Origin of the sequence: Mesorhizobium atlanticum, assembly GCF_003289965.1 — a bacterium.
GTDB lineage: Bacteria > Pseudomonadota > Alphaproteobacteria > Rhizobiales > Rhizobiaceae > Mesorhizobium > Mesorhizobium atlanticum.
Genome location: NZ_QMBQ01000001.1, coordinates 320,947 through 770,904, shown reverse-complemented (window position 1 = coordinate 770,904; position 449,958 = coordinate 320,947). Strand labels below are relative to the sequence as shown.

At 64.1% G+C, this 449,958-nt stretch carries 432 protein-coding genes, 3 tRNA genes, 3 pseudogenes and 1 riboswitch (2 of these 439 cut by a window edge); of the genes and pseudogenes, 241 read left to right on the top strand and 197 right to left on the bottom strand.

Going from position 1 to position 449,958, the window contains the following annotated elements:
* The 3 genes from DPM35_RS04045 to DPM35_RS04035 form a co-directional block, all read right to left on the bottom strand.
* Positions 1 to 213: the 5' end (the start) of an SDR family oxidoreductase gene (locus DPM35_RS04045; protein ID WP_112125997.1), read on the bottom strand. Its footprint begins 552 nt before the window's first position; the window shows 213 of its 765 coding nt (coding positions 1–213); the start codon lies at positions 211 to 213; its stop codon lies beyond the left edge, outside the window.
* 86 nt (positions 214 to 299) lie between these two features.
* Positions 300 to 1,190 (bottom strand): DUF427 domain-containing protein, encoded by an 891-nt coding sequence (locus DPM35_RS04040; RefSeq protein WP_112126239.1) that lies wholly within the window; start codon positions 1,188 to 1,190, stop codon positions 300 to 302.
* A gap of 2 nt (positions 1,191 to 1,192) precedes the next feature.
* Entirely contained in the window at positions 1,193 to 2,851 is a 1,659-nt protein-coding gene (locus tag DPM35_RS04035) for an ABC transporter substrate-binding protein (protein WP_112126238.1), read from the bottom strand.
* A gap of 124 nt (positions 2,852 to 2,975) precedes the next feature.
* Between DPM35_RS04035 and DPM35_RS04030 the strand changes: the two genes are divergently transcribed.
* Complete coding sequence (locus DPM35_RS04030; RefSeq protein ID WP_112125996.1) at positions 2,976 to 3,872, top strand: LysR family transcriptional regulator; 897 nt, start codon at positions 2,976 to 2,978, stop codon at positions 3,870 to 3,872.
* Between the two features lie 11 nt (positions 3,873 to 3,883).
* On the opposite strand, the gene DPM35_RS04025 is transcribed toward DPM35_RS04030, so the two are convergent.
* From DPM35_RS04025 to DPM35_RS03980, 10 genes are all read right to left on the bottom strand, one after another.
* On the bottom strand, positions 3,884 to 4,741 hold the full coding sequence (locus DPM35_RS04025) for a DUF1194 domain-containing protein (RefSeq protein ID WP_112125995.1): 858 nt from the start codon (positions 4,739 to 4,741) through the stop codon (positions 3,884 to 3,886).
* A gap of 106 nt (positions 4,742 to 4,847) precedes the next feature.
* Positions 4,848 to 5,714: a helix-turn-helix transcriptional regulator gene (locus DPM35_RS04020; protein WP_146767915.1), complete on the bottom strand. Its 867-nt coding sequence runs from the start codon at positions 5,712 to 5,714 to the stop codon at positions 4,848 to 4,850.
* 424 nt (positions 5,715 to 6,138) lie between these two features.
* Positions 6,139 to 8,178, bottom strand: coding sequence for an ABC transporter ATP-binding protein (locus tag DPM35_RS04015; protein ID WP_112125993.1), 2,040 nt, complete (start codon positions 8,176 to 8,178; stop codon positions 6,139 to 6,141).
* Positions 8,171 to 9,061: an ABC transporter permease gene (locus DPM35_RS04010; RefSeq protein WP_112125992.1), complete on the bottom strand. Its 891-nt coding sequence runs from the start codon at positions 9,059 to 9,061 to the stop codon at positions 8,171 to 8,173. The genes DPM35_RS04015 and DPM35_RS04010 overlap by 8 nt, the downstream gene beginning before the upstream one ends.
* Positions 9,058 to 10,011, bottom strand: a complete 954-nt coding sequence (locus DPM35_RS04005; protein WP_112125991.1) for an ABC transporter permease — start codon at positions 10,009 to 10,011, stop codon at positions 9,058 to 9,060. Before DPM35_RS04005 ends, DPM35_RS04010 begins: the two co-directional genes overlap by 4 nt.
* Positions 10,012 to 10,079: 68 nt before the next feature.
* Positions 10,080 to 11,744, bottom strand: a complete 1,665-nt coding sequence (locus tag DPM35_RS04000) for an ABC transporter substrate-binding protein (RefSeq protein ID WP_112125990.1) — start codon at positions 11,742 to 11,744, stop codon at positions 10,080 to 10,082.
* A 242-nt stretch (positions 11,745 to 11,986) separates the two neighbouring features.
* A complete protein-coding gene (locus DPM35_RS03995; protein ID WP_112125989.1) occupies positions 11,987 to 13,171 on the bottom strand; it encodes a mandelate racemase/muconate lactonizing enzyme family protein in 1,185 nt (394 codons plus the stop codon).
* A 1-nt stretch (position 13,172) separates the two neighbouring features.
* A complete protein-coding gene (locus DPM35_RS03990; RefSeq protein WP_112125988.1) occupies positions 13,173 to 14,276 on the bottom strand; it encodes a mandelate racemase/muconate lactonizing enzyme family protein in 1,104 nt (367 codons plus the stop codon).
* Between the two features lie 15 nt (positions 14,277 to 14,291).
* A complete protein-coding gene (locus tag DPM35_RS03985) occupies positions 14,292 to 14,981 on the bottom strand; it encodes a GntR family transcriptional regulator (RefSeq protein WP_112125987.1) in 690 nt (229 codons plus the stop codon).
* A 92-nt stretch (positions 14,982 to 15,073) separates the two neighbouring features.
* On the bottom strand, positions 15,074 to 15,865 hold the full coding sequence (locus DPM35_RS03980) for a HalD/BesD family halogenase (protein ID WP_245431417.1): 792 nt from the start codon (positions 15,863 to 15,865) through the stop codon (positions 15,074 to 15,076).
* Between the two features lie 128 nt (positions 15,866 to 15,993).
* Between DPM35_RS03980 and DPM35_RS03975 the strand changes: the two genes are divergently transcribed.
* The gene (locus tag DPM35_RS03975; RefSeq protein WP_245431416.1) at positions 15,994 to 16,887 is read left to right on the top strand and encodes a LysR substrate-binding domain-containing protein; all 894 of its coding nucleotides are present in this window, start codon (positions 15,994 to 15,996) and stop codon (positions 16,885 to 16,887) included.
* A gap of 84 nt (positions 16,888 to 16,971) precedes the next feature.
* On the opposite strand, the gene DPM35_RS03970 is transcribed toward DPM35_RS03975, so the two are convergent.
* Genes DPM35_RS03970 through DPM35_RS03960 form a run of 3 tightly spaced genes read right to left on the bottom strand, consistent with a single transcriptional unit; the run spans position 16,972 to position 21,645 of the window.
* Positions 16,972 to 18,120, bottom strand: coding sequence for an efflux RND transporter periplasmic adaptor subunit (locus tag DPM35_RS03970; RefSeq protein ID WP_112125985.1), 1,149 nt, complete (start codon positions 18,118 to 18,120; stop codon positions 16,972 to 16,974).
* A gap of 34 nt (positions 18,121 to 18,154) precedes the next feature.
* Positions 18,155 to 21,352, bottom strand: a complete 3,198-nt coding sequence (locus tag DPM35_RS03965) for an efflux RND transporter permease subunit (RefSeq protein WP_112125984.1) — start codon at positions 21,350 to 21,352, stop codon at positions 18,155 to 18,157.
* Positions 21,346 to 21,645 carry a hypothetical protein gene (locus tag DPM35_RS03960; protein ID WP_245431415.1) on the bottom strand — a complete coding sequence of 100 codons (300 nt, stop codon included), beginning with the start codon at positions 21,643 to 21,645 and terminating at the stop codon, positions 21,346 to 21,348. Before DPM35_RS03960 ends, DPM35_RS03965 begins: the two co-directional genes overlap by 7 nt.
* Before the next feature lie 187 nt (positions 21,646 to 21,832).
* Between DPM35_RS03960 and DPM35_RS03955 the strand changes: the two genes are divergently transcribed.
* Together DPM35_RS03955 and DPM35_RS03950 are read left to right on the top strand one after the other, a co-directional pair.
* Positions 21,833 to 22,414, top strand: coding sequence for a TetR/AcrR family transcriptional regulator (locus DPM35_RS03955; protein ID WP_112126236.1), 582 nt, complete (start codon positions 21,833 to 21,835; stop codon positions 22,412 to 22,414).
* Between the two features lie 78 nt (positions 22,415 to 22,492).
* On the top strand, positions 22,493 to 23,257 hold the full coding sequence (locus tag DPM35_RS03950) for a class I SAM-dependent methyltransferase (RefSeq protein WP_181591909.1): 765 nt from the start codon (positions 22,493 to 22,495) through the stop codon (positions 23,255 to 23,257).
* Positions 23,258 to 23,606: 349 nt separating this feature from the next.
* On the opposite strand, the gene DPM35_RS03940 is transcribed toward DPM35_RS03950, so the two are convergent.
* The 5 genes from DPM35_RS03940 to DPM35_RS03920 form a co-directional block, all read right to left on the bottom strand.
* On the bottom strand, positions 23,607 to 24,629 hold the full coding sequence (locus DPM35_RS03940; protein WP_112125981.1) for a LacI family DNA-binding transcriptional regulator: 1,023 nt from the start codon (positions 24,627 to 24,629) through the stop codon (positions 23,607 to 23,609).
* A gap of 59 nt (positions 24,630 to 24,688) precedes the next feature.
* Entirely contained in the window at positions 24,689 to 25,483 is a 795-nt protein-coding gene (locus DPM35_RS03935; RefSeq protein WP_112125980.1) for an ATP-binding cassette domain-containing protein, read from the bottom strand.
* 4 nt (positions 25,484 to 25,487) lie between these two features.
* A complete protein-coding gene (locus DPM35_RS03930) occupies positions 25,488 to 26,474 on the bottom strand; it encodes an ABC transporter permease (RefSeq protein ID WP_112125979.1) in 987 nt (328 codons plus the stop codon).
* Between the two features lie 126 nt (positions 26,475 to 26,600).
* Positions 26,601 to 27,533, bottom strand: coding sequence for a sugar ABC transporter substrate-binding protein (locus DPM35_RS03925; RefSeq protein ID WP_112125978.1), 933 nt, complete (start codon positions 27,531 to 27,533; stop codon positions 26,601 to 26,603).
* A 269-nt stretch (positions 27,534 to 27,802) separates the two neighbouring features.
* Positions 27,803 to 28,960, bottom strand: a complete 1,158-nt coding sequence (locus DPM35_RS03920) for a fumarylacetoacetate hydrolase family protein (RefSeq protein WP_112125977.1) — start codon at positions 28,958 to 28,960, stop codon at positions 27,803 to 27,805.
* A 194-nt stretch (positions 28,961 to 29,154) separates the two neighbouring features.
* On the opposite strand from DPM35_RS03920, the gene DPM35_RS03915 reads away from it, so the two are divergent.
* The 6 genes from DPM35_RS03915 to DPM35_RS03890 all read left to right on the top strand — a co-directional run bounded on the left by DPM35_RS03915 (position 29,155) and on the right by DPM35_RS03890 (position 35,196).
* Positions 29,155 to 30,438, top strand: coding sequence for an NAD(P)/FAD-dependent oxidoreductase (locus DPM35_RS03915; RefSeq protein ID WP_112125976.1), 1,284 nt, complete (start codon positions 29,155 to 29,157; stop codon positions 30,436 to 30,438).
* A gap of 93 nt (positions 30,439 to 30,531) precedes the next feature.
* Entirely contained in the window at positions 30,532 to 31,422 is an 891-nt protein-coding gene (locus DPM35_RS03910) for an ABC transporter permease (RefSeq protein WP_112126235.1), read from the top strand.
* A complete protein-coding gene (locus DPM35_RS03905) occupies positions 31,419 to 32,237 on the top strand; it encodes an ABC transporter permease (protein WP_112125975.1) in 819 nt (272 codons plus the stop codon). The genes DPM35_RS03910 and DPM35_RS03905 overlap by 4 nt, the downstream gene beginning before the upstream one ends.
* 27 nt (positions 32,238 to 32,264) lie before the next feature.
* Positions 32,265 to 33,335 carry an ABC transporter substrate-binding protein gene (locus tag DPM35_RS03900; protein ID WP_112125974.1) on the top strand — a complete coding sequence of 357 codons (1,071 nt, stop codon included), beginning with the start codon at positions 32,265 to 32,267 and terminating at the stop codon, positions 33,333 to 33,335.
* Positions 33,336 to 33,512: 177 nt separating this feature from the next.
* Positions 33,513 to 34,121 carry a cupin domain-containing protein gene (locus tag DPM35_RS03895; RefSeq protein WP_112125973.1) on the top strand — a complete coding sequence of 203 codons (609 nt, stop codon included), beginning with the start codon at positions 33,513 to 33,515 and terminating at the stop codon, positions 34,119 to 34,121.
* Entirely contained in the window at positions 34,111 to 35,196 is a 1,086-nt protein-coding gene (locus DPM35_RS03890) for an ABC transporter ATP-binding protein (protein WP_112125972.1), read from the top strand. Before DPM35_RS03895 ends, DPM35_RS03890 begins: the two co-directional genes overlap by 11 nt.
* 12 nt (positions 35,197 to 35,208) lie before the next feature.
* Here DPM35_RS03890 and DPM35_RS03885 read toward each other — a convergent pair whose 3' ends face one another.
* Positions 35,209 to 35,910, bottom strand: coding sequence for a GntR family transcriptional regulator (locus DPM35_RS03885; RefSeq protein ID WP_181591907.1), 702 nt, complete (start codon positions 35,908 to 35,910; stop codon positions 35,209 to 35,211).
* A gap of 230 nt (positions 35,911 to 36,140) precedes the next feature.
* Between DPM35_RS03885 and DPM35_RS03880 the strand changes: the two genes are divergently transcribed.
* From DPM35_RS03880 to DPM35_RS03840, 9 genes are all read left to right on the top strand, one after another.
* A complete protein-coding gene (locus DPM35_RS03880; RefSeq protein WP_112125970.1) occupies positions 36,141 to 37,181 on the top strand; it encodes an ABC transporter substrate-binding protein in 1,041 nt (346 codons plus the stop codon).
* 79 nt (positions 37,182 to 37,260) lie between these two features.
* The gene (locus tag DPM35_RS03875) at positions 37,261 to 38,343 is read left to right on the top strand and encodes an ABC transporter ATP-binding protein (protein WP_112126234.1); all 1,083 of its coding nucleotides are present in this window, start codon (positions 37,261 to 37,263) and stop codon (positions 38,341 to 38,343) included.
* Positions 38,340 to 39,263: an ABC transporter permease gene (locus DPM35_RS03870; RefSeq protein ID WP_112125969.1), complete on the top strand. Its 924-nt coding sequence runs from the start codon at positions 38,340 to 38,342 to the stop codon at positions 39,261 to 39,263. The genes DPM35_RS03875 and DPM35_RS03870 overlap by 4 nt, the downstream gene beginning before the upstream one ends.
* Positions 39,260 to 40,060, top strand: coding sequence for an ABC transporter permease (locus DPM35_RS03865; protein ID WP_112125968.1), 801 nt, complete (start codon positions 39,260 to 39,262; stop codon positions 40,058 to 40,060). Before DPM35_RS03870 ends, DPM35_RS03865 begins: the two co-directional genes overlap by 4 nt.
* A 21-nt stretch (positions 40,061 to 40,081) precedes the next feature.
* Positions 40,082 to 41,668, top strand: coding sequence for a gamma-glutamyltransferase (gene ggt / locus DPM35_RS03860; RefSeq protein ID WP_112125967.1), 1,587 nt, complete (start codon positions 40,082 to 40,084; stop codon positions 41,666 to 41,668).
* Between the two features lie 45 nt (positions 41,669 to 41,713).
* Entirely contained in the window at positions 41,714 to 43,240 is a 1,527-nt protein-coding gene (locus DPM35_RS03855) for an acyl--CoA ligase (RefSeq protein WP_112125966.1), read from the top strand.
* Positions 43,240 to 44,217, top strand: coding sequence for a 2-dehydropantoate 2-reductase (locus DPM35_RS03850; protein WP_112125965.1), 978 nt, complete (start codon positions 43,240 to 43,242; stop codon positions 44,215 to 44,217). The genes DPM35_RS03855 and DPM35_RS03850 overlap by 1 nt, the downstream gene beginning before the upstream one ends.
* A 270-nt stretch (positions 44,218 to 44,487) precedes the next feature.
* Positions 44,488 to 44,841 carry a nuclear transport factor 2 family protein gene (locus DPM35_RS03845; RefSeq protein ID WP_112125964.1) on the top strand — a complete coding sequence of 118 codons (354 nt, stop codon included), beginning with the start codon at positions 44,488 to 44,490 and terminating at the stop codon, positions 44,839 to 44,841.
* A 185-nt stretch (positions 44,842 to 45,026) separates the two neighbouring features.
* Positions 45,027 to 45,380, top strand: a complete 354-nt coding sequence (locus tag DPM35_RS03840; RefSeq protein ID WP_112125963.1) for an ArsC family reductase — start codon at positions 45,027 to 45,029, stop codon at positions 45,378 to 45,380.
* A gap of 32 nt (positions 45,381 to 45,412) precedes the next feature.
* On the opposite strand, the gene DPM35_RS03835 is transcribed toward DPM35_RS03840, so the two are convergent.
* From DPM35_RS03835 to DPM35_RS03825, 3 genes are all read right to left on the bottom strand, one after another.
* The gene (locus DPM35_RS03835; protein ID WP_112125962.1) at positions 45,413 to 45,769 is read right to left on the bottom strand and encodes a DUF488 domain-containing protein; all 357 of its coding nucleotides are present in this window, start codon (positions 45,767 to 45,769) and stop codon (positions 45,413 to 45,415) included.
* A 22-nt stretch (positions 45,770 to 45,791) separates the two neighbouring features.
* Positions 45,792 to 47,048: an aminopeptidase gene (locus tag DPM35_RS03830; protein ID WP_112125961.1), complete on the bottom strand. Its 1,257-nt coding sequence runs from the start codon at positions 47,046 to 47,048 to the stop codon at positions 45,792 to 45,794.
* Between the two features lie 119 nt (positions 47,049 to 47,167).
* A complete protein-coding gene (locus tag DPM35_RS03825) occupies positions 47,168 to 48,082 on the bottom strand; it encodes a LysR substrate-binding domain-containing protein (protein WP_112125960.1) in 915 nt (304 codons plus the stop codon).
* Between the two features lie 97 nt (positions 48,083 to 48,179).
* Between DPM35_RS03825 and DPM35_RS03820 the strand changes: the two genes are divergently transcribed.
* The 3 genes from DPM35_RS03820 to sbmA all read left to right on the top strand — a co-directional run bounded on the left by DPM35_RS03820 (position 48,180) and on the right by sbmA (position 51,014).
* The gene (locus DPM35_RS03820; protein WP_112125959.1) at positions 48,180 to 48,371 is read left to right on the top strand and encodes a hypothetical protein; all 192 of its coding nucleotides are present in this window, start codon (positions 48,180 to 48,182) and stop codon (positions 48,369 to 48,371) included.
* A gap of 85 nt (positions 48,372 to 48,456) precedes the next feature.
* A complete protein-coding gene (locus DPM35_RS03815; RefSeq protein WP_245431414.1) occupies positions 48,457 to 49,614 on the top strand; it encodes a YbfB/YjiJ family MFS transporter in 1,158 nt (385 codons plus the stop codon).
* Between the two features lie 122 nt (positions 49,615 to 49,736).
* The gene (gene sbmA, locus DPM35_RS03810) at positions 49,737 to 51,014 is read left to right on the top strand and encodes a peptide antibiotic transporter SbmA (protein WP_112125958.1); all 1,278 of its coding nucleotides are present in this window, start codon (positions 49,737 to 49,739) and stop codon (positions 51,012 to 51,014) included.
* Between the two features lie 7 nt (positions 51,015 to 51,021).
* Here the strand turns inward: sbmA and DPM35_RS03805 are convergent, their stop codons facing one another.
* Positions 51,022 to 52,035 (bottom strand): polysaccharide deacetylase family protein, encoded by a 1,014-nt coding sequence (locus tag DPM35_RS03805; protein ID WP_112125957.1) that lies wholly within the window; start codon positions 52,033 to 52,035, stop codon positions 51,022 to 51,024.
* 208 nt (positions 52,036 to 52,243) lie between these two features.
* Here DPM35_RS03805 and DPM35_RS03800 point away from each other — a divergent pair, with 208 nt between their 5' ends.
* Positions 52,244 to 52,909: a tetratricopeptide repeat protein gene (locus DPM35_RS03800; protein WP_112125956.1), complete on the top strand. Its 666-nt coding sequence runs from the start codon at positions 52,244 to 52,246 to the stop codon at positions 52,907 to 52,909.
* Positions 52,910 to 52,915: 6 nt separating this feature from the next.
* Positions 52,916 to 54,346 (top strand): ribosome biogenesis GTPase Der, encoded by a 1,431-nt coding sequence (gene der, locus DPM35_RS03795; RefSeq protein ID WP_112125955.1) that lies wholly within the window; start codon positions 52,916 to 52,918, stop codon positions 54,344 to 54,346.
* Between the two features lie 86 nt (positions 54,347 to 54,432).
* On the opposite strand, the gene DPM35_RS03790 is transcribed toward der, so the two are convergent.
* The gene (locus DPM35_RS03790; RefSeq protein WP_112125954.1) at positions 54,433 to 55,353 is read right to left on the bottom strand and encodes a LysR substrate-binding domain-containing protein; all 921 of its coding nucleotides are present in this window, start codon (positions 55,351 to 55,353) and stop codon (positions 54,433 to 54,435) included.
* Between the two features lie 116 nt (positions 55,354 to 55,469).
* Between DPM35_RS03790 and DPM35_RS03785 the strand changes: the two genes are divergently transcribed.
* From DPM35_RS03785 to DPM35_RS03755, 7 genes are all read left to right on the top strand, one after another.
* Entirely contained in the window at positions 55,470 to 56,747 is a 1,278-nt protein-coding gene (locus DPM35_RS03785) for an MFS transporter (protein WP_112125953.1), read from the top strand.
* A 171-nt stretch (positions 56,748 to 56,918) separates the two neighbouring features.
* Positions 56,919 to 58,100: a cell wall hydrolase gene (locus tag DPM35_RS03780; RefSeq protein ID WP_112125952.1), complete on the top strand. Its 1,182-nt coding sequence runs from the start codon at positions 56,919 to 56,921 to the stop codon at positions 58,098 to 58,100.
* Between the two features lie 289 nt (positions 58,101 to 58,389).
* Entirely contained in the window at positions 58,390 to 58,782 is a 393-nt protein-coding gene (locus DPM35_RS03775) for an AtpZ/AtpI family protein (RefSeq protein ID WP_112125951.1), read from the top strand.
* 65 nt (positions 58,783 to 58,847) lie between these two features.
* Positions 58,848 to 59,609 carry a F0F1 ATP synthase subunit A gene (locus DPM35_RS03770; RefSeq protein ID WP_112125950.1) on the top strand — a complete coding sequence of 254 codons (762 nt, stop codon included), beginning with the start codon at positions 58,848 to 58,850 and terminating at the stop codon, positions 59,607 to 59,609.
* A gap of 79 nt (positions 59,610 to 59,688) precedes the next feature.
* Complete coding sequence (locus tag DPM35_RS03765; protein ID WP_027164582.1) at positions 59,689 to 59,913, top strand: F0F1 ATP synthase subunit C; 225 nt, start codon at positions 59,689 to 59,691, stop codon at positions 59,911 to 59,913.
* Positions 59,914 to 59,974: 61 nt separating this feature from the next.
* Positions 59,975 to 60,556: a F0F1 ATP synthase subunit B gene (locus DPM35_RS03760; protein WP_112125949.1), complete on the top strand. Its 582-nt coding sequence runs from the start codon at positions 59,975 to 59,977 to the stop codon at positions 60,554 to 60,556.
* Positions 60,557 to 60,567: 11 nt separating this feature from the next.
* A complete protein-coding gene (locus DPM35_RS03755) occupies positions 60,568 to 61,059 on the top strand; it encodes a F0F1 ATP synthase subunit B (RefSeq protein ID WP_112125948.1) in 492 nt (163 codons plus the stop codon).
* A 435-nt stretch (positions 61,060 to 61,494) separates the two neighbouring features.
* Here the strand turns inward: DPM35_RS03755 and DPM35_RS03750 are convergent, their stop codons facing one another.
* Together DPM35_RS03750 and DPM35_RS03745 are read right to left on the bottom strand one after the other, a co-directional pair.
* Positions 61,495 to 62,193: a ribonuclease HII gene (locus DPM35_RS03750; RefSeq protein WP_112125947.1), complete on the bottom strand. Its 699-nt coding sequence runs from the start codon at positions 62,191 to 62,193 to the stop codon at positions 61,495 to 61,497.
* Between the two features lie 196 nt (positions 62,194 to 62,389).
* Entirely contained in the window at positions 62,390 to 63,544 is a 1,155-nt protein-coding gene (locus tag DPM35_RS03745; RefSeq protein WP_146767914.1) for a PA0069 family radical SAM protein, read from the bottom strand.
* 149 nt (positions 63,545 to 63,693) lie between these two features.
* Here DPM35_RS03745 and DPM35_RS03740 point away from each other — a divergent pair, with 149 nt between their 5' ends.
* Positions 63,694 to 64,197: a glycosyltransferase gene (locus DPM35_RS03740; RefSeq protein WP_112125945.1), complete on the top strand. Its 504-nt coding sequence runs from the start codon at positions 63,694 to 63,696 to the stop codon at positions 64,195 to 64,197.
* Between the two features lie 12 nt (positions 64,198 to 64,209).
* Here the strand turns inward: DPM35_RS03740 and moaB are convergent, their stop codons facing one another.
* The 6 genes from moaB to DPM35_RS03710 all read right to left on the bottom strand — a co-directional run bounded on the left by moaB (position 64,210) and on the right by DPM35_RS03710 (position 67,952).
* The gene (gene moaB / locus DPM35_RS03735; protein ID WP_112125944.1) at positions 64,210 to 64,767 is read right to left on the bottom strand and encodes a molybdenum cofactor biosynthesis protein B; all 558 of its coding nucleotides are present in this window, start codon (positions 64,765 to 64,767) and stop codon (positions 64,210 to 64,212) included.
* Positions 64,754 to 65,647, bottom strand: a complete 894-nt coding sequence (locus DPM35_RS03730; RefSeq protein ID WP_112125943.1) for a 4-(cytidine 5'-diphospho)-2-C-methyl-D-erythritol kinase — start codon at positions 65,645 to 65,647, stop codon at positions 64,754 to 64,756. The genes moaB and DPM35_RS03730 overlap by 14 nt, the downstream gene beginning before the upstream one ends.
* Positions 65,648 to 65,672: 25 nt before the next feature.
* Positions 65,673 to 65,858 (bottom strand): membrane protein, encoded by a 186-nt coding sequence (locus DPM35_RS03725; protein WP_027164591.1) that lies wholly within the window; start codon positions 65,856 to 65,858, stop codon positions 65,673 to 65,675.
* Between the two features lie 84 nt (positions 65,859 to 65,942).
* On the bottom strand, positions 65,943 to 66,800 hold the full coding sequence (locus DPM35_RS03720) for a S49 family peptidase (protein WP_112125942.1): 858 nt from the start codon (positions 66,798 to 66,800) through the stop codon (positions 65,943 to 65,945).
* 136 nt (positions 66,801 to 66,936) lie between these two features.
* Positions 66,937 to 67,728, bottom strand: a complete 792-nt coding sequence (locus DPM35_RS03715; RefSeq protein WP_112125941.1) for a tRNA1(Val) (adenine(37)-N6)-methyltransferase — start codon at positions 67,726 to 67,728, stop codon at positions 66,937 to 66,939.
* Positions 67,728 to 67,952, bottom strand: coding sequence for a putative signal transducing protein (locus DPM35_RS03710; protein WP_040991013.1), 225 nt, complete (start codon positions 67,950 to 67,952; stop codon positions 67,728 to 67,730). The genes DPM35_RS03715 and DPM35_RS03710 overlap by 1 nt, the downstream gene beginning before the upstream one ends.
* A 176-nt stretch (positions 67,953 to 68,128) precedes the next feature.
* Between DPM35_RS03710 and DPM35_RS03705 the strand changes: the two genes are divergently transcribed.
* The 5 genes from DPM35_RS03705 to DPM35_RS03685 all read left to right on the top strand — a co-directional run bounded on the left by DPM35_RS03705 (position 68,129) and on the right by DPM35_RS03685 (position 73,251).
* Positions 68,129 to 69,142 (top strand): polyprenyl synthetase family protein, encoded by a 1,014-nt coding sequence (locus DPM35_RS03705; RefSeq protein WP_112125940.1) that lies wholly within the window; start codon positions 68,129 to 68,131, stop codon positions 69,140 to 69,142.
* A gap of 105 nt (positions 69,143 to 69,247) precedes the next feature.
* On the top strand, positions 69,248 to 69,913 hold the full coding sequence (locus DPM35_RS03700; RefSeq protein WP_112125939.1) for a GntR family transcriptional regulator: 666 nt from the start codon (positions 69,248 to 69,250) through the stop codon (positions 69,911 to 69,913).
* Positions 69,914 to 70,238: 325 nt separating this feature from the next.
* A complete protein-coding gene (locus DPM35_RS03695) occupies positions 70,239 to 70,829 on the top strand; it encodes a biotin transporter BioY (RefSeq protein ID WP_112126232.1) in 591 nt (196 codons plus the stop codon).
* 34 nt (positions 70,830 to 70,863) lie between these two features.
* The gene (locus DPM35_RS03690) at positions 70,864 to 71,280 is read left to right on the top strand and encodes a DUF1284 domain-containing protein (RefSeq protein ID WP_112125938.1); all 417 of its coding nucleotides are present in this window, start codon (positions 70,864 to 70,866) and stop codon (positions 71,278 to 71,280) included.
* A 195-nt stretch (positions 71,281 to 71,475) separates the two neighbouring features.
* Positions 71,476 to 73,251, top strand: a complete 1,776-nt coding sequence (locus tag DPM35_RS03685; RefSeq protein WP_112125937.1) for a tetratricopeptide repeat protein — start codon at positions 71,476 to 71,478, stop codon at positions 73,249 to 73,251.
* 49 nt (positions 73,252 to 73,300) lie between these two features.
* Here the strand turns inward: DPM35_RS03685 and DPM35_RS03680 are convergent, their stop codons facing one another.
* Positions 73,301 to 73,762 (bottom strand): GNAT family N-acetyltransferase, encoded by a 462-nt coding sequence (locus DPM35_RS03680; RefSeq protein WP_112125936.1) that lies wholly within the window; start codon positions 73,760 to 73,762, stop codon positions 73,301 to 73,303.
* 192 nt (positions 73,763 to 73,954) lie between these two features.
* Between DPM35_RS03680 and DPM35_RS03675 the strand changes: the two genes are divergently transcribed.
* Positions 73,955 to 74,878, top strand: coding sequence for a glycine--tRNA ligase subunit alpha (locus DPM35_RS03675; RefSeq protein WP_181591928.1), 924 nt, complete (start codon positions 73,955 to 73,957; stop codon positions 74,876 to 74,878).
* A gap of 99 nt (positions 74,879 to 74,977) precedes the next feature.
* On the opposite strand, the gene DPM35_RS03670 is transcribed toward DPM35_RS03675, so the two are convergent.
* On the bottom strand, positions 74,978 to 75,160 hold the full coding sequence (locus DPM35_RS03670; protein ID WP_112125934.1) for a hypothetical protein: 183 nt from the start codon (positions 75,158 to 75,160) through the stop codon (positions 74,978 to 74,980).
* Positions 75,161 to 75,413: 253 nt separating this feature from the next.
* Between DPM35_RS03670 and DPM35_RS03665 the strand changes: the two genes are divergently transcribed.
* The 3 genes from DPM35_RS03665 to DPM35_RS03655 all read left to right on the top strand — a co-directional run bounded on the left by DPM35_RS03665 (position 75,414) and on the right by DPM35_RS03655 (position 78,554).
* A complete protein-coding gene (locus tag DPM35_RS03665) occupies positions 75,414 to 75,815 on the top strand; it encodes an endonuclease domain-containing protein (RefSeq protein ID WP_112126231.1) in 402 nt (133 codons plus the stop codon).
* A gap of 68 nt (positions 75,816 to 75,883) precedes the next feature.
* Complete coding sequence (gene glyS, locus DPM35_RS03660; RefSeq protein WP_112125933.1) at positions 75,884 to 78,037, top strand: glycine--tRNA ligase subunit beta; 2,154 nt, start codon at positions 75,884 to 75,886, stop codon at positions 78,035 to 78,037.
* 223 nt (positions 78,038 to 78,260) lie between these two features.
* On the top strand, positions 78,261 to 78,554 hold the full coding sequence (locus DPM35_RS03655) for an ATPase (protein WP_112125932.1): 294 nt from the start codon (positions 78,261 to 78,263) through the stop codon (positions 78,552 to 78,554).
* A gap of 65 nt (positions 78,555 to 78,619) precedes the next feature.
* Here DPM35_RS03655 and DPM35_RS03650 read toward each other — a convergent pair whose 3' ends face one another.
* Positions 78,620 to 79,009 carry a hypothetical protein gene (locus tag DPM35_RS03650; RefSeq protein ID WP_112125931.1) on the bottom strand — a complete coding sequence of 130 codons (390 nt, stop codon included), beginning with the start codon at positions 79,007 to 79,009 and terminating at the stop codon, positions 78,620 to 78,622.
* Positions 79,010 to 79,182: 173 nt separating this feature from the next.
* On the bottom strand, positions 79,183 to 79,713 hold the full coding sequence (locus DPM35_RS03645; protein WP_112125930.1) for a hypothetical protein: 531 nt from the start codon (positions 79,711 to 79,713) through the stop codon (positions 79,183 to 79,185).
* Positions 79,714 to 79,986: 273 nt separating this feature from the next.
* Between DPM35_RS03645 and DPM35_RS03640 the strand changes: the two genes are divergently transcribed.
* From DPM35_RS03640 to DPM35_RS03630, 3 genes are all read left to right on the top strand, one after another.
* Positions 79,987 to 80,949 (top strand): L-threonylcarbamoyladenylate synthase, encoded by a 963-nt coding sequence (locus DPM35_RS03640; RefSeq protein WP_245431413.1) that lies wholly within the window; start codon positions 79,987 to 79,989, stop codon positions 80,947 to 80,949.
* A 75-nt stretch (positions 80,950 to 81,024) separates the two neighbouring features.
* Positions 81,025 to 82,458 (top strand): FAD-binding oxidoreductase, encoded by a 1,434-nt coding sequence (locus DPM35_RS03635; RefSeq protein ID WP_112125928.1) that lies wholly within the window; start codon positions 81,025 to 81,027, stop codon positions 82,456 to 82,458.
* Between the two features lie 186 nt (positions 82,459 to 82,644).
* The gene (locus DPM35_RS03630; RefSeq protein ID WP_112125927.1) at positions 82,645 to 83,211 is read left to right on the top strand and encodes a DUF6101 family protein; all 567 of its coding nucleotides are present in this window, start codon (positions 82,645 to 82,647) and stop codon (positions 83,209 to 83,211) included.
* A 167-nt stretch (positions 83,212 to 83,378) separates the two neighbouring features.
* Here the strand turns inward: DPM35_RS03630 and ubiA are convergent, their stop codons facing one another.
* Together ubiA and DPM35_RS03620 are read right to left on the bottom strand one after the other, a co-directional pair.
* Positions 83,379 to 84,362, bottom strand: coding sequence for a 4-hydroxybenzoate octaprenyltransferase (ubiA, locus tag DPM35_RS03625; RefSeq protein WP_112125926.1), 984 nt, complete (start codon positions 84,360 to 84,362; stop codon positions 83,379 to 83,381).
* Between the two features lie 51 nt (positions 84,363 to 84,413).
* Positions 84,414 to 85,325, bottom strand: coding sequence for a LysR family transcriptional regulator (locus DPM35_RS03620; RefSeq protein ID WP_112125925.1), 912 nt, complete (start codon positions 85,323 to 85,325; stop codon positions 84,414 to 84,416).
* 91 nt (positions 85,326 to 85,416) lie between these two features.
* On the opposite strand from DPM35_RS03620, the gene DPM35_RS03615 reads away from it, so the two are divergent.
* Entirely contained in the window at positions 85,417 to 86,211 is a 795-nt protein-coding gene (locus tag DPM35_RS03615) for a phytanoyl-CoA dioxygenase family protein (RefSeq protein WP_112125924.1), read from the top strand.
* Positions 86,212 to 86,412: 201 nt separating this feature from the next.
* Positions 86,413 to 87,693 carry a phosphoribosylamine--glycine ligase gene (gene purD / locus DPM35_RS03610; protein ID WP_112125923.1) on the top strand — a complete coding sequence of 427 codons (1,281 nt, stop codon included), beginning with the start codon at positions 86,413 to 86,415 and terminating at the stop codon, positions 87,691 to 87,693.
* 9 nt (positions 87,694 to 87,702) lie between these two features.
* Here the strand turns inward: purD and melA (DPM35_RS03605) are convergent, their stop codons facing one another.
* The 6 genes from melA (DPM35_RS03605) to melA (DPM35_RS03580) form a co-directional block, all read right to left on the bottom strand.
* Positions 87,703 to 89,073 (bottom strand): alpha-glucosidase/alpha-galactosidase, encoded by a 1,371-nt coding sequence (melA, locus tag DPM35_RS03605; RefSeq protein WP_112125922.1) that lies wholly within the window; start codon positions 89,071 to 89,073, stop codon positions 87,703 to 87,705.
* A 21-nt stretch (positions 89,074 to 89,094) separates the two neighbouring features.
* A complete protein-coding gene (locus DPM35_RS03600; RefSeq protein ID WP_112126230.1) occupies positions 89,095 to 90,765 on the bottom strand; it encodes an ABC transporter ATP-binding protein in 1,671 nt (556 codons plus the stop codon).
* 10 nt (positions 90,766 to 90,775) lie between these two features.
* Positions 90,776 to 91,912 (bottom strand): ABC transporter permease, encoded by a 1,137-nt coding sequence (locus DPM35_RS03595; protein WP_112125921.1) that lies wholly within the window; start codon positions 91,910 to 91,912, stop codon positions 90,776 to 90,778.
* Positions 91,913 to 92,920: an ABC transporter permease gene (locus tag DPM35_RS03590; RefSeq protein WP_112125920.1), complete on the bottom strand. Its 1,008-nt coding sequence runs from the start codon at positions 92,918 to 92,920 to the stop codon at positions 91,913 to 91,915.
* Between the two features lie 126 nt (positions 92,921 to 93,046).
* Positions 93,047 to 95,131 carry an ABC transporter substrate-binding protein gene (locus DPM35_RS03585; RefSeq protein ID WP_112125919.1) on the bottom strand — a complete coding sequence of 695 codons (2,085 nt, stop codon included), beginning with the start codon at positions 95,129 to 95,131 and terminating at the stop codon, positions 93,047 to 93,049.
* 97 nt (positions 95,132 to 95,228) lie between these two features.
* Entirely contained in the window at positions 95,229 to 96,695 is a 1,467-nt protein-coding gene (gene melA, locus DPM35_RS03580; protein ID WP_112125918.1) for an alpha-glucosidase/alpha-galactosidase, read from the bottom strand.
* A gap of 214 nt (positions 96,696 to 96,909) precedes the next feature.
* Here melA (DPM35_RS03580) and DPM35_RS03575 point away from each other — a divergent pair, with 214 nt between their 5' ends.
* Positions 96,910 to 97,785, top strand: coding sequence for an AraC family ligand binding domain-containing protein (locus DPM35_RS03575; protein WP_181591905.1), 876 nt, complete (start codon positions 96,910 to 96,912; stop codon positions 97,783 to 97,785).
* 9 nt (positions 97,786 to 97,794) lie between these two features.
* On the opposite strand, the gene DPM35_RS03570 is transcribed toward DPM35_RS03575, so the two are convergent.
* Positions 97,795 to 98,958 (bottom strand): glycoside hydrolase family 25 protein, encoded by a 1,164-nt coding sequence (locus DPM35_RS03570; protein WP_181591904.1) that lies wholly within the window; start codon positions 98,956 to 98,958, stop codon positions 97,795 to 97,797.
* Positions 98,959 to 99,209: 251 nt separating this feature from the next.
* On the opposite strand from DPM35_RS03570, the gene DPM35_RS03565 reads away from it, so the two are divergent.
* The 8 genes from DPM35_RS03565 (at position 99,210) to DPM35_RS03530 (ending at position 108,872) form a co-directional block, all read left to right on the top strand.
* On the top strand, positions 99,210 to 100,094 hold the full coding sequence (locus DPM35_RS03565; RefSeq protein WP_112125916.1) for an AraC family transcriptional regulator: 885 nt from the start codon (positions 99,210 to 99,212) through the stop codon (positions 100,092 to 100,094).
* 287 nt (positions 100,095 to 100,381) lie between these two features.
* On the top strand, positions 100,382 to 101,464 hold the full coding sequence (locus DPM35_RS03560; protein ID WP_112125915.1) for an ABC transporter substrate-binding protein: 1,083 nt from the start codon (positions 100,382 to 100,384) through the stop codon (positions 101,462 to 101,464).
* 69 nt (positions 101,465 to 101,533) lie between these two features.
* Complete coding sequence (locus tag DPM35_RS03555) at positions 101,534 to 102,364, top strand: ATP-binding cassette domain-containing protein (RefSeq protein WP_112125914.1); 831 nt, start codon at positions 101,534 to 101,536, stop codon at positions 102,362 to 102,364.
* Positions 102,361 to 103,611 (top strand): sugar ABC transporter permease, encoded by a 1,251-nt coding sequence (locus tag DPM35_RS03550; protein ID WP_112125913.1) that lies wholly within the window; start codon positions 102,361 to 102,363, stop codon positions 103,609 to 103,611. The genes DPM35_RS03555 and DPM35_RS03550 overlap by 4 nt, the downstream gene beginning before the upstream one ends.
* A 24-nt stretch (positions 103,612 to 103,635) precedes the next feature.
* Positions 103,636 to 104,364 (top strand): SDR family oxidoreductase, encoded by a 729-nt coding sequence (locus DPM35_RS03545; protein WP_112125912.1) that lies wholly within the window; start codon positions 103,636 to 103,638, stop codon positions 104,362 to 104,364.
* Between the two features lie 152 nt (positions 104,365 to 104,516).
* Positions 104,517 to 106,124, top strand: coding sequence for an FGGY-family carbohydrate kinase (locus DPM35_RS03540; RefSeq protein WP_112125911.1), 1,608 nt, complete (start codon positions 104,517 to 104,519; stop codon positions 106,122 to 106,124).
* A 206-nt stretch (positions 106,125 to 106,330) separates the two neighbouring features.
* On the top strand, positions 106,331 to 108,100 hold the full coding sequence (locus DPM35_RS03535; protein WP_112125910.1) for an acyl-CoA dehydrogenase family protein: 1,770 nt from the start codon (positions 106,331 to 106,333) through the stop codon (positions 108,098 to 108,100).
* Between the two features lie 19 nt (positions 108,101 to 108,119).
* Positions 108,120 to 108,872: a crotonase/enoyl-CoA hydratase family protein gene (locus DPM35_RS03530; RefSeq protein WP_112125909.1), complete on the top strand. Its 753-nt coding sequence runs from the start codon at positions 108,120 to 108,122 to the stop codon at positions 108,870 to 108,872.
* A gap of 29 nt (positions 108,873 to 108,901) precedes the next feature.
* On the opposite strand, the gene pdxH is transcribed toward DPM35_RS03530, so the two are convergent.
* On the bottom strand, positions 108,902 to 109,519 hold the full coding sequence (gene pdxH, locus DPM35_RS03525; RefSeq protein ID WP_112125908.1) for a pyridoxamine 5'-phosphate oxidase: 618 nt from the start codon (positions 109,517 to 109,519) through the stop codon (positions 108,902 to 108,904).
* A 40-nt stretch (positions 109,520 to 109,559) separates the two neighbouring features.
* On the opposite strand from pdxH, the gene DPM35_RS03520 reads away from it, so the two are divergent.
* From DPM35_RS03520 to DPM35_RS03505, 4 genes are all read left to right on the top strand, one after another.
* The gene (locus tag DPM35_RS03520) at positions 109,560 to 110,024 is read left to right on the top strand and encodes an RT0821/Lpp0805 family surface protein (protein WP_112125907.1); all 465 of its coding nucleotides are present in this window, start codon (positions 109,560 to 109,562) and stop codon (positions 110,022 to 110,024) included.
* 111 nt (positions 110,025 to 110,135) lie between these two features.
* Complete coding sequence (locus DPM35_RS03515) at positions 110,136 to 111,059, top strand: DnaJ C-terminal domain-containing protein (protein WP_112125906.1); 924 nt, start codon at positions 110,136 to 110,138, stop codon at positions 111,057 to 111,059.
* A gap of 108 nt (positions 111,060 to 111,167) precedes the next feature.
* Positions 111,168 to 111,986, top strand: a complete 819-nt coding sequence (gene fabI, locus DPM35_RS03510) for an enoyl-ACP reductase FabI (RefSeq protein WP_042641715.1) — start codon at positions 111,168 to 111,170, stop codon at positions 111,984 to 111,986.
* A 51-nt stretch (positions 111,987 to 112,037) separates the two neighbouring features.
* On the top strand, positions 112,038 to 112,625 hold the full coding sequence (locus DPM35_RS03505; RefSeq protein WP_112125905.1) for a histidine phosphatase family protein: 588 nt from the start codon (positions 112,038 to 112,040) through the stop codon (positions 112,623 to 112,625).
* A gap of 261 nt (positions 112,626 to 112,886) precedes the next feature.
* On the opposite strand, the gene DPM35_RS03500 is transcribed toward DPM35_RS03505, so the two are convergent.
* Complete coding sequence (locus DPM35_RS03500) at positions 112,887 to 113,150, bottom strand: DUF1344 domain-containing protein (RefSeq protein ID WP_112125904.1); 264 nt, start codon at positions 113,148 to 113,150, stop codon at positions 112,887 to 112,889.
* 196 nt (positions 113,151 to 113,346) lie between these two features.
* Between DPM35_RS03500 and aroC the strand changes: the two genes are divergently transcribed.
* The 3 genes from aroC (at position 113,347) to DPM35_RS03485 (ending at position 116,924) form a co-directional block, all read left to right on the top strand.
* On the top strand, positions 113,347 to 114,456 hold the full coding sequence (aroC, locus tag DPM35_RS03495) for a chorismate synthase (RefSeq protein WP_112125903.1): 1,110 nt from the start codon (positions 113,347 to 113,349) through the stop codon (positions 114,454 to 114,456).
* A 91-nt stretch (positions 114,457 to 114,547) separates the two neighbouring features.
* Entirely contained in the window at positions 114,548 to 115,648 is a 1,101-nt protein-coding gene (ribB, locus tag DPM35_RS03490) for a 3,4-dihydroxy-2-butanone-4-phosphate synthase (protein ID WP_112125902.1), read from the top strand.
* Positions 115,649 to 115,943: 295 nt separating this feature from the next.
* Positions 115,944 to 116,924, top strand: a complete 981-nt coding sequence (locus tag DPM35_RS03485; RefSeq protein ID WP_112125901.1) for a hypothetical protein — start codon at positions 115,944 to 115,946, stop codon at positions 116,922 to 116,924.
* A 111-nt stretch (positions 116,925 to 117,035) separates the two neighbouring features.
* On the opposite strand, the gene bluB is transcribed toward DPM35_RS03485, so the two are convergent.
* The gene (gene bluB / locus DPM35_RS03480; protein WP_112125900.1) at positions 117,036 to 117,758 is read right to left on the bottom strand and encodes a 5,6-dimethylbenzimidazole synthase; all 723 of its coding nucleotides are present in this window, start codon (positions 117,756 to 117,758) and stop codon (positions 117,036 to 117,038) included.
* 43 nt (positions 117,759 to 117,801) lie between these two features.
* Positions 117,802 to 117,978, bottom strand: a riboswitch (cobalamin riboswitch).
* A gap of 115 nt (positions 117,979 to 118,093) precedes the next feature.
* Between bluB and DPM35_RS03475 the strand changes: the two genes are divergently transcribed.
* The 6 genes from DPM35_RS03475 (at position 118,094) to DPM35_RS03450 (ending at position 122,988) form a co-directional block, all read left to right on the top strand.
* A complete protein-coding gene (locus tag DPM35_RS03475) occupies positions 118,094 to 119,020 on the top strand; it encodes a histone deacetylase family protein (RefSeq protein WP_112125899.1) in 927 nt (308 codons plus the stop codon).
* A gap of 3 nt (positions 119,021 to 119,023) precedes the next feature.
* Complete coding sequence (locus DPM35_RS03470; protein WP_112125898.1) at positions 119,024 to 119,275, top strand: exodeoxyribonuclease VII small subunit; 252 nt, start codon at positions 119,024 to 119,026, stop codon at positions 119,273 to 119,275.
* A 44-nt stretch (positions 119,276 to 119,319) separates the two neighbouring features.
* Positions 119,320 to 119,586, top strand: a complete 267-nt coding sequence (locus DPM35_RS03465; protein WP_112125897.1) for a DUF2277 domain-containing protein — start codon at positions 119,320 to 119,322, stop codon at positions 119,584 to 119,586.
* Between the two features lie 9 nt (positions 119,587 to 119,595).
* On the top strand, positions 119,596 to 120,516 hold the full coding sequence (locus tag DPM35_RS03460) for a pirin family protein (protein ID WP_112125896.1): 921 nt from the start codon (positions 119,596 to 119,598) through the stop codon (positions 120,514 to 120,516).
* A gap of 125 nt (positions 120,517 to 120,641) precedes the next feature.
* Complete coding sequence (gene dxs, locus DPM35_RS03455) at positions 120,642 to 122,549, top strand: 1-deoxy-D-xylulose-5-phosphate synthase (RefSeq protein ID WP_112125895.1); 1,908 nt, start codon at positions 120,642 to 120,644, stop codon at positions 122,547 to 122,549.
* A gap of 151 nt (positions 122,550 to 122,700) precedes the next feature.
* Positions 122,701 to 122,988: a hypothetical protein gene (locus tag DPM35_RS03450; protein ID WP_112125894.1), complete on the top strand. Its 288-nt coding sequence runs from the start codon at positions 122,701 to 122,703 to the stop codon at positions 122,986 to 122,988.
* Here the strand turns inward: DPM35_RS03450 and DPM35_RS03445 are convergent.
* Positions 122,985 to 123,386, bottom strand: coding sequence for a GFA family protein (locus DPM35_RS03445; protein ID WP_112125893.1), 402 nt, complete (start codon positions 123,384 to 123,386; stop codon positions 122,985 to 122,987). The two genes, DPM35_RS03450 and DPM35_RS03445, sit on opposite strands and share 4 nt — an antisense overlap.
* Positions 123,387 to 123,486: 100 nt before the next feature.
* Here DPM35_RS03445 and DPM35_RS03440 point away from each other — a divergent pair, with 100 nt between their 5' ends.
* The 3 genes from DPM35_RS03440 (at position 123,487) to DPM35_RS03430 (ending at position 128,330) form a co-directional block, all read left to right on the top strand.
* A complete protein-coding gene (locus DPM35_RS03440) occupies positions 123,487 to 124,260 on the top strand; it encodes a TlyA family RNA methyltransferase (protein WP_112125892.1) in 774 nt (257 codons plus the stop codon).
* On the top strand, positions 124,257 to 125,498 hold the full coding sequence (locus tag DPM35_RS03435) for a class I SAM-dependent RNA methyltransferase (RefSeq protein ID WP_112125891.1): 1,242 nt from the start codon (positions 124,257 to 124,259) through the stop codon (positions 125,496 to 125,498). Before DPM35_RS03440 ends, DPM35_RS03435 begins: the two co-directional genes overlap by 4 nt.
* A gap of 156 nt (positions 125,499 to 125,654) precedes the next feature.
* Positions 125,655 to 128,330 carry a caspase family protein gene (locus DPM35_RS03430; protein ID WP_112125890.1) on the top strand — a complete coding sequence of 892 codons (2,676 nt, stop codon included), beginning with the start codon at positions 125,655 to 125,657 and terminating at the stop codon, positions 128,328 to 128,330.
* Positions 128,331 to 128,444: 114 nt separating this feature from the next.
* On the opposite strand, the gene DPM35_RS03425 is transcribed toward DPM35_RS03430, so the two are convergent.
* From DPM35_RS03425 to DPM35_RS03400, 6 genes are all read right to left on the bottom strand, one after another.
* Entirely contained in the window at positions 128,445 to 129,005 is a 561-nt protein-coding gene (locus DPM35_RS03425) for a transglutaminase-like cysteine peptidase (RefSeq protein ID WP_245431412.1), read from the bottom strand.
* Positions 129,006 to 129,265: 260 nt separating this feature from the next.
* On the bottom strand, positions 129,266 to 129,973 hold the full coding sequence (locus DPM35_RS03420; protein WP_112125888.1) for an NAD-dependent deacylase: 708 nt from the start codon (positions 129,971 to 129,973) through the stop codon (positions 129,266 to 129,268).
* 22 nt (positions 129,974 to 129,995) lie between these two features.
* Complete coding sequence (locus DPM35_RS03415; RefSeq protein WP_112125887.1) at positions 129,996 to 130,232, bottom strand: hypothetical protein; 237 nt, start codon at positions 130,230 to 130,232, stop codon at positions 129,996 to 129,998.
* A gap of 26 nt (positions 130,233 to 130,258) precedes the next feature.
* Positions 130,259 to 131,671, bottom strand: a complete 1,413-nt coding sequence (gene tldD, locus DPM35_RS03410; protein WP_112125886.1) for a metalloprotease TldD — start codon at positions 131,669 to 131,671, stop codon at positions 130,259 to 130,261.
* Positions 131,672 to 131,770: 99 nt separating this feature from the next.
* Positions 131,771 to 132,238: a YbjN domain-containing protein gene (locus DPM35_RS03405; protein WP_112125885.1), complete on the bottom strand. Its 468-nt coding sequence runs from the start codon at positions 132,236 to 132,238 to the stop codon at positions 131,771 to 131,773.
* Positions 132,239 to 132,419: 181 nt separating this feature from the next.
* Positions 132,420 to 132,959, bottom strand: a complete 540-nt coding sequence (locus DPM35_RS03400; protein ID WP_095816318.1) for an invasion associated locus B family protein — start codon at positions 132,957 to 132,959, stop codon at positions 132,420 to 132,422.
* A 328-nt stretch (positions 132,960 to 133,287) separates the two neighbouring features.
* Here DPM35_RS03400 and coxB point away from each other — a divergent pair, with 328 nt between their 5' ends.
* From coxB to rnhA, 12 genes are all read left to right on the top strand, one after another.
* Positions 133,288 to 134,172, top strand: a complete 885-nt coding sequence (gene coxB, locus DPM35_RS03395; protein ID WP_112125884.1) for a cytochrome c oxidase subunit II — start codon at positions 133,288 to 133,290, stop codon at positions 134,170 to 134,172.
* Positions 134,173 to 134,210: 38 nt separating this feature from the next.
* Positions 134,211 to 135,860: a cytochrome c oxidase subunit I gene (gene ctaD, locus DPM35_RS03390; RefSeq protein ID WP_112125883.1), complete on the top strand. Its 1,650-nt coding sequence runs from the start codon at positions 134,211 to 134,213 to the stop codon at positions 135,858 to 135,860.
* A gap of 78 nt (positions 135,861 to 135,938) precedes the next feature.
* Entirely contained in the window at positions 135,939 to 136,883 is a 945-nt protein-coding gene (locus tag DPM35_RS03385; RefSeq protein ID WP_112125882.1) for a heme o synthase, read from the top strand.
* Positions 136,880 to 137,071, top strand: coding sequence for a hypothetical protein (locus tag DPM35_RS03380; protein WP_112125881.1), 192 nt, complete (start codon positions 136,880 to 136,882; stop codon positions 137,069 to 137,071). The genes DPM35_RS03385 and DPM35_RS03380 overlap by 4 nt, the downstream gene beginning before the upstream one ends.
* Entirely contained in the window at positions 137,071 to 137,700 is a 630-nt protein-coding gene (locus DPM35_RS03375) for a cytochrome c oxidase assembly protein (protein ID WP_112125880.1), read from the top strand. The genes DPM35_RS03380 and DPM35_RS03375 overlap by 1 nt, the downstream gene beginning before the upstream one ends.
* Position 137,701: 1 nt before the next feature.
* Positions 137,702 to 138,583: a cytochrome c oxidase subunit 3 gene (locus DPM35_RS03370; protein WP_112125879.1), complete on the top strand. Its 882-nt coding sequence runs from the start codon at positions 137,702 to 137,704 to the stop codon at positions 138,581 to 138,583.
* 136 nt (positions 138,584 to 138,719) lie between these two features.
* Positions 138,720 to 139,226, top strand: coding sequence for a L,D-transpeptidase family protein (locus tag DPM35_RS03365; RefSeq protein WP_112125878.1), 507 nt, complete (start codon positions 138,720 to 138,722; stop codon positions 139,224 to 139,226).
* A complete protein-coding gene (locus tag DPM35_RS03360; protein WP_112125877.1) occupies positions 139,223 to 139,609 on the top strand; it encodes a DUF983 domain-containing protein in 387 nt (128 codons plus the stop codon). Before DPM35_RS03365 ends, DPM35_RS03360 begins: the two co-directional genes overlap by 4 nt.
* Positions 139,606 to 140,361 (top strand): SURF1 family protein, encoded by a 756-nt coding sequence (locus DPM35_RS03355; RefSeq protein WP_181591901.1) that lies wholly within the window; start codon positions 139,606 to 139,608, stop codon positions 140,359 to 140,361. Before DPM35_RS03360 ends, DPM35_RS03355 begins: the two co-directional genes overlap by 4 nt.
* 134 nt (positions 140,362 to 140,495) lie before the next feature.
* Positions 140,496 to 141,500 carry a 4-hydroxy-3-methylbut-2-enyl diphosphate reductase gene (gene ispH / locus DPM35_RS03350; RefSeq protein ID WP_042641772.1) on the top strand — a complete coding sequence of 335 codons (1,005 nt, stop codon included), beginning with the start codon at positions 140,496 to 140,498 and terminating at the stop codon, positions 141,498 to 141,500.
* A gap of 6 nt (positions 141,501 to 141,506) precedes the next feature.
* Complete coding sequence (locus tag DPM35_RS03345) at positions 141,507 to 142,469, top strand: homoserine kinase (RefSeq protein WP_112125876.1); 963 nt, start codon at positions 141,507 to 141,509, stop codon at positions 142,467 to 142,469.
* A complete protein-coding gene (rnhA, locus tag DPM35_RS03340; protein ID WP_112125875.1) occupies positions 142,466 to 142,999 on the top strand; it encodes a ribonuclease HI in 534 nt (177 codons plus the stop codon). The genes DPM35_RS03345 and rnhA overlap by 4 nt, the downstream gene beginning before the upstream one ends.
* 20 nt (positions 143,000 to 143,019) lie before the next feature.
* On the opposite strand, the gene DPM35_RS03335 is transcribed toward rnhA, so the two are convergent.
* From DPM35_RS03335 to DPM35_RS03325, 3 genes are all read right to left on the bottom strand, one after another.
* Complete coding sequence (locus DPM35_RS03335) at positions 143,020 to 143,496, bottom strand: DUF2938 domain-containing protein (RefSeq protein ID WP_112125874.1); 477 nt, start codon at positions 143,494 to 143,496, stop codon at positions 143,020 to 143,022.
* Positions 143,496 to 143,978 (bottom strand): peroxiredoxin, encoded by a 483-nt coding sequence (locus tag DPM35_RS03330; protein ID WP_112126227.1) that lies wholly within the window; start codon positions 143,976 to 143,978, stop codon positions 143,496 to 143,498. The genes DPM35_RS03335 and DPM35_RS03330 overlap by 1 nt, the downstream gene beginning before the upstream one ends.
* Positions 143,979 to 144,063: 85 nt before the next feature.
* Positions 144,064 to 144,870: a protein-disulfide reductase DsbD domain-containing protein gene (locus tag DPM35_RS03325; protein WP_112125873.1), complete on the bottom strand. Its 807-nt coding sequence runs from the start codon at positions 144,868 to 144,870 to the stop codon at positions 144,064 to 144,066.
* A gap of 126 nt (positions 144,871 to 144,996) precedes the next feature.
* Between DPM35_RS03325 and DPM35_RS03320 the strand changes: the two genes are divergently transcribed.
* Positions 144,997 to 145,605 (top strand): YqgE/AlgH family protein, encoded by a 609-nt coding sequence (locus DPM35_RS03320; protein WP_112125872.1) that lies wholly within the window; start codon positions 144,997 to 144,999, stop codon positions 145,603 to 145,605.
* 226 nt (positions 145,606 to 145,831) lie between these two features.
* Here DPM35_RS03320 and DPM35_RS03315 read toward each other — a convergent pair whose 3' ends face one another.
* From DPM35_RS03315 to thrC, 4 genes are read right to left on the bottom strand one after another with little or no spacing between them, the layout of a single operon-like run.
* Complete coding sequence (locus DPM35_RS03315) at positions 145,832 to 148,678, bottom strand: EAL domain-containing protein (RefSeq protein ID WP_112125871.1); 2,847 nt, start codon at positions 148,676 to 148,678, stop codon at positions 145,832 to 145,834.
* Positions 148,679 to 148,722: 44 nt separating this feature from the next.
* Positions 148,723 to 149,319, bottom strand: coding sequence for a GNAT family N-acetyltransferase (locus tag DPM35_RS03310; RefSeq protein WP_112125870.1), 597 nt, complete (start codon positions 149,317 to 149,319; stop codon positions 148,723 to 148,725).
* Between the two features lie 16 nt (positions 149,320 to 149,335).
* Positions 149,336 to 150,628: a M16 family metallopeptidase gene (locus DPM35_RS03305; protein ID WP_112125869.1), complete on the bottom strand. Its 1,293-nt coding sequence runs from the start codon at positions 150,626 to 150,628 to the stop codon at positions 149,336 to 149,338.
* Between the two features lie 14 nt (positions 150,629 to 150,642).
* Entirely contained in the window at positions 150,643 to 152,040 is a 1,398-nt protein-coding gene (gene thrC, locus DPM35_RS03300; protein ID WP_112126226.1) for a threonine synthase, read from the bottom strand.
* A gap of 128 nt (positions 152,041 to 152,168) precedes the next feature.
* Here thrC and DPM35_RS03295 point away from each other — a divergent pair, with 128 nt between their 5' ends.
* Positions 152,169 to 152,915, top strand: coding sequence for a hypothetical protein (locus DPM35_RS03295; protein WP_112125868.1), 747 nt, complete (start codon positions 152,169 to 152,171; stop codon positions 152,913 to 152,915).
* Positions 152,916 to 152,951: 36 nt separating this feature from the next.
* On the opposite strand, the gene DPM35_RS03290 is transcribed toward DPM35_RS03295, so the two are convergent.
* Complete coding sequence (locus DPM35_RS03290; RefSeq protein WP_112125867.1) at positions 152,952 to 153,641, bottom strand: HAD family hydrolase; 690 nt, start codon at positions 153,639 to 153,641, stop codon at positions 152,952 to 152,954.
* 171 nt (positions 153,642 to 153,812) lie between these two features.
* On the opposite strand from DPM35_RS03290, the gene DPM35_RS03285 reads away from it, so the two are divergent.
* Positions 153,813 to 154,946: a site-specific DNA-methyltransferase gene (locus DPM35_RS03285; RefSeq protein WP_112125866.1), complete on the top strand. Its 1,134-nt coding sequence runs from the start codon at positions 153,813 to 153,815 to the stop codon at positions 154,944 to 154,946.
* 36 nt (positions 154,947 to 154,982) lie between these two features.
* Here the strand turns inward: DPM35_RS03285 and DPM35_RS03280 are convergent, their stop codons facing one another.
* A complete protein-coding gene (locus DPM35_RS03280) occupies positions 154,983 to 155,594 on the bottom strand; it encodes an HAD family hydrolase (RefSeq protein WP_112125865.1) in 612 nt (203 codons plus the stop codon).
* Positions 155,591 to 156,763: an A/G-specific adenine glycosylase gene (mutY, locus tag DPM35_RS03275; protein ID WP_112125864.1), complete on the bottom strand. Its 1,173-nt coding sequence runs from the start codon at positions 156,761 to 156,763 to the stop codon at positions 155,591 to 155,593. Before mutY ends, DPM35_RS03280 begins: the two co-directional genes overlap by 4 nt.
* A gap of 32 nt (positions 156,764 to 156,795) precedes the next feature.
* On the opposite strand from mutY, the gene DPM35_RS03270 reads away from it, so the two are divergent.
* The 4 genes from DPM35_RS03270 to DPM35_RS03255 all read left to right on the top strand — a co-directional run bounded on the left by DPM35_RS03270 (position 156,796) and on the right by DPM35_RS03255 (position 162,242).
* Positions 156,796 to 157,305: a DUF721 domain-containing protein gene (locus tag DPM35_RS03270; protein ID WP_112125863.1), complete on the top strand. Its 510-nt coding sequence runs from the start codon at positions 156,796 to 156,798 to the stop codon at positions 157,303 to 157,305.
* 154 nt (positions 157,306 to 157,459) lie between these two features.
* Positions 157,460 to 158,206 carry a DsbA family protein gene (locus DPM35_RS03265; protein ID WP_112125862.1) on the top strand — a complete coding sequence of 249 codons (747 nt, stop codon included), beginning with the start codon at positions 157,460 to 157,462 and terminating at the stop codon, positions 158,204 to 158,206.
* Between the two features lie 63 nt (positions 158,207 to 158,269).
* The gene (gene smc / locus DPM35_RS03260; RefSeq protein WP_112125861.1) at positions 158,270 to 161,731 is read left to right on the top strand and encodes a chromosome segregation protein SMC; all 3,462 of its coding nucleotides are present in this window, start codon (positions 158,270 to 158,272) and stop codon (positions 161,729 to 161,731) included.
* Between the two features lie 103 nt (positions 161,732 to 161,834).
* Positions 161,835 to 162,242, top strand: a complete 408-nt coding sequence (locus tag DPM35_RS03255) for a very short patch repair endonuclease (protein WP_112125860.1) — start codon at positions 161,835 to 161,837, stop codon at positions 162,240 to 162,242.
* On the opposite strand, the gene DPM35_RS03250 is transcribed toward DPM35_RS03255, so the two are convergent.
* From DPM35_RS03250 to DPM35_RS03240, 3 genes are all read right to left on the bottom strand, one after another.
* Positions 162,239 to 163,468 (bottom strand): DNA cytosine methyltransferase, encoded by a 1,230-nt coding sequence (locus DPM35_RS03250; protein WP_112126225.1) that lies wholly within the window; start codon positions 163,466 to 163,468, stop codon positions 162,239 to 162,241. The two genes, DPM35_RS03255 and DPM35_RS03250, sit on opposite strands and share 4 nt — an antisense overlap.
* A 7-nt stretch (positions 163,469 to 163,475) precedes the next feature.
* Positions 163,476 to 164,687 (bottom strand): hypothetical protein, encoded by a 1,212-nt coding sequence (locus DPM35_RS03245; RefSeq protein WP_112125859.1) that lies wholly within the window; start codon positions 164,685 to 164,687, stop codon positions 163,476 to 163,478.
* Between the two features lie 181 nt (positions 164,688 to 164,868).
* Positions 164,869 to 166,581 (bottom strand): HAD family hydrolase, encoded by a 1,713-nt coding sequence (locus DPM35_RS03240; RefSeq protein ID WP_112125858.1) that lies wholly within the window; start codon positions 166,579 to 166,581, stop codon positions 164,869 to 164,871.
* A gap of 229 nt (positions 166,582 to 166,810) precedes the next feature.
* Between DPM35_RS03240 and DPM35_RS03235 the strand changes: the two genes are divergently transcribed.
* Positions 166,811 to 167,734: an acetamidase/formamidase family protein gene (locus tag DPM35_RS03235; protein WP_112125857.1), complete on the top strand. Its 924-nt coding sequence runs from the start codon at positions 166,811 to 166,813 to the stop codon at positions 167,732 to 167,734.
* A 115-nt stretch (positions 167,735 to 167,849) separates the two neighbouring features.
* Here the strand turns inward: DPM35_RS03235 and DPM35_RS03230 are convergent.
* The 5 genes from DPM35_RS03230 to DPM35_RS03210 form a co-directional block, all read right to left on the bottom strand.
* Positions 167,850 to 167,924: transfer RNA gene (locus tag DPM35_RS03230), tRNA-Gln, on the bottom strand.
* Between the two features lie 227 nt (positions 167,925 to 168,151).
* Complete coding sequence (locus DPM35_RS03225; RefSeq protein WP_112125856.1) at positions 168,152 to 169,126, bottom strand: GDP-mannose 4,6-dehydratase; 975 nt, start codon at positions 169,124 to 169,126, stop codon at positions 168,152 to 168,154.
* A 77-nt stretch (positions 169,127 to 169,203) separates the two neighbouring features.
* Positions 169,204 to 170,187 (bottom strand): GDP-mannose 4,6-dehydratase, encoded by a 984-nt coding sequence (gene gmd / locus DPM35_RS03220; RefSeq protein ID WP_112125855.1) that lies wholly within the window; start codon positions 170,185 to 170,187, stop codon positions 169,204 to 169,206.
* Between the two features lie 97 nt (positions 170,188 to 170,284).
* Positions 170,285 to 171,709: a phosphomannomutase gene (locus DPM35_RS03215; protein ID WP_112125854.1), complete on the bottom strand. Its 1,425-nt coding sequence runs from the start codon at positions 171,707 to 171,709 to the stop codon at positions 170,285 to 170,287.
* 95 nt (positions 171,710 to 171,804) lie between these two features.
* Entirely contained in the window at positions 171,805 to 172,149 is a 345-nt protein-coding gene (locus DPM35_RS03210; protein WP_112125853.1) for a VOC family protein, read from the bottom strand.
* 216 nt (positions 172,150 to 172,365) lie between these two features.
* Here DPM35_RS03210 and ppdK point away from each other — a divergent pair, with 216 nt between their 5' ends.
* The 3 genes from ppdK to DPM35_RS03195 all read left to right on the top strand — a co-directional run bounded on the left by ppdK (position 172,366) and on the right by DPM35_RS03195 (position 177,220).
* Complete coding sequence (gene ppdK, locus DPM35_RS03205; protein ID WP_112125852.1) at positions 172,366 to 175,050, top strand: pyruvate, phosphate dikinase; 2,685 nt, start codon at positions 172,366 to 172,368, stop codon at positions 175,048 to 175,050.
* 198 nt (positions 175,051 to 175,248) lie between these two features.
* Positions 175,249 to 176,349, top strand: coding sequence for a glycosyltransferase family 9 protein (locus DPM35_RS03200; protein ID WP_245431411.1), 1,101 nt, complete (start codon positions 175,249 to 175,251; stop codon positions 176,347 to 176,349).
* Positions 176,350 to 176,476: 127 nt separating this feature from the next.
* The gene (locus tag DPM35_RS03195) at positions 176,477 to 177,220 is read left to right on the top strand and encodes a polysaccharide deacetylase family protein (RefSeq protein ID WP_112126224.1); all 744 of its coding nucleotides are present in this window, start codon (positions 176,477 to 176,479) and stop codon (positions 177,218 to 177,220) included.
* A 113-nt stretch (positions 177,221 to 177,333) separates the two neighbouring features.
* Here the strand turns inward: DPM35_RS03195 and DPM35_RS03190 are convergent, their stop codons facing one another.
* Positions 177,334 to 177,723 carry a DUF427 domain-containing protein gene (locus DPM35_RS03190; protein WP_112125850.1) on the bottom strand — a complete coding sequence of 130 codons (390 nt, stop codon included), beginning with the start codon at positions 177,721 to 177,723 and terminating at the stop codon, positions 177,334 to 177,336.
* Positions 177,724 to 177,927: 204 nt separating this feature from the next.
* The gene (locus tag DPM35_RS03185; RefSeq protein ID WP_112125849.1) at positions 177,928 to 178,284 is read right to left on the bottom strand and encodes a hypothetical protein; all 357 of its coding nucleotides are present in this window, start codon (positions 178,282 to 178,284) and stop codon (positions 177,928 to 177,930) included.
* A 191-nt stretch (positions 178,285 to 178,475) separates the two neighbouring features.
* Between DPM35_RS03185 and DPM35_RS03180 the strand changes: the two genes are divergently transcribed.
* Both DPM35_RS03180 and DPM35_RS03175 read left to right on the top strand, forming a co-directional pair.
* Positions 178,476 to 180,104, top strand: a complete 1,629-nt coding sequence (locus DPM35_RS03180) for a fatty-acid--CoA ligase (protein WP_112125848.1) — start codon at positions 178,476 to 178,478, stop codon at positions 180,102 to 180,104.
* Between the two features lie 81 nt (positions 180,105 to 180,185).
* Positions 180,186 to 180,971 (top strand): DUF1499 domain-containing protein, encoded by a 786-nt coding sequence (locus DPM35_RS03175; RefSeq protein WP_112125847.1) that lies wholly within the window; start codon positions 180,186 to 180,188, stop codon positions 180,969 to 180,971.
* A 1-nt stretch (position 180,972) separates the two neighbouring features.
* Here the strand turns inward: DPM35_RS03175 and DPM35_RS03170 are convergent, their stop codons facing one another.
* Complete coding sequence (locus tag DPM35_RS03170) at positions 180,973 to 181,881, bottom strand: MBL fold metallo-hydrolase (protein ID WP_112125846.1); 909 nt, start codon at positions 181,879 to 181,881, stop codon at positions 180,973 to 180,975.
* A gap of 98 nt (positions 181,882 to 181,979) precedes the next feature.
* On the opposite strand from DPM35_RS03170, the gene DPM35_RS03165 reads away from it, so the two are divergent.
* From DPM35_RS03165 to rfbD, 5 genes are all read left to right on the top strand, one after another.
* Positions 181,980 to 182,570, top strand: coding sequence for a biotin transporter BioY (locus DPM35_RS03165; RefSeq protein ID WP_112126223.1), 591 nt, complete (start codon positions 181,980 to 181,982; stop codon positions 182,568 to 182,570).
* 220 nt (positions 182,571 to 182,790) lie between these two features.
* On the top strand, positions 182,791 to 183,681 hold the full coding sequence (gene rfbA / locus DPM35_RS03160; RefSeq protein WP_112125845.1) for a glucose-1-phosphate thymidylyltransferase RfbA: 891 nt from the start codon (positions 182,791 to 182,793) through the stop codon (positions 183,679 to 183,681).
* A complete protein-coding gene (gene rfbC / locus DPM35_RS03155) occupies positions 183,674 to 184,246 on the top strand; it encodes a dTDP-4-dehydrorhamnose 3,5-epimerase (protein ID WP_112125844.1) in 573 nt (190 codons plus the stop codon). Before rfbA ends, rfbC begins: the two co-directional genes overlap by 8 nt.
* Positions 184,243 to 185,376, top strand: coding sequence for a dTDP-glucose 4,6-dehydratase (gene rfbB, locus DPM35_RS03150; protein ID WP_181591900.1), 1,134 nt, complete (start codon positions 184,243 to 184,245; stop codon positions 185,374 to 185,376). Before rfbC ends, rfbB begins: the two co-directional genes overlap by 4 nt.
* Complete coding sequence (gene rfbD / locus DPM35_RS03145; RefSeq protein WP_112125843.1) at positions 185,373 to 186,266, top strand: dTDP-4-dehydrorhamnose reductase; 894 nt, start codon at positions 185,373 to 185,375, stop codon at positions 186,264 to 186,266. Before rfbB ends, rfbD begins: the two co-directional genes overlap by 4 nt.
* 89 nt (positions 186,267 to 186,355) lie before the next feature.
* Here rfbD and DPM35_RS32140 read toward each other — a convergent pair whose 3' ends face one another.
* Positions 186,356 to 186,979: a hypothetical protein gene (locus tag DPM35_RS32140; protein WP_146767913.1), complete on the bottom strand. Its 624-nt coding sequence runs from the start codon at positions 186,977 to 186,979 to the stop codon at positions 186,356 to 186,358.
* A 94-nt stretch (positions 186,980 to 187,073) separates the two neighbouring features.
* Positions 187,074 to 187,829: a sulfotransferase domain-containing protein gene (locus DPM35_RS03135; RefSeq protein WP_112125841.1), complete on the bottom strand. Its 756-nt coding sequence runs from the start codon at positions 187,827 to 187,829 to the stop codon at positions 187,074 to 187,076.
* Between the two features lie 446 nt (positions 187,830 to 188,275).
* On the opposite strand from DPM35_RS03135, the gene DPM35_RS03130 reads away from it, so the two are divergent.
* From DPM35_RS03130 to DPM35_RS03120, 3 genes are read left to right on the top strand one after another with little or no spacing between them, the layout of a single operon-like run.
* Positions 188,276 to 190,183: a glycosyltransferase family 2 protein gene (locus tag DPM35_RS03130; RefSeq protein WP_181591899.1), complete on the top strand. Its 1,908-nt coding sequence runs from the start codon at positions 188,276 to 188,278 to the stop codon at positions 190,181 to 190,183.
* Positions 190,183 to 191,028 carry a class I SAM-dependent methyltransferase gene (locus DPM35_RS03125; RefSeq protein ID WP_112125839.1) on the top strand — a complete coding sequence of 282 codons (846 nt, stop codon included), beginning with the start codon at positions 190,183 to 190,185 and terminating at the stop codon, positions 191,026 to 191,028. Before DPM35_RS03130 ends, DPM35_RS03125 begins: the two co-directional genes overlap by 1 nt.
* A gap of 56 nt (positions 191,029 to 191,084) precedes the next feature.
* Positions 191,085 to 191,780, top strand: a complete 696-nt coding sequence (locus tag DPM35_RS03120) for a class I SAM-dependent methyltransferase (RefSeq protein WP_112125838.1) — start codon at positions 191,085 to 191,087, stop codon at positions 191,778 to 191,780.
* Here the strand turns inward: DPM35_RS03120 and DPM35_RS03115 are convergent.
* Complete coding sequence (locus tag DPM35_RS03115; protein WP_112125837.1) at positions 191,749 to 192,489, bottom strand: ABC transporter ATP-binding protein; 741 nt, start codon at positions 192,487 to 192,489, stop codon at positions 191,749 to 191,751. The genes DPM35_RS03120 and DPM35_RS03115 overlap by 32 nt on opposite strands.
* 7 nt (positions 192,490 to 192,496) lie before the next feature.
* A complete protein-coding gene (locus DPM35_RS03110) occupies positions 192,497 to 193,288 on the bottom strand; it encodes an ABC transporter permease (RefSeq protein ID WP_112125836.1) in 792 nt (263 codons plus the stop codon).
* Between the two features lie 390 nt (positions 193,289 to 193,678).
* Here DPM35_RS03110 and DPM35_RS03105 point away from each other — a divergent pair, with 390 nt between their 5' ends.
* From DPM35_RS03105 to DPM35_RS03095, 3 genes are all read left to right on the top strand, one after another.
* Entirely contained in the window at positions 193,679 to 195,706 is a 2,028-nt protein-coding gene (locus DPM35_RS03105; RefSeq protein WP_181591898.1) for a UDP-N-acetylglucosamine 4,6-dehydratase, read from the top strand.
* 87 nt (positions 195,707 to 195,793) lie between these two features.
* Entirely contained in the window at positions 195,794 to 196,705 is a 912-nt protein-coding gene (locus DPM35_RS03100; protein ID WP_245431409.1) for a glycosyltransferase family 2 protein, read from the top strand.
* A gap of 3 nt (positions 196,706 to 196,708) precedes the next feature.
* A complete protein-coding gene (locus DPM35_RS03095; RefSeq protein WP_281004561.1) occupies positions 196,709 to 197,245 on the top strand; it encodes a sugar transferase in 537 nt (178 codons plus the stop codon).
* Positions 197,246 to 197,272: 27 nt separating this feature from the next.
* On the opposite strand, the gene DPM35_RS03090 is transcribed toward DPM35_RS03095, so the two are convergent.
* Positions 197,273 to 198,202, bottom strand: a complete 930-nt coding sequence (locus DPM35_RS03090; RefSeq protein ID WP_112125833.1) for an NAD-dependent epimerase/dehydratase family protein — start codon at positions 198,200 to 198,202, stop codon at positions 197,273 to 197,275.
* A complete protein-coding gene (locus DPM35_RS03085) occupies positions 198,199 to 199,491 on the bottom strand; it encodes an O-antigen ligase family protein (RefSeq protein ID WP_112125832.1) in 1,293 nt (430 codons plus the stop codon). The genes DPM35_RS03090 and DPM35_RS03085 overlap by 4 nt, the downstream gene beginning before the upstream one ends.
* 441 nt (positions 199,492 to 199,932) lie before the next feature.
* Between DPM35_RS03085 and cysD the strand changes: the two genes are divergently transcribed.
* The 3 genes from cysD to cysQ are packed head-to-tail and all read left to right on the top strand — an operon-like array spanning position 199,933 to position 203,571.
* The gene (cysD, locus tag DPM35_RS03080; protein ID WP_245431408.1) at positions 199,933 to 200,838 is read left to right on the top strand and encodes a sulfate adenylyltransferase subunit CysD; all 906 of its coding nucleotides are present in this window, start codon (positions 199,933 to 199,935) and stop codon (positions 200,836 to 200,838) included.
* Positions 200,839 to 200,840: 2 nt separating this feature from the next.
* Positions 200,841 to 202,778 carry a sulfate adenylyltransferase subunit CysN gene (gene cysN, locus DPM35_RS03075; protein WP_146767912.1) on the top strand — a complete coding sequence of 646 codons (1,938 nt, stop codon included), beginning with the start codon at positions 200,841 to 200,843 and terminating at the stop codon, positions 202,776 to 202,778.
* Between the two features lie 10 nt (positions 202,779 to 202,788).
* Complete coding sequence (gene cysQ / locus DPM35_RS03070; protein WP_181591927.1) at positions 202,789 to 203,571, top strand: 3'(2'),5'-bisphosphate nucleotidase CysQ; 783 nt, start codon at positions 202,789 to 202,791, stop codon at positions 203,569 to 203,571.
* Between the two features lie 199 nt (positions 203,572 to 203,770).
* Here the strand turns inward: cysQ and DPM35_RS03065 are convergent, their stop codons facing one another.
* From DPM35_RS03065 to DPM35_RS03050, 4 genes are all read right to left on the bottom strand, one after another.
* Positions 203,771 to 204,913: a DegT/DnrJ/EryC1/StrS family aminotransferase gene (locus DPM35_RS03065; protein WP_112125829.1), complete on the bottom strand. Its 1,143-nt coding sequence runs from the start codon at positions 204,911 to 204,913 to the stop codon at positions 203,771 to 203,773.
* Positions 204,914 to 205,163: 250 nt separating this feature from the next.
* Positions 205,164 to 206,087: a carbohydrate kinase family protein gene (locus DPM35_RS03060; protein WP_112125828.1), complete on the bottom strand. Its 924-nt coding sequence runs from the start codon at positions 206,085 to 206,087 to the stop codon at positions 205,164 to 205,166.
* On the bottom strand, positions 206,084 to 206,530 hold the full coding sequence (locus DPM35_RS03055; RefSeq protein ID WP_112125827.1) for an RbsD/FucU family protein: 447 nt from the start codon (positions 206,528 to 206,530) through the stop codon (positions 206,084 to 206,086). The genes DPM35_RS03060 and DPM35_RS03055 overlap by 4 nt, the downstream gene beginning before the upstream one ends.
* 2 nt (positions 206,531 to 206,532) lie before the next feature.
* Positions 206,533 to 207,756: an ROK family transcriptional regulator gene (locus tag DPM35_RS03050; RefSeq protein ID WP_112125826.1), complete on the bottom strand. Its 1,224-nt coding sequence runs from the start codon at positions 207,754 to 207,756 to the stop codon at positions 206,533 to 206,535.
* Between the two features lie 266 nt (positions 207,757 to 208,022).
* On the opposite strand from DPM35_RS03050, the gene DPM35_RS03045 reads away from it, so the two are divergent.
* From DPM35_RS03045 to bglA, 10 genes are all read left to right on the top strand, one after another.
* Positions 208,023 to 209,000 carry a sugar ABC transporter substrate-binding protein gene (locus DPM35_RS03045; protein WP_181591926.1) on the top strand — a complete coding sequence of 326 codons (978 nt, stop codon included), beginning with the start codon at positions 208,023 to 208,025 and terminating at the stop codon, positions 208,998 to 209,000.
* 158 nt (positions 209,001 to 209,158) lie between these two features.
* Positions 209,159 to 210,223, top strand: a complete 1,065-nt coding sequence (locus DPM35_RS03040; protein WP_112125824.1) for an ABC transporter permease — start codon at positions 209,159 to 209,161, stop codon at positions 210,221 to 210,223.
* A 2-nt stretch (positions 210,224 to 210,225) separates the two neighbouring features.
* Positions 210,226 to 211,008 (top strand): ATP-binding cassette domain-containing protein, encoded by a 783-nt coding sequence (locus tag DPM35_RS03035; protein WP_112125823.1) that lies wholly within the window; start codon positions 210,226 to 210,228, stop codon positions 211,006 to 211,008.
* Positions 211,009 to 211,147: 139 nt separating this feature from the next.
* Positions 211,148 to 213,610, top strand: a complete 2,463-nt coding sequence (locus DPM35_RS03030; RefSeq protein ID WP_112125822.1) for a glycogen/starch/alpha-glucan phosphorylase — start codon at positions 211,148 to 211,150, stop codon at positions 213,608 to 213,610.
* A gap of 155 nt (positions 213,611 to 213,765) precedes the next feature.
* Complete coding sequence (gene glgB / locus DPM35_RS03025) at positions 213,766 to 215,979, top strand: 1,4-alpha-glucan branching protein GlgB (RefSeq protein WP_112126220.1); 2,214 nt, start codon at positions 213,766 to 213,768, stop codon at positions 215,977 to 215,979.
* Between the two features lie 63 nt (positions 215,980 to 216,042).
* Positions 216,043 to 217,308 carry a glucose-1-phosphate adenylyltransferase gene (gene glgC, locus DPM35_RS03020; protein ID WP_112125821.1) on the top strand — a complete coding sequence of 422 codons (1,266 nt, stop codon included), beginning with the start codon at positions 216,043 to 216,045 and terminating at the stop codon, positions 217,306 to 217,308.
* 136 nt (positions 217,309 to 217,444) lie between these two features.
* Entirely contained in the window at positions 217,445 to 218,890 is a 1,446-nt protein-coding gene (gene glgA, locus DPM35_RS03015; RefSeq protein WP_112125820.1) for a glycogen synthase GlgA, read from the top strand.
* A gap of 3 nt (positions 218,891 to 218,893) precedes the next feature.
* Complete coding sequence (locus DPM35_RS03010) at positions 218,894 to 220,522, top strand: alpha-D-glucose phosphate-specific phosphoglucomutase (RefSeq protein WP_112125819.1); 1,629 nt, start codon at positions 218,894 to 218,896, stop codon at positions 220,520 to 220,522.
* Between the two features lie 196 nt (positions 220,523 to 220,718).
* On the top strand, positions 220,719 to 222,689 hold the full coding sequence (glgX, locus tag DPM35_RS03005; RefSeq protein ID WP_112125818.1) for a glycogen debranching protein GlgX: 1,971 nt from the start codon (positions 220,719 to 220,721) through the stop codon (positions 222,687 to 222,689).
* Between the two features lie 25 nt (positions 222,690 to 222,714).
* Positions 222,715 to 224,370 (top strand): beta-galactosidase BglA, encoded by a 1,656-nt coding sequence (gene bglA / locus DPM35_RS03000; RefSeq protein ID WP_112125817.1) that lies wholly within the window; start codon positions 222,715 to 222,717, stop codon positions 224,368 to 224,370.
* Positions 224,371 to 224,377: 7 nt separating this feature from the next.
* Here bglA and DPM35_RS02995 read toward each other — a convergent pair whose 3' ends face one another.
* Positions 224,378 to 226,120 carry a pilus assembly protein TadG-related protein gene (locus DPM35_RS02995; protein WP_245431407.1) on the bottom strand — a complete coding sequence of 581 codons (1,743 nt, stop codon included), beginning with the start codon at positions 226,118 to 226,120 and terminating at the stop codon, positions 224,378 to 224,380.
* 20 nt (positions 226,121 to 226,140) lie between these two features.
* A complete protein-coding gene (locus tag DPM35_RS02990) occupies positions 226,141 to 226,506 on the bottom strand; it encodes a TadE family protein (RefSeq protein ID WP_245431406.1) in 366 nt (121 codons plus the stop codon).
* Between the two features lie 375 nt (positions 226,507 to 226,881).
* Here DPM35_RS02990 and DPM35_RS02985 point away from each other — a divergent pair, with 375 nt between their 5' ends.
* The 4 genes from DPM35_RS02985 (at position 226,882) to DPM35_RS02970 (ending at position 232,313) form a co-directional block, all read left to right on the top strand.
* On the top strand, positions 226,882 to 228,474 hold the full coding sequence (locus DPM35_RS02985) for a peptide ABC transporter substrate-binding protein (protein WP_112125814.1): 1,593 nt from the start codon (positions 226,882 to 226,884) through the stop codon (positions 228,472 to 228,474).
* Positions 228,475 to 228,651: 177 nt separating this feature from the next.
* Positions 228,652 to 229,575: an ABC transporter permease subunit gene (locus DPM35_RS02980; protein ID WP_112125813.1), complete on the top strand. Its 924-nt coding sequence runs from the start codon at positions 228,652 to 228,654 to the stop codon at positions 229,573 to 229,575.
* Positions 229,568 to 230,692 carry an ABC transporter permease gene (locus tag DPM35_RS02975; protein ID WP_112125812.1) on the top strand — a complete coding sequence of 375 codons (1,125 nt, stop codon included), beginning with the start codon at positions 229,568 to 229,570 and terminating at the stop codon, positions 230,690 to 230,692. The genes DPM35_RS02980 and DPM35_RS02975 overlap by 8 nt, the downstream gene beginning before the upstream one ends.
* Before the next feature lies 1 nt (position 230,693).
* Positions 230,694 to 232,313, top strand: coding sequence for an ABC transporter ATP-binding protein (locus DPM35_RS02970; protein WP_112125811.1), 1,620 nt, complete (start codon positions 230,694 to 230,696; stop codon positions 232,311 to 232,313).
* 28 nt (positions 232,314 to 232,341) lie between these two features.
* Here DPM35_RS02970 and DPM35_RS02965 read toward each other — a convergent pair whose 3' ends face one another.
* On the bottom strand, positions 232,342 to 232,671 hold the full coding sequence (locus tag DPM35_RS02965; RefSeq protein ID WP_112125810.1) for a hypothetical protein: 330 nt from the start codon (positions 232,669 to 232,671) through the stop codon (positions 232,342 to 232,344).
* A gap of 262 nt (positions 232,672 to 232,933) precedes the next feature.
* On the opposite strand from DPM35_RS02965, the gene DPM35_RS02960 reads away from it, so the two are divergent.
* From DPM35_RS02960 to DPM35_RS02935, 6 genes are all read left to right on the top strand, one after another.
* Positions 232,934 to 235,375: a hybrid sensor histidine kinase/response regulator gene (locus DPM35_RS02960; protein ID WP_112125809.1), complete on the top strand. Its 2,442-nt coding sequence runs from the start codon at positions 232,934 to 232,936 to the stop codon at positions 235,373 to 235,375.
* Positions 235,376 to 235,380: 5 nt separating this feature from the next.
* On the top strand, positions 235,381 to 235,773 hold the full coding sequence (locus tag DPM35_RS02955) for a response regulator (RefSeq protein WP_112125808.1): 393 nt from the start codon (positions 235,381 to 235,383) through the stop codon (positions 235,771 to 235,773).
* Between the two features lie 224 nt (positions 235,774 to 235,997).
* Positions 235,998 to 236,390, top strand: a complete 393-nt coding sequence (locus DPM35_RS02950) for a response regulator transcription factor (protein WP_112125807.1) — start codon at positions 235,998 to 236,000, stop codon at positions 236,388 to 236,390.
* The gene (locus tag DPM35_RS02945; protein ID WP_112125806.1) at positions 236,390 to 238,141 is read left to right on the top strand and encodes a YaiO family outer membrane beta-barrel protein; all 1,752 of its coding nucleotides are present in this window, start codon (positions 236,390 to 236,392) and stop codon (positions 238,139 to 238,141) included. Before DPM35_RS02950 ends, DPM35_RS02945 begins: the two co-directional genes overlap by 1 nt.
* Before the next feature lie 2 nt (positions 238,142 to 238,143).
* Positions 238,144 to 239,181, top strand: a complete 1,038-nt coding sequence (locus tag DPM35_RS02940; RefSeq protein WP_112125805.1) for a HEAT repeat domain-containing protein — start codon at positions 238,144 to 238,146, stop codon at positions 239,179 to 239,181.
* Complete coding sequence (locus tag DPM35_RS02935) at positions 239,178 to 240,605, top strand: glycosyltransferase family 2 protein (protein ID WP_181591897.1); 1,428 nt, start codon at positions 239,178 to 239,180, stop codon at positions 240,603 to 240,605. The genes DPM35_RS02940 and DPM35_RS02935 overlap by 4 nt, the downstream gene beginning before the upstream one ends.
* 27 nt (positions 240,606 to 240,632) lie before the next feature.
* On the opposite strand, the gene DPM35_RS02930 is transcribed toward DPM35_RS02935, so the two are convergent.
* Both DPM35_RS02930 and DPM35_RS02925 read right to left on the bottom strand, forming a co-directional pair.
* Positions 240,633 to 240,956 (bottom strand): Hpt domain-containing protein, encoded by a 324-nt coding sequence (locus tag DPM35_RS02930; protein WP_181591896.1) that lies wholly within the window; start codon positions 240,954 to 240,956, stop codon positions 240,633 to 240,635.
* Between the two features lie 75 nt (positions 240,957 to 241,031).
* Positions 241,032 to 241,108, bottom strand: a tRNA-Pro gene (locus DPM35_RS02925).
* A gap of 201 nt (positions 241,109 to 241,309) precedes the next feature.
* On the opposite strand from DPM35_RS02925, the gene DPM35_RS02920 reads away from it, so the two are divergent.
* Positions 241,310 to 243,547, top strand: a complete 2,238-nt coding sequence (locus DPM35_RS02920) for an AGE family epimerase/isomerase (protein WP_112125804.1) — start codon at positions 241,310 to 241,312, stop codon at positions 243,545 to 243,547.
* Positions 243,548 to 243,580: 33 nt separating this feature from the next.
* Here DPM35_RS02920 and DPM35_RS02915 read toward each other — a convergent pair whose 3' ends face one another.
* From DPM35_RS02915 to betI, 6 genes are all read right to left on the bottom strand, one after another.
* Positions 243,581 to 244,276 carry a YoaK family protein gene (locus DPM35_RS02915; protein WP_112126217.1) on the bottom strand — a complete coding sequence of 232 codons (696 nt, stop codon included), beginning with the start codon at positions 244,274 to 244,276 and terminating at the stop codon, positions 243,581 to 243,583.
* A gap of 92 nt (positions 244,277 to 244,368) precedes the next feature.
* The gene (betB, locus tag DPM35_RS02910) at positions 244,369 to 245,832 is read right to left on the bottom strand and encodes a betaine-aldehyde dehydrogenase (protein ID WP_112126216.1); all 1,464 of its coding nucleotides are present in this window, start codon (positions 245,830 to 245,832) and stop codon (positions 244,369 to 244,371) included.
* Positions 245,833 to 245,881: 49 nt separating this feature from the next.
* Entirely contained in the window at positions 245,882 to 247,534 is a 1,653-nt protein-coding gene (betA, locus tag DPM35_RS02905) for a choline dehydrogenase (protein WP_112125803.1), read from the bottom strand.
* Positions 247,527 to 248,531, bottom strand: coding sequence for a threonine/serine dehydratase family protein (locus tag DPM35_RS02900; protein WP_181591895.1), 1,005 nt, complete (start codon positions 248,529 to 248,531; stop codon positions 247,527 to 247,529). The genes betA and DPM35_RS02900 overlap by 8 nt, the downstream gene beginning before the upstream one ends.
* Entirely contained in the window at positions 248,528 to 250,057 is a 1,530-nt protein-coding gene (betC, locus tag DPM35_RS02895) for a choline-sulfatase (protein WP_112125802.1), read from the bottom strand. The genes DPM35_RS02900 and betC overlap by 4 nt, the downstream gene beginning before the upstream one ends.
* Positions 250,054 to 250,644: a choline-binding transcriptional repressor BetI gene (gene betI, locus DPM35_RS02890; protein WP_112125801.1), complete on the bottom strand. Its 591-nt coding sequence runs from the start codon at positions 250,642 to 250,644 to the stop codon at positions 250,054 to 250,056. Before betI ends, betC begins: the two co-directional genes overlap by 4 nt.
* A gap of 190 nt (positions 250,645 to 250,834) precedes the next feature.
* On the opposite strand from betI, the gene DPM35_RS02885 reads away from it, so the two are divergent.
* The 3 genes from DPM35_RS02885 to DPM35_RS02875 all read left to right on the top strand — a co-directional run bounded on the left by DPM35_RS02885 (position 250,835) and on the right by DPM35_RS02875 (position 253,956).
* Complete coding sequence (locus DPM35_RS02885; protein WP_112126214.1) at positions 250,835 to 252,001, top strand: acetyl-CoA acetyltransferase; 1,167 nt, start codon at positions 250,835 to 250,837, stop codon at positions 251,999 to 252,001.
* A 44-nt stretch (positions 252,002 to 252,045) separates the two neighbouring features.
* Positions 252,046 to 253,047 (top strand): asparaginase, encoded by a 1,002-nt coding sequence (locus DPM35_RS02880; RefSeq protein ID WP_112125800.1) that lies wholly within the window; start codon positions 252,046 to 252,048, stop codon positions 253,045 to 253,047.
* 96 nt (positions 253,048 to 253,143) lie between these two features.
* Positions 253,144 to 253,956, top strand: a complete 813-nt coding sequence (locus DPM35_RS02875) for a class I SAM-dependent methyltransferase (RefSeq protein ID WP_112125799.1) — start codon at positions 253,144 to 253,146, stop codon at positions 253,954 to 253,956.
* Here DPM35_RS02875 and DPM35_RS02870 read toward each other — a convergent pair.
* Positions 253,953 to 255,329, bottom strand: coding sequence for a TIGR03808 family TAT-translocated repetitive protein (locus tag DPM35_RS02870; protein ID WP_112125798.1), 1,377 nt, complete (start codon positions 255,327 to 255,329; stop codon positions 253,953 to 253,955). The two genes, DPM35_RS02875 and DPM35_RS02870, sit on opposite strands and share 4 nt — an antisense overlap.
* Before the next feature lie 106 nt (positions 255,330 to 255,435).
* Between DPM35_RS02870 and greA the strand changes: the two genes are divergently transcribed.
* Positions 255,436 to 255,918, top strand: coding sequence for a transcription elongation factor GreA (gene greA / locus DPM35_RS02865; protein WP_112125797.1), 483 nt, complete (start codon positions 255,436 to 255,438; stop codon positions 255,916 to 255,918).
* Here the strand turns inward: greA and DPM35_RS02860 are convergent.
* From DPM35_RS02860 to DPM35_RS02850, 3 genes are read right to left on the bottom strand one after another with little or no spacing between them, the layout of a single operon-like run.
* The gene (locus DPM35_RS02860; protein WP_245431405.1) at positions 255,915 to 256,205 is read right to left on the bottom strand and encodes an AbrB/MazE/SpoVT family DNA-binding domain-containing protein; all 291 of its coding nucleotides are present in this window, start codon (positions 256,203 to 256,205) and stop codon (positions 255,915 to 255,917) included. The two genes, greA and DPM35_RS02860, sit on opposite strands and share 4 nt — an antisense overlap.
* 12 nt (positions 256,206 to 256,217) lie before the next feature.
* Complete coding sequence (gene scpA, locus DPM35_RS02855; protein WP_112125796.1) at positions 256,218 to 258,341, bottom strand: methylmalonyl-CoA mutase; 2,124 nt, start codon at positions 258,339 to 258,341, stop codon at positions 256,218 to 256,220.
* Positions 258,338 to 259,780 carry a methylmalonyl-CoA mutase subunit beta gene (locus DPM35_RS02850; RefSeq protein WP_112125795.1) on the bottom strand — a complete coding sequence of 481 codons (1,443 nt, stop codon included), beginning with the start codon at positions 259,778 to 259,780 and terminating at the stop codon, positions 258,338 to 258,340. The genes scpA and DPM35_RS02850 overlap by 4 nt, the downstream gene beginning before the upstream one ends.
* Positions 259,781 to 260,034: 254 nt before the next feature.
* Here DPM35_RS02850 and DPM35_RS02845 point away from each other — a divergent pair, with 254 nt between their 5' ends.
* A complete protein-coding gene (locus DPM35_RS02845) occupies positions 260,035 to 261,558 on the top strand; it encodes a helicase HerA-like C-terminal domain-containing protein (protein ID WP_112125794.1) in 1,524 nt (507 codons plus the stop codon).
* 117 nt (positions 261,559 to 261,675) lie between these two features.
* On the opposite strand, the gene DPM35_RS02840 is transcribed toward DPM35_RS02845, so the two are convergent.
* The 3 genes from DPM35_RS02840 to DPM35_RS02830 form a co-directional block, all read right to left on the bottom strand.
* On the bottom strand, positions 261,676 to 262,299 hold the full coding sequence (locus DPM35_RS02840; RefSeq protein WP_112125793.1) for an FMN-binding negative transcriptional regulator: 624 nt from the start codon (positions 262,297 to 262,299) through the stop codon (positions 261,676 to 261,678).
* 187 nt (positions 262,300 to 262,486) lie between these two features.
* A complete protein-coding gene (locus tag DPM35_RS02835; protein ID WP_112125792.1) occupies positions 262,487 to 263,314 on the bottom strand; it encodes a L,D-transpeptidase in 828 nt (275 codons plus the stop codon).
* A gap of 269 nt (positions 263,315 to 263,583) precedes the next feature.
* Positions 263,584 to 264,246: a haloacid dehalogenase type II gene (locus DPM35_RS02830; RefSeq protein ID WP_112125791.1), complete on the bottom strand. Its 663-nt coding sequence runs from the start codon at positions 264,244 to 264,246 to the stop codon at positions 263,584 to 263,586.
* Positions 264,247 to 264,397: 151 nt separating this feature from the next.
* On the opposite strand from DPM35_RS02830, the gene DPM35_RS02825 reads away from it, so the two are divergent.
* The 4 genes from DPM35_RS02825 to DPM35_RS02810 all read left to right on the top strand — a co-directional run bounded on the left by DPM35_RS02825 (position 264,398) and on the right by DPM35_RS02810 (position 267,736).
* On the top strand, positions 264,398 to 265,276 hold the full coding sequence (locus tag DPM35_RS02825; protein ID WP_112126212.1) for a branched-chain amino acid aminotransferase: 879 nt from the start codon (positions 264,398 to 264,400) through the stop codon (positions 265,274 to 265,276).
* A gap of 202 nt (positions 265,277 to 265,478) precedes the next feature.
* Positions 265,479 to 266,081 carry a superoxide dismutase gene (locus DPM35_RS02820; protein ID WP_112125790.1) on the top strand — a complete coding sequence of 201 codons (603 nt, stop codon included), beginning with the start codon at positions 265,479 to 265,481 and terminating at the stop codon, positions 266,079 to 266,081.
* A 260-nt stretch (positions 266,082 to 266,341) separates the two neighbouring features.
* Positions 266,342 to 266,779, top strand: a complete 438-nt coding sequence (locus DPM35_RS02815) for a c-type cytochrome (protein ID WP_112125789.1) — start codon at positions 266,342 to 266,344, stop codon at positions 266,777 to 266,779.
* Positions 266,780 to 266,788: 9 nt separating this feature from the next.
* On the top strand, positions 266,789 to 267,736 hold the full coding sequence (locus DPM35_RS02810) for a cytochrome c (RefSeq protein ID WP_112125788.1): 948 nt from the start codon (positions 266,789 to 266,791) through the stop codon (positions 267,734 to 267,736).
* An 8-nt stretch (positions 267,737 to 267,744) separates the two neighbouring features.
* Here the strand turns inward: DPM35_RS02810 and DPM35_RS02805 are convergent, their stop codons facing one another.
* A complete protein-coding gene (locus tag DPM35_RS02805) occupies positions 267,745 to 268,134 on the bottom strand; it encodes an SET domain-containing protein (protein WP_112125787.1) in 390 nt (129 codons plus the stop codon).
* Positions 268,135 to 268,247: 113 nt separating this feature from the next.
* Positions 268,248 to 270,359, bottom strand: a complete 2,112-nt coding sequence (locus DPM35_RS02800; protein WP_112125786.1) for a S9 family peptidase — start codon at positions 270,357 to 270,359, stop codon at positions 268,248 to 268,250.
* A gap of 134 nt (positions 270,360 to 270,493) precedes the next feature.
* Between DPM35_RS02800 and DPM35_RS02795 the strand changes: the two genes are divergently transcribed.
* A complete protein-coding gene (locus tag DPM35_RS02795) occupies positions 270,494 to 270,838 on the top strand; it encodes an SH3 domain-containing protein (RefSeq protein ID WP_425373343.1) in 345 nt (114 codons plus the stop codon).
* A gap of 418 nt (positions 270,839 to 271,256) precedes the next feature.
* Positions 271,257 to 271,682 (top strand): Ros/MucR family transcriptional regulator, encoded by a 426-nt coding sequence (locus DPM35_RS02790; RefSeq protein WP_027164827.1) that lies wholly within the window; start codon positions 271,257 to 271,259, stop codon positions 271,680 to 271,682.
* An 84-nt stretch (positions 271,683 to 271,766) separates the two neighbouring features.
* On the opposite strand, the gene DPM35_RS02785 is transcribed toward DPM35_RS02790, so the two are convergent.
* A complete protein-coding gene (locus DPM35_RS02785; protein WP_112125784.1) occupies positions 271,767 to 272,195 on the bottom strand; it encodes a SufE family protein in 429 nt (142 codons plus the stop codon).
* 111 nt (positions 272,196 to 272,306) lie between these two features.
* Positions 272,307 to 272,702: a DUF5330 domain-containing protein gene (locus DPM35_RS02780; protein ID WP_112125783.1), complete on the bottom strand. Its 396-nt coding sequence runs from the start codon at positions 272,700 to 272,702 to the stop codon at positions 272,307 to 272,309.
* A 554-nt stretch (positions 272,703 to 273,256) separates the two neighbouring features.
* On the opposite strand from DPM35_RS02780, the gene DPM35_RS02775 reads away from it, so the two are divergent.
* The 3 genes from DPM35_RS02775 to DPM35_RS02765 all read left to right on the top strand — a co-directional run bounded on the left by DPM35_RS02775 (position 273,257) and on the right by DPM35_RS02765 (position 276,179).
* On the top strand, positions 273,257 to 274,993 hold the full coding sequence (locus DPM35_RS02775) for a sensor histidine kinase (RefSeq protein WP_112126211.1): 1,737 nt from the start codon (positions 273,257 to 273,259) through the stop codon (positions 274,991 to 274,993).
* Positions 274,968 to 275,759 carry a peptidoglycan-binding domain-containing protein gene (locus DPM35_RS02770; protein WP_112125782.1) on the top strand — a complete coding sequence of 264 codons (792 nt, stop codon included), beginning with the start codon at positions 274,968 to 274,970 and terminating at the stop codon, positions 275,757 to 275,759. The genes DPM35_RS02775 and DPM35_RS02770 overlap by 26 nt, the downstream gene beginning before the upstream one ends.
* A 72-nt stretch (positions 275,760 to 275,831) precedes the next feature.
* A complete protein-coding gene (locus DPM35_RS02765; protein WP_112125781.1) occupies positions 275,832 to 276,179 on the top strand; it encodes a DUF1491 family protein in 348 nt (115 codons plus the stop codon).
* A 6-nt stretch (positions 276,180 to 276,185) separates the two neighbouring features.
* Here DPM35_RS02765 and DPM35_RS02760 read toward each other — a convergent pair whose 3' ends face one another.
* The 5 genes from DPM35_RS02760 to DPM35_RS02735 all read right to left on the bottom strand — a co-directional run bounded on the left by DPM35_RS02760 (position 276,186) and on the right by DPM35_RS02735 (position 281,924).
* Positions 276,186 to 277,193, bottom strand: coding sequence for a DUF2336 domain-containing protein (locus DPM35_RS02760; protein ID WP_112125780.1), 1,008 nt, complete (start codon positions 277,191 to 277,193; stop codon positions 276,186 to 276,188).
* A gap of 399 nt (positions 277,194 to 277,592) precedes the next feature.
* The gene (locus DPM35_RS02750) at positions 277,593 to 278,141 is read right to left on the bottom strand and encodes a DUF1254 domain-containing protein (RefSeq protein ID WP_112125778.1); all 549 of its coding nucleotides are present in this window, start codon (positions 278,139 to 278,141) and stop codon (positions 277,593 to 277,595) included.
* Complete coding sequence (locus DPM35_RS02745; RefSeq protein WP_112125777.1) at positions 278,134 to 278,718, bottom strand: DUF1214 domain-containing protein; 585 nt, start codon at positions 278,716 to 278,718, stop codon at positions 278,134 to 278,136. Before DPM35_RS02745 ends, DPM35_RS02750 begins: the two co-directional genes overlap by 8 nt.
* A 134-nt stretch (positions 278,719 to 278,852) precedes the next feature.
* On the bottom strand, positions 278,853 to 281,009 hold the full coding sequence (locus DPM35_RS02740; protein ID WP_112125776.1) for a transglycosylase domain-containing protein: 2,157 nt from the start codon (positions 281,007 to 281,009) through the stop codon (positions 278,853 to 278,855).
* A 276-nt stretch (positions 281,010 to 281,285) separates the two neighbouring features.
* The gene (locus tag DPM35_RS02735; protein WP_112126210.1) at positions 281,286 to 281,924 is read right to left on the bottom strand and encodes a TetR/AcrR family transcriptional regulator; all 639 of its coding nucleotides are present in this window, start codon (positions 281,922 to 281,924) and stop codon (positions 281,286 to 281,288) included.
* Positions 281,925 to 282,034: 110 nt separating this feature from the next.
* On the opposite strand from DPM35_RS02735, the gene DPM35_RS02730 reads away from it, so the two are divergent.
* The 3 genes from DPM35_RS02730 (at position 282,035) to DPM35_RS02720 (ending at position 286,557) form a co-directional block, all read left to right on the top strand.
* Complete coding sequence (locus DPM35_RS02730) at positions 282,035 to 284,446, top strand: GcvT family protein (protein ID WP_112125775.1); 2,412 nt, start codon at positions 282,035 to 282,037, stop codon at positions 284,444 to 284,446.
* 12 nt (positions 284,447 to 284,458) lie between these two features.
* Positions 284,459 to 286,012 (top strand): trimethylamine methyltransferase family protein, encoded by a 1,554-nt coding sequence (locus DPM35_RS02725; protein ID WP_112125774.1) that lies wholly within the window; start codon positions 284,459 to 284,461, stop codon positions 286,010 to 286,012.
* 137 nt (positions 286,013 to 286,149) lie between these two features.
* Entirely contained in the window at positions 286,150 to 286,557 is a 408-nt protein-coding gene (locus DPM35_RS02720) for a DUF3168 domain-containing protein (RefSeq protein WP_112125773.1), read from the top strand.
* Between the two features lie 10 nt (positions 286,558 to 286,567).
* Here DPM35_RS02720 and DPM35_RS02715 read toward each other — a convergent pair whose 3' ends face one another.
* Entirely contained in the window at positions 286,568 to 286,954 is a 387-nt protein-coding gene (locus DPM35_RS02715) for an ester cyclase (protein ID WP_112125772.1), read from the bottom strand.
* 240 nt (positions 286,955 to 287,194) lie between these two features.
* On the opposite strand from DPM35_RS02715, the gene DPM35_RS02710 reads away from it, so the two are divergent.
* The 14 genes from DPM35_RS02710 (at position 287,195) to DPM35_RS02650 (ending at position 301,957) form a co-directional block, all read left to right on the top strand.
* The gene (locus tag DPM35_RS02710; protein WP_112125771.1) at positions 287,195 to 287,494 is read left to right on the top strand and encodes a hypothetical protein; all 300 of its coding nucleotides are present in this window, start codon (positions 287,195 to 287,197) and stop codon (positions 287,492 to 287,494) included.
* A gap of 64 nt (positions 287,495 to 287,558) precedes the next feature.
* Positions 287,559 to 288,224, top strand: a complete 666-nt coding sequence (locus DPM35_RS02705) for a response regulator transcription factor (RefSeq protein ID WP_041002188.1) — start codon at positions 287,559 to 287,561, stop codon at positions 288,222 to 288,224.
* Positions 288,225 to 288,246: 22 nt separating this feature from the next.
* A complete protein-coding gene (locus DPM35_RS02700; RefSeq protein ID WP_112125770.1) occupies positions 288,247 to 289,635 on the top strand; it encodes an ATP-binding protein in 1,389 nt (462 codons plus the stop codon).
* Positions 289,632 to 289,802, top strand: coding sequence for a hypothetical protein (locus DPM35_RS32350; protein WP_181591894.1), 171 nt, complete (start codon positions 289,632 to 289,634; stop codon positions 289,800 to 289,802). The genes DPM35_RS02700 and DPM35_RS32350 overlap by 4 nt, the downstream gene beginning before the upstream one ends.
* Entirely contained in the window at positions 289,799 to 290,236 is a 438-nt protein-coding gene (locus tag DPM35_RS02695; RefSeq protein WP_112125769.1) for a hypothetical protein, read from the top strand. Before DPM35_RS32350 ends, DPM35_RS02695 begins: the two co-directional genes overlap by 4 nt.
* Positions 290,237 to 290,366: 130 nt before the next feature.
* Positions 290,367 to 291,503 (top strand): c-type cytochrome biogenesis protein CcmI, encoded by a 1,137-nt coding sequence (ccmI, locus tag DPM35_RS02690; RefSeq protein WP_112125768.1) that lies wholly within the window; start codon positions 290,367 to 290,369, stop codon positions 291,501 to 291,503.
* 4 nt (positions 291,504 to 291,507) lie between these two features.
* Positions 291,508 to 291,951 (top strand): cytochrome c maturation protein CcmE, encoded by a 444-nt coding sequence (gene ccmE, locus DPM35_RS02685; protein ID WP_112125767.1) that lies wholly within the window; start codon positions 291,508 to 291,510, stop codon positions 291,949 to 291,951.
* On the top strand, positions 291,951 to 293,936 hold the full coding sequence (locus tag DPM35_RS02680; RefSeq protein ID WP_112125766.1) for a heme lyase CcmF/NrfE family subunit: 1,986 nt from the start codon (positions 291,951 to 291,953) through the stop codon (positions 293,934 to 293,936). Before ccmE ends, DPM35_RS02680 begins: the two co-directional genes overlap by 1 nt.
* Positions 293,933 to 294,394, top strand: coding sequence for a cytochrome c-type biogenesis protein (locus DPM35_RS02675; protein ID WP_112125765.1), 462 nt, complete (start codon positions 293,933 to 293,935; stop codon positions 294,392 to 294,394). The genes DPM35_RS02680 and DPM35_RS02675 overlap by 4 nt, the downstream gene beginning before the upstream one ends.
* 172 nt (positions 294,395 to 294,566) lie before the next feature.
* Positions 294,567 to 296,120, top strand: a complete 1,554-nt coding sequence (locus DPM35_RS02670; RefSeq protein WP_112125764.1) for a Do family serine endopeptidase — start codon at positions 294,567 to 294,569, stop codon at positions 296,118 to 296,120.
* 203 nt (positions 296,121 to 296,323) lie between these two features.
* Positions 296,324 to 296,998, top strand: a complete 675-nt coding sequence (locus DPM35_RS02665) for a response regulator transcription factor (protein ID WP_040991372.1) — start codon at positions 296,324 to 296,326, stop codon at positions 296,996 to 296,998.
* Between the two features lie 8 nt (positions 296,999 to 297,006).
* On the top strand, positions 297,007 to 298,485 hold the full coding sequence (locus DPM35_RS02660; protein WP_112125763.1) for a sensor histidine kinase: 1,479 nt from the start codon (positions 297,007 to 297,009) through the stop codon (positions 298,483 to 298,485).
* A gap of 12 nt (positions 298,486 to 298,497) precedes the next feature.
* On the top strand, positions 298,498 to 301,470 hold the full coding sequence (locus tag DPM35_RS02655) for a bifunctional [glutamine synthetase] adenylyltransferase/[glutamine synthetase]-adenylyl-L-tyrosine phosphorylase (RefSeq protein WP_112125762.1): 2,973 nt from the start codon (positions 298,498 to 298,500) through the stop codon (positions 301,468 to 301,470).
* Between the two features lie 271 nt (positions 301,471 to 301,741).
* Positions 301,742 to 301,957, top strand: coding sequence for a hypothetical protein (locus DPM35_RS02650; protein WP_245431403.1), 216 nt, complete (start codon positions 301,742 to 301,744; stop codon positions 301,955 to 301,957).
* Between the two features lie 160 nt (positions 301,958 to 302,117).
* Here the strand turns inward: DPM35_RS02650 and DPM35_RS02645 are convergent, their stop codons facing one another.
* Together DPM35_RS02645 and pepN are read right to left on the bottom strand one after the other, a co-directional pair.
* Positions 302,118 to 304,439 carry a PAS domain-containing sensor histidine kinase gene (locus tag DPM35_RS02645; protein WP_112125760.1) on the bottom strand — a complete coding sequence of 774 codons (2,322 nt, stop codon included), beginning with the start codon at positions 304,437 to 304,439 and terminating at the stop codon, positions 302,118 to 302,120.
* Between the two features lie 296 nt (positions 304,440 to 304,735).
* Complete coding sequence (gene pepN / locus DPM35_RS02640; RefSeq protein ID WP_112125759.1) at positions 304,736 to 307,381, bottom strand: aminopeptidase N; 2,646 nt, start codon at positions 307,379 to 307,381, stop codon at positions 304,736 to 304,738.
* Positions 307,382 to 307,534: 153 nt separating this feature from the next.
* Here pepN and DPM35_RS02635 point away from each other — a divergent pair, with 153 nt between their 5' ends.
* Positions 307,535 to 308,482 carry a DMT family transporter gene (locus DPM35_RS02635; RefSeq protein WP_112125758.1) on the top strand — a complete coding sequence of 316 codons (948 nt, stop codon included), beginning with the start codon at positions 307,535 to 307,537 and terminating at the stop codon, positions 308,480 to 308,482.
* Between the two features lie 2 nt (positions 308,483 to 308,484).
* Here DPM35_RS02635 and DPM35_RS02630 read toward each other — a convergent pair whose 3' ends face one another.
* The 3 genes from DPM35_RS02630 to DPM35_RS02620 form a co-directional block, all read right to left on the bottom strand.
* Positions 308,485 to 309,297 carry a helix-turn-helix domain-containing protein gene (locus DPM35_RS02630; protein WP_112125757.1) on the bottom strand — a complete coding sequence of 271 codons (813 nt, stop codon included), beginning with the start codon at positions 309,295 to 309,297 and terminating at the stop codon, positions 308,485 to 308,487.
* A 93-nt stretch (positions 309,298 to 309,390) separates the two neighbouring features.
* The gene (locus tag DPM35_RS02625) at positions 309,391 to 310,311 is read right to left on the bottom strand and encodes a uracil-DNA glycosylase (protein ID WP_112125756.1); all 921 of its coding nucleotides are present in this window, start codon (positions 310,309 to 310,311) and stop codon (positions 309,391 to 309,393) included.
* A 49-nt stretch (positions 310,312 to 310,360) separates the two neighbouring features.
* Positions 310,361 to 311,017: a hypothetical protein gene (locus DPM35_RS02620; RefSeq protein ID WP_112125755.1), complete on the bottom strand. Its 657-nt coding sequence runs from the start codon at positions 311,015 to 311,017 to the stop codon at positions 310,361 to 310,363.
* Between the two features lie 250 nt (positions 311,018 to 311,267).
* Here DPM35_RS02620 and DPM35_RS02615 point away from each other — a divergent pair, with 250 nt between their 5' ends.
* Together DPM35_RS02615 and DPM35_RS02610 are read left to right on the top strand one after the other, a co-directional pair.
* The gene (locus DPM35_RS02615) at positions 311,268 to 312,947 is read left to right on the top strand and encodes an electron transfer flavoprotein-ubiquinone oxidoreductase (RefSeq protein WP_112125754.1); all 1,680 of its coding nucleotides are present in this window, start codon (positions 311,268 to 311,270) and stop codon (positions 312,945 to 312,947) included.
* A 131-nt stretch (positions 312,948 to 313,078) separates the two neighbouring features.
* Entirely contained in the window at positions 313,079 to 313,681 is a 603-nt protein-coding gene (locus tag DPM35_RS02610) for a DUF922 domain-containing protein (protein WP_112125753.1), read from the top strand.
* 32 nt (positions 313,682 to 313,713) lie between these two features.
* Here the strand turns inward: DPM35_RS02610 and DPM35_RS02605 are convergent, their stop codons facing one another.
* The 5 genes from DPM35_RS02605 to DPM35_RS02590 all read right to left on the bottom strand — a co-directional run bounded on the left by DPM35_RS02605 (position 313,714) and on the right by DPM35_RS02590 (position 317,423).
* A complete protein-coding gene (locus DPM35_RS02605; protein ID WP_181591925.1) occupies positions 313,714 to 314,724 on the bottom strand; it encodes an endonuclease/exonuclease/phosphatase family protein in 1,011 nt (336 codons plus the stop codon).
* Positions 314,725 to 314,847: 123 nt separating this feature from the next.
* Complete coding sequence (locus DPM35_RS02600) at positions 314,848 to 316,308, bottom strand: AMP nucleosidase (protein ID WP_245431438.1); 1,461 nt, start codon at positions 316,306 to 316,308, stop codon at positions 314,848 to 314,850.
* Positions 316,309 to 316,478: 170 nt separating this feature from the next.
* The gene (locus tag DPM35_RS02595; protein ID WP_112125750.1) at positions 316,479 to 316,682 is read right to left on the bottom strand and encodes a hypothetical protein; all 204 of its coding nucleotides are present in this window, start codon (positions 316,680 to 316,682) and stop codon (positions 316,479 to 316,481) included.
* Between the two features lie 66 nt (positions 316,683 to 316,748).
* Positions 316,749 to 316,883 (bottom strand): hypothetical protein, encoded by a 135-nt coding sequence (locus DPM35_RS33080; protein WP_281004560.1) that lies wholly within the window; start codon positions 316,881 to 316,883, stop codon positions 316,749 to 316,751.
* A 198-nt stretch (positions 316,884 to 317,081) separates the two neighbouring features.
* Complete coding sequence (locus tag DPM35_RS02590) at positions 317,082 to 317,423, bottom strand: DUF2147 domain-containing protein (protein WP_112125749.1); 342 nt, start codon at positions 317,421 to 317,423, stop codon at positions 317,082 to 317,084.
* Between the two features lie 439 nt (positions 317,424 to 317,862).
* Here DPM35_RS02590 and DPM35_RS02585 point away from each other — a divergent pair, with 439 nt between their 5' ends.
* Both DPM35_RS02585 and DPM35_RS02580 read left to right on the top strand, forming a co-directional pair.
* Positions 317,863 to 318,129 carry an SEL1-like repeat protein gene (locus DPM35_RS02585; protein ID WP_112125748.1) on the top strand — a complete coding sequence of 89 codons (267 nt, stop codon included), beginning with the start codon at positions 317,863 to 317,865 and terminating at the stop codon, positions 318,127 to 318,129.
* Between the two features lie 368 nt (positions 318,130 to 318,497).
* Positions 318,498 to 319,619, top strand: coding sequence for an ABC transporter substrate-binding protein (locus DPM35_RS02580; protein ID WP_112125747.1), 1,122 nt, complete (start codon positions 318,498 to 318,500; stop codon positions 319,617 to 319,619).
* Between the two features lie 150 nt (positions 319,620 to 319,769).
* On the opposite strand, the gene DPM35_RS02575 is transcribed toward DPM35_RS02580, so the two are convergent.
* The 4 genes from DPM35_RS02575 to DPM35_RS02560 all read right to left on the bottom strand — a co-directional run bounded on the left by DPM35_RS02575 (position 319,770) and on the right by DPM35_RS02560 (position 324,419).
* The gene (locus DPM35_RS02575) at positions 319,770 to 321,734 is read right to left on the bottom strand and encodes an acetyl/propionyl/methylcrotonyl-CoA carboxylase subunit alpha (RefSeq protein WP_112125746.1); all 1,965 of its coding nucleotides are present in this window, start codon (positions 321,732 to 321,734) and stop codon (positions 319,770 to 319,772) included.
* 49 nt (positions 321,735 to 321,783) lie between these two features.
* The gene (locus DPM35_RS02570; RefSeq protein WP_342633661.1) at positions 321,784 to 322,059 is read right to left on the bottom strand and encodes a hypothetical protein; all 276 of its coding nucleotides are present in this window, start codon (positions 322,057 to 322,059) and stop codon (positions 321,784 to 321,786) included.
* A gap of 213 nt (positions 322,060 to 322,272) precedes the next feature.
* Positions 322,273 to 322,809 carry an O-acetyl-ADP-ribose deacetylase gene (locus DPM35_RS02565; protein ID WP_112125744.1) on the bottom strand — a complete coding sequence of 179 codons (537 nt, stop codon included), beginning with the start codon at positions 322,807 to 322,809 and terminating at the stop codon, positions 322,273 to 322,275.
* Between the two features lie 2 nt (positions 322,810 to 322,811).
* Positions 322,812 to 324,419: a carboxyl transferase domain-containing protein gene (locus tag DPM35_RS02560; RefSeq protein ID WP_112125743.1), complete on the bottom strand. Its 1,608-nt coding sequence runs from the start codon at positions 324,417 to 324,419 to the stop codon at positions 322,812 to 322,814.
* Between the two features lie 83 nt (positions 324,420 to 324,502).
* Between DPM35_RS02560 and DPM35_RS33215 the strand changes: the two genes are divergently transcribed.
* Positions 324,503 to 324,775, top strand: coding sequence for a type II toxin-antitoxin system HicA family toxin (locus DPM35_RS33215; protein WP_342633660.1), 273 nt, complete (start codon positions 324,503 to 324,505; stop codon positions 324,773 to 324,775).
* The gene (locus tag DPM35_RS02550) at positions 324,772 to 325,140 is read left to right on the top strand and encodes a type II toxin-antitoxin system HicB family antitoxin (protein ID WP_112125742.1); all 369 of its coding nucleotides are present in this window, start codon (positions 324,772 to 324,774) and stop codon (positions 325,138 to 325,140) included. The genes DPM35_RS33215 and DPM35_RS02550 overlap by 4 nt, the downstream gene beginning before the upstream one ends.
* Here DPM35_RS02550 and DPM35_RS02545 read toward each other — a convergent pair.
* The 3 genes from DPM35_RS02545 to DPM35_RS02535 form a co-directional block, all read right to left on the bottom strand.
* Complete coding sequence (locus DPM35_RS02545; protein WP_112125741.1) at positions 325,137 to 326,300, bottom strand: isovaleryl-CoA dehydrogenase; 1,164 nt, start codon at positions 326,298 to 326,300, stop codon at positions 325,137 to 325,139. The two genes, DPM35_RS02550 and DPM35_RS02545, sit on opposite strands and share 4 nt — an antisense overlap.
* 49 nt (positions 326,301 to 326,349) lie before the next feature.
* Entirely contained in the window at positions 326,350 to 326,997 is a 648-nt protein-coding gene (locus tag DPM35_RS02540; RefSeq protein WP_112125740.1) for a TetR/AcrR family transcriptional regulator, read from the bottom strand.
* 95 nt (positions 326,998 to 327,092) lie between these two features.
* Positions 327,093 to 327,374, bottom strand: coding sequence for an acylphosphatase (locus DPM35_RS02535; RefSeq protein WP_112126209.1), 282 nt, complete (start codon positions 327,372 to 327,374; stop codon positions 327,093 to 327,095).
* A gap of 147 nt (positions 327,375 to 327,521) precedes the next feature.
* Here DPM35_RS02535 and DPM35_RS02530 point away from each other — a divergent pair, with 147 nt between their 5' ends.
* Positions 327,522 to 328,010 (top strand): MarR family winged helix-turn-helix transcriptional regulator, encoded by a 489-nt coding sequence (locus tag DPM35_RS02530; RefSeq protein ID WP_112125739.1) that lies wholly within the window; start codon positions 327,522 to 327,524, stop codon positions 328,008 to 328,010.
* Positions 328,011 to 328,052: 42 nt separating this feature from the next.
* On the opposite strand, the gene DPM35_RS02525 is transcribed toward DPM35_RS02530, so the two are convergent.
* The 5 genes from DPM35_RS02525 to DPM35_RS02505 form a co-directional block, all read right to left on the bottom strand.
* Positions 328,053 to 329,165: a pyridoxal phosphate-dependent aminotransferase gene (locus DPM35_RS02525; protein WP_112125738.1), complete on the bottom strand. Its 1,113-nt coding sequence runs from the start codon at positions 329,163 to 329,165 to the stop codon at positions 328,053 to 328,055.
* 561 nt (positions 329,166 to 329,726) lie between these two features.
* A complete protein-coding gene (locus DPM35_RS02520) occupies positions 329,727 to 330,890 on the bottom strand; it encodes a porin (protein WP_112125737.1) in 1,164 nt (387 codons plus the stop codon).
* 96 nt (positions 330,891 to 330,986) lie between these two features.
* Positions 330,987 to 331,238: a GIY-YIG nuclease family protein gene (locus DPM35_RS02515; protein WP_112125736.1), complete on the bottom strand. Its 252-nt coding sequence runs from the start codon at positions 331,236 to 331,238 to the stop codon at positions 330,987 to 330,989.
* Between the two features lie 94 nt (positions 331,239 to 331,332).
* Positions 331,333 to 331,423 (bottom strand) — tRNA-Ser (locus DPM35_RS02510).
* Positions 331,385 to 331,636 (bottom strand): hypothetical protein, encoded by a 252-nt coding sequence (locus tag DPM35_RS02505; protein ID WP_146767911.1) that lies wholly within the window; start codon positions 331,634 to 331,636, stop codon positions 331,385 to 331,387. Before DPM35_RS02505 ends, DPM35_RS02510 begins: the two co-directional genes overlap by 39 nt.
* Before the next feature lie 238 nt (positions 331,637 to 331,874).
* On the opposite strand from DPM35_RS02505, the gene DPM35_RS02500 reads away from it, so the two are divergent.
* Positions 331,875 to 333,023 (top strand): porin, encoded by a 1,149-nt coding sequence (locus DPM35_RS02500; RefSeq protein WP_112125734.1) that lies wholly within the window; start codon positions 331,875 to 331,877, stop codon positions 333,021 to 333,023.
* 241 nt (positions 333,024 to 333,264) lie between these two features.
* On the top strand, positions 333,265 to 334,341 hold the full coding sequence (locus DPM35_RS02495) for a tyrosine-type recombinase/integrase (RefSeq protein WP_112125733.1): 1,077 nt from the start codon (positions 333,265 to 333,267) through the stop codon (positions 334,339 to 334,341).
* Between the two features lie 76 nt (positions 334,342 to 334,417).
* Here DPM35_RS02495 and DPM35_RS02490 read toward each other — a convergent pair whose 3' ends face one another.
* The 5 genes from DPM35_RS02490 to DPM35_RS02465 all read right to left on the bottom strand — a co-directional run bounded on the left by DPM35_RS02490 (position 334,418) and on the right by DPM35_RS02465 (position 340,537).
* Positions 334,418 to 335,314 (bottom strand): alpha/beta fold hydrolase, encoded by an 897-nt coding sequence (locus tag DPM35_RS02490; protein ID WP_112125732.1) that lies wholly within the window; start codon positions 335,312 to 335,314, stop codon positions 334,418 to 334,420.
* Positions 335,315 to 335,937: 623 nt separating this feature from the next.
* Positions 335,938 to 336,747: a hypothetical protein gene (locus DPM35_RS02480; protein ID WP_112125730.1), complete on the bottom strand. Its 810-nt coding sequence runs from the start codon at positions 336,745 to 336,747 to the stop codon at positions 335,938 to 335,940.
* A gap of 5 nt (positions 336,748 to 336,752) precedes the next feature.
* On the bottom strand, positions 336,753 to 337,841 hold the full coding sequence (locus DPM35_RS02475; protein ID WP_112125729.1) for a fused MFS/spermidine synthase: 1,089 nt from the start codon (positions 337,839 to 337,841) through the stop codon (positions 336,753 to 336,755).
* 1 nt (position 337,842) lies between these two features.
* Positions 337,843 to 338,367: an adenosylmethionine decarboxylase gene (gene speD / locus DPM35_RS02470; protein ID WP_112125728.1), complete on the bottom strand. Its 525-nt coding sequence runs from the start codon at positions 338,365 to 338,367 to the stop codon at positions 337,843 to 337,845.
* 130 nt (positions 338,368 to 338,497) lie between these two features.
* The gene (locus tag DPM35_RS02465) at positions 338,498 to 340,537 is read right to left on the bottom strand and encodes a lytic transglycosylase domain-containing protein (RefSeq protein WP_112125727.1); all 2,040 of its coding nucleotides are present in this window, start codon (positions 340,535 to 340,537) and stop codon (positions 338,498 to 338,500) included.
* A gap of 255 nt (positions 340,538 to 340,792) precedes the next feature.
* On the opposite strand from DPM35_RS02465, the gene dapA reads away from it, so the two are divergent.
* The 3 genes from dapA (at position 340,793) to DPM35_RS02450 (ending at position 343,001) form a co-directional block, all read left to right on the top strand.
* Positions 340,793 to 341,674 carry a 4-hydroxy-tetrahydrodipicolinate synthase gene (gene dapA / locus DPM35_RS02460; protein ID WP_112125726.1) on the top strand — a complete coding sequence of 294 codons (882 nt, stop codon included), beginning with the start codon at positions 340,793 to 340,795 and terminating at the stop codon, positions 341,672 to 341,674.
* A 25-nt stretch (positions 341,675 to 341,699) separates the two neighbouring features.
* Complete coding sequence (smpB, locus tag DPM35_RS02455) at positions 341,700 to 342,179, top strand: SsrA-binding protein SmpB (protein ID WP_041002108.1); 480 nt, start codon at positions 341,700 to 341,702, stop codon at positions 342,177 to 342,179.
* Positions 342,180 to 342,275: 96 nt separating this feature from the next.
* Positions 342,276 to 343,001, top strand: a complete 726-nt coding sequence (locus DPM35_RS02450) for a glycoside hydrolase family 25 protein (protein ID WP_112126208.1) — start codon at positions 342,276 to 342,278, stop codon at positions 342,999 to 343,001.
* Between the two features lie 24 nt (positions 343,002 to 343,025).
* On the opposite strand, the gene DPM35_RS02445 is transcribed toward DPM35_RS02450, so the two are convergent.
* Entirely contained in the window at positions 343,026 to 343,955 is a 930-nt protein-coding gene (locus tag DPM35_RS02445; RefSeq protein WP_112125725.1) for a DMT family transporter, read from the bottom strand.
* Between the two features lie 142 nt (positions 343,956 to 344,097).
* Between DPM35_RS02445 and DPM35_RS02440 the strand changes: the two genes are divergently transcribed.
* Positions 344,098 to 344,571 carry an Lrp/AsnC ligand binding domain-containing protein gene (locus tag DPM35_RS02440; RefSeq protein ID WP_112125724.1) on the top strand — a complete coding sequence of 158 codons (474 nt, stop codon included), beginning with the start codon at positions 344,098 to 344,100 and terminating at the stop codon, positions 344,569 to 344,571.
* Between the two features lie 24 nt (positions 344,572 to 344,595).
* On the opposite strand, the gene DPM35_RS02435 is transcribed toward DPM35_RS02440, so the two are convergent.
* Together DPM35_RS02435 and DPM35_RS02430 are read right to left on the bottom strand one after the other, a co-directional pair.
* A complete protein-coding gene (locus DPM35_RS02435; protein ID WP_112125723.1) occupies positions 344,596 to 345,252 on the bottom strand; it encodes a uracil-DNA glycosylase in 657 nt (218 codons plus the stop codon).
* Between the two features lie 12 nt (positions 345,253 to 345,264).
* Complete coding sequence (locus tag DPM35_RS02430) at positions 345,265 to 345,846, bottom strand: LabA-like NYN domain-containing protein (RefSeq protein ID WP_040984251.1); 582 nt, start codon at positions 345,844 to 345,846, stop codon at positions 345,265 to 345,267.
* 303 nt (positions 345,847 to 346,149) lie between these two features.
* On the opposite strand from DPM35_RS02430, the gene rpoZ reads away from it, so the two are divergent.
* The 4 genes from rpoZ (at position 346,150) to DPM35_RS02410 (ending at position 350,012) form a co-directional block, all read left to right on the top strand.
* On the top strand, positions 346,150 to 346,551 hold the full coding sequence (rpoZ, locus tag DPM35_RS02425; protein WP_041002102.1) for a DNA-directed RNA polymerase subunit omega: 402 nt from the start codon (positions 346,150 to 346,152) through the stop codon (positions 346,549 to 346,551).
* A gap of 125 nt (positions 346,552 to 346,676) precedes the next feature.
* Positions 346,677 to 348,908: a RelA/SpoT family protein gene (locus tag DPM35_RS02420; protein WP_112125722.1), complete on the top strand. Its 2,232-nt coding sequence runs from the start codon at positions 346,677 to 346,679 to the stop codon at positions 348,906 to 348,908.
* A gap of 131 nt (positions 348,909 to 349,039) precedes the next feature.
* Positions 349,040 to 349,618 (top strand): orotate phosphoribosyltransferase, encoded by a 579-nt coding sequence (pyrE, locus tag DPM35_RS02415; RefSeq protein WP_112125721.1) that lies wholly within the window; start codon positions 349,040 to 349,042, stop codon positions 349,616 to 349,618.
* A 10-nt stretch (positions 349,619 to 349,628) separates the two neighbouring features.
* The gene (locus DPM35_RS02410) at positions 349,629 to 350,012 is read left to right on the top strand and encodes a VOC family protein (RefSeq protein ID WP_112125720.1); all 384 of its coding nucleotides are present in this window, start codon (positions 349,629 to 349,631) and stop codon (positions 350,010 to 350,012) included.
* On the opposite strand, the gene DPM35_RS02405 is transcribed toward DPM35_RS02410, so the two are convergent.
* Entirely contained in the window at positions 350,005 to 350,478 is a 474-nt protein-coding gene (locus tag DPM35_RS02405) for a GNAT family N-acetyltransferase (RefSeq protein ID WP_198419705.1), read from the bottom strand. The genes DPM35_RS02410 and DPM35_RS02405 overlap by 8 nt on opposite strands.
* Positions 350,479 to 350,732: 254 nt before the next feature.
* On the opposite strand from DPM35_RS02405, the gene DPM35_RS02400 reads away from it, so the two are divergent.
* The 5 genes from DPM35_RS02400 to era all read left to right on the top strand — a co-directional run bounded on the left by DPM35_RS02400 (position 350,733) and on the right by era (position 354,197).
* On the top strand, positions 350,733 to 351,320 hold the full coding sequence (locus tag DPM35_RS02400; RefSeq protein ID WP_112125718.1) for a DUF2062 domain-containing protein: 588 nt from the start codon (positions 350,733 to 350,735) through the stop codon (positions 351,318 to 351,320).
* Positions 351,317 to 351,730, top strand: a complete 414-nt coding sequence (acpS, locus tag DPM35_RS02395; RefSeq protein ID WP_112125717.1) for a holo-ACP synthase — start codon at positions 351,317 to 351,319, stop codon at positions 351,728 to 351,730. The genes DPM35_RS02400 and acpS overlap by 4 nt, the downstream gene beginning before the upstream one ends.
* Positions 351,731 to 351,809: 79 nt before the next feature.
* On the top strand, positions 351,810 to 352,559 hold the full coding sequence (gene lepB / locus DPM35_RS02390) for a signal peptidase I (RefSeq protein ID WP_112125716.1): 750 nt from the start codon (positions 351,810 to 351,812) through the stop codon (positions 352,557 to 352,559).
* Complete coding sequence (gene rnc / locus DPM35_RS02385) at positions 352,546 to 353,280, top strand: ribonuclease III (RefSeq protein WP_425373342.1); 735 nt, start codon at positions 352,546 to 352,548, stop codon at positions 353,278 to 353,280. Before lepB ends, rnc begins: the two co-directional genes overlap by 14 nt.
* The gene (gene era / locus DPM35_RS02380; protein ID WP_181591893.1) at positions 353,265 to 354,197 is read left to right on the top strand and encodes a GTPase Era; all 933 of its coding nucleotides are present in this window, start codon (positions 353,265 to 353,267) and stop codon (positions 354,195 to 354,197) included. The genes rnc and era overlap by 16 nt, the downstream gene beginning before the upstream one ends.
* Positions 354,198 to 354,598: 401 nt before the next feature.
* Here the strand turns inward: era and DPM35_RS02375 are convergent, their stop codons facing one another.
* Both DPM35_RS02375 and DPM35_RS02370 read right to left on the bottom strand, forming a co-directional pair.
* Entirely contained in the window at positions 354,599 to 355,471 is an 873-nt protein-coding gene (locus tag DPM35_RS02375) for an NmrA family NAD(P)-binding protein (RefSeq protein WP_112125714.1), read from the bottom strand.
* Between the two features lie 45 nt (positions 355,472 to 355,516).
* Positions 355,517 to 355,939, bottom strand: a complete 423-nt coding sequence (locus tag DPM35_RS02370) for a DoxX family protein (protein ID WP_112125713.1) — start codon at positions 355,937 to 355,939, stop codon at positions 355,517 to 355,519.
* A 122-nt stretch (positions 355,940 to 356,061) separates the two neighbouring features.
* On the opposite strand from DPM35_RS02370, the gene DPM35_RS02365 reads away from it, so the two are divergent.
* The 3 genes from DPM35_RS02365 (at position 356,062) to DPM35_RS02355 (ending at position 358,403) form a co-directional block, all read left to right on the top strand.
* Complete coding sequence (locus tag DPM35_RS02365) at positions 356,062 to 356,967, top strand: LysR family transcriptional regulator (RefSeq protein ID WP_112125712.1); 906 nt, start codon at positions 356,062 to 356,064, stop codon at positions 356,965 to 356,967.
* A 147-nt stretch (positions 356,968 to 357,114) separates the two neighbouring features.
* On the top strand, positions 357,115 to 357,885 hold the full coding sequence (gene recO / locus DPM35_RS02360) for a DNA repair protein RecO (RefSeq protein ID WP_112125711.1): 771 nt from the start codon (positions 357,115 to 357,117) through the stop codon (positions 357,883 to 357,885).
* The gene (locus DPM35_RS02355) at positions 357,885 to 358,403 is read left to right on the top strand and encodes a PaaI family thioesterase (RefSeq protein ID WP_112125710.1); all 519 of its coding nucleotides are present in this window, start codon (positions 357,885 to 357,887) and stop codon (positions 358,401 to 358,403) included. Before recO ends, DPM35_RS02355 begins: the two co-directional genes overlap by 1 nt.
* Positions 358,404 to 358,408: 5 nt before the next feature.
* Here DPM35_RS02355 and DPM35_RS02350 read toward each other — a convergent pair whose 3' ends face one another.
* Positions 358,409 to 358,873: an NUDIX hydrolase gene (locus DPM35_RS02350; RefSeq protein ID WP_112125709.1), complete on the bottom strand. Its 465-nt coding sequence runs from the start codon at positions 358,871 to 358,873 to the stop codon at positions 358,409 to 358,411.
* 262 nt (positions 358,874 to 359,135) lie between these two features.
* On the opposite strand from DPM35_RS02350, the pseudogene DPM35_RS02345 reads away from it, so the two are divergent.
* From DPM35_RS02345 to DPM35_RS02310, 8 genes and pseudogenes are all read left to right on the top strand, one after another.
* A pseudogene (locus DPM35_RS02345) lies at positions 359,136 to 361,906 on the top strand (DUF2339 domain-containing protein).
* Positions 361,907 to 361,955: 49 nt separating this feature from the next.
* A complete protein-coding gene (locus tag DPM35_RS02340; RefSeq protein ID WP_112125708.1) occupies positions 361,956 to 362,198 on the top strand; it encodes a type II toxin-antitoxin system VapB family antitoxin in 243 nt (80 codons plus the stop codon).
* Positions 362,198 to 362,611 carry a type II toxin-antitoxin system VapC family toxin gene (locus DPM35_RS02335; protein ID WP_112125707.1) on the top strand — a complete coding sequence of 138 codons (414 nt, stop codon included), beginning with the start codon at positions 362,198 to 362,200 and terminating at the stop codon, positions 362,609 to 362,611. The genes DPM35_RS02340 and DPM35_RS02335 overlap by 1 nt, the downstream gene beginning before the upstream one ends.
* A gap of 160 nt (positions 362,612 to 362,771) precedes the next feature.
* Entirely contained in the window at positions 362,772 to 363,290 is a 519-nt protein-coding gene (locus DPM35_RS02330; protein WP_112125706.1) for an RNA polymerase sigma factor, read from the top strand.
* Entirely contained in the window at positions 363,287 to 364,078 is a 792-nt protein-coding gene (locus tag DPM35_RS02325) for an anti-sigma factor family protein (RefSeq protein WP_112125705.1), read from the top strand. Before DPM35_RS02330 ends, DPM35_RS02325 begins: the two co-directional genes overlap by 4 nt.
* 207 nt (positions 364,079 to 364,285) lie before the next feature.
* Positions 364,286 to 365,383: a GNAT family N-acetyltransferase/peptidase C39 family protein gene (locus DPM35_RS02320; protein ID WP_112125704.1), complete on the top strand. Its 1,098-nt coding sequence runs from the start codon at positions 364,286 to 364,288 to the stop codon at positions 365,381 to 365,383.
* 4 nt (positions 365,384 to 365,387) lie between these two features.
* Positions 365,388 to 366,851, top strand: a complete 1,464-nt coding sequence (locus tag DPM35_RS02315; protein ID WP_112125703.1) for a RimK family protein — start codon at positions 365,388 to 365,390, stop codon at positions 366,849 to 366,851.
* Between the two features lie 130 nt (positions 366,852 to 366,981).
* Entirely contained in the window at positions 366,982 to 367,254 is a 273-nt protein-coding gene (locus DPM35_RS02310; RefSeq protein ID WP_112125702.1) for a DUF3303 domain-containing protein, read from the top strand.
* A gap of 363 nt (positions 367,255 to 367,617) precedes the next feature.
* Here the strand turns inward: DPM35_RS02310 and DPM35_RS02305 are convergent, their stop codons facing one another.
* Positions 367,618 to 368,010 (bottom strand): RidA family protein, encoded by a 393-nt coding sequence (locus DPM35_RS02305; protein ID WP_112125701.1) that lies wholly within the window; start codon positions 368,008 to 368,010, stop codon positions 367,618 to 367,620.
* A gap of 80 nt (positions 368,011 to 368,090) precedes the next feature.
* Entirely contained in the window at positions 368,091 to 369,020 is a 930-nt protein-coding gene (locus tag DPM35_RS02300) for a LysR substrate-binding domain-containing protein (RefSeq protein ID WP_112125700.1), read from the bottom strand.
* 84 nt (positions 369,021 to 369,104) lie between these two features.
* Here DPM35_RS02300 and DPM35_RS02295 point away from each other — a divergent pair, with 84 nt between their 5' ends.
* A complete protein-coding gene (locus DPM35_RS02295) occupies positions 369,105 to 370,022 on the top strand; it encodes a fatty acid desaturase family protein (RefSeq protein WP_112125699.1) in 918 nt (305 codons plus the stop codon).
* Between the two features lie 126 nt (positions 370,023 to 370,148).
* Here the strand turns inward: DPM35_RS02295 and DPM35_RS02290 are convergent, their stop codons facing one another.
* The 7 genes from DPM35_RS02290 to ygfZ all read right to left on the bottom strand — a co-directional run bounded on the left by DPM35_RS02290 (position 370,149) and on the right by ygfZ (position 377,778).
* Entirely contained in the window at positions 370,149 to 372,140 is a 1,992-nt protein-coding gene (locus tag DPM35_RS02290) for a putative bifunctional diguanylate cyclase/phosphodiesterase (protein WP_245431401.1), read from the bottom strand.
* 260 nt (positions 372,141 to 372,400) lie between these two features.
* Positions 372,401 to 373,024, bottom strand: coding sequence for a class I SAM-dependent methyltransferase (locus tag DPM35_RS02285; RefSeq protein WP_112125697.1), 624 nt, complete (start codon positions 373,022 to 373,024; stop codon positions 372,401 to 372,403).
* 93 nt (positions 373,025 to 373,117) lie between these two features.
* Positions 373,118 to 373,969, bottom strand: coding sequence for an SDR family NAD(P)-dependent oxidoreductase (locus tag DPM35_RS02280; RefSeq protein WP_112125696.1), 852 nt, complete (start codon positions 373,967 to 373,969; stop codon positions 373,118 to 373,120).
* A 257-nt stretch (positions 373,970 to 374,226) separates the two neighbouring features.
* Complete coding sequence (locus tag DPM35_RS02275; protein ID WP_112125695.1) at positions 374,227 to 375,267, bottom strand: AraC family transcriptional regulator; 1,041 nt, start codon at positions 375,265 to 375,267, stop codon at positions 374,227 to 374,229.
* Between the two features lie 20 nt (positions 375,268 to 375,287).
* Positions 375,288 to 376,118 (bottom strand): oxidoreductase, encoded by an 831-nt coding sequence (locus DPM35_RS02270; RefSeq protein WP_112125694.1) that lies wholly within the window; start codon positions 376,116 to 376,118, stop codon positions 375,288 to 375,290.
* A gap of 158 nt (positions 376,119 to 376,276) precedes the next feature.
* The gene (locus tag DPM35_RS02265; protein WP_112125693.1) at positions 376,277 to 376,915 is read right to left on the bottom strand and encodes a YfbR-like 5'-deoxynucleotidase; all 639 of its coding nucleotides are present in this window, start codon (positions 376,913 to 376,915) and stop codon (positions 376,277 to 376,279) included.
* Complete coding sequence (gene ygfZ / locus DPM35_RS02260; RefSeq protein WP_112125692.1) at positions 376,915 to 377,778, bottom strand: CAF17-like 4Fe-4S cluster assembly/insertion protein YgfZ; 864 nt, start codon at positions 377,776 to 377,778, stop codon at positions 376,915 to 376,917. The genes DPM35_RS02265 and ygfZ overlap by 1 nt, the downstream gene beginning before the upstream one ends.
* Positions 377,779 to 377,863: 85 nt before the next feature.
* On the opposite strand from ygfZ, the gene DPM35_RS02255 reads away from it, so the two are divergent.
* From DPM35_RS02255 to DPM35_RS32760, 4 genes are all read left to right on the top strand, one after another.
* Positions 377,864 to 379,195 (top strand): dihydroorotase, encoded by a 1,332-nt coding sequence (locus DPM35_RS02255; protein ID WP_112125691.1) that lies wholly within the window; start codon positions 377,864 to 377,866, stop codon positions 379,193 to 379,195.
* A gap of 51 nt (positions 379,196 to 379,246) precedes the next feature.
* A complete protein-coding gene (locus tag DPM35_RS02250; protein ID WP_112125690.1) occupies positions 379,247 to 379,471 on the top strand; it encodes a hypothetical protein in 225 nt (74 codons plus the stop codon).
* Between the two features lie 67 nt (positions 379,472 to 379,538).
* On the top strand, positions 379,539 to 379,817 hold the full coding sequence (locus DPM35_RS32765) for a nucleotidyl transferase AbiEii/AbiGii toxin family protein (RefSeq protein WP_245431400.1): 279 nt from the start codon (positions 379,539 to 379,541) through the stop codon (positions 379,815 to 379,817).
* Positions 379,818 to 379,825: 8 nt separating this feature from the next.
* Positions 379,826 to 380,251, top strand: coding sequence for a nucleotidyl transferase AbiEii/AbiGii toxin family protein (locus DPM35_RS32760; protein WP_245431399.1), 426 nt, complete (start codon positions 379,826 to 379,828; stop codon positions 380,249 to 380,251).
* A 9-nt stretch (positions 380,252 to 380,260) separates the two neighbouring features.
* Here DPM35_RS32760 and DPM35_RS02240 read toward each other — a convergent pair whose 3' ends face one another.
* The 4 genes from DPM35_RS02240 to DPM35_RS02225 all read right to left on the bottom strand — a co-directional run bounded on the left by DPM35_RS02240 (position 380,261) and on the right by DPM35_RS02225 (position 382,663).
* On the bottom strand, positions 380,261 to 381,052 hold the full coding sequence (locus DPM35_RS02240; RefSeq protein WP_181591892.1) for a hypothetical protein: 792 nt from the start codon (positions 381,050 to 381,052) through the stop codon (positions 380,261 to 380,263).
* 124 nt (positions 381,053 to 381,176) lie between these two features.
* Positions 381,177 to 381,434: a hypothetical protein gene (locus DPM35_RS02235; protein WP_040984202.1), complete on the bottom strand. Its 258-nt coding sequence runs from the start codon at positions 381,432 to 381,434 to the stop codon at positions 381,177 to 381,179.
* Positions 381,435 to 381,788: 354 nt separating this feature from the next.
* The gene (locus DPM35_RS02230; protein WP_112126206.1) at positions 381,789 to 382,166 is read right to left on the bottom strand and encodes a TIGR02301 family protein; all 378 of its coding nucleotides are present in this window, start codon (positions 382,164 to 382,166) and stop codon (positions 381,789 to 381,791) included.
* Positions 382,167 to 382,237: 71 nt separating this feature from the next.
* Positions 382,238 to 382,663, bottom strand: a complete 426-nt coding sequence (locus DPM35_RS02225) for an NUDIX hydrolase (protein ID WP_112126205.1) — start codon at positions 382,661 to 382,663, stop codon at positions 382,238 to 382,240.
* 118 nt (positions 382,664 to 382,781) lie between these two features.
* Between DPM35_RS02225 and DPM35_RS02220 the strand changes: the two genes are divergently transcribed.
* Entirely contained in the window at positions 382,782 to 383,543 is a 762-nt protein-coding gene (locus DPM35_RS02220; RefSeq protein WP_112125688.1) for an SOS response-associated peptidase, read from the top strand.
* 109 nt (positions 383,544 to 383,652) lie between these two features.
* Here the strand turns inward: DPM35_RS02220 and DPM35_RS02215 are convergent, their stop codons facing one another.
* Positions 383,653 to 383,808 carry a hypothetical protein gene (locus DPM35_RS02215; RefSeq protein ID WP_112126204.1) on the bottom strand — a complete coding sequence of 52 codons (156 nt, stop codon included), beginning with the start codon at positions 383,806 to 383,808 and terminating at the stop codon, positions 383,653 to 383,655.
* A gap of 392 nt (positions 383,809 to 384,200) precedes the next feature.
* On the opposite strand from DPM35_RS02215, the gene cysS reads away from it, so the two are divergent.
* The 8 genes from cysS to rarD all read left to right on the top strand — a co-directional run bounded on the left by cysS (position 384,201) and on the right by rarD (position 391,674).
* A complete protein-coding gene (cysS, locus tag DPM35_RS02210; RefSeq protein WP_112125687.1) occupies positions 384,201 to 385,652 on the top strand; it encodes a cysteine--tRNA ligase in 1,452 nt (483 codons plus the stop codon).
* A 203-nt stretch (positions 385,653 to 385,855) separates the two neighbouring features.
* Positions 385,856 to 386,254, top strand: a complete 399-nt coding sequence (locus tag DPM35_RS02205) for an endonuclease domain-containing protein (RefSeq protein WP_181591924.1) — start codon at positions 385,856 to 385,858, stop codon at positions 386,252 to 386,254.
* Positions 386,251 to 386,637, top strand: a complete 387-nt coding sequence (locus DPM35_RS02200) for a VOC family protein (protein WP_112125685.1) — start codon at positions 386,251 to 386,253, stop codon at positions 386,635 to 386,637. Before DPM35_RS02205 ends, DPM35_RS02200 begins: the two co-directional genes overlap by 4 nt.
* A 33-nt stretch (positions 386,638 to 386,670) precedes the next feature.
* The gene (locus DPM35_RS02195) at positions 386,671 to 387,162 is read left to right on the top strand and encodes a GFA family protein (protein ID WP_112125684.1); all 492 of its coding nucleotides are present in this window, start codon (positions 386,671 to 386,673) and stop codon (positions 387,160 to 387,162) included.
* A complete protein-coding gene (locus tag DPM35_RS02190) occupies positions 387,159 to 387,635 on the top strand; it encodes a GFA family protein (protein WP_112126203.1) in 477 nt (158 codons plus the stop codon). The genes DPM35_RS02195 and DPM35_RS02190 overlap by 4 nt, the downstream gene beginning before the upstream one ends.
* Positions 387,632 to 388,597 (top strand): prolyl aminopeptidase, encoded by a 966-nt coding sequence (gene pip, locus DPM35_RS02185; RefSeq protein ID WP_112125683.1) that lies wholly within the window; start codon positions 387,632 to 387,634, stop codon positions 388,595 to 388,597. The genes DPM35_RS02190 and pip overlap by 4 nt, the downstream gene beginning before the upstream one ends.
* A 211-nt stretch (positions 388,598 to 388,808) precedes the next feature.
* Positions 388,809 to 390,425 (top strand): citramalate synthase, encoded by a 1,617-nt coding sequence (gene cimA, locus DPM35_RS02175; protein WP_112125682.1) that lies wholly within the window; start codon positions 388,809 to 388,811, stop codon positions 390,423 to 390,425.
* Positions 390,426 to 390,744: 319 nt separating this feature from the next.
* Complete coding sequence (gene rarD, locus DPM35_RS02170; protein ID WP_112125681.1) at positions 390,745 to 391,674, top strand: EamA family transporter RarD; 930 nt, start codon at positions 390,745 to 390,747, stop codon at positions 391,672 to 391,674.
* A 10-nt stretch (positions 391,675 to 391,684) separates the two neighbouring features.
* Here rarD and DPM35_RS02165 read toward each other — a convergent pair whose 3' ends face one another.
* Positions 391,685 to 392,680 carry a transporter gene (locus DPM35_RS02165; RefSeq protein ID WP_112125680.1) on the bottom strand — a complete coding sequence of 332 codons (996 nt, stop codon included), beginning with the start codon at positions 392,678 to 392,680 and terminating at the stop codon, positions 391,685 to 391,687.
* A gap of 211 nt (positions 392,681 to 392,891) precedes the next feature.
* Positions 392,892 to 395,447, bottom strand: a complete 2,556-nt coding sequence (locus DPM35_RS02160; RefSeq protein WP_181591923.1) for a bifunctional diguanylate cyclase/phosphodiesterase — start codon at positions 395,445 to 395,447, stop codon at positions 392,892 to 392,894.
* Positions 395,448 to 395,834: 387 nt separating this feature from the next.
* Here DPM35_RS02160 and DPM35_RS02155 point away from each other — a divergent pair, with 387 nt between their 5' ends.
* The 4 genes from DPM35_RS02155 to DPM35_RS02140 all read left to right on the top strand — a co-directional run bounded on the left by DPM35_RS02155 (position 395,835) and on the right by DPM35_RS02140 (position 398,559).
* Entirely contained in the window at positions 395,835 to 396,044 is a 210-nt protein-coding gene (locus tag DPM35_RS02155; RefSeq protein WP_112125678.1) for a DUF680 domain-containing protein, read from the top strand.
* 301 nt (positions 396,045 to 396,345) lie between these two features.
* Entirely contained in the window at positions 396,346 to 397,317 is a 972-nt protein-coding gene (locus DPM35_RS02150) for an MBL fold metallo-hydrolase (protein WP_112125677.1), read from the top strand.
* A gap of 37 nt (positions 397,318 to 397,354) precedes the next feature.
* Positions 397,355 to 397,816, top strand: a complete 462-nt coding sequence (locus DPM35_RS02145) for a tetratricopeptide repeat protein (protein ID WP_112125676.1) — start codon at positions 397,355 to 397,357, stop codon at positions 397,814 to 397,816.
* A 239-nt stretch (positions 397,817 to 398,055) separates the two neighbouring features.
* Entirely contained in the window at positions 398,056 to 398,559 is a 504-nt protein-coding gene (locus tag DPM35_RS02140; RefSeq protein ID WP_112125675.1) for a DoxX family protein, read from the top strand.
* Positions 398,560 to 398,575: 16 nt separating this feature from the next.
* Here DPM35_RS02140 and DPM35_RS02135 read toward each other — a convergent pair whose 3' ends face one another.
* Positions 398,576 to 399,826: an ROK family transcriptional regulator gene (locus DPM35_RS02135; RefSeq protein ID WP_112125674.1), complete on the bottom strand. Its 1,251-nt coding sequence runs from the start codon at positions 399,824 to 399,826 to the stop codon at positions 398,576 to 398,578.
* Between the two features lie 189 nt (positions 399,827 to 400,015).
* Between DPM35_RS02135 and DPM35_RS02130 the strand changes: the two genes are divergently transcribed.
* From DPM35_RS02130 to DPM35_RS02110, 5 genes are all read left to right on the top strand, one after another.
* Positions 400,016 to 402,580, top strand: coding sequence for an ATP-binding cassette domain-containing protein (locus DPM35_RS02130; RefSeq protein WP_112125673.1), 2,565 nt, complete (start codon positions 400,016 to 400,018; stop codon positions 402,578 to 402,580).
* Positions 402,577 to 403,566 carry an ABC transporter permease gene (locus tag DPM35_RS02125; protein ID WP_112125672.1) on the top strand — a complete coding sequence of 330 codons (990 nt, stop codon included), beginning with the start codon at positions 402,577 to 402,579 and terminating at the stop codon, positions 403,564 to 403,566. The genes DPM35_RS02130 and DPM35_RS02125 overlap by 4 nt, the downstream gene beginning before the upstream one ends.
* Before the next feature lie 49 nt (positions 403,567 to 403,615).
* The gene (locus DPM35_RS02120; RefSeq protein ID WP_112125671.1) at positions 403,616 to 404,617 is read left to right on the top strand and encodes a rhamnose ABC transporter substrate-binding protein; all 1,002 of its coding nucleotides are present in this window, start codon (positions 403,616 to 403,618) and stop codon (positions 404,615 to 404,617) included.
* Positions 404,618 to 404,684: 67 nt separating this feature from the next.
* The gene (locus tag DPM35_RS02115) at positions 404,685 to 405,443 is read left to right on the top strand and encodes a glutamine amidotransferase (protein WP_112125670.1); all 759 of its coding nucleotides are present in this window, start codon (positions 404,685 to 404,687) and stop codon (positions 405,441 to 405,443) included.
* 128 nt (positions 405,444 to 405,571) lie between these two features.
* Positions 405,572 to 406,189 carry a nucleoside/nucleotide kinase family protein gene (locus tag DPM35_RS02110; protein ID WP_112125669.1) on the top strand — a complete coding sequence of 206 codons (618 nt, stop codon included), beginning with the start codon at positions 405,572 to 405,574 and terminating at the stop codon, positions 406,187 to 406,189.
* 6 nt (positions 406,190 to 406,195) lie between these two features.
* Here DPM35_RS02110 and DPM35_RS02105 read toward each other — a convergent pair whose 3' ends face one another.
* Positions 406,196 to 406,978, bottom strand: coding sequence for a glucose 1-dehydrogenase (locus tag DPM35_RS02105; RefSeq protein WP_112125668.1), 783 nt, complete (start codon positions 406,976 to 406,978; stop codon positions 406,196 to 406,198).
* The gene (locus tag DPM35_RS02100; protein ID WP_112125667.1) at positions 406,965 to 407,996 is read right to left on the bottom strand and encodes an L-idonate 5-dehydrogenase; all 1,032 of its coding nucleotides are present in this window, start codon (positions 407,994 to 407,996) and stop codon (positions 406,965 to 406,967) included. The genes DPM35_RS02105 and DPM35_RS02100 overlap by 14 nt, the downstream gene beginning before the upstream one ends.
* A 191-nt stretch (positions 407,997 to 408,187) precedes the next feature.
* Between DPM35_RS02100 and DPM35_RS02095 the strand changes: the two genes are divergently transcribed.
* The 4 genes from DPM35_RS02095 to DPM35_RS02080 all read left to right on the top strand — a co-directional run bounded on the left by DPM35_RS02095 (position 408,188) and on the right by DPM35_RS02080 (position 410,689).
* Positions 408,188 to 408,904: a FadR/GntR family transcriptional regulator gene (locus DPM35_RS02095; protein ID WP_112125666.1), complete on the top strand. Its 717-nt coding sequence runs from the start codon at positions 408,188 to 408,190 to the stop codon at positions 408,902 to 408,904.
* Between the two features lie 231 nt (positions 408,905 to 409,135).
* Positions 409,136 to 409,318, top strand: coding sequence for a hypothetical protein (locus DPM35_RS02090; RefSeq protein WP_112125665.1), 183 nt, complete (start codon positions 409,136 to 409,138; stop codon positions 409,316 to 409,318).
* Positions 409,319 to 409,392: 74 nt separating this feature from the next.
* Positions 409,393 to 409,773 (top strand): hypothetical protein, encoded by a 381-nt coding sequence (locus DPM35_RS02085; RefSeq protein ID WP_146767910.1) that lies wholly within the window; start codon positions 409,393 to 409,395, stop codon positions 409,771 to 409,773.
* 64 nt (positions 409,774 to 409,837) lie between these two features.
* Positions 409,838 to 410,689 carry a hypothetical protein gene (locus DPM35_RS02080; protein ID WP_112125663.1) on the top strand — a complete coding sequence of 284 codons (852 nt, stop codon included), beginning with the start codon at positions 409,838 to 409,840 and terminating at the stop codon, positions 410,687 to 410,689.
* A 41-nt stretch (positions 410,690 to 410,730) separates the two neighbouring features.
* Here DPM35_RS02080 and DPM35_RS02075 read toward each other — a convergent pair whose 3' ends face one another.
* Positions 410,731 to 411,021 (bottom strand): muconolactone Delta-isomerase family protein, encoded by a 291-nt coding sequence (locus tag DPM35_RS02075; RefSeq protein WP_112125662.1) that lies wholly within the window; start codon positions 411,019 to 411,021, stop codon positions 410,731 to 410,733.
* Positions 411,022 to 411,134: 113 nt separating this feature from the next.
* On the opposite strand from DPM35_RS02075, the gene DPM35_RS02070 reads away from it, so the two are divergent.
* Positions 411,135 to 412,022: a LysR family transcriptional regulator gene (locus DPM35_RS02070; RefSeq protein ID WP_112125661.1), complete on the top strand. Its 888-nt coding sequence runs from the start codon at positions 411,135 to 411,137 to the stop codon at positions 412,020 to 412,022.
* Positions 412,023 to 412,116: 94 nt separating this feature from the next.
* Here DPM35_RS02070 and DPM35_RS02065 read toward each other — a convergent pair whose 3' ends face one another.
* Positions 412,117 to 412,728 (bottom strand): LOG family protein, encoded by a 612-nt coding sequence (locus tag DPM35_RS02065; protein WP_112125660.1) that lies wholly within the window; start codon positions 412,726 to 412,728, stop codon positions 412,117 to 412,119.
* Between the two features lie 119 nt (positions 412,729 to 412,847).
* On the opposite strand from DPM35_RS02065, the gene DPM35_RS02060 reads away from it, so the two are divergent.
* The 4 genes from DPM35_RS02060 (at position 412,848) to DPM35_RS02045 (ending at position 417,388) form a co-directional block, all read left to right on the top strand.
* Positions 412,848 to 414,389 (top strand): LysM peptidoglycan-binding domain-containing protein, encoded by a 1,542-nt coding sequence (locus DPM35_RS02060; protein WP_112125659.1) that lies wholly within the window; start codon positions 412,848 to 412,850, stop codon positions 414,387 to 414,389.
* Positions 414,390 to 414,538: 149 nt separating this feature from the next.
* Positions 414,539 to 414,868 carry an ArsR/SmtB family transcription factor gene (locus tag DPM35_RS02055; RefSeq protein WP_112125658.1) on the top strand — a complete coding sequence of 110 codons (330 nt, stop codon included), beginning with the start codon at positions 414,539 to 414,541 and terminating at the stop codon, positions 414,866 to 414,868.
* Positions 414,868 to 416,751, top strand: coding sequence for an ABCB family ABC transporter ATP-binding protein/permease (locus DPM35_RS02050; protein ID WP_112125657.1), 1,884 nt, complete (start codon positions 414,868 to 414,870; stop codon positions 416,749 to 416,751). The genes DPM35_RS02055 and DPM35_RS02050 overlap by 1 nt, the downstream gene beginning before the upstream one ends.
* A gap of 295 nt (positions 416,752 to 417,046) precedes the next feature.
* Entirely contained in the window at positions 417,047 to 417,388 is a 342-nt protein-coding gene (locus DPM35_RS02045; RefSeq protein ID WP_112125656.1) for an antibiotic biosynthesis monooxygenase family protein, read from the top strand.
* Here DPM35_RS02045 and DPM35_RS02040 read toward each other — a convergent pair.
* A pseudogene (locus tag DPM35_RS02040) lies at positions 417,367 to 418,258 on the bottom strand (SMP-30/gluconolactonase/LRE family protein). The gene DPM35_RS02045 and the pseudogene DPM35_RS02040 sit on opposite strands and share 22 nt — an antisense overlap.
* Positions 418,259 to 418,406: 148 nt before the next feature.
* On the opposite strand from DPM35_RS02040, the gene DPM35_RS02035 reads away from it, so the two are divergent.
* Both DPM35_RS02035 and DPM35_RS02030 read left to right on the top strand, forming a co-directional pair.
* Complete coding sequence (locus DPM35_RS02035) at positions 418,407 to 419,144, top strand: phosphatidylserine decarboxylase (protein ID WP_281004565.1); 738 nt, start codon at positions 418,407 to 418,409, stop codon at positions 419,142 to 419,144.
* A gap of 3 nt (positions 419,145 to 419,147) precedes the next feature.
* A complete protein-coding gene (locus DPM35_RS02030; protein WP_041008341.1) occupies positions 419,148 to 419,963 on the top strand; it encodes a CDP-alcohol phosphatidyltransferase family protein in 816 nt (271 codons plus the stop codon).
* Positions 419,964 to 420,061: 98 nt separating this feature from the next.
* Here DPM35_RS02030 and DPM35_RS02025 read toward each other — a convergent pair whose 3' ends face one another.
* From DPM35_RS02025 to DPM35_RS02010, 4 genes are all read right to left on the bottom strand, one after another.
* A complete protein-coding gene (locus tag DPM35_RS02025) occupies positions 420,062 to 420,661 on the bottom strand; it encodes a TetR/AcrR family transcriptional regulator (protein WP_112125654.1) in 600 nt (199 codons plus the stop codon).
* A 64-nt stretch (positions 420,662 to 420,725) separates the two neighbouring features.
* On the bottom strand, positions 420,726 to 421,535 hold the full coding sequence (locus DPM35_RS02020; RefSeq protein ID WP_112125653.1) for an SDR family oxidoreductase: 810 nt from the start codon (positions 421,533 to 421,535) through the stop codon (positions 420,726 to 420,728).
* A 267-nt stretch (positions 421,536 to 421,802) separates the two neighbouring features.
* Positions 421,803 to 424,025, bottom strand: a complete 2,223-nt coding sequence (locus DPM35_RS02015) for an AMP-binding protein (protein ID WP_112125652.1) — start codon at positions 424,023 to 424,025, stop codon at positions 421,803 to 421,805.
* Positions 424,026 to 424,166: 141 nt separating this feature from the next.
* Positions 424,167 to 424,574 (bottom strand): tautomerase family protein, encoded by a 408-nt coding sequence (locus DPM35_RS02010; RefSeq protein ID WP_112125651.1) that lies wholly within the window; start codon positions 424,572 to 424,574, stop codon positions 424,167 to 424,169.
* A 112-nt stretch (positions 424,575 to 424,686) separates the two neighbouring features.
* Here DPM35_RS02010 and DPM35_RS02005 point away from each other — a divergent pair, with 112 nt between their 5' ends.
* Positions 424,687 to 425,541: a LysR substrate-binding domain-containing protein gene (locus DPM35_RS02005; RefSeq protein WP_112125650.1), complete on the top strand. Its 855-nt coding sequence runs from the start codon at positions 424,687 to 424,689 to the stop codon at positions 425,539 to 425,541.
* 149 nt (positions 425,542 to 425,690) lie between these two features.
* Here the strand turns inward: DPM35_RS02005 and DPM35_RS02000 are convergent, their stop codons facing one another.
* The 3 genes from DPM35_RS02000 to DPM35_RS01990 form a co-directional block, all read right to left on the bottom strand.
* Positions 425,691 to 426,608, bottom strand: coding sequence for a DMT family transporter (locus DPM35_RS02000; protein ID WP_245431398.1), 918 nt, complete (start codon positions 426,606 to 426,608; stop codon positions 425,691 to 425,693).
* Positions 426,609 to 426,648: 40 nt separating this feature from the next.
* The gene (locus tag DPM35_RS01995) at positions 426,649 to 427,542 is read right to left on the bottom strand and encodes a DMT family transporter (protein WP_112125649.1); all 894 of its coding nucleotides are present in this window, start codon (positions 427,540 to 427,542) and stop codon (positions 426,649 to 426,651) included.
* Positions 427,543 to 427,679: 137 nt separating this feature from the next.
* Complete coding sequence (locus tag DPM35_RS01990) at positions 427,680 to 429,179, bottom strand: S10 family peptidase (RefSeq protein ID WP_112125648.1); 1,500 nt, start codon at positions 429,177 to 429,179, stop codon at positions 427,680 to 427,682.
* 260 nt (positions 429,180 to 429,439) lie between these two features.
* Between DPM35_RS01990 and DPM35_RS01985 the strand changes: the two genes are divergently transcribed.
* Positions 429,440 to 429,946: an OsmC family protein gene (locus tag DPM35_RS01985; protein ID WP_112125647.1), complete on the top strand. Its 507-nt coding sequence runs from the start codon at positions 429,440 to 429,442 to the stop codon at positions 429,944 to 429,946.
* 146 nt (positions 429,947 to 430,092) lie between these two features.
* Here the strand turns inward: DPM35_RS01985 and DPM35_RS01980 are convergent, their stop codons facing one another.
* The 14 genes from DPM35_RS01980 to DPM35_RS01910 all read right to left on the bottom strand — a co-directional run bounded on the left by DPM35_RS01980 (position 430,093) and on the right by DPM35_RS01910 (position 442,184).
* Complete coding sequence (locus DPM35_RS01980) at positions 430,093 to 430,317, bottom strand: hypothetical protein (protein ID WP_041008353.1); 225 nt, start codon at positions 430,315 to 430,317, stop codon at positions 430,093 to 430,095.
* Positions 430,318 to 430,485: 168 nt separating this feature from the next.
* Positions 430,486 to 431,229 carry an SDR family NAD(P)-dependent oxidoreductase gene (locus DPM35_RS01975; protein WP_112125646.1) on the bottom strand — a complete coding sequence of 248 codons (744 nt, stop codon included), beginning with the start codon at positions 431,227 to 431,229 and terminating at the stop codon, positions 430,486 to 430,488.
* 27 nt (positions 431,230 to 431,256) lie between these two features.
* Positions 431,257 to 432,738 carry an amidophosphoribosyltransferase gene (gene purF / locus DPM35_RS01970; protein ID WP_112125645.1) on the bottom strand — a complete coding sequence of 494 codons (1,482 nt, stop codon included), beginning with the start codon at positions 432,736 to 432,738 and terminating at the stop codon, positions 431,257 to 431,259.
* A gap of 113 nt (positions 432,739 to 432,851) precedes the next feature.
* Positions 432,852 to 433,538 (bottom strand): CvpA family protein, encoded by a 687-nt coding sequence (locus DPM35_RS01965; protein ID WP_112125644.1) that lies wholly within the window; start codon positions 433,536 to 433,538, stop codon positions 432,852 to 432,854.
* A gap of 42 nt (positions 433,539 to 433,580) precedes the next feature.
* On the bottom strand, positions 433,581 to 434,984 hold the full coding sequence (gene radA, locus DPM35_RS01960) for a DNA repair protein RadA (RefSeq protein ID WP_095816085.1): 1,404 nt from the start codon (positions 434,982 to 434,984) through the stop codon (positions 433,581 to 433,583).
* 228 nt (positions 434,985 to 435,212) lie between these two features.
* Positions 435,213 to 436,703, bottom strand: coding sequence for a replicative DNA helicase (locus DPM35_RS01950; protein ID WP_041010739.1), 1,491 nt, complete (start codon positions 436,701 to 436,703; stop codon positions 435,213 to 435,215).
* A 200-nt stretch (positions 436,704 to 436,903) separates the two neighbouring features.
* Positions 436,904 to 437,869: a small ribosomal subunit Rsm22 family protein gene (locus DPM35_RS01945; protein WP_112125643.1), complete on the bottom strand. Its 966-nt coding sequence runs from the start codon at positions 437,867 to 437,869 to the stop codon at positions 436,904 to 436,906.
* 3 nt (positions 437,870 to 437,872) lie between these two features.
* Positions 437,873 to 438,196, bottom strand: coding sequence for a YnfA family protein (locus DPM35_RS01940; protein ID WP_112125642.1), 324 nt, complete (start codon positions 438,194 to 438,196; stop codon positions 437,873 to 437,875).
* A gap of 67 nt (positions 438,197 to 438,263) precedes the next feature.
* On the bottom strand, positions 438,264 to 439,559 hold the full coding sequence (locus DPM35_RS01935) for a cyclopropane fatty acid synthase (RefSeq protein ID WP_112125641.1): 1,296 nt from the start codon (positions 439,557 to 439,559) through the stop codon (positions 438,264 to 438,266).
* 230 nt (positions 439,560 to 439,789) lie between these two features.
* Complete coding sequence (gene rplI, locus DPM35_RS01930; RefSeq protein WP_112125640.1) at positions 439,790 to 440,374, bottom strand: 50S ribosomal protein L9; 585 nt, start codon at positions 440,372 to 440,374, stop codon at positions 439,790 to 439,792.
* Positions 440,375 to 440,588: 214 nt separating this feature from the next.
* Positions 440,589 to 440,837, bottom strand: a complete 249-nt coding sequence (rpsR, locus tag DPM35_RS01925) for a 30S ribosomal protein S18 (RefSeq protein WP_006203718.1) — start codon at positions 440,835 to 440,837, stop codon at positions 440,589 to 440,591.
* The gene (gene rpsF / locus DPM35_RS01920) at positions 440,837 to 441,331 is read right to left on the bottom strand and encodes a 30S ribosomal protein S6 (RefSeq protein ID WP_112125639.1); all 495 of its coding nucleotides are present in this window, start codon (positions 441,329 to 441,331) and stop codon (positions 440,837 to 440,839) included. The genes rpsR and rpsF overlap by 1 nt, the downstream gene beginning before the upstream one ends.
* Positions 441,332 to 441,702: 371 nt before the next feature.
* The gene (locus DPM35_RS01915) at positions 441,703 to 441,885 is read right to left on the bottom strand and encodes a hypothetical protein (protein WP_112126201.1); all 183 of its coding nucleotides are present in this window, start codon (positions 441,883 to 441,885) and stop codon (positions 441,703 to 441,705) included.
* A 107-nt stretch (positions 441,886 to 441,992) separates the two neighbouring features.
* Positions 441,993 to 442,184: a hypothetical protein gene (locus DPM35_RS01910; protein ID WP_112125638.1), complete on the bottom strand. Its 192-nt coding sequence runs from the start codon at positions 442,182 to 442,184 to the stop codon at positions 441,993 to 441,995.
* Positions 442,185 to 442,989: 805 nt separating this feature from the next.
* Between DPM35_RS01910 and DPM35_RS01905 the strand changes: the two genes are divergently transcribed.
* The 6 genes from DPM35_RS01905 (at position 442,990) to DPM35_RS01880 (ending at position 444,865) form a co-directional block, all read left to right on the top strand.
* Entirely contained in the window at positions 442,990 to 443,253 is a 264-nt protein-coding gene (locus tag DPM35_RS01905; protein WP_112125637.1) for a hypothetical protein, read from the top strand.
* A complete protein-coding gene (locus DPM35_RS01900) occupies positions 443,250 to 443,609 on the top strand; it encodes a hypothetical protein (protein ID WP_112125636.1) in 360 nt (119 codons plus the stop codon). Before DPM35_RS01905 ends, DPM35_RS01900 begins: the two co-directional genes overlap by 4 nt.
* A 94-nt stretch (positions 443,610 to 443,703) precedes the next feature.
* Positions 443,704 to 443,946, top strand: a complete 243-nt coding sequence (locus DPM35_RS01895) for a hypothetical protein (RefSeq protein ID WP_112125635.1) — start codon at positions 443,704 to 443,706, stop codon at positions 443,944 to 443,946.
* Positions 443,943 to 444,263 carry a hypothetical protein gene (locus DPM35_RS01890; RefSeq protein WP_112125634.1) on the top strand — a complete coding sequence of 107 codons (321 nt, stop codon included), beginning with the start codon at positions 443,943 to 443,945 and terminating at the stop codon, positions 444,261 to 444,263. Before DPM35_RS01895 ends, DPM35_RS01890 begins: the two co-directional genes overlap by 4 nt.
* Entirely contained in the window at positions 444,260 to 444,535 is a 276-nt protein-coding gene (locus DPM35_RS01885) for a DUF1488 family protein (protein ID WP_112125633.1), read from the top strand. Before DPM35_RS01890 ends, DPM35_RS01885 begins: the two co-directional genes overlap by 4 nt.
* 78 nt (positions 444,536 to 444,613) lie before the next feature.
* Positions 444,614 to 444,865: a DUF982 domain-containing protein gene (locus DPM35_RS01880; protein ID WP_112125632.1), complete on the top strand. Its 252-nt coding sequence runs from the start codon at positions 444,614 to 444,616 to the stop codon at positions 444,863 to 444,865.
* Between the two features lie 206 nt (positions 444,866 to 445,071).
* Here the strand turns inward: DPM35_RS01880 and DPM35_RS32345 are convergent, their stop codons facing one another.
* Positions 445,072 to 445,443 carry a hypothetical protein gene (locus DPM35_RS32345; protein WP_245431443.1) on the bottom strand — a complete coding sequence of 124 codons (372 nt, stop codon included), beginning with the start codon at positions 445,441 to 445,443 and terminating at the stop codon, positions 445,072 to 445,074.
* Between DPM35_RS32345 and DPM35_RS01875 the strand changes: the two genes are divergently transcribed.
* A complete protein-coding gene (locus DPM35_RS01875; protein WP_245431436.1) occupies positions 445,358 to 446,071 on the top strand; it encodes an NYN domain-containing protein in 714 nt (237 codons plus the stop codon). The two genes, DPM35_RS32345 and DPM35_RS01875, sit on opposite strands and share 86 nt — an antisense overlap.
* Positions 446,072 to 446,242: 171 nt before the next feature.
* Here the strand turns inward: DPM35_RS01875 and DPM35_RS01870 are convergent, their stop codons facing one another.
* Complete coding sequence (locus tag DPM35_RS01870) at positions 446,243 to 447,160, bottom strand: NADP-dependent oxidoreductase (protein ID WP_112125631.1); 918 nt, start codon at positions 447,158 to 447,160, stop codon at positions 446,243 to 446,245.
* A gap of 107 nt (positions 447,161 to 447,267) precedes the next feature.
* Here DPM35_RS01870 and pdxR point away from each other — a divergent pair, with 107 nt between their 5' ends.
* Entirely contained in the window at positions 447,268 to 448,671 is a 1,404-nt protein-coding gene (gene pdxR / locus DPM35_RS01865) for a MocR-like pyridoxine biosynthesis transcription factor PdxR (RefSeq protein WP_112125630.1), read from the top strand.
* Between the two features lie 59 nt (positions 448,672 to 448,730).
* Here pdxR and DPM35_RS01860 read toward each other — a convergent pair.
* A pseudogene (locus DPM35_RS01860) lies at positions 448,731 to 448,955 on the bottom strand (hypothetical protein); the annotation flags it as partial.
* Positions 448,956 to 449,201: 246 nt separating this feature from the next.
* Between DPM35_RS01860 and DPM35_RS01855 the strand changes: the two are divergent.
* Positions 449,202 to 449,958: the 5' portion of an extracellular solute-binding protein gene (locus tag DPM35_RS01855; protein ID WP_112125629.1), read on the top strand. Its footprint extends 416 nt past the window's final position; only the first 757 of its 1,173 coding nucleotides appear in the window; the start codon lies at positions 449,202 to 449,204; its stop codon lies beyond the right edge, outside the window.

Below are 449,958 nucleotides of genomic sequence, written 5' to 3'. Positions count from 1 at the left end.
GGTCTCGGAGGTCACGGTGCCAGTCAGCGCCAACGCTTTGCGGCCAAGTGCCATGATTCTGTGGGCGGTTTCGTCAAGGCCGCCGTTGGACGCATGACCGAAGCAGGCGACGTCGGCGCCTGCCTCCGCAAGTCCGATCGCGATCGCCTGACCAATGCCGCTGCCGGCCCCTGTCACCAGCGCCACGCCGCCGTCCAGTTTGAAAAGATCCATCGCACCCTCCCTGATTGCGGGAAGGTATGCGCTGAACAGCATCTCGATCAAGCTGCCTGATCTGGCCGGGCCGGACGTATCGACGCTCAGAAATATCCGTCCGACGCCGCCGTCGCTTCCTTCGGGATCTCCACCCCGTCGACCAGGATCTTGTCGACCAGCTCGTGGTGGAAGCAAACCAGGCCCTTGATGCGTTCGGCCTCGTGCACCGGCTCGGGATAGTACCAGACGAGGTTTTCGTGCCGCTTCTTCGGCGTCGTCACATGATAGTAGTTGGAGATGCCCTTATAGGGGCAGCGCGAGATGTAGCGGCTGGGCGACAGCATATCGAGCCTGGTGTCCGAGATCGGCAGATAGTGACGCACCGGATGTCCAGTCTCGAACAGGAACACGCCGCGCCGTGAATCGGCCACCTGCTCGCCGTCGAGGATCACCTGCACGCGCCGCGACGAAGGCAGGCAGTCGACGCGGCGGAACGGGTCGCGGGCGTGCACGAAGATCTCTTCGTCCTCCTCATACCAGTGTGTCATCTTCGGCCAGTAGAAGGAGATGTAGTCCTGGATCGGCGGGCAGCCCTTGACGGGGTCGAGATAGCGCCATGCGCCGTCCTCGACCAACGTGATGCCGGTGTTGAGCGAGTAATGCGTGGCGACGCCCTTGAACGGGTCTTCCGTCGTCGTGCGGCTCGGCAGCAGGAACTCCTCGCGCACGTCGCTCATCGGGAAGTAGTAGACCGGCAGGTGGTCGCTCTCCTGGAACACCAGCGCCTTGGTGGTGTCGGCGACGATCATCGGCCCGACCTGCACCCTGATCCGTTTGGGCGAGGGCATGGTGAAGGCGACATAGCCCGGTTCGAACTCGTACTGCACGATGCTGTCGAGGATCGGGAAATGCGGCCCGCGGCCGCGCAGATGGGGCTTGCGAATAGTATTCGTCCTCTTCTCGTCGTTTGCGACCGGATTCTTTCGCGCAACCATGGTCATGACGCCACCGATACGCGATCGAGCAGCAGGCCGGCGGCGATCGGCGGCACGCCGCTGACAGTCTTGCGCACGGGCACCAGAAGGTCCGGGAAATAGCTGAAGATCACCGGCGTTTCATCGAGCAGCAGCTTCTGGATATCGGAGGCGGCCTTGCGCTGCGCATCGAGGTCGAGCGCCTTGAGGTAGCCGGTGACCAGCCCGTCATAGGTCGCGTTCTTGAAATGCGCCGCATTCCACGGGCCATCGCTGACCAGCGGGCTTTTCAGGAAGACGTTCGGCACGCTGCGATGCGCGTAATCGGTGATGCCGAGCGGGCTGTCCAGCCAGTCCGACTGGCCGAACACCGCCTTTCCGTAATACTTGTCCTGGTCCTCGATGTTGAGCGAGATGCGCGCGCCGATCTCCTTGGCGAAGTTCTGGAACAGCTGCGCATAGCCCGGAATGTCGGAATAGCGCAGCGTGGTCAGCGTCATGTCGAAGCCGCCGCCAAGGCCGGCCGCTTCCATCAGCTGCTTGGCCTTGGCGATGTCCTGCGTGCGCTGCGCCACCGATTTGTCGGTGACCGGGAAGGCCGGCGCGAAGGGGCTATCATTGCCGGTCGCGGCCATGCCGCGGCAGAGCCCATCGACCAGCTTGGAACGGTCGATGCACAAGGCCAGCGCCTGGCGCACGCGCTTGTCGGTGAAGGGCGCCATGTCGCAGCGCATATGCAGCTGGCGATGCGCGGTGGATGCCACGCGCAGCACCTGGATGTCGGGGTTGCCCAGCACCACCTGGCTGACGTCGAGCGGGATGGCGTCGAGCACGTCGACCTCGCCGGCCTGCAGCGCGAGGATCCGCGGCTGCACATCGCCATAGAACTTGAACTCGAGCCGGTCGGGCAGGGCCTTCTCGCCCCAATAGTCGGGATTGCGCACGAAGCTGGCGCCGACCTTGGGCGTATAGCTTTCGAGCCGGAACGGACCGGTGCCTTCGAAGGTCTTTTCGTAATCGCCCTTGTAGCTCGCCGGCAGGATGACGGCGTTGTAATTGTCGATCGACACCGAATAGGGGAAGCTGCCGTTCGGCGCGTCGAGATGGAACTCGACGGTGTGGTCGTCGACCTTGCGCGTGCCGCCTTTCGACAGCAGGCCCTTGAACACCGACAGCGCGTTGGAGGCGCCGTTCGGATCGGCAAGACGGTCGAAGGTCGCCACGACGTCGTCGGCCTTGAAGTCCCCGCCATTGTGGAATTTCACGCCCTTGCGCAGCTTGAAGGTCCACACGCTGCCATCGGCATTGGGCGACCAGCTTTCGGCCAGCACCGGCTTCAGCGTCAGGTCGGGCTGCGTCACGCACAGGAACTCCGACGTCTGGAAGGCGAGCTGGTAGCTGCCGCTGTCATAGAAGGTGACCGGGTCGATGGCGCCGCCGGGCACGGCGATGCCGGCGCGCACCGTGCCGCCCGGCTTGCCCTCGGCGCGCGCCTGCGGAGCGCCGAGGCCAACCGCCGTAGCGATGCCACCGAGGAAGGGCAGCGACAGGCCGAACACGCTGCCATGGCGCAGGAATTCACGCCGGCCGATCCTGCCGGCGAGCAATTCGTCGATAGCGGAATTTTCGATTGCGCCGAGGGTTTTGCGTGCGGCGTCGATCGTCCTGAAATGCTTGGGCATGGCTGCATTCCTTGTCTGTCGCGGGGGCTTGGCATTTAGGCCACTGTTGACCGCGACCGGAAAGCGATATTTTTTGATCGGAGCCATCGGAATTTTCGATTGCCGCCACTGAAAGGCGAGAGCCATGGACACCGAAAATCTGCGCAGTTTCCTGGAAGTCGCCGCGCATGGCAGCTTCACCGTCGCCGCGCATCGGCTGAACCTCGCGCAGTCGACTGTCAGCGCGCGCATTCGCAGCCTGGAGGAACAACTGGGCCGCAAGCTCTTCGTCCGCGACAGCGACGGCGTTACGCTGACGCCGGCCGGCCGGCAGTTTCTGCCGCATGCCTCGACGATCACCCGCACCTGGGAGCAGTCGCGCCAGGACATTGCCGTTCCCGATGGCTATGAGACGCTGCTCAGGCTGACCGCGCCTGCCTATCTCTGGGACAGCATCACCTCGCCCTGGATCGACTGGATGCGCGCGAAGCGGCCGAACGTAGCGCTGCGTCTGGAAGGCAGCTTCCCGGACCTTGCGGTCGACCAGGTCGCCGAAGGCCTGCTCGACATCTGCATCCTCTATCTGCCCAGGCCGCATCCGGGCATCGTCTATGAGACATTTGCCGTCGATCAGGTGGTTCTTGTCCAGCACGCCGAGCAGCCCGGATCGTGGACCGACAACTACATACTGATGGATTGGGGGCTGGAGTTCCGTATCGAGCACGACCGCGCCTTTGCCAGCATGGTGAAGCCGGCGATCTCGGCCGGGCTGGTGTTCATCGGCTTGCAGCATGTGCTGTCGCAGAAGGCGGCCGCTTATCTGCCGCTCAGCGCGGTGAGCACGCATATCGAGCGCGGCGAGCTGAAGCGCGTCGAAGATACGCCGGTGTTCCAGCGGCCGATCTACCTTGCCTATCCGGAGAACCCTGCCTCTTCCGATGCGCTCGACGTTGCGCTCACGGGCCTGCGCACGCTCGCCAGGAACCTGTCCAGCGATCAGGCTTTCGCGGAGAATGATCGCGCCTTCAGCATGGGAGTGTAGGCCGTGGATTGCTACCGGTACCGACCCTCTCCGGTGGTCAAACAATCGAAGTTCGCAAGGCGCGCCGGCGCATAGGATGCAAGCTTTGGTCGTGGCGGGACGCTTGCGATCTCTCGAACCAACTTCCTGCGGATCGCGACCGCAAAAAGAGTGAGATCGTCAACCTCGATCACGAATGCATCGGGTCCGCCGATGACGCAGTGCTCATAGTAGGAATTGAGATAGCCCTCGCTAAACGTCTCAAAGCTGTCGGAAGTCCCGTGTGGTAGCGACACCGGCAGTCCGTTGATTGTGATGCCCGACGCTATCAACTCGTCTCTCACCGGGGCGACAGGCGGCCCGGCGTTGTTTGGGCCATTCCCGGAGACATCGATCACCCGGCGTTCGCCAATGGCCCAGTTGCGGGCAAACAAATCCTGCGCCGCCTGGAGGCCGCCCGAAATCGATGTTCCTGCTTCCCTGACCATCGGCTGGGCTGCAAGGGCGTCGGCGAACCGTTTTGCATCATCATCGCTGCCGATGATCGTCCACGGCAGGACCACGCGTCGGTGCTTCGGCCCGGCCCATTCGATATATGCGACAGCAATCCTGCCGCGTGCTCCCGATGCGATGGCTCGCGTGACATCGGAGTGCCGGAATGCGCTGACATAGCCGTCGCGTTGAATCCGTTGCTCGGCCTGGCTCATCGATGGCGAGACGTCGACAGCCAGGATCAGTTCGAGATCGACGGCGAGCCTTTCATGACCAACACCCACCGAGGTCGGGTTGAAGATGCCGAGGAGCAGGGCCAGTATCTTTAGACATAATCTCGACCGCGGCCGTGTCGCCTCCGGAGTATGCCAAACATTCGAAAGGCACCGCGTTCCCATCTGGCACCGCCTCCGCGCATTCCGCGCTCATTGGCTGGATTTCTATGGAGCGATGCTGGGACTACGCGCGGTGTCTCGCTTCACCCGATTGGGGGATGGCGCCGCCTCAGTGTGAAGAAGGCTTGCGCAAGCGCAACAAGAGTGCCGTAAGTTCCGCCTGGCGGCATGTTCCCGTTTTCGCAAAGATGGCTCGGAGCTGCGTGCGAGCGGTTTCGCGGCCTATGGCCAATGCAGTGCTTGCCGCGCCGATCCCTTTGCCAGTCGCCAGGCCAGAGGCGAGCCGCGCTTCGGCAGCTGTCAGCTGGAAAGTCTGGCTGAGCAGTTGTTCGGTTGGCGCCAGTTCGGCCGTGAGGTCGGTGAAATGGAGCAGCACATCGCCGCCATTGAACAGGTCATGCGCGAATGAAGTCATTGGCATGAACTCTGCGAGAAGCCAGGGTGATCCGTTGCGGGTGATCACGACTGGCTCAGCCCGAAGCGATCCACCCGACGAACTCGTAACCGCGGCCCGCGTCAGCCCTTGCAGACGGGCATCGCTCGACCGATCGATCGCGTGGATGTGGCCGTGACGGATCACGAGGCCGCAGCCGAACAGAGCATCCGCATGCTTGTTCACGCGCGTGACATAGCCATGGCAGTCCAGCAGCGCGGCGGCGCAATTGACGTGGTCCAGTGTGGCAAGGCTCGTTCCGAGCGAAACATCCCAAACCTTCTCCGCCACACTTATGATCCGTCTCAGGTCCGGCGCCACGCTCAAAAAACGATCGGCCTCGCTGCGGTAAAAGCGCCCCCTCGGGGCATCACGGAAAAGCGGCACGCACCAACTGCGGTTCTTCACCATGACACGGATGGAGGCCCACCATTCCCGATTTCCGGGGCGAGCGATCTCGTTGTAGTACGGCAGGACCCTTCGTTCTTCCGCGGTTGTGATTTCGTCCTCAACGGTGAAACTGACCGGTGGCTTCGCGAGCAACTGCGGCCTGTCGAGAAGGGGAGTGGGTCCGTTTCCGATCCTCTCGTGCCAGAGAGCCGTAAACCCGGCGTGTTCCGTAGAGTCCGGTGCCCGCACGGACTTGCGACGTTGATCGCACCCAAACGGGTGCGCTTGGTCGTGGGTGCGTAGAGCGCAACTTGTTGCGCCCAGCGAATCCGCGAGCTTTTGAAGCGCTCCCGGCCACCGGTCAAATTCGAGAGCAGCGTCGTAGCAAGCTTCTATCGCAGACGCGATTGCTCCCCCGGCAGCCATTCAATCCGACCTTCGTCTGGATGGATCACCACACCCTCCAGATTACCACAGATCGGCGAAATCAAGAATGGCCGGTCAGCAGGCGTGACGCGACGAGCGTCACAGATGCAAGCCACCCCTGACCGGAAAGAATATCCATTCGCCCGGCCCGCTATGCCGGTTCCGCTGCGGTGATCCTGGGTGCCTGCAGCCTGGCCAGTTCCGCATAGGGAATGTGGCAACGGATGGTGTGGCCGGGCTGGGCCTCTGTGAGTTGCGGCTCCTGCGTCTCGCAGATGGCACCGATCTTGCGCGGGCATCTGGTGTGGAAGACGCAGCCCGTCGGCGGGTTGGCCGCACTCGGGATTTCGCCGTCGAGCCGGATGCGCGAACTCTCGGTGCGATCGAGCTTTGGAACCGCCGACAGAAGGGCTTCGGTGTAGGGGTGATGCGGACCGGAGAACACCGCCTCCGACGGCCCGAACTCCATGATGCGGCCGAGATAGAGCACGGCGATCTTGTCGGAGAGATAGCGCACCACGCCGAGGTCGTGCGAGATGAAGATGTAGGAGACATCCTGCCTCGACTGCAGGTCGGCCAATAGGTTGAGGATCGCCGCTTGCACAGAGACGTCGAGCGCCGAGGTCGGCTCGTCGCAGACGACGATGCGCGGATCGCCGGCAAAGGCGCGCGCGATCGCCACGCGCTGCTTCAGCCCGCCTGACAGCTGGCGCGGCTTGACCGCAAGATGCCGGTCGGTGAGCCGCACCGAGCGCACGAGTTTTTCCAGCCGCGTGTCCAGCGTCTTGCCGCTGAGCCCGCCCAGCCGCTTCAAGGCGCGGCTGAGGATGTGCCGGATCGAATGCGAGCGGTTGAGCGCCGAGTCCGGATTCTGGAAGACGATCTGCACCGCCTTGACCTGATCTTCCGAGCGGCTGGCAAGCCGCGGCGCCAGCTTCTTGCCTTCGAGCTCGATCGAACCGCCGTCGTCGGGCGGGACAAGGCCGAGCAGGAGTCTCGCGAAGGTCGTCTTGCCGCTGCCGGATTCACCGACCAGCCCGAGCGTCTCGCCCGGCCTCAGGCTGACCGAGACGTCTTTCACCGCCCTGAGCGGCCGGCCATGGCTGGCATAGGTCTTGTTCAGCCCTTCGACCTGCAGCACCGGTGGCGCCTGCTTCGGCTGGACGGCAGCGATCTCGGCGGGCGTGGCGCGCGGCAGCGACTGCGCCTTGTCATGGTAGTGGCAGCGCGACAAGCGCCCGCCGCCGAGGTCGTAGAGCGGCGGCGGTTCGGCGCGGCAGCGTTCGGTGGCCAGCGCACAACGGTCGGCGAAGGCGCAGCCGACAATATTGGCGCCGATGCCGGGCAGGAAGCCGGGAATGGTGTCGAGCCGGCCCTGGTCCTTACGCTGGCCGCCGCGAGGCAGGCAACGCAGCAGCGCCACGGTGTAGGGATGGCGCGGATCGTTGAAGACGTCCTTGGTCGAGCCTTCCTCGACCAGCATGCCGGCATAGAGCACGCCGACGCGGTCGCACATGTTGGAGACGACGGCGAGGTTGTGGCTGATGAACAGGATCGAGGCCGACAGCTCGCGCCGCAACTGTCCGATCAGGTCGAGCACCTCGGCTTCGACGGTGGCATCGAGGCCGGTCGTCGGCTCGTCGAGGATCAGCATCGAGGGGTCGTTGGCCAAGGCCATCGCGATCGCCACGCGCTGCTGCATGCCGCCGGAGAGCTGGTGCGGATAGCGCTGCATGACGCTCGCCGGATCGGAGATGCGCACCCGGTTGAGCATGGCGAGCGCCTTGTCTTCCGCTGCCTGTCCGGTGATGCCGGCAAGCTCGAAGATCTCGGTCAGCTGGCGGCCGATGCGCAGCGACGGGTTGAGCGCCTTGCCGGGGTCCTGGTAGACCATCGACACGCTGTCTGCGCGGGCACGCCGCAGCGCCTCGCTATCGAGCTTCATCACATCCTTGCCGTCGAGCGCGATCGAGCCGCCGGTGATCGAGCCGTTGCGCGGCAGGTAGCGCACCACCGAAAGCGCGACGGTGGATTTGCCGCAGCCGGATTCGCCGACCAGCCCGTAGGCTTCGCCCGCCTTGATGGTCAGGTTGACGTTGCGCAGCACCGCGCGGTCGCGGCGGCCGACACGATAGGCGACCGAAAGGTCCTTCAGCTCCAGCGCGTTGGCGGCTTGGCTGGGCTCAGTCATTGAACGCTCCATGCACGCCGTCGGCCACCAAATTGACGCCGATCACCAGCGAGGCGATGGCCAAAGCATCGAACAGCACCGTCCACCAGAAGCCGCCGCCGATCATGCCGTAATTGGAGGAGATCGAGAGGCCCCAGTCGGGCGAGGGCGGCTGGATGCCGAAGCCCATGAATGAGAGCGTGGCCACCGCGAAAATGGCATAGCCCAGCCGCACTGTCGTCTCGACCAGGATCGGCGGGATGACGTTGGGCAGGATCTCGACAAACATCGTGTGCAGCGCGCCTTCATGCCGCAGCTTTGCCGCGGCGACATAGTCGAGCTCGCGTTCGGCCAGCACCGCCGAGCGCACCGTGCGCGCGATGATCGGCGCGAAGCTCAGGCCGATGACAACGATGACGGTGATCTTCGAGGTGCCGAGCGCAACGATGGCGAGCAGTGCGATGATGACCACCGGGATCGCCATGAAGGCTTCCAGCACGCGGCTGACGATGTCGTCGACGATGCCGCGGAAATAGCCGATGACGAGGCCGAGCGCGGTGCCGGCGATGGTCGCCAGAATGGTGGCCAAAGGCGCCACTGTCAGGATGTCGCGCGAGCCGACGATAACGCGCGAGAAGACGTCGCGGCCGAGCTGGTCGGTGCCGAACCAGTGGTCGGCCGCCGGCGGTGTGAGCGCGTTGATGATGTCGCTTTCCAGCGGATCGTAGGGCACGAAGTGCTGGCCGAACAGCGCGCAGACGACCCAAAACAACAGGATGAAAAGCCCGGTCAGGAAGGTGCCGGACCTGGAGAGCGAATGCAGCACCTCGCCCCAGGGGCTGCGCCGTGTAGCGTCGGGCGCGGAGGGCGCCGGCAGGCTGGCGGGCGTGTCTGTTGCGCTCATTGCTCTCTTCCCAGCCGGATGCGCGGATTGAGCACGGAATAGAGGAAGTCGGCGACCAAGGTCGCCACCGCATAGACGATGCCGATGGTCAGGATGCCTGCCTCCAGCATCGGGAAATCCTTGCCGCGCGCGGCGGTGAAGATCAGCGAGCCGATGCCCTGGTAGCGGAACAAAGTTTCGATGACGACAAGGCCGCCGATGAGATAGCCGGTCTGGGTGGCGATCACCGTGATGGTCGGCAGCAGCGCGTTGCGCAGCACATGCCGCCAGATCACCGTTCGCCACGGCAGGCCTTTCAGCACGGCCGTGCGCGTATAGTCGGAATCGAGCGCCTCGATCATGCCGGAGCGCGCCATGCGCGCGATATAGCCGAACAGCACCAAAAACAGCGGCAGCGAGGGCAGGATCAGATAGTAGAGCTGGGTGAAGAAGCCGGCGCCTTTCGGCCATGCGGCGGCGATCGGCAGCCAGCGCAGCCACACCCCGAAGATCAGGATCAGGATGATGCCGGTGACGAATTCCGGCAGCACCGTCACCGACAGGCCGCCGAGGCTGATGATGCGGTCGAGCGGCCGGTTGAGGTTCAGCGCCGCGATGACCCCGCCCAGGATGCCGATCGGCACCACAAGCACGAAGGCAACCAGCGCCAGTTTCATCGAATTGCCCAAAGCATCGATGACGAAGGGGGCGACCGGCGCGCGGAAAATATAGGACGTGCCCATGTCGCCATGGAGGAAGTTCCAGATCCAGGTGCCGTACTGGACGAGCAGTGGCCGGTCGACGCCGAGCGAGTGGTTGAGCGCGTCGACGGCGCGCTGATCCGCGAACGGCCCCAATATGGCGCGCCCGACATTGCCCGGCAGCACCTGGCCGCCAAGGAAGACCATGACGCTGAGCAAAAACAGCGTGACGAGCGACAGAGCCAGGCGCCGGACGAGGAAGACGAGGATGGCGAATACTCCTATTGGAGCCGGCTCTCCGTGGAGAGCCGGCTGTCACGGAAAAGCTTGTTCGCTCGTCAGGCCTTCGACGCCTTGTCGAGGAACAGCTGCGACATGGCGGTGGGCTGCACACCCGTCACGCCTTTCGCCGTCGCCGTCAGGTAGTCGTAGAAATAGCCGAAGATCACAGGCGTTTCCTCGAGCAGCAGCTTCTGGATCTTGCCCGCGGTGGCCTTCTGCGCCTCGAGGTCGAGGGCCGCGATGTAGCTGGTCGCCAGCTGATCGTAGTCCTTGTTCTTGAAATGCGCGGCGTTCCAGGTGCCGTCGCTCTTCAAGGGCGCGGCGAGATAGACGTTCGGCACGCCGCGATGGCCGTAGTCGGTGATGCCCATCACGGAATCCAGCCAGTTCGACTTGCCGAACACCGCGTCGCCGTAATAGGCGCCCTGGTCGAGGATGTTGAGCTCAAGCTCGATGCCGATCTCCTTGACCCAGTTCTGGATGAGCTGGGCGTATTCCGGGATTTCCAGATAGCGCTCCGTGGTCAGCGTCACCTTGAAGCCCTTGCCGGCGCCGGCGGCCTCCATCAGCTGCTTGGCCTGCGCGATGTCCTGCTCGCGCTGCGGCACGCTCGGGTCGGTCGACGGATAGACGCTGGCGAACGGGCTGTCGTTGCCCTCCTGGGCGCGTCCCTTCATCAGGCCGGCGACGAGCTTCTTGCGGTCGATGCTGAGCGCGATCGCGCGGCGCACGCGGGGATCCTTGAACGGATCGGCATCGCACTGCATGTGCAACTGCTGATGCGCCACCGACTTGAGGCTGATGATGTCGACATTCGGATCGTTGAGCAGGCCGACGCCGGCCAGCACCGGCATCTGGTTGATGATGTCGATCTGGCCGCCCTGCAGCGCCAGGATCTGCGGCTGGATGTCGGTGAAGAAAGTGAACTCGGTGCGATCGGGCAAGGCTTTATCGCCCCAGTAGTCGTCGTTGCGCACGAAGGAGGCGCCGACCTTGGGCGTATACTTCTCGAGCTTGAACGGACCGGTGCCGTCGAAGCTCTGCTCATAGCCGCCCTTGTAGCTCGCCGGGATGATGACGGCGTTGTAGTTGTCGGACGACACCATGTAGGGGAAGTTGCCGTTCGGCGCATCGAGATGGAATTCGACGGTGTAATCGTCGACCTTCTTGGTGTTGCCCTTCTGCAGGATGCCGGTGAACACCGACAGCGCGTTGGACGAATTGGCCGGATCGGCGAGCCGGTCGATGCTGGCCACCACGTCGTCGGCCTTCATCTCGCCGCCCGAGTGGAACTTGACGCCCTTGCGCAGCGTGAAGGTCCACACCGTGCCGTCGGCATTCGGCTTCCAGCTTTCCGCCAGCGCCGGCTTCAGCACCAGGTCCGGACCGTCGACGCAAAGGAACTCGGCCACTTGCTGCATAACGACAAGGCCGCCGGCATCGGCGATGGTGACGGGATCGATCGCCGCGGCCGGCACGCTGCTGCCGACGCGGATGGTGCCGCCGGCAGCACCTGCGGCGCGCGCGAGCGAGGGCGCGGCGCCGAAGCCGGCGGCCATGCCGATGCGGCCGAGCAGCGGCAGCGACAGGCCGAGCAGGCTGCCATGGCGCACGAATTCGCGGCGGCTGATGCGGCCGTCGATCAGGCCGTCAATGAGATGGTTTTCGAGTGGCGTGCGGCCACGCCGCAGCAGATCGAGAATGCGATAATTCTTGCTCATGGGTCTGAGCCCTTTCCCCAGTTTGTTGTGGTTGGCGAGTGCCATCAAATTGACCAGTGCCGTGGAGTTCTCCTGTTCCCGGCTCTCGTCAGTATCGGTCGACGTACAGTAGCATGCGGTTCCGACCGGTCCATCCGCTGGTTGGGACGGAAAAGTCAGATTTTCTTGATGAATTGTCTGTCGGCCAGGCGACTTGTGACCGCCCTTTTCTCGATAAGTTCTGCTAGCTTTTCGTCATCCTCCTAGTTCAGCGGCAATCGGCGGTAGGTCCCGGGCTTTTCCGGGTCGTGATATTTGTTGCAGGGGCCGTTTTCGACGAAATCGCGATGGCAGGCGGCAAGCCTTTCTTGCGACAGGGTGACCGCGAGGCCGTGGCCCTCGGGCACCCGCACGGTGTTGTTCTTCGGCGCGAACGGGCCTTCCTCGATGATGTCCATCGGCTGCATGCGAAACAGCGACTGGTTGGGTTCCCTGATCCAGCCGAGCGCCGCGCACAGATGCAGGTAGCAGGCGCTGCCGATGCCGGTGTCGCCGCTGTAACACCAGTAATCGATGCCGGCATGCTCGCAAGCACCGACGAAGCGCAGCATGCGGTTGATGCCGCCATGCGCCGTCGGATTGCCGACGAAGGCGTCCGGCACCTTCAGTTCCATGGCGCGGGCGATGTCGATGTTGTGAGTAGAGAACGGGATCGAGGTGTGACGACGCAGTTCCCGCATCTCCTCGATCGTCGCCACCGGGTCCTCCCAGTTGCGCACGCCTAGCTCTTCCAGCGGCCGCGCCAGCTGTCTGGCGGTCGCCAGCGAATAGGCTTGGTTGGAATCGATGCGGATCATGGCGCTGTCGCCGAGCTTCCTGCGGATCAGCTCGACCATCTTCATCGAGACCTTCGGGTCCTGCGTCGAGAACTTGCCCTCGAAGAAGGTGGTGCCGTGGCGCTCGTGGAGTTCGACGCAGTAGTCGGCGACTTCTTCCGGCGTCTTCTCGCCCTTCACCTTGGCTCCATCGCCGCGCAGCGCGAAATAGTCGGTGAAGGGGACGTCCTTGCGCACCGCGCCGCCGAGCAGTTGATAGAGCGGCTGCTTCCACGCTTTGCCGCGCAGGTCCCACAGTGCCATCTCGACGGCGCCGAAAGCCATGATGCGGGTGCGGTCGTTGATCGACTGCACGCCGCTCCAGAAGGGCAGGCAGACTTCCTCCGCGCCGGCGATGTCGAAGGCGTCGCGGCCCAAGAGTCTCGGCGCCAGCACGTCGTTGATGACGGCCGCCGCACCTGGCGTCGGCGCCTCGCCGATGCCGACAAGCCCGTCCTCGGTCTCGACCTCGACGATGGTCGGCGAGAAGCCGTCGAGCTCGCCGAAGACCCAGACGTAAGGCGCTTCCAGCCGGTAGTTGATCGGGGTTGCCTTGACGCGCCTGATCTTCATGTCAGCCAATCTCGAAGAAGGGTTCGCCGAGCAGGCTGGGATCCACGTCGATGCCGAGGCCGGGGCCGTCGGGAATGCCCATATGGCTGCCGGTCACCGGCGGCGCGTTCCTGGCAGTGCGCACCGTCACCCATTCGTGGAAGGCGATGGCGTGCAGCCGGCGCTCCGCCGGCGTCGACAGCGACAGATGCGCCATGGCGGCGGTATCGATCTCGGCGCCGCCGGTGTCTTCCACCGTGATCATGAAGCCGAGATCCACCGCGACGTCGCGGATCAGCCGTGTCTGGGTCACGCCGCCCAGCCGCGAGATCTTCAGCGTCAGCCCGTCGGCGACGCCCCTGCGATGGATTTCCAGCATCTCGCCCAACGAGGTGACGGATTCGTCCAGCACCATCGGCTTGTCCAGCATGCGGCGTACCGACATGTTCTCATCGAGCGTCGTGCAGGGCTGCTCGAAGGTGTAGTCGATGCCGCGCGTCGCGTCGGCGAACTGGCGCGCCTGATAGGGCGTCCAGCCGGCATTGGCGTCGCAGAAGATCACTGTGCCTTTCGGCACCGCCGAGGCCACCGTCGTCACCCGCTCGATGTCGTCATGCACATTGCCGCCGACCTTGACCTGCAGGCGGCGGCAGCCTTCGGCGATGATCCGCTTGGCCAAAGCCGCCATCTGATCGAGCGTGCCGTGGGTGACGACCCGATAGGTCTCCGCCATGTCGCTCTCGCGGCCGCCGAGCATGGTCACCAGCGGCACATCGGCCGCGCGAGCGGCGAGATCCCAGCAGGCCATGTCGAGCGCCGATTTGATGTAGGGGTGGCCCTTGAACACCGTGTCCATCAGCCGGCCGATGCCGGCCAGACCGCGCGGATCCTGACCGATGAGATGCGGCGCGATTTCCGGTACGCCCGCGCGCGCTCCCGCCGGGAAGGCGGCCGAGTAGAAATTGCCGAGCGGCGCCATCTCGCCCCAGCCGGTCACGCCGCTGTCCGACGTGATGGCGACGATCACCGCGTCGAAACAGTCGGCGACGCGTCCCTTGGACATGCGGTAAGGCCCGTCCACGAAGGGCTGGACGACATGGTAGGCCTTGATGCTCTTGATCTTCACTTTGCCGTCCGTCTGTCAGTTCTTCGATGCGCGCTTTTCGAGGCCGCGCGCATAGCCAAGCAGCTCCTCGAAATCGAGGTCGATATGCTCGCGCGCATGGCGCTGGGCGGCGCGCATGTCGGCACCCTTGAGCAGTGCCACATAGGTTTCGTGCACGTCCTCGGCCGGCACCGGTTCGTTGCGCGCGCGCTGATGCAGGGCGAAGTACATCTGCAGCCGGCTGGTCAGCCGCTGCCAGGTCTCCAGAAGCACCGAATTGTCGGCCCACTCGTAGATCAGCCCATGCAGCTGCAGCGCGGTCTCGATCTGGCGCGTGGTGTCGAGCGCCCGCGTGGCCTGCTTCACCGCCTCGTGGCGGCGGTCGAGCTCGTCGAAAAAGCGCTGGTCTCGCTGCGGCCAGGCAAGTTCGATGGCGAATTCATCGAGCACCTTGTTGAGCGAATAGGCGTCGATGATGTCCTTGGCGGTGACGTCGATGACGAAGGTCCCGGCATAGGGGATGCTGGTCAGGATGCCCTCCTGCACCAGCTCGCGCATTGCCTCGCGCAGCGGCGCGCGGCTGACCCGCATCTGCTCCGAAATCCTGAGCTCATTGAGCTTCTGCCCCGGTTCCAGCTGTCCGGTCAGGATAGCGCGCCTGAGCAGGGCGACGATCTCCGCCCTGCGCGTCGTATCCGCGATCGGACTGAAATCCAGCTTTGCCATAGGTCGACTCCCGGGAGGAATTTCTGCAAGACAAGCAGATTGTCGACAATCTAACAAGAGCCGATTTCCAATTCCGGATTAAACTGGCAACCTCAAGCCGCGCGGCCGTAGAAGCCGATACGCTCCTCATCGGTGAACATCACGCCGGGACGTTCGTAGTAGGAGAACACCGCGATCATGCGCTCTCGATTGCCCTCGACGGTGGTGACACGGTGCGCGGTGTTCTTGCCGCGGAAGACGTTCAGCGTTCCGGCCTTGATGCGCAGGATCTTTGCCTCGGGGTCCCGCCCTTCGAGCAGTTTGGCGACGCCGTCATAGTTCGGGTCGTCGTCCGAGCGCAGGTCGGTGCGGTATTCGAAATCGCCGCCGACCTCGGGCGCTTGCAGCAACAGCGTCGTGGTGAATTCCGAGCGGTCGAAATGCCAGTTGAGCGCTTCGCCGGCGCGGTAACCCATGACGTTGGCGCGGGCGAGCGGGTCCTGCATGACATGCAATTGCGGCTTGTCCATCGTCGCCGCCAGGAACCGCACCAGCGGCTCGTATTCGTAGATCGAAAGAACGGTGCTGCCCGGGATCTGGTCTGCGCAGACCGTATGGCTGATCGTCTCGACCTTGCGCAGCGCCGGATGGTCGGGCGCCAACTCGGGGATCGACGGCTTGAAGTAGATGTTGTGCATGCGCTTGTGGACATGCGAATTCGTGTCCATCACCGGCCGGATCTCGGCGACGGCCTTGTCGGCGATGCCGGGGCGCAGAAACCCTTCGAGGTTAAACATGCCGTTTGCCGCCAGCGCGGCCTTGGACTCGTCCACCAGGCGCTGCCATTCAGGGCTGCCCTCGCGGTTCAGTGGATAGCGGTCCAGGTCGAGAATGTCTTCGATCATTGCGTCCTCCAAAATCTGAGTTCACTACACCGCAAGGAAAACTTTGCCGCAACGCGGAAAATTGTTAGGCTCCGCCAAGAAAATCTTTCGGGGGCACAAACGTGGAAAAGCTTCCACCATTGAATGCGATGAGGGCTTTCGAGGTCGCGGCCCGCGCCGGCTCCTTCACGCTTGCCGCTACCGAGCTCGGCGTGTCATCGGCCGCGGTCAGCCAGCAGATACGCAATCTCGAAGATTGGTTCGGCAAGCAGCTCTTCGTGCGCAACGGCAACCGCATCGCGCTGACCGATGCCGGTCATGCCATCTATCCGCAGACGGCGCGGGCGCTGGGCGAGATCGCGGCGGTCGGCCGGCGCATGCTGGAAGGCGGCCTGCGCACGCGCCTCGTGGTGAGCGTGCCGTTCTCCCTGGCCGAGTTGTGGTTGGCGCCAAGGCTTGCGGTGCTGCTCGACGGTTTTCCGCAAATGGCGATCGATGTCCGGGTCGAGGACGATCCCGTCGATGTGGTGCGCCAGAACATCGACCTGCGCATCTCCTATGGCGATTATCACTATCCGGCGCTGAAGATGGTGCGGCTCGTCCATGACGAGGTGCTGCCGGTGGCGGCCTCCGAGTTCTGGCAGCGCTACGGCCAAGGTGCCAGCTTGGCCGATATGCACGAGAGCCATTTCATCCACACCAACTGGGGGCCGAACTACGCCTCGCATCCGAGCTGGGCGGACTGGTTCGCCGCCGCCGGCGGCAGCCGCGCGCCCGACCCATCGCATGGCCGGCGCGTCGGCCTGTCCAGCCTGGCGATCGGCGCGGCGCGGCTGGGGCTTGGGATAGCTCTGGGGCAGAAGGTGATGGCGAACGCGGATCTCGAAGCCGGCCGTTTGATCGCGCTGTCTTCCGTCTCCGTCCGCTTGGGCCAGCCCTACTGTGCCTTCATGCTGCCGGCCAAGGCCGAACGCGCTGACATTGCCGGCCTGGTCGAATTGCTTGCAGGCAATCCTGCGAAGCCGCACGCAAAGCCGGCGTAGGGAGCCGTCTGGAACCCCCTAGCAAAACGGCGCCCTCGACGTGGGTGTCGAGGGCACCGTCGGACCGGAAACTGATGGGGGTTATCAGCTGGCCGGTTTCGGTTGCGGCAAGGGAGAAACCGGCATTCCGGGTCCGATCTTCTGCAGATTGCCCGTGATCACCTGGTCGGTCTCTGAGATGCCGGAGGTCACGGAAATCAGGTCGCCATCGGTGGGCCCGAGCGACACCAGCTTCTGGTCGACCGTGTTGCCCTTGCCGATGACATAGAGGTACTTGCCGAGCTGGCTGGAGCCCAGCGCCACCTGCGGCACCATCAGCGTGTTGGGCTGTTCCTTCACATGCAGCCGCACCCGCACATATTGCCCCGGCAGCAGCGTGAACTTGGCGTTGCCGATCGTGGCGCGCGCCGTGATCGTGCCGGTCGAGTGGTCGATCGTGTTGTCGATGAAGGTCAGCTCGCCCTTCTGGCTGGGCTGGGTCTCGCCGGGCAGGAGCACGTCGACGGCGATCGGACCATTGGCCTTCGCCTGCTCGATCTGCACGAGGTCGGTCTCGCTCGGATTGAAGGTCACATAGATGGGGTCGAGCTGGACCAGCGTGTTGAGCACCGTGCCGGCGACGCTGACCAGCGTGCCGACCGAGGCCTGGTTGCGGCCGATGCGGCCTGAAAACGGCGCCTTGATCTCGGCATAGCCGAGGTTGAGCTCGGCCGTCCGCACCGCCGCCTGGTCGACGGCAAGGGCGGCCTGGGCCGTGCGCAGATTACTGGTGCGCTGGTCGAAGCTGTCCTTGTCCAGATAGCCGGCCTTGGCGAGATCGGTGCCGCGGCCGAGATTGGACTTTGCATATTCGAGCGTCGCGGTATCGCGCTGCACCTGCGCCTTCGCCTGGTCGAGCGCGGCTTGATAGTCGTCGGGCGCGATGCGGTAGAGCATGTCTCCCTGCTTGACGTCGCTGCCGTCGGCCGCGGTCTGCTCCTGCAGATAGCCCGGCACGCGCGCCTGCAGCGTGATGCTGCGGATCGGCTCGACCCGCGCGGCGTAGTCGAGATAGATCGGCAGCGTCTTCTTCACGACGTTCACCACCGGCACCGGCATGACGAAGGCCGCCGGGGCGGGCGCTGCACCCGCCGTGCCGTTGCCGAGATAGCCCGGATTCAGCAGGTGGACGCTTGCCACCGAGATCGCGCCAAGCGCAACGGCCGTTCCTAAAGCGATTTTCCATTTACGCATTTTGGTCTCCAATCCTATTCGGCCGCCTGACGAGCTATTCAGCCGCCTGGGCGAGCGGCTGAAGCGCCGGCTCGGCGGTCGGTTCAATGTCTTGCTGCTGAGGGGCGTCGTGGTGTCCCTTGGCTGGTTCTTTTTCGCCGCGCTCGCGCAGCTGTTCGATCACCGCGTAGAAGACCGGCACGAAGACCAGCGACAGGATGGTCGCTGCCACCATGCCGCCGAAAACGGTGGTGCCGATCGACTGCCGGCTGGCGGCGCCCGCGCCGGTCGCGAACATCAGCGGCAGCACGCCGAGGATGAAGGCGAAGGCGGTCATCAGGATCGGCCGCAGCCTCAGCCTTGCCGCCTCCATCGCCGCTTCGACGATGGTCAGCCCTTCCTCGCGCCGGCGTCTGGCGAACTCGACGATCAGGATCGCGTTCTTGGCCGCGAGGCCGATCAGCATGACGAAGCCGATCTGCGAGTAGACGTCGATCTGCATGCCGCGCAGCAGCAGCACCACGAAGGCGCCGAACAGGGCGAGCGGCACCGCGAGCAGCACCATGAAGGGCATCGCCCAGCTTTCATACTGCGCCGCCAGGATCAGGAAGACGAAGACGATCGCCAGCCCGAACACGACCGAGGCGATCGATCCGGCCTTGAGCTCCTGGAAGGTGATGCCGGTCCATTCGTAGCCGAAGTCGCGCGGCAGCACGTTGGCCGCCGCCCGCTCCATGGCCGCCACCGCCTGTCCGGACGAGAAGCCGGGTGCGGCGCCGCCATTGATCAGGGCCGAGGCATTGTTGTTGTAATGCGGCACGGTCTCCGGTCCGACGATCGGCACAAGCTTGCCCAGCGTGCTCAGCGGCACCATGCCGCCCGAGGCGTTGCGCACATAGAGCCTTGAGATGTCGGTGGCGTCAGCGCGCGCGTCCTTGTCGGCCTGGATGGTCACGCGGAAGGTTCGGCCGAACAGGTTGAAGTCGTTGACGTAGAGCGAGCCGAGATAGATCTGCAGCGTGTTGAAGACGTCAGGCAGGTTGAGGCCGAGAAGCTTCGCCTTGCTGCGGTCGAGGTCGTAGTTGAACTGCGGCGTCGAGGTCGAGAAGGACGAGAACAGCTGCTGCGGGTTGAGCTCCGGCTGCTTGCGGGCTTCCGCAATCAGCGCCTGCGTCACGTCGTTCAGCGCCGCACTGCCGCGGCCCGAAAGGTCCTCCACCTGGAACTCGAAACCACCGGTGGTGCCGAGGCCCGGGATCGACGGCGGATCGAACGACAGCGCGAAGGCCTCCGGGATCTGCAACAGCTTGTTGCGCACCTGGGCGACGAGCTTCGAAGCGTTCTGATCGGGGCCGCGTTGGTCCCATGGCTTCAGGATGGCGAATTCCACGGCCGAGTTCGACTGCGCGGCGCTGGTCAGGAAGTTCAGGCCGCTGATCGAGCCGACGATGTCGACGCCGGGCGTGTTCTGCAGGATGTCGCGCGCCTTCTGCGCCACCGCGTCGGTACGCTCAAGCGAAGCCCCATCCGGCAGCTGGATGACGACGAAGAAATAGCCCTGGTCCTCGACGGGAAGGAAGGTCGAAGGCAATTTCTGCCAGACGAAAAAGGTGGCGACGAGGCCGGCCGCGAACAGGCCGAGCATGATCCAGCGCAGCTTGATCAGGATGCGCACGCCATGCGCATAGGCATGCGACAGCCAGTCGAAGCCGGCGTTGAACCAGCGGAACAGCACGAACTGGGTTTCGCCGCGATGGCGCAGGAAGGCGGCGCTCAGCGCAGGCGACAGCGTCAGCGAGTTGAAGGCCGAGATGCCGACCGAGATCGCTACTGTCAGTGCGAACTGGTTGTAGAGCCGGCCGGAAACGCCAGGGATGAAAGCGACGGGGACGAACACCGCCATCAGCACCGCCGTGGTGGCGATGATCGGCCCGGTCACCTCGGCCATCGCCGCGCGCGTCGCGGCGAGCGGCTTGAGCCCGGCCTCCAGCTGCCGCTCGACATTCTCCACCACCACGATCGCGTCGTCGACGACGAGGCCGATCGCCAGCACCATGCCGAGCAGGGAGAGCATGTTCAGCGAGAAGCCCAGCATGTACATGATCGCCAGGGTCGCGATCAGCGACACGGGGATGGCGATGGTCGGGATGATGGTGGTGCGCCAGCTCTGCAGGAAGATGAACACCACCGCCACGACCAGCACCAGCGCTTCGCCGAGCGTGATCAGCACGTCATGCATCGAGGCCGACACGAAGCGTGTCGTGTCGTAGTGCATGGCGTAACTGACGCCCTTCGGGAAACGCTGCGACAGCTCCTGCATCTTATCCTTGACCCGCTGCTGCAGGTCGAGCGCGTTGGAGCCGGGCATCTGGTAGACGGCGAGCACCACGGTGGGGTCCTTGCCGAAGAAAGCGGACGACGAATATTGCAGCGCGCCGAGCTCGATGCGGGCGACGTCGCGCAGCCGCACGAGCGAGCCGCTCTGCGAGTTCGCGCGCACGACAATGTCGCCGAATTCCTTGGGGTCGCTGAGACGGCCGACCGCGTTGACCTGCATTTCGAAGGCGGTGCCGGCAGGCGCCGGCGACTGGCCGATCTTGCCGGCGGCGACCTGCACGTTCTGCTCGGCGATGGCGTTCTGCACGTCGACCGCGGTGATGCCGAGATTGGCCAGCTTGTCCGGGTCGAGCCAGACGCGCATCGAATAACGGCGCTCGCCGAAGATCTGCACGTCGCCGACGCCGGGCAGGCGCTTCAGCGGATCGACCACCTGCAGATAGGCAAGGTTGCTCAACGCCACCGGATCGACCGAGCCGTCCGGTGAGGTCAGGTCGACGATCAGCACGAAATTGGGGTTCTGCTTCTTGATCGTCACGCCGCCCTGGTTGACGATTGCCGGCAGGGAGGACGCCGCTTGGCTGACGCGATTCTGCACGTCGACGGCCGCCGTGCTCAGCGGATAGCCGACGTCGAAGGTGATGGTGATAGTCGACGAGCCGTCATTCGAGCTCGTCGACGACATGTAGGTCATGCCCTGCACGCCGTTGATCTGCTGCTCGAGCGGCGTGGTGACCGTATCGGCCACGACCTGTGCGCTGGCGCCGGGATAGTGGGCGCTGACCACGACCTGCGGCGGCGTGATGTCGGGAAACTGCGAGACCGGCAGAAGGAAATAAGCGATCGCGCCGGCGAGCACCATGATGATGGCGATCGCTGACGCGAAGATCGGGCGGTGGACGAAGAAGTTTACCATGATGCGGACGCCTCGCCGAAGGGCTTTGCGAAATGGCGCAGGCGCCGGGCCCGGCCGGAGCCGGAATCCTGCAGGAAGGATGGCAGGACTTCATCGTCCGGCGCCTGTTCCGCCGCGCGCTGGCGCAGCATCCGCTCGAAGGCTTTGGGGTCGATCCCGTCCGCCTTCATCACCAGCCGGATCATCGGATCCCGGACGGCTTCGTCGATCGTCAGGTCTTTGCGCTTTTGCATAGGAGTGGCTCCTTGCCCGTCCCGCATCGGTTGATCACGGGCCGCTTTCTCTTTTTTCACCGGCCGAAGCCGCATGACAGGCTGTTTTTTCGTCCTATCTCACTCTGGCAGGCTATCGGTGGGCCTTGTCGTTTGACGGGGAGTGATATAGGTGTTACCAGTAAGTAACATCTGAAAGTTACAGACCGGTAACACCCTAGTCAAGAGGTGGCGACGGTTTTTTTGGAAACGACGAAAGGAGAGCATGATGACTGACGGCGTTGCGGAGCGTTCCCGCCCCCGGGATCGGATCCTGGAGACGGCGCAGGACATGTTCCACAAGCACGGCATCAAGGGCGTTGGCGTCGACGCCATCACCGAGGCTGCCGGCACGAACAAGATGACGCTTTACCGCCATTTCGAGTCCAAGGATGATCTGGTCATCGAATGCCTGCGCGCCACGGCGGCGAAGGCTTCGAGGATATGGGACGAATTCGAGGCCAGGCATCCCGGCGACAAGCTCGCCCAGTTGCACGCCTGGGTCCAGAAGGCTTCGGAACTGCTCAGCGCCGACAGCCGTGGCTGCGACATGGCCAATGCTGCCGTCGAGCTCACCGAGACCGATCATCCGGCCAGGCGCGTCATCAAGGAACTGAAGGAAGCCCAGCGCGAGAAGCTGGTTGCGCTTTGCCGCGATGCCGGCATCGGCCAGGCCGAGCTTCTCGCCGACACGCTGTCGCTGCTGCTCGAAGGCGCCCGCGTCTCGATGCAGAGCGTCGGCGCCGAAGGTCCGAGCGCGCAATTCGTGCGCATGGCCGAGAGCCTGATCGCCTCGTTCCGGGCGCGCTGATCTCTTCGGATCGTCCTGATTCTGTTATGCTGTCCCGGAAACGGGCGCTAGACGATGGGTCAGGCAAGTTTTCCGGAGATGTATGAGCGCTGGCTCGTGGGGCCTCTGTTTCGCCCCTGGGCCGAAGTCACCTTCGAAGAGGTGAAGCTCTCTCCAGGCCATCGTGTGTTGGACATCGCCTGCGGCACAGGAATAGTTGCCCGCGTTGCCAGGGAACGGCTCGGCGCCGCCGGATATGTCGTCGGCATCGACATCAACGCGGAAATGCTTGCCGTCGCGCGCACCGTGGCGCCAGACATCGATTGGCGCGTAGGCAATGCCGGTGCGCTACCCCTCCACGACGGAGAGCAGTTCGACGTGATCGTCTGTCAGCAGGGGCTGCAATTCTTTCCCGACAAGCCCGCTGCGGCGGCGCAGATGCGGCGGGCGCTGGCGCGGGGTGGCCGGCTGGCGGTTGCCACCTGGCGCTCCGATGAGGAAATCCCCTTCTTTCGCGATCTCCGCCGCGTCGCCGAACGACTCCTTGGCCCAATCGCGGACCTGCGCCACAGCTTCGGCGATGCGGCGCTGATCGAGGCGCTGCTCCGCGACGCCGGCTTCCACGACGTTCGATCAAGGACAATATCGCGCAGGATACGCTTTGAGGACGGGGCGCCCCTCCTGCGATTGAACGCGATGGCGCTGGTCGGCATGAGTGCTGCCGGCAAGGCAATGGCCGATCACGAACGCATGCGCGTCGTGGAGGACATCGTGAGCGGGAGTGCGCCCGTGCTGCAGTCCTACGCCGATGGATCGGGAGTCGCTTTCGAACTCAGCTCCAATCTGGTGACAGCGAAAGGCTAGAGCAATTCCAGGAAAAGTGTGAGCGGTTTTCCGTCCGGAATTGCGTTAAACCAAAGAGATAGCCCGTACCTGGTCAGCATCGGATGGGTTGGCTTCCCCCGCCTCTGGCACGCAAAGAAAAAGCCCGCTGCCGGGAGGAGGAGGCAGCGGGCTTCGATTTCGAATACGGCACGGGAGGAGGTGTACCGCATTCACCGTCGGTGTCTGGGAGGAGGAAGACATCCGACACGTCAATAAATACGAGTTGCCCAACGATTCGGCAATTGCGAAGCGTGCATAGCTGCTGTGCAGAATTGCCGGATCAATCGTCAGACAAATCCGAGGAGCCTCTCGCCTGGCCGTTGCCGGCCTATTGCACCGGCACGTTTTCCTTGAAGATCAGCCGCGGCTCGATGAATTTTTTCGTCAGATAGGGGGCCGAGGAGGCGATCGAGCCGAGCAGGCGGATCACGGACTGCTCGGCGATCAGCCGCGCATTCTGGTCGATGACGACGTCGGCGAGGTCATCGACGAGATAGCGCCGTGTCTCCTTGGTCAGATCGTGGCAGATGAAGACCGGCTTCCTGCGCGGCTTGGCTTCCAGCAACGCCCTGGCGACGCCGGAGCGTCCGGCGCCGACACAGTAGATGCCGAGCAGATCCGGTTCGTCGTGCAGCGCCTTGATGGTCGCGCGGTAGCTGGCGTCCGGCTCGTCGTTGATCTCGACGGCGCTGGAGACGGCGAGGTCGGGAAATTCTTCGGCGAGCACCGAGCGAAAACCCATCTCGCGCTCCTCATGCCCGCGATAGGAGCGCGAGCCGACCACCATGGCCAGATGCCCGGTCCGGCCGCCGAGAAAGCGGCCCATCAGCAACGCCGCCGTGCGGCCCGCCACGCGGTTGTCGATGCCGACATAGGCCGAACGGGGTGCGGCCGGCACGTCCGAGACCAGCGTGACCAGCCTGATCCCGGCCTCGACCAGCTCGCGCAGGATGTTGCGTGTGCGCGGATGGTCGACGGCGATGACGCCGACGCCATTGGCCTTGAGTGACAGGTTCTCCACCGCGCCCTGCAGCGCGCCGGGCGAAATGCCGGCAAGGTTGTGAATGCGGCAGGAGGCGACCAGGGGCAGGCGCGCCGCATAGTCCTCGATGTGATTGGCAAGGTCGGCCATGAAGGCGTTGGAGCCGATCGGCAGGAAGAATTCGAGATGCGCCGGCTTCGACGGCAGCACGACCTGGTCGAGCGTCGGCAGGTAGCCGAGCTGCTTGGCCGCCTCCAGCACCCGCTGCCGGTTGGCGGCGCTCGCGCCCGGGCGGTTGTTGAGCACCCGGTCGACAGTCGCGGTCGACAGGCCACAGCTTCTGGCGATGTCGGCTACGGTGGCTTTCATGGGTCCAGTCATAGGATGGGATGCGAACCCCTGTCGCGCCAAGTCAAAGTCAGCCGAAATCAGCCATGCGATTCCCGGCCGTCGGCGATCGCATCCCGGATTTCCTTGTCCGACATGCCGGTGATGACCCGCTCGACCTCGGCCACCGTGGTCTTCTTCGGATCGATGTCGTCGGCCACCACCTTGCCCCGGCGCATCACCACGATGCGGTCGACCACCTGGAAGACGTGGTGGATGTTATGCGCGATGAAGATGCAGGAATGGCCGGAGTCGCGGGCGCTGCGCACGAAGCTCAGCACCCCTTGCGTCTCGGCGACGCCCAGATTGTTGGTCGGCTCGTCGAGGATGATGAGATCGCTGTCGAAATGCATGGCGCGGGCGATGGCCACGGCCTGCCGCTCGCCGCCCGACAGCGAGCCGATCGGCGTCGTCGGCGGGATGTTCTTGGTGATGCCGACTTGCCGCAGAAGGTCGCGCGCCACCACGTTCATCGCCTCCTGATCCATGCGGTTGAGGAAGCGCGGCGGCTTGATTGGCTCGCGCCCGAGGAACAGGTTGCGGGCGATCGACAGCTGCGTGACGAGCGCCGAGTCCTGGTAGATCGTCTCGATGCCCTCAGCGATAGCGTCGCTGGTGCTGCGGAAATTGACCTTCTTGCCGCGCACGAATATGTCGCCGCTGGTCAGCGGCACGGCGCCCGACAGCACCTTGATCAATGTCGACTTGCCGGCGCCGTTGTCGCCGAGCAGGCCGACGATCTCCTTTTCATTGACGTGGAAATTGGCGTCCACCAGCGCCTGAACGCGCCCGTAGGACTTGCGGATGTTTGTCATGCGGATCAGAGGCTCGGCCATCGTCTTAGGTCCCTGCCTGGTGCCGGCGTTCGAGCCATGAATGCAGCGCCATCATGCCGAGGATGATCGCGCCGATGAAGATGTTGTAGGCCAGCCCCGGCACGCCGATCAGCACGATGCCGTTGCGCATCACGCGCAGGATCAGGATGCCGAGCACCGTGCCGATGATGGTGCCGCGACCGCCGGTCAGCGCCGTGCCGCCGATCACCACCATGGCGATGACCTCGAGCTCGTAGCCGGTGCCGCTGTTGGGGTTGGCCGCGGAGGTGCGCAGCGACGAGATCACGCCGGCGAGCGAGGCCATCACCGCCGACAGGATGAACAGGCCGACCTTGACGCGGTTGACGTTGACGCCGCGTGCGCGGGCTGCGTTGGGATTGCCGCCGGCGGCCTGGATCCAGTTGCCGGTCCGGCTTTGCGTCAGCACATAGCCGAGGACGATCGCAGCACCAATGAACCAGAACAGCGAGGCATAGATGCGGAACGGCCCGACATAGAAATCGCCGACCAGGATGTTCGCCAGCCAGCTGCCTTCCGCGCTCCAGGTCCGCTGCGGAAAACCGTCGGTGACGAACAGCGCCGTGCCGCGCACGACCAGCAGCATGCCGAGCGTCACCAGGAAGGACGGGATCTTGAGCCGGGTGACGAACCAGCCATTCACCAGCCCGATCAGCGCGGCAACGATCAGCGCGATCAGCAGGCCCACCTCCAGCGAGGTGACGCCGCTGTTGTAGAGCGTCCACATCAAGACCGGCGAGAAGCCGAACAGCGAGCCGACGGAAAGGTCGAATTCACCCGATGTCATCAGCAGCGTCATCGCCAGCGCGATCAGGCCGAGCTCGACGGTGAAGGCCAGGATGTTGGAGATGTTCTGCGGCGAGAGGAAGTCCGGATTGATGGCCCAGAACACGACCAGCTCGACGACGAGCAGGACAAGGGGGCCGAATTCCGACCTGCCGATCAGGCGCTGGATGAAGGAACGATTTTCCACGAAATACCCGCGACATGATTGAAAACTGGCCGGTTACGCGCCGCGTATGGCGGCGCCTCCGGCGGCGGTAGCATCCAGCGCCGCGCCTCAGGTGGAAAGCGCGGCGCTGGTCAATCGCGCGGTGACTTATTTGCCGGACAGGATCTTGTCGTAGACGCCGGCCGTGTCCTTCTCATAGAGCGCGCCGGTGATGACGTTGAAGCCCGGGGGGATGCCGCTGGCGGCCATGTTGGCCAGCGACAGCGCCACATAGCTGGTCGCCTGCGGGTCCTGCCACTGCGCGGCGTTGACGTAGCCGTTCAGCACTTCCTGGGTGGTGTCGAGCGAGTTGCCCCAGCCGACGACCGGTATCTCGCCCGCCTTGACGCCGACCTGGTCGAACACGCGCTTGATCGAGCCGGTGACGAGGTCGCCGAGGCCGATGATCGCCTTCACCTTGCCCTTGTGCGCGGTGAGGTAGTCGGCCATGCGGCTGATCACTTCGGCCTGGTCGAGCGTGGCTTCGGTGATCTCATAGGTGATGCCTGCCGGCCCGAACACGCTCTTGATGCCTTCCTCTTCCTGCACGCCATAGGTGGCGCCGGGGACCTCGACCGGCATCCAGACGAAGTCGCCTTTCTTCACCAGGCCCTTATCGACCAGGTATTGCGCCCAGTGCTTGCCGAAGGTGACGTTGTCGCCGCCCACATAGGCGTTGAAGTTGGCTTTCGGGTCGGGCGTGTTGAAGTTGATGATCGGGATGTTGGCCGCGCGCGCTTCCTTGGCCAGCTCGATCAGGCTGCCCGGATCGGGGCTGGTGGTGACGATGCCGTCGGCCTTGGCCGAGATGGCGGCGCGGATCGCCTCCTGCTGCGAGGCAACGTCGCCATTGTGGAACGACGTGTTGACCTTGTTGCCGGTGTCGCTTGCCCATTGCTTGGCGCCGGCCAGGAAATAGGTCCAGACCGGGTCGGCCGGGCCGCCATGTGAAATCCAGTAGAACGTCTTGGCCTCAGCCATCGCCGGAATGGCGACGAGCGCGATCAAGCCAAGCACGAGCAGTCTTAGCCGCGTAAGCATTTGATTCCTCCCATGTTGAAACTCTCCTCCTGGATCGGCGCGACGCGGCCTTGGACCGCGTCTCCTGCCGGCGCCGACCGGAACGTCTAGAGCATTCTCTTTTTCCGGCGCTGGCAAGCCTCCATCGCCAATGGATGTTGAGCGAGGCGCGCGCGCCATCAGCAATCCCATCAGATTGCATCAGCAGCGATGATTTTCGCGGGCAAGCGGCGCCATCGGCTCATGCGCCGCCCGGATGACCTCCAGGCAATGGCCCTTTGGGTGCGGCGTTAGATAAGGCCCGCCTTGGCCAGGTCGCGCATCAGGTGGCTGGCGCCGTAGGTCCAATGCGGACAATCCGGCGACAGGCGCACGCGGTTGGTGAGCGCGCCGAGCTTTTCCGACGAGATGGTGACGATGTCGCCGACCTTGTGGGTGAATCCCTTGCCCTTCTCGCCGCGATCCTTCGACGGCACGAACATGGTGCCGAGATAAAGCGCCAGCCCGTCGGGATATTGATGATGCGGCCCCATCGCCGCCTTGACCAGTTCTTCCGGCGAGCGGCTGATTTCGGCCATCGAGCTGGCGCCTTCCAGTGAGAAGCCGTCCTCGCCCTCGACGCTGAGCCGCACCGTGGCGCGCTTCACGTCGGCGATGGAAAACGTCTCGTCGAACAGCCGGATGAAAGGCCCGAGCGACGCCGAGGCATTGTTGTCCTTTGCCTTGCCCAGAAGCAGCGCCGAGCGCCCCTCGACATCGCGCAGATTGACGTCGTTGCCGAGCGTGGCGCCGACGATGCGGCCCGAACTGTCGGCGATCATGGCGATCTCGGGTTCCGGATTGTTCCAGGTGGAGACCGGGTGCAGCCCGACATCGGCGCCGAAGCCGACGGACGCCATCGGCTGGCATTTGGTGAAGATCTCGGCATCCGGGCCGATGCCCACTTCCAGATATTGCGACCAGGCGCCGCGCGAGATCAGCTTGGCCTTGATCTCCATCGCTTCCGGCGAGCCCGGCTTGAGCTTCGACAAATCGTTCCCGATCAGCCCGACGATGTCGGCGCGGATGGCGTCGGCCTTCTCCGCCGAGCCGCGCGCCTGCTCCTCGATGACGCGTTCGAGCAGGCTGACCACGAAGGTGACGCCGGAGGCTTTCACTGCCTGCAGGTCGACGGGCGACAGCAGGATGGGTTTCTTTGCGTCACGTGTGGCCTCAAAACTGTTCGCCGCGATAACGGCAAGCGCGCCGATCGCCTTGCCCTTGGCAGAACGCAGATAGTCGGCCGGATCCTTCAGCTCGCAAAGGTCGCGCACCGTCGGCGCCGCGCTCGAGGTGATATCGATCACTTCGCCGTTCCGCGCCGTCACCACCAGCGGGTGGGCGGCTTCGCTGGTTCTGGCGCGGCCGACGAAAAGTCCTTCGGCGGGCAGGCGGGTTGGATCGGTCATGGCGCTGTCCTCTCAATCTTGCGGGCGGCACTTTCCCCGGATTTTGCCCAAACGTCTATCCCGTTGATGGTGTGGTCCATGGGGCCAATGGGCTTGTCTCACAGCCGCCGGTGATCTGGCCCATCGAAACGCTCTTTCAAATCCGTGAAATCGACAATAGAATTTTCACGCAGTTCCAAGCGCCGAGGTGATCTTTGCCCGCAGCCTTCTCCGATCCGGTCTGGCAAAAACCCCGAACGGCGCCGGCGTTCCGGTCCGAACTGTCATTCGGCGGCACGTTGGACGCGATCATCGTCGGCGGCGGCATTATGGGCCTGTCGACGGCCTTGCATGCGGCGCGCGCCGGTCTCTCGGTCCAGGTGTTGGATGCCGGCGCGATCGGGCAGGGTGCTTCGGGCCTCAATGGCGGCCAGGTCATTCCCGGCCTCAAATATGACCCTGAATGGCTAATCGGACATTTCGGCAAGGAGCGCGGCGAAGCCCTGGTCGACTTCGCCACCTCGACGGCCGATGCCGTGTTCGATGTGATCCGCGACGAGAAGCTGGCAGTGCCGTTCACGCGCAACGGCTGGATCCAGGCGGCGCACACCGAGACCGCGCTGAAGGCGGCGGCCAACCGCGATCGTCAATGGCGCTCGCGCGGCGCCGACGTCAAGCTGCTCGACCAGGCCGAGATCGCGGCGATGACCGGCGCGAGGGGCTATCTCGGCGGCTGGCTCGACCGCCGCGCCGGCATCATCGATCCGCTGTCCTATACGCTCGAACTGGCCCGCGTCGCCTCGGCCGCCGGCGCCGAGATCGCCGAGCAGCAGCGGGTGGTGAGGCTTGCCAAGGAGACCGGGGTCTGGCGGGTTGCGACGCAGAGCGGCGCCGAATTGCGCGCCAAGTCGGTCGTGCTCGCCACGAACGCCTATACGGACGGCCTGCTGCGCGGCCTTGCGCAAACAATCGTGCCGCTGCATTCCTTCCAGATCGCCACCGCGCCGCTGCCGGCGGAGCTTGCCGCGAGCATCCTGCCCGGCGGCCAGGCCGTTTCCGATTCCCGTCGCATCCTCGTCTACTACCGCCGGAGTCCAGATGGCCGGATGGTGCTGGGCGGCCGCGGTCGCATGGCGCTGCCCTCAAGCGCGGCCGACTGGGCGCATCTCGAACGCGCGCTCACCCGCCTCTATCCGGCGCTTGCCGGCATCGCCATCGAAAAGCGCTGGTTCGGCCGCGTGGCGCTGACGCCGGATCACCTGCCGCATCTGCATGAACCGGAAAAGGGCCTGATCGCGGTTGTCGGCTGTCAGGGCAGGGGCGTCGGCCTGATGAGCGCGCTCGGCAAGCGCATGGCGAACTATCTTGCCAGCGGCGATGCCAGGCAACTGCCGTTCCCGCTGTCGCCGATCCGGGCGATCCCGTTCCACGCCTTCCGCCAGGTCGGCGTTGCCGCGGCCATCACCTGGTACCGGATGCTCGACGCATTCGAACGATGAGCCAAACGCGTGCAGCGCACAAGCGATTCAGCTTGACAGTTTCACGAATATGAAAAATCATTAGGCGATTTCAGAATTCCGATGGGCAGTTCGATGTCGTCGACCATCGTTGCAGCGCGGTCCTTGCCGGAAAACCGCATCTCGCCGGTCTTCCGCTTCGCCATGCTGCTGCCGGGCGGGCTGGTCACATTCTTCCTGATCCTCTTCGCGCTTGGCCTTGTGGTCTTCCTCGCCTTCAGGGGCAATGACGGCTCGCTGCTCGGCGTCGGCCTGACGGCAGAGAATTTCCTCACCGTCGCCACCGATCCGCTCTACTGGACGGTGACGCTGCGCTCGCTGGTCATTGCCGGCCTGGTGACGCTGGCGACAGTCGTTACCGCCTATCCTGTTGCTTACTACCTCGCCTTCCATGCCGGCCGCCGCCGCAACCTTTTGCTCTTCCTGGTCACGCTGCCCTTCTGGACCAGCTACCTCTTGCGCGTCTTTGCCTGGAAGATCGTGCTTGCCTATAACGGCGTGCTGAATTCGACTTTCATCGAAAGCGGCCTTTGGAAGGAGCCGACGCTTGCCTTCCTCAACACGCCGGCCGCGGTGGTCGTGACGCTCGCCCACGCCTACGCGCCCTTCGCCATCCTGCCGATCTATGTGGCGCTGGACACGATCCCGAAATCGCTGCTCGAAGCCGCCTCCGATCTCGGCGCGCGGCCCTTCACCAGCTTCCGTCGCGTCGTGCTGCCCAATTCGATGCCGGGCGTGCTGGCCGCCGCGCTCGTCGTCTTCGTGCCGACGGTCGGCGACTATGTCACGCCGGCCATGGTCGGCGGTCCGGCCAGCACCATGATCGGCACGCTGATCCAGTCGCAGTTCGGCAAGGCCAATGACTGGCCGTTCGGCGCCGCCCTTTCGGTCTGCGTGATGCTGGTCATCCTGTGCGTGGTGCTGGTCGCGCGCGGCGCCGACCGCCGGTTCGGCAGCCGCACATGAGCGCGCGGGCCAACACCAACAGCGACGGCCGCTGGCTCGGCCTTTACGTGCTCGCCTATCTCGTCTTCCTCTATCTGCCGGTGCTTTTGATCCCGCTGTTTTCCTTCAACAACTCCATCCAGGCGGCGTTTCCGCTGCAGGGCTTTACGCTCGACTGGTACCGCACGCTCTACGGCAATCCGGCGCTCTCCGGCGCCTTGGCCAACAGCCTGGTCATCGGCCTCATTGCCGCTTTGGGCGCGACGCTCTGCGGCATTACCGTTTCCTATATGGATCTCTATGGCCGCTCGCCGCTTGCCTCCGCCATCAGCGCCATCGCCCGGCTGCCGATCCTGATCCCCGGCGTCATCGTCGGCATTTCGCTTTTGATCCTGGTCAATCTGATCGGCCTCGGCCCGTCGCGCATCTCGATCGTGCTCGGCCATATCCTCGTCGCGCTGCCGACGACCGTGGTGGTGATGCGCAGCCGCTTCGCCGCCATTCCGAAAACCATTCGCGAGGCGGCGCTCGACCTTGGCGCTTCCGACTGGACGACATTCCGGCGTGTCATGCTGCCGCTGAGCGCGCCTGCCGTGCTGTCGGCGTTCATGCTTTCTTTTCTGATTTCCTTCGACGAGTTCATCGTCGTCTTCTTCCTCGCCGGCACCGAGCCGACGCTGCCGCTCTACATCTGGAGCCAGCTGCGCTTCCCGCGCTCGCTGCCGACCGTGATGGCGCTGGGCACGGTGATCCTCACCGCGTCCTTCATCATCGCCGGAACCGCCGAAATCCTGCGCCATCGCGGCCTCGGCGCCGCGCGCCGCAATCCAGCCTGAAGCACAACAAAGAAGAGGAGAACGAAAATGACTGTCCACCTGAAATCGATCATCGGCCGCAAAGCCCTGGCGGGTCTCGCGGCTCTGGCCGTGGCGCTGTCGTCGACGGTCGCTTTTGCCGCCGACAAGCTGCAATATTTCACCTGGTCGGGCTATGAATTGCCCGACTTTAACAAGAGCTTCCTTGCCGCGCATCCCGATGGCGTCGAGGCGACGATCTTCGGCGACGATGATGACGCCTTCACCAAGGTCAAGGCCGGCTTCCGGCCCGACATTGCGCATCCCTGCTACGACAAGGTGGCGCGCTGGAACAAGGAAGGCCTGCTGCAGCCGATCGACACCAAGCGCATCAAGAATTGGGATTCGATCTTCCCGGTGTTCAAGAACCTGCCCGACCTGCAGGCAGGCGACGGCAAGGTGTGGATGGTGCCGTGGGATTGGGGCAACACCTCGATCCTTTACCGCACCGATCTGGTGAAGAACCCGGAGGCGAGCTGGAATCTTCTGTGGGACAAGCAATATGCCGGCCGCATGGCGACCATCGACGCCGTGCATGACACGCCGATCGTTGCGGCTCTCCTGGCAGGCGTGAACCCCTTCGACATGACGCCGGACCAGATGGACAAGGTGGCGGCAAAGCTGCGCGAGCAGCGGCCGCTGTTGTCGAGCTACACCACCGACATGACCTCGGTGGAGCAGGCTTTGGCCAGCGGCCAGCTGGTCGCCGCCATGACCTGGAACGCGTCCGCCACCTCGCTCAAGAAGCAGGGCGTGCCGGTCGAGTTCATGAAGCCGAAGGAAGGCATGCTCACCTGGGCCTGCGGCTTCGTCATGCTCAAGGATGCCAAGAACGTCGATCTCGCCTATGACTTCATCAACAGCCGGCTCGACGCCGATTCGGGCAAGTTCCTGATCCAGTCCTACGGCTATGGCAGCTCGCTCTCGACCGCTTTCGCCGGCGTGTCGAAGGATGAACTCGACAAGCTGCAGCTGCCGGCGGACCCGGAGGTGATGCTGAAGAGCACCATCTTCACCGGCCCGATGAAGCAAAATGACGATGTGGCCAAGATGTTCGAGAAGGTGAAGGCGGGGGGCTGAGCGGCGCCTTACCTTCTCCCCTTGTGGGAGAAGGTGGCCGCGCAGCGGCCGGATGAGGGGTGTTCCAGGGAACGCCAACGTCTCACTCCGCTGGAACACCCCTCATCCGTCTCGGCGCTTCGCGCCGATCCACCTTCTCCCACAGGGGGAGAAGGAAAGGAAAACGAGGACCATTGCATGGATGCTTTCGATGAAGCGGCGGCAAAGCCGAAAGACGATGCCGACATCCGCGTCGGCCGGCGCGTGCGGGCGCTCAGGCTCGAGCGTAACCTCTCGCTCGCCGACCTGGCCGCCAAGGCCGGCATCTCCATCGGCGCACTGAGCCAGATCGAGCGCGGCATGTCATCGCTGCGCGTCAAGGTGATCTGGCCGCTGGCAGCCGCGCTCGACATCGAGCCGTCGGCGCTGATCGCCGACGGCAACGAGGCGGTGAACGACCTCTATTGCGTGCGCGCCGACAAGCGGCGGCAGATCCCGGTGAAATCCGAAGGCATCGCCAAGGCGCTGTTGTCGCCGCCGGCGGCGACGCTCACCGGCATGCTGGTCACGGTCGAGGCCGGCGGCGGCACGGCGGAAGCCTACGCCCATGCCGGCCACGAATTCGGCTTCGTCATGGCGGGCGAGGTCGAGCTGGTGGTCGACGCCACGACCTATGTGCTGAAAGCCGGCGACAGCTTCGCCTTCAAGAGCACGCTGCTGCATGCCTTCCGCAACCCCGGCGCGGAGCGCTGCCAGATCCTCTGGGTCAACACGACAAAACCGTCCGAGGTGCGCGATGGCGCCTGACGCGCTCGTAAGACTGCAGAAGGTTTCGAAAGTTTTTCCGGGTGGCGTGGTCGGTCTGGACACCGTCGATCTCGATATCGCTCCGGGCGAATTCCTGACGCTGCTTGGCCCCTCCGGCTGCGGCAAGACGACGAGCCTGCGCGTCATCGCCGGCTTCGAGAGCCCGACCGGCGGCAATGTGTTGCTCGAAGGCCGCGACATCACGGGCTTGAGGCCCTTCGACCGTCCGGTCAACACCGTCTTCCAGGACTACGCGCTGTTCCCGCACATGGATGTCGCGGCCAATGTCGGTTTCGGCCTCTCGCTGCGCAAGCTGAGCGGCGCCGAGCAGGCGAAACGGGTCCGCGACGCGCTCGACATGGTCGGCCTCGCCGACAAGCTGCGCGCCCGCGTCTCGGAGCTTTCCGGCGGCCAGCGCCAGCGCGTCGCTTTGGCCCGCGCCATCGTCTGCGAGCCGCGCGTGCTTTTGCTCGACGAGCCGCTGTCGGCGCTCGACGCGCATCTGCGCGAGCAAATGCAGGTCGAATTGAAGCGGCTGCAATCGCGGCTCGGCACCACCTTCGTCATGGTCACGCACGACCAGACCGAGGCGCTGTCGATCTCCGACCGCATCGTCGTCATGAACAAGGGCCACATCGAGCAGATCGCGCCGCCGGCCATGCTCTACGATCGGCCCGCGACGCGCTTCGTCGCCTCCTTCATCGGCACGATGAACCTGTTGCAGTCGCGCTTCCTGGGCCGTGACGGCGAGCGGTTGCGCTTCGCCGCCGGCGACCTGCCCCTGGAGGCAACCTCAGACAGTGGCGAGACGCCGGCCGCCGGCGACACCCGCACCATCGGCGTACGCCCGGAAGATCTTCTCGCCGCCAGCGAAGCCGGCGAAGGCACCGTGCCGGCGCGGGTCAGCGGTGTCGTCTTCCACGGCCGCACGCTGCGCCTCCATGCCGAGCTCGGGCAGGGGACTGCGATCGTCATAGACGCGCCGCGGCGCGCCGACGGTTCGCAGTTCAGCGTCGGCGACGTGGCGCATGTCAGCCTGCGGCGCGGCGCCAACTGCCCCGTGCTTTCAAGCTAATGCGATCGGGCCTCACGAGGCCTTGGCGAAGAATCCCTGATAGTCGGACTTCGCCTGCAACAGCCGCAGGATGTTCTCGCGCGAGGCGCGCACATGCGCGCGAGCGAGCTCGCCGGCCAGAGCGACGTCGCCGGCGCAGATCGCATCGACGATGCCGGCATGCTCCTCGCGGGTGAGCTTCCATTCGTCGAGCCACAAAAGCTCCGCCCAGACATATTGCTGGCATTTGTCGAGGATGCCGCAGAGCATGCCGTAAAGCATCTCGTTGCCGCCGATTTCGGCGATCACCCGGTGCAGGTCGATGCCGACCTGCAGCTCCTCGAATTTCTCCCGCGTGCTGCGGTCCGGGATCGCCGCCAGCCGCTCGCATTCGGCAAGCATCTCGCGCAGTTTCGCCTTGTCGGCCGCGGTCGCGTTGGCTGCCGCCAGCTCGGTCGCGCGCCCGTCAAGCATTTCGCGGATTTCGAAGGCCTCGCGAAACATGGTGATGTTGAATTCGGCCACGACATAGCCTTGGCGCGGCCGCCCGATCACCAGGCCGTCGCGTTCGAGCCGATTGAAGGCCTCGCGCACCGGCGTGCGGCTGACCTTCAGGCGTTCGGCGATCTCGTTTTCCGTAACGCGACCGCCCGGCGGGATCTGGCCGGTGATGATCAACGCCTTCAGCTTCTCGAACACCGAGTCGCGCAGCGTGTTCTTTTTCTCCTTGCTCAAGCGTCCCGCCTCCAACGGTCAGTCACGGAATCGCAGTCTAGTGCCTTTTAGCGCCTGCTTGAACAGACCCCTGTCGCCGCACGCGGCCGCTCCGAACCGCGCTGCTTCTCCGCCGCCAAAAATCCCGAAGCCCCATGTTGACATCAGCCCCCGGAGAATTACACTCAAAATTGTATACAAATTCGCATACCAAATCAACGATAACGGGAACACCGGTTGGAGAAGCGAAAATGACGAAGAGACTTTGCATTCATGGCCTGGCCATCGCCGGGCTGCTGGCATCGGCCGCCGTTCCGGCGTCGGCCGCCGACACCATCACCGTCGCCTCATGGGGCGGCACTTATCAGGAAGCGCAGACCAAGGCCTTCTTCGATCCGACGGCCAAGGATCTTGGCATCACTATCAAGCAGGACACCACCAACGGCCTCGATGACGTGCGCCTGCAGGTCACCGGCAATGCCGTCAAATGGGACATCACCGAGCTCGGCGCCGACGAATGCGCGCGCGGTTCCAAGGAGGGCCTGTTCGAGAAGCTCGACTACAGCGTCATCGACAGGACCGGCATCAACCCAAAGCTCGTGCATGACGACTGGGTCGGCATCTCCTACACCTCCGTGGTGCTGATCTACCGCACGGATGTTTTCGGCGACAAAGGTCCGAAGACCTGGGCCGATTTCTGGGATGTGCAAAAATTCCCCGGCCGCCGCGCGCTCTCCGGCAGCCAAGCGACGGAGACGTTGAGCGTCGCCGCTTTGGCCAAGGGCATTCCGATCGACAAGGTCTATCCGGTCGACATCGACGGCGCGCTGCAATCCGTCGACAAGGTCAAGGGTCACATCGACGCCTGGTGGACCTCAGGCGCGCAGGCCATGCAGCTCGTCAAGGACGGCGAGGTCGATATGGCGAGCATCTGGAACGGCCGCGCCGGCACGCTGAAGAAGAGCGGCGCCCCGGTCAGCTTCTCCTTCGACCAGGGCGTGCTCACCGCCGACTGCATGGTCATCCCGAAGGGCTCGAAGAACAAGGACATCGCCATGAAGGCGCTGGCCAAATTCGTCAGCCCCGACCTTCAGGCCAACCTGCCGCTTTATGTCGACAACGGCCCGGCGAACGAGAAGGCCTTCGAGACCGGCAAGATCCCGCAGGACCGCATCAAGGACATCAACTCCTCGCCCGAGAACGTCAAGAAGCAGGTGCTGCAGGATCCCGCCTTCTGGCGCGACACGCTCGTCGAGGCGACGGAGAAATTCAACAACCTGATCCAGCAATGACGAACGTGTGTGGAGCGGCGCAAAATGCGCCGCTCTACACCGTTTCGCGAAACATGATCCGGAGTTGAAGGAGATGCTCTTGTCTCTCGCGCAGTCCGCGCTTCCCATCGGCATCAGCGGGATCGAGAAGCGCTTCGGTGCTGTCTCCATCCTCAGCGATCTCAGCCTCGATGTCGTGGCGGGCGAGTTCCTGACACTGCTCGGGCCGTCCGGCTCGGGAAAGACGACGCTGCTGATGATCCTGGCCGGTTTCGTGCGGGCCAATGCCGGCTCGATCAAGGTCGGGGGCGAGGAGATCATCACCATGCCGCCGCACAAGCGCAACATCGGCATGGTGTTCCAGAACTATGCGCTGTTCCCGCATATGAACGTTTTCCACAACATCGCCTTTCCGCTCAAGCAGCGCCGCGTTTCGGCGGCCGAAACGGCTGGACGCGTCGAACGGGCGCTGGACCTGGTGCAGTTGAACGGCCTCGGCGAGCGCCGTGTCGACCAGCTCTCCGGCGGCCAGCGCCAGCGCGTGGCACTGGCCCGCGCCATCGTCTTCGAGCCGCGCATCGTCTTGATGGACGAGCCGCTGTCGGCGCTCGACAAAAGCCTGCGCGAGCACATGCAGATCGAATTGCGCAACCTGCATCGTAGACTCGGCATGACGACCGTCTACGTCACGCACGACCAGCGCGAGGCGATCACCATGTCGGACCGCATCGCCGTCATGAATGCCGGGCGCATCGAGCAGATCGATCAGCCGGAAGTTCTTTACGCCAGGCCGCGGACCAAGTTCGTCGCCGGCTTCATCGGTGAGTCCAGCTTCGTTCCCGTCGAGAGCCGCAATGGCAGTGTCTGGTACGAGGACAGGAAACTTCGCATGACCACGGCCGCGCCGTCCGCCGGCCGGCATCTGATGGTGGTGCGGCCGGAAAAGCTGCGCCTGGTCGCCGATGCCGACGAGGCCGGCGGCGTCAACCTGCTGCCGGCGACCGTCGGCGACGTCATCTATCAGGGCGACAGCTTCGTCTGCTACGCGACGCTCAAGGACGGCCGGCAGGTGACGTTGCGCGACTATTGCCGCTCCGATGTGCTGGCGAAATTGCCGGCGCCGGGCGAGCCGATCACGCTCGGCATCGATGCGCAGGACGTCGTGCTGGTGGCCGACCAATGAGCATCGCATCCGCCAGTCTCAATCATGCCGGTAGGCCCGATCACGCGCTCAATGGCGATGCGCTCAACGCCGACGCGCGACGGGAAGCGCGCGGCATGCTCGCGCTGCTGTCGCCCGGGCTCTTCCTGGTCTTCGCCGTCATCATCGTGCCGATCGGCTGGCTGTTCTGGCTTTCGCTGTTCGACGAGAACGGCCAGCTCAGCGCCGCCAATTACGCGCGCTTCTTCGAGCAGGCGTCCTACATCAAGACCTTCGTCACCACCTTCAGGGTGGCCTTCACCGTCACCGGCGCCTGCGTGCTGCTCGGCTATCCCTTGGCCTATATGCTGTCGCAGCTGCCGCGCCGCGCGGCCTCCATCTGCCTGATCTTCGTCATCCTGCCGTTCTGGACCTCGGTGCTGGTGCGCACCTACGCCTGGCTTGTCATCCTGCAGCGCAAGGGGCTGGTGAACACATGGCTGATGGATCTCGGCGTCATCGGCCAGCCGCTGCCGCTCGCCAACAATTTCGCCGGCGTCGTCATCGGCATGACCCACATCATGCTGCCCTTCCTGGTGCTGCCGCTCTATGCCTCGATGAAGACCATCGACGTCGACTGCCTGCGCGCCAGCATGAATCTCGGCGCGAGCCCTGCTGCCACCTTCCGGCAGATCTTCTTCCCGCTGTCGCTGCCGGGCCTGGCTTCCGGCTTGGTCATCGTCTTCGTGCTTTGCCTCGGCTTCTTCGTCACGCCGGCGCTGATGGGCGGCGGCAAGGTGATCATGTGGGCGATGCGCATGGAGCAGACCACCAGCCTTTATTCCAATTGGGGCGCGGGCGCGGCACTTGGCGTCGTGCTGCTCGCCGTCACGCTGGCGCTGCTCGGCCTCTTCCACTGGCTGCTCGGCACCCGCGCCACCGGAGTCTGGAGCCAGCGATGAGCATGGAAAATGCCCTGCCGATCTCGCATCGGCAACGCCTCTGGCTCTACGCGCTCGGCGGCCTTGTCATGCTCTTCCTGATCGCCCCGTCGCTGATCATCGTCATCATGTCTTTCTCCGGCTCCTCGCTCTTGGAGTTCCCGCCGCAGGAATGGTCGCTGCGCTGGTACGAAAGCTATTTCGGTTCCCTCGAATGGCGCGACGCCACCGTCGTCTCGGTCAAGGTAGCGGTGATGACGGCGATCGTCGCGACGCTGCTCGGCACCGCGGCCGCCTATGCCATCAACGCCCGCACGTTGCGGCTGACCGGTTCTATCAACGCGCTGCTCACCGCGTCGCTGATCATTCCGGTCATCCTGATCGGCATCGGCACCTTCTTCCTCTATGCCCGCATCGGCCTCAACAACACGCTGACCGGCCTCGTCATCGCGCACACCGTGCAGGCGCTGCCGCTGGTCGTACTTACCGTGCTGTCGGGGCTGCGCTCCTATGACATGAACCAGGAGATGGTGGCGCGCAGCCTCGGCGCTGGCCGCTTCTCCGCCTTCTTCCAGGTGACGATGCCGCAAATAAGATTCTCGATCGTCTCGGGCGCGCTGTTTGCCTTCATCACATCTTTCGACGAGGTGGTGGTGTCGCTGTTCATCTCGGGCGGCGAGACCACGACGCTGACGCGGCGCATGTTCAATGCGCTACGCGACCAGATCGATCCGACGATTGCCGCCATTTCGACTTGCCTGATCGTGCTATCGATCGTCTTGTTGTCCGCCGCCCAGCTTTTCGGCCGCGGACGTTGATTCAAGGATACCTCAAACAGCATGCGTGACTTCCAGTTTCCCGGCCGCTCGCCGGTCCGCGCCACCGAGGCGATGGCCGCGACCTCGCATCCGCTTTCCACCCTTGCCGCCATCGACATGCTGCGCTCCGGCGGCAACGCCATGGACGCCGCCGTCTGCGCGGCCGCGGTGCAGGCCGTGGTCGAGCCGCAGTCGACCGGCATCGGCGGCGATTGCTTTGTGCTCTATTGCCCGAAAGGGCAGGGCGAGGTGATCGCTTTCAACGGCTCGGGTCGTGCGCCCGGCGCCGCAACGGTCGAGTGGTACCTCGACAAGGGGTTCAACGAGCTGCCGCTGCATGGTCCGCACGCGGTCACCATCCCCGGCGCCGTCGATGCCTGGTGCCGGCTGCTGGAGGATCATGGCCGCAAGGGCTTGGCCGACGCGCTCGCTCCCGCCATTCGTTACGCCGAAGAAGGCTATGTCGTGCACGACCGCGTCGCCTTCGACTGGCACGACCCCGAGACCGACTTGTCGGCCGACGAGGTGGCAACGCACATCTTCCTGCCGGGCGGCAAGCCGCCAAAGGCGGGTGACATCCATCGCCAGCCGGAACTGGCGGAGACCTTGCGCATCATCGCCAGGAAAGGCCGCGCCGGCTTCTATGAAGGCGCGGTCGCGGACGATCTGGTCGGACGGCTTCGCGCGCTCGGCGGGCTGCACAAGCTGGAAGACTTCGCCGCGACCAAGGGCGATTACCGAACCCCGGTCAGCACCTCCTATCGCGGTCACGACATCCACCAGATGCCGCCGAACAACCAGGGCCTGACCGCGCTTCTGATGCTGAACGTGCTTTCGGGCTTCGACCTCGGCAGGCTCGATCCCGAGGGTGCCGAGCGTCTGCATCTGGAGATCGAGGCAGGGCGCCTCGCTTACCAGGATCGCGACGCGTTCATCGCCGACCAGGATCATGTCGACGTGCCGGTCCAGGCGCTGCTTTCCTGCGCCTATGCCGACAGCTTGCGCGCGGCGATCGATCCCGAGCACGCCATGACCCATCTGCCGCGCCTCGACCTGCCCGGCAGCGACACGGTCTATATCTCCGTCGTTGACCGCGACCGTAACGCGGTCAGCTTCATCAACTCGACCTATTATTCCTTCGGCAGCGGCGTCGTCGGCCCGAAGACCGGCGTCGTGCTGCAGAACCGTGGTTCCAGCTTCCGCCTCGATCCGAAGCATCCGAATGCGATAGCCCCCGGCAAGCGGCCGATGCACACGATCATGCCCGGCATGATGACGAAAGCCGGCCGCGCGGTCATGCCTTTCGGCGTGATGGGCGGCGGCTACCAGCCCTTCGGCCATGTGCATGTCGTGACCAACATGATCGACTTCGGCATGGACCCGCAGCAGGCGATCGACGCGGCACGCGTCTTCTATAACCACGACGTCGTCGAAGCCGAACGAAGCGTGCATCCCGATGCCGTTGAAAGCCTGCGCCGGCGTGGTCATCGCGTTGTGGAGCCCGATCACCCGTTGGGCGGCGGACAGGCGGTGCTCATCGATTGGGAAAAGGGCACGCTGACCGGCGCGTCCGATCCGCGCAAGGACGGCCTCGCGCTCGGATATTGAGCAGCGCTGGACATCGGCCGATCGTTCGCAACATAGTCGAGAACCATGACCGGAACAGAAGAAATCGATCTCGCTTATCGCCTTGCCGCCGGCGCCGAAGATGCGCCGGCGATTCTGGCGCCCGACCGCGCAGCTCTTTCCCATGGCGGACTGCACAACCTGATCCGCGATACCGTGGCGCGGCTCAACGTGCTGGGCGTCGGTCGTGGCGACCGCGTTGCCATCGTGCTGCCGAACGGTCCCGAAATGGCCACGGCCTTCATCGCTGTGGCGGCGGCCGCGTCCACCGCGCCGCTCAATCCGGCCTACCGAGCCGACGAGCTCGATTTCTATCTGACCGATATCGGCGTCAAGGCGATCCTGGTCGGCAAGGACGAGCAGGGCCCTTCGGTCGAAGTCGCCGAACGCCTCGGCATCCCGGTGCTGCGTTTGGTCGTGCCGGAAGGCTCCCCGGCCGGTGTTTTCACGATCGAGGGCGAGCCGGTTGGTTCACCGGTTTCATCCGGATCGGCCGAGGACGGCGATATAGCGCTGCTGCTCCACACCTCCGGCACCACGTCGCGCCCGAAACTGGTGCCTCTCAGCCATGCCAATCTTGCGGCGTCGGCAACGCATATCGGCGCGACGCTTGGCCTGACGCCGGCGGATCGCTGCCTCAACATCATGCCGCTCTTCCACATCCATGGGCTGATCGCCGCGGTGCTTTCTTCGCTCGCCGCCGGCGGCAGCGTCTTCTGCACGCCGGGCTTCAACGCGCTGCGTTTCTTCCAGTGGCTCTCGGAAGCCAAGCCCAGCTGGTACACCGCCGTACCCACCATGCACCAGGCGATCCTGCCGCGCGCCGCCCGCAATCCCGAGCAACTCGCTGAGGCGAAATTGCGCTTCATCCGCTCTTCTTCGGCGTCATTGCCGGCGCAGGTCATGGCCGAGCTGGAGGCGACCTTCGGCTGTCCGGTGATCGAATCCTACGGCATGACCGAGGCCGCGCATCAGATGGCGTCCAATCGCCTGCCGCCTGGACTGCGCAAGCCCGGCAGCGTCGGCGCGTCGGCCGGACCGGAAGTCGCCGTCATGGCGCCGGACGGGCGGCTGCTCGAAGCCGGCGAGGTCGGCGAGATCGTCATCCGCGGCCCGAACGTCACCGCGGGCTATGAGAAGAACCCGGACGCCAATGCCAGCGCCTTCGCCCATGGCTGGTTCCACACCGGCGACCAGGGTGTGCTCGACGAGGACAATTACCTGCGCGTCACCGGCCGGTTGAAGGAGATCATCAATCGCGGCGGCGAAAAAATCTCGCCGCTCGAGGTCGACGAGGTGCTGATGGATCATCCGGCGGTGGCGCAGGTCGTCACCTTCGCCATGCCGCATGACAAGCTAGGCGAAGAGGTGGCTTCGGCGATCGTGCTGCGCGAAGGCCAGAGCGCCAGCGAGGCCGATATCCGCGGCTTTGCCGCGACGCGGCTCGCCGATTTCAAGGTGCCGCGCAAGGTTGTGATCCTGGACGAGATTCCGAAGGGCGCCACCGGCAAATTGCAGCGCATCGGTCTCGCGGCAAAACTCGGGCTCGGCTGATGCGCGTTACGGTCTTTGGCGCCGGCGCCATCGGCGGCTATCTCGCTGCCAAGCTCGCGATCGCCGGCTCGGCCGATCTGTCGATCGTGGCGCGCGGCGCGCATCTGGAGGCGATCAAGGCCGACGGCCTTCGCCTGATCGAGGACGGCAACGAGACGGTCGCGCGGGTGAGGGCGGCTGCGCGCGCCGAGGACCTCGGCGTGCAGGACTATGTCGTGCTGGCGCTGAAGGCGCATTCGCTGGCGCCGGCCCTTGACCAGATAGCACCGCTGCTGGGCGAGGGGACAGCTGTCGTTACCATGCAGAACGGCGTGCCCTGGTGGTATTTCCACAAGGCAGGCGGCACGCTCGAAGGAACCCGGCTCGACGCGGTCGATCCGGGTGGTGCGATCTGGGAGCGCATCGGACCTGAGCGCGTCATCGGCTCCGTCGTCTATCCCGCCGTCGAGGTTGATGCGCCGGGCCTCATCCGACATGTCGAAGGCACGCGCTTTTCGCTGGGCGAGCCGTCGGGAGAGAAAAGCGAGCGAGCCACCGCCCTGGCGCGCGAAATGGTCAAGGCAGGGCTGCAGGCGCCGGTGCGCGAGGACATCCGCTCGGAGATCTGGGTGAAGCTTTGGGGCAACCTCTCCTTCAACCCGATCTCGGCGCTGACCGGCAGCACGCTTGCGGCGATCGTCGCCGACGAAGGCACGCGCGCCGTCGCCCGCGCCATGATGCTGGAAGCGCAGGCGATCGGCGAGCGCCTCGGCGTGCGCTTTCTTATCCCCGTCGACCGCCGCATCAAGGGCGCCGGCGATGTCGGCGAGCACAAGACCTCCATGCTGCAGGACCTCGAGCGCGGCCGCCCGATGGAGATCGATGCGCTGGTCACCGCAGTGCAGGAACTCGGACGCCTCACCGACCAGCTGACGCCGACCATCGACAGCGTGCTGGCGCTGGTGCGGCGGCTGGCGACCGAGCGCGGGTGTTATTGACCTCATAGACGCGAAGATCGTCCACTCTTGACTCTTGTCGATGTTCCTGTTTTGTTCTGATCAAAGAGCTGAACAGGGGCGAGTTCGTCCTCATTCACAGCCTGCGCGGCCTGACGAGCTGCAGGGAATTCAACCGCTGGCTGCTGATGGCCGCGTCATAGTTCCAGACGCGTCGATCCTGACACGAATTGTCACCTGCGGAGCGGCGCTCCAGTGGCAGGCGAACGATCGGTTCCTACTTGATGTCTGGTCCAACCCCCGGAGGAAATCATGACCACTGCCGACATTGCCAAGGATTTCACCGAACTTCTCAAGCGGGGCGACAGCCACGGCGCTGCCGCGAAATATAATGCCGACGACATCGTCAGCTACGAAGCGATGGAAGGCCCAATGGCCGTCTGCAACGGCAAGGAAGCCGTCAAGCAGAAGGGCGAATGGTGGGAAGCGAACCATGAGGTTCACGGTGGCTCGGTCGAGGGTCCCTATGTCAATGGCGACCAGTTCGCCTTGCGCTTCAGCTTCGACGTGACGCCCAAATCCACCGGCGAACGCGTCAAGATGGACGAGGTCGGCCTCTACACGGTCAAGAACGGCAAGATCAGCGAAGAGCGCTTCTACTACTGATACTGCTGAGGCCGGATACTGCACGCAGCGGCCGGGCTCCGGCCGCTGCCCAGGCAAGCCTCAAATCGTCTTCCCGTGGTCCGCAAGCTGGTCGGCCATTTTGGTCACTGCGAAACGCTGGCAAAGCGGGCAGGGCAGGCATAGGGTTTCGTCGGATTCGAAACCCCACCCGACAGAGGCCCGCCTTGACCATCACCATGTATGGCATCACCACCTGCGACACGATCAAGAAGGCGCGCGTCTGGCTGGAAAGCCATGACGTGCCCTATCGCTTTCATGACTATCGGGCCGAGGGGATCGAGGCTGACAAACTCAACGGCTGGGTCGGCAAGGTCGGCTGGGAAAAACTGCTCAACAAGGGCAGCACGACTTTTCGCGAGCTGCCCGAGAAGGACAAGGAAGGGCTCGACGAGAAGAAGGCCAAGAAGCTGATGCTCGCCAGGCCGACGATGATCAAGCGGCCGGTGCTGGAGGTGGGAGATCGGGTTTTGGTGGGGTTCAAGGCTGAGGTTTACGGCGAGGCGGTGGGCGGAAAGTAGCAGCGCTAACTATTTACGCCGCGTCTCGATAATTATGCTTGGGCTCGCAAATACCCCGCCAGCGCCACCGCGTTGTTATGCGCCTCGTCATGCGCGCCGTAGAGCAGCGTCACCTTGCCTTCGCGCAACAGGCCACGCAGCTGCGCCACCGCTTCGCCATTCGCGTCAAGCTCCGCCCTGTACCGCTTCTGGAACTCGACCCAGCGCTCCGGCTCGTGCCCGAACCATTTGCGCAACGCGTCGCTCGGCGCGATCTCCTTCAGCCAGAGCGTCAGCGCGGCGTCCTTCTTGGCGACGCCGCGCGGCCAGACGCGGTCGACCAGCACGCGCTGGCCGTCGGCTTTCGCCGGCGGCTCATAGACACGCTTCACCGCAATGTCGAAGGCCATCATATCTCCGCTGGCGAGGAGGTTATGCCCACTCGCCCTTGCGCATCACCGGCACGCGGCCGCCGTCCTTGGCCACGCCATCGATGTCGATCTTGTCCGAGCCGATCATCCAGTCGATATGGATGAAGCTTTTGTTGCCGCCACGCTCGGCGATCTCGTCCTCGCTGAGCGAGGCGCCGTTGACGAAGCACTTCGAGTAGCACTGGCCCAGCGCGATGTGGCAGGCGGCGTTCTCGTCGAACAGCGTGTTGAAGAACAGAAGCCCACTCTTCGAGATCGGCGAGGAATGCGGCACCAGCGCCACCTCGCCGAGACGCCGCGCGCCCTCGTCGGTGTCGAGCACCTTTTTCAAGACGTCCTCGCCCTTCGAGGCCTTGGCCTCGACGATCCGTCCGCCCTCAAAGCGCACCGAGATCTCGTCGATCAGCGTGCCCTGGTAGGAGAGCGGCTTGGTCGAGGAGACGTGACCCTCGACGCGCCTTGCATGCGGCGTGGTGAAGACCTCCTCGGTCGGGATATTGGGATTGCAGGTGACACCGTTCTTCGCCGTCGAGGCGCCGCCCATCCATTCGTGACCATCCGCCAGGCCGACGGTGAGATCCGTGCCTGGTCCGGTGAAATGCAGGGAATGGAAATTGTGCTCGTTCAGCCATTTCGTGCGCTCGGCCAGCGCAGCGTTATGCGCTTTCCAATTGCCGATCGGGTCCTCGACGTCGACGCGCGAGGCAGAGAAGATGGCGTCGGCGAGCTTCACCACTGCGACGTCGTCCGGCTCGCCGGGAAAAACTTGGCGAGCCCAGGCAAGATCGGGATAGGCGACGATGTTCCAGTTGATGTCGAAGCCGGTGATCTTCTCCAGTGCCGGCTGGTAGGCCATCGAATTCGCCTTGTTGGCGCGTGCCACCTTGGCCGGATCCTGCGAAGAAAGCAGCGATGGGTCTTCGCCGCGCACCGCGAGCCGCGCGGCATTGTTCGAGAACGCTTTCGCCATGCCTTCATAGAGCCAGCCGGCGGCGCGGTCGAAACCGGCATCGGCGCCGTAGCGGAAGCGCGCCAGCGTGATCTCGTCGTCGTTGAAGATCGGCGTAACCAGCCCGGCGCCCGCCTTGTAGGCGTGCTCGACGATGCGCCGCGTCAGCGGCAGCGCCGCGATCGAGGAGGTCAGCACCAGATCCTGACCGGGCTGCAGCTGCAGCCCGACCTTGATGGCGACTTCGGCCAGCCTGTCGAGTTTCACCGGGTCGATGCTTGCCGAGACGCCGCGCGAATGTGTGGTCATGATCCTGCCTACCGTTATGTTGGGGTTCTCATCCTTACATAGACCGCTGCGGTTGGCCTTTCCACCGCGATCGACTGGGCCTGCTCTCAAGCATGACGGATCGCGAAAGTGCGCAGCTTTTATGCGGCGCTGTCCAGCGCCCGGAACTGCGCCATGGTCGCCTCGATCTCCTCGCGGATCCAGGCCTTGAAGTCGCGCACCTTGCGGCTTTCGCTCTTGGTGGCCGAGGTCACCAGCCAGTAGCCCAGCCCGCTCTCGGCCCTGATGCCGAAGGGCGCGACCAGTCGGCCGTCGGCCAGCGCGTCGGCGGTCAGCAACTGCCAGGCAAGCATCACGCCGTGGCCGGCGATCGCCGATTCCAGGCAAAGCATCGGATCGGTGAAGCGCGCGCCCTTTTGGAAGGTGACCGGCTCGACACCGGCCGCCTCGAACCAACTGTCCCAACTGAACATCGCCCGCTCGTCGGTGATGGCGCAGGTCTGCGCCAGATCGCCGATCGACTTCAGCCTGGCCGCGATCGAGGGCGCGCAGACCGGAAACACTTCCTGCGCAAGCAAAAGCTCGGCGCGGTCGCCGGGCCATTTGCCGTCGCCGAGCCGGATGGCGATATCGATGTCGGAGCGGTCGAGATCGGCGACCCTGGCCGAGGCGTCGATGCGCAAAAGCACATTGGGGTGCCGGGCGAAATGCCGCGACAGCCGCGGCAACAGCCATTTCGAGGCGAAGGCCGGCGCCACCGAGACGACCAGCGTGCATTCATTGGCCTCGTCGGCCAGCGCCACCGCTTGCGCGAGCTCGCGGAAGCCGGCGCTCAGCCGCGCCGTGAAGACGGCGCCGAATTCGGTCGGCACGAGTCCGCCCGGCGTGCGTTCGAACAGCGCCTGTCCCAGCTGCTTTTCCGTGCGCTTGACCTGTTGGCTGACGGCGCTGACCGAGACGTTCAGCTCCGCGGCCGCTGCCGCCAGCGATCCCAGCCGGGCAACGGTTTCCACGGCGCGCAAGCCGTTGAGATGGACGCGGTTCAGCATAGCCATTCAGTTTTTCTAAAGTGTTCGGGTCGAAATCTCAATTGAAACCCGGTGGTAAAAGCCAGAATTTGGCTGGACCAGCCTCAAGGCAGGAGCTTGTCCGATGAAGATTTTATCTTTGCTGAAAGGGTTTCCCGGCACCGAGGCGAGGCCGCGCGATGAGGAAGAAATCGCCCGCTGGGTCACCGATCCGCTGTCGCATCCCGTGCTCGACACCATGTCGGAGCGCGAGCTGGGCGACATGCCGTTCCGGCTGACCGCCGGCCGCACCGTGTACGAAACGGGCTGCCGCTGAGAGGGCCTGAAATCGAGCGGCCTGGCAGCGCTGGCCCAACGCAAGCACATTGTTTCGCGGACGCACAGACTTATTGTGCGCCGCAATGAACGCCTCGCCACCCCCCTTGCGTCTTGCCTTTGCCGGCATGACAGCGCTTGCCGTCGCCATGGGCATCGGCCGCTTCGTCTACACGCCGATCCTGCCCGGCATGATGGAGGCCTTGCATCTGACGCCGGCCGATGCCGGTTGGATCGCCTCCGCCAATTACCTCGGCTATCTCGTCGGCGCGCTGGCTGCCGCGGGTGGCTGGGCGCATGGCCGTGAGCGCATGCTGATGTTCGCCAGCCTCGCCGCCAGCGCCTTGCTTGCCGGCCTGATGGGGCTGAACGAGACGATGGCCGCCTTTCTCGTCATTCGGTTCCTCGCCGGCCTCGCCAGCGCTTTCGTCATGGTCTTCATGTCGTCGATCGTCTTCAGCCATCTCGCCGAAGCCGGCCGCGGCGATCTGCAGGCGCTGCATTTCGGCGGCGTCGGCCTGGGCATCGCGGCATCCTCGGCGCTGCTGGCAATCCTGGTCACCGAGCATGCCGATTGGACAGCGGGCTGGCTCTGGTCGGGAGCGATCTCGCTAGCAGGCCTGCTTCTGGTCGCGCTGCTTGCCGGCTCCGCCAGGCCGGCCAATGGCGTTGCCGGCCGCGAGCCGGCGCTGCCCAGAGACAGGTCGCTGACCAAGATGATCGTCGCCTACGGGCTGTTCGGCTTCGGCTATGTGGTGACCGCGACGTTTCTGATCGCCATTGTTCGCCAGGGCGGCGGCAGCCGCGTCTTCGAGGCAAGCGTCTGGATGGTCGCCGGCCTCGCCGGCTTTCCTTCGACCTGGTTCTGGCAGAAGCTGGCCGGGCGGATCGGCCTCTATGCCGCCTATGCGGTCACCTGCCTGATCGAGGTGGTCGGCGTCACCGCCAGCGTCGTCGTCAAGGGCGCTGCCGGACCGCTGATCGCCGGCGTCCTGCTCGGCGGCACCTTCATCGCCATCACCGCGCTGGGGATACAGATTGGCAGGCAGCTCGCGCTGCAATCGCCGCGCCGCATCTTCGCGGTGATGACGGCAGCCTTCGGGCTCGGCCAGATCGTCGGCCCGATCGCCGCCGGCCTGCTCGCCCAGGCGTCGGGCAATTATGTGCTCGCCTCGATCATGGCGGCGGTCGCCCTGTTGCTCTCCGGCGTCATTGCCTGGTCGGCCGCGCCAAAATCGCCATGATTTGCGGCCTTGTTCGATGCCGGGCATCGGGCAGGCCATTTTCTTTCCCCCTAATGTGTGACCTTATGCCCGCCGAACAGCAACGCCGCTGATTTGCGGTCAGACCGAGGAAACCCGCCACAGTGTTCGTATCTTTCTTCCCGCAGCCGAAGCTCTTCTTCACGTCGGCCGCCCTCTGGAGCCTTGCAGCGATTCTGTTCTGGTTTTTCGGTGGCGAGCAGCTGGGCGCGGTCTTCGGTTTGCCGCCGGCGGCCGCTGGCGCACCGCCCATCATCGGCATCGCTGTTCTGTGGTCGAAGCCGTTCCTGTGGTTCTATGTCTACTTCGTGGCCTGCGTGGCGGTCTTCTACGCATTCTGGAGCTGGTACGCCCCGCATCCTTGGCAGAACTGGTCGATCCTGATGACCGCTGTCATTCTGTTCTTCATCTATTTCAACGTTCAGATCAGCGTCGCCGTCAACAATTGGTATGGTCCGTTCTTCGACTACGTGCAGGGCCTGATGTCGGGCACGGGGAAGTCGACTGACTCGGAATTTTACATAGGACTGGCCGATTTCTCCTGGCTGGCGCTGGTCGGCATGAACGTGCAGGTAATCAATGCCTTCATCGTCAGCCACTGGATCTTCCGCTGGCGCACCGCGATGAACGATTACTTCATGGCGAACTGGGGTCGGCTGCGTCACATTGAAGGCGCCTCGCAGCGCATCCAGGAAGACACGATGCGCTTTTCGCAGATCATGGAGGACCTTGGCTCGACCTTCGTTCAGTCCATCATGACACTCATCGCCTTTCTGCCGGTCCTGATTCAATTGCAGGCCCATATTACCGAACTGCCGATCGTCGGCGCGGTCCCGCAGCCCTTGGTTATTGCCGCATTGGGCTGGTGCTTGTTCGGGACGATCTCCGTCATGGTGGCGGGTCTCAAGCTGCCGGGCCTGCAGTTCCGCAACCAGCGCGTCGAGGCAGCCTATCGCAAGGAACTGGTCTACGGCGAAGATCATCCCGACCGGGCTCAGCCGGCGACGACGACCCAATTATTCGCCAATGTCCGCCGCAATTATTTCAAGCTCTATTTCCACTACATCTATTTCAACGTCGTTCGTTACACCTACCTGCAGGCCGACAACATCTTCTCGTTGCTCATCCTTGGGCCCTCGCTGGTTGCGCATAAGATCACGTTCGGCGCCCTGAACCAGATATCGAACGCGTTCGGCAAGGTGACGAATTCGCTTCAATTCCTACTGAATTCCTGGTCGACGATTGTCGAGCTGCAGTCGGTGCACAAACGTTTGCGAGCCTTCGAAGCGACGCTGCTGGGCGAGCAGCTGCCGGTTATCGATCAGCACTATCTAGAACGCGAGCAAGCCGGTATGCGGCCCGAAGATCAGCCGGCAAGCTAGAGTCCGGCTAGCCGCCCACACTCGCCTGCGCCTGCCCGGCGCTCTGGCGTGCGACATAATCGCGGAAACTGATGCACTCGACATCGGCTTTCACGCAGACCTCGCCGGCGAATCGCTCCAGCGCGTCCCAATAGGCGCCGCCGTTCATCAGCGTGAAGTGGAAGCCGAGTTCCAGCGGCAGGCGCTTGCCGTCGTACTGGGCGTCGAAGGCGGCGCGAAATGCCTGATAGGCGCGCTCGGTGAACTCGCCCGCCATCGCCGGTTTCTCGGCGCCGTCTGAGTGGCGGACATAGAGATTGTAGTCCATGCCGACCACCGGCTTCGCCTTCGGCCCCTCTGGAATGAGAGGCAGCGCGAAGCGGGTGGTGCCGTTCCTGGTCGGCGGCAGTTCGGGGCCGTTCGAGACACCGCTCGCATCATAAAGGAAGCCGGCCTCGGGCAGTGCTTCGTAAAGCGCCTTGTCGGTGGAAAGGTATGGCGCGCGAAAACCGGTCACGGCATGGCGGGCGAAATCGCGCCAGCCGGGCGGCTCGGGCGAGATGCCGTTGATCGCATAGGCGTTCTCGAAGATGCGCCGGACGGAGGCGAATTCGGCCAGCCAGTCCGCCTTGCTCCAGTCCTTGCCGTCGAAATGGCCGCAGGCATGGCTGCCGATGTCGTGGCCCTCGGCCGCGGCCAGCCGGACCTGCTCCAGCCGGTCCGCGACGTCCTGTTTCGAGGCGCCGAAGCCGACATTGGATTTGCCGGCGGCTTTGCCGGGGCCGGCATACTCCTGCCGCGTTTCCGGCGAGAGCAGGAAGACGCAGGACAGGAAATAAGTGAAATGCGCGCCAGTGCGCTTTGCCAGCGCCCGGCTTCGCTGCCATTGCGAGATCTCGCGGGCGGCGTCGAACGAGATCAGCACGACCTGCTTGGGCCTGGCCGGCGAAACGGCTGGCGGTTCCGGCGGATCGGCGAAGGCCGCATTGGCTGAGGCCAGCGAAGCAAGACTGTATGCAAGGACGCGGTACGAACGAAGCATTGGCAACTTTCTGGCGGGACCCCCTCCGGCTGTTCGGAAGCCGGCTATCGCGCAAATGTGGCGCGGATGCGTTCGGCAAGTCCTGTGGGTGCCCGGCATTCCCAGCCGATTTTCCGGCCCGCCCCCTTCCATGCCGACAAAATTTCGCTAAAACGCGGGCTCAACAAGAAGCGCCGCGAAGGTTTGTGGCCGCAATGGTTATTGATTGATGTCGGACGACAGTTTTATCCGCGAAGTGAACGAAGAGATTCGTCGCGAGCAGGCGCAGGCGCTTTGGGACCGTTTTGGCCCGGCCATTCTGGGCATCGCCATCCTGATCGTGCTGGCGACCGCCGCCGTCGTTGGCTACCGCTACTGGGACGAGACCCGCGCCAACCGTTCGGGCGACGCTTTCTCGGCGGCCCTCAAGCTCGCCAATGACGGCAAGAACGACGAGGCGATCGCCGCTCTCGACCAGCTGGAGAAGGACGGCTACGGCGCCTATCCGCTGCTCGCCCGCATGCGCGCGGCGACCGTCAAGGCCGACAAGGGCGACGTCGACGGCGCGGTCAAGGATTTCGACGAAGTCGCCGCTGACAACGCCATCCCCGGCGGCATCCGCGATATGGCGAGGCTGAGGGCAGCTCTGCTGCTCGTCGACCACGGCTCCTTCGCCGATGTCTCCAGCCGGGTCGAGGCACTCACCGCCGACACCAATCCGCTGCGCCATTCGGCGCGCGAGGCGCTCGGCCTCGCCGCTTGGAAGGACGGCAAGTCGGCCGATGCGCTCAAACTGTTCGACCAGATCTCTTCGGATGACGGTGCCCCGCGCAATGTGCGCCAGCGGGCGCAGCTGATGTCCGAGCTGATCCGCGGGTCGGGCAACGCGTCGTGACCCTGGATGGGCTTCAAAGTCGCCATCATCGGTCGGCCTAACGTCGGCAAATCGACTCTTTTCAATCGGCTGGTCGGAAAGAAGCTGGCGCTTGTCGACGACACGCCGGGCGTCACGCGCGACCGCCGCGTCCATGCGGCGAAACTCTACGATCTTCATTTCGACGTCATCGACACTGCCGGTTTCGAGGATGCGGCGGCTTCGACGCTGCCCGGCCGCATGCGCCAGCAGACCGAGATCGCCATTCGCGAGGCCGACCTCATCTTCTTCACCGTCGATGCGAAATCCGGCCTGATGCCGGACGACCGCACCTTCGCCGACGTCGTGCGCAAATCCGGCAAGCCGGTGGTGCTCGTCGCCAACAAGGCCGAGGCGCGTGGCGCTCAAGGCGGCATGCTTGAGGCCTGGGAGCTTGGCCTCGGCGAGCCGATCCCTGTTTCGGCCGAGCACGGCCAGGGCATGCCCGACCTGCGCGACGCGGTGGTCGAAGCACTTGGCGAGGAGCGTGTCTTCGGCGAGGACGACGAGGAAGAGAGCGGCGAGATTGCCGCCAGCGAAGTGCTGATCGGCGAGGACATCGCCGACCCGGACGCTGAAGCACCCTATGACGACACCAAGCCGCTGCGCATCGCGGTGGTCGGGCGCCCGAATGCCGGCAAGTCGACCCTGATCAACGCGCTGATCGGCGAGGAGCGGCTGCTCACCGGCCCGGAAGCCGGCATCACCCGCGATTCGATCTCGGTCGATTGGGACTGGCGCGGCCGCCGCATCAAGCTCTTCGACACTGCCGGCATGCGGCGCAAGTCGAAGGTGCAGGAGAAGCTGGAAAAGCTCTCGGTGCAGGACGGCCTGCGCGCCATCCGCTTCGCCGAGATCGTCATCATCGTGCTCGACGCCACCATCCCGTTCGAGAAGCAGGACCTGCAGATCGCCGACCTTATCATCCGCGAGGGCAGGGCGCCGGTGATCGCCTTCAACAAATGGGACCTGATCGACAATCCGCAGGAGCTTTTGTCTGAGCTGCGCGAGAAGACCGAGCGGCTCTTGCCGCAGGTGCGCGGCATCCAGGCGGTGCCGGTATCGGCCGAGACCGGCCGCGGCCTCGACAAGCTGATGGAAAGCGTCATCAAGACGCACAAAGTCTGGAACAGCCGCGTCTCCACCGGCAAGCTCAACCGCTGGCTGGAAGGCATCCTGGCGCATCATCCGCCACCCGCCGTCGCCGGTCGCCGGCTGAAGATCAAATATGTCACCCAGGCAAAAACCCGGCCGCCGGGTTTCGTCGTCTCCTGCTCGCGGCCGGACGCGATGCCGCAATCCTATGTCCGCTACCTGACCAACAGCCTGCGCGAGGCCTTCGACATGCCGGGCGTGCCGATCCGCATGGCGCTGCGCACCTCGGACAATCCGTTCGCGGGCCGTGCGAAGAAGCGGTGAGGCAAGGCGGCGACGCCTTTCCAGTCGTTATTCCTCGGGTCTACGCTCCGCTTTCGCGTCGCCCGTGGATGACGAAAGTTTGGGGCTTAAGCGACCTCTAGCAACCCGTCGCCGGTTCGTGCCCCCTCCGGCAGCGTCTCCAGCGCCGCCTGCAAAAGAATCTCCGCCAGCCGCGCCGACACCGGGTCGAGCTCGGCGTCCTTCTGGTGCAGATGCAGCGCCATCATCGGCAGGGCGGGAAGCCCCAGAACCCCCGGCGCGATCGCCCTGACATTGGCGGGCAGGCCGATATCGGTGCGGATCGTCAGGCCGAGGCCCGCCGCCACCGCCGCCCAGATGCCGCCGAGGCTGGGGCTCGAGAAAGCCATGCGCCAGGCCATGCCGGCGCGATCGAGCGTTTCCGTCGCGACCGTGCGCAAAAGGCACGGCGCTTCGAACACCACCAGCGGCAGCGGCTCGCCATTGCGCGGACCGGCCTCGATCGGCTTGGCCGGGCCGATCCAACGCGCCTGCACGTCGGCGACATGCCGGCTGTAGGGCAGGGTGGTGCCGTCATGCCAGGCGAGCGCGATGTCGAGATTGCCTGACAGGACGCGCTCGGCAAGGTCGTGGCTGCGTCCGATCCGCGCCTCGATCCTCACCTTGGGATGGGCGCGGGCGAAGCGGCCGAGCACATCGGGCAGCACGGCCTCGCCGAAATCCTCCTGCAGGCCGAGCCGTACCCAGCCTTCCAGCTCGACGTCGCGGATGGCGGCAGCCGCCTCGTCGTTGAGCTCGATCAGCCGGCGCGCATAGCCCAGCATCGTCTCGCCAGCCTCGGTCAGCGCGAGGCCGCGCCCCGCCTTGCGGAATATCGGCGTAACCGCCTGCTCTTCGAGCTTTTTCAATTGCGCGCTGACGGCCGACGTCGAGCGTCCCAGCCGCTCGGCCGCCTTGGCGAAGCTGCCCAGCTCCATGCCGGTGACGAAAGTTCTGAGGACGTCGAGGTCGAAAGTGACGCGGCGCATGAGATTGTCCTGATTTTCAGGATTAATGATCAAAAACTTCCTGATTTTATGGATGAAGCTATGGCGCTACATCCGGCCCGTCAAGCCGGACAGCCGGCCGCAATGGGAATGAGCTCATGTCCGCCATCGTCACACGCAACGACTGCCAACGGCCTGATGCAGATATTGCCGCCAGCTCCGCGCGCCGCGCCTTCGGCCCCAGTCACCGCTGGAAGGTGCTGGGCATCGGCGTCGCCGCCAATGCCGGCTTCTCCGCCACCTTCTCCGGCATCCCGGCGACCGCGGTCGTGATGCGCCAGGGCTACCATCTCGACAATGCCTCGCTCGGCCTCGCGCTCGGGCTGCTCGGCCTCGGCGTGGCGCTCAGCGAACTGCCATGGGGCGTGCTCACCGACCGCTGGGGCGACCGCCGCGTGCTCCTGACCGGGCTCGGCGCGACGGCGGCATGGCTTCTCATCATGGCGCTGCTGGTCGTACCGACGAAAATGGCCGTTCCCGGCGTCACACTGCTCTCGGCGAGCCTGCTCGTCGCCGGCCTGCTCGGCGGCAGCGTCAACGGCTCCAGCGGCCGTGCCATCATGGGCTGGTTCGGCGAGGGCGAGCGCGGCTTCGCCATGAGCATCAGGCAGACGGCGGTGCCGTTGGGCGGCGGGCTTGGCGCGCTCGTCCTGCCTTCGCTGGCGCTGGCTTCCGGCTTCACGGCGGTCTTCGGCCTGCTTGCGACCGTCTCCGCGCTCTCGGCCTGTTTTGCCTGGCGCTGGCTGCATGAGCCACCGGTAGGAAGCGGCGGTCATGCCGCCACCGCCACAAGCGGCCCGGCACCCTTGCGCAACATCGAGGTCTGGCGCATCTCGACCGCCATCGGTCTGCTCTGCTTCCCGCAGGTCGCGGTGCTGACTTTCGCCTCGGTCTTCCTGCACGACTTTGCCGGCACGGGCACCTTTGTGACCAGCGCAACCCTCGCCGCCGTGCAGACCGGAGCCATGGTGATGCGCGTCTGGAGCGGCCGCTTCACCGACCGCCACGGCAACCGCCGTCCGTTTCTGAAAGTCTGCAGCGCGTTGAGCGCGCTGGCCTTCCTGGTGCTGTGGCTGCTGGTGACCGGCGCCGCCGCAATCCCCGCGCTGCTGCCGCTGCTTCCTCTGGTGGTCGTCGTTGCCGGCATATTCGTCTCCGCCTGGCACGGCGTCGCCTATACCGAGCTTGCCACGCTTGCCGGCGCCGGCCATGTCGGCACCGCGCTCAGCCTGGCCAACAGTTTTGTGTTCGTCGGCTTCTGCCTGGTGCCGATCGCCATTCCGTGGCTGCTGGTGGCTTTTGCCTGGCCGGGTGTGTGGCTCGCGGCCGCGATCTGCGCGGCGCTCGCCTGCCCGATCTTCCTGCGCCAGGCCTGATTCACCCAAACCTGATGCACCCGCCATGCCCGATTCTCCGTCGGCCCGCTGTGGAAACTGCGGGCCGGCTTTCCTCAAACATGGAAAGAACACGATCGATGTCGTTAACCCCGCATCAAGGTTAATGCTTCATTTTGGCTCTCCGGGGTCAGTAGCGTTCTGGAGAGTTCCGTGCATCGACGCGTTTCCATGCGGCTTGCCGCCGCCGCCGTTGCGAAAAGACGTTCCTTCCTTTCTCCCTTGGTGCTTGGGCTCGGCATGTGGATCGGCTTTCCGTCGGTCGTCGCCTATCAGGATATGACCAGCCTGATCACCGGCCTGGAAACGCCCAGCGCCCGCTGGAACGCCTATATCGAGAAATCCGCCGCCGGCTCGGTGCATGCCGCAGAAATGCCGTTCATCGATTCCACCACCACCGGCTCGATCTCCGGCTCCGGCGTCAATCTGCCGGGCGTGGGCACGGTTGCCTTCCGTGGCAAGGGCAACGCCGCGGGCGCCACGCCCGATGAGGATCGTGTCGTGCGCGCCGACAAGAAGGGCCGCCTCGTCCAGGTCTCGCCCGTCGCGCCGCCCAAGAATTTCAGCGCCGGCTCGATTTTCGAGCGCACCTCCTCGCTGCTGCGTCCAAGCATGGACAGCGGCCTGAAGCTCACCTTCGCCAAGCCAGGCATCAAGGGCAAGGAAGTCCAGATCGCCCAGGCGTTCCATCTGCGCGAGGACAAGAAGCCCGACCCGGCCCTGCCGGCGGCGCTTGTCGCCCTCGTCAACAACGACAAGCCGGACGTTCTTGCCACGGCCTATGCCCAATCCGCGCCCGACTATGCCAAGGCCTCGCCCTTCGAGGCGCTACTGCAGGACGATCCGAACAACGGCCGCTTCATTCCGCCGATGGGCAAGGGCGACCATGCCTGGCTCCAGAACCCGCTGCCGGCCAGCGTCTTTTCCAAGCCCGAGCAGGCCTGCCTTGCCAAGGGCATCTATTTCGAGGCGCGCAGCGAGCCAGTGCGAGGCCAGGCGGCGGTCGCCCAGGTGATCCTGAACCGCGTCCGCAATCCGGCTTATCCGAAGACGATCTGCGGCGTCATCTACCAGAACGACGACTGGTTCAATCGCTGTCAGTTCTCCTTCGCTTGCGACGGCAGGAAGAAGACCATCACCGACCAGGCTTCCTACAAGACCGCGCAGGAGGTCGCCATGGCGGTGACCGCCGGCAAGATCTTCATTCCCGAGGTCGGCTCGTCGACGCATTACTACGCCAACTACGTCCATCCCGGCTGGGCGCGCGCCATGCAGCGCATGACCAGGATCGGCCTGCATATCTTCTACCGCACCTATGGCGGCGGCTGGAGCTGAGCCGTCGCGCGACCTGGACTGGACCCGCCTGAACGACGCCTCCGGCAACGCTCCCGGCGGCCCGCCGCGCGGGCCGATCGGCGCGGCTTGTCGCCAGGATTCGCGCCGTCACCTCACGCGGCCGTGAAGGGCACGATGTCGCACCTCGATAAATCATTGTTTTAACAGCGAAAAATACATCGGTCGGAAGTTCGGCCCGTGGCTTGACGGGCGCGGACCCTCTAACTATGTTGCCGGCGACTTTAGAAGCGGACGGACGGCAATCGTCTGCCCGGGCAGGGGGGTTGCGATGGCCGACAAAACCGGGCCAGACGGAACCGGAGAAACCGGCCGCGGCAGGCAGCCAGAAGCCACCATCCGCGACGACGAACTTGAGCGCCGCCGGCGCGATCTCGAAGCATCGCTCGCGACGAGACGCACGGACCGGCTCGAGGGGAAAGACGAAGCGAAAGCTGCGACCGGTTACGGTCAGGCGCTGAAACTGTCCAGCGAGTTCATCGCCGGAGTGGTGGTTGGTGTCGGCTTGGGCTGGATCATCGATCGCCTGGCGGGAACAGCGCCTTGGGGTCTGATCGTGGGCCTGTTGCTTGGCTTTGGTGCCGGTATACTAAATGTCCTGCGTTCGGCGGGGCTTGCACCGGAGTTCGGACAGGGCGGCAAGCCGCGCGAGCCGAAAGAATGAAGTGGGCGCCCTTGGGCGCTGAAGTGAACTTAAGAAGCCAATTGTGGCTTTGACGGGGATTTAAAGTGGCTGCTGCTGACAAGGTCGATCCGATCCACCAGTTCCAGATCCATCCGATCATCCCGCTGCATATCGGCGGCTACGACGTCTCGTTCACCAACTCCTCTCTGTTCATGGTCGTGACGATCGTGCTGGCCTCGGCTTTCCTCTATTGGAGCACGGCCAGCCGCGCCTTGATCCCGGGGCGCCTGCAGTCGGTCTCCGAAATGGCCTATGAATTCGTCGGCAACATGCTGCGCGATGCCGCCGGCAAGCAGGGCATGCAGTTCTTTCCGCTGGTGTTCTCGCTGTTCATGTTCGTGCTGGTCGCCAATCTGATCGGCCTGTTCCCCTATTTCTTCACCGTCACCAGCCACATCATCGTCACCTTCACGCTGGCGATCCTGGTCATCGGCACGGTCGTCGTCTACGGCTTCGCCAAGCACGGTTTTGGCTTCCTCAAGCTGTTCGTGCCGCATGGCGTGCCGGGTCTTCTGCTGCCGCTGGTGGTGGCGATCGAAGTCATTTCCTTCGTCTCGCGCCCGGTCAGCCTCTCGGTTCGTCTTTTCGCCAACATGCTGGCTGGTCACATCACGCTGAAAGTGTTCTCGGGCTTCGTCGTCAGCCTCAGCGCGCTCGGCGCCGTCGGCATTGCCGGTTCGGTCCTGCCGCTCGCCATGGCCGTCGCGCTGACCGCGCTCGAGCTCCTGGTCGCCTTCCTGCAGGCCTACGTTTTCGCGGTGCTGACCTGCATGTATCTGAACGACGCGCTGCACCCGAGCCACTGATCGATTTTCACCGGCGCCCCGGCGCCAGCATACCCAACGTACCAACTGCAACGAACAAGCAAACCACAGGAGTTTTGAAATGGACGCAACTGCAGCAGCTGCTATCGGCGCTGGTATCGCCTGCATCGGCATGGGCGGCGCGGGCATCGGCCTCGGCAACATCTTCGGCAGCTACCTCTCGGGCGCGCTCCGCAACCCGTCGGCTGCCGACGGCCAGTTCGGCCGCCTGATCTTCGGCTTCGCCGTGACCGAAGCTCTGGGCATCTTCTCGCTCCTGATCGCTCTGCTCCTGGTCTTCAAGTAAGATTGAGAGCTGACGAAAGGGGCCGCATGGTGCGGCCCCGTTCCATGGACAGGGGAATGAGATGTTCGTGACATCTGCCTATGCGCAAGAAACAGCGCCGGCCGCGGCCGAGGGCGATACGCATGCGGGCACTGCCGTGCCTGCCGCGGAGCATGAAGCGTTCCCGCCGTTCGATGCCAAGACCTTTCCGTCGCAGATCCTGTGGCTGGTCATCACCTTCGGGCTCTTCTACCTGTTCCTGAAGCGGGTTGTGATGCCGCGTCTTGGCGGCATCATCGATGTCCGCAACGACCGCATCACCCAGGACCTCGACCATGCCGCAAGGCTGAAGGCCGAGGCGGATGCCGCCGTTGCCGCCTATGAGCAGGAACTGGCGGAGGCCAAGGCAAACGCCAACAAGATCGGCCAGCAGGCAAGCGACGCCGCCAAGGCGGACGCCGAGAGCACGCGCAAGAAGCTGGAGGCCGAGCTCGAGAAGAAGCTTGGCGAGGCCGAGGCGAGCATCGCCTCGATCAAGGCCAGGGCGATGAAGGAAGTCGGCACGATCGCCGAGGACACCACGTCGGCCATCGTCGAGGCGCTTGTCGGCGGCAAGGCCGACAAGTCCGAGATCGCGGCCGCGGTCAAATCCGCGAGCCGGTGAGGAGCGGGATCATGGACGCCACATCACTTGCCACGCTCTGGGCCACCATCGCCCTGATCATCTTCCTCGGCGCCGTCATCTATCTGAAGGTGCCGGCCATGCTCACCAAGTCGTTGGACGCCCGCGCGGCCAAGATCAGCGGCGAGCTCGAGGAGGCACGCAAGCTTCGTGAAGAGGCCCAGCAGCTGCTCGCCCAGTATCAGCAGAAGCGCAAGGAAGCCGAGAAGGAGGCTGCCGACATCGTCGCCGCCGCCAAGCGCGAGGCTGAGTTGCTTGCTTCCGAGGCGGCCAAGAAGACCGAGGACTATGTCGCCCGGCGCACCGCGCTTGCCGAGCAGAAGATCAGCCAGGCCGAGCGCGAGGCCGTCAGCGAAGTTCGCGCCTCTGCCGTCGACATCGCCGTCGAGGCCGCCCGCGCGATGCTTGCCGCCAAGGTTGACGCCAAGGCCGGTGCCGACCTGTTCAAGTCGGCGCTGAATGACGTGAAGGCCAAGCTGAACTGAGCTGATCGCAGCCACCAATCAGAAAGCCGCCTGGGCAACCGGCGGCTTTTTTGTTGTTTGAAAAGGGAGCGCGGCGCCGACGGTGCCAATCTCCAACAAGGGGCTACGGCATGCACACATTTCCAAGCGGCTGGTCCTTGGCGATAGCGTGCATGGCAGCTTGGCGCACGCATTGTCCAAGGTAGCGCTGGTCGAGCCCCACTCCGTCTCGGCTTCGCCGAGCCACCTCTCCCCCGATCGACGGGGTAGAGGAAAGGCGCCAAGCTCTTTTGCCGGCAACGCTCGTCCAGCAACGCTCCATTCCTTTCCCTCCGGCGGGGGAAAGGTGGCGCTGCGAAGCAGCGACGGATTGGGGGAACCACGTGGCAATCAAGCCTCAGCTCGATCAGTCACGCCAGGCAAAGAAGACGCCGTAACCACAAGGGGGAGACTATGCTACTCCAACCCGGCGAAGCTCTCTTCTTCCTCAACCACCTCGGCGCCACCCAGCCTGAACGGCGCGAACGAGGTCCGGTGCAGCCTTGCCACTGGGCCATGCGCCTCGATGGCGGTCCGGTGCCGGACTGTCGCATAGCCCATATGCACCTCGAAGCCGTAATGCTGGTGATGTCCGCCGCAGCCGCACATCATGCGGTCGCGCATCACCTTGGCGACGATCGAGGCGGCGGCGATCGACTGCGAGCGCTGGTCGCCCTTGATGAGCGCTCGGCCTTCGCAGGCGAGGCCGGGCGGAACGTCGCGGCCGTCGGCCAAGGCGAGTTTCGGTTGCAGCGAGAGGCCCGCGGCGGCGCGGCGCATCGCTTCGAGACTGGCTTTCAGGATGTTGCTGTTGTCGATGCCTTCGGCGCTGATCGAGGCCATCGATACGCTGAGCGCCGAGCCGAGGATCTTGAGGAACAGCGCCTCGCGCTGCAAATGGGTCAGGCGTTTGGAATCGTCGAGGCCCTCAGGAATATTGGCGGGGTTGAGCACCACCGCGGCGGCGACCACCGGCCCGGCGAGCGGACCGCGGCCTGCCTCGTCCATGCCGGCAACCGGCCACAGCCCGTCGGCCATCGCCTTCGTCTCGATCGAGAAGTCGGGCTTATCGACCATTTCAAAGAGAAGCGGAGAATCGGAACGCGCGCGAGCCATGGTGCGGCGAGGTTCGCATCGGCTCCGATTCTCCGCAAGTCCCTCCGGGTCGGGTGGGGCGCCGGACCGGGAGGGCACCGTCTCACGGCCGGGGGGACAAGGGCCGGACGGGATTCTCGAAACAAGTAGCAATCCCAGACGGAAAACCGCTTTGCCTGGAACTGCTTGGCGCCGGCGGTCACGGCCGGCGTCCTCTTCAAAGCAGCATCAGCTGCTCACCGGCGCCGGCGCCTGCGACGAATTGATCGATCCGAAGCTGCCGCCGCTCGACATTGAGACCGAGCCGCTTGGCCGCGATCTCGAAGCGCCGGCCGATCTGCCAGGCATAGGGTCCGGCGCCTTTCATGCGCTTGCCCCATTCGGAATCATAATCCTTGCCGTCGCGCATCGAACGGATCAGCGACATCACATGCCGGTAGCGATCCGGATAATGTCGCAACAGCCAATCCTTGAAGATCGGCGCCACTTCGAGCGGCAGGCGCAGGATGACGTATCCGGCCTCCCGGGCGCCGGCGGCGCGGGCCGAATCGAGAATGCGCTCCATCTCCGGATCGTTGAGGCCGGGAATGATCGGCGCCACCATCACGGAGGCCGGAATGCCGGCGTCCGACAATTGCCTGATCGCCTCCAGCCGCTTCGTCGGGGTCGACGCGCGCGGCTCCATGGTGCGGGCCAGCATGCGGTCCATCGTCGTCACCGACAGCGCCACCTTGGCAAGGCCACGCTCGGCCATGCGCGAAAGGATGTCGATGTCGCGCGTCACCAGCGCCGACTTCGTCACGATGCCGACCGGGTGTCCGCGCGCCTCCAGCACCTCGAGGATCTCGCGCATGATCCGGTACTGCTTCTCGATCGGCTGATAGGGATCGGTGTTGGTGCCGATGGCGATGGTGCGCGGCTGGTAGCCCGGCTTCGACAATTCCCGGTCCAGCATGCGCGCCGCATCCGGCTTGGCGAACAGCTTCGATTCGAAATCCAGCCCCGGCGACAGGCCCATGAAGGAATGCGTCGGCCTGGCGAAGCAATAGACGCAGCCATGCTCGCAGCCGCGATAGGGATTGATCGAACGGTCGAAGGAAATGTCGGGCGACTCGTTGCGGGTGATGATTGTGCGCGGCTTCTCGACCTGCACTTCGGTCTTGAAGGGCGGCAGCTCCTCGAGCGAGTTCCAGCCGTCGTCGAACACATGCCGGCTGACCGGCTCGAAGCGGCCGGACGGGTTGATGCCGGCCGAGCGGCCGCGATTGCGGTCGGGCCGCACGCGCATGCCGCTCTGCTCGATCATCGCGTTCGCCATCTCGGCTCTGCCTGCTCCGAAAGCGGCAATGTCGGCGCGTACGATCTGTTCCATTTTCGCCCTTTCCCAGGGACTGTCGGCAGGCTGTCGAATCGCTCTGTTCATGAAACTATTCCTATTTTGCCGATGAGAACAAAGCAAGAACTTTTTCGCTTGGGGCGCGCAACTGGCGCATCGCCGCACTTTCCGCTATTCGGCTAGGCATGCTCAGCGTTCTCATCGAGACCCGGAACGACGAAGAGGGACTTGCCCGCACGCTCGCCTCGCTGGTCGGCGGCGCGGTCGAGGGCGTCGTGCGCGACGTCATCGTCTGCGATCAAGGCTCGACCGACCAGACGCATCGGGTGGCCGAGCATGCCGGCTGTCATTACGTGAGCGGTGGCATCGGCGCCGGCATCGGCCAAGCCAAGGGCGACTGGCTGCTGCTTCTGGAACCCGGCGCCCGGCTCGCCGAAGGCTGGATCGACGAAGTCGTCGCCCACACGGCGAAGCAAACCATGCCGGCGCGTTTCTCACGCGCCCGCGCCGATCGCGCGCCCTTCCTGGCTCGCGTCTTTTCGGGCAATCGTGCGCTGGCCGAAGGTCTCGTCGTCAGCAAGCGCCAGGCGTCCGCTCTGGCAAAGAGCGCGCGCAGCGCGGAAGCCTTGGCTAGGGGTCTCGCGACCAGGCGGTTGAACGCCGAAATCTGGGTCGCGCCGCCGAAGTGACGCCTGCGTCCCTTACGAAGTGGGCTTGCCGCCGCGCCGAAGATGCTCGTCCAGCCGCGGCATGATCTCGACGAAGTTACAGGGCATATGACGGTAGTCGAGCTGCGCCTTGATGATGCCGTCCCAGGCGTCCTTGCAGGCGCCGGGCGAGCCCGGCAGCACAAAGACGAAGGTGGCGTTGACGACGCCGCCGGTTGCCCGGCTCTGGATCGTCGAGGTGCCGATCTTGTCATAGGAGATGCGGTGGAAGACTTCCGAAAAGCCGTCCATGCGCTTTTCGAAGATCGGTTCCAGCGCTTCCGGCGTCACGTCGCGGCCGGTGAAGCCGGTGCCGCCGGTGGTGATGACGACGTCGATATTGTCGTCCTTCGACCAGCCGAGAACTTTGTCGCGGATCTTTTCGCGGTCGTCGGTAACGATGTCCCGCGCGGCAAGCGTATGGCCGGCTTGCGCGATCCGGTCGGCCAGCGTCTGGCCGGATTTGTCGTCGGCAAGGCTGCGCGTGTCGGAGACGGTCAGCACCGCGATGCGCACCGGAATGAAGGGCCGGCTCTCGTCAAGCTTCGCCATCGGTGACCTCCATGCTGCGCGTCGCTGCGACAAACCAATCGGGATGGCGGGCGCGGATCTCGATTGCCGCGCGCTTGGCCACATTGCCGGTCTCGAACAGGCCGAAGCAGGTGGCGCCGGAGCCCGACATGCGCGCGAAGGCGGCGTCGGCGCGTTTGAGCGCTTTGAGCGCCTCGCCGACGGCGGGCTGAATGGCCTGAGCGGCGCCTTCGAGATCGTTGCGGGTCGTCTCCAGCCAGTTGCGGACGGCGTGAAAGTCGAGTCGCCTTGGCAGCGGCGGCAGCGCCTCATTGTCGCGACGGGAGAGCGCCTTGAACACGTCCGGTGTCGAGACCGCGACGCCCGGATTGACCAGGACGAGACCAAGCGCCGGAAACGCGGAGAGCGGCGACACCTCATCGCCTATGCCGCGCGCGACCAGCGGCTTCGACTTCAGGCACATCGGCAGGTCGGCGCCGAGCGAAAGCCCGATCCGCGCCAGCGAAGTGTCGTCGATATCGAGCTTCCAGAGGCGTGCGAGGCCATTGAGCGCGGCCGCCGCGTCGCTCGATCCGCCGCCGACGCCCGAGGCGACCGGCAGGTTCTTCTCCAGCCTGATGGCGACGGGCGGCGTGCGCTGCGCGCCGGCTTCCCGGCGCAGGACATCGCGCGCCTTCACCACCAGATTGCCGTCGTCGAGCGGCAGGCCGGCGGCATAGCGGCCGGATACGGAGAACTCGTCATGCTCCGCCGGCTCGATTTCCAGCCGGTCGCCGAAGCGTGTGAATACGGCAAGGCTGTCGATGAGATGATAGCCGTCGTCGCGCTGTCCGATGACATGCAGCGCCAGGTTGATCTTGGCCGGCGCCAGCCACGTCCGGACCTCTGTGCCGGGCTCCAGGATGTCGGCTGCTGGCGAGATGGCTTCAGTCCTTGGCGAGACGATATTCGCCGGTCTTGGGATCCTTGACCAGCGTGCCCATCGTGCCGTTCGCCGCCTGCTTCTCGGTACGCCGGATCTTGGCCGTCACGCGTTCAGCCTCGCGCACGAAGGCGCGGTAGCCAAAGTAAGCGGCGGCGCCGACAACAGCGAAGAAAATGATCTGCGGCATGTCCAAACTCCTCCCGCGTTCTCGCGGCAAGGCCGGCCGAATGGGCTCGGTCAAGCGATAATGCTATCCGCAATCATGGCTTTTTCAAAGCCCGAAGCGCGCCCACAGCGCGCGCTCTTCCGCCGCATCGAGGATGCCGTTTGCGGCCGCCGCGGCGATATCGGGCGCTGCGAAGCGCGAGCCGAACAGGCCGAAACGGCCAAACAGGCCGCGCGGCGCGGTGATCAGCTTGAGCTGCGTCTTGTCGCCGAAACGGGTCTTGAGCACGCTGCGCATATCGCCCAGCGCATCGACCAGACCGAGCTCCAGGCCCTTCTTCGCGGTCCAGAACAGGCCGGTGAACAGGTCGGGGTCGTCTTTCAGCTTCGAGCCGCGCCGCTCCTTGACGAGGTCGATAAAGGTCTCGTGCACTTCGAGCTGCAGCGCCTTCAGCCGCTCCACGTCTTCCTTCTTCTCGGGCTTGAACGGATCGAGCACGGCCTTGTTCTGCCCGGCGGTGTGGACGCGCCGCTCGACGCCGATCTTCTTCATCAACTCGGGGAAGCCGAAGGAGGCGGAGACCACGCCAATCGAGCCGACGATCGAGGACGGGTCGGCGAAGATCTCGTCGCCGGCGACCGCGATCATGTAGCCGCCGGAAGCCGCGACATCCTCGACGAAGACCAGCACCTTCTTGTTCTTTTCCGCCGCCAGGTCGCGGATGCGCTTGAAGATCAGCCGCGACTGCACCGGCGAGCCGCCCGGCGAGTTGATCGAGATGGCGACCGCCGGCGCGTCGAAGCCGAACGCCTTTTCGATGAGGCCGGCCGTCGAGGCAAGCGACAGGCTCGGCCGGAACTGCCCGCCGCCGGGCATGATCGCGCCTTGCAGCCGGATGACCGGAATGGTGACGACAGTCGAGCGCCAGGACTTCGGAAGCAGGCGGTTGAAGAGGCGTTTCACGAGGGAATGTCTCCGGTGGAATGCAAAGAAGCAAGATGAGTTCAGTTAAGTCGGTAATGTCTCTCAGGCGACGTCATCTTGCTTTGGGATGTAGGAATTCGCCGCCCAACGGCAATGGCGCATAGTGCGGCCAGGATCAATCGCCGAACAGCGATGCCAGACCGTTATTGATCATTTCTGTCCGTTCCGTCGGCTCGTTGCCGGATGGCCCGTGCAAGGTGAGCGGCGGGCGGATCGACAATTTGCCGCGCGCGCCGAGCGCCGCCCTCACGACGATCCGGATCGCCGCCGCGTCCGGGCGCGGATGCACGCACAGCAATTCGGCATCGCCGAAGCGCCCTTCGATCGCATCGAGAATGGCAACCAGCTGCTCGGGCCGCGCGATGACAGCCAGCCCGCCGCGCGGCCTGGCGACGGCGGCGGCACTCCTGATCCAGCTTTCGAACAGCCCATCGTCCGCCACATGCGCCTGCCGGCGCAGCGCGTCGGGCGTCGAGCGGTCCTCGGGCGCGTTGAAAGGCGGGTTCATGACGACGAAGTCGAAGGAATTGTCGGCAAGCCCGGCCTCGGCGCGCGCCCGGCCGGTCAGCGTCACGTCGGCCGTCAGCACCGAGGCGCGGTCGCCGAGATGCGCATTGCCGGGATGCGACAGCGTGGCGGCGGCGAACCCCGCCATTTCGACGGAGCGCTCGACGAGCACGGCCAGTGCCGCCGGGCAGCGCGACAGGACGGCAAGGGCGGCGGCACCAGCGCCGGCGCCGAAATCGGCGAGCCGGCCGGAAAAGCCGGACGGCACGGCGGCCGCCAACATCATGGCGTCCATGCCGGCGCGATGGCCGCCGCGGCTCGGCTGCACCAGCCAGAAGCGGCCGCGATGGAAGGCATCGACCGTGTGCGCCGGGGTATCTGGGGCGATCGTCGCTGCCATTATTTCTGGCGGATCTCGTTTTCGATGCCGGCATCCTTGAGGATGCGGCGCGCCACGTCGGCCTTGTCGGCGTCGACCATGACACGCTTCTGCAAAAGGCCGATCGACCCTTCGAGCACGCTCATATTCTGGTCGGCGACGAAACAGGCGATGCCGGCGTCGCGCATCAGCGATTCGACAAAGGAGATCACGACGGCGTCATTGGTGCGGACAAGCTCGATCATGGAACGAAAATCGCAGGTTGTGGCGTTCGTGTAAACGTGCGGGTGGACACAGCGTCGGCAGAGCGCGCCAATTCGCCTCTTGCCGTGCCCGGTTGTGCCGCCCTAGAGTCGAGCCGGGACTAAGGGTGTCGTGGTGCGCGCTGCTCGTGCGCGTCAAATAGACGGGAGTTGTCGTGGTGGGTGTCGTTCTCAACATCGAAGGCAAGCGGGAACCCGCTTCCATCAAGGATCTGATCGATCTGACGGCCGTCGACATGGGGAGGGTCAACGAGCTGATCCTGTCCAAGGCCGGCTCCGACGTCGAGATGATCCCGGAGATCGCCAACCACCTGATCTCTTCCGGCGGCAAGCGGCTGAGGCCCATGCTGACGCTGGCCGCCGCGCAGATGTTCGGCTATTCGGGCGAAGGCCATGTCAAGCTGGCCACCGCCGTCGAGTTCATGCACACGGCGACGCTTCTGCATGACGACGTGGTCGACGAGAGCGCGCTGCGCCGCGGCAAGAAGACGGCACGCATGATCTGGGGCAACCAGGCGAGCGTGCTGGTCGGCGATTTCCTGCTCGGCCAGGCTTTCCGCATGATGGTCGAGGTCGGCTCGCTGGAAGCCCTCGACATCCTGTCGGCCGCCGCCTCCATCATCGCCGAAGGCGAGGTGATGCAGCTTGCCGCCGCCAAGAACCTCGATACCACCGAGGACGAGCATTTCGCCGTCATCAAGGCCAAGACCGCGGCGCTGTTTTCGGCCGCCGCCGAAGTCGGGCCGGTGATCGCCCAGGCCTCGCGCACTGACCGCGCCGCGCTGCGCTCCTACGGCATGAATCTCGGTCTCGCATTCCAGCTCATCGACGACGCGCTTGATTACGGCGGCTCCAGCAAGGATCTCGGCAAGAATGTCGGCGACGATTTCCGCGAAGGCAAGGTGACGCTGCCGGTGATCCTCGCCTACCGGCGCGGCACCAAGGCCGAGCGGACCTTCTGGAAGCGCGCCATCGAGGAAAACGTCACCGACGATGCCGGGCTGGAAAAGGCGATCGGCCTGATGGCCCGCCACGGCGCCATCGCCGACACGATCGGCCGCGCCCGCCATTTCGGCGAGATCGCCCGGGACGCGCTGGCGCCGCTGGAGGCGACGCCGCAGAAGTCGGCGCTGATCGACGTCATCGATTTCTGCATCAGCCGCGTCAACTGAGGCTGCGGGCCTCCCTGCGCCTGCTTGGCTGATGCCGGGCAGGGCGCTTGCGAATCCCGGTCGGCCGTCTCGACAAAGGGTGGCCCGGCAAATTATCTATAAAATATGGCCAGCACAGAAGACACGATCGCCGTCCGCATCAGCAAGGAACTGGCGGACCGCATCATTTCGGGCGCGATCGAGCCCGGGTCGCGGCTGCGCCAGGACCATGTCGCCGAGGAGTTCAACACCAGCCACGTCCCGGTGCGCGAGGCCTTTCGCCGCCTGGAGGCTCAAGGCCTGGCGATCAGCGAGCCTAGGCGCGGCGTGCGGGTCGCCTCTTTCGATCTCGGCGAGGTCAGGGAAGTGGCCGAGATGCGCGCCGCGCTGGAAGTGTTGGCGCTGCGCCATGCCGCGCCGCATCTGACCGCGTCGATCCTCGACCAGGCCGAGGAAGCGACCAAGGCCGGCGACAAATCCCGCGACGTGCGCTCCTGGGAAGAGGCTAACCGCACCTTCCACCGGCTGATCCTGGCGCCCTGCAACATGCCGCGCCTGCTCTCCACCATCGACGACCTGCATGCGGCGAGCGCGCGCTTCCTCTTCGCGGCCTGGCGCTCGGAATGGGAGACCCGCACCGACCAGGATCACCGCGCGATCCTGACCGCGCTCCGGCAAGGCAACACCGAATCGGCCGCCGCGACGCTCGGCCGCCACGTCCAGTGGATCGGCCAGAAGCCGGTCAAGACCGCTTCCGGCAGGACCCGCGACGCCTTCGCCATCGTGGGGTAGTGACGGGCGATTTGGCAATTAGCCGAGGTCTCTCAACCGCGTCATTCCAGGGCGGAGCAAGGAGCGAAGCGACGCGCGCAGACCCTGGAATCCATGCCGTTACCTTCGCCGAAAAATAGAGGCGGTGCAGAACATAGCGCCGTTCGGCACCGTCCTGACGCCCATACGTCACGAGCATGGATCCTCGGGTCTCGGCGTCCGCTTCGCTTCCGCGCCGCCCGTGGATGACGAACCTGCGGGCTTGCCATCCGCTTCAAAATATGGATTCGATAATAGATCGAACGAAGAAATTATCTATAATTTCAATCCAGCCAGGGAAGACACCGTGACCAACGCAACCGTTTCGACCCAAAAACCCTCCTTCAGCCCGCTGCGGCTGCACAGCCGTTCGCTCGCCTGGCAGATCGGCGCCGTCATTTTCGGCTCGCTGTTCCTGGCGCTGTCCTCCTATATTGAGGTGCCGATGGTGCCGGTTCCGGTGACCATGCAGACCTTCGCCGTCACACTGGTCGGCGCGCTCTACGGCTGGCGCTTCGGGGCGCTCACCATCGCTGCATGGCTGGTCGAAGGCGCGGCAGGGTTTCCTGTGCTGGCGGGCGGTGCCGCCGGTGTGCAGCATTTTGTCGGTCCGACCGGCGGCTATCTCTTCTCGTTCCCGGTCGTCGGCGCCGTCGTCGGCTGGCTGGCCGAACGCGGCTGGAACGGCAAGCGCGTCTTGCTTGCCTTCGCCGCCATGGTCATCGGCAACCTGCTCTGCCTGGTTCTGGGCACAGCCTGGCTTGCCGTCATGATTGGCGCCGAGAAAGCCATCACCTTCGGCTTCCTGCCTTTCATCGTCGGCGGTCTGCTCAAGTCGGCGCTGGGCGCGGCGACGCTGAAGCTGTTTTCGGGCAACCGGCCGGCCGATCCCCGGTAAGCCGCCGGGCGGATAACCGATCCCGGGAAACAGGATGACCGTCAGGCTGCGCGCCCATCATCTGCTTTGCCTGCTGACCTATGTCGGCAAGGGCTACTCGCCGGCCTTCACCGTCAACTACGACGTTGTGGTGAAGCGCCTGGCCGGCGGCGAGGATATTTTGATCGTTTCCGGTCCGGACGACATCTGCGCCCCGCTGCTGGATGAATCCGACCCGCATTGCCTGGGCGAAAGCGCTGCCGGGCGGGACGACATCGCGGCTCGTGATGTCGCCGGTCTTCTCAGCCGGCCGCTCCCGCCCGGCGCCCGGATCGAGCTCGATGCCCCGACGCTCGCGCGCATGCGCGAGGCCTTTTCATCCGGCCTGACGCGCAAGGCGTGCCCGGGCTGCGGGTGGTTCGAGCTGTGCGGCGCGGTCGCGGCCAACGGCTTTCGCGGAACACGCCTTTAGATCGCTTATGTCGAAATTCAGCCGCCGATCCGCATATTTTCGCTGACTGGCATCGTTTGTTAAGCGGGATGATTGGATTGTGATTCGCTTGCCGATTGAAGCCTGACCGCAAAAAGGCCATGCTTTGACCGGAAAAGTTCGAGTCTGTGGGGCGGTCCTCCAAGGGCGGGATCGCATCTGGCTGAAAGGGATACGATGCGGCAAGGACGTGCGCGCTGGCTGACGAGGCTGGCATTTTTGACCGGAGCGGCGCTTTGGGTGCTGCCGGTCCAGGCCAAGGAAGAAGCCAAACCGCTGCAGATCACGTCTTTCTCGGGCGCCTATCTTGCGGCCCATATCGCCGAAAGCGACAACGACCTCGACGACGCGATCGCCTATTACAAGCAGGCGCTGGCTTTTGCCCCCGACGACAAGGAGCTGCAGCAAAGCCTGATGCTGGCGCTTGTCTCGCAGGGCCGTTTCGAGGAATCGCTGGTCTATGCCGACAAGCTGAAGGAAGTGCCCGATGTCGAGCGCTTCTCGCGCCTGGCGTTGGCGGTCGATTCCTTCAACAAGAAGGACTTCGCCAAGGCGCAGTACTGGCTGAAGCTGTCGCTCGAATCCGACCTCGACCGGTTGCTCTCCGGCGTCATGGACGGTTGGGCCAGGCAGGGTGCCGGCAATGCGTCCGAGGCCATGGATGCCATCGACAAGCTGAAAGGCCCCGATTGGTTCGGCCTGTTCAAGTCGTTCCACCGCGCGCTGATCGCCGATGCCGCCGGCCTCGGCGACAAGGCCGATGCGATCTACGCCGCCACCTTGGCCGACACCGCGGCCGGCGGCTCCGCGCCCGAAACCTGGATGCGCAATGCCCAGGCCTATGCCTCCTTCCTTGCCCGCAAGGGCGACAAGTCGAAGGCTGAGGCGGTGCTGAACCAGGCGGAAGCCTTCGCGCCGGGCAAGCTTGAGATCACCACGCTGCGCGACCGCATCGCCAAGGGCGACAAGATCGAGCCGCTGGTCGCCAGCCCGGCCGACGGCGCGTCCGAAATCCTGCTCGACCTTGCCACCGCGCTCAACCGCGGCGGTGGCGAGCCTTTCGTGCGGCTTTACCTGCAATACGCGCTGGCGCTGAAGCCGGACAGCGACGCCGCGCTGGTGCAGCTTGCCGCCGTTGCCGAGCAGCTGAAGGATGGCGAGGGCGCGGTAGCGCTCTACCGCCGCATTCCGGACTCCTCGCCGCTGAAAGAGCTCTCCGACCTGCAGATCGGCCTCAACCTTGCCGATCTCGACAAGCATGACGAGGCGATTTCCCACCTCAAGGCCTATCTCGACAAGCACCCGGACGACATGCGCGCCTATCTGGCGCTTGGCGGTGTCTATGGCTCGAAGGAAGATTTCCGCTCGGCGGCCGATCTCTACGACAAGGCCGTCGAGCAGTTGAAGACGCCGACCGCCGCCAACTGGAACATCTTCTACCAGCGCGGCATCGCCTATGAGCGGCTGAAGGAATGGCCGAAGGCCGAACCCAATTTCCGCAAGGCACTGGAGCTGCAGCCCGACCAGCCGCAGGTCATGAACTATCTCGGCTATTCCTGGGTCGACATGAACATGAACCTCAAGGAAGGCCTGGCGATGATCCAGAAGGCCGTGGATCTGCGGCCGAATGACGGCTACATCGTCGATTCGCTGGGCTGGGCCTATTTCCGCATGGGCCGCTTCGACGACGCCGTGCGCGAGATGGAGCGCGCCGTCTCCCTGAAGCCGGAGGATCCGGTCCTGAACGACCATCTCGGCGACGCCTACTGGCGCGTCGGCCGCAAGCTCGAGGCCACCTATCAGTGGACCCAGGCGCGCGACCTGAAGCCCGATCCGGATGTGCTCGCCACCTTGCAGCAGAAGCTGCTCAAGGGCCTGCCGCCGATCGAATCCAACACCGCGCAGGAAACCCCGAAGGTGAAACCGGACCCGACGCCCGCGCCGAAGGGCTGAGCGTTGCGCTATTGATTCTGGCGGGGCCCTTCGGGGCCCCGTGGCATTTTCAGAACATCTTTCGGTAGACGACGAACCCGGACTTCTCGCCGACGTTGTCGTAGAGCTGCATCGCGGTGTGGTTCGTCTCATGCGTCAGCCAATAGACGCGGTTCGCGCCCGCTTGGCTGGCGCGATCGTAGACGCCTTCGATCAGCGCCCGGCCGACGCCCTGGCCGCGCGCGGCTTGCGTGGTGAAGAGATCCTGCAGATAGCAACTCGGCGCGATCGATGTCGTCGAGCGATGATAGAGATAATGCACGAGGCCAAGCAGGTTGCCTTCGCGCTCGGCCACCAGCGCATGCACCGGCTCATAAGCGTCGAAGAAACGCGACCAGGTCATCTGCGTGATCTCGCCGGCAAGCGCCGTCGGGCCGGAGCGCCCGTAAAACGCGTTGTAGCCGTCCCAGAGCGGCAGCCACTGTTCGTAGTCCTGCCTTGTGACAGGGCGGACGGTAAGTTGACCGGACATGGCGAAACCTCTGTCATTGACATGGAACGGAGCAAACGGCGACCCACGCCCGACGGCAATGGGCCAGCCTGCCGCAAAGCTTTCCGCCTTGCCGGACGTGAGCCACTGCCTTGACGCTCGCCGGCCCGGCAACTAGGGAAGCGTCATCCTGCGCTTTCCGAGGCCGCCGTGACCATCGAAATTCCCGCCCATATGCATCCCAGCCGCTCCTTCCAGGGGCTGATCCTGACCTTGCACAATTACTGGGCCGACTATGGTTGCCTCATCCTGCAGCCCTACGACATGGAAGTCGGCGCCGGCACTTTCCATCCGGCGACCACCTTGCGCGCGCTGGGCCCGCTGCGCTGGAACGCCGCTTACGTCCAGCCCTCGCGCCGGCCGAAGGACGGCCGCTATGGCGAGAACCCCAACCGGCTGCAGCATTATTACCAGTACCAGGTGATCCTGAAGCCCAATCCGCCGAACCTGCAGGAACTCTATCTCGGCTCGCTCGAAGCGATCGGCGTCGATCCGCTGCTGCATGATATCCGATTCGTCGAGGACGACTGGGAAAGCCCCACGCTTGGCGCCTGGGGGCTTGGCTGGGAGTGCTGGTGCGACGGCATGGAAGTCTCGCAGTTCACCTATTTCCAGCAGGTCTGCGGCATCGAATGCGCGCCGGTGGCGGGCGAGCTGACCTACGGGCTGGAGCGGCTCGCCATGTATGTGCAGGGTGTCGACAATGTCTACGACCTGAACTTCAACGGCCGCGAGGGTGCCGAGAAGGTCACCTACGGCGACGTCTTCCTGCAGGCCGAGCAGGAATATTCGCGCCACAACTTCGAATTCGCCAACACCGCGATGCTGCTGAGGCACTTCGAGGACGCCGAGGCCGAGTGCAAGGCGCTGCTCGATGCCGGCACGCCGAGGCCGAGCGACAATCTGGCCATGCACCGCATGGTCTTTCCGGCCTACGACCAGTGCATCAAGGCAAGCCACGTCTTCAACCTGCTCGACGCGCGCGGCGTGATCTCGGTCACCGAGCGGCAAAGCTATATCCTGCGCGTGCGCAACCTGGCCAAGGCGTGCGGCGAGGCGTTCCTCAAGACGCGGGCGGGCGGGCTGGCGGCGGCTTAATGCATGTCGCCCAGAAGTGTGCAGCGGTTCTGGGACAACGACATGCATCAAAACAAAGACTTAAGCGCGTCGCCTGAATCCGGTTCAGTGCGACGCGCTTTAAGCCGGCACGGCTTTCATGGTCTCGATGGCGGCGCCGGTCGGCAACACGATCTGCGCCGTTGCGCCATCGATCGTGCGCATGGCCTGCCTCACCCCCGGCATCGTGATCACGCCGTGCATCTGGGCGGCGAAGCAGGCGCTGAGCGCCAGGATCTGCAGGGTTCTCGATGCCGTCTTCATCGTCGTTCAGCCAATAGGTCTCTGCCTGAGCGTGTGTCGCTTCAGCGCTGCATTCGGTTCATGGGAAGGTCTGCTCCAAGGACGAGCGGCTTCGCTGCGTCCCGACAGCCGCTTGAAAATTCCGTGAAATCGCTTGAAGAGGCGATCTGCTAGCGGGGTGACAGCGGCCGGCCGAGTTGCTATGCGCTCTTACCTCCCCCTTGATGGGGGAGGTCGCCGCGAAGCGGCGGGTGGGGGTGACTGGCGCTTCCCTATGCCAAAACTTGACCGTTTCAAGTTGCAGTCCGCACGAAGGCTTCGCGCCTCGATGACGGACGAAGAGCGACTGCTGTGGCGGCACGTGTGGCGCATGCCGGTCGAAGGGACACATTTTCGCCGACAGGCGTCTGTGGGCGCCTATTACCCCGACTTCTTATCCCATCGGCTGAAATTGATTATCGAGGTGGATGGCTCCCACCACAGTGCCGATGATCAACTTCGTCATGATGAAGTTCGAACACGATGGTTTGAAAGCCAGGGCTATCGCGTCGTCCGCTTCTGGAACCATGAGATAAAAAACGAACTGGATTCCGTGCTCGATACAATTTATGCGGCGGTGGAAGAACGGAAATCACACCTGCATCTGCGCGATGGTGCCGAAGGTACTGGCGGCTGAGAGGCCGCCACCCCGCCCCGGCGCTACGCGCCGACCCTCCCCATCAAGGGGAGGGTGGGAGCTTAACTATGCCTGACCTGCTCTTGGAACTTCGCTCCGAGGAAATCCCCGCCCGCATGCAGCGCAAGGCTGCCGGCGACCTCAGGAAGATGCTGACCGACGGTCTGGTCGAGGCGGGTCTCACCTATGAGGCGGCGCGCGAATATTGGACGCCGCGGCGCCTGGCGCTCGACATCCGCGGCCTGACGGCGCGCTCCAAGGACATCCGCGAAGAGATCAAGGGTCCCTCGACCACGGCGCCCGAGCAGGCGGTGCAGGGTTTCCTGCGCAAGGCCGGCCTGTCGTCGATCGCCGAGGCCCATGTCCACTCCGATCCGAAGAAGGGCGATTTCTACGTCGCGCACATCGCGAAGCCGGGCAGGGCGGCCGAAGAGATCATCGCCGAGCTGGTGCCGGGCATCATCAAGAGCTTCCCCTGGCCGAAATCGATGCGCTGGGGGCCGGCCTCGGCGAAACCCGGCTCGCTGCGCTGGGTGCGGCCGCTGCAGTCGATCGTCTGCACCTTCGGCCCGGAGACCGAGGAGCCGGTCGTGGTCGATTTCGAGATCGACGGCATCAGCGCCGGCAACGTTACCTACGGTCATCGCTTCCATGCGCCGGGCCCGATCACCGTGCGCCGCTTCGACGACTATGTGGCGAAGCTCGAAGCGGCCAAGGTCGTGCTCGACGCCGACCGGCGCAAGGAGATCATCCTAGCCGATGCCCGCAACATCGCCTTCGCCAACGGCCTCGACCTCGTCGAGGACGAGGGCCTGCTGGAGGAAGTCTCCGGCCTGGTCGAATGGCCGGTCGTGCTGATGGGCGAGTTCGAGCAGGATTTCCTCACCATTCCGGGCGAGGTCATCCGCCTCACCATCCGCGCCAACCAGAAGTGCTTCGTCACCCGGCCGCGGGGTGCGTCCGACGATCTGTCCAATCGCTTCATCCTGGTCGCCAACATCGAGGCGACCGACGGCGGCAAGGAAATCGCCTACGGCAACGGCAAGGTTGTCAGGGCGCGCCTGTCCGACGCGCTCTATTTCTGGAAGACCGATCAAGGCGACCTGCCCGACCTCGACCAGCTCGTGGAGTCGGCGGCGAAGTTCGACCTGGATCTGAAGAAGCCGCTCGACCAGCGCATGGCGCGCCTCGACCATCTCAACGTGACCTTCCATGCCAAGCTTGGCACGCAGGGGGAACGCGTTGAGCGTATCAAGAAGTTGGCGATAGAGCTTGCCCCGATCGTCGGCGCCGATGGCGCGCTTGTTGCCCGCGCGGCTGTGCTCGCCAAGGCCGATCTGCAGACCGAGGTGGTCGGCGAGTTTCCTGAATTGCAGGGCGCCATGGGCCGCAAATACGCGCTGCTGCAGGGCGAGCATGCATCCGTGGCTGCGGCCGCCGAGGAGCACTACAAGCCGCAAGGCCCTTCTGACCGCGTGCCGACCGATCCGGTCTCGGTTGCGGTGGCGCTCGCCGACAAGCTCGACACGCTGACCGGCTTCTGGGCCATCGATGAGAAGCCCACCGGCAGCAAGGACCCGTTCGCTCTCCGCCGAGCAGCACTTGGCGTCGTCAGGATCCTCATCGAGAACCGGATTCGTCTGGCGCTGACGTCGGTCTTCGCCAAGGCTTTTGCAAACTTCAAAGGCGGCGCGGATCAGTCGTTCGACCTCCTCGCCTTCTTCCACGATCGCCTGAAAGTCTATCTCCGCGACCAGGGGGCGCGGCACGATCTGATCGATGCCGTCATCACGCCGCAGTCCGACGACCTGCTGCAGATCGTGCGCCGCGTCGAGGCGCTCGGCTCCTTGCTCGACACCGAGGAGGGCAAGAACCTGCTCGCCGGCACCAAGCGCGCCGCCAACATCCTGACGGCGGAAGAGAAGAAGAAAACACTGGTCGCCGAGACGGTTGAGCCGGCTCTGTTCCGCGACGGTGCGGAAAAGAAGCTCTTTGCCGCGGTGAATCAGGCCGAGAAGGAAGCCGGCCAAGCAATTCAAAACGAAGATTTTTCCGCCGCCATGCTGGCGCTTAGCGTGTTGCGCGAACCGGTTGATTCATTCTTTGAAGGCGTTCTCGTGAATGACGAGGACCAGGCCGTGCGTGCCAACCGCCTGGCGCTGCTTGCCCGCATCCGTGCCGCCACCGATCAGGTCGCGGATTTTTCAAAGATCGTCGGCTGACAGCGCGAAATTCGCGCGGTTGAGGCCTGCTCGTATTCGCTAGGGTACGGGCAGGCTTGAACAATTTTGCGTCCGAAATTTAGTGCGCCGGAGCCGGCTTACAGTCATACGGCGATGACATCCGCGTGGGACAACCGATGCATGTCGCCCCGGAAGTGTGCAGCGGTTCCGGGACAACGACATGCATCATATAAAAAACGTTCCCAAACCACGGAGGCATACCATGAATTCCGTTGACGATATCGACCTGATTGAAGAGACCCCGGCCGCCGCCGAGGCCGTCGAATCCGCTTCCATCCTCGACCACGCTGCCGCCGCGGCCGTCGAAGCCACCGACCTGTCCGAGGACGACGAGGAAGACGGCGACGACGAAGACGGCGACGAGGAAGACGGCGAGGACGAAGACGACGCCGACGAAGAAGCCAAAGCCTCGGGCGATGACGAATCCGACGATGAGGATGAAGACGCCGAGGACGAAGACGAGTCGGACGACGATGACAAGGAAGAGGCGGCCTGACCCGTTTCCCGTCATCTGAAAAATGCGGGGCGGCGCGTCAGGCGCCGCCCTTTTTCATCAGCATCTCAATCTTCCACGATGCTGACCCGCACGCTGTCGGAATAGACATCCACCTCGATCAGCGGTTCGCCATTGATGATGGCGCGCCGGGTCGCGCTGCTCATGGCGCTGCCGCGTTCCAGCATGCGCTGCAGGTCGGCGCGCGAGCCGTCGCTGCGGAACCAGGCATCGCCCTGGTCGTCGCTGTCGCGCCGGTGGAACTTGTGCCAGTTGGCGCGGTCCTGCCGCACCATCTGCGCCGCGCTGCTCAGCGGATAGCCGTCGCTGGCGCGATGGTCGCGATCGGAAATCCGCGCCACGTAAGAGCCGAGCATATCGTCGGCACGCGCCGAACCCGCGCCCAGCACTGTTGCCGCCACCAGCCCGGCAACGGCCATTGCTTTCGAAACAGTCATGGAACCCCCTTTGAAATGCCAGTGCCATCGTGCCCGGTCCCGATGACGGGATTCGGACACACGAGAGCAATTCCAGGGAAAGTGTGAAGCGGTCAGACTTCGCCGTAGCCTTCTGTCCGGAATTGCGTCCCGACAAACAGCGCCTAGCACATCGGGATGGCGTCCAGTGTGATTTACATCGCCTTGCCGACGCGCGGCAGCGGCTGGGCATTTGGCGGTTGCGCCCTTTGCTGCGCGCCGCCCGACGCATTGGCTGTCGCGGTCGGCTGGTTGCCGGCCTTGCTGTTGCCCTTCGAGGCGGAGGCCGTGCCGTTCGGCGGCGTTGCCGTCGAAGTGCCGTTTGCCGGCGTGGTGGCCGCAGGCGTGGTGGCCGCGGTTGCCGGTGCTGCGGGCTTGGCCGACGCGGTCGCGGCGGGCGTTGCGAAGGCGCCGCCGACAATGCCGCCGCGGATGATCATCGGCGCCGACTCATGCCCGGACTTTTCGGGAATAGCCGCAACCTTTTCGTCGGTCACCGCGGGCATGGGGTCGCCGAGCGCAATGATCGACGGCGCGGTGAGCGCCGAGAGTTTGGCCGGATCGATCGCGTCCAGCCTGACCACCGAAGGCGTCGAGGTCGAGACACCAAGCACGACGATCGACGAAGCATGCGCCGCGCCGTTCATTGCCAAAAGGCCGATGCCGAACGCTCCGAGCAAACGCATTACGAAAACTCCCCAGCCGGTAACCACCGCCCCGCACCTTAAGGCCGGCAAATTGAAGCCGGCTTGCGCGGAAACTTAACATTTTAGGGATTGATAAATCGCCAATGCGCGCCCTTGCCCGGTGGAAGCGGCCGTATTACGGGACCGGCATGTCTAAAGCGCGTCGCGTTGAAATGGATTCAATCGACGCGCTTTAGGTTTTGCTTCATGCATGTTGTTGTCCCAAAACCGCTTCACACTTTTGGGCAACATGCATCAGGAATGGTGGCAAATTTGGCTGAGATAGTGGCGGTTGGCGAGGCGCTTGAGCGGGCTTTGGCGTTGCTTCAAGCCGGCGACGTCGTCGCCATCCCGACCGAGACGGTTTACGGCCTGGCTGGCGACGCCACCAACGGTGTCGCCGTTGCGCGTATTTTCGAGGCCAAGGGCCGGCCGCGCTTCAACCCGCTGATCGCCCATGTCGCCGATCGCGCCATGGCCGACCGCATTGCCGGCTTCGATCCCCTCTCGGCAAGACTGGCCGAGGCCTTCTGGCCCGGCCCGCTGACGCTGGTGCTGCCGCACCGCGCCGACAGCGGCATCCATCCGTTGGTCACCGCCGGGCTGGACACGATCGCGCTGCGCATGCCGCGCGGGTTCGGTGGCGAGTTGATCGCGCGGCTCGGCCGGCCGCTCGCCGCCCCCAGCGCCAATTCCTCCGGCAGGATTTCCGGCACGACGGCGCAAGCGGTCGCCGCCGATCTCGGCGGCAGGATCAAGCTGGTCGTCGATGGCGGCGCGACGCCCGTCGGTCTGGAATCGACCATCGTCAAGGTCGAACACGGCGAACTGCGGCTGCTCAGGCCCGGTGGCATCGGCGCCGAGGAGATCGAGGCGGTGGCCGGCGCGAAACTGTTGCGCGGCGCTGCCGGCATCGAGGCGCCCGGCATGCTTGCCTCGCATTACGCGCCGGGTGCGGCGATGCGGCTCAATGTTCAACAGATCGTGAGGGGCGAGGCATTGCTTGCCTTCGGCCGCAGCCGCGCCGAGGGCTGGCAGGATGCAGCGGCTATACGCAATCTCTCCGAGGCCGGCGACTTGCGCGAGGCGGCAAGCAACCTTTTTGCGGCCATGCAGGCGCTGGACCGCAGCGGCGCCACGACCATCGCTGTCGAGCCGATCCCTTTCGAGGGGCTGGGCGAGGCGATCAACGATCGGCTGGCGCGGGCCGCCGCGCCGCGCGACAAGACTGCTTGAGCCATCTCTTTGTTTTGATGCAATTCCGGGCGGAACCGCTTCGCACTTTTCCTGGAATTGCTCTAGTTTCAGATCATGAACGACCAGCCCTTCGATCTCGACCCCGCCGTCATCGACCGCTTCGCGGCGATCGTCGGCGACAAATATGCGCTGCGCGACCAGGCCGACATCGCCCCTTACATCACCGAACGGCGCGGCCTCTGGCATGGCCGCACATCGCTGGTGCTGAGGCCGGGCAGCGTCGAGGAAGTGAGCCGCATCATGCGGCTTGCCACCGAGACCGGCACGCCGATCGTGCCGCAGAGCGGCAATACCGGGTTGGTCGGCGCCCAGGTGCCGGACAAATCCGGCCACGACATCGTGCTGTCGCTGTCGCGGCTGAACCGCATCCGCGAGATTGACGTCCTGTCAAACACGGTGACCGTCGAGGCAGGGGTGATCCTGCAGACGCTGCAGGAAGCCGCCGACGCTGCCGACCGGCTGTTTCCGCTCTCGCTCGCCGCGCAGGGCTCATGCCAGATCGGCGGCAACCTCTCCTCCAATGCCGGCGGCACCGGCGTGCTTGCCTATGGCAATGCGCGCGAGCTCTGTCTCGGCGTCGAGGTGGTGCTGCCGACCGGCGAGGTGTTCGACGACCTGCGCAAATTGAAGAAGGACAACACCGGCTACGACCTGAAGAACCTCTTCGTCGGCGCCGAAGGCACGCTCGGCGTCATCACCGCCGCGGTGCTGAAGCTGTTCCCGAAGCCGAAGGGCAGGGAGGTCGCCTTTGCCGGCCTGCCGTCGTCTCCGAAAGACGCGCTCTCGCTGTTCACTTTGGCGATGGACCGGGCCGGCGCCTCGCTCACCGCTTTCGAATTGATCGCCAGAAGGCCTTACGATTTCACGCTGAAGCACGGGCAGGGCATCACGCGGCCGCTGGCCGACGACTGGCCGTGGTATGTGCTGATGCAGGTTTCGTCCGGACGCTCCGAGGAGGACGGCAAGGCGCTGATCGAGGAGATCCTGTCGGCCGGCCTCGAGCAAGGCATCGTCGGCGACGCGGTGGTGTCAGCAAGCCTGGCCCAGGGCGACGCCTTCTGGAATTTCCGCGAGACGCTCCCTGAATGCCAGAAGCCCGAGGGCGCCTCGATCAAGCACGACATATCGGTGCCGATCGCCTCGATCCCCGACTTCATCGAAAAGGCGGCCGGCGTGGTGGAAGGCGTCTGCCCCGGCGCGCGCGTGGTCTGCTTCGGCCACATGGGCGACGGCAATCTTCACTACAACATCTCGCGCCCCGTGGACTGGCAGGACGAGCCGTTCCTCGAGCTCTACCACCCGATGAACAAGGCCGTGCACGATGTCGTGCGCTCCTTCCACGGCTCGATCTCGGCCGAGCACGGCATCGGTCAGTTGAAGCGCGACGAGCTCCTCGCCACGGCGCCGCCGATGGCCATCGACCTGATGCGCCGGGTGAAGGCCGCCTTCGATCCGGCCGGCATCATGAACCCCGGTAAGGTTATCTGATCCTTCCGATGTCTGGTGGGCGGTCGCATTCCGATAACCATCGGCCCCGATCAGCAAAATTTAACCGACTTTCTTAAGCGCGCCGGTAAGAAGCGAGCGCTAATGTTTCTTCCCATAACGAGGCCGGAAAAACCGGCCCTGAGAGAACCGGAAAACGGCCCTCAGGAGTAACAGGGAAGACATTCGATGAACACTGGATTGAAGCCAGTCTGGGCCGGCCGCAACATGCGTCTCGACCCGTTTCGCCTGCCGCAGATGGTGAGCTATGCCACCCGCGACGACTATGGCGATGTCACCTTCACCATCGACCAGCGCGGCGCCGTCATCCGCCGCATGCTGGAGATGAGCGGCGTGCCGGCGATCATCGCGCTGCCCGCCAAGGCGTTCCGCGGCGTCGCCGCGCGCGCCATGGAGGATCCGGACGGCAACGTCACGGTGACGCTCGAACTCCTGCACAATGATCCGATGCTGTCGGTGCCGCTGCTGGTCGCAGACGATCTCGAGGACGTCGCCGCCGACTGGCGCGCCTGGGCCGATGCCTATCGCCTGCCGATGCTGCTGATCGAGGCCGACGGCATTGCCCGCACGCTGGAAGAATCGCTCGGCGCCGCCATCAAGGCGCGGACGCCGCAGGAGCGCCGCAAGGGCCGTGTCTCCACCACGCGCCGCCCGCGCTTCCTCGCCCGCCGCAAGGCCGGCAATCTGGGCCTGAGGCTCGTCATCGACGGCCAGGAGATCATTGCAAGGGAGTAGCGCGGCGCCCTCTCCTTCTCCCCTTGTGGGAGAAGGTGGATCGGCGCGTAGCGCCGAGACGGATGAGGGGTGTTCCAGCGGAGTGAGACGCTGGCTTTCCCTGGAACACCCCTCATCCGTCGCCTTCGGCGACACCTTCCCCCACAAGGGGGGAAGGGGGAGCCCCGCTACACCAGCGGCTTAAGCCATATCCACACCGAGCCGCCGATCAGCCCGAGGAAGATCAGCCAGCCGACCTGGTTGTTCGACTTGAACAGTTTGAGGCACTGGTCCGGATTGTTGATGTCGAGCCGGATGATCTGGCGCGCCATATGCGCGCCGGCGGCGATCAGACCGGCCAGCGCCACGATCGGCACCTGTGCGGAGGCGAAGGCGATGGCGAAGCAGATCAGCGCGCCGCCGTAGAGCCCGCTGAGCCACATCTTGGTGTTGTCGCCGAACAGCCGCGCCGTCGAGCGCACGCCGACGATGGCGTCGTCTTCCTTGTCCTGATGCGCATAGATCGTGTCGTAGCCGATCACCCACAGGATCGAGCCGATATAGAGCATGATCGCCGGGTCATCGATGTCGCCGAACTCAACCGCCCAGCCCATCAGCGCGCCCCAGGAGAAGGCTAAGCCCAGCACGAATTGCGGCCAGTTGGTGATGCGCTTCATGAAAGGATAGACGGCGACGATCGCCAGCGAGGCGATGCCGAGGGGAATGGCGAAGCTGTTGAACTGCAGCAGCACGGCCAGGCCCACCAGCGCCTGAATGATGACGAAGATCCAGGCCTGGCGCCGCGTCACCTTGCCGGCGGGCAGCGGCCGCGAGCGGGTGCGCTCGACCTGGTTGTCGATGTCCTCGTCGGCGAGGTCGTTGTAGGTGCAGCCGGCGCCGCGCATGGCGACGGCGCCGATGAAGAACAAAAGCAGATACCAGGGCGCCGGAAGCAGCGTCAGCAGCGGGTCGGTCGCGCGCGGATATGCGCCCGCGGCGAGCGCCGCCGACCACCAGCAGGGCCACAAGAGCAGCTGCCAGCCGATCGGTCGGTCCCAGCGCGCCAACTGCGCATAGGGCCAGAGCCAGCGCGGCAGCACCCGATAGACCCAATGGCCGCTCGGCGCGTCGGCGACACGGCCCTGGATCGCTTTCGACTGGACGGTTTCCATCACGCCGGAGTGGCAGCAGCAGGCGGCCCCGTCAAGCGGACGCGTTGTCGCTCAAGCAGTGAAAACATCGTGACCGGCAAACCATGCCTTGGCGACCTCGATGAAGGCCGTGGCCGCCTTCGACAGGCGCTGGCGCGTGTCGTGCGTCAGGATGATGCGCTGCATCGGCAGCGGGTCCGAGAGCGGTTTGCAGACCAGCGGCAGGCCGTCATAGCTGCGGTCGCCATAGGGCCTCGTATAGCTGACCGCGACTCCGAAGCCGTTGGCCACCATGGAGCGCTGCAGCTCGAACGAGCTGGTCGTCGCCCGCGCGATCGGCGACAGGCCGCGGCTGAGGAAGAGATCCAGCATATGCTGCCAGCTGTGCGGCTGGTCGGTGGTGATCAGCGGATGCGCCGCGAGCTCCGCCAGGCTGACGGCATGCTTGTCCGCCAGCACATGGCCGGCGGGAAGAAGCGCGTGCGGCCGCAATTCATGCAGCAGGATGCGCTTGAAATGCCCTGGCAGGCCGAGATCGTAGGTGAGGCCAAGATCGACGGCGCTGTCGGCCAGCCGCCGCCCCAGCGTCTCGAAGGTCTCGTCGCCGATGACGACCGTGACGGCCGGGCAGCGCTCGGCGAAGGCGCGCATCAGCGCCGGGGCGAAATAGGGCGCCAGGTCCTCGAAGCAGCCGAGCACCAGCTCGCCGCCGATATCGGCGTCGCGCGATCCGAGCGCCGCCAGCTCGTCCGCCTCGCCCAGCACCTGCCTCGCCTTGGCGGCGGCCCTGCGGCCGAAGGAGGTCAGCGCAACGCCGCTGCCGCGCTGGCGCACGAACATTTTCTGGCCAAGCGCCTCCTCGACATGGTCGATCGCCACCGAGATCGACGGCTGCGACACATTCAGCGCCTGGGCTGCCGCGGTCACGCTGCCATAGCGGGCCACGGCGACGACATAGCGCAATTGAGCGAGCGTGAACTTCATAGGCAAAAACTATAAGTAAGATGACAAGTTATTATTTTACGTGATGTGACGCTCTTGCGATAGTCGGTCATCGAACAAGCAGGAGAGCACGATGGCCAGCCCCAAGATCGACGCCGCGACGATTGCCGATTACCAGCGCGACGGCGCCGTGTGCATCCGCGGCGCCTTCAAGGACTGGGTCGATGTCATCGCCGCAGGCATCGAACGAAATATCCAGAACCGCAGCGCTACCGCCTCCGACATCGCCGGCGGCAAGGGCAGCTTCTTCGACGACTACTGCAACTGGGAGCGCATCCCGGAATTCGTCAGGATCGTGCGGGAATCGCCGGCCGCCGAACTCGCCGCCGCCGTCATGCAGTCGCGCAGCGCCCAGTTCTTCCACGACCACGTGCTGGTCAAGGAGCCCGGCACGCAGAAGCCGACGCCCTGGCACCAGGACATTCCCTATTACTTCGTCGACGGCAGCCAGACGGTGAGCTTTTGGATCCCGATCGATCCGGTGAAGGAGGCGACGCTGCGGCTGATCGCCGGCTCGCACAAGTGGGAAAAGATGGTGCTGCCGGTGCGCTGGCTGAACGACACCAATTTCTATGCCGGAGAGGGCGATTATCTGCCGGTGCCCGATCCCGACAACGACCCGTCGATGAAGGTGCTGGAATGGGAGATGGAGCCGGGCGATGCCATCCTGTTCGACTTCCGCACGGCGCATGGCGCGCGCGGCAACATGACGCCGGCGCGACGCCGGGCGCTGTCGCTGCGCTGGGTCGGCGACGACGCGCATTATGTCGAGCGCCCCGGCCGCACCTCGCCGCCCTATCCCGGCCACGACATGAAACCCGGCCAGAAGCTGCGCGAGGACTGGTTCCCGGTTATCTACCAGAGCTGAGCGGCCTTGCCTCGTCATCCACGGGCGAAGCGGGAACGAAGCGGCCGCGCAGACCCGAGGGTCCATGCCGTTACCTTCGCCAGGGCGTGCAACGCTGCTTTACCGTGCGCAATTGCCGCCAAAATGCCAAGACGCCTTGACCCGCCGCCCTCGGACCAATAGCGGGTTCCAAGCAGAGACGATCGGCAGCAAGAGGTGGCCATGAACGTTCTTCTTCTCGGCTCGGGCGGCCGCGAACATGCGCTTGCCTGGAAGCTCTCCGCCTCGCCGCTGCTGACGAAGCTTTATGCCTCGCCCGGCAATCCGGGCATCGGCCGTGTCGCCGAACTGGTGAAGCTCGACGTCGCCGACCATTCCGCGGTCGCCGCCTTCTGCCAGGAAAAGAAGATCGAACTCGTCGTGGTCGGCCCGGAAGGCCCGCTGGTCGCCGGCATCGCCGACGACCTGCGCGCCTGGGGCATCCGCGTCTTCGGTCCGTCCAAGGCGTCGGCGCGGCTCGAGGGCTCGAAGGGCTTCACCAAGGACCTTTGCGCCAAATTCAACATTCCGACCGCCGCCTATGGCCGCTTCGGCGATCTTGCCTCGGCCAAGGCCTATGTCGAGAAGACCGGCGCGCCGATCGTCATCAAGGCCGACGGGCTCGCCGCCGGCAAGGGCGTCACCATCGCCATGACACTGGACGAGGCGAACGCCGCGCTGGAAGCCTGTTTCGACGGCGCATTCGGGGCCGCCGGCGCCGAGGTCGTGGTCGAGGAATATCTGACCGGCGAGGAGGCGAGCTTCTTTTGCCTGTGCGACGGCGCCACCGCGCTGCCCTTCGGTACCGCGCAGGACCACAAGCGCGTCGGCGACGGCGATACCGGGCCGAACACCGGCGGCATGGGCGCCTATTCGCCGGCGCCGGTGATGACGCCGGAAATGACCGAGCGCACCATGCGCGAGATCATTGAGCCGACCATGCGCGGCATGGCCGAGCTCGGCGCGCCCTTCGCCGGCATCCTCTTTGCCGGCCTGATGATCACCGACCAAGGGCCGAAGCTCATCGAATACAACACCCGCTTCGGCGATCCCGAATGTCAGGTGCTGATGATGCGGCTGAAGGACGATCTGCTCGTCCTGCTCAATGCCGCCGTCGACGGCCAGCTCACGCATATGTCGATCCGCTGGAGCAACGAGACGGCGTTGACCGTGGTGATGGCGGCGCGCGGCTATCCCGGCACGCCGGAAAAGGGCTCCGTCATCCGCGGCCTCGACAAGGCGGAAGGCGAGAGCGTTCAGGTCTTCCATGCCGGCACCGCCATCAATGGCGGCGCGCTGGTCGCCAATGGCGGCCGCGTGCTCAACGTCACGGCAACCGGCAAGACGGTCGGCGAGGCGCAAGCAAAGGCCTACGCGGCTGTCGACCGTATCGACTGGCCGCAGGGCTTCTGTCGACGCGACATCGGCTGGCAGGCCGTGGCGCGCGAGAAAGCCGGCGCGTAATCCCGAATTTCAGGCCGCCGCGCTCTTGCGCCCGCCGCGCGCCCAGGCCGGCAGCCAGTCGCCATGCGCGGCGAGCAGGTCGTCGACCAGCGACCAGATCTGGTCGAGGTCGAGCTCGGCCGCGGTGTGCGGATCCATCATGGCCGCGTGGTAGATGTGCTCGCGATTCTCGCTCATCAGCGCCCGCACCGTCAGCTCCTGCACATTGATGTTGGTGCGGATCAGCGCCGTCAGCTGCGGCGGCAGGTCGCCGATGTAGGTCGGCTGGATTCCGGAGGCATCGACAAGGCACGGCACCTCGGCCGCGCAGTCGAAAGGCAGCGAGGTGATGCAGCCATTGTTGCGGACATTGCCGTAGATCACCGACGGCTCGCCGGTCCACACCGAGTTCATGATTGAGGAGGCGTATTCCCTGGACTGCTCGACCTCGATCCGTTCGGCCGACCGGTAGGCTTCCGCCTGTCCCTTCCAGCGCTCGATCTGCTCGATGCACCGTTTTGGATACTCGTCGAGCGGAATCCCATATTTCTCGATCAGGTCGGGCCGCCCGTCCTTGATGAAATAAGGTGTGTACTCAGCAAAATGCTCCGAGCTTTCGGTGACGAAATAGCCGAGCCGGGTCAGCATCTCGTAGCGCACCTTGTTCGGGCAGCGCGGGTTCCAGCCCGGCTTCGGCGCGCGGCCTTCGCGATAGGCGCGGACAAGGTCCGGATAGAGGTCGCGATAGGAGCCGTCCGCCTGGCGATGCTCGAATTTGAGATAGAACGCCATGTGATTGATGCCGGCCGAGCGGTATCGGATCTCCTCATAGGGAAGGTCGAGGTCGTGCGCCAATTCCATCGCCGTGCCCTGCACCGAATGGCAGAGCCCGACCTGCTTGATCGTCGGGTATTTCTCGGCGATCGCCCAGGTGTTGATCGCCATCGGGTTGACATATTGCAGCATGATCGCCTCCGGGCAGACGGCGAGCATGTCCTCGCAGATCTTCCACAGATGCGGCACGGTCCTCAGGCCCCGCATGATGCCGCCGACGCCCAACGTGTCGGCGATGGTCTGGCGCAGGCCGTATTTCTTCGGCACCTCGAAATCGGTGACGGTGCAGGGCTCGTAGCCGCCGATCTGGAAGGCGACGACGACGAAGTCGGCGCCTTTCAGCGCCTTGCGCCGGTCGGAATAGGTCTCGGCCTTCGCCTTGACGCCGAGCGTCGCGATCAGCTTGTTGACGACGACGGCGCTCTCTTCCAGCCGCTGCGGATTGATGTCCATCAGCGCGATCGTCGCGCCCGACAGCGCCGGCCGCTGCAGCACGTCGCCGACGATGTTTTTCATGAACACCGTCGAGCCGGCGCCGATGAACGCGATCCTGGGATTTCTAACCACTGTAAGCCTCCGGCACTTGATCTACGCCACCTCGAAAGCGGCCCTGACGAGCCGTTCGGTGTAGGCGGTCTTGGGATTGGAAAGGACCTCGTCGACGGGTCCCTGTTCGACGATCCTGCCATGCTGCATGACGATGACGCGGTGGCAGAGCGCCCGCACCACCTTGAGGTCGTGCGAGATGAACAGATAGCTCAGGCCGCGCTCGTCCTGCAGCTTGCGCAACAGGTCGATGATCTGCGCCTGGACGGAAAGATCCAGCGCCGAGGTCGGCTCGTCGAGCAGGATGAATTCCGGCTCCAGCGCGATGGCCCGCGCGATCGCGATGCGCTGCCGCTGGCCGCCGGAGAATTCATGCGGGAAGCGAGACAGGATGTTGCCCGGCATGCCGGCGCTGGTGAGAGCGTCGCGCACCCGCTCGACCCGCTCGCGCCGCGTCGCGCCCAGCCTGTTGACGACCAGCCCTTCCTCGATGATCTGGCCGATCGTCATGCGCGGATTGAGCGAGGAGAACGGGTCCTGGAAGACGATCTGCATGCGCGAGCGCAGCGGCCGCATCTCGCCGCGCGACAGGCTCTGGATCGGCTTGCCGTCGAAGCTTATTTCGCCGCGCTTGGCATCCTGCAATCTGAGCAGGGCCTGGCCGAAGGTCGTCTTGCCGGAGCCGGATTCGCCGACCAGCCCCAGCGTCTCGTGGCGGCAGAGCTTCAGGTCGAGATCGTCGACAGCGACCAGCTCGCGCCAGTCGGGCTTCAGGAACGTACCGTGGCGCAGCATGAAGCAGACACGCACGCCGTTCGCCTCGAGGATGGCGCCGGAACCCTTCGGCAGCGGCTGCGGCCGGCCGTGCGGTTCGGAAGCCAGCAGCCGCTGCGTGTAGGGATGCTGCGGATTGGCAAAAAGCCGCTCGGTGACGTTGTGCTCGCGCATCTCGCCATGCTGCATGACATAGACGTAGTCGGAGAATTTGCGCACCACAGTGAGGTCGTGGGTGATCAGGATCACCGCCATCTTCAGCTCCTTCTGAAGATTGCGGATCAGGTTGAGGATCTGCGCCTGCACCGTGACGTCGAGCGCCGTGGTCGGCTCGTCGGCGATCAGCACGTCGGGATCGTTGGCCAGAGCCATGGCGATCATCACCCGCTGCCGCTGGCCGCCCGAGAGCTGGTGCGGATACTGCTTGAGCCGCGCTTCCGGCTCGGGGATCTGGACATGCTTGAGGAGCTCGAGCGCTCGCGCCCAGGCCTCCCTGCGACTCACCTTGCGATGCACCCTGATCGCTTCGACGATCTGGCTGCCGACCGTATAGATCGGGTTGAGCGAGCTCATCGGCTCCTGGAAGATCATCGAGATGCGGTTGCCGCGCAGCTTGCGCCGGGCGGCCTCGGGGAATTTCAGGATATTCTGGCCGAGATAGTCGACGCTCGACCGTGGCGACACGGTCGCCCGCCGCGACAGCAACCCCATGACCGTGCGCGCGGTCACCGACTTGCCGGAACCGGACTCGCCGACGATGGCGATGGTCTCGCCGCGATAGAGCTGGAACGATACGTCCTTCACCGCCTCGACGGTGCCGTGCTCCACCTTGAAGGCGACCTCGATGTTGCGGGCGTCGATGATGGGCTGTTCATGGCGCCCGTCATGGTCGAGCCGGACGGCGGGTGCGAAATTCTCTGCGAGCGCGATTGTCGTCATCCCGGCCACCTCAATAAGGATCGACGGCATCGCGCAGACCGTCGCCCAGCGCGTTGAAAGCAAACACGGTGACCAGCACGAAGCCGACCGGCGACAGGATCCACGGATAGGTGCCGATGACCGAATAGGTCGCGGTGTCCTGCAGCATCAGCCCCCAGGAGATCAGCGGCGGCTTCACGGCGAAGCCGAGGAAGCCGAGAAAGGCTTCGAGCAGCACCACGGTCGGGATGGCGATCGTCACCGCGACGATCACATGGCTCATCACATTGGGGAAAATGTGCTGCATGATGATGCGCCGGTCGGTGGCGCCGACCGCCATGGCGGCGCGCACATAGTCGATCCGCGCCAGCGCCAGCGTCTTGCCGCGCACTTCGCGCGACATCTGCGCCCAACCCAGCGCCGACATGACGATGATGACGAAGCCGAGGAAGACGTTGGTCGGCGCCGTGACCGGGATCAGCGTCGTCAGCGCCAGATAAAGCGGCAGCTGCGGGAAGGCGAGCACCAGCTCGACGAAGCGCTGCATCCAGACATCGAACTTGCCGCCGAAATAGCCGGAGACCATGCCGACGGTAGTGCCGATCAGCGTGATGATGAAGACCACCGTCAGCGCGATCATCAGCGAAACCCGCGAGCCGTGGATGGCGCGCGAGAGCACGTCGCGGCCGAACTTGTCGGTGCCGAGGATATGCACCGGCTGGCCGTCCATCGAGGCGAAGAAATGCCGGTCGGCCGGGATCAGCCCGAACAGCCTGTAGGGCGCGCCCTCAACGAAGAAGCCGAGCAGGCGCGGATTGTCGTAGTCGGGTCCGACGATCGGCTGGAAGGTAACCGGATCGAGATCGGCCGAGTCGGCCAGCGCATAGATTCTCGGCCGGAAGGTGAAATTGCCGTCCTTGTCGTGAAAGCTCGGCACCTGCGGTGGCGCGAAGGCGACATCGGTCGCCTTCGGATCCGAGGGTGCGATGAAATCCGCGAACACCGCCATGACAAGCAGCAGCACGACCAGGAAGAGCCCGGCCATGCCGGTCCAGGAGCGCTTTAGCCGGCGCCAGACCAGCGCGATGTAGCTCTCATTGCCATGCGCCGGCTCGGCGATGGTCACGCCTTCGGCTGGCGGCGGCGGGGATGGATCGCGCGCCAGCATCTAGCGCTCCCCGAACTGGCGCACGCGCGGATCGAGCAGGACCAGCAGCAGGTCGGCGATGATATTGCCGACGATGAGCGTCGCCGAGAGCACCATCATGAAGGTCGCGGTGACGTAGACGTCGCCGACCGCCATCGAGCCGACGATGGCCGGGCCGACGGTCGGCAGCGCGAAGATGATCGCCGTCTCGATCTCGCCGGTGAGCATATAGGGCAGCACCACGCCCTGATACATCACCAGCGGATGCAGCGCGTTGGGCACGGCATGGCGCATCACCACGGCGCCGCCGGTCAATCCCTTGGCCTTGGCCGTCTCGACATACTGCATGTTCAACGTGTCGAGCAGATTGCCGCGCATGACCCGCATGTTGTAGGCGAGGCCGCCGAAGGTCGCGATCGCCACCACCGGCCAGACATGCTTCACGAGGTCGACGAACTTCGCCCAGGACCACGGCGCGCCGCCATATTGCGGCGAGAAGAACGAGCCGATCTCCGACACGTTGAACTGGAAGACCAGCAGATAGACGATGATCAGCGCCATCAGGAAGCGCGGCACCGTCATGCCGAGGAACGAGATCGCCGAAAGTGTCGAGTCGATCCAGCTATACTGCCTTGTCGCCGCCCATATGCCGAAGGTGATGCCGAGCACCGAGGCGAGCAGGTGGCAGACCAGCGCCAGCAGCAGCGTGCGCGGCAGGCGTTCACCCACTACGTCAGCCACCGGCTTGTTGTAATAGAGGCTGTAGCCGAAATCGCCGCGCGTGATGATGCCGCCGATCCAGTTGAAATACTGGACAGGCAGCGGCTTATCGAGGCCATGTTCGACGCGATAGGCCTGCGCCTGCGCGTCGGCTTCGGCGTAGGAGGCGCCGCCCTGGTTGATCAGCTGCGACTTGATGTAGTCGGCATAGTCGCCCGGCGGTGCCTGGATGATGGCGAAGGTGACCAGGCTCAATATGGCGAGAACTGGGATCGCCGAGGCGATGCGCATGAGCAGGAACCGCAGCATCGGATCGTCCGCCTTCTTGTCTGCCCGCCGCTCCCCTGGGGTGCGTTCGGAGGTTTCGTTTGTCCGGCCGCGCCGCGACGCGGCCGGACGTCTCTCGTCAGGGGAGGTAAACCTTACATCGAACTCCTAATCCATTGGACCCTTGTCACCCGGCTTTCCGGGCAGCTCCTGCGGGAACAGTTCATACTTGGCCTGCTTGTCCGCCTTGACGAACACGCGCTCGCGCATGATCGAATCCTCGGCCCAGTTGAACATGAAGATCGGCGTGCCCTGCGGGATGTTGGAGAAGCGCTTGTTGATGATCAGCGCGCCCGGATATTCCGTCAGGCCGACATTGTAGACATGCTCGGTCGAGATCTTCTGGAACTTTCGCATCAGCTCGGCGCGCTGGTCGTTGTCCTGCGTCGAGACGAACTTGTTGACGATGTCCACGAGGTCCTTTTCGAAGGGCATCAGGTCGACCTGGCCGCTTTCCGGCGCGCGATGGTTCCAACTGGTCTTGGGCCCGACCGGCGCCAACTGCTCGGTGTTTTGGACGACGGAGGTGAGCTCGGTTTCGTTTCGCCGGATCAGCCAGTCGAAGCGGCCGGAATATTGCGTGGCATCGCGCTGCGTGCCGTTAAGCCCGTTGAGCACGACCCTGAGGCCGAGCTTCTCCATCTGCGCGACCACGCCTTCGGCAAGGCTCTTGTCGGTGGTGTAGTCGTTGTTGACCAGCATCACGATCTCGACGTCCTTGCCGCCGGCGGTGCCGGCCGGGAAGTTCACGATGCCGTCGCCGTCGGTGTCCTTGAGACCGGCCTTGGCGAGCAAGGCTTTCGCGCCTTTGAGATCGAAGGGGTAGTAGACCGTCGACTTGCGGTCGTAGAAGCTGGTGCCGGATGAGAAGCCGCCCGGATAGATGGCGGTGAACGGACCCTTGACCAGAGAGTCGCCCAGCGCCTTGCGGTCGAGCGCCATGGTGACGGCCTTGCGGAAGTCCTCGTTGCGGTTCAGCTCGCGGATCGCCTGGCCGCGTTCGTCCGGGTTGCCCCAGCCATTGGCGGAAAAGTTCATGCGCAGATTGTAGCCGATGAGACGCGGGCCGAAGGCGAGGCGCGCCGGCGCGTTTTTGTCGGCCGCGCGTTTCAGCGAGGCGACGAAGTTTTCCGGCTGCTCGAGGTTCGAGAAGTCGCCTGAGCCGGCAACAGCCTGCACGTCGCGGTCGGCCCAGGTCGAGAGCTTGTAGTGCAACTCGTTGAGATAAGGCAGTTGGTTGCCCTTCTCGTCGACCTTCCAATAATAGGGGTTGCGGCGCATGACGATGATGTCGTCCGGCCTGTATTCCACCGGCACCCAGGCGCCCATCACCGGCATGTTCATATATTCCGGCGGGAACGCGTTCTTGAACTGGTCGTAGGTGTTCTTCGAATATTTCGGATGCTGCGGCTTCAGGATGTGCGAGGGACCGGGGCAGAAAGTGCCGTAGGCCATGGCATAGAGATATTGCCGCGGGAACGCCTCCTTGAACGTCCACTCGACGGTGTAGTCGTCGATCTTCTTCAGCGTCGTGCCGACGCCGAAAGTTTCCGGCGTGGCGCCGTTGAGCGGCGAGACGTTCGGATCGACGACCTCGTCGTCCCAGTAGAACATGACGTCGTCGGCATTGAAGGGCGCGCCGTCGGACCATTTGGCGCCTTCGATCAGATGCATGGTCAGCTTGTGGCCGTCGCTCGACCAGTCCCAGCTCTTGGCGAGGTTGGGCAGCGGCTCGGTGTCCTTGGCCTCGACCTGGAACAGCGGCGCCGTGCGCGTCAGGCATTCGGACAGGCCGATGTCGATGCCGCCCCAGCCTTGCGTCTGACCGGCACCGTAGTTCCAGCCTTCCGGCCGGCCGCCGATGACATGGCGCATCGTGTCGCCATAGACACCGATGCCGTCCGGCATGTTCTCGGTCTTGAAGACCAGTGGCTCCTTCGGCAGCCTGTCCTTCACCGGCGGCAGCTTGCCGGTCTTGACGTATTTCTCGGTCACCCAGTCCGGCTCGTGATATTCGGGCAGCGCTTTGAACTCCAGGATGGAGTCGCGCGCCACATAATGGATCTTGCCTTCGGCCGGGAATGTCGCGGGCTCCGGCGGGATCGTCGGCTCGGAAGCGAAGGCGTTGAGCGCATGGACCGAAACGCCGAGCATCAGCCCGGCGGCAATGCCAGTTCTACGAAAAGTCCTCATAGTCTCCTCCCAGATGTTTTGGACGTCTGCTGCTGCCCGCCTCTTGTGAGTGTCTTGCGGACGTTCCCCCTGCGAATTCGCCTGCTTGCCGGCGATCTCAGCCGGCCTGTTTCAGTGCCGCTTTTTCGGCGCGCAATTCCTCGATCGAGCGCACGCTGCGGCGCGCGGCGCCTGCCCATTCGCGGGTCTTGACCTTGGATTTCGAAAGCCGCTCCTTCGCCGCCGGAACGGCGTGCGCATATTGCGGCAGCCATGCGGCTTCAGCGACCACCATCTCGTCCACCATCTGCCAGACCTCTTCCGGCGTCGACACGGCGCCGACCAGCGGATCGTGCAGCACGGCGAGCTTCAAGAGATCGATGTCGCCGGCGATCGCCGCATGCACCGACATGCGCTGCACGTTGATCGAGGCCATGCAGGTGGCCGCGCAGGCTTCGGGCAGCGTGATGCCGGCCGCCATGTTGATGCCGAAACGGTCGACGAAGCCGGGCGATTCGATGATCGAGTCCTGCGGCAGGTTGGTGATCACGCCGTTGTTCTTGACGTTGAAATGGCCGCGATAGACGCGGTTGGTCTCCAGCGCCTCGAGGATGTGGCTGGCATGCTCGTTGGAGCGTTTTGCCGGGTCGATCGGCTTAGACGCCGCTTCGAGGAATTGCGGATACTCCGTCTCGAACCAGTTGCGGGTCTCGGTCGAGTAGCGCAGATAGCCGCCGGTCTCGCCGTGGATCCAGTCGGACATGTCGATCCAGCGCGTGATCTCCTCGGGGCGCTTGCGGTACCAGGGCAAATATTCGGAAAGATGCCCGTTGCTTTCGGTCGAATAGACGCCGAAGCGCTTCAGCACGTCGATGCGCAGTTTTTCCTGCTTCGAATAGACCGGATGCGCCTCGAAGGCGGCCACCAGTTCGTCCTTGCCGATCGTCCGGCCGTTCAGCTTGAGCTCGATGAACCAGGTCTGGTGGTTGATGCCTGAACAGACATAGTCGAGCTCTCTGGATGACTTCGCGCCGAGCACCTCGGCGATCTGGGCGGCACCGTGCTGCACGCCGTGGCAGAGGCCGACCGTGTCCACCTTGCCATACTCGATCGCCGCCCAGGTGTTCATGGCCATAGGGTTGGCATAGTTGAGGAATTTCGCGCCGGTCGCGGCGACCTCGCGGATATCCCGGCAGAAGTCGAGGATCACTGGAATGTTGCGCTGGCCGTAGAGGATGCCGCCGGCGCAGATCGTGTCTCCGACGCACTGGTCGATGCCATATTTCAGCGGGATGCGGATGTCGTCGGCATAGGCTTCCAGCCCGCCGACGCGCACGCAGCTGATGATGTAGCGCGCACCCTCCAGCGCCTCGCGGCGGTTCGTGGTAGCCGTAACTTTGGTGGGCAACTTGTTCGACTCGACGATCCGGTCGAGGATCGCCTTGATCATCCCGAGATTGTGCTCGCTGATGTCGGTCAGCGCGAATTCGATGTCCTGGAATTCAGGCACGCACAGAATGTCGGTGAACAGCTTCTTGGTGAACCCGACGCTGCCCGCGCCGATAATAGCGATTTTGAAGCTCATCACCTTCACCTCGATCCGTTCGAATGCTAGGCAAGGAGCAGCAAGGAAGGATACGGCCGCGCGATCTTACGCACGCGCCGCTCAAAGCCGGAAATCCGGCTCTTTCTCCTCCCGCCCGCTCCTCGACCGCGGGTCTTTCGCGTTCTGAGAAGTTGGATTATGCCCTTATTGGCGGGCACCGCCAGAGAAGGATTATGCTTTCGAGGGTAATTTTGTGCTGCGTGACCTGATCGCCAACGGAGAGCTGATGCGGACGATTTCGCTGCCGCGCGGGCGCCAGCGGCTGCATGCCATGCCGACAAGCACCGGTTATGAGGTGCGCGAGGACGAAACCTACGACTGGGATGGGAGAAAGCGTGGCCAGACCCCGTTCACGGTGCTGCAGCATACGATCAGCGGCACCGGCCAATTGCGCTACGAGAACCGCAACTACCGTCTGCAGGCGAACGACACGCTGCTGGTTCTGGTGCCGCACAACCATCGCTACTGGTTGGCCAAGGGCGACCGCTGGGAATATTTCTGGATCTCGATGAACGGCGAGGAGGCGCTGCGCATCCACAAGTCGATCCTCAGCGTCTCCGGCCCGGTGTTCCGGCTGCAGCCGGCGACCATCGATCACCTTGCCGATTGCAGCCTGCGGCTGATCAAGGGCGCCGCTTCGCCCGGCGCGGCGTCGGCGATCGCCTATGAGGCGGCGATGGCGCTCTATGACGATGTCTTCGGCTCGCCCGCCTTCGCCGAGAAGCAGAGCGCCATGCAGCCGGTCATCGACCACATCAACGCCAATCTCGACAAGCCGCTGCCGGTGGCGGAGCTCGTGGAGATCAGCGGCCTCAGCCGGGCCCATTTCTCGCGTTGTTTCGCCGAGAGCGAGGGGCTGCCGCCCGCCGAATTCGTCCTGCAGCAGCGGCTGCAGCGCGCGGCCAAGCTGCTCACCAAGGCCGATTTCCTGCCGGTCAAGGAGGTCGCGGTGCTGTGCGGTTTCGAGGACGCGAACTACTTCTCCAAGGTCTTCCGCCGCTGCTACGGCATTAACCCGACGCAGTTCCGCACCACCGGCATGTATGCCAGCCTGGGCAACCATCGCTGATCCTGGGCCTCAATGCCGCCTGTGGTCGAGAGCGGTCGACGCGGTCTTGACCGGATCGGCGGCGGCGGCAAAGGCCGCGTCGATCTGTTCGGGTGTGCGCTGCTCGGTCCGCTTCCAGGCGACATATTGCACGATGCCGAAGCTCGGCCGCTGCGGCACCGTCTTCACCACCGGCATGCGGAACCCGTCGCGGAATTTCTCCCAGCGCGCGCCGAGCACCGCGACCATTTCCTCGACCGTCGGCGGCGTCGCCACATCGGCATAGGTGATGGTGACCTTGCCGGCGAGGGCTTTTTCGCGCGAGAGCGGCACAGGGATTGAGGCGAGGTAGTCGGTCGGCACGTCGAGCAGCCCGCCAAAGGCCCATTGCTGGCGCAACTGGTCGGCGCTCATCGGCGCGACACTGACGTCGATGTCGTTGGGCGTGCCCGGCACACGATAGGGGCAGCGGAAACGGCCGCAATTGGCCTGCGCCGAGAATTGCCACAGCGCGTAGCCCTGCCAGTTGCCCATCGGGAAATGTACGTCGATGTCGGGCTTGTAGCGCGCATACCAGAGCGGCAGGCGCGACAGCAGGCGATACTGGTAACGATTGTCGGCGATGTACTGGGCGGTCTTGCCGTTGACATAGAGCACCGGGAAGCGGCCGAGGCGGCGATGCACCTGGCGCACGAATTCCTCCGCGTCTTCCAGCGACATCCATTGCGTCGGATCGATGCCTTCGATGTCGAGGGCCATCAGCTCATCGGGCGCAGGCTCGGCGAAGTCGATGAAGTTGTTGGCTTGCTCGACCGGATTGCCGGGCCGCGCGAGATGATAGGCGCCCCATTTCAGGCCGAGCGCCTTGGCCACCACCTTGCGCGTCTGGAACAATTCGCGCGTCACCGCGTAGCGCTTCCACTGCGCCTTGCAGAGTTTGACGTCGGCCTCGGCGCCGAAGCAGAAATAGGGCGGCGGCAGCCCGTCGGACGCCTTGTTGACGAAGCCGGCGACGCGCTTGTCGGTGACAAGCTGCTGCCAGTCGATCGAATTGTACTCGTAGGCGTCGATCACCAGCGGGCGGTCGGCATTCTTCCACGGCTCGGAGAAATCCGAGGCTTTTGCCGCCGTACCCAACGCAACCGCCGCAGCGATCAGCGCCAGGCGGCGAAGAAGGCGCGCCGGCTTTTTCAATCGGGGTGTCCCCACTGACCAGGGAACGATCCTGAACCGCTATGGTTAAGGAAGTGCTTTCAAACATCGGCTTGCTTCGATCCGCTCCAACACGTCAAAAAAGTATCGGTCGGGTGGACAAGCCGTGGTGGCAGGGGCTTCGATTGCCGCCTAAGCTTTCAATCATGGCGGCCAGTGGGAAGAGACGGGCCCGCCTGACGAAGCGCAGCAACCGGTCACAAGGCCGGACCCGCGCGGGGAGGAAAATGAACATGAATCCGGACCTGGAAGTCGTCCAGATCAGACAGGGAGAGTCGTTCAAGGCCTGGGCCCACGGCTATCCTTTCCGCACCGTGCGCTGGCACTTCCATCCCGAATACGAACTGCATCTCGTCGTCGCCACCACCGGCCGCTATTTCGTCGGCGATTTCATCGGCGAGTTCGAGCCAGGCAATCTGGTGCTCACCGGGCCGAACCTGCCGCACAATTGGGTCAGCGACGTGCCGCCCGGCGAGACCGTGCCGCTGCGTGGCCGCGTCGTCCAGTTTTCGGAAGAATTCATCGCCGGTGCTTCCGCCGCCTTGCCCGAGCTTGCCGCTTGCGCCGGCATCCTCGAGACCAGCCGCCGCGGCGCGCTCTTCTCGCTGGCGACGGCCGAGCTTGCGGCGCCCCTGCTGGCGGAGTTGACCGAGGCGCAGGGCGTGCGCCGCCTGTCGCTGTTCATGGCCGTGCTCGACATCCTGAACCGCGCCGGCGATGTCCGCACGCTGGCCAGCGCCGGCTATCTGCCCGACCCCTCCGGCTTCATGTCGGCCGGCATCAACCAGGCGCTCGCCTACATCAACTGCCACCTGACCGAGCCGTTCAGCGAAGGGACGCTGGCCGAGATCGCCGGGCGCAGCCCGAGCGCTTTCTCGCGCAGCTTCCGCCGCCACACCGGCATGGCGCTGGTGCAATATGTCAACCGGCTGCGCATCAACCTTGCCTGCCAGCTGTTGATGAGCGAGGCGCAGATGTCGATCACCGAGATCTGCTACGCCGCCGGCTACAACAACATCTCGAATTTCAACCGCCAGTTCCTGGCGCAGAAAGGCATGTCGCCTTCGCGCTTCCGGGCCTTGCTGGCTGAGAACATCAACGCGGAGATTGCCGCCTAACAGGGAGGAAACCGGGAGGAGCTCAAAGCAATTCCGAGAGGAATTGCGTCAAGACCAAAGAGACATTCAGGGAAGGAAGAACGCGGGGTGCAGGGCACCCGGTGATGGAGATCATTTATTCTGAAATCCAGCACTTCAGGAGGATGTTTGCACGGCTTACCGGGATCGGATCGATCCTCAGCCGACTGATCATACTCCTTTCAACAGTTCGACATGCAGTCAAGGCCTGGCGCGCCGTTCACCGCGCGGGTCCTCGTGAAACCATTTCTCGGAAGGGAGACATTCGAATGACCAGACATGCTTGGAAATCGCCGTTTGCCTTGAAATCGACCATTGCGGCCGTTTTCGCCGTCTCGCTGCTCAGCAGCACGGCGGCGTTCGCTGACACCGTCACCGATGCCACGGTCGCGTTCCTGATGCCCGACCAGGCATCGACCCGCTACGAACAGCATGACTATCCGGGCTTCGTCGCCGAGATGAAGAAACTGTGCCCGGGCTGCAAGGTGATCTACCAGAACGCCGATGCCGATGCCGCGCGCCAGCAGCAGCAGTTCAATTCGGTGATCTCGCAGGGCGCCAAGGCGATCGTGCTCGATCCGGTCGATTCCACTGCCGCCGCCTCGCTGGTCAAGCTGGCCCAGAGCCAGGGCGTCAAGGTGATCGCTTACGACCGGCCCATCCCCACCGCACCCGCCGATTTCTACGTCTCCTTCAACAATGAAGGCATCGGCAAGGCAATCGCGGATTCTCTGGTCGAGCACCTTAAGGCGCTTAAGGTCGACCCGGCCGGCGGCGGCCTGCTGCAGATCAACGGTTCGCCGACCGACGCCGCCGCGGGCTTGATCAAGAAGGGCATCCATGAGGGTCTCGACAACAGCGGCTATCCGATCCTGGCCGAGTTCGACACGCCGGAATGGGCGCCGCCGAAGGCCCAGCAATGGGCGAGCGGCCAGATCACCCGCTTCGGCGCCAAGATCCTCGGCGTCGTCGCGGCCAATGACGGCACCGGCGGCGGCGCGATCGCTGCCTTCAAGGCGGCCGGCGTCGATCCGGTTCCGCCAGTGACCGGCAACGACGCGACCATCGCGGCGCTGCAACTGATCATCGCCGGCGACCAGTACAACACCATCTCCAAGCCGAGCGAGATCGTCGCGGCGGCCGCGGCCAACGTCGCCGTCAAGCTCTTGTCGGGCGAGACGCCGAAGGCCGAGATGACGCTCTACGACACGCCCTCGCAGCTCTTCACGCCGGCGGTGGTGACGCAGGAGAACCTCAAGGCCGAGATCATCGACAAGAAGATCAATACGGCCGCCGAGCTCTGCGTCGACCGCTATGCCGAAGGCTGCAAGAAGCTCGGCATCACCAACTGATCAAGTGGCATCCGGCCGCCCCGCGGCGGCGGCCGGATGCCAGGCAACAACTGTCAAGAAAGGCGGCGCATGAGCGAAAGTCCTGAAAGGTCGGCATCCGTCGGCGAGCTGGTGCTCAGCCTGCGCGGCATATCGAAGAATTTCGGCGCCGTCTCGGCGCTGACCGATATCGATTTCGATGTCCATGCCCGCGAGGTCGTAGCCTTGGTCGGCGACAACGGCGCCGGCAAGTCGACCCTGGTCAAGATCCTGGCCGGCGTGCATCAGCCGAGCTCGGGAACGATCAATTTCCGCGGCCGGCCGGTGACGCTGCCCGACCCGCGCGCAGCGCTGACGCTCGGCATCGCCACGGTGTTCCAGGACCTCGCGCTTTGCGAGAACCTCGATGTCGTCGCCAACATTTTCCTCGGCAACGAGCTCAGCCCGCTGCGGCTGGACGAGGTGGCGATGGAGATGCGGGCCTGGACGCTGCTCAACGAATTGTCGGCGCGCATTCCGAGCGTGCGCGAGGCGGTCGCCTCGCTGTCCGGCGGCCAGCGCCAGACGGTGGCGATCGCGCGCTCGCTGCTGCTCGAGCCGAAACTCATCCTGCTCGACGAGCCGACCGCCGCGCTCGGCGTCGCCCAGACGGCGGAAGTGCTCAACCTTATCGACCGCGTCCGCGCGCGCGGTCTCGGCGTCGTTATGATCAGCCACAACATGGAGGATGTCCGCGCCGTCGCCGACCGCATCGTCGTGCTGAGGCTCGGGCGCAACAACGGCGTCTTCGAGCCGGATGCCTCGAACCAGGATTTGGTGAGCGCCATCACCGGCGCGTCCAACAACGCGGTCTCGCGCCGCGCCGAGCGCCTGCGGGCGGAACGCGATCACAGCGCGCAGGCGGGGGAGCAGCGCCCATGACGGAGCAAGGCAATTTGGCCCCACTGGCGCTTGATCGAGCCGACGCGCGCGTCAAGCATGAAGCCGGCATCGGCGGAGCGGTCCGCGCCTTCCTCGACCGCGTGCGTAGCGGCGATCTCGGCTCGCTGCCGGTCATCGTCGGCCTCGTGGTCATCTGGACGGTTTTCACCAGCCTCAACCCGGTGTTCGTCTCCAGCAGCAATCTGGTCAATCTCCTGTTCGATTGCTCGACGGTCGGCGTCATTGCGCTCGGCATCGTCTGCGTGCTGATGGTCGGCGAGATCGACCTGTCCGTCGGCTCGATCAGCGGCTTCGCCTCGGCAATGGTCGGCACGCTCTGGGTCAACCAGGGCTGGCCGGTCGCGCTGGCGATCCTGGCCGCGCTGGCCTTCGGCGCCCTGATCGGCGCGCTCTATGCCTTGCTGTTCAACCGCCTCGGCATGCCGAGCTTCGTTTCGACGCTGGCCGGCCTGCTCGCGGTGCTGGGCATGCAGCTCTACATCCTCGGCTCCACCGGCTCGATCAACCTGCCCTACGGCTCCGCTTTGGTGGATTTCGGCCAGCTGATGGTGATGCCGAAATGGGTCTCGCACACGCTTGCCGCGATCCCGGGTTTGGCGATGCTGGTCAGCGGGCTTCGCACCTTCGCGCGCAGACGCGCGGCGAATCTGTCGACGCCGTCCGTGGCCGGGCTCGTCCTGCGCGTCGCCGCCATAACCGTCGGCCTCGAGCTGATCGTCGCGTACCTCAACCAGTCACGAGGTATCCCGTGGATGTTCGGTCTCTTCGTCGGCCTCGTTGTGGCGATGAACTATGCGCTGACCCGGACCAAATGGGGGCGCTCGATGACCGCCGTCGGCGGCAACCGCGAGGCGGCGCGGCGCGCCGGCATCAAGGTGCGCGCCATCTATCTCAGCGCCTTCGCGCTGTGCTCGCTGTTCGCCGCGCTGGGCGGCGTGCTTGCAGCCGCCAGGCTCGCTTCCGCCAGCCAGCAGGCCGGCACCGGCGACGTCAATTTGAACGCCATCGCAGCCGCGGTCATCGGCGGCACCAGCCTGTTCGGCGGCCGCGGCAGCGCCTATTCCGCGCTGCTCGGCATCATCGTCATCCAGTCGATCGCCAGCGGGCTGACGCTGCTCGATCTGTCCTCGTCGCTTCGATACATGATCACCGGTGCCGTTCTGGCCATCGCCGTGATCGTCGACTCCCTCGCGCGCCGTTCCCGTGCCTCGCACGGCCGCGCCTGATCCGTTCAAACGAGAAGGGTACACATGGCTCAAGATCTTTCGGGAAAAGTCGCCGCGGTCACCGGCGCGGCATCGGGCATCGGCCTCGAATGCGCCAGGGCGATGCTCACGGCCGGCGCCCGCGTCGTGCTGGTCGACCGCGCCGAGGACAGGCTGAAGGAGGTCGTCGCCGAACTCGGCGACGGCGCGATCCCGCTGGTGGTCGACCTCACCAACCCCGCCAGTGTGGCGACCATGTTGCCAGGTATCCTCGACAGGGCCGGCCAGCTCGACATCTTCCACGCCAATGCCGGTTCCTATGTCGGCGGCGAGATCCTCAACGGCGATCCCGACGCGTGGGACCGCATGCTGAACCTTAACATCAACTCGGTGTTCCGCTCCGTGCATGCGGTGCTGTCGCATATGGTCGGACGCAAGACCGGCGACATCATCGTCACCAGCTCCATCGCCGGGTTGGTTCCCGTCGTCTGGGAGCCGGTCTACACGGCCTCCAAGCACGCCATCCAGGCCTTCGTTCATACGCTGCGCCGGCAGGTGGCCAAGCACGGCCTGCGCGTCGGCGCCGTCGCGCCTGGCCCCGTGGTAACGGCGCTGATCAGCGACTGGCCGAAGCAGAAGCTCGAGGACGAGCTGGCGGCCGGCGGGCTGATGCAGCCTGTCGAGGTCGCGGAAGCCGTGTTGTTCATGCTGACGCGGCCGAGGAACATCACCATTCGGGATCTGGTGATCCTGCCGCAGAGCAATGATCTGTAGGCAGTAGGAATTAGGCAGTGGAAAGCGGCTCTTGCGTCCGGCCATTCAACGCTGACCATCTCCTACTGCCTACTGCCTACTGCCTACTGCCTACTGCCTACTGCCTACTGCCTACTGCCTACTGCCTACCGCTCCACTTCTGAGGTTCCCCAATGCCTTCCCACTTTCTCGGCATCGATGTCGGCACCGGCAGCGCGCGCGCCGGCGTTTTCGACGAGCGTGGCGAGCTGCTCGCTTCCGCCAAACGCGACATCGCGCTCTTCGTCGAGCCTGGCGAGATCGCCGAGCAGTCCAGCCGCGACATCTGGCAGGCAGTGTGCGCCAGCGTGCGCGAGGCGGTGGACAAGGCGGGCGTCGGCCCCGGGGACATCAAAGGTATTGGCTTCGACGCGACCTGCTCGCTGGTGGTGGTCGGCGACGATGGCGAGCCTTTGCCGGTGGGTCGTTCCGGAGACAGCGACAGAAACATCATCGTCTGGATGGATCATCGCGCTCTCGACCAGACCAGGCGCATCAATGCCGGCCACCATCCTGTCCTCGACTATGTCGGCGGCGTCATTTCGCCGGAGATGGAAACGCCGAAGCTTTTGTGGCTTAAGGAAAACCTGCCCGCGACTTTTGCCAAGGCGCGGCATTTCTTCGACCTTGCCGACTACCTGACGTGGCGCGCCACCGGCAGCCTTGCCCGTTCGGTCTGCACGCTCGCCTGCAAATGGACCTATCTCGGCCATGAGCGGCACTGGGACGACAGCTATTTTCATTCCGTCGGGCTCGGCGAGCTTGCAGATGAGGGATTTGCCCGCATCGGCACCGAAGTGGTCGACCCTGGCACGACGGTGGGTGCCGGCCTGACAGAAGCGGCCGCGGCCGACCTGGGGCTGGTCGCGGGCACGGTCGTCGCCGCCGGGCTGATCGACGCCCATGCTGGCGGTGTCGGCACCGTGGGTGCTGCCGGCGATGCCGGCACCATCACCTCGCGCATGGCCTATGTGCTGGGCACCTCGGCCTGCACTATGGCAAGCAGCGAAGCGCCGGCCTTCGTTCCAGGAGTGTGGGGACCCTATTATTCCGCCATGGTGCCTGGCTTATGGCTGAGCGAGGGCGGCCAGTCGGCCGCCGGCGCGGCCATCGATCAGCTAGTGCATTTCCACCTCGCCGCAGCCGAGGCTGCCACGCGCGCCGCAGCGGAAGGCAGATCGCTGGTCGATTGGCTGGCTGCGGCCGCCACGGTGGCTTCCCCCGATTTGTCAGCAGCCGCCACGCTCGCCGGAAGCCTCCACGTCGTGCCCGAATTCCTCGGCAATCGTTCGCCCTTGGCCGATCCGGACGCGCGTGGGCTGATCGCCGGGCTGGGCACCGACCGTTCTGTCGACAGCCTCGTCGGTCTCTATGTGGCCGGGCTTTGCGGCCTTGGCTACGGCGTGCGTCAGATCGTGGCGGCGATGGCGTCGTCCGGTCTTGCTGTCGACACCATCGTCATCAGCGGCGGCGCCGGGCAGTCGCCGCTGGTGCGCCAGCTGCTCGCCGACGCCGCCGGCCTCCCGGTTGCCGCCTCGCAGTCGCCGGAGCCGGTGCTGCTGGGTGCCGCGATGCTCGGATCGGTGGCATCCGGCCGTTATCCCGATTTGTCGACCGCGATGCCTGCAATGTCACGGCTTGGCGACGTTTTTACACCTGCGTCGGGCGACATCCGCGCTTGGCACGACAAGCGTTACGAAGCCTTCCTGGCGCTGCAGGCGGTAGGCCGCAGCATACGCTGAGGAATCGATCAGCGCCTAAACGGCGACGGAACCTCGAATGGACCGGGCGCCGGCTCCCGCTCCACCCGTGGATGTCGACGTCCATGCAAAATCCGCGTGACAAAGTTTGACGTTTACGTAAAAAGAAGGCGCGAGGCCGACCCAAAGGTTGATGGTTTCGCTCCGGCCATGCGATTACGGTTGGCTGGAACGGAGGAGGAGCAGACATGTATCGCGCGCCGGTCGAGGACATCGCCTTTACGCTCAAGCACGTGGCGGGGCTGAAGCCGGCGCTGGACGCCGGAACCTTCGGCGATCTTGGCGAGGATATTGTCGACGCGATCCTGGCCGAAGCCGGCCGCTTTGCCAGCGAGGAGGTGGCGCCGCTCTACAAAATTGGCGACGAGCACGGCGCGGTGCTGAAGGACGCTTCCGTCGCAACACCGCCCGGCTGGAAGGAGCTCTACCGGCGCTGGATCGACGGCGGCTGGAATGCGCTGTCGGGGCCGGAGGAGTACGGCGGCCAGGGTCTGCCGACCATGCTCGGCGTCGCCGCGCTCGAAATGTGGAACTCCGCCGCCATGGCTTTCGGCATCGGCCCGACGCTGACCATGGGCGCGGTCGAGGCGCTCGACAAGCACGCCTCGGAGGAACTCAAGGCCAAATACCTCGCAAAGCTCGTCTCCGGCGAGTGGATGGGCACGATGAACCTGACCGAGCCGCAGGCAGGCTCGGACCTCGCGGCCTTGCGCAGCCGCGCCGAACCGGTCGGCGACGGCACCTATCGCATCTTCGGCCAAAAAATCTTCATCACCTATGGCGAGCACGATTTCACCGACAACATCGTGCATCTGGTGCTGGCGCGGCTACCCGACGCGCCGGCCGGCACGCGCGGCATCTCGCTGTTTCTGGTGCCGAAATTCTTCGTCAACGACGACGGCTCGCTCGGCGCCCGCAACGACGTCTTCTGTTCCGGCCTCGAGCACAAGCTCGGCATCCATGCCTCGCCGACCTGCACCATGATCTATGGCGACGGCTTTCAGGGTGCGACACCCGGCGCCATCGGCTGGCTGATCGGCGAGGAGAACAAGGGGCTGGCCTGCATGTTCACCATGATGAACAATGCGCGCCTCGCTGTCGGCATGCAGGGCGTGGCCGTGGCCGAGACCGCGACCCAGATGGCGGTCGCCTACGCCAATGAGCGCCGCCAGGGCAAGGCTTCCGCCTATTCGGGATCCGGCATGGCGCCGATCGTCCATCACCCGGACGTGCAGCGCAATCTCTTGACCATGAAGGCGTTGACCCAGATCGCCCGCTCGATCAGCTATTCCTGCGCCCATGCCATCGACCGCGCGCGCGTCGGCGAGGGCGAGGCAGGGGCGAAATGGCATGACCGCGCCGGCCTGTTGACGCCGCTCGCGAAAGCCTTCTCTACCGATGTCGGCGTCGAGGTCGCCTCGCTGGGCGTCCAGGTGCATGGCGGCATGGGCTTCATCGAGGAGACGGGCGCCGCCGCCCTTTATCGCGACGCCCGCATAGCGCCGATCTACGAGGGCACCAACGGCATCCAGGCGATCGACCTCGTCTCGAGAAAGCTGCCGCTCGGCGGCGGCGAGCATATCCATTCTTACATCGGTGAACTGAAAGCGGTGGCAGATGCGGTGCGCACATCGAACATCGAAGGCTTCGGCCGCACCGCCGACAATCTCGAGCGCGCGCTGGCCGATCTCGACGAAGCGACGCGCTTCCTCCAGAAGCAACTCGCCGACGGCAAGGCCGACGCCGCGATGGCCGGCGCGACGCCCTATCTGCGCCTGATCTCGCTAGCGGCCGGCGGCGCCTATCTGGCGCAAGGCGGGCTCGCCGATCGCGGCCGCATCGCGCTCTGCCGCTTCTTCGCCGAAAACCTGCTCGGCGAGACGCGCGCCTTGAAGGAGCGGGTCATCGACGGCGCCGAAAGCCTCGCCGTCGCCGGCAAGGCTCTGATTTCAACCTGACGTTCACAAGGAAAAAATCGTGACAGACCATATCCTCATCGAACGCCGGGGCGCCGTGCAGATCATCCGGATGAACAGGCCGGACAAGAAGAACGCGCTGACGCGCGCCATGTACGCAAAAATGTCGGCCGCCCTTGCCGAGGGCGATGCCGATCCGGCGGTTCGCGTCCACGTCTTCCTCGGCGTTCCGGGCGCCTTTTCCGCCGGTAACGACCTCGCCGATTTCCTCGTCATTGCCACCGGCGGCGAGGGCGGCAACGAGGTGTGGGATTTCCTGATGGCGCTGGCCAGATCGCAGAAGCCGATGGTGTCGGGCGTCGACGGCATCGCCGTCGGCATCGGCACCACGCTCAATCTGCATTGCGACCTGACCTTCGCCACGCCGCGCACGCTGTTCCGCACGCCCTTCGTCGATCTCGGCCTTGTGCCGGAGGCAGGCTCCAGCCTGATCGCGCCGCAGCTCCTGGGTCGGCAGGGCGCCTTCGCGCTGCTCGGCCTCGGTGAGGGCTTTTCGGCCGAACGGGCCAAGGCCGCCGGGCTGATCTATGAGGTGGTTGCCGAGGATGCGCTGGAGAGCGCGGTGCTGGCCGCCGCCGAGGGCATCGCCGCCAAGCCGCCACAGGCGCTGAAGATCGCGCGCGACCTGATGCGCGAGCCGCGCGAAGCGCTCGTCGCCCGCATCAAGGTCGAAGCCGAGCATTTTCGCGAGCGCCTGACCTCGGAAGAGGCGCGCGCCGCGCTGACCGCTTTCATGACGCGCAAGAAGAGCTGAACGCGTCGCCCGCGCCCGCCCTCAGGGATTCAGGGATAAAGCCTGGTTTTGTCCCAGCCGCCGGCGGCATTGCGTGAAAACACGACGCGGTCATGCAGGCGGAACGGCCTGTCGTGCCAGAACTCGATCGTCTGCGGCACGATGCGGAAGCCCGACCAGTGTTTTGGCCGCGGGATATCGCCGATGGCGTAGCGCGCCGTGTATTCGGCCACTGCCTTCTCCAGCGCGAAGCGGCTCTCCAGCGGCCGCGACTGTTTCGAGGCCCAGGCGCCGATGCGGCTGCCGCGCGGCCTTGTCGCGTAATAGGCATCGGCCTCGGCATCGCTGACGATCTCCACCGGCCCGCGCACCCGCACCTGGCGGCGCAGCGATTTCCAGTGGAAGCACATTGCCGCCTTCATGCTGCCAAGAATCTCGCGGCCCTTGGCGCTCTCGAAATTCGTGTAGAAGACAAAGCCTTTTTCGTCGAACCCCTTGAGCAGCACCATCCGCACATCCGGCATGCCGTCGGCGTCGACGGTCGCCAGAGCGACGCCGTTGGGATCGTTGGGCTCGCTTTTGGTTGCGTCCTCCAGCCATGCGGCGAAGAGCCGGAACGGCTCCGCCGCTTCGGTGAAGTCACTGCTTGTTAACTCGGTTTCGTTCATAGTTTTCCAAATTTTTAACATTGCGGGAGGAGTTCGCCGATTGTCGCGTATCGCGCAGGCTTTTGACAGCGGGCAATGGAGCGTTATCGCTTCGGCCAGTGCCAAGGCTGCGCTGCTGACGTTGGCGCTGCCGCTTGCCGGTTGCGGCGCCGGCGGCTTCAGCCTGCAAAAGGCCGAGGTCGACCGCTCGATCATCACCTCCAGCGCGCCGTCCTCGCCTGCCGCCCCGGCTGTCTCCGACCAGGACTCCGACCAGACCACCATCGGCAACGCGGTTTCTTCCGCCGACATCAAGGAGCTTGGCGGCCAGACGGTGCCATGGGCCAATGCCGGCACCGGCTCGCGCGGCGCGATCACCGAACTGGTGGAACTGAAGGACGGCGGCCTGACCTGCCGCCGTTTCAGCGCCACGCGCGAGAGCTTCGACGGCGTTGCCCTCTACAAGGGCGAGCTGTGCCTGGCCGGCGCTGGCGGCTGGCGCATGCAGGAGTTCAAGGCGCTTTGATTTTGGCGCTTTGAGTTTCACGCGCTAATTGCCCTTGCGCTACTGGAATTTCTTCCTATGCGAGCGCATATAGGGGGCGACCACAAATCCAATCTCTAGCAGGCAGGAAGTATGCGCGACCCCTATGAGGTGCTGGGCGTTGCCAAGAACGCATCGGCGAAGGACATAAAATCGGCTTACCGCAAGCTCGCCAAGAAATATCATCCGGACCAGAATCCGAATGATCCCAAGGCGAAGGACCGTTTTGCCGCCGCCAACCAGGCTTACGAGATCGTCGGCGACGAGAAGACGCGCGCCGCCTATGATCGCGGCGAGATCGACGCCGAGGGCAAGCCGAAATTCCAGGGCTTTGAAGGCGCGGCCGGTGGCGACCCGTTCGCCGGGTTCCGCCGTCAGCAAGGCCCGGGCGGCGCGCATTTCGAATTCCGCGCCGGGCGCCCGGGCGGCGATCCGTTCGACGGCAACAGCGACATCTTCAGCCAGATCTTCGGCGATGCCTTTTCCGGCGCCCGCGCCGGCCGGGGCGATCGCCGCCAGCCGGTGCAGGCGGCCGACCTCAACGTCACCATGGACATCAGCGTCGAGGAGGCCGCCACCGCCGATAAGGTGACGGCGATGTTCCCCGACGGCCGCAAGGTGGCGGTCAAGCTGCCGGCCTATGTCGAGGACGGCCAGACGATCCGCCTGAAGGGCCAGGGCGAGCAGGGTCCTGGACAGCCCGGCGACGCGCTGGTGAAGATCCACATCCGCCGCCACCCACGCTACCGCATCGAAGGCCGCGACCTGCATGTCGATCTGCCCGTCCCTCTGGCCGACGCGGTGCTCGGCGCCAAGGTGGCGGTCGAGACACCGACCGGCAAGCTCGCGGTCAACGTTCCGGCGTGGTCCAGCTCGGATAAGGTGCTGCGCCTCAAGGGCAGGGGCCTGCCGGAAAAGGCCGGCGGCCATGGCGATCTCTATGCCCATGTTCGGCTGATGCTGCCGGAAGGCGGCGATGCCGAGCTTGAGGCCTTGATGCGCCGCCGAAAAGGCTGATTGAGGGAATTTTGTTCCCGTCACAGTGTCTTTTGGGCGCTTGAAGGGGCTCTGTGCCTGTGCGATAGGGCTCTCCACAAAGCAGATATTCTTGCGGAGAGCTTGCACATGGCAGGTGGACAGGGCCTGATGGCCGGTAAGCGGGGCCTTATCCTCGGCGTCGCCAACAATCGGTCGATCGCTTTCGGCATCGCCAAGGCTTGCGTCGATCATGGCGCCGAAATCGCGCTGACCTATCAGGGCGAGGCCTTCAAGAAGCGTGTCGAGCCGCTCGCGGCCGAACTCAACGCGCATGTCGCGGGCCATTGCGACGTGACCGACCCGGAAAGCCTCGACGCGGTCTTCGCCGACATTGCCAAACATTGGGGCAAGCTCGACTTCCTGGTCCATGCCATCGCCTTCTCCGACAAGGACGAGCTCACCGGCCGCTATGTCGAGACGACGCGCGACAATTTCCTGCGCACTATGGACATCTCGGTGTTTTCCTTCACCACCATCGCCAAGCGCGCCGAGCCGCTGATGACCGATGGCGGCTCGCTTTTGACGCTGACCTATTACGGCGCCGAGAAGGTGATGCCGCATTACAACGTCATGGGCGTCGCCAAAGCGGCGCTGGAAGCCAGCGTGCGCTATCTCGCCGTCGACCTCGGCGCCAAGAAGATCCGCGTCAACGCTATCTCGGCCGGGCCGATCAAGACGCTTGCCGCCTCCGGTATCGGCGACTTCCGCTACATCCTGAAGTGGAACGAGTACAACTCGCCGCTGAAGCAGACGGTCACCCAGGAGGAGGTCGGCGATTCCGGTGTCTACTTCCTGTCGGACCTGTCGCGCGGCGTGACGGGCGAGGTCCATCACGTCGATTCCGGCTACCACGTCGTCGGCATGAAGGCGGTCGACGCGCCGGACATCTCGACCGTCAAGGACTGATCCCCTCCGCTTATCCTTCGTCCCAGGCCCAGCCCGACCTCGGAAGACCTGATGTATCCGCTCGTCTACATCGCGCGCCACGGCCAGACCGAGTGGAATGCCGAGCACCGCCTGCAGGGCCAGGCCGATACCGACATCAACGACTTCGGCCGCGAGCAGGCGAGGCTTAACGGCCGGCGGCTGGCCGGGCTCATCGGCAAGGCCGAAGGTTTCGATTTTGTCGCCAGCCCGATGCGGCGCACGCGCGAGACGATGGAGCTCATGCGCGAAGCGATGGGACTCGATCCCGCTGCCTACCGGACCGATCCGCGCCTGGTGGAGATAAGTTTCGGCGACTGGCAGGGCTTCACCTTCGCCGAACTCGAGGAACGCGCGCCCGGCTCGACCGATGGCCGCCGCCACGCAAAGTGGGATTTTCAGCCGCCCGGCGAGGGCGCCGAAAGCTACGAGATGCTGCTCGAGCGGATAAAGCCATGGTTCGCCGAACTTCGGCAGCCGACCGTCTGCGTCACCCATGGCGGTGTCATACGCTGCTTCTTCCGCTTCGTCGCCGGCCTTTCCAAGCAGGAAGCCGCCGGCCTCGATGTCCCGCAGGACCGCCTGCTGCGGCTGAAAGGCCGGAGCTTGGAGTGGCTTTGAAACCTGCGGCGTAGGTCGTTTGTTCTACGTAGGGCGAAGCACCCTGAAAGTCGTCATCCTTGGGCGTAGCGACGCGAAGCGGAGCGAAGACCCAAGGATCCATGCCGTGACCTAGGCCGAATGGCAAAAGCGGCGCAGAACACAGATCGTTCTGCACCGCTGCAAGGCTCAGACGTAACGGCATGGATTCCAGGGTCTGCGCGCGTCGCTACGCTCCTTGCTTCGCCCTAGAATGACGAAGCTGCGGCGTTGCGGCGTAGACTAGTTCTGGTCGCTGTCGGGCAACTGCATATCGGTGACGACATTCTCGCCATTGCTCACGTCATAGGCGATGACGATATCCATGCCCGGCTTCAGCGAGTCGATATCGGTTTCTGCGTTGAGCTTGTAAGCCTTTCCGTCGTCCAGCGTCAGCGTCAGCGTGTCCTTGTCGATCTTCTTGATCAGGCCTTCGGTCTGGCCGGCGAACGCGGCGGCGGTGGAAATCAGCAGCATGGCGCAGGCGGCGCCAATCAGGGTACGCATCGTCGTCCTCTTTAGGTCATTGCGCCGGCTCGTCAGCGGCGGGTCCTCAACGGCGGATGGGAAGAGAGCAGAAACCAACCGAATGTGTCAAAACTAAATCCGCCAGATCACAGTTTGATGCAGCGTTTGACCACTGTGGAAAACGCCAATAGAAGGCAGCCGTAACCGGTTTCCTCACCGGGGCAGGGCGTTTTTCATGTCGCACAACACATTCGGCCATCTCTTCCGCGTCACCACCTGGGGTGAAAGCCATGGCGCCGCGCTCGGCTGCGTTGTCGACGGCTGCCCGCCCGGCATCCGCTTCAAGCGCGAGGACATCCAGGCTGAGCTCGACCGCCGCCGCCCCGGACAGTCGCGCTTCGTCACCCAGCGCCGCGAGCCGGACGAGGTCAAGATCCTGTCCGGCTTCATCCTCGACGAGGACGGCGAGACCATGATCACCACAGGCACGCCGGTGTCGATGCTGATCGAGAATGTCGACCAGCGCTCCAAGGACTATGGCGAGATCGCCCGGCAATACCGGCCTGGCCATGCCGACTACACCTACGACGTCAAATACGGGTTGCGCGACCATCGCGGCGGCGGCCGCTCCTCGGCGCGCGAGACCGCGGCGCGGGTCGCTGCCGGTGCCCTGGCGCGCAAGGTTGTGCCCGGCATGACGGTGCGCGGCGCGCTGGTCTCGATGGGCGAAAAGTCCATCGACCGCGCCAACTGGAACTGGAATTTCGTCGGCGACGCCGAAAACCCGTTCTTCACCCCGGATCCGGCCTCGGTTCCGGTCTTCACCCAATATCTCGACGGCATCCGCAAGGCCGGCTCCTCGGTCGGCGCGGTAATCGAGATCGTCGCCGACGGCGTGCCGCCCGGCCTCGGCGCGCCGATCTACGCCAAGCTCGATCAGGACATCGCGTCGGGCCTGATGTCGATAAACGCCGTCAAGGGCGTCGAGATCGGCAACGGTTTCGAGGCGGCCCGCATCACCGGCGAACAGAACGCCGACGAGATGCGCATGGGCAATGACGGCAAGCCGGTGTTTCTGTCCAACAATGCCGGCGGCATCTTGGGCGGCATCTCGACCGGTCAGGCGATCGTCGCCCGCTTCGCCGTCAAGCCGACCTCGTCGATCCTGACCCCGCGCAAATCCATCGACAAGGACGGCAAGGATGTCGAGGTGACAACCAAGGGCCGCCATGACCCCTGCGTCGGCATCCGCGCCGTGCCGATCGGCGAGGCCATGGTTGCCTGCGCGATTGCCGATCACTATCTGCGGCACAGAGGACAGACGGGGAAGGGAGTAGGGCAGTAGGCTACGTCGTGCTCCGACGCCAAACTTTTTCCTTTCCCCTACTCCCTTACTGCCCTATTCCCCTACTCCCCTGCGAGCGAAGCGAGCACTTATGCCTTACGACCAGAAGAAGATCGTCGAAGCGATCCGCGCCTTCGAGCGCGGCGAGATCGTTGTCGTCATGGACGATGACGGGCGCGAGAACGAGGGCGACCTGATCGTCGCCGCCGTGCACTGCACGCCGGAGAAAATGGCCTTCATCGTACGCAACACCTCCGGCATCGTCTGCACGCCGATGCTGCGCGAGGATGCGAGACGGCTGAACCTCGCGCCGATGGTGGCGGACAATGACTCCGCCCACACCACCGCCTTCACCGTCAGCGTCGACTTCAAGCATGGCACGACGACGGGCATTTCCGCCGACGACCGCACGCTCACCGTGCGCAACCTTGCCAACGGCAATGTCGGCCCGTCGGATTTCGTGCGTCCCGGCCACATCTTCCCGCTGATCGCGCGCGAAGGCGGTGTCTTGATGCGCTCCGGCCATACCGAGGCCGCAGTCGATCTCTGCAAGCTTGCCGGACTGCCGCCGGTCGGCGTCATCTCCGAGCTGGTCAATGACGACGGCACGGTCAAGCGCGGGCCGCAAGTGCAGGCCTTCGCCGAGGAGCATGGCCTGAAGCAGGTTTCGGTGGCCGACCTCATCGCCTACCGTCAGCGCAAGGAAACGCTGGTCCAGCGCGTTGCCTGTTCCGACATCGAAACGCCCGGCGGCAAGGCGCAGGCCTTCACCTACACGCTGCCATGGGATTCCATGCACCACCTGGCGGTGGTCTTCGGCGACATCCGCGACGGCGAGGAGGTGCCGGTGCGCCTGCATCCTGAGGACGTCGTGACTGACGTCTTCGGCACCAGCCACCGACTCGACGGCATCATGAAGGCGATGGGCGAGCGCCGGCGCGGTGTCATCGTCTATCTGCGCGAAGGCTCGGTCGGCGTCGCGCATCAGGAGCGCAAGCGCCCAGTGAGCGGCGACCGCGAGGATCACGAAGAGGCTCGCCGCCGCGAGAACGAATGGCGCGAGATCGGCCTCGGCGCCCAGATCCTCAAGGATCTCGGCATCTCCTCGATCAACCTGATCGCCTCGCGCGAGCGCCACTATGTCGGCCTTGAGGGGTTCGGCATCCACATCGCCAAGACCGAGATCCTTTAGTCGTCGAAGGGTTGACGAGCGGGAGGCCCTGGCGGCTGCCCCGCCGGCGTTGCAGCCTGCGGTGTCGCTGGCTGACCGAAGCCTCGGCGACGTAGGCGGTTGTCCGAACCCTCCGCGACGCAGGCGATTGGCCGAGACTTACGCGACGTCGCAAGAGGCCTTGAGGGCACGCTCGGGTAACCAAGCCACAGCGTTGTGCACCGGTTTCGGGCCGGTGCAACCCTGCGGCGATTGACAATCAACCGGGCGAGCGCATCCTCCTGCGCCATCTCTAAGGGCGTGGAGAGTCGGGGCCATGTGGGACTTCAGCATTGGCCGGTCGGTGTCCATCATGATGCGGACATGGCCGTTTATCGTCTTTCGCATGATCGTCTATTTCGGCATCACGGTCGCCTACATCATGGCGACCGGCACGGGCGCCAGCGTCGGCTACGGCGTCGGCCATATATCGACCGATCCGGACGGCCCGATGTCCTTTGCGCTGTGGGGCGGCGTGGTCGGCTTCGGCATCGTGTCGATCGCCGTCTACTGGATCCGCGAATACATCCTTTATGTGCTGAAAGCAGGCCATATCGCCGTCATGGTGCATCTCATCGACGGCCACGATGTCCCTGACGGCCAGGGCCAGATCGCTTATGCCAAGGAAGTGGTCACCCAGCGCTTTGCCGAGGCCAACATCCTTTTCGTCGTCGACCAGCTGGTCAAGGGCGCCATCCGCGCCATCACCGGCCTGATCGGCGGCATCGCCGCCTTCGTGCCCATTCCGGGCCTGAGCGGCATCGTCAGCTTCATCAACACGGTCATCCGCATTTCGCTGACCTATGTCGACGAGATCATCCTCGGCTACAACATCCGCATCAATTCGAACTCGCCCTTCGAGACGGCGCGGCAAGGCGTCGTGCTTTACGCGCAGAACGGCAAGCACATGGTCAAGAACGCCGTCTGGCTGGCGGTGATCATGTGGGGCGTGTCCTTCGTCATCTTCCTGTTGATGCTGGCGCCCGCGGCCGCGATCCTCTGGGTCATGCCGGGACAGCTTGCCGGCTGGGCCTTCGTGCTGGCCATCGTCTTTGCCTGGGCCTTCAAGGCCGCCTTCATCGAGCCTTTCGCCATCGCATCGCTGATGCAGGTGTATTTCGAAACCATCGAAGGCCAGACACCCAATCCCGAATGGGACCGCCGGCTGGCCGAGGCGTCGTCCAAATTCAGGGAACTGCGCGACAAGGCGCTGGGATCTTTTGGCGGCTCGCGCTGGGACACGCCCCGGGCAGCTTGATCACGGATTCGTGAGCAATTTCAGGAAAAGTGTGAAACGGTTTTCCGTCCGGAATTGCGTCACAACAAAGAGATAGAGCGGTTCGCCGTTCCGATGAAACGGTGAAACGCTCTAGGAGCCGCCAAGCCTAGCGATCGCCGATTTGAGCGGCGCCTCGCCGGCGCCGCAAAACGTCTCGCTCATCACCAGCTCGGGCAGCGGCAGGCGCTTGCCCCAGCCATGCGCCTCGAGGTCTGGCTTCGGCGCGAATTCCGAGACGCGGCCGACACACAGATAGGCGATCGGCGTGACATGCTCCGGGATCGCGAGAAGCCGCTTCAGCGCTTCCGTCTCGATGATGCTCACCCAGCCGACGCCGACGCCCTCGGCACGTGCCGCCAGCCAGAAATTCTGCACCGCGCAGACGGTGCTGTAGAGATCCATCTCCGGATTGTGCCAGCGCCCGAGCGGCGAGTCCTTCGAGCGCCGCCGGTCGCAGGTGATGCAGAGATTGAGCGCGCTTTCGCAAATCCCTTCCAGCTTGAGCTTGCGGTAGAGCGCCTGCCGCTCCGCCTCGATCGCCGGCAGTTCCTGCTCGCGCGCGGCGAGGAACAGGTCGCGCACTTGTCTGCGCCGCTCGGCATCGCGGATGACGATGAAATTCCACGGCTGCATGTAGCCGACCGACGGCGCATGGTGCGCGGCGGTGAGAAGCCGCGCCAGCACACAGTCATCAAGATCGTCGGGCACAAAATGGCTGCGCACGTCGCGCCTGGTGAACATCGCCCGATAGACCGCGTCGCGCGCCAATTGGTCGAAGTCGTCGCCGCACGCGGCGATCGCTGCTGCCGTCATCGCTTTTCCCCTTGCGACAAGCAGTCCCCCGCCTGACCAAGCGGAAGACCATGTCTGCCGGGCCGGTCTTCTGGCTCGGGATCGTCCCGCTCCGGCGCCTTCCCGTCTGAGACAGTGGCATTTGCCGGCGCAGTCCCCCTCACAGCGTTGGGCACGCCACGGAGTTCAACCGTGTTCCCGATTCTCCCGCGTTGCGGGCACCAGGCAGCGGGATGACCTTATCGCGAAGTTCGGCACCCGCCAATGGCGCGCACGACATGGGCTGGCGCAATTTCCCCAGCCATTCGGTTTTTCAAACATGGTCATTACGGCCGCGGGTGCCTAGATTAGGCGCCATGGCCACCCGTCTCTACACGCACCCGATCTTCCTCGAACACCTGACGCCGCCCGGCCACCCCGAGCGGCCCGACCGCCTGCGCGCCATCGAACGCGTGCTGGACGACGAGGCGTTCTCGGCGCTCGACCGCGTCAAGGCGCCGGAAGGCGACGAGAAAACCATCCTCTATGCGCACCCCGAGGATTTCGTCGAGCGCGTGCGCGCGGCGATCCCTCAGAGCGGCATCGTCTCGATCGACGCCGATACCAGCGCCAGCCCGAAAAGCTGGCAGGCGGCGGTGACGGCGATCGGCGCGGCCAACGCCGCGGTCGATGATGTCTTCGAGGGCCGCGCCTCCAATGTCTTCGTCGCCGCCCGCCCGCCCGGACATCATGCTGAAAGGACCACGGCGATGGGGTTCTGCCTGTTCAACACGGCAGCCATCGCCGCCCGCTATGCGCAGAAGAAGCACCTGGCCGAGCGCGTCGCCATCGTCGATTGGGACGTCCATCACGGTAACGGCACGCAGGACATCTTTTGGGACGACCCGTCGGTGCTCTATTGCTCGACGCACCAGATGCCGCTTTACCCGGGCACCGGGGCGAAGAGCGAGACCGGCGCCGGCAACATCGTCAACGCACCGCTCGCGCCGCAGACCGGCAGCGACCTGTTCCGTGACGCCTTCCTGTCGCGCGTGCTGCCATCCATCGATGCCTTCGCGCCGGACCTGATCATCATTTCCGCCGGCTTCGACGCGCACCATCGCGATCCGCTGGCCGAGATCAACCTGACCGAGGATGATTTCGACTGGGCAACCGGGCAACTGATGGAGCGGGCCGGCCGTCACAGCGGCAACAGGCTCGTCAGCCTGCTGGAAGGCGGCTACGATCTGCAGGGATTGGCATTTTCAGTCGCCGCCCATGTTGGGCGGCTGATGAAGGGATAGGGTATGGCAGTGGAAGGCAATGAGGACGTCAAGGCGATGAGCTTCGAGCAGGCGCTCGACGCGCTGGAGAGGATCGTCGATGATCTGGAGCGCGGCGACGTCCCGCTCGACCAGTCGATCAAGATTTATGAGCGCGGCGAGGCGCTGAAGGCGCATTGCGACAGGCTGCTCAAGGCCGCCGAGGATAAGGTCGAGAAGATCAGGCTGTCGCGCGACGGCAAGCCGGTGGGAACGGAGCCGCTCGACGCCGAATAATTTGCAATAGCGTGGGCAGAGCAAGCAGGTAAGGAGTTCAAGCCATGTGCCGCAACATCAAGACCCTGGCCAATTTCGAGCCGCCGGCGACCAATGACGAGGTGCATGACGCAGCGCTGCAATTCGTGCGCAAGCTGAGCGGCTCGACCAAGCCGTCCAAGCGCAATGAGCATGCTTTCTATCACGCCGTGGAGGCGATCGCGGCCGCCGCGCGCGAATTGATCGATTCGCTCGAAACCAACCAGGAGCCGCGCAATCGCGAGGAAGAGGCTGCCAAGGCGAAGGCCAGGTCGGCGCTGCGCTTCGCCTGAGGAATTGTCATGAGCTTTTTTCCCGGAAACGATCCTGAACCCGGCGATGCCTTCGCCTGCGACCAGATCGAGCTGATGGTCATCCCCAACGCCAAGGATATCGGCGGCTTCGAGGTGCGCCGCGCCTTGCCGACGGCAAAGCGCCGTCTGGTCGGGCCGTTCATCTTCTTCGACCGCATGGGCCCGGCGATCCTGCGCGCCGGCCACGCGCTCGACGTGAGGCCGCATCCCCATATCGGGCTTTCCACCGTCACCTATCTGTTCGACGGCAAGATCAGGCACCGCGACTCGCTCGGCACCGAAATGGTGATCGCGCCGGGCGACGTGAATTTGATGACTGCGGGACGCGGCATCGTTCACTCCGAGCGGACGCCGGAGGAATTGCGCGGCGCGCCGATGTCGATCTCCGGCCTGCAGACCTGGCTGGCGCTGCCGGACGGCAAGGAGGAAATCGCCCCGGTTTTCGCGAACACGTCCGTGGCCCGCTTGCCGCAGATCGACGCCGAGGGCGTCAGCGGCCGCGTCGTCATCGGCGAGTTCTCGGGCCTGCGCTCACCGGTCGCGACCGCATCGGACACGCTTTATGCCGATTTGCGCCTGGCCGCGGGCGCCAGCGTGCAAATTCCGGCCGACGCCGAGGAACGCGCCATCTATACGCTGGAAGGCGACGTCTCGATCGCCGGCGATGTTTTCCCGGCCGAGCGGCTCCTGGTGTTCAAGCCGGGCGAGGAGATCGTCGTTTCCTCCGAGCGCGGCGCGCATTTCATGCTGTTCGGCGGCGCTTCGCTAGGCTCCCAGCGCTACATCTGGTGGAATTTCGTCTCGTCCTCGAAGGAGCGCATCGAGCAGGCCAAGCAGGAATGGAAGACCGGCCGCTTCGATATCGTTCCTGGCGATGAGGAAGAGTTCATTCCGCTGCCTGAGAACTAGGATGCTCTAGCCGCGCGTCACTGGCGCGCATTTACATTCGCTTGGCGACGGCCTATGCCGCGCATGATTATGGCGCAATCTGCTGGTAGCGCCGTGTTCGATCAATTGAGGCAGGACGCGCCCGAGTGAAGCCAGACACGCCGCTGCTCGACAAGGTCCGCATCCCGGCGGACCTACGGAAGCTCGATGAGGGGGCACTGCCGCAGCTTGCCGCCGAACTGCGCGCCGAGCTCATCGACGCCGTCTCGCAGACGGGCGGCCATCTTGGCGCCGGCCTCGGCGTCGTCGAGCTGACGGTTGCGCTGCATTATGTCTTCAACACCCCGGACGACCGGCTGATCTGGGACGTCGGCCACCAGGCGTATCCGCACAAGATCCTGACCGGTCGCCGCGACCGCATCCGCACGCTGCGTCAGGAAGGCGGGCTTTCCGGTTTCACCCGTCGGGCCGAGAGCGAATACGACCCGTTTGGCGCCGCGCATTCCTCGACCTCGATTTCGGCCGGCCTTGGCATGGCCATGGCACGCGACCTGTCGGGTGGCCGCAACAATGTGATTTCGGTCATCGGCGACGGCTCGATGTCGGCCGGCATGGCCTTCGAGGCGCTGAACAATGCCGGCGCGCTGGATGCACGGCTCATCGTCATCCTCAACGACAACGACATGTCGATCGCGCCGCCGACCGGCGCCATGAGCGCCTATCTGGCCAGGCTCGCCTCCGGCAAGGCGTATCTGGGCCTGCGCGATTTCGGCAAGAAGCTGACCTCCTATCTCGGCAAGCGCGCCGACCGCGCCATCACCCGAGCCGTCGAGCATGCGCGCGGCTACGTTACCGGCGGCACCCTGTTCGAGGAGCTAGGCTTCTACCACATCGGCCCCATCGATGGACACAATCTGGAGCACCTGATTCCCGTGCTGAAGAATGTCCGGGACAATGCCGGCGGTCCGGTGCTGATCCATGTCGTGACCCAGAAAGGCAAGGGCTACGCGCCGGCCGAGGCCGCCGCCGACAAATATCACGGCGTCAACAAGTTCGACGTCATCACCGGCGCGCAGGCCAAGGCGCCGGCCAACGCCCCGGCCTACACGAAGGTCTTCGCCGAGAGCCTGATCCAGGAAGCGCGCGAGGACGACCGCATCGTAGCCATCACCGCCGCCATGCCGAGCGGAACCGGCCTCGACCTGTTCGGCGAGGTGTTTCCGAAGCGGACCTTCGATGTCGGCATTGCCGAGCAGCATGCGGTGACCTTCGCCGCGGGGCTGGCCACCGAAGGCTACAAGCCTTTCGCCGCCATCTATTCCACCTTCCTGCAGCGCGCCTACGACCAGGTCGTCCATGACGTGGCGATTCAGAAACTGCCGGTGCGTTTTCCCATCGACCGCGCCGGCTTCGTCGGCGCCGACGGCGCCACCCATTGCGGCGCTTTCGACACCACCTTCCTCGCTACGCTGCCGGGCTTCGTCGTCATGGCCGCGGCCGACGAGGCGGAGTTGCGCCACATGGTGCGCACCGCGGCCTCCTATGACCACGGCCCGATCGCCTTCCGCTATCCGCGCGGCAACGGCGTCGGCGTCGATATGCCGGAGCGCGGTTCGGTGCTCGAGATCGGCAAGGGCCGCGTTGTGAGAGAGGGTACCAAGGTCGCGCTGCTTTCCTTCGGCACGCGGCTGCAGGATTGCCTGCTTGCGGCCGAGGAGCTCGGCGCCGCGGGCCTTTCCACCACCGTCGCCGACGCCCGCTTCGCCAAGCCGCTTGACGGGGATCTGATCCGGCGCCTCGCCCGTTCGCATGAAGTGCTGGTGACCGTGGAGGAGGGCGCCATCGGCGGCTTCGCTGCCCAAGTGCTGCACTTCCTTGCCCATGAAGGCCTGCTGGAAAGCGGCCTCAAAGTGCGCCCGCTGGTCTTGCCGGACGTGTTCACCGACCACGCCAAACCCGAAAAGATGTATGCCGATGCCGGCCTGGATTCGGCGGGCATCGTGCGCACGGTCTTTGCCGCGCTCGGCCATGGCGCTCAGGCCCAGCGCGCCTGAATCAGGACGTTAGCTTTTTGAATAAGTTTGCCGGCTTCCGGCCGCAAGCTTTTGTTAACGCTTCCGTTTTGCGGTTCGCTTACCCTGTCTCTTGGCCGATTTTCAACGGCGCCCTGCTAAGACTTTGGTCCTGGGCTTGGGGGTAAGAACAATGAAGTCGTTCCTTTGCGGCATGGCCTTGTTGGCGGCCTTGGCGGCACCGGTGGCAGCCGAGACGCGTTACGACCGCAATATCGAAAAGGCGGCGATGGACATCGTCGCCGGCAAGATGGGCAACATCCGCGGCGGCTTCTCCTACAAGCAGAGGCCGCAGCTCGTTGTGCTGCCGGATACGCCGCCACCCGCCCCGGTGCCGGCCGAGCCTCCGCACAAGGAAGCCTCCGGCAATGACGGCCTGATGCCGGCCGTCGAGCGCCGCGTCTCCCGTACGGTTTTCTAAAACCACATATCGCGCACGCAGCGGCCGTCGCGCGGCAGGTCGTCAAACGTTTCGAACCCATCGAAATGGTCGATCGGCAGGTCGGCGACTTCCTCCGGCGGTGCCAACCTGACATTGACGGCGATGCGCGTGCGGCCGCTCTTGCCGGAACGCAAGCCGCGCCAGGCGACCACGCAGGCGCAGGTCGGGCAGAATAGGATTTCCAGCGCGGGCTCGGCCACCTCGGCGCGCGTGTAGGACTTCAGCGGCCCGGCGACCCGAATGCGCTCGTCGGCATAATCATAAGCCCAGAGCGCGCCGTAGCGGCGGCAAAGCGTGCAATTGCAAGCGGTGATTCCGCCGGGATCACCCTCCAGCGTCCAATGGGCCGCGCCGCAATGACAGATCCCCTTCAGCATCGACACCTCCGATCGACAGCCCGCCGTGGCGGCATTCTGCAGCCTCTTGCGCGGTATTCAACCCATTGCGTTCGCGCCCGGCTTTCGCCAATGAAGGCCGATGAGTTCCCCTTTGCCATCAAGCCAGCGCCAGCGGCTCGACGAATTGCTCGTCGGGCGCGGCCTGTTCGCCAGCCGCTCACGCGCCCGCGATGCGATCGAGCGTGGCACGGTGACGGTTGACGGCATCGTTGCCCGCAAACCCGGCCAGCCGGTCGCGTTCGATTGCCTGGTCGCCATCGACGACCCGGCCCGGGCCTATGTGTCGCGCGCGGCATTGAAGCTGATCGCCGGCCTCGACCGTTTCGGCCTCGATCCTTCCGGCAGCGAGGCGCTCGATATCGGCGCCTCGACCGGCGGCTTCACTCAGGTGCTGCTGGAGCGAGGCGCGGCGCATGTCACGGCGGTCGATGTCGGCCATGGCCAGATCCACCCCGACATCGCCGGCGACCCGCGCGTGACGGTGATCGAAGGGCTGAACGCCCGCGATCTGACGGCAGCCGATCTCGGCGGCCGCGTTCCCGGTTTCCTTGTCTGCGACGTCAGCTTCATCTCGCTGAAGTTGGCGCTGCCGCCGGCGCTTGAACTGGCGGGCGAGGGCGCCAGGGCAGTTCTTCTGGTCAAGCCGCAATTCGAGGCCGGACGCGAAGCGATCGGCAAGGGTGGCCTGCTCAAGGATCCGGACGATGCCGAGCGCATTGCCGGGAATCTGCGCGATTGGCTTGCCGGCATTTCCGGCTGGCGGTTGCTCGGCCTGCACCCGTCGCCGATCGAAGGCGGCGACGGCAACCGTGAGTTCCTGCTTGCCGCGATCAAGGATGCAAAATCCCGATGAGCACACGCTTCACCATCGCCAGGCTGGGCTCGCAGGGCGATGGCATCGCCAGTGCCGAGGGCGGGGAGGTCTTCATCCCGTTCACGCTGCCCGGCGAGACGGTCACCGCCGCGCGCCAGAAGGATCGCGCCACGCTGATGTCGGTGCTGGAAGCCTCGCCGCTCAGGGTCGATCCTGCCTGCCGCCATTTCACCGAATGCGGCGGCTGCGCGCTCCAGCACTACCAGGCCGAAGCCTACCGGCAATGGAAGCGCGAGAAAGTCGTGCAGGCGCTGAAGGCCAAGGGCATCGCCTGCGACATCGCCGAGTTGGTGCCTTGCGCGCCGCACAGCCGCCGTCGCGTCACCTTCAGCGCCAGGCGCACCGAGGCCGGCATGCTGCTCGGCTTCGTGCGCGCCTTGTCGTCGGAGATCATCCCGATCGAGGAATGCCCGATCTCGCATCCGGCGATCGTCTCGGCGCTCGACAGGTTGCGCGCCCTGGCTGACTTGGTCTGCGCCATGCCGAGAGCGTTTCATATGACGGTAACCGTCACAGCTTCGGGCCTCGACATTGCCGTCCATGAGGCCGGCAAGCTTGGCGACCACCAGCGCCGCATTGCCTCCAACTTCGTCATGGCCGAGGGCCTTGCGCGGCTTTCCGTCGACGGCGAGATCATTGTCGAGCCGAAGAAGCCGGTGGTGCAGTTCGGCCCGGTCGCCGTCGCCGTGCCGCCTGGCGCCTTCCTGCAGGCGACGGAAGCCGCCGAGCAGGCGATGGCCGGCCTTGTCGGCCAGCATCTGTCGCGCGCCAGGAAGGTCGCGGATCTGTTTGCCGGTTGCGGCAGCTTCGCTCTGCGGCTCGGCGCGAAGTCCGAGGTCCATGCCGTCGAAGGCGAAGCCGCGGCACTCGCCGCGCTCGACCGCGCCTACCGCTTCGGTACTGGCCTGAAGCGGGTGACCTCTGAACGCCGGGACCTGTTCCGTCGGCCGCTGACCTTCAAGGAGTTGAACGCCTTCGACGGCCTGGTCTTCGATCCGCCGCGCGCCGGCGCCGAGGATCAATCCAAGCAGATCGCCCGCTCCGATGTGCCGCTGGTCGCAGCCGTCTCCTGCAATCCGGTGACGCTCGCGCGCGATCTGCGCATCCTTGTCGATGGCGGCTATGCGCTGAAGAGCGTGACGCCGATCGACCAGTTCCTGTGGTCGGCGCATGTCGAGGCCGTGGCGCTTTTGGAGAAGCCGAAGCGGCGGCGATAGTCCACGATCGGCGGTTCGCAAGAAAATTTGTGAAACCTCTGTTCTTTCGACGAAATTGCGCCCCAAAGCCGCCTTTTTGCGAGCCATAAATCTATGTCGTCTGGGAAACGTTCCGGCCTCCGGAGCGTTACCGTTGCGAATGGACGGCGGATTGCAATGCGCACGCTTCAGAAATTCCTTGGGCTCGTCGTTGTTCTTATATTCATGGCCGGTTCCGCGGCCGGGGCGCTGGCGCAAGGTGAAAAGCGGCTGGCCTTCGTCATCGGCAATGGCGCCTATCAATCCGGCGAACTCGCGACGGCCGCCAATGACGCGGGCCTGATCGGGCAGACCTTGCAGGCAGCCGGCTTCGACGTGGTCGGCGCGCGCGATGTGGACCAGGAATCGCTGCGCGGCGCCTTCCGCGAGTTCCTCGCCAAGGTTTCGGCCGCCGGTCCCGACGCGGTCGTTTTCGTTTACCTTGCCGGTCATGGCGCGCAGTTCGAAGGTGAAAACTACTTCCTGCCGGTTGACGCCAACATCGCCAATCCCGCCGATGTGCCGCTCCAGGCCATTCGGGTTTCCGACCTCACCCGACCGCTTGCCGCCCTGCCGGCGAAGGTCAACATCATCGTGCTTGACGCGGCGCGGCCGAATGCGTTCCCGCAGATGAAGGAGCCGTTGGCCGGCGGTCTCGCGCTGGTCGATCCCGACCCGAATATGCTGATTGCCTTCAATGCCGCGCCGGGAACCGCAGCACCCGAGGGCAAGGGACCGTATGGCGCCTATGCACAGGCGCTCGCCGAGATGATGCGCGAGGGCGGCCTACCGCTCGAAGACGTGTTCGACCGCACGCGCCTGCGCGTCAACGAAGTGACGCAAGGCGCCGAAGTGCCTTGGAACGCCTCGAAGATCAGCGCGCCTTTCGTCTTCTTCGACCGGGCGCCGGATGCGCCGGCGCCCAAGGTTTCCGAGGCGGAAGACCAAGCCAACCGGACCAGGGAAATCCGCGATTTCGATGCCCGCGATGCCTATACGGCGGCGCTCGATCGCGACACGTTGCGCGGCTACGAGGATTTCCTCGCCGCCTATCCGCACGATCGGATGGCCAAGCGCGTGCGCGCCATCATCGCCGCGCGGCGAGAGGCGATCACATGGCGCCAGACCTGGATGCGCGACACGCCGGAGGCGTACTGGTCCTATTTGGACCGCTATCCGCACGGGCCGCATGCCTGGGACGCGCGACGCCGGTTGGAGCATTTCGACGCCGAGCTTGAGCCACCGTCGAGTTTCACCGTCATCGTCTATGACGTGCCGCCGCCGCCGCCGGAGGAAATCATCTATGTCGACCGTCCGGTGCTCTATTTCGACGATCCGGACTACGACTTCGATCCGCCACCGCCGGTCGCGGTGATCTTCCTGCCGCCACCGCCGCCGGATTTCATCGTGCTGCCGCCGCCACGGCCGCCGGTCGATGTTTTCGTTCTGCCGGTGCCGGTCTTCGTGCCGGTGCCCGTGTGGGTCAACCCGCCGCGCAACATCGTGCCGCCACCGGACAACATCATTTTCAACAACATCCACAACACGACCGTCATCAACAACATCAACAACACCACGATCCTCAACGAGACCGCCAATCAGGCCGGTCAGCCAAACGGCAATGCCGAGGGCGGCCTCACCACGGGCCAGAAAATGACCGGAGCTGCCGTCGGAGCCGGCGCTGCGCTGGCGGCCAAGGTCGCGCTGCCGCCGCTCTTGAAGAAGAGGGCGGCCATATCCGGTCAGGCCCAGTTCAATCAGAATCAGAGCGGCCAGAGTCAGAGCGGCCAGAATCAGGGCGGCCAGAATCAGGGCGCCTTGCCGCTGAAGCCCGGCCAGGGTGAGACGCAGGGCCAGCAGCCTGGTGCCGCGGCTCCGCTGTCGAAGAACCTGTCCGCCCGCAAGCTCGGAACCGACCACGCCTTGCCGGGAGCCGATGGCAAAACGCTGCCGCTCGTCAACGGCAAGCCGGTGCTCAACGGCCAGAATCTGCCCAACGACAGGTCAAGGAAGCTGCTTGGCAAGCAAGGCATTGTGGGGGGCAACCAGGAGGCGACGGGAAATGCCGGCGCCGCGGCGACTGGAGAGCAGGGCACGGATCAGCAGAAGGGCAAGAAATTCCGCAAGCTGCCGACCGTCAACGGCTTGCCGGCCGATAACGGGCTGAGCGCACAGGAAAAATTCGGGAAGAACAATCCGAATGCGTTGTCCGACCAGGGCAACGGCAAACCGAAAAGGCTGACGCGCAAGGATTTGTCAGCCGGCCAATCCATAGTCGAACCAGGCGATCAGGGCTCGGCCACCAAGGGCAAGAAATTCGGCAAGCTGCCGACCGTCAATGGTGAGCCGGCCGACAACCGGCCGAGCGTGCAGAAACACCTGAGGAAGAACAATCCGGACGTGTTCTCCGACCAGTCCCAGGGCTCGGTCGACGGGAACGTCAGGAACAGGTTCCGCAGACTGCCGACTGTCAATGGTGAGCCGGCCGACAATGGCCCGAGTATGCAGAAGCGGCTCGGGAAGAACAGTCCGGACGTCTTCTCCGGCGAGAATCAGGGCTCGGCCAGCGGGAACGACGGGGCCAGGAAGTTCCGCAGGCCGCAGAACGAGGAAGGTTCCGCCGGCCCCGAAGTCAACGTCCAGCGCAACTTCAAGGTCAACCGGCCGAACGAGAATGCGCAGCGCCAGCTCAAGCTTCAGGAAAACCCCAACGTTCAGGAGCGGCGTCTGCCACAGCAGCCGAAGGAACAACAGCCGCAAGGCAACAAGAAATTCGCCTGCGGCAATCCGGGCGAGCCGCCCTGCAAGCAGTAGACTGTCGAGGTTCGTCAATACGTCGCGGTTGCGCGGGCCGGACTTTCCAGCCCGCGAATTTGCCGCGCAGGCGCCTTCCTTACCGCGTGCCCTGACCCGTCAAGGCCCCTCAGTCTACGAGTTTGGCGACATGCGCGAGGCTTTCCCGCCGCGCTGGTTGAGCGAAACCCAGATGTTCGGGTTCTGCTGCGATTGGCGCTTCAGGAAGTAGTATCCGGTCGCGTTCCAGGGTCTGACCTCATCGACCAGATTGTCGAGCACGAAATCACCCTTGTCGGTTTTGACCGTCAGGATGGTATGGCCCTCATTGTTCAGGTCGCGCACCACCGTCATCAGCAGTGCCTGCCGGGGGAATCCCGCCTCCTGGAGAAGCTTGCGCTTGTAGAGCGCGTAGATCTTGCAATCGCCCTTGCCGTCCGTCGGATAGTCCCAGTGGTCCATCATCGTGCCCCAGTGGTCGTAATTGCTGACGGGCTTGATGGAGCGGTTGGCCTTCTGGTTGATCCGCTTCAGGATGCCCATGTTCTGCGCGGTCAGCTTGACGCTCGCGGCCGGCAAAGCGGGCACCTTGCACTCTTTCGGCCGGCGATGACAGAAATCGAGCCAGCCATAAGGAACGCTGGTGCTTGCGCCGACCGTGGCGGAACTCGCGCCGGCGGCAGGTTGCGTCGACATTCGCCTGAACAGCGTCGACTGTGCCGCCGCCGGGCTGACACAGAGCGATGACACACCAATCAACGAAGCAAGGCCAAACAGGAAGGAAGAGGTCGGGACGCAAGGGGATCGCTTCACTGCCAACACCACCGCAACGAGGACACTGGCGACAGGCTAATGCGCAAACGCCAGCCCGGCCAATTAAACAATTAATAATGTCCTAACACGATTGTGTTCACTTCAAGGAGCGAGCAGGCGTCCACGGCGGGAAAGCGCAATGGTCAGCCTTTGCCGGACAGAATGCGCTCGACGAAGGCCGGCACGACCTGCGTGGCCGGCCCCTCGATCTGCTCGTCGAAACGCGAGGCCCAGCCGGCGCATTTCAGGTTGAGCTCGATTGTCAGGGCGCCGGCGGCGCGCGCCTCCTCCACGAAACCCGCCGCTGGATAGACACTGCCGCTGGTGCCGATCGCCGCGAAGAGATCGCAGCCGGTCAATGCGTCACCGACCTCTTCCATGCGATAGGGCATCTCGCCGAACCAGACGACGTCGGGTCGCAATCGGCCCATTGCCTCGCAGGCAGGACATTTCGATTGGGCCGCGATGTCGTCCATCCACGGGCTGCCAGCGCCGCAGGCCAGGCAAAGCGCGCGGCCGAGCTCGCCATGCATATGGATCAGTCTGCGCGATCCCGCGCGCTCATGCAGGTCGTCGATGTTCTGGGTGACGACGAGCACTTCGTCCGGCAATGCCTGTTCCAGCCTCGCCAGCGCCTGATGTGCGGCATTCGGCTCGACGCTGCCCATCTGCCGTCGCCGCATGTTGTAGAAATCCTGCACCTTGGCCGGGTTGCACGCAAAGCCCTGTGGCGTCGCGACCTCTTCAAGGTCGAAATTAGCCCACACGCCGTTCGGATCACGAAACGTCGCGACGCCCGATTCAGCCGAGATGCCGGCGCCCGTCAGGATGACGATCTTGGGTTTGGGCATGGTCGACGACACCGGCCGAGAACTATCGTTTAGCGGATGCTACCGGAACATGCCGATGCGCTCGAACGCGAGCACTGCGCCGTGCCTCAGCGAGCACGCCTGCGTGCATCTCTTCCAGCGCCTTCGGTTTGCCCTGGGATGGCAGGGAGCCAAAAACATCCTTCGTCTGCGTCGCCGAAAACGCTGGCGTGAGCTTCCAACGCACCCCGTTCGGCCCCTTGGTTGAGACGATCATCATGAGTTTTTCAGAAGCGGACATCGTGGCCTCCTCCGGCGTTCACGCGCTCAAACCCTGGTGCCGCCCACCGTCATCTGGTTCATCCGCAGATGCGGCTGGCCGACGCCGACCGGCACGCCCTGTCCGGCCTTGCCGCACATGCCGATGCCGTTGTCGAGCTTCATGTCGTTGCCGACCATGCTGACGCGGTGCATGGCGTCCGGCCCGTTGCCGATCAGCATCGCGCCCTTGATCGGCTGGGTCACCTTGCCGTTCTCGATCATGTAGGCCTCGGTGCAGCCGAACACGAATTTGCCGGACGTGATGTCGACCTGGCCGCCGCCGAAGGAGACGGCGTAGATGCCGTTCTTGACCGAGGCGATGATCTCTTCCGGCTCCATGTCGCCGGCGGTCATGTAAGTGTTGGTCATGCGCGGCATCGGCTGGTGCGCATAGCCCTCGCGCCTTCCGTTGCCGGTCGCCTTCATGCCCATCAGCCGGGCGTTCTGGCGGTCCTGCATGTAGCCGACGAGCTTGCCGTCCTCGATCAGCACGTTGCGCGCCGAAGGCGTTCCTTCGTCATCGACGGTGAGCGAGCCGCGCCGCTCGGGGATGGTGCCGTCGTCGACCACCGTGACGCCCTTCGCCGCCACCTGTTGGCCCATCAGGCCGGCGAAGGCCGATGTCTTCTTGCGGTTGAAATCGCCCTCCAGCCCGTGGCCGACCGCTTCATGCAGCATCACGCCCGGCCAGCCGCTGGACAGCACGATGTCGAACGTTCCGGCGGGCGCGGGGACCGCCTCGAGATTGACCAGCGCCTGCCGCAGCGCCTCGCTTGCCGCATGCTTCCAGCTTTCCTCGCTGACGAACTCGCCGAAGCTCTTGCGGCCGCCCATCCCGTAGGAGCCGCTCTCCTGCCGGTCGCCGCTGCCGACCACGACCGACACGTTGATGCGGACCAGGGGACGGATGTCGCGTACGATCTGGCCGTCACCGCGCACGATCTCGACATGCTGCCAGGATGCAGCAAGCGAAGCCGTCACCTGCCGCACGCGCGGGTCCTTGGCCCGCAGCCAGCCGTCGATCTCCTGCAGCAGCTTGGCCTTGGCTTCGAAGGAAGGCGAGGGGATGGGGTTTTCGTCGCCATAGAGGTGGCGATTGGTGCGGGCGGGCGCTCCGGCCAATGTGCCCGAATAGCCGCCCTTGACCGCCGAGACGGCATCGGCCGCGCGCAACAGCGAGGCTTCGGAAAGATCGCTGGAATGCGCATAGCCGGTGGCTTCGCCGGCCACGGCGCGCAGGCCGAACCCCTGGTCGGTGTTGAAATTGGCCGTCTTCAGCCGGCCATTGTCGAACATCAGCGCCTCGCTCTCGCTGTATTCGAGGAACAGCTCGCCATCGTCGGCGCCCTTGATGGTCTCGGTGACGATCTCCTTGACGCGATCGTCGGAAATATCGAATTGGCCGATCAGGCTGTTCATGGCAAATCCATTCGTGGAAACAAAATCGTGCAACGGATGTAGGCGCGAAGCTGCCGTCGCACAATCGCCAACAGAATGAAGCCGGCGATTGCGACGCCGTCACTTGCCGTTGACGAAGTCCTTGATGTTGCCGGCCATCGCGTTCCAGTTGGAGAACTGCTCCTCCAGATTGGCCCTGGTGATGCCGCCGGCGAAGCTAACATCCATCTTGAAATTCGAGCCGTCGCCCGAATAGGCCTTCACCCAGCGGTATTTCGCGTTCCAGGCATTGGCCTGGTCGGCGGTCAGCGGATCGGTGTAGCCGGTCGAGAACTGCAGCGACTTGCAGTTCTCGTGGTCTTCGCAGCCGTAGAAATAGATCACGTATTTGACGCCTTCGACACGGCCGGAAATCATCGGGTCGCCATTGTCATCCTTGCCCATCCTGGCCGAGCCGAAGCCCTTGGCGATATCGAGGACTGTCGCAGGATCCGGCGTCTGGAGGATTTCGGCATCCTCGGCCCGGGCCTTCGAGGCCAAGCAGGCCAGCGCCAGGCCTGCAATGAAAATGGATAACGTCGCGCGCATCAAGCCTCCTGGCCGCTAAAGCATGTCTCCCGAAAGTGGGAACCGGTTTCGGGATAAAGACATGCGTAAAACCAAAGACCTAAAGCGCATGGAGCGAATCTGAAAGATCGCGATGCGGTTTAGGCGCGCATCACCGCCGCTCCTCAGCGTTAGGGGCGGCCGTTGCGCGTGAACGGCAAGATCAAGGTAGGGCGGCGAAGCCTTCCGCAAAGCCCTTGAGGTCGACGGGAATGCCGATGCCTTCTTCCGGGGTCTGGAAGACGATGAAGGTGGCCGAGGTGCCGCTCTTCAACGTGTCGAGCAGCGGCTTTTCGAGGATCACCTCGGCATAGCAGCCGTCCTGGAAGCAGCGCACGAAATAGGCGCGGCCGATATCCTTGCCGTCGACATTGAGGCCGAGGCCGTTGGGCAGGAGAACGCCGAGCGGCGCCAGCACGCGCAGGATCTCGGCCTTGTTGTCGGCGGTGCGCAGCACCACGACCGAAAGGCCCATTTCAGGACGATCCTCGGCGACGACGTTCTGCATCATCACGCATTGCTCGGAGGTCGCTCCCGCCGGCGTATCGCAGATGATCGACCATGCGCCATGCGTCGACTTCACCGTGCCGCTGGGCGGCGTGGCGTTGTTCGGCGCGGCGGCGGCGCCAACGGCTATGCCGACGCCGAGCAAGGCGACGGCAAGAACGACCTTCGCCAAGGTTCTCGAAAGCCAGGAAGTCATGACGGCTCCATTGCGAATCACGGCACTTTAAGCTGCGCCCGGGCCAAGTAAAGGACGAGACCGTCGCCGGTGCGCCCCGATACCGGCAATTGCGTGCTTTTCCAAAGCAAATTCGCCCGAATTGGGGCCGTCGCGCATATAGCGTGGCGGGCGCCGAACACGGCCTTCGGGTTGCGCGCAAAAATGCCGCACGGTTTCCTCTGCTCCTTTCTTGCGGAGGGAAAAAGAGTATGGTTTGAACCACCCTAGGGACAGACCGGGATTCCCAATTCCGGCGTCGTCCGTTATTGGTGCGACCAGATCGCGGGAAGTGGGAGACGAGAGGGCGATGAGGAAATTCCTGGCAAGCGCTAAATTCTTGGCAGGTACGGCAGCTTCGGCCGTGCTCTTCTCCGGTGCCGCGGCCCGTGCCGACCAGCCGCGGGCGTGGGAGGTGTCCTTCCAGGAGCCGGCGACCGACATGATGCGGCAGATCGAGCGGTTCGGGAACTACACCATGTGGTTCATTGTCCCGATCACCGTCCTCGTTCTGGTGCTGCTGCTGGCTTGCATCATCAGGTTCCGCGCCAGCGCCAATCCGGTGCCGTCAAAGACCAGCCACAACACGCTGATCGAGGTGATCTGGACGGTCGGGCCGGTGATCGTGCTTCTGCTCATCGCCATTCCCTCCTTCCAGCTCCTCACCGCGCAGTACACGCCGCCGGAAGAAGCCAAGCTCACCGTCAAGGCGACCGGCAACCAGTGGAACTGGGACTACGAGTACCAGGTCGACAAGACCTTCTCGTTCAACTCGGCGGTTCTGCAGGATGGCGACCGCGCCAAGGCCGGCAAGGAGGATCGCAACCTCTATCCGCGCCTGCTCGCGGTCGACAACGAGCTGGTTGTCCCGGTCAACACCACGACCCGGGTGCTGATCACCGCGACCGACGTCATCCACTCCTTCGCCGTGCCGTCCTTCGGCATCAAGATGGACGCCGTTCCCGGCCGCACCAACGAGACCTGGTTCAAGGCGGAGAAGGAAGGCCTCTATTACGGCCAGTGCTCGCAGCTCTGCGGCAAGGACCATGCTTTCATGCCGATCGCGGTTCGCGTCGTTTCCGACGCGCAGTTCAAGACCTGGCTGGAGACGGCCAAGACCGACGTGCCCGCCGCCAACAAGGCGCTGATGGCCGAGATCGATGGTACCAACAAGGTAGCGGCCGCCGGCAACTGATGTCGCGGGTCAGCAAGATTTAGGGAACGGAGCGGAACATGGCAGAGGCTGCAGCTCACGATCACGACGACCACAGGCCGCATGGCTGGGTCCGCTGGGTCTACTCGACCAATCATAAGGACATCGGCACGCTCTACCTGATCTTCGCGATCATAGCCGGCGTTATCGGCGGCGCGCTCTCGGTCGCCATCCGCATGGAGCTGCAGGAGCCGGGCATCCAGATCTTCAGCGGTCTGGCGCAGATGGTCTATGGCATGCAGGGCGACGCCGCCATCGACGGCGGCAAGAGCATGTACAATGCCTTCGGCGCCGCGCACGGCCTGATCATGATCTTCTTCATGGTCATGCCGGCTCTGATCGGCGGTTTCGCCAACTGGATGGTGCCGATCATGATCGGCGCGCCGGACATGGCTTTCCCGCGCATGAACAACATCTCCTTCTGGCTGCTGCCGCCGGCCTTCATCCTGCTGCTCTCCTCGATGTTCGTGCCGAGCGCGCCGGGCGCCTTCGGCGTCGGCGGCGGCTGGACGATCTATCCGCCGCTCTCGACCTCCGGTCAGCCCGGGCCCGCGATGGATCTGGCGATCCTGTCGATTCACATCGCCGGTGCGTCGTCGATCCTCGGCGCCATCAACTTCATCACCACCATCTTCAACATGCGCGCTCCCGGCATGACGCTGCACAAGATGCCGCTGTTTGCCTGGGCCGTGCTGATCACCGCCTTCCTGCTCCTGCTCTCGCTGCCGGTCCTGGCGGGCGGCATCACCATGCTGCTCACGGACCGCAACTTCGGCACCGCCTTCTTCGTGCCGGATCAGGGCGGTGACCCGCTGCTCTTCCAGCACCTGTTCTGGTTCTTCGGCCATCCCGAAGTGTACATCCTGATCCTGCCGGGCTTCGGCATCATCAGCCACATCGTCTCGACCTTCTCGAAGAAGCCTGTTTTCGGTTATCTCGGCATGGCCTACGCCATGGTCGCGATCGGCGCCGTCGGCTTCATCGTCTGGGCGCACCACATGTACACGACCGGCCTGTCTCTCGACACGCAGCGCTACTTCGTGTTCGCCACCATGGTCATCGCGGTGCCGACCGGCGTGAAGATCTTTTCCTGGATCGCCACCATGTGGGGCGGCTCGATCTCCTTCAAGCCGCCGATGCTGTGGGCGCTGGGCTTCATCTTCCTGTTCACCATCGGTGGCGTCACCGGCGTTCAGCTGGCCAATGCCGGCCTCGACCGCTCGCTGCATGACACCTATTTCGTGATCGCCCACTTCCACTACGTGCTGTCGCTGGGCGCGGTGTTCGCCATCTTCGCCGGCTGGTACTACTGGTTCCCGAAGATGACCGGCTACATGTATTCGCCGGTTATCGCCAACACCCACTTCTGGGTCACCTTCGTCGGCGTCAACCTGATCTTCTTCCCGCAGCACTTCCTCGGCCTCGCCGGCATGCCGCGCCGCACCGTCGACTATCCGGACGCGTTCGCGGGCTGGAACATGGTGTCGTCCTACGGCTCCTACATCTCGGCCGTCGGTGTCGCGATCTTCCTCTACGGCGTGTTCGAGGCGTTCCAGAAGAAGCGCGTCGCGGGCGCCAACCCGTGGGGCGAGGGTGCCACCACGCTCGAATGGCAGCTGCCTTCGCCGCCGCCGTTCCACCAGTGGGAACAGCTGCCGAAGATCAAGTAGGCGGCGCCTACCGATGCATGCGAGGCCGCCGGCTCGTCCGGCGGTCTTGGCCAACGGAATGATGGACTTTAGGTACGCATGGCCCTTGCCGGAGACAGATTGACGGAGGAAGCGGGCTTTCGCATGTCGGAAGCGACCGCGGGCGATTTCTTCGCCCTGTTGAAGCCGCGCGTCATGTCGCTGGTCGTCTTCACGGCCTTTGTCGGCCTCGTCGCGGCCCCGGTTGCCATCAATCCGCTGCTGGCGATGATCGCCATCCTGGCTATCGCCATCGGCGCGGGCGCTTCCGGAGCGCTCAACATGTGGTACGACGCCGACATCGACGCCGTGATGACCAGGACCGCCGGCCGTCCGGTGCCGGCCGGCCGCGTCACACCGGGCGAGGCGCTGACCTTCGGCCTGGTGCTGTCGGTGCTGTCGGTGATGACGCTCGGCGTGCTGGTCAACTGGCTGTCGGCATCGCTTCTTGCCTTCACCATCTTCTTCTACGCCGTCGTCTACACCATGTGGCTGAAGCGCTGGACGCCGCAGAACATCGTCATCGGCGGCGCTGCCGGGGCCATTCCGCCGGTGATCGGCTGGGCCGCCGCGACCGGCTCGGTCAGCCTGGAAAGCGTGATCCTGTTCCTGATCATCTTCCTGTGGACGCCGCCGCATTTTTGGGCGCTGGCGCTGTTCAAGTCCGACGACTACGCCCGCGCGGGCATCCCGATGATGCCGAACGTCGCCGGCCATGCCTCGACCCGCCGGCAGATCTTTGCCTATGCGCTGATCCTGGCGCCGGTCGGCGTTCTGCCCTGGGCGCTCGGCTACACCACGGCCGGCTATGGCGTCGTCTCGGCCGTCCTCGGCGCGGGCTTCGTCTGGTATGCGTGGAAAGTGCTTGGCATGGCCGACGGCGATCGCGCGATGAAGCCGGCCAAGGCGCTGTTCGGCTACTCGCTGCTTTACCTCTTCGCCATCTTCGCCGCCTATCTCGTCGACTGTGTGGTCGGGCGCGCCCTCATGATGGGGGGAGCATGACCGTGGCCGACAAGAAGCTCGAACTGGTCACTTTGACCGAACGCCAGCAGAAGGCGCGTCGCAACCGGTCCATCGCCATCGCTGTCGCGCTGGCGGCATTGGTCGTCATCTTCTACGCCGCCACCATCGTGCGCTTTGGCCACCAGGGCGCCAGCCTCACCGGCTCGGGCCTGTTGGGAGGCGGCTGATGGGAGGCGAACTGAGCAAGTCCCGCAAGCTGAACAACGGCATCGTCGCCGCCGTCTGCCTTGCCTTTTTCACCGGCATGGTCGGCATGGCCTACGCTGCCGTGCCGCTCTACAAGATGTTCTGCCAGGTCACCGGCTATGGCGGCACCACGCAACGCGCCGAGAAGCAATATGCCGGCCGCGTGCTCGACCGTGACATCACCATCCGTTTCGATGCCAATACCAACGGCATTCCGTGGCAGTTCGAGCCGGTCGCCCGTTCGGTGACGATCAAGATAGGCGAGACGACGCAGGCGCATTACAGCGCCACCAACAAGTTCGACCGACCCATCACCGGCCGCGCTTCGTTCAACGTGCAGCCGGAAATGGCCGGCGCCTACTTCAACAAGGTGGAGTGCTTCTGCTTCACCGACACGACGCTGAAGCCCGGCGAGACGCTGGACATGCCGGTCGTGTTCTATGTCGATCCAGACATCGTCAACGTGCCGGAACTCAAGGACTTGAAGACCATCACGCTGTCCTACACGATGTTCCCGGTCGAAAAGAAACAGCCGGTCGCCTCGTCGGCTCCGGCCGCTGGCAGCAGCACCAACAAAGTTTCCGATACCGAAGCAAGCCTCGGGGGTTGATATGGCAGACGCGCACGCAAAACCACACCACGACTACCATCTCGTCAACCCGAGCCCCTGGCCTTTCCTGGGTTCGGTCGGCGCACTCGTCACCGCCATCGGCGGCGTCTGCCTGATGCAATATCTGAAGGGCGGCAACTTCCCGGTCTTCGGTCACAACATCGCCAATCCGTGGCTGTTCTTCATCGGCTTGATCATCGTGCTCTACACGATGTTCGCCTGGTGGTCGGACACCATCAAGGAAGCGCATGAGGGCTACCACACGCGCGTCGTGTCGCTGCATCTGCGTTACGGCATGATCATGTTCATCGCCTCCGAGGTGATGTTCTTCGTCGCCTGGTTCTGGGCCTTCTTCGACGCCAGCCTGTTCCCCGGCGAGGCGAACCAGTATGCCCGCACCGCCTTCACCGGCGGCGTTTGGCCGCCGAAGGGCATGGAGGTTCTCGACCCCTTCCATCTGCCGCTCTACAACACCATCATCCTGCTGCTGTCGGGCACGACCGTGACCTGGGCGCACCACGCGCTGCTGCATGGGGATCGCAAGGGCCTGATCAACGGCCTGGTGCTGACCGTCGGTCTCGGCATGCTGTTCACGATGGTGCAGGCATACGAGTACATGCACGCGCCCTTCGCGTTCAAGGAATCGATCTACGGCGCCACCTTCTTCATGGCGACCGGCTTCCACGGCTTCCACGTCATCATCGGCACCATCTTCCTGCTGGTCTGCCTGGTGCGCGCGATACGGGGCGACTTCACGCCGAAGCAGCATTTCGGCTTCGAGGCGGCCGCCTGGTACTGGCACTTCGTCGACGTGGTCTGGCTGTTCCTGTTCAGCGCGGTCTATGTCTGGGCGTCGAACGGCGCGCTGATCGAAGGCCACTGACAAGAGGCAATTCCGGAAAGCGCGTAGCGATTTTTCCGGGATTTGCCTTCAGCAGTTTTTCAGGAGTTTTGAAGGCGGTCGCGACGACGCGGCCGCCTTTCTTCTTTTCGGCGCAATGGCCGGCCATCGGTGAGCGATGTGGGTGAAGATACCTCTGGCCATCGGCGCGTGTCTGATCGCGACGACTCCGCTGCTCGAACGCAATGTGCTGTCGCGGCAGAAGGTTGATTTGGTGCGCGTCGCGAAGTCAAACCGGCAATTGCAGCTGATCGGCGGCGATAAGATCCTGCGCAGCTACAGTATCGCGCTGGGCGGAGATCCGGTTGGCCAAAAGCATCGGGAAGGCGATGAGCGAACGCCTGAGGGCCGATACATGCTCGATTGGCGCAATCCCGACAGCGTCGCCCACAAGTCGATCCACATCTCCTATCCCAATGCCGATGACATAGCGGCGGCAAAGGCCCTGGGCGTCGATCCAGGCGGCTCGATCATGATCCATGGCCAGCCGAACGGTTTCGGCTGGCTGGGCCGGCTGCTTCAAATGGTCGACTGGACCGATGGCTGTATTGCGGTTACGAACTCGGATATGGATGAAATCTGGACAATGGTGGCCGATGGCACACCGATCGAGATCATGAAATGAGCGAAGATAAGGCGATCTGGCCCCCCATCGACCCGATCTCGGCGGGCCTGCATGGCCGCTGCCCGCGCTGCGGCGAAGGCAAGCTGTTCTCGGGTTTCCTCACCGTCGGCAAGCGCTGCTACAATTGCGGGCTCGACTATTCCTTCGCCGATGCCGGCGATGGGCCGGCGGTGTTCGTCATTCTGATCATCGGCTTTCTCGTCGTCGGCCTCGCGCTCTGGATGGAGGTGACGTTCAGCCCGCCGCTCTGGCTGCACTTCATCTTATGGATACCGCTGGCGCTGGTGCTTTGCCTGACGGCGCTGCGCCTGATCAAGGGCGTCCTGATCACTTTGCAGTATTCGAAGAAAGCCTCCGAGGGCAGGCTGGAATCCCACGAATGACCGAGGCGACCGGTTCGGCGGCCGGCCGTTCGCGGCCGCGTTCGGCGTTGCTCATCGGCCTCGGCCTTGTCCTGTTCGCCATCCTGATCGGGCTCGGCACCTGGCAGGTCCAGCGCCTGCACTGGAAGGAAGACCTGCTCGCGACCATCGACAAGCGGACGCATTCCGCGCCGTTGCCGCTGGCCGACGTCGAGAGGGAGTTCGCCGATTCCCACGATGTCGATTACACCCCGGTGACGGTGACAGGCACCTTCCTGCACCAGGGCGAACGGCATTTCTTTTCGACCTGGGAAGGCGGCAGCGGCTTCAATGTCTACACGCCCCTGCGGCTGGACGACGGCCGCTTTGTGCTCGTCAACCGCGGCTTCGTCCCCTACGATCTCAAGGATCCGGCCAGGCGCCAACAGGGCGAAATTGCCGGCAAGGTGACGGTGACCGGGCTTGCCCGCAATCCGCTGCCGGGCAAACCGTCGATGATGCTTCCCGACAATGATGTTGCCAAGAACATCTTCTACTGGAAGGACCGCGAGGTGATGGCGGCGACCGCCGGCTTGCCCGCCGGTTTCGTGCTGGTGCCGTTCTTCATCGATGCCGACAAGACGCCGAACCCCGGCGGCCTGCCCGTCGGCGGCGTCACCATCATCGACCTGCCCAACAATCACCTGCAATATGCGGTCACCTGGTATGGCTTGGCTGCGGCTCTCGCCGCCGTGCTGATCCTGAGGCTGCGCCGCCCGGCAAAGGAAGCGTGAAGCCCACGCTCTTGACAGGGCAGGGTTGCGCACCTCATTTCGCCTGAAGCAATTCGAGGAAAAGTGTGAGCGGTTTTCCGTCCGGAATTGCGTCAAAACAAAGAGATAGTTTCCGACTGGACCGGCTGCATTTGATGATTGAGAAAAAGCCACCGCTGACGATCAGGCTCTGCCAGCCGCGCGGCTTTTGCGCGGGCGTCGACCGCGCCATCCAGATCGTCGTGCTGGCGCTGAAGAAATACGGCGCGCCTGTCTATGTCCGCCACGAGATCGTGCACAACCGCTACGTCGTCGAAGGGCTGCAGAGCCTCGGCGCCGTCTTCATCGAGGAACTGTCCGAGATCCCGCCGGAGCATCGCCAGTCGCCCGTGGTCTTCTCCGCGCATGGCGTGCCGAAATCGGTGCCGGCGGATGCCGAGGCGCGCAATCTCTTCTACCTCGACGCCACCTGCCCGCTCGTCTCCAAGGTGCACAAGCAGGCGATGCGCCACCAGCGGCTCGGCCGCCATGTGCTCTTGATCGGCCATGCCGGGCACCCGGAAGTGATCGGCACCATGGGCCAGTTGCCGGAAGGCGCCGTGACGCTGATCGAGACCGAGGCCGACGCGGCGCGCTTCGTGCCCGTCGACGCTTCGGCGCTGGGCTTCGTCACCCAGACGACCCTGTCGGTCGAGGACACCGCCGGCATTATCCGGGCCCTCCAGGAGCGGTTTCCTGAGCTGCACGCGGCCGCGGCCGAATCGATCTGCTACGCCACCACCAACCGCCAGGAAGCGGTCAAGGAGACCGCCGCCGGCGCCGATCTTTTCCTCATCGTCGGCGCGCCCAATTCGTCCAACTCGCGCCGCCTTGTCGAAGTGGCGGAACGGGCGGGTGCGACAATGTCGCTTCTCGTGCAGCGCGCCGCCGAGATTCCATGGGATGAGATCGCCGGGATCAGGACGCTCGGCCTGTCGGCCGGCGCCTCGGCGCCGGAGATCATCGTCGACGAGATCATCGACGCGTTCCGGCAGCGTTTCGACGTCACCATCGACCTGGCCATCACGGCCACTGAAACGGAGGATTTTCCGGTGATGCGGGTACTGCGCGATGTCGAACTGACGGCGGCCGACATGGCCTTCGTCAATGGAGCGGCGTGAAGCAGGATGGCCGTCTACACCGACGTCAACGAAGGCGAGTTGACCGCATTCCTCAAAGCCTATCCGGTGGGGGAATTGCTCTCCTACAAGGGCATCGCCGAGGGCACCGAGAATTCCAACTTCCTGGTCCACGCCTCGACCGGCTCCTACATCCTGACGCTCTACGAGAAGCGCGTCGACAAGGCCGACCTGCCGTTCTTTCTCGGCCTCATGGGCCATCTCGCCAGGAAGGGCATTTCCTGCCCGCTGCCGGTCACGGCGCATGACGGCACTGTCATCGGCACGCTCGCCGGCCGTCCGGCGGTGATCATCACCTTCCTCGAAGGCCTGTCGCTCAGGCGGCCGGCCGCCGCGCATTGCGCGGAAGTGGGCAAGGCGCTCGCCAGCCTCCATATTGCCGGCCAGGATTTTCAGATGAGAAGGCCGAACGCGCTGGCGATCGATGGCTGGCGCAAGCTCTGGGCGGCCTCGCGCGACCGAGCCGATGAGGTCGAGCCGGGCCTGGCGGCGGAGGTCGATGCCGACTTTCGCGATTTCGAGCGCAACTGGCCGACTGGCCTGCCGCAAGGCATCATCCACGCCGATCTGTTCCCGGACAATGTCTTCTTCCTCGGCGAGAAGCTGTCCGGGCTGATCGACTTCTATTTCGCCTGCGACGATCTCTACGCTTACGACGTCGCCACCTGCCTCAACGCCTGGTGCTTCGAGAAGGATTTTTCCTTCAACCTGACCAAGGGGACGGCGCTGCTTTCCGGCTACCAGTCGGTGCGGCCGCTCACGGCCGACGAGAAGGCGGCTATGCCGATGCTGGCGCGCGGCTCGGCGCTGCGCTTCATGCTGACCCGCCTCTACGACTGGCTGACCATTCCTGATGGCGGACTGGTGATGAAGCGTGACCCGACCGAATATATCCGCCGCATGCGCTTCCACCGCGCGATCAGGTCGCCATCCGAATACGGGCTGACATGAACAAAAAGATCGAGATCTTCACCGACGGCGCCTGCTCGGGCAATCCCGGGCCGGGCGGGTGGGGCGCCGTGCTGCGCTACAACGGTGTGACCAAGGAACTGTACGGTGGCGAGGCCGAGACCACCAACAACCGCATGGAGCTGCTCGCGGCCATCACCGCGCTCAACGCGCTGAAGGAGCCCTGCGCGGTCGACCTCTACACCGACAGCAAATACGTCATGGACGGCATCTCCAAATGGATCCATGGCTGGAAGAAGAACGGCTGGAAGACCGGCGACAGAAAGCCGGTCAAGAATGGCGAGCTCTGGCAGGCGCTCGACGAGGCCAACCGCCGCCACAAGGTGACCTGGTACTGGGTGAAGGGCCATGCCGGCCACCCTGAGAACGAACGCGCCGACGAACTGGCCCGGCAAGGCATGGCGCCGTTCAAGCCGAAGCTTGCAAGGCCTGCGCCGGTGGCGGCAGCGTCAACGCAGGAAGGCACCCCGGCAAGGAAGCCTACGCCCAGACGTTCGACCCAAAGTTATTGAGAGTCCGACGGCTTCTCGCTTCACCGGATCAGCAGCGCTGTCGAGAACATGCCGAGCGCGAACACGGTGTGCGCCACGAGGTTCAGCGCGCGCACCTTCGTCGGATTGGGGAGCTTGGATGCCGCCCAGCCGGCGCCCATGCCCGGCGCCAGCAGGAACCAGCCGGCCCCGACCGTGACGATGCCGAGGATGAAGGCCGGCAGGAAGGTCGGCGCCGCCAGCCAGCCCGCGCCGGCGAGCGCCACCAGGATCACGCTGTAAAGGATGCCGACGAGGTAGTGGAATGCCCAGCCGAGCGCTTTTTCATGCGCATAGGGCGCGGCATTGCCGATATCGTCGTGGAAAACCCTCTGCGGGAGATGCCGGACCCAGCGTCCGACCATGCCCCAGTTGGGCAAGGGCTGGCCGATCGCCTTGTTGAGAATGACCGCCCAGATATCCATGAACACCGTGGCGCCGATGCCGATCGCCGCCGCGCGCCAGGCGATGTCGAGCATCAGAGCTGCTCGAGGATTTTCGCCGCGCCGCTCTCGTCGACGCCCGGCTTGGTTTCAACATTGAGCGCCACGACCTTGCCGTCGTCGACGATCATTGAGAAGCGCTTCGAGCGCAGGCCCATTCCGGCCGCGGAAAGATCGTTGTCGAGCCCGACCGACTTGGCGAAATCGCCGCTGCCGTCGGCGAGGTAGAGGATCTTGCCTTCGCCGCCGGTGAAGTGCGCCCAGGCGCCCATGACGTGGACGTCGTTGACCGAAACGACGGCGATCGTGTCGACGCCGCGCGCCAGGATGGCGTCATGGTTCTCCAGATAGCCCGGCAGATGGTTATTGCTGCAGGTCGGCGTGAAGGCGCCGGGGACGCCGAACAGCACCACCTTCTTGCCAGCGAAGATCTCATCGCCGGTGATCGGCTTGGCGCCGTCGGCGGTCATCACCTTGAAGCTCGATGCGGGCAGTTTTTCGCCAACCGAAATGGTCATGGGTTCCTCGCTTGCGAGATAGGGAAGATCGACGCCTTCGATATCGGACCGGACGGCTTCCCGCAACCGTTGCGCTAATGCTGGATCAAGGGAAAGGCAGCAACCCGTCCACCGAGCCCTCGGCGCTGGTCAGCGTGTAATACAGCCCACCATCGGTCGGCGTGGCCGATGGCCGGTCGAGGATCGGCACGGTGAAGACGAGCTTGCCGTCCTTCTGGCTGCGCACCGGCGCGCCGAACATGTAGTCGCGTTCGCCGGCGATGAAGAAGTCGACGGATTCCGGATCGCCGGGCGACTGCGCCTGGACAACAAGGGTTTCGTGATCGCCGGGCAGCACATTGATGCCGAAATCGGGTCGGGCCGGGGAGGGCAGCGTCGCAAGCGCGGTTTTGACCAATGCCGCGTCGGTCGCGTTGTCCGGATCGGACGCGGGATCGACGCTGAGCCGAGTCTGCACCGGAATGCAGATCGTCTCGCAGATGCCGAGGAAGACATGGGCGTCGATCGTCGCTGGTTGGCCGGGCGAGGACACCGTGAAGGTCACCGGCAGCGACACCGGACGATCATAGCCGGACCATTTGCCGTAGCCGTCGTCATGACGCTGCGGCGGCGGGAAAGACAATTGGGCGTCGGCGATGTTGGTGCTGCCGGATATGTCGAGCTGCGGCGGCACGCCGGCATCGCCCGGATCGCGCCAATAGGTCTTCCAGCCGGGCTTCAGAGCTATGTCGAGCACGCCGTGGATCTTGCCGGCCTCGTCCGGCTTGCCGGTGGTCACCAGCCGTACCTTGCCGCCTTCGGAATTGTACCAGATCGAGGAGGAGGCCTCGGCAGGGAGGCTTGCAGCCCACCCCAAAACGACGCCGACAACCAGTATCTTCATGTATCGCATGGCGGTGATTTGACCGTCCGTTCTTGGCCGCGCAATGGCCTCGTCGCTCTCCCGGTATCATATTTGCGTTACATCGGGGACTGACAGCATCTTTTCGGCGCTGCCGAAACGCGTTACGCTCCCCCCATGGACTTGCTGCGCCACAAGAAGGCGGCCGCCGGACGCGGTTTCCTCGACGACCAGTTCCTGATTGCCATGCCTGGCATGAAGGACGACCGCTTCGCGCGCTCCGTCATCTACATCTGCGCCCATAGCGACGAGGGCGCGATGGGGCTGATCATCAACCAGACGCAGCAGATGCTGTTTCCGGACCTGCTGGTGCAGCTCGGCATCATGAACGAGCAGGAAGCGATCCGACTGCCGGCGCATACGCGCGATTTCGTCGTGCGCAATGGTGGGCCGGTCGACCGCAGCCGCGGCTTCGTGCTGCATTCCGGCGACTATCGCGTGGAATCCTCGCTTAACGTTTCCGACGACATCTGCCTGACCGCAACCGTCGACATATTGCGCGCAATCTCCACGGGGCGCGGCCCGCGCCATGCGCTGATGGCGCTTGGCTATTCCGGCTGGGGCGCCGGCCAGCTCGAAAGCGAGATCGCCGAGAACGGCTGGCTGACCTGCCCGGCGACGCAGGAACTTCTGTTCGACGCCGACATCGAGCGCAAATACGACCGTATCCTGGCCTCGATCGGCATCGATCTTGCCCATCTGAGCGCGGCTGCGGGGCACGCTTGACGCTCGCGACTAGCGCAAACGCCCGCGCCGTCGTCATCCTAGGGCGAAGCAGGAGCGTAGCTCCGTCGCGAAGACCCTAGGATCTTTTCCGTTACATCGACCGTAGGTGCGGAGGTGCAGAATTCCGCACCGTTTTCAACGCCTTAGCGTCACGGCATGGATCCTGGGGGTCTCCGCGCGTCGCTTCGCTCCTTGCTCCGCCCTAGGATGACGAAGCGATGGGCCTCTAAGCCTGGGTCAGCGGATACTGCTCCCTCAGCGTCTTCAGCACCTGGTCGCCGGGCATCGGCGCGCCGAACATGAAGCTCTGGACATATTCGCAGCCCATCTGGCGCAGTTCCAGCGCGTCGCTTTCGTCGGAAATGCCTTCCGCCACGACCGACAGCCCGAGCTCATGCGCCATGTTGACCATGGATTTGAGCAGCACGGCCCGCTTCGGCGTCGCGTCGTCGACAAAACTCTTGTCGATCTTGATCGTGTCGAAGGGGAAGCGCGTCAGATAGGAGAGCGAGGAATAGCCGGTGCCGAAATCGTCGAGCGACAGCCCGATGCCGAGCTGCTTCAGCTTGGTCAGCACATGCGCGGTCTGCTCGGGATTGTCCATCACCAGGGATTCGGTGAGCTCGAGCCGGAAGCAGCGCGGCTTCAGGTTGGCCCGCGCGATGACGGAGCGTACGTCGCTGACCAGGTCGCGGCGGATCAGCTGGCGGCTGGACAGGTTGACCGACACCGACAGCGGCGCGTCGCCGATCTGCTTCTGCCAGGAGGCAAGGTCCTCGGCCGCCTGCTGCATGGCGAACAGGCCAAGCTGCACGATCAGCCCGCAGTTCTCGGCCACCGGGATGAAGTCTCCCGGCGGGATCATGCCGCGACGCGGGTGGTCCCATCGCAGCAGCGCCTCGAAGCCGGCGACGCTGCCATCCTCCAGCCGCACGATCGGCTGGTAGGCAAGCGTGAACTCGCGCCGCTCGATGGCCCGGCGAAGGTCGGATTCGAATTGCAGCCGGTCGGTGCCGACAGTGCGGAAGGCAGGCCGGAACGGCTCGATGCGATCGCCGCCGAAGCGCTTGGCCTGGTGCATGGCGAGCTCGGCGTCCTTGACCATATCCTCGGCGGAAGTCTGCGCCGTCGTCCAGGTGATCAGGCCGATCGAGGCGGTGAGCACGATCTCGCGCTTGGCGAAGGTGATCGGATTGTTGATCGCGTGCTTGATGGCATCGGCCATTGCCGCGATGCGGGCAGGATCCTGCTCCGAAAGCAGCATCAGCGCGAACTGGTCGCCGGCAAAGCGCGACAGCGAATCCTTCGGCTTCAACAGCCGGTGCAGCCGGCGCGCGACGGTGAGCAGAATGGTGTCGCCGGCGGAAATGCCCAGGCCGTCATTGACCTGCTTGAAGCGGTCGATGTCGATGATGAAGACCGTCGGGCGCACCTTGTCCTCGGTGCGGGCGATCGAGATGATCGCCTCCAGCCGATTCATGAACAATTCGCGGTTCGGCAGGCCGGTCAAATTGTCGTGCACGGCGTCGTGCAGCAGCCTTTCCTCGGATTTCTTCTGCTCGGTGACGTCGACCATGGTGCCGACGCAGCGGATCACCTCGCCGTCGGAGCCGATCACCGGGCGGGCGCGCAGCGAGAACCAGTGGTAGTGGCCGTCGGCGCCGCGCAGGCGGAAATTCTGCGCCACCTTGCCGCGGCGGTGCTCCAGCACCACGTCGAGCGTGGTGCGGAATGTATCGCGATCGTCGGCATGCAGCACCGGCAGCCAGTTGCGGGCGGCACCGCCAAGGCTGTTGGGCGCCAGGCCGAGCTGCAGGCTGATGTCCGGCTTGGTCACCACGCGGTCGCGCAGCACGTCCCAGTCCCAGACGATGTCGCCCGAGCCGGCCACCGCCAGCGCCTGCCGCTCGAGATCGGAGAACAGGCCCTGATGCGCCCCGCCGCCGGCAAAGGCATGCTGCATGACGGTGAAGCCGATGAGCAGGATGATCAGGATCAGCCCACCGCCCAGCGCCGGCTGCGCGATGTCGTTGTCGAGCATGCCGGTGATCGCCATCCACGACCCGCATAGCCATAGCAGCACCATCACCCAGCTTGGCACCAGCATGATGGCCCGGTCATAGCCGCGGATGCCGAGGAAGATGATGAGGCCGAGGCCGGTGAGCGCGGTGGCGGCGAAAGAGATGCGGGCGATGCCGGCGGCCACCGCGGGATCGACGATGGCGACGCCCGCGATCAGAAGCAGTCCGAGGATCCAGACCAGGGCGCCGTAGCTGAAATGGCCATGCCACCGGTTGAGGTTGAGGTAGGCGAACAGGAACACCACGAAGGTTCCGGCAAGCGCCACCTCCGTGCCGGCCCGCCAGATCTGCTCGTTGCCGGGCGATATCTCTATGATCTTGTTGAGGAAGCCGAAATCGACGCAGATATAGGCCAGCACCGCCCAGGCGAGCGCCGCCGTCGCCGGAAACATCGAGGTCCCCTTGACTACGAACAAGATCGTCAGGAACAGCGCGAGAAGGCCCGAGATGCCGATGACGATGCCGCGGAACAGCGTGTAGGAATTGACCGAGTCCTTGTAGGAATCCGGATCCCACAGATAGACCTGCGGCAGCTTCGGCGAGGCGAGCTCGGCGATGAAGGTCACCACCGTTCCTGGGTTCAGCGTCACGCGGAACACATCGGCGTCGGGGCTTGTCTGGCGGTCGAGCGCGAAGCCCTCGCTGGGCGTTATCGCGGCGATGCGCGTCGAGCCGAGATCGGGCCAGAAGATGCCGGAGTTCACCAGGCGGAAATGCGGCGCGACGATCAGCCGGTCGAGCTGCTGGTCGGTGGTGTTGGCCAGCGCGAAGACGGCCCAGTCGCCGCTGGAGCGCGCGTCATTGGCCTCCACCTCGATGCGCCGCACGATGCCGTCGGGGCCCGGCGCGGTCGAAACCTGGAAGTTCTCGCCCTGGTTCCGGTAGATTTCCACGGCGCCGGAAAGGTCCAGCGCCTTGTCGTCGCGCGCGATCTTGATCGGCTCGACGGCGAAAGCCGGCATGGCCGAGAAAAGCGTGACCACGACCGTCATGATGAGGGCGAACAGCGACGCTAATCGCGAAAAATTCGTCACATTCAGCCCTTCGTTCCATCACCCGGCGGATCGTCCGCGATCCGGGCGTAGAGGTAGTGATCCTGCCAGACGCCGTTGATCCTGAGATAGGATCGCAAAAGTCCTTCGCGCCGGAATCCGGCTTTTTCAAGCACGCGGATCGACCGGGCGTTTTCGGGAATACAGGCAGCCTCGATCCGGTGCAACCTCAGCGTATCGAAGGCAAAGCGCGACACCAGCTTGACCGCCTCGGTCATCAGGCCGCGGCTGCCGAAGCGTTCGCCGATCCAGTAGCCGATATGGCCGCTCTGCGCGACGCCATGGCGGATGTTGCCGAGCGTGATGCCGCCGGCAAGCTTGCCGCTCGATTTTTCGAAGATGAAGAACGCGATAGCGGTGCCCTGCGCGTAATCCTCGCGGTAGCGGCTGATGCGCAGCCGCCAGGCGGTACGGTCGAGCTCGTCCGGCTGCCAGCGCGGCTCCCAGGGCTCGAGGAAGGCGCGGCTTTCGCCGCGCAAGGTCGACCATTCGCGATAGTCGTTGGTCAGAGGCACGCGCAGCGTGACCTTTTCGCCCTTCAGTGCCGGCAGGTCGCGGCGAAAGAAAGGGAGCGCGAACACGGCTCTGGAACGGAGGCTAGACGGCGAGCCGGCGGGCCGTCGTCTGCGGGCCCGCAAGCGATTCAAGGATCGCCTCGTAAGGCGCAAGCGTGCCCACGGGGCCGACCGCGGTGAGCGTCGGCTTGGTCGAGAACAGCCGCGAGGAGAGGTCGGTCAGCCGCTCGACGGTCAGCGCCGAAAGCCGCTCCATCAATTCCTCCTTGGCGATCGGCCGGCCGAACAGGAGCATCTGCCTGGCGATCTGAGAGGCCCGGCTGGCCGGGCTTTCGGCCGACATGATGAGGCCGGCGCGATATTGCGCCCGCGCCCGGTCGAGCTCTTCCTGCTGGATGCTCTCGCCGGCCTTCTGCAATTCGTCGATGATCACCGGCACCAGTTTGGCGATGTCGCTCTGCCCGGTGGCGGCATGCACGCCGAAGATGCCGGTGTCGGAAAAACCCCAGTGGAAGGCATAGACCGAGTAGCAGAGGCCGCGTTTCTCCCGCACTTCCTGGAACAGCCTCGACGACATGCCGCCGCCCAGGATCATCGACAGCACCTGCGAGGCGTAGAAATCGCGCACATGATAGGCGCGGCCCTCGAAGCCGAGCACGATCTGCGCGTCCATCAGGTCGCGGTCCTCGCGGAAGTCGCCGCCGACATATTGCGCGTATTGCGGGATATTGCCCGTCGCCTTGGCGCGGAAGCCGCCGAGCCGCTTTTCGACCTCGCGCACGAAATTGTCGTGCTTGATGTCGCCGGCCGCCACGAGGACCATGCGCTCGGCGTCGTATTGCCGCTCGATGAAGTCGTGCAACTGGCTGGAAGTAAAGGATTTGACCGTCTCCGGCGTGCCCAGGATCGAGCGGCCGATGGTCTGATGGCGGAAGGCGGTCTCGGTGAAGCGGTCGAAGACGATGTCGTCGGGCGTGTCGTGGGCGGCGCCGATCTCCTGCAGGATCACATGCTGCTCGCGCTCCAGCTCGTCGGGATCGAATTCGGATTCCTGCAGGATGTCGGCCAGGATATCGACCGCCAGCGGCACGTCGTCGGAAAGCACCCTGGCATAGTAGGAGGTCGTCTCGACGCTGGTGGCGGCGTTGATCTCGCCGCCGACATTCTCGATTTCCGAGGCGATCTCGAAGGCGCTGCGGCGCTTCGTGCCCTTGAACGCCATGTGCTCGAGCAGATGGGCCATGCCATGCTCTTCGTCACGCTCGTTGCGGGCGCCGGACTTCACCCAGGCCCCTAGGGCAACCGATTCGATGCTTGGAAGGGTTTCGGTGGCGACTGTCAGGCCGTTCGACAGACGGCTTACCTCAACACCCATATGGCAAGTACTCCCTAACGCGCCGCCCGCGAGTGGCGGTTCACGTAATCTTCCACCATTTTCAAGTCGGAGGGAAGTATCGTGTATTTTTCGTCGGCTGTCATCAAGCCGCCTAGCCATGCAGGCAGGGCAGGGGTGACGCCGCTCGCGGCTTCGACCGCGGCCGGGAATTTCGCCGGATGCGCGGTGCCGAGCACCACCATGGGCACCGCACCGGAGGCATTGGCGGCTGCGACGTGAACGGCGGCGGCCGTGTGCGGGTCAAGCAGGTAGTTGCTTTTCTCGAGCGTCGCGCGGATGGTGGCGGCGACCTCGTCCACCGTGGCGCGGCCGGCGTCGAACTCCGCGCGGATGCGCTGGAGCTCGTCTTCCTCGATGGTGAACGCGCCGGACTGCTTCAGCCCGTTCATGTAGCGCCGCACTGTTTCGGCATCGCGGCCGGCCGCCTCGAACAGCAGGCGCTCGAAGTTCGACGACACCTGGATGTCCATCGACGGCGAGGTCGTGGCGAACACGCCCTTGGTGCGGTATTCGCCGCTCGCAAGCGTGCGCGCCAGGATGTCGTTGTCGTTGGTGGCGATGATCAGCCGCTCGATCGGCAGGCCCATGCGCTTGGCGGCGTAACCGGCGAAAATGTCGCCGAAATTGCCGGTCGGCACAGTGAAGGAGATCGGCCGGTCGGGCGCGCCGAGCGACAGCGCCGACGAGAAATAATACACGAGCTGGGCCATGATGCGGGCCCAGTTGATCGAATTGACGCCCGACAGCGACACCCGGTCGCGGAAGGCGTGGTCGTTGAACATATCCTTCACCAGGCCCTGGCAGTCGTCGAAATTGCCTTCGACCGACAGCGCGTGGACATTGGCGGCGCTCGACGTCGTCATCTGGCGCTGCTGCACCGGCGAGACCTTGCCGTGCGGGAAAAGGATGAAGATGTCGGTGCGGTCGCGGCCGGCGAAGGCGTCGATCGCAGCACCCCCGGTGTCGCCCGAGGTCGCGCCGACGATGGTGGCGCGCTGGCCGCGCTCGGAAAGCACATGATCCATCAGCCGCGCCAGCAACTGCATCGCCACGTCCTTGAAGGCCAGCGTCGGGCCGTGGAACAGCTCGAGGATGAAGGTGTTCTTGCCGGTCTGCACCAGCGGGCAGACGGCCTCATGCCGGAACGTGGCGTAGGCTTCGCGCACCAGCTTTTCGAAGACGGGTGCCGCGATTTCGCCGCCGAGGAAGGGCGTCAGCACGCGGATGGCAAGGTCCGGATAGGCAAGCCCGCGCATGGCGCGGATGTCGGCGGCCGAAAACCGCGGCCATTCGCTGGGCACGTAAAGCCCGCCGTCGCGCGCCAGGCCGGCCAGCACCGCGTCTGAAAATCCAAGGGCGGGCGCATCGCCGCGGGTACTCACATATTGCATCGTAAAAGGCCCATTGCTGCCGGTCACGTCATCCACGGCAATTGGTTAATTTTCCGAGCCGGCTCAGTCGCATTTTTGCCGCGCGGTTGCTATAGGTCACCGGCTTTGTGAGAGGGAAGTGCAGTTTCATGGCGTTTTTTTCGGTCAACCGTCGTCTTGTCGCGGGTCTGGCGCTCAGCGGCTTTATGCTTGCCGCCGCCGGCTGCCAATCGAGCGACAATGGCATCCTGAACCTGGGCTTTGGCAAGAAGTCCGACCCGACCGCGCCGCCGCCACCGCAGGACCCCAAGGTACTCGCCAGCCAGCTGCAGGCCTATTGTCCGAAAGTGACGCTGCGCGACGGGACGGCCTTCTTCAACACCTATGCCAAGGGCGCGGCGGCTAAGCCGAAGAAAAAGAAGGCTGACGCCGCGGCCGACGCTGAAGCCGAGGCGGCGGCCGCCGCGGCCCAGACCGGCCCCAACGGCCAGCCGATCGATCCCGCTCACGATCCGTCCAAGATCATCTACCAGGCCTCGATTTCGGACATGACGCGCGACTGCACCCATGCCAATGGCCAGCTGTCCATGAAGATCGCGGTAGCGGGCAAGGTCGTGCCGGGTCCGATGTTCGCGCCCGGAACCGTCACGATGCCGATCCGCATCGCCGTACAGCGTGGCGACGAGGTGCTTTATTCGCAGCTCCATCAGTACCAGGTGCAGGTCACCGACCCGTCTGCCGCAACCCAGTTCGTCTTCACCGATACCAATGTCGTGGTGCCGGAGCCTTCCGCAAAGGACTACCAGGCCTATGCGGGCTTTGACGAGAACACGCCGGCCGCCTCGACGGACAAGTCGAAAGGCAAGAGGAAGAAGCGCGCTGCGGCGACAAACTGATCGGTCGGCAACGCGTAGCGGAATTGGGGAAGGCGCTTATGCGTCTTCCGACCACTCCGAGAGCGCGGCGAGCGTGCTGTTCAGCTCCGCCCAGCGCCGGATGACCGTTTCGGCGCCGGCCTCGGTCAGCGCATCGGCATGGCCTGGATAGCTGTGCCCGGCGCCGGTGAAGCCGATGACGCGCATGCCGGCCGCCCTGGCGCCGGCGATGCCGTGCACGGAATCCTCGATGACGAAGGTGTTCTTCGGGTTGGCGCCAAGCTTGTCCGCGGCGTAGAGGAACACGTCCGGCGCGGGCTTGGTCTTCTTGCTGGGAATGTCCAGCCCCGAAAAGATACGGCCGGCGAAGAACGGCAGCAGCCGCACCTTCTCCAGCATGAACTGGACCCGCTCGGTGCTTGAGTTGGAGCAAACGGCGCGTGGCACGGTGACGGCCGCAACCGCCTCGCGGGCGCCGTCGATGATGCGCACGTCGCTGCGCAGCTTGCGGTCGACCAGTTCCTCGGCGCGGTCGATCAGAGAGGCCTGGAACGGGACGTGCGACTTCTCCTCGAGCCGCAGCATGATGTCCTTGAAGGTCAGTCCGGCATAGGTCTCGAAAATCTCCTCCGCCGAGATCTCGAAGCCGGCCGATGTCAGAAGCTCGGCCTCGACGCGCGCCGCGACGATTTCGGAATCGACGAGCACGCCGTCGCAATCGAAGATGACAAGGTCTGGCTGGGGCATGGCAATCCGGAAACGTTGGGGAAAGGCCTATCGGCTCAAGTGGCGCGGCATACACCAATGGGCCGGTCCGCGCAAACGTCCGAGGCATGCGGCCGCGCCTTCACCGAATGTTTACGCTGATCGGTAACCATAACAGCCAGTAAACCGTAACGCGTTTGTTTGGGTGTTTTGATGTCTGCCGTGCGTCTTCTCGACGAGCTTTCCCACGCCCCTCTTAAGTCCGAATGGCTGGACACGATCCTGAAGGGCGATTGCGTCGCCGCGCTGGACCGGCTGCCGGAAAAGTCGGTCGACATCATCTTCGCCGACCCGCCCTACAATCTGCAACTCGATGGCGACCTGCACCGGCCCGACCAGTCCAAGGTCGACGCCGTCGACGATGACTGGGACCAGTTCGAGAGTTTCGAGGCTTATGACGCCTTCACCCGCGCCTGGCTGCTGGCGGCCCGCCGCGTGCTGAAGCCGAATGGCACGATCTGGGTCATCGGCTCCTACCACAACATCTTTCGCGTCGGCGCCCGAATGCAGGACCTCGGCTTCTGGATCCTCAACGACATCGTCTGGCGCAAGACCAACCCGATGCCGAATTTCCGCGGCCGCCGTTTCCAGAACGCGCATGAGACGATGATCTGGGCCTCGCGCGACCAGAAGGCCAAGGGCTACACCTTCAACTACGAGGCGCTGAAGGCCTCGAACGACGATCTGCAGATGCGCTCCGATTGGCTGTTCCCGATCTGCACCGGCGGCGAGCGCCTGAAGGACGAGAACGGCAACAAGCTGCATCCGACGCAGAAGCCGGAAGCGCTGCTTGCCCGCATCATGATGGCCTCGACCAAGCCGGGCGACGTCGTGCTCGATCCCTTCTTCGGCTCCGGCACCACCGGTGCCGTCGCCAAGCGCCTCGGCCGCCACTTCGTCGGCATCGAGCGCGAGCAGGCCTATATCGACGCCGCCAATGAGCGCATCGCCGCGGTGCGCCCGCTGGAAAGCGCCGACCTCACCGTGCTTTCCGGCAAGCGCGCTGAACCGCGCGTCGCCTTCATCAGCCTGATCGACAACGGGCTGGTGGCGCCCGGCGCCACGCTCTACGACGCCAAGAAGCGCTGGGCGGCGAAAGTGCGCGCCGACGGCACGCTGGCCATCGGCGACAGCGCCGGCTCCATCCACAAGATCGGCGCCGAAGTGCAGGGGCTGGACGCCTGCAACGGCTGGACCTTCTGGCACTATGAACGCAGCGGCGGCTTGACCCCGATCGACGAGTTGCGCCGCATCGCCCGTCTCGGCATGGAGCGGGCAGGGGGCTGAATCAACAGTTCAACGGATCGCCGCAAGCGACTCAGTTCAGGCCCTAATCCCGAACCGCTCAAGGTCTGCTTTGAGCGTGCCGGCGTCGGTGAACAGCACTGCCTGCCAGCCGGCGGCCCTGGCGCCGTCGACATTCTTCTGGCTGTCGTCGATGAACAGCGAGGCCGACGGATCGAGTCCGAACGACGCGACGTGATGGTCGTAGATGGCGCGGTCCGGCTTGATCAGGCCGATCTCGCCGGAGACGGTGACGCCGCGCGGCTTTTCCAGGAACGGAAAACGGGCGCGGGCCTCGCGGAACGTGTCCGAGGCCCAGTTGGTGAGCAGCGTCACGTCGCGGCCGTCCTCGATCAGGCCCTCGAGCAAAGCGACGCTGTCTTCATAGGCATGCGGCGCCATCTCGTGCCAGTGGCGGCGGAAGTTACGGATGTTCTCGGCATGGCCGGGATGCTCGGCGATCAGCAGCGCCTCGGCTTCTTCCCACGTCCGGCCACGGTCCTGCTCCAGATTCCAGGCGCTGGTGCAGACATTGTCGAAGAACCATTTCCGCTCCCCGGCATCGGGGATCAGGCGGCTGAACGGGATGTCGGGATCGTAGTGGACCAGCACCTTGCCGATGTCGAACACGATGTGGCGGATTTCGGTCATGCGGGCCTCTTTGCACTGTACGACGAGGGTTTTTTCGTCGCGCCCGGTATCGCCGCTTCGATTGCCTTTTTCATGACGGTCGGAAGCGCTTCCCCGGAAATCTCATGGGCCAGCGACCAGAAATGCCCCGACGGCGCATCACCCGTGACTCGGGCATGGAAGACATCAAGCTCCAGCGCGAAATGGGTGAAGACATGGCCGATCTGCCCGGCGCGCCGCCAATCGGCTCGAAAGGGCGCGGCGTCGGCTGTCGTGGCACCGTCGACCCGCGCCGTCCAGCCGGTCGTTGGCACCTCGGTCATGCCGCCGAGCAAGCCCTTCTCGGGCCGCTTGCGGAGCAGGATGGCGCCGTCGGCGCGCTCGGCGACGAAGGCGGCGCCCCTGCGTAGCGGCTTGTCGTCCTTCGGCAGGCGGACCGGAAAACGCTCGGGATCGCCGCTGAGGATGGCGCTGCAATCCTCGCGCACCGGGCACAGCATGCAGCGCGGCCGCTTCGGCGTGCAGATCGTCGCGCCGAGATCCATCATCGCCTGGGCGAAATCGCCGGGCCGGGCCTGCGGCACCAGCTTTTCGACCAGCGCGCGGATTTGCGGTTTGGCCTCGCTGAGCGGGGTTTCGATCGAATACAGCCGGGTCATGACCCGCTCGACATTGCCGTCGACGACCGCCGCCGGCTGGTCGAAGGCGATCGCGGCGATCGCCGCCGCGGTGTAGGCGCCGATACCCGGCAATTCGCGCAGGCCCGCCTCGGTGGCGGGAAAACGGCCGCCTCGCAGCGCCACCAAGTCGGCGCAGGCCTTCAGATTGCGTGCCCTGGAATAATAGCCGAGCCCGGCCCAGGCCTTCATGACCTCTTCGGCGGGGGCTGCCGCCAACGCCTCGACCGTCGGCCATTTCTCGACGAAATTGCGGAAATAGGCTTTTACCGCCTCGACCGTGGTCTGCTGCAGCATCACCTCGGACATCCACACCCGATAGGGGTCGGCCCTCACGCCGCGCGCAAACGCGCCTGGCGACACGCGCCAGGGCAGGTCGCGATGATGCGCGTCGTACCAGGCAAGCAGGCGCGAGGCGATATCCCGGGATCCAGCTTTGCTGGTATCTGCGGATCCGATATCGCCGGGTGCGGCCTGTGGTGATGCCTTGCGGGTCTGGTCGAGCGGTGCCATTGATCGGATGAATTGGGGACTGGAGAACGCACATGGCAGGGAAAAGGGCCTTCGGCAATCCCGTTCCGGTGAGCGATCTCGCGACCGAGATCCTCGATCCGGTGCTGAGGAAGCGCGCCGGCATCTCGATCGGGCTGGTGCAGTCCTGGGAGGAGATCGCCGGGCCGCGCCTGGCCACCCATTCGCGCCCGGAAAAGATCCAGTGGCCCCGCCGCCTGCACGAGGACGATCCGTTCGAGCCGGCGACGCTGATCATCGCTTGCGAAGGCATGGCGGCTCTGCATCTGCAGCACGAGGCCGGCGAGGTCATCAATCGCGTGAACGCCTTCCTGGGCTTCAACGCCGTCGGCCGCATCAAGATCCTGCAGAAGCCGGTGCTTTCGCAGAAGGCGCGGCCGAAGCCCGCGCCGCGCCCCTTGACCGAGGCCGAGAAGTCGAAACTTTCGCATCTGGTCGGCAAGATCGAGGATGACGGCCTGCGCGCTTCGCTGGAGCGGCTTGGCGCCACAATTTTGGGTGAAAGGAAGCCCAAAGGGTCGTAAGAAGCGTCATGAATGCGTCACCAATCTCGCGCATTCGTGATGCTCAGGATCAAGTTTCGCGATTGGATTGGGGATCGCGATGCCTTAATTCGCGCCAACTCTCGCCTTTTCTAGCCCTTGCATTGCAAAATCCAACCGATATCAGGTGATTCGCATGAACCGTGCCCCGTTTGGCAAGACCTTGTCCCGCAGAAACCTTCTGAGCGCGGTGGCCGCTGTTCCCGCGGTGGCGCTGCTTGCCGCATGCAGCGACTCCGGCGAGGAGGCCAAGGCCGCCGATGTGAAGCCTGCCAATCCGTCGACGCCTGCCAAGCCGGCCGCGACGCCGGCGGCCGTCCAGGTGCCGGAGGCCCAGGGTACGGTCGACATGGCGGAACTGCTGAAGCCCGGCGCGCTGCCCGAAAAGCAACTCGGCAAGGACGACGCCAAGGTCACCATCGTCGAATACGCTTCGATGACCTGCCCGCATTGCGCGCATTTCGCGATGACCACCTTCCCTGAGTTGAAGACCAAATATATCGACACCGGCAAGGTCCGCTACATCCTGCGCGAATTCCCGTTCGACCCGAGCGCCGAGGCCGGCTTCATGCTGGCGCGTTGCTCCAAGGACAATTACTTCGCCATGGTCGACGTGCTGTTCAAGCAGCAGCCGAGCTGGGTCGGCGTCAACAACACCAAGGAAGCGCTGCTGCAGATTTCCAAGCTGGCCGGTTTTACACAGGAGTCCTTTGAGGCCTGCTTGACGGACCAGAAACTTCTGGACGATGTGAGAGCAGTCCAGAAACGCGGAGCGGACGAGTTCAAGGTCGACTCGACGCCGACCTTCTTCATCAACGGAAAGACCTACAAAGGGGCGATGTCGATTGAGGAAATGTCGGCCATCATCGACCCTCTGCTCTGACATCCAGGCAGCGCCGAAGCGGTCTGGCTTCGGCGCCATGACCTGTAGTGTAGGGCGGCGCGAATGAAATTTTCGCGCCTTCGCCTTCTCGGTTTCAAATCCTTCGTCGAGCCCGGCGAGTTCGTCATCGAACGCGGGCTGACCGGCATTGTCGGGCCGAACGGCTGCGGCAAGTCGAACCTCGTCGAAGCTTTGCGCTGGGTGATGGGCGAAAGCTCCTACAAGAACATGCGCGCGTCCGGCATGGACGACGTGATCTTCTCCGGCTCCGGCGCGCGCCCGGCCCGCAACACCGCCGAGGTCACGCTTTTCCTCGACAATACGGACCGTACCGCGCCCGCCGCCTTCAACGACGCCGACGAACTGCAGGTGTCGCGCCGCATCGAGCGCGAGGCCGGCTCGCTCTACCGCATCAACGGCAAGGAAGCCCGCGCCAAGGATGTGCAGCTTCTGTTCGCCGACCAGTCGACCGGCGCCCGTTCGCCCTCCATGGTCGGCCAGGGCCGCATCGGCGAGCTGATCCAGGCAAAGCCCCAGGCCCGCCGCGCGCTGCTCGAAGAGGCGGCCGGCATTTCCGGCCTGCATACGCGCCGGCATGAGGCGGAGCTTCGGCTGAGGGCGGCCGAGCAGAACCTCGAACGGCTGGACGATGTCGTCGGGGAGTTGGAAGGCCAGATCGAGAGCCTGAAGCGCCAGGCGCGCCAGGCCTCGCGCTTCAAGAACCTGTCGGCCGATATCCGCAAGGCCGAGGCGACGCTGCTGCACCTGCGCTGGACGTTGGCGAAAACCCAGGAAGGCGAGGCGCGCTCCGCGCTTGCCGTCGCCACCGCGCTGGTCGGCGATCGCGCCGCCGCTCAGATGGCCGCCGCCAGGGAGCAGGGCATCGCCGCGCATCGGCTGCCCGATTTGCGCGACGCCGAAGCCGCCGCCGCCGCCGCCTTCCAGCGCCTGTCGATCGCCAAGACGCAGATCGAGGAGGAGGCCGGCCGCATCCGCGCGCGCCAGACCGAGCTCGAACGCCGTCTGCAGCAGCTCGACGCCGACATCGCCCGCGAGGAGCGGATGGTGCGCGACAATGCCGACATCCTCGAGCGCCTGCGCGCCGAGGAAGCCGAGCTCAATTCCGAAAACGCAGGCGCCGCCGAGCGCGAGGCGACCACACGCGCCGCTTTCGAGCAGGCGGGTGCTACGCTGTCGCAGAGCGAAGCAAGACTTGCCGCGCTGACCGCCGAACGCGCCGAGGCCGCCGCCTCGCGCCACCAGATCGAGCGCAGCCTGCGCGAAACCGCCGAGCGCCGTGACCGCTTCGCCCGCCAGCTCGCCGAGGTCGACCGCGAGCTTTCCGACATCGTCGCGCGCATTTCCGGCCTGCCGGATCCCGCCGAGAAGCGGCTGCTGGTCGAGGACGCGCTTGCCCGGCTGGAAGAGAGCGAGGCCGGCACTATTGCCGCCGAGCAGGCGGTCGCCGAGGCGCGTGCGGCCGAAAGCGCCGCAAGGCCTCCGTTGCAGGATGCCAGGGCGGAACTGGCGCGCATCGAGACCGAAGCGCGCACGCTGGCCAAGATCCTCAACGCCACCAGCGGCGGCGATCTCTTCCCTTCGGTGCTTGAGCAGATCAGCGTCGAGCGCGGCTACGAGACGGCGCTTGGCGCAGCCCTTGGCGAGGACCTCGACGTCCCGCTCGACCGCAGCGCCCCGGTGCATTGGGGCGAAAGCGCGGTGCAGCCGGGCGACGCGTCATTGCCCGAGGGCGTGAAGAGCCTGGCAAGCGTGGTGCATGCGCCGGCGCAGCTCGCCCGCCGCCTGGCGCAGATCGGCATCGTCGACGCCGCCGACGGCCGCCGGCTCCAAGCGCTTCTGGCTCCCGGCCAGAGACTGGTCAGCCGCGATGGCGCGCTCTGGCGCTGGGACGGCCTGACGGCCAGCGCCGACGCGCCGACCGCCGCCGCGCTGCGGCTGGCGCAGAAGAACCGGCTGGCCGAACTCGATGCCGAGGCCGTGCAGGCGACGCGCGTCGTGCGCGAGGCGGAGGACGCGCTGGCGCGCGCCGAGCAGGCGATGCGCCAGGCAAGCGAGGCCGAGCGCAACGCCCGCCAGGCCGGCCGCGACGCACAGCATGCGTTGGATGCCGCACGCAACGCGCTGGCCGAGGCCGAGAAGGCCGGCGGCGAGCTGGTGAGCCGCCGCGCCGCCTTGGACGACGCCCGCGCCCGCATCGTCGAAAGCCATGAGGAGACGCAGGCTGCCTTCCTCGAAGCCGAGGAGATGCTGAAGGACGCGCCCGATCTCGGCGATCTTCAGCTGCAACTCGAACAGGCTTCGGCCAATGTCTCGCGCGACCGCGCCACGCTTGCCGACGCGCGCGCCGTGCATGACGGGCTGCGCCGCGAGGCCGAGGCGCGCATGCGCCGGCTCAACGCCATCGGCGCCGAGCGCAGGAACTGGGTGGAGCGCGCCGAAAACGCTTCGACGCAGATCGCCGCGCTTGGCGAGCGTAAGGCGGAGGCCGAAGCCGAGCGCGAGCGGCTGGCGGATGCGCCGGACGAGATCGACGCCAAGCGCCGCGCCTTGCTGACGCAGCTTTCCGAGGCGGAGGCGCTGCGCCAGACGGCGAGCGACCGCCTGCAGGAGGCGGAAAACAAGCAGGCCGAGCTCGACAAGGCGGCCACCGCCGCGATCCAGTCGCTTGCCGAGGCGCGCGAGACCCGCGTGCGCGCCGAGGAGCGGCTCACCGCGGCGGACGAGCGCCGCGTCGAGGTCGAGGCGCGCATCCAGGAAGCGCTGAACACGCCGCCGCATCTCGTCATCCAGCATACCGGGCTCAAAGCCGATGATCCGATGCCCGACATGGTCGAGATCGAGCGCCAGCTCGACCGGCTGAAGATCGAGCGCGAGCGGCTCGGCGCCGTCAATCTGCGCGCCGAGGAAGAGCAGAAGGATTTGTCCGAGCGTCTGGAGACCATCGTTTCCGAGCGCGAGGACATCATCGAGGCGATCAGGAAACTGCGCCAGGCGATCCAGAGCCTCAACCGCGAGGGTCGCGAACGGCTGCTCTCGGCCTTCGAGGTGGTCAACGGCCATTTCCAGCGGCTGTTCTCGCATCTGTTCGGCGGCGGCACGGCGGAACTGCAGCTGATCGAGTCGGAAGATCCGCTGGAAGCGGGGCTGGAAATCCTCGCCCGTCCGCCCGGCAAGAAGCCGCAGACCATGACGCTGCTCTCCGGCGGCGAGCAGGCACTGACGGCAATGTCGCTGATCTTCGCCGTCTTCCTCACCAATCCGGCGCCGATCTGCGTGCTTGACGAGGTCGACGCGCCGCTCGACGACCACAATGTCGAGCGCTTCTGCAACCTGATGGAGGAGATGGCGAGGACGACGGAGACCCGTTTCGTCATCATCACCCACAACCCGATCACCATGGCCCGCATGGACCGCCTGTTCGGCGTCACCATGGCCGAGCAGGGCGTCAGCCAGCTGGTCTCAGTCGACCTCCAGGCGGCCGAAGCGATGCGCGAGGCGAGCTGAGCTAGATCAGCGTAGCCTCGATCCTATTAAACTGCACATCGCAAAATCGTGTGAACGTACCTCTTTAAGGTAGCTGCTTTCCCTGGATCGAGTATTTTGGGTCATGGGAGATCGTCTTTCGCCTGAAGCGCGCAGCGCCCACATGCGCTTGATAAGGAAGAAGAACACACGACCAGAAGTCCGGGTTCGAAAGCTGCTGCACTCACTCGGCTATCGCTTCCGACTGCATCGTCACGATTTGCCGGGTTCGCCCGACATTGTTCTTCCGAAGCATATGACAGCCATTTTCGTTCACGGTTGCTTTTGGCATCAGCATGCTGGATGCCGCCTTGCCCGTAAACCAAAATCACGCTTGGACTATTGGCTTCCTAAGTTGGAGCGTAACGCAATGCGAGATCAAGAAATTGACATGCGCCTTCGCGAGTTGGGCTGGCACTCTGCGACAATATGGGAATGCGAGACACGGCACGAAGAGTCCCTGCGAGGAAGATTGCTTGTACTTCTCTCCTAAGCAGCTTCGCGCTCTCTGTAGGCGGCGCCTCGCCCGAGACCGGTACCGGGATGTGCCGAATCGCTATGGGCTAAATGGAGAAATTTTTTCGGGACTGGCAGCCTTCTTTCAGGTGGCGGAAAAGATTCCTGTGCAGACGGCGCCAACGTTGACGTATCGAGGGCTCCATTAATGCCAAAGAACTGCGCAGCTATCTCCCGAGCTAAACTCTCAGCGAGCGCGGATGGCACGGCATTGCCGACCATCTTTTGAATTTCTGCATGGTTGCAGTTGAAGCGAAGCCCATCCGGGAATGTCTGGAGTCGGCAAAGCTCCTCCTGTGAAAGACGTCTATTTTCCCAATGGAAAGGTCCGGTAGCTGGGCCTGGTTGCGCCTGAATGGTCCATGACGGCTTATCTTTTGCCAGTTTCAAGAGGAAGTTCCAATAGCGTCGGCGCCATCCAAAAAGCGCAGCACCACCGCCACGGTCGGTGTGCCAAAGATAGTTCTGCCCTTCAGGGATGGAAGGCAGTAAATCGGCCCACTTGCCTTTGACCCTCAGCGCTGATTTGTCCTTTATGGAATCGAGATCGGCAAACGCATCCCAAGCGGTGCGATGTCGGTCTTTTCCTGCGAGAGCTTCGAGGCTGCCCGATCGGAAGTGCGTTGGCGATGGAAATCGGAAGCTCCGCCCGTCCCTTGAACCGACAATAAAGACGCGTTCCCTGAGTTGTGGCACGCCGTAGTCCACCGCATTGAGGGCTCGGCACTCCAGCACGTAGTCGGTTCCGAGATCGCGATTGATCTCCTCGATCCCAGCTTGCAGAGTCTCAATTCCTTCGCTCTTACCCCGATACGCTAGGCCGGGAACATTCTCTAGAAGGAATGTTTTGGGGCGCGTGTCGCGAAGTACCCGAAGGTACTCGACCAGAGTGTCAGCGCGGGGATCGGACAGCCGTCGAGAATCGCCCCGAGCCCAATAGCCAGACTTGCTGAATGGCTGGCAAGGAGGTCCCCCGATCAGAATATCTGCCTCACCGGGCTTAAGACCGGCAGTCGCTAAGATAGTCTCGGACGAAATGGCTGCGATAGGGCCTTCAAGGACAGGCCAATTCCGATTCAATCTTAGAGTTGCACAAGCCGTCTCGTCAAAATCGAGCGCGACCCGTGTCTCAAATCCTGCCGCCTCAAATCCGAAATCGAGTCCACCAATGCCAGTGAACAAGGAAATAGCTTTGAGCTTCATGTTCACCTCACGCGGTTCTCGCATAATGCAATTCGAAAACTCTCTCTGCGCTGGCTGAGAAGATCGGCTCTGCCACCCCGATCATGTTTGCTATTCGGCCGACACAGGTTTTGTGCAGCTCCAGATCTGTCGTGAGCGCGAAACGGAATTCCCAACTCTCCGTCACAGCATGGAGGCATGCTGCTAGGACCGGAAAGTCCTCAGGCCGATAGTAACGAGAGCATGGATCACCTTTCGAGGCGCGCGTCTTCTGAAAATCGACCTTCGGCCGACCATCTGAATAGGTCGAGCGAAGTGTGTTCTTACATTCGATCAAGATCGGCGCGCCGCCCTTCCATCTGAGCGAAATGTCCGGCTTGCCGTCAGCTTCAAGGCGAATACATTCGGAAACACCCTTGAGCTTACCGAGGGTAGCTGCAAGGTGCTCCTCAGCGACCCATCCGCGGACCGCCATTTTCAGGCGGCTGGCGCCCTCAATAAGGTCAAAGAGGGCGTCTGATGCGATCCCAAATTCTTCGAGGATGGGGTGTGAAACAGCCTTAGCCGGTCTAAGTGCCTTGAGCTTGTCCGCTACTAGGTGGCGCTCGCCTGGGTCTAGCTGATAAGCAATCCGCTCCAGAGCAACCAAGTCGAGCAGCCGATCTTGCTTGCCTCCAACCAGAACCTCAGTTCGGCAATCCTCAAGTTCGGCTGTGGGTCGATCTTTTGACTTTCCAGGCCGCCTATCGCGCTCCCAAACAGCCCAGCCCTGCAGCCGAATCAATTCTACATGCTCGTGCTTAAACTCAATCGAGCGCGACATCGGCGCTGGGGTGTTCATGACCGGATCGGCGGCTACAAACAGGCCTTCCTCCAGGTCAATGCCGACGAACAATGTTGTGACAAGTCTGCTGGAGTCGATCACGACATCAAGCGCGCCTTTGAGATTTCCGCCGTACTTGACCTGAAATCGATGCTCGTCGGCGGGCCGATTTTTAATAAGTTTCGCGTTCGCAAAAAATGCGTATACGAGGATGCCATGTCGCTCGCCGGCTGGCGTGTCAAAAACGATGTAGAAGGGGGCTCGGCTCGCGTCGCTCGCATGCACGATGGAGCAGTCTCGCATCTCCAGTGCTCTTAACACGAATGCGCGCAAGGGCTCTTTATCAGAGCGCCTTACTGAATAGCTTTTCCACTCCAGTGCAGAGAGGATGTCCTTGTGGGCATCGAATGGGCTCATGCGAAAGCACTAACGCCTTATCGATGATTCGAGAATCTGCGCCATCAACCTCCCCCACCTTTGTGACTGCTTACAACGCTAGCCAATTTTTATGAACAAAACAAGAACAAGATCTGCGTAGCCCCTCCTAGCGGAAATGGCCTGGTCAAAAGAATCCTCGGCGAATGGAAGGCAACCAACTCTACTTCTCCGGTGCAGACGCAGGCGCCGTATAGCGTCGCCGAACGGCGTCGAGCACCCGTTTGCGGCTTTCTTCGGCCGACAATGTCTTGTCCTTCTCCGCTTCGGCCGTCTCGCGGGCGAGCTCCTTATCCCGGATCTGCTGGCGGAACCATTTGGAATAATCGCCGGCGCGCAGGTGATATTCCCAGGTCTTGTCGTCGATGCCTTCCGCCATCTGCGCGAAGATGATGAGGTTGTGGGCTCTAAGGTTCATCGCCTTCTTTGGTCCGGTGAAATAGAAGCTCCCCGCCTCGTCGAGCTCGCCTTCGGCATATTTGCGGCTGTGCCGCTTCAGCGACTGGCTGGGCTCGATGGCCTTGACCGTGAACGGCTTCTTGCCGTCATGCGGCCGCCAGAACAGCACGCGGTCGCCCTTGGGCAGAGGAATGTCCTTCGGCGCCTTCAGCCCGGTTTCCGTGCAAAAAGTCTTGATCACGCCCTTTGCCTTAGGCCCGAGCGCGATCACCGCCGTCACCAGACGCAAGGCGTCGGTGGAAATCGCTTCGGGATGGACGGTGATCAGCACCGTGCCGGGCAGCTCGATCGAAAGCACGGATCGCGTATCCCCGCGCCGCTTGGGCATCAAATGATGCGCCTCGTCGATGATCAGCCAATGCGGCCTTGCGGTCCGGTAGCGGACATTGCCGAGGCCAGGCAGCAGTTCGGCGAAGAAACCGGGACGCTCATCGACCTTCAGCGCCAGCCCGTTGACCACGACATTGTTTTGCGGTTTGTCGAGCAGTTCCAGCAGTTGCTCCTTGTTCGGCGCGGTCGAGCCGTTGCCAAGCGGCACCGCGCCCTTCAGCCCGTCATAGTCGCCTTCGGGATCGAAGATGCAGAACTGCAGCCCCTTCTCGACCAGCCGCTCGGTGAGTGCCGTGGCCAGGGTCGATTTGCCGATGCCCGAGCTGCCGGCGATCAGCACCGTCTCTGTCGGCGACAGGTAAATCTCCTTGCCGCGCGAAGTCCCGAGCAGCACGCCGCGCGAGCGCTTCCTGGCAATCAGGTGGTCGTGCTTGATCAGCTTGCGGATCAGTTCCTCGACGCCCTTGCCGCGCGCCTCCTTGGTGAGGAGGTCGGCGGTTTCCTTGACAGCGGGCAATGCGTTGGCCACTGCGACGCTGCAGCCGGAAGCTCTCAGGAAGGCATGGTCGTTCTCGGCATCGCCGACGGCCACGACGTTATGGGGCGACAGTTTTAGATCCTCCAGTGCCGCCGCCAGCCCGGTCGCCTTGTTGATGCCGGAAGGCAGGATCATCACCGCGCCCTTGTTGAAGATGATTTCCAGTTCCAGTCCAAGCTTCTTGATGACGTCGAGCACAGTGGTCTGGTGCGGCTCCCAGGTGGCGACGATCGAGCGCCCGACCGATAGCGGTTTCACGCCGCGTCGCTTCAGCCTGTCGACGAGATCCGTGGAAGGCGAGGGCGAGATCGTGCGCTCCTCCTCGCTGGCCGGCGTGTAGATGAGCGCGCCGTTCTCGGCCACGACCTTGTCGAACAGGGAAAGTTCGGGAAACACCTCCTTGAGATCGGGCAGTTCGCGCCCGGTGACCAGGATCATCTTGCGCCCGGATTTCTTCAGCTTCTCCAGCGCCGAGATCGTGCTCGCGGTCACGAGCCCGTCATGCGCCAGCGTGCCGTCATAATCGGTGGCCAATGCCATGAAATACATCGGTTGAGCCTCTCCATCGGCCGTTTTGCCGGTCGCCTGGAAACCGGCCGGTTGGACAACAACGCCCGTTGGTGCAAAAGGTTTAGGCCGGGCACTGGATTTGTCGGGGCCGGCGCCAGGTCCGTCGTGCACCGTGGCGGTCAACTCGCCCTTTGGGATGGAACGATCGCGCGCCAGGATCTCGATCCGCCCACTTGCCGCGCGGAAACGCCTTCGCTACTGCCACCTCATGGCAACGCACAGGCTCATCAACACCACGTGGCACAACGTCCTCGGCACGATCGCGCCGGCGCTCACGATTGCGTCCGGCGATGTCGTGATAACGGAGACGCTGGACGCTCGGGGCTTCGACAAGAACGGCGCTCGGCCGGCTTATGGCCCGAACCCTATGAACGGCCCGGTCTTCGTGACGGGAGCCGAACCGGGCGATGCGCTCCGCGTGGACATCCTGCGCATGGATCCTATCCGTCCCTCCGGCTGGACGATCTCGTCGCTGGCCGCCAATGTTGTCGATCCGGAGGCTGCTCGCCAATTGCCGGCGCGCGACAGAGCCGACTGGCTGATCGATCTGGAATCGCAAACTGTGAGGTTGCAGGAGCCGCCGCCAGGCCTTGAGAACTTCGTGCTGCCGCTCGAACCGATGATCGGTTGCTTTGGCGTGGCGCCCGCGATAGGCCAGGCTTTCTCCACCGCGACAAGCGCGGAGAATGGCGGGAACATGGATTATCGCGGCTTTCGGCCCGGCGCGACCGTTTGGTTTCCCGTTGCCGTGGAGGGTGCGCTCTTCTTCGCGGGCGATTGCCATGCAACGCAGGGCGATGGGGAGATCGTCGGAACCGGGATCGAAACCTGTTTTGAACTGCAGCTACGCTTGAGCGTGGAAAAGAACAGGCGGTTGACATGGCCCCGCGGTGAGAACGAGACGCATATTTTCTCCGTGGGCAACGCTCGTCCGCTCGATCAGGCCCTCCAGCACGCGACTACGGATATGCTCAACTGGCTGACAAGCGGTTATGGATTGTCCGTTGCCGCCGCATCGCATCTGATGGGACAGGTTGTGCGGTATCACGTCGGAAACGTCTTTGACCCTGCCTACACCATGGTCTGCCTCATCGAAAAACGATGGCTCCCGAAGCCGTCTTTCGCCGGCTGACTAGGAAAGAGCGGCTTTCCGCTTCGAATTGCATCACAACGCGGAGATAGGGCGGCTCGCCGTTTCCGCGAAACGGTGGACATTGTCTACCCGGCTAGATCTGGGTGATGGCAGTTGGCTGGGGCGCCAGGATTCGAACCTGGGAATGTCGGTACCAAAAACCGATGCCTTACCGCTTGGCGACGCCCCAGCAGGCGGGGCGTGCCCGCTTGCGCGCGGCCTTATAGGACGGGTCGAAGCAAAGCTCAATGCCGCAAGATCAACTAAAATCGGCAGCGATGCAGGCCGCGATTCCAGCCAGTTCACCCATTCGCCGGCAGTAGAGCGCAAGCCGCACGCCGCGCGGCGGCTTCGCAGCAGTGCCGGCACGGCAGCGGTTCAGTTCGGGCTCTCGGGAAGCAGGCGATGCATCCCTGCCTACGCTTGGGCCACGCGCGCGCGGCAATCGTCCAGAACGGCAGTGAGCGTCTCTTCGAAAGAATATTGGGGCGCCCAGCCAAGCAGGGTCCGGGCGCGGGTCGCATCGCCGACGATGCAGGGCAGGTCACTTGGCCGCATCCGCAAGGGATCCTGCTCCACGCCGATCTTGACGCTGCTACGGGCCAGCAGCAGGTCGAGAATATCGCCCATCCGCCAGGAAACGCCGGATGCAACATTGAAGATCGTGTTCGGCACAAGATCGCGGCTGCGCAGGACCGCGCGCGCATAGGTGTCGGCGATGTCGCGCGCATCCAGGAAATCGCGCCTTGCGTCGAGATTGCCGACGCGGATGACCGGCGCAGCCAGGCCTGCTTCAATGCGCGCGATCTGCATGGCGAAGGCCGGGACCGCGAATGCCTCGGTCTGGCCTGGTCCCGTATGATTGAAGGGGCGCATCCGAACGCATTTCAACCCCTTGTATGACATCGCGCCGAGCGCGAGGTCGGCCGCGGCCTTGGTCGCGGCGTAGTCGTCGATCGGGGCAAGAAGCGTGCTTTCTTCGAGCGGTCGCCCGGTCTTCGCGCTTTCGCCATAGACCAGACCCGATCCGACATGGACCAGCCAGCAATCCGGAGCCTTGTCGAGGATGGCATTGGCCACGTTGAGCGCGCCGTCCACGTGGATGCGCCACGTGTTTGATGGATTCGCCTGGGCGGCATCCGGGGCCGCGACCGCCGCCAGGTGGATGACGTGCGTTGGCCGATGGCGGGCAATGGCGTCCTCGACGGCGGCCGCGTCTGTCACGTCCAACTCGCCAACCTCGCCGAAAACGGGATGCGGACCGCCATATTTGGAGGTCGCGGCAATGGCAATGTCGTCGCCGCAAACGCTGCGCAGCGCGTCGTAGACATAAGGGCCGACGAAACCGTTGGCGCCGGTCAGGAAAACGCGCACGGGCGCCTCACGAGCCATGACGGACCGTCCGCATGCAGATGCGTGTCGGAACGCGGTGCATCAAGTCATCGGCCCGTAAAAGCAAGAGTTTCCTTTTAATGCTTTGCGGCCGCGTGGCGCGCAAGATCCGCGTCCACCATTTCGCGGATCATCTCTTCCAGGGAGATCGTTGCTTCCCATCCGAGCTTCGCCTTTGCCTTGGCTGGATCACCGAGCAGGATCTCGACTTCCGCCGGCCTGAACAGGTCTGGATCGATGACAAGATGGTCGTCCATCTTCAACCCGACATGCTCGAAGGCAATGCTGCACATGTCGCGCACCGTCGTCGTCCTGCCGGTGGCGACCACATAATCGTCGGGCTGGTCCTGCTGCAGCATCAGCCACATGGCGCGGACATAGTCTCTGGAGTGGCCCCAGTCGCGCCTGGCGTCGATGTTGCCCAGGCGCAACTCCCTCGCCAGCCCCATCTTGATGCGCGCGACGGCGTCCGTGACTTTGCGAGTCACGAATTCGATGCCGCGAAGCGGCGATTCGTGATTGAACAGGATGCCGCTCGAGGCATGCAGGCCGAAGCTCTCGCGATAATTGACGGTGATCCAATGGCCGTAGGCCTTGGCCACCGCATAGGGCGAGCGGGGATGGAAAGGCGTGTTCTCCGATTGCATCGGCTCCTGGATAAGGCCGTACATCTCCGACGACGAAGCCTGATAGAAACGCGCCCCGGGCATTTCGAGACGCAGCGCCTCCAGCACATTGGTGACGCCGATACCGGTGACGTTGCTGGTAAGGATAGGCTGCTGCCATGAGGATTTGACGAAAGACTGTGCGGCAAGGTTGTAGACCTCGTCCGGCCTTACGTCGCGCATGGTTCGGATGAGGCCCGACAGGTCCGTGATGTCGCCATCCACGATCCGCACGGCGTTCTCGATGCCCAGCCATTTCAGCCGCGTCGTGTTGACGTCGGCTGTGCTCGACCGTCGCGCCAGCCCGTTGACTTCATAACCCTTCGAAAGCAGGAGCTGCGCCAGGTAGGCGCCGTCCTGCCCGGTAATGCCGGTTATCAATGCTGTCTTTGTCATTAATGGTCTCGGTGATCGGGCGAGATGCGGGGCGGGAGTCCCCATCGTTGCTGAATTGGCCGCTCCACGCCTGCGGTAACCGCCGGCACCGCTGTCATTATACGGGCTCACCCTCATCCGCCAGTGCGGTGTCCCGCGCCCGTTTCAGCGCCATTGCCACGATTTCGGTTGCCCTGTGATGGCTGGCGGCCTCGGCATAGCAGCGAAATTCGGGAGCATTGCCGGAAGGCCGCAGATGGATGATCTCGCCGCTGGTCATTCGCGCCCTGAGACCGTCGGTCTCGTCTATGTCCGCCACCATGCCGAAGGGCGCCAGGAACCGTTGCAACGCGTCGTGGTCGGCGAGCTTGCGCATCAAGCCGCGCGATCTCTCGGCCGGGAAGTTCTCGAGCCGCTCGCTGGCGCAGACCGGAAGATTCCAGGTTTCGCGCAGGCTGGAGAGCGTTTTGCCGGCCGATGCCATCGTGCCCAGCACGGCCAGGATCGGCAAGAATGAATCCCGCGTCGGCAGTGCCGACACTATCCTGCCGTTCACCAGGCAGTCGGACCCCAGCAGAACCCCGCCATTGGCTTCGAAGCCGACGACGATGCCGCCTGCCTGCAGCGCGGCGTCCATTCCCTCTATGACGAAAGGGGACCCGACCTTCGTTCTCCTGACGCCGAACCCGAAAGCCTCGGATATGCCCGAGTTGGAGGTGACCGGCGTCACCACGACATCGGCTTTGAGGAAGAGCGCCGTGGCCAGCCCGATCAGGTCACCGCGGAACAACTCGCCATTCTCATCAATGACAAGGGGGCGGTCGGCATCGGCATCGGCCGAGACCACCGCGTCGAATTTGAACTCGCGCGCCCAGTCCTTCATCTTCGCCATCGTTTCCTGGCCGACGGCCTCGGTATCGACAGGCACGAAAGTGTCTGATTTGCCGACGGGGATCACATCGGCGCCGAAGGATCGCAGGACCTCGACCAGCAGCTCCGCCGCAACCGTGCTGTGCTGGTAGACGCCGAGCCTCATTCCGGAAAGGACGCCGGCCGGCAGAATTGCCCCGACACGGTCGCGAAAGGCCGCGAGCGCCTGTTCATGGCCGGCCTGCCGGTCCCCACGCGCCGGCGGCCATGGATATTGGTCCGACAGCTCCGCGACAGAAAGGGTGATCGCGGCCTCGTCCGCCTTGTCGATCTCGCCCTTCGGTCCGTAGAACTTGATGCCGTTGCGGTCGGCGGGAATATGCGAGCCGGTCACCATCAGCGCCGCAGCGTCGTGCCGGCGGGCATAAAAGGCAAGCGCCGGTGTGGGGATCGGACCGCAATCGACCGGCTGGAAGCCGGATGCGGCCAGCGCCGCCATGCAGTCCCGCGCGATTGCCGGGCTGCTGTCGCGCAAGTCCCGCCCCACGAATACCTTGCCTTGCTGATATCCAGTCGACCGCAAGCGCCGGGCGAAGCCCTCAGTGTAAAGTCCGCTTGCCCTTCCGACCAATTCGGAAGCCAAACCCCGAACGCCGCTTGACCCGAATTTCATCAGCCTGCTTTTGCCGTTGGAAGATCGCCGCTGTTTGTTGGGGTGAGCCGAGCCTGGCTGTCAACAGCAAAAAAACCTCGAAATCCGCGTCTTTTCTAATATCCCCACACCGCCAGTTCGTTGCCCGCTGGGTCGGTGAAATGAAACCGTCTGCCGCCTGGGAAGGAAAAGATCGGCTTGACGATGGTCCCCCCGGCGCTCTCGACCGCGTCCAGCGTTTCCTCGAGGTTTTCGGAGTAGAGCACGGGCAGCGGTTTGGCCGGCGCTTCCCCGGCATCGGCCTGGAAACCGCCGTCGAGCCCTTCTGCGAAAGCGGAATAGGTCGGGCCGTAATCGGTGAACGACCATGAAAAGGCGGCGCTGTAGAAGGATTTGACGCTGTCCAGCGTGCCGCCCGTTGCCGGCAGCTCCAGATAGTCGAGTTTTCCGTTGAGTTTCATCACGCTACTCCACTATGTTCCTGTTATGTTCTATAACGCACCCATGCCCTCCGGCAAGTCTTTTTGACGCAGCTTTTGCTTAATCGATTGTAGTGCCTGCGAGCGCCGGCCGGTGCCTTGCCTTTCGCACTGCAGCATCTTATCGCTCGGACCGGAAAGGCGGGGAACCGGGCCATGGTCCGGCTGTTTCTATCTTCCACGAACTGGAGGGCAAGCATGACCAAGTGGGTTTACACCTTCGGCGACGGTGCCGCCGAAGGCCGTGCCGGCGACCGCAATCTTCTCGGTGGCAAGGGTGCCAATCTGGCCGAGATGTGCAGCCTCGGCCTGCCGGTGCCGCCCGGTTTCACCATCACCACCGAGGTCTGCAATGCCTATTACGCCAATGGCCGGGCTTATCCCGATGGGCTCGAGGCGGATGTCGTCGCCGCTCTCGACCATATCGGCCGCATTACCGGCCGTCGCTTCGGCGATCCGTCGAAGCTGCTTCTGGTCTCCGTGCGCTCCGGCGCCCGGGCGTCGATGCCCGGCATGATGGACACGGTGCTCAATCTCGGCCTCAACGACGAAACGGTCGAGGCGCTGGCCGCCGATTCCGGCGATGCCCGCTTCGCCTATGACAGCTATCGCCGCTTCATCCAGATGTATTCGGACGTGGTCATGGGCCTCGATCACGAGGTGTTCGAGGAAATCCTCGAGGACCAGAAGGCGAGCCTTGGCCACGAGCTCGACACCGAGCTGACGGCCGCGGAATGGCAGGGCGTCATTTCGCTCTACAAGGCCAAGGTCGAGGAAGAGCTCGGCAAGCCGTTCCCGCAGGACCCCCACGAGCAGCTCTGGGGTGCGATCGGCGCCGTGTTCTCGAGCTGGATGAACAGCCGCGCCATCACCTATCGCCGCCTGCACGACATCCCTGAAAGCTGGGGCACGGCGGTCAATGTCCAGGCCATGGTGTTCGGCAATATGGGCGACACCTCCGCGACCGGCGTCGCCTTCACCCGCAATCCCTCGACCGGCGACAGGCAGCTGTATGGCGAATTCCTGGTCAACGCCCAGGGCGAGGACGTGGTGGCCGGCATCCGCACGCCGCAGAACATCACCGAGGCGGCGCGCATTGCGGCCGGCTCCGACAAGCCGTCGCTTCAGAAGCTGATGCCCGACGCGTTCCAGGCCTTCGTCGACATCTCCGACCGGCTGGAAAAGCATTACCGCGACATGCAGGACCTCGAATTCACCATCGAGCGCGGCAAATTGTGGATGCTGCAGACCCGCTCCGGCAAGCGCACCGCCAAGGCGGCGCTGAAGATCGCCGTCGACATGGCGAGGGACGGCCTGATCACCAAGGAGGAGGCGGTCGCCCGCATCGATCCGGCCTCGCTCGACCAGCTGCTGCACCCGACCATCGATCCGAAGGCGGCGCGTGATGTGATCGGCATGGGCCTGCCGGCTTCACCCGGAGCCGCCACCGGCGAGATCGTCTTCTCGTCCGCCGACGCCGAGGATGCCAGGGCGCAAGGGCGCAAGGCGATCCTGGTGCGCATCGAGACCAGTCCGGAGGACATTCACGGCATGCATGCCGCCGAAGGCATCCTCACCACGCGTGGCGGTATGACCAGCCACGCCGCGGTGGTGGCGCGCGGCATGGGCAAGCCCTGCGTGTCGGGCGCCGGCTCGCTGCGCGTCGACTACAAGGCCGGCACATTGGTCTCGATGGGCCAGACCTTCCGCAAGGGCGATATCATCACCATTGATGGCGGCAACGGCCAGGTGCTGAAGGGCGCGGTCGCCATGCTGCAGCCCGAGCTTTCCGGCGATTTCGCCGCCATCATGGAATGGGCTGACGCGGCGCGCCGCATGAAGGTGCGCACCAATGCCGAGACGCCGCTCGACGCGCGCATGGCGCGCTCCTTCGGCGCCGAGGGCATCGGGCTTTGCCGCACCGAGCATATGTTCTTCGACGGCGCCCGCATCGTTGCCATGCGCGAGATGATCCTGGCCGACACCGAGAAGGACCGGCGCGCGGCGCTCGACAAGCTCCTGCCGATGCAGCGCTCGGACTTCCTCGAATTGTTCGAGATCATGGCCGGCCTGCCGGTGACGATCCGCCTGCTCGACCCGCCGCTGCATGAATTCCTGCCCAAGACCGAGGCCGAGCTTGCCGAGGTGGCGAGCGCCATGAATGTATCTGCCGACAAGCTGAGGCAGCGCACCGAGGCCTTGCACGAGTTCAACCCGATGCTCGGCCATCGCGGCTGCCGGCTCGCCGTCTCCTATCCGGAGATCGCCGAGATGCAGGCGCGCGCCATCTTCGAGGCCGCCGTCGAGGCCGGACGCAAGGCCGGCGCCCTGGTGGTGCCGGAAATCATGGTTCCCCTGGTGGGCCTGGTGAAGGAGCTGGAATACGTCAAGGCGCGCATCGATGCGGTGGCGCAAAGCGTCATGCAGGAGACCGGCACCAAGATCGACTACCTCACCGGCACGATGATCGAACTGCCGCGTGCGGCGATCCGCGCCCATGTCATTGCCGAAGCAGCCGAGTTCTTCTCCTTCGGCACCAATGATCTTACGCAGACGACCTTCGGCATCTCGCGCGACGATGCGGCGTCCTTCCTCGAAACCTACCGGCAAAAGGGCATCATCGAGCAGGATCCGTTCGTGTCGCTCGATGTCGATGGCGTCGGCGAACTGGTGCGGATCGCGGCTGAAAAGGGCAAGGCGACGCGACCGGGCATCAAGCTCGGCATCTGCGGCGAGCATGGTGGCGATCCGGCTTCGATCCGCTTCTGCGAGGAAGTCGGCCTCGATTACGTGTCGTGCTCGCCCTACCGTGTGCCGATCGCCAGGCTGGCCGCCGCGCAGGCGGCCGTGGCTGCGGCGAAGGGTACCGCAAAACGCGCCTGACGGGCGTTCGGCGAGCGGCATCCCGATACCTTACGATTTTGTATGCAATGTCACGCGAACGTGCGCGTGGCAGCCCTATGGCACGCGATCTTATGGTCTTGTATATGAACCGCTCGAATAGGCGCGTGACGGTTCCACATGTCGATATCTCAACCCAGTTCAGTGGAATCCGATTCGTCCGGCGCCCGGAAACGAACCTTGCAGGGTCCCTTCGAAGCGGTCCGCTCGATCCTGATCCTGCAAACGAAATATATCGGCGATCTGGTTCTTGCCTCGGCGCTGGCGAACAATCTGCAGATCGCCTATCCGGACGCCAGGATTGTCTTCCTTTGCGAGGCGCGCTTCGCCAGCTTCCTGACCGCGCACGGGATCGCGGCTGAGACCGTCGCTTTCAAGCGCGCCAGCGCGCGTGGCAGCGTGTTGCAGCGCGGCCTGGAACTCTACAGGATAGTGCGTGAGCTGCGCCGGTTCGCCTTCGATATGACCATCGACCTGGTCGATTCAAAAACGTCGCATTTCATCGCCATGATCCTCAATGCGAGGATTCGGGTCGGCTATTTTCCGACCGAACGGCGGTTGCGCCGATTCGAGCGCCAATCCGCCAACGTCCTGGCCAAGCCGTTCGGTTACGGCGAGGCGCATTTCCTCTATCGCTATCTTTCTCCGCTCGAGGCGCTAGGCGTGGATCTGCGAGTGAGGTTCCCCTCAATCCAGCCGCAGCCCGTGGAAACGGCGCGGGTCCTGGCGTTGCTGGACAAGTTCGGTCTTCGGCGCAATGCCTTCCTGGTTGTGCACGCCGGAGCAAGCTTTCCGGGACGCCGGTGGCAGCCCGAGCGCTTCGCCCAGGTCATTGACACGATATCGAACGAAACTGGTCTTTCCGCCGTTTTGGTCGGCGGTCCCGACGAGGCCGAGGCCAACGACCAGATCATGGCCAGGGTCAAGGCGCCGGTCGTCAACCTGGTGGGAGCGCTGTCGCTTGAAACGCTGCTGGCGCTGCTCAAGGAAGCGCGGCTCTTCCTTGGCAATGAAAGCGGCCCGATGCATATAGCGGCCGCGGCCGGCACGCCGGTCGTCGGCCTGTTCGGCCTGACCAACCCGATCCGCTGGGCGCCGGTCGGCGTGCCCAGCGTTTCGCTGCGGCCCTCCATGCCTTGCGAGTGCGTGGGCGGCGACCAGTGCCGCCGGACCGACCCGAGCAAGGCATTTTGCGTCTGGCGCCTGGAAGTGGATGCGGTCGCCAGTGCCGTGCGCGAGCTTCTGGCGCGGACGGAGACGGCCTCGGAAACCGCGATGTAAGGCCAAGCAACTTTTTGCGACTGCCGCTGTTTGCCGTCCCGATTTTCGCCTAGATGCCGGTCTTGTTGAGGCGAGTTTTTGTTTGCGCGGCACGGCGACGGCCGAAAGTGCTGGTTTGGAATGGATGATGGGTCGGCTTGGAAACTCTCTTTGTGCGATGGCGCTGTCGCTGTTCGCGGCGTCGTCCGGCAATGCAGCCACGCTGGTCGAGCCGACGCTGCATCTGAAGCCGCAATCCGGGGAAGGGGGCGGGCGAGTCGCCCTGACGCTCGATGCTTGCGGCGGAAAAACCGACACCCGAATTCTTTCGGCGCTTGTCGACAACCGCATACCGGCGACCATCTTCGTTACCGGCATCTGGCTCAAGCGCAATGCCGCGGCCGTCGAGATCATGCGGGCCCATCCTGATCTGTTCGAATTGGAAAACCATGGCGGCCGCCACATTCCGGCGGTCGATACGCCGCGGAAGATTTACGGTATAAGCAGCGCCGGCAGCCCCGACGCCGTGCAGGCCGAGGTTGAATCCGGCGCCGCGGCGCTCGCCAGCGCGGGCGGGCCGGCGCCCAAATGGTTTCGCGGCGCCACCGCGGAATACAGCCCATCGGCGATCGCCATGATCCGCAAGCTGGGCTTCAAGATCGCCGGCTTCTCGGTCAATGGCGACGGCGGCTCGCTGCTCGGCGCCAAGGAAACGGCACGCCGCATCGGCGCCGCCAAGGACGGCGACGTCATCATCGCCCACATCAACCAGCCGACGCATGCGGCGGGCGGGGGCGTGGTTCAGGGGCTGTTGGCCTTGAAGCAGAAAGGCATGACCTTCGTGCGCCTGGACGATGCCGACGGTATAGGTAACGACGGCACGACGGATTGAGCGCGCGGCGCGAGGGTGGCTGCGGCTGAATTTTGGCAGCCACATCCTTCCAAGATTGACGCTTGGGCTTCGTCTGTCTCGAATCGCAGCGACGGCTCCGCCCAATCGAGAGATCAGTCGGGCTTGGCTTCGACCGTCACCTTGCTCGTGTAGAACGCGCCGTGATTGCGGATCTCGGTCATCTCGTCGAACGGCTGCTCGTAAGCCCACATGGCATTCCTGCCGGCTTCACCGGCCTCCTGGACGCTCCAGTAGCTGGCATCCCCCTTGTACGGGCAATGCGTCGAGTGCTCGCTGCCGGAGAGCTTGCTGAAGTCGATGTCGTCGAAAGGGATGTAGAAGGCCGCAGGATATGGCGGTTCCGACAGCACCTTGGCCCGGCTCGATCTCGCAATGACGGTATCGCCGGCGCGCACGGTGACGCTGCCGCGATAGGGCTCGACGGTGATCACCTTGTCGGGATTGCGCTGGAAGCCGGGGGCAGGGTTGGCGAACTTGTCCATGAATGGTCTCCTCGAGCAATTGCAGGAAAGTGCGAAGCGGTTTCCCGCCCGGAATTGCGTCAAACAAAGGGGGAGCGTTTCGTCGTTTCCGTGAAACCGTGAAACGTTCTCGGGGGAGACTTACATGTGTCGGGCCAGTGCGCCGCGCAAGCCCGCGCGGCGCGAGGCTCCATCACCATTCATTGAACGTCTGGTGGCAAGCCGTCAGGCGGCTGTCTTGAAGGCGTCCATGAGGCCGGCGTAGGCGGCGGCAATGCCGGCCACCGGATTGGTGCTTCTCGCCGCGGTTTCGACCTTGAGCGCGCCGCCGCTGGTCGGCAGCGTCAGCAGCAGGAATTGGCGGTTGCCCGCGTCGCCGATGCAGGCGGCAGCGACATGCTCGCCGTTCTCGCCGTTTTCAACGCGCATCTTGAACAGCAGCGTTCCGCCGACGGCCTCCAGTGCCCCGCCGACGACTTCGGCAAATTCATCTTCGGAAACGGTTTTGATGTCCGGCGTCAGATCGTCCAGACTTTCGGCAAGCGTGCTTTCGAGGGCCTTTTCGTCGAGCTGCGCGTCCATGCGAACCACTCCATTCGCCAATCTCACCCAGCCCGTTAACGAAACTTAACGGCGAGGATGGCCGGATTATGGCGGTTTTCCTGGTTCTTCGATCCATCCACCGGCTTCGACTTATGGCGGCTGGACAAACTGCCGGTTCCTTCCACAATGCGTGAAACAAACGACGCGAACGCGCAAAAGGGGAGGAATAGATGCTCGGATTGATGCAGGAATGGCCGCTGCTTTGCCACAAGCTGATCGACCACGCCGAACGCCAGCATGGCGGCCGGGAGGTCGTGTCGCGTTCGATCGAAGGCCCGATCGTGCGCACGACCTTCGCCGAAATCCATCGCCGGTCGCTCAAGGTGGCGCAGCGGCTCGAGCGTGACGGCTTCAGGCTCGGCGACCGCATCGCGACCCTTGCCTGGAACACGGCCCGTCATGTCGAGGCCTGGTACGGCATCATGGGCATCGGCGCGATCTACCACACGCTCAACCCGAGGCTTTTTCCCGAGCAGATCGCCTGGATCATGAACAATGCCGAGGATAAGGCGATCTTCGTCGACCTGACCTTCGTGCCGCTCCTGGAAAAGATCGCCGGCGCGGTCCGGTCGCTGCGACGGGTGATCGTGCTCACCGACCGGGCGCATATGCCGCAAACCTCGCTGGCGAATACCGTCTCCTACGAGGAATGGTTGGCCGAGGCCGATGGCGACTTCGCCTGGAAGACCTTTGACGAGAATACCGCCGCCGGCATGTGCTACACTTCGGGCACGACGGGCGACCCGAAAGGCGTGCTTTACAGCCACCGCTCCAATGTCCTTCACGCCATGATGGCCGCGATGCCCGACGCCATGGGCATATCCACCCGGGATGTGATCCTGCCTGTCGTGCCGATGTTCCACGCCAACGCCTGGGGGCTCGGCCAGAGCGGACCGATGATCGGCGCCAAGCTGGTGATGCCCGGCTGCAAGATGGACGGCGCTTCGATCTATGAACTGCTCGACACGGAGAAGGTGACGTTCAGCGCCGCCGTGCCGACCGTCTGGATGATGCTGCTGCAACATCTGGAGGAAACCGGCAAGAAGCTGCCTCACCTGAAGAAGGTGGTCATCGGCGGTTCGTCCTGCCCGCGCGCCATCACCGCCAAGTTCCAGGACAACTACGATGTGCAGGTGGTGCATGCCTGGGGCATGACGGAGATGTCGCCGCTCGGCACGCTGTGCACGCTGAAGCCGCAATATGAGACCCTGACCGGCGAGGCCCGGCTGGATGTCCAGGGCAAGCAGGGTTTTCCGCCCTTCGGCGTCGAGATGAAAGTGACCGACGACGACGACAACGCGCTGCCCTGGGACGGCAAGACCTTTGGACATCTCAAAGTGCGTGGCCCGGCGGTGGCCCGCGCCTATTATGGCGGCGCCGGCGCCGAGCAGTTCGATGCCGACGGCTGGTTCGACACCGGCGATGTCGCCCATATCGACGCCAGCGGCTACATGCAGATCACCGACCGAGCCAAGGATGTCATCAAGTCCGGCGGCGAATGGATATCGACCATCGACCTGGAGAACCTCGCCGTCGGCCACCCGGACGTGGCGGAGGCTGCGGCGATCGGCATCCCGCATTCCAAATGGGGCGAGCGGCCCTTGCTTGTCGTCGTGCGCAAGCCCGGCCGGGAGCCGAGCAAGGGTGACATCCTCACCTTCATGAGCGGCAAGGTGGCGAAATGGTGGATGCCCGACGACGTCGCCTTCGTCGGCGAAATTCCGCACACCGCCACTGGCAAGATCCAGAAGACCAGCCTGCGCGACCAGTTCAAGGATTACCGCCTGCCGACGGATTGACGAAAATGTTCGATCTTTCGGCTTCAAGCCGGCGCCAAAAACCGGTAACTCTCGGCCCGGGTTGGGACGATACGGCAAAGAATGGCATCTATTCCTGAACGGCAGACGTCGAGGGCGGCCGGCTGGTCGCGGCGGATCGGGGCATTTTCCCTCGTCCTTTTGCTCACCGTCGTTGCCGGTTACCGGCTCGGTTTCGTCGAGACGCCGCCCTTCCTGTGGGTGCTTGCGGTCGTCGCGCTGCTGGCGGCGCTCGCCCTGTTCCTGGCGGGTCTCGGCCTGTCGAGGGTGTGGAGTTTCGGCGATCGCGGCGGCCGCGATCTCAGCGTCGGCGCGCTGCTGGCGCTGCTGGTTCTGGCGCCCTATGGCGTCGTCGTCTACTGGGCCACGATCTACCCGCCGCTGCGCGACATCTCGACCGATCTCGACGATCCGCCGGTTCTGGACACCAGCGACCGGACGAGCGACATGAACGAGCTGTCGCCGCCGACCCCGGGCGAACAGAGCCTGCAGGCCGATGCCTATCCTCTGGTCAGCGGCCACAGCTACAATTTGCCTTTCGAAACCGTCGTCGACGCTGTCGAAACCGTGCTCGACCGCCGCGACTGGCAACTGACGGCGCCTTATCCCGACATCAACGGGCAGAGCGAGGCGACGATCAATGCGCTGGCCAAGGGCTTCGTGCTGGGACTGCCGGCCGACGTCGCCATCCGCGTCACTGACGATGGCGAGCAGGTCATCGTCGACATGCGCTCGGCCTCGCGCTACGGCCGCTACGACCTCGGCGACAACGCCGCCCGCATCACGGATTTCCTCAGCGAGCTCGACCAGGAAGTCGCCGGCCAGGTCGGCGCGGCGCCGGCCGAATAGCCTATCCGGCAGGCGTGAAAATGCCGTCGATCGCGGGCTCGCCCTCGGTTGCGACCAGGCCGCGCGCGACGAGGTCCTCAAGATGAGCGAGCACCGACAGGCCCGCGGCACCGTGCAGCCGCGGGTCGGTGTCGCGATAGATCGCCGCGACCATCTCCTTGACTGTCCGGTCGCCGGCGCGGATGCGTTCTAGGATCGCCCGTTCACGCATCTTGCGATGCGTCTTCAGGCCGCGCATGAACCTTTGCGGCGCGGTCACGGGTCCGCCATGGCCCGGCAGCAGCAGACGATCATCGCGCGCCAGCAGCCTGTCGAGGGAGCTCATATAGTCGGCCATGGCACCGTCCGGCGGCGCGACGATCGAGGTCGACCAGGCCATGACATGGTCGGCTGAAAACAGGGTGCCGGTTCCCTCGAGGGCAAAGACGGCGTGGTTGGCGGTGTGGCCGGGCGTCAGCACGGTGCGGATTGCCCAGCCGTCGCCCTCGGTCAGCGCATTGTCGGCCAGCGCGACATCGGGAACGAAACCCAGGTCGGCGCTGGCATCGAGCGGATTGACCTCGCCGATGCGCAAGGGCCGCGCTGGCCGGTGCGGGCCTTCGGCAAGCGTCGGCGCCCCGGTATGCTCCTTCAGGCGCGCCGCCAGGGGCGAATGGTCGCGATGGGTGTGGCTGACGAAAATGTGGCTGACCGGCCGGCCGGCGATCGCCGTGAGCAGCGTATCGAGATGCGCGTCGTCTTCCGGCCCAGGATCGATCACCGCCAGCGTGTCGCGGCCGACGACATAGCTGTTGGTGCCGTGGAAGGTGAACGGGCTCGGATTTCCGGCGGTGATGCGCAGCACGTCCGGCGCAACCGTGACTGCCCGGCCATAGGCCGGGTCGAAGCTGGTATCGAACTCAAGCGCCATGCCGGATTCCTTTGCAACGCGGCAAAATGATTGCCGCCCGATACGGAAGCCAATATAGGAAAATCAAAGCCAGCAAATCAGCCAGAATGAGGAAGACCATGGCAATTGCAACCACGATGCGTCCGCTCGTTTCTCTCACTCTGCCGGAGCGGGGCGCCGCGCGGCTCGCGACCCAGCTCTTCCTGGCACTCGCCGGAACCCTGTTGCTCACGCTTTCGGCCAAGACCAAAGTGGTGCTCGGCCCGGTCGATCTGTCGCTGCAGACGCTCGCCGTGCTGCTGATCGCCTCGGCCTTCGGCCTGCGCCTCGCCGTCGCTACGCTGCTTCTCTACCTCGCCGAAGGCGCATTTGGCTTGCCGGTCTTCCAGGGCACGCCGGAAAAGGGCATCGGCATCGCCTATATGCTGGGCTCGACGGGCGGCTATCTCGCCGGCTTCGTGGTCATGGCGGCGATCGCCGGCTGGGCCGCGGATCGCGGCTGGGACCGCAGTCCATTCAAGCTGTTCGGCGCCATGCTGGCCGCCGAGGTCGTCATGATGGCCATGGGCTTTGCCTGGCTGGCGATGCTCATCGGGCCGGAAAAGTCCTGGCAGTTCGGCGTTCTGCCGTTCATTGCCGGCGACCTGATCAAGGTGGCTTTGGCGGCAAGCCTCGTGCCGGCGGTATGGGCATTGCTCAAGCGCGGCTGATCGCGATCGACGAAAGAAGGGCCGGCGGGCGACAGGCGCCCGCCGGCCCTTTTTCATGGCTGCGGTCGGATTTCGCTCGAAACCACCGCATGCCGGATGGTACAAAGCAGAAACAGCGTCAGGAAGGACTCGAAGCTGAGATTGACAAGCCGGTGCCTGAAACCTAAGCACGGGCAACTTAGCATCGAGGCGGGGGCCGCGGTAGTTCAAGGAGAGCTTGTTGAAAGGAATTATCCTTGCGGGCGGCAGCGGGACACGACTTTATCCGCTTACATTAGCGGTATCTAAGCAAATACTGCCGATCTACGACAAGCCTATGATCTACTACCCGTTGAGCGTGCTGATGCTCGCGGGAATCCGCGAAATCCTGGTCATTTCAACTCCGCGCGACTTGCCCGTCTTCCAGGCTTTGCTGGGCGACGGTTCCGAATTCGGCCTGGATCTCTCCTATGCCGAGCAGCCGCAACCTAATGGTCTCGCCGAAGCCTTCATCATCGGCCGCGACTTCATCGGCAAGGACAGCGTGTCGATGATTCTTGGCGACAACATCTATTTCGGCGGCGGCCTGTCGCAGCTCTGCCGCGAGGCGGCGATGCGCGACGGCGGCGCCTCCGTCTTCGCCTATTATGTCGACGATCCCGAGCGTTATGGCGTGGTTTCCTTCGACAAGGTCACCGGCAGGGCTTTGACGATCGAGGAGAAGCCGCAAAAGCCGAAGTCCAACTGGGCCGTGACCGGTCTTTATTTCTATGACAACAAAGTGGTCGACATTGCCTCGACCATCCGCCCTTCGGCCCGCGGCGAGCTCGAGATCACGGCCGTCAACAATGTCTATCTCGAGCGTGGCGAGCTGCACGTCCACCGCCTCGGCCGCGGCTATGCCTGGCTGGATACCGGCACGCATGACAGCCTGCTCGAGGCAGCGTCCTTCGTGCGCACGATCGAGCACCGCCAGGGCATCAAGATCGCGTGCCCCGAGGAGATTGCGCTGGAGCAGGACTGGATCAGCGCCGACAAGGTTCTGGATCGCGCCGCGCGGCTCGGCAAGAACGAATATGCCGCCTATCTGCGCCGGCGGGTGGCCGATCTGATGGAGGAGCGGGGTGCTTGAGGTTAGGCCGCTCGGCCTCGACGGCGTGCTGGAGATCGTGCCGAAGCGGCATGGCGACGCGCGCGGCTTCTTCAGCGAGACCTGGAATGCCCAACGCTTCGCCGAGGCCGGCATCGATCTCGATTTCGTGCAGGACAACCATTCCTATTCCGCCGCGGCCGGCGTGCTGCGCGGGCTGCACTACCAATTGCCGCCGCGCGCCCAGGACAAGCTGCTGCGCGTCGTCAGGGGCAGCGTGTTCGATGTCGCGGTCGACATCCGCCGCGCCTCGCCGACTTTCGGCAAATGGGTTGCGCTCGAGGTGTCCGCCGAGAAGGGCAACCAGATTCTGGTGCCGAAGGGGTTCGCGCACGGCTTCGTCACGCTCGTGCCGGATACGGAGGTGATCTACAAGGTGACCGACACCTATTCGCCCGAGCATGACCGGTCGATCCGTTTCGACGACCCTGCGATCGGCATCGAGTGGCCGGCGCTTGCCGGCGGATTCCAGCTTTCGGACAAGGACCAAAAAGCGCCAGCGCTGGCCATGGCACAGGTGTTTGAGTCCGCGGAGAGGGTGGCATGAATTTCCTGGTCACCGGCGGCGCCGGCTTCATCGGCTCGGCCGTGTGCCGGCATCTGTGCGCCAACCCGGCCTACCGCGTCACCAACCTCGATAAGCTCACCTATGCCGGCAACCTCGCGTCGCTGCGGCCGATCGAGAACGCGCACAATTACCGTTTCGAGCAGGCCGACATCTGCGACGAGCGCACGGTGCTGGAGATCTTGCGCCGCGACGACATCGACATCGTCATGAACCTCGCCGCCGAAAGCCATGTCGACCGCTCGATCGACGGCCCCGGCGCCTTCATCGAGACCAACATCGTCGGCACCTACCGCATCCTCAATGCGGCGCTGGAATACTGGCGCGGGCTGTCCGAGGAGCGCAAGTCCGGCTTCCGCTTCCACCATATCTCGACCGACGAGGTCTTCGGCGATCTTCCTTTCGACGGAGGCATGTTCGTGGAGGAGACGCCTTATGCGCCGTCCTCGCCCTATTCGGCCTCGAAGGCGGCATCCGACCATCTGGTGCGGGCCTGGCACGAGACCTACGGCCTGCCGGTGGTGCTGTCCAACTGCTCGAACAATTACGGGCCGTACCATTTCCCTGAAAAGCTGATCCCGCTGGTCATCCTCAACGCGCTCGACGAGAGGCCGCTGCCCGTTTACGGCGCCGGCGCCAATGTGCGCGACTGGCTGTTCGTCGAGGATCACGCGCGGGCCCTCGAGCTGGTGGCTACCAAGGGACGGCCGGGCGAGAGCTACAATGTCGGCGGCAATTCCGAGCGCACCAATCTCGGCGTCGTCGAGACGATCTGCGATCTGCTCGACGTCAGGCGCCCGCGCGCCGGCGGCAAGCGCTATCGCGAGCTGATCACCTTCGTCACCGACCGCCCAGGCCATGACCGGCGCTATGCGATCGACGCCTCCAAGATCGCGCGCGATCTCGGCTGGGCGCCGCGGGAGAATTTCGACAGCGGCCTGGCAAGGACCGTCGACTGGTATCTCGACAACAAATGGTGGTGGGGGCCGATCCGCGAGCAGCGCTATGCCGGCGAGCGGCTGGGCCACGGTGCCGCCGCAAACAGCCAAAACAGTCGGGTCGCCAGCAACCCAACCGGAACAGAGGCCGGAAGCTGGAAGGTGCCGACGTGAGGCTTGCCGTCACCGGACGCGAAGGCCAGGTTGCCGCAAGCCTGGTCGAGGCAGCGCGAGGTCGTGACGACGTGGAAGTCGTCGCAGTCGGCCGGCCGGCGCTCGATCTGGCGCGGCCAGACACGGTGTTCGCGGCGCTTGAAGCGGCAAGGCCGGACATCGTCGTTTCCGCCGCCGCCTACACCGCTGTCGACCAGGCCGAGGACGAGCAGGACCTGGCCTTCGCGGTGAACGCCGTCGGCGCCGGCAAGGTGGCCGAAGCCGCGGCAAGGCTCGGAGTGCCTGTCATCCATCTGTCGACCGACTATGTCTTCGACGGCACCAAGGACGGCGCCTATGTCGAGACAGACGCCACCGCCCCGCTCGGCATCTACGGCGCCTCCAAGCTCGCCGGCGAGGAAGCCGTGGCCGCCGCCAACCCGCGCCACCTCATCCTGCGCACCGCCTGGGTCTACAGCCCCTTCGGCAGGAACTTCGTCAAGACGATGCTGCGGCTGGCCGCCGATCGCGACGAGATCGCCGTGGTCGCCGACCAATGGGGAAACCCGACCTCGGCGCTCGACATCGCCGACGCGATCCTGCATACGGCGGCGAGGCTGCGAGACGACAGGAATTTCGCTGCCTTCGGCGTCTACCATCTGGCGGGCGAAGGCGACACCAACTGGAGCGGCTTTGCCCGTCACATCCTCGACACAAGCCGCGCGTTTGGTGGCCCGCACGCGACCGTGCGCGATATCGCGACGGCGGACTATCCGACCAGGGCCAGGCGCCCGGCCAACTCGCGGCTGTCGAGCGCGAAGTTTGCGAGTCTGTTTGGGTGGACGGCGCCGGAGTGGGGGGAGGCGGTGGGGAGGGTGGTGCGAGCAGCCGGGTGCGATAAGTTATCTTAGGTCAGGCCAAGGTCGCCGATCTACCCACTTGCCACAAAATTGGCTCTAAGATGACGCCTTCAGAGCACGCAGAAGACGAGTCAAGGGTTCTAAGAGAATTTGTGGATCATCGCCGGTTTGGCCGTATTGTTGAAGGCCGTCGTAAAAACATCCACTGAGATGGAGGGTATGATGGGGGAAAGTTTCCTGAAAAGATAAGCGGCGTCCGTAGCTGATCTTGGAAATGAAACCATCGTGATAGAGATATCATGCCGTACAAGGGCCTCCACAAGGTTTGCGAATTTTCTACTCAAAACATCCGCCTGTTCCTCGGCTATTTCAGTTCCCCACAGTCCACCGTTGACGCTTTTGCCATCCTTAGTTCCCGTGGTTTCAAGTTGAACATGAGCGCGGCTGGCTGCCGCGTCGACCATTCTACGGACTGGAATGATTACATGGTCAATTTGGATGCCCGAGAAGAGCGCCTGATCGACATAGTCGCAAAGGAACGGTGTCTTTACTATGGCAGGGAGGTCGGCGCCGAATACATCTCGCTCTAGTCCCGCCCGCGCATGAGGAAAGTAATCAGCGTCGGACCATGTGCCGGTATCATAGCCCAATTCCGTAAAAAGTTGGACCAGGAATGTTGTTCCGGCGCGGCCGGTCCCGCTAATGAATATATGGCCTTGGCCCCGCAGCCTTGGATCGAAGCGTCCGCTTAGACTTTCCATCATTGCTATCCGTTGACTACAATAGATTAGCGGGCGGGCATTTGAGAACGCCACGGAATTTCAAAGAGACGGATGTCGCAACCAAGTCACCTTCCACTTAGCCCTGGTTCTGCAAAAGATTGCCCAGATCACTCACCACGCTGGCAGAACACGCTGGAGCGACATAACGCTCGATGACGTGCTGGTAGAGAACAAGGTCGACATTCACCAGCGGATAGAGTCGGTCACGGAGCGAGACAGGGATATCGCTAAGACTCGGTCGTGTCTGGGTTACGTTGCTTCGACCCATGCGAACATCTATCGAGAGGCCAAGCTTGCGTCCGATCTCCGCAGCCAACAAAGGCATAGCTTCGGTTATGCCCACGACCTCGAAACTCTCGAGGTTTTTGATGGCTCTCTTCAATAGTTGATCTGGCGATATATTCCTGTGTTCATGGCGCGCGCCGAGCGTCGTTCCAAACGCGATCTGCCATGTTTGCGCATTAACGACGTCTAAGACAACAGCATCGTCACGGTTATCTAGAAATTCCTCAAAGCTCAACGACTTAGCAACTCCTGGGCCGAAGTCGGCGCCGGGAACTTCTCTCCAGTAGTGATAAAGGCTCACGATCCTATCGAAGGGATTGCGCAGCACAGTCACCAAATGGCCGTTTAGCTTCGAAGCTATGTCATAACCGATGTGGCTATCGAATAGCTTAAACGTCGCCAATTCGTCTAAGTTCTTCGAAAATTGCGATTCAAACTGGAGCTGACAAACTTCCTCATGGTCATAAAATGGGCGCAGGGCATCTTTCAGCCAGGTCCCTCCTGTTTTCCCGATATGAACGATCACGACGCTTGGCGAATCTGACATTCTTTACCCCCTACGCGTCCGATAATTGCCGGTGAGCGTCTGGGTCAACCACCAACTGCGTGCTCCACTAAAATCTAACGCGGTCAGGGGGATTTCTTTTGACCCGGGAGACTTTTTTTGATCTACCGCCCCAATCAAGATGCGAGACTGCCCCCTTCGATATCAGGCGAGACCTTCGCGATGCGAAGTGTCACCAACGGTATTGGCTTGCTCTTGTGAACCGACAATGTGCCGACATTTGAGGGGAATCCGAGTCGATGAAGACTGAGAGGCGGCTCGCGCCAGAATATACGGACGCAGAGTGCGTGAGGAATGAGCGGCAGTTGGACCTCGAAGTTGCGTTGGAGAGGCAAGCTAGTCGTATTAGAGCCTTAGAGGCTCAGGTCGACGCGCTGAGAGCGCAGGTGGCGCTTCGCAGATCGGGATTCAGGCGATTCACGCAGTTAATGCGGCATACGATCAGTTGGCTTCCGGGTGGTCCTCGTCTTGTGAGCCTTTATGCTGCGTGGAAGGCTCCGAGTCTATCCGGCTTTGCGGTGTCGGCCGACATTCCGCCAGCTATCGCTGACCTTGCCGCCGAAAGATCTAGAGCCCTCCTTTCCGATTGGCATGTTGGGTGCATCCGGGCTGCTAAGCAGGTCCAACCCGATGCTCATTTTGTCGACATCACGATGTCTATTGTCCTTCACAATAGCTCTCGATGGATAGAGGGATTTACATCCTCGCTGCTAAAGTCGAACTATCCCCTAAACAAGGTACACTTGATATTCGTTGACAACGATTCAAGCGATGACACAGTAGTCAAGGTCACCTCCTGGGCGCAGAACTGCGGAAAAATTTTCGGAAGTACGTCGATTATTCGCAGGAAAAATGACGGATACGGCGCAGGCAACAATGCAGCGATTGCACTGAGCAAAACAGAATTCGTGCTTGTTACCAACGTGGATGTGGAATTCGACTCCAATCTATTGCGTTGTATGGTCGGCTCGGCGATTGCTGATAACCCAGACGTCGGTTGCTGGGAGGCTATGCAGGTTCCTTTTCAGCATCCTAAATATCACGACCCGGTTACTCTGCAGACCAACTGGTGCAGCCATGCTTGCGTCTTGCTTCGAAGGAGCGCTTACATATCTGTCGGGGGATATGAAAAACGCCTCTTCATGTACGGAGAGGATGTCGAGCTGTCGTACCGGCTTCGCGCGGCAGGTTGGCGCTTGCGCTACGTACCCTTTGCTCGACTTCTTCATCACAATGACGTCGAGCAGCAGGAGTTTCGCCCGCTGCAACTGTCTGGTTCTTTGGCCGCAAACGTGCTTCTTCGTCATAGGTACGGTCGGCCAATCGACGCGTTTGTCGGAGAAGCGCTTTTGCGAGCGCTAAGGGCAACGACGCACGATCAGTCGCGATTAAGGGCGATCCACGCTGCAATCCGGACCGTTCGTAGGCATAGGCGGGCGTTTATGACTACTCGCAAACGAAGGAATGGTTTTTTTCCGTTTTCCGGATTCGACTATGACATCATTCGCGACGGTGCAACTTTCAAGCACAAGGTAGATCTCTCAAATAGCGTTTTGCCCAAAGTTTCAATTATCACCAGAACTATTGAAGGAAGAGATTGGCTTCTCAAAGAGGCTATATCTTCTGTCCTTACGCAGACATATCCTAATATACAGCACATTATTGTTGAGGATCGGAGCGAGAGCGCGAGTAAATTGGTCGATGATGTCCGAAGCGTCTATGGGGCTGATATTTGTTATTGTTGCTCCACAAAAGGCGGGCGAACAGCTGCCGGCAACGCAGGCCTAAAGGCTGCCACGGGGGATTTGATTCTTTTCCTTGATGATGATGATCTTCTGTTCCCAGATCACATCGAGACGCTGGTTCAGACTATACAAAAGAATCCGCGTTCTATCTGTGCTTACTCTCTTGCCTGGATGGTCCGAACCGAAACCGATGCAGTGGCCAAGACGTATCGGGAACTGTCACACGACGTGGTGGCTTCTCATCGCCTGCCTTTCGACAGGAGTAGGCTCCTTGTGGAGAATATTGCCGCTATTCAGTCCGTGCTGTTTCGACGGCTGGCGTACGAAAGCTGCGGCGGGTTCCATGAAGATATGGACCTTTTGGAGGACTGGAATTTGTGGTGTCGATTTTCGGCCCTCGGTTCTTTCGCTTTTTGCGAGAAATTGACGTCGATTTATCGAGTTCCAGCCGACCCTGCTGTAGTAGCCTCCAGGCAGCGGGGCTTTGATGAAAGCTACGAAGATGTCCGCAATCGAAACCTGAATGACATCGCTCGGCAGATGCTGAATACCGAGCGGCTGACCAGACTCTCCGGCACTGATGGAAATTGATGACTGAAGAATTTTTCGTTCCGCCAGGGCATTTCTATAGCCCCATCCCGTCCCTTGAGGACCGTGAGTTGGCGCTTCGCCAAGCCGGCGCCACGGCCAGTTCGGAAGTAGATGGCTTGAACCTCAATGCTGACGCAATGGTGGCGCTCTGGAGACGTATAGCACCGCGGACACTCGAAATGCCCTTCGGTGACGAGAAGGGGGCCGGCGGATATCGGTACCATTTCGCTAACGACATGTACTCCTATGGGGATTCTGCCATCTACTTCGGTCTCGTTTGGCATCTGCAGCCAAGGCGTATTATCGAGATCGGGTCGGGATACTCGTCCGCCCTCGCGCTGGACATGCGTGACGTCTTCAGGAGGGAAATAGCACTTACGTTTATCGAGCCTTACCCTAATACCTTGAATGGCCTTCTGCGTGAAGCTGATCGGTCGGATGTGACAATAATTGAAGACAAAGTTCAAAACGTTCCGGTTCACCATTTTGAGTCTCTTGAAGCTAACGATATCTTATTCATAGATAGTTCCCATGTTGTTAAGGCCGGGAGCGACGTTAGTTTCGAGATATTCAACATACTCCCCAAGTTGCAGCCTGGAGTCGTGGTGCATTTTCATGATTGTTTCTGGCCGTTTGAGTACCCAAAAGACTGGCTCGTTGAGCAGAACAGGGGTTGGAATGAGCTATATTTTCTTAGGGCGTTTTTATTGTACAATAATGCGTTTGAGATAATATTCTTTAACAGCTACTTTGCGGCAAGGCATCATAAAGAGGTAGCCGCGTATCCAAGAACTCCCGTGCTTAAGAACCCGGGCGGCGGACTTTGGCTTAGGAAGAACATATAGTCTTGTGTGAATGAAAGGGCAGCGTTCGATACGCCGAGGAAGGGTGATTAAAGGCGATGGAGGGGACGCACTCTAGTCGGCGGATCAACGCCATAGCTGAGGCGGTGGGTGCAAAGACCTACCTTGAGATTGGTGTAGCTGACGGCGACACTTTCTTTGCAGTCTCTGTTCCTAGCAGGACAGGCGTCGATCCGTACTTCAGATTCGATCCCAAGCTCAAGGAATCCAAGAGGAATATTTTTTGGCCGATAACCTCCGACAAATACTTTATGGAGGTGGCAAAAAAGAAGTTCGACATTGTCTTTCTCGATGGATTGCACACATTCGAGCAGACGTTTCGCGACTTTTGTAATGCAATTTTAGTCACCCATGATAACTCACTGGTGGTTATCGATGATACTATCCCATCAGATATTTTTTCCTCAGTACCAGATATGGATTTAGCTATTTCAACTCGGATACGCGAAGGTGGAGTGGGTGCCGCATGGCATGGTGATATCTACAAGATGATCTATGCCATCCACGATTTCTTTCCGAGACTTTCGTATCTAACCGTTTCGGACAACGGAAATCCTCAGACATTTGTTTGGAGGGAGCCCAGAAGATATTTTTCTCCCCGGTTAGGCTCTCTTGAGGCTATCAGCCGAATGACTTGGTTCGACTTGCAAGGAAATATGGATTTAGCGTTTTTAACACCGGAGAAATATGCAATTGCGGAAATTATTTCGAAGTTATCGCCAAGTTCAGTTTAGACAAAACTGGAACGAGCGATTCTTTCCGGCCGTTCCGCAGTGTGAGTAACTTCGTGCACAGGTTGTTGAGTAGGCTTTCGCTATGGCTTGCTAGAATGATAATACCCGCCTTTTCGGCTAACTCATCCATCCGCCTCTTGGCCTTCGTTTGAAACGAGGCATCGCCGGCCCCGATCCATTCGTCCATCAGCAGGATTTCTGGGTCGAGCGCCGTCGCCACGGAAAAGGCGAGCCGCGCTGCCATGCCCTGACTGTATGCTTTGAATGGGAGGTCGATGAAATCGCCGAGTTCGCTAAAGGCGATGATGTCCTCCATTTTCTCTTCGATCTCAGCCTCGGACCATCCGTTTATTAGTCCTCGCAGAACAATATTCCTACGGCCCGTCGCCTCGGCTCGAAATCCTAGGTTGATGTTGAACAACGCATCCACCTTACCCTTTATCGCAACGGTTCCTCCGGATGGTTCATAGATACCGTAGAGAACTTTCAGCAAGGTGGTCTTCCCTGCACCGTTAGGTCCGACAAGGCCGAGCCTGTCGCCGGCACTCAGTTCGAAACTGATATCATCCAATGCCCGTACGAACTGCTTTCGGCCAGACTCTTGAATTGTGCCGCCCGTGCCGTTTATGCGTCGGTCTGGGGCGGAAAGGGTCAATTTTTCGTGCAGCTTATAAACCAGGCTGACGTTGTCCAACTTGATGGAAACCATAGGGATCTCAGATCATAAAAACGATTTGCCGGCGATATCTGCCGAGCAGCAGCAATGCCATTGCCCACATACATATAGAAACCGTGCTCGTGACGGTGAATGCATGGGCTGGGAATTCGCCAGTAAGGATCGGAACGCGGGCAATGTCTAGGAAATAGCTGAACGGGTTCCAGTGATGAGCATACTTTTGAATGCCGCCCTGGCCTGAATAGACCCAAAAGACGGGTGTGAAGAACATTCCCACCCGCATCATATTGCCAATGATGAATTCGCTATCTGGAAAGAAGGCACCAGCAAATGCGAACACGGTGACGATGCCGGGAGTTGCGAGCAGAATCAGCAACAGACCGGCGCCCGACCAAAGCCAAGCCGGCGTCATGTCCGAACCGCTAAGCAGGAGGATGACGATACACCCTGCCACGGCATAACCCGCACGGATCGCAGACTGCATTGTCAGACGCATCACATAGACGAACAAAGGCAGTGTTGTGCCTTCGATAAAGCTGCGCTCGCGCCTGAAGAGCGGTACACTTAAAGAAATGATCTCCATCAGATAGAACCAAACCATCAGGCCAATGGCCACATAGGCGGAATAGCCGGCGGCATCCTTGCCCGCGGGCTGGAACACGAAGACGAAGGTGCCCACAAACGCGAGATAATTGACCAGCAGCCAGAGCGGTCCAAGCGTGGTGCGCCGGTGCTGGTCACCGATATCCTCATGGGCGAGGGCAATCCATACCCTTCGCAGCTTCATCGCCCCGAAGATATCGTTGAGGGCGCTGTTCAGTGCCGAAATCATCGCCGTGGTGCCACAATTATTGTTCTGTTGCTTCGTTTAACGCCCACACGACCGCCAAGCACCCCTTCATAGCCATTGCGACAGCCTTATGGCAACGCGGTGCGGCTTAATGAAGCCGGATCGTCATTCGGTGATGTGTATTAGCAGAATCTGGTGGATGCCCCGGCAGTTTCCTGAAGCGACCAGCAGTCTGAACTGTTGTTGCTTCGAGACAAATCATCAACGGGATCTCGTATACCCAAAAAACCTCTAGCCCTCCCTTCAACTCCGCGCTAAGGCGATAACCGGGTGACGGGGTTGGGGATTTGCAATCCAGAGTGGCGGCGGACGGTGTTTTGTCCTGCGCCGTTCTGATAGCATGTCCCGACGTCTGGAGTTCAGTGCCACCCAATGACCGCATACGTAGAAGCCGTATCGGAACTCAGACCGAGGATGCGGCGCGCCATCATCATGATCCAGGACCTCGTCATGGTCCTGGTGGCGGTGGCTCTCAGCCTGATCCTGTCGCAGTCGCGGCTTTCCTTTGCCGCCTTCTCCGCCCGCGGGCTGGCCTGTTGGGCGCTCATCGTGCTTATCGCCCATCTGCTGTTTCGCTCCTGCGGCCTCTACAACACCGTCTGGCGCTTTGCCTCCACGCCCGACTTCTTCAACATCCTCAAGGGCTGCGGCAGCCTCACGGTGGTCCTTTATCTGGCCTCGCTTGCCTTCCGCTTCTTTTTCGAGCCGGTAGCCGGCCTCAACGAACGCCAGTTCATCGTCTTTTTCCTGGTCTCCTTCACCATCATTTCGGCGCCCCGGCTTTACTATCGCTTCCTGCGCGACGGCGCGTCCTGGCGCATCCTGCGCCGCGCTCCGGGCGACGCGCCGGTCAAGCAGGCGCTGTTCATAGGCCGGCTGAGCGAAGCGGACGTGATCGTGCGCTTCACCCGCGCGGCGATGCCGGCCGAGTACGCCATCGCCGGCATCATGGCCACCGAGATGGACGCGCCGCTCGGCACGCGGATCCAGGGCGTTCCGGTCGTGGCGCTCAGGCCGCGCCTGGTCGAGGTGCTGGAGGACTATGTCAAGGGCACGGAAAGCCTCGACCTCCTGATCTTCGGCAAGGGGGTCGAGCGCGAGATCGAGGACTATGCCGAGCTGGTTCGCGTCGCCCGCCACAGCGGCATCGCCGTCGTCCAGTTTTCCGGCCTGTCGGAGCTGGGGCAGGGCGGCAGGCTGGTTCTCGATGCCGTCGAGATGGAAACCATCATGCGCCGCTCGGCGGTCGCCACCGACACCACGCGCATCGGCGCCTTCGTCGGCGGCAAGCGGGTGATGGTCACCGGCGGTGCCGGCTCCATCGGCCGCGTGCTCGTCAAGCGCGCGCTGGAGCTTGGCGCCGAGGCGGTGCTGGTGGCCGACAATTCCGAATTCGGCATTTTCCAGCTCGATCAGCTGATCGACGATCATTACCGCGACCGGCTGACCAGCCGCATCGTGGACGTCACCGATCGGCCCCACATGATGCGTCTCGTCAGCGAGTTCAAACCCGCGATCATCTTTCATGCCGCGGCGCTGAAGCACGTGCCGCTGCTGGAAGAGAACTGGGAAGCGGCGATCGAGACGAATGTCTTCGGCACGCTCGCCTGCGCCGAGGTCGCCGCCGAATGCGGGGTGCCGCAATTCCTGCTGATTTCCAGCGACAAGGCCGTCGACCCGACTTCCGTTCTCGGTGTCACCAAGCGCGCGGCCGAGCAGATCGTCTCCTCGCTGCATGAAACCTATGCCACGCCATCGCCCCTGCATGCCGCGAACGGTCACCGGGCCGTCGCCTCGAGCGTGCATCGTTCCGGCACCAAGTTCATTGCCGTGCGCTTCGGCAATGTCTTCGGCTCCAATGGCTCGGTGGCGACCATCTTTCAGGCGCAGATCGAGGCCGGCGGGCCGGTCACCATCACCGACCGCCGCATGACCCGCTATTTCATGACCGTGGCCGAGGCGGTCGATCTCGTCATCATGTCGGCCGCCGATGCCGAGCAGCGCCAGGGCAAGGACGACTACGCCATCTACATGCTCGACATGGGCAAGCCGGTGCCGATCCTCGAAGTCGCCGAAACCATGATCCGCATGGCCGGCAAAAGCCCCTACACGGACATTCCGATCCGCTTCACCGGCATCAGGCCCGGCGAGAAGCTGCATGAGACGCTGCATGGCGAGAATGAAGAGGTCGTCAAGCTCGACATCGCCAAGCTCTTCGGCCTCAGGAGTGACGTCGTGCAATGGCCCAGGATCGAGGCGGCGCTGCCGGCGCTGGTGGCCGCGATGCACGATCGCGACAAAGCCGCCGCGCTTGCCGTCCTGGCCGGGTTCAACCAGGCCGAGGAAGATATCGGCGCGCGCGGGCAGGCGGTGCCGAAAACGGCCGTTCAGATCGGTTAGACCAGTGCCGCCCACCCGAAATCGGCAGTTGAAGCCTGTTCGAATGCCCCCGCGGGTTCAGAGACCTTGACCGCAAAAGATCAGCGCGTGGCCGTTCTCATGGGCACGAGGGATGGCGCGGCATTCATCGGCGAGCAATTGGAATCCCTTTTCGCGCAGTCCTGGCCTGCAGTCGATCTGTGGGTTTCCGACGACGGCTCGACGGACGCCACGGTCGCGATCGTCGAGGCTTGGCGATCCCGCTGGAACAAGGGCTCCCTTACGCTGGTGGATGGCCCGCGAAAGGGCTTCGCCGCCAATTTCCGTTCGATGGTCATCGATCCCCGCATCGATGCCGATTACTATGCCTTTTGCGACCAGGACGATGTCTGGGAGCCGGATCGGCTGGAGAGCGCCATCCGCTGGATGGAGGGAGAGGATATCGACATGCCGCTCCTGTTCTGCTCGCGCACGGCAACCATTTCGCAGACCGGCATCCCAGCCGGCTATTCGCCGCTGTTTCGCCGCCCGCCGTCTTTCCGCAACGCGCTGGTGCAAAGCATCGCCGGCGGCAACACCATGCTTTTCAACCGCAAGGCGCGCGACCTCCTGGCGAAAGCATCGGCAAGGACCGAATTCGTCAGCCATGACTGGTGGGCCTATCTCATCGTCACCGCCGCCGGCGGCAAGGTCCGCTACGAGCCGCGGCCGCTGGTCAGATACCGCCAGCACGCGGCAAACCTCGTCGGCGCCAACGTCTCGTGGAAGGCAAGGCTTTCACGGCTCGGACGGCTGTTTCAGGGCCAGTTCGCCACCTGGACCGACAGCAATCTCAGGGGCCTTGCCGTCAACCGCGACCTCATCGCGCGCGATGCGGCGCTTTGCCTGCGCCTGTTCATCAGGGCGCGCAAGGGCAGCACCTTCAGGCGCTTCAGCCTGCTCGGCAAAAGCGGCGTCTACCGGCAGACCCTCATGGGCACGCTCGGGCTCTACCTCGCTTTCCTTTCGCGCCGGATCTGAACCGTGACGGCCAAGCGCGCCTTTGATCTGGCTGTTGGGGCGGTGATGCTGGCGGCGACGTCGCCGATCGTGCTGGTCGCGATGCTGGCGATCCGGGCGACGTCGCCGGGCCCCGCCATCTTCTCGCAAATCCGCGTCGGGCGGGATGGCGCGCTCTTTTCCTGCCGCAAGCTGCGCACGATGCGTCGCGACACACCCTCCTTGCCTACCCACCAGGCGCCGGCCAATTCAGTCACCGCGGTAGGCAAGGTGCTGCGCGCAACCAAGATCGACGAGTTGCCGCAGCTCTGGAACGTGCTCAAAGGCGAGATGAGCCTTGTGGGACCGCGTCCGTGCCTGCCGACGCAGACGGAACTGATCGAGCGGCGCAAGCAGCTTGGCGTGCTCGCAGCCCTTCCGGGCATAACCGGTTTGGCGCAGATCAAGGGGATCGACATGTCCGATCCGAGACGCTGCGCCGAAACCGACGCGGCCTACGTCCAGGCCGCCACCGTTCGCCTGGATCTCAGGATATTGCTGGGCACCTTCTACCGCGCATAGGGCGTTTCGCGGAAACGGTGAAATGCTCTAGCCCGCCTGCCGCGCCAGGTCCTCGAGCCGGCCGAGCGTGTCGGTCTCCGGCATCCAGCCTTCCGAGGCCAGCAGCGACGGATCGCAGATCTGCGTGGCCACCAAAGCCTGCCACGACGCCTGTCGGCCACTGAGCGTCGCCAGCAGCCGGAAGGGCCAGGCCGGCATGGGGAGCAGTCGGGCCGGCCGGCCGTATCCGCGCCGGAACGCGGCGATGATTTCAGACAGCGCAACCGGCGAGGCATCGGCCAGGACATAGGTCGGGCGCGGCGGCGTCGGGCGGGCCAGGAGATGCGTCACCGCGCCGGCCACCGCGTCATGGGAGACCAGCGAACGAACCGCGGTCAAAGCGGCTGCGGGCAGCGGCAGGCCAGTGGCGGCGAGACGCATCAGCCCGTGCAGATTTCCCTTCACGCCTTCGCCATAGACCGGCGGCAGCCGCAGCGCCGTCGCCCCGACGCGTCTGGCGGTCTCAAAAGCCTCCAGCATTGCGATCTCGCCTTCGCGCTTGGAGCGCCCGTAGGCGCATTGCGGGGCAGGAGGCGTGGCCTCGTCGATCGTGCCGCTGAAATCGGCTCCCACCACGGCGCGGACAGAGGACAGGTAGATGAAGCGCCCTTCGGAGCGCTTGGCGGCCGCCTGGGCGAGCCGTCCTGTCAGTGTCGCGTTGACGGTCCGCAAGTCGGCCTCGCCGGCGCCGCGATCATTGTTGAGCGCCGCGCAGTGGACGACATGCGTCACATCCGGCATCAGCGCGAGAAAGGCTTCCTGTGGCGCATCGGCGCCGGGCAAGGCGACGGCATCATCCGCGCCCGCAAGGCGTTGCGGCAGGCGGGAGGCAATCCGCAAGTCAAACCCCGCCTCGCGCAACCGGCTGGCAATCCGTTGTCCAACGAAGCCTGTCGCGCCGGTGACCAGAACCTTCATGGTTGCGGGCTGGCGTGCGGCGACATGGCGGGCGCGCTTTTCCCGATCGGCGTTACCGTCCGCCCGGACGCAAGGTAGGTTCCCGAAACCAGGAACACCATCAGCGTCGCGTCGAGGATGTCGTGGCCGATGAGCATACCGGTCATTCCGGCGATGAGATAGGTGATGACCGCGACAAGGATCACCGTCGCGCCGAACCGCTCCAGCGGGTCCGCGCTGAAACGCAGCGTCCTTGCCGCATTCCAGGCGGCAACGATGAAGATCGACGCCAGGGCCAGCGCTCCCAGCAGGCCGGCCTGGACCAGCGCCGTCAGGAAGCCATTGTGGAAATGACTGAGGGTCTGCTGCACGCCGAACTGGTCCTGAAGCGCCTGCTTCATCAGCGCCCGGCTGGCCGAGATGCCGTGGCCGAAAATCGGCATCTCGCGAAACGCGTGAACGCCGATTTCCCACATCGCCACGCGCAAGCCGAGTGCCGTCGAATGATCGCCATTGGCGTTCAGCGCGTCCCAGTCGCTGACCAGGAAGTCGGCTCGATCCAGGATGACGCGGGAGCCGATGGCGGCGATCACAACGGCGGCGACAAGGCCAATCGCCAGGAAGCGCGCCACGCTGGCGCCGGCGAACCGGCGGCGATTGATGAGAAGGACGACGATGCCGGTAATCGGCACGGCCACCCAGATCATGCGCGACCCCGAATAGACGATCGCCACGGTTCCGGCGGTCGCCGCCAGGACCAGCAGCTTCCAGCGCGTCTCGATGCCCGACAGGGCGCCGGCGAGGCATAGCATGACGGCAAGGCAGGTGACGGTCGCGAAGACGATCGCGTTTCCGGCGCCGCCCTCGGCCCTCGTGCCCAGCCAGTGATACTGGACGATGGCGATCGCCAATGCGCCGAAGCAGGCCGCGGCGCTTGCCAGAATGGCGATGCGTGCCAGCGTGGTCTTCTCGGTGATGCTCCATGTCGAATAGGAGATGGGGAAGAGCAGGAAGGTGATCAGCGGCAGGAAGAGCCGCAGATCGGCCGCCAGCGTGCCATTGACGATCGAAGCAAGCACCATGGTCGCGCAATAGGCATAGATCGCCATCGTCAAGGTGAGCATCGGCCGGTCGATGTTGAAGCGCCGCCGCTTCGCGGCCAGCAGCATTACCGACCACACGCCACCGGCATTGAAGGCGATGCTGACCAGCGAGCCGAGCACCGGCGGCGAAAAAAAGCAGATGATCGAAAAATAGAAATTGATCTGTGCGGGCGAGAGGTGGCGCCGGAGCGTTGTAAACGGGTTCAAATGCTTGCTTCGCAATTTCCAGGTTGCGCCCGGATCCGTGATGCCAGCCGATGGCCGGCTTGACCGACTCCGTTTGCCGCGCCTTGCCCGTTCCCCGAGCCCGTATAGCCGCTGGCGCCGTTCCGCGATAGGCCGGTTGACGATGTTCCGACAGAAATCCTTGGTTCGCAACGGCTGGCATCTTCGGAATTTACGGTCCTTTCCTGCTCCCGCGTTTCAAGCGCCCTGGCAGGATTTTCCGCTTTCCCGGCCTCACTTGGAAAATTCGTTCCCTAATCATCGTGCGTCCGGCGCGTCCTGCATTGTTATGAACAGCGCCGATCTGTTAGAACGCCCGCACGAAACAAGTTTGTCCAAATGAAATTTGCGCCCGGGCGGCATGGAATTGCGCCCGCAATGCAAGATTTCCGCTCGACCGCACGAGAGAACGCTCGACAGTCCATGAATATCGCGCTCACGCATCTGCAGCGGCTCGAGGCCGAGTCCATCCACATCTTCCGCGAGGTCGCGGCCTCATTCTCCAAGCCGGTGATGCTCTATTCCGTTGGCAAGGATTCCTCGGTGCTGATGCATCTGGCGATGAAGGCCTTCTATCCCGCCAAGCCGCCTTTTCCTTTCCTGCATGTCGACACCACCTGGAAGTTTCGCGAGATGATCGCGTTTCGCGACCAGATGGCGCAGAAGCTCGGCTTCGACCTGCTCGTCCATGTCAACGAGGACGGTGTGCGCGACGGCATCAATCCTTTCGACCATGGTTCCAACACCCACACCCATGTGATGAAGACCGTGGCGCTGCGCCAGGCGCTCGACAAATACGGCTTCGACGCCGCTTTCGGCGGCGCCCGCCGCGACGAGGAGAAGTCGCGCGCCAAGGAGCGCATCTTCTCCTTCCGCAACGCGCAGCATTCCTGGGACCCCAAGAACCAGCGGCCGGAAATGTGGAAGATCTTCAACACCCGCATCGCGCCGGGCGAGTCGATCCGTGTCTTCCCGCTGTCGAACTGGACCGAGCTCGACATCTGGCAATACATCCTGCAGGAGAACATTCCGATCGTGCCGCTCTATTTCGCCAAGGAACGGCCGGTGGTCGAGCGCGACGGCATGCTGATCCTGAAGGATGACGACCGCATGCAGTTGCGCCCTGGCGAGACCATCGAGAACCGGCTGGTGCGCTTCCGCACGCTGGGTTGCTACCCGCTCACCGGCGCCATCGAATCGGAAGCCGATACGCTGGAGGCCATCGTCGGCGAGATGCTGACCGCCCGTACCTCCGAGCGCCAGGGCCGGCTCATCGACCGCGACGAGGCAGGCTCGATGGAAAAGAAGAAGCGCGAGGGTTATTTCTGATCATGCGCCACATCATGGCCAAGAGCCTCGCCCCGACCGATTCCATCCGCGACTACATGGCTGCGCAGGAGAAGAAGTCGCTGCTGCGCTTCCTCACCTGCGGCTCCGTCGATGACGGCAAGTCGACGCTCATCGGCCGCCTGCTCTCCGACACCAAGCAGATTTTCGAGGACCAGCTTGCCGCGCTCGAGAAGGATTCGCGCAAGCACGGCACGACCGGCGACGACATCGACTTCGCGCTGCTGGTCGACGGGCTGGAGGCTGAGCGCGAGCAGGGCATCACCATCGACGTCGCCTACCGCTTCTTCGCCACGCCGAAGCGCAAGTTCATCGTCGCCGACACGCCCGGGCATGAGCAGTATACGCGCAACATGGCGACCGGCGCCTCGACCGCCGACCTCGCCATCGTGCTGATCGATGCGCGCCAGGGCGTGCTGCGCCAGACCCGGCGTCATTCGATCATCGCCTCGCTGCTCGGCATCCGTCACATCGTGTTGGCGGTCAACAAGATCGACCTTATCGGCTTCGACAAGGCTGCGTTCGACCGGATCGTCGCCGACTATGGCGCGTTCGCGAAAGAGCTCGGCTTCGTCAGCGTCGTGCCGATCCCGATGTCGGCGCGTTTCGGCGACAATGTCACCAGCCGCTCGGAGCGCACCCCCTGGTATTCCGGCCCGTCGCTCATCGAGCATCTCGAAACCGTGTCGGTCGACGAGGCTGCAGTCGAGCTGCCGTTCCGGTTCCCCGTGCAATATGTGAACCGTCCGAACCTCGATTTTCGCGGCTTCGCCGGCACCATCGCCTCGGGCACCGTTTCGCAGGGCGACGAGGTCGTCGTCGCGAAATCCGGCAAGGCCTCCCGGGTCAGGCGCATCGTCGCGCAAGGCGGCGATCTCGATCGGGCGGTCGCCGGCCAGGCGATCACGCTGGTCCTCGAGGATGAGGTCGAGGTCTCGCGCGGCAACATGCTGGTGTCGCCGGCAGCTAGACCGCAGGTCGCCGACCAGTTCGCCGCCAACATCGTCTGGTTCGACGAGCAGGCGCTGCTGCCCGGCCGCTCCTACATATTGCGCACCGAGACCGACCAGGTCAGCGCGACCGTCACCGAGCTGAAATACCGCGTCAACGTCAACGATTTCGCGCACGAGGCGGCGAAGTCGCTCGAAATCAACGAGGTCGGCGTCTGCAACCTGTCGACGCGGGCGCCGATTGCCTTCGATCCCTTCGCCGAAAACCGCACCACCGGCGCCTTCATCCTGATCGACCGCATCACCAACGCCACCGTCGGCGCCGGCATGATCCTGCATTCGCTGCGCCGCGCCGAAAACATCCACTGGCAGTCGCTCGATGTCGGCAAGCGCGGCCGCTCCGATCTGAAGAACCAGCGCCCCGCGGTGTTCTGGTTCACCGGGCTCTCCGGTTCCGGTAAGTCGACCATAGCCAACCTGTTCGAGAAGAAGCTGTTCGCGTCCGGGCGCCACACCTACATCCTCGATGGCGACAATGTCCGTCACGGCCTGAACCGCGATCTCGGCTTCACCGACGCGGACCGCGTCGAGAACATCCGCCGCGTCGCCGAGGTGGCCAAGCTGATGGCCGATGCCGGCTTGATCGTCATCGTCTCCTTCATCTCGCCCTTCGCCGCCGAGCGGCGCGTGGCGCGCGAGCTGATGGCCGAGGGCGAGTTCGTCGAGGTGTTCGTCGACACGCCGTTCGAGGAATGCGCGCGCCGTGATCCGAAGGGGCTTTATGCGCGCGCCTTGAGCGGCGAGATCAAGAATTTCACCGGCGTCGATTCTCCCTATGAGGCGCCGGAGAACCCGGAAATCCATCTCAAGACCCTCGGCAGGAGCCCGCAGGAGATGGCGGAAGCCCTGGAACACTGGCTGACCGAGCGCGACATTGCCGAGGAGCAGTATGACAATGGCGGCGGTATCTGACGACGAGGCGATGCTGGGTGTCTTCGAGCGCCTGGCGCTGGAAGCAGGGCGCGAGGTCATGCGCGTCTTCCACGAAGGCTGCGCCGTCGACAGCAAGGCCGACTCCTCGCCGGTGACGGAAGCCGATCGCGAAAGCGAGAAGATCATCCTCGCCGGCCTGCGCGCCGCCTATCCGGATATCCCATGCGTGGCCGAGGAAGAGGTGGCGGCGGGCATCGCCACGCCCGACCTCGACGGCGCGTTCTTCCTGATCGATCCGCTCGACGGCACCAAGGAATTCGTCAATCGCCGCACCGATTTCACTGTCAACATCGCGCTGGTGCGCCATGGCGTTCCGGAAGTCGGCGTCGTTTACGCGCCCTGCACCGGACGCTTCTTCAGTGGACGGCCTGGCAAGGCCGAAGCGCTGGAGATCGATGCGAACTATCGCATTGCCGGCCGCCGGCCGATCACGGTGAGGGCAGAGGGCACACCACTCGCGGTCGTCGCCAGCCGTTCGCACAACACGCCGGAAACCGACGCCTTCATCCGCGATCTCGGCGCGGCCGAGATTGTCTCGGTCGGCTCGTCATTGAAATTCTGCCTGCTCGCCGCTGCGGAGGCGGACGTCTATCCTCGCTTCGGCCGCACCATGGAGTGGGATACGGCGGCCGGTGATGCGGTGCTGCGCGCCGCCGGCGGCATGACCCGCACGTTGGATGGCGCGCCGCTGGTCTACGGCAAGCGCAACCAGGCCAGCGACAGCGATTTCGCCAATCCACATTTCATTGCGACTGGGAAGGGCGCGGCTTAAAGCGTTGGTGATTGGCAGCCGCCAATTGTCGCGTCATCCTGGGGCGGAGCAAGGAGCGAAGCGGCGCGCGCAGACCCTAGGATTCATGCCGTTGCGGGTAAAGCGTTGCAGCTGTTACAGAATTCTGCACCGTTGTGCTCGACGTCGAAGGTCACGGCATGGATCCTCGGGTCAAGCCCGAGGATGACGAAGGTGCTGTTCAAGCCGCCGCGACATGCGCCGAGTTCGAGCCGATGTAGTTGCGGATCGTCTCGATGATGCGGTCCTGGTCGGCTTCGCTGAGATAGGCGTGCATCGGCAGGCAGAGGATCTGCTTCGGCAGCGTTTCCGAGACGGCAAGGCCGGTGGGCGTGCGCGGATAGTCCTCGTAGGCCACCTGCTCATGCAACGGCTTCACATAATAGATCACCGACGGGATGCCTTTTTCGCCGAGATGCGCTTTCAACCCATCGCGCTTCGGCGTCTCGATCGCGTATTGCGCCCAGGCAGAGCGGCCGTGGCCCAGATTGCGCGATGCCTTGACGATGTCGCCGAGACCCTTTGCGTAACGGTCCGCCACAACCTGCCTGGCCACCATCTCCTCTTCGAGGATGGCGAGCTTCTCGATAAGGATCGCCGCCTGCAGTGTGTCGAGGCGCGAATTGATGCCGACGCGGACATTGTCGTATTGCGTCTCGCCCTTGCCGTGAAAGGCGAAGGAGCGGAGCTTCTCGGCCAGCGCGCCGTCATTGGTGAACATGGCGCCGCCATCGCCGTAGCAGCCAAGGGGCTTGGCCGGATAAAAGCTGGTGGAGCCGACATGGCCGAAGGCGCCGCACATGGTGCCGTCGGCGGAACCGCCCATCGACTGCGCGGCGTCCTCGATCACCAGAAGGTTCTCGCGCTTGGCGATCGCCATGATCGCCTCGTAGTCGGCCGAAAGGCCGAACAGGTCGACGGGAATGATCGCCTTGGGCTTCAGCCGACCTTCCTTCTTGATCATCTCGATCGCCGCTTCGAGGCTGGCGATGTCGATGTTGTAGGTATCGCGGTCGACGTCGACGAAGACCGGCTCGGCCTTCGCCAGCGCCACAACCTCGGCCGTCGCGGCGAAGGTGAAGCTCGGCACGAACACCGCGTCGCCCGGGCCGATGCCGGCAGCAAACAGCGGCAGGAGCAGCGCGTCGGTCCCGTTGGCGCAGGCGACCACATGCTTGACGCCGATATAGGCCGCGAGCTTGTTCTCGAATTCGGTGACCTGGGGTCCCAGGATATAGCGGCCGTCTTCGACCACCTTGTCGATCGCGGCCTTCAGCCGGTCGCGGATTCGTTCGCGCTGCGCGCCAAGATCGATGAACTGCATGTCCGGCCTCAAAATGCCAATAAACCGGTCCGCTGGTACCAGACTTGGCGCGGCTGAGAAAGCCGGCCGGGTCCGGGGCAAATTGCTTATGTGTCGCAGCCTGTTACCGCTCTTTGCCGGCGCAACGCCCGAAGAAGCCGGAAAACCGAGCTAAAAAGAGCATTTTCAATGCCTTTTATCGCGTCGTTCCAACTTCAGAAACATAAAGTGATCGGCTGGGGCAGATCTTCCGACCAATCCGGACAACGGCTCAGGCGATTTCGTGCCGCCAGGGCGGATTGGCGCCGGCCCGCGAAACCGTCACGGCGGATGCCTTGGCGCCGAGCTCCAGCGCGTTGCGGATGGCGTCCTCGGAGAGGCTGCCGATCGCCGCCTTGGTGAGCAGCCCCTGTTCGTGCAGCGAGGCAAGGATGCCCGCATTGAACGTGTCGCCGGCGCCGACCGTGTCGACCACCTTAACCTTTTGCGGCATGACCGTGACCTTATGCGCCTTGCTGTAGCCGACGGCGCCTTCGCTGCCATGCGTGACGACGATCAGCTTCGGCCCGCGATCCAGCCAATTGCGCACCACATCCTCATGCGAGCCGGCCTCGTCGAACCATTTGAGGTCCTCGTCCGAGAGCTTGACGATGTCGGCCATCGCCATCATCTCGCGGATGCGTCTGAGATGCTTGGCCTTGTCCGGGATGAAGTTCGGCCGGATGTTGGGATCGAGCATCATCACGCGGGTTTCGTGCTCGCGCCGCATGAACTCCTCATAGGCCGACCCGGCCGGCTCGGAGATCAGGCTGATCGCGCCGAACAGCATCGCCTCGATCTCGGCGCCGAGCTTCGGCAGGTCCTCGACGGTCAGCATGCGCCCGGCGGTGTTCTCGTCATAGAAGGTGTAGGTCGCCTGGCCGTTGTTAAGCCGAACGAAGGCGAGCGTGGTCGGGCGAGGGGACGTGTGCGCATAGGTGGAGCTCACCTTGCTGGCGCCGAGCGCGTCGCGGAACTGGCCGCCGAACAAGTCTGAGGAGAGGCCCGAGAAGAATCCCGCCGGGGCGCCGAGCCGGCCGAGCGCGATCGCCGAATTGAACACCGCCCCGCCGACATAGGGCGCGAAGGCGGCTTCGCCTTCGGTCGTGATGCGCGGCAGCATGTCGATCAGGGCTTCGCCACAGCAGAGGATCATGTCGTCTTGGTCTCCGGCGGATGGATCACGCCCTTGCGGATGATGATGTTGGCAAAAAGCCTGGGTTCGCTGGTCGCGACGATAGCATGCGCGGCCTTGACGCGTGCATAGAAGTCGGGCCCGGCCAGCGCAACCACCTTATGACCCGGCACGCGTCTGGCGCAAACCGCTTCCATCTCGCGATGCACGGGGTCTGCCAGCGCCGGGTCGCCGTTGACCGAGGCACGGAACAGCGCTTCCGGCACCGCCTCGTCCACCGGCAGCACGCTGAGCACGGCGTCAAGCACCGGGATGATATGGTGGCCATCCGCGCGGATCAGCCGGCGCGCCTGTTCCTCTGCCGGATAATTGCCGTCGACGATTGCGATCTCGTCGCCATGGCCCATTGCCCTGAGCGTCGCCAGGAACTGCGGCCCGAGCAGTGAGGGGATGCCGATCAGCATGGTCAGGCGCCCCCGGATGTGTTCCGCCCGACCAGGAAGCGCTCGGAAAGCGGCAGGCTGGCGCCGCCCAGCGCCCGCGCATGGATGCCGACAGTTCCCTCGCGCACGAAGGGCAGCTTCAGTCCCTCGGCGTCGATGCCGGAAATGGCTTGCCGGATTGCCTCGACAAGACGGCGCCGCACGTCGAGCGGCATCCAGCCGTCGATCACCGCCGCTTCGAAATCGATGACGGACGAGGCCGCGACGATGGCATAGGCAAGCGCGCGCGAGGCGCTGGCGATCCACTCGTCGAGCTCGGCGCCGATGTCGCCCCATTCCTGCGGCGAGGTCCACAGATAGGAGCCGTCGATGCCTTTGGCGGAAAGCGCTTTCTCCAGCATCGCGATCGAGGCGACGTCGATGAGCTGCGTCGGCTTGCCGTCCGGCCCCGGCACCGGCATCGATCCGAGCGCGCCGGCGTTCCCCTTCGGCCCGCTGTAAAGACGGCCATTGAGAACGATGCCGCCGCCGGCAAAGGCGCCGATATAGAAATAGACGAAGTCGCGCGCCGCGCCCGCCTGGCCGAAGACAAGCTCGGCGCCGCAAGCCGAGGTCGCGTCGTTCTGCAGGTAGACGGGGAACTCGCACTGCGCCTGGATGTCGGCGCGTATGTCGCGATGGCGCCATTCCTCCATCACGTCGCGCGGCGCGCCGGCCGTATCGGCCCAGTTCCACAGTTCGAACGGCATGGCGACGCCGAGCCCGGCAATGCGTTTGTCCTGCGCCGGCGTCAGTTCGCCGCGCATCGTCCTGATGCCGGCGGTGACGAACTCGACGGTCTCGCGCGGCGCGGGATAGCGGTAGGAGTGCTGCAGCATGGCGCGCACATTGCCGAGGAAGTCGATCAGCACCAGCTCCGCGCTGCGGCGACCGATCTTGAGGCCGATGAAGAAGGCGCCTTCGGGGTTCAGCGCCATCGGGATCGAAGGCTGGCCGATCTTGCCGCGCAGCGGCGCCTGGCGGACCAGCAGCTTGTCTTCCTCGAGCTCGCGCATGATGACCGACACCGTCTGGGCCGACAGCCCGGTCATGCGCGCGATATCGGATTTGGCCAGGCTGCCGTGCTGGCGCACCAGGGACAGCACCAACCGCTCATTATGGTCGCGCATGCCGCTTTGGTTGGTGCCGCGATGCAGCCGGCGCTCCAACGCCTCGGGCGAACCGTGCCTCGCAATGCCGGTCTCCACCCTGTTCCTCCCGTCTGTTTCCCCGCGATGCTTTTCGTTCAGAATGAGTGAACGGCGCAAGAGTGTCAATAATAAATAAGAGTGATTTAATTATTGACAGCCGTTCTGTCCTGGTGTTTTTTGAGATGTGTCCACGCTGGGAGAAAAGGTGGACGCGCTTGAGGCGCCGGGTGGCCGGCGTCCGCAACAGTTCCATTGGGAGGAAAATCGTGACCAAGAAATCACTGCTGAAGTCTACCGTGTTTGCGGCCGCCGGCTTGGGCCTGATGGCGTTCGCTTCGTCGGCATCGGCCGCGGGCGTCGGCGCCTGCCTGATCACCAAGACCGACACCAACCCCTTCTTCGTCAAGATGAAGGAGGGCGCGACCGCCAAAGCCAAGGAACTCGGCGTCGACCTCAAGACCTATGCCGGCAAGATCGACGGCGACAGCGAAAGTCAGGTGGCGGCGATCGAAAGCTGCATCGCCGACGGCGCCAAGGGCATCCTGATCACCGCGTCCGACACCAAGGGCATCGTGCCGACGGTGAAGAAGGCGCGTGACGCCGGCCTGCTGGTGATCGCGCTCGACACGCCGCTCGATCCGATCGATGCCGCCGACGCCACCTTCGCCACCGACAACCTCGAAGCCGGCAAGCTGATCGGCGCCTGGGCCGCCGCGACGCTCGGCGACAAGGCCAAGGACGCCAAGATCGGCTTCCTCGACCTCACCCCCTCGCAGCCGACTGTCGACGTGCTGCGCGACCAGGGCTTCATGATGGGCTATGGCATCGACGTTAAGGACCCCAACAAGATCGGCGACGAGACCGACCCGCGCATCGTTGGCCATGACGTCACCAACGGCAACGAGGAAGGCGGCCGCAAGGCGATGGAGAATCTCCTGCAGAAGGACAACACCATCAACGTCATCCACACCATCAACGAGCCCGCCGCTGTCGGCGCCTATCAGGCCCTCAAGGCCGTTGGCCTCGAAAAGCAGGTGCTGATCGTCTCGGTCGACGGCGGTTGCCCGGGCGTGAAGTCGGTTACCGAAGGCGTGATCGGCGCCACCTCGCAGCAATATCCGCTGCAGATGGCCGCGCTCGGTATCGAGGCCATCGCCAAATATGCCAAGGACGGCACCAAGCCGAAGCCGACCGAGGGCAAGAACTTCTTCGACACCGGTGTCAACCTCGTGACCGACAAGCCGGCCAACGGTGTCAAGTCCATCGACACCAAGGAAGGCCTCGCCAAGTGCTGGGGCTGATGTCCGCCTGAGCGCACAAACCTTGCGGCTGGGGGCTTGATCCCCGGCCGCATCGGGTGGACGATGCATTTTCGTAAGCGCTGATAAGCCCGGCGACAGACCGGAATGCGTAAACGCGGCACGGAGCCATGACGAAGTTCCGTGAGACGGGAGGAGATATGTCTCAAATTCAGGAATTCGAGAAGGTTCTCTCGGGCAGCGATACCAGCGTCGCCGCCTTCGAGGAGCACGGCAAATCGTTTGTGAAGCGCGCCCAGCACTTCCTGCATTCCACGCCGGCGGCGGTGCCGCTGATCGTGCTGGTGCTGTCGATCATCATCTTCGGCATCGCTATCGGCAGCCGCTTCTTTTCATCCTACACGCTGACGCTGATCCTGCAGCAGATCGCCATCGTCGGCATTTTGGGCGCCGCCCAGACGCTGGTCATCCTCACCGCCGGCATCGACCTTTCGATCGGCGTGATCATGGTGATCTCGGCCGTCATCATGGGCAACTGCGCCATCACCTACGGCATGCCGACCATCCTGGCCGTGCTTCTCGGCCTTGCCGCCGGCGCGGCCTGCGGCCTGCTCAACGGCCTGCTCGTCGCCTACATGAAGCTGCCGCCTTTCATCGTCACGCTCGGCACCTGGAACATCGTCATGGCGACGAATTTCATCTATTCGGCCAATGAGACGATCCGCGACGCCGATGTCGACGCCCAGGCGCCGCTGCTGCACTTCTTCGCGCTGAGCTTCAGGGTCGGTTCGGCCGTGCTGACGGCCGGCGTCATCGCCATGGTCCTGCTGGTGATGCTGCTCTGGTATGTGCTCAACCACACCGCCTGGGGGCGCCATGTCTATGCCGTCGGCGACGACCCCGAGGCGGCCAAGCTTTCCGGCATCCAGACCAAGAAGGTGCTGATGGCCGTCTACACGCTTGCCGGCCTGATCGCCGCCTTCGCGGCCTGGGTCTCCATCGGCCGCAACGGCTCGATCTCGCCGTCCGCCGCCGTCACCGACTACAATCTGCAGGCGATTACCGCGACGGTGATCGGCGGCATCTCGCTCTTCGGCGGCCGCGGCTCGATCCTCGGCACGCTGTTCGGCGCCATGATCGTCGGCGTCGTCTCGATGGGCCTAAACATGCTGGGCGCCGATCCGCAATGGAAAGTGCTGCTCACCGGCGTGCTGATCATCGGCGCCGTTGCGATCGACCAGTGGATCAGAAAGGTTTCGGTGTAATCATGACCCAGCAGCCTGTTCTTACCGCGCGCGGCCTCACCAAGCGCTACGGCCGCGTGACGGCGCTCAACAACTGCGACTTCGATCTCTATCCGGGCGAGATCCTGGCGGTGATCGGCGACAACGGCGCCGGCAAGTCGACGCTGATCAAGGCGATCTCGGGCGCGGTGATCCCCGATGAGGGGGCGATCGAGCTCGATGGCAAGCAGGTGCTGTTCCGCTCGCCCATCGAGGCGCGCGAGGCCGGCATCGAGACCGTCTATCAGAACCTCGCTTTGTCGCCGGCGCTGTCGATCGCCGACAACATGTTCCTTGGCCGCGAGATCCGCAAGCCGGGCCCGCTCGGCAGTTGGTTCCGGATGCTCGACCGTCCGGCGATGGAAAAGCGCGCCCGCGACAAGCTCACCGAGCTCGGCCTGATGACCATCCAGAACATCAGCCAGGCGGTGGAGACCTTGTCCGGCGGCCAGCGCCAGGGCGTGGCGGTGGCGCGCGCCGCCGCCTTCGGCTCGAAAGTGGTTATCATGGACGAACCGACCGCGGCGCTCGGCGTCAAGGAAAGCCGGCGCGTGCTGGAGCTGATCCTCGACGTCAAGAAGCGCGGCCTGCCGATCGTGCTCATCTCGCACAACATGCCGCATGTCTTCGAGGTGGCCGACCGCATTCACATCCACCGGCTCGGGCGCCGGCTCTGCGTCGTCGATCCCAAGCAGGTCTCGATGTCGGATGCCGTCGCGCTCATGACCGGCGCCAAGAAACCGCCGGAGGATGCGCTGGCGGCTTGATCTCCAGGAATGGGTCAATTGCAGCAGGCGGGCGACGGCTCGATCACTAAATCGATTGAACGCATGCTGCAATGCGATAGGATGGGCTGGGAGGAACGGCGAAAGCCGCTATGATCAGGCCAAATGAACGAGAGGCGAAATGACATCCGCCATGACGATCGAAGTCCCTGTCCTTGACAATCCCGATCCCAAGACGCTTGCCGAAGAAGTCTTGATGTCGCTCAAATACCGGGTCGGCAAGGACACCACCGTCGCCACGCCCTATGACTGGCTGACCGCCTCGATCAAGGTGGTGCGCGACCGCATCGTCGACCACTGGATCCAGGCGACCAAGGAAGCCTACGACCAGCAGGAAAAGCGGGTTTATTACCTCTCGCTCGAATTCCTGATCGGCCGCCTGATGCGCGACGCCTTCTCCAATCTCGGCCTGATGGAGAACATGCGCGAGGCGCTGTCCTCGCTCGGCGTCGACCTCGACCTGATCGCCGGCCTCGAGCCGGACGCAGCGCTCGGCAATGGCGGCCTCGGCCGTCTCGCCGCCTGCTTCATGGAAAGCATGGCGACCGTCGACATCCCCGCTCATGGCTACGGCATCCGCTACGCCAATGGCATGTTCCGCCAGGAAATCCAGGGTGGCTGGCAGGTCGAGTTGCCGGAGACCTGGCTCGATCACGGCAATCCATGGGAGTTCGAGCGGCGCGAGCGCTCCTTCGAGGTCGGCTTCGGCGGCTCGGTGGAATCGATCACTTCCAAGGACGGCCGGCTCGAGCGCCATGTCTGGAAGCCGACCGAGCACGTGCTTGCCGTCGCCTATGACACGCCGGTGGCCGGCTGGCGCGCCAACCGCGTCAACACGCTGAGGCTCTGGTCCGGCATGCCGATCGACCCGATCCTGCTCGACAAGTTCAACGCCGGCGATCACATCGGCGCGCTGGCCGAAAGCAACAAGGCCGACGCGCTGTCGCGCGTGCTTTATCCGGCCGATTCCCACATGGCCGGCCAGGAACTGCGGCTGCGGCAGGAGTATTTCTTCTCGACCGCTTCGCTGCAGGACATCGTCCAGCGCCATCTCAGCCAGTATGGCGACCTGAAGTCCTTGCCCGACAAGGCGGCGATCCACCTCAATGACACGCATCCCGCGGTCGCGGTGCCGGAGCTGATGCGGCTGCTGATGGACGTCCATGGCATGGATTTCGACCTTGCCTGGGGCATTACCAAGCGCACCTTCGGCTACACCAACCACACGCTGCTGCCCGAGGCGCTGGAAAGCTGGCCGGTGCCGCTGTTCGAGCGGCTTTTGCCGCGCCACATGCAGATCGTCTACGCCATCAATGCGCAGGTTCTGCTGGAGGCGCGGGCCACCGGAAAATTCTCGGGCGAGCAGATCGCCCGGATTTCGCTGATCCAGGAAAATGGCGACCGCCGGGTGCGCATGGGCAACCTTGCCTTTGTCGGCTCGCATTCGATCAACGGCGTCTCGGCGCTGCACACCGAACTGATGAAGGAGACGGTGTTCGCCGATCTCCACAAGCTCTATCCCGACCGCATCAACAACAAGACCAACGGCATCACGCCCCGCCGATGGCTGATCCAGTGCAATCCCGGCCTCACCGCGCTTGCCCGTGAGGTGATCGGCGACCGCTTCATGGACGACATCGAGAGGATCAAGGATCTCGATCCGCTCGCCGACGACGCGGCCTTCCGCGAAAAGTTCGCCGCCGTGAAGCGGCAGAACAAGGCGCGGCTCGCCAACCTCGTCGCCGACCGGCTGGGCATCCGGCTCGACCCGTCGGCGCTGTTCGACATCCAGGTCAAGCGCATCCACGAATACAAGCGCCAATTGCTCAACATCCTGGAGGCCATCGCGCTTTACGACCAGATCCGCTCACATCCCGAGCGGGAGTGGATGCCGCGCGTGAAATTCTTCGGCGGCAAGGCGGCGCCCAGCTACCACAACGCCAAGCTGATCATCAAACTGGCCAACGACGTCGCAAAGGTCATCAACGGCGATCCGTCGGTGCGCGGCCTGCTGAAAGTCGTGTTCGTGCCGAACTACAATGTCAGCCTGGCCGAGGTGATGATGCCGGCCGCCGACCTTTCGGAACAGATCTCGACCGCCGGCATGGAAGCGTCCGGCACCGGCAACATGAAATTCGCGCTGAATGGCGCGCTGACCATCGGCACGCTCGACGGCGCCAATGTCGAGATCAAGGAACATGTCGGCGACGACAACATCTTCATCTTCGGCCTCACCACCGCCGAAGTCGCCGAGCGGCGCAGCAACGGCTACAATCCGCGCGGCGTGATCGAGGCTTCGCCGGAACTGTCACAGGCGGTGTCCGCCATTTCCTCCGGCGTCTTCTCGCCCGACGATCCGGGCCGCTACCGCGACTTGATGAACGGCCTCTACCAGAGCGACTGGTTCATGGTGGCGGCCGACTTCGATTCCTATGCCGCCTGCCAGCGCGAGGTCGACGCCGTCTGGCGCAACAGCCCCGACTGGTACACGCGCGCCATCCGCAACGTCGCCCGCGTCGGCTGGTTCTCGTCCGATCGCACAATCCGCCAATATGCGAAAGATATCTGGAACGTGCCCGTCTGATATGATTGCATGAGCCACGAAGAATGTGGCCCAGGTGCATGTCGCCCAAAAGTGCGTAGCGGTTTTGGGGCTACGACACGCACCAAGACAAAGAACAGCGCATGCCGGACCAAGGCATGCGCCAGAACAAGATGCCCGGGGAGGGCGACCGCTTGATGAGGAAGCCGCGCGCGACCGCTGCGACAAGCGGGCCGGACGAACTGGCGCCAGCCGGTGATGTCGCGGCGATTGTCGCCGGAACGCATGGCGATCCTTTCGCGGTTCTGGGCGTGCACGAGGCCGGCAAGGGCTTCTTGGCCCGCTGCTTCGTGCCCAACGCCGAATTCGTCACCGCCTATACGCTGACCGGCAAGGAGGCCGGCGAGCTGTCGCGCCGCGACGATGCCGGCTTCTTCGAGGGCAAGGTCTCGATCCGCAAGCGCCAGCCGCTGCGCTATCATGCCAGGAATGCCGGCGGCGACTGGTGGCTGACCGATCCCTATTCCTTCGGCCCGGTGCTGGGACCGATGGACGACTATTACATGGCCGAGGGCTCGCACTTACGGCTATTCGACAAGCTCGGCGCCCACATCATCAACCATGAGGGCGCCACCGGCGTGCATTTCGCGGTCTGGGCGCCCAACGCCCGGCGGGTCTCCGTGGTCGGCGCCTTCAACGACTGGGATGGCCGCCGCCACACCATGCGCGACCGCAAGGATACCGGCATCTGGGAGCTGTTCATTCCCGATATCGGCGCGGGTCAGCCCTACAAGTTCGAGATCATCGCGCCCGACGGCGTGCGCCTGCCGCTCAAGGCCGACCCGTTCGCCTTCGAATCGGAACTGCGCCCGGCGACCGCCTCGGTGACGGCGCCGCCGATAGCGCATCAATGGGGCGACGAGGCGCATCGCGGCTACTGGCGCAAGGCCGATCCCCGGCGCGAGGCGATCTCGATCTACGAGGTCCATGCCGGCTCCTGGCAGCGCCGCGACGACGGCACGTTCCTCTCCTGGGACGAGCTCGCCGCGCGGCTGATCCCTTACGTGGTCGAAACCGGCTTCACCCATATCGAGTTCCTGCCGATCTCGGAGCATCCTTACGACCCGTCCTGGGGCTACCAGACCACCGGCCTTTATGCGCCGACCGCCCGTTTCGGCGACCCCGACGGCTTCGCCCGTTTCGTCGACGGCGCGCACCGCGCCGGCATCGGCGTCATCCTCGACTGGGTGCCGGCGCATTTCCCGGTCGACGAGCACGGGCTGGTGAAGTTCGACGGCACCGCGCTTTACGAGCATGCCGATCCGCGCCAGGGTTTCCATCCCGACTGGAACACCGCGATCTACAATTTCGGCCGCCGCGAGGTGGTATCTTTCCTCGTCAACAACGCGCTGTTCTGGGCAGAGAAATACCATGTCGACGGATTGCGCGTCGACGCCGTCGCCTCGATGCTCTACCTCGATTATTCGCGCAAGGCGGGCGAGTGGATTCCGAACGAGAAGGGCGGGCGCGAGAACCTGCAGGCCGTCAGCTTCCTGCAGAAGATGAACAAGGAGCTCTACGGCCACCACCCCGGCGTGATGACGATCGCCGAGGAATCGACCTCATGGCCGAAAGTGTCGCGTCCCGTGCATGAGGGCGGGCTCGGCTTCGGCTTCAAGTGGAACATGGGCTTCATGCATGACACGCTGGAGTACCTTTCCAAGGAGCCGATCTTCCGCAAGCACCACCACAACGACATCACCTTCGGCCTGGTCTACGCTTTTTCCGAAAACTTCGTGCTGCCGCTGTCGCATGACGAGGTCGTGCACGGCAAAGGCACGCTGCTCCACAAGATGGCCGGCGACGACTGGCAGAAGTTCGCCACGCTGCGTGCCTATTACGCCTTCATGTGGGGCTATCCCGGCAAGAAGCTCCTGTTCATGGGCCAGGAATTCGCCCAGCGCCGCGAATGGAGCGAGGAACGCGCGCTCGACTGGGACCTGCTCGAATTCGCGCCGCATCGCGGCGTCTGGCAGACGGTGCGCGACCTGAACTATCTCTATCGTTCGCGCCCGGCGCTGCACGCGCGCGACTGCGAGCCGGAAGGCTTTTCCTGGCTGATCGTCGACGATCGCGACAATTCGGTCTTCGCATGGTTGCGCAGCGCCCCGGACGGCAACCCGATCGCCGTCATCTCCAATTTCACGCCGGTGCCGCGCGAAAACTATCGCGTGCCGCTGCCGAGGGCGGGAAAGTGGCGCGAAATCATCAATACGGATGCCGCCGACTATGGCGGCTCCGGCATGGGCAATGGCGGCGCGGTCAAGGCGAGCGGGGAAGGGGGCAGCGTATCGGCGACGATGCTTCTGCCGCCGCTGTCGACGATCATGCTGGAATTCGTCCCGGACTGAAGCAGATGATATCTCAGCCTGCTGAGGTTTCGGTCCGGGCAGCTTATTTGGGAGGGTAACAAAATGGCAGAACTCAAAAGAACCCAGCCGCTGGCGCGCGACGCCATGGCCTATGTGCTGGCCGGCGGCCGCGGCAGCCGCCTCAAGGAGCTGACCGACCGGCGCGCCAAACCCGCCGTCTATTTCGGCGGCAAGACGCGCATCATCGATTTCGCGCTCTCCAACGCGCTGAATTCTGGCATCCGCCGCCTCGGCGTCGCCACCCAGTACAAGGCGCATTCGCTGATCCGCCACCTGCAGCGCGGCTGGAACTTCCTGCGGCCCGAGCGAAACGAAAGCTTCGACATCCTGCCCGCTTCGCAGCGCGTTTCGGAAACGCAATGGTATGAAGGCACGGCCGACGCCGTCTACCAGAACATCGACATCATCGAGGCCTACGGTCCCGAATACATGGTCATCCTCGCCGGCGACCACATCTACAAGATGGACTACGAGTTGATGCTGCGCCAGCATGTCGACGCCGGCGCCGACGTCACCGTCGGCTGCCTGGAAGTGCCGCGCATGGAGGCGACCGGCTTCGGCGTCATGCATGTCGATGCCAAGGACAACATCATTGCCTTTGTCGAAAAGCCGGCCGATCCGCCCGGCATCCCCGACAAGCCGGAATTCGCCCTCGCCTCGATGGGAATTTATGTCTTCAAGACCAAGTTCCTGATGGAGCAACTGCGCCGCGACGCCGCCGAACCCGGCTCCAGCCGCGACTTCGGCAAGGACATCATCCCCTATATCGTGCAGCACGGTAAGGCGATCGCGCATCGCTTCGCAAAGTCCTGCGTCCGCTCCTCGCATGAGTCCGAGCCCTACTGGCGCGACGTCGGAACCGTGGACGCCTATTGGGAAGCCAATATCGACCTCACCGACGTCACGCCGGAACTCGATCTCTACGACCGCGACTGGCCGATCTGGACCTATGCGGAATTGAAGCCGCCGGCAAAATTCGTGCATGACGAGGATGGCCGCCGCGGCGAGGCGATCTCCTCGCTGGTCTCCGGCGACTGCATCGTCTCCGGCGCCTCGCTGCGCCGCAGCCTGATCTTCACCGGCGCGCGCATCAATTCCTACTCCAAGCTCGAGGAGGTGGTGATGCTGCCCGACGTGACTGTCGGCCGCAACGCGCGCCTCAAGCGCGTCGTCATCGACCATGGCGTGCAGATCCCCGAAGGACTGGTCGTCGGCGAGGATCCGGCGCTTGACGCCAAGCGTTTTCGCGTATCGGAAAAGGGCATCTGCCTGATCACTCAGGACATGATCAACAAGTTGTCGACCTGATAGGGTTGATCAAGCCGTCAACCCGCTAGGGTTGATCGGCAAAGCTGTCGACCTGATCGGGTCGATCGGCAAGCTGACGACTTGATCAACAGATTGTCACTTTGACCTGTCACGTTGAGATCGGAATGTGGAGCGCATGCAGGTTCTGTCGGTCACGCCCGAAATCTTCCCGCTGATCAAGACCGGAGGTCTCGCCGACGTGACCGGCGCCTTGCCGATCGCGCTGGCCGGCAAGGGCGTGGCGATGCGCACGCTGGTCCCCGGCTATCCCGTGGTGATGGCGGCCTTCGCCAAGAAGAAACCCGTCTACCAGTACCCGCTGCTGCAGGGTGGCAAGGCCTCGGTCCATGCCGTCAAGGTCGGCGATCTCGACCTCTTCGTGTTGGACGCGCCGCATCTCTTCGATCGTCAGGGCGGCCCCTACGGCACGGCATCCGGCGCCGACTGGCCGGACAATTGGCGGCGCTTCGCGGCGCTGAGCCAGGTCGGCGGCGACATTGCCGGCGGCGTCATCTCCGGCTACCAGCCCGACATCGTGCACGCCCATGACTGGCAGTCGGCGATGACGCTTGCCTATATGCGCTACGGCAAGGCGATCGGCGTGCCGTCGCTGATCACCGTGCACAACCTTGCCTTCCAGGGTCAATTCGGCGCCGGCATCTTCGGCGAACTCGGCCTGCCGGCCGTGGCCATGCAGCTCGACGGCGTCGAATATTACGGCGGCGTCGGCTATCTGAAGGCCGGTCTCCAGGCCGCCTGGGCGATCACCACGGTGAGCCCGACCTATGCGCAGGAAATCCGCTCGCCGGAATTCGGCATGGGCCTCGACGGCCTGATCAACATGCGCGCCACCGACCTCTATGGCATCGTCAATGGCATCGATGTCGACATCTGGAATCCCGAGACGGACAAGCATCTGGTCGCCAACTATTCGGCCGAAACGCTTGCCGCGAGGGCCAAGAACCGCAAGGCGGTCGAAGAGCGCTTCGGCCTGGAGGCGGACGGCAGCCCGATCGTCTGCGTCGTCAGCCGGCTGACCTGGCAGAAGGGCATGGACATCCTGGCCGCCGTCGTCGACGGCATCGTCGCCGCCGGCGCGCGCCTCGCCATCCTCGGCTCGGGCGACGCCGGCCTTGAAGGCACGCTGCTTGCCGCCGCCGCGCGCCATCGCGGCCGCGTCGGCGTCGTCGTCGGCTACGACGAGGGCCTTTCGCATGTCATGCAGGGCGGCTGCGACGCCATCATCATCCCGTCGCGCTTCGAGCCTTGCGGGCTGACCCAGCTCTACGGCCTGCGCTATGGCTGCGTGCCGGTCGTCGCCCGCACCGGCGGTTTGGCCGACACCATCATCGACGCCAACGAGGCGGCGTTGTCGGCAGGCGTCGCCACCGGCTTCCAGTTCGCCCCCAACAATGGCGGCGCCATGCTTCATGCCATCCAGCGGCTGGTCGAGCAGCATGCGCGGCCGGCCACCTGGGCCTCGATCCAGCGCCAGGGCATGAAGGCCGATGTCTCCTGGGACAAGAGCGCCGAAAAATACGTCGAACTCTATCGCTTGCTGCTTTCGAAAAGGGCTGCCTGAGGCATGATAAAAACCGTCCCCACCAAACCCTACACCGACCAGAAGCCCGGCACGTCGGGCCTGCGCAAGAAGGTGCCGGTGTTCCAGCAGGAGCACTACGCCGAGAACTTCATCCAGTCGATCTTCGACGCGCTGGACGGCTTTCAGGGCAAGACGCTGGTGATCGGCGGCGACGGCCGCTTCTACAACCGCGAGGTCATCCAGAAGGCCATCGCCATTGCCGCCGGCAACGGCTTCGGCAAGGTGATGGTCGGGCAGGGTGGCATCCTCTCGACGCCGGCCGCCTCCAACGTCATCCGCAAATACAAGACCTTCGGCGGCATCATCCTGTCGGCCAGCCACAACCCGGGAGGCCCGCACGAGGATTTCGGCATCAAGTACAATGCCGGCAATGGCGGCCCGGCGCCGGAAAAGATCACCGACGCGATCTTCGCCAAATCGAAGGAGATCAAGAACTTCAAGATCGCCGATATCGGCGAGATCGACATCGACACGATCGGTACCGTCAAGGCCGGCGACATGACGGTCGAGATCATCGACCCGGTCAAGGACTATGCCGAATTGATGGAAAGCCTGTTCGACTTCGAGGCGCTGCGGAATCTGTTCAAATCAGGCTTCCGCATGCGCTTCGATGCCATGCACGCGGTGACCGGGCCCTATGCCAAGGAGATCCTCGAACGCCGGCTCGGCGCGCCGGACGGCACCTGCCGCAACTTCAAGCCGCTGCCGGATTTCGGCGGCCATCACCCTGACCCGAACCTCGTGCACGCCAAGCATCTCTATGACGAGATGATGGGGCCCGACGCGCCCGACTTCGGCGCGGCCTCCGACGGCGACGGCGACCGTAACCTGATCATCGGCAAAGGCATTTTCGTGACACCGTCGGACTCGGTGGCGATGCTTGCCGCCAATGCCAAACTGGCGCCGGGCTACAAGGAGGGCCTGAAAGGCATCGCCCGCTCGATGCCGACCAGCGGCGCCGCCGACCGCGTCGCCGAAAAGCTCGGCATCGGCATCTACGAGACGCCGACCGGCTGGAAGTTCTTCGGCAACCTGCTCGACGCCGGCATGGCGACCATCTGCGGCGAGGAAAGCGCCGGCACCGGCTCCAACCATGTGCGCGAGAAGGACGGCCTGTGGGCCGTGCTTTTGTGGCTCAACATCCTTGCGGCGCGCGGCGAGAGCTGCAAGCAGATCGTCACCGAGCACTGGGCGACCTACGGCCGCAACTACTATTCGCGCCACGACTATGAAGAGGTCGAGAGCGACCGCGCCAACGCGCTGGTGGATGAGCTGCGCGCCAAGCTCGATTCGCTCCCCGGAACGAGCGTGCGCGGCCTGAAGATCGCCAAGGCCGACGATTTTGCCTATCACGATCCGGTCGACGGCTCGGTGAGCAAGAACCAGGGCATCCGGATATTGTTCGAAGGCGGCTCGCGCGTAGTACTGCGCCTTTCCGGCACCGGCACCTCTGGAGCGACGCTGCGCGTCTATATCGAGCGCTACGAACCGGACAAGGCCAGGCACGATCTCGACACGCAGGAAGCGCTGGCCGACCTCATCGCCGCCGCCGACGACATCGCCGGCATCAAGAGCCACACCGGCCGCAACAAGCCGAGCGTGATTACTTGAGGGTGGCGGGGCGCGGCTCCCCCTTCTCCCCTTGTGGGAGAAGGTGTCGCCGAAGGCGACGGATGAGGTGTGCTCCAGCTGGGCGCAAACCGGCGCCGGGAACACCGGCGTCCCATTCCTTCCAGCACCCCTCATCCGTCTCGGCGCTGCGCGCCGATCGACCTTCTCCCACAAGGGGAGAAGGGGAGGCGCGCGGATGACCCTCGGCGCCACCATCACCCCCGAAGGCATCCGCTTCGCCGTCTGGTCCTCATCGGCGCGGCGCCTGTGGGTCTCGCTTTTCGACGACAGCGGTGCGCGCGAGATCGACCGGCTGGAGCTGAAGCCGGAAGGCGAGGGCGTGCATGCGCTCCTTGTCCCCGGCCATGGCGACGGGACGCGTTACGGCTTTCGCGCCGACGGCGACTATGCGCCGGAGCGTGGTCTGTGGTTCGACCCGGACAAGCTGCTCACCGACCCCTATGCCGTCGAGGTCGACCGCCGATACCAATATCATTGGCGGCTTGCCGCCAAGCGCAACGAAGGCGCCGACACCGCTTCGCTGATGCCGAAGGCGGTTGCGCGTTCCCTGCCCGAGCCAGTGCCGGCCAAGCCGCCGCTCTTCCAACCCGGCGGCCTGATCTACGAGCTCAATGTCCGTTCCTTCACAAAACTCCATCCGGACGTGCCGGAAGCGCAGCGCGGCACCATCGCGGCGCTCGCCCATCCCGCCATCATCGAGCACCTGAAGCGTCTCGGCGTCTCGGCCGTCGAACTGATGCCGGTCACCGCCTCGATTGACGAGCGGCATCTGCCGCCGCTGGGCCTCAGCAACGCCTGGGGCTACAACCCTGTTACCTTCATGGCGCTCGATCCGCACCTTGCGCCCGGCGGTCTCAAGGAATTGCGCGACACCGTCGCCGAGCTCCGCAAGGCCGGCATCGGCACCATCCTCGACCTCGTCTTCAACCACACCGGCGAGAGCGACCGGCTCGGGCCGACGCTGTCCCTGCGCGGGCTCGATGCGCTGGCCTATTACCGGCATCAGCCGGACGGCAGGTTGGTCAACGACACCGGCACCGGCAACACCGTCGCCTGCGATCATCCGGTGGCGCGCGAGATGGTGCTCGACACGCTCCGTCATTTTGTCCGCCATGCCGGCGTCGACGGCTTCCGTTTCGATCTGGCGCCGGTGCTCGGGCGTGTCGACGGCGCCTTCGATCCGGACGCGCCGCTGCTCGGGGACATCGCCGGCGATCCCGTGCTCGCCGACCGCGTGCTGATCGCCGAGCCATGGGATATCGGTCCGAACGGCTACCGGCTCGGCAATTTCCGCCCGCCCTACCTGGAATGGAACGACCGCTACCGCGACGATGTCAGGCGCTTCTGGCGCGGCGACGCCGGCGCGATCGGCGCGCTGGCGACACGGCTTGCCGGCTCTTCCGATGTCTTCGGCGAGGAAGGCCGGCCGACGAGCCGGACGGTCAACTTCATCGCCGCGCATGACGGCATGACGCTGGCCGATATCGTCGCCTATGAGCGCAAGCACAACGAAGCCAATGGCGAGCAGAACCGTGACGGTCACAACGACAATCTGTCCTGGAACAACGGCGCCGAGGGCGAAACGGACGACGAGGCGATCGCCACGGCCCGTTCCAGCGACCAGCGCGCGTTGCTCGCCGCGCTTTTCGCCTCGCGTGGCACCATCATGCTGACCGCCGGCGACGAGTTCGGCCGCACGCAGAAAGGCAACAACAACGCCTATGCGCAGGACAACGCCATCACCTGGCTCGACTGGGCCGGCCGCGATCAGGCGCTGGAGCAATACACATCGTCGCTTGCCGCGCTGCGGCGCGCCTTTCCGGCGCTCGCGCATACACGCTTTCTCACCGGCGAGCCGGCCGACGGATCGGAAATCCCCGATGTGGCCTGGCTGACCGAGACCGGCGTGCCGCTCGGCGAGTCCGACTGGAACGATGCCGGCCGACATCGCCTCGTCATGCTGCTCGGCGATAGCGAGGGCGAGCGCCTGGCGGTCATGATAAACGGCGATCGTCGTCAATGCGTCTTCACCCTGCCGGCGCGGGATGGATTCGAATGGCGCCCGGCGATCGAGACGCAACCGGTCGATCTGGCCAGGCCGCTGCCTGGCCGCTGTGTGAGTTTCTTGATTGAGCGGCGGCGGTAAAGGTCCGCGCCAGGAAGGGGCCGTAATGACCGATGGCAATGCTGGACAGGGTGCACAATGGTGGCGCGGCTGCGTCATCTATCAGGTCTATCCGCGCTCCTTCCAGGACACGACCGGCAACGGCAGTGGCGACCTCAAGGGCATCACCGCGCGGCTCGCCCATATCGCGTCGCTCGGCGTCGACGCGGTCTGGCTCTCGCCCTTCTTCAAGTCGCCTATGGCCGATATGGGTTATGACGTGTCCGACTACCGCGACGTCGATCCGATGTTCGGAACACTGGAGGATTTCGACGCGCTGGTTGCCGAGGCGCATCGGCTCGGCCTGAAGCTCATCATCGACCAGGTGATCTCGCATTCTTCCGACAAGCACGAATGGTTCGCCGAAAGCCGCGCCAGCCGCGACAACGCCAAGGCTGGCTGGTACGTCTGGGCCGATGCGAAGCCGGACGGCAGCGCGCCCAACAATTGGCAATCGCTGTTCGGCGGCCCCGCCTGGGAGTGGGACGCCACCCGCCGGCAGTACTACATGCACAATTTCCTGGCCGCGCAGCCGGATTTGAACTTTCACAACCCGGATGTTCAGGACGCGCTTTTGGACACCGTGCGCTTCTGGCTGGAACGTGGCGTCGACGGTTTCCGGCTGGACACCGTCAACTACTATGTCCACGACCGTTGGCTGCGCGACAACCCGCCCTTGGCCGCGAGTGTTGCCGGCACCAACGGCTCGACCAGCACTTACGGGTTCCAGGAGCATCTTTTCGACAAGACGCGGCCCGAGAACCTCGACTTCCTGAAACGCTTCCGCGCGCTTCTCGACGAGTATCCGGACCGCGCCGCGGTCGGCGAGGTGGGTGACGAGGAGCGTTCGCTGCAGACGCTCGCCGCCTATGTCTCCGGCGGCGACAAATTGCAGATGTGCTACACTTTCGACCTGCTCAGTCCGCAATTTTCGGCTGCCCATGTACGCGGCTGCGTGGAGGCGTTCGAGACGACCGCACCGGACGGCTGGGTCTGCTGGGCCTTCTCCAACCATGACGTCGTGCGCCACGTCAGCCGCTGGACACGGCCCGGCGAGAGTCCGGACGCGATGGCCAAATTCTCGATCGCGCTGCTGTCATGCCTGCGCGGCTCGATCTGCCTCTACCAGGGCGAGGAACTGGGGCTGGAGGAAGCCGAACTCGCCTATGAGGATCTGCGTGATCCCGTCGGCATCCGCTTCTGGCCGGGCGTGAAGGGCAGGGACGGTTGCCGCACGCCGATGGTCTGGCAGGCAGAGGCGGAAAATGCCGGTTTCTCGACGGCCAGGCCCTGGCTGCCGGTGCCGCTGGCGCATCGCGGCCGCGCGGTCGACATTCAGGATGGCGAGGGCGGCTCCGTGCTCGCGGCCTATCGTTCGATCCTTGCTTTGCGCAAGCGTCATCCGGCGCTGATCGACGGCTCGATCCGTTTTCTCGAGGCCGAGGGTGATGTGCTGGCCTTCATCCGCCAGCAGCAGGACGAAAGATTGCTGTGCGTCTTCAATTTCGCCGCGGAACCGGCGAGTTGGGCGCTGCCGGCCGAGATCGGGGATGTCGAGATAACGCCTCTTGCCGTTGATGTCGCCGGCGTTCTTGGCGGTGTCGTCGAGGAGAGTGCGTTGGCGTTGCCGCCCCTGGGCAGTTTCGTTGCAAGGATTGGCTGATAGCGGCCTACTGGACGAGCACCGAACGCCCGCATGTCGCGCCGGTTACGCGCACATCGGCCTCGCCGACATGGACGCCCAGAGCCCCAAGCACATTGTAGACCAGGTCGTCGACCGGCGCGGTCACGCCGTTGAACAGCGTCGTCACCGCCGGCTTGACCGCGCCGAGCAGGGCGGTCACGTCGAGGCCGAGCCCCAGCGCGTTGACCGACAGCGACAGGTTGTTGACCAGCGATGTCGTCAGCGACTGCGTCAGGTTCTTCGTCGACACCGTCTTGATCGCCTTGTTGGCGATGTCGGTAGCGTTGAAGGTCAGGTTGGTCGGCGCCATGTTGGTGATCGAAAAGGCCGATGATCCTTTGATCTGCAGCAGGTTGAGGTTGATCAGCAACAGCTTGAGGCTGACATCCGCGATCTCAGCGTCGGAGAAGGATTGCGGCTTGGTGAAGTCCGCGAAACCGCTGGCGCTGCTGTCGGCCAGATGAGCCTCGACGACTCCCGGTTGCGCGGCGATCGAAACCTTCATGCTGGAGGGGCCGGTTGGGCAGTTTATATCGGTCAGCTTGGCCTCGGCATAGGCGACCTCGATATTGAGCGGCAGGTTGACGGCAAGCAGATTGATGCCGCCGCCGAGATTGGAATTGCCGACGGTGACGCTGGCATTGAGTTTGATGCGCGTCTGCGCCGTGCGCACCACGGTGCCGGCTTCTCCCACCGCCAGCCAGGCCGAATTCTGCATCGGCTCGCCGATGGCTATCGAAAGCGTCGTCGATGTCAGCCCCGGTATGGTGGCGCCAAGATTGACCGCGACCTGGTTCGTGCCGTTGGCCAGAGCGGCCGCCGCGGTGAGCATGCTGAGCGCGCTGGCATCGACAGACAGCCCGGCGGGTTTCTGTCCAAGGCCAAGGCTGCCCACCGAGCCAAGGTCGACGAGAGTGCTGAGCGGAATCTTGACGTTATTGGTGGCGCTGGAAGCCAGGGTCTGCAGGGCGATCTTGGCCGTGTGGTCGAGCCCGGGCACGTTGGCCATGGCGGTGGCGATCTGGCCGATCGTTGCCTTGGAGGCGAGCACGTCGGAATAGCTCACGCCGGTCAGGTGCAATTGCGTCGCCAGCGCATCGGTGAACGAAAGAACGTCGACATCGGCCGACACCAGTGAATTGTAATCCATCACGCTGAGCGAGATGTTGCCGCCGAGAAGGCCGCCGAGAAGCGCGTTGAGAATGCCGCCATTGAGACTGGCAAGCCGCGAGCCGACCGAGAAAGCCGCTTGTGGCTGCGCGCTGGCGATTGCCGCCGTGCCTAGCGTGGGCGGCGCCATGATCGACCCGGCGAAATAGAGCGTGCCTTGCTTCTTCAGCGACACCTGCACGGCATTGTAGGGCAGCTTCCCCGCCTCGAACCGGCTACCGGTGGCAATGGTGCTGACGCCCGTGTAGCGCCCCGGCACGATCTGGACGACCGCCTTGGTGGCGGTTGGCGCCACGTTGGCGCCTTGTTGCTGCACCGCGACCGAGGTGATGCCGTTGTCGGCGAGGGTCGTCAGCACCGCCTGCCGGGCATTGGTGATGTTCGAGGCCGCGGTGATGGCGGCGAGGTCGACGATCGACTGCGCGGCGCGGCGTTCATTGTAAAGTGAGCCCTCGTCGATCGCGAAGGCGGTCAGTGCCAGCGCCACCGGCGTGCACAGCGCCGTCATGACGGCGAAATTCGCGCTACGGTCGGCCAGCAGCCTCCGCGTGGCAGCCATCAATCCCCCCTTGATGGACATCATATGCCTCCGACGCGGATCGTCGACTGGCGATGTATCGTCGTGCCTGGCAGGGGCAATGTCTTGAACAGGTTCCAGATCGGCAGGTTGCGCGCATCGTAGGTGACCGAGACGACGAACTGGCTGCCATCGGCGACACTGTCTTGTGCGTTGACGGTCAGCTTGTTGGGGTCGACGAACGGATAGCCGGAGACGTCGTGAGCAATGAAATCGGTGACCAGTGCCTGCCGTTCGGTCTGGTTGAGGCCGGCGATCGCTGTTCGCGCCGCATCGGCGGCGATCTGTTGCACCGAGTGGCTGGCGCCGAAATAGATTCCGTATGCAACCATGCCGAGCAGAAGCAGGATGAAGATCGGCGCAAGCATGGCGAATTCGATCGCCGACGTGCCCGTGGCGTCTGCCCGGAAACAAGACCAAGAGACAAGGAATTTTCGGTTTTTCAGCATGTTGCGGAGAATGCCAAACCCTGCCTGCAAAAACAGAAAACGCGTCGAACAACCGGCAGGTGTGCCAAGTTGAAGTAAGGTTTATAATATTAGATTTTGCTGTTTTAGCGTGGTGACGCTCACTTTGCGTCAAGCAGGCCAATGGTTGAAATAAGATTTCGCTCTGTCTAGTCTCCTGCCACGAGCAGCCGGAAGGGACCGGCGGCAACGCCTGTAAGGGGCCGTTTCAACGGTCCCAGGCGTCAACACTTAAAAAAGGCGCGGCTGAGGGGCTTCGCCGACAGGGAGAACTTCATGCTGAAAAACATGCTGAAGGCGACGGCGTTCGCCACCACCTTGGCTCTGGCCACGGGCTCCTTCTACACCCATGCTTTCGCCGAAACCGTCTACAACCGCGGCGCCGCCGCGGAGGCGGAGACAGTCGATCCGCACAAGACGTCGACGACCTACGAGGCCGATATCATACGCGACCTGTTCCAGGGTCTCGTCATGCATGACCAGAAGACGAACCTCATTCCGGGCGCCGCCGAAAGCTGGACGGTGTCCGACGACGGCACCGTCTACACCTTCAAGCTGCGCAAGGACGGCCTCTGGTCGGACGGCAGCCCGGTGACGGCGGACGACTTCGTCTATTCGTTCCACCGGCTCGAAGATCCGGCCACCGCTGCGGAATACGCCTCGATGCTCTATCCGGTGAAGGGCGCCGAGGACTTCAACACCAAGAAAGGCAAGGCCGAGGACATGGGCGTGAAGGCGATCGACGCCAACACGCTTGAAGTCACGCTGAAGGCTCCGACGCCCTACTTCCTGGAGATGCTGACCCACCAGGCGACCTATCCGGTCAACAAGGCTTCCATGGACAAGCTCGGCGCCGACTGGATCAAGCCGGGCAAGCTGGTTTCGAACGGCGCCTACACGCTGGCTGAGTGGGTTCCCAACGACCATATGAAATTGGTCAAGAACCCGAAGTTCTGGGACGCCGCGAGCGTCAAGCTCGACGTGGTCAACTACATCCCGACCGAGGATCGCTCGTCGGCGATGAAGCGCTTCGAGGCCGGCGAGCTTGACAGCTATGGTGACCTGCCGACCGAACAGCTCGCCGATCTCAAGACCAAATTCGGTGATCAGGTCCGTGTCGGGCCATATCTCGGCACCTATTATTTTGCGATCAAGACCGACAAGGCGCCTTGGGACAATGTCGAGCTGCGCAACGCCATCTCGATGGCAATCGATCGCGACTTCCTCGCCGAGAAGGTCTGGCAAAACTCCATGCTGCCCGGCTATTCGATGGTGCCTCCGGGCATCGAAGGCTACACGCCGGCGTTGGCCAAATACGCCGACACGCCGCAGATCGACCGCGAGGACGAGGCCAAGAAGATCCTGGAGAAGCTCGGCTATACGCCTGAGCATCCGCTGAAGATGGAGATCCGCTACAACACCTCGGAGAACCACAAGAACACGGCGGTCGCCATCCAGGAACAGCTGAAGCCGCTCGGCGTCGAGGTGACGCTGCTCAACACCGACACCAAGACCCACTATGCCTTCCTCGAGCAGAAGGGCAACTACGACGTGGCCCGCGCCGCCTGGATCGCCGACTACAAGGATCCGGAGACCTTCCTCGGCATCTCGCGCAAGGCTAGCGGCAACAACTACTCGAACTACAACAGCCCGGCCTATGAAGCCGCGATGGACAAGGCTGCCGCCGCCGGCGGCAAGCCGGAAGAGCGTATGAAGGACCTCGCTGAGGCCGAGCGCATCCTCATCGACGACGTTGGCGCGATCCCGCTGCTCTACTACAGCTACCACGACATCGTGTCCTCGAAGCTGCATGGCTTCGACGACAATGTGATGGACATTCATCCGTCCCGCTTCATCTCCAAGGACTGAAAAGCAACCTTGGCCGTGCCGCCGCTCCCCCTTTTTTGGGAGCGGCGGTCACGGTCTGTCGTCGTGCCGGGCCGAAAGTCGGGTTGGATTTTCGAGCATCCCGGTGCGAAGATCAGAGATGCCAGCGCGCCACGATCTCGTCTGGAGAGCGGTCGCTTTGGCTGAAGCGGGGCGCCGATGCTGCGTTATGTCTTCCGGCGGCTGTTGACCGCCATCCCGACGCTGTTCGTCATCGTGACGGTGGCATTCTTCCTGATCCGCGTCGCGCCTGGCGGCCCGTTCAACCAGGAACGGGGCTTGAGCCCCGAGATCAGGGCCAATCTCGAAGCCCAGTTCGGCCTCAACGATCCGCTCTGGCTGCAATATGTCCACTATCTCGGCAATCTTTTGCGCGGCAGTTTCGGCCCGAGCTACAACCTGCCGGATTTCACCGTCACCGAGCTCTTCGCCAAGGGCCTGCCGATCTCCGTTCAGCTCGGCACGTCGGCATTGGTGCTGGCGCTGGTTGTGGGCTCGATCCTTGGCACGATCGCGGCGCTCAACCAGAACAAAATCGCCGACTATTCGGTGATCGCCTTGGCAACCGCCGGCAGCACCATTCCGACCTTCGTCATCGCGCCGGTGATCCAGCTCGTCTTCGGGCTGTCCTGGAAGCTTTTGCCGATCGGCGGCTGGGGCGACGGCGCCTTGATCAACAAGGTCGGCCCGGTGCTGACGCTGGCCTTGCCGCAGATCGCCATCGTCGCGCGTCTGATGCGCGGCTCGATGATCGAGAGCCTGCGATCGCACCATATCCGCACCGCCCGCGCGCTCGGCCTCTCCGACTGGTCGGTGGTGGTCAAGCACGCGCTGCGCGGCGCCGTGCTGCCGATCGTCTCCTTCACCGGCCCGGCGGCCGCGGCCCTGCTCACCGGCTCGATCATCGTCGAGACCATCTTCTCCATCCCCGGGGTCGGCCGCTACTTCGTCGATGCAGCGCTCAACCGCGACTACACGCTGGTCATGGGAACCGTGGTGGTGATCGCGCTCTTCACCATCGTCTTCAACCTGATCGTCGACCTGCTCTATGCGGTCGTCGACCCGAGGGTGCGCTATGACTGACCTCGCCGTCGCCGTGCCCGAGCCGATCGTCGGCCGCTCGCTCTGGGGCAATGCCTGGGCGCGGCTGAAGCGCAACCGCGCCGCCATGTTCAGCCTCTATTACCTGGCCTTCATCGCCGTCATCAGCTTGTTCGGCCCAATGGTCGTGCCGCACGAATACACAACCATCTACGGCGACTATGTGCGCATGCCGCCGAGCCTCTCGGCCTATCCGAAGCCCGACATGATCCAGGGCGCTCTTACCGATGCCATCAAGCGCATGCGCGCCGACATCAAGGAATGGCACCAGGACGGCAACCGCGTCATCGTCACCGTCACCTCGACCAGGCCGATCGACGATCGCAACATCCGCTATCTCGACCGTTCCGACGCCTTCGACGACACCAGGATCGAGAACAAGTCGCCCGATGGCCGCGAAGTGACGATGAGCTCGGCCGTGAAGCAGCAATATTTCTTCTTCGGCACCGACAACACCGGCCGCGACCTGCTTTCTCGAACACTGATGGCCGGGCGCATTTCGCTCGCCATCGGCCTGCTTGCCGGCGTCGTCGCCGGTGTCATCGGCGTCATCTACGGCGCGACGGCCGGCTTTGCCGGCGGCAGGGTCGACGAGGTGATGATGCGCATCGTCGACGTGCTCTATTCGCTGCCCTTCATCTTCTTCGTCATCATGCTGGTTGTGTTCTTCGGCCGCAACTTCGTGCTGATGTTCCTGGCGGTGGGCGCTGTGCTGTGGCTCGACATGGCCCGCATCGTGCGCGGCCAGGCGCTGTCGATACGCAGGCAGGAATATGTCCAGGCGGCGGAGGCCATGGGTGTCGGCCAGCGCGGCATCCTGCTGCGCCATGTCATCCCCAACCTGCTTGGCCCGGTCGTCATCTACATGACGCTCTTGGTGCCGCAGGTCATCATCCTGGAGAGCTTCCTCTCTTTCCTGGGCCTCGGCGTGCAGGAGCCGATGACCAGTTGGGGCGTGCTGATCTCGGTCGGCGCCAAGAATATCGGCTACGCCAACTGGCTGCTTCTGTTCCCGGCCTTCTTCCTCGTCTCGACGCTGTTCGCGCTGAATTTCGTCGGCGACGGCCTGCGCGACGCGCTCGACCCGAAGGATCGCTGAGATGACCGCTTCCGAAACGATCCTCAGCGTCAAGGACCTGCGCGTTCGCTTCCAGACCCTCGACGGCACCGTCGAGGCCGTGAAGGGCATCAACATCAAGGTCAATGCCGGCGAGACGGTTGCGGTCGTCGGCGAATCCGGCTCCGGCAAGAGCCAGACGATGATGGCGGCGATGAGCCTGCTGTCCTCCAACGGCGAGGCGACCGGCCAGGTCGACTATCGCGGGCAGAACCTTCTGACGATGACCAAGGGCGAGCTCAACAAGGTGCGCGGCCGCAAGATCAGCATGATCTTCCAGGAGCCGATGACCTCGCTCGACCCGCTCTACACCATCGGCAACCAGCTGATGGAGCCGATCCGCCGGCACCGCGGGCTTTCCGGGGCGGCGGCGCGGGAAGAAGCGCTGAAGCTCTTAAAGCTGGTGCATATTCCCGATCCCGAGCGGCGCATGAAATCCTATCCGCATGAAATGTCGGGCGGCCAGCGCCAGCGCGTCATGATCGCCATGGCTTTGGCCAACGATCCCGACATCCTGATCGCCGACGAGCCGACAACGGCGCTCGACGTCACCATTCAGGCGCAGATCCTGATGCTGCTTGCCGAGTTGCAGCGCAAGCTCGGCATGGCGATCGTCTTCATCACCCACGACCTCGGCATCGTGCGCCGCTTCGCCGACCGCGTTTATGTCATGCGCCAGGGCGAAGTGGTGGAGGAGGGCGCGGCGGAAGCGCTGTTCGTCAATCCGCAGCACGCCTACACCAAAATGCTGCTCGCGGCCGAGCCGACCGGCAGCAAGGCAGCGCCGCCGGCCAACGCACCGGTGCTGCTCGAGGGCCGCAATGTCGAGGTCGTCTTCAAGATCGGCGGCGGCTTTCTCGGCGGCGAGCCGCTGATGTTGCGCGCCGTGGACAAGATATCGGTCCGGCTGAAGCGCAACCAGACGATCGGGATCGTGGGGGAATCCGGTTCGGGCAAGTCGACGCTCGGCCGCGCGCTGCTCAGACTCTTGCCCAGCGACGGGGTCATCCGCTTCGGCGACCGCGACATCTCAGAAGCCGACCGCCAGGCGATGCGGCCGCTGAGGCGCGAATTGCAGCTTGTCTTCCAGGATCCGTTCGGCTCGCTGTCGCCGCGCATGACCGTCGGCCAGGTGATCACCGAGGGCCTTCTGGTGCATGAGCCCTCGCTGACCGGCAAGCAGCGCGACCAGCGCGCCGTCGAGGCGCTGCGCGAGGTCGGCCTCGATCCCAACGCCCGCAATCGGTATCCGCACGAATTCTCCGGCGGCCAGCGCCAGCGCATCGCCATTGCCCGCGCCATGATCCTGAAGCCGAAAGTGGTGGTGCTGGACGAGCCGACCTCGGCGCTCGACCGTTCGGTGCAGAAGCAGATCGTCGAATTGCTGCGCAAGCTGCAGGCCGACCACGAACTGTCCTACCTCTTCATCAGCCACGACCTCGCGGTGGTGCGCGCCATGGCCGACTACATCATCGTCATGAAGCAGGGAAAGATCGTCGAGGAAGGCCCGACGCAGGAGATCTTCGACAATCCGCGCGAGGCCTACACGCAGACGCTGATGAACGCGGCGATAGATTCGACACGATTCCGCGTCAGCGCTTGAGGCCGGGCGAGCCCGACCGGGCGCCGGCTCACTGCGCGGAGGGGCACCGTTGCTTTCTGGCCGTGACGATCGCTTGCTGCTGTTGCTGCAGCCGTTCGATCCGGGCGGTTTCGCGATTGGCGACCACCGTCTTCACACGTTCGCCGCCGAGCAGCCAGATCGGCACGCTGGTGCTGGCGACCTTGCCGCGGGCGATTGCGGTGCGTGAAATATCCGTGGCGGTGTCGCCCACCGCATTGTTGAGCTCGGCGCAATTCATCTTGTCGTATTTCGCCGGGCTGATCGACGCCGCGGTCGACGAGCAGCCTGCCGCCAGAAGCAGCGTCGCGATCGAGATGGCTGTTCGCCTAAATGTCATTTTCTCATTTAGCCGTTCTGCTGGGGCCGCGCTCAGTCGAACCCGGACGAAACGCTATTAGGACAAAGTAAGGGCCGGCTGTCGAGCCCATGGATGGCGGCAGCCGTTTCGGCTGCCTGTTCGATGCGGAACCGCCTGCACGGGAGTTGATCGATCTTCGCTTCGGAGTGCCATCGTGCGGCGCGGATGAATTCAGCTCAGGGCTCTTTAGACCTCGGATAGACTTTGCCGGTATTGATCGGGGAAAGGGAGCAGGAAAGTCATGACCGAAATCTGGCGCTCACTCCTCGCTAATCTTGCCCTGGTCTCCATCCTGATCGTTGCCTGGGACCTCGTGGCGGATTTTACCGGACGCCTTCCACGGCTGATACAGTCGCTGCTTCTCGGCGTGGTCATGTGCGCTGGCTCGGTCATCTCCATGGCAACGGCTTTGTCCGTCTCGGGCTTCGTCGTCGATCTGCGTGCCGCATTCATTGGCGCTGCTGCCTTCTTCGGCGGATGGCCGGCGATGTTCGTCGCGACCGCCGGCTCCATCGCCTACCGCGCCTATCTTGGCGGGCAGGGCGCGAGTGCAGGCATCATGGGCATCCTGATCACGGCCGTCGTCGGGCTGGCTTGGCACCATGTCGTTGCGGTCCGCTCGCGTACCATGCTCGATATATTCGGCCTCGGCGTGACGGTGGCGCTTGCCGGGCTGATCACGCTCGTGGTCATCCCTCAGCAGGTCCTCGCGGGCTTCGTTCAGCAGAGCACGCTTCCTTCCCTCGTGTTCCGGTTTCTCGGCACCTTCATCATCGGCGTGCTGCTCGACCGGCAGCAGAGGCGCCGCGATCTCGCCATGTCCAACATGATCTACCGCGCCATGGTCCGCGAGCTGCCGGATTGCCTCAACGTGAAGGACGCCGCCGGCCGCTTTGTCGTTGCAAACCCAGCGACCGCCGAAATGATGCGCGCCGCCTCGGCCGAGGACCTGATCGGCAAGACGGATTTCGATTTCTATCCGAAGGATGTGGCCGAGCGTTTCAGGCAGGATGAAAAAGGCGCGCTGGAGACGGGGCAGACGTCGCGCATCGATCAGCCCGCGCGATTCCCGGACGGCAGCGAGGGCTGGCTCTATACGTTGAAGGCTCCCTTCCGCGACGAGACCGGCGAGATCGTCGGCGTCATCACTTACAATCGCGACATCACCGAGCAGAAGCGCAACGCCGAGCTCAAGAACGACTTCATCTCGACCGTCAGCCACGAGCTGCGCACGCCGCTGACGTCGATCCGCGGCTCACTCGGGCTGATCGCGGCGGGCGTAGCGGGCGAATTGCCGGCCAAGGCGGCCAATCTCGTCAACATCGCCCACAACAACAGCGAGAGGCTGGTCCTTCTCATCAATGACATCCTCGACATGGAGAAGATCGAATCGGGCGTCATCAGCTTCAAGATCAAGCAGATGCCCGTGCGCCCGGTCCTGGAGCAGGCCATCGCCGCAAGCTCCAATTACATGGCCGAGAGCAGGATACGCATCGTCCTGGTCGACGACGCGCCGCGCGTCGAGGCCAATATCGACCCGGACCGTCTGCACCAGGTGATGGCGAACCTGCTGTCCAATGCGATCAAGTTCTCCGAGCACGGCGGCACAGTGATGGTGAAGCTGCAGCGCCGTGACGGCGGCATGCTGCGCGTCTCAGTGATCGATCAGGGCGCCGGCATTCCCGAAGCATTCCGCAGCCGCATATTCGGCAAGTTCGAGCAGGCCGACGCGTCCAGCACCCGCAGGAAGGGAGGAACGGGTCTGGGCTTGAGCATCGTCAAAACCATCGTCGAAAAGCTGGGCGGCGCTGTTTCCTTCGAAACGGAGGAAGGCAAGGGAACGTCGTTTCATGTTGACCTTGCCGAAGCGCATAGGCAGGAGGCGAAACCGGTTTTCGTCGAGCGTCGGTCGAAGAAGCGCGATCGCCGCTTGCGTGTCCTGATCTGCGAGGACGAGCCCGATGTCGCCGCGGTGATCGCCGCGCTTCTCGACGCGGAAGGCTTCTCCAGCGATGTCGCCCCCGACATCGACACCGCCAAGGCCCTCCTCAGCTCCCGCGATTATGTGGCGCTGACGCTTGACATCAAGCTGGCGGGGGAATCGGGCATCAAGCTCTTCCATGATATCAGGGCGTCGAAGGTCAATTCCGACATCTCGGTCATCGTCATCTCCGCCGTCGCCGACGAGGCCAGGCGTTCACTGAACGGCACCGCTGTCGGCATCGTCGACTGGCTGGAAAAGCCTGTGGATTCGAAGCGCCTTCACGCCGCCTTGGCCAAGATCGTCGGCCGTAGGGTCGAGCCGAAGCCGAAGATCCTGCATGTCGAGGACGACGAGGGCGTGCTTGCGGTGATGTCGGAAGGGCTGGGCTCGGGTGTCTCGATCACCTCGGCGAAAACGCTCAAGGACGCACGGCAGGCGATCGCGAACCACCGTTTCGATCTGGTCATCCTGGACATTGCGCTTCCCGACGGGTCGGGACTGGACCTGCTTGCCAATCTGCCGCTCGAAACAGGGGTCATCGTGTTCTCGGCGGCGGAGCTGGACGACAAGCTGGGCGATCGGGTCCAGGCGATCATGACCAAGACTAAAGCGTCGGAGATCGACGTCGCGAAGCTGGTCAGGAACATGTTGACTTCGGCCCGCGACGGCGCGGGAGCCGGCGCGCAAGCCAAGGAGTGACCCTCATGCCGGCAAGAATCCTTTATGTGGATGACGAGGACGACATCCGCGAAATCGCTCAGATGTCGCTGGAGCTTGAGCCGGAGTTCGAGGTGCGGTCCTGCGCTTCGGGCGCGGCGGCGCTGGTCGATGCGGCAGCATGGCGGCCAGACCTCATTCTGCTCGACGTGATGATGCCGGACATGGACGGGCCGGAGACGCTTAAGCGCCTGGCCGCAGCGCCGCCGACGGCTCCGATACCCGTGGTGTTCATCACCGCGCGCACCCAGACGCATGAGGTCGAACGCTATCTCGCCATGGGCGCGGTGGGTGTCATCGCGAAGCCCTTCGACCCAATGGCGCTTGCCGGTGACGTGAAGAAGCTGCTTGCCTCGCGCGCTGGCGGTCCGGTGGCCTAGCAGGGAGCGCGCCGCCAGCGGCGAAAGCCTGTCGGCAAGCCCCAACCTGGTGTTTACGCCTCCTATACCATGCGCCGATATTCATCTACTGATTGCATCGGAACGCAACCGTCGCGAATCGGCTTTATCTATGATTTGCGCGGTTTTGTCCGCATGGGACGCATTTGGCGGATGCAGGTCCATGGGTGATCACTCCGGGGGGCGACGGAACCGGAGCAGGACTGGTGGATGGAGCGAAGGCAAGAGTTCTGATCTGCGATGATGACCCGTTGTTGCTCGAACTGATGGAATTCAGGCTAAGGGCGAAGGGATACGAGGTCATCAAGGCGGTCGACGGGGCGGAGGCGCTGGAGAAGGCGCAGCAGGACGCCCCCGACGTGGTCGTGCTCGACGCGATGATGCCCAAGGCCGACGGCCTTGAAGTGCTGGCGCGCATCAAATGCGACCCGGCTTTGTCCGATACGCCGGTCATCATGTTGACTGCCCGTAAGGGCCAAAAGGACATTGTCTCGGCCTTGGACAAGGGCGCCGACGACTATCTGGTGAAGCCTTTCATTCCCGAGGAGCTTTTGGCGCGGCTGGCGCGTCTCATCGCGCGCAACAGCGGGAAGCGCTGATGCGGCGCGGACGGCGCTTGAGCTTCGCCGCATGCCTGATCCTGGCCGTTGCCGCCGCTCCGGCCGTGGCCCTCGCGCAGACAGCCGATGAGCTTTACGCCTCGGCCGTGAAAGCGAGGCAGGCGCAGCATTTCGATGAGGCCGCCGACCTCTTGAAGCGCGTGCTGGCGCTCAAGCCAGACAATGCCGACGCGCTGGTTCAGCTTGGCTTCGCCGAGCTGGGGCGCAACGACCTTCCGGCCGCGCGCGATGCTTTTTCCAAGGCGCTTTCGCTGGCTCCGAACTACAGGGATGCCACCTTCGGTATGGCCGAGGTCGAATACCGTTCCGGTAATCTGGATGCCGCGCTGCCGCTGGCCGAAACCGTCGCAAAGGCCGATCCGGCCAATACCGACGCCGCAGCCCTTGTCGAGAACATCCGCAAGGCGAAGCAGGCGGCCGTCAGCAAACCTAATGCGGCTGCCGCGGTGCCAGCGGCGGTGAAGAAACCGCATCGCCGGCCCAATCCCGTTCCCACCCTGATCCAAGAGGGCAGGCGCCTGCGCCAAGCAGGCAAGCTCCCCGAAGCGGAGAAGGTCTATCGCTGCGCCCTCAGGCTGGCGCCGAAAGACACAGACATCCTGGTCGCGCTTGGCCTTGTCGTGGGTTCCAGCCAGCGCTTCGACGAAGCCGACCATTTCTTCGACCGTGCGCTGGCCATCAAGCCCGGGCTTCTCGATGCCAGGCTGGGCAAGGTGCGCCCGGCGATCTGGCAAGGCGATACGGCGCGCGCCCGGGTGCTGGTCGACGACGTGCTGGCGACCGCGCCGGACAATGTCGAAGCGCTCGACCTCGACGGCAGGATCGCCCTGCTCGAGGCCGACTACACCCGGGCCGCGCAGTCGTTCCAGCGCGCCTTGGCGCTGGAGCCGCGGAATGCCGAGGCGCTGGTGGGGATCGGCGATGTGCGGCGCGCCGCAGGCGACGACGAGGCCGCGCGGCAGGCCTATCGTCAGGCGCTGGCCATCGAGCCGGGCTCGGCCGACATCGGGCAGAGACTGGCCGTCCCGCCGCCGCGCAAATGGCGGCTCGATGTCGGCAATGAGGTGAGCGATCTCACCAACGGGCTGGGCGACTGGACCGACAGTTCGGCCGGTCTTGCCTATCGGCTGTCGCCGCGCACGACCATTTCCGGCCACGCCCGGCTGGCGAGCCGCTTCGGCCGCACCGACGTCCAGATGGAGGGCCGCATCGACCAGGCCTTCACGCCGGCCTTTTCCGCCTATGCGCTCGCGGCAGTGACGCCGGATGCCGACTTCCTCGCTCGCTATTCGATCGGCGCCGGCGCGTCCTGGCAGGTCGTGGCGCCGGCAAAGGCGTTCGGCCCGCTCTCGCTCAATATCGACACCCGCTACGACAATTTCGCCGATACGAGCGTGACCAGCATCCAGCCTTGGATGCAGGCCTATATTCTCGACGGCCGCCTGGGCCTCTCCGCCCGCTGGGTGCATGCCGAGGACGATATCGGCACGCGGGCGAACGGCTATGTACTTCGCGCCGACCTTGCGGTGACGCCTCGCTTCAACCTCTTCGGCGGTTATGCCGACGCCCCCGAGATCGACGATGGCGCGCTGGTGCCGACGCGCACCGTCTTCGGCGGCATTTCCTTTGAGGTCAGCGATCCGCTGACGTTGCGTGCCAGCATCGCGCATGAAGAACGCCCGACCTTCGACCGCAACATTTTCGGCCTCGGCCTGACGGCGCGGTTCTGACCATGTGGTACATCTGGGACCTCTCGATACTGCTCAGCGCGCTGTCCCTGGTGATCATGCTGGTCCTGATCGCGCGCCGCCTGCTGCAGGAGCGCTGGGCCAGGGCGGCGGCCGATCAGCGGCGCCAATTGCTGACCGCGCTGATCGCCTTCACCGAAAACCGCGATCGCGAGGCCCTCAAGGCGACGGTGCTTGCCGTGCCGGCCGGCGTGGCGATCGACGCCGGCTTCGAGTTCATTTCACTGCTGCGCGGCGAGGAGAGGGACGACGTGCTTGTCGCGTTCAACGAATGCGGTTTGCCGGCCCGTGTCGCCAGGCAGCTGCGGAAGGGCAACGTCGCCGAACGCATCCACGCCGCGGAGATGCTGGCGGCGCTGGGTTGGGAGGATGCGTCGGCAAGCCTGCTGGCGGCGCTCACCCAGGACCGTTCGCGCGAAGTGAGGATCGCCGCCGCTATCGCGCTCTGCGACCTGGGCAGCCTGCCCTTGCTCGGCACCGCGCTGGATTTTATCGGCGTGGCGGGGCAGCGCTCGCGCCGACTGATCGAGCTGTTCAGGCGCTTTCCGCGTTCGCGCTTCAACGAGCTTGCGGTCCACGCATCCCGGGTGGACGCCTCGCCCTTCATCAGGGCGGCCGCGATCGACGCGCTCGCTCATGCCGGAGGTTTCGGCTTCGCCGATTTCTTCGCTGGCCTGACTGGCGATGCCGCGCCCGAAGTTGTCGCCGCCGCATTGCGGGCGCTGGGCTTGACGGGTCACGCCGAAGCGCCGGCCATCCTGAAGCGCGCGATGGCCAACGACGACTGGGACGTGCGCGCCGCCGCCGCCGAATCCGCGGGGCGCCTCGGCCTGCCCGAGCTCGCCGCGCCGCTCTCCAGGCTCATGGATGATGAGGTCTGGACCGTGCGCTACGCCGCTGCCAACGCGCTGCGCTCCTTCGGCCAGCCGGGAGAGCGGCTGTTGCGCGAGATCGCTTCCGCCGAGGTCTCGCGCAGCCAGCGCACCGCCTCACTTATCCTTGCCGAGGGGCCGGTCCTATGATCGCCGACTGGAGTCACGAGGTCGTTCTTGCCGCCACCATCCTGTCCTTGTTCATCATCGGGGCGGGGCTGGCCCAGACGACGATCTATCTCCTGCAGCTCGTCGTCGCAGGCTACGCGCTGTCAGAGCGTCCTCCGGTGGCGCGCTCGGCGCTGCTTTGGCAGCGCTATGGCGACGTCGCGCCACCGATCGCGCTGCTGGTTCCGGCCTATAACGAGGCGTTGAACGTGGTCGAGAGCGTCCATTCGATGCTCGCGCTCGAATATCCCAATTTCGAGGTGGTCGTCATCAATGATGGCTCGAAGGACGAGACGTTGCAGCGCCTGGTCGATGCCTTCAAGCTGGTGAAGTTCCAGCGGCCCTTTGAGGAGGCGCTCGCGCACCAGCCGATCCGCGGCCTCTATTCCTCGCCGATGACCGAACGGCTGTTCGTGGTCGACAAGGAGAATGGCGGCAAGGCCGACGCCCAGAATGCCGGCATCAATGTCTGCCGCGCGCCGCTCTTCTGCGTCATCGACGGCGACTCCATCCTTGAGCCGGATGCCTTGATGCGCGCCGCCCAGCCTTTCATCGACGACCCCGAGCGCACCATCGCCGTGGGCGGCACGATCCGCATCGCCAACGGTTCCAAGATCGAGGCGGGCAGGGTGCGCGAAATCCATTTGCCGCGCCGCCTGCTGCCTTTGTTTCAGGTGGTCGAATATTTGCGCGCCTTCCTCATGGCGCGACTGGCCTGGAGCAGCATCAACACGCTTATGCTTGTGTCTGGCGCTTTCGGCATGTTCCGCCGTGCGGAAGTGGTGGCGGTGGGCGGCTTCACCAAGGGTTCGATGGGCGAGGACCTCGACCTCGTCATCAAGCTGCACCGCCATATGCGCGATAAAAAGCGCAAATACCGCATCCAGTTCATTCCCGAACCAGTGTGCTGGACCGAGGCGCCGGAATCGCTGAGCGTGCTCGCCCGCCAGCGCTCGCGCTGGCAGCGCGGCGCGCTCGAATGCTTCTTCCGCTATCGCAACATGCTGTTCAATCCGCGCTACGGCCGCGTCGGCTTCCTCGGCTTCGGCCACATCCTGATCGTCGACGTGCTGGGACCGGTGGCGGAAGTGATGGGCTATATCCTGATCCCGGCCTTTTGGCTGCTCGGCATTCTCTCGGCCGAATATCTTCTCGCCTTCACCGCGCTCATCTTCACCTATGGGGTCTGCGTCAGCGTCTGCTCGCTGATCCTCGAAGAGGCCGAGCTGCAGCGCTTTCCCCGCGCCAGAGACCTCGCCGTGCTGACGGCCGCCGCCGTGATCGAGAATTTCGGCTACCGCCAGCTCAACAATTTCTGGCGCGTGAAAGGCTGGTGGCAATATCTGCGTGGCAACCAGGGCTGGGGCGAGATGACCAGGACCGGGCTCGGCGCCGCCAAGAAATAGACCTCGGCCCCCTCGGACCAAGCCCTGTCACGACAGCGTCCGCTCGATCTCCTGGATCAAGGCATCGAGCGCCGCATGCGCGCTCCCGCCATCGGCCTGCTCGACGATCAGCGTCTCCAGCGCCGATGCCCGCGCGCTGATCTCCGCAAAGCCGAATGTGCCCGCGGCGCCGGCGAGCGAGTGGGCGAGCCGGATGAGAGAGTCGTTGCCGGGGAGGGGAGTGGCCTGATGCGCGATGGTCCTCAGCTCGGCGAGCTGATCGGCGCACCTGGCGATGAAACGTTGACGCAACGGGGCGAAACGATCGTTTGCGATGAGGCTGGCTCCATTGCGAGATATGCGCGTGAGCAAGCTGGACCAGGAGGCTCAGGTCCTGTTCTGTTCTTCTGCCAGCGGCCTACTATACCGCTAACCCATTGTTTTTTCTGGTCGGAGTGGCAGGATTTGAACCTGCGACCCCCTCGTCCCGAACGAGGTGCGCTACCAGACTGCGCTACACTCCGTGACCAGACGGCGGGCTTATAGCCGCCGCTTTTCGATACTGCAAGCGGCAATGGCAGCACTTCTGTCGCATTTCGTCGGGTTTCGTCGCGCCGGTCGGGGTGGCAGCCGATTGAGGCAGTTCGTGAAAGGCGAGTTCCAGCCTTGTGTGACCAACCATGACCCCGCTAAAACGGGTCCCCGGCCGCCTGGAGTCCCGAATCTTGCCTCAGCGCATCGTCAGTTTCGTCATGAGTGGCGGCGTCGGGTCGCGGCTGTGGCCGCTGTCGCGGGAGGACAACCCCAAGCAGTTCCACGATTTTTCCGGCGATGGCTCGATGCTGGCCAGGACGCTGCGCCGGCTGGCGGCGCGGCCGCAAGGTGAGACGCCGATCTTCCTGATCGCCGCGGAACGTCACGCCGAGCGCGTCCATGCCGACCTTGCCGGCGTTGATCTCAAGGGTGGCGGACCGCTGTTCGAGCCCACGGGCCGCAACACGGCAGCCGCCGTCGCGCTGGCCAGCCTGCGCACGCTCTCCGAATATGGCGACGAGCTTGTGCTGGTGGTGCCGTCGGATCACGAGATATCGACGCCTAGCCAGTTCTGGCAAAGCATCGAGGCGGGCGCGGCCGCGGCGAAGGCCGGCCGGCTCGTTGTGTTCGGCCTCAAGCCGACTCAGCCCGAGACCGGCTACGGCTATATCGAGGTCGGGACCGGCAAGCACGGCGTCTTCGACGTCTCGCGTTTTGTCGAGAAGCCCGATCTCGCCACCGCGCAGGCGTATCTCGACGCCGGCAGCTTCTACTGGAACACCGGCATCTTCCTGTTCAGGGCCGGCGCCATGCGCGATGCCTTCGCGGCCTATGAGCCGAAAATATGGCAGGCGACGGAGGCCGCCTACAAGGCTGCGATCAGCGATCTGTCCGGCCTCTACATGCCATTGGAACTCTACTCGGCCATCCCGTCGACCTCGATCGACTATGCCATCATGGAGCGCGCCAGGGACATCGCCATGGTGCCGGCCGGCTTCAGCTGGAACGACCTCGGCTCCTGGCAGTCGCTGCTCGATGTCGGCCCGTCCGACAAGGACGGCAACGTCATCCTCGGCGATGTCGTCGCCATCGATTGCGAAAACTCCTATATCCGCGGCGATGGCCGCCTGCTTTCAGCGATCGGCATGAAGGATGTCGCTATCGTTTCGACGGCCGACGCCACCTTCGTCGCGCCGGTCAGCCACAGCCAGCACGTCAAGAAGATCGTCGAGCAGCTGGAGAAATCCGGCCGGCTGGAGACGCGATTCACGCCGGCGCATGACCGCGTCATCGAGAGCGGCGCTTGGCGGCGGCGCGTGCGCCACTGGCTGTTCGAAGAGACGCTGCCGCTGTGGTCGACGGTCGGCGTCGATGAGCGCCATGGCGGCTTCCACGAAGCGCTCGGCTTCGATGCCTCGCCGCTGATGAAACCAAAGCGCATGCGCACGCAGGCTCGCCAGGTCTATGCCTTCGCCGTTGCCAAGGAGCGCGGCTGGGACGGCCCGGCCGACCGGCTGATCGCGCACGGCCTCGACTTCATGGCCGGCAAAGGCCGCACCGAACGCGGCGGTTGGGTGCGCACGCTCAACATCGATGGCTCGGTCGCCGATCCTGTCGAGGATGCCTACGATCATTCCTGCGTGCTTCTGGCGCTGGCTCACGCCCACATTTCGGGCCATCCCGACGCGTTGCGGCTCGGCGAGGAGACGTTTGCCTTCCTCGACGCGCATCTGGAAGATGCCCGCATGACCGGCTTTCTGGAAACCTCCGACGGGGCGGAGGAGCGGCGCTCCAACCCGCATATGCACCTGCTCGAGGCCTTCCTCGCCTGGTACAAGGCAACGGGCGAGCGCGCCTATCTGCGCCGCGCCGCGCGCATCATCGACCTCTTCCGTAGTCATTTCTTCGATGCCGAAAGCTGGACGATCGGCGAGTATTTCGACAAGGGCTGGAAGCCGGCCGCGGGCGAGAAGGGGAGCTGGACCGAGCCTGGCCATCATTTCGAATGGGCCTCCCTGCTGGTCGATTTCGCCGCCCGCAGCGGCCAGAGCGAACTCACCGCTTTCGCCCGCAAGCTTTATGCCTCGGCCATTGCCAACGGCCTCAACCGCTCCACCGGCCTCGCCTATGGCGCGGTCTCGCGCCAGGGTCTGCCGCTGGATACGGTCTCGCGCGGCTGGCCGCAGGCCGAGGCGATCAAGGCGGCGATCGCGCTGGACGGGTCGGGCGGGCCCGACCTCAAGCCCGAGATCGAGGCGCGTGTCGGCCGCCTGTTCCGCTGGCACATCGATCCGGCGCCGCTCGGCCTGTGGATCGACCGCATCGACGAGCGCGGCCGCTCACTGGCGACCGAGGTGCCGGCCAGCATCTTCTACCACCTGGTCTATGCGCTGACGCAGTATCTGGACGGGACGGCGCAGAAGGGGTGAGCCGGTTCCGGCACGGCTGACCAAATATCGTCGTCACGGCGTCGTGCTCCCGCGAACGATCAGCGAGAGCATCGCGACGACCGGCGGCACCGCGAACGACCAGACACCGATCTGCACATGGAGAGCCGCGGCCGTTCCGCATCCGAGAGCGAAGACGGCGACCATGCCCGACATCCGCGCGAGGCGCGACCGTGACGCGGCTGTGTCTTCGGCCGACGAGCCGTAGATCAGGTCGGCCAGATCAAGCATGATCTGGGTCGTGGTGCCCGTCATCAGCGTCGAAGGCGGCAGGCTGGCGAGATGGACGCGGTGCGCGGCGTTCTGCACGGCCATGGCCGAAACCAATATCATTCCCGTCACGATGGCGACCCAATGGTCGCCATCCGGGAAAGGTCCGAGCCGGACCGCCAGAACAGCGGCCGCGATCAGCAACACGAGCTTGATCGTCAGCAGGTAACGAAACACCGGCGCCTCCCGGTGTCTCAGCGCGTTCGACAACAGCCGGCTGACGATGACAACTGCGCAAAAGACCGGCAGCGCCAGCAGCTTCGACAGGGCGCCCGACGTGCCGAGCGCCAGGGAGGCGCCGAGCGTCACGAAGTTGCCGGTGACATGCGCGGTAAACAACCCCTGCAGCGCCAGGAAACCCATCGTGTCGACATAGCCGCCGTTGAAGCCGAGCAGCAGCGGCAACACGACGGCTCGTTTGTCCTTGGCTTCATCCGCCATCTTGGCCCTCTTTGCCTTCCGCGCGCAGGCAAGCTTATGGCAAACCGGAGCAAGGAGAACAACGCGATGATCGGCCGGAGCGGATCGCGACATCAATAAGGTGCCGCCACGTCTCCGGTTTCGACATAGACCGCCTTCAGCTGCGAGTAGTGCGCCAGCGCCGCCAGCGAGTTCTCGCGCCCGATGCCGGACTGCTTGACGCCGCCGAAGGGCATTTCCACAGGCGTCAGATTGTAGGCATTGATCCAGCAGGTGCCGGCCTGCAGCTCGGCGATCACCCGATGCGCGCGTGGCAGGTCGCGGGTGAACACGCCGGCCGCCAGCCCGAATTCGGTGTCGTTGGCACGCTCGATCACCTCGTCCTCGCTGTCGAACTTCAAGACGCTCATCACCGGTCCGAAGATCTCCTCGCGCGCGATGCGCATCGTATCGGTGACGCCGGTGAACACGGTTGGCTCGATGAAGAAACCGCCCTCGAAACCCTGCAGCGACGGTATATTGCCGCCGCAGGCGAGTGTCGCTCCGTCCTGCTTTCCGGCTTCGATGTAGGAGACGACCTTCTCTTGCTGCAGCCTGTTGACCAGTGGTCCCATCTGCGTTTCCGGATCGAGCGGATCGCCGATGCGGATTTTCTTGGTGCGCTCGACCAGCCGCTCGACGAAGCGGTCATGCAGGCCTTTCTGCACGAAGACGCGCGTGCCGTTGGAGCAGATCTGGCCAGCGGAGTAAAAATTGCCGAGCATTGCGCCGCCGATGGCATTCTCGAGGTCGGCATCATCGAAGACGATGAGCGGCGACTTGCCGCCGAGCTCCATGGTCGCGTGCTTCATCTTGGAACCGGCGAGCGACAGCACCTTGCGGCCGGTCGGCACCGAGCCGGTCACAGAAACCTTTGCCACCACATCATGGCCGACGAGGCCGGCGCCGACATCGCCGTAGCCTTGCACGACATTGAACAGGCCATCCGGCAAACCCGCCTCGCTGTAGATCTCGGCCAGCGCCAGCGCCGACAGCGGCGTGTTTTCCGACGGCTTGAACACCATGGCGTTGCCCATGGCCAAGGCCGGCGCCGATTTCCAGCCGGCGATCTGGATCGGATAGTTCCAGGCGCCGATGCCGACACACACGCCGAGCGGCTCGCGCCTCGTATAGGCGAAAGGCCCGCCGAGATCGATCATCTCGCCATTGAACGCGGCGACCGCGCCGGCGAAATATTCAAGGCAATCGGCGGCCGAGGGCGCATCGGCCACCAGCGTCTCCTGGATCGCCTTGCCGGTGTCGAGCGTCTCGATGCGGGCGAGGTCGGCATTGCGCGCGCGCAGAATGTCGGCGGCGCGGCGCAGGATGCGCCCGCGCTCGACAGGTTTCAGCCGCGCCCATGCCGGCTGGGCGGCGCGCGCGGCCTCGATCGCCAGCTCCAGCACATTCGGCGTCGCCGAATGCAGGGTGGCGATGGTCTCGCCGGTTGCCGGATAGATCACCGGCAGCGGCGTGCCGCCCTCATCCTCGATATAGCGGCCGTTGACATAGTGCGATGCGGTCGGCTGGGCGCGCATGGCTTTCTCCAAGTCTGTTCGCCGGAAGGACGGTCAGCCCGACAATGCCCTATCGGTCCGCCACCTGCCAGCGCGGATTGATCCAGGGTTCCTGGTTGGACGGCGCCAGCGGCGTGCGGCCGAGGATGTGGTCGGACGCCTTCTCGCCGGTCATGATCGAAGGTGCGTTGAGGTTGCCGTTGGTCACCCGCGGGAAGATCGAGGAATCGGCGACGCGCAGGCCCTCGACACCGATCACCCGGCATTCCGGATCGACGACGGCGGTCAAATCGTCGGCGCGTCCCATCCGGCAGGTGCCGCAGGGATGGTAGGCGCTCTCGGCATGGTCGCGGATGAAAGCATCGAGCTCCTCGTCGGTCTGCACATGAGAGCCCGGCGAAATCTCCTTGCCGCGAAAACCATCGAAAGCCTTCTGCCCGAAAATCTCGCGCGTCAGCCGGATGCAGTGGCGGAACTCGCTCCAGTCGTCCGGATGCGACATGTAGTTGAAGCGGATCACCGGCTTCGCCTTCGGATCGGGCGAGCGCAGCGTCACCGAGCCGCGCGACTTCGAACGCATCGGCCCGACATGCGCCTGGAAGCCGTGCGCCTTCGCGGCCGACTTGCCGTCATAGCGCACCGCCGCGGGGATGAAGTGATACTGGATATCGGGGTAGTCGACGCCGGCCTGCGAACGCACGAAGGCGGCCGCCTCGAAATGATTGGTGGCGCCGAGCCCGCTCTTGAAGAACAGCCACTGCGCGCCGATCAATGCCTTGGACAAAGGATTGAGCACCGAGTTCAGCGTGATCGGCTTGGTCGATTCCTGCTGGATATAGAGTTCCAGATGGTCCTGCAGATTGGCGCCGACGCCCGGCCGGTCGGCGATCACCTCTATGCCGTTCTCCCGCAGATGCGCCCCTGGGCCGATGCCGGACAACATCAGGATCTTCGGCGAGTTGATCGACGACGCCGCGACGATGACTTCGCGCCGCGCCTTAACGACCCGAATCTTTTTGTTAGCTTCGATCTCGACACCGACGGCGCGTTGATTCTCGATCACCACGCGTCGGGCGAAGCCTTTGACCAGACTCACATTCTTGCGTTTGAGAGCCGGCTTCAGATAGGCATTCGCAGCCGACCAGCGGCGGCCGCCAAGAATGGTCTGCTCCATCGGCCCGAAGCCTTCCTGCTTGGAGCCGTTATAGTCGTTGGTGAGTTCGAACCCGGCCTGGCGTCCCGCCTCGACGAAGGCGCCGTAGAGCGGATTCTTCCGTTTGCCGCGCTGCACATGCAATGGTCCGCCGTGGCCCCGCCAGCCATCCTCGCCGCCGTCGGAATCCTCCATGCGCTTGAAGTAGGGAAGTACGTCGGCGAAGCCCCAGCCGGTCGCACCCTGTTCTGCCCAATGGTCGAAGTCGTGCGCATGGCCGCGCACATAGACCATGCCGTTGATCGAGGACGAACCGCCGATCACCTTGCCGCGCGGCGTCGCCAGCACGCGACCGCCGAGATGCGGCTCCGGCTCGCTGGCGAAACCCCAGTCGTAAAGGCTCATATTGAGTGGGATCGACAGTGCCGACGGCATCTGGATCAGCGGCCCCATATCGGTGCCGCCGAACTCGATGACGATCACCGAGTGCTTGCCGTCCTCCGACAGGCGATAGGCCATGGCCGAACCGGCGGAGCCGGAGCCGATGATGACGAAATCCGCTTCAAGCATTGTTCATATGCGCCATAAAATCGGCGAGCGAGACATTGCCGCCGGTTGCAATCACAAGGACGGTTTTGCCGGCCACATCCACCTTGCCGCCGAGCAATGCAGCGAGCGATGCGGCACCCGAGGGCTCCAGCACAAGCTTCATCCGCTCGAAGGCGATCTTCATCGCCCGCCGCACCGAGGCATCGTCAACGGTGACGCCGCGCACGCCGGCGGCAGTTACCGCCGCGAAGGGCGCCTCGCCGGGTTTGCGCGCCATCAGCCCGTCGCAGATCGATTTCGGCCCGATCGGCATCGTCTCGATCGCGCCATGCGCGAGCGATGAGCCCATGCCGTTGAAACCCTCCGGCTCGACGGCGATGATCTCGGTCTTGGGCGACAGATAGTGGAAGGCGAGCGAGACGCCGCCGATCAGCCCGCCGCCGCCGACCGAGCAGAACACCAGGTCGGCATGCGCCTTCTTCGCGGCCAACTGGTCGAGCGCTTCAAGGCCGGCGCCGGCCTGTCCGGCGACGATCTCCGGATCGTCGAAAGGATGCAGCAAGGTGAGGTGCTCGGTCTCGGCGATCTCGCGTGCCTTGGCGGCGGCGACCTCCTCGCGCGCGCGGTCGCCATGGTCGGTCAGCACCACGCGCGCGCCATAGCCGGCCGTGGCATCTCGCTTGGCGGCCGGTGCGTCGATCGGCATGACGATCGTGACCGGGATGCCCAGCGCCTGGCCGGCGGCCGCCAGGCCCTGCGCGAAATTGCCGGAGGAATAGGCGACGACGCCTTGCTTCGCCTCGTCGGGCGAGAGCCGCTTCAGACGCCAATAGGCGCCGCGCACCTTGAAGGAGCCGGCCCACTGCAGCGACTCCGGCTTGACAAAGACGCGCGCGGCGCCCGTTTCCGTGGCTAAAGCCGCAGCCTCCAACAGCGGCGTCACCTGCGTGGCTGTCGAGGTGACGGCATAGGCGTGATTCAGATGATCAAGGGTAGGGACGAGAATGTCTGCCATCATTCGCCTCTCGGATACCGTTTGCTCTCTTCGAGATTGTCGAGGTTCATGTGATTGCGCATGTAGCGCTCCGACGCCTTCTGCAGCGGCTGGAACTCCCAGGGGTAATAGGCGCCGTTGCGCAGCGCCGGGTAGACGACCCAGCGGCGCGCCTGGCTTTCACGCACGGCGGCGTCGAAGTTCGCCATGTTCCAGCGCGCGCGGACCTTTTTCATGAAGGCCGAGACCAGATCGGCGTGAGCCGGGCTGGCGGCGAGATTGTCCTGCTCGCGCGGATCGGCGTCGAGGTCGAAGAGCTGCGGCGGATCGAGCTCGCAATGGACGAATTTGTACTTGCCTTCGCGGATCGCCACCATCGGCGCGTAGGAGCCTTCGGCCGCGTATTCCATCAGCACCGGCGCCGACCGCTGCTCGCCAGCGGCAAGCGGCAGCAGCGACTGGCCGTCCGTCCATGGCGCGATCCCGCTCATGTCGATGCCGGCGAGGTCGCAGAGCGTCGGCGCCACGTCGAGATTGGAGACAGGCGTCCCGATCAGCCCGGCCTCGATGCCGCTGCCGGCCATCATCAAAGGCACCCGCGCCGCGCCCTCGTAAAAGCACATCTTGAACCACAGGCCGCGCTCGCCCAGCATGTCGCCGTGATCGGAGCAGAACAGCACGACAGTGTCGTCCAGCATGCGGGTGCGCTCCAGCACCGACAGCAGCTCGCCGACCTTGTCGTCGAGATAGGAGATATTGGCGAAATAGCCGCGCCGAGAGCGGCGCACCTGCTCCGGCGTGATATGAAAACTGTCGTAGTCGGATGCCTTGTAGAGCCGCTGCGAATGCGGATCCTGGCTGTCATAGGGAATGAAGCCAACCTCTGGCTCCAAGGCTGGGCAGTCTTCGTAATGGTCCCAGTATTTGCGCCGCGCGACATAGGGATCGTGCGGGTGCGTGAAGGAAACGGTCAGGCACCAGGGGCGCCGGTCCGCGTCATCCGACACGCGCGCGAACTCATAGAGCTTTTGCGTCGCATGGAAGGCGACCTCGTCGTCATACTCCATCTGGTTGGTGATCTCGGCGACGCCGGCGCCGGTCACCGAACCCAGATTGTGGTACCACCAGTCGATGCGCTCGCCGGGCTTGCGGTAGTCCGGCGTCCAGCCGAAATCGGCCGGGTAGATGTCGGTGGTGAGCCGCTCCTCGAAACCGTGCAACTGGTCCGGTCCGACGAAATGCATCTTGCCGGAAAGCACCGTGTGGTACCCGGCGCTGCGCAGATGATGCGCGTAGGTCGGGATCGAGGAAGCGAACTCGGCGGCGTTGTCATAGACCTGGGTGCGCGACGGCAACTGGCCGCTCATGAAGGAGGCGCGGCCCGGTGCGCAGAGCGGCGAGGCGGTATAGTTGTTGGCGAAGCGCGCCGAGCGCTGGGCCAGCGCCTTCAGATTGGGCGCATGCAGGAACTCGGCCGGGCCGTCCGCAAAGAACGTGCCGTTGAGTTGATCGACCATGACGATCAGGAAATTTGGCCGCCGGGTGGTCAAGGCAGGCTCCGTCCGTTGAGCTTGGTTTCGAGATAGTCTTCGACGAGCGCGATCGCGGTCTGCGCGTCCGGCACGCCGTCCTTCAGCGCGCGGCGGATATAGAGTCCGTCGATCAGCGCCGCGGTCGCTTCCGCCACGCGGTCGGCCTCGCTCCGGGGCAGGATGCCGGTCAGCCCGCTCATCAGGTTCGAATGCAGCCGCCGCGCATAGACGCGCAGCAGCCGCCGCAGTTCGGTCGATTTCTGCGCCTCGACATAGAAGGCGAGCCAGGCGGCGATGATCTGTGGCTGGAACTGATCGTCGGAGAAGCTGACCGCGACCACGGACGAAACGCGCTCACGTGCTGTGCCGGCGGTATGAAGCGCGCGCCTGGTGTCGATGTTGAGCTCCGTCAGGATATGCCGCATCGTCGCGAACAGCAGCTCGTCCTTGGCGCCGAAATAGTGATGCGCCAGCGCCGACGACACGCCGGCCCGGCCGGCGATCTCCGACATCGTCACGTCGAGCGATCCGCGCTCGCCGATCGCAGAGATCGTCGCGTCGATCAGCGCCTTGCGGCGCACGGGTTCCATTCCGATTTTCGGCATTTTGGGGGTCCGGTTCGAGCTAAGATTATTTTTTTTTATTGACGCGTCAATCAATAAAAAATCGACGCCGGGATCAACCGATCGTGTCGTTCTGGCCCATGGCATGGGCTGGAAAACGGTTCACAATTGAACAATATTGAATCACGTGCCGCGAAGGATCGTGCTACGCTGCGCACAAATGGAGGCTGCCATGACCGCATGCATCGTCGGCTGGGCGCATTCGCGCTTCGGCAAGCTCGAAGGCGAGACGCTGGAGGGCCTGATCACCAAGGTTGCCGTCGAGGCGCTCGACCATGCCGGCATCGGCCCCGACGATGTCGACGAGATCGTGCTCGGCCATTTCAACGCCGGCTTCTCGCCGCAGGATTTCACCGCGAGCCTCGTGCTGCAGGCCGATGATCGGTTGCGCTTCAAGCCGGCGACGCGCGTCGAGAATGCCTGCGCCACCGGCTCGGCCGCCGTCCGGCAAGGCATCCGCGCCATTGACGCCAACGCCGCCCGTATCGTCCTGGTGGTCGGCGCCGAGCAGATGACGACCACGCCGGGTCCCGAGATAGGCAAGAACCTGCTCAAGGCATCCTACCTGCCGGAAGACGGCGACACGCCGGCCGGCTTTGCCGGCGTCTTCGGCAAGATCGCGCAGGCCTATTTCCAGCGTTATGGCGACCAGTCCGATGCGCTGGCCATGATCGCTGCCAAGAACCACAAAAACGGTGTCGACAACCCTTATGCGCAGATGCGCAAGGATTTCGGCTACGAATTCTGCCGCCAGGAAAGCGAAAAGAACCCCTTCGTCGCCGGTCCGCTGAAGCGCTCCGACTGCTCGCTGGTCTCGGACGGCGCCGCGGCGCTGGTGCTCACGGATACGGCGACGGCGTTGAAGATGCGCCGTGCCGTGACCTTCCGCGCCAACGAGCATGTCCAGGACTTCCTGCCGATGTCGAAGCGCGACATCCTCGCCTTCGAGGGTTGCGAGCACGCCTGGAACCAGGCGCTGAGGAAGGCCGGCGTCACGCTCGACGATCTGTCCTTCGTCGAGACGCATGACTGCTTCACCATTGCCGAATTGATCGAATACGAAGCGATGGGCCTGGCCAAACCCGGCGAGGGCGCCAGGCTGGCGCTGGACGGCACGACGGCCAGGGACGGCCGCCTGCCGGTCAATCCGTCCGGCGGCCTGAAGGCCAAGGGCCACCCGATTGGCGCCACCGGCGTCTCGATGCATGTGCTGACCGCCATGCAGTTGACCGGTGAAGCCGGCGGCATCCAGGTGCCGGGCGCGAAGCTCGGCGGCATCTTCAACATGGGCGGTGCTGCCGTCGCCAATTACGTTTCCATTCTCGACCGCATCAGGTAGAAGCGGCCCGCATTAAGCGCCCTAAGGCGCGTGCGGGAGGCAGCATGTCCAATCCGGTTCTGGTCGAAGTCACGCGCGGCGCGGTGGTCGAAAGCAGGCATTGCGGCGCGATTTCGGTCTTCGACGCCGACGGCAAGGCCGTCTGGGAGATCGGCGACACGGACCGTCCGGTTTTCCCGCGCTCCGCGGTGAAGGCGATCCAGGCGCTGCCGCTGGTCGAATCAGGCGCTGCCGACGCCTACGGCTTCGGCGACCGCGAACTGGCGCTGGCCTGCGCCTCGCATTCCGGCGAACCGGCGCATGTCGCGTTGGCCTCGGCGATGCTCGCGAAGGCAGGACTCGACAAGACGGCGCTGGAATGCGGCGCCCATTGGCCCAACCATGAGGCCACCATCGCGCTTGCCCGCGCCGGTGCTGTGCCGAGCGCGTTGCACAACAACTGTTCCGGCAAGCATGCCGGCTTCCTCTGCACCTGCGTGCATTCGGGCATCCCCCATCGGGGCTATGTTAAGGAGGGACATGCGCAGCAGGAGATGGTGCGCGACGCCATGCAATCCGTCACCGGAGCCGCCCACAACGCCGACAATAGCGCGACCGACGGCTGTTCGATCCCGACCTATGCCGTGCCGCTGAAGAGTTTTGCACAAGGCTTTGCCCGCATGGCGACGGGCAGGGGCTTTGCGCCCGAACGCGCCAAGGCGGCGAAGCGGTTGCTTTCGGCTTGCATGGCCGAGCCGTTCCTGGTCGCCGGCACCGGCAAGGCCGACGTCGCGCTGATGCAGGCGGCACCCGGCCGCATCTTCGTCAAGACCGGCGCCGAAGGCGTCTATTGCGCGGCATTGCCGGAGCTTGGCCTCGGCATCGCCTTGAAATGCGACGACGGCGCCGGCAGGGCCGCGGAGGTGATGATCGCCGCGGTGCTGGCAAAATTGCTTCGCGCCGATGAAGCGCTTGCGGCAAAGCTGACCGAGCTTGCCCGTCCTCCGGTCGAAAGCCGCATCGGCGCCAAGGTCGGCTTGCTGCGGCCGACGCCGGCGCTCAGCTAGCGGGGTTTCACCGGCACCGATATGCCGTGCGGGTAAGCCGAGACAAAAAGATATGTGCTAGTCTCCTCCACTATCAATCGGACAACAGGCCAGATCATGCTGGAAGCGGACAAGGTGTTTGCCGGGTCGATTCCGGAAAATTACGATCGCCATATGGTGCCGCTGATTTTCGAGGCCTTTGCCGAAGAGACCGCGCGGCGGGCGGCGTCCCTCTCACCGGTCACCGTGTTGGAAACCGCCGCCGGCACCGGGGCCGTCACCCGCGCCCTGGCGCCAAAACTCTCTGCCGATGCCACCTACACCGTAACCGATCTGAACCAGCCGATGCTCGACTACGCGGCGTCGCGCCAGGGGCCTGACAGCCGCATTACCTGGCGCCAGGCGGATGCCTTGAAGCTGCCGTTCGACGATGCGGCTTTCGACCTCGTCTGCTGTCAGTTCGGCGCCATGTTCTTTCCCGATCGCCCCGCCGCCTATCGCGAGGCAAAACGCGTCCTGAAGCCCGGCGGGCATTTCCTGTTCAGCGTGTGGGATCGCATCGAAGAGAATATCTTCGCTGATGACGTGACGAACGCTCTCGCCCGGATCTTTCCGCACGATCCGCCGCGTTTCCTGGCGCGCACGCCGCACGGCTATCACGACAAGGATTTGATCCGCGGCGATCTGACTGCCGCCGGATTCTCCGACGTGACGATCGACACCAGAGCCGAGCAGAGCCGTGCGTCTTCGCCGCGCGTTCCGGCCGTTGCCTATTGCCAGGGAACCCTGCTTCGCAACGAGATCGAGGCGAGGGAGGCCGGCAGCTTGGCATCCGCGACCGACTACGCGGAATCCGTGATCGCCGACAGACACGGCCGCGGCGCGGTTGCCGCCAAGATCCAGGCGCACATTATCGTGGCCGTCGCCTAACTCACCTTGTTGCGCTCGACGGTCAGATGCGCGTAGCCGGTATCGCTTGACTGGGAAAGGTCCCCGGTCACCGGATCGGCCCAGCGCTGGCCGATGATGGCGCCGTTTTTCGCGCCGTCGATGACATTGTCCGAGATGACGGCCGTGCCGGCGCCTTCGACGACCGAAACGACGATGCCGGTGCCCGCCTGCCGGATGATGTTTCCGCTCGCCACGACATTGCGCAGATACGGCCCCCAGCCGAGCTGCATGCCGTAAAGCGGCGCGTTCTCGACGACATTGCCGGAAACGGTGGTGTCGGCCTCGGCGCTGATGCCGACGCCGAAGCCGGGCGGGTCTGCCGTGTAGGGGCCAACCGTCGTGAGATTGCGCACGATGTTGTTCGAGCACACGGCCATGCGACCGCCCTCGTTGAAATTGACGATCGAGATGCCGTTGGCAGCGCCGTCGACCAGATTGTTGCTGAGGATCGCGCCTTCGAAGGAGAATTCCGAATAGATCCCCGTCTCGCCCGAGCGCGAGCAGGTGTTGCCGGTGATCTGCAGATTGCTCGCGCTGTTGGCGCGGATCGCGGTGAAGGCGCAGTCGGACACGACATTGCCCGAGATAATGACGTTGCCGGCGCGAAAGGCGTTGATGCCGTTGCCGTTCTGGCCGGTGCCGCCGCTGCGCGCGCCGATACGCTGCACGCGGTTGCCGCTGACGATGGTGCCGTCCTCCGCCGCCTGCCAGCGATGCACCAGGATGCCGCCATTGGCGCAATCGGAAACGGTATTGCCGGAAATCTCCAGCCCGCCGGCCTCGACCGAATAGATGCCGGCGTCCGCCGCGCCGGAAATATCGCAGCGGCCGATGCGGCCGATGGCGTGCTCCAGCGCCAAGCCGTTCTTGCCGCTGCCGGTCACCTGGCAATTGTCGATGACGAGATGGCCGACGCGGCGAAGGTCGAGTAGCCCTTGCGTATAGTCGGCCAGCCAGCGGTTGGCGCCGTCGAGCACCAGCCCGCTGAGCTCGATGTGCTCGGCCTGCTCGGCCATCATCAGATGGCCATTGCCGCCATAAACGATGCGCGTCGCGCCCGGCACACCCGACAGGCGCACGCGGGCAGGCAGCTTCAGGTTCGAGACGAGATAGGTGCCGGGCGGCAGGAACACCGGCTGGTCGCGGTCGCTGGCTTCGGCCAGCATCTTGGCGAAAACCTTGCTCTGGTCGTCTACCGCGCCCGGCTGCACGCCGATCTCCGTGGCGTTGATCGAGCCGCGCATCGCGGCCATCTCGATGCCGGGCAGCGACTTCGCCGATGCCTTCCCGGCAAAGGCGCCGGCGACGGCAAGGCCCGCGGTCCGGGCAAGCAGCGTTCGTCTGTTCAACATCGGCACAGGTCCTGGCTTTTCGCCCTGTCTGTCGCAGGAATCATGCCAGGGTGGTGTCATCGGCAAACCGCTTGTGCAGTCGCCTCGCCAAGCCTAAGTTCACTCTATGAGCAGAGCTTTCACACGCGAAGAAGACAGCGAAAACGCCATTGCCGGCGTCGGCGAACGTCCGATCAGCACGCATCGCAATCTGGTGACGGAGCGCGGCCTTGCCATGATCGAGGACAATCTCGCCGATCTGCGTGATATGCTCGCCAAGGCCGAACGCAAGGGTGACCGCGAGCGTATCGCCGTGGTTTCCCGCGACCTGCGCTACTGGACCGCGCGGCGCGAGAGCGCCGAGCTTTCCGTGCCGGAGCCGGGCAGCGACGTGGTCCGCTTCGGCATGGGCGTGACGCTGGAAGGCGATGACGGCAAGAAAGTGCATTGGCGCATCGTCGGCGAGGACGAAGCCGACCCGTCGAAGGGCTCGATTTCCCATGTCTCGCCGATGGCTGTCGCCCTGTTCGGCAAGAAGGTCGGCGATGTTGCCGCCGTCAACGGCAAGGAATGGGAAATCGTCAAGCTCTCGGACAAGGCCGAGAACTAGCAGCCAAGCCTACCTGCCAGTTGCTGTAACCCAGCTTCGTATTTGTCCATAACAACCCGAGCAGCGTTCATTTGCCGTTCGTGGCTGTCGTGCCGGATTGGCTTTAGAATGAGGCCATCGTCGGTTTCGATGATCTGGAACTCATCGCCAACCTGAAGGTCCAAGCTGTCAAGCATTTCGCGTGGCAGCAGCAGGGCCCCCGATCCGTCCTCAAGCCTGTGGATGGTTGCCTTGAACATCATCGCGCCATGGTTGTATCTATTTCCATAGAACAACCTTTCGGCCAAGTCAGCAAGCCGTCACTGACCGGCCAGCAACCGATCCATCAGCCGGTTCGCCGCTTCCGGGATAACGGTCCCAGGCGGAAAAATCTCCGCCGCGCCCGCCGCCAGCACCGCGTCATAGTCCTGAGGTGGGATGACGCCGCCGGCGACGATCAGCATGTCGCCATGGCCGAGCTTCCTCAGCGCTTCCTTGAGCTCGGGGATCAGCGTCAGGTGCCCGGCCGCGAGCGAGGATGCGCCGATGATGTCTACGTCGTGCTGCACCGCGAGCTTCGCAATCTCGTCCGGCGTCTGGAACATCGGCCCGACCGTGACGTCGAAGCCCAGATCGGCAAAGGCGCTGGCGATCACCTTCTGGCCGCGGTCATGGCCGTCCTGGCCCATCTTTGCGACCAGGATGCGCGGCTTGCCGCCGGATTTCTTTTCGAACGCCTCGATCTTCTCCTGCAGCGGGTCGAGCGCCGAGTTGTCGCCGAGCGCGTCGCGATAGACGCCGGAGATCGTCTGCACCGCCGCCGTATGCCTGCCGAACACTTTTTCCAGCGCCAGCGAAATCTCGCCGACCGTGGCGTTGGCTCGCGCGGCGCGGATCGCGAATTCGAGCAGGTTCTCGCCGCTCTCGGCGGCGCGGGTCAGCGCCGTCAGGGCGTTTTCCAGGGCCGTCACATCGCGCGTGCCCTTCAGCCGCTGCAGCTTCGCCAATTGCCGGGCCTTGACCTCGGCATTGTCGATCTTCAACACATCGACTTCGATGTCGGTCTGAGGCCGATGCGCGTTGACGCCGACCAGAATTTGCTCGCCGGAATCGATGCGCGCCTGGGTGCGCGCCGCCGCTTCCTCGATGCGCAGCTTCGGAATGCCTTTCTCGATCGCCGCCGCCATGCCGCCGAGGCTTTCGACCTCCTCGATATGGGCGAGCGCGCGCGCCGCCAGATCATGCGTCAGCCGCTCGACATAGGCCGAGCCGCCCCACGGGTCGATCATGCGCGTGGTGCCGGATTCCTTCTGCAGGATGAGCTGCGTGTTGCGGGCGATCCGCGCCGAATGGTCGGTCGGCAGCGCCATCGCCTCGTCGAAGGAATTGGTGTGTAGCGACTGGGTGTGCCCCTGCGTGGCGGCCATCGCCTCGATCATCGTGCGGGTGATGTTGTTGTAGGGGTCCTGCGCCGTCAGCGACCAGCCCGACGTCTGGCAATGGGTGCGCAGCGACAGCGAGCGCTCGTCCTTCGGCGCAAAATTCTTCTGCATCAGGCTCGACCACAAAAGCCGCGCGGCCCTGAGCTTGGCGACCTCCATGAAGAAATTCATGCCGATCGCCCAGAAGAAGGAAAGGCGCGGCGCAAAGCGGTCGATGTCGAGCCCGGCGGTGACGCCGGCGCGCGCATATTCGATGCCGTCAGCGATCGTATAGGCAAGTTCGAGATCGGCCGTCGCTCCCGCTTCCTGCATATGATAGCCGGAGATCGAGATCGAGTTGAACTTCGGCATGTGCCGCGAGGTGTAGGCGAAGATGTCCGACACGATCCGCATCGAAGGCTTCGGCGGATAGATGTAAGTGTTGCGGACCATGAACTCCTTCAGAATGTCGTTCTGAATGGTCCCGGCGAGGTCTTTCTGCGCGACGCCCTGTTCCTCCGCCGCCACGATGTACAGCGCCATAATCGGCAGAACCGCGCCGTTCATGGTCATCGACACGGTCATCTCGCCCAGCGGAATGCCGTCGAACAGCTGGCGCATGTCGAGGATGGAATCGATCGCCACGCCCGCCATGCCGACATCGCCGGCGACGCGCGGATGGTCGCTGTCATAGCCGCGATGCGTGGCGAGGTCGAAAGCCACCGACAGGCCTTTCTGGCCGGCCGCGAGATTGCGCCGGTAGAAGGCGTTGGATTCCTCGGCCGTCGAGAAGCCGGCATATTGCCGGATCGTCCAGGGCTGCTGGACATACATGGTGGGATAGGGGCCGCGCACGAAAGGCGGCAGGCCCGGATAGGTGTCGAGATTGGCAAGCCCCTTGAGATCGCCCTCAGTGTAGAGATGCTTCACGGCGATGCCTTCCGGCGTCGTCCGCTGGCCCTTGAGCTCGACCGGCGCGCGACGCTGCGCCGACCAGCCGATCTGGCTGAAATCCGGGATCATGATCCGGCTCCGATCGACTGGTCGATGCGCACCGGAAACAGCGGCTCGCAGGTCGCGACGCCTTCCGTCAGCGCCGGGCGCCGCTCCTGCGGCAGCGTCTCGACGGGGCGCTCCGTGCCGACGCGGTAGAGCGTCGTGCCGACAATGCCGCGTTCGCCCGATCGGTAGGCGCCGTTGCGCTTGGCGGCGGCGGTCTGCACGCGGTTCTGGATATAGCCCTGCTGCAGGCTGGCGAGTACGCCGCCCTCGGCCTCGACACGCTGGAATTCTTCCCAGGCGGCGGCGCAGAGATCGTCTGTCAGCGCCTCGACCGCGCCCGAGCCGCTGGCGGGGTCGGCGACATAGCCGAGATGGCTCTCCTCCGCCATGATGAGCTGCGCGTTGCGGGCGATGCGGCGGGCAAAGCCCGCCGGCAATCCATGCGCGATCGTGTGCGGCAGGATCGAGATCGAATCGGCGCCGCCGGTTGCCGCCGCGAAGGCCGCGATCGCCGTGCGCAGGATGTTGGTCTCCGGGTCGGCCATCGTCATCATGCGGTAGGAGGTCTCGGCATGGATGCTGGCGGTCGAGGCCGGGATCGAGCAGGCTTCCTGGATGCGCGCCCAGAGCTTGCGCAAAGCCCGCACCTTGGCCATCGACAGGAACTGGTCCTGGTCGACGCTGAGCGCGAAGCCGATATACGGTGCGGCATAGACCAGCGGCTGGCGCGCCTTCTCGAACATCCTGAGATAGGACACGACGGAGGCCATCATCGTGCCGAGCTCCTGCGCCTCGGTGGCGCCGGCATTGTGGAAGACGCGGCCGTCGGCCTCCAGCAGCACGCCCGGCACGCCCATCGAGAAGAAATGTGCCAGCGACTGCGGCATCGATTCCTGTAGCGCCTCGATCGAGGTGCGCAGCCGCCCGGTTCCGGCGAAGATCGCCGCCGGGTCGATGCCGAAGGAGAGATTGAGCTTGGTCGGATCGGAGCGGCGTTTGCTCAGGAAGGCGAGCAGCCAGTCGGCCACGGCGCGGCTCCAGGGATGCGCGTCGATGCGCACCTGCACGCGGTTGAGCGGCACGCCGTCGAGCACCCTCTCCAACGCTTCCGCAGTGCGCGGCAGGCCGTAGCCGAAAGCATTCGGCGCGCCCTCGAACACGAGCGACAGGCCGGTGGCGCCTTGGGCGATGTCTTCCAGGGCTTGCGCGCTGGCCCGGGCGATGTCCGGGTCGTCGACACGCTGGCTGACGATCCAGGGTGCGGTCGGATTTGCGCGCGGCCATGGCTCGGCGGCCGCCGCGCGCTGGCTGAGCGGCTCGATGCGGATGCTGTCATCGGTGCGGGAAACAAGCTTTTCCTCGAAGGAACCGCCGGCAAGCGCCTTTTCCGCCAGCGTCCGCCAACGCTTGGCGTCCGGGTTCGGAAGGTCGACATCCCTGGTCAAGGCGCCGGCGCCCATCGCTCCTCCTCGCTTCTCGGCAGCATCAGCCGGTCCAGCCAATCTAAGGTCGGGAACCGGATATCACAATGCGTTATCCGCCCGGGTTCTCTCGCGGCCAGCTAACCGATTGCCAAACATGCGCAAAATCCGCAAGCGCCAAAGGCCAAATTCCGGGCCGCTCCCAAATCGATACTGGCCATTGCCGCATGCGACGAGCGTTACTATACCTCCGGGTGAGGCCCCCGAGCGGAACGGATGCGGAGACCGGACATATGGCTGACGAAACCAGCATCTTCATCGGCGCCAGCCGCAAGCCCGACGACTCCTACCAGCGCGCCGAAGAGCTGCTGCTGCGCTACGGCAACCGCCACGGCCTCGTCACAGGCGCCACGGGCACCGGTAAGACAGTCAGCCTGCAGATCCTTGCCGAGGGCTTCTCGAATGCCGGCGTGCCGGTGTTCTGCGCCGACATCAAGGTCGACCTTTCCGGCATATCCATGATGGGCGAGGCCAAGGATTTCCTGGTCAAGCGCGCCGGCGAGGTGAAGCTCGATCCGTATCAGTTCCAGGAATTCCCGGTTATCTTCTGGGATCTGTTCGGAAAACAGGGCCACCCGATCCGCGCCACCATCTCCGAGATGGGGCCGTTGCTGCTTTCGCGGCTGATGAACCTCACCGAGGCGCAGGAAGGCATCATGAACATCGCCTTCCGCATCGCCGATGAGGAAGGCCTGCTGCTGCTCGATTTGAAGGACCTGCAGGCGCTGCTCGCCAACATCGCCGAGCGCGCCGACGAGCTCAGCGCGCGCTACGGCAATGTCACCAAGCCTTCCGTGGGCGCCATCCAGCGCACGCTCCTGGTGCTCGATCAGCAGGGCGCTGCGAACTTCTTCGGCGAGCCGGCGCTGCGCATCGCCGACATCATGCGCACCACGCGCGACGGCCGCGGCGCGATCAGCGTGCTCGCCGCCGACAAGCTGATGATGAACCCCAGGCTCTACGCCACCTTCCTGCTGTGGCTGATGTCGGAGCTGTTCGAGGAACTGCCCGAGGTCGGCGACCTCGACAGGCCGAAGCTGGTGTTCTTCTTCGACGAGGCGCATCTTCTGTTCGAGGACGCGCCGAAGGTGCTGATCGACCGTGTCGAGCAGGTGGTGCGGCTCATCCGCTCCAAGGGCGTCGGCGTCTATTTCGTCACCCAGAACCCGCTGGATATTCCGGAAAAGGTGCTCGCCCAGCTCGGCAACGGCGTCCAGCACGCGCTGCGCGCCTATACGCCGCGCGAGCAGCAGGCGGTTCGCACGGCAGCCGAGACCTTCCGAGCCAATCCCGATTTCGATTGCGCCACGGCCATCACCCAGCTCGCCACCGGCGAGGCGCTGGTCTCGATGCTGGAGGATAAGGGCGTGCCGGCCGTAGTCCAACGCACGCTCATCCGGCCGCCGTCCTCGCGGCTCGGCCCGATCACCCCGGACGAGCGTCGCAAGATCATCGCCGAGAGCCCGGTCGCCGGCCAGTACGACCAGGTCGTCGATCGCGAATCGGCCTTCGAGATCCTGCAGAAGAAGGCCAAGGAAGCGCAGGACGCCGAGGCGCAGGCACAGCAACAAAACAGCGGCGGCTCGCGCTGGACCATTCCCGGCTTCGACGATGTTTTGGGAACCGGCAACCGGCGGTCTTCCAACCGCCAGACCGTGGCCGAAGCCGCCATCAAGTCGGTGGTGCGCTCGGTCGGCTCCTCCGTCGGCCGCGCCATCGTGCGCGGCATCCTGGGCAGCCTGGCGCGCGGGCGGTGAAGCCTTCGAGGCACCTCTTGGATGGCGCAGGTCAGCTTCAGAGCGGTGAACAACTTGCCGCTTGCCAGCGCAAGAACCGAAACACCCAGGCTGCCGGCAAGCACGATGGATCGGATTTCACACCGGAATGAGCGGCGCGACCTCGCGGTCGGAGGGCCGCTCGCTTGCCGCTAGGCCGGCCAGCACGCCGGCGCGATCGGTCGCGTTGCGGTTCTGGCTCATCTTGCGCTTGCCTTCGAGCTTCGTGATCGGCATGCGCAGGCCGACGATGCCCTTCAACTGCGACTGGATGAAATCCGCCGGCGCGTCCGACACGGCCCAGGGGGCGCTACGCTCGCCTTCATGCAGGTTGGTCAGGCGGGTCACCACCTCGAGCAGTCGGTTGGCATCCTCGAAGAACTCGATCGGCCCATGGGCGTGGACCGCGAGATAGTTCCAGGTCGGCACCACCTTCCCGGTCTCTTGCTTGGTCTGGTACCAGGCGGGCGTCACATAGGCATCCGGGCCCATGAAGATCGCCAGGCCGTCGCCCAGCACCGGCACGCGCCATTGCGGGTTTGCCTTCGCGACATGGCCGTAGATCACGCCGTGCTCGCCTTCGCTGTCATCGAGGAAAAGCGGCAGCGGCGTTGCCAGCGGTCCTTCCGCCGTGGCGGTGACCAGCGTCGCCAGCCGCGCGGCGCGGATCGTTGCCTTGAGGCTCTCCTTGTCGTCGTCACGGAAGGCGGGCGGGATGTACATGGCGAAACTCCTTGCCGCCATAAAATGCCCGAAGTCCGGCCTGCTTAGAACATCCAGTCTTGAAAGTTTTGTGTGGTCCAGCTGGGCCGGAGGCTTCGGGCCTGCCCCGATAACCGATTTTCATTCCAGCGCTGGGTCGCGGTGCCGGCCGCCATATTGGCCAAGCACCGCTGATGGATCGGCTTCGTCAGAAAATCTCGTTGGTGAGCCGCTTCACCGGGCCAAGCAGGATCGAGCCCGTCGGCACCCCGTTGTCGATCGGGATCGCCTTGCGCTCGGGCATGTCCTCTTCCGGCGCGCCGATATTGGCCGTCACGATGACCGGGGTCTTCGTGGGCACACGGTCGTAAAGGTCGATGATGTCCTGGTTGATCAGGCGCACGCAGCCCGACGAAACCGACTTGCCGATCGACCACCATTCGGGCGAACCGTGCAGGCGATAGAGCGTGTCCTGGTTGCCCTGGAAGAGATAGAGCGCGCGGGCGCCGAGCGGGTTCTTCAGGCCACCGGGCATGCCGCCATTCTTGGCGCTGTATTGCGTCAGCTCCGGCTGGCGCGCGACCATCTCGTCCGGCGGCGTCCATTTCGGCCATTTCTGCTTCCACTGCACGACGGCATCGCCCGACCATTCGAAGCCGGCGCGGCCGAGGCCGACGCCGTAGCGGATCGCCTGGCCGCCCTCGCGCACCAGATAGAGGAAATGGCCGGTGGTATCGACGACGATGGTACCCGGGCGCTGCCCGGTCGGATCGGGAACGATCTGGCGCAGGAATCTGTGATCGATCTTGTTCACCGGAATGGCCGGCAGGTCGAAGCCATTGTCGGACATCGCGCCATACATCGTCTCATAATCGCCAAGCGGCGGCTCGACAGGAGCCTGAGGCGGCGGCGTTTGGATGGGTGCCGGGCCTTGATCGCTGGTCGTGGTGCAGGCGGACACGGCAACCGAAGCAGCGCCAAGGGCTGTGAAATTGAGGAAGCCACGGCGGCTGATGCGGAAGGAAGCGTCTGACATGGTTGCCTTTTCTAGGTCTTAATTTGCAAGAAAGCATGAATGCGAAGGCTATTGCTGCCGGCATCCATAACAGTCGGCCGTGATAGGCGGTTCCAATTCTGGCCTGAGGGTGGACAGAAAAAGGCGAAGCTGTGACCACGTCACGGCTGTTGCGCTGCAGCAACAGCGATGTCAGGGTGGCTCGCCGTTTCAAGGAAACGGCGAGCCACCTCGTCTTTCTTGACGCAATTCCGGACTGAAAACCGCTTTACACTCTTCCTGGAATTGCTTTAGGCGCCCGCCAGCAGGCCGTCGAGCGAAGGCAGGATCAGCCCTGGCGGAAAGTCGCGGTATTCATCCGGCTGGTTGGTCCGGTTGATCCAGACGGTACGGAAACCGAATTTGGTCGCACCGGCTATATCCCAGCGGTTCGACGACTGGAACGACACCGCTCCCGGATAAAGCCGCCAACCGGTGACCACCATGTCGTAGACCGAGGGGTCGGTCTTGAAGCGTTTGACCTGGTCGACCGAAAACACGTTGTCGAGGATCTGGTCGAGCGCGGCGGATTTGACCGCCGCGTCGAGCATTTCCGGCGAACCATTGGAGAGGATTGCAAGCTTCGCGCCGGACGCCTTGAGCGCCTTTAGCACGGCGGGCACTTCCGGATAGCAATCGAGCCGCCAATAGGCTTCGAGCAGTTTCGTCCGCAGCGCTGGATCGGCCGAGGGCACCTTGCGCAGCGCAAAATCCAGCGCCTGCTCGGTCAGTTGCCAGAAGTCGGCGTAAGAGCCCATTAGCGTCCGCACCCAGGAATATTCGAGCTGCTTGGCGCGCCAGATTTCCGACAGCAACTGGCCGTCCGGCCCGATCTCGCCGGCGTGGCGGCGCACGGCGGCGTGCACGTCGAACAACGTGCCATAGGCGTCGAAGACATAGGCCGCATGATGCATGGCTTGAGTTTTGCGGCGCGCGGGCCTGCCGTGCAAGCATTGATTGCAGTCAAGTGCCTCTGGCCTCAACGATTTTTCCCGATGTCGGTTGACGCCGGCCGTCAAAGCATTTTCCTATGGCCGCCGGAAATCACTCATTTGGACGGCGAACATGACACTGGCGGCTGCGGCGCAATCCGCGACATGGACCTATGTGGACGGCGACTGGTACGAGGGCAACGTTGCCATTCTCGGACCGCGCAGCCACGCCATGTGGCTCGGCACCAGCGTCTTCGACGGCGGCCGCTGGTTCGAAGGCGTGGCGCCCGACCTCGAGCTTCACTCCGCCCGCGTCAACGCTTCGGCGGCGGCGCTTGGCCTGAAGCCGTCGATGACGACGGAAGAGATCGTCGGCCTGACCTGGGACGGCCTGAAGAAGTTCGACGGCAAGACGGCAGTCTATATCAGGCCGATGTATTGGGCCGAGCATGGCGGCTATATGGGCGTGCCGGCCGATCCGGATTCGACCCGCTTCTGCCTCTGCCTGTACGAATCGCCGATGATCCCGCCATCCGGTTTCTCGGTTGGCGTCTCGCCGTTCCGGCGCCCGACCATCGAGACCATGCCGACCAATGCCAAGGCGGGTTGCCTTTATCCCAACAACGGCCGCGCCATCTTGGAGGCCAAGAATCGCGGCTTCGACAATGCGCTCGTGCTCGACATGCTGGGCAATGTCGCCGAGACCGGCACGTCCAACATCTTCCTGGTCAAGGACGGCCATGTGATGACGCCCGCCCCGAACGGCACGTTCCTGTCGGGCATCACCCGCTCGCGCACCATCAACCTGCTTGGCGACTACGGCTTCAGGACCATCGAGAAGACGCTGTCGGTTCGCGATTTCCTCGAGGCCGACGAAATCTTCTCGACCGGAAACCATTCCAAGGTCGTGCCGGTCACGCGCATCGAGAGCCGCGACCTGCAGCCCGGGCCCGTGGCCAAGAAGGCGCGCGAACTCTATTGGGACTGGGCGCATTCGACGTCCGCTGCTTGAGCCGCTGGAGTTTCAGCGTTTCACCGAGCGGCGACCCACTCTTTCTCCTGTTTGGCGCAATTCCGGACGGAAAACCCTTTCACACTTTTCCGCGAATTGCTCTAAAGTCGCTCGGCGCTTCATTCCGGAGTTGCCCCAACCCATTCCAGACCTATCTAAGTTCGGTAGTTGACCGGATTTTTTCCTCGAGGGAGTACCATCCATGGCTTTTGAGTTGCCCGCCTTGCCTTACGACTACGAGGCGCTTCAGCCCTATATGTCGAAGGAGACGCTGGAGTATCACCACGACAAGCACCACAAGGCCTATGTCGACAACGGCAACAAGCTGGCCGCCGAGGCCGGCCTTGGCGACCTGTCGGTCGAAGAGGTGGTCAAGCAGTCCTTCGGCAAGAATGCCGGGCTCTTCAACAACGCGGCCCAGCACTACAACCACATCCATTTCTGGAAGTGGATGAAGAAGGGCGGCGGCGGCAACAAGTTGCCGGGCGCGCTGCAGAAGGCCTTCGACAGCGATCTCGGCGGCTATGACAAGTTCAAGGCGGATTTCATCGCCGCCGGCACCACCCAGTTCGGCTCCGGCTGGGCCTGGGTTTCGGTCAAGAATGGCAAGCTCGAGATTTCCAAGACGCCGAACGGCGAGAACCCGCTGGTGCATGGCGGCTCGCCGATCCTCGGCGTCGACGTCTGGGAGCATTCCTATTACATCGACTACCGCAACGCGCGGCCGAAATATCTCGAAGCCTTCGTCGACAGCCTGATCAACTGGGACCATGTCCTGGAAATGTACGAAAAGGCTAAAGGCTGAGCGATTTTTGATGAAGAAAAGCCCCGGCAAGCCGGGGCTTTTCTTTATCTGCCAACACAGCAGATTGATCGCGAGTGGGAAAATCGTGACGGCACCGGGGGAATATTTCCATGGTCGGGTCCGTTAACGTCTGGAGCAATTCCAGACGAGGTGTGGAACAGTTTTCCGTCCGGAATTGTGCCAACGAGGAGATAGAGCATTTCGCCGTGGAACGGTGAAATGCCGTAGTCGCGAACTTTTTTCACCACGGAGCCAATTGAATGCGAAAGCTTGTCCTTGCCATCTCTATGCTCGCCTTTGCCGGTTCGGTCGCCTTTGCCGATCCGATTCAGGAGCGCCAGGCGCTGATGAAGGAGCGCGGCAAGCTCGCCGGCCAGTTGTCCAAGGTGGTCAAGGGCGAGGAGGATTTCGACGCGGCCGCCGTGCTGACGACGCTGAAGGCCCTGCAGGCCAATGCCGAGAAGTTCGATGCCGAAAAGCTTTTCCCGGCCGGCAGCGATCAAGGCGACACCACGGCCGCGCCGAAGATCTGGGAAGACATGGCCGGCTTCAAGGCCGCCGAGGACAAGTTCCTGGCCAACACCAAGGAAGCGGTTGCCTCGCCGCCGGGCGATGTCGATGGTCTGAAGGCGCAGCTCAACACCCTCGGCGGCGATTGCGGCGCCTGCCATCAGAGCTACAGGGTCAAGAAGAGCTGATCGCCGGCGATGTCCTGGCTGAAGAAGCTCGTCGGCGCCGTCATCTTGCTTGGCGGCGCTGCGGCCGCGGCCGGTTGGGCGCTGTCGGCGCCGATCAGGCTTGACGCCGGGACCGCCGCGCAGCTCGGCCCTGGCGACGCCGCCAGGGGCAAGCGCATCTTCTATGCAGGCGGCTGCACCTCCTGCCATTCCAAGCCCGGTGCCGAGGGCGACGCCCGGCTGCAACTGGCCGGTGGCCTCGAGCTGAAGACGCCGTTCGGCACCTTCGTTCCGCCCAACATCTCGCAGGACCGGAAGGACGGCATCGGCGCCTGGAGCGAGGAGGACTTCGCCAACGCCATGCTGAAAGGCGTCTCGCCTTCGGGCGAGCATTTCTATCCGGCCTTTCCCTATGCGTCCTACGCGCGCATGAAGCCGACCGACATCGCCGATCTCTACGCCTTCATGAAAACGCTGCCGGCGGTCGCCGGCAAGGCGCCGGACCACAAGCTCTCCTTCCCCTTCACCATCCGCCGCGGCATCGGCCTGTGGAAATGGCTCTATCTCAGTCCCGAGCCGGTGATCGCATTGCCGGACGGCACGCCAGACAAGGTGCTGGCCGGCCGCTATCTGGTCGAGGGGCCTGGCCATTGCGGCGAATGCCACACGCCACGCGACATCGCCGGCGGTCCGAAGAAGGGTGAGTGGCTGGCGGGCGCCGTGGCCGCCGAAGGCTCGGGTATCGTGCCGAACATCACCCCCGACGGGAAGAACATCAAGAGCTGGTCGGAAGCAGATATCGCCAACTATCTCGAGACCGGCTTCACGCCCGATTTCGATTCCGTTGGCGGCTCGATGGTCGAAGTGCAGCGAAACATGGCGCAACTGACGTCGGACGACCGTGCGGCAATCGCCGCTTATCTCAAGGCTGTCCCACCGCATCCCAACGGCTACCCGGCGCGCAAGCCGGCGAGTTGACCTTTATGTTACGGGTGGCGGTCGCCCAGGAAATCGAAGCCGTTTTCGAAGAAGTGATTGTAGTTGCAGGTCAGTTCCTCGCCCGCAGCGATGTCGCGCAGCGCGTAGGTTTCCTCGGGCGAGGAGACGTCGCAGTTCGGGTCGTCGTCATGGTTCATGTAGCGCGCGTCGTCGGCTTCGAACACGATGAAGCTCGGGTCGTGACGGTCCGGATAGGAATAGCGGTCGAGATAGGATTTCACCGGTCCCGTCTGGCTCTCATAGGTGTCGACGGGAATGCGCCGGTCGAACCGCGGGTCGAGCTTCCAGATCAGCGTTCCCTTCGGGATGCGATGCCTGGCGAAGACGCCGATGCCCTGGATGGACGATTTGTCGAGATAGGTGTCGACGAGCAGCATGACGAACCTTGTTGAATGGAGATTGGCTGGTCTGAACGCGGCATCCGAGATGACCGCGCCCAGGACGACCGTGCATTGCGTAACGCGCGCTCTTGTGGATTGCGAGTGGAAAATCAGGCTTTGCCTGTCACTTTCAAGGCATAGGCGTAAATGTAGGCGATCTCCTCCAGCCGCGAGAAGCGGCCCGACGCGCCGGCATGACCGGAATCCATGTTGATCTTGAACAGGACCGGGTTGCCGCCGGCCTTGCGTTCGCGCAGCCTGGCCACCCATTTCGCCGGTTCCCAGTAGGTCACGCGCGGATCCGTGAGACCCGCCAGCGCAAGGATCGGCGGATAGTCGAGCGCGGCGACATTGTCATAGGGCGAATAGGCGGCGATCGTCTTGTAGTCGTCGGCGGATGCGATCGGGTTGCCCCATTCCGGCCATTCCGGCGGCGTCAGCGGCAGGCTGGCGTCGAGCATGGTGGTGAGCACGTCGACAAACGGCACCTCGGCGACGATACCGCCGAAGCTTTCCGGCGCCATGTTGGCGATCGCCCCCATCAGCATGCCGCCGGCGGAGCCGCCTTGCGCGACGATGCAGTCATGCCTTGTGTAACGCTCGGCGACGAGATGGCGGGCGCAGGCGATGAAATCGGTGAAGGTGTTCATCTTCTTCGCCCGCTTGCCGTCCTCGTACCAGCCATACCCCTTGTCCTTGCCGCCGCGCACATGCGCGATGGCGTAGACGAAGCCGCGGTCGACCAGCGACAGGCAGTTGGTATTGAAGGCCGAAGGCACCGTGATGCCGTAGGAGCCGTAGCCGTAAAGAAGGCAGGGTGCTGAGCCGTCCAGCGGCGTATCGCGATGGTAGAGCAGCGAGATCGGCACCAGCTCGCCATCCGCGGCCGGCGCCATCAGCCGGCGCGTGACATAGTGCTCGGGATCGTGACCGGAGGGCACTTCCTGCGTCTTTAGGAGCACGCGCTCGCGGCTGCGCATATTGTAGTCGAACACCTGCGCCGGCGTCGTCATCGACGAATAGGTGAAGCGCATCACCTCGGTGTCGTATTCGTAGGAGCCGGAAAGGCCGAGCGAGAAAGCCTCCTCGTCGAACGAGATGAAATGCTCCTCGCCACTGGCGCGCTCGCGCACCACGATGCGCGGCAGGCCGTCCTTGCGCTCCAGCCTGACCATATGGTGCTTGAAACCGAGCACCGAGAGGATCAGCCGTCCAGGCTCGTGCGGCACCAGTTCCTGCCAGTAGGCGCGCACCGGATTGTCGACCGGCGCGGTCATGATCTTGAAATCCTTGGCGCCGTCGGCGTTGGTGAGGATGAAGAAGACGTCGCCGCCTTCTTCCAGGTCGTATTGCAGCCCGGCCTCCCGCACCGCCACCAGCCGGGGCGCCGCGGATGGATCATCGGCCGGCAGAAGCCGGTACTCCGACGTCTCATGGTCGTTGATGCCGATGATGATCCAGTCATTGGCGCGCGTGCCGCTGACATCCATGAAGAAACCCGGGTCGGTCTCCTCATAGATCAGCCGGTCGTTCTCGTACTTGTCTCCGAGCTTGTGGAAGAACACCTTCGACGGGCGATGGTTGTCGTCGAGGCGGGTGTAGAAGAAGCCGTCATCGCCGGCATTCCAGACCCCGCCGCCGCCCGTATCCGGGATCTGGTCGGCAAGGTCCTTGCCGCCCGCGAGATCGCGCACGCGCAGCATGAAGAACTCCGAGCCCTTGTCGTCGAATGCCCAGAGCAGCTTCCTATGGTCGGCCGAATGGTCGACGCCGCCGAGTCGGAAATACGCCTTGCCCTCGGCCTCCGCGTCGCCGTCGAGCAGGATTTCCTCGCTGCCGCCATCGCGCGAGGTGCGGAAATAGCGCGGCTGCTCGCCGCCCTGCCGGAAGGAAGAGCCGTAGGCATAGGGGCCGTCCTTCATCGGCACCGTGGAGTCGTCTTCCTTGATACGGCCCTTCATCTCGGCAAACAGCTTGCCGCGCAGGTCCGCCGTGCCGGCCATCAGAACGGCCTGATACGCGTTCTCGGCCTCCAGATGGGCGCGGATCCTGCCGTCGAGCAGGGAAGGGTTCCGGAACACGGCCTGCCAGTTCTCGGCCCGCATCCAGGCATAGTCGTCTGAGCGGGTGATGCCGTGATGCGTGTCGGACACCGGATGTTTCTCGGGCGTCGGCGGGTTGGCGGCCGGGAAGGCGGAAATCAAGGCGGAAGTTCTGGTCATTACGTCTCGCTGCGGAAATTTGCTTGAATGACGAATGAACACGCCGCTCGGCGGCGGTTCAAGGGGCGCGGCTCAAGATGGTCGACAGAAGCCAAGTTGAAGGGGAAAAGATGAAATCCTGTGTTTCTGCCGCAATGTCTGCTGCTGTCGTCGCGGCATTGCTTGCTTTTTCCACTCAGTCTCATGCAACCGTCTTTGCCGCCTGGCAAGTGGCGGGCGTGCCGCTCGGCGACACCCTCAATGCGCGCAAATATCCCTCCAACGCGTCGCAAAAACAGGCTGCGTATCCGAACGGCACCGTGCTGCAGATGACCGGCCGCTGCACCGGTGGCGTAAATCTGCTCGATATTGCCAGGCAGCCGCCATGGAAGCAGCGTCAGGCAATCCGCTATCGCTGGTGCGAGATCTGGCACGACCCGGCGCAGAATGGCCATTTCGTCACCGGCTGGGTCTACGGCAAGTACATCGCACCATATTGACGGATCCCGTCGCCTCGCTTTGTCGGCCGGCCGGCCAGGCGGGCTCCCTGCGCTACATTGCGCCACAGGATTCATCGTGCTGGCGCAATAGGCATCCAAGCATTGGCCAAGCATCGCGGGCTATGTCGAGCGGCGATCGGATGTCTAAAATGTGGATGACGCAACGTCACGGCATGCTGGTCTGGCCAGAAGAATCTCGCGAAGTTACACGGCGCACGAATTTTTGAAGCTGAATCGGCAATATTTGATGAATATCGGCCAATGTAAGTCAATATGCGAATTGACTTACTTGCGATGCGGCGTCATTAAGATGACCTGACGCGAATCGCAGGGCGTTCCTGAATGAAATTCGCGCGATGCCCGATCTCGCAAAAAAGGGCGCAGTTTCAGAAACAACTCTCGTTGGGGCCTTAGCACTATGGAAATCGTCGAAACACCTTCGAAAAACGGTGATGCGCTGATCGAGCTGACTGCCGATGTCGTCGCCGCCTATGTCAGCAACAACCCGGTGCCGGTTGGGGAACTGCCGAACCTTATCGCCGACGTCCATGCCGCGTTGGGTCGCGTCGGTGGTTCGCCGGAGCAGCCGTCGGCCGAAAAGCAGAAGCCGGCCGTCAATCCCAAGCGCTCCGTCCATGACGACTACATCGTCTGTCTCGAGGACGGAAAGAAGTTCAAGTCGCTGAAGCGGCACCTGATGACCCATTACAATCTCACGCCGGAAGAATACCGTGAGAAGTGGGGCCTTGACGCCAACTATCCGATGGTCGCCCCCAATTACGCGGCTGCCCGTTCGCAGCTCGCCAAGAAGATGGGTCTGGGCCGCAAGCGCAAGGGCCGCTGATCGGTCTCAGCTCAGCAAGCAGTTCGACGGCGCCCCTGGGGCGCCGTTTTGCTTTTTGGATAGCGAAGGCAAATATGGGCCGGATCAGGCCGTCTGCTTCAGCGCGGCTTCCGCGTCGCGCTTGATGCGCTTGACCATCGAGCGCAGGCCGTTGGCGCGCTGCGGCGACAGATGCTCGTCGAGGCCGAGCTCCTTCAGCGTCGCCTCGGCGTCCGTGTTCTGGATCTCGCTTGCCCGCCGGCCCGAAAACAGCGCCAGCATGATGGCGACGAGGCCGCGCACGATATGAGCATCCGAATCGCCCTGGAAGCTGATCACCGGATCGGCGCCCGCTCCCTGCTCGGTGGTGAGCCACACCTGGCTCACGCAGCCGGGCACCTTGTTCGCGGCCGTGCGTTCCGCCTCGGGGAAAGGCGGCAGGCCCTCGCCGAGCTCGATCACGTAGCGATAACGGTCCTCCCACTCGTCGAGCAGGGAAAAGTCGTCACGGATCGTCTGGATCGGGGTGGTCATTGCCCGCATATAGTGGCGCGGCACGGCCGCGTCACGGAAAAAGAAAGACGCCGCGGGCGTCGAGAGGTCGGACGGGCCCGCGGCGTAGCCGAGTAGCGGCTGAGGATTGTCTCAGTTCTTGGAAGTCAACATCACCGGAATGTTGACCTTGGCGGGCAGCACGATGTCCTCGACGACGCTGCCGGTGGTCGTGACCGAGCCGTCATCCGCGACCTTCGTCTCCGGCGCGCCTGCCTGCCCGGACTGCTGGTCGTCGATCATGGCCGCGGCGATCCTGGCCGTTTCCTTGGCGCGAACGCTGATGGTGTACATGGCCGATTTACCGGTTTCGCAGACATCGGGCTTGCGCTCGCAAAGCCCTGCAATGTCGCCCACCGCCTCGCGCGCCGCAAACAGCGCCTGGATCGGCCCGACGCTCTGCTGGCCGTCCTCGCCCGGGCCGACGCCGAGCGGCAGCGCCAGCAGCACCAGCGAAAACCAGAAAGCCATCCTGATCAGAAAGCCCATCTTACTTGCCTCTCGTGCGGGATGGATCGTCTATCCATCCGTGACGGATCATGCATCCATCGGCATGACCTCTTTTATGGGCACGATAATGGCATGGTCACGCAAAGGACGGCTTGCATCGAAGCCGCGAATTTTCCTCAAATTTTAGGCAAATTCGAAAGGAATTGGTTTTGAAACGAGCTTGTGTCGAATCTCATCGACCTCATTAACTTTATGATAACCATATATCGCATTGTAATTACTCGATTTTATTCCCGATAGAGATTAGCCGCATCACGTTTAGGTCCGTTTTGGCACAGGCCTCGCGGCTAACGCGCCGTTTACCATGGCGCCAACTCGGCGTGCTTTGCGGGGCCGGCATCACAATATTTGCGTTGGCCGGGCCGCCGGCTCCATCAGCCTTATCCATTCCTTAAACGCTGGATGCGAGTTTCAAGCCGATTGACGAGTCACCTGCCAGGCAGGGTTTTTTAAGACCGGGTACGCGTGCGTTGAGTTCGATTTCAGCCAGATACGTTCAATTGCCTGGCGCGGTTGCCGCCGGCTGCGAACGTTTGGTCCATCCCACCGTGACGGGTGAGCCGGAACGCCTGCGCCAGCGCCGTTTTATCGGCGTCATGCTCGCCGCGCCTTTCCTTGCCGCGGGTGCCGCGGTGACGCTGGTCACTTCGAGCCTCGGCGCGGCCGTCACCGTAGCCGCCATCTTTGCCGCTTTCGGCCTGTGCTGGTTCGCCGCGCTTCTGGTCGCCGCCACCGGACGCATGGCGCTCGCCGGCCGCATGGCGGTCGCCTTGGGCGGCCTCGCCCTTGCCGGCGCCATAGCGGCCGCGGGCGGACTGGCCTCGCCGGTCGCGCTGCTTGGCCTCGCATTGCCGGTCGAAACCTGGTGGGTTTCAGGATCGCGGCGCGCCGCGCTGTCGAGCGTGCTGGCGGCGGTCTGCGCGATCGTTCTCCAGCCCTTTGCCGGCCAGGTCCTGCCGCTCGGCGAAATCGCCGCCTGGCACTGGCTGCTGCCGCTGGTCTGGGCGCTGACATTGTTGCCGCGTGCCGCCGCCTTCGCCAATCCTGCCGGCCTGCGGCCGACGGAGCCCGTCGGCGATCGTCTTGAGGATGTGATCGATGCCGTCGTGCTGCGCGTCGGCCGCCAGGGCGAAGTGCTCGACGCGTCCGCCAGGGCGCGTTCGGTGCTGAAACTGGCGCCGGAGCTCCTGCTCGGCACCGGCCTGTTCGACCGCGTCCATCTGTCCGACCGCGTCGCCTATCTCACCGCTTTGGCCGACATGCGCGAGGGCGCACCGAAGCGCCGGCTTGAGCTGCGCATCCGCTTGCCGCGCGAGGGAGCCAGTGCGGCCGATAATTTCCGTCCGTTCAGTCTCGACTTGCTCCGCGGCGAAGCCGACAGCGACGTCTTCATGCTGGTGCTGCGCGAAAACGACAATGTGGCGGCGCTACGCGAGGAGCTTGCGCAAGCCAGGGAGGCCGCCGCGGCCGCCGAAGTGGCCAAGGGCCGCTTCCTGGCAGTGGTCAGCCACGAGCTGCGCACGCCGCTCAACGCCATCATCGGCTTTTCCGACATGCTGCTGCATGAGATGTTCGGCACCTTCAACGACCCGCGCCAGAAGGAATATGTCGGCCTGGTCAGGGAGTCCGGCCAGCACCTTCTGTCCGTCGTCACCTCGATCCTCGACGTCTCGCGCATCGAGGCGGGCGCCTATGCGACCGAGCTGGAGACGTTCCGTTTCGTCGAGGCCGTCGACATGTGCCGCTCGATGATGCGGCCGCTGGCCGACGCCAAGGGCATCGTTCTTGCCACCCAGATCGCGCCGGATGCCGGCGAGATCAATGCCGACCGTCGCGCGGTCCAGCAGATCCTGATCAACCTTGCTTCGAACGCCGTCAAGTTCACGCCCGACGGCGGCAGCGTGGTGATCGGCGCCAAGCGCGTCGGCTCGAGCCTGCATTTCTGGGTGAGCGACACCGGCATCGGCATTGCCGAGGAGGATATGGCTAATCTCGGCAAGCCGTTCGTGCAGATCCAGAACGACTACACGCGCCGCTTCGAGGGAACCGGGCTCGGCCTGTCGCTGGTCAAGGGCCTGGTGGCGCTGCACGAGGGCACGATGTCGATCGAGAGCGCCCCGGGTGAGGGCACCACGGTGACGATCGGCCTGCCGGTGAGCGGGCCGAAGCGCCATTCCGGTGCGCAGCCTGGCGTGCTGGCCATGCCGACGGCGAAGCCGAAGGGGGAAAGAGATGGGGAGGGGAATGGCTCGCTCCGCAAAACGGCCTAAGGTGGTCGAACCCGAACGCGGCGTCCTTGCCGAGGGCGCGGTCGCGGTTGGTCAGCTGATCGCAAGCAATCCGGTCTTGGTCGGCGGTTCGACAGCCTTCCTGGTGACGCTGTTCTATGTCTCGGCCAATGCGCTCTGGTATCAGCCTTTTCCGCACACCAGCGCCTTCTTTGCCACCCGCAGCATCGAGAATTTCCCGCATACGGTCTCGGACGAGCCGGAGACCACCATCAACATCGTGCGCCAGCCGCCGGCACAGCCGGTCGCCAAGCCGGACCCGATCGTCCAGCAGGTGCAGGGCATCCTCAAGGACCTCAACTTCTATGACGGCACGGTCGATGGTCTCACTGGACCGGCCACGCGCAAGGCCATCCAGGCCTATCAGCTGAAAGTCGGGCTCCCGGGCTCGGGCGAGATAGACGGAGCGCTGCTCGACCAGCTTGGCGCTCGCCAGACGACGGCGGCGATTCCACATCCGGCGCCGCGGCCGGCCGGCGCGGCAGCAGCCGCGCCGTCCGCCAGGCCACCGGTAATTCCGGTCTCGGCCCCTGCCGATGGCGCCACGCAATCGCCCGATGCCCGCATCGTCAAGATCCAGGCGGGCCTCAAGGCTTTCGGCAACAACGACATGCAGCTCGACGGTAAGGTCGGCGCCCGCACCAAGGCTGCGATCAAGGAATTCCAGGCCTTGTTCGGCCTGCCCGAGACCGGCGAGCCGGATGAAGCCGTCTATGTCAAGATGCGCGAGATCGGCCTGACCAACTGAGCGTCGGCAACGATCGTTTCGGTTCCTTAGTTCTTGCGGTAAGAAACCGCGCATGACATCCGGAAACCACTCATGCGCGTGACCACCGATCTCTGGGTCTCGGCCCTCGTGCGCCGTGTCTTTGGCGCCGGCGGTTTTGCCGCTGTGGTCAAGCGCGGCGCGACCGAGGCGGGCGCCGTCTTCGTGCTGTCGCGCGGGCGTCTGGGGGAGGTCGCTCTTTATGGGCCGGCGCCGCAGACGAGCTACGATTCGGCCAAGCCGGACGAGCGCTTCTTCACCTTGCTTGGTGCTGGCGAGGATGGCTCGGCGTTGGATGCGCGGCTGGAGCGGGAGAAGAAATTCGATCCCGACATCTGGGTGGTCGAGATTGAAGCGGGAGCCGTTCCGGTTGAAGAGCTTCTTTCGCTTAAGGCCGAATAAACCGTATCAGGATGCCTTGAGGCCGGAGCTCGCGTCGTCGCCGTTCGATGGGTCGCGTCGCTCCGTGCTGACAGTGTCGGCCGCCTTGTCGCGGATGGCCCGCGAAAGAGTCTCCGCCTTCCAGGCGCGCACCTTGTCCAGCGCCGCCTCGCGATGCAGCAGCCGGTATCGGTCGAGGAACAGCCGGATCGCCTGCGGATGCGGGAACTCGCCGGGATAGACTGCGACCGCGATCAGGAAGGCCCTGTCTTCGCTGAGGTCGAGGGCGCGCAGCGCCGCAAGCAGAGCGGCATAACCCGACTGCCCGGTCACCGAGCGGGCCGTCGCGAAGTCGATCTCCAGCGCATCGGCAAGCGCGGTCTGGAAGAAGGCCGCGTTGCCCGTCAGCGCCGTCTCGCGAAGCCTCACATAAGCCGGCTGGCCGAGGAAGGTATTGACGTCGGCTGCGTCGCCGGCCGGGCGCATCATCGACCGCAGGCGGCGCCGCGCGTTCTCCGCCGCTTCGCCGGACACGGGGCGGTCGGTGTCCGCCTTGGCAACGGGCTCCGGTCTCGGCGTGAGCTTCGTAACCGTTTCCGGCGGCCGCGTCTTGACCAGCGTCGGTCTTTCCAGGGCGCGGATCAGGTCGGCGATCGTCGAGTTGAGCTCCTTGCGGCGCGCAATGGCGCGCGCGTGCGGCAACCCATGCCGGCCGATCAGCGCGATGAGGTCGATGTCGCTCAGCGCGTTGGAGCGGGTGAGCAGGGGTGCCGCGATCTCGACCGGCTCCTCGGCCAGCCGCCGCACCAGCGCGGTCGGCGCATATTCGCATTCGGAAAGGGCCGCGGCGACATATCGGCGCGACTCGACCGAGACCTCGTCGAACAGCGGCAGCGTGAGGTCCTCGAGCTGGGCAATCTCGCGGCGCGAGGGCCGCGTCAGCGAGCAGAAGGCAGACACCGCGGCGCGGAACAGCCTTTCGGCCTTTCCCGCTTCGGTCCGGATAGCGATTTGCCTGAAATCCGAAGATGACACGGAGGATACGCCCGACACTCGACACAACTCCCGAACCGCGCAATCCGGCCGGGCCGGTTCCGCATCTTCAGGAAAACAAACATCAAATTAACCGCGATCCGTTAGCGCTCCGTTAACCCTCTACGCCCCTTAATCAACTTGGAGGCGTTGCGTTGTGCTCCGGTCAAACCGAGAGGGAATGCGCGAACCATGGGCATGGTCCTGTCTTTTGTGCCGCGAGCGGCACCTGTAAATCGAGCAAGTCACGACACCACTACGGCGGCGGCGGTCATCATTTTCCCCGGCGTCCGCTATGAGTTGCACCCGCAGGCCGATGCGGCCCGGCCCGGCGAAAGCGGCTCCGGCAGGCCGAGCTCCCCGCCGCCCGCCAAGCCGCATCACTGAACAGGCTCGCCTTTCTCAGTAGTCCTGCAAATCGCAGGTGCTCTGATCGAGGAAGCGCGACACGATCGGCTTCCAGCTCTCGTCCGGCACGAAAGCGCGGACGACGAAGATGCCTTCCTCGATCGGCGCCTCGACAAAGATAGCGCCTTGCAGATCCTCCGGAAGGTCGCGCCGCACGTCGATCATCTGCGCCGGGGTCAGCACCACCGTATCGAGTTTCTCGCCATTGGCGTTGTGATCGTTGAAGGAATAGATGTTGTGGCCGCTGCGGTCATAGACCGAGGCCGACCAGAACGGCACGTCGCCGGGCGCCTTGATCCGCACCAAGCCGTCGGCGAGGTCGAAGCGGCAGGCGGCGGCGTAAAACAGCGGATCGACCGATTTCACCACTGGCGCGCCGCCGGCTTCGGCATCCAGCCGCGTCATCTTGTAGAGGTCGGAGGCCATCGCTAGCCGCGACCAGGCATCGCGTTCGGAAAATTCCGGCACCAGGAAAAGCACAACGATATGCACGATGCCGGCGCCGAGCAGGCCTAGGATCAGGGCATGCAGCAGCCTACGCATTGCAGCCCGCCTTCAGGATGCGCGGCAGCGTCACGTCGGAGAGGCCGGTGCTCGAGGCTATCGGGGTGTCGTAGAAGGTCAGCACGAAATACATCTTCCCGGATCCGCCGGTGAGCAGCCAGTTGCCAGGCGCAGGGCGATTGCCGACCGAAATGACGACGGAATTGTCGGGCCGGCGCAGCACTTGGTAGGACTGCAGCGCCGCCTGCCTCGGCTTGCCGGTGTCGATCACGCCAAGCGACTGGTCGGCGGCGTAGAGCGTCCAGAAGCGAGCGGTCGGATAACTGCCTTCGATCGTGTAGGTGCATTCGCGCCTCAGCGGCTCGCCCGCATCGTCGCGCTCGGCGACGAAGGCAAGCCCCTCGGCCTGGCCGAGCGCCAGCACGCCCTCGCGCGCCACGCGCGCCTTGGAATAGGGATCGGCGGCTAAAGTCCCGACTTCGGGGAAAGCGGTCCATTGGCCGATGCGGATCGCCCCGACGCCGTCCTGCGCGTTGAGCGCATACCAGACGCTGTAGCCCCCAAGCCCGATGGCTATGGCAAGCGAAAGCAGCGTCAGGATGGCGTTCTTGAGCATGAGAGCCGCAAACAGAGGAGGTTGCCCGGGATATCGCGGCGCGGGGTGCCGTGGCAAGCCGGCTTCGCATGAGGGCCGCTCCAAGGTGTGTTGAGATTTGGGTCAGGGCGGCCTCACCTGAATATCAACACGCCTTAAAGCGCCGAAAGCGTTTCCGGCAGGGCGGGCGCATCGAGCACGGGCGCGGCCTGGAACGCCTTGGTCATGTCCCTCAGCGTCTGGGTGGTGCGGCTGGAAAGCACCGGCGGCCGTTCGGCCTCGGCCTGCGCCGCCGTGGCGTCGGCTTCCTTCTTCGCCGCTTCCTCTGCCTTGGCCGCGACCTCCGGGTCGACGAACGGATGGTCGAGACCGGGGATAGGCTTCAGGTCGATGTTCTGGTGCGCATAGACCATCAGGCGCTGCCAGACCATCGCCGGCAGCGAGCCGCCGGTCATCTTGTTGGTTGCCGTGAAGTCGTCATTGCCCAGCCAGACGGCCGCCGTGTAGTTGCCGGTGAAGCCGACGAACCAGGCGTCGCGGTAGGATTGCGTGGTGCCGGTCTTGCCGGCGACGACGATGTTGGGGAGCTGGGCGCGCCGCGCCGTGCCGATGACCGGCACCGCCGCCAGCATGGTGTTCATGTATTTCAGCGCCTTTTCCGACAGCACCCGGTGTGGCGGCGGCGCATCCTTGGCCCAGTCATAGACCACCTCGCCGGTGCGGGTGACGAGCTGGGTGATGCCGTGGCGCGAGCCGACGAAACCGTTCTGGGCAAAGACGCTATAGCCGGTCGCCTGGTCCATCACCGTCATGCCGGATGTGCCGAGCACCATGGTCTTGTGCGATTCCAGCGGCGATTCGACACCCATCGATTCGGCCATTGCCTTGATCGGACCGATGCCGAGGTAATCCTTGGCGAGCCGCACCGGCACCGTGTTGATCGACTTGGCGATCGCCGTGAGCAGCGTCACGTTGCCGGCCGATCCGCCGCTGTAATTGTGCGGCGACCAGCTGCCCCAGCTGATGGCGCCGCCCGACACGACCGAGTCCGGCGTGAAGCCGTGCTCCATCGCGGTGGCATAGACATAGGGCTTGAACGATGAGCCCGTCTGGCGCAGCGCCTTGGTGGCGCGGTTGAACTGGCTGGCGCCATAGTCGCGGCCGCCGACGATGGCGCGCACCGCGCCATTGGTCTCGATCACCACCACCGCGCCTTCGGTGACGTTGTATTCCTTGCCGAATTGCCGCAGATGGAACTCGACCGACTCCTCGGCAGCCTTCTGGATGTTGGCGTCGAAGGTCGTGTGGGCGACCAGCGAATGCTGGCCGGGCTTGGCGATCTTCTTGACCTCGTCGAAGGCCCAGTCGAGGAAGTAGTCCGGGCTCTTCTGCTCGCCGCGGTCGACGACGTCGGCCGGATGCAGCCGCGCCTGCAGCACCTGGCCTTCGGTCATGAAGCCGGCGTCGACAAGGTTGGACAGCACCACATTGGCGCGCGCGCGCGCCGCCGGCAGGTTGATGTGCGGGGCGTATTTGGTCGGCGCCTTGAACAGGCCGGCCAGCATCGCCGCCTCGGCAAGGCTCAGATCCTTGACGCTCTTGCCGAAATAGAAATCCGCCGCCGCCTCGATACCGAACGTGCCGCCGCCCATATAGGCGCGATCGAGATAGAGCTGCAGGATCTCTTTCTTGGAGAGGTTCGCTTCCAGCCACAGCGACAGGAAAGCTTCCTTGATCTTGCGCTCGAGCGTGCGCTCGTTGGACAGGAACAGGTTCTTGGCCAGCTGCTGCGTGATGCTCGAGCCGCCCTGGACCACCGAATTGGCGCGCACGTTCTCGAAGATCGCGCGCGACAGGCCCAGCACGTCGATGCCGTAATGGTCGAAGAAACGCCGGTCCTCCGTCGCCAGCACCGCCTTGATGACGATGTCCGGCATCTCGTCGACCGGCACGGAATCGCGCTGGATGATGCCGCGCTGGCCGATCTCATTGCCGTAGCGGTCGAGGAAGGTGACGGCGAAGTCGCCCTGGTTGCGCCAGTCGCCGGTGGTGATGTCGAAGGCGGGCATGGCAAGCGCGAGCAGCACCACGAAGCCGCCGGCGCCCATGGTGAAGCCCTCGCTCAGCACCTCGATGATGGCGCGACGCCAGCCATGCACACGGAAGCGGCGGGAAAAGATGGTCGCCGCTTCCCAGAATTCGCGCGCCTTGAAACCGATCTCGTAGAGCGAGCTGTCGAGCCACGCGTCCACGGCGAGAAGCGCCGAAGCGATCCGGCCTCTTCTCCTGCGTGGCTTAGAGGGATTGTCCATTCCAGAATTCCACCCCGGCACTTCCGCCCGAAACAGCCGTGGCAGTTCCGGGGCGCCCTCCCTGCCAGACTAATCGACCATTTTAGCACCACTCACAAGGGCAGCGAAGCCACACCCGGGCTTTGTTGAACGCCATGGTTGATTGTGCCCTGAGCAATTCCAGGAAAAGTGTGTAGCGGCTTTCCGTCCGGAATTGCGTCAGCCTGGAGCAATTCCAGGAAAACTGTGTAGCGGTTTTCCGTCCGCAATTGCGTAAAACAAATACGCAGAGCGATATCACCGCGCCGCGATGAAGCGCATGAAATGCGCCACATCCGCCTCGCTCGGCTCCAGTCCGGTGAAGGAGCGCAGATAGGCGGCGAGATGGCTGACGCGCGCCTCGACCGGTTCCTTGAGGTCAAGCACGTAGTAGCCGATCTGCATGTAATAGAGGACGCGGGCGCGGATGAAGGCGTCCTCGCTCTCATAGCCGTGCCGGCGGTACATGTCGCGTATGGCAAGCAGACGCTCCTCGTCGGCCTTGTCGATCATGCGCCGCACGTCATCCGAGCGCCTTGCCCACTCGCGGACGGCGAAATCGAGCCTGGGATCGAACAGGCGCTCGTCGGCCCAGCATTCGAAGACGTTCATCACACTCATGATGATGGTGTCGGCCGGCCGGCGCGCCCGCTCGACGATCGCCGTGGTGTTGGTCTCGTGCCAATGCTTGAGCAGTTGGTCGAGCAGGTCCTGCCGGCTTTCGAAATACCAGTAGAAGCTCGAGCGCGAGACGCCGAGCTTCTGTCCCAGCGTCAGCACGCGCACGCTCTCGATGCCGTCGGAGATCAGCGTTTGCAGCGCGAGATTGATCCAGTCCGCGCGGGTCACCTTGATGTTGCCGGGCGCCGGCTCGTCCTGGGAAGCGATCATGGTCATGACGAACAAGTGACATGGCACGGGGCGGCGCGCAAGCTCTGGACAGAAGTGTCTAGACACATATGTCCAGGAGATGTATCTTGGAGCCTCCAACGAGAGGGAGAGGGCTCGTGAAGTCGCATTACCGGGCAGTGGTCATCGGCGGAGGCGTGGTCGGCGCCTCGGTGCTCTATCACTTGACGCGTTTTGGTTGGAGCGATGTGGCGCTGATCGAACGCGCCGAGCTGACGGCGGGCTCGACCTGGCATGCGGCGGCCGGATTCCACGCGCTCAACGCCGATCCCAATGTCGCCGCGCTGCAGGACTACACCATCAAGCTCTATCGCGAGATCGAGGCCGAGTCCGGCCAGAATGCCGGCCTGCACATGACCGGCGGCGTCAACATGGCGAGCGACCCGCAGCGCTGGGAATGGCTGAAATCGGCCTGGGCGGTGTTCCAATCGGTCGGCATCGAGACGGCGCGGCTGGTGACGCCGCAGGAAATCAAGGAGATCTGCCCGATCGTCGATGTCAGCGGCGTGCTGGGCGGCCTCTATGATTCCAACGAGGGCCATCTCGACCCTTATGGCACCACGCACGCCTATGCGGGCGCCGCCAGGAAGCGCGGCGCGGACGTCATCCTGCGCAACCGCGTCGTCGAGCTGAAGCAGCGCGCCGACGGCGGCTGGAACGTCGTCACCGAGAAGGGCACGATCGTCGCCGAGCATGTCGTCAACGCCGGCGGTCTTTGGGCCAAGCAGGTCGGGCTGATGGCCGGCGTCGACCTGCCGGTGACGCCGATGGAGCATCATTATTTCGTCACCGAGGACATTCCCGAGGTGGCGGCGCTCGACAGGGAACTCGGCCTTGCCGTCGATCTCGACGGCTTCGCCTATCTGCGTCAGGAGCGCAAAGGCGTGCTGCTCGGCGTTTACGAGCAGAACCCGAAACACTGGAACATGGACGGCGCGCCTTGGGATTACGGCATCGAGCTGATCCCCGAGGATATCGATCGCATCAGTCCCGAGCTTGCCAAGGCCTATGAGCGCTTTCCCTGCCTGGCCACGGCCGGCATCCGCAAATGGGTCAACGGCGCCTTCACCTTCACGCCGGACGGCAATCCGCTCGTCGGCCCGGTCAGGGGGTTGAAGAACTACTGGGTCGCCTGCGGCGTCATGGCCGGCTTCAGCCAGGGCGGCGGCGTCGGCAAGTCGCTGGCCGAGTGGATGATCCATGGCGAACCGGAAGCCGACATCTTCGGCATGGACATCGCCCGCTACGGCGCCTTCGCCGCCAACCGCGAATATCTCAGGCAGACGACGCGGCAGTTCTATGCCCGCCGCTTCGTCATGACCTTCCCCAATGAGCGCCTGCCCGCCGGCCGACCGCTGAAGCGCCCGGGCGCCTATGACGGCATGAGCGCCGCCGGCGCCGAATGGACGGCATCCTGGGGCCTGGAGATCCCGGCCTATTTCGCGCCGATGGGGTTCCGCGAGGAGACGACGCTGAAGCGCTCCAACGCCTTCGACATCGTCGGCGACGAGGTGCTGCAGGTGCGCCGCGCCGCCGGCCTCGTCGATACCACGGCCTTCTCGCGTTATGCCGTGTCAGGCCCTGGAGCAGAGGCGTGGCTCGACCGGCTGCTTGCCTGCAAGTTGCCGAAACCCGGCCGGGCGAAGCTCGCGCCGATGCTTGGCTCCGACGGCCGGCTGAAGGGCGACCTCACCGTGCTCAACTGGGGCGGCGGCGAATACTGGGTCATGGGCTCCTACTATTTGCGCGAATTCCACATGCGCTGGTTCGAGACCCATCTGAGGGATGGCGTCACGGTTACCGACATTTCCGATGCCACATCCGGTTTCCTGGTCACCGGACCGAATGCACGAAAGATCCTCGAACGCACCACGCATCAGGACCTCTCCGCCGAGGCGACGCCTTTCATGGCTTGCGGCGTGTTCGACATCGGCATGGTGCGAGCCCGGGTAGCAAGGCTGTCCATCGCCGGCGAGCTCGGCTTCGAGATCAACTGCCCGGCCACTTTGCATTCGACGCTGCGCGAGACGCTGCTTGCCGCCGGCGAAGACCTCGGCCTGGCCGAGATCGGCTACTACGCGCTGCATTCGCTCCGGCTGGAAAAGAGTTTCGGCATCTGGTCGCGCGAATTCACGCAAGGCTACACGCCCGGCCAGACCGGGCTCGACCGCTTCATCGCTTTCGACAAGGGCGATTTCATCGGCCGCGACGCGGCACTGAAGGAGAAAGCGGCTGGCGTGTCACGACGGATCGTGACGCTGGAGGTCGATGCCGTCGACGCCGACGCCAGCGGCTTCGAGCCGGTCTGGTCCAAGGGCCGACGCGTCGGCTTCGTCACCTCCGGCGGCTACGGCTACAGCATCGGCAAGAGCGTCGCCCTGGCGTTGCTCGATGACGATTTCGCCGGGGAGGGCACCGAGCTTTCCATACACATTGTCGGGGTCGAACGGCTGGCGCGCGTCATCGCTGCCTCGCCCTACGACCCGGAAGGCAAGGCGATGCGGCAATGAGGAGGAGCTGCCATGATTGAAGATGCCGCACGCGACCTGAGGCGCGAGCGTCGACGCGGCCGCACCGGCGAGGCCGGCAGCGAATCGAGCCGCCGCCCGAATTACCATTCGCTGAAGAACGCGTTCGCGCCACAGCCGGTCTTTTCCAACGACCAGGTTGCGGCGATCCATGACACCGCGCTGCGCGTGCTGGAGGAACTCGGCATCAAGGTGCTGCTGCCCGAGGCGCGCGCCATCTTTGCCCGGGCCGGCGCGCTGGTCGATGAGGACAGCCAGATGGTCAAGATCGGCCGCGATATCGTGACGGCCGCGCTTGCGTCGGCGCCGCGATCGATCCCGGCGCGGGCCGGAGACCGTTCCCGCGATCTCGATCTCGAGCTCGGCACGATGACGTTCCTTGCCGGCTGCGGCGCGCCCAACGTCACCGATCTCGAGCGAGGCCGGCGGCCGGGCACGCTTCAGGCCTTTGAGGATTTCATCCGGCTCGTGCAGCATTTCGACGTGCTGCATATGCTCGGCCCCTGCGTCGAGCCGCAGGACGTCGACACGCGCTTTCGCCACTATGCCACCGGCCGTGCGCAACTGACGCTGTCCGACAAGGTACCTTTCGTCTTTGCCCGCGGCACGCCGCAGGTCGAGGACAGTTTCGAGATGATCCGGTTGGCGCGCGGCCTCTCCGAGGACGAGTTCGTGAGCAGCGCCCATAGCTATACGGTCATCAACACCAACTCGCCGCGCCAGCTCGACATCCCGATGGCGCAGGGCATCATCGACTTCGCCCGCGCCGGCCAGATATCGATCATCACGCCTTTTTGCCTGGCGGGCGCCATGGCGCCGATCACGGTCGCCGGCGCCTTGACGCTGCAGCATGCCGAGGCGCTGGCCGGCCTGACGCTGGCCCAGATCGCGCGCCCCGGCGCGCCGGTGGTCTACGGCTCCTTCTCCTCCAATGTTGATATGAAGTCCGGCGCGCCCGCCTTCGGCACGCCGGAACACGTCAAGGCCACGCTGGGCGCGGGCCAGCTCGCCCGCTTCACCGGCCTGCCCTGGCGGTCCGGCGGCGGCAGCGCCGCCAATATCTCCGACGCGCAGGCGGCGCACGAGACGCAGTTCGCGCTGTGGGGCTCGGTGCTGGCCGGCGCGACCGTCTGCATCCATGCCGCCGGCTGGCTGGAAGGCGGGTTGAGCGTTTCCTTCGAAAAGCTGATCACCGATATCGAGGCCTTGCAGACGGTCGCGGAGCTTTGCGCGAAGACCCCGGGCGACGAGGATGCGATCGGCTTCGAGGCCATCGCCGAAGTGCAGCCGGGCGGCCACTTCTTCTCCGCCGCTCACACCATGTCGCGCTACCGCACCGCCTTCTATGAGCCGCTGGTCGCCGACTGGTCGAATTTCGGCAACTGGACGCAATCCGGTTCGAAGACGGCGACGGAGCGTGCGACCGGCATCTGGAAGCGGATTCTTTCCGACTTCCAGCCGCCGGCCTCCCCTGCCGCCACCGCGGGCGTGCTCGACGAGTTCATTGCCAGGCGCACCGAAGAAGGCGGCGCCGCGCCGGTCTCCTGATTTGACGAAAACGTAATAAATTCGAGACCTTCGCCATTCACTTTATAGTCAAAACGATTCGCGATCTGGCATCGGATCGCGAGCGCGGCTAGGTTGCCGGGCAGCGTGAGGAGATATGTATTGGCGATGGACGGTAGATGACGGCGCCTGGCGATTTGATGCAGGCCTTGTTCCTGAGGCTGAAGACCGATGCGTCGCTCTCGGCGTTGCTCGGCGGCTCCGGCTTGCTCGAGCAGGCGAGCGACAAGGCTGCCTTTCCGAACGTCACTTACGGCCGCACCAGCGCCTTCGACCTCGAGACCGGCGCCGACAACGACAGTGACCAACTGGTCACCTTGCATATCTGGTCGAAAGCCCAGGGCGAGGCCGAGACACGCCTCATCATGGAAAGCATCAGGGCGCGGCTCGACGGCGCGGCATTCTCGATCGGCTCGCGCGGCCAGACGCGCCTGTCGCTGGAATTCGCCGAGGCTCGCTATGACGAGGACCTTGCGGTCCATCATGGATTGCTGCGTTTTCGCGCGCTGACGCAGGAAAGCGCCTGAGCATTCGGCTCTAAAGTTGAGCCTGAATCGCAGCCTTGTCGATCACCGACCAGACTTCACGAATCCGCCCGTCCTGGAACTCGTAAAAGACGTTCTCGGCGAAGGAAATCCGCTTGCCGTGGACCGGCAGGCCGAACAGCATGCCCTTGGGCCGGCAGTCGAAATGCAGGCGCGCCGCCACGCGCGGCGGCTCCGAGATCAGAAGCTCGATGTTGAAGCGCAGGTCGGGAATGGCCTCGAAATCGCTTTCCAGCATACGGCGGTAGCCCGAAAGCCCGATCGTCTCGCCATTATACTGGACCTCCTCGCCGACGAAGCGGCCGAGACTGTCCCAATCCTGCTCGTTCAGGCAGACGATGTAGCCCCGATAGAGACCGCCAATATCCTCCCGGGTCATAGCATGCTCCTATGGTCCTCCGGCGTTTCTACACTAGCTAGGGTCGGGCGGGGAATCCGCACCCGAAAAACGTAGCGGGCCGACTGATTTTCCGGCTATGAATTTGCACCCGGGCCTAAGGGAGCCCTGGCGTCTAGCGGGTGCATTCATTTGCCTCGCGCAGGGGGGAATGGTGGGCATGGATTTTCGGCCGTTCACCGTTCATTTCATGTTCAGCACACATGCGTTAGAACCGTGATCATGAAAACGTTCCGCTCCCATCTTCGCAAAGCAGTGCTGGCGCTTGCCGCTGCCGGGCTTCTTGCGTCGCAGGCGGTCGCCCTGCCTGTCATCGAGCCGTCGGCCGATCAGCCGGTGGTGCTCGCCGCCGGCGATTGCTACGCCATAGGCCAGCAGGTGGCCGCGCAGAATGGCGGCACGCTGGCCAAGGCGTCGCAGGCGACTCGGGGCGGCCAGCAGGTCTGCGTCATTGTCGTGCTCGTCCCCGGCAAGGACGGTCAGCGGCCGCGCCGCTCGGAAATCGTCGTGCCGATGGGCTGACCTCACTCGTTTCCCAGGCCGGCGGAATCGGCCTATACGTTTACCCAGCAACAGGCTTCAACCCATGCGCGTGCTCGTCGTCGAGGATGACAAGGATCTCAACCGGCAACTGGCCGATGCGCTGGTCGATGCCGGCTATGTGGTCGACCGGGCCTATGACGGCGAGGAGGGGCATTTCCTCGGCGATACCGAGCCCTACGATGCCGTCGTGCTCGACATCGGCCTGCCGCAGATGGACGGTATCAGCGTCGTGGAGCGCTGGCGTCGTGGAGGGCGCAAGATGCCGGTGCTGATCCTGACCGCGCGCGACCGCTGGAGCGACAAGGTGGCCGGCATCGACGCCGGCGCCGACGACTATGTGACGAAGCCCTTCCATATTGAGGAGGTGCTGGCGCGGGTGCGGGCGCTGATCCGCCGTGCGGCCGGCCATGCTTCGTCCGAGCTCACCTGCGGACCGCTGCGGCTGGACACCAAGGCGTCCAAGGCCGATGTGAACGGCGTGCCGCTGAAACTCACCTCGCATGAGTTCCGGCTGCTTGCCTATCTGATGCATCATATGGGCGAGGTGGTGTCGCGCACTGAGCTGGTCGAGCATCTCTATGATCAGGACTTCGACCGCGATTCCAACACCATCGAGGTGTTTGTCGGCAGGCTTCGCAAGAAGATGGGCATCGACATGATCGAAACCGTGCGTGGCATGGGCTATCGCATGCGAGAGCCGGAGGCGTGACGCGGAACCGCTGAAGCCAGCGATGGGAACGTGGATTTCAAGGCTGCGGCTCTGGCCGCGCTCGCTGACCTTCCGCGTCATCGCTTTCTCGACCATCTGGGCGATCCTGACGCTGGTCGTCATCTTCACCCTCATCACCACGCTTTACCGCCAGGCCAGCGAGCGCGGTTTCGACAGCCTGCTTTCGGCGCATCTGTTCAACCTGATCGGCTCCGTCGGCATTTCCGACAACGGCGCGCTGACCGGCTCCCCCGACCTCGGCGACCTGCGCTTCTCCGAGCCGAATTCCGGCTGGTACTGGTCGGTGGAGCCGGCCTCAGAAGGCGTGCATGGCGAAATCCATTCCTCCTCGATGACGACCTCGCTCCTGTCGCCAAGCGTCGCGGAGGTTCCGTTCAACGCGAACTTCCAGCGCAGCTACTCGATGGAAGGGATCAAGGGCGAGCAGCTCGAAGTGTTCGAGAGCGAGTTCGTCCTCGACGCCAAGAACCGCGCCGCCCGCTTCCGTGTCATGGGCAACCACAGCGAGCTTGAGCAGGAGATCGCGAGCTTCCAGCGCCGCCTGCTCACCTATCTCTCGCTGTTCGGCGTCGGCATGATCGCCATCAACGCCATCGCCATCCTGTTGGGTCTCCAGCCTTTGCGCCGGGTCCGCAACGCGCTCGCCATGGTGCGCGAAGGCACGGCCCAACGTCTCGACGGCAGCTTCCCGGCCGAGATCGAGCCGCTGGCCAACGAGACCAATGCGCTGATCGAGAACAACCGGCGCATCGTCGAGCGCTCGCGTACCCAGGTCGGCAATCTCGCCCATTCGCTGAAGACGCCTCTAGCCGTGCTGATCAATGAGGGCCGCGCGCTGGGCGGCGCCAAGGGCCAGCTGATCGCCGACCAGGCGGCTTCCATGCAGAAGCAGGTCGATCACTACCTGCAGCGCGCCCGCGTCGCCGCCCAGCGCGACAGCGTCGTCTTTCGCACGCCGGTTTCGCCGCTGGTCGAGCGCATGGTGCGCGTTCTGCGCAAGCTCAACCCGCAAACGCGGCTGACGCTGTCCCTGCCGCCGGCTGAGATCGTCTTTGCCGGCGAGCGCGAGGATCTCGAGGAACTGCTCGGCAATCTGCTCGACAATGCGATGAAATGGGCAAAGAGCGCTGTTGCCGTGACGATCGCCACTATTTCGGGAAGCGGCAACCTGTTTGAAATCGTTATAGAGGATGACGGTCCGGGCATTCCCGAGGACAGCGCGCGAGAGGTGTTGAAACGTGGCAAGAGACTGGACGAGACGAAGCCTGGAACCGGGCTTGGCCTTGCCATTGTCGCCGACCTCGTCAACGAGTATGGAGGCTCGCTGGCGCTGGAACGGTCCGGCATGGGCGGCTTGAGGGCGGTGGTTAGATTGCGGAGCCTTCAATGATGTTTTTTATCGATTTGCGAGCAGTGGCTGACGGCCAAATTTCCGACAAATATCAACACTATGGCCAGGATGCTTCCCTGATGGCGCGGCCCCCAATCCATCCCTCTCAAGAAGTCCATTTCGCTCAAGAAGCTCATCCTGCTCAAGAGAACCGGTTGTTGGCATGAAGATCCGCGTCGCGCTCGTTTCCGCCCTGCTCGCCGTTTCCGGCTGCACGACACTCAGCAGGGGCGGTCCAACCTCTCCGGTCACGCCTGTTTCGACGCCGCCGTCCGGTGGCAAGGTGTCGACCAGCATCGTCTCGGCGATGAATGGCGGGCTTATCGGCGGATCGATCGGCTCGGGCCTGAGCGATGCCGAAAAGCGCAAGGGGCTGGAGGCGGAGTACAAGGCGCTGGAGTATAACACCAGCGGCCAGAAGGTGACATGGAAGGGCGACAACGCTTCGCATTATGGCGAGGTGGTCGCGGCCCAGCCTTATCGGGTCGGCTCCCAGGATTGCCGCCAGTATACCCACACTGTCTTCACCGGCGGCGCGGGCGTCACCGCGCGCGGCACCGCCTGCCGCAACGCCGACGGCAGCTGGACGCCGCTGACCTAGAAGACAAGGCGCGCCAGCCTAATTATTCGTTCGGCTTGACGTCGATCAAGGCCGGGCGGCGCTCCCGCCGTCAAAGCGTCGCACGATGGTCGTGTTGGCAGGGCAGGGCTCTGCCGTTATTGGAAGAGCCATGCTGTTCTGGGTCATAGCCGCAATCCTTACGCTGGGCGCCAGCCTGGCGGTGCTGTTGCCGCTTACCGGCGGCATAAGGGGCACGTCGCCGGCCGGCGATCACGACCTCGAAGTCTATCGCGACCAGCTTTCCGAATTGGATCGCGACGTGGCGCGCGGCCTGATCCAGCCGGGCGAGGCTGAGGAGGCGCGCGCCGAAATCGGCCGCCGCATCCTTCGTCTCGGCGCGACCGAGCGGCCGGGCTCCGCCAGCCCCGGCTCCTCCCGCGGCATCAGGTTGGTCGCCAGCCTGGCCGTGCTTGCCGTGCCGCTGCTGAGCTGGGGCCTGTACGGCGTGCTCGGCTCTCCCGATCTGCCCTCGCAGCCTCTGGCCGAACGTCTCGCCAAGAATCCTGCCGATTCCTCGGTCGACGAGCTGGTCGCACGCGCCGAAGCACACCTTGCCGCCAATCCGTCGGACGGCAAGGGTTGGGACGTGCTGGCACCGATCTATCTTCGACTGCAGCGTTTTCCCGACGCGATAACCGCCTATCGCAACGCCATTCGCCTCGACGGCGACAGCGCGGTGCGCCGGTCAGGCCTTGGCGAGGCGATTGCCAGCGCCGCGGGCGGCATCGTTTCGGCCGACGCCCAAAATGCCTTCGAGGCGGCTCTCAAGCTCGATCCGGCCAATGCCAAGGCGAATTTCTACCTGGCCGTAGGCCTTGCCCAGGAAGGCAGGAAGGACGAGGCGGTCGCCGCCTGGCAAAAGATGCTCGGCCAGCTTCCGCCGGATTCGCCCTGGCGCAGCGCCGTCCAGCAGGCGCTTGCCGAGGCTGGCCAGCCGGCGGTCGCGGCGGGCGCGCCGGCGAGCGGGCCGGATGCACAGCAAATGGAAGCCGCGCAGCAGATGTCGCCGCAGGACCGGCAGGCGATGATCGAAACCATGGTCGCGGGCCTCGACGACAAATTGAAGCAGAACCCCCGTGACGAGGAAGGATGGATGCGCCTCATTCGTTCCTATGCCGTGCTCGGCAAGACCGATCAGGCGCGCGAGGCGCTCGGCCGCGCTGTCGCCGCCTTTGGGGCCGACAGCGAGCAAGCCAAGAAGTTCACCGCCTTCGCCGCCTCCCTCGGCGTGACGGCGACGGAGTAAGGCAATGACGCGCAAGCAGAAGCGACTGTCGGTGATCGTGGCGGGGCTGGCTTTCCTCGCCGCGGCCGCCGGACTGACCTTCTACGCGCTTGGCCAGAAGGCCTCCTATTTCTACATGCCGGCAGAGCTGGCAACGGCAAGCGTCCAGCCCGGACAGCGCATCCGCCTTGGCGGCCTCGTTGAAAACGGCACCGTCGTGCGCGGCAGCGGCGCAACCGTCGCCTTCTCGGTTACCGATACGCAGAAATCGGTCAAGGTGACCTATACCGGCATTTTGCCCGATCTCTTCCGCGAGGGGCAGGGCGTCATCACCGAGGGCGCTTTCGGTCCGGACGGGGTTTTCGTCGCCGACAGCGTCTTGGCCAAGCATGATGAGCGCTATATGCCGAAGGAGGTCGCCGATGGCCTGAAGGCCAAGGGCGTCTGGGTGGAAAGCAAGAGCCAATAATGGTTGAGACCGGACATTTCGCCCTCGTGCTCGCCTTCGCGCTGTCGCTGGTGCAGATGCTGGTGCCGCTGGTCGGCGCCCGCACCGGCAATCAGCGGCTGATGGCGGTCGGCGGTCCGGTGACCGTCACCGGCTTCGCGCTGACGGCGCTGTCCTTCGCGGCCCTTGCAAGCGCCTATGCCGGCTCGGATTTCTCGGTGGCGAACGTGTGGGAGAATTCCCATTCGCTGCAGCCGATGATCTACAAGATCACCGGCACCTGGGGAAACCACGAAGGCTCGATGCTGCTGTGGGTGCTGATACTGACCTTCTTCGGCGCGCTCGTCGCCGTCTTCGGCAACAATCTGCCGGCGACGCTCAAGGCCAATGTCCTGGCCGTGCAGGGCATGATCGGCGCGGCCTTCTTCCTGTTCATCCTGACGACCTCCAACCCGTTCATCCGCCTCAATCCGGCGCCGGTCGAGGGGCGCGACCTCAACCCGGTCCTGCAGGACCTTGGCCTCGCCATCCACCCGCCGCTGCTTTATCTCGGCTATGTCGGCTTCTCGGTCTGCTTTTCCTTCTCGGTCGCGGCCCTGATCGAGGGGCGCATCGACGCCTCCTGGGCGCGCTGGGTGCGGCCGTGGACGCTGGTCGCCTGGATGTTCCTCACCGGCGGCATCGCCATGGGTTCCTACTGGGCCTATTACGAGCTCGGATGGGGCGGCTTCTGGTTCTGGGATCCGGTCGAGAACGCCTCCTTCATGCCCTGGCTTGCCGGCACCGCGCTGCTCCATTCGGCCATCGTCATGGAGAAGCGCTCGGCGTTGAAGATCTGGACGCTGCTGCTTGCCATCCTCACTTTCTCGCTGTCGCTGCTCGGCACTTTCCTGGTGCGGTCGGGCGTGCTGACCTCCGTGCACGCCTTCGCCACCGATCCGGCGCGCGGCGTCTTCATCCTGTGCATTCTGACGCTGTTCATCGGCGGCTCGTTGGCGCTGTTTGCGCTGCGCGCATCCAGCCTGACAGCCGGCGGCCTGTTCCATCCGATCTCGCGCGAGGGCGCGCTGGTCCTCAACAACCTCTTTCTCACCACGGCCACCGCGACGGTGCTGGTCGGCACGCTCTACCCGCTGGCGCTAGAAGCGCTCACGGGTGGCAAGATCTCGGTCGGCGCGCCCTTTTTCGACCTGACTTTCGGCCCGCTGATGCTGCCGCTGCTGGCGATCGTGCCGTTCGGCCCGCTGCTCGCCTGGAAGCGCGGTGATGTGATTGCCGCCTCGCATCGGCTGATGGCGGCCTTCGCCCTGGCGATCGCCGCGATGCTGGTCACCGGCCTGTTCATCGACGGCGCCTCGGTTTTCGCCGCGCTTGGTGTCGGCCTCGCTGTCTGGCTGATCACGGGGGCGCTGACCGACCTTGCCGTCAAATCGGGCGCCGGCTCGGCGGCGCCGGCCATCATGCTTCGCCGTTTCGCCGGCCTGCCGCGCTCGGTTTTCGGCACCGCGCTGGCCCATCTTGGCCTTGGGTTGACCCTGCTCGGCATCGTTGGCACGCTCTGCTTCGGCAGCGAAAAAATCCTCACCATGCGGCCTGGTGAGACGGTGGAGCTCTCCGGCCACACGCTGCGCTTCGAAGGGCTTTTTCCGCAGAAAGGTCCGAACTTCACCGAGGATCGCGCCCGCTTCCTGCTGATCGGCGCAGACGGAAATGCCAGTGGCGAGATCTCTTCGGCAAAACGCTTCTTTCAGGCCCGGCAGACGGCAACGACCGAGTCCGGCATCAGGACGCTCGGCTTGAGCCAGCTTTATCTGTCGCTCGGTGACGAGGGCAATGACGGCTCCGTCGTGGTGCGCCTCTGGTGGAAGCCGCTGGTGACGCTGATCTGGGGCGGCGGGCTGGTGATGATGGCGGGCGCGGCCATGTCGCTGGCCGACCGCCGCCTGCGTGTCGGCGCGCCCGCGCGGCGCCGCAAGCCGGCCACCGCGTTGGCGAGCCCGACATGAGGGCAAGGTTTTCGCTCGCCTCGCTGGTCCTTCTGCTCGCCCTTGCGTTTACGGGCGCCGCGCAGGCGGTGAAGCCTGATGAAGTGTTGCAGGACAAGGCATTGGAGGCGAGGGCGCGTGCGCTGTCGGAAGGCCTGCGCTGCATGGTCTGCCAGAACCAGTCGATCGACGAATCCGATGCAGATCTCGCCCGCGATCTGCGCATCCTCGTGCGCCAGCGCCTCGTCGCCGGCGACACCGACCAGCAGGTGATGGACTATATCGTCTCGCGCTATGGCGAGTTCGTGCTCTTGAAGCCGCGCTTCAGCCCGCGCAACGCGCTTCTGTGGGCCACGCCGGTGCTCCTGCTTCTGGCCGGCGGCCTCTTCATCGTGCTCAGCGCCCGCTCGCGCCGGCCGGCATCGTCGGCGCTTTCGGCCGAAGAGCAGGCGGCGCTGGATAAGATGCTGCGCGACTGAGCGCCGTCGCGGACCTTGGTGATTGGCTTCAATCGCTTCTGAGGTCGCCAATCCCCAACATTACAAAACTTTCATGTATCGGAAATGGCGCCGTAATGTGCGGCTCTCTAATCCTCTTGCCCGAGGATGCTTCGCCTGAGCGCATCCACGTCGAAAGAGGAAACGAGACCCCATGAATATTGCCCCCAATTCATATTCCCGCACCCGAAAGCGCCTGATGGCCGCCGTCGCTTCCCTGGCGATTGTCGGCACCGTCGGCGCGGGCATGCTCGCAACCGGCACCGCCCCCGTGCTGGCCGATGCCGTGCGCGTGGAAGCCCCGCAGGTGCCGAGCTTCGCCGATGTCGTCGAGCACGTCTCGCCGGCGGTGGTCAGCGTCAAGGTCAAGGCCAAGATCCAGCCGACGGCCGATGACGGCTCCGACGACCAGAACGGTTTCGACAACCTGCCCGACAATCCGCAGCTGCGCCGCTTCTTCAAGGAGTTCCGCGGCTTCGGCGACCAGGGTGGCCAGCAGTTCGGCATGCGCCCGTTCAACCACCGCAACCACGGCAATGGCGAGCCACGTCCGGTTGCCCAGGGCTCGGGCTTCTTCATCTCGGAGGATGGCTATCTCGTCACCAACAACCATGTCGTGTCGGAAGGCTCGGACTTCACGGTCGTCACCAATGACGGCAAGGAGCTGGACGCCAAGCTGATCGGCACCGATCCGCGCACCGACCTCGCCGTGCTCAAGGTCGATGGCGGCGGCAACAAGTTCACCTATGTCGACTTCGCCGACGATTCCAAGATCCGCATCGGCGACTGGGTGGTTGCCGTCGGCAATCCGTTCGGCCTTGGCGGCACCGTCACGGCGGGCATCGTCTCGGCCCGCGGCCGCGACATCGGCGCCGGCCCCTATGACGACTTCATCCAGATCGACGCTTCGGTCAACCGCGGCAATTCGGGCGGCCCGACCTTCAATCTCAACGGCCAGGTGATCGGCATCAACACCGCCATCTTCTCGCCGTCGGGCGGCAGCGTCGGCATTGCCTTCGACATCCCGGCCTCGACCGCCAAGCAGGTCGTCCAGGACCTGATGAAGAGCGGCTCGGTCCAGCGCGGCTGGCTCGGTGTCGAGATCCAGCCGGTCACCTCCGATATCGCCGAATCGCTCGGCCTGAAGTCGGACAAGGGCGCGCTGGTGTCGAGCGCCCAGGATGGCGGGCCGGGCAAGAAGGCGGGCATCGTCGCCGGTGACGTCATCACCCAGGTCGACGGCAAGGATGTCGCCTCGCCGAAGGAGCTCGCCCGCATGATCGGTGCGTTCGCGCCGGGCAAGTCGGTGGACGTCACCGTCTGGCGCAACGGCAAGAACGAGACGGTCAAGGTCGACCTCGGCACGCTGCCGTCGAGCGACAAGCAGGCCTCGAACGACGGCAGCAGCAAGCAGTCGGCGCCCGCCGCCAAGGCCGACACGCTGGCCGATCTCGGCCTGACCGTCACCAAGGCGGAGAAGGGCAAGGGCCTCGTGGTCACCGATGTCGATCCCGACGGCGACGCGGCCGACCGCGGCATCCAGCCCGGCGACGTCATCACCTCAATCAATTCGAACGAGGTGAACACCACCGACGACGTCTCCAAGGCGATGACCGATGCAGCCAAGGCTGGCCGCAAGGCCGTGCTGATGCAGATCACCCGCGACGACTCGAACCGCTTCGTCGCGCTGCCAGTCGGCAAGGGCTGACATCTCGGCTTTCAGCTTTTCCCAGTGGCGGTATCAACACCCCCGAGCCGCCACCGGGAAAACATGGGGCCGAGCACGTAAGTCAGTCACCGTGTTTCGCTCCTGGCGGCAGCGGGTTTCCCATCACCCGCTGCCGCTTTAACTTGAAGGCATGAAGAATGGCTGCCTCTCAAACTTCCAGTGAAATCGCGTATAACGGCTCCATGAAGATTCTCGTCATGGAAGACGATCGCGAGGCGGCGGACTACTTGCAGAAAGCCTTTGCCGAAGCGGGCCATACCGCCCATGTCGCTGGCGACGGCGAGACCGGCTTCGCGCTCGCCGATGCCGGCGATTATGACGTGATGGTGGTCGACCGCCTGATGCCGCGCCGCGACGGCCTGTCGGTGATCGCCGCCCTTCGCTCGCGCGGCAACACCACGCCGGTGCTGATCCTGTCCGCGCTGGGCGAGGTCGACGATCGCGTCACGGGCCTGCGCGCCGGCGGCGACGATTATCTTACCAAGCCCTACGCTTTTTCCGAATTGCTCGCCCGCGTCGAGGTGCTGAACCGCCGCGCCAGCGCGCGCGAGTCCGAGACCGTCTACCGCGTCGGCGACCTCGAGCTCGACCGGCTGTCGCATTCGGTCAAGCGCGCCGGGCGAGAGATCACCCTGCAGCCGCGCGAGTTCCGCCTGCTCGAATATCTGATGCGCCATGCCGGCCAGGTGGTGACGCGCACCATGCTTCTGGAGAATGTCTGGGACTATCATTTCGATCCGCAGACCAACGTCATCGACGTCCATGTCTCGCGTCTGCGCGGCAAGATCGAAAAAGGCTTCGACAAGCCGATCCTGCACACCATCCGCGGCGCCGGCTACATGCTGAAGGGCGGGTAAAGCCGATCATGGCTCTTTCCCTGCCGGCCATCATGAAGACGACGGCGGCCCGGCTCTCGGCGCTTTATCTTCTGCTTTTCGCGCTCTGCGCGGTGCTGCTCGTGCTCTACATGACGTCGCTGTCGGCGCGCATGCTGACCGCGCAGACGCAGGAGACCATCAACGACGAGGTGCTGGGCCTGGCCCAAGCCTATCAGCGCGGCGGCCTGCCTGTGCTGGTGCGCGTCGTCGAGAACCGCTCGCGCCAGCCGGGCGCCAACCTCTATCTCATCGCCGACGCCAATGGCCAGATCCTGACCGGCAACGTGCAGAGCCTGGAGCCGGGGGTCATCGAGACGGAAGGCTGGACGACCGAGCCCTTTTCCTACCAGCGCTTCGGCGAGGGCGAGCTCGACCGGTTGCGGAGCGGAGCTACCGACCAGCCCGCGCCCAAGACCGGTGACGGCAGCAACCCCCAATCGACAGGCGAAAAGGGCCATAACGCCATCGCGCTGGTGCTGCGGCTGCCAAACCAGATGATCATGCTGGTCGGCCGCGACCTCGGCGAGCCCGAGCGCTTCCGCGCCGTCATCAGCCGGGCGCTGACGCTGGCGCTCGGCATGATGGGCCTGGGCGGGCTCCTGATCTGGTTCTTCGTCGGGCGCGCCGCGCTGAAACGCATCGACAGCGTCTCGGATGCCAGCCGCCGGATCATGGGCGGCGACCTCAGCGGACGGTTGCCGGTCACCGGCGCCGGCGACGAATTCGACCGCCTGTCGGAGAACCTCAATGCGATGCTGGCCCGCATCGCCATGCTGAACGAGGGGCTGAAGCAGGTCTCCGACAACATCGCCCATGATCTGAAGACGCCGCTGACAAGGCTGCGCAACCGCGCCGAGGCGACGCTTGCCGGCCGGCACAAGACGGAAGACTACCGCCAGGCGCTGGAAAGCACGATCGCGGAATCCGACCAGCTCATCAAGACGTTCAACGCCATATTGATGATCTCGCGCCTCGAGGCTGGCTACTCCTCGGAACAGACCGGTCCGGTCGATCTCGCCGCCACGGTGAGCGACGTCGTCGAGCTCTACGAACCGGTCGCGGAGGAAGCAGGGGTTTCGCTCGAAGCGACCGTGCCCGAGGCCTTCACGATCAACGGCAACCGCGAGCTGATCGGTCAGGCGCTGTCCAATATCGTCGACAACGCCATCAAATACTCGACCGACGCCGCCGAGGCGCCGAAAGTGCGTGTGGCGTTGGAGCGTGCCGGAAGCGAAATCAAGCTTACCGTCACCGACAATGGTCACGGCATTCCCGACCACGCCGATCGCGCCCGCGCCACCGAGCGCTTCGTTCGCCTGGAAAAGAGCCGCTCGCAGCCAGGCTCGGGCCTCGGCCTCAGCCTCGCCAAGGCAATCATGACTTTCCACAACGGCAGGCTTGATCTTGTGCCCGCAAATCCCGGATTGTCCGTGGTCATGAGTTTCCCGTTGCGGGACACGCATTGATAGCGCGGATAAATGGCGAAGAAGATCGATTCCGAGTTCCAGCTTAGCCCGACATTGGCGCTCCGGCCTCTGGACGCGAAACACGCGCGGCGCGAATTGTCGGAAATCGCGGATGCCGCCGAGGAAGAGGAGCTTTCCCGTCTCGCCGCCTTCCTGGCGGGCGAGGGGCCGCTGCAGGACCTGCTGGCGGCCGTCTTCGACCTCTCGCCCTTCCTGCGCGATGTGGCGCGCCGCCGGCCGGCAATCCTCGAGACGTTGTTCGACGAGACGGTCGAAGCGCGGCTCGCCGCCATCAGCGCGGCGATCGGCGGCGCGGCCAAGGCGGATGATGCCTCGGAATCCGGTCTGATGATGGCGCTGCGGCAATGGAAGACCGAAGCGCATTTCCTGATCGCGCTGGCCGATCTTTCCGGCGAGGCGGAGACCTCGGTGACGGTGCGCCGCCTCAGCGATCTCGCGGACGCCTGTACAAACGCCGCCGTCGATTTCCTGCTGCTCGACGCGCACCGGCAAGGTAAGCTCAAGCTGCCGAAGCCGGCGGTGCCGGCCAGGGATTCAGGCTGGATCCTGCTCGGCATGGGCAAGCTCGGCGCGCATGAGCTGAATTTTTCCTCCGATATCGATCTGGTCGTCTTCTTCGATCCGGAAGCGCCGGCCGTCATCGATCCGCTCGACGCGACCGAGCTGTTTTCCAGGCTCACCCGTCGGCTCGTGCGCATCCTGCAGGACCGCACCGAGCACGGCTATGTGTTCCGCACCGATCTCAGGCTGCGCCCCGATCCCGGCTCGACGCCGCTGGCGATTCCGGTCGAGGCGGCGCTTCGCTATTACGAGGCGCGCGGCCAGAACTGGGAGCGCGCCGCCATGATCAAGGCGCGGCCGGTAGCGGGCGACCTCGCCGCGGGCGCCGCCTTCCTCAAGGAATTGCAGCCTTATGTCTGGCGCAAATACATGGACTATGCCGCGATTGCCGACGTCCATTCGATCAAGCGCCAGATCCATGCCCATAAGGGCCATGGCGAGATCGCCGTGAAGGGCCATAACGTCAAGCTCGGCCGCGGCGGCATCCGCGAGATCGAGTTCTTCGTCCAGACCCAGCAGCTCATCGCCGGCGGCCGCTTCCCGGAGCTGCGTGGGCGCGAGACGGTACCGATGCTCGCAGCGCTCGCCGCGCGCGGCTGGATCACCGCCGACGCGCGCGATGCGCTCACGCGCCAATACTGGTTCCTGCGCCGCGTCGAGCACGCCATCCAGATGGTGGCGGACGAGCAGACGCATATCCTGCCCGACAGCGACGAGGAGCTGGAACGCATCGCGCTGATGCTGGGCTTTGCCGGCGAAGTGGACTTCACGCAGGCATTCCGTGCTTCGCTGCAGCAGGTCGAGCGCCACTATGCGGCGCTGTTCGAGACGGCGCCCGAACTGTCGGCCGGCGTCGGCAACCTTGTCTTTACCGGCGATGTCGACGATCCCGATACGCTGCAGACCTTGCACCGGCTCGGCTTCCACCGGCCGAGCGACATCTGCCGCGTCATCCGCGGCTGGCATTTCGGCCGCTACCGCGTCACCCAGTCGGCCGAAGCGCGCGAGCGGCTGACCGAATTGACGCCGGCGCTGCTCAAGGCCTTCGGCCAGACCCGACGCGCCGACGAGGCGCTGATCCGCTTCGACGAGTTCCTCGCCGGCCTGCCGGCAGGCATCCAGCTTTTCTCGCTGCTGCAATCCAATCCGGCGCTGCTCAAGCTGATGGCGACGATCATGGGGGCGGCGCCACGGCTGGCGGCCATCATCACGCGTCGCCCGCACGTCTTTGACGGCCTGCTCGATCCGGCGCTTCTCACCGAACTGCCGGACCGCGCCTACCTTTCGGCGCGGCTTGCCGCCTTCATCGAGGGGGACCGCGCCTATGAGGATGTGCTCGACCGCCTGCGCATCTTCGCCTCCGAGCAGAAGTTCCTGATCGGCGTGCGCCTGCTTGCCGGCTCGATCGATCCCGCGCGGGCGGGGCGCGCCTTCTCCGATCTCGCCGACCTCACCATCGAGGCCGCGCTTCAGGCGGTGATCGCCGAATTCGCGTTGCGCCACGGCAGCATCGCCGGCGGCAAGGTGGCGCTGCTCGGCATGGGCAAGCTCGGCAGCCGCGAGCTCACCGCCGGTTCGGATGTCGATCTCATCCTGCTCTACGACCATGACGCCGATGCGGAAGATTCCGACGGCGACAAGCCGCTGGCGCCGTCGCACTACTATACCCGCATGACGCAGCGCCTGATCGCCGCCGTCTCGGCGCCGACGGCCGAAGGCGTGCTCTATGAATTGGACCTGCGCTTGCGCCCATCAGGCAACAAGGGACCGGTCGCCACCCATATCGACGCGTTCAAGAAATATCAGCGCCAGGATGCCTGGACCTGGGAGCACATGGCGCTGGCGCGGGCGCGCGCCATCGGCGGCGATACCGAGCTTTGCGCCGAGCTCGACGACGAGGTGGCGGCGGTTCTGGCGCAGCCGCGCGATGCCGCCAAGGTGAAAACCGAGGCCTCGGACATGCGCGCCTTGATCGAGAAGGAAAAGCCACCGCGCGACCTCTGGGACATCAAGCTGATCCCGGGAGGGCTCATCGATCTGGAATTCATCGCCCAGGTCGCGACCATCACCGGCAATATCGAGCCCGGCCGCCGGGTGACGGCGACGACCGACATTCTGGCGCGGCTCGCCCCCGATTTCGCCGCACCCGATATCCGTGAAGAGCTTGCCGAGGCCTATCGGCTCTATCTGGAGCTGACGCAGATGATCAGGCTTTGCCTCACCGGCGAGTTCCAGCGCGACGATGTCCCGCCGGGTCTTTCGGACCTGCTCCTGGCAGTCACCGACCTGCCGGATTTCGCTGTGCTGGAAGCGCATCTCAAGGAGACGTCGCGGAAGGTCAGGAGAGATTTCGACCGTCTGCTTCGTGCGGGAGCGTCGCCATCAACCGCATCGTCGCCATGAGATTCCCGGGGTGACACATTAGCCACAGTTAATATTAATCGGCGATCCGGTCTTGCGCCATTGGCAGAGGTGTCCCGTAATGGGTCGATGGGTCTGGCACCGCAATTGCACTGCCAGCAATGCCGGGGAGTGAATTCACCCCGACGAAGGGGGGCCTCGCCGCTTCGCAAATGGAGCGGCGGGTTCTTTCAACGGCTGACTTGAAAGCCCCCCAAATCGCCAAAACCTGGGGCGTTGGGCAATTATGGATCTTAAGAAATTCTTGGTGGGCATGTTCGCAGCGTCATTCATGGTGGCGGTCTGGGCTGGCATGGAAACTGGTTCCGCCTGGACGGCGCTCGGATGGGCAATGCTGGCCATGGTCATCCTGCAGGTCGGATATTTCGGTCTCGTCGTCGCCTTGGTCTATAGACGGGCATCGAAGGGCACCGAGGCAAGCCCGGCGCCGGCGGCCGCAAACGATCTAAAACCCACCGGCTCAGTTTAGCGACCCGGCAGTCCGTTGGGGTGGGTTCGATCGACCGCCGCGCCTGACCGGCGCGGGCAAGCCGGCTGGGTGAATCGCAGTATTAGCAATTCTGGGATAACCTCCCCGGAGCGGACGCTTTCTCCTGCTTTGGCAGCACAGCGGGCGAAACCGGTCTGGCTTAAGCCGCCGCCTTCACCGCGGCCGGTGCCTTCTTCAGCGGAATGCGCACCGACACGATCGTGCCGACGCCTTCGGTCGAGCGGATCTTCAGCGCGCCGCCCTGCAGCTCGGCCAGCGAGCGCGAGATGGCGAGGCCGAGGCCTGAGCCGGTGTGGTTCTTGGAGAACTGGTTCTGCACCTGCTCGAACGGCCGGCCGAGCTTGCTCAGCGCCTGCTTGGGAATGCCGCAGCCATTGTCCTCGATGGTGAGCAGCAGCGCGCCCGACGTGTTGCGCGCCCTGACCGTGATCTTGCCGCCCTGTCCGGTGAACTTCACCGCGTTGGAGAGCAGGTTGATGGCGATCTGCTTGATGGCGCGCCGATCGGCATAGACCCGCATCGAGTCGGCGATGCGCGTTTCGACATTGATCGACTTTTCCGCCGCCTGCAGCGAGATCACCCGCACCGTTTCCTTGATCAGCGGGCAGAGGTCGATCTCCTCGCGGTCGAGCGAGAACTGGCCCGCCTCGATCTTCGACATGTCGAGGATATCGTTGATGACGCCGAGCAGGTATTTGCCGCTGCCGTTGATGTCGGTCGCGTATTCCTCGTAGCGCTCGGAGCCGAGCGGCCCGAACAGGCCCTGCTGCATCAGCTCCGAGAAGCCGATGATGGCGTTGAGCGGCGTGCGCAGCTCATGCGACATGTTGGCGAGGAACTCCGATTTGGCGCGGTTCGCCGCCTCGGCGCGCTCGGTTTCCTTCATGTATTTGCGGTTGAGCTCGACCAGTTCGCTGGAGCGTTCCTCCTCGGCGCGGCGGGCGAGGCTGAGATCGTGGATCGTCGCCATCAGCCGGCGCTCGCTGTCGACCAGCTTTTCCTGGTGCAGCTTGATCTGGGTGATGTCGGAGCCGACCGAGACGATGCCGCCGTCGCGGGTCCTGAGCTCGTTGACTTGCAGCCAGCGCCCGTCGGCAAGCTGGCGCTCCAGGGTGATGCCGCCATGCGGTCCATTGGCGTTGGCGAGCCTGCGCTCCGAGGCGAAGGCCAGCATCCGCTCTTCCAGCGCATCACGACCGACGCCAGGCACGACATCGCGGTCCGACAGCCCGTTGTCCTTCTGGAACTTCGAATTGCACATGATCAGCCGCTCGGAGGCATCCCACAGCACGAAGGATTCGTTGATGTTCTCGATCGCGGTCCTCAGCCGCATGTCGGCCGCTTCCGAACGCAGCGCGAGATGCCGCTGCTCGGTGACATCGACGGCGATGCCGATCAGCTGGATCTCCGGCGCTTCCGGATCGATCACCTGCGCGCGGGCCCGCATCCAAACCCATTGCCCGTCGGCATGGCGCATGCGGAAGACCTTGTCGATATGGTCGATCTCGCGTTCGACGATGCGGTTGGCGAGTTCGAACAGGTCGCCGTCCTCAGGATGGATGATCTCGTCGACCTCTCCGAAGGACAGCATCGCATCGCAGGGTTCATAGCCCAGCATGTCGTACATCGAGCGCGACCAGTACATTTTGCCGCGCACCATGTCCCAGTCCCACAGCCCGCAGCGGCCGCGCACCAGCGCCATGTCGATGCGCTGATGCGCCTCGAGATAGATGCGGTCCGCCGCCTGGGCGCGCGCCGCCTGGCCGAAATAGGCGTAGAGGATGACGATCAGCACGCCGGCAGTCAGCACGAACAGCGTGACGTTCAGCGACATCGATTTGCGCCAATTGTCGAACACCGCTTCCTGCGGCACCAGCACGGCGGCCGCGTGTTTGCGATCGCCGCTGAGGCTGACGGCGGCAAACCACTCCTGTCCGGCGATCGAGACATCCATCACGCCGGCGCGGTCGCCGAACATGAACAGCGGCTGGCCGCCCAGCACGAGGCTGTCCAGCGTGCGGCCCTGCCAGCCCGTCGACAGCGGCGAGACGGCGATGACCTTGAAGGCGCCGTCGGTGATGGCAAGCACATGGGCGCGGCTCATGGCGCCCTGCCGGCTGGTGCTTTCCAGCAGGCTGATGGCGTTGGCGCCCGCCGCGTTGGGGTCCGCGGTGATCGCCTGCGCCATCTGGCCGGCGGCCAGCGCCAGCACCGCCTTGGCGTCGCGCTCGATCTCGTCATGCTCGTTCATCAGCGACAGGAAGCGCAGCGCCGCGATGACGATGAGGAAAATAACGATCAGCGCCGGGATCGACCGGCGCAGAAACGGCTCGGCGGCCAACAGCCGCTGATAGGTAGGTTCGGCGATCAGGCGCGTATTGCCGGCAAGTCCATCGCTCCTTGCCTTGCGACGCGCAAAAGCCTTCCCTCCGGGCGCGCCCCACGCGTCCGCCTTGGCCATAAATGGCACTCCCCGATCTGCCGTATACTGGATGATCCGGATACGCCGCACGCCCGAATCGCCATTAAAGAATCAAAGCCGATTCGCCTTGTCCAGTGGCGCGGGCGAAAAAGATTAAAAGTTGATTGAAATTTTTCGTTTTCCCTTCTCCCTTGCGGGAGAAGGTGGATCGGCGCGCAGCGCCGAGACGGATGAGGGGTGTTCCAGCGAGGTGCGACGCTCGTGGCATCTGGAGCACCCTTCATCCGTCGCCTTCGGCAACACCTTCCCCCACAAGGGGGGAAGGAGAGGCAGCGCTACGCCAACGTGCGCTCCACAATATCCCGCAGATCAGCCGACAGGTTCTCCACCTTGGCCATGTCGAGCAGCGCCTGCTTGGCCTTGGCCTGGCGTCCGGGCTCCAGCGAGCGCCAGGACCTGAGCGCCGTCGCCAGCCGCGCGGCCACTTGCGGGTTGCGCTTCTCGACCTCCAGCACCGTCTCGGCGAACAGGCGGTAGCCTTCGCCGTCGGCGCGGTGGAAGCCGGTCTGGTTGGCGCTGGAGAAGGTGCCGATCAGCGAGCGAACACGGTTCGGATTGGCGATCGAGAAGGCTGGATGCCGCATCAGCGTGCGCACCTTGTCGACGGTCCGTGGGCCGGGCACGCCGGCCTGGATCTGGAACCATTTGTCGAGCACCAGCGCATCGCTTCGATAGCGCGCCTCGAAGGCTGCCAGCGCCTCTTCGGCCCCGGCCGTGCCCGAATGGCGGTGCGCCAGCACGGCCAGCGCCGCCGCGCGGTCGGTCATGTTGGTGGCGGCAGCAAAGTGCCGCGCGGCGAGGTCCGAGCCGCCCGGCAGCAGCGAAAGATAATCGAGCAGGATGTTGCGGAGCGCCCTGCGCCCGGCGCTTGCCGCGTCCGGGCTAAACGCGCCCTTGTCGACAAGGCTGCCGTAGAGCGCCAGGAAAGCATCGCGGTTTGCCTCGGCGATGGTGCGCGCCAGCGCTTCGCGCGCGGCGAAGATGGCGTCGGGGTCGATGCCCTTGCCGATGTCGCGGGCAATGTCGGCTTCGCCGGGAAGCGTGAGCGCCAGCGCCCGATAGGCCGGCTCCAGCGCCTCGTCGCCGGCGATCCTGCCGGCAAGCTCGGCCAGCCGTGCCGCGAAGACCGGCTCCTTGCCGCCGAGGATCTGGCGGAAGGCGGCGATCAGCGCGTCGGTCAAAAGCGTGTTGAACGCCTGCCAGCGCGAGAAGGCGTCGCTGTCATGCGCCGCGAGGAAGAACTGGTCTTCCGCTTTCTGCTGCACCGACAGCGTGATCGGCGCCGAGAAGCCGCGGTTGAGCGACACCGAAGGCCGTTCCGAGACGCCCGAAAAGCGCACCGTGTGCCGCCGCTTGCGGATGTGGATGACGCCGTCATCCACCGTCGCGCCCTCGACAGCCGTCCAGGTGACAGGCTTGCCGTCGGCGCCCACCAGGCCGAAGGCCAGGGGAATATGCATCAGCCTCTTGCGGCTTTCCGACGGCGTTGGCGGCACCGACTGTTCGATCTCCAGCGTGAATTCCCTGGCCGCCGCATTATGCGTCGAGCTCACCGTCAGATTCGGCGTGCCGGCCTGGTGATACCAGAGCGCGAATTGCGCGAGGTCGCGGCCCGACACGTCCTCGAAGACTTTCAAAAAGTCCTCGATCGTCGCGGCCTCGCCGTCGTGCCGCTCGAAATAGAGATCCATGCCGGCACGGAAGGTCTCCGGCCCGAGAATGGTGCGGATCATGCGCACCACTTCCGAGCCCTTCTCGTAGACGGTCGCCGTGTAGAAATTGTTGATCTCGCGGTAGCGGCGCGGCCTGACCGGATGCGCCAGCGGTCCCTGGTCTTCCGGGAACTGGTGCGCGCGCAGCGTGCGCACCTCGGCGATGCGTTTCACCGCCCGCGAACGCTGGTCGGCGGAGAATTCGTGGTCGCGGTAAACCGTCAGCCCTTCCTTGAGGCAGAGCTGGAACCAGTCGCGGCAAGTGATTCTGTTGCCAGTCCAATTGTGGAAATACTCATGCGCGATGATCGCCTCGATGTTGGCGAAGTCGGCATCCGTCGCGGTCTCCTCGTCGGCCAGCACATATTTGTCGTTGAAGACGTTGAGGCCCTTGTTCTCCATCGCCCCCATATTGAAGTCCGACACGGCGACGATGTTGAAGACGTCGAGGTCGTATTCGCGGCCGAAGGCTTCCTCGTCCCATTTCATGGAGCGCTTCAGCGCGTCCATCGCATAGCCGGCAAGCCGCTCCTTGCCAGGCTCCACATAGATGCCGAGCTCGACCTCGCGGCCGGACATGGTGGTGAAGCTGCCCGCCACCTTGCCGAGCGCGCCCGCTACCAGGGCGAAGAGGTAGGAGGGTTTGGGGAAGGGGTCGTGCCAGATCGCGTAGTGCCTGCCGTTGGCAAGCGCGCCGCGTTCGACGGGATTGCCGTTGGAAAGCAGCAGCGGCGCCTCGTTATGCGGGGCTTCGATGCGCACCGTGTAGACCGACAGGATGTCGGGACGGTCGAGGAAATAGGTGATGCGTCTGAAGCCCTCGGCCTCGCATTGCGTGCAATAGACGTTGTTGGAGCGATAGAGGCCCATCAGCGCCTCGTTGCGCGAAGGTGCGATCTCCGTCTCCAGGCGAAGCTCGAAGCGCTGTGCCGCCGGCGGCTTCGGGATCGTCAGCCGGTCCGGCGTCCCATCGTAGTCGCCGGCCTGAAGCACATGCCCGTCGATAGCGACGCCAAGCAACGTCAGCCCGTCGCCGTCGAGCACCAGCGGCGCCGTTGCCGCGACGCCCTCACGCCGCTCGATGGTAAGCAGCGCGGTGACATGGGTCGCGTCCGGCGACAGGCGGAAGTCGAGGCTGGTCCTCGGGATGAGATAATCGCTGGGGCGATAGTCTTCGAGCTTGAAGACATGGCCGGTATCGGTGCGCATTCCCTGGGCTTTTCCTGTCGATTTCGTGCAGGGGCCAGCTTGGCTGGTCCAAGAATTTTGAGGTGCGCGCTCTTTACACGAAACCGCCACTCGACAAAACTGCACAAAGGCCTCATTTGCGGCTTCGTTTTCCAACCATCCTTACGAGGCAAGATGACCGTCGATCATGCCGCCGGCCACAGCACGCTGCGCGGCATTACGCTGAAGATCGTCTCGGTGGCGGTCTTCGTTGGCATGCAGACCTGCATCAAAGCGGCCGGCGGCGTGCCCGCCGGGCAGATCGTCTTCTTCCGCTCCTTCTTCGCCATCTTCCCGATCATCGCCTTCCTGGCCTTCAAGGGAGAGTTGGCAACGGCATTCACCACGAAACGGCCGTTTAACCACATCGCGCGCGGCCTGGTCGGTGTCGGCGCCATGGGCCTCGGCTTCTTCGCGCTGACCAGGCTGCCGCTCCCCGAAGCGATCACGCTGAACTACGCCCAGCCGCTGCTGGTGGTGGTGTTCTCCTCGGTCTTCCTCGGCGAGACCATCCGCGTCTACCGCTGGAGCGCGGTCGTCGTCGGTCTTGCCGGCGTGCTGGTCATCTCCTGGCCCGAACTGACGCTGCTCAATTCCGATCAAGGCCTCGACGACCAGGAGGTGCTCGGCGTCTTGGCGGCGCTGATCGCCGCCGCGATCTCGGCGGTCGCCATGCTCCTGGTGCGCAATCTGGTGCAGACGGAGAAGACGGCGACCATCGTTCTATGGTTCTCCTCGACGGCTTCGGTGCTGTCGCTTTTCACACTGCCTTTCGGCTGGCAGGCGCTGACGCCGCTGCAGGCGGCACTGCTCGTTTTCGCCGGCTTCTGCGGCGGGCTTGGCCAGATCCTGATGACCGCGGCCTATCGCCATGCCGAGGCTTCCGTCGTGGCGCCGTTCGAATACACCTCGATGATCCTCGGCGTCGTCGTCGGCTATTTCGTCTTCGGCGACGTGACCTCGCTCAACACGCTGATCGGCGGCGTCATTGTGGTCGCCGCCGGCATCTTCATCATCTGGCGCGAGCGCCAGCTCGGCCTGGAGCGCACGCGCACCAGGACGGCCGCGCCGCCGCAGGGGTAAGACTACGAGGTCGCCGCCCGCTCCTTCGCCAGCCGCACCAGCACCGTCCGCGTCTGCTCATCGGCCGGAAAGAAGGATTCGATCGCCAGCTCCGACAGCGTGACGTCGAGCGGCGTGCCGAATACGGTGATGGTGCTGATGAAGGAGAGCACAGTGCCGCCATGCGCGAGCCGGAGCGGATGGACGATGCCGCTCGGTTCGACCGGCGCCGGTCGGCTGCTCTTCAGGCCGGACGGGTAGGCGCGCAATTCTCGCTCCAGCTCGATCAGCACCGGATCGCCGGTCGCGTCGTTCTGGTGCTTCAGCCGTTCGAGCAGATGCGCACGCCACTCGGCGAGATTGACGATGCGCGGCGCCACGCCGCCCGGATGGAGGCTGAGCCGCAGTACATTGACCGGCGATTGGAGCAGCGACTGTTCGGAAATATCGGCAAGGAACGGGGCGATCGCGGTGTTTGCCGAAACCAGGTTCCAGTGCCGGTCCACCGCCAGCGCCGGAAAGGGCTCGTGGCCCTTGAGCACGGTCTCGACCGCGGCCATCGCCGGCGCCAGTGTTGCGTCGCTGAGTGATTTTTCGCTGAAGCTTGGCGCGAAACCTGCCGCAAGCAGCAGCTGGTTGCGTTGCCTGAGCGGGATCGACAGCTGCTCGGCCAGATGCAGCACCATCTCCCGCGACGGCCGGGCGCGGCCGCTCTCGACGAAGGAGAGATGCCGCTGCGAGATATCGGCCTCCATGGCGAGGTCGAGCTGGCTCATGCGCCGCCGCGTGCGCCACTCGCGGATCAGGCTGCCGGCGGACGGTTCGGATGTGGTCATGGACGGATGAGTAGGGCGGCGGGCGGAGCAATTCAATTACCTGGGAGGTTATTGCCTCCCCCTTCTCCCACAAGGGAGAAGGAAAGGCCGCGCTTACCCCAGCGCCCGCAACTTCGCCTTCACCTCGAGAAAATCCCGCCAGGCCAGTTTCTTGTGCGCCGGCGTCCGCAAGAGATAGGCCGGGTGCAGCGTCGGCATCGCCGGAATGGCTATGCCCGATGCGGTCGTATGCACCCGCCAGTTGCCGCGCAGGCGCAGAATGCCCTCGGTCGTGTTGAGCAGCGTCTTGGCCGATGGCCCGCCGAGATTGACCAGCACCTTCGGGTTGACCAGCTCGATCTGCCTTTCGATGAAAGGCCGGCAGATTTCGGTCTCGTGCGGCGTGGGCGTGCGGTTGCCCGGCGGCCGCCACGGAATGACGTTGGCGATATAGGCCGAGGTCCGGTCGAGGCCGATCGCCCCCAGCATGCGGTCGAGCAGCCGGCCGGAGCGGCCGACGAAGGGCAGGCCTTCGAGGTCCTCGTCGCGGCCCGGCGCCTCGCCGACCAGCATCAGGTCGGCGTTCGGATTGCCGTCGGCGAAGACCAGGTTCTTGGCGGTGAATTTGAGGTTACAGCCGTCGAAGGCGGCCATGTACTGGCGCAACTCGTCCAGCGTCGTCGCGCGGGCGGCAAGCTGGCGCGCCAGCAGGGCCTGCGCCTCGTCGGGAACGGCCGCCGCCGGCGCACGCGCGGGTGCGTCCGGAATATTGCTGGCGTCGAGGCCGGACAAGGGCGCTGGCGGGTTCTCAACGCGTTCCGGAGCCCGCTCGGGTGCCGTCCGGCTCTCGGGCGCGGCTTCGCGGCGGGGCGCTGCCGGCGCGCGCTCGGCGGGCCTGCGTTCGGCTGGCTTCGCCGTCGGTTCGGCGAACCGGTTGATCGGCGTGTCTTCGAGCGCGTCGTCCACGCCGGCGCTGGCATAGAAGGCGAGTAGTTCGGCGATCTCGGCTGGTGTTCTGGGAGAGGCGGCAGTCATGGCGCCAACATCGTCCGCGCGGTTCGAATTTGCAACCGTGGTAAGACTTTTAGCCGGTCGGTATGCGCGGATCCTGCACGATGTAGAACGTCCAGCGCGGCGTGTAGTCGGTGATTAGGAAATCGAAGGTCGCCGTCTTCAGCGGGTCGACCTTGCCGTTCCTGAACAGCAGCTGGTCGTAAGGTTCGAACTTGCGCTCGAAATCGGCGAAATTGCTCGACCAGATGTTGTCGGGCGTCTTGTTGCGCTGGTCGAAGGACAGGCCATCGCCGAACACGCTAGGCTGGCCGAGGATCTCCTGCAGCTCGAACTGGAACTCCACCCAGGGGAGCGCGCTGTTGTTGAGCACGTCGATGCGCATATACATCACGCCGTTGGCGACCTCGCCGGCTTTGCCGAAGGGCTCGATCGGCTTGGTTGCGCGAATGGTCAGCGTCACCGGCGTCGCCGTGTTCAGTTCCTCCTTGATGACCAGCGGGTCTTCCTTGGTGCCGATGCCGGAAGCGCCGGTGATGCGGAAGCCGCCCAGCTCATCGGAGAAGGAATAGGCGCCCGTCGCCCAGACCTTCACCGGATCGGCCCGGACTGACGTGGTCAAAAGTGCCGGCACGCTCAAGAAGAGGAGCGGAAGAACCGCCCGCCAGGCCAGGCCTGACGTGAAGAGTAAGCGCTTCGATGGAAAGCCGGACGGCTCTGGACTGCGCATGGCTTGAAGTATTGCCGATAACCAAGCCGTCGAACAATTAAAAACATGCAGGCGCCGCCTGGCCTGCCAACCTGCCGGGTCTGGCCTATGCTTGGCCATGGCATGTGCTGCTGCCTTTTCGTAGGAAAACCGCGACTTTTTGTCGAAATCGGCGTTGTCACGTCAGCGCCGGTTTCGCGTCGCGAATTGATGCGCTATGCAGCGCGTGAGCCAGCAGAATGCGAGAACATGGCGAGCCAGTGAGGGGCCGATGAGCGAAATCGAACGCGAGAGCATGGAATTCGACGTGGTGATCGTCGGCGCGGGTCCCGCCGGCCTTGCCGCGGCGATCCGCCTGAAGCAGCTCAACCCTGAGCTTTCCGTCGTTGTGCTGGAAAAGGGCGGCGAGGTCGGCGCGCACATCCTGTCCGGCGCCGTCGTCGACCCGATCGGCATCGATCGCCTCCTGCCCGGCTGGCGCGAGGAGAGCGATCATCCGTTCAAGACGCCGGTGACCGACGACCATTTCCTGGTGCTCGGCCCGGCCGGTTCGTTCCGCCTGCCGAACTTCCTGATGCCGCCGCTGATGAACAATCACGGCAACTACATTGTCTCGCTCGGCAATGTCTGCCGCTGGCTGGCGACCAAGGCCGAAGCGCTGGGCGTCGAGATCTATCCCGGTTTTGCCGCCGCAAGCCTCGTCTATAACGATGCCGGCGCCGTCACCGGCGTCATCACCGGCGACATGGGCGTCGAGAAGGACGGCACGCATGGCCCGGCCTACGCGCCCGGCATGGCGCTGATGGGCAAATATGTGCTGATCGGCGAGGGCGCGCGCGGCTCCTTGGCCAAGCAGCTTATCGCCAAATATCGGCTTGCCGATGGCCGCGAGCCGGGCAAGTTCGGCATCGGCCTCAAGGAACTCTGGCAGGTCAAGCCGGAGAACCACAAGCCGGGTCTGGTGCAGCACTCGTTCGGCTGGCCGCTCGACATGAAGACTGGCGGCGGCTCCTTCCTCTATCATCTCGAGGACAACCAGGTGGCGGTCGGCTTCGTCGTTCACCTGAACTACAAGAACCCCTGGCTTTCGCCCTTTGAGGAGTTCCAGCGCTTCAAGACGCACCCGGCGATCGCCGGCACCTTTGCGGGCGCCAAGCGCATCGGCTACGGCGCGCGCGCCATCACCGAGGGCGGCTGGCAGTCCGTGCCGAAGCTGTCGTTCCCGGGCGGCGTGCTGATGGGCTGCGCGGCCGGCTTCGTCAACGTGCCGCGCATCAAGGGTTCGCACAATGCGGTGCTGTCCGGCATGCTGGCGGCCGAGCATGTCGCGGACGCCATCGCGGCGGGTCGGGCCAATGATGAGCTCGCCTCCTACGAGGAAGCCTGGCGTGGCAGCGACATCGGCAAGGACCTGAAGAAGGTGCGCAACGTCAAGCCGCTCTGGTCACGCTTCGGCACCATCATCGGCGTCGGCATCGGCGGCCTCGACATGTGGCTGAACACGCTGTTCGGCTTCTCGCCCTTCGGCACGCTGAAGCATGGCAAGGCCGACTATGCGACGCTCGAGCCGGCATCCAAGCATCAGAAGATCGCCTATCCGAAGCCGGATGGCGTCTTGACCTTCGACCGGCTCTCCTCGGTTTTCCTCTCCAACACCAACCATGAGGAAAACGAGCCGGTGCATCTGATCGTCGGCGACATGGCGCTGCAGCAGCGTTCCGAGCACGACGTCTTTGCCGGTCCCTCGACCCGCTACTGCCCGGCCGGCGTCTATGAATGGGTGGACAAGGACGGCAATGCCGCCGCCGATCCGTCGGCCAAGGACGTGCGCTTCGTCATCAACGCGCAGAACTGCGTGCACTGCAAGACCTGCGACATCAAGGATCCGAACCAGAACATCAACTGGGTGCCGCCACAAGGCGGCGAAGGCCCGGTCTACCAAGGCATGTGATCCGCTCCGACCGGGCCGTCTCGACCGCCGCTCCATCGACAACCATCGACGGTTCGGGCCGACCGGCTCCTTACGCTTGAAATTGCAAGCGGCTTATAGTTCCTTCTCTGCGGATAAGGAGCAAATGGGCCATGCGCCTGGCGGTTCTTACATGCCTCATCACGCTCGGCGGCCTATGCGGCGCCGCCCCGGAAGCCCTGGCCGGCACCAAGGTGCTGGTCACGACTCGCAACTATGACATCGCCGGCGCGACGGGGGCTGCCCTGGTCGAAGCGATGAACCACAAAGGTCCCAAGCACGGCTTCATGACCCGCGCCATCGCCGACACCAGCTATGTGGTGAACTGGAAGCTGGACGTGGACCGCACCGACGGGGTCTGCAGATTGCGAGGCGCCGACGGAACGATGGAGCTCACCTACAATTTTCCTCGCCTGGCCTCGCCGCCGACACCCAAGCTCGAGCGGCGCTGGCGGCGCTTCCTCGCCGGCGTTCATGCGCACGAGCATCACCACGGTCGCATAGCCGAGGCCATGATGCGCGCCACCGCAAAGTCCATTGCCGGCCTGAAGCTTGCCGACAATTGGTTCTGCACCGCCACCCATCGCGAGGCCAGGCGCCGGATCGATGCCGTTTACGCGCAATACGAAGCGAAACAGAACGCCTTCGACGCACGCGAGCACCGCGACGGCGGCCATGTCGACCGGCTGGTCAATGCATTGGTGGGGAAGAACTGAGGCTTCAGCCTGTTCGCCTGCCAGGGGAGGCGTCAGCTGCGTGGCTTGTCCGGCGCGTCATTCGCCGCCAGCGCCGACTTGTGCGCGTCCTCGGGCGGGTCGCTTGCGGGCGGCAGCGTGAATTCGACCAGCACCGGCAGATGGTCGGAGCCTGTATCCTCCAGCCGGGCCGACGAAAGGATCGTCACCCCGCCCTTGCTGAACACCTGGTCGATCGGCAGGCCCGCATAGCGACGCAGGACGTCGGGCAGCGTGCGATGGATCCAGGTCGGGCCGGCCGAGGGCATCAGCGTCATGCCGCTGAGCCGCGCCACACGCCGCGCCGCCGCGCTCCACGGCACGGCATTGCAGTCGCCTGCCATGATGGCGGTTTCGCCGAGCGCTGCCAGCGGTTCCGCCAGTTGGCCGATCTGCCAGTACTGCTCCTTCGGCCACGGCCAGCTGAGGTGGATCGCGGCGACGTCGACCGGAACGCCGTTGAAGTCGATCGTGGCGGTCGCCATCGCGCCGCGCGGCTCGCAACGCGGCGCGGTTCCGGCGGCGAACGGACGGCGTGACAAGAGCGCCACGCCGAATATACCGTTGGGATAGTCGCACAGGATGCGATAGGGATAGGCGCCGGCAATATAGCCGAGCTCTTTCGTCCACATGCCGGACACTTCGTCGAGCGTGATGACGTCCGGATTGGTCCGGCCAATCAGCGACAGCACCTTCTTCGGCGTTGGGTTGTTGAAGCGCAGGTTCATCTGCAGCAGGCTGTAGACGATCCGGTCGGCCGGCTTCGCGACCGCCTGCTGCGTCGACAGCCTGGGCAGCGCGCTCGTGGTCGTGGCGAGGCAGACAATGGCGAAGACCAGGGCCGCGACGGCCTGCAGCCGGTAGGAACCGGCAAGCAGCGGCAGCGCGAGCAGCACCGTCAGCACGCTCAGATGCATGCGGAAATGCGAGAAGGAATCGAAGGCCGGATGCAGCGTGCCGAAGAACCCGGCCAGCAGCGCGGCCGAGAATCCCATCATCGCCAGGAATGTCAGCTGAGCCATCATGCTCAAGCGCGCACCGCCCGTAGTCATCTTATTGCCCCGGCAATCCGTTCTGATCGCTTATCGGCCAAATTGCGGCTCAAGCAAGACGACGGATTGCCTCGTCAGTAGCTGGCTGGCACGCGCCTACTGGAACGCCGTTTCCGAGAAACTTCTGAGCTTGCGCGAATGCAGTCGCTCCATCGGCATTTCGGCAAGCTTCTCCATCGCCCTGATGCCGATGGTCAGATGCTGCGCCACCTGCCGCTTGTAGAACTCGGTCGCCATGCCGGGCAGCTTCAGTTCGCCGTGCAGCGGCTTGTCGGAAACGCACAGCAACGTGCCGTAGGGCACGCGGAAGCGGAAGCCGTTGGCGGCGATCGTCGCCGATTCCATGTCGAGCGCGATGGCGCGCGACTGCGACAGGCGCTGCACCGGTCCGCGCTGGTCGCGCAGTTCCCAGTTGCGATTGTCGATGGTGGCGACGGTGCCGGTGCGCATGATGCGCTTGAGGTCGTAGCCGGAAAGGCCGGTGACTTCGGCGACTGCTTCCTGCAGCGCCACCTGGATCTCGGCCAGCGGCGGGATCGGCACCCAGACCGGCAGGTCGTCGTCCAGCACATGGTCCTCGCGCACATAGGCATGCGCCAGAACATAGTCGCCAAGCGCCTGTGTGTTGCGCAGGCCCGCGCAGTGGCCGAGCATGACCCAGGCATGCGGCCGAAGCACCGCGATGTGGTCGGTGATCGTCTTGGCGTTGGAAGGGCCGACGCCGATATTGACCATGGTGATGCCGCCATGGCCGGGCTTCTTCAGGTGATAGGCCGGCATTTGCGGCAGGCGCTGCGGCGGCGTGCCTTCGCTCGGCGCGCCGGCTCCCGCTTTGGTCACGACATTGCCCGGCTCGACAAATTCACTGTAGCCGCCTCCACCACTCTCCATCAGTTCGCGGGCCCGCGCCACGAACTCGTCGATGTAGAACTGGTAGTTGGTGAACAGCACGAAGTTCTGGAAGTGCTGCGGGCTGGTCGCCGTGTAATGCGTCATGCGGTGCAGCGAATAGTCGATACGCTGCGCGGTGAACGGCGCCAGCGGCCGTGGCTCGCCGAACGCCACCTCGAACGTGCCGTTGGCGATCTGGTCGTCGGTCCCGTCGAGGTCCGGCACGTCGAACAGGTCGCGAATCGGCCGCTTGATGCGCTCGGCGGCCGCGCCGTCGACATAGCTGCCTTCCAGGAAGGCGAAGTGCAGCGGTATCGGCGTCGTCGATTCCGACACCGTCACTGTCACGCCGTGGTTGCGCATGATGAGGCGAAGCTGCTCGATGAGGTAGTTCTCGAAGAGTTGCGGCTGGGTGATGGTGGTGGCGAAATGGCCGGGCGTCGGCATATGGCCATAGGCTTGGCGCGAGTCGACCTGGCTGAACGAGGTCGTGGTGACGCCGATCTGCGGATAGAAGGCCCGGTAGCGCTTGCTCTCGTCGCCTCCTGCGGCCAGCGCAGCGAATGAATCGCGCAGGAATTTGGTGTTGCGGTCATAGAGCGCCTGCAGCGCCGCAACTGCTTTTCTGGCGTCATGGAAGCTCTGCGCCCCGAAAGGCTCCGGCATGACGACCGATTCGATGGCTTGGGGGTAGATTCGCTTTTCCATGGCTCAATATAGGGATTTGGAAGAGCGCTTGGGAGGGGGAAGCGGGGCCGCGAGAGCCGACAGCGTCGATTTTCTTCGGATGTGTTTAAAGCGCGCTGGCCACGAGCCAGTCGCGCCATCTGACACTCCTATAGAGCTTGCCCGCGCTGCAGACTGACCAGCAGCACAAAGCCGACGCTCCTGTTCTTGTTCGCCGGCGCCTCGATCCGGTGGCCGGTGTCGGCGCGCATCATCGGCACCGCCAGAACCGGGGCGGCGAGCAGCATGAGGATGAGCGTCGCCCGCGGCAGCAGCCTCAGTATCTTCATGGCGTTATCGGCGATGCGGTTCATTTTGGTGGTATCCCGATTTTCAACGTGGTCGATTTTCAACTTTGTCGTTTCAGCGCGTCACCTGGTTCACGGAGCCGAAAACCCAGCCACGGGCCGTTCCCACAGGCGGGCCGAGTGGCCGCCCTCGGCCACCAGGATGGCGAAGAACATCCCGAACAGGCTCATCAGCAGGCAGACGATGGTGAAGCGACGGGCAAGCATTTCTCTCTCCTTCAATGCGGGAGAGAATGCCAAAAAGCCTCTGAACCGGTTCTGAGATCCGCATTCATCTGCGGTTCAAATTGATTGACGGGCTCTTGAAGAGTTGCCGGCGGGCCTGGACCTGGTCAGGCAGGGCGCAGCCGCCGCAAAAGAAAACGGGGCCACTCGGGCCCCGTTTGGACGACCGGGAATTGGCGATCAGAGCTTGTGCCAGGTCTGGCTCTTGCAGATCAGGCCGCCGAGCACGCAGCCGCTCATCTTGAGCGTCGTACCCGTAAGCGTCGCCTTGCCGGAATAGGTCTTGTCGTTGGCTGGATCGGTGATGTTGCCGGCATATTTGTTGTCGCCGGCCGCCTTCAGCGAGCCGATCGTCTTGCCGGCATATTTGCCCGTCTTGAGCGTAATGGAGAAGGAGCCACCGCCGCCAATGGTCGCCGTTTCGCCGGACTGCGTCTTCCAATTGCCTTCGATCGGGTCGGCCCACGCGGCGCCTGCCATGATCAAGGTGGCCGCCAGGGCCAGGCTCGTCTTTCGAAACATCTCGTCCTCCTCCCAATGGGCGTGCGGCGGGCGTCGGTCCGCCTTCCAGTCCCTTACGCAAAGGTAAAGCTAATCCAGCTCCCGCCAAAACAAAAGCGGTGCCGCCACGGAAGGTTGCAAGGTTTTTCGCCCGGCGCATGGCCGAAAATAAACGGGACCGGAAAAACGCTTCGGTTCCCGTGGTTAGCGAAGTCTTGATTCCGCTCTCGCCAATTTTCATCGAATTTGACGCAAAACCGCGCAAAAGCTGGATTCCCATGCTTAACGGTTTTTTGCGTTTACCTCTTGTTTTAGCTTTGTTTTCCTCAAATTAAGCAAGCCATTTAACGACGGATTCAAGGCCAGGCTTCATCCTCGAAAGCATCGAAAGAGCGGCCCGCCCCGAGGGAAATCAAGGGACAGAAGGAGGCAGCTCTCGGGAGCCAGACAGGGGATTGAAATGGCACGTTTTGAAATGCTTGAAGACGGCTTCGGCGCCATGGGGGCAACTGCCCAGGCCGACATTCTTTTCGAACTGGGCATGATGTATGCGACCGGCCGCGATTGCGAGACCGACGTCGTAGCCGCCCACAAATGGTTCAACATCGCCGCGATCAAGGGTTCGCTCCGCGCCGCCGAGCTGCGCTCGGAACTGTCGGCCACCATGTCCAAGGTCGAGATCGCCACGGCGCTGCGCGAAGCCCGCGAATGGATGACGATGCACTGATCCTGTGCGCAGCGCTGAGACACTGATTTGGATAAGGCCGCGAAAAGACGGCCGGCCACAAGACCAAGAACGCGGCAGGCCAATAAAGGCAAAGCCGCGCAACTAAACAGGGAAGCGAGCGGGTTTCAGGCGCGGGGGCGTCCGGGGAGCTCGACTGCAAAAGCCGCGACCGACCGAAACAAGGTCGGCGCGGCTTTTTGCATTACGCCAGGTAATTACGCGGCGTGTGGCCCAAGAAATCCTTGCCGGAATGAACCAAAACCTTCCGCATTGTCCTCTCGACAGTCCCGGCGAAGGGTGAAATTGTCCCGGCTCTGTGGAAGAAGCGCGGCCATGCCGCCGCGCACAAGTGGAGGAGTTCTATAGTCATGAAAAAATTGGGTATTTTGAGCGCGGCCGCATTTGGCCTGATGATGAGCGCCCCGATTGCCTTCGCCGACGATATCACCATTTCGGTGGTCGGCCCGATGACCGGCCAGCTCGCCACCATCGGTGACCAGTTCAAGCAGGGCGCGCAGGCCGCCGCCGACGCCATCAACGCCGCGGGCGGCGTCAACGGCTCCAAGATCAAGCTCGACATCGAGGACGACCAGTGCGACCCCAAGCAGGCGGTCTCGGTGGCCAACCGCATCGTCGCCAACGGCGTCAAGTTCGTCGACGGCCATGCCTGCTCGGGCTCGAGCATTCCGGCCTCCGCCGTCTATGCCGAAGCCGGCACGCTGATGATGAGCCCGGCCTCGTCGAACCCGGTGCTGACCGATGCCGCCGCCAAGTCCGGCTGGCCGACGATCATGCGCCTCTACACGCGTGACGACGCGCAGGGCGCCTTCATCGGCCCGTGGATCGCCAAGAAATACGCCGGCAAGAACGTTGTCGTCCTGCACGACAAGAGCGCCTATGGCCAGGGCGTTGCCGACGCCGTCAAGGCGACGATGAATGCGGGCGGCCTCAAGGAGGTCGACTATGAAGGCATCAATGCCGGCGAGAAGGACTATTCGGCCCTGGTCACCAAGCTGAAGGAACTCAAGGCCGACGTCGTCTATTTCGGCGGCTACCACCCCGAGGCCGGGCTGATCCTGCGTCAGGCGGCGGAGCAGAACGTCAAGTTCCAGCTGATCATGCCGGACTCGATCGCCTCGCCGGAATTCTGGCAGGTCGCCGGCCCGGCCGGTGAAGGCACGCTATTCGTCTTCCCGTCGGACCCCCAGGCCAAGCCCGAGGCGAAGGATGCGGTCGCCAAGATCAAGGCCGGCGGCTTCACCCCGGAGGGCTTCACGCTGTTCTCCTATGCCGTGATCCAGGCCGTCGCCGAAGGCGTCAAGCGCGCCGGCACCGACGATCCGGCCAAGGTTGCCGAAGCGCTGAAGAACGGCAAGCCGATCAGCACCGTCGTCGGCGACGTCATCTTCGATGAGAAGGGCGACCTCAAGAACGCCAGCTACGACATCAACCAGTGGCACGACGGCAAATACGCGCCGATCCAGCAGTAGTTGGTATTGTTTGTGCGAAGGTGGCCGGGCTTGTCCCGGCCATTTTCGTTTAGAGCAATTCCAGGAAAAGTGTGAGCGGTTTTCCGTCCGGAACTGCGTAAAAACAAGGAGATAGAGCGGTTCGCCGTTTCCGTGAAATGGTGAAACGCTCTAGCCTTGGCCGTCCTCCGCGAACCGCACCAGCACGGTGCCGTCGCTGACCTGAGCTCCCTCGGCCGCGATCTCGGCGATCACCCCGTCATGCGGGGCGGCGATCATGTGTTCCATCTTCATCGCCTCGAGGATCAGAAGCGGCTGGCCCTTGATCACCGCATCGCCGGCCGCCGCCCGCACCAGCTTGACCAGCCCCGGCATCGGCGCGCGCAGGCTGCCCGAGGCGGCTCCGGCCTCGTCGGCCTTGGCAAGCGGGTCGGGAACGGCGAAGGTGTAGCCGACCGCGCCCTCGAAGACTGTGACGTGGCCGGGCCAGCGTGCGGCGTGCGGCATGGTCCTGAGATCATGCGTGTTCACCGCGTCATGCGGCGCCTCCAGCGCCACCTGGAAACGCCCGTCCGGCCGTGCCGAAACCCTGGCCAGGATGTTCTCCTCGCCGTGGCGCAGGCGGATGCGGCGCGCGAGCAGGTGGAAATGCGCATAGCCTGAAAGCGTCGACCACGGATCGGCGGCCGCACCTGGCGCGCCGGCATCGGTCGCGGCCAGCGCCGCGGCGGCGATCGTCTCGTCGCTCGGCGCAGGGATTGCGGTGAGCGCCTCCTGATGCCTGCCGATCAGCCCGGTATCGACATCGCCGGCCGCGAAATCGGCGTCGGCCGCGAGCGCCGCCAGGAAGGCGGTGTTGACGGTGGAGCCCGCCACTTCGGTCCGGGTGAGGGCATCGCGCAGCGCGCCGAGCGCGGTGGTCCTGTCCTTGCCGTGCACCACCAGCTTGGCGATCATCGGATCATAGAAGGGAGAGATCGCGTCGCCGGCGCGCACGCCGGTCTCGATGCGCATCGCGGCGCCTTCCGGCGGCGCGTCGGGGAATTTCAGATGATGCAGCATGCCGGTTGCCGGCAGGAAGCCTTTTGCGGCGTCCTCCGCATAGAGGCGGGCCTCGAAAGCGTGACCCGACAGCGCGATCTCGCCTTGCGTCTTCGGCAGCTTTTCGCCGGACGCGACGCGCAACTGCCATTCGACAAGATCGACGCCGGTGACCACTTCGGTGACCGGGTGCTCGACCTGCAGCCGCGTGTTCATCTCCATGAACCAGAAGCGGTCGGCCTTCAGTCCTTCCGAAGCATCGACGATGAACTCGATGGTGCCGGCGCCCGAATAGTTGATCGCCTTGGCGGCCTTCACGGCGGCCTCCGTCATCGCCTTGCGCAGCGCTGGCGTCATGCCGGGGGCAGGGGCCTCCTCGATCACCTTCTGGTGGCGGCGCTGCGCTGAGCAGTCGCGTTCGAAAAGATGCACGGCATTGCCGAAATTGTCGCCGAAGACCTGCACTTCGATATGGCGCGGCTTGTCGACATATTTTTCGACCAGCACCCGGTCGTCACCGAAAGCCGCTTTCGCTTCGCGCCGCGCGCCCGAGAGCGCTTCGGAGAAATCGTCGGGATGGTCGACGCGCCGCATGCCCTTGCCGCCGCCGCCGGCGCGCGCCTTGATCAGCACCGGATAGCCGATCTCGCGCGCCTTGGAAGCAAGCAGCACGATCTCCTGCGCCTCGCCGTGATAGCCGGGCACGACAGGCACGCCGGCCGTCTCCATCAGCCGCTTGGCGGCGTCCTTCAGTCCCATGGCGCGGATCGAGGCGGCGCTCGGCCCGATGAAGACGAGGCCTGCCGCCGTCACCTGGTCCACGAAGTCCGGGTTTTCCGACAGGAAGCCGTAGCCGGGATGAATCGCCTCGGCGCCGGTGGCGAGCGTCGCGGCAACTATTTTGTCACCGCGCAAATAGCTTTCGCCGATAGGCGAGGGGCCGATATGCACTGCCTCGTCGGCCATCTCGACATGCAAGGCGCGGGCGTCAGCGTCGGAATAGACGGCCACGGTGCGCACGCCGAGCTTGCGGGCCGTGCGAATGACGCGGCAGGCGATCTCGCCGCGATTGGCGATCAGGATCTTGCCGAACATGGAGCCTCCCGGTTTTGCTTCGGGCGGTGCCAGTCCCGCAGGCGCCAGCCTATTTCGACGCCGCGATGGCGCAGCCGCCGCTCGCCGTGTTGAGCCGCCACTTCTTCAGGCCGCCCTGGCAGTTGCGCATCGCGACGTCTTCCGCGGCCTTTTGAGACGGTGCGTTGAGCGCCTTGCCGCAGACGACATAGAGATCCCTCACGCGCGTGTAGAACGTCGTTGCATAGGCCGAGTGGCCGCCCGCTGCGACATATGCATTGTAGGCAATTCTGCATTGATCCTTGGGGTTCATCGCCAAGGGGGGCGGAAAGCGCTTGTCGCCCACGCTGCCCGCCAGCGATCCGGCGATGGCTGCGCCCGATGCCGTGAATATAAGCAATGCTGAAAGTATAGAGGTGAAAGCCTTCCGGATGTATCTCAGTTCCATTTTTTCCCCATCCCCAATAGAAAATGCAGGATGAGCAATATCGAATATTCCGTGCTGTTGCCAGCCGCGAACCGGGCGCTCGCACTTTTGTGAGAAAATGGATGGTTCCGCTCATGAAGTTCGCTTCCCGATCGCAGCGGCAATAATCCGTTGATACAATTCCGCCGTCGCCTCGTCGAAGCAGCAGAAAGTAACGAGTTCTGGAACCGTATTCTGTTGCATGAACTCGCCTACCATACCGACAGCGATCCCGGTCGCTTCGTCTTTCGGATAGCCGTAGATGCCGGTCGAGATGGCCGGGAAGGCAATGGTGCGGCAGTTATGGTCGCGGGCGATTTCGAGCGAGCGCCGGTAGCAGGAGGCGAGCAGCTCGGCTTCGCCCTGGGCGCCGCCTCGCCAGACCGGTCCGACCGTGTGGATGACATAGCGCGCCGGCAGCCGGTAGCCTTTGGTCAGCTTGGCGTCGCCGGTCTTGCAGCCGTTCAGCATCCGGCACTCGGCGACCAGCTCCGGCCCGGCCGCGCGGTGGATGGCGCCGTCGACACCGCCGCCGCCGAGCAGCGACGAATTGGCGGCATTGACGATCGCGTCGACCGAAAGCCTGGTGATGTCGCCGGTATGGATGCGGATCCGATCGCTGATGCTCATCGTCACATCCTGAACACGCCGAACTTCGTCTCGTCGACACCGGCGTTGAGCGCCGCGGAAAGGCTGAGCGCCAGCACGTCGCGGGTTCTGGCCGGATCGATGATGCCGTCGTCCCAGAGCCGCGCCGACGAATAGAGCGGGTGGCCCTCATGCTCGTATTTCATCAGGATCGGCTTCCTGAACTTCGCCTCCTCCTCGGCGCTCCATTCACCGCCCTTGCGGTCGATGCCTTCGCGCTTGACCATGGCGAGCACGGTTGCCGCCTGCTCGCCGCCCATCACCGAGATGCGCGCGTTGGGCCACATCCACAGGAAGCGGGGCGAATAGGCGCGGCCGCACATGCCGTAATTGCCGGCGCCGAACGAGCCGCCGATGATCACGGTGAGCTTCGGCACCTTCGCGGTGGCGACCGCCATGACCAGCTTGGCGCCGTCCTTGGCGATGCCGCCGGCCTCGTATTTGCGCCCGACCATGAAGCCGGTGATGTTCTGCAGGAAGACCAGCGGAATGCCGCGCTGGCAGCAGAGCTCAATGAAATGCGCGCCCTTCAGCGCGCTTTCGGAAAACAGCACACCGTTGTTGCCGAGGATGCCGACGGGCATACCGTGCAGATGGGCGAAACCGGTGACCAACGTCGTGCCGTAGTTCTGCTTGAACTCGTCGAATTCCGAACCGTCGACGAGACGTGCGATCACCTCGCGCACGTCATAGGGCTGGCGCAGATCCGTCGGCACGACGCCGTAGAGTTCCCGCGGATCGTAAAGCGGTTGAATCGTCTTCTGTAAATTCAGGCTCAGGGCCTTGTTCCGATTCAGATTCCGGATGATGCGCCGGCAAATGGCCAAGGCGTGCTCGTCGTCCATGGCGTAGTGGTCGGCGACGCCGGAAAGCCTGGTGTGGACATCGGCGCCGCCGAGCTCCTCGGCGCTGACATCCTCGCCGGTGGCGGCCTTCACCAGGGGCGGGCCGCCAAGAAAAATGGTCGCCTGGTTGCGCACCATGATCGTCTCGTCCGACATGGCCGGCACATAGGCGCCGCCCGCCGTGCAGGAACCCATCACGCAGGCGATCTGCGGGATGCCAGCCGCCGACATATTGGCCTGGTTGTAGAAGATACGGCCGAAATGCTCTCGGTCGGGGAAGACCTCGTCCTGGTTCGGCAGATTGGCGCCGCCGCTGTCGACCAGGTAGACGCAGGGCAAATTGTTCTGCAGCGCGATCTCCTGCGCCCTCAGATGCTTCTTCACCGTCAGCGGATAATAGGTGCCGCCCTTCACCGTGGCGTCGTTGACGACGACCATCACCTGCGTGCCCTCGACACGGCCGATGCCGGTGATGATGCCGGCCGAGGGAATGTCCTCGCCGTACATCGACCATGCCGCGAACTGTCCGACCTCGAGGAAGGGCGAGCCGGTGTCGAGCAATTGCGCCAGCCGCTCGCGTGGCAGAAGCTTGCCGCGGCCCCGGTGGCGCTCGCGCGCCTCATCCGAGCCGCCGCGCTCGATGTTTGCCGCTTTCTCGGCGATGTCGTCGACCAGCGCCCGCATGCGCTCGGCATTGGCGCGGAATGTGTCGGAGGAAGGGGAGATCTGCGAGGTTAAGGCGGGCATTGACGAACCTCAGATGATATCATATTTTAGTATCACTTCCGGCTCTCGCCTGACCCCAGAGGAACTGACCACAAAGGTATCGATTGGGGAGGGATGAAGGCCATGAAAGCAGCGCACCGGCAGACACTGGACAAGATATTTGCGAACCCGTCAGTGCTTCGATCAAATGGCGAGACGTCGAGGCGTTGCTGGTCGCGCTAGGAGCCGAGGTTTCGGAAGGCAGAGGTTCGCGGGTCCGGTTTACCATTGCGGTCCAGACACTGTTCCTGCATCGTCCCCATCCGTCGCCTGATACCAGGCGATGGGCGATCAGGGATATCCGCGAATTCTTGACGAACGTTGGAATAAGGCCATGAAGCTTTACAAGGGATATGCTGGCTCGATCGAGTTCGACGATGAGGACATGGTGTTCCATGGCCGCATCCTTGGCATTCGCGACATCGTTACCTTCGAGGCCGAAACCGCCGAGGAATTGGTGAAGTCGTTTCACGACAGCGTCGACGACTACCTCGCCTTTTGCAAAGAGCGCGGTGTCGATCCGCAGAAGCCCTATTCTGGCAAGCTCGCCCTGCGCACCACCCCGGAAATTCATGCCTTGCTGGGCAAGGCGGCAGCGAGCGACGGCAAATCGATAAATCAGTGGGTGTCGGACACACTCGCCGAAGCCGCCCGCAAGCGGGTCGATGAAAGCTTGACGAAGGTCACGACCCGCGCTCACTAGACCCCCTCCGCCATGATCTCTCGGCCGATCAGCCAGCGGCGGATCTCGCTGGTGCCGGCGCCGATCTCGTAGAGCTTGGCGTCGCGCAGCAGCCGTCCCGTCGGGTAATCGTTGATATAGCCGTTGCCGCCGAGAAGCTGGATCGCGTCGAGCGCCATCTGCGTGGCCTTTTCGGCGGCGAAGAGCACGCAGCCGGCGGCGTCCTTGCGCGTGGTCTCGCCGCGATCGCAGGCGGCCGCCACCGCATAGACGTAAGCCCGCGCGGCGTTCATCGTCGTGTACATGTCGGCGAGCTTGCCCTGCACCAGCTGGAACGTTCCGATCGGCTGGCCGAACTGCTTGCGCTCGTGCACGTAAGGCACGGCGACGTCGAGGCAGGCTGCCATCAGCCCGATCGGGCCTCCCGAAAGCACCGCCCGCTCATAGTCGAGCCCCGACATCAGGACCTCGACACCGCGACCTTCCTCATGCAGCACATTCTCGAACGGCACCTCGACATTCTCGAAGACGAGCTCGCCGGTGTTGGAGCCGCGCATGCCGAGCTTGTCGAGCTTCTGCGCGACCGAAAAGCCGGCCATCGTCTTTTCGACGATGAAAGCGGTGATGCCGCGCGAGTGGCGCTCCGGGTCGGTCTTCGCATAGACCACCATCGTTCCGGCGTCGGGGCCGTTGGTGATCCACATTTTCGAACCGTTGAGCACATAGCGGTCGTTGCGCTTTTCGGCGCGCAGCCTGAGCGACACCACGTCCGAGCCGGCGCCTGGCTCCGACATCGCCAGCGCGCCGACCGTTTCGCCCGAGCAAAGGGCAGGCAGGTACTTCTCCTTCTGCGCCGGCGTCGCCCAGCGGTTGATCTGGTTGACGCAGAGATTCGAATGCGCGCCGTAGGACAGGCCGACCGAAGCGGAAGCGCGCGAGATCTCCTCCATCGCCACGACATGCGCGAGATAACCCATGCCGCTGCCGCCGAAATCCGGATCGGCGGTGATGCCGAGCAGGCCGAGCGCGCCGAGCTCGCCCCACAGATGCGTTGGGAACTCGTTGGAACGGTCGATCTCCGCCGCGATCGGTGCGATCCTGTCCTGGGCAAAGCGCCTCACGGTGTCGCGCAGCGCCTCGATGTCGGGATCAAGTCCGAAGCTGAGTGTTTTCGTGTACATGCCGTTCCTCCCTGCGCACGCCCCGGTCTTCGCGGGAATCATGCCTGTATCAGAGTGCCACGGCGTCCCCGGCGCGGCCGGAAGGTCGCGCGGTGCCATGGCTGATTGTCGCGCCGACCAGGCGCATTGTCATCGAAAGATATGATGCCGTGACTTCAGCGAGCGACAGCCGTTCGCCCGGACGGAACCAGACGATGACGCCGGTCATCATCTGGATCAGCGCCATGGCGGTCAGGCCTGTATCGTCGATCTCGAAGGCGCCGGCCTCGGCGCCGTCGCGCAGGATCGTGCGCAGCTCCTTCTCATAGGCTGTGCGCATCTTGAGGATTTGCGTCAGTCGTTCATGCGACAGGCTGCGCAACTCCATGTTGGAGACATGGGTGGCGTGGCGCCGCTCGATGTGGAAGGCGATGTGGTTCTCGACATACGCGGCAAGCCGGGTGACCGGATCGGCGCTCGCCGGCCGCGCCGCTTCCCAAGCGTTGAGCAGGCCTTCCATATGCTCTCGCATCAAGGTGAAAAGCAGATCTTCCTTGGTCGGGAAGTAACGGTAGAGCGCTGCCGCCTGCACGCCGACCTCCGCCGCCAGTTGCCGCATCGACATCGCCTCATAGCCCAGCCGCGCGATCAGGCTGACCGCCGCCTCGCGGACGGCCGCCTCGGTCTTTTCCCCGTCTGAACCGGTTGTACGCGCCATATTCGCCTCTTGCCACACTAATAAAACGAACGTTCAATTAATTCAAGGCGCATTAAACGTTAATCCCGCTTGCGGGTTGCGGAGGCGAGATGAGGCTAGACGATGATCCTGAAATCCGCCGGCGCGTCGTCGCCCGCTTCCTCGATCTCGACCTTCGAGACGAGCGCGCCCCGCGGCCCTTGCCATAGGCGTTCGATCATCGCCGTGACAGCGGCGTCAGGGCCGGCAATCAGCGCGGTGACCGAGCCGTCGCGCTCGTTGCGGACCCAGCCTCTCAGCCCAAGACGCATGGCCTCGCCTCGCGTCCAGACACGGTAGCTCACGCCTTGCACAATGCCGGAAACACGCGCCCGAACGGCTCTTTGCTCACCTTGCATCGCCCGCTCCAGAATCTTCCCCATCAATCTGGCGCACGAAAGGTCAAATGCAACCGGTTTGAGGGATAGGTAGCGCGGCCGATTAAATAATTGACTCAGTCAATCAATGGAGAAATTATCGGATGTTACGTCTCCAAGGAGATCAGCATGCAGCACGACGCCCTGGTCCATGAGATTCGTCGCTTCAATCGGTTCTATACCGGGCTGGTCGGGCTGCTCGATGAGACCTTGATGCAGAGCCCTTATACGCTGACCGAGGCTCGGGTGCTGTTCGAACTCGGGCGCAAGCCCCGACCGGGCGGTGGAAGGGCCGGTCTGCTGGCGCGCATGTTTCACCTCGATCTCGCGCCTGCGGTATCGGAGCTGGCCGGCGAACTGAACCTTGCCCCTGCCTATCTCACGAGGGTGCTTCGGAAGTTTGCCGCCATGGGGCTGGCGGAAATGCGCGACGATCCGGAGAACGGGCAGCCCGCTCTCGCGCTGACCAGGCGCGGCAAGGCCGCGCTGGTCGATCTCGAGACAGCGACGAACCGCGATCTTGCCCGCCTGACCGTCAAGCTCGAGGATAAGGAAGCAGCTGAGCTTTCCGATGCGCTCAACCGCGTGACACGCCTGCTGGCAGCCGCGGGAATGTGAATCGCCAGATCCGCTTCCCGGGAAGCAGGGGCAGGGGTTCGATCAGTTCCCTCGCGCCGCCGCCAGAGCGCCCGGCAGTTCCTCGGCAAAGATGTCGAGCTCATGGTCGAGCCCGACGCTGACCCTTATGCAGCGGTCGAGCCGTGGCGCCATCGGTTTGCGAATGAACACGTCGCGCGACAGGAGGTTCTGCATCACCTTCAGCGCGAAGGCGCCGTCTCGACCGCAGTCGATGGTGACGAAATTGGTCGCCGACGGCAATGGGTTGAGGTCGTTCTGCCTGGCGATGGCTGAAATGCGCTCGCGGCCTGCCGCCACGCGCGCCACCACGGAGCGCAGGTACTCCTGATCGGCAAGCGCCTCGAGCCCGGCGATCTGCGCCATGCGGCTGACGCCGTAGTGGTTACGGATCTTCTCGAAGTCGCGGATCACCTCCGCTTCCGCAACCGCGTAGCCGCAGCGTATGCCGGCCAGGCCGTAAGCCTTGGAGAAGGTGCGCATGCGGATGACATTCGGCCGCGCGACATCGATCGCCGGCAGCGCCGAGGCTGGGCCCAGCTCACCATAGGCCTCGTCGAGCACCAGCATGGTGGTTTCCGGCAGCGCCTCGATGAAGCGGACGACATCCGGCGCCTCCCACCAGCTTCCCATCGGATTGTCGGGATTGGAGAGATAGACCAGCGGTGCCTTTTCGCTGACGATCTTGGCGAGGAGCCCATCCAGGTCCTCCTTGTCGTTGGCATAGGGCACCGTCACCAGCCGGCCACCGACGCCGGCGATGTGGAAATTGAAGGTGGGGTAGGCGCCAAGCGAGGTCACGACCGCGTCGCCCGGGGCGACATACATGCGCGCCACCAGGCCGAGCAGCCCGTCAATGCCTTCGCCGACGACCACGTTTTCGACGGCCACGCCGTGATGCGCGGCCGCCGCCACCTTCAGCTCGTAGTTGTCGGGATCGCAATACATCCACTGGTCGCGGGCGACGCTCTCCATCCGCGCGATGACGCGCGGCGAGGGGCCGAAGCTGCTTTCATTGGCGCCGATGCGGGCGCGAAAAGGCCGCCCGCGCTCGCGCTCCTGCGCTTCCGGGCCGACGAACGGCACCGTGGTGGGAAGCGAACCGATGATCGGCGTGAGGGAAGGGCGCTGGCGCATGGCATTGGCTCGCGTGAGAAATGGGAGCTTCTTGCTAGCGTGGGCGAAGGGTAGGCGCAAGCTGATCGAGAATACCATGCGAAGTCGGTAGGCGGCACGTCAACCACACCCCTCCCGATCAGCTTGTTTACATGGCTGCCGAACGCAGACGCTCAGTCGACGAGACTGCCCTTGCCGTATTGGCGGTGCTCCGCGAAAACCCCGCTTTTCATCTCATTTCGCTGAAGGGCATCCCGGCTGCGTGGGCATCTAATGCCGAATGCATCGATTCGCGCCGAGCTACCGGCCCGTTAGGTAGATCGGGTGCCTCTCGATGTCTGCGCAGTACACGACGTGCCTTAGAGGCTGTCTCAGCATCTCTTCACTTCTTCGGCGGAGATGTTGGGGCGCAGATGGTTCCTAGGCTGGCACAATCGAGCAGATCTAAGATTAGCGGAGCGTCCGCTGGCCCCGGCTTCGCGTGGCCATTCCGAGTTCCAAGGATAGTAAAGCAAGCCAAGTCTTCGGCTAACAAAAAACCCGGCGGTTGCCCGCCGGGTTTCGTTCTCAAAGCAACTTGTTTTAGAAATCGCGCTGGAAGCGGAGAAGGCCGCCGACGCTGTTCTTCTTGTCGGCACCGGTCCAGTTGCCGTACGGGGTGAAGTCATTGAAGTGACCGAAGTGATCGTAGTCGACTTCAGCCGTGATCGTGAAGCCCGGAACGGCGGTGTAGGCAACGTTAGCCGCCACGCCGTAGTTCTTGTCCTGGTCACCCGAGACCTGGAGGTTGAACGCGGTCTTCTCGTTGAACTTGTAGGTGCCGCCGGCCCAGAACGCCCAGTGGCCACCCCACTGCTTGTAGAAGTCGCGGCCGGTGAAGTCGGTAACAACAAAAGTGCCGTTGTCAACGAGGCTATTCTTGTGGGTGCCGTAGCCGCCCATTACGAACAGCGACAGTGCGCTGGTGACGTTGAAGTCGGCACGAACCTTGCCGGCCCACTCTTCGTAGGTGGCGTCATAGGCGGCGACGCCCGTGATGGCGCCCCAGCCCTGCGTGTACTTCACGCCGGCGACGACATGCGGAACGTAGCTGTCGATCGAGCCAACGTAGAAGCCGCCGGAGCCAGCGCCTTCTTCGAGCGAGACCACCGCCGAGAAGCCGTTGCCGGCGTCGAAGTAGTACTGCACGACGTTGGTGTCGAAGTCACCGTAGGGAACGATCGTATCCTGGATCACGTTGCCGGCATAGCCGATGAACGTATTGAAGGCCGATTCGTCCTTACCAACGCGGAGGCCACCGAGCTGGATCCAGGCGAAGTTCAGCGAAGGAGTCTTGTTGTGGGCGCCATTTACATCTTCATTAGCATTGTCGTTGCCGAAGTTCCAACGCGTCTCGGTGTAGGTCTTCAGGGTGCCGAGTTCCGTTTCCTGGCCGGTCCAGGTCTTCAGCGTGAAGCGGGCATTCTTGTGCCAGACGCCCTGGTTCTTGCCGTTCAGCACGTCGTCGGTCTTGGCGCCATCGAACGAGCCGATGTCGCCCAGGCCGATGTCATAGCGGATATAGCCGCCGATGCGCAGGCAGGTCTCGGTGCCCGGGATATAGAAGTAGCCGGCGCCGTAGACGTCGCAGATCTTGACGTATTCAGCGGGTTCCGGTTCGGCGACGGTCACCGCGTCGGCGGCGCGAGCACCGGAAACTGCGATCAGGGCCGCAGCTGAGCCGAGAAGAAGGCTCTTGATGTTCATTTTCTGACCTCCAGTCAGAATCGAAGATGGAGGTCCAGGAAAAGCCGCCAGTTGAGCTGTTTTCCCTTTTATATCAAGCGGATAACCCTGGATCGGTCAATAAGGCTCCGTTCGCCAAAATCGCTTGCTGGCGAAGGCCTTGCCGGATCCAGTCTTGAAATAGCGCTCGAGTTGCCGCGCGTTGGCCTCGGTTTCGACCCCGATATAGGCCTTCACGGTCACAGGCAAATGAGCCTTGGTCGAGGTCACCTGTCCTGATTGATGTGATTCGAAACGGCGTCGAAGGTCGTTTGTCGATCCAACATAGACATCGCCGTTATGGAGCTGCAGGAAATAGACGTACCACATGGTCCCCCTACGCTACTTGGTAGCTTCGGGCGACACTCCCACGCCCAAATGCGGTTCCGGGTGGCCTGCCACCCGAAGCCCGCAGGGCGTAGGGTGGCGGAGAGGATGGGATTCGAACCCACGAGAAGCTTTTGACCTCTACTCCCTTAGCAGGGGAGCGCCTTCGACCACTCGGCCACCTCTCCGTCGCGCCGCTGGATAAAGAAAAGCGGCGGCACAATCAACAAGCCGGCGCCATAATCATCGAAAAATCGGCAGGTTCGCTCGCGCCCGCCATTCTCAGGTGGCGATTCTGCGGCAATCGCCTGGCGGCCGACTCGCCGGAGCGCCACAATCCGGTCGACCCTTTGCCGGATTCGCCCGGATTCAGCGGCCGCAAGGGCATCGATGGTTAACAAGAGCTTTCTGAGTGAGGCCAAATCGTGTCATTTGTGCAACAACCCCCGGCGATAGCGCCCGGACAGCCCTTGCGCCGATACGATCGTGGTTGAACGGCGCCGGCTCATGGGTAAAGGTCACATTCGAAGGAGCGGCGCGGTGCGCATCTTTTTCGGTAGTGGGGATGGGGCAGGGAACGCTGTCCTTCAGCAAAAAATACCCAGACCCGTTTTTTAACTTTTGACTGGAGGTCAGAAAATGAACATCAAGAGCCTTCTTCTCGGCTCAGCTGCGGCCCTGATCGCAGTTTCCGGTGCTCGCGCCGCCGACGCGGTGACCGTCGCCGAGCCGGAACCCGCTGAATACGTCAAGATCTGCGACGTCTACGGCGCCGGCTACTTCTACATCCCGGGCACCGAGACCTGCCTGCGCATCGGCGGCTATATCCGCTATGACATCAGTGCCGGCAACCGTGGCAGCTTCGATGGCGCTCATACCTTCGATGACCTGAATGGCGATGCCCAGGATACTTGGCACAAGCAGGCCCGCTTCACGCTGAGGACCTGGACCGGCCAGGAAACCGAGCTTGGCACGTTGAAGACCTTCACCGAAACCCGCTTCAACTTCGGTAACGGTAGCGGCGGCGTGGCCAGCAATCTGAACGGCGGCGACAATACCGCTGTTTCGCTGAACTTCGCCTGGATCCAGCTCGGTGGTCTCCGCGTCGGTAAGGATGAATCGGCCTTCAATACGTTCATCGGCTATGCCGGCAATGTCATCCAGGATACGCTGGTTCCTTACGGTGACTTCGATACGAACGTCATCCAGTACTACTTCGATGCTGGCAACGGCTTCTCGGCCGTCCTCTCGCTCGAAGAAGGCGCGGGTGCAGTCGGCACGATCGACAGCTATGTTCCGCACGTCGTCGGCGGCGTGAAGTGGACGCAGGGCTGGGGCGCCATCACCGGCGTTGTTGCCTATGACAGCAACTACGAAGAAGTTGCTGGCAAGGTCCGTTTGGACGTCAATGTGAACGACGCGTTCTCGCTGTTCATCATGGGCGGCTACGGTTCCGACCACAACCTCAAGAAGCCCTTCCCAGAGGTTGCTCTGGCTGCTGGCGATCGTGGCTTCTACAAGCAGTGGGGTGGCAATTGGGCTGTGTGGGGTGGTGGTACCTACAAGTTCAACGAGAAGACCTCGTTCAACGTCCAGGCATCTTATGACGACAGCAAGGATTTCGGCCTGGCGGCGAACGTCGCTTACGTTGTTGTCCCCGGCTTCACCGTCACGGCCGAAGTCGACTGGGCTCGCACTGATCACACCCAGTTCGGCAACTGGACTGGTATCGATGCCGACAAGAAGAACGCGGTCGGCGGCATCCTCCGCTTCCAGCGCGACTTCTAAGGGCTGGAATCCTACAGGTGAAATCCGGCCCGGGCGCTTTTACGCCCGGGCCGCTTTGTTTTCGCGGTCGTGGCAATTCAAACGAAAGGGTGGGGGTGAAGCGGTAGGCTGGTGATCCGCAGTTCGGTTTCGTGGAAATTCGGCTCTGGCGAATGAAATCACAATTGCGTGATCAAAACTCTTGAAAGGACATCCCCAAGCGGTTACGGCTGGGCCATAACCACAGGGGGTGTGGCTGAAAATGTCGAACGAAGCGGCTCAAGGGGCCGGTGCATCTGGTCATTTTGCGTTCTTTTCTTCTCAGAATTCGAAGTTTAACTATACGTATAACAAGATCAGAGAAGTAAAATCGTATCGGATCGGGGAGCTTTTCGCAGCTTATCGAGATATACTCTGGGATGACGGGCGGCACAAATACAATGTCAGCTCTTTCATCGGTGAAATAGACGAGATCCTGCTGGGAGAGCGTTTCAGTACCTTTGACCAGAACACCCTCGACAATCTTATCGGTACATTGCGCCAGCGCGGCAACAGCAACGCAACCATCAATCGCAAGATGGCTGCCCTCAGCAAATTGCTGCGTAAGGCGCATAAGATGGGAGATATCCACAGCCTGCCCGAGTTCCGCCGCCAGAAGGAGCGAGCGGGACGGATTCGTTTCCTCGAAAGGGACGAAGAGGCGAGGCTATTCGCGGCGATCAGGAGCCGCAGCGAGGATGCCTACCGGCTTTCCGTCTTCCTGGTCGATACCGGCTGTCGTCTCGGCGAGGCGCTCGGCCTGATCTGGAACGACATCCAGGAACATCGTGTCTCCTTCTGGATCACCAAATCGGGCCGCAGCCGCACGATTCCGATGACCGAACGGGTCAAGGAGGTGATCAAGCTGCCGCCGAACACGGAAGGGCGCCGGCCGAAAGGTCCCTTCGCCATGCTGAACCAGCCGCAATATCGCGCGATCTGGAACGAGGCGAAGACGGAAGTCGGTCTCGGCGCCGACGAGCAGGTGGTGCCGCACATCCTGCGTCACACCTGCGCCTCACGTCTCGTCCAGGGCGGTATCGACATAAGGCGCGTCCAGATGTGGCTGGGCCACCAGACATTGTCGATGACCATGCGTTACGCGCATCTGGCCACCAACGATCTTGATGGCTGCGTCGTCGTTCTCGAGAAGCCGCGCGGCCATGAAGCGTCGTCGCGTTCGGCGGAAAGCTCTGCGTTTGCTTCGCCTCTTACCACGCCGACTTCCGCGCCGTCGTCTCGCAAGGCGAAGCGGCCGGAGCCGGCCAAGACGACCCGCAAGCGCTCGAAAGGCGAATAGACCAACCGGAACGGCCTTGCCGGCAGGGTAGACCTATATTTTATGGCAGGGCCCGAGACCAATATAGTCTCGGGCTTTACTTTTGTTTGACTTGATTTTCGAAGCGGCCGAGAAACGCCGCGATCCAGTCCGGCAGGTCGCCGATCTCGAGGAAGGGTGCGTGGCCCTGGCCCTCGACGGTGGCCGACTCCATCCCGGGATGACGCCTGTTCATCTCCTCAAGTGTCGCCACGGACAGAAGTCTCGAGTTGGCGCCGCGAATGGCAAGCAGCGGCACGGCGGCTAAAGCGTCGAACTGCGGCCACAGATCCGGCAGCGGCTTGCTGAGGTCGACGCCGGCCAGCGTGTCGACCAGCGCCGGATCGAAATCCGGCACCCAGCCGGCATCCGTCTCGCGGCAGATTGCCCGGACCATCCTCGCCCAGTCGACGTCGCTGAGCGCCGGGAAATCGGCGCCATGCACGCGCCGCTGCGCCGCCACCGCCTCGGCGAACGTCCTCGGTTTCGGCGCACGGTCGAGATAGGAGCGGATATGGGCCAGGCCCTCCGCCTCGATCACCGGGCCGATGTCGTTCAGCACGATGGCTTTCAGCACGGTCGGCTTCAGCGCGCCGAGCACGTGAATGATCAGGCCGCCGCGCGACGTGCCGATGAAGGCTGCCTGCTCGATACCGAGCGCTGCCAGCCCGGCAAGCACGTCCCCGGCTTCGACCCCGATATTATAGTGGCCGATATCCGGATCGTGATCGGATTGCCCGCGGCCGCGGTAGTCGAAGGCGATCACCTTGCGGGGGATCTCCGCCTTCCTGGAAAGATGCAGCGCCAGCTCATGGAAGTCGCGGGCATTGCGGGTGAGGCCCGGCAGGCATGCGACCGGCCAGCCGCCGGCGTTTGTTTCGCCATAGATGCGGGCATGGAGCTTCAAGCCGTCAGTTGCGGGATAGAAGAAGTCGGAAAAGCCTTCGCTCGCCATTGATTGCTGTCCTTGCCGGATTGGCGGAGAGCTACAGGCGAGGGCAGGGACAGTCAAACGAGAACGACAAGAGGTCGATTGATTGCTTGCGTGGAAGCGCCTCGCATCGGGCTTCGATCGACGCCTCGCGACGCATGTCGGTTGCTCGAGATGTCACCCGCTTGTGCCGATATATTTTAATCGTCGGGCTCGGCCAATGTCGGAAAGAGCGGTGCGCGGGCCGATGCGTTATGGCTTGCGGCGCGCCAGGGTCACTTGCGCTGTGCTTCCGTCACTCGCGAAGGTAAGCCTGCTTCCATCTGGCGATAGAGAAGCCGCAATCGTCGTCCTCGTCATCCTCGTCGTAGGACAGGCAAACCTGTCCTTTACTATTCACCATCCATTCCCCCGAATATGGACCGTCGCTGTCCTTCCCCTTGATGCTCCCGTCCGCCCTCAACAACTCCACATAAGCGACCCCGTTCTCGGTTCCGTGGATGGTAGCCCCCTTTATTTGGTCCATGATCTCCGACGGACCCTGCGCCATCGCTGCCTGGCCAGCCAAAAGAATTATTACCGAGGCGAAGCCGTTTCTGATCACAAATCGGGCCCCTTTTGTTGCCACCTTCTGACATCCGCTCAGATCATCTGGAGAAGACGTCGAACACCAATACGGCGAGCTCGGCCAAAATCGCCAGAAGAATGGCTGCTTCGATCCATATTTCGACCAAATAGTTTCGATGCTCGATCAATCTATCGTTGGCGCGCTCGTAGAGGTCCTCGCCAACCTCAACCGCGTCGTCAAGCAAGCGGACGCGGGACGCCAAGTCGGCCTGCAGCGCAAGTTCGCTGAACAGCCGTTTCACCGCTGGAGGCGTTGCCGGCTCAGGGCGCTGCAGGGCGATGTCCATCCGGGACACCAATATTCGAGCAGTCTGGAATTGTCGGGTCATGTCGTTGACGCGGCCTTGCTCGCGCACCGAGGCGGCAAGACGAACGTCATGCGTGAGAGCTGCATCATTCATCAATGACGGCCACGCTCTTTCCAGACGCCTCTCCTCGGCTGAGAGGGTGCTGTGAAGATGCGAAAACATGGCCGCGGCGACAAGGCAATCCTCGGCTGCTTGCGGTGTTGCGTACGCGAGGCAGCGGCGACCTCTCCAGACAAGCCGGGCGTATCGACCCGTCACGTCGAGATATGGCGCTTCCGCATCTCCTTGCGCGACCCAGGTTTCAAATTCCTTTTGCACTTCGAAAGGCGTTTCAATCCCCGGAGCAAGTTGGACAAACGTCAGCATTTCGTCCGTATCCGGCGACGGCGCTACATCGGTCGCCCGCTGCCGCACGAGCCTGAGTGGGGCCGGATGCTGGAGCTTGAGCCAGACGTTGCCATCATCATCGGCCGCCTTGTGGAGGCGCCACATCTGGGGACTGCGCACCTCTTGCAACGTCATGGCCGTCAATCGCGCAGGGCTGGCAATTGGCGGCCGGATACCTCGTCCTCCTCGATATCGGGGGGCTCCACAAAAGGCACGTCGTCTTCCAGGGTCGGACCAGGCAGATCGAGCAGAAACCGCGTTTCCTTGCAGTGTTCAAAGCTTGCCCGGATAAAGGCTCCCGTGGCGTGATCGAGCCATTCGGGCCCAAGACGTGCCTGGATCGCCCGGTCAAGCGCTTCGGCGCTGAAGTCACGGGGCGAGATGCTGTTCGAAGCGATAAGGAAACCCCAACTGCCCAGAAAAGATGGAACGCATGTCTTGTAGCTGTGCACTTCGGCAAAAACCGTCCGGAGCGTGCGCAAAAGAGCGCAATGCGACTTGTAGTCCGCAAAAGAGAATTCGAGGCCTTGCACAACGAGGATGCCGCCGGGGCGAAGATGTCTATGGGCAAGTTCGTAGAATTGCCGCGTATAGAGGCGTTGAGCCGGCCCGTCATCGAGCATGTCCACGACGTCGATGATTATGACGTCGAACGCCTCGTCAGCCTCTTCCAGGTAGCTTCGCCCGTCCATGTAGAGCAGTGTAGTCCGCGGATCGTCGAAAGCCCCGCAATGCCAGGTCGGCAGCAGGTTGCGACAGATATCGACGACCTCTCGATCGATATCGATCATGACGGCACGGTCGACCGAACGATGCGCCAGGATCTCCCTCAGCGTCGCCCCTTCTCCGCCGCCGATGATCAGAACGTCGCGCGGGTTGTCGTGCATCAGCAGCGCCGGCTGTACGAGCATCTCGTGGTAAAGGGCCTCGTCTTCAGCGGAACTCTGAATTGCGCCGTCTAGGAACAGGGCGCGCCCGAAGTTGTAGGTATCTGCAATTATGATGTCTTGAAACTGCGTTCGCCCAGCGTGCACAATACTCTTGACGCGGTAGTTGTACTCATCAAATGGATCCGCGTCCTCTCGGACGAAAGCTCCACCGGATCCAAGCGACCGCGGGTCATCAGGCTCGACGTAGAAATGGCCCGGCGGCAGGGGTGGCAAAGGATATGGTCGATTGGGCGTATGGCCGGCAATTTGTTGGGAGAGCAAGTCCAGGCGGGTAGCCATTTTATCCTCGATCAATCGAAGTGGGTTGAATTTCGGTGGCGGCTTGGTCCTCGGCATCCAATCCGCGATAGAGATCCAGCACACCTATGCGCGCTGGAAGGAAGGACGTCGCCAAGGCCGGCAAGCAGGCGATCGGGTTGCAGACCCCACACATGAAGATGTCCAAGGCCGCATAGCGTTCGGCAGGCCAAGTATGGATCGAGATATGGCTCTCGGCCAGCATCGCAAATGCGGTGATGCCGCCAGCGGGCATGAACACATGATGATGGAGCGCAAGCAGTTGCGCCTTGGCGTCTTCAGCCGCGCGTCTTAGGACATGCTCGATAAATGGCGCGTCGCCGAGGCCGATCGCATCGTGCAGTTCAACAATAAGGTGCCGGCCCGGTAACCCGCCTGGCTCGCCCGGGCTGGCAGTAATGTCCTCAAGTATCGGAAAAGACGGACTGTAACCGGAAGGTGACCAACAATAGGTGGTATAGCCATAACATCCTTGCGCCGAAGCGGTCGGCCCAGCCGCAAATAACATCCCGTCCACCCGCCCGGACTTAAAATATTAGATAGTGTTAAAGTATAACCATTGTTTGTCAAGCATCGTGGCGGGTGTACTGGACGGGTTAATTGTTGCGCCTCAGGCGAATTCGTGACGAGCTAAGCCGTCAGCTGCGTCCGTTCACGAGGTCGCCCACGATGTCGTATTTGCCCGAAATACGCATCTTGTAGACCTCGTAATTCTCCATCACGCGCTGCACGTAACTTCTTGTTTCCGTGTAGGGAATCCGCTCGATCCAGTCGACGACCGCATCGACGTCCTTGCCGCGTGGATCGCCGTATTTCGCCACCCACTGGGCGGCTCGGTTGGGGCCGGCATTGTAGCCGGCGAAGGTCAGCACATAGGAGCCGCTGAAGCGGTCGAGCTGCTCGCCGAGGAAAGCCGAGCCCAGCGTTGCGTTGTAGCCGGCATCGCTCGTCAGCCGCGCCTGCGAGAAACTCATGCCGGCTTTCTTCGCCAACTGCTTGGCCGTGCCCGGCATCAACTGCAGCAGACCGCGCGCGCCGGCGCTGGAAACGGCGCCCACGTTGAACTCGCTTTCCTGGCGGGCGATGGCGTAGGCGAGCGCCTTGCCGGACCCGGAAATATTGGCCGAATCGGGAATGACACCCAGCGGATGCGACAGCGCGCCGACATCGATGCCGCGCTGGGCGGCGATCTTGCCGACCTTCAGCGCCATGAAGTGGTTGCCCTGCTTTTCCGCCAGCACCGCAAGCAGCGCCAACTCGCCCGGGCTGGTCAGTTGCCCGGCAAGGTCGCGATAGAGCGTCTCGGCATAGCGGTCGTAGCCCGCCTCCTGCAGCCGCTTGATCGCGCTCACCGCCTCGCGGCCGTCGAAGCTTCGGCGGTCGGCGGCACTCGGTTTCGGATAGACGATGTTGAGCGTCCTCAACCCCACGCGCTCGCCGGCGAGCTGGCCATAGAAGGTCGTGCCATAGCTGGCCGCGCGCGTGAAATAATCCTTGGCGCTACCCGGACCGCCGACTTCCGCGGCGCGGCCGAGCCAGTAATAGGCGCGCGACAGCGACACCGGTCCCTGGGCGAGCTCGGCGATGCGCGAAAAATGCCTGGCGGCGGTCGCCGGATCGTTGAGGCCGCGAAGCGCATACCAGCCGGCATGGAACTCGGCCTCGGCGGCATTGGCCGGGCTTTCGGCCGCATGCATGGAGACGATTCTGTAGGCGGTCTTCATGTCGCCCTGGTCGACAAGCTCGCGCGAGAGCACACGCCGTTCCACCCACCAGGCATCGGGGTCGACCAGCGAATCGCGATCGGTCGGCGCCTTCATCACGACAGCGGCGGCGTCGGCGAATTTCTGCTGCTTGCGCAGATATTCCGCCTCGGCGAAGAAATAGCCGGCCGAGCGCTGCGCCGCCGGCACCGCCTTCAACAGTTTGGCGGCGTTCTTGTCGCCCTTGTCTGCCGCGGCCCAGGCATCCGCCAGCGGCTGAGCACCGGCGAGACCGGCAACGCGCAGCGCCGAGGCCGGCCGGTCGGCGTAAAACATCCGCTCCATGCGATAGCGATGATCGGCCGCCGGGATCAGCGTGCCGAATTCCTTGATGATGGTCACCTCGTCCTTGGCTTCCAGCTTCTCGGTGCGCCAGAACGGCACCAGCACCGCGCGCGCCGCCGCCTGGTTGCCCAACGCCACCTGCGAGCGGGCAAGGATGATGACGCCCTCGGGCGTCAGCGGCTGGCTGCGGCCGAAAGCCTGAACCACCATTTGCGGCGGCGGATTTTCGCGATAGAGCGCACGTTCGCTGTTCTTGCGCAGCGCGATCGTGCCCGGCCATCCGGGAAGCATCTTGGCGGCATCGGCAATCTCGCCGCTCGGCACCTGGTCGCCGCCATAGAGCGCGATCGCCCAGGCCAGGATGTGCCGGTCGAGCGAAGTGGCGGGCAGCGTGTCGCGGGCATTGCGCGCGCCAGCAATGTTGTTGGCGGCAAGCGCGTCGAGGCCGCTCTTCAATTGCGCGATGTCGGAGGATGGGGCGGCCGGCATCTGGCCAGGCGCTTGCGGCACGTCCGGCGCCGGGATGGAAGCCGTCGCGCGCGCGTCGACACTGCCACCGATCGCTATGGTGGGCGTCAGCGCGACGATCGCGCCGAAAAGCGCGAAGAGATGAGGCCGCCTCGTCGGCATTTTACGATCCTAGCACATCGTCTGCAGGCGCGGGCACTCGAGACCCGATGCGGAGCCTAAACTTAGGTCGTGAAGGGCTCGTAAACAAAAGGTTATCGAGGCCGTTCGAATTGCGCTTGCTGGCACTACGCCGATGCTTGCCGCTGAACCATGTCGAGACTATGGTGCGCGGCTTCGCTTTCGGTTAGAAGGCGCGCAAGTAAACCGACCGACAAACCTGATACGTTCCTGAGAGTTCCAAGGAGTTTGGAAGACATGCTGAGAGGCTCGCTGACTGCGCTCGTCACACCGTTCGAAAAGAGCGGGCGTTTCGACGAGAAAGCCTTTCGCGCTTTCGTCGAATGGCAGATCGCCGAGGGCACCAAGGGGCTCGTTCCGGTCGGCACCACCGGCGAGTCGCCGACGCTGTCGCATGACGAGCACCGCCAGGTCGTGAAGGTCTGCATCGAGGTGGCCAAGGGCCGGGTCCCGGTCGTTGCAGGTGCCGGCTCCAACAACACCGAGGAAGCGGTCGGGCTGGTGCAATATGCCGAAAAGGCCGGCGCCGACGCGGCTCTTGTCGTCACGCCTTACTACAACAAGCCCACGCAGCGCGGCCTCTACGAGCATTTCGCCGCTGTCGCCCGCGCGACCAGGCTGCCGATCATCATCTACAACATCCCGCCACGCTCGGTGATCGACATGACGCCAGAGACGATGGGTAGGCTGGCCCACGACTTCAAGAACATCGTCGGCGTCAAGGATGCGACCGGCAAGGTCGAGCGCGTCTCCGAGCAGCGCATGACCTGCGGCAAGGATTTCATTCAGCTCTCGGGTGAGGATGCGTCCGCGCTCGGCTTCAACGCCCATGGCGGCGTCGGCTGCATCTCGGTGACGTCCAACGTCGCGCCGCGGCTGTGCGCCGAATTCCAGGAGGCCACGCTCTCCGGCGACAGCGCCAAGGCGCTCGACCTGCAGGATCGGCTCTTGCCGCTGCACAAGGCGATCTTCGTCGAGCCCGGCTTGTGCGGCGCCAAATATGCGCTGTCGAGGCTTGGCAAGGTCGAGAACGTCGTGCGCTCGCCCCTGGTGACGATCGAGGCCTCCACGGCCGAGAAGATCGACGCCGCGATGAAGCACGCCGGCTTGATTAATTAGGAATGAGGCGCCACCTCTCCGCGTTATGAATCAAGTCAAGAAAGCCGACCCCAACAACAGGACGGTCGCCGAAAACCGCAAGGCGCGCTTTTCCTACGAGGTGCTCGACACGATCGAGACCGGCCTGGTGCTGACCGGCACCGAGGTCAAGTCGCTGCGCCAGGGCCAAGCCAACATCCAGGAGAGCTACGCCTCGGCCGAGGGCGGCGAGATCTGGCTGATCAATTCCTATTTGCCGGAATATCTGCAGGCCAACCGCTTCAACCACGAGCCGCGCCGGCGCCGCAAATTGCTCGTCTCGAAGCGCGAGATGGCAAAACTCTCGCAAAGCGTCGAGCGCGAGGGCATGACGCTGGTGCCGCTGAAAATCTACTTCAACGACCGCGGCCGCGCCAAGTTGCTGCTCGCGATTGCCCGCGGCAAGAAACTGCACGACAAGCGCGAGACCGAAAAGCAGCGCGACTGGTCGCGCGAAAAGGGCCGGCTGCTGAAGGAGCGCGGCTGAGCTTCCGAGCCGGCTGTACTCGGCAGCCTGAATCCTGAATAAAGCCGCCGGCAGGTTCTCTGGTCCGGCGTACGCGCCTTCCGACGGGGGATGGTCTTGGGCAAGCGGATTGTTCTCTGGGGCCTTGCGGGCGTGATTGTCGCCGGTGCCGTAGCGGCGGGTACATTCTTCTGGTTCCGTGGCTTTTCGCCGGATCGCGAGGAGTTCCCGATCCGGGGCATCGACGTCTCGCACCATCAAGGAAAGATCGACTGGCGGCGCGTCGCGGCCGACGATGTCGCCTTCGCCATTATCAAGGCGACTGAAGGCGGCACGCATGTCGACACCCTGTTCGCCACGAATCTACGCGAAGCCCGCGCCGCCGGCCTCGCGGTCGGCGCCTATCACTTCTTCACCTTCTGCCGGCCGGGGGCCGACCAGGCGAAGAATTTTATCGCCGCGGTGCCGCGCGGCGAGCCGCTTTTGCCGCCGGTGGTCGATATCGAATTCGGCGGCAACTGCCCGCAGCGGCCGTCGCCCGAGCAGTTGAATACCGAGCTTGCCGCTTTCCTCGGCCCGGTCGAGACGGCGTTCGGCAAGCAGGCGATCTTCTATCTGACCGACGAGGCGGCCGATGCCTATTCCGCAACCATCATCGCGCGCCAGCGCTGGCTGCGTTCATTGGCGATCAGGCCGCGCGAGAGGGACTGGATCTATTGGCAGTATCACAATATGGGCCGCGTGGACGGCATCGAAGGCGATGTCGATCTCAACGTGCTGAAGGGCAGCCGCGAGACGCTGGCCGAACTGTTCGCGCCGACGCCTCGAATTGCAGGCCCTTGAAGTGTTTGCCGCGCCGCTGAAGGCTCACGATCCTCCCGGCGCCGGTGCACCAAGACGTTTGCTGGCAATACGTCCTCCGATCGCCGACAAGCCCATCCCGGCGGCCATGATGGCTATGGCTGCGAACTGGATCGTCATCGGCGTCTCGCCCAGTACGGCCATGCCGACGACCACGGTGGCGATCGGTATGCCGGGCAGGAACAGCGATGCCGTCTGCGGCCCCAGTTGCCGGACGATGTAGGTATAAAGGAACATGGCGGCCGCGCCGGCCAGAATCCCCTGGATCATGATTTGGCCGATGATTTCCCCGACGGCCGCGGCATGGATTTGGCTTGGTGCCAGGAGATAGAGAACCGGCAGCGGCAGGCAGGACAGCAGCACCACCGCGGCTGTCGCCGCGACGGGATCGGCATGCCAGCTCCGGACAAGAACGGCATAGGCCGAAAACATCAGCCCCGATCCGATGAAAAGCACGTCGCCGAAGAGGACGCTGCCGGCTCCGTTGCGCGCCGGCGCGATGAAGAGGAACAGGCCGGCGATGATCGCCAGGACACCGATGGTCCGTTGCTGCGAAGCGCCGTCATGGAAGACGATGCGCGACAGCAGGAACGAAAAGAAGACGATCGAGGCTGGACATAGCGCCGCGGCATGGGCGGCAGGGGCATAGGTCAGGCCCCAATTGATGATCAGCGGATAAGGCAAACCGGCCAGCGCCGCCAAAGCCAGGGCTCGTCGCCATCCAAGCGCCCTCATGCTTGCGAAGCCGCCGCGCCAGACGATCGGCAGAAAGATCGCCCCGGCGCCGCCAAAGCGCAAGGCGGCGAGATCCGTCGCCGTCAGATGCTCCCTGAGGCTGAAGCGAGCGGCGACGAATTGGACAGCGTAGATGCCGATCATGGTGAGTCCGGCGACAATCGCCAGTCTCGTATTTCCTGTATTCCCCGCGTCCGCCACGACTTGCCACCCATAGGTCACCGGAGGTGAAGACCATCTCCACGGCTACGGCCAAGCGCAGGCTATTGTTCAAATCTCCGCGTTGAAATACGCTCTTTTTGGAAAGCGGTAGTGGAATTCACATCAGAAAGGCAGTTCTAAAGTGAATCCGGAAGCCAGTGATCTCGACGCGGTCGACCGCAATCTCCTGCGGTTGCTGCAGGAAGATGGACGCCGTACCACACTCGATCTGGCGGCGCGTGTCGGCTTGTCGCCGACCGGCACCAGCCTGCGCGTGAAGCGGCTGTTTCGCGAAGGCTACATCACCGCGGTCAGGGCCGTGCTCGATCCGGCAAAGATCGGGCGTGGCACGCTCGTCTTCATCGAGGTGCGTCTCGACCATACGGCGCCCCAAATTTTCGAGCGGTTTGCCGAGGCAGTGACCAGGGCGCCGGAGGTTCTCGAATGCCATATGGTCGTCGGCGGCTTCGACTATCTGGTAAAGGCGCGCATCTCGGAGATGGCTGCCTATCAGGATTTCCTGACCCGGGTCATCCTGCCGCTGCCCGGCGTGAAGGAGACGCACACCTACGCCTCGATCGGCGACGTGAAGCCGGATGCGTTGCTGCCGGTATGAGTGGACCTGCAGGAAGGCCTGAATCTAGTTCTTCAGGAACGCGGCAATCTCCTTGAACACGCTGACGAACATCTCTTCCGTCAGCACGCCCGTATTGGTGTTGTAGCGCGAGCAGTGATAGCTGGAAAACAGCGCGATACCGCCGGCCTCCTGCCGTCCGCCGTGCCGGAACGGAATGGCCGCGACGCGCCCGCCCAGCGCCCGCACCGTCGACTGGTGCGCGATCGAGCCCAGCGTCAGGATGGCGCGCAAATTGGGAAAGCGCGCGATGGTCGGTCTCAGGAAGGTCCGGCAGGTGGCGATCTCGGCGCCCACCGGCTTGTTTTCCGGCGGCACGCAGCGCACCGCATTGGTGATCGCGGTGCCGACCAGCTCGAGCCCGTCATCCGGGCGCGCCTTGAACTCGCCGCGCGCCAGGCCCTGCGCGATCATCGTGCCGTAGAGCAGGTCGCCGGCATAGTCGCCGGTGAAGGGGCGTCCCGTTCGGTTGGCGCCGCGAAGGCCGGGTGCCAGCCCGACAATCAACAGCTTGACCGAATCCTCGCCTTCCGGCGGCAGGAAGGTCGGCACCGGCGCGTTGAACCAGCCCGGCTCGCGCTCGCGCCAGGCGGCGATGAAATCATGCAGCCGCGGGCAGAGCGGGCAGTCATGGCTGGGTTCGGGGGAGGGCGCGGCGCTCAAGGCCGCCGCCCGTCAATAATCGTCCTCGTCGACTTCGGCGGGCTCCGGCCGGCGCACCGGCCGCTCGGACGGATCGCGGCCGACTTCACTCTTCAGCGTCATTAGATCGATGAAATGGTCGGCCTGGCGGCGCAGATCGTCGGAGATCATCGGCGGCTGCGAGGCCATGGTCGAGATGATCGACACCTTGCGTCCGCGCCGCTGCAGGGCCTCGACCAGCGTGCGGAAGTCGCCGTCGCCGGAGAAGATGACATAGTGGTCGACGACATCGGCAAGCTCCAGCGCATCGACGGTCAGCTCGATGTCCATATTGCCCTTGATCTTGCGGCGGCCGGTCGAGTCGGTGAATTCCTTGGCGGGCTTGGTCACCACCTTGAAGCCATTGTAGTCGAGCCAGTCGATCAGCGGCCGGATCGAGGAATATTCCTGATCCTCGACCAGCGCGGTGTAATAATAGGCGCGCAGCAGATAGCCGCGCTTCTGGAAGCTCGACAGGAGCTTGCGGTAGTCAATGTCGAAGCCCAACGCGCGCGAGGTGGCGTAGAGATTGGCGCCGTCGATGAAAAGAGCGATCTTTTCACGGGGATCGAACATTGAAAAACATCCCTTTCGAAAATTTCTGTCGTCTAAAAGCGTCGACGGGCAGGTCCCAGAAATGCGCTTGCTACCCGTCACATCGGAGATAACGCGCAATTTATGGATATCCAAGGGCAGGGCCTGGCATTGCAAGCAATTGTGATCGCGACTATGTGAGAGGCATCATGGCATGGTCCGACGATGAGCCTCGCAAAGGCCGGTAAAGCCGACGACTCTGCCATAAAGCTTGTATTTGGGCCGCGCCCGCGTTATGGAGCGCGCCAGCTTTCCATCAAATCCATCGCATGAAAGGGGCAGTCCATGGCCCGCGTAACCGTTGAAGATTGCATCGACAAGGTCGACAACCGTTTTGAACTCGTGCTGCTCGCCGGCCATCGCGCCCGCCAGATCAGCCAGGGCGCGCAGATCACCGTTCCGCGCGACAATGACAAGAACCCGGTCATCGCGCTGCGCGAGATCGCCGAAGAGACGCTCTCTCCCGATGACCTCAAGGAAGACCTGATCCACTCGCTGCAGAAGCACGTCGAGGTCGATGAGCCGGAAGCCGAGGGCGAGGCGATCACCGACCAGACCGGCGCAACCGCTGTCGCAGCCGACGCCGACGATGCCGAGGAGAACATCGCTTTCGACCGCATGAGCGAGGAAGACCTGCTCGCCGGCATCGAAGGCCTGGTGCCGCCGGAAAAGAGCGACGATTACTAAGCATTCCGGAACTTGCCTGGATCAACCATCCGGCACTTCCGTCTCGTAAGTTTCGTGGCTATCTATGGGATGCGTCGCACGCCAGTGCGGCGCATCAATCATTTCAGCACCGCGAGATCCCGCCCATGATGCGTCAGTATGAGCTTGTCGAGCGCGTCCAGCGCTACAAGCCTGACGTCAACGAGGCGCTGCTCAACAAGGCCTATGTCTATGCCATGCAGAAGCATGGCCACCAGAAGCGCGCCTCTGGCGATCCCTATTTCTCGCATCCGCTCGAAGTCGCCGCCATCCTCACCGACATGCACATGGACGAGGCGACCATTGCTGTCGCGCTCTTGCATGACACGATCGAGGACACGACCGCGACCAGGGCCGAGATCGACGAGCTCTTCGGACCGGAGATGGGCAAGCTGGTCGAAGGGCTCACCAAGCTGAAAAAGCTCGACCTGGTTTCCAAGAAGGCCGAGCAGGCGGAGAACCTGCGCAAGCTTCTGCTCGCGATCTCCGAGGATATTCGCGTTCTCCTGGTCAAGCTCGCCGACCGCCTGCACAACATGCGCACGCTCGACCATATGCCCGAGTCCAAGCGCCTTCGCATCGCCGAGGAGACGATGGACATCTATGCGCCCTTGGCCGGGCGCATGGGAATGCAGGGCATGCGCGAGGAGCTGGAGGAAATCGCCTTCCGCTACATCAATCCGGAAGCCTATCGCGCCGTCACCGCGAGGCTTGCCGAGATTTTCGAGCGCAACAAGGGTGTCCTGCAGGAGATCGAGACGGCGCTGTCGGGCCTGTTCGAGAAACACGCCATCAAGGCGAGCGTGAAGAGCCGGCAGAAGAAGCCGTGGTCGGTGTTCCGCAAGATGGAGGCCAAGGCACTTTCCTTCGAACAGCTCTCCGACATCTTCGGCTTCCGTGTCGTCGTCGATTCGGTCGACGACTGCTACCGCGCGCTTGGCGCCATCCACACCACCTGGTCGATGGTGCCTGGCCGTTTCAAGGACTACATCTCGACGCCCAAGCAGAACGATTACCGCTCCATCCACACCACCATCGTCGGCCCGTCGCGCCAGCGCGTCGAACTGCAGATCCGCACCAAGGAGATGAACAAGATCGCCGAATACGGCGTCGCCGCCCATTCGATCTACAAGGATACCGGCGGCAAGATGAACGGCGCCGGCCATGCGATCTCCAAGGAGACCAACGCCTATGCCTGGCTCAGGCGCACGATCGAGCAACTGGCCGAGGGCGACAATCCGGAGGATTTCCTCGAGAACACCAAGCTGGAGCTGTTCCAGGACCAGGTCTTCTGCTTCACGCCGAAGGGCATGCTGATCGCGCTGCCGCGCGGCGCGACACCGATCGACTTCGCCTATGCCGTCCACACCGATGTCGGCGACACCTGCGTCGGCGCCAAGGTCAATGGCCGCATCATGCCGCTGATGACGGAGCTGAAGAACGGCGACGAGGTCGAGATCATCCGCTCCAAGGCGCAGGTGCCCCCCGCCGCCTGGGAATCGGTCGTGGTCACCGGCAAGGCGCGCGCCGCCATCCGCCGCGCCACCAAGAACGCCATCCGCAAGCAATATTCGGGCCTCGGCGCCCGTATCCTGGAACGCGCCTTCGAGCGCGCCGGCAAGACCTTCACCAAGGAGAGCCTGAAACCGGTTCTGCACCGGCTGGCGCGCAAGGATATCGAGGACGTGCTGGCCTCCGTCGGCCGCGGCGAGTTGAGCTCCACCGACGTCATGAAGGCGGTCTTCCCCGACTATAAGGACGAGCGCGTCACCGTCGCGGCGCCCAAGCAGCGCGAGGAGGGCTGGTCGAAGATCCGCAACGCCGCCGGCATGCTGTTCCAGATGCCCGGCACTCGGGCCGCGCGCAAGGACAAGAACCAGCCGCGCGACGATGCCGTGCCGATCCGCGGCGTGCGCGGCGACCTGCCTGTGCGCTTCGCGCCGGAAGGTGCCGTGCCCGGCGACCGCATCGTCGGCATCATCCAGCCCGGAACCGGCATCACCATCTATCCGATCCAGTCGCCGGCGCTGCAGGCCTTCGACGACCAGCCCGAGCGCTGGATCGACGTGCGCTGGGACATCGACGAGCGAACCAAGGAACGTTTTCCGGCGCGCATCTCGGTCACCGCCATCAATGCGCCGGGTTCGTTGGCCGACATCGCCCAGGTGGTGGCGTCCAACGACGCCAACATCCACACGCTGTCGATGATACGCACGGCGCCCGATTTCACCGAGATGCTGATCGATCTCGAGGTCTGGGACCTGAAGCACCTCAACCGGCTCTTGTCGCAGCTCAAGGACAATTCGAGCGTCAGCGATGCGCGGCGCGTCAACGGGTGAATAATGAGTAGTGAATAGTGAATAGTGAATAGTAAATAGTGAATAGTAAATAGTGAATAAGGCGCTCTCACTACTCACTACCCACTACTCACTACTGACCACTCACTTCCTACCAACGGCATGGAGCAACAATGAACACCGACGAAGTGCTGGGCATTTTCCGTGAGGCCGGCGCCGTTCTAGAAGGTCATTTCATCCTGACGTCCGGCCTGCGCAGCCCGGTCTTCCTGCAGAAGGCGCGCGTCTTCATGCATGCCGACAAGACCGAACGCCTGTGCAAGGCGCTGGCCGAAAAAATCCGGGAAAGCGTGCCGGGCAGAATCGACTATGTCGTCGGCCCGGCCATCGGCGGCTTGATCCCGGCCTATGAAACCTCGCGTCACCTCGGCGCGCCGGCGATCTGGGTCGAGCGAGAAGGGGGCGAATTCAGGCTGCGCCGCTTCGAGATCGCCAAGGGCTCGCGCGTCGTCATCGTCGAGGACATCGTCACCACCGGCCTCTCGATCCGAGAGACCATCGACTGCCTGCGCGAGATCGGCGCCGAGGTCGTCGCGGCCGCCTGCATCATCGATCGCTCGGCCGGCAAGACCGATGTCGGCGTGCCGTTGATCGCGCTTGCCGAATACGAGGTGCCGGCCTATCCCGCCGACCGCCTGCCGCCGGAACTCGCCGCCATCCCGGCCGTCAAGCCGGGAAGCCGCAACATCTGAGGCCTCTACAATGATCGCCGGCATCGACCATTTCGTGCTGACGGTTCGCTCGGTGGAAGCAACCTGCGACTTCTACCAGCGCGTCCTTGGCATGAGGCGGCTCGACGAGCCGAACCGGCCGACCGCGCTTCTATTCGGCTCGCAAAAGATCAACCTGCATGAAGTCGACCGCACATTCGAACCCAAGGCAAAGAGGCCGACGCCGGGTTCCGGCGATTTCTGCCTCGTCGCGGCGGTGCCGCTTGCCGAAGTCCAGGCCAGCCTCGCGGCCAACGGCGTGGCGATCGAAGTCGGCCCGGTCGAACGCACCGGCGCGCGCGGCGCGATGATGTCGGTCTATTTCCGCGATCCGGACGACAATCTGGTCGAGGTCAGCGAATATCGGCTCACCTGAGATCGAGCCGCATGGCGCAGCGCTGATCGGAAGGCATGCCGTGCTCGACCTCGTCTTCAAGCAGGCTGGCCAGCCGTCTGTCGATCTCGGCCCCTTCCAGGATGCGAAATCCGAACTTGCGATAAAAGGGCGCGTTCCAGGGCACGGCGCGAAACGTGGTCAACGTCACCGCGGCCAGGCCGCGCCGCCGGGCGTCCGCGACCGCCCGTTCAAGCAAAGCCCGGCCGAAGCCCTGGCCCTGCCGGTCGAGGCGCACGTCCAACTCCCAGATATGCAGTGCATCGCCCTCGATCCCGGCGCTCAGGAAGCCGGCCGGCCGGCCCTCCTCGTCGGCGGCAACCCAGCATGCGCCGGCTGCGATCAGCGTCCGGTGCCGCTCCGCGCTGATATTGTCGCCATCGGCGAGCCATGCCAGTTCCGGTATGGCGAGGAACGATTCCCCGGCGGATTGCTCGATCTGCGGCAAGGCCTCGGCATCCTCGGCGCGCGCCGGTCGAACGGTGATCATCGGCTGGGTATCCCTGTTGTTTTCCTCAGTTTCGCCAGAATGAGGGCCTTGTTACAGGCTGCGGCAGACCATCGCGGCGGCCTTTCGTTGTTGTTGGGCCCTGCCGTCGCTATATCAAAGTTTGTTGCCTTTCTGCGCCCTCGAAGCGCAAGATGTGTTGGCGCGACCCGGTGGGCAGGGGCAGCGCATGTTGGACCGGGAACTGGAACAGAGTGCTTTTTCGACGCCGAGAGCCTGATGGCCTCCTTGAGCGGGTGCGTACTTATCTATGGCCGCGCCGCTCGTTCTCACGTTCCGTGCAATATTTCTCCAAGCGCATCCTGCGGCTGAAGGCGACGCCGCATTCGGTCGCCGCCGGCGTCGCCGCGGGTGTTTTTGCCTCCTTTTTCCCGCTTGGCGTCCATTTCGTGGTTGCCGCGGTGCTTTGCTGGATGATCGCCGGCAATCTGGTCGCGGCGGCGCTCGGCGCGGTGTTTTTCGGCAATCCGCTGACCTCCCCGTTGCTGTGGGGCGCGTCCTGGGAAATCGGCAAACTGATCCTGCGTGAGCGTCTGCCGAGGCACGGGCCGCCCGAGCATCTCGGCGAAATGATGCACAAGCTCTCCTTCGACAAGCTCTGGCATCCCGTTCTGGAGCCGATGCTGATCGGCGCGGTGCTGCTCGGCCTGATCTTCGGCCTCCTGTTCTACGGCGTCACGCGCTGGGGCATGACCGTGTTCCGCGAGCAGCGCAGGAAGCGCATGGCCGAGCGCGCCGAGAAGAAGTTGCGGCAGGGCGGACGGGAAATGCCGGCGCAATGATCATCGGCATCGGCAGCGACCTCATCGACATCAGACGCATCGAGAAATCGCTGGAGCGGCACGGCCAGCGTTTCGTCCAGCGCATCTACACCGAGGTCGAGCAGGCCAAATCGGAGAAGCGGGCCGCCCGCGCGGCTTCCTACGCCAAGCGCTTTGCCGCCAAGGAGGCCTGCGCCAAGGCGCTGGGTACGGGCATGGCCGAGGGCGTGTTCTGGCGCGACATGGGCGTGATCAACCTGCCGAGCGGCGCGCCGACCATGGCGCTGACCGGCGGCGCCGCCGCCAGGCTGGAAAAGATACTGCCGAAAGGCCACCGCGCGCTGATCCATCTGACCATCACCGACGATTTCCCGCTTGCTCAAGCCTTTGTGATTATCGAGGCGGTACCCGCCGAACAAGCGCCACATTGATTCCATCTGACCACGAGCGGCATGACGTTGCCCAGCGCGCGCCGAGACTCTATACCAACATCGCACAATCGAGGACGACATGAGCGTGGCTGAAAAATCGCAGAAGAAATCCGGCGGGCTTGGTGAAACCTTTTCCGTCATCATCCAGGCTCTGCTGCTCGCGCTCGTCATCCGCACGCTGCTCTTCCAGCCTTTCTCCATCCCGTCCGGCTCGATGCGGCCGACGCTGCTCGAAGGCGACTATCTCTTCGTCACCAAATGGGCCTACGGCTATTCACGCTATTCGCTGCCGTTCGGTCCCGATATCTTTTCCGGCCGCATCTGGGGCTCGGAGCCCAAGCGCGGCGACGTGGTGGTGTTCAAGTTCCCGCCGGATCCGTCGGTCGACTACATCAAGCGCGTCATCGGCCTGCCCGGCGACAAGATCCAGATGAAGAACGGCCAGCTCTTCATCAACGACGTCGGGGTGCCGCGCGTGAAGACCGGCCAGATCGAAAATCCCGACATCACCGAAGTGCCTCAGCCGGTCGACGTCTACCGCGAGACGCTGCCGAACGGTGTCAGCTACGACACGCTCGACCTGACGCCGAACTCGATCGGCGACAACACCCGCGAATGGACCGTGCCGGCCGGCCACTACTTCATGATGGGCGACAACCGCGACAATTCCTCCGACAGCCGCTTCACCGTCGGCTTTGTTCCTGCCGAAAACCTGGTCGGCCGCGCCAACCTCATCTTCTTCTCGATCGCCGGCAAGGCGAGCCCGCTCGAGATCTGGAAGTGGCCGTCGCTGATGCGCGCCGATCGCCTGTTCCATTTCGTCCACTAGAGCGATGGCGGCCAGCAAGCGTTTGACCGCCGATGCCCTTGCCGAGGCGCTTGCCCCGCGCACCGGCCATGCCTTCGCCGATCGCCAGCGCCTGCAGCGCGCGCTGACCCATGCCAGCGCGCGCTCGACCCATGCCGGCGTCGACTACGAGCGTTTCGAGTTCCTGGGCGACCGCGTCCTCGGCCTCGTCATTGCGGACATGCTGTTGGCCACCTTTCCCGAGGCCGCCGAGGGCGAGCTTTCGCTGCGCCTCAACGCGCTGGTCAATGCCGAGGCGCTCTCCGACATTGCAGAGGAGATCGGCTTGCCCGAACTGATCCGCGCCGGCTCCGATGTGCGCAATCTCGACGGGCGCAAGCGCACCAATCTGCGCGCCGATGCGCTGGAATCGCTGATTGCCGTGCTTTACCTGGATGGTGGCCTCGAGGCTGCCCGTGCGTTCATCCACCGCTACTGGCAGCCGCGCTCGCAGGCGATCGGCGCTGCGCGGCGCGACGCCAAGACCGAATTGCAGGAGTGGGCGCATCAGGCTGCCGCCGGCGCCGTGCCGGCTTACCGCGTCGACGGCCGCGAGGGACCGGACCACGACCCGCTGTTCACCGTCAGCGTCAAGGTCGGCTCTTTTGCTCCGGCGACCGGCAGCGGTCGTTCCAAACGCGAAGCCGAGCAGGCCGCGGCGGCTACTCTTTTGCTGCGCGAAGGCGTATGGAGCGCGGCATGACAGAAATCGAAACCCCTGAAGCCCCAGCCACGCGCTCCGGCTTCGTCGCGCTGATCGGCGCGCCCAATGCCGGCAAGTCGACGCTGGTCAACCAACTGGTCGGCGCCAAGGTGTCGATCGTCACGCATAAGGTGCAGACCACCCGCGCCATCGTGCGCGGCATCGCCACGCATGACAACGCGCAGATCGTCTTCGTCGACACGCCCGGCATCTTCAAGCCGAAGCGGCGGCTGGACACCGCGATGGTGACCACCGCCTGGGGCGGCGCCAAGGATGCCGATGTCGTGGTGCTTCTGATCGACGCCGAGCGCGGCATCAAGGGCGATGCCGATGCCATCCTCGACCGGCTGAAGGAGGTCCGTCAGCCGATGCTGCTCGTCCTCAACAAGGTCGACCGGGTCAAGCCCGAGACGCTTCTCGCGCTGGCCGCGACCGCGAACGAACGCGTGCCGTTCAAGCGCACCTTCATGGTTTCCGCGCTCACCGGCTCCGGCTGCAAGGACCTGCTAGACTATCTCGCCGAGACGCTTCCCCCGGGCCCCTGGTACTATCCTGAAGACCAGATCTCCGACCTGCCGATGCGCCAGCTCGCGGCCGAGATCACGCGTGAAAAGCTCTATCTGAGGCTGCATCAGGAGCTTCCCTATTCCTCGCATATCGAAACCGAGAAATGGGAAGAGAAGAAGGACGGCTCGGTGCGCATCGAACAGGTCATCTATGTCGAGCGCGACAGCCAGAAGAAGATCGTGCTCGGCCACAAGGGCGAGACGATCCGCGCCATCGGGCAGGCGGCGCGGATGGAGATCGCCGAGATCCTCGAGCAGAAGGTGCACCTCTTCCTGTTCGTGAAGGTGCGCGAGAACTGGGGCGACGACCCCGAGCGCTACCGCGAGATGGGGCTGGAGTTTCCGGGGTAAGCCGGGCAAGCCACGCTCATCTACATGTGACCAATTAATCGACGCGACGGTGCGGGCCGAAAAGACAGTCTAGCGCCAGGAACTAGCCCCCGAGGGGCCCGACGTCTTGATTGGGCCGAAAGCAGTTGGTCCGCTATGGTTGAAAAGGCCCAATAGCGAGCACGGCTTAGAAAGACGCCAACCTATTGATATCACGGGTTCTAGCCCGCCTTGCAGAAGTCTTGAATTTCGCACCACCGAACGCGGGCATAACAAGACAGAAACAACTAAATCTCCGGGAGACTCAGAAGATTAGGCGGGGGTGGAGACGCTTCGCGTTACTTTGAACTGTTGAGCGCTTCCCGCCTCGCGTCCGACCGCGGAGGCAGGAAGTCTCCGTCTATGCCTGATCTGACTCGGACCTACGCCTTGGCGGCGTTTTGTGCAGCCTCGAATACATCGCGTGCGGACATCGTACCCGCTACGTGCTCCGTACCCGCGACGCCGAGGTCCATCCATCCGGCATTCACGGCCTCAAACATTTCTTCGGCAGGTCCGGAGTGGCCCTTCGGGATGCCGAATTGCTCGAATGCTTCCGCCCACCCAGAACGCGGGATTGCAAAGGCTTTCACGTCAAGGTTCAGGATTTCACCCAATTGCTCCGCGACTTCATCCGCGGTCACCATCGAACCAATCTCCACGATGCGCCGCCCTGACCACGCTGGCCCGGTCAAAAGGGCTGCGATCTCCGCGCCGATGTCGTTCGTCGCGACCATGGTCGATTTCCGGTTTGTCGGATTGTAGTAGACCGGCAGCGTTCCGCCCTGCGCAACCTGCAAGCCGTAAAGAAAATTTTCGAAGAATCCGCCTGCGCGCACAAATGCGATTGGCGATATCAGGTCGCGAAAACCTTGCTCCAGAAGCGACAAGGCCGTGATCATCCCCAGCCCGCTGGTCCTGTTGGCACCCATCGACGAAAGCGCTACCAGCCGTGGCGGCGCTGCCTTGGTGAGTGCTGAGACATAGTTCGAAATCACGCCCTTTGCTTCTCTGTAGTCAGGCGAGGGCGTCCAGACGGCCGGCAACATGACGAACGCGCCTTCGACGCCTTTGAGCGCCTGCTCGATGGCTGCCGGATCATTCCAATCGCCGTCAACCAGTTCCACGCCCTGGTTCGCCCAGCTTGACGCCTTCTCGCGATTGCGGACCAGTGCGCGTACTTTCTTGCCGTGCGCCAACAGATGTTCTGCCGTTGCGCCGCCCACCTTTCCTGTGATTCCCATTACTAAAAACATGTGTTTTCTCCTGATGTTGAGGGACAGAGCACTGCCCCGGCTGGTTCAATGGATGAGCGGTAGAATGGCCCGGATACGGGCATCACGCGCGTAAAGGCCGCCCCATGTCATTGCACCCAGAAGCAGGGAAATGATTTCCGGCGCCGACCCCAATTCACCAATGCGGACATGAGCGCAGATGGCGCCTCCCAAAAAACCCGTCACCAGGATCGCGCCGAGGACGGCGGTGGCCGGGATGGCGTAAAGGATGGCGCAGGCGAGTATGATCGGACCCACGACACGGGTCAGGCCCATCGCGAACCCAGTTTCCTGCAACACGCTCGCGATCTGTGCTGGCGCGAAAAGTTGGATCATGCCGTCTGCCGCCAGAGCGACAACGACAAACGCGCTCATTATCCGGCCGGCCCACAGGGCGCGATGCAAGGCCGTAGTTTCAGGTATCTGATGAAGGTTCATGGTTTCGGACACTTGTTACTCTCGCTCTCCGACGGGGGATCCCATATTCAAAGCTTACTGTGCCTCCTAGCTGTGATAAACGCTGAGGAAACGAACCAACTGTTCTCTTTTTAGGAAACAATTCCGAGGCGAAAATGCAGAATCTTGAACCCGTCCTCATTTTCAACACGGTCGCGGAAATGGGGAGCTTCACCCGCGCGGCGGATAGCCTGGGCATCCAAAAAGGGAGGGCCTCAACGGCGGTCAGGAAACTGGAAGAAGATGTCGGCGTCAGACTCCTGCACCGGACGACGCGCAGCGTGCTGTTGACAGAGGACGGACGGGCATTTCATGCCCGCGCCCGCGATCTGCTTGCTGAAGTCGATGATCTACACTCAATGTTCGCAGGCGATCGTGTGGCACTTCGTGGGCGTTTACGGGTCGATCTTCCGACTGAGGTGGCGCGCACTACGATCGTGCCAGCCTTGCCGGATTTCATAGCGACGCATCCCGAGTTGGAGCTCGAGCTGTCGAGTACGGATCGGCAAGTCGATCTGGTTCAGGAGGGGTTCGACTGTGTATTGCGGCTTGGGCCCATAAGAGACGAGACACTGATTGCCCGTCCACTGGGCGAGTTACGCATGGTCAACGCCGCCAGTCCTGCCTATCTGGCGCGCTATGGCGTCCCTCGATCGATAGAAGATCTCCAGCGTCAGGAACATCGGACAGTTCATTTTTCGACGATGCTGGGCGCAAGACCCATTGGATGGGAATATCCGGACGGCGACAGCTACGCGACGCTTCAGTTACCAGGTGCGCTACACGTCAACAGCGCTCAGAACTACGAAGCCGCCGCCCTCGCCGGCCTTGGCCTGATTCAGGCGCCACTCTTGGGGATTGGCCGATACTTGGAGAGTGGTGCGCTTGTGGAGATCATACCCGATTTTCGTCGCCGGGCGCTCCCCGTGTCCCTCGTCGTGGCACATCGGAGCAACTTGTCGCGCCGAGTCCGCGCATTCATGAAATGGATCGAAGATGTACTGACGCCGTATCTGGAATAGAGAGACGAACATCCTCGTCCGGCTCTCGCATTGCTGCCATTCGCGACGCAGCCAATGAAAATCTCCAACGAGCCCGAAAGCCGACGATTGGCTGGCGGGCCGCTCGTGTCCTTGATTTCGCCTCCCGATCGGTGAAAAGCTCCGCCCATGGAATGGCGCGACGAGGGAATCGTTCTCGGCACTCGCAGGCATGGCGAAACCAGCGCCATCCTCGAGGTGATGACGCGCACCCATGGCCGCCATCTCGGCCTAGTGCGGGGAGGGCGCTCGCGCAAGCAGCAGCCGGTCCTGCAGCCCGGCAACCGCGTCGACCTCTTGTGGCGGGCGCGGCTCGACGAGCATCTCGGCGTCTTCCAGGCCGAGGCGATCGAGATGAATGCCGCGCGGCTGATGGACAGCGCGGTCGCCGTCTACGGTCTGCAGACCATGGCCGCGCATCTGAGGCTCCTGCCCGAGCGCGACGCCCATGGCGGCCTCTACGAGGCGCTTGCCGTGATGATTGCCCATCTCAGCGATGCCGATGCGGCGGGCGAGCTGGTGGCACGCTTCGAACTGCTCATCCTCGACGAATTGGGCTTCGGCCTCGACCTCAGCCAATGCGCGGCGACCGGCTCCAGGCAGGACCTCGCCTATGTCTCGCCGAAATCCGGCCGCGCCGTTTCGCGCGCGGCGGGCGCTGCCTGGCACGACAAGATGCTGGCGCTGCCGGCCTTCCTGCAGCGCGGCTCCGGCCTGCGCGCCGACGCGGCGGCGCTCGAGGATGCCTTCCGGCTGAGCGGCTTCTTCCTCACCCGCCATGTCTACGAGCCCCGCGGCCTCGAGCCGCCCGATGCCCGCGCCGGCTTCCTCGCCGCGCTGCGCCGGCATCATGCGGCGTTGAAGGCGATCGGCAGCGAATCCAGCGGAGGGGCCACATAGTGAGCGAAGTCGAGCTTTATCCAGGCCGGGTCTCGCCGCTCGGCCTTGGCACGGTTCCGCATGACGATATCCAGAAATACACCGGGCTCGAGCTGCTGCAACGCCTTGCGGCCGGCGCATATCCGGCGCCGCCGATTTCCCATCAGCTTGGCTTCATCTTGACCGAAGTGTCGGAAGGACGTGCGGTGTTTCGGGGCATGCCGAGCGAGCGCTACCTCAACCCCCTGGGCACCGTGCATGGCGGCTGGGCGGCAACCCTCCTCGATTCCGCGCTTGGCTGCGCGGTCCATACCCTGCTTGAAAAGGGTGAGGCCTATACCACGGCGGAGTTCAAGGTGAACCTGACGCGGCCGATCATGCCGAGGACGGGCGAGGTGATCTGCGAGGGCAAGGTCATCCACAAGGGCCGCACGCTGGCCGTCTCCGAAGCAACGCTGAAGGATGGCAACGGCAAGCTCCTTGCCTTCGGCACCGAGACCTGCTCGATCTTCCCGGTCGGCAATCTCGCGGCGCGGTGAGGGAACTAATCGGCGCCCCGCCGTTCCAGGAAATCGTCGAGCATGGCGCGCTGGCCTTTCAGGATCTTGACGCCGGCTTCGGGCAACGAAAACCAGCCGGCCCGATCCACTTCGGGGAACGCCTTCATCTTTCCCGATTTCGGCGGCCACTCCATGGTGAACATGTTGCTCTTGATGGCGTTTGTGTCGACATCGGCCTCGACGCTCCACGCCACCACGATCTTGCCGCCCGGCTGCCTGTAGCTGCCGAGCGGCCGGAAGTCGCCGTCGATGGCGACGCCGAGCTCCTCCTCGGCTTCCCGTTTGGCGGCCTCGAGCTCATCCTCATTGTCGCCGATCAGTCCCTTCGGGATCGACCACGCGCCTTCATCCTTGCGTGCCCAGAACGGACCGCCTGGATGGACGAGCAGAAATTCGAACACCCCGCCTATGTGTCTGTGGATCAGCAGGCCGGCACTTCGCTGCGGCATCGGTCACCCCACGGCATTGCTTCTGATCGCGCGAGACTAGCGCGAGTATTTCGCGGCCGACGTCGCGCGATCCCGCCCGCCATGCGGGCAGTGTTGGGGCTCGACGGCGGATAAACCGGCAAGTTGCTGGCAATCGGCCGCGAAACATGCTCGATCTTGTTAGTCGGCCCGATCTTGTTAATTGGCAAGACGCTGATTTGAGCCAGTCGCTTCGTTGCCGCATTTGTTGGCCACGACTGGTCTGGTTTTGAGGGAAACCACCATGTTTTTCAGCCTGATCGCCATTGCCGCCGTCATAGCTCTTTTCGTCATCGTTTCACGACAGCAGAACCGCATCGCGCTGGTCGAGCGCGAGCTCGGCATCCTGCGCGGCCTGGTGCAGTCGGGAGCTTCGCTGTCCGCGCCCAAGGCGGACGCCGCGCAGGAAGGTCTTCCCGGGGAAATCAAGGCAGCCGCGGCGCCTGCCACGCCGTTGGCCGACGGCACGACCGCGGCCGAGGAGGTCGTCGCAAAGCCCGAGGCCGCCGAAGGCGAGGCCGTGGCCGGACCCTGGACGAAGGCCCAGTCAGTCGCGGCGCAATCCGCCAAGCCGATCGAACCGGCGCAACCCCCCACTGTGGCCGCGACGCCGGCGCCCGCCAAGGCGGCGCGCCAGACCGATGTCGAAACGGCGCTGGGCACGCGCTGGGCGGTCTGGGTCGGCGGCATCGCGCTGGCGTTGGGCGGCTTGTTCCTGATCCGCTACACGATCGAGGCCGGCATTTTCGGCCAGGGGTGCGCCTCGCGATGGCCGGTATCCTTGGTCTCGCGCTGATTGCCGGCGCCGAATTCATCCGCCGCACCGGCTTCAGGGTGCCGGTGCAGGGCGCCGCCGGCGCTTATATCCCCTCGATCCTGACGGCTGCCGGCGCCTTCATCCTGTTCGGCACGGTCTATGCCGCGCATGGCGTCTATGGCTTTATCGGGCCGGCGACCGCCTTCGCGCTGCTTGGCGTCATCGGCGTCGCCACCATCGGGGCCTCGCTGGTGCATGGCCTGGCGCTGGCCGGCATCGGCCTTGTCGGCGCCATGGTCACGCCGGCGCTGGTGGCATCGCAGGCGCCCAATCCCTGGGCCCTGTTCGTCTATCTGGCGATCGTGCTTGCGGCGAGCGCGGCAACTGCCCGCATCCGCGACTGGAAGGCGCTCATGGCAGCCGCGTTCGCCGGCGCCGGCATCTGGACCATCCTCTATATGGTCGACGCGCCGGACGTGAACCTCGCCGCGGTCCTGTTCATCAGCCTCGCCACGCTGGCCGTGCTTGCCCTGGTCTGGCTCGCCCCGTTCTTCACCACTGGCCGCGGCGAAGCGGCGCGAGGCTTCGACTGGCCATCGATCGTGCCCGGCTTCTTCATCGCCCTGAGCGCGCTGGGCCTGTCTGTCGATCCGGCTTTTGCCAACGCCGGCGATGCCTTGCACGGCGCCATCCTTTTGGCCGCGCTGGTCGCGGTGGCGCTCTACCGGCCGCGCGCGCTTCCGCTGGTCTTCGCCGCCGGCATCGCCACAGTGCTGATCTATCTCGGCATCATCCCGCCCGCCATCATCGGCGCCGGTGCGCTCGATGTCGGGCTGGACGCCCAGCCTTTGGCATCGTCCGATGCGCTGACTTTCCGCATCGGCATCGCGCTCGGCCTGGTCTTCCTTGCCGCCGGCTTCTGGGCGGCGCGCCGCTTCGCCGCCACCGCTCCGCTGCGCGCGGCTTGCTGGGCGGCCTGGGGCGTCATTCCCCCGCTGGTGGTGCTGACCGCGCTGTGGCTGACCTTCGGCGATATCGACCGCGACTTCGGCTACGCGCTGCCGGCCCTGCTGCTGATGCTCGTCTTTGCCGTCGGCGGCGAATGGATCGCGCGCGCCGAGCAGCCGCCGCTGACCGGCGGCCCAGCCGTGTCGTTCGCGCTCGGCGGCGCCGGCGTCGCCGGCTTGCTGATGCTGCACATGGCCTTCGGCTCGGGCTGGACGACCATGCTGCTTGGCGCCGCCGCCATTCTGCCGGCGCTGGCCACGCGCTGGCGCTCTTACCCCGTGCTGGGCTGGATCGCGGTGGGCGCGGCGATTGCGGTGCTCGGCCGCGTCGCCTTCGATCCGACCATCGTCGGCGCGGCGTTTCTGTCGAGGACGCCGGTCTTCAACTGGCTGCTGCCGGGCTATGGCGTGCCGGCGCTCGCCTTCGGCTTCGCCGCCTGGCAACTCGCACGCACCACCAGCGGCAGGCCGCGCCTTGCCATGGAGGCGGCCTCGGCGCTGTTCGCGCTGCTAACCATCGCCATGCTGGTGCGCCATGCCATGCATGGCGGCGTCATCGACACCGGCGCGGTCACCCTTGCCGAACAGGCGATCTACACGCTGATCGCGCTCGGCGCCGGCGCCATACTGGTCGCCATCGACATGCGCTCGCCGAGCTCGGTTTTGCGTTATGGCTCGATGGTTGCCGGCGTGGTCTCGGCAGGCTTGATCGCGGTCCAGCATTTCGTCGTGCTGAACCCGCTGCTGACGGACGAGTCGACGGGCACGATCCCGGTCTTCAACCTTCTGTTCCTAGCCTATCTGCTGCCGGCGGTCGCCGCCGGCGCGCTGGCGCTCTATGTCCGCGACAAGCGCCCGCGATGGTATGCGGCGATGCTGGCGCTGGTCGCTGCCTTGCTTGCCTTCGCTTATGCCACGCTCTCGGTGCGTCGCTTGTTCAAGGGTGAGTTCATCGCCTTGTGGAGTGGGCTCGGCCAGCTCGAGACCTACACCTATTCGGCGCTGTGGCTGGTCATCGGCGTGGCGCTGCTCACCGCCGGCGTCTGGCTGAAATCGCAGGTGCTGCGTATCGCCTCCGCGGTGCTGATCGCGGTGGCGGTGGTCAAGGTCTTCCTCTTCGACATGTCGGAACTCGAAGGCGTGCTGCGCGCGCTCTCCTTCATCGGCCTTGGCGCCGTGCTGATCGGCATCGGCCTATTCTACCAGCGGCTGCTGACGCGGGCCGCGCGAGAGAGCAGGGAGATTTCCTGATCGGATATCTGATGCTGTATATATTGAATATTCAGAAGAGGATATTCAAATGCCGCTCTACATACGTGACGATGAAGTCGATGCTCTGGCCGCAAAATTGCAGCGTGAAACAAACGCACTGAGCAAGACTGAGGCGGTGCGGACAGCCCTTATTCACGAACTGGAACGCAATCGCGCCAAGGTGCCGCTGCGCGATCGGATTGCGCGGCTTCAAGCGGAGGCGAAGAAGATCGGTCTGCCCAATCCCGATTTCGATATGAAGAAATTCACCGATGAGATGTGGGAAGACTGATGTTTGTCGACGCTTCGGTGATCGTCGCAATTCTCAACCAGGAACCGGGCTGGGAGGAATTATCCAAGCAACTCTCCCGGCCTGTCGACTTCTACGTCTCTGCCATGGTCCGTTTTGAAGCGACGCAGGCTTTGGCGCAAGCCGGCGCGGGTTCCCGCAAGCCGACCGCTGAAGCACTCCTCAAGGCTCGCGACCTGGTGGATCAACTCATTGTGGAAATTGGCGGGGAAAATGTCCCGATTGGCGACGAGATCGGTTCGCGTGCGATCGATGCCAGCGCTCATTATGGCAAGGCCGTCGGTCACCAAGCTGACCTGAACTTGGGTGACTGTTTTGCCTATGGCTGCGCGAAAGCTCTCGGCACTCCGCTGCTCTACAAAGGCAATGATTTCCTGCTCACGGATTTGAGATAGTTAGGTTTTCTCGCGATTGCCGGGAATAAACCGGCCCGCGCCCGCGTTATTCACTTTGCTTGGGTAATCGCAGCGGTTCGGCCGCTTCGCGCTGACTGCTTGCACCGCGCCGGGAAGGCGCGTTTTATCGGGATGGAAAGCGACCACGAAACAAGCGGTCATGGACGACAAGAAGGCAGCGATCCTGAGCGAAATACCGCGGTTGCGGCGCTATGCGCGCTCGCTGCTGCGCGACCGCGATTCCGCCGACGACCTTGTCCAGGACTGCCTGGAGCGGGCGCTTGTGCGGCTCGACAACTGGCAGACTGGAGAAAGCCCCCGGAGGTGGCTGTTTACGATCATGCATCACTTGTTCATCGACCAGATGCGCAAGGTCAACCGGCGCGGCGAGGCGGCGATGCTGCCTCTCGAAGCCGGTGAGGCCCAAGCCGCGCCCGCCGATCAGGTCGAGACCATCGCCTCGCGCGAGATCATGGATGCCTTGCAGGCGATCAGCCCCGATCGCCGCGCGGCGTTGGTGATGGTCGCCATCGAGGGCTTTTCCTATGCCGAGGCCGCCAACATCCTTGGCGTGCCGGCCGGCACGCTGATGTCGCGCATCGCGCGCGGCCGCGAGGAATTGCGAGGATTGCTCGACGACACATCGCGCCGACGCACGATAAGGATCGTCGAGAAATGACCCGCCGCGATTTTTCCGAACGCGATATCCATATGGCCCTCGACGGCGAGCTGCCGGGCGAGGAGCGCATGGCTTACGATGCCTGGCTCGAGGCCAATCCCGAGATGAAGGCGAAGTCCGTACGCTACATTGCTGACCGCGCCGCCATGCGCGCCGCGTTGGCAGGCGTGATGGACGAGCCGGTGCCGGCGAGGCTGCGGCAGGTCGTGCTTGGCGAGGCGCCTGCAAAAGCATCGGTCTGGCGCTCGCGCTGGTGGCTGTCGGCCGCCGCGGCCGTAATGCTCGCGGTCGGCGGGCTCGGCGGCTATGTCGCCGGTGTCGACAGCATCGCCCGCGGCGAAAGTGACGACCAGCTCGCCGAGCAGGCGATCGCCGCCCATGTCACCTACGCCGCCGAGAAGCGCCACGCCGTCGAAGTCCCAGCGAGCGATAAGGACCATCTCCAGACCTGGCTGTCGAACCGTGTCGGGCTGAAGCTGGTCGCGCCCGATCTTGCGGCCGAGGGTTTCGAGCTGGTCGGCGGCCGGCTGTTGCCTGCCGGCGGCCAGGGCAAGGCGGCGATGCTGCTTTATGAGGACGCCAAGGGCGAGCGCATCTCGCTCTACGTCACCGCCGAATCGTCGGAGACATCCAAGGGCACCTACGCGGCCGAGGCGGGCGGACCGGAAGCAGTCTATTGGCTCGACAAGGGCTATGCCTGCGCGGTCGTCGGCTCATTGCCGCCGGAGCGCCTGTCGGACGTCGCAAAGAGCGCCTATGGCCAGCTGCTGGCCGGCATATCAAGCTGAAGCGGCTGCGTTTTTCGGCGGCCGGCAGTCGCTTGAACAGCAATTCTGTTCAAACGCTTGGCCCTTTGCTGCTGCCGCGGAAACTGTCACAATTCGGCCCTAATCAAGGAGCGATAGCGCTTGATGAATACTGGCGCTTCGGCCAGTATTCGCGACGCATCCATCGGGGCCGTTTCTTAAACCCAATCGAGGTTCTCCCAAGCCCGCATGCCTGCCGAGATCCGCAAGGCCCGCGCGTCAGACGTCGATGACCTCGCCGCCATCGAGAAGGCTGTTTTTCCTGGCGACAGGCTGTCGCGCCGCTCCTTCCGCCAGTTCATCGAACGCGAGACCGCCGAGATGCTGGTGGCCGAGAACGAGGGCCGGGTCGCCGGCTATGCGGTGGTCCTGTTTCGCAAGGGCAGCGGCGTGGCGCGGCTCTACTCCATCGCTGTCGGTCCCTTCTTCGGCCGCCTCGGCATCGGCCGACTTCTGCTGGCCGCCGCCGAAGAGGCGGCCTTCGAGCACGACCGTCTGTTGCTGCGCCTCGAAGTGCGCGAGGACAATGATCGGGCCATCCGCATCTACGAGCAGGCCGGCTATCGGAAATTGGGCCGCGAGCCCGACTACTACGAGGATGGCGCGACCGCGCTGCGCTACGAAAAGACGCTGCGCGGCGACACGCCCACGGCGACCAAAGTGCCGTTCTACCAGCAAACCTGCGAGTTCACCTGCGGCCCGTGCTGCCTGATGATGGCGATGGCCAATTTCGACCGTGGCTTCGTTCCCGATCCGGTCATGGAAATCCGCCTCTGGCGCGAAGCGACCACGGTCTTCATGATGTCGGGTCCCGGCGGCTGCGAGCCTTTCGGCCTGGCCGTCGCCGGCTATGAGAGCGGGCTCGCCGCCGAGATATTCGTCTCCTTCTACGGCGCGCTGTTCCTGCAGTCGGTGAGGAGCCAGGACAAGCGCCGGGTGATGGAGCTCGCCCAGGTCGATTTCCGCCGCCGCGCCGAACTTTACGGCATCCCGGTCAACTACCGCCCGTTCGGCATCGGCGATATCCGCCAAGCCCTCGCCGAGGGCAAGCTCGTGGTGGTGCTGATCAGCGGCTTCCTTATGTTCGGCAAGAAGGTGCCGCATTGGGTGCTGGCCATCGGTGACGATGGCGACCATATCCTGATCCACGATCCCTGGGTCGAGGATGAAAGGCAGGAAACAATCCTCGATGCCGCGAACATTCCGGTGCCCTACGACATTTTCATGAACATGGCGCAATTCGGCCGCGACGGCTTGCGCGCCGCTATCACTCTGGGAAAACGCTGAGACAATGACCTGGGTTATCCTGACAGGCAGGCAGAACGATCTCGACCAGGTGGCCACACCCCACAAGATCATCACCAACCGCGACTATCTCGCGCATCCGGCTTTGTTCCGCGGCCAGCGGCCGAAGGTGATCAACCTGTCGAACAATTACGGCTATCAGAGCCGAGGCTACTATGCCTCGCTGCTGGCCGGCTCGCGTGGCCACCGGGTGATCCCGACCGTCGAGACCATGATCGACCTCTCGGAACGCAAGCTCTACGAGCACGCCCTGCCGGAACTCGAGCTTGCCTTGAACAAATGCCGCAAGGACCTCGGCGGGACTTTTCCGGCCAAGGTCGCGATCTTCTTCGGCATCGGCCCGTCCAAGGTCTGGGACCGCTTCACCAGGCTTCTGTTCGACTGGTTCCGCGCGCCGGCGCTGGAGGTCCATATCAAGGACAGCGCAGAATGGGCTTCGATCCGCAAGATCGGCTTCCTGCCTTTAGCCCGCATGACGGAGGGCGAGGAAGAGTTCTTCCTGCAGTGCCTGGAGACCTACACCAGCCGCGAATGGCGCGACACCAAGGGCCGCACACCGGCGCGCTATACATTCGCGACGCTGGTCGACCCGCATGAGGAATTGCCGCCGTCGGAGATTTCCTCGCTGCGCTACTGGGCGAGGATCGCCGAGAAGATGGGTGTCGAAGTCGAGCCGATCACCAGGAAGGATCTTGCCAAGCTCGCCAATTACGACGCGCTGTTCATCCGCGAGACGACGTCGATCTCCAACCACACCTACCGCTTCGCGCGCCGTGCCCAGCAGGAAGGCATGCCGGTGATCGACGATCCGCTGTCGATGATCCGCTGCACCAACAAGGTCTATCTCAACGAGCTGATGACCTACAACAAGGTGCCGGTGCCGCCGACGGTAATGATCGCCGGCACCTCCGACTTCGAGGTGGCGGCGCAGACACTTGGCTTTCCGCTGGTGTTGAAGATCCCGGATTCGTCCTTCTCGCGCGGCGTCAAGAAGTGCGAGAACATGGCGGAGCTGACCAAGCTCGCGACCGAATGGCTGGAAGATTCCGATCTCCTGATCGCGCAGAAATTCATCCCGACCGAATATGACTGGCGCGTCGGCGTGCTCGGCGGCCAGCCGCTGTTTGCCGTGCACTATCTGATGGCGAAGAAGCACTGGCAGATCGTCAACCACAAGGCCAGCGGCAAGCCCGACCAGGGCGGCATCAAGACGTTCACGCTGAAGCAGACGCCGCCCCATGTCGTCGAAACGGCGGTGCGGGCGGCAAAATGCATCGGCGATGGCCTCTACGGCGTCGACCTCAAGGAGACCAAGGACGGGGTCTTCGTCATCGAGGTCAACGACAACCCCAATCTCGATCATGGCTGGGAGGATTCCGGCGAGAAGGACGAGCTCTGGGTGCGGCTGACGCAGTGGTTCCTGGAACGCCTGGACCGGCCGGAGAAGTAGTGAGGAACTGGTGAGCTGAAGAACTGAAGAATGGAGTGTCTGGCGGAACCGCCTGTCCTTGCGCCATCAGTCCATCATTTCCTAATCTCCTCAGTTCCTCAGTTCCAATTATTCAAACCGAGGGAAAAGCATGCTGTTCTTCGTGATCGAGGATTTTCACGGCGCGGACCGCAAGGAGATCTACCGCCGCTTTCGCGACAAGGGCCGTTTGAAGCCGGACGAGCTCGTTGTCCACCACAGCTGGATCGCTGCCGACATGAGCCGCTGCTTCCTGTTGGTGGAGGCGGATGATGTCACGATCCTGCAGCGTTGGGCCATCGAGTGGAACGACCTTGTCGAGTTCGAGATCATTCCAGTGGCCAGCAGCAAGGATATGGTGGTTGCGCTGGCGGCGCATCTTTGAAAGGCTTCGGAGCGGAAGCCAAATAGTGCAGTGTCACTCTAATTTGCTGTCATATGCCTGCTTGCAAAAAGTGCACTTTCACCGAATTTGGGCTGTCGTCCGAGCCACAGCCAGCAATGACATCCGCGTGATCGTCATTCTAGGGCGGAGCAAGGAGCGAAGCGACGCGGGGCAGACCCTAGGATCTATACCGTTACGCTAAGGCGTTGCAGCGGTTACAGAATTCTGCACCGTTGCGCCCCGCGGCAGAGATCACGGCATGGATACTCGGGTCAAGCCCGAGTATGACGAAGGGATGAGCGATACGGCTAAACCTCGCAGGTTGGCGCCAACTGCGCTCGTTCAATCCTTCCTATGGCTCCCTCAAACGACAGCTATCGCGTCGACCTCAATGAGGTAGCCTGGTGACATGATCGCCACACCGACGATCACATTCGCCGGCTTGTGATCTCCAAACAGCGAAATCTGCGCGGCCTCGATGATCGGAACATGTTCGTCGCGGTTGTAGTCGACGATGTAGATCGTGATCTTGCAGACCTGGTCGGGCCGGGCGCCCGCCGCGCTCAGCGCTCGGCCGAGATTGGCGAATGACAGGCGCGCTTGCGCCGCAAAATCACCGTGCCCGACGAGCTTGCCGTTTATGTCTTCAGGCTGCTGACCCGAGATGAACACTAGCTTGGATCCCGTCGCGACGACAACCTGTGTATACATCTCCGGAACCGGCAGGTCCGCCGGATTGATGAGTTCGAGCGACATCAAAGATCTCCTGCTGCTTCGTTTGACTGAAAAACGGGCGGGCGCGAAGGACTGGTGCTCCGTTGCCCGAATTCCCTGAACTACGTCTCGGAGGACTGGGCGCCCAGCGCCGGCGATCCGACGGTGCGCCGGCATTCCCCGATCAGCCATTCGCGGAACGCAGCCACGACATCGCGCCTTGCGCTGCGTTCCGGAATGGTCAGGCAATAGGGCTGGCGCAACGCCAGCGATCGGGCCACGGGCCGGACCAGCCTTCCATCCTCCAGCGCCTGGGCGCAATAGATGCCTTGCGCCAGCGCCACGCCCAGTCCTGAAATGGCGAGATCGAGCGCTGCCCGAGACGAGTTCGCGGAGAGACCGCGCTGTATCGCGCGGTCCGGCTCGCTTCCCGCCGCCTCGAACCAGTTGCGCCAGGAGGGGAAGGACGCACCGGTCGGACCCCAGTCGGTGTGAATGAGCGGCAGGCCGGCAAGGCCGTCGGATCTGGTCGCGCCGGAAAGCGTCGGGGCGCAAACGGGGTAGACGGTATCCCTGACGATTTCCTCGGTCGGATGCTGCCGGTAATGGGGACCGTAAGAGAGGCGGATGTCGATCAATTCGTGATCGAATGGCACCGGATCGTCGTCGCCTCTAAGCGATATGTCGGCGGCGCCATGGCCGGCGACAAAACCGGCGAGCCGCTCCGAGAGCCAGCCCATCGCCATGGAAGGCGGCACTGAAATGACGAGCCTTGGCCGGAATGCATCGCCGCCGACATCCCTTGCGACGCTGCCGATCTCCCGGAAGGCCATGCTGAGCCTCGGCAGCATCTCCACGCCGGCCTCGGTCAGCACGGCCCGCCGGTTGACCCGGTGGAACAGTTTTCGGCCCAGCTGTTCCTCGACGGTACGGATGAGTTGGCTGACGGCCGCCGCTGAAACCGACAGCTCGTCCGCCGCGGCCGCGAAGCTGCCGGTGCGTGCTGCGGCCTCGAAGGCCTGAAGTCCACGCAAGGAGGGAAGGGCGACCATGCGATTCCAAAAGATAAGGCGATCTTATCTATTTCACAGAAATCCTCGTTTTTCGAAAGGTTTCTTTCTGAGTACCATGGCTGCATGAACGCAATCGACCATCACGAAACCGTAGACCATCGCCAGGTGATAGCCTCGCTGACCAATGACGAACGCAGCCGGCTGACCGGTAAATCCGATGGGCCGGGCCTTGTCCAGTTTGCGCTCCATCTCGGCGCGATCGTCGCCCTTGGCGCGCTGATCGCGGCCAAGGTGCCGTTCTGGCCGGTCCTGATGCTGCCGCAGGGCATCCTGATCGTCTTCCTGTTCACGCTGCTCCATGAGACCGTGCACAGGACGGCGTTCGAAACGCAGTGGCTTAACGATATCCTCGCGCGGTTCTGTAGCCTGGCGATCGCGCTGCCCGCCGACTGGTTCCGCTACTTCCACTTCGCCCATCACCGCTTCACCCAGGACCCCGAGAACGATCCGGAGCTCGCCTTCCCGAAGCCCGAGACATTGCGGCAGTACCTCGTCCACGTCTCAGGGCTGCCGGTGTGGTGGGGCCACTTCAAGACGCTCTACACCAATGCAATGGGGCGCTGCCGGGACAGCTACGTGCCGCCCAAGGGTCTGCCGAAGGTGAAGGCCGAGGCGCGGGCGATGATCGCCTTCTATGTCGTCCTGCTGGCGCTCGCGGCCTGGTTCAAGGCGTCGGTGCTGCTCACTGTCTGGATCGTGCCGGCGCTGCTCGGCCAGCCGTTCCTCAGGCTCTATCTTCTGGCCGAGCACGGCCGCTGTCCCTTCGTCGCCAACATGCTGGAAAACACCCGCACGACGCTGACCAACTGGTTCGTGCGCAAGCTCGCCTGGAACATGCCTTATCATGCCGAGCATCACGCCTATCCGGGCGTGCCGTTCCACCAGTTGCCGGAATTCCACCGGCTGATCGAGCGGCACCTCAAGGTGGTCGAGCCGGGCTATGTGAGCTTCCACGAGAAGTACATCGAGGCGCTGCGCTAGAGCAATTCCAGGAAAGGTGTGAGCGGTTTTCCGTCCGGAATTGCGTGAAACAAAGGGATAGAGCGGTTCGCCGTTTCCGTGAAACGGTGAAACGCTCTAGGCGACCGGCGCGTTAACGGCCAGAAATTAGCCTGACTGGCGCAGCAGCGCCTGGGAACGGAGCAGCCGGCTCATGTCCGCCGCTTTGGCCGGCACGCCGATCAGATAGCCTTGCGCCTCGCCGCAGCCGGCCTTGCGCAGCATGTCGAGCTGCGCTTCGGTCTCGACGCCTTCGGCGGTGACGGTGATGCCGAGTTCGGCGCCAAGCCCGATCACCGTGCGCACGATCGCCGCCGTGTCGCGCCTGTCGAGGTCGCGGATGAAGGAGCGGTCGATCTTGATCTTGTCGACGGGGAAGCGTCTGAGATAGCCGAGCGAGGAATAGCCGGTGCCGAAATCGTCGAGCGCGATGCGCACGCCGAGGCCGCGCAATTGGCTGAGCGTCTTCAGCACCGCGTCACTTTCGTCCATCATCACCGTTTCGGTGATTTCGAGCTCCAGGCGGTTGGCCGGCAGGCCCGAAAAGGCGAGCGCTGAGATCACGCTGCGGGCGAAGCCGCCGCTCTTGATCTGCGCGGCCGAGACGTTGACGGCCATCCGCATCTCCGGCGGCCAATGGGCAGCCACGCTGCAAGCCTTGCGAAGCGCCCAGTCGCCGAGCTGCACGATCAGCCCGGTCTCCTCGGCGGCGGGGATGAAGTTTTCAGGCGACACCAGGCCGCGCGATGGCGAGCGCCAGCGCATCAGGGCTTCCGCGCCGACAATTTCGCCGGAACCGATGTTGAGGATCGGCTGGAAATCGAGCTCGAACTCGCGCTTGGAAAGGGCTGCTTCGAGATCCAATTCAAGCGCGCGGCGCTCCCGCATCAGGGCATCCATGCCCGGCTCGAAGAAGCGATAGACATTGCGACCTTCGCTCTTGCCCCGGTAGAGCGCCATGTCGGCGTTGGTGAGCAGCGTGTCGGCATCGTGTCCGTCGCCGGGATAGAGCGCGATGCCGAGGCTCACGCCCACATGCATTTCGCGTCCCTTGTCGCGATAGGGTTTGCCGACGATCTCGACGATGCGCTTGGCGAGCTTTTCTGCGTCGGCAGCGCTCTTGATGCCGAACTGGATGATGGCGAACTCGTCGCCGCCGAAGCGGGCCACCATATCCTTGCTGCTGCGCACGGCGTGCAGCAGCCGCTTGGCGACGCATTTCAGCAGCCAGTCTCCGGCCGGGTGGCCGAATGTGTCGTTGACTGCCTTGAAGCGGTCGAGGTCGAGCGAGAGGATCGCCAGCGGCTTGGCCTTGGCCTCGCCAAGCGCCTGGTCCAGCTTTTCGCGAAACATCGAGCGGTTGGGCAGGTTGGTCAGCGTGTCGTGATGCGCAAGATGCGTCATGCGCTCCTCGGCGCGCCGCTGCTCGGTAACATCGTCGAAAGTCACCACCCAGCCGCCGCCCATCGGCTGGCGTACGACGAGGAACGTCCTGCCGTCGGATAGGTAGCGGTAGGTCGAGTGCATCTTCCCCGCCTGCAGGCAGGTTTGGGTCTTGGCGACTTCGCTGTCGACGTCGAGCTTGGTGTAGATGCCGAGCTCCAGCAGCCGTTCGAGCGCGTCGCGATGCGTCGTTCCATAGGGGAAGTCCGCCGCGGCGACCTTGTAGAGTTCCAGAAAACGCTGATTGCGCACGATCATCTTGCCGTCGGCGTCATACATCAGCAGGCCTTGCGACATGTTGGCCAAAGCGGCGTCGAAGCGGCGGTGCTGCTCCTTCAGCTCCTCTTCGGCGCGACGCTGCACGGTCACGTCCTCATAGATCGACACCCAGCCGCCGGAAGCCAGCGGGCGATGCGAGATGACGATGATGCGTCCGTCCGCCAGCGTCTCCTCATAAGTCGAAGGCGCGGCGCCGTCGATGTAAGGCTTGCGAACGGCATAGAGTTCTTCGGCGCTTTGCGAGGCGACGCCGACATCGACGCTGTGTTGCAGAATGTCGAAGAAGCGGATGCCAGGCTTCACCACCTTGGCGTCGAGGCGGAAGAGGTCGATATAGTTCCGGTTGCAGATGATCATCCGCTCCTCAGCGTCGAACATGCATAGCCCATGCGACATGTTCTCGACGGCGGCCGCGAAACGCTCGTTCTGGGCACGAAGTTCTTCGGCTATTCGTCGAACCGGGCCAACAGCGGCCGCTCTTCGCTTTCCGGCGACCGAACCAGTCTTGACATGTGCGCCGGGCATGAGCACGCCTTCGGACCGTGACCGAACGCAATACTGTCCTGCTCGCCGGTTAATTTAGCGTTCTTTTATAGGGTTGAATTCACAACAGGAACCTTGCCTTTGGCCGAGCGTCATCAGGCGCTCGTCCAGGATGGTTCTCCCGCACCGCTGAAAGCCGCGGCCTTCTTCTTACCGCTTGGGCGCCTGGAGATCCTGTAGACGGAGGCAGGCGGAACGTTCAACATCGTACGCCCGACATGCGTCGCGATAAGGTCCAGTCCTTCGAGGATAGGTCGCGCAACCGGACAACGAGGCCCATAGGTGAATTGGTAGAATGCCGCTCCGGGCCGCAGATGCGCGAATGCACCGTCGAGGATTGCTATCACCTTGTGGTCGGGCATGCTCAACAGCGGCAAGCCGCTGATCACCGCCCCCACCGGCGCATCACGATATTCCAACTCTCCGACGCGAGCCGCGTCCATCCGCAGCACATGCGCCCCAGGATATCGAGCTTCCAGATGCCGCGCGAAATTCTCACCATATTCAATCAAGGTGAGGTCTTCCGGTCGCACGCCGCGCTCGAGGAGTTTTGCCGTGAAGACGCCGGTGCCGGGTCCCAACTCGATCACCCGCCCCGTGCCGGAGGTGATATCCTGGGTGATGATCCCCGCCAACGCGTTGCCGGATGGAGCGATGGCTGCCACTCGCAGCGGTGCGGCCATCCAGGACCGAAAGAACATCCAGAAATCGCCTTGCATTGAGCCTCCTCGGAAGAGCCTGTGAGCTTCTTGAATGGATGTCGTAGCCGACAAAGCGAGAGTTGCCGGCCCTGGACCCCGCGCCGGATCTTGCTAAAGCGACGCGATGGCGTGTTTCCTCGATGTGCCCTGAGCCGCGTTCGACAGGGCCTCCCACGCTTCCCAGGTGGCCAGACGGTCGGCATAGGCTGCGCGGGCGGCCGGCAGGCCTTCGGTGCCGACAAAGAAGCGCAGCGGCGGCTCCTGCAGATCGACGATATTCAGCACGGCTTCGGCCGTGGCCTGCGGATCGCCGAATTCCATTGCCGCGCCCGCGGCGAAGACCTGAGCCTTGAGGGCCGCATAGGCCTCAAGGCTGCCGGACATTCTGAGCGACGATTGGCTGGAGAAATCCGTTGCATAGGCGCCGGGCTCCAGCAGCGTCACCTTGATGCCAAAGCTCTTGACCTCCTGGGCGAGGCTTTCGTGCAGAGCCTCGAGCGCCCATTTGGAGGCGTTGTAAAAGCCTACGATAGGGCTCGCCACGATGCCCGAGACGCTGGAGACGGCCAGGATATGGCCGCTGCCTTGCTCACGCAGCAATGGCAGGGCGGCCTGGATTACATGTAATGCACCGAAGAAGTTGGTTTCGAACTCGGCGCGAATGGCCACTTCAGCCGCTTCTTCCACCGCACCGACCAGCGCGTAGCCGGCATTGTTAAGGACGACATCGAGACGGCCGAAATGGCGATGTGCCTGCTCGACCACATCGGTGACCTGCTCGCTGTCGGTCACGTCCAGGGCCAGCGACAACACGGCGTCGCCGTAACTCTTCTTGAGGTCAGCGAGGCTTGCAGGGTTGCGAGCGGACGCCGCCACCCTGTCGCCGCGCCTCAACGCGGCCTCGGCCCAGATGCGGCCGAAGCCGCGCGATGCGCCTGTGATGAACCAAACTTTGCCGGACATGATCTTTCCTCGTCATTCGCGAAGGCTGGGGTTACTCGACGAGGATTTGGATAGCGGCTGTGGGCGGGCGGCACAGTGACGGAGGGCGCCAATCCACTTGCACAAAACGCCAGTGGCGCGGCGCATTCCAAGATTGTGCCGAACGGATGCACGGCTGCAACTGGAGCAATTCCACGAAAAGCGAGCAGTTTTGCCGCCCGAAATTGCGTTGAAACGATGGGATAGAGCGGTTCGCCGTTTCTGTGAAACGGTGAAACCTAGTGTATGAAGCTGCCCGGAACCTGTTTCGAGCTATCGAAATTGAGTTCCCGCCAGCGATTGGGAGTCGTGCCCTCCCACTCGCGAAACGCGCGGTAGAAGGAACTCGCATCCTGATAGCCGAGCAGGCAGGCGACCTCGTCGATGTCGGCTGTCGGATCCGACAGCAGCTGCCGGCCGAGTTCCTGTCGGGCGTTGATGAGAAGCTCGCGGAAACTGGTTCCTTCCTCGGTGATGCGCCGCTGCAGCGTGCGTTCGCTCATCCCAAGCTCGCGCGCGATGTCGGAGAGCTCCGGCCTTCCACTCGCCAAGCTCCGTTTCAACACGACCTTCACCTGCTCAGCAATCGAGCTTTGCGCGCCAAGCTCGCCGAGCGCGGCGGCCAGCGCAGGCGTGAGGATCTCGAGAAGCTCTGGATTGTGGCCCGGAAAGGGACGGTCGAGATCGGCGGAACGCAGGACCAGCAAGTCGCGCGCGGCGCCGTAGCGGACCGGACATCCGAAATAGGCCCGATGCGCGCCGCTCTTGTCGTCAGGGCGCGTCAACTCGACACGAAGCGGGACAAGATGCTGCCCCGTTCCCCGCCGGCCGAGCTCGACGAGAAAGGCAAAGGCGACGTCGGTTGCGACCGCAGGCGTCGGCTCGTTGGCGTAAAGCCACTCGGAACTTATCATGCATTCGCCGTTCTCGTCGGCGACATGCAACTGCTCGGGCGAGCAAAGTCGCTTGAAGCGAGCAATCCGGGCGATGCCGTCGCGATAGTTCCGAGCGTGGAAAGCGGCGAGCGTGGAAGGCGGGTGGATCGCGGTATCGGCGACCTCGACCAGCCGGATGCCCAGATCCGATTGCGCGTAGAGTTCCTCGAGAGCCCTCCACAGCGCGAAATACTGAGCGGTCGTGACGAAGGCTTGTTCGTTGAGGTGGAGGGTGGCGGGAAGCCGGGCCTGGCGCAACACAGCCGGCGCGGGCAGGCCCAGACGCTCCACGGCACGCCAGAAGGCCCGAGGCACCTTGCATTTGTCGCCTGGAACTCCGCTCATGCCCGTTCTCCCGGCTCCGCTCATCGCATCTGGCTGAGGATGAGGCGATCGAACATGCGGTCACCGAACCATTTTCTCACACCGATCATCATCTTCGCATATTTGCCGGCGGCGTAGCGCGTTCGTGGCCTGGCCGAGCTTATGGCGGCCGAGACGACTTCGGCGATCACGCTCGGATCGCTGCCGCGGCCATGGCCATAGCTTGCTCGGGTCGTCTTCGCCACGGCCTGCGTCACCTTCGCATAGGCGCCGCTTCCGGATCGCTTCAGAAGCCCATCCGCGACCACATCGCCGAATCCAGTCTCGATCAGGCCGGGTTCGACGACCACGACCTTGATACCGAAGGGAGCGAGCTCGAGCCGCAGACTGTCAGACCAGCCTTCCAGCGCATGCTTGGTCGCGTGATACCAGGCGCCGAGCAAGGTGTAGATCTTGCCGCCCATCGAGGTGATGTTGACGATCGTGCCGGCTTTCCTTCGGCGCATCGATGGCAGCAGAAGCTGCGTCAGGCGGGCCGGGCCAAAGACGTTCACCTCGAACTGGTAGCGCGCTTCATCGATGCCGATTTCCTCGACCGGCCCGTAAAGCCCAAAACCGGCATTGTTGACCAGGACATCGACGCCGTCGACTTCGGCAAGGATGTTGGCAACAGCCGCCTCGATATCGGCGTCCTTCGAAATGTCCATGCGCAATGCGCGCGCGCCCAACGCAGCGAGGTCGTCCATCTTCTCGATCTGGCGCGCGGCAACATAGACCTGATATCCGTCCCGGATCAGGCGCCTGGCGATTTCCTTGCCCATGCCGGACGACGCGCCGGTCACAAGGGCTGTCTTTCTCTTCCTGTCAAACATGATTGCCTCTTGATCTTGCATGACCAGGATCTAGGGGCAGGCGCTCGCCCATTCAGTGACGAAGCACGCCATTGCGGTGGCAGATTACGCCAACCTGCGCCGCTTTTCATGAAACTGATTGGCGGTTGTGTCCAGTGACGGTCGCCGGCGTGCCTTGTTTAGCTTGCCGAGCTGGCGGCAAGCGAGGACTGGCGCCTGGCTTCGAGCGTCTTGAAACGCTTGAGGAAAGCCGTTTGCGCCCAGGTGACGGATTTTGCCGTGAAGTCGAAACGGTCGGCGGAGAAGCCGCGCGGCCGGCCGAAATACTCCGTCGCTTCCGCCGTCGAGAAGCCGGCCAGCAGCGTCGCTTCGAAATAGGCGGCGATCTGGTCGGCGCGCTTGATGTCCTTGCGCAAGGTCGCGCTGAGCTCCGCCGGCAGCGAGAAACGCAGATGGATCGCGCGCTGCAGGCGTAGCTCGCAATCCTTGTAGGAGCCGCCCATTACCGATTTGAACGGCGAGATCATGTCGCCGATGACATATTCCGGCGCGTCGTGCAGAAGCGCGGCAAGCCGCGCTTCGGCCGTGGCCTGCGGTGCCAGCTCGCCATAGAGCGCTTCAACCAGCAACGAATGCTGCGCGACCGAAAAGGCATGCTCGCCGCTGGTCTGGCCGTTCCAGCGGGCGACGCGGGCAAGCCCATGCGCGATATCGGCAATCTCGATGTCGAGCGGCGAGGGGTCGAGCAAGTCGAGCCGCCGCCCCGAAAGCATGCGTTGCCAGGCGCGCGGCGGCGCGCCGGCCCGGTCGGCCGCCATCAGGCCTCCTCCGCGCTGACCGCGCCTTCAGGGAAGGAGAACTTCGCCCAGGCGGGGATCGCGAGCGTAACCGGAACATCGCCCGCCATGATCACCTCGCCGGCATCGACCGCCGCCTTGACGCGATCGGTGCGGGCAATGGCGAGCCCGGTCCTGCCGCTAACCGAGCCGAGCGCGCCCACCGGCCGGCCGGCGACGGTGAGCTCGGTTCCCGAAGCGGGCAGGAGGCCGTCGGCATACGCGATCAGCACGCGGCGCCGCGCAGTGCCGCGATGCTGCATGCGCGAAACCACTTCCTGGCCGATATAGCAGCCCTTCTTGAAGCCGACGCCGCCGGTTTCGTCGAGCAGAACGTCATGCGGGAAGGCATCGCCGAGCTGGTAGTCGGAGCCGCTTTCGGCGACGCCATTGGCGATGCGAACGGCTTTCCAGCCATCAGGATCGCCACCGTCCCTTGCCCCGCCGCCATAAGCACGGCTTACCGCCACATCGCGAAAACGCGTGTCGGCAAGCGCGGTTGAATCGGAAGATGAGGCGGTTGAATCATCGCCCCACGCGACCGTGACAACCACCTGATCCTGCCTGGCAATCTCGGCTTTTGCCCTTAGCCGATAAAGCATCAGCCGGCGCACGAAATCGTCGGCGATGTCGGCCCGGCAGTCGACCCAGAAACTGTTGTCGCCGGCGCGCGAGATCAGGAAATCGAACAGGATCTTGCCCTGCGGCGCCAGCAGCGCGCCGGGCTTCGCCTGGCCCGGCCCGAGCGTGTCGAGATCGGTGGTGAGGATGTTCTGCAGGAAATGCTCGGCGTCGGGGCCGGAAACGGAAATGAGCGCGCGGTCTTTGAGCTGGGCAAAGGGCATGAGGGTAAAATCGGCCTGATCTTGCAAAACGTTCGGTCATTACGTAAGCCGGCCACACTCCCCCCGCAAGAGATTGGACCTGCCCATGGCAACCACCTTCGACCTCATCCTGACAGGCGGCACCGTGGTCAACCATGACGGGGAGGGTCGCCGCGACATCGGCGTGAAGGGCGGACGCATCGCGCGGATAGGCGATCTCGGCCAGGCCTCGGCCGGCGAAACCATCGACTGCGCGGGCCTGCACATCCTGCCGGGCGTCGTCGACAGCCAGGTGCATTTCCGCGAGCCGGGGCTGGAGCACAAGGAAGATCTGGAGACGGGTTCTCGCGCGGCGGTGCTGGGCGGCGTCACCGCCGTCTTCGAAATGCCCAACACCAATCCTTTGACCACCACCGAGGCGGCGCTCGCCGACAAAGTGCGCCGCGCCACCGGCCGCATGCATTGCGATTTCGCCTTCTGGGTCGGCGGCACGCGCGACAATGCTCGCGATGTCGGCGAACTGGAACGGTTGCCGGGAGCGGCCGGCATCAAAGTGTTCATGGGTTCGTCCACCGGCGACCTTCTGGTCGAGGACGACGAAGGCGTCGCCTCGATCCTGCGCAACACCCGCCGCCGCTCCGCCTTCCATTCGGAAGACGAATTCCGTCTGCGCGAGCGGCTCGGCGAGCGCGTCGAGGGCGATCCGTCGTCGCATCCCGTCTGGCGCGACGAGATCGCAGCACTTCGCTGCACCGAGCGTCTGGTGCGCATCGCCAGGCAGACGCGCGCGCGCATCCATGTGCTGCATATCTCGACGGCCGAGGAGATCGTCTTCCTCGAACAGCACAAGGATGTCGCGACCTGTGAGGCGACGCCGCATCATCTGACGCTGACGGCGGACGACTATGCCAGGCTTGGCACGCTGCTCCAGATGAATCCGCCGGTCCGAGCCGCCCGCCACCGCGATGGCGTCTGGCATGGCATTGTGCAAGGAATCGTCGATGTGCTTGGCTCCGACCACGCGCCGCACACGCTGGCCGAGAAGGCGAAGCCCTATCCGGCCTCGCCGTCGGGCATGACCGGCGTGCAGACGCTGGTGCCGATCATGCTCGATCACGTCAATGCCGGCCGGCTCACCTTGCAGCGCTTCGTCGACCTTTCCAGCCACGGCCCGCAGCGCATCTTCGGCATGGCCAGGAAGGGCCGCATCGCCGCCGGCTACGATGCCGATTTCACCATCATCGACCTGAAGCGGCGCGAGACCATCACCAACGCCCAAGCCGGTTCCAAGGCCGGCTGGACGCCCTATGACGGCAGGGAGGTCACCGGCTGGCCGATCGGCACCATCGTGCGCGGCAATCGCGTCATGTGGGAAGGTGAGATCACGACACCCAGCCAGGGCAGGGCGGTGGAGTTTTCAGAGGCGCTGCCGGCTTAGCCCTGCCAAAAATTGGATTTGTTAAGCGCTCTGCATTATCTTGCAGGCGCTATGACCGAGAACATCGCGCCGATCATTCCTGCAGAGTTTCCGGAGCTTCAGGCGCTCGCCTGGAACCGCGATGTCGCGCGCCCCATCCCAGCGAAAGAGGCCTTTGCGCTTTACGAGCGCAATTGGCGCTTTGTCGATCAAAAGCGCCTTACGGCGCGTGAGAAGCTGCTTATCAGGAAGTTGGCTGACGAATTCGGCCACGGTATCCTTCTGACCACATCGTGATAATCCATCTTTCTGTCCTCGACGCGTGCAACCGCTGCGCCCGACGGGAATATTGCGGGTAGAAATCATGAAGGCGTTCGGAAAACCGGAACACAGGATTATCGCTGAAGCCCTCGGACTGATGGATCGTGACTTCCTGACGGCCACTCAATGCTGGTTTGGCGGAGGCACGGCCATCGTCATGAAACTTGGCGAGTATCGTCGGTCACTGGATCTGGATTTCCTTTGCGCCGACGCCAGCGGCTACCGCGAGCTGCGGACACGGGCCTCGGAACTTGGCGTTCGGGCCTTCTTCCCTGAGCCCATCGAAGCCGTCCGGGATTTCCAGATCGACCAATATGTCTGAGGACCGTCGTGCGCCTCAAAGGGCAACTGATCCGGTTCGAAGTCGTCCGGAAGGGCCGCGTCGATTTGCGTGGTCATTTTGACGACGATCTTGAGATACCGGCCCTTGTTCCTGCGGATATGTTCGCGGAGAAGCTGCTGGCGAATGCCGATCGATGCCAGGATCGTGCTGTCGCATATCGAGATGCCTTCGATCTCGGGATGCTGGTTAAAGCGTATGGGCAAATCCCAACCGAAGCCCTCGACAAGGCGCAAGCCGCCTACGGCCCCGACGTCGAACGCAAAGTCGTTTGGGTTATCGACAAGCTCCGGGACAAAGGCGAACTACGCGCCGCGGCCGACGTCCTTCAAATGGATGTCGCGGTGGGAACCGACGCTATTTCGGCCTTGCGGAAGGAAGCGGCTCGCCTATGGCCGGAGGCCGCCAAGGAGTAAGTTCTCGCCTCAATCCCCGGCCACAAAGAACAGCCACTGTCCTGTCGGCGTGATGCCGACGCGGTAGAAGATGTAGGCGCCGAACTGCTTCATGTCGTCATAGTCGCTGGCCGTGACCAGCTTGAACAATTCGACGCGTTGCCTGGCGTCGAGCTTGTCGAGCGGCAGCGCGAAGAAATATGGCCAGACATAGAGTTCCTGCGGCGTGCCCGTGTCGACATGCACATAGCCGGCCGAAAGCACCTCTTCCAGGATGGCGAGGATTTCCTGGCCGTCGCTGTCGCCAGAAAGGCCCTTGAGGAAGGTGATCGGGTCGCCGTCGATGTCGCCCAGCGACAATTGCGTCATGGAATCGCCCTTGCCGATCAGCGGCCGCAGCTTCTCGATGTCGCCGGTCCGGCAGGCCTCGATGATCAGCCCATGCATGCGCTTGACCGGTTCGGGGAGCGTGTCGAGGTCGTAGACGACCGCCGGCGGCGGTTGATCAGGATCGGCGCGCGGGCTGGTGATGCCGCCATTGGCCGGCGGCGTTTCCGGCTCCGACTTGTCGGTGTCGTCTGCCGGCTGGCCGCCGTCCGTGGGTTTGGAGCCGGGCGCTTCCGGTATCGGCACGGTCGCGCCGGGCGCGGCGCTGCCGCTGTTGGCGGGCGGGGTCACCGGGGAAGGCAGGTCCTCGCGCTGGATCTCGCTCAGTGCGTAGGAAGGCGTGCTGGCGAGGCACAAAGGCAGCGCAAGGCAGGAAGCGGCGACCAGGATGTTGAGGGTCAGCCCGCGCGGCCGGCCTGACATCGAAAATCTCACCGCTTGCCTCTCCATTGTTACCCGTCCGGGCGGCGCCTTGAATGGTCAAGCGCATGGGCATGATGCCTAAACGGCGTGCCCTCGTCAAAAGTCACTGTCGAAAAGTCGCTATAAAAACAGGTGACTAGTGCTTCAGCCGTTCCGGCTCGAAGGCGCCGGCTATCACCTTTTCCCGCATGCGGTCGAGCAGCGCCAGCGCCGAGGTCTCGCCATTGGCGCGCAACATCTCGCCGAAAGCTGTCTCCAGTGCCGCCTCGGCGATGATTTCCGGTTCGATGCCGGCCGACAGGCCTTCCGCCCAAGCCTCGCTGTGGCTCTCAACGGCGGTCAGGCGTTTTTCTTCCCTGACCAATGCGTCGATGTCGCTGACACCATGTTCCATTGCGATGTCCACCTTACTGCAAGCAGCGATCCAACAATGGACCCGGCTTGGGCTGTCAGTTCGTCCGCAGTCTCAATTAAGTCATTGTAAATACGACATTTTTAGGGTCGAAATTCACATTATCGGCGAGACTGCGCTCAATCGATGCCGAGCTTAGCCGATTAGGCCGGCTTGCGGCATCAAAACCTTCAGTTTGAGTTAATTCCGCAATCGCGCGCTAACGTTTCATTAACACTGTTGCGGAACCGCAACAGATGATTGCACCAGAGCGGGACAGGAGACAATAAGGCAGGTCACATTGGCGCCGATTGTCGCAAGAAATCTGGGCAAAACGCGCTGGCCGCCCGAGCCGCCTCAATTCCCGTAGCGCGAAGCAATGTCGCGCGACAGCGTCTCGCCTTCCTTCATGTAGCGGGTAATGGCCGCGGTCGCCGAAGGCGTGCATTGGGTGTAGGTGCCGCTGAAGGAGCGGTAGCCGCGGTTGAAGGAGGCGATGAAGCGGGCGCGCCGGTCGGGGTCCGGATTTTCCGACTCGAGCAGCTTTTCCATTTCGACCCGCCACTGGTCGCCCTTTTCGCCGCACAGGTTGCGCAGGAAATGCAGCGATCCCAGCACTTCCGCCAGCCGCATCAGCCCCGGCTCGAACGGCGCCTCGGCGGCGCGCGCCGGGGCCGGCGTGGCAGTGATGCCGACGGCGAGGCACGCGGCGAGAAGTGGGGAAGCGCGGGTCATCAGAGCCTTGCGAAGAAGGGGCAAGGCTTTGTGGCGAAACATTTTGTCGCCTGCAAGGCCATTCTGGATGCTCACCGCGTGGCGCGTTGCTCGGGGCCGAGCAATTGCTCGGCGACCGAAAACACGTCGCCGGCAAGCGGCATCCCTGCCATTTCCGCCAGCGTGTAGAACGCCGCGGTCTCGGCATCGTCGCTGGCCACGGGTTCGCCGCCGGCATAGGCGGCGCCAAACACCGTCAGCAGGTAGTCGACCGCGTGATTCTCGCCGCTGCCGTCGATATGGATGTCGCGCAGCGGGCGGTAGTCGGTGGCTTCAAGTCCGGTCTCTTCCCGCAACTCCCGCGCGGCGGCTTGCGGCAAGGTCTCGCCCGGCTCGACCTTGCCGCCGGGATAGGCGTAAAGCCCTTTGGAAGGTGCGCGTGCACGCTTGACCAATAATACTGTCTTGCCCCGCACGACGGCAACGGAGACGGCCGGGACGATCTTTCTGGATTGCATGAGCGCCGATTTGTTCGCAGCCTTGTTGCGGACCGGTTGGTCCAATCTAGCTTTAGCCGTTGCGACATGGCGGTTCCATCGCCACTTTCATCGAACACCAACTGACGAGCCCAGATCCATGGCCGGACGCTTCGCCCTGACCGCCACGCCGGAACAGACCGCGGCCTTCCTGGGCCTTGCGGAACTGGAGGAATTTCCGCCCCGCTACAACATCGCGCCGACTCAGCCGGTGCTCATGGTGCTTGCCGGCCCGCAGCGCGAGCCGGGCTCAAACCTGCCGGACCGCCAGGCGATGCTGGTGCGCTGGGGGCTGATCCCGGCCTGGGTCGAGGACACCAGGGAATTCCCGCTGCTGTTCAACGCCCGCTCCGAGGGCGTTTTGCAAAAGGCCTCGTTCAAGACCGCCATGCGCCACCGCCGCGCTCTTGTGCCGGCATCGGGCTTCTACGAGTGGCAGCAATCGGGTTCGGCCAAGGGGCAGCCCTACTGGATTCGCCCGCGACGCGGCGGCGTGGTCGCCTTCGCCGGCCTGATCGAGACCTACTCCGAGCCTGGCGGTTCCGAGATGGACACCGGCGCGATCATCACGACTGAGGCCAATGCCGGCATTGCCCATATCCACGATCGCATGCCGGTGGTCATCGAGGAGCGCGACTTCGCCCGCTGGCTCGATTGCCGCACGCAGGAGCCGCGCCACGTGCTCGATCTGCTGAAGCCCGCCGAGCCGGATTTCTTCGAGGCGATACCGGTTTCCGACCTTGTCAACAAGGTCGCCAACACCGGGCCGGAGATCCAGGAGAGCGGCATCGTTTCGCCACAAGCCGAAAAGCCCAGGCGCCAGAAGCCTGGCGCGGACGAAAACCAGATGAGCTTGTTCTAGCGAAGGCTGCTTGCCCGAAAGGCTGCTTTGGGGCCTTCATCTCCAGGGCGCTCTTTGGCGCCCTCGTCGCCGGCGTCCCGTCGTCGGGGACCGCACCGGTTGCGCCGTTTCAGGCAGCGCGCGGCGAAACGATCTTCTGCGCGGGCTTCTTCTTCTTCGCGGTGTGGAGGAGGGCGGCGACGATGGCCGCCGGGCCGATCGCACGGTAGTGGCTGGCCAGTGCGGGCTGCGTTTGTCGGATCTGTTCTTGCTTGCTGCGAGCCATGTTTCTCTTCCCTGGTAACGGTTTCGTGTTCAGCGTTTGGCGGCTGATTCCGTCCAAATCGTGACATCTGGCGGTCCTAGCCGGCGAATGTTTCATCACTGTGCCGACATGTTTAATAAAATGTTTCGCCCCGTCTTTACCTGTGATCCAACGACATCTTTCCTAAGCCGAGCGACTTGACGGCAACACCCGCCGGCGCGATAAAGCCGCGCATGAAAACGTCTTTCGCCATTTGTGGCATTTGCATTATTGGCTAGCCTCGCGCTGGTCCGGACGTTTTCGCCTCATCTTCTCCTAGATTGGACAAACGCCCCGGCCAGCAGGCTGGAGCCTGTCTTGCGCCGTGGCGCAGGCAAGGCTCCGTCCAAATCTAAGGGATCGGAAGGGCACGCATGTCTGACGCATCGAAGGGCCTCAGCCTCTACAACACGCTGACGCGGACGAAGGAACCTTTCGTTCCGATCGACCCGCAAAATGTGCGCATGTATGTCTGCGGCCCGACCGTTTACGACTTTGCCCATATCGGCAATGCCAGGCCGGCGATCGTCTTCGACGTGCTTTTCCGCCTGTTGCGCCAACTCTACGGCGAGAAGCACGTCACGTATGTGCGCAACATCACGGATGTCGACGACAAGATAAACGCCAGGGCGCTGCGAGACTTCGGCGGCGAGATCGCGGCCGGAAAGCTCTCGCTCAACGACGCGATCCGCAAGGTCACCGAAAAGACGGCCGACCAGTACCACAAGGATGTCGCCGCGCTCGGCTGCCTTGAGCCGACCTACGAGCCGAGGGCCACCGAGTTCGTCGCGCCCCGCGCCGACGGCAAGGCCGACATGCTGTCGCTGATCCGCCAACTGATCGAGCGCGGCCACGCCTATGTCGCCGGCGGCGAGGTGCTGTTCGACACCGCATCGATGCCGGACTATGGCGAATTGTCGAAGCGAAATCTCGACGAGCAGCAGGCCGGCGCCCGCATCGCCGTCGACGAGCATAAGAAGAATCCGGGCGATTTCGTGCTGTGGAAATTGTCTTCGCCCGAAGAGCCCGGCTGGGAAAGCCCGTGGGGCAGGGGCAGGCCCGGCTGGCACATCGAATGCTCGGCCATGTCGGCCGCCTATCTCGGCGAGGTCTTCGATATCCATGGCGGCGGGCTGGACCTGATCTTCCCGCACCACGAGAACGAGATCGCCCAGTCGCGCTGCGCCCACGGCACCAAGGTCATGGCCAATGTATGGATGCACAACGGCTTCCTGCAGGTCGAAGGCCAGAAGATGTCGAAGAGCCTCGGCAATTTTTATTCGATCCACGAGTTGCTCGAGACCGAGACATTCGGCGGTAGGAAATGGCCAGGCGAGGTGCTCAGGCTGGCGATGCTGATGACGCATTACCGCGAGCCGATCGACTTTTCCGTGCGCAAGCTGGAGGAGGCGGAAAACACGCTGCGCAAATGGAAGCGCGCCGCCGATCTCGCGCCGGAGGCGGCGAAGGACCTGCCGGTCGAGGTGGTGGAAGCGCTATCCGACGACGTCGCCACCTACACCGCCTTCCAGCGGCTGACGCAGCTGGCCGGCGAGGCGGTCGATGCCGGCGGCGACGCCGGCAATGGCGCAGCCGCTTCGCTGAAGGCGGCGCTTGCCTTCCTCGGCTTCGATGTCGGCGCGGCCAAGGTGGACGAGGACGCGATCGGCAGGGCGATCGCCAAACGCTTGGAATTCATCGCCGCCAAGAACTGGTCCGAAGGCGACCGCATCCGCGACGAACTCCTGGCGCAGGGCGTTCAGCTCAAGGACGGCAAGGATCCTGTCACAGGCGAGCGCGTGACGACCTGGGAGATCAAGCGGTGAGGGTGGATGCTCTCATGATGGAGAGGTTGGAGCGAGGCCCCCCTCTCTGGCCTGCCGGACATCTCCCCCTCAAGGGGGGAGATTGGATGTCGCCCAGGCTTTCACCAATCGCGAACGTTGACGATTGGGTGCCGTCGGCGAAGCTGCTGATCTCCCCCCTCGAGGGGGGAGATGCCCGGCAGGGCAGAGAGGGGGGCCTCGCGATGACTCATCATCGGGTATCTCCCGTCAACCGCGGCAATGCGCGCAAGATGCGCAAGGCAATGACAGACGCCGAATTGAAGCTCTCGAATGAGGTCCGCGCCGATAGGCTGATGGGAATGGCGTTCAGGCGTCAGATGCCCATAGCCGGCTACATCGTCGATTTTGCCTGCCCCAAGAAGAAGCTGATCGTCGAACTGGACGGCTCGCAACATGCCTCGCCGGATGTCTCGGCGTCTGACGCTGCGCGAACCGCCACGCTCGAGGCGTTAGGCTGGACCATCCTGCGCTTCTGGAACGACGACGTGATCCGCGATATCGACAATGTCTGCCGGCACATCGTCATCGTGGCCGGCCTGGCCGATGCGCCCGCGCCACCAAGGGAGGAGCTCGTCATATGATCGATCATCTCGGCATCACCGTTTCAGATTTCGACGTGTCGAAATCCTTCTACGACAAGGCGATGGCGCCTCTGGGGGCTTCGCTGCTCTATATGGTGCCGCAGGAATATACCGGCGGCGCCAAGGTCGGCGGCTATGGCCGCGACCGGCCGGTGTTCTGGGTAAGCGCGGGCAAGGAAAAGCCGAAGGACCATCAGCACATCGCCTTCACCGCGCGCAGCCGCGCCGAGGTCGACGCCTTCCATGCGGCAGCGCTTGCCGCCGGCGGCAGGGACAATGGCGGGCCGGGCCTGCGTCCGCATTATCATCCCAATTACTACGGCGCCTTCGTCTTCGATCCCGACGGCAACAATGTCGAGGCGGTCTGCCATGATCCGGAGTGAGCCCCTAAAGCAGCCCATGAAACGGAGTGAGCGATGAGCCTCGACAACAGGCCGGTCTACACCGGCGGCTGCCAATGCGGCGCCGTGCGCTTCCGCGTCGAAGGCGCTTTGGGCGACGCCTCGGTCTGCCATTGCCGCATGTGCCAGAAAGCGAGCGGCAATTTCTATCTGCCGCTGGTGTCGGTGCGCGGCGCCACGCTGGACTGGACGCGCGGCGAGCCGAAACGCTTCCGTTCGTCCAACGCCGCCTGGCGCGGCTTCTGCGCCGAATGCGGCACGCCGCTGACCTTCGAGGCGCCGGACGGTATGGCGCTGGCGATCGCCGCCTTTGACGACCCGACCGGCATCGCGCCGACCATCCAATGGGGAACGGAAGCGAAGCTCCCCTATGTCGACGGCATCCCGAAGCTGCCGTCCGAGGACACGATGGCCGATATCGCTTCGGCGCCTTACCTCGCCGAGCTCGTCTCCTATCAGCATCCCGATCACGACACCGACCAATGGCCGCCGGAGGAAAGACCATGACCGATCAAGTTCGAACCGGCGGCTGCCAGTGCGGCGCCGTCCGCTTTCGCGTGCACGGCAAGCTCGGACGCCCATCCATCTGCCACTGCCGCATGTGCCAGAAACAGTTCGGCTCCTTCTTCGGTGCGCTGGTGACAGTGCCGAAGGACGGCGTCGAATGGACCCATGAGGAGCCGAGCTATTTCCAGTCCTCGGTCAACATCGACCGTGGCTTCTGCGCCCGCTGCGGCACACCGCTGACCTACCGCCAGCCCGGCGCGCTGGAGATCGCCATCGGCGCCTTCGACGACCGCTCCGATCTCGCGCCGCAGATCCAGGTGAACTACGCTGTCCGGCTGCCCTGGGTCGAAAAGATATTCGAGGCGCCGACGCTCGACGACCCCGACTTCTATCGGCGACAGGAGCAGATCATCTCCTTCCAGCATCCCGACCACGAGACGGCCAACTGGCCACAGCAGGGCTTGAAACTATGACGATCCACGCCAGTTCCCTGCGTACCCTTTATCCCGAGATCGAGCCGTTCGAGAGCGGTATGCTTGATGTCGGCGACGGCCACACCGTCTATTGGGAGCGCTGCGGCACCAGGGGCGCCAAGCCTGCCGTGTTCCTGCATGGCGGCCCGGGCGGCACCATCTCGCCAAAGCACCGGCGGCTATTCGATCCGAAACTCTACGACGTCATCCTGTTCGACCAGCGCGGCTGCGGGAAATCGACGCCGAACGCCTCGCTGGAGGCCAACACCACCTGGCATCTCGTCGCCGACATCGAGCGCCTGCGCGAGATGGCCGGCTTCGACAAATGGCTGGTCTTCGGCGGCTCCTGGGGTTCGACGCTGGCGCTCGCCTACTCGCAGACGCATACCGAGCGCGTCAGTGAGCTCATCGTGCGCGGCATCTACACGCTCACCCGCGCCGAGCTCGAATGGTATTATCAGTTCGGCGTCTCGGAGATGTTTCCCGACAAATGGGAGCGGTTCCTGGCGCCGATCCCCGAGGCCGAGCGCGGCGACATGATGGCCGCTTACCGGAGGCGGCTGGTCGGCTCCGACCGCGCGCGCCAAGTCGAAGCCGCCCGCGCGTGGAGCATCTGGGAGGGCGAGACGATCACGCTGCTTCCCGAACCCGAGACCAGCGACCCGTTCGCCCAGGATGATTACGCCGTCGCCTTCGCGCGCATCGAGAACCATTACTTCGTCCATGCCGGCTGGCTGGAAGAGGGGCAGCTTCTGCGCGACGCCTGGAAGCTGAAGGACATTCCCGGCACCATCGTCCACGGCCGCTACGACATGCCATGCCCGGCGAAATATGCCTGGGCATTGCACAAGGCCTGGCCGAAAGCGGATTTCCACCTCATCGAAGGGGCAGGGCACGCCTATTCCGAGCCGGGGATTCTGGATCGGCTGATCCGGGCAACGGATAGGTTTGCGGGCAAATAATCATGCAGCTTCGTGCTCTACGGCGCCCCCCTCTGGCCTTCCGGCCATCGCCCCCACAAGGGGGGAGATTGGATGTTGCCTTCGCTTTCGCCAACCGCCGACGTTGCAGGACAAGCGCCGTCGGCAAAGCTGCTAATCTCCCCCCTCGTGGGGGAGATGCCCGGCAGGGCAGAGGCGGGCGCGAAGGATCGCAGCTTTTCGAGCTATAGACATGAAAAAACAAAGACTTTTCCTCTTCGACACGACCCTCCGCGACGGCCAGCAGACGCCGGGCATCGACTTTTCCGTCGAGGACAAGATCGCCATCGCGAAGCTGCTCGATGATTTCGGCCTCGACTATGTCGAGGGCGGCTATCCCGGCGCGAACCCCACCGACACCGCCTTCTTCCAGAAGAAGCGGACTGAGCGTGCGAAATTCGTCGCCTTCGGCATGACCAAGCGGGCAGGGGTCTCGGCTTCCAACGATCCGGGGCTGGCGGCGCTGGTGCAGTCGAAGTCGGATGCCATCTGCTTCGTCGCCAAGAGCTGGGACTATCATGTCCGCGTCGCGCTCGGCTGCACCAACGAGGAGAACCTGGAATCGATCAAGACCTCGGTCGAGACGGCGGTCGCGGCCGGCAAGGAAGCGATGGTCGACTGCGAGCATTTCTTCGATGGCTTCAAGGCCAATCCCGATTACGCGCTGGCCTGCGCCAAGACGGCTCACGATGCCGGCGCGCGCTGGGTGGTGCTGTGCGACACCAATGGCGGCACGCAGCCCTCGGAAGTGCGTGCGATCGTCGAGAAGGTGATCGCCGGCGGCATCCCCGGCGACCATCTCGGCATCCACGCCCATGACGACACCGGCCAGGCGGTCGCCAACTCGCTCGCCGCCGTGGAGGCCGGCGTGCGCAAGATCCAGGGCACGCTGAACGGCATCGGCGAGCGCTGCGGCAACGCCAACCTGATCACCATCATCCCGACGCTTGCGCTGAAGCCGGCCTTCGCCAACCGTTTCGAAACCGGCATTTCGGCGGAGGATCTGACCGGAATATCCAGGCTCTCCCGCGCCTTCGACGAATTGCTCAACCGCGCGCCGGAAGCCCAGGCACCCTATGTCGGCTCCTCGGCCTTCGCCACCAAGGCCGGCATCCATGCCTCTGCGCTTGCCAAGGAGCCGGCGACCTACGAGCACGTGCCGCCGGAAGCCGTCGGCAATCGCCGCCGCGTCATGGTCTCCGACCAGGGCGGCAAGGCGAATTTCCTCGCCGAGCTGAAGCGGCGCGGCATCGAGGTGCCGAAGGACGATCATCGGCTCGACGCGTTGATCGCGGTGGTCAAGGAGCGCGAGGCCGAGGGCTATGCCTATGAAGGCGCCGACGCGTCCTTCGAGCTGTTGGCCCGCAAGATGCTGCATGGTTTGCCGGAGTTCTTCAACGTCACCTCCTTCCGCTGCATGGTCGAGCGCCGCTTCGACGCCAACGGCAATCTGAAGACCGTCTCCGAGGCGATCGTGAAGGTCGAGGTCGACGGCGAGGAAAAGATGTCGGTGGCCGAAGGCCACGGCCCGGTCAACGCGCTCGACATCGCGCTGCGCAAGGACCTCGGCAAATACCAGAGCGAGATCGTCGACCTCGAGCTCGCCGACTTCAAGGTGCGTATCCTCAACGGCGGCACCGAGGCCATCACCCGCGTTCTGGTCGAATCGCACGACTCCACCGGCGCCCGCTGGTGGACGGTCGGCGTATCGGAAAACATCATCGACGCTTCCTTCCAGGCGCTGATGGATTCGATCGTCTACAAGCTGATGAAGAACCGCGAGATGGCTGGGCTGGTGGCGGCGGAGTAGGCGCCGCCGCTTTTCCTCGCCCCCGCAAAGCGGGGGAGAGGTGGCCCGGCGAAGCCGGGACGGAGACGGGGACGCCCTCTGCGAAGTCAGAGTCGATGCAAGAGAGGGTGCGAGGCCAGTCTCAAAGACACTTATCCCGAAGCGATAAATTGCCGGCCGCCGCCGCTGACCCCTCTCCGTCCCGGCTTCGCCGGGCCACCTCTCCCCACTGCGTGGGGCGAGGAACTCGCATGGCTGCTTGAACCATCACGAAAAGTCCGTTGATCCATCATAATTTTGTGATGGTCTTGGGCGATCCGCTGGGCCATAGCGTTGGGCCATGGTCACCGCTACAGCCGATCTCGATCAACACGCCAAGGGCCGCCGCGGCTTCCTTCTGGCGCTTGGCGCCTATTTCCTCTGGGGGCTGTTGCCCTTCTACATGAAGGCGGTGGCGCATCTGCCGCTTGCCGAGGTGATCGCCAACCGCGTCGTCTGGTCGGTGCCGATCGCGGCGGCGGTGCTCATCTGGGCCGGCCGCACCACCGACTTCAAGGCGGCGATCCGCTCGCCCAAAAGCCTTGCCATGGCGGCGCTTACGGCGACGCTGATCTCGGTCAACTGGGGCATCTATGTCTGGGCGATCGCGGTCGATCGCACTGTCGAGACCGCCCTGGGCTATTACATCAACCCGCTGGTCAACGTCGTCGTCGGCGCGGTGCTGCTCGGCGAGAAGCTTGACCGGCTGCAGATCGCGGCTGTTGCGCTGGCCGCGATCGCGGTGACGGTGCTGACCGTCGAGGCAGGCAAGCTACCCTGGGTATCGCTGGCGCTCGCCTTCTCCTTCGCCGCCTACGGCTTCTTCCGCAAGACGCTGCCGATCGGCCCGAGCCAGGGCTTTCTGCTCGAGGTGCTTTTGCTGTCGGTGCCGGCGCTTTGCTACATCGTCTATCTGATCGCCACCGGCCAGGATCATCTCATCTCCAGCACCGGTTCCGACACAGCCTTGCTGATCGGCTGCGGTCCGATCACCGCGGTGCCGCTGCTGCTCTTTGCCTTCGGCGCAAGGCTGCTGCGGCTCTCCACGATCGGCATCATGCAATATATCGCGCCGACCATGGTGTTCCTGATCGCCGTGCTGATCTTCGACGAGCCGTTCGGCACCACGCAGGCCATCGCCTTCGCGCTGATATGGACAGCGCTGGCGATGTACAGCTGGTCGATGTTTAGGGGCCGCGAAGCGCGGCCGGCGGCGCCGGCGACGAGATAGGATCGGCGCGCTACACGCGCCCCAGCCGTCGCACGATCTTGTAAACGATGCCGGCGATGACAACCGAGATCGCCGTCACCACCCAAAAGCCGTGCGGCGTGTCGACCAGCGGCAATCCGCCGACATTCATGCCGAACAGGCCGGAGATGATGGTCATCGGCAACAGCACCGCCGTCATGACCGACAGGATGTAGAGCAGCTGGTTCGACTGTTCGGTGAGCTTTGCCATCAGCTCGTCCTGCAACAGGCGCGTGCGCGCCTGCAACTGCTCGCCGTCGTGATGCAGCGTGTGCGCCCGGTGCGAGAGCCGTGTTGCCATGTCGTTGATCGGGTCCGGCAGCTCGTTGCGATGCGAATGGTCGAGGTGGCGGAAAAGGCTGGTGAGCGTCGCCATCTGCCGGTGGATCAGCACCAGCTGCCGGCGCGCGTCGACCAGCGCCTGGCGCTCATTGTGCCATGCATCGCAGACAATGCGGTCCTCGATGCCGTCGAGCGTGTCGCCCATCTTGTCGAGCTCGGCCGCCATGCCGTCGAGCGACTGGCCCATCACCGCCTCGATCAGCTCGGCCGGCGTGCGGAATTTCCGCGTGCCGCTCTCCACCAGCTTGCGGATCCTGTCGACCGATTCCAGCGGCTGCTTGCGTGCGCCGACCAGCATCCTGTCGTTGAAGGCGAAACGGAAATGGGTGAGCCCGCGCGCTTCGGCGAAATCGTGCCTGAGGTCGGGCAGGTCACCATAGAGGAAGTCGTCCTCGAAATCGATCTGGCAGCCATGGCTGGGCGACAGGAAAGCGTCGCGCACCGGCGCCGGCAGGGCCTTTTCGCTGCCGATCTCCTGGCGGGCGCGCATGTCGGTGATCTGGTAGCTGCGCCAGCTCCAATGCGCCTCGGCGTGATCCGTGGTGCGGGAACCGTCGGCCTTGAAATGGTAGATGAAGAACAGCCCGTGCTCGTCCGGCAAATAGGGCGAGAGATCGGTGCCTTCGGCGGGGAGGGCGATGTTCATGGCGGCTTCGCCGGCTCTTGATGCGGTCGGGGTCGCGGGGGCGGCCACGGCAAACCTACCACGGCGATTACCGCCGGGTGTGACAGTCTGATGACCGGGTTTTCACCGACTCTCGCTTTCGACAGGGCTGTCCTATCGTTTGCCTGCTTGCCGAACGGGTCGCGCAGCCGGCAACGGCCCAGTCAAACGGTGGCTCGACGAGTCGACATCGCTATCCCGCCGCCAGCCACTTGCGCGACTGCGCAAAGGTCCTGAAGGATTTTGCGTCCATCGGGCGCCCGAAGGCGTAGCCCTGCAGGATGTCGCAGCCGAGCTCCTTCAGGATGCGCGCATGCTCCATCGTCTCGACGCCTTCTGCCACGACCCCGATGCCAAGCGATTTGCCGATCTCGATGATCGACGACACCAGCCGTCGCTGCGCCGCCGAGCCGGTTATCGGCGTGATGAGCTGGCGGTCGATCTTGAGACGGCGCGGCTGCAGTTTGAGAAGGCTGACGACGGATGCATAGCCTGTGCCGAAATCGTCGATCTCAATGTCGATTCCGAGTTCCTTGATGTGCTCGATGTTCCAGGCGACAAGGTCGTCTTGCTCATCGAGAAAGATGGATTCCACGAGCTCGAATGAAACGGTTCCCTTCTTGATCCCCAGCTTGCGCAGGCCGTTGATGAGATCCTTGTCTTCCAGCCTTCGTGCCGAGACATTCACCGAGACGCGCGGGATGTTAAGCCCGTCCAGCGACCAGCGCTGGAAATTCTCGAGCGTTTGTTCGAGGATCGTGCGGTCGATCAGCGAGACCACGTTCAATTCCTCGGCCACCTTGAGGAACACGTCGGGGGCGAGGATGCCGCGCCGTGGATGGCGCCAGCGCGACAGCGCTTCGACACCGACGATCTCAAGTGTGTTGGCGTCGAACTGCGGCTGGTAATAGGCAATGAACTCGTTGCGCTCGAGCCCGCCGAGAATCTCGTCGGCGGTCTGCTTGGTCTTCACGATTTCGCTTTGCAGCTCTTCGTTGAAGAACTCATAGCGGTTGCGCCCTCTGCTCTTGGCTCGGTAGAGCGCGAGATCGGCATTGACCAGCAGTTGCTTGGCATCGATGCCGCTATCGGCCGCAATCCCAATGCTGACCCCAAACCGGCATTGGTGGCCCTTATAGTCGACGGGCTGGCGCATCGCTTCGATGATCCGGTCCGCGAGTGTGGCGAGTTCATCGTCCCCACGCCCGCGGCACACCACGATGAACTCATCCCCGCCGATCCGCGCCACGAAGTCGGATGCCCGGGCATTGGCCTTGATGACGTTCGAGGCGTGGATAAGCATGGCGTCGCCTGCCGCATGGCCGAGCGTGTCGTTGATGTGCTTGAAGCGGTCGAGGTCGAGATGCAGCAATGCAGTGCGGTCATCGTGCGCCCCTGCCAGCATCTCGTCGAGATAGCGGCGATTGGGCAGGCCCGTTAGAGAATCATGCAGCGCAACGTGCTCGATGCGCGCCTTGGCGGTTTCGAGTTCGGCGTTCTTCGATTCCGACAATTGCCTCTCACGCACCAGATTCTCGTTGAGCAGGACGTCGCTGGTCACGTCCCATTCGGCGCCGATCATCTTGGGCGTGTCGCCGACGTCCTGCAGGAAGCTTGCCCGCGTGCGCACATGACGGATGGTGCCGTCTGGAAGCTTGAGACGGTATTGCGAGGAATAGGGGCCCTTGGTCGCGGCCGCGGCATCGAAATCGTTCCTTGCGCGTTCGAGATCGTCTGGATGAATGGTCAGCGCCCAGTCGTCATAGCCACGCGGACGGCCGTCAGCCGGCTTGCCATAGATTTCGTTGACGCGGTCATCCCAGATGAGCTCCGAGGTTGCAAGGTCATGCTCCCAAACGCCGATGCCCGAGGCGTCGAGCGCCAGCTCCAGCCGCTGCGAAAGCCGCCGCAATTCCGCGTAGTTCTTCTGTCGCTCGCCGAATAGCCATCCCGCCGCCACGATAGGCAGCACCACCAGGGCGCCAGCAAGCGCCATCGTCGCGCGCAGCGCGGTCTCGTTCTTCGGCGTGGCTGGCCAGCCGTGCTTCGGCGTCGCCGCCAATTGCCAGGAACCCGACGGCAGTTCCACTTCGGCCGTGACCGGGTTGCTGTTGACGACGTTCTCGCTGCCGAAGAAGCGTTGGCCGCCGCTGCCCAGCGCGTCCTTGCCTGTCAGGGCGACCTCGATGTCGAGGTCGGGATCGGTGAGGCCGCTTGCGGCATAGAGCCTGTCGACATCGATGACCGCCGAGATGATGCCCCAGAACCGATCGCTGCCGCCAACCGTCGGCACGAAAATCGGAATCCGGCCGATGAAGCCTCGGCCGCCCTGGGCGAGGTCGACCGGACCGGCAAGCACCAGGGCGCGCTGGTCGCGCGCCCGTAGCGCGGCCATGCGCTGCGCTTCGTTCTTGCGGTAGTCGAGTCCGAGCGCCTTTTCATTGCCTTTCATGGGATACATCAGCGAGATCACAAGATCGGGCGCGCCGGCGATGTTGCGCAGCTGTGATTTCTCTTTGAACAGGTTCGCGGCAAGCGAGGCAAATCTCTGTTGCCCCATATACGGCTCCGTCGTCACCGCTGAAGCAAGGCCCTGCACCAGCTGCAGGTTGCCGTTTATGTTGCCCTCGAGCTTTGCGCGGATGATGTTGACCTTGGCGAGCACCTCGGCGCGCATCAGTTGGTCGGAGACTTCTCTGTTTTGCTGATCGACGAAGAGGGCGCAGATCGCAAGCACGAAGACGGCAATCGCCGCCGGCAAGTTGGCGGAAGAGAAGATGGCCTGTCTGACGCGGCCGATATTTGAGACTGCCCCGGTCAATTCGACCCGAATACCTTTCCTGGACGAAGGTCCATCGGTCGAAGCTAATGGAAAGTGCTTAAGTTAAAACTTCCACGCCGGCTTCCAGTTGCAGTGCCGGCAGCCCGCAGGCTTGCTTTCAGCCCACAAACTGGAGCCATGCTTAACGCCGGCTAACCAGCGGCCGCCGCCAGTTTCATCTGGAAAAATCGCGATTTTGTCGTCCTGCAAAAAATCTTCCGGTCCGCGGGAATAAAGCCCGGGCCTTCCGGGTCTTTGCTGTAGCGAGGCCATCCTCCCAAGGCACGCATCAACCAACCCGGAAGGAATACGCATATGAACAAGATCGCCCTCACCGCAGTCGCCATCCTCGTTGCCACCGGCAGCGCCTTTGCCGGCAGCGACCACTTCTCCGCGAACGCCCGGCAGGCAGCGGCCGTCGACACCACCACCACTGCTTCCATCGTGAAGATGGACCGCCACGACATGAAGCCGGCGGCCAAGATCGCTGCGGATGAGCCCGGCCAGGGCATCTGGGGTCACTAAGCATGGGTCAGAACCGCAGGTTCTGGTCCCGGCGGGACCGAAAGGTCCTCGCCCATGGGGCAGAACCGCAGCTTCTGATCCCAGGTGAGGAGACGGGACCCGAGGTCTTGATCCCAGGCGGGGAAGGCACGCCTCGCCGGGCTCGGAACCGGAGTCCCGATCTCCCGGTGCCGGTCGGTCTTCAGTCGGACCGGCCGGCACCGGTTCCGCAGCCGGCGGAGGGTCGCACCGGGCCCTCCGCCAACCTTCTCATACCGCCTGAAACCTGAAGCAAATTTGCAGCCACAAGAGGAGATTTCTGATGTTCAACATGACACGCCGCATGGTGCTCGGATCCGCCGCCGCCGCTGCCGCCTTCGGCATTGCCGGCAAGCTCGAATTCGCGCCCGCGGCCCACGCCGAGACCCCGGTCGAGCCGCTTGTCGGCTTCTACAAATACAAGGTCGGCTCGCTCGAGGTCACCGCCGTCTATGACGGCATCTGGCGCAAGCCCCACGACCCGGCCTTCATCAAGGATGTGTCGGTCGACGACACCAAGGCGGCGCTCGCCAAGGCGGGGCTGACCACTGAGTTCATGCCGATCCCGCTCACCGTCGTGGTGCTGCAGATGAACGGCCGCACCATCATGATGGATGCCGGCTCGGGCGTCGGCCAGTGGCAGGCCAACGCCACGCATCTGCCGGCCAACATGAAGGCCGCCGGCATCGACTACAAGGCGATCGACACCATTCTGATCTCGCATTTCCATCCGGACCATGTCTGGGGCCTGATGGAGAAGGGCACCAACGATCCGGTGTTCCCGAATGCCGAGCTGATCGTCAACGCCACCGAGTACAATTGGTGGACGGATCCGAGCCGCCTCGCCAAGCTGCCGGAGGGCCGCAAGCCGGCGGGCAAGCGCATCGCCGAGAACTTCCCGAAGTGGAAGAACTGGAAGCTGGTCGCCGACGGCGCGGAAGTGGTGCCAGGCATCCGCCTCATGGCGGCGCCTGGCCATACGCCTGGACATTCCGTCTACCATGTCGATGCCGGCGCCGAGCAGTTCCTCGTCTCGGCCGACACCATGTATGTGCCGGCGCTGCTTGCCCCGCATCCCGAATGGCAGGGCAGCTACGACCAGGACGGGCCGATGGCGATCGCCACGCGCCACCGGATCATCGACCAGGTGATCGCCGACAATGTCCGCATCTGCGGCTCGCACTTCCCGTTCCCCGGCACAGGCAGCTTCGTCAAGGACGGCAATGCCTACGCCTTCACCCCAACCCAGATCTGATCTCAAATCGGATCACGTATAGAAAGCGACAACTTCCATGAAACACGCACTTTTTGCGGTGCTCGGCGCCATTGCAGTGCTGACTGCTGCCCCGATCGCCATCGCCGTTCCGGCCTATGCGGTGGACGACATCGAAGGCGCCGATGCGCCCGACCTGACTGCCGTGAAGGCCAAGATCGACGCCAAGGACTACAAGGGCGCGCTGGCCGACTTGCGCGACCTCGCGCAGGACACCCAGCAGGCCGACGTCTACAATCTGCTTGGCTTCACGCTGCGCAAGACCGGCGACTACCAGACCTCGCTGACCTACTACACCAAGGCGCTGGAGCTAAAGCCCGACCACAAGGCCGCGCATGAATATCTGGGCGAGCTCTATGTCGAGACCGGCGACATGGCCAAGGCCAACGAGCAGCTCGCCTCGCTGGAGAAGCTGTGCCCGTCGGGCTGCGAGGAGCTATCCGACCTCAAGCAGGCCATCGACACCAAGGTGACGAAGTAACGCTGTTCCTCGCTCCCGCGAAGTGGGGGAGAGGTGGCCGCGAAGCGGCCGGAGAGGGGGTCTGGCGCTGACCTTGCCCCACGACGACCAACTTTTTTGGGCGCCACGGCGGTAGCGCCCGAAAACCGGAGCCGGCGTTCCTCTCCCTCGCGCCGGCTCCGACCTTTCAACCTCGAGCGCGCTGGCGCGTATCCACGCGGACGCCGGGCGCACTGTTTCCAAGGGATTGGATCCCGACGATGACACCGACCGAACTTGCCGAAAAACTTCACGCCAGGGACGTCGTCCTGCTGGCCGGCCGTCTGCTCCTGTCCCTGATCTTCGTGCATGAGGGAATGCAGCTGGCGACGCATTTCGAGGGCGCCCAGAAGGCGATGGCCGCGCTTGGCGTCGGCACGCCGCTGCTCATTGCCACCATCGCGCTGCAGCTCGGCGCCGGCCTGTCGGTGGCGCTCGGCATCCTGGCGCGGCTGGGCGCGATCGGGCTCGGCCTGTTCTGCCTGATGACGGCCAGTCTCTTCCACACCAATTTCGCCAGCCAGAACGAGCTGCTGCACTTCGAGAAGGATCTCGCCATCGCCGGCGGCATGTTCATCCTGGCGCTCGCCGGTTCCGGCAGGCTGTCGGTGGACAGGGTGCTGGTCGCGATGCGGAAGGGCACGGATGGCGCGAGTGCCACAGCCGACGCTACGACGACCGTCGAGCCGCATCTGTCGACAGGTGTCACAAGTCTGCCAGTGTGACGGCCATACCGTTTTGTCAGCCCTGGCCGGCAAGTGCCGAGAGACTGCCGAGCAGCTTTGTCCGGTCCTTGCCGATCATCAGCACGCTGCTGTCGGGCGCCAGCAGCGCCGAGAAGGGCAGCATTGCCGCGCCGATCGGCGAGGCTTCGGGGCCGAACTGTCCAGGCACGATTTCCGGCGCCACGATGCCGATGGCGCTGACCCGGTTGAACTGGCTCTGCACCTTCGCCAGCAGCTCGAGATGGATCGATCGCGGCAGGATCGAGTCCAGCACGATCGCCTCGATGTCGATGACCGAGGTGATCGCGATGATCGCTTCGACCAGCGCGTTGGCGCAATCCTCGATCCATTCGAACAGCGGCTCGCGCGCGCCGGGCGGCATGGGATCGAGCTCGCGCACGCGGACGATCTCGATGCCGCGCGACTTCAGGTGATTGACCAGCACATAGATCGAGGCGCGGTGCAGCAGGCTCTGGTAGCGCGCGGGCTTCGCCGCCACTGAATCGAGGCTTGACGGCGAGACCGGCAGCGGGCCGAGCGCGGCGCTGTTGCCATGCGGGCCGGTATGCACCTTGCCGCCCTGCACCAGGCCGCCGCCGACGAAGGTGTCGATCGAGATATGCATGAAATCATGAAAGCGCGCGCCGGCGCCCTGGACGAGTTCCGCCAACGCCGCCGAGGTCGCATCGTTCTCGATGAACACCGGCGCCTTCGGCGGGGTCGCGAAGAAGGTCATGAGGTCGATAGCTTCCCAGCGATCGCCGAGGTCGTCCGGGAAACCCAGCTCCTCGCTCCAGCCCCCCAGGAAATAGGGCGAGGCGATGCCGACGCCGACGATCGAGGCATCGTTGAGGCCGTCGACCAGCGCCTCGAAATTGGCAAGCGAGGTGTTGCCGGCGCGGCGCACCAGATCCGGGTCCGGATAGCGGTATTCGTGCGACGCGCGCGCCCGCACCTCGCCGGCGAAATCGACCAGCACCGCTTCCAGCGCGCGCCGGCCGATCTTGATGCCAACGCTGTAGATGCGCTCCGGCGCCAGCCGGTAGAGGATCGAAGGCGATCCGCGCTGCCCGAACCTTTTTCCAACTTGCTTTACGAAACCGGCCTGCTCCAGTCCATCGACGATGTCGGCGACGGCAGCGGGGGTGAGATGGGCGGCGCGTGCCAGATCGGATTTGGACGCCTCCTTCAGGCGCCGGATGGCATCGAGCACGAAACGCTCATTGTAATGCCGAACCTTGACCGAATTGCTGCCTTTTCCCGACACAACGCCATCTCCCAGGTCTTGCCGCAAGCACGGCCGGCTCTATCTGCAATCGCGGCCGTGAAGCCGCTGGATCGCGTCGAAGCACGGCGCGACACTGCGCGTTGCGCGCAAGGAAGTCAATTTTCCGGTTGCGGGATGGGCGCATTTAATATAGCAAATTGAAAAAATAACTGCGACCAGGGAGGAAACGTGCTGCAGCAAGGCGCGCTTGGCGAAGCCGTCGCGACGGCGGGAGGAACAGCCGTTCCAGTGGCGCTGGTCGGCGCCACCAAGGCCTTTGGCGGCACCGTCGCGCTGAAGGACGTTTCCTTCGACTTGCATTCGGGCGAGGTGCTGGCGCTGCTCGGCGAGAACGGCGCCGGCAAGAGCACCTGCGTGAAGCTGCTCGCCGGCGTGTACTCACCGACCGATGGCCATGTCGAGGTCGACGGCAAACCCGCCGCCTTCCGCTCGCCGCATGACGCTCAAGGTGCCGGCATTGCGGTCATGCATCAGCATCCCGGCTTGTTTCCCGACCTGTCGGTCGCGGAAAACATCTATCTCGGCCACATGCCGCGCGATCGTTTCGGCGGCATCGACAATGCCGCCATGCTTGCCGGCGCGAAGAAGGTTTTGGCGACCGTCGGTCTTGCCGTGCCGGCCGACACCCGGCTCGGCGCCCTGCGCACCTCCGAGCAGCAGCTGGTCGAAATCGCCCGCGCGCTGTCGCTCGACGCGCGCGTGCTGATCATGGACGAGCCGACCGCCGCGCTCTCGCAGCGCGAGGTGGAGCGGCTTTTCGCCGTCGTCGCCGATCTCAGGCAACATGGCGTGGCGATGATGTTCGTCGGCCATCGCATGGATGAGATCTTCCGCATTGCGGACCGCATCGCCGTGCTGCGCGACGGGCGCCTCGTCGGCGTCCGGCCAAAGGCCGAGCTTGGGCGCGCTGCGGCGATCTCCATGATGGTCGGCCGCGAGGTCAGCGATCTCTATCCGGACCGCCGCGAAAAACCCGGCGCGCTGGTGCTCGAGGCGAGGGGGCTCTCCCGCGCCGGCGCCTTCGCCGACATCGACCTCAAGCTCCATGCCGGCGAGGTGGTGGGCTTGGGCGGTCTCGTCGGCAGCGGCCGCACCGAGATCGCGCGCGTGCTGTTCGGCATCGATCAGCCTGATGACGGCGAGATACTCATCGACGGCAGGCCGGTGCGTTTCACGTCCGCGCGCGACGCCATGGACGCGCGCATCGCGTATGTCTCGGAAGACCGCATGGGCCAGAGCCTGGTGATGGATTTCGGCGTTCTCGACAACGCTGTGCTGCCGGTTCTGGACAAGGCGGCGCGCTTCGGCCTTTACGGCACCGACCGCGCCATCGGCCTCGTCGCCGATTGGCTGAAGCGCATGAAGCTGCGTTTCGCCGGCTATGGCCAGCCGGTGAAGGAGCTGTCCGGCGGCAACCAGCAGAAGGTGGTGCTGGCCAAATGGCTACGCACCGAGCCGCGCGTGCTTATCCTCGACGAGCCGACGCAAGGCATCGACGTCGGCACCAAGGCCGAGGTGCATGCCATGATCGCCGACCTTGCCGCGCAAGGCATGGCGATCCTTTTGATCTCGTCCGAAATGCCCGAGCTCATCGGCATGTGCGACCGCATCGTCGTGCTGCGCGAGGGCCATCCCACCGCGGAGTTTTCGAGCGGCGAAGCGACCCAGGAAAAAGTGCTCGAGGCGGCGACCCGCACGGTCGAGCAAGCCGGTGCACCGACCGAGGCCGCGCAGGCCGCGCTCGAGGAAGCAAGCAAAGGCCCGGCGAATATCCTCAAGCGCCGCGAGTTCGGCCTGCTCGCCGCGACGCTGGCGGTCGCCATTCCAGTCACCATCATCAACCCGCGCATGGTCAGCGCCGCGAACCTGACGGCGGTCTCGATGGACGCGGCGTTGTTGGTGGTCGCGGCACTTGCCCAGATGCTGGTGCTGATCACCCGCAACATCGACCTTTCCATCGCGTCGGTGATCGGCCTGTCGGCCTATATGGCGGCCAGCATGGTGCAGGCCTATCCCGGCCTCGACATCGCCATTGGCCTGGCGACCGCCTGCGCCGTCGGCACGGTCTGCGGGCTCATCAACGGGCTGGTCGTCACCCGGGGGAAAATCCCCGCGATCGTCGTCACTTTGGCCTCGATGTCGATCTTCCGCGGCTTCAACTCGATCTGGGCCGCCGGCGATCAGGTCAGTGCCGACGAGGTGACGCAAAGATGGCTCGATATGACCGGGCTGAAGCTCGCCGGCGTGCCGCTGATCGTCGCCATCGCCGTCCTCATCCTCTGCGCCGGTTATGTACTGCTTTACCGAACGGCGATCGGCCGCGAACTGTTCGCCACCGGCTCCAATCCGGATGGCGCTCGCCTCATCGGCATCCCCGTCGACCGGCGCATCCTGATGGCCTTCGGCCTGGCCGGGCTGCTCGGCGGCCTCTGCGGCGCGCTCTGGGCCTCGCGCTACGCCACCATCGACGCCCGGGTCGCGCTCGGCTTCGAGCTGACGGTGATCGCGTCCGCGGTGGTCGGCGGCGTCGCCATCCGTGGCGGTTCCGGCACGCTGCTCGGCATCGTGCTTGGCTCGCTGACGCTGCTGGTCATCAAGAACGGGCTGACCCTTGTGCGCGTCGATCCGCTCTGGCTGCAGGGCGTTTACGGCCTGGTGATCCTCGTCGCCATCGGCATCGACACCTTCATCGTGCGCCGCGCCGAGCAGGCAAGACAGGCGAGGATGAGATGACCAAGTTCCTCCGCTCGATCGACTTCTGGGACCTGCTGCTCGCCGCCGCCTGTCTCGCGGTCTTCCTCTATGCCGCGATCTTCGTGCCGAACTTCGTCTCCGGCTTCAATCTCTCGCAGCTTGCCGCCAGCGCGTCGGAAAAGGCGCTGCTGATCCTTCCCATGACGCTGCTCATCATCTGCCGCGAGATCGACCTTTCGATTGCCTCGGTGCTGGCGCTGACCTCGGTGATTTTCGGACTGGCTGTCCAGGCCGGCATGCCGACACTTGCCGCGATCCCGCTGACGCTCGTCTTCGGCGCATTGCTCGGCGCCTTCAACGGCTTTCTGGTGTCGGCGCTCGGCCTGCAGTCGCTGGTGGTGACGCTGGGCACGATGGCGCTCTATCGGGGCATCGGCTACATCCTGCTCGGCACCGGCTCGGTCAACATCCTGCCGCCCGCGATCGTCGATTTCGGCATCGACAATCTGCCGGGAACGCAGATTCCCTGGACCATCGTGCCCTTTCTCTTACTGGCGCCGATCTTCGCTGTCGTGCTGCAGAAGACCGCAACCGGCAAGCGGCTTTATGCGCTGGGCGGCAGCCCCGAAGTCGCCCGTTACTCCGGCATAAACACGCGCCGCATAGTGCTTGCGCTGTTCGTCCTCTCAGGCGTCGTCGCGGCCATTGCCGGCATCGTCTACACGGCGCGCCTTGCCAATGCGCGCGCCAACAACGCGCTCGGCATGGAGCTCGACGTCATCACCATCGTGCTGCTCGGCGGCGTCAGCGTCTTCGGCGGCAAGGGCAAGTTGACCGGCGTGATGCTCGCGCTGGTGCTGATCGCCATCATCCGCAACGTGCTCGCGCTCAACCAGATCGGCGGCGACGCTCAAGGGATGATCATCGGCCTGCTTCTGATCGGCTCGCTGCTCATCGGCAATTACTGGCGCTCGTTGGAGGAGCGCCTCTCAAGATCGCGCGCCTTGCGCGAAACCAAGGGGTGATCTCGGGCCCCTTCCTGCAAGCCCGAATTCTCAAACGGAGGAGTGTACAATGAAAGCGTTTCGACTAGGCCTGCTTGCATCCGCGGTTCTGCTTGCCCCTGCCTCGTTGGCCCTTGCCGACGAATGCGCCAAGGAGCCGGTGACTGTCGGCTTCCTGCCCAAGCTTGACACCGATCCCTATTTCAAGGTCGCCCAGCAGGGCGCGGAAGAGGCAGCCAAGGAGATCGGCGGCAAGGCCATCCAGGTCGCGCCCTCGCAGGCGACTGCCGAGGCGCAGATCGATTTCATCAACAGCCTTGTCACGCAGAAGGTCGGTGTCATCGCTATCTCGGCCAATGACGCCAACGCGGTCGCGCCGGCGCTGAAGCGCGCCGCGCAGCAGGGCGTCAAGGTGGTGTCCTACGATTCCGACGTCGCCGGCGACGCCCGCGCCGTCTTCGCCAATCAGGCCAAGGGCGACAGCCTGGCCGAGATGATGCTGGAAAGCGCCTACAATCTGATGGGCGGCGAGGGCGACTTCGCCATCCTGTCATCGACGCCGACGGCCACCAACCAGAACGCCTGGATCGACTTCATGAAGAAGAAGATGGCGGCCGAGCCGAAATTTTCGAAGATGAAGCTGGTGCAGGTCGCCTATGGCGAGGAAAGCGAGCAGGTCAACCAGCAGCAGGCGCTGGCGCTCGTCCAGGCCTTCCCGGACCTCAAGGCGATCATCGTTCCGGCTGGCATCGGCCTGCCGGCCGCGGCGCGCGCGCTGGAGGAAGCCGGCCTGATGGGCAAGGTCAAGCTGACGGGCCTGGCGCCGGCGACGCTGATCTCGAAATACATCAAGGACGGCTCCGCCCAGGATATCTGGTGGAATGTCTCCGATCTCGGCTACCTGACCTACCAGACCGCCCAGGCGCTGGCGCAATGCAAGATCACCGGCAAGGAAGGCGAGAAGTTCAAGGCCGGCCGTCTCGGCGAATACACGATCGGCGCCGGCGGCGAACTGGTGCTCGGTCCGGCCAAGATCGTGACGCCGGAGAACCTGGCCGAGTTCAAGTTCTGAACCTGCAAAACTCGGCGGGCGCGCCAGGCGCCCGCCGTCCCTTTCTCAGTCGACCGGACGGTGAGGCATGAAGATCCTGCTTGCGGGGGAAACCTTTTCGGCCACGACATCGGTGGCTTCCGGCGCCGAGGTGCTGACGAGCGCCGCCTATGTCAATGGCGCCGCCGCGTTCAACGCCGCTCTGGCGGCCGAGGGCATCTCGGTCACCCAGGTCGGCGGCGAACGCTGCCCGGCCGAGTTCCCCTACGACCTCGAAGCGCTTGCGCCCTACAAGGCGGTGGTGATTTCCGATGTCGGCGCGCTGAGCCTGCTGGTCACGCCCGAGGCGCGCGCCGGACGTGTCGGCGTCAATCGCCTCGACCTGCTGAAAGCCTATGTCGAGGGCGGCGGCGGTCTGATGCTGGCCGGCGGCTATATGGGCTTCCAGGGCATGTTCGGCACCGCCCGCTTCCACGACACGCCGGTGGAGGATGTGCTGCCGGTGCGCTGCTTGCCGTTCAGCGACGGGCTGGAAGTGCCGCAGGGCTTGCAGGCTTCCATTCTTCAGGCGTCGCATCCGATCCTTGCCGGCATCGAGGGGCCGCTGCCGCCGATCCTCGGAATGAACAAGACCGACTTCCGCCGTGACGGCTCCTCCCGGCTTCTCGCCTCCTGCCACTATCGCGGCGCCGACTGGCCGCTGCTTTCGGTGCGCGAGCTTGGCAAGGGCCGGAGCGCCGCCTGGACGACCGACATCGGACCGCACTGGCTGTCGCAGGATTTCCTCGCATGGCCGCTCTACGGCCGGCTGATGGGCAACATCATCCGCTGGATATCGGGCGACTGACTCTCACCGCTTTGACCAGTGCCGCCGCCCGGCGCTCCCTCCGGGCATCGCCAGCTCGACCGGCTTGGCGAGGCGGCACTGGTCAAACCCTTTTCATTTTGCAAAAGGCCAAGGCCCAAGGACCGACCATGAGCGACTGGAATGATCTCGTCTCGCGCATCCTTGCGACAGAGGCCGGTGCTGCGCGCACCATGATCGCCATCGCCGGCCCGCCGGCTGCAGGCAAATCGTCCATCTCGGAACGGCTGCGAACCGCGCTCGCCGGCGAGGGCGCCGAAATCCTGCCGATGGACGGCTTCCATTATGACAATGCCGTGCTCGACCAGCTCGGCCTGCGCCAGCGCAAGGGCGCGCCGCAGACCTTCGACTTCGACAATTTCGAGCTCACCCTGCGGCGGGTGCGCGACAGCACGGCAAGCGTCGCAGTGCCCACTTTCGACCGGCCGCTCGACCTGTCGCGCGCCGGCGCCAGGCTGATCGTGCCGGCGACCCGCTACGTCATCGTCGAGGGCAATTACCTCCTGCTCGACCGCGCGCCCTGGTCCGGCCTTGCCCGGCTGTTCGATCTGACGGTCTTCCTCACCGCGCCGCGCGCCGAGCTCGAACGAAGGCTGCTCAAGCGCTGGACCGACCTGAGCTACCCGGATGAATATGCCGTCGCCAAGGTGCGCGGCAACGACATGCCCAATGTCGACCTCGTGCTGGAACACAGCATGCCGGCGGACGTGACCTGGGAGGCTGGGTGAGGGCCGCTACAAAACGCTCGTGATGCCGCCATCCACCAGCAGCGTCTGTCCGGTGATAAAACTCGCCGCATCCGACGCCAGGAACACGGCGGCGCCCGCCAGTTCCTCGACATCGCCCCAGCGCCGCATCGGCGTGCGGCCGGTAAGCCAGCTCGAAAATTTCTCGTCGGCGACCAAAGCTGCATTCATCTCGGTCTTGAAATAGCCGGGCGCGATGGCGTTGACGCGCACGCCGTGCTGGCCCCATTCGCCGGCCATCGACTTGGTCAGCATGGTGATCGCCCCCTTGCTCGCCGCGTAGGGCGCGATCGAGGGGCGGGCCAGCGCGCTCTGCACCGAGGAGACGTTGATGATGACGCCCTTGCGGCGTTGGATCATGCCCTTCACCACGGCGCGGCTCACTTTGAACACGCCATCGAGATTGGTCGCCATCAGCGCGTCCCAGTCGGCATCGGAAAAAGTTTCGAGCGGCGCGCGGCGCTGGATGCCGGCATTGTTGACCAGGATATCGATCGGCCCGGTGCCGGATTCCGAAGCCGCGATTGCCGCATCGACCGACTGGGTGTCGGTGACGTCGATCACGGATTCCGCGACCGTGTGGCCTTCGGCACGCAGCCTGTCGCCGGCAGCCTTCAGTTCCTCCATCTTGCGGCCGCCGAGCGTGACGCGCGCGCCGGCCGCGGCCAGCGCCTCCGCGAAGGCAAACCCCAGCCCGCGGCTGGCGCCGGTGACGAAGGCATGCCTGCCTTCCAGGCCGAAGAGACGGCCGAGATAATCAGTCGAACGCAATTTGCACCTTCATCGATTGCGATTTGTCGCTGGCCAGATCGAAGGCTTTTCGCGCCTCGGCGAGGGGCAGCGTGTTGCTGAGCAGCGGCGCGACGTCGATGCGGCCAGAGCCGATCAGGTCGACCGCAAGCGCGAATTCCGTGTCGAAGCGGAAGCTGCCCTTCACCTGGATCTCCTTGGTGACGATCATTGACATCGAGAGTTCCGCCGTCGCGCCCTGGCCGACGGCTACCAGCGTGCCGCGGGGCTTGATGATAGGCAAGGCGCTGGCCACTGTCGCGCCCTGGCCGGCGGCCTCGAAGACGACGTCGAAATACCCCTTGTTGGCGGCGTAGCCGTCCATCGCTTCGGCATTGGAGGCGACGTTGATGGTGCGGTCGGCACCGACCTTGGCGGCGTATCGCAGCGGCCTGTCCTGCACGTCGGTGACGACGATTTCGCGCGCGCCGGCAAAGCGCGCGGCCAGCACCAGCAGTGTCCCGATCGGCCCGGCGCCCATGATCAGCACGCGACTGCCATAGACCGGCGCCTGGTCGACCGCATGCAGCGTCACAGCGAGAGGCTCGGCGAAAGCGCCGGCCGTGGGGTCGGAGTCCTTCGCCAGCGGCACGGCATTATCGGCGCGGCAGACGACATGTTCGGCAAAGCCGCCCTGCACATGCGGCGTGCGCATCGCAGACCCCAGGAAGCGCATGTCGACGCAATGGATCGGCTGTCCGGCCCGGCAGAAGGCGCAGGAACCACACGGGTTGGCGGGATTGACGGCGACCGCCGTGCCCACCGCCGGCCCGGAGACGCCGGCGCCCAGCGCCTCGACATGGCCGGCGATCTCATGGCCGAGGATCATCGGCTCCTTCATGCGCACGGTGCCGAAGCCGCCATGGCGGAAATAATGCAGGTCGGAGCCGCAGATACCGCCGCGGGCAATGCGCACCAGCACCTCGCTTGGGCCGGGCTCCGGCGTCGCGCGCTCCTCGACGTCGAGGTCGAGCGGCCGGCGCAGCACCACGGCACGCATGGAGGATGTTGGCGACAAACCGGCTCTCCGCTGTTTCGCCCGGATTTCCGCTGCCACAGCTAGCAGGAAAACCGTGGCCGTTCCAATTATTTATCTGACAAATCAGATGATATGGACAACCACTGGTTTGGTGAGGTATCAACCTGACCGTTCATCGCTGGGCTGGCAGACTCTGAAATGGGCCGGGACAAATGGCAGGCAACCAGACCTCGTCGGTGACGGACGAGATAGCCAACATCCTCGGCCGCGAGATTCTCGGCGGGCTGTTTCCCCCCGGCGCGACCTTGATTGGCGAGGAGGAGATCTGCGCCCGCTTCCGCGCCAGCCGCAGTGCCGCCCGCGAAGCGGTGAAGATCCTGTGGGCCAAGGGCCTGCTGGTCACCCGCCCGCGGCGTGGCTCGCGCATCCGTCCGCTGAAGGACTGGAATTTTTTGGACCCTTCGGTGTTGGGCTGGCTGCGCGAAAGCGCGACGCCGCGCCATTTCATCACCGAGCTCCTGGAGGTGCGCCTGGGCTTCGAATGCGAGGCGGCGGCGCTTGCCGCGAGCCGCAACAACGCGGACGAGATCGCCGCCATCCGCGAGGCCTTCGAGGCGATGCGCGCCGCCTCCTCCGGCCAGGGCGATCCGGTCCTGTCGGACGCCGCTTTCCATGAAGCGGTGCTTGCCGCCACCGGCAACCGCTTCTTCCTGCCGCTCTCGGCGCTGATCCACACGGCGCTGCAATATAGCGTGCCGACCACCAACGCGCTGTTCGGCCATCAGGTGGGCGACCTCGACGCGCATGGCAAGGTGCTGAAAGCGATAGAGGCCGGTGACTCGGCAAGAGCCCGCAAGGCCATGCACGACATGTTGAGCGAGGTGCTCGCCCGCGTCCGCACGGCCGTTGAGCTTACGGGCGCAGCCTGAGCCGCGACAGGCCGGACCTTCGTGTTGTTCCGGCCTGCGTTTGTGACGGCTAATGCAGATAACCGAGCAGCCAAAGAATAAGGATGACGGGCAAAGGAATCCCGATAAGCCAAAGCAATCCGCCTCGCAGCATGACGATCTCCAAAATTTTGTTGTGGGAGGCAACGCTAATGCGCGGGCTTTGTTCCGGCGCGAGAATCTGCTGATCTATCCGAGCGGACGGAGGGGCCAATGCTTAAATGGGGTGCCATCCTGGGTGCGATCGGCTTTCTCGGCGGTTTCGTCGGTCCGGTCATCTTCACGCCGGAAGCAAATCAGGGTCCGCTGCTTGGCATCTTCATCACAGGCCCGCTCGGCTTCATTCTCGGGCTGATGGTCGGCTTTGTTCTGCGGATGCTGCCGGAGCGGCGCTAGACTGGCGGATAGTCGTTGCCGTTACGCACAATTAAGGCCGAACCCGTACATTGCGTGGCATCCGATCGGGGATTGTGGCCATGAGCCAGCGAGCGTTCATCACTCTGCTGATCCTGCTGGCGGTCCTCGTCGCGCTGTCGGCGACGTCCTTTCCAGGCGCGATGATCGGCTTTCTGTTCGGCATCACTATCGCCTTCTTCGTCGCCGGGCCGGCCATGCTGATCGGCAAGGTGCTCGAGAACAACGGCATCGCGATATCCGGCCAAACGGCGCTGTGGTTGCTGGCCGGCTTCTATGCGCTGCTCATCTTGGCCGCTGCATTTCAGATCTGGCGCCGGTTTCAGCGTCAGGAGCCCGACCAGGCGCGCTCGGCGGGGCTGCGGCTGGCGCTGCTGGTCGCGTTGCCGATGATGGCATGGCTGTCGGTGAACGCGATGCAGGATGCCTGGCCGTAGGCCACTAGGCTCCGGCCCAACAAACTGGCAGGATGGCCCGATCAACGCGATTGGGGGCGATCGCATGACCTTGCTGCAATTTCCGGTCACCGGCGAACAGGTCTCAAACGAGGAGACGGAAGAAGTCATCCGCGAGGCGGAACCGCATCGCGGCCTCGTGCGCTACCGCCCCGATGGCGGCGAGCTTTTCATCCATACAAGGGTGAACATGGCGCTGATGCGCGCCGCCGCATCGCTGCCGATCCTGCGCCTGAAGATCACGCCGCGCGGAAACGAAGTGATGCCGCGCGATGGGCTGCTGACGCCCAAAGGGTCGCAGCGTAACTATGCTTTCCTCGAAAAGCTCTGCGAGGATCTGGTCGCCGCGAACTGCCCCGCCTGTTATATCGCCGAGCAGCATGGCGAGGGCCGCCGCGATTTCTACTTTACGAGCGAAGACATCGCCGGTTTCGAACAGATAGCCGGCAGGGTCGCCGAGGCGCTGGCCTTTCCGCTCGCCGTGGAACGGCATTCGCTTGCCGCGCTGGCGCCGCTCATTCTTCCGACTGAAGCGATAGGCGATCTCGGACTGGAAGTCGCGGCGGACGCCCGCATCCGGCCGACGCGCTTCGAGTTCCGGGGCGCTGAGCCGTCTCTGGCAAAGCTGCGCGCCGCTCTCGAAAAGCGCGGCTATCGCTTCCTTGGCATGGAGATAGTCTCGCACGAGCTCAGGATGGCGAAGGACGTGCGGATCGATGGCGAGGGATTTCGCGCCGTGCTGAAGGAGATCGTTCCCTTGGCCCGTTCGCTCCGATGCAGCTATTGCGGCACGGAGACCGTCGAGGGCCTGGATCAGTTCCTGCTCACTCGCCCGCTGCCCGAGCGCTACGGCGGCACGCGCCCGGGACTTTTCGGCCGTCTCTTCGGTCGCGGATAGGCCCTGCCAGGTTGGCCGCGGCAGCTAACGCTGCTGTTGCTTCAGCGCTTGGGTCCAAAACCCGGATAGGGATTGAGTGGCACAATCGCCGCAATGTCCATCATGCCGGCCTCGATCAGCGGCAGTGTGGCGAGATGGCCGCGCACTTCCTTCTCGTCGCCCGCCTCGAACATGATGCCCGTGCCGGGAACGTCGCCGCGGTTCCAGATCTGGCGTACGGCGCCTTGCACGTAGAGCGTCTTGCGCTGTTCGGATTCCGGCGGGAGCAACGGCGCGAAATCGGCATCGCTGAATTTCTGTGTGTTGCGGGTGAGCAGGGCAAAGAACTGCATGGGGGTCTCCTTCGTGGCTGGGTTGACGGGGAGATATCGCGCCGGCTGTCCAGACTGTCCAAGACTGATTAGGATAAAGTTCAGACCTTTCAGGACTTGAATTGGAGTGAAAGATGCTCGACCTGCGCCAGATCAGATATTTCGTCGCCGTCGCCGAGGCCGGCAATGTCGGCCGAGCCGCCGAGCAACTGCACATCTCGCAGTCGCCCTTGAGCCGGCAGATCATGCAGCTCGAGGAGCAGCTCGGCGTCACTTTGTTCGAGCGCGCGAAGCAGCGCGTCCATCTCAATGCCGAGGGCAGGGCCTTCCTTGCCGAAGCCCGAGCGCTGCTTGCCAACGCGGCGCGGCTGGAAGAAATCGGCCGCAACCTCGCCAGCGGCGCCGCGGGCAGCCTTGCCATCGGCTATGTCGAGGGCGCGGTGCATTCCGGGCTGGTTGCCGCGATGCTGAAGGATTTTCGCCGAGCACGGCCGGATTTTCATCTGCAGCTGCGCAGCCGCCGAACGGCGGCGCAATTCGAGGATCTGAGGCAGCGCGTCCTCGATCTCGGTTTCGTTTACTCGCCGGCGCTGGAAGGTGACCCCGATCTTGAAAGCGTGCTGGTGCGGCGCGAGCCGCTGGTGCTGGCAATTCCCGAGGGCGATCCGCTCGCCGGTGTCGCCGACGTCCAACCCGGCGATCTCGACGGTCGCGTCTGGATCACCGTTGTGCGCCAGCCCGGCGACACCAACCGCGCGCAGTTCCTGGCGGCCTGCGCCGAATCCGGCTTCGTGCCCGATATTGCCTATGAGACGGCCGATCCGTTGACCTCGCTCGGCCTGGTCAGCGCCGGTCTCGGCCTCGCCACGGTCCAGGCAAGCCTGCGAAGCGCAGCCCCTCCCGGGGTGATCTTCCGCGACCTGCCCTGGTTCAAGCGCAGCGTTTCGATCCATCTGGCGTGGCGAAGGAATGACCGGCGGACGGTGATTGGGGATTTGAGGAAGGCGGTGAATGGTGAATAGTGAATAGTGAGTAGTGGACAGACATCGGGGTTGCGTGATCCGACTATTCACTATTCACTATTCACTATTCACTATTCACTATTCACTATTCACTCTACATCTTATCTATCACCGACTGCACCCCTTCCGTCGGCGCGTCGACGGACGAGCCCGCCACCATGATGGCGGCGACGATCGCTTCCGGGTCATTCACCACCAGCGGCTTCACGCGATGCGCGGTGTGGATGAAGCCTTCCTCCGACATGTGCTCGATCAGCGCCAGCATCGGGTCCCAGAACCCCTTGACGTTGGCGAAGACGATCGGCTTGCGGTGATGGCCGAGCTGCGCCCAGGTCATGATCTCGACGATCTCCTCCACCGTGCCGATGCCGCCCGGCAGCGCCACAAAGGCGTCGGATTTTTCGAACATGCTGTGCTTGCGCTCGTGCATGTTGTCGGTGATCAGCAATTCGTCGAGCTTGTCGAGGGCTGTCTCGGTCGCTTCCCTGTTGACCAGGAAGCGCGGGATGATGCCGGTGACCTTGCCGCCGGCCTTGAGCGCGCCGTCGGCGACGGCGCCCATGATGCCCTTGGTGCCGCCGCCATAGATGAGGCGCAACCCGGATTTGGCAAGCGAGCGGCCAAGCGTGTGGCCGGCCTTGATATAGGCCTCGTCGCGGCCCGGAGACGAGCCGCAATAGACGCAGACGGATCGAATCGTGTTCATGGCGATGATTGGTTATAGGGACGGTCGGCGGGGTCAAGCCCGCTGGCGGGCTTTTTCTTGTGAGCTTGGAGAAAACACGCTAGACCGGCGTTAGGTGGCTAAGGGGGCAATATAAAGTTATGGCTATCAATCCTTCTAAGGCGTTCTTGTTCGCGGCGGGCGGCGTGGCCGTCGTCGCGGCGGTCGCCTACGGGTCGGGTGCGCTCGATCCATACATCAACAACCAGAAACCGGCGCAGGTCGCGGCGCTTCCGCAGACCGATGCGAAACCGGCTGAATCCTCGAGCACGGCCACCGAGTCGCGCGTGCCGCAATCTCCAGCAAACACGATGGCCCCGGCCAACACAATGGCTCCGGCCAATACGATGGCGCCGGCGAATAATGCCATGGCACCCGCCAACACGATGGCATCGGCCAAGAACGCGACGGCTCCGGTCGCCCCGGCGCCCGCCGCTGCGGCCGGTCCGACGCTGCCGACCTTCGATGTCGTGCGTGTCGAAAGCAACGGCTCGATCGTCGTCGCTGGCAGCGCCGCGCCCAACGCCAAGGTCGAGATCCTGAATGGCGGCACGGTGCTCGGCTCGACCGATTCAGGCCCCGACGGCGCCTTCGCCATCGTGCTCGACGATCCGCTGAAGCCCGGCGACTATACGATCACGCTGCGCCAGACGGTTGGCGGCACGGCCATCGCCTCGGCCCAGACCGCCGTCGTCTCGGTGCCGCAGAGCTCGACCGGCCAGGTGCTGGCAATGGTCGAGGAGCCCGGCAAGGCCTCGCAACTGATCACCGTGCCGCAGGCCGAGACCAAGCCGGCGGCACCGGCAGCCCAGGCCCCCGCAACGACCGCTCCGGCAACGACCACGCCGGCTGCATCCGACACGGCCTCGGCGTCGGCCACGACCGCGCCGGCCGCCACGGACCAGGCAGCCGCGCCGGCTGCGGCGGAGCCCAAGATCGCCGTCGAGGCGGTCGAGATCGACGGCAGCAAGATCTTCGTCGCCGGCACGGCCGATCCCGGCCGCAAGGTGCGGGCCTATGCCGACGCCATCCTGCTTGGCGACGCGCAGACCTCCGCCGACGGCCATTTCCTGATCGAAGCGACCCGCGACATCCCGGTCGGCAACTACACCATCCATGTCGATGGCCTGGACAGCGACGGCGTCAAGGTCGTCGCCCGCGCCGCCGTGCCGTTCGAGCGTGAACCCGGCGAGTCGATCGCAGCCGTCGCTCCGAACGAGACGAAGACCGGCGAGGCCAAGCCGGCCGAGACCAAGCTCGCACAGGTCCAGGGTGCCGGCTCCCAGGCCGCGGAAGCCAAGGCGGCGGCAACGGCCGAAGCGGGCAAGCCCGCCGAGGGTCCGGCCAAGGTCGCGGAGGCGACGCCGTCAGCCGACGTGGCCGAGACGGTCGCGCCGAAGCTCGAACATGCCGACGGGGCCGTCATCATCCGCCGCAACGACACGCTCTGGCGCATCTCGCGCCGCGTCTACGGCCATGGCACGCGCTTCTCGACAATCTATCTCGCCAACAAGGATCAGATCCGCGATCCCGACCGCATCTGGCCGGGCCAGGTGTTCAAGGTGCCGTCCAAGTCCAAGGAAGGCGAGGATGCCGACCTGAAGGCCATGGGTGAGCAGATGACCACGCCGAAGACGGAGTAGCGACTTCGTCACACCAGGGCGGAGCAAGGAGCGAAGCGAAGCGGCGCTCCGCCCAGGATGGCGAACGCGAATGGCGGGCGCGCCCCACCTCAATCTACCCATCCGCCTAGCTTGCCCTCCCACCGTCCATCGTCTATCGCCGATGGACGATGACCGAATCCCCCGAAAGCCGTTGCGCCGACAGCCGCGCCATCGCGCTGCGCCTGGCGGCGCTCTCGCATCCGGCGCGCATCGAGATCCTGAAACGCCTCTCGGCCAGCTCCTGCTGCTCGTGCCGTGAGGTGGTCGACCATCTCGACCTCGCCCAATCGACCGTTTCGCAGCACCTGAAGATCCTGGTCGAGGCCGGGCTCGTCCGCTTCGAGGCCGACCGCCAGCGCTCGCGCTACGCGGTCGATCACAACGCGCTCGCGGGCGTCTCCGCCTTGCTCACCGAACTCGTCAACTCCTGCTGCCCCGCACCCAAAAGGCAAGACTAGTGGCCGAAAAGACCGTATCCGCCGAAGCCGGCACCCTCACGACCCTGCGCAACCTCTGGCCCTATATGTGGCCGGCCGAGCGCGCCGATCTCAGAGCCCGCGTCACCTGGGCGACACTGCTTCTGGTCGTCGCGAAGCTCACTTTGGTCGCCGGCCCGTATTTCTTCAAATGGGCGACGGATGCGCTGGCTCATGCCGCCAAGACGCCGCCTCCGCTGCCGTCCTTCCTGCTCGCGCCCGTGGCGCTGGTCATCGCCTATAACCTGCTGCGCCTGATCCAGCTCGGCTTCAACCAGTTGCGCGACGCGTTGTTTGCCCGCGTCGGCCAATATGCGGTGCGTCAGCTCGCCTACCGCACCTTCGTCCACATGCACGAGCTATCGCTGCGCTTCCATCTCGAGCGCCGCACCGGCGGCCTGTCGCGCATCATCGAGCGCGGCACCAAAGGCATCGAGACGATCGTGCGCTTCATCATGCTGAACACGGCGCCGACCATCCTCGAATTCGCGCTGACGGCCGGCATCTTCGCCTTCACCTATGGCTGGAAATATGTCGCCGTGGTCGCCGCCACCGTCTGGCTCTATGTCTGGTTCACGGTCAAGGCGAGCGACTGGCGCATCTCGATCCGCCGCGACATGAACGACAGCGACACCGATGCCAACACCAAGGCGATCGACTCGCTGCTCAACTTCGAGACGGTCAAATATTTCACCAATGAGCGGATGGAGGCCGAGCGTTTCGACCGCTCGATGGCGCGCTATGAGATCGCCGCGACCAAGACCTGGACGTCGCTCGGCTGGCTGAACTTCGGCCAGGGCCTCATCTTCGGTGTGGGCACCGTCGTCGTCATGTGCATGTCGGCGCTGGAAGTGCAGGCCGGCACGCAGAGCGTCGGCGACTTCGTCTTCATCAACGCCATGCTGATCCAGCTTTCGGTGCCGCTCAATTTCATCGGCTTCATCTATCGCGAAATCCGGCAGGGGTTGACCGACATCGAGCACATGTTCGACCTGCTCGACGTGCCGCAGGAGATCGTCGACAAGCCGGATGCGAAGCCTTTGAAGGTCGGCCCCGGCAAGGTCGAGTTCCGCGACGTGCATTTCTCCTATGATCCCAACCGCAAGATTTTGAAGGGCGTCTCCTTCGAAGTTCCGGCGGGCAAGACGGTGGCGATCGTCGGCCCGTCGGGCGCCGGCAAGTCGACCATTTCCAGGCTTCTGTTCCGCTTCTACGACGTGCAGTCCGGCCAGGTGCTGATCGACGGCCAGGACATCCGCGACGTCACCCAGGAGAGCCTGCGCGCCGTGCTCGGCATGGTGCCGCAGGACACGGTGCTGTTCAACGACACCATCGCCTACAACATCCGCTACGGCCGCATCGGGGCCAGCGAGGAGGAGGTGCGCAAGGCGGCCGAACTCGCCCAGATCGGCCCGTTCATCGACAAGCTCCCCGAAGGCTACAAGTCGATGGTCGGCGAACGGGGCTTGAAACTGTCGGGCGGCGAAAAGCAGCGCGTGGCGATCGCCCGCACAATCCTCAAGGCGCCGCCGATCCTGATGCTGGACGAGGCGACCTCGGCGCTGGACAGCCACACCGAGCAGGAAATCCAGGCGGCGCTGGACCTCGTCAGCAAGGGCCGCACCACCATCGTCATCGCCCACCGCCTGTCGACGGTGATCTCAGCCGATGAGATCATCGTGCTGAAGGACGGCCAGATCGCCGAGCGCGGCACGCATCAAGCGCTGCTCGCCAGGCACGGCCTCTACGCCTCGATGTGGGACCGCCAGCGCGAGGCGACCGAAGCCGAAGAGCGTCTGCGCATCGCGCGCGAGAGCGACGAGCTTGGGGTGATCGTGCGCAGGAGAACGGCGGAGGTGAGCTAGCGCCGGCTTCCCCTTCTCCCCTTGGGGAGAAGGTGGCCTCGCGAAGCGAGGTCGGATGAGGGGAGTTGGAAGGATCGCCGCGCGGCAAGACTAAACGCTTGAAGCATTTGTTCTTTTCTCGCCTCATTCCTTCCAACACCCCTCATCCGTCTCGGCGCTGACGCGCCGATCCACCTTCTCCCACAAGGGGAGAAGGGAAAGGCGCCGAAAATCCCTTGACCTCAACCTATCTTGAGCTTGCAAACCGTCTCCGAGCCACCTGCCAGGCAACCTTCCAAATCGGAGACAGATCGAAATGAGCACCAACAATCACCGCACCGGCAGCGTGTTCCGGGTCGACAAATTCGTCGTGCCGGCCGAGGCGCGCGACGAAATCCTGAGCAGGGTCATCATGACGCACGAATTGCTCCGCCGGCAGGAGGGCTTCGTGCAGGATTTTCTGCTCGAACAATTCTCCGGCCCGGGCGAGTTCAACATCGTGACCATGGTAGAATGGGAAAGCCAGGAGGCCGTCGACAAGGTTGTGCCGATCGTCAAGGCAGCGCATGAGCGCATCGCCTTCAGTGCCCAGGAAACCATCGCGCGGCTCGGCGTCAAGGCCGACATCGCCAACTATCAGCGCGTGCCGGAGGTGTAAGAAGGCCATCCGGCTCCCGGCGCGGATACGGCGATGCTCAGCACCTGACCGGTGCGGGCGTCGCTCACCATGTTTTCGAATCCGCGCCATTCGGCGGCGAGGACGAACAGCGCCCTGCCGTCGGCCCCGCCCAACATGCAGGCAAAGCAACCGCGATCGACCTCGACCTGGTCGATTTTCTCGCCGCCTTCGCGCACTCGGACACAGTGCCGGTTCGGTACATCGGCATACCAGACGCAGCCTTCGGCATCGATGCAGATGCCGTCGGGGTAATCGTTGCCGAGATCGGCCCAGACGCGCCGGTTGAACAGGCTCCCGTCCCTTGCCGATGTCGAAGGCCGTGAGTTGCCTGGCATGGGATTCGGCGACGATCAGCGTCCGGTTGTCCGGCGTCACGGCCATGCCATTAGCGAAGGCAATGTTGTCGGCCACTTGCCGAACCGAGCCGTCCGGCGTGATCAGCACGATCGTGCCCGGTCCGAAATGCTCGCCCGGCGCTGGCGCCGGCCCGCCGCCATTGACGTAGATGTTGCCGCGCCCATCGACCACGATCTCGTTCCAGGGGTTTTTCGACAGCCCTCGCAGATCGGCATGGGTGGCGAGCGTTCCGTCCGCTTCCTGCCTGAGCAGAAGCCCCTCCCGCCCGGATACGACGAGCAATCGTCCATCCGGCAGCCAGTCGATCGAATAGGGCAGGACGGCCGGCACCGTGAGCATGACCTCGCTATTGCCGTCCTCGTCCACGGCGACAATCTCGCCGGTGCCCCAGTTGCAGAGCCACAGCCGTCCCTCATGCCAGCGCGGCGACTCGCCAAAGGCAAGGCCCTCGGCAATGAGATTGGCTTTCCTGACGCTACCGGATGACGACATTGGCTGGCTCCGTGGGCGGATTGTCCAGCCTTAGGACGGATGAGATGGCCGTGTTCCTACAGTCTTGTTGAAAGTCGCGGCTATCATCGCCGTGCCCGCCCTCCCGCTCTTCCCCATTGTTGCGTTGCGGGGAGTGGGGCTTTCCGCTATTGAGGCGCAACCTGAAACAGGGACCGCCCCCAGCCCTATGACGCTTCTCGACTCGGTCAAGAATACGTTCGTTCCGATCCATCGCGAAGGCTATCCCTTCATCGCCGCCTTCGCCGCGGCGACGCTGTTTCTCGGCTATTTCTCCTCGATCCTGTTCTGGATCGGGCTGACCCTCACCGCCTGGTGCGTTTATTTCTACCGCGACCCCGAGCGGGTGACACCGGTCGACGACCGGCTGGTCGTGAGCCCGGCAGACGGCGTGATCTCGGCGGTCGGCCCCGCCGTGCCGCCGAGCGAGCTTGGCCTGGGCCCGGGCGAAATGACCCGCATTTCGGTGTTCATGAACGTGTTTTCCTGCCACATCAACCGTGCTCCGGTGCGTGGGCGGATCACGCGCATCGAGCATAAGCCCGGCAAATTCCTCAATGCCGAGCTCGACAAGGCCAGTGCCGAGAACGAGCGCAACGGCCTGGTCATCGACAGTCCCAACGGCACGATCGCCGCCGTCCAGATCGCCGGCCTGGTGGCGCGGCGCATCGTCTGCTGGGCAGAGGCCGGCGGCTCGATCGCCATCGGCGAGCGTTTCGGCCTGATCCGCTTCGGCTCGCGCGTCGATGTCTTCCTGCCGTCGGGCGCCGTGCCGCGCGTCGCGGTCGGCCAGACGGCGGTCGGCGGCGAGACCGTGCTTGCCGAATTCGGCGGTACGGCGGTCACGCCCCTGGTCAGGGTTTCCTGAGCGTTGGGCGCGCCCTTCAAGAAATTCGAGGCCCATGCCAGCGGCGGTCCGCGCATCCGCGAGATCCCGATGCGCATGGTGCTGCCCAATTTGGTGACGGTGCTTGCCATCTGCGCCGGGCTCTCCGGCATCCGCTTCGCCTTCGAGAACCGCTTCGAGATCGCGGTGGTCATGGTGCTGCTTGCCGCCTTCCTCGACGGCATCGACGGGCGGCTGGCGCGCATGCTGAAGGCCACCTCGAAATTTGGCGCGCAGATGGATTCGCTGGCCGATATCGTCAATTTCGGCGTGGCGCCGGCCCTGGTGCTCTATGCCTTCCTGCTCGATCGCGCCGGCTCGCCGGGCTGGATCGCGGCGCTTTTGTTCACCATCGCCTGCGGCATGCGGCTTGCCCGCTTCAACGTGCTTGCCGAAGATCACGACCAGCCGGCGTGGCAGACCGAATATTTCGTCGGCGTGCCGGCCCCGGCCGGCGCGGTGCTGGTCATGCTGCCGCTCTATCTCTATTTCCTGCGGCTCGGGCTGGAGCCATCCCGGCCGGCCGCCTTCGTCGCCACCGGCTTCACCGTGCTTATCGCCTTCCTTCTGGTTAGCCGGCTGCCGGTCTATTCGGGCAAGAGCGTCAAGGTGCCGGGCGACAGGGTGCTGCCGGTCATCCTCGGCGTGGTGCTCTACATCCTCTTGCTGATGACCTATCCCTGGTACACGCTGACGGCCTCGGTCGCGGGATATCTGCTTTTCCTGCCGTTCTCGGTGCGCGCCTATTCGAAGCGGGCCATGCGCGAGGGCGAGAAGGTGCCGCCTTCGGATATCGGCTAGCGCAATTCCAGGAAAAGTGGATGACGGTTTTTCGTCAGGAATTGCGTAAAAACAGGTACTTGGAGCGGTTCGACGATTCCGTGAAACGCTGAACAGCTCTAAGTGCCGGGCCGGAGTCCCTGGAGCAGCAGATCGCTCCAGGCGGAAGCAAAGCGCTCGTCGCTGATGTTGATCGCCCGCTCGCCCCAGATCGCCTCGAAAACCCGAAACATGGCGACGCTGCCGACAATGACGGCCGCGGTCGCCTCGCTGTCATGCGGACGCAGCTTGCCCTGCCGCTGGTTCTCCTGCAGCCAGTTCGAAACGGCGAGATATGTCCTTTGCATGATCTCGCCACGCGCCAGGGCTTTCATCTCTGGGAAATGCTCGAGATCACGCCAAAGGATCCTCAGCACATCACGGTTGGCCCCCAGCCTTTCCAGCATGCCTTCCACAAGCCTCCGTGAACCCTCGTCCACCGGCAGTGTCATGTCGCCGAGTTCGGCGCGACCATCCCTTGCCTGGCCGACGAACCGCTCTATCGCGGCGCTCAGCAATGCCTCCTTGGAGGGGAAGTGCTTGTAGAGCGCGCCGGAGCCGCGCGAGAGTCCTGCGGCCTCCTGAATGTCGGGAACACTGGTGCGGTCGTAGCCGCGCTCGGCAAACAGCCGAACGGCCTCGTGCAGAATTCGTTCCCGTCCCGTTGATGGCGGCTTCATGGCTGCTCCTCGGCTTTGTCGGACGTGGCGATGAGATTCGCGACGGACGATAACATCGGATCGATCAGGAAGCGGCCCTTGCAGTCCGCGCGCCCTCGGCAAGCCACGCTTTCCATGTCCGTTCGCCAAGGCGCTCGCCGGTCTCGAGCAAACCCATTTTGCGGCTCATCTTGCGGCTGAGCGGCAACGGCAGAATGAAGCGCTTGATACCAAGCGCTTCGCAATACTGCCGCGCGAAGGTATCGAACGGCATCGCCTCGGGACCGCCGATCTCGGGACGCATACCGCGCTTCCCATCGCTGACGGCTTCGGCCAGATAGGTCGCGACGTCGCGTGTATCGACGGGATTTGAGAGGGAGGTCGGTAACGGCCAGACCGGCAGCCATTTCAGCCCATCCAGCATCTGGCCCAGAAGGTAATAGAACGGCGTCGCGCGGATGACCGACCACGACAGCGAGCACTCTCGCACAAGTCGTTCGCCCGCCAGCTTTACCCTGGCATAGGGGAGGGTGCTGAATTCGAGACCCACGATCGAGACGAAGATGAAGTGGCTGACGCCGGCACGCCGCGACGCGGCGAGCAAACGTCTTGTGCCCTCGACATCGACGCTTGCCGGGCTGGAGAAGAAATCAACCGGCCTGATGCCGCGCCTGGCGATGGGCGAGAGTGTCGCGGCATGAATGACCGTGTCGACGCCGCGAAGAGCATGGTCGATGCCTTCGCCCGTTGCGAGATCACCCACGGTCCATTCCACGGAGCCGCCGTCACCAACTGCTCTGGCGAGCAGCCTGACGTCATGGCCAGCCCCTGCAAGTGTCGGCACCAGATCGCGGCCGAGATGTCCGGTCCCGCCGGTGACAAGGATTTTCGCCATGGAACTTCTCCTTGTATTGGTGAGTGAATGTTCACTCACCAATTTGTCATTTTTTTGCCGAAGCAATGTTTCGTGTGTCGAAGCGGATCGGGAAGAGTATGACCGTGTTCCGGCCAGAGGTGTTGGCTGGCCCGCGGCGGTGGAAAGTTGTGCTTAAAGCATGTCTCCCGAAAGTGGGAACCGGTTTCGGGATAAAGACATGCGTAAAATCAAAAACCCAGAGCGCGTGGAGCGAAACTGAAAGATCGCGACGCGCTTTAGGGGGCGCTACGCAGCCACGCCCAGCCCCAACCTGTCGATCGCCAGCTTGCGGGTCGAGACGTAATCCGTCTTGCCCGAGCCCAGCACCGGGATCTCTTCCACCTTGATGATGTCGTTGGGCACCATCAACTCCGCGGCGCCCGCCTTCTTGCCGAACTGGCGCAGCTCCTCGGCATTCGCATCGTCGGCGGTGGTGACCAGCACGATACGTTCGCCGCGCCTTTTGTCGGGCACGGCCACCGCCGCGTGGCGCTCTTCCGGCCACAGCGACTGCACCAGCATCTCGACGGCGCCCAACGACACCATCTCGCCGGCGATCTTGGCGAAGCGCTTTGCCCGGCCGCGGATGGTGATGAAGCCCTCGCGGTCGATCGAGACGATGTCGCCGGTGTCGTGCCAGCCCTCCAGCGGCTGCAATTCGCCGGGCCGGTCGGCGCTCATATAGCCCATCATCATGTTCGGCCCGTCGAGCCATAGCCGGCCGCCCTCGGCGATGCCTTCGACAGGCTCCAGCTTCAGGCGGATGGCCGGAAGCGGCCGGCCGACCGTGCCGTCGCGGCTGTGGATGGCGGTGTTCACCGCCACCACCGGCGCGGCCTCGGTCAGCCCGAAACCTTCGACGATCGAGGCCTGGAAGCGGTCGCGGTAGATGCGTCGCGTCTCCGGCTTCACCGCCTCGGCGCCGGCCACGACGAAGCGCAGGCTGGAGAAGTCGCCGTCCTTGGCGGTGCGGGCATAATTGGCGAGGAACGTGTCGGTGCCGAACATGACGGTCGGCTTCACCTTGCGGGCGATCTCTGGGATGATCTTGTAGTGCAGCGGCGAGGGGTAGAGGAACAGCTTTATGCCCAGCACCAGCGGCAGGATGGTGCCGCCGGTGAGCCCGAAGGAATGGAAAGCCGGCAGCACGTTGAGCAGGGTGTCGGCCGGCGAGACGGAAACGCGCGCCTCGGCCTGCATGACATTGGCAAGCAGGCTGCGGTTCGACAGCACCACCGCCTTCGGCGTGCCTTCCGAGCCGGAGGTGAACAGGATGACTGCGGGCTTCGAGGCTTGCTGCCGCTGCAGCGGAAAGCGCCACAAAAGCGCGGCGGCGACCTTGTCCAGCACCGTAACGCCGGCTCGTACGTCTTCCAGCCACAGCATCTTCGCGCCGCCTGCCTCGACCGCGGCAATGATGTCGTCGATGCCGGCTTTTTCGACGAAGGCGCGCGATGACACCACGGTGCGGATGACGGCTGTGCGGATCGCGGCGGTCACGCTCGCCGGGCCGGCGGTGTAGTTGATCATCGCCGCAACCCTGGCCGCCGAGATCAGGCCGACGAATGTAAGCACCACGCCATTGGCGTTGGGCAAGAGCACGCCGACCGCTTCGCCGGGCGCCGTCACCGCCTCGAAACGGCGTCCGAGCACCCGCGCGCCGATGAACAGCTTACGGTAGCTGAGCGAACCCGAAATCACGTCCTCGATGATCGGATGCGATGGGCCGACGCGATCGGCGGCGTCGCGCATGGCGAGGAACAGGCTGCGGTCGAGATTGGTGCCGTAGAGCCGCGCCTCGGCGAAACGGTCGAACAGCGCGTTGGTGTTGGAGGCCATGTCGGGGTTGCGCGCCACCAGTTCGGCGATGGTCATCGGCTCCAGCACGCTCACCGAAAGCCGCGGGAACCAGTGGCGGGGCGCTTTCTCCTTCGGCGTCAGCGACACCGGCAGGTCGCGCGTTCCGGCAACGAAGATCGGCACGATGCGCGCATCGGCCTGCATGGCGATGCGGGTGATGGCGCGAAACAGCCGGAAGGATTTGACGTCCGGCTCGACATTGTCTGGCAGGTAGACGGCGAGCCGTCCCTTGCCCTTCAGCACGCGCACCAGCCGCCGGCTGACGAAGACATGCTCGGCATTGAAGGCGATGGTGCGGGCAACCTCCCGCCAAGGCTCCAGCCAGGGTGAGCGCGCCGAGGCTTCGTCCAGGATATGCAGCGTGTCGTCGGGCAGCAGCGACAGCATCAGCGCCGGCTCGATGCGCGACTGGTGCGAGACCACATAGATGACCGGTGTCTTGGCGCTGCGGGCGATGCGGATGCGATTGTCGGCGATCCGATAGGCGAGCTTGAACGGCACATAGAGCAGCGCCTGGGTGAAGCGCAGGTCGAGCCGGAACCGCTCGATCGCGGCGATCAGCAGCCAGGCAAAGACAAGGCCCGCCAGCAGCGCCAGGGTCAGGATCATGCCGCTCTCCCAGTCTCCTCCAGGACGCGGCTCTTGAGCGGCCGCTTTGGTGCAGAGGGTAGCGGAAGCGCGGGCAAGGTCAATGTGGGGTGCTGCAGTGGCGTCTCCTTCTCCCACAAGGGGAGAAGGAGACGACGGCGCCTACGCCACCCTCAGCCTGCCGCTGATGAAGCGGAATTCCTGGCTCTTGCCGCCATAGCCATAGGCGGCCGCCGGTACCTCATGCACGAAGGCATAGCTTTCCACATGCACGCCGCCGAGCAGCCGGCCGAAAGCCTCGAAGATCGCCTTCAGATAGGCTTCGAGCTCGAGCTTGGTGTTGGTGCCGTCGACGACCTTGATGTCCAGCCAGAACGTGTTGGTCCCGTGTTCGGCCAGCGACTTGCCGCCGGCGAACCAATGCTGAGGGTCGATATAGTTGACCGCGACCGCGGTGATCGTCGGGTCCTTGCGCAGCTCCTTGGCGGTGATCTCGGTGATATCCTTGGCGATCGCGGCGGACAGCTCGGCGTCGGGCTTGCCGGTGACGGTGATGTTGATGATCGGCATATTTTCTCTCCTTGGGTTGGGCGCCTCGCGCCTTCGATGTGAGGATCATGTCATCGGCATGAATTCGATAAAATCGAATTGTTTTTAAGAAACACTTCGATATCATCGAAGTATGGAAATGCTCGATCCCGACCTTCTGAAAACCTTCCTCGCCTTCGTCGATGCCGGCTCGCTGGCCAAGGCCGCCTCCACCGTCGGCCGCACGCCGTCGGCGGTGACCGCGCAGATGCAGCGACTGGAAGAGATCGTCGGCGAGCCGCTGCTCATCCCCCAGGGCAGGGGGCGCGGGCTGACGCCGGCCGGCGAGGATCTTGTCGGCCATGCCCGGCGCATCCTTGCCGTGCACACCGAGGCGTGGCTGGCGCTGAAAGGCGCGCGCGCCGGCGGCCGCATCGCCATCGGCACGACGCAGGATTTCGCCGACCACGGGCTGCCGGACCTTCTGAGAGCCTTCGCCGCCAGCCATCCGCGCGTCCGGATCGAGCTGCGCGTCGGCCGCTCCCTGGAGCTGGGGGCGGCGCTGCAGGCGGGCCAAATCGACTTGGCGATCATCATGCGCCATGCCCCGTCGCCGGATGAAACGGCGGTGATCAGCGAGCCAATGCTGTGGCTCTGCTCGGAAAAAGGCTTGGCGGCTCGATCCGAAGCGGTGCCGCTGGCGCTGCTCGATCCCTATTGCGGCTTCCGCGAGGCGGCGCTCAATGCGCTCGACGCTGCCGGCCGCCGCTACCGTATCGCCGCCGGAAGCGCCAGCCTTGCCGGCCTTCGTGCGGCGGTCGATGCGGGCATCGCGCTGACGCCGCGCACCCGGCGTTTCGCCCATTCCGGCATCCTGGAAGCGCCCGCCGATCTCGACCTGCCGCCTTTGCCGATGGCCGACTTCGCCATCCGGATTGGCCGCGAAGCTCCGCGCCCGGCGCGGGATCTGGCCGAACTGCTCGGCGACGGCCTGACCCTGCCGTCATGATCGGCCAGGAAGTCCCCAAAGAAAAAGCCGACCTTTTTGCGGGTCGGCTTCTAGTCGGACGGGTCGAGGGGTTTGGGGGGACTTGGGGGTGACCCGTCGACCTAACAATGCCTGAGCCGGATGATGGTTCCGTGATCGGCAAAATATTTTTACGAGCGTGCCGATTTCGCCTTCAGCCAGTCGCGTCCGGCATGGGCAAAGACCGCGCAAAGCACGATGGCGCCGCCGATGACGCTGGCCATGGGCGGGGCTTCGCCGAGGAAGACCAGGGCAAACAGGATGGCGAACGGCACTTCGGCCGAGCCCAGCAGACCGGATTCGGCGGCCGGAATGAGCCGCGAGCCTTCCGTCCACAGGATCGAGGCCAGCGCAAAGGAACAGCCGAAGGTGGCAAGCAGCACCACGTCGCGCGTCGAGACGGCCAGCGGATCAGTGACGAACCAGCCGAGCACGAAGAGCAGGAAGGCCGAGACCGCGCCCGCCCACACAACCGGCGAGTCGCGAAAAGCGCGCACCATGATCATGTAAAGCGCGCTGCCGGCAGTCATCAAAAGCGCCAGGCCGTCGCCGAACAGATGGCCGCTGCCGAGGCCGCCGCCCACCATGATGGCGACGCCGCACAGCGACACGGCCGCTGCCAGCATCGTCTGCAGCCGGAATTTCTCCCGCACCAGAAGGAAGGCAAGCAGTGCGGCGATGAAGGGCGAGGTCGCGTAGATGACCGCGACATTGGCGACATAGGTGTATTTGAACGCCGAGATGAAAGCGATGCTGGCCGCTGCCCCTTCGACCGCCAATAGCCAGCCCCGCCAGCCCAATCTCAGGCTCTCGTGTCCGCCCGAGCGGCGCCGGCGCCACAGCACATAGAGCGCGATCAGGATCGAGCCGAAAAAACCGCGCCAGCAGGTGATGGTCAGAGGATCGGCATGGATCGACTTGGTCAGCACGCCGGTGAGCGCGAAGGCGATGGCCGATGCCGACACCAGGATGATGCCGAGCGTGCGCTCGGCCGCTGCGTCGGCGGCGCCAGGCGCGAGCTTTTCCGGCATATCGAGCGCGTCCGTCATGGCGCCAGCCTACCCGGTTGCTCCTGACAGCCCTCTGTCATCAGGCCTGCTCCCGCTTGCGGAAACCCTCGTTGCCGACGATCAGCAGGCCGGCGCCGATGATCAGCGCCGCGCCCATGAACACCGCCGTGCGCGGTACGTCGCTCCAGATGGCGTAGCCCAGCGCGAAAGCCCAGACCAGCGAGGTATATTCGAAGGGCGCCACGATCGACACCGGCGCGCGCTTCATGCCTTCGAACAGCGCATATTGCGCCACTCCGCCGAGTGCCCCGACGCTGACGAGCAGAAGCAGCTGCCGCCAATCGGGCATGCGCCACCACAGCAGCGCCGGCACGGCCGAAAAGAGCAGGAAATAGAAATTGTTGAGCACGAGCTGGATCGTCGTGCGCTCCTGCAGCGCCGTCTTGCGTAAGAGCACAACGGCGATGCCCCAAAGGACCGCCGCCGCCAGCACCAGAAGCACCGGCACCGAGAGGCCGAGCCGCGCCGGATCGCAGGCTATGAAGACGCCGACGAAGCCGATGAACACCGCGATCCAGCGCAAGAGCGGCACCGTCTCGCCCAGGATCAGCACCGACAGCACGGTGACGATGATGGGCGCGGCGTAATAGATGGTGGTGAGCTCGGCGAGCTGCAGCGAGCGCGCGGCGTTGTAGTAGCAAAGCCAGGCGGCCAGCGTGAAGGCGCTGCGCACCAGCATCGGCTTGACGATCGGCGAATCGATCGTATCGGCAAACAGCCGCTTCCCGCCGATCGCGCCGCAGGCGAGGAGCACGGTAATGGAACGCACGAACATGATCTGCCAGACCGTCATGCCGGCGACCAACAGCTTGATCGAGGCGTCCTGCGCCGAAAACAGGAAATAGGCGGCAGCCGTGAACAGGATGCCGGCCAGCACCCTTTCGCGGCTTTCGAGGACGACGACTTCGGCCATGTGGTTTCAGCGTGTTGCGTGGGCGGTTCCGCCCCAGTCGGGACCGTTGCTCCAGCTATACGGGCGAAAGCTCACACGGCGCTGCTCCAGCAGGGCGCTTGCGTTGGCGCAGGTTGTTCGCCGGACCCCGATCGGGACTACTGCGTCGCCTGATAGAGCTCCGATGCTGCGTCCTTAAGCGCGCGCCGGCCGTCCGGCCGCAGATACATCATGTGGCCGCCTTCGACGACATCGAGCCGGATCGGCTTGGCGTCGGACAGCGAAGGAAGCTGGTTCACCAGATAGCGCGAGGCGAGATAGGGCGTGACGAGGTCGGTGTAGCCGTTGACGATGACGACGCCGAGCGCCGGGTTGAGCGAGCGCGCCCGCTGCAGGTCGTTCATCACGCCGGCATAGCCCTGGCCCGAGGTGCCGTAGTCCCAGTTGCGGGTGACCTCGCCATTGAGCAGCCGGTAGCTGACATCGGTGCGGTAGTTGAGCTCGTCGCGGGCATAGGCGACGAAGGCGGAGGTCAGCACCGGAACGCTGCGGTCGAGCACCGGGTCGGGGCCGGCGTCATGCGCGCTTTGCGGGGCGATGTCCGCGGTGCCGATGGTAGCGTCGTAGGGGCTGAGCACCTTGCCCGTGGCGCGCTGGAATTCCTTGGAGAAAAGCCCGATGGGGATGCGGGCGAAGTTGCGCTGGACGAGCTCGAGCGGCAGGCCGGTGATTTCGGCCACGCGTCCGCTTGCCAGCTTGCCGCCTTGTTCCAGTCCGCTGTTCAACGCCGTCAGGTAATCGCCGAGCGCATAATGCTCGACCTCGGCCAGCCTGTCGCGCAGCGCGTCGCCGCTCAAGCCGTCGCTCTTCAGCCGCGTCGCCGCCAACGACGGCAGCTCCAGCGCCCAGTGCAACTGATCGAACTGATCGGGCCGCACCAGCATGAATTCCAGCGCCGGCGAGATCAGCACGATGCCGCTGGGGCTCAGGCCCACATCCTCCTGCAGCGTGCGGGCAAGCAGTGCGGCGCGAAAGCCGCCATAGCTTTCGCCGGCGAGGAACAGCGGCGATCCGGTGCGGCTGTTCTGCGCCAGGTAGAGGCGGATGAAAGCGCCGACCGAGCTTGCGTCGGCATCGACGCTCCAGAACTCCTTGCCCTCGTGCCCCGGTGCCTCGCGGCTGTAGCCGGTGCCGACCGGATCGACGAAGACGAGGTCGCTCATGTCGAGCCAGCTGTCGGGATTGTCGATGAGCCTTTGCGGCGGCCGCCGGAACTCGCCGTCGGCGGCAGTCTCGACGATGCGCGGCCCGATCGCGCCGAGATGCAGGTAGGCGGACGCCGCGCCCGGCCCGCCGTTGAAGACGAAGGTGATCGGCCGATCCTTCGCCGGGGCGGGCGACTGCTGTGTGTAGGCGACGTAGAAGATCTCGGCCGTGACCTCGCCCTTGCCGGACAGGAGCGAGAGCGTCCCGGCCTTGGCCTGGTAGTTCAGCTTGCGCCCGCCGAGCGTGATCGAATGCTCGGTCACCTGCGGCGCCGGCAACAGCGACAACACACCGCCGGTCGGGGCAGGGCGTTCGGGTGTTTCGGCGGCGAAGCCCGGCTGAGCGAAGGCGGCGAGCATCAGGAAAGCGAAAGAGATGAGCTTGGATCGCATGAAGGCTCCACGCGGAATGACATCGCAAAGGTATGGCCGGGGCGAGGGAAGTCAAAGGGGGTATCTCAAGGCTTGGGTTCCTCGCCTCCGCCGAAGGCGGGGGAGGGGTGTCCGCGAAGCGGACGGAGAGGGGCCTTCGTAGGGCGCTCCCCCCTTCGTCTCGGCTTCGCCGAGCCACCTCTCCCCCATTTCATGGGGCGAGGAACCCAAGCTGAATTGTGTGCTATCAACCACAAAAGACGTATCGGAAGGACAACCCAATGGACGCCACCGCACTCAAGGCCATGCAGGCTCCGCTCAAGGAAGCTTATCGCGATGATGCGGCACGAGCGCTGATCACGCTGAGAGCGCGCGGAACGCTCGACGACCAGTCGATCGCCTGCAAGGTGGAGACGGGCAGGGCGCTCGCCATTGCCGGGCTTCATCCCGCCACCGGCGGCTCGGGCTTGGAACTATGTTCGGGCGATATGCTGCTGGAGGCGCTGGTCGCTTGCGCGGGCGTGACGCTGAAGGCGGTGGCCACCGCGCTGGAGTTTAAGCTCGGCAACGCCACCGTCGAAGCCGAGGGCGACCTCGATTTTCGCGGCACGCTCGGCGTCGCCCGGGATGCGCCGGTCGGCTTTCGCGAGATAAGGCTGAAATTCGACCTCGACACCGACGAGTCCCAGGAGCGCATCGATTCGCTCTTGAAGCTCACCGAGCGCTACTGCGTGGTGTTCCAGACGATCAACAACAAGCCGGCGCTGAGCGTGAGCGCGGGGCGCTGAAGCGCGACGCCCCCTCATCCGGCCGCTACGCGGCCACCTTCTCTCCGGTGGGGAGACGAGGTTTGCGTCGGCGCTGACAGCCTCCTCTCCCCAGCGGGGAGAGGTCAGCCGAGCGAAGCGGAGGCTGGGTGAGGGGGAGTGCTCCGCTACTGCGCCGACGGCGTCTCCGCGTCCCCTTCATCGGTGAACGGCGAGGCGCTCGGCACGCATTGCACGGCCCAGCCCTGCGGCGTCGGCTGCTTCTGATATTCGGTGATGGCGTTTGTGCATTGTTCGCGGGTGTCGAAGGTGCTGGGCAGCACCACCATGCCGCCTTGCGGGCCGGCGATCACCAGATACCAGACCAATGCCACGCTGGGAGTAGCAGCCATGGGAATTCCTCGCTTTGCTTGAATGTCGGAGTCGGGCCGATCCTAGCAACTCCCTTGGAGTGGCGAAAGCGGGGCGGCGGCACACGCTTTCACCGCCCTGTTCACAGACCCGTGAAGAGGGCTTTCGCCAGGCGGCCCGGTCGGCCGCGACGCGCTTTTGAACTCGAATTATTCCGGCTGCCGGTAGGCGACGAAGCGGTTGTGCTTGGCCCGGAAGATCAGGCCCGTCTCCTTCAGTTCCGGGCTGGCCAGCGGCACGATGCGCCTGGCGATCTCGGAGGGATGCGGCAGCGTCTCCGGGTCCTCGCCGGGCATGGCCTGCGCGCGCATCGCCGTGCGGGTGGCGCCCGGGTCTGCGGCGTTAACCCTCAGCGGCAGGCTCTCGGTCTCATGCGCCCAGGATCGCATCATCGTTTCGACCGCCGCCTTGGACGCCGCATAGGGGGCCCAGAAGGCGCGCGCCGAATGCGCCGCGTTGGAGGTCATGATGATGGCTCGGCCGGCTTCAGAGAGCCGCAGAAGCGGATCGACCGAACGGATCAGTCGCCAGGTCGAGGTGACGTTGACGGTCATCACCTTCTCGAAGGTCTTGGCCTCGACATGGCCGATCGGCGAGATCACGCCGAGCACGCTGGCGTTCGCCACCAGGATGTCGAGCTTGCCCCAGCGTTCATGGATCGCGCCGCCGAGACGATCGATACCCGGCATGTCGGTCAGGTCGAGCGGCACCAGCGTCGCCTGGCCGCGCCCATCGGCCTTGATCTGGTCGTCCAGCTCTTCCAGCCCGCCGACGGTGCGCGCCACCGCGATCACATGCGCGCCGGCCGCAGCCAGTTCCCTGGCGATGAAATAGCCGATGCCGCGCGAGGCGCCGGTAACGACCGCCACGCGGCCGGAAAGGTCGAGGGTCATGTGAAAGCTTCCGTAAGATAGACCGGCTTACGATCCGCTCGACGCCAGCAGCGACAGCGTGCGCACATTGTCGTGGCCTTCGAAGTCGAGCAGCCGGGTGGGGTACTGTCCGGTGAAGCAGGCATCGCAGAATTGCGGCTGGTCGTTGTCGCGGCGCGCTTCGCCGACGGCGCGGTAGAGCCCGTCGATCGACAGGAAGCCGAGCGAGTCGACGCGGATGAACTCGGCCATCTCCTCGACCGACATGCGCGATGCAAGCAGCTTCGACTTCTCGGGCGTGTCGACGCCGTAGAAGCAGGACGCGCTGGTCGGCGGCGAGGCGATGCGCATATGCACTTCCCTCGCGCCGGCGTCGCGCACCATCTGCACGATCTTCTGGCTGGTGGTGCCGCGCACGATCGAATCGTCGACCAGCACCACGCGCTTGCCCTCGATCATGCGGCGGTTGGCGTTGTGCTTGAGCTTCACACCCATGTGGCGGATCGAATCGCCGGGCTGGATGAAGGTGCGTCCGACATAGTGGTTGCGGATGATGCCGAGCTCGAAGGGGATGCCGGCGGCTTGTGAGAAGCCGATCGCGGCCGGCGTGCCGGAATCCGGCACCGGCACGACAATGTCGGCCTCGACCGGGTTTTCCTGTGCCAGCTCCGCGCCGATGCGCTTGCGCACCTCGTAGACGTTGCGGCCCTCGACCGAGGAATCCGGCCGCGCGAAATAGACATATTCGAAGATGCAGAAACGCGTCTTCTGCGGCTCGAACGGGAAGATGCTCTCGATCCCCTTGGAGGTGATGACCACCATCTCGCCGGGCTTGATGTCGCGCACGAAGCGGGCGCCGATGATGTCGAGCGCGCAGGTCTCCGAAGCGAGGATCCAGGCGCCGTCGAGGTCGCCCAGCACCAGCGGCCGGATTCCAAGCGGGTCGCGGCAGCCGATCATCTTCTTGGCCGTCATCGCCACCAGCGAGAAGGCGCCCTCCACCTGGCGTACCGCATCGATGAAGCGCGAATTCAGATCGCGTTCCTTGCTGGTCGCGACCAGATGCAGCAGCGTTTCGGTGTCTGACGTCGAGGAGAAGATCGAGCCCTGCTTCTGCAACGCGCGCTGCACGGTGAGCGCGTTGGTGAGGTTGCCGTTGTGGGCGACGGCAAGACCGCCCTCTGCAAGCTCGGCGAAGAAGGGCTGGATGTTGCGCAGGCCGGCGCCGCCGGTCGTGGCGTAGCGCGTATGGCCGATGGCGCGATTGCCCTGCAAGCTGTCGATGACGCGCTGCTTGGTGAAGGTGTCGCCGATCAGGCCGACATGGCGTTCGACATGGAACTGGGTGCCGTCATAGGAGACGATGCCGGCCGCTTCCTGGCCGCGATGCTGCAGGGCATGCAGGCCGAGTGTGACGATGGCCGCCGCGTCCTGCCGGCCGAAGATGCCGAACACGCCGCATTCGTCGTGGAAATGATCGTCGGCCTCGGCGGAAAGGACTTTGCCTGCATCTGCCGTTGAGTCTGCCATCTGGTGCTCAAGCTCCGCTAAAGCTGCCATATAGGGCCATCGCTCGCCGAACGCAACGCATGCCTTCAGGCAATAACAAATAGCGTGAGGGCAGGCCGCGAGAGCCTGCCAAATCAGTTTGCCGGCGCAGGTGCTGGCGCTGGCGCCGGAGCGGGCGCAGGCGTGGCCGGCTCGTTGTCGGCCGGGGCCTCGCCCTCGCTATCGTCGGGCGCCGTCGCGTTGTCATCGCCAGCTGCCGGCGGCTCCGCCGCGGGCTGATCGCCCGTTGCCGGCGCGCCGGCCTGCGGCGTGCCCTTATGCGTGTATTTGTTGACCAGTTCCTCGGTATTTTCCGGCAGCACGCTTTCGAGCTTGGCGCCGATCGTCTCGAGCAACGGCCGCGACTTGGCGTTGGCGATCCAGGGGGGCGCCTTGGCGCCGGCCAGCCAGTTGAAGAACAGGAGCGCCACCGCGACCACCAGGATGCCGCGCGCCGCGCCGTAGAGGAAGCCGAGCGTGCGGTCGAGCGCGCCGATGCGCGAATCGATGATCCAGTCGGCAAGCTTCATCGTGATGACGGAGACGACGATCAGTGCGATGACGAAGACGATGCCCGCGGAAGCCGCCATAGCGATCTTGTCGTTCTCGATATAGGGCTGCACATAGGGCAGGACCGGCTTGTAGAAGAAGAACGCCGCTGCTGCCGCCGCCGCCCAGGAGACCACCGACAGCACTTCGCGGGAGAAGCCGCGCACCATGGCGAGCATGGCTGAGACCAGGGTGAAGCCAACGAGGATTCCGTCAAGCAGCGTAATCGGCATGGTTCTCGCCCCACTTCCTGTCTTGCGGCCAGACGAGCCGCATCACTCCTCGACGTCGGCACGGCCGCGCCGTGAGCCTGCTATGCGCGCCACAAGGTCGGCAAGCTCGGTGGGCTGGAACGCGCCGGCCCCGATCCCCCCGGCAACTTCCTCGCTGCCGAGCGGCAGCACCGCGCTTCCAAAGCCCAGCTTTTCGGCTTCCTTGAGGCGCTGCTGCGCATGCGCAACCGGCCTGACGGCGCCCGATAGGCTGATTTCGCCGAAATAGACGCAATCGGCGGGAAGGGCAAGACCGGTGAGCGACGAAACCAGCGCGGCGGCGACCGCCAGATCGGCCGCCGGCTCCGAGATCCGGTAGCCGCCGGCGACGTTAAGATAGACATCGTGCTGGCCGAAGCGCACGCCGCAATGCGCCTCGAGCACCGCGAGCACCATCGACAGCCGCGCGCCGTCCCAGCCGACCACGGCGCGGCGCGGCGTGCCGAGCGAGGAGGGCGCGACCAGCGCCTGGATCTCGACCAGCACCGGCCGCGTGCCTTCCATGCCGGCGAAAACCGCGGCGCCCGGCGATTTCGCGTGGCGTTCGCCGAGAAAAAGCTCGGACGGATTGGAGACCTCGCGCAGACCCTTATCCGACATCTCGAACACGCCGATCTCGTCGGTCGGCCCGAAACGGTTCTTCACCGTGCGCAGGATGCGGAAGTGATGGTTGCCTTCGCCCTCGAAATAGAGCACTCCGTCGACCATGTGCTCGACGACGCGAGGGCCGGCGATCTGGCCCTCCTTGGTGACATGGCCGACGAGCACGATCGCAGCACCCGTGGATTTCGCGTAGCGGATCATCGCCTGGGCGGCAGCGCGCACCTGGGTGACGGTGCCCGGCGCCGAATCGGCGAGGTCGGTCCACAGCGTCTGGATCGAATCGAGGATGACGAGGTCCGGCCGCTTGCCGTCGGCGATGGTCGCCAGGATGTCCTCGACATTGGTCTCGGCGGCGAGCTCGACCGGCGTCGAGGCGACGCCGAGGCGCTGCGCCCGCAGCCTGATCTGCGCCACTGCCTCCTCGCCCGAGACATAGACGATGCGATGGCCCTTGGAGGCGAGTGCCGCCGCCGCCTGCGTCAAGAGCGTCGACTTGCCGATGCCCGGGTCGCCGCCGACCAGCAGCGCCGAACCGCGCACGAAGCCGCCGCCGGTGGCGCGGTCGAGCTCGCCGATTCCCGAAACGATGCGTGGCGCGTCCTCGATGTCGCCGGCGAGGCTGGTCAGCACCACGGCGCGGCCTTTGCGGGCGTTGCGGGTGTTGGCCGGTCCGGAGCCGATGCCGCCAGCGGTGCCTTCCTCGACCAGCGTGTTCCACTCGCCGCAGGCATCGCATTTGCCGGCCCAGCGCTGATGCACCGAGCCGCAATTCTGGCAGATGAACTGAACGCGCGATTTGGCCATCAGGGCTGTGCCGGTCGCCAATTGCCGGAGGTCGGCGGGACAGCACCCCCCTCTGGCCTGCCGGCCATCTCCCCCGCAAGGGGGGAGATCAGCAGCTTTGGCGACGGCACCCATCTTGCAACGTCTACGATTGGCGAAAGCCAACGCGACATCCAATCTCCCCCCTTGCGGGGGAGATGTCCGGCAGGACAGAGGGGGGTGTGAAGGAACGAGGCCTTTCTCAAGAGATCACTCAAACCTCTCCGGCAGATGATGCTCTTCCGCCAGATCGGAAAACCGCGTGAATTCGCCGTGGAAGGCGAGGCTGACGGTGCCGGTCGGTCCGTGGCGCTGCTTGGCGACGATGCACTCGGCCTTGCCGCGCGCTTCGTTCATCTCGTTTTCCCACTTGACGTATTCCTCGGTGCCGAGCTTCGGCTCGCGGTTCTTGAGGTAGTACTCCTCGCGATAGACGAACAGCACCACGTCGGCGTCCTGCTCGATCGAGCCGGATTCGCGAAGGTCGGAGAGCTGCGGGCGCTTGTCGTCGCGGCTTTCGACCTGGCGCGACAGCTGCGACAGCGCGATGATCGGCACGCCGAGTTCCTTGGCTAAAGCCTTGAGGCCCGTGGTGATCTCGGTGATTTCCTGCACGCGGTTCTGCGAGGCCCGCGCGCTCGATCCCTGCATCAGCTGGATATAGTCGATGACGATGAGGTCGAGGCCGCGCTGGCGCTTCAGGCGGCGCGCCCGGGCGGAGAGCTGGGCGATCGAGATGCCGCCGGTCTGGTCGATGAAGAGCGGGATCTTCTGCATCGTCTGCGAGCAGGCGACGAGTTTTTCGAAATCCATCTCGGTGATCTCGCCGCGGCGGATCTTCGACGACGAAATCTCGGTCTGCTCGGAGATGATGCGGGTGGCGAGCTGCTCCGACGACATTTCCAGCGAGAAGAAGCCGACGACGCCGCCATTGGCGGCCTTGAATGTGCCGTCGGCCTGCTGCGCCGGGACATAAGCCTCGGCGATGTTGAAGGCGATGTTGGTGGCCAAGGAGGTCTTGCCCATGCCCGGGCGTCCGGCGAGCACGATCAGGTCGGAGGGCTGCAGGCCGCCCATGCGGCGGTCGAGGTCGCGCAGGCCGGTCGAAATGCCGGACAGGTGGCCGTCGCGCATATAGGCGGCGTTGGCCATGTCGACGGCGGTCTTGACCGCGTCGTTGAAGCTTTCGAAGCCGCCGTCATAGCGGCCGGTTTCGGCGAGCTCGAACAGCCGCCGCTCGGCGTCCTCGATCTGCTCGGACGGCGACATGTCGACCGGCGCGTCATAGGCGATGTTGACCATGTCCTCGCCGACGGTGATCAGCGCGCGGCGCGTCGCGAGGTCGTAGATGGCGCGGCCATAGTCTGTGGCGTTGACGACGGTGACTGCCTCGACGGCCAGCCGCACGACATATTGCGCCACCGTCATGTCGCCGACCTTCTCGTCGGCCGGCAGGAAGGTCTTGAGCGTGATCGGCGTCGCGATCTTGCCCATGCGGATCAGTTCGGACGCCACTTCGAAGATGCGGCGGTGCAGCGGCTCATAGAAATGCGCCGGCTTGAGGAAATCCGAAACCCGGTAGAAGGCGTCGTTGTTGACGAGGATGGCGCCGAGCAGCGCCTGCTCGGCCTCGATGTTGTTCGGTGCCTCGCGATAAAGCGGCGTTTCCGCCGCGCCGAATTTCAGTGCCGCCTCTGCCATGATATCCCCGATTTCGATCCCGGCCTTTCGATATCAGAATTGGAAAAATCGGTGCTGACTTATCTGCAACAGTGAGGATCCAACCGGTCTTGATGCTCGCGATTCACAGCCAAAATTTTTTGGTGGAAAGAATCGTCATTGACTCGAATCGGAAGGGGCAACGATAGCGTTTCTCATATGAGAACAAAACAGGAAAATACCTACGTCAGTGTGTCGCCCCAGTCCGCCCGCCGCGCCGCCTTGAAGACATCACCGTCGCGCTTGCTGAACAGGCGCTCCCCCGCGCTGCCGTCCGGCCGGCATAGCTTCAGCACCACCTTGCCCGAGCCGCCTTTCGGCGGCGCGATCACCCGTGGCAAGCGCGCCGGCGCCGGTTGCCGGGACGCGGCGAGATAGATGAACTTCTCGTCCTCCCAGGGCACGTCCGCTTCCTTGACCAGGCGATGCAGGCGCGAGCGGGCGACGCGGCGTGCGAAATGGCACCAGTCCGGCGGGGCGAGCGGGCAGGGCGCCGCGTGCGGGCAGGGCGCCAGGAGATGCGCGCCGGCTTCAATCAGTTGCTGCCGTGCGGCAAGCATGCGCTGCCAGCCGGCGGGCGTGCCGGGCTCGACGATGAGTAGCGTGTCGGCGGTCAGCTGCCAGAGCCGCCCGACGAGCTTCGGCAGCGAAGCCGGCGCGACTTCGTCGAGCACATAGGCGATGCTGACGAGATCGGCGGGCTGAAGGTTGTCGAGATCGATGGTGGCGTCGCCGGCGACCCATTCGGTGCGGGCGGCGATCGTGCCGGCTGCGAGCGACTGCCCGACCTTGCGTACCGCGGCGCTTGCCTCGACCAGTACCGCCTGTTCCAGCTCCGGCCAGGCGTCTGCCGTGGCCCAAAGCATCGTGCCAGGCCCGGCGCCGATGTCGACCAAGGTCCTCGGCTGGAAATCCGGCCGCGCATTGGCCAGCGCCTCGAGGCTGGCGCGCACGGCGGCATAGGTGGCTGGCAGCCGCGTCGCCAGATAGGCCTTGACCGCCATGTCCTCGCCCATATGCAGGCGGCCGTCGCGCAGCTCGGCGCGGTAGCGTTCGGACAGCGTCCTTGCCGCCTGCTTCAGCGCCGGCAGCGGCACCTTCTCGAGCAGGCTGTCGACGCCTTGGCGGAGCGGGGCGGGGAGTTCCATCCCTCAAGCCCCGCGCGGCGCAAGCAGGATGACGGAGGCGCCGACGATACAGAGCGCGGCCCCCGCCAGGTCCCAGCGGTCGGGACGCACGCCTTCGACCAGCCGCAGCCAGCCGAGCGAAACCGCGATGTAGATGCCGCCATAGGCGGCATAGGCGCGGCCTGCCGCGTTCGTGTCGACCAGCGACAGCAGGAAGGCGAACAACGCCAGCGAGACGAGGCCGGGGAGAAGCCAGAGCGCCGACTTGTCCAGCCGCCACCACGCCCAGAACGAGAAGCAGCCGCCGATCTCGGCAAGGGATGCTGCGATATAGATGAGATAGGTCATGAAAAAGGTCTCGCGAACGAGACCTTTTTCATAGCGTCAGCCCGCAATGGCAAGCGGCAATGGGCGTCTATTCCACCGCCTTGCGCCTGCGCGTCGGTTTGGCCGGCTGGGCGGCGGGCGCTTCCGGCTCCGGATGGTCGTGGTCGCGCAGCTCCAGAGCTTTCTCGCACTTGGCGATGTAGTCACGGGTCACCGGCAGCGTGTCGTTCTTCTTGGCGATCTGGAACTGGAAGATCACCAGGTCCTGCCAGCGGAAGGCGGCTTCCGAGGCAGCGAGATAGAACTCCCACATCCGGCAGAATCGCTCGTCATAGATCGCCTTGGCCTTGTCGCGGTTGGCGGCGAAGCGGGCGCCCCAGTGCTTCAGCGTGTCGGCGTAGTGCAGCCGCAGGATCTCGATGTCCGTCACCACGAGGCCCGACTTCTCGATCGCCGGCATCACCTCCGACATCGCCGGGATGTAGCCGCCCGGGAAGATGTATTTGCGGACGAAGGCGCTGGTCGCCCACGGCACGCCGGAACGGCCGATCGTGTGGAGCAGCATAACGCCGTCCGGCTTCAGAAGCGTCGCGGCCTTGTCGAAGAAGGTGCGGTAGTGGTTGACGCCGACATGCTCGAACATGCCGACCGAGACGATGCGGTCGAAGCGCTCGTTGATGTGGCGATAGTCCTTGAGCTCGAAATGCACGCGGTCCTGCAGCCCCTGCGCATGCGCGCGGTCGGTGGCGACGCCATGCTGTTCGGTCGAGAGCGTCACGCCCTGCACGTCGACGTCGAAGGCCTTGGCGAGATAGAGGCCGAGCCCGCCCCAGCCGGAGCCGATGTCGAGCACGGTTTGGCCCGCCTTGAGCCGCATCTTCGCAGCGATGTGGCGCTTCTTGGCCAGCTGCGCTTCGTCCAGCGTCATGTCGGGCTGTTCGAAATAGGCGCAGGAATACTGCATGTCCTCGTCGAGGAAGAGCTTGTAGAGCTCGCCCGACAGGTCGTAGTGGCGCTGCACATTGCGGCGCGAGCGCGCGGCGGTGTTGATCTGCTGCAGCCGGCGGAAAGCGTGGCGCAGGCCCTCGATCGCCTTCGACCAGGACACGTCGATGCCGCTAGAGCCCATGTTCTGGAACGCGATGCGCATCAGTCCCAGAACGCCGCCCTCCAGCACATCCAACTCGCCGTCCATATAGGCTTCGGGCACCGCCAGCATCGGGTCGAAGGTGATGGCGCGCTCGGCATGCGACGTCTTGATATGAATATGCACCGGCTCGCCGCTGCCGTCGCCGAACTTGTGCGTCGTGCCCTTCGGTCCGGTCACCTTGAGGTCGCCGGCCCGCACCAGGCGCTCGAGAACGTGTTTCAACAGGATGTTCATGACCAAATGTCCCCTCAGTCGGATCACCCGGTAATCAGACTGGAATGCCACAGCGAAGATGCCACAGCGCATCGCCCGCGTCCAATCGACGCGCTACGCTGTAATGTGCACAAGATATGGGGTGTCGAAAAGTTCCTTTTGGCACAAAAAAGCCCGGGTCGGAGACCCGGGCGTTGGTCCAGAAATACTGGACGTCTGCGAGCCGAAGCGATGCTTCGGAAAGGCAGTGATCAGGCGTTCTCTTCGCCGCCCTCGAACTCGGCGTTCGGGTCGAAGAAATTCTCCGGCCGGGCGTTGTCGTTGATGTCCTCGCCATAGATGGCTTCGGCGGTGGTCAGCGTCTCGCCCTTGGCCTGGCGCTCCGCCTCGTCGGCCGAACGGGCGACGTTGAGCGTCACGGTGACCTCGACTTCCGGATGCAGCGCGATCGCCACATTGGAGAGGCCGATGGTCTTGATCGGCTGGTTGAGCTCGATCTGGTTGCGGCTGACGGTGAAGCCTTCGGCGGTGAGCAGCTCGGCGATGTCGCGGGTCGACACCGAGCCGTAGAGCTGGCCGGTCTCGCCGGCCGAGCGCACCACGATGAAGCTCTTGCCGTCGAGCGTCTCGGCGATCTTGGAGGCTTCAGACTTGCGCTCCAGGTTGCGGGCTTCGAGCTGGGCGCGCTGGCCCTCGAACTTCTTCTTGTTGGCTTCGTTGGCGCGCAGCGCCTTGCCCTGCGGCAAAAGGAAATTGCGGGCGAACCCGTCCTTGACCTTCACGGTCTCGCCCATCTGGCCGAGGCGGGAAATGCGCTCGAGGAGAATGACTTCCATGGTTTCGTTCCTTCGTCTGGGCGTCGATCGTTCGATCGACGTTGAATGAATTGGAACAGGTCAGGAAGCTTGGCGCGGCGTTGCCGCTTTTGTCGCTGTCCTGCCTGTCTTGGCAGTTAGAGGCAATTGGCCCCAACTCGGGATTTGACGGTCAACCCCGACGCGCCCGTCGCGCCGGTGAAAAGAGCGGGCGGCAAGCCGCCCGCTCGAGAAATCAGCGAACCACGTAGGGCAGCAGGCCGAGGAAGCGGGCGCGCTTGATCGCCTTGGCGAGCTCGCGCTGCTTCTTCTGGCTAACGGCGGTGATGCGCGAGGGCACGATCTTGCCGCGCTCGGAAATGTAGCGCTGCAGCAGACGCACGTCCTTGTAGTCGATCTTCGGGGCGTTGGCGCCGGAGAACGGGCAGGTCTTGCGGCGGCGATGGAACGGACGCCGGGTCGGGATCTGGTTGATGTCGACCATTATTCTGCACCCCCTTCAAAGCCTTCGCGCGGACGGCGCGGGCCACGGTCGCCGCCTTCGCGGTCGCCGAACGAACGCGGACCACGGTCGCCGCGGTCGCGGTCGCCGAAGGAACGCGGGCCACGATCGCCACGCTCGCGGTCGCCGAAGCTGCCGCGCTCGGAGCGCTCTTCGCGCTTCTGCATCATCGCCGAAGCGCCTTCCTCATGCGCCTCGACCTTGACGGTGAGGAAGCGAAGGACGTCTTCCGAGAGGCCCATCTGGCGCTCCATCTCGTTGAGCGCGGCCGGCGGGCAGGTGATGTCCATCAGCGTGTAGTAAGCCTTCCGGTTCTTCTTGACCCGGTAGGTGAGGGACTTCAGTCCCCAGTTCTCGATCCGGCCGACCGAGCCGCCATTCGCGGTGATGACGCCCTTGTACTGTTCGACAAGCGCGTCAACCTGCTGCTGCGACAGGTCCTGCCGGGCAAGAAACACATGTTCGTAAAGAGCCATTATGTCTTTCTGCCTTTCTTCGTTTCTCTGTCCGGCCCTCGCGGCTAAGCCTCTGCAACTTGTCTGACCCGACGGAACGGGGAAGAAAGGAGCATCACGAGACGGTCGAGAGCGGAGACACGGGAGGCTGGAAGCGCTTCTGGCTTCGTGTCGCGGTCCTTTATGACCACGGCCCTCCGTTCAGCCCCCAGCAAGGACCGGCAGATTGGGCGCGTCTATACAGCAATTTCGCGGGAAGGCAAGGGGCGGCAACCTGCCGGGCGAGCCCCAAATGTGTCGCAGCTTCGCAAAGCACCAGCGCCAGCCGATGCTAGATGCATCGTTTCGAGCTTTAGCCATCCTCAAGCGCCAGCCGGATGTGACGGTCAGCTTCAGATCAGGCGATTGCGTTGCGCGAGTTCACGCGCCCGCCTCAGAGTGCCGTCGGTGTCAGCGACCTTGCGCCTTGCCGCTTCGTCTGTTCTGATCGTCAGCCGAGCCGACATAATCTTGGACGACTTGATCGCTGCTGCGACCACGACGGGTGGGGCATCCGGTGTCTTCATGGTTCTCATCGGTATTCTCCTTTCAGGCAAAATGGATGCCGGGACCGAAGCCACCCAGAACATGCCGCGCATGGCAGGGTCAGGAGCGCTGAATCGCAGTATCGGCCTTGCCGCGATCAGGAAGTCCGGTCCGACTCCTCCCGCCTCCGGGCATCCTGTGCGTTTAGTTCGCTAACGATCTTTTCCGCCCGGCGCGTCTTGATGCCGATCATCATCATCTTCTCAAACTCAGCAGGTTGACCGGTGAAGATATCGAAAACGGTCCAGCTGTTCGGCTCGTTCATTCGAAGCGCGTAGCGATTTGCCATGCTCGCGTCCTTCCGCGTTCGCCGACGAATGTCGACCTTGTTCAGCCTTTTATGCTGACAAAAACCGAGGCCAGCACAGCGACAATCCAGAGCGCGACACACACCTTTAAGGCGAGCGGACCATATGAAGAGAGCGCCGCACCCATGCGCGTCCCACCGCCCCATTCGCATTAGCCCGCCCCGCCGCGACAGCGAGCGGCGCCTTGGTGCCGAGCTTGCCGAAAGCGCTAGGCGGTTCGCGTTCGGAGGAGACCCTGGATCTGCTTAAGATGCCAGGCTTCGCCGGTGGCGCGGCTGCCAGGTGGCTGAGCTTTAAGGGCAGCTTCTTTCTCGTGGCGGAACGGCTGAGCATATCCTTCTATAGAGCGCTTGCCTCGTGATAGATAGCAAAATTGAAATTATTCGTCAGAGGCGCAAAATTATCTGCCGCGAATATTTGCGAGATTCAAAAAAATGTCGTTTGACAGCGAGAATTCGCGCAGGATTTTCGACCTCTGCGCCCGAGTTTCTATTAACCAGCAAAAATAAAACGCCAACACCGCCTTGTCCGTAGCGCAATTGGGGTGCATATATATAAAACTCGGTGGGTGGTTTTCGTGATAGTGAAGCCTCGCCATCCGCCTCCGAATTTTCGACAGTGAATGCATTGGCGACGCTCCCGGCGCGGCATCTCGCTTCGTTCGAACCCTGAAAAAATGATTCCGGCGCCGACCACGGATGTACTGGCGGCGCCCCACATTGTTTCGCCGGTTCGGTTGAAACTGAAGTGGAAGGCGCATGAGCGCGTTTCCGCGGAAAGCGGTAAGTGACCAGTCGCACCACGCCGACCGTCGTTCGCTTCAATGCGCCGTTTATGCTGCCGGGCTTCGACGCGCCGCAGCCGGCCGGGGAGTACCGCGTCGATCTCGACGAGGAATCTCTCGAAGGGGCTTCGCGAATCGCATGGCGCCGTGTGGCCACGTTCATCCACTTGCCGGCGATCTCCGTGAAGGGGCCTACGCAGCAAATGGTGCAGATCGAACCTGCCTTGCTCGAGGCCGCGCTCGATAAGGACCGGAGACAACCATGATCACGCTCATGCAACGCAACGCACGTCCCATCCAGCACGGAGCCCCGGTACGTCTTTTTGACATCGGGCAGGCGGTCCGGCTGAAGAGCAGTCCAGGAACTGGCCCCACGACCGGCGAAATCTACCGTGTCACCCGTACCCTCCCGCCGAGGGGAAACTCGCCGCAATACCGCATCCGCAGCGACGCCGAACCGCATGAGCGGGTGGTGACGGAAGACAGGCTGGAACCGGTCGACGCGGTGTCGGACGGCGGCATAATGCTCATCGAAAGGACATTCGGACATGGCCAAGGGACAGAAGCGCTCGAACAGAGAGATCAGGAAGCCGAAGCAGGAAAAGGTTCCGGTGAAGCCTGAGAGTGTGTTCGGCCAAATCAAAGGTGCTGGCGGCACCCACACCCAAAGCAAGAGCAAGGGCTGACGCCAGGATGTTTGCGCGAGGCGGACTCCTATGAAGGTTGTGATCGAATTCTATCGCACGCGCATTGCCGACGACGCGCACGCCGTCGTCGGCCGCGAGACCGTGGATGCGGCCGACCTCGACGCGGCGATCGAGATCGCGGGGCTTCTGGCAAGGACGCTGAACATGCCCCAATGGCCGGATGCCGTCGCCATCGCCGACGCAGACGGCGCGATGATCTATTCCGGCATCATCGCCGCGCAGGCGGGCACAGACGAAGGGGCGCCATCTTGAACGTCGGTGACCCTCGCAAGGATGCCGCTCGCGGCGCCTGGCCTCATCTTCGCGAGGAAAATGCAGGCGGTGCCCGGGCATGCGACTTTGGGGACCATCAATATGGCCGCCGCGTCGAAGCCGATCGCTCCTGGACTGTCTATCATGTCTTCACGGGCATTCCAGCGCATGTGAACGGCGCCTCCCTGGTCGGGCTCAGCCGTTCGGAAGCGACGAAAAATATGCTGTCCCTGAACTTTTGCAGCAGCGAGCGCCGTACGGAGAGGATCGCCGCGCGGTTCTTCGCTGCGCTTGAGAAGCCGGCAGACCAGTCATGACGCTCGCGTTCCCGAACCCCAGCCGAAGCTTCGATCAGGAGCGCAATGGCGTCTACTTCATCGGTCATGACGGCATGTTTCAAATCCGTTTCTTCATCGAGGCCGAGGCTCTGGCGAGAAACGGCATTGTCCTGGGGGCGAAGGCCAGCGTGGAGACGGCCTATCTTTCTGCATTCGATGGCTTGCGAACCTCCATACAGCAAGTGGCAGGCAAGGTTTATGCCCGCAACCGCCGAGACTCCTACACTTTAACCGCCGCCGATTTCAGGTAGCGGCATCCGGGTGTAGTCAAAGCGGGCCAACAATAGACCCGCGCTCGTCTTTCGATGCAATCGGGCGTAGGGTGCGCGATGGCTGGTAAAAAGTTCCGGGTTCCCGTGGTTGTCTATGTCGCCGGCCCGATCGGCTTCACGCTGATTGAGTCCGTCGCACAGGCTTCGGATTTCCTGTTTGACCATTGGCCAGGAAACGACAGCCTGGCTTGGACCGACGCGATGAAACGCTGCGCCGAAGATGGCGCTGCCGATGACGCGAGTGCCGCATTCCTCATCGCGCTTGAGGGGGCGGGGATCGGCTCCGACCGCACGGTTGAGATTTACTGAGCTTGGCGGGCGACTGCGCGGTTTGAGCCGTGCTCGCTGGCTCACTTGCGATGCTCAGCCAGCATTCGGCCTGATGGAACCACCAGATACGGAGAGCTCGAATGGCGATGAAGCCGAACTATCGATACGAGCGCAGTCAAAGAGACAAGGCCAAGGCGGCCAAGAAAGAAGCCAAGCTTGCGGGGAAAGCTGCGAAGGAGAAACCTTCATCCGCGGAGCGGAATGAAGCGCAGGAGCCAGCCGGCGATGAAAGCTAAGGCATTGCCATGACGAAGCGCGAGACCGACAGCTTCGAAATCGACGTGGAATGCCCCCGTTGTCATCATCAGGCGAGGACGCTCGTCGGCTGGATTCGAACGCACATCCAGATGGAATGCGCCAACTGCGGCGATATCATAGACATTGAGAGCAAGAACTTCAGGTGGCACGAACAGCGCTAAGGAAAAGACCATGATGCCGTCCGAGCCGCGCTCGCCACGCCTTGCCGTTCTCATCGATGCCGACAACGCTTCCGCCAAGATCGCCGATGGGCTGTTCGAGGAGATCGCCAAGATCGGCGAAGCCAGCGTGCGTCGCATCTATGGCGATTTTTCCAGCTCGCGCTCGAAAGCGTGGGCCGACGTCCTTTCAAAGCACGCAATCATACCCCAGCAGCAGTTCGCCTACACGACAGGCAAGAACGCTTCGGACATCACGCTCGTCATCGATGCAATGGATCTGCTGCATAGCGGCCGGTTCGACGGTTTCTGCTTGGTTTCCTCAGACAGCGATTTCACCCGGCTCGCAGCCCGCATTCGCGAGCAGGGCATCGACGTGTTCGGCTTCGGCGAGCAGAAGACGCCTGAGAGTTTCCGCCAGGCATGCCGGCGATTCGTCTATACCGAGAACCTGCTGCCGTCCGCGCCCGCGAATGAGCCTGAGGCAGTATCGGCCATGAAGCCGTTGCAGCCGCCTTCGGCGGCCGTGCCCATCATCCGCAAAACCATCGCGCAGATGGAAAGCGAGGATGGCTGGGTTCCGCTCGGTGCGGTCGGAACGCAACTTGCCAACCTGGCTTCCGACTTCGATCCACGCACTTTCGGCTTTCGCAAGCTGAGCGATCTGGTGCGCAAGACGAACGCGTTCGAAATCGACCGTCCCGAGGGCGGAGCGTTGCGCATCAGGATCAAACCGGAGGCCGCGCGAAGAGGAGGGCGGAAGACTTAAGCGCGTCGCGTCTGAATGCCCTCATGCGACGCGCTTTAGGTTGTTGTTTTTATGCATGTCGTTGCCCCAAAACCGCTACGCACTTTGGGCGACATGCATTAGTCGGTACGGTGCACCAATACCCAGCTCCCCGCAGGTTGCCTATCTATGCGATGCGCCCTGCCAGCCGGTTCACGGACGGACGCGGATGACCGTTTTTCCGGCGCGTCGCTCGCCCGAGTTGAAGGCGGCGATCGCCTCGTCGAGGCGCGCGACTTTGCCGATGTTCGTCCGCAGTCGTCCATCCCGCACCCGCTGCACGATCTCACTCAGCTGGGCGCGATCGGACTCGACCACGAAATCGATTACCAGGCCATCCACGGGCCGTGCCTCGGCCGGGCCGACGGCGGTCACCAGCGTGCCCCCGGGTCGGATCAGCGCCGTGGAGCGCTTCTGAATGTCGCCGCCGATGACATCGAACACCAGATCGACGCGGCCGACGTCTTCCAGGGTATCGTTTTCGAGATCGACAAACGCATTTGCGCCGAAGTCGATCGCCTTCTGACGGTCGGCGGCGCGTCCGGTGCCAATGACATAGGCGCCGGCCTCGCGTGCGAGTTGCGTCACCATGGACCCGACTGCGCCGGCCGCGCCGTGGGCGATGACGCTCTGGCCCGCCTGAAGGCGACCATGCTGAAACAGTCCCTGCCATGCGGTCAGGCCCGAGATCGGCAGGCTCGCGCCCACCGCGAAGTCGACATCGCCTGGCAGCGGCGCGAGGTTGCGTGCCTCCATAGCCACATACTCCGCCAGCGTCCCGTCGCGATGCCAGTCGGCGAGGCCGAACACGCGTTGTCCCAACGACAGCCCCGTCGTGCCGTAGCCGAGAGCGGTGACCACCCCGGCCAGTTCGTGCCCAGGGATCGATGGGGTCCGGTCACGATCGCGGCGGTCGGCCCAGGTCGAGGGCCACTCGAGTTCGGTTGGGACGAAGCCCGATGCGTGAACCTGGACAACGACGTCGTTGATCGCTGCCAGCGGCTCGGGCCGGTCCACCAGCGTCATCCCGGCAGTCCCTGCGGCCTGGTGCTCCACGACAATTGCTTTCATGAAACTGTCTCCTCGATCCTTGGTTACGTGACGATGGCCGGCAGATGTGTCCGGCTCCGGCCATGAAACAGGACCAAGATTGGCGCGAATGATGGTACCATTGCCCAATGACCGTCCTGCCCATCGATCTCGACCGTGTCGCAAGGACGCCGCTGGCGACGCAGATCTATCGGGTGTTCCGGGACGCCATAGAGACGGGGCGGTTGGACCCGGGGGCAAAGCTTCCTTCTTGGCGTGACATGGCCGCACAACTCGGCGTCTCGCGCGGCACCGTACGCGTCGCGTATCAGCGCCTTATAGACGAGCAGTTCGCCGTCGGCGCCGGCGCGGCGGGCACTCGCGTCGCCAGGCGCCGCTCGCTTTCGTCGCCGCACGTGTCGTCGCCCGACTTGGCGCCACTGCCGGAGCTGTTCCAAACCTATGGAACGCCACCCTTGCCGTTCCAGATGGGCGTGCCCTCACAGGACGCCTTTCCGTTCAAGCTGTGGTCGCGCGTCGTCGCGCGAGCGGCGCGGAGGGCGGCAGCCGCGCCGGTCAGCTATCCCGATCCCCGGGGTGATCCGCAACTGCGAAAGGAGATCGCGGCCTACCTCGGAATTGCCCGGGGTCTTCGCTGCAGTCCTGCCCAGGTGTTCGTCACGGGAGGTTATTCCGGGGCGCTTGGTCTGGCGGTGCGGGCTCTGCAAGTGGAGGGGTCGCGGGCTTTGATCGAGGATCCGAGCTTCCCGATCACACGCAAGGCGCTCGACCTGGCGGGAATCACCGCGACGGCCGTCCCGGTCGACGCCGAAGGCCTGGATGTCGCTTGCGCCATCCAGAGCGCCCAGGACGCGGCACTGGCAATCATCACGCCAGGGCAACATGCCCCGCTCGGGATGACGATGTCGCTGAGCCGCAGACTTGCGTTGCTCGCCTGGGCCCGGCGGAGCGACGCCTGGATCATCGAGGACGATTATCTGAGCGAGCTGCAACTAACCGGCCGGGCGGCTCCGGCGCTCGCATCGCTCGATCATGCCGGACGGGTTCTCCATGTTGGCAGCTTCAGCAAGACGATCAGCCCTGCTCTGCGCCTCGGCTTCGTCGTCGCGCCTGTTGGAATGACTGGCCGGTTCGGTGACGTGTGCGCCTGCCTGGCTCCGGCTCCAGGCCTGGCGCTTCAAGGCGCGGTGGCCGAGTTCCTGCGCGAGGGGCACTATATTCGGCATCTGCGGCGCATGAAGCGCCTCTACGCCTCTCGTCGGCAGGCCGTGCTCGACGGTCTCGCACAGGTCGGGTCGAAGTCGCTGAAAGTCGAAGCCACTGCTGGCCTGGCGGTCATTGTCTCGACAACCGCCTCAATGTCGGATGCGGAGATCGCCGGCCGCGCCCGCTCGTTCGGCTTGGCTCCGTCGCCTCTTTCTCAATGGTATGTCCGGTCACCCCTCTCTCAGGGACTCCTGCTCGGCGTGACCAATTTGGATACGCGTCGGCTCGCACAGTATTGCCGACAACTCGCGGAAGCGGCGCAATAGCGCCAGGCGCGTTCCGTGACCGCGGTTGCGGCGATCCCGCCTCCAACAACCGCCGCCGCTCAGCTCGTATGCGCGACGAGCTTGTCCACCGTCTCGAGGAAGAAGTCGGGCGCCGAGTGGCGCTTGCCGAACATCATGTCGTACTGGATGAGGCGGAAGTCGTTGATCTTCGGGTCGATCTGCTTCTGCCTCGCCCAGTCCGGCGTCGCTTCGCCCGCGGGCGTCAGCAGCAGGTTGCGGTCGACCACCCGGTAATGCTCGCGCAGCGCGCCGAGGAAGCCGGTCTCGACATTCCCGACCGAAGCGACCATCCGAGGCGGAGCCTCCCGATCCGCGGCCGCCAAAAAATGGCGCCGTGCCTCATTATCGATATTTGACGAGAATTTTCTGCCTAATCAAGCGGCAAATGCTGAAATTTATGCCAAAATCGGAGGTGGCGTTTCACATTTTTCGATATTTATCGAAAAAATGTTGCAAGACGATCCGCTTTTTGCTTACAACTAATCAAGCAAAAACCATAAGAGGGAACCATGGATCACAAACATCTTCACGCTGGCGCTGCGCACGGGAAACACTCAAAGGGAGGAGGGAGGCTGAACCGACGCACGCTCGTCAAATCGATCGTGGGAGGAGGTATCGCTGCGCTCGGCGCTCCTTACTTCATCCGAAATGCGAGGGCGTCCTCGGGCGAGCTCAACATTCTGGGATGGGCGGAAGAACTGCCTGAGGCGGTGACGAAGCTTTTCACCAAGCAGACTGGCATTGCAATCAAGATCACCCCGTTCTCCTCAAACGAAGAGCAGATGAACAAGCTCATGGCGACTGAGGGCGACGGGTTCGATCTGTGCCAGCCCACCATCGATCGAGCGGCGCAATTCAGGGATCTGGGCGTCCTGGCTCCCATCAACGTAAGCCAGCTTCCTGTCGACAATATCCTCCCCTCCGTCATGGCCGGCATGAAGGCCTGGCATTTCGATGATGGCCTTTATTCCCTGCCACATTGTTGGGGCACGGAGGCCATCGGTTGGCGCAGCGATCTGACCACGCTTGACTACAAGAGTTTGAGCTACGGGACGTTGTGGCGGGACGAATATGTCGGAAAGGTTCAGGGCAAGCCCGACACGTTGCTGCTGGGCATTGGCCTGTGGTTCGACGCTTCTGGCAAATTGCCGTCCAACCGTATGCTGGACACCTATAAGGACGAAGCCACGATGCGAAAGGTCTTCGACGAGATCCTGGCATTCGCAACGGCGAAAAAAGCCCAGATCCGGCAGTTCTTCGAAACCT

Bases quoted from the DNA above. Each gene is read 5' to 3' on its own strand.
- DPM35_RS04040 (WP_112126239.1), bottom strand. From the start codon at position 1,190: ATGGTTGCGCGAAAGAATCCGGTCGCAAACGACGAGAAGAGGACGAAT.
- DPM35_RS04035 (WP_112126238.1), bottom strand. From the start codon at position 2,851: ATGCCCAAGCATTTCAGGACGATCGACGCCGCACGCAAAACCCTCGGC.
- DPM35_RS04030 (WP_112125996.1), top strand. From the start codon at position 2,976: ATGGACACCGAAAATCTGCGCAGTTTCCTGGAAGTCGCCGCGCATGGC.
- DPM35_RS04025 (WP_112125995.1), bottom strand. From the start codon at position 4,741: ATGGGAACGCGGTGCCTTTCGAATGTTTGGCATACTCCGGAGGCGACA.
- DPM35_RS04015 (WP_112125993.1), bottom strand. From the start codon at position 8,178: ATGACTGAGCCCAGCCAAGCCGCCAACGCGCTGGAGCTGAAGGACCTT.
- DPM35_RS04010 (WP_112125992.1), bottom strand. From the start codon at position 9,061: ATGAGCGCAACAGACACGCCCGCCAGCCTGCCGGCGCCCTCCGCGCCC.
- DPM35_RS04000 (WP_112125990.1), bottom strand. From the start codon at position 11,744: ATGAGCAAGAATTATCGCATTCTCGATCTGCTGCGGCGTGGCCGCACG.
- DPM35_RS03995 (WP_112125989.1), bottom strand. From the start codon at position 13,171: ATGAAGATCAGGCGCGTCAAGGCAACCCCGATCAACTACCGGCTGGAA.
- DPM35_RS03985 (WP_112125987.1), bottom strand. From the start codon at position 14,981: ATGGCAAAGCTGGATTTCAGTCCGATCGCGGATACGACGCGCAGGGCG.
- DPM35_RS03980 (WP_245431417.1), bottom strand. From the start codon at position 15,865: ATGATCGAAGACATTCTCGACCTGGACCGCTATCCACTGAACCGCGAG.
- DPM35_RS03975 (WP_245431416.1), top strand. From the start codon at position 15,994: ATGAGGGCTTTCGAGGTCGCGGCCCGCGCCGGCTCCTTCACGCTTGCC.
- DPM35_RS03970 (WP_112125985.1), bottom strand. From the start codon at position 18,120: ATGCGTAAATGGAAAATCGCTTTAGGAACGGCCGTTGCGCTTGGCGCG.
- DPM35_RS03965 (WP_112125984.1), bottom strand. From the start codon at position 21,352: ATGGTAAACTTCTTCGTCCACCGCCCGATCTTCGCGTCAGCGATCGCC.
- DPM35_RS03955 (WP_112126236.1), top strand. From the start codon at position 21,833: ATGACTGACGGCGTTGCGGAGCGTTCCCGCCCCCGGGATCGGATCCTG.
- DPM35_RS03950 (WP_181591909.1), top strand. From the start codon at position 22,493: ATGTATGAGCGCTGGCTCGTGGGGCCTCTGTTTCGCCCCTGGGCCGAA.
- DPM35_RS03940 (WP_112125981.1), bottom strand. From the start codon at position 24,629: ATGAAAGCCACCGTAGCCGACATCGCCAGAAGCTGTGGCCTGTCGACC.
- DPM35_RS03935 (WP_112125980.1), bottom strand. From the start codon at position 25,483: ATGGCCGAGCCTCTGATCCGCATGACAAACATCCGCAAGTCCTACGGG.
- DPM35_RS03925 (WP_112125978.1), bottom strand. From the start codon at position 27,533: ATGCTTACGCGGCTAAGACTGCTCGTGCTTGGCTTGATCGCGCTCGTC.
- DPM35_RS03920 (WP_112125977.1), bottom strand. From the start codon at position 28,960: ATGACCGATCCAACCCGCCTGCCCGCCGAAGGACTTTTCGTCGGCCGC.
- DPM35_RS03910 (WP_112126235.1), top strand. From the start codon at position 30,532: ATGTCGTCGACCATCGTTGCAGCGCGGTCCTTGCCGGAAAACCGCATC.
- DPM35_RS03905 (WP_112125975.1), top strand. From the start codon at position 31,419: ATGAGCGCGCGGGCCAACACCAACAGCGACGGCCGCTGGCTCGGCCTT.
- DPM35_RS03900 (WP_112125974.1), top strand. From the start codon at position 32,265: ATGACTGTCCACCTGAAATCGATCATCGGCCGCAAAGCCCTGGCGGGT.
- DPM35_RS03895 (WP_112125973.1), top strand. From the start codon at position 33,513: ATGGATGCTTTCGATGAAGCGGCGGCAAAGCCGAAAGACGATGCCGAC.
- DPM35_RS03890 (WP_112125972.1), top strand. From the start codon at position 34,111: ATGGCGCCTGACGCGCTCGTAAGACTGCAGAAGGTTTCGAAAGTTTTT.
- DPM35_RS03880 (WP_112125970.1), top strand. From the start codon at position 36,141: ATGACGAAGAGACTTTGCATTCATGGCCTGGCCATCGCCGGGCTGCTG.
- DPM35_RS03870 (WP_112125969.1), top strand. From the start codon at position 38,340: ATGAGCATCGCATCCGCCAGTCTCAATCATGCCGGTAGGCCCGATCAC.
- DPM35_RS03865 (WP_112125968.1), top strand. From the start codon at position 39,260: ATGAGCATGGAAAATGCCCTGCCGATCTCGCATCGGCAACGCCTCTGG.
- ggt (WP_112125967.1), top strand. From the start codon at position 40,082: ATGCGTGACTTCCAGTTTCCCGGCCGCTCGCCGGTCCGCGCCACCGAG.
- DPM35_RS03855 (WP_112125966.1), top strand. From the start codon at position 41,714: ATGACCGGAACAGAAGAAATCGATCTCGCTTATCGCCTTGCCGCCGGC.
- DPM35_RS03850 (WP_112125965.1), top strand. From the start codon at position 43,240: ATGCGCGTTACGGTCTTTGGCGCCGGCGCCATCGGCGGCTATCTCGCT.
- DPM35_RS03845 (WP_112125964.1), top strand. From the start codon at position 44,488: ATGACCACTGCCGACATTGCCAAGGATTTCACCGAACTTCTCAAGCGG.
- DPM35_RS03835 (WP_112125962.1), bottom strand. From the start codon at position 45,769: ATGGCCTTCGACATTGCGGTGAAGCGTGTCTATGAGCCGCCGGCGAAA.
- DPM35_RS03830 (WP_112125961.1), bottom strand. From the start codon at position 47,048: ATGACCACACATTCGCGCGGCGTCTCGGCAAGCATCGACCCGGTGAAA.
- DPM35_RS03825 (WP_112125960.1), bottom strand. From the start codon at position 48,082: ATGGCTATGCTGAACCGCGTCCATCTCAACGGCTTGCGCGCCGTGGAA.
- DPM35_RS03820 (WP_112125959.1), top strand. From the start codon at position 48,180: ATGAAGATTTTATCTTTGCTGAAAGGGTTTCCCGGCACCGAGGCGAGG.
- DPM35_RS03815 (WP_245431414.1), top strand. From the start codon at position 48,457: ATGAACGCCTCGCCACCCCCCTTGCGTCTTGCCTTTGCCGGCATGACA.
- DPM35_RS03805 (WP_112125957.1), bottom strand. From the start codon at position 52,035: ATGCTTCGTTCGTACCGCGTCCTTGCATACAGTCTTGCTTCGCTGGCC.
- DPM35_RS03800 (WP_112125956.1), top strand. From the start codon at position 52,244: ATGTCGGACGACAGTTTTATCCGCGAAGTGAACGAAGAGATTCGTCGC.
- der (WP_112125955.1), top strand. From the start codon at position 52,916: ATGGGCTTCAAAGTCGCCATCATCGGTCGGCCTAACGTCGGCAAATCG.
- DPM35_RS03790 (WP_112125954.1), bottom strand. From the start codon at position 55,353: ATGCGCCGCGTCACTTTCGACCTCGACGTCCTCAGAACTTTCGTCACC.
- DPM35_RS03785 (WP_112125953.1), top strand. From the start codon at position 55,470: ATGTCCGCCATCGTCACACGCAACGACTGCCAACGGCCTGATGCAGAT.
- DPM35_RS03775 (WP_112125951.1), top strand. From the start codon at position 58,390: ATGGCCGACAAAACCGGGCCAGACGGAACCGGAGAAACCGGCCGCGGC.
- DPM35_RS03765 (WP_027164582.1), top strand. From the start codon at position 59,689: ATGGACGCAACTGCAGCAGCTGCTATCGGCGCTGGTATCGCCTGCATC.
- DPM35_RS03760 (WP_112125949.1), top strand. From the start codon at position 59,975: ATGTTCGTGACATCTGCCTATGCGCAAGAAACAGCGCCGGCCGCGGCC.
- DPM35_RS03755 (WP_112125948.1), top strand. From the start codon at position 60,568: ATGGACGCCACATCACTTGCCACGCTCTGGGCCACCATCGCCCTGATC.
- DPM35_RS03750 (WP_112125947.1), bottom strand. From the start codon at position 62,193: ATGGCTCGCGCGCGTTCCGATTCTCCGCTTCTCTTTGAAATGGTCGAT.
- DPM35_RS03745 (WP_146767914.1), bottom strand. From the start codon at position 63,544: ATGGAACAGATCGTACGCGCCGACATTGCCGCTTTCGGAGCAGGCAGA.
- DPM35_RS03740 (WP_112125945.1), top strand. From the start codon at position 63,694: ATGCTCAGCGTTCTCATCGAGACCCGGAACGACGAAGAGGGACTTGCC.
- moaB (WP_112125944.1), bottom strand. From the start codon at position 64,767: ATGGCGAAGCTTGACGAGAGCCGGCCCTTCATTCCGGTGCGCATCGCG.
- DPM35_RS03725 (WP_027164591.1), bottom strand. From the start codon at position 65,858: ATGCCGCAGATCATTTTCTTCGCTGTTGTCGGCGCCGCCGCTTACTTT.
- DPM35_RS03715 (WP_112125941.1), bottom strand. From the start codon at position 67,728: ATGGCAGCGACGATCGCCCCAGATACCCCGGCGCACACGGTCGATGCC.
- DPM35_RS03710 (WP_040991013.1), bottom strand. From the start codon at position 67,952: ATGATCGAGCTTGTCCGCACCAATGACGCCGTCGTGATCTCCTTTGTC.
- DPM35_RS03700 (WP_112125939.1), top strand. From the start codon at position 69,248: ATGGCCAGCACAGAAGACACGATCGCCGTCCGCATCAGCAAGGAACTG.
- DPM35_RS03690 (WP_112125938.1), top strand. From the start codon at position 70,864: ATGACCGTCAGGCTGCGCGCCCATCATCTGCTTTGCCTGCTGACCTAT.
- DPM35_RS03685 (WP_112125937.1), top strand. From the start codon at position 71,476: ATGCGGCAAGGACGTGCGCGCTGGCTGACGAGGCTGGCATTTTTGACC.
- DPM35_RS03680 (WP_112125936.1), bottom strand. From the start codon at position 73,762: ATGTCCGGTCAACTTACCGTCCGCCCTGTCACAAGGCAGGACTACGAA.
- DPM35_RS03675 (WP_181591928.1), top strand. From the start codon at position 73,955: ATGCATCCCAGCCGCTCCTTCCAGGGGCTGATCCTGACCTTGCACAAT.
- DPM35_RS03670 (WP_112125934.1), bottom strand. From the start codon at position 75,160: ATGAAGACGGCATCGAGAACCCTGCAGATCCTGGCGCTCAGCGCCTGC.
- DPM35_RS03665 (WP_112126231.1), top strand. From the start codon at position 75,414: ATGCCAAAACTTGACCGTTTCAAGTTGCAGTCCGCACGAAGGCTTCGC.
- glyS (WP_112125933.1), top strand. From the start codon at position 75,884: ATGCCTGACCTGCTCTTGGAACTTCGCTCCGAGGAAATCCCCGCCCGC.
- DPM35_RS03655 (WP_112125932.1), top strand. From the start codon at position 78,261: ATGAATTCCGTTGACGATATCGACCTGATTGAAGAGACCCCGGCCGCC.
- DPM35_RS03650 (WP_112125931.1), bottom strand. From the start codon at position 79,009: ATGACTGTTTCGAAAGCAATGGCCGTTGCCGGGCTGGTGGCGGCAACA.
- DPM35_RS03645 (WP_112125930.1), bottom strand. From the start codon at position 79,713: ATGCGTTTGCTCGGAGCGTTCGGCATCGGCCTTTTGGCAATGAACGGC.
- DPM35_RS03635 (WP_112125928.1), top strand. From the start codon at position 81,025: ATGAACGACCAGCCCTTCGATCTCGACCCCGCCGTCATCGACCGCTTC.
- DPM35_RS03630 (WP_112125927.1), top strand. From the start codon at position 82,645: ATGAACACTGGATTGAAGCCAGTCTGGGCCGGCCGCAACATGCGTCTC.
- ubiA (WP_112125926.1), bottom strand. From the start codon at position 84,362: ATGGAAACCGTCCAGTCGAAAGCGATCCAGGGCCGTGTCGCCGACGCG.
- DPM35_RS03620 (WP_112125925.1), bottom strand. From the start codon at position 85,325: ATGAAGTTCACGCTCGCTCAATTGCGCTATGTCGTCGCCGTGGCCCGC.
- DPM35_RS03615 (WP_112125924.1), top strand. From the start codon at position 85,417: ATGGCCAGCCCCAAGATCGACGCCGCGACGATTGCCGATTACCAGCGC.
- purD (WP_112125923.1), top strand. From the start codon at position 86,413: ATGAACGTTCTTCTTCTCGGCTCGGGCGGCCGCGAACATGCGCTTGCC.
- DPM35_RS03600 (WP_112126230.1), bottom strand. From the start codon at position 90,765: ATGACGACAATCGCGCTCGCAGAGAATTTCGCACCCGCCGTCCGGCTC.
- DPM35_RS03595 (WP_112125921.1), bottom strand. From the start codon at position 91,912: ATGCTGGCGCGCGATCCATCCCCGCCGCCGCCAGCCGAAGGCGTGACC.
- DPM35_RS03590 (WP_112125920.1), bottom strand. From the start codon at position 92,920: ATGCTGCGGTTCCTGCTCATGCGCATCGCCTCGGCGATCCCAGTTCTC.
- DPM35_RS03585 (WP_112125919.1), bottom strand. From the start codon at position 95,131: ATGAGGACTTTTCGTAGAACTGGCATTGCCGCCGGGCTGATGCTCGGC.
- melA (WP_112125918.1), bottom strand. From the start codon at position 96,695: ATGAGCTTCAAAATCGCTATTATCGGCGCGGGCAGCGTCGGGTTCACC.
- DPM35_RS03565 (WP_112125916.1), top strand. From the start codon at position 99,210: ATGAATCCGGACCTGGAAGTCGTCCAGATCAGACAGGGAGAGTCGTTC.
- DPM35_RS03560 (WP_112125915.1), top strand. From the start codon at position 100,382: ATGACCAGACATGCTTGGAAATCGCCGTTTGCCTTGAAATCGACCATT.
- DPM35_RS03555 (WP_112125914.1), top strand. From the start codon at position 101,534: ATGAGCGAAAGTCCTGAAAGGTCGGCATCCGTCGGCGAGCTGGTGCTC.
- DPM35_RS03550 (WP_112125913.1), top strand. From the start codon at position 102,361: ATGACGGAGCAAGGCAATTTGGCCCCACTGGCGCTTGATCGAGCCGAC.
- DPM35_RS03545 (WP_112125912.1), top strand. From the start codon at position 103,636: ATGGCTCAAGATCTTTCGGGAAAAGTCGCCGCGGTCACCGGCGCGGCA.
- DPM35_RS03540 (WP_112125911.1), top strand. From the start codon at position 104,517: ATGCCTTCCCACTTTCTCGGCATCGATGTCGGCACCGGCAGCGCGCGC.
- DPM35_RS03535 (WP_112125910.1), top strand. From the start codon at position 106,331: ATGTATCGCGCGCCGGTCGAGGACATCGCCTTTACGCTCAAGCACGTG.
- pdxH (WP_112125908.1), bottom strand. From the start codon at position 109,519: ATGAACGAAACCGAGTTAACAAGCAGTGACTTCACCGAAGCGGCGGAG.
- DPM35_RS03515 (WP_112125906.1), top strand. From the start codon at position 110,136: ATGCGCGACCCCTATGAGGTGCTGGGCGTTGCCAAGAACGCATCGGCG.
- fabI (WP_042641715.1), top strand. From the start codon at position 111,168: ATGGCAGGTGGACAGGGCCTGATGGCCGGTAAGCGGGGCCTTATCCTC.
- DPM35_RS03505 (WP_112125905.1), top strand. From the start codon at position 112,038: ATGTATCCGCTCGTCTACATCGCGCGCCACGGCCAGACCGAGTGGAAT.
- DPM35_RS03500 (WP_112125904.1), bottom strand. From the start codon at position 113,150: ATGCGTACCCTGATTGGCGCCGCCTGCGCCATGCTGCTGATTTCCACC.
- aroC (WP_112125903.1), top strand. From the start codon at position 113,347: ATGTCGCACAACACATTCGGCCATCTCTTCCGCGTCACCACCTGGGGT.
- ribB (WP_112125902.1), top strand. From the start codon at position 114,548: ATGCCTTACGACCAGAAGAAGATCGTCGAAGCGATCCGCGCCTTCGAG.
- DPM35_RS03485 (WP_112125901.1), top strand. From the start codon at position 115,944: ATGTGGGACTTCAGCATTGGCCGGTCGGTGTCCATCATGATGCGGACA.
- bluB (WP_112125900.1), bottom strand. From the start codon at position 117,758: ATGACGGCAGCAGCGATCGCCGCGTGCGGCGACGACTTCGACCAATTG.
- DPM35_RS03475 (WP_112125899.1), top strand. From the start codon at position 118,094: ATGGCCACCCGTCTCTACACGCACCCGATCTTCCTCGAACACCTGACG.
- DPM35_RS03470 (WP_112125898.1), top strand. From the start codon at position 119,024: ATGGCAGTGGAAGGCAATGAGGACGTCAAGGCGATGAGCTTCGAGCAG.
- DPM35_RS03465 (WP_112125897.1), top strand. From the start codon at position 119,320: ATGTGCCGCAACATCAAGACCCTGGCCAATTTCGAGCCGCCGGCGACC.
- DPM35_RS03460 (WP_112125896.1), top strand. From the start codon at position 119,596: ATGAGCTTTTTTCCCGGAAACGATCCTGAACCCGGCGATGCCTTCGCC.
- DPM35_RS03450 (WP_112125894.1), top strand. From the start codon at position 122,701: ATGAAGTCGTTCCTTTGCGGCATGGCCTTGTTGGCGGCCTTGGCGGCA.
- DPM35_RS03445 (WP_112125893.1), bottom strand. From the start codon at position 123,386: ATGCTGAAGGGGATCTGTCATTGCGGCGCGGCCCATTGGACGCTGGAG.
- DPM35_RS03440 (WP_112125892.1), top strand. From the start codon at position 123,487: ATGAGTTCCCCTTTGCCATCAAGCCAGCGCCAGCGGCTCGACGAATTG.
- DPM35_RS03435 (WP_112125891.1), top strand. From the start codon at position 124,257: ATGAGCACACGCTTCACCATCGCCAGGCTGGGCTCGCAGGGCGATGGC.
- DPM35_RS03430 (WP_112125890.1), top strand. From the start codon at position 125,655: ATGCGCACGCTTCAGAAATTCCTTGGGCTCGTCGTTGTTCTTATATTC.
- DPM35_RS03425 (WP_245431412.1), bottom strand. From the start codon at position 129,005: ATGTCGACGCAACCTGCCGCCGGCGCGAGTTCCGCCACGGTCGGCGCA.
- DPM35_RS03420 (WP_112125888.1), bottom strand. From the start codon at position 129,973: ATGCCCAAACCCAAGATCGTCATCCTGACGGGCGCCGGCATCTCGGCT.
- DPM35_RS03415 (WP_112125887.1), bottom strand. From the start codon at position 130,232: ATGTCCGCTTCTGAAAAACTCATGATGATCGTCTCAACCAAGGGGCCG.
- tldD (WP_112125886.1), bottom strand. From the start codon at position 131,671: ATGAACAGCCTGATCGGCCAATTCGATATTTCCGACGATCGCGTCAAG.
- DPM35_RS03405 (WP_112125885.1), bottom strand. From the start codon at position 132,238: ATGCGCGCGACGTTATCCATTTTCATTGCAGGCCTGGCGCTGGCCTGC.
- DPM35_RS03400 (WP_095816318.1), bottom strand. From the start codon at position 132,959: ATGACTTCCTGGCTTTCGAGAACCTTGGCGAAGGTCGTTCTTGCCGTC.
- coxB (WP_112125884.1), top strand. From the start codon at position 133,288: ATGAGGAAATTCCTGGCAAGCGCTAAATTCTTGGCAGGTACGGCAGCT.
- ctaD (WP_112125883.1), top strand. From the start codon at position 134,211: ATGGCAGAGGCTGCAGCTCACGATCACGACGACCACAGGCCGCATGGC.
- DPM35_RS03385 (WP_112125882.1), top strand. From the start codon at position 135,939: ATGGCCCTTGCCGGAGACAGATTGACGGAGGAAGCGGGCTTTCGCATG.
- DPM35_RS03380 (WP_112125881.1), top strand. From the start codon at position 136,880: ATGACCGTGGCCGACAAGAAGCTCGAACTGGTCACTTTGACCGAACGC.
- DPM35_RS03375 (WP_112125880.1), top strand. From the start codon at position 137,071: ATGGGAGGCGAACTGAGCAAGTCCCGCAAGCTGAACAACGGCATCGTC.
- DPM35_RS03370 (WP_112125879.1), top strand. From the start codon at position 137,702: ATGGCAGACGCGCACGCAAAACCACACCACGACTACCATCTCGTCAAC.
- DPM35_RS03365 (WP_112125878.1), top strand. From the start codon at position 138,720: ATGTGGGTGAAGATACCTCTGGCCATCGGCGCGTGTCTGATCGCGACG.
- DPM35_RS03360 (WP_112125877.1), top strand. From the start codon at position 139,223: ATGAGCGAAGATAAGGCGATCTGGCCCCCCATCGACCCGATCTCGGCG.
- DPM35_RS03355 (WP_181591901.1), top strand. From the start codon at position 139,606: ATGACCGAGGCGACCGGTTCGGCGGCCGGCCGTTCGCGGCCGCGTTCG.
- ispH (WP_042641772.1), top strand. From the start codon at position 140,496: ATGATTGAGAAAAAGCCACCGCTGACGATCAGGCTCTGCCAGCCGCGC.
- DPM35_RS03345 (WP_112125876.1), top strand. From the start codon at position 141,507: ATGGCCGTCTACACCGACGTCAACGAAGGCGAGTTGACCGCATTCCTC.
- rnhA (WP_112125875.1), top strand. From the start codon at position 142,466: ATGAACAAAAAGATCGAGATCTTCACCGACGGCGCCTGCTCGGGCAAT.
- DPM35_RS03335 (WP_112125874.1), bottom strand. From the start codon at position 143,496: ATGCTCGACATCGCCTGGCGCGCGGCGGCGATCGGCATCGGCGCCACG.
- DPM35_RS03330 (WP_112126227.1), bottom strand. From the start codon at position 143,978: ATGACCATTTCGGTTGGCGAAAAACTGCCCGCATCGAGCTTCAAGGTG.
- DPM35_RS03325 (WP_112125873.1), bottom strand. From the start codon at position 144,870: ATGCGATACATGAAGATACTGGTTGTCGGCGTCGTTTTGGGGTGGGCT.
- DPM35_RS03320 (WP_112125872.1), top strand. From the start codon at position 144,997: ATGGACTTGCTGCGCCACAAGAAGGCGGCCGCCGGACGCGGTTTCCTC.
- DPM35_RS03315 (WP_112125871.1), bottom strand. From the start codon at position 148,678: ATGACGGTCGTGGTCACGCTTTTCTCGGCCATGCCGGCTTTCGCCGTC.
- DPM35_RS03305 (WP_112125869.1), bottom strand. From the start codon at position 150,628: ATGGGTGTTGAGGTAAGCCGTCTGTCGAACGGCCTGACAGTCGCCACC.
- thrC (WP_112126226.1), bottom strand. From the start codon at position 152,040: ATGCAATATGTGAGTACCCGCGGCGATGCGCCCGCCCTTGGATTTTCA.
- DPM35_RS03295 (WP_112125868.1), top strand. From the start codon at position 152,169: ATGGCGTTTTTTTCGGTCAACCGTCGTCTTGTCGCGGGTCTGGCGCTC.
- DPM35_RS03290 (WP_112125867.1), bottom strand. From the start codon at position 153,641: ATGCCCCAGCCAGACCTTGTCATCTTCGATTGCGACGGCGTGCTCGTC.
- DPM35_RS03285 (WP_112125866.1), top strand. From the start codon at position 153,813: ATGTCTGCCGTGCGTCTTCTCGACGAGCTTTCCCACGCCCCTCTTAAG.
- DPM35_RS03280 (WP_112125865.1), bottom strand. From the start codon at position 155,594: ATGACCGAAATCCGCCACATCGTGTTCGACATCGGCAAGGTGCTGGTC.
- mutY (WP_112125864.1), bottom strand. From the start codon at position 156,763: ATGGCACCGCTCGACCAGACCCGCAAGGCATCACCACAGGCCGCACCC.
- DPM35_RS03270 (WP_112125863.1), top strand. From the start codon at position 156,796: ATGGCAGGGAAAAGGGCCTTCGGCAATCCCGTTCCGGTGAGCGATCTC.
- DPM35_RS03265 (WP_112125862.1), top strand. From the start codon at position 157,460: ATGAACCGTGCCCCGTTTGGCAAGACCTTGTCCCGCAGAAACCTTCTG.
- smc (WP_112125861.1), top strand. From the start codon at position 158,270: ATGAAATTTTCGCGCCTTCGCCTTCTCGGTTTCAAATCCTTCGTCGAG.
- DPM35_RS03255 (WP_112125860.1), top strand. From the start codon at position 161,835: ATGGGAGATCGTCTTTCGCCTGAAGCGCGCAGCGCCCACATGCGCTTG.
- DPM35_RS03250 (WP_112126225.1), bottom strand. From the start codon at position 163,468: ATGAAGCTCAAAGCTATTTCCTTGTTCACTGGCATTGGTGGACTCGAT.
- DPM35_RS03245 (WP_112125859.1), bottom strand. From the start codon at position 164,687: ATGAGCCCATTCGATGCCCACAAGGACATCCTCTCTGCACTGGAGTGG.
- DPM35_RS03240 (WP_112125858.1), bottom strand. From the start codon at position 166,581: ATGTATTTCATGGCATTGGCCACCGATTATGACGGCACGCTGGCGCAT.
- DPM35_RS03235 (WP_112125857.1), top strand. From the start codon at position 166,811: ATGGCAACGCACAGGCTCATCAACACCACGTGGCACAACGTCCTCGGC.
- DPM35_RS03225 (WP_112125856.1), bottom strand. From the start codon at position 169,126: ATGGCTCGTGAGGCGCCCGTGCGCGTTTTCCTGACCGGCGCCAACGGT.
- gmd (WP_112125855.1), bottom strand. From the start codon at position 170,187: ATGACAAAGACAGCATTGATAACCGGCATTACCGGGCAGGACGGCGCC.
- DPM35_RS03215 (WP_112125854.1), bottom strand. From the start codon at position 171,709: ATGAAATTCGGGTCAAGCGGCGTTCGGGGTTTGGCTTCCGAATTGGTC.
- DPM35_RS03210 (WP_112125853.1), bottom strand. From the start codon at position 172,149: ATGAAACTCAACGGAAAACTCGACTATCTGGAGCTGCCGGCAACGGGC.
- ppdK (WP_112125852.1), top strand. From the start codon at position 172,366: ATGACCAAGTGGGTTTACACCTTCGGCGACGGTGCCGCCGAAGGCCGT.
- DPM35_RS03195 (WP_112126224.1), top strand. From the start codon at position 176,477: ATGGGTCGGCTTGGAAACTCTCTTTGTGCGATGGCGCTGTCGCTGTTC.
- DPM35_RS03190 (WP_112125850.1), bottom strand. From the start codon at position 177,723: ATGGACAAGTTCGCCAACCCTGCCCCCGGCTTCCAGCGCAATCCCGAC.
- DPM35_RS03185 (WP_112125849.1), bottom strand. From the start codon at position 178,284: ATGGACGCGCAGCTCGACGAAAAGGCCCTCGAAAGCACGCTTGCCGAA.
- DPM35_RS03180 (WP_112125848.1), top strand. From the start codon at position 178,476: ATGCTCGGATTGATGCAGGAATGGCCGCTGCTTTGCCACAAGCTGATC.
- DPM35_RS03175 (WP_112125847.1), top strand. From the start codon at position 180,186: ATGGCATCTATTCCTGAACGGCAGACGTCGAGGGCGGCCGGCTGGTCG.
- DPM35_RS03170 (WP_112125846.1), bottom strand. From the start codon at position 181,881: ATGGCGCTTGAGTTCGATACCAGCTTCGACCCGGCCTATGGCCGGGCA.
- DPM35_RS03165 (WP_112126223.1), top strand. From the start codon at position 181,980: ATGGCAATTGCAACCACGATGCGTCCGCTCGTTTCTCTCACTCTGCCG.
- rfbB (WP_181591900.1), top strand. From the start codon at position 184,243: ATGAATTTCCTGGTCACCGGCGGCGCCGGCTTCATCGGCTCGGCCGTG.
- DPM35_RS32140 (WP_146767913.1), bottom strand. From the start codon at position 186,979: ATGATGGAAAGTCTAAGCGGACGCTTCGATCCAAGGCTGCGGGGCCAA.
- DPM35_RS03135 (WP_112125841.1), bottom strand. From the start codon at position 187,829: ATGTCAGATTCGCCAAGCGTCGTGATCGTTCATATCGGGAAAACAGGA.
- DPM35_RS03130 (WP_181591899.1), top strand. From the start codon at position 188,276: ATGCGGCATACGATCAGTTGGCTTCCGGGTGGTCCTCGTCTTGTGAGC.
- DPM35_RS03125 (WP_112125839.1), top strand. From the start codon at position 190,183: ATGACTGAAGAATTTTTCGTTCCGCCAGGGCATTTCTATAGCCCCATC.
- DPM35_RS03120 (WP_112125838.1), top strand. From the start codon at position 191,085: ATGGAGGGGACGCACTCTAGTCGGCGGATCAACGCCATAGCTGAGGCG.
- DPM35_RS03115 (WP_112125837.1), bottom strand. From the start codon at position 192,489: ATGGTTTCCATCAAGTTGGACAACGTCAGCCTGGTTTATAAGCTGCAC.
- DPM35_RS03110 (WP_112125836.1), bottom strand. From the start codon at position 193,288: ATGATTTCGGCACTGAACAGCGCCCTCAACGATATCTTCGGGGCGATG.
- DPM35_RS03105 (WP_181591898.1), top strand. From the start codon at position 193,679: ATGACCGCATACGTAGAAGCCGTATCGGAACTCAGACCGAGGATGCGG.
- DPM35_RS03090 (WP_112125833.1), bottom strand. From the start codon at position 198,202: ATGAAGGTTCTGGTCACCGGCGCGACAGGCTTCGTTGGACAACGGATT.
- cysD (WP_245431408.1), top strand. From the start codon at position 199,933: ATGAATATCGCGCTCACGCATCTGCAGCGGCTCGAGGCCGAGTCCATC.
- cysN (WP_146767912.1), top strand. From the start codon at position 200,841: ATGCGCCACATCATGGCCAAGAGCCTCGCCCCGACCGATTCCATCCGC.
- cysQ (WP_181591927.1), top strand. From the start codon at position 202,789: ATGCTGGGTGTCTTCGAGCGCCTGGCGCTGGAAGCAGGGCGCGAGGTC.
- DPM35_RS03065 (WP_112125829.1), bottom strand. From the start codon at position 204,913: ATGCAGTTCATCGATCTTGGCGCGCAGCGCGAACGAATCCGCGACCGG.
- DPM35_RS03060 (WP_112125828.1), bottom strand. From the start codon at position 206,087: ATGATCCTCTGCTGTGGCGAAGCCCTGATCGACATGCTGCCGCGCATC.
- DPM35_RS03055 (WP_112125827.1), bottom strand. From the start codon at position 206,530: ATGCTGATCGGCATCCCCTCACTGCTCGGGCCGCAGTTCCTGGCGACG.
- DPM35_RS03045 (WP_181591926.1), top strand. From the start codon at position 208,023: ATGGCGTTCGCTTCGTCGGCATCGGCCGCGGGCGTCGGCGCCTGCCTG.
- DPM35_RS03040 (WP_112125824.1), top strand. From the start codon at position 209,159: ATGTCTCAAATTCAGGAATTCGAGAAGGTTCTCTCGGGCAGCGATACC.
- DPM35_RS03035 (WP_112125823.1), top strand. From the start codon at position 210,226: ATGACCCAGCAGCCTGTTCTTACCGCGCGCGGCCTCACCAAGCGCTAC.
- DPM35_RS03030 (WP_112125822.1), top strand. From the start codon at position 211,148: ATGACATCCGCCATGACGATCGAAGTCCCTGTCCTTGACAATCCCGAT.
- glgB (WP_112126220.1), top strand. From the start codon at position 213,766: ATGAGGAAGCCGCGCGCGACCGCTGCGACAAGCGGGCCGGACGAACTG.
- glgC (WP_112125821.1), top strand. From the start codon at position 216,043: ATGGCAGAACTCAAAAGAACCCAGCCGCTGGCGCGCGACGCCATGGCC.
- glgA (WP_112125820.1), top strand. From the start codon at position 217,445: ATGCAGGTTCTGTCGGTCACGCCCGAAATCTTCCCGCTGATCAAGACC.
- DPM35_RS03010 (WP_112125819.1), top strand. From the start codon at position 218,894: ATGATAAAAACCGTCCCCACCAAACCCTACACCGACCAGAAGCCCGGC.
- glgX (WP_112125818.1), top strand. From the start codon at position 220,719: ATGACCCTCGGCGCCACCATCACCCCCGAAGGCATCCGCTTCGCCGTC.
- bglA (WP_112125817.1), top strand. From the start codon at position 222,715: ATGACCGATGGCAATGCTGGACAGGGTGCACAATGGTGGCGCGGCTGC.
- DPM35_RS02995 (WP_245431407.1), bottom strand. From the start codon at position 226,120: ATGGCTGCCACGCGGAGGCTGCTGGCCGACCGTAGCGCGAATTTCGCC.
- DPM35_RS02990 (WP_245431406.1), bottom strand. From the start codon at position 226,506: ATGCTTGCGCCGATCTTCATCCTGCTTCTGCTCGGCATGGTTGCATAC.
- DPM35_RS02985 (WP_112125814.1), top strand. From the start codon at position 226,882: ATGCTGAAAAACATGCTGAAGGCGACGGCGTTCGCCACCACCTTGGCT.
- DPM35_RS02980 (WP_112125813.1), top strand. From the start codon at position 228,652: ATGCTGCGTTATGTCTTCCGGCGGCTGTTGACCGCCATCCCGACGCTG.
- DPM35_RS02975 (WP_112125812.1), top strand. From the start codon at position 229,568: ATGACTGACCTCGCCGTCGCCGTGCCCGAGCCGATCGTCGGCCGCTCG.
- DPM35_RS02970 (WP_112125811.1), top strand. From the start codon at position 230,694: ATGACCGCTTCCGAAACGATCCTCAGCGTCAAGGACCTGCGCGTTCGC.
- DPM35_RS02965 (WP_112125810.1), bottom strand. From the start codon at position 232,671: ATGACATTTAGGCGAACAGCCATCTCGATCGCGACGCTGCTTCTGGCG.
- DPM35_RS02960 (WP_112125809.1), top strand. From the start codon at position 232,934: ATGACCGAAATCTGGCGCTCACTCCTCGCTAATCTTGCCCTGGTCTCC.
- DPM35_RS02955 (WP_112125808.1), top strand. From the start codon at position 235,381: ATGCCGGCAAGAATCCTTTATGTGGATGACGAGGACGACATCCGCGAA.
- DPM35_RS02945 (WP_112125806.1), top strand. From the start codon at position 236,390: ATGCGGCGCGGACGGCGCTTGAGCTTCGCCGCATGCCTGATCCTGGCC.
- DPM35_RS02940 (WP_112125805.1), top strand. From the start codon at position 238,144: ATGTGGTACATCTGGGACCTCTCGATACTGCTCAGCGCGCTGTCCCTG.
- DPM35_RS02935 (WP_181591897.1), top strand. From the start codon at position 239,178: ATGATCGCCGACTGGAGTCACGAGGTCGTTCTTGCCGCCACCATCCTG.
- DPM35_RS02915 (WP_112126217.1), bottom strand. From the start codon at position 244,276: ATGGCGGATGAAGCCAAGGACAAACGAGCCGTCGTGTTGCCGCTGCTG.
- betB (WP_112126216.1), bottom strand. From the start codon at position 245,832: ATGCGCGCCCAGCCGACCGCATCGCACTATGTCAACGGCCGCTATATC.
- betA (WP_112125803.1), bottom strand. From the start codon at position 247,534: ATGCTTGAAGCGGATTTCGTCATCATCGGCTCCGGCTCCGCCGGTTCG.
- DPM35_RS02900 (WP_181591895.1), bottom strand. From the start codon at position 248,531: ATGATGGCAGACATTCTCGTCCCTACCCTTGATCATCTGAATCACGCC.
- betI (WP_112125801.1), bottom strand. From the start codon at position 250,644: ATGCCGAAAATCGGAATGGAACCCGTGCGCCGCAAGGCGCTGATCGAC.
- DPM35_RS02885 (WP_112126214.1), top strand. From the start codon at position 250,835: ATGACCGCATGCATCGTCGGCTGGGCGCATTCGCGCTTCGGCAAGCTC.
- DPM35_RS02880 (WP_112125800.1), top strand. From the start codon at position 252,046: ATGTCCAATCCGGTTCTGGTCGAAGTCACGCGCGGCGCGGTGGTCGAA.
- DPM35_RS02875 (WP_112125799.1), top strand. From the start codon at position 253,144: ATGCTGGAAGCGGACAAGGTGTTTGCCGGGTCGATTCCGGAAAATTAC.
- DPM35_RS02870 (WP_112125798.1), bottom strand. From the start codon at position 255,329: ATGTTGAACAGACGAACGCTGCTTGCCCGGACCGCGGGCCTTGCCGTC.
- greA (WP_112125797.1), top strand. From the start codon at position 255,436: ATGAGCAGAGCTTTCACACGCGAAGAAGACAGCGAAAACGCCATTGCC.
- scpA (WP_112125796.1), bottom strand. From the start codon at position 258,341: ATGATCCCGGATTTCAGCCAGATCGGCTGGTCGGCGCAGCGTCGCGCG.
- DPM35_RS02850 (WP_112125795.1), bottom strand. From the start codon at position 259,780: ATGGGCGCCGGCGCCTTGACCAGGGATGTCGACCTTCCGAACCCGGAC.
- DPM35_RS02845 (WP_112125794.1), top strand. From the start codon at position 260,035: ATGGCTGACGAAACCAGCATCTTCATCGGCGCCAGCCGCAAGCCCGAC.
- DPM35_RS02840 (WP_112125793.1), bottom strand. From the start codon at position 262,299: ATGTACATCCCGCCCGCCTTCCGTGACGACGACAAGGAGAGCCTCAAG.
- DPM35_RS02835 (WP_112125792.1), bottom strand. From the start codon at position 263,314: ATGTCAGACGCTTCCTTCCGCATCAGCCGCCGTGGCTTCCTCAATTTC.
- DPM35_RS02830 (WP_112125791.1), bottom strand. From the start codon at position 264,246: ATGCATCATGCGGCCTATGTCTTCGACGCCTATGGCACGTTGTTCGAC.
- DPM35_RS02825 (WP_112126212.1), top strand. From the start codon at position 264,398: ATGACACTGGCGGCTGCGGCGCAATCCGCGACATGGACCTATGTGGAC.
- DPM35_RS02820 (WP_112125790.1), top strand. From the start codon at position 265,479: ATGGCTTTTGAGTTGCCCGCCTTGCCTTACGACTACGAGGCGCTTCAG.
- DPM35_RS02815 (WP_112125789.1), top strand. From the start codon at position 266,342: ATGCGAAAGCTTGTCCTTGCCATCTCTATGCTCGCCTTTGCCGGTTCG.
- DPM35_RS02810 (WP_112125788.1), top strand. From the start codon at position 266,789: ATGTCCTGGCTGAAGAAGCTCGTCGGCGCCGTCATCTTGCTTGGCGGC.
- DPM35_RS02805 (WP_112125787.1), bottom strand. From the start codon at position 268,134: ATGCTGCTCGTCGACACCTATCTCGACAAATCGTCCATCCAGGGCATC.
- DPM35_RS02800 (WP_112125786.1), bottom strand. From the start codon at position 270,359: ATGACCAGAACTTCCGCCTTGATTTCCGCCTTCCCGGCCGCCAACCCG.
- DPM35_RS02795 (WP_425373343.1), top strand. From the start codon at position 270,494: ATGTCTGCTGCTGTCGTCGCGGCATTGCTTGCTTTTTCCACTCAGTCT.
- DPM35_RS02790 (WP_027164827.1), top strand. From the start codon at position 271,257: ATGGAAATCGTCGAAACACCTTCGAAAAACGGTGATGCGCTGATCGAG.
- DPM35_RS02785 (WP_112125784.1), bottom strand. From the start codon at position 272,195: ATGACCACCCCGATCCAGACGATCCGTGACGACTTTTCCCTGCTCGAC.
- DPM35_RS02780 (WP_112125783.1), bottom strand. From the start codon at position 272,702: ATGGGCTTTCTGATCAGGATGGCTTTCTGGTTTTCGCTGGTGCTGCTG.
- DPM35_RS02770 (WP_112125782.1), top strand. From the start codon at position 274,968: ATGGCTCGCTCCGCAAAACGGCCTAAGGTGGTCGAACCCGAACGCGGC.
- DPM35_RS02765 (WP_112125781.1), top strand. From the start codon at position 275,832: ATGCGCGTGACCACCGATCTCTGGGTCTCGGCCCTCGTGCGCCGTGTC.
- DPM35_RS02750 (WP_112125778.1), bottom strand. From the start codon at position 278,141: ATGCGTAGGCTGCTGCATGCCCTGATCCTAGGCCTGCTCGGCGCCGGC.
- DPM35_RS02745 (WP_112125777.1), bottom strand. From the start codon at position 278,718: ATGCTCAAGAACGCCATCCTGACGCTGCTTTCGCTTGCCATAGCCATC.
- DPM35_RS02740 (WP_112125776.1), bottom strand. From the start codon at position 281,009: ATGGACAATCCCTCTAAGCCACGCAGGAGAAGAGGCCGGATCGCTTCG.
- DPM35_RS02735 (WP_112126210.1), bottom strand. From the start codon at position 281,924: ATGACCATGATCGCTTCCCAGGACGAGCCGGCGCCCGGCAACATCAAG.
- DPM35_RS02725 (WP_112125774.1), top strand. From the start codon at position 284,459: ATGATTGAAGATGCCGCACGCGACCTGAGGCGCGAGCGTCGACGCGGC.
- DPM35_RS02720 (WP_112125773.1), top strand. From the start codon at position 286,150: ATGACGGCGCCTGGCGATTTGATGCAGGCCTTGTTCCTGAGGCTGAAG.
- DPM35_RS02715 (WP_112125772.1), bottom strand. From the start codon at position 286,954: ATGACCCGGGAGGATATTGGCGGTCTCTATCGGGGCTACATCGTCTGC.
- DPM35_RS02710 (WP_112125771.1), top strand. From the start codon at position 287,195: ATGAAAACGTTCCGCTCCCATCTTCGCAAAGCAGTGCTGGCGCTTGCC.
- DPM35_RS02705 (WP_041002188.1), top strand. From the start codon at position 287,559: ATGCGCGTGCTCGTCGTCGAGGATGACAAGGATCTCAACCGGCAACTG.
- DPM35_RS02700 (WP_112125770.1), top strand. From the start codon at position 288,247: ATGGGAACGTGGATTTCAAGGCTGCGGCTCTGGCCGCGCTCGCTGACC.
- DPM35_RS32350 (WP_181591894.1), top strand. From the start codon at position 289,632: ATGATGTTTTTTATCGATTTGCGAGCAGTGGCTGACGGCCAAATTTCC.
- DPM35_RS02695 (WP_112125769.1), top strand. From the start codon at position 289,799: ATGAAGATCCGCGTCGCGCTCGTTTCCGCCCTGCTCGCCGTTTCCGGC.
- ccmI (WP_112125768.1), top strand. From the start codon at position 290,367: ATGCTGTTCTGGGTCATAGCCGCAATCCTTACGCTGGGCGCCAGCCTG.
- ccmE (WP_112125767.1), top strand. From the start codon at position 291,508: ATGACGCGCAAGCAGAAGCGACTGTCGGTGATCGTGGCGGGGCTGGCT.
- DPM35_RS02680 (WP_112125766.1), top strand. From the start codon at position 291,951: ATGGTTGAGACCGGACATTTCGCCCTCGTGCTCGCCTTCGCGCTGTCG.
- DPM35_RS02675 (WP_112125765.1), top strand. From the start codon at position 293,933: ATGAGGGCAAGGTTTTCGCTCGCCTCGCTGGTCCTTCTGCTCGCCCTT.
- DPM35_RS02670 (WP_112125764.1), top strand. From the start codon at position 294,567: ATGAATATTGCCCCCAATTCATATTCCCGCACCCGAAAGCGCCTGATG.
- DPM35_RS02665 (WP_040991372.1), top strand. From the start codon at position 296,324: ATGAAGATTCTCGTCATGGAAGACGATCGCGAGGCGGCGGACTACTTG.
- DPM35_RS02660 (WP_112125763.1), top strand. From the start codon at position 297,007: ATGGCTCTTTCCCTGCCGGCCATCATGAAGACGACGGCGGCCCGGCTC.
- DPM35_RS02655 (WP_112125762.1), top strand. From the start codon at position 298,498: ATGGCGAAGAAGATCGATTCCGAGTTCCAGCTTAGCCCGACATTGGCG.
- DPM35_RS02650 (WP_245431403.1), top strand. From the start codon at position 301,742: ATGTTCGCAGCGTCATTCATGGTGGCGGTCTGGGCTGGCATGGAAACT.
- DPM35_RS02645 (WP_112125760.1), bottom strand. From the start codon at position 304,439: ATGGCCAAGGCGGACGCGTGGGGCGCGCCCGGAGGGAAGGCTTTTGCG.
- pepN (WP_112125759.1), bottom strand. From the start codon at position 307,381: ATGCGCACCGATACCGGCCATGTCTTCAAGCTCGAAGACTATCGCCCC.
- DPM35_RS02635 (WP_112125758.1), top strand. From the start codon at position 307,535: ATGACCGTCGATCATGCCGCCGGCCACAGCACGCTGCGCGGCATTACG.
- DPM35_RS02630 (WP_112125757.1), bottom strand. From the start codon at position 309,297: ATGACCACATCCGAACCGTCCGCCGGCAGCCTGATCCGCGAGTGGCGC.
- DPM35_RS02625 (WP_112125756.1), bottom strand. From the start codon at position 310,311: ATGACTGCCGCCTCTCCCAGAACACCAGCCGAGATCGCCGAACTACTC.
- DPM35_RS02620 (WP_112125755.1), bottom strand. From the start codon at position 311,017: ATGCGCAGTCCAGAGCCGTCCGGCTTTCCATCGAAGCGCTTACTCTTC.
- DPM35_RS02615 (WP_112125754.1), top strand. From the start codon at position 311,268: ATGAGCGAAATCGAACGCGAGAGCATGGAATTCGACGTGGTGATCGTC.
- DPM35_RS02610 (WP_112125753.1), top strand. From the start codon at position 313,079: ATGCGCCTGGCGGTTCTTACATGCCTCATCACGCTCGGCGGCCTATGC.
- DPM35_RS02605 (WP_181591925.1), bottom strand. From the start codon at position 314,724: ATGATGGCTCAGCTGACATTCCTGGCGATGATGGGATTCTCGGCCGCG.
- DPM35_RS02600 (WP_245431438.1), bottom strand. From the start codon at position 316,308: ATGCCGGAGCCTTTCGGGGCGCAGAGCTTCCATGACGCCAGAAAAGCA.
- DPM35_RS02595 (WP_112125750.1), bottom strand. From the start codon at position 316,682: ATGAACCGCATCGCCGATAACGCCATGAAGATACTGAGGCTGCTGCCG.
- DPM35_RS33080 (WP_281004560.1), bottom strand. From the start codon at position 316,883: ATGCTTGCCCGTCGCTTCACCATCGTCTGCCTGCTGATGAGCCTGTTC.
- DPM35_RS02590 (WP_112125749.1), bottom strand. From the start codon at position 317,423: ATGTTTCGAAAGACGAGCCTGGCCCTGGCGGCCACCTTGATCATGGCA.
- DPM35_RS02585 (WP_112125748.1), top strand. From the start codon at position 317,863: ATGGCACGTTTTGAAATGCTTGAAGACGGCTTCGGCGCCATGGGGGCA.
- DPM35_RS02580 (WP_112125747.1), top strand. From the start codon at position 318,498: ATGAAAAAATTGGGTATTTTGAGCGCGGCCGCATTTGGCCTGATGATG.
- DPM35_RS02575 (WP_112125746.1), bottom strand. From the start codon at position 321,734: ATGTTCGGCAAGATCCTGATCGCCAATCGCGGCGAGATCGCCTGCCGC.
- DPM35_RS02565 (WP_112125744.1), bottom strand. From the start codon at position 322,809: ATGAGCATCAGCGATCGGATCCGCATCCATACCGGCGACATCACCAGG.
- DPM35_RS02560 (WP_112125743.1), bottom strand. From the start codon at position 324,419: ATGCCCGCCTTAACCTCGCAGATCTCCCCTTCCTCCGACACATTCCGC.
- DPM35_RS02550 (WP_112125742.1), top strand. From the start codon at position 324,772: ATGAAGCTTTACAAGGGATATGCTGGCTCGATCGAGTTCGACGATGAG.
- DPM35_RS02545 (WP_112125741.1), bottom strand. From the start codon at position 326,300: ATGTACACGAAAACACTCAGCTTCGGACTTGATCCCGACATCGAGGCG.
- DPM35_RS02540 (WP_112125740.1), bottom strand. From the start codon at position 326,997: ATGGCGCGTACAACCGGTTCAGACGGGGAAAAGACCGAGGCGGCCGTC.
- DPM35_RS02535 (WP_112126209.1), bottom strand. From the start codon at position 327,374: ATGCAAGGTGAGCAAAGAGCCGTTCGGGCGCGTGTTTCCGGCATTGTG.
- DPM35_RS02530 (WP_112125739.1), top strand. From the start codon at position 327,522: ATGCAGCACGACGCCCTGGTCCATGAGATTCGTCGCTTCAATCGGTTC.
- DPM35_RS02525 (WP_112125738.1), bottom strand. From the start codon at position 329,165: ATGCGCCAGCGCCCTTCCCTCACGCCGATCATCGGTTCGCTTCCCACC.
- DPM35_RS02520 (WP_112125737.1), bottom strand. From the start codon at position 330,890: ATGAACATCAAGAGCCTTCTTCTCGGCTCAGCTGCGGCCCTGATCGCA.
- DPM35_RS02515 (WP_112125736.1), bottom strand. From the start codon at position 331,238: ATGTGGTACGTCTATTTCCTGCAGCTCCATAACGGCGATGTCTATGTT.
- DPM35_RS02500 (WP_112125734.1), top strand. From the start codon at position 331,875: ATGAACATCAAGAGCCTTCTTCTCGGCTCAGCTGCGGCCCTGATCGCA.
- DPM35_RS02495 (WP_112125733.1), top strand. From the start codon at position 333,265: ATGTCGAACGAAGCGGCTCAAGGGGCCGGTGCATCTGGTCATTTTGCG.
- DPM35_RS02490 (WP_112125732.1), bottom strand. From the start codon at position 335,314: ATGGCGAGCGAAGGCTTTTCCGACTTCTTCTATCCCGCAACTGACGGC.
- DPM35_RS02480 (WP_112125730.1), bottom strand. From the start codon at position 336,747: ATGACGTTGCAAGAGGTGCGCAGTCCCCAGATGTGGCGCCTCCACAAG.
- DPM35_RS02475 (WP_112125729.1), bottom strand. From the start codon at position 337,841: ATGGCTACCCGCCTGGACTTGCTCTCCCAACAAATTGCCGGCCATACG.
- speD (WP_112125728.1), bottom strand. From the start codon at position 338,367: ATGTTATTTGCGGCTGGGCCGACCGCTTCGGCGCAAGGATGTTATGGC.
- DPM35_RS02465 (WP_112125727.1), bottom strand. From the start codon at position 340,537: ATGCCGACGAGGCGGCCTCATCTCTTCGCGCTTTTCGGCGCGATCGTC.
- dapA (WP_112125726.1), top strand. From the start codon at position 340,793: ATGCTGAGAGGCTCGCTGACTGCGCTCGTCACACCGTTCGAAAAGAGC.
- smpB (WP_041002108.1), top strand. From the start codon at position 341,700: ATGAATCAAGTCAAGAAAGCCGACCCCAACAACAGGACGGTCGCCGAA.
- DPM35_RS02430 (WP_040984251.1), bottom strand. From the start codon at position 345,846: ATGTTCGATCCCCGTGAAAAGATCGCTCTTTTCATCGACGGCGCCAAT.
- rpoZ (WP_041002102.1), top strand. From the start codon at position 346,150: ATGGCCCGCGTAACCGTTGAAGATTGCATCGACAAGGTCGACAACCGT.
- DPM35_RS02420 (WP_112125722.1), top strand. From the start codon at position 346,677: ATGATGCGTCAGTATGAGCTTGTCGAGCGCGTCCAGCGCTACAAGCCT.
- pyrE (WP_112125721.1), top strand. From the start codon at position 349,040: ATGAACACCGACGAAGTGCTGGGCATTTTCCGTGAGGCCGGCGCCGTT.
- DPM35_RS02410 (WP_112125720.1), top strand. From the start codon at position 349,629: ATGATCGCCGGCATCGACCATTTCGTGCTGACGGTTCGCTCGGTGGAA.
- acpS (WP_112125717.1), top strand. From the start codon at position 351,317: ATGATCATCGGCATCGGCAGCGACCTCATCGACATCAGACGCATCGAG.
- lepB (WP_112125716.1), top strand. From the start codon at position 351,810: ATGAGCGTGGCTGAAAAATCGCAGAAGAAATCCGGCGGGCTTGGTGAA.
- era (WP_181591893.1), top strand. From the start codon at position 353,265: ATGGAGCGCGGCATGACAGAAATCGAAACCCCTGAAGCCCCAGCCACG.
- DPM35_RS02375 (WP_112125714.1), bottom strand. From the start codon at position 355,471: ATGTTTTTAGTAATGGGAATCACAGGAAAGGTGGGCGGCGCAACGGCA.
- DPM35_RS02365 (WP_112125712.1), top strand. From the start codon at position 356,062: ATGCAGAATCTTGAACCCGTCCTCATTTTCAACACGGTCGCGGAAATG.
- recO (WP_112125711.1), top strand. From the start codon at position 357,115: ATGGAATGGCGCGACGAGGGAATCGTTCTCGGCACTCGCAGGCATGGC.
- DPM35_RS02350 (WP_112125709.1), bottom strand. From the start codon at position 358,873: ATGCCGCAGCGAAGTGCCGGCCTGCTGATCCACAGACACATAGGCGGG.
- DPM35_RS02340 (WP_112125708.1), top strand. From the start codon at position 361,956: ATGCCGCTCTACATACGTGACGATGAAGTCGATGCTCTGGCCGCAAAA.
- DPM35_RS02335 (WP_112125707.1), top strand. From the start codon at position 362,198: ATGTTTGTCGACGCTTCGGTGATCGTCGCAATTCTCAACCAGGAACCG.
- DPM35_RS02330 (WP_112125706.1), top strand. From the start codon at position 362,772: ATGGACGACAAGAAGGCAGCGATCCTGAGCGAAATACCGCGGTTGCGG.
- DPM35_RS02325 (WP_112125705.1), top strand. From the start codon at position 363,287: ATGACCCGCCGCGATTTTTCCGAACGCGATATCCATATGGCCCTCGAC.
- DPM35_RS02320 (WP_112125704.1), top strand. From the start codon at position 364,286: ATGCCTGCCGAGATCCGCAAGGCCCGCGCGTCAGACGTCGATGACCTC.
- DPM35_RS02315 (WP_112125703.1), top strand. From the start codon at position 365,388: ATGACCTGGGTTATCCTGACAGGCAGGCAGAACGATCTCGACCAGGTG.
- DPM35_RS02310 (WP_112125702.1), top strand. From the start codon at position 366,982: ATGCTGTTCTTCGTGATCGAGGATTTTCACGGCGCGGACCGCAAGGAG.
- DPM35_RS02305 (WP_112125701.1), bottom strand. From the start codon at position 368,010: ATGTCGCTCGAACTCATCAATCCGGCGGACCTGCCGGTTCCGGAGATG.
- DPM35_RS02300 (WP_112125700.1), bottom strand. From the start codon at position 369,020: ATGGTCGCCCTTCCCTCCTTGCGTGGACTTCAGGCCTTCGAGGCCGCA.
- DPM35_RS02295 (WP_112125699.1), top strand. From the start codon at position 369,105: ATGAACGCAATCGACCATCACGAAACCGTAGACCATCGCCAGGTGATA.
- DPM35_RS02290 (WP_245431401.1), bottom strand. From the start codon at position 372,140: ATGTTCGACGCTGAGGAGCGGATGATCATCTGCAACCGGAACTATATC.
- DPM35_RS02285 (WP_112125697.1), bottom strand. From the start codon at position 373,024: ATGCAAGGCGATTTCTGGATGTTCTTTCGGTCCTGGATGGCCGCACCG.
- DPM35_RS02280 (WP_112125696.1), bottom strand. From the start codon at position 373,969: ATGTCCGGCAAAGTTTGGTTCATCACAGGCGCATCGCGCGGCTTCGGC.
- DPM35_RS02275 (WP_112125695.1), bottom strand. From the start codon at position 375,267: ATGAGCGGAGTTCCAGGCGACAAATGCAAGGTGCCTCGGGCCTTCTGG.
- DPM35_RS02270 (WP_112125694.1), bottom strand. From the start codon at position 376,118: ATGTTTGACAGGAAGAGAAAGACAGCCCTTGTGACCGGCGCGTCGTCC.
- DPM35_RS02265 (WP_112125693.1), bottom strand. From the start codon at position 376,915: ATGGCGGCCGACCGGGCCGGCGCGCCGCCGCGCGCCTGGCAACGCATG.
- ygfZ (WP_112125692.1), bottom strand. From the start codon at position 377,778: ATGCCCTTTGCCCAGCTCAAAGACCGCGCGCTCATTTCCGTTTCCGGC.
- DPM35_RS02255 (WP_112125691.1), top strand. From the start codon at position 377,864: ATGGCAACCACCTTCGACCTCATCCTGACAGGCGGCACCGTGGTCAAC.
- DPM35_RS02250 (WP_112125690.1), top strand. From the start codon at position 379,247: ATGACCGAGAACATCGCGCCGATCATTCCTGCAGAGTTTCCGGAGCTT.
- DPM35_RS32765 (WP_245431400.1), top strand. From the start codon at position 379,539: ATGAAGGCGTTCGGAAAACCGGAACACAGGATTATCGCTGAAGCCCTC.
- DPM35_RS02235 (WP_040984202.1), bottom strand. From the start codon at position 381,434: ATGGAACATGGTGTCAGCGACATCGACGCATTGGTCAGGGAAGAAAAA.
- DPM35_RS02230 (WP_112126206.1), bottom strand. From the start codon at position 382,166: ATGACCCGCGCTTCCCCACTTCTCGCCGCGTGCCTCGCCGTCGGCATC.
- DPM35_RS02225 (WP_112126205.1), bottom strand. From the start codon at position 382,663: ATGCAATCCAGAAAGATCGTCCCGGCCGTCTCCGTTGCCGTCGTGCGG.
- DPM35_RS02220 (WP_112125688.1), top strand. From the start codon at position 382,782: ATGGCCGGACGCTTCGCCCTGACCGCCACGCCGGAACAGACCGCGGCC.
- DPM35_RS02215 (WP_112126204.1), bottom strand. From the start codon at position 383,808: ATGGCTCGCAGCAAGCAAGAACAGATCCGACAAACGCAGCCCGCACTG.
- cysS (WP_112125687.1), top strand. From the start codon at position 384,201: ATGTCTGACGCATCGAAGGGCCTCAGCCTCTACAACACGCTGACGCGG.
- DPM35_RS02205 (WP_181591924.1), top strand. From the start codon at position 385,856: ATGACTCATCATCGGGTATCTCCCGTCAACCGCGGCAATGCGCGCAAG.
- DPM35_RS02200 (WP_112125685.1), top strand. From the start codon at position 386,251: ATGATCGATCATCTCGGCATCACCGTTTCAGATTTCGACGTGTCGAAA.
- DPM35_RS02195 (WP_112125684.1), top strand. From the start codon at position 386,671: ATGAGCCTCGACAACAGGCCGGTCTACACCGGCGGCTGCCAATGCGGC.
- DPM35_RS02190 (WP_112126203.1), top strand. From the start codon at position 387,159: ATGACCGATCAAGTTCGAACCGGCGGCTGCCAGTGCGGCGCCGTCCGC.
- pip (WP_112125683.1), top strand. From the start codon at position 387,632: ATGACGATCCACGCCAGTTCCCTGCGTACCCTTTATCCCGAGATCGAG.
- cimA (WP_112125682.1), top strand. From the start codon at position 388,809: ATGAAAAAACAAAGACTTTTCCTCTTCGACACGACCCTCCGCGACGGC.
- rarD (WP_112125681.1), top strand. From the start codon at position 390,745: ATGGTCACCGCTACAGCCGATCTCGATCAACACGCCAAGGGCCGCCGC.
- DPM35_RS02165 (WP_112125680.1), bottom strand. From the start codon at position 392,680: ATGAACATCGCCCTCCCCGCCGAAGGCACCGATCTCTCGCCCTATTTG.
- DPM35_RS02155 (WP_112125678.1), top strand. From the start codon at position 395,835: ATGAACAAGATCGCCCTCACCGCAGTCGCCATCCTCGTTGCCACCGGC.
- DPM35_RS02150 (WP_112125677.1), top strand. From the start codon at position 396,346: ATGTTCAACATGACACGCCGCATGGTGCTCGGATCCGCCGCCGCCGCT.
- DPM35_RS02145 (WP_112125676.1), top strand. From the start codon at position 397,355: ATGAAACACGCACTTTTTGCGGTGCTCGGCGCCATTGCAGTGCTGACT.
- DPM35_RS02140 (WP_112125675.1), top strand. From the start codon at position 398,056: ATGACACCGACCGAACTTGCCGAAAAACTTCACGCCAGGGACGTCGTC.
- DPM35_RS02125 (WP_112125672.1), top strand. From the start codon at position 402,577: ATGACCAAGTTCCTCCGCTCGATCGACTTCTGGGACCTGCTGCTCGCC.
- DPM35_RS02120 (WP_112125671.1), top strand. From the start codon at position 403,616: ATGAAAGCGTTTCGACTAGGCCTGCTTGCATCCGCGGTTCTGCTTGCC.
- DPM35_RS02115 (WP_112125670.1), top strand. From the start codon at position 404,685: ATGAAGATCCTGCTTGCGGGGGAAACCTTTTCGGCCACGACATCGGTG.
- DPM35_RS02110 (WP_112125669.1), top strand. From the start codon at position 405,572: ATGAGCGACTGGAATGATCTCGTCTCGCGCATCCTTGCGACAGAGGCC.
- DPM35_RS02100 (WP_112125667.1), bottom strand. From the start codon at position 407,996: ATGCGTGCCGTGGTGCTGCGCCGGCCGCTCGACCTCGACGTCGAGGAG.
- DPM35_RS02095 (WP_112125666.1), top strand. From the start codon at position 408,188: ATGGCAGGCAACCAGACCTCGTCGGTGACGGACGAGATAGCCAACATC.
- DPM35_RS02090 (WP_112125665.1), top strand. From the start codon at position 409,136: ATGCTTAAATGGGGTGCCATCCTGGGTGCGATCGGCTTTCTCGGCGGT.
- DPM35_RS02080 (WP_112125663.1), top strand. From the start codon at position 409,838: ATGACCTTGCTGCAATTTCCGGTCACCGGCGAACAGGTCTCAAACGAG.
- DPM35_RS02075 (WP_112125662.1), bottom strand. From the start codon at position 411,021: ATGCAGTTCTTTGCCCTGCTCACCCGCAACACACAGAAATTCAGCGAT.
- DPM35_RS02070 (WP_112125661.1), top strand. From the start codon at position 411,135: ATGCTCGACCTGCGCCAGATCAGATATTTCGTCGCCGTCGCCGAGGCC.
- DPM35_RS02065 (WP_112125660.1), bottom strand. From the start codon at position 412,728: ATGAACACGATTCGATCCGTCTGCGTCTATTGCGGCTCGTCTCCGGGC.
- DPM35_RS02060 (WP_112125659.1), top strand. From the start codon at position 412,848: ATGGCTATCAATCCTTCTAAGGCGTTCTTGTTCGCGGCGGGCGGCGTG.
- DPM35_RS02055 (WP_112125658.1), top strand. From the start codon at position 414,539: ATGACCGAATCCCCCGAAAGCCGTTGCGCCGACAGCCGCGCCATCGCG.
- DPM35_RS02045 (WP_112125656.1), top strand. From the start codon at position 417,047: ATGAGCACCAACAATCACCGCACCGGCAGCGTGTTCCGGGTCGACAAA.
- DPM35_RS02025 (WP_112125654.1), bottom strand. From the start codon at position 420,661: ATGAAGCCGCCATCAACGGGACGGGAACGAATTCTGCACGAGGCCGTT.
- DPM35_RS02020 (WP_112125653.1), bottom strand. From the start codon at position 421,535: ATGGCGAAAATCCTTGTCACCGGCGGGACCGGACATCTCGGCCGCGAT.
- DPM35_RS02015 (WP_112125652.1), bottom strand. From the start codon at position 424,025: ATGATCCTGACCCTGGCGCTGCTGGCGGGCCTTGTCTTTGCCTGGCTG.
- DPM35_RS02010 (WP_112125651.1), bottom strand. From the start codon at position 424,574: ATGCCGATCATCAACATCACCGTCACCGGCAAGCCCGACGCCGAGCTG.
- DPM35_RS02005 (WP_112125650.1), top strand. From the start codon at position 424,687: ATGGAAATGCTCGATCCCGACCTTCTGAAAACCTTCCTCGCCTTCGTC.
- DPM35_RS02000 (WP_245431398.1), bottom strand. From the start codon at position 426,608: ATGACGGACGCGCTCGATATGCCGGAAAAGCTCGCGCCTGGCGCCGCC.
- DPM35_RS01995 (WP_112125649.1), bottom strand. From the start codon at position 427,542: ATGGCCGAAGTCGTCGTCCTCGAAAGCCGCGAAAGGGTGCTGGCCGGC.
- DPM35_RS01990 (WP_112125648.1), bottom strand. From the start codon at position 429,179: ATGCGATCCAAGCTCATCTCTTTCGCTTTCCTGATGCTCGCCGCCTTC.
- DPM35_RS01985 (WP_112125647.1), top strand. From the start codon at position 429,440: ATGGACGCCACCGCACTCAAGGCCATGCAGGCTCCGCTCAAGGAAGCT.
- DPM35_RS01980 (WP_041008353.1), bottom strand. From the start codon at position 430,317: ATGGCTGCTACTCCCAGCGTGGCATTGGTCTGGTATCTGGTGATCGCC.
- DPM35_RS01975 (WP_112125646.1), bottom strand. From the start codon at position 431,229: ATGACCCTCGACCTTTCCGGCCGCGTGGCGGTCGTTACCGGCGCCTCG.
- purF (WP_112125645.1), bottom strand. From the start codon at position 432,738: ATGGCAGACTCAACGGCAGATGCAGGCAAAGTCCTTTCCGCCGAGGCC.
- DPM35_RS01965 (WP_112125644.1), bottom strand. From the start codon at position 433,538: ATGCCGATTACGCTGCTTGACGGAATCCTCGTTGGCTTCACCCTGGTC.
- radA (WP_095816085.1), bottom strand. From the start codon at position 434,984: ATGGCCAAATCGCGCGTTCAGTTCATCTGCCAGAATTGCGGCTCGGTG.
- DPM35_RS01950 (WP_041010739.1), bottom strand. From the start codon at position 436,703: ATGGCAGAGGCGGCACTGAAATTCGGCGCGGCGGAAACGCCGCTTTAT.
- DPM35_RS01945 (WP_112125643.1), bottom strand. From the start codon at position 437,869: ATGGAACTCCCCGCCCCGCTCCGCCAAGGCGTCGACAGCCTGCTCGAG.
- DPM35_RS01940 (WP_112125642.1), bottom strand. From the start codon at position 438,196: ATGACCTATCTCATCTATATCGCAGCATCCCTTGCCGAGATCGGCGGC.
- DPM35_RS01935 (WP_112125641.1), bottom strand. From the start codon at position 439,559: ATGAACATCCTGTTGAAACACGTTCTCGAGCGCCTGGTGCGGGCCGGC.
- rplI (WP_112125640.1), bottom strand. From the start codon at position 440,374: ATGGAAGTCATTCTCCTCGAGCGCATTTCCCGCCTCGGCCAGATGGGC.
- rpsR (WP_006203718.1), bottom strand. From the start codon at position 440,837: ATGGTCGACATCAACCAGATCCCGACCCGGCGTCCGTTCCATCGCCGC.
- rpsF (WP_112125639.1), bottom strand. From the start codon at position 441,331: ATGGCTCTTTACGAACATGTGTTTCTTGCCCGGCAGGACCTGTCGCAG.
- DPM35_RS01915 (WP_112126201.1), bottom strand. From the start codon at position 441,885: ATGAGAACCATGAAGACACCGGATGCCCCACCCGTCGTGGTCGCAGCA.
- DPM35_RS01910 (WP_112125638.1), bottom strand. From the start codon at position 442,184: ATGGCAAATCGCTACGCGCTTCGAATGAACGAGCCGAACAGCTGGACC.
- DPM35_RS01900 (WP_112125636.1), top strand. From the start codon at position 443,250: ATGATCACGCTCATGCAACGCAACGCACGTCCCATCCAGCACGGAGCC.
- DPM35_RS01895 (WP_112125635.1), top strand. From the start codon at position 443,704: ATGAAGGTTGTGATCGAATTCTATCGCACGCGCATTGCCGACGACGCG.
- DPM35_RS01885 (WP_112125633.1), top strand. From the start codon at position 444,260: ATGACGCTCGCGTTCCCGAACCCCAGCCGAAGCTTCGATCAGGAGCGC.
- DPM35_RS01880 (WP_112125632.1), top strand. From the start codon at position 444,614: ATGGCTGGTAAAAAGTTCCGGGTTCCCGTGGTTGTCTATGTCGCCGGC.
- DPM35_RS32345 (WP_245431443.1), bottom strand. From the start codon at position 445,443: ATGCGACGCACGCTGGCTTCGCCGATCTTGGCGATCTCCTCGAACAGC.
- DPM35_RS01870 (WP_112125631.1), bottom strand. From the start codon at position 447,160: ATGAAAGCAATTGTCGTGGAGCACCAGGCCGCAGGGACTGCCGGGATG.
- pdxR (WP_112125630.1), top strand. From the start codon at position 447,268: ATGACCGTCCTGCCCATCGATCTCGACCGTGTCGCAAGGACGCCGCTG.